We start from the raw sequence: 395,551 nt of genomic DNA, 5'->3' as shown, positions 1-395,551 counted from the left end.
TAGTTGATTCACCAATCATCAGCTAAGACTACAAAATTGATGCGGAAGTGGCGGAATTGGTAGACGCACCAGATTTAGGTTCTGGCGCCGCAAGGTGTGAGAGTTCAAGTCTCTCCTTCCGCACCATTATTTCTCTTGAAATATAGAGCGAAGTGAAAACTTCAAATGGCTACGTAGCTCAGCTGGTTAGAGCACATCACTCATAATGATGGGGTCACAGGTTCGAATCCCGTCGTAGCCACCATTAATTACAACGTTAAGATCGAGTTTTACCAATTACTCTCTTAACTACAAGTTTTGTTGCGGAAGTGGCGGAATTGGTAGACGCACCAGATTTAGGTTCTGGCGCCGCAAGGTGTGAGAGTTCAAGTCTCTCCTTCCGCACCATCTTTTAGTGTGATTGACACTTTAAACAATTCTGTTGGGCTATCGCCAAGCGGTAAGGCAGCGGCTTTTGATGCCGCCATTCCCTGGTTCGAATCCAGGTAGCCCAGCCACTATTTAAAGGTTCAGTAATGGAGCACAATCATTTTGATGCCCCGTCTATTGTCCCTGGTTCGGTTCAAAGTAACCCTGCCATTACAACGTCTAGTTGATTCACCAATCATCAGCTAAGACTACAAAATTGATGCGGAAGTGGCGGAATTGGTAGACGCACCAGATTTAGGTTCTGGCGCCGCAAGGTGTGAGAGTTCAAGTCTCTCCTTCCGCACCATTATTAAGAAAGCTCGTCATTTGACGGGCTTTTTTTCTATCTATTCCTCTCTGACAATTACGTTAGTTGAATCTTTGAAAGTTTCTTCAATATTGTTAATTTCTTCTATTGGCTCACAGAAAAGTATTTTGCTACTGTTCATTCTCGGATAGACAGGCAACCTTAGGTCAATACACTGATCTTCAAGGATATTTATGACTTTCCAAGATTACTCCGTTGCTATTGGACAGTATTCAAAAGGCGATGATTTAGGTTTCAAGACGGCGCATTTCAACACTCCCCATGACCTTATAATATCTTCAGCGATAACAAATGCTTTCAACCCTTCTTATCTTCTGTATACAGAGCAAGGACATTATCTCGTTTCCGAATGTTCTCAACAGGAAGGAGCGGCCCTTATATTCGTGCCGACAAACAGTGAAGATCATCAAGTAAGATTGCTTGATGGTGATTACCCATGCCACCTTGCAATATCTCCGAATAAAGAATTATTAGGCGTCGCGCATTATGGGACAGGTAACTTCGAGATATTTGCCCTAAGGGCACATGGCATTATTGGAGAACGTATAGCTTTACTGGCTAATGAAGGCTCTAGCGTTCATCCTACTCGCCAGCAAGCCCCCCATGGGCACCAGTTACAGTTTATCCCTAATAGCCAACAGTTCGTCACGGTAGACTTAGGCATCGACACATTGAGCTTTTACGAATATAACAAAACTGATGCGGTTCTATCTCAGTCTTTGGTAATGCCGCTGGGAAGTGGTCCTCGACATGTAGACTTCTCTCAAGATGGTAAATTTGGGTATGTGTTGTGTGAACTCGATGAATCACTGCATGTTATCAAGCGTAACGAACATGGGAGATGGCGACTGATTTACTCTACTTCAGCGTTTCCTGAACATATAAACCATGAAGCGGCGGCGGCCGTTAAGCTTTCACCGAACAATCGCTTTGTCTATTTAACAGGTCGCGGAGAGTCTATCGTCTCTTGGTTTAAATTGAGTGACCCTGCTGTACCTGATTATCAAGGCTTTGTCAGTTCAGGGGGAGAGTTCCCACGAGATTTGTGTATTTCTCCAGATGGAAAGTATCTTATGACAGCAAACCAGCATTCTGACAATTTAGCTCTTTTTGCCGTCGATGAAGCAACTGGGGCACCAACGCTAGAATCAGTCTCAGATTCTATCACTGCTCCAGTATGTCTAGTCATTTATTAAGTTATTTAAGGCCAATCGCGTATTTTAAGACTTGCTCTTTAATCGGCCCAGAATGCTCTGCCACTTTCAGTAGAGCATTTCGAGCAAATGCCAGCGGTGGTAAGGTACTACTAAATCCTTTGTAGAATACATCCATGCCCGTTTGCATTAACAGGTTATCTGGACGACGCTCTAGCTCATAACGACGCAATGCCTCAATAGAAACCCCTTTATCTTCAAACGCTTTCAACAAGGCTTCTACATCTTTAAAGCCAAGATTAACGCCCTGACCAGCCAACGGATTTATCGTGTGAGCTGAATCCCCTACTAGTACACAACCGTGTTTGTAATATCGCTGTGCATGTCTACGTGTAAGTGGGAATGAGCCGCGCTGTAGCACGCTAACATTACCCAGTTCAGCTGGAAAGTACTCAACAATCTCCTGCTCTAACTGGGCATGACTCATATTCTTTAACTGCTTAATCCGTTTAGGGGAATCGTACCAAACTAACGATCCTTGGTTTCCACATAGTGGTAAAAATGAACGAGGCCCTGACGTGGTAAACCACTGCCACGTGATGTCTTGTTGAGGGAGTTCCGTCTCAACATTAATCAGCATGCACTCTTGACGATAATCCCATGCTGTCACCCCAATGCCACTGGCTTGTCGTACTCTTGAATTCGCACCATCCGCACCAACGACCAGAGTCGCAGCAATTTCACGCCCTGATTCTAAGATGATAGTTGAGCCTTCATCGTCAAGCGTTAAGCTTTCAACACCGTCACCTTCAATCACTTTCAAGTTGTCGAAACGATGAAACTGCTGCCACAACCCTAGTTGGATCACACGGTTTTCAACAATGTAGCCCAATTGCTCTAGATGCAGAGATTCGGCATTGAAACGAATTCGACAGTTTTCCGCTTCCCATGTTTCAAGACGTGCATAAGGGCACACACGCATCGCCTCTGTGGCGCTCCAAGCATCGAGGTGTGTCAGTAAATCAACAGAGCGATGAGAAATAGCAGAAACACGCAAGTCCATTGGCTGCGAGCTTTCGAAAGCTTGAGGGGGGAATTTTTCGATAACAGCGACTGAGCGCCCTTGTTTAGCGAGACCCAGCGCCGTCGCTGCTCCCACCATGCCACCACCAACAACTGCAATTTCAAACTGTTCCATCGTCTTCTTACTACCCTAAATTCAATGTGTGTTCATTGTACGTAGCCCGCTCTAAAAGCGCGAGCGAATTCCTTCGAAAAACCCTGCTTTTGTGAGGCCTAATAACCGCTTACAGCAATTGAAATATAAGCTCTCAAAGAGATTTTACACTACCCCTAGTCAGGCGGTTTTTAAAGCAGTACAATACGCCGCTTACCGCCAAGATGGTGGTCATAATTTAAGCAGCCGCTGTGTTGTTTTCGCAATACAGCGCCTGTGCAAGAAAAAGATTTAAATAACTGACGAGCGATAGTGATGAGTAAGAAACTGCTAATTAAAACCTGGGGCTGCCAGATGAACGAATACGATTCATCAAAAATGGCCGATCTGCTTAATGCGGCAAATGGCTATGAGCTAACAGAAGATCCAGAGGAAGCAGACGTACTACTTTTGAACACTTGCTCTATCCGTGAAAAAGCGCAAGAGAAAGTGTTCCACCAACTTGGTCGTTGGAAAACCCTAAAAGACAAAAAAGATGGCGTTGTTATCGGTGTGGGTGGCTGTGTAGCGACTCAAGAAGGTGACCATATTCGTGAACGTGCGCCATTTGTTGACGTTATCTTTGGCCCACAAACTCTTCACCGTTTGCCTGAAATGATCAAGCAGTCACAAAGCGATGAAGCGCCAGTAATGGATATCTCTTTCCCAGAGATCGAGAAGTTTGACCGTCTGCCGGAACCACGTGCGGAAGGCGCAACAGCGTTTGTTTCAATTATGGAAGGCTGCAGTAAGTACTGTACTTACTGTGTTGTTCCATATACTCGTGGTGAAGAAGTAAGCCGTCCAATGGATGACGTATTGTTTGAAATTGCTCAGCTTGCCGATCAAGGCGTTCGTGAAGTAAACCTACTTGGCCAAAACGTGAATGCTTATCGTGGTCCAATGCACGATGGTGATATCTGTTCTTTTGCCGAGCTACTACGCCTGGTTGCTTCTATTGATGGTATTGATCGTATCCGCTTTACGACAAGTCACCCGCTAGAGTTCACTGATGACATCATTGCTGTTTACGAAGACACACCTGAGCTTGTTAGCTTCCTGCACTTGCCAGTACAAAGTGGTTCAGACCGTGTATTGACTATGATGAAGCGTCCACACACAGCGATTGAATACAAGTCTATCATTCGTAAACTTCGCAAAGCGCGTCCTGATATTCAAATCAGTTCAGACTTCATTGTTGGTTTCCCAGGTGAAACTGACAAAGATTTCCAAGACACGATGAAACTGATCAAGGACGTAGATTTTGATATGAGCTTTAGCTTTATCTTCTCTCCTCGTCCAGGTACGCCAGCAGCAGATTACCCATGTGATCTTCCTGAGCAAACTAAGAAAGACCGCTTATACGAGCTACAACAAACTGTAAACTCGCAGGCAATGCGTTATTCACGTCAGATGCTAGACACTGAGCAACGTGTTTTAGTTGAAGGTCCATCTAAGAAGAACCTGATGGAGCTTCGTGCGCGCACCGAAAACAACCGTGTGGTTAACTTCGAAGGTGGTGCAGAGCTAATCGGCCAGTTTGTTGACGTGAAAATCACAGACGTGTTCGCAAACTCCCTACGTGGTGAGCTAGTAAGAACAGAAAAAGATATGGATCTTCGCAGTGTTATTTCTCCAACACAAATGATGGCAAAAACCAAACGCGAAGATGAGCTGGGTGTAGCGACCTTTACGCCTTAGCGCCTATACCCAAACAGCTTCAATGTGCTATTTTGGAGTTAATTGGGTAAAAATATGCGAAGCCCGGTCACAGTCGGGCTTCATACATCGCCCTTAAGGGCAAAATGTGAGGCAACATTGAGTAATCAAATCGTAACTCTAGAAATTCATCTAGAACCTTCAGACAACCGCCGTCTATCAAGCTTGTGCGGTCCTTTCGATGACAATATCAAACATTTAGAACGCCGCTTAGGTGTCGAGATCAACCACAGAAGCAACTTCTTTACGATCGTGGGCAAGCCGCACACTAGCGCCGCAGCTCTAGATATCATCAAAACGCTTTATGTCGACACAGCACCTGTGCGTGGCCAGATCCCTGATATTGAGCCAGAGCAAATTCACTTAGCCGTTAAAGAATCTGGTGTACTTGAGCAAAATACCGAATCAGAAATCGCTCACGGAAAAGAAGTCTTCGTAAAGACCAAGAAAGGCATCATCAAACCGCGTACACCTAATCAAGCTCAGTACCTAGTGAATATGGTCACTCATGATATTAGCTTCGGTATTGGGCCAGCTGGTACAGGTAAAACTTACCTAGCAGTAGCTGCTGCAGTAGACGCACTGGAGCGCCAAGAAATTCGCCGTATCCTACTGACTCGTCCAGCAGTAGAAGCGGGTGAAAAACTAGGCTTCCTGCCAGGTGATTTAAGTCAGAAGGTCGATCCGTACCTTCGACCTCTATACGATGCGTTATTTGAAATGCTTGGTTTTGAGCGCGTAGAGAAACTCATTGAACGCAATGTTATTGAGGTTGCTCCCCTCGCCTACATGCGCGGCCGCACACTTAACGATGCCTTCATTATTCTCGATGAGAGCCAGAACACCACCGTTGAACAAATGAAGATGTTCCTGACGCGTATCGGCTTTAACTCGCGCGCAGTTATCACTGGTGACGTCACACAAATCGACTTGCCGCGTGGCGCAAAATCTGGCCTTCGTCATGCGATTGAAGTGCTGAGTGAAGTTGACGAAATCAGCTTTAACTTCTTCCAGTCAGATGATGTCGTTCGTCACCCTGTCGTTGCGCGCATCGTAAATGCTTACGAGAAATGGGAAGCGAAAGATGCCAAAGAACGTAAAGAAATTGAGCGTAAGCGACGTGAAGAACGTGAAGCGGCGCAAAAGCTGCTTGATGCAGCATCTGCTAGCGCAACGGTGGATGGAAAGTAATGGCGATTGAACTCGATCTTCAAATTGCAGTCGAATCAGAACAAGGGTTACCAAGTGCTGACGAATTTCAAGGCTGGTTGGACAAAACCATTACTCCGTTTCAACAAGATGCTGAGTTGACGATTCGTATAGTCGATGAAGAAGAGAGCCAACAACTTAACCGCGACTACCGTGGTAAAGATAAACCAACCAATGTGCTCTCCTTTCCTTTTGAAGCTCCTCCAGGTGTAGAAATGGATCTGCTTGGTGACATGATCATTTGTCGTCAAGTTGTCGAAAAAGAGGCCATTGAGCAATCCAAGCCTTTGATTGCACACTGGGCACATATGGTTGTACATGGGAGTCTTCATCTGCTAGGTTATGATCATATTGAGGATGACGAAGCAGAAGAAATGGAAGCTTTGGAAACCGAAATCATGCTTGATATGGGCTTTGATGACCCATATTTAGTAGAAAAGGAGTAAGCACATTTCGCTGGCGTTCGCGCTAAAAAGAATCTGTTTACGCATGTGCGCTATCACACATCTGATAGCATTCTGAATTGAGAAGTCATGAACGAAGAGTCTTCTCCCTCTCAACCAGAGGGAAACAGTAAAAAGTCGGAAGGTCCGAGTAGAAAGTCCTTCTTTGAGCGCCTAGGTCAAATTTTTCAAGGCGAACCAAAAGACCGCCAAGAGCTTGTAGATGTTATCCGCGACTCTGAAGAAAACGACCTAATTGACCACGATACCCGCGATATGCTCGAAGGTGTCATGGAAATTTCTGAAATGCGAGTGCGCGATATTATGCTGCCACGCTCGCAAATGGTTACTATCGAGCGTTCCGATAACCTCGATAAGCTAATCGAACTGATGACAGATGCACAGCATTCTCGCTACCCTGTTATCAGTGAAGATAAAGACCATGTAGAAGGCATCCTCTTAGCTAAGGACCTCCTCCGTTATTTGGGCTCAGAAAGCGCCCCGTTTGATATTGAAGAAGTGATTCGCCCAGCGGTTGTAGTTCCTGAAAGTAAGCGCGTTGATCGCCTACTGAAGGAGTTCCGTGAAGAGCGCTATCACATGGCCATTGTCGTCGATGAATTTGGTGGAGTATCAGGTCTAGTGACCATCGAAGATATTCTCGAAGAAATCGTTGGCGAAATCGAAGACGAATTCGATGACGATGATGAGCTTGATATCAGAAAACTGAGTAAGCACACATTCGCGGTGAAAGCGCTCACTACTATTGAAGAGTTCAATGAAACATTCGGCTCTAACTTTAGTGATGAGGAAGTCGACACTGTAGGTGGCCTAGTCATGACTGCATTCGGTCACTTACCTTCACGTGGTGAAGTGGTTGAAATAGAAAATTACAACTTTAAGGTGACAGCGGCGGATAATCGTCGTGTGGTTCAGGTCCAAGTCACAATACCTGACCAAGAAACGGCTTCAAGTGTCGAGGAATAACCTCACCACTTGCTGCTCACCAAAAAAGTGAGATGATATTTAAATGAAGAAAAATCTTCGCATATTGCGGCCCATCGGGGCCGCTTTTGTTGGTGCTAGCACCACTCTCGCATTTGCTCCCTATCAGCTATGGCCCTTGGCTATTCTGAGCCCATTTCTCCTTCTCCTCCTCATCAAAGGTCGCAGCACAAAAAGTGCGCTTTGGACAGGTTATGCATGGGGAATAGGTCAATTTGCCACTGGCATCAGTTGGGTTCACGTCAGTATCGATACCTTTGGTGGTATGCCGAAGATTGCCAGCGTGTTCTTAATGGCACTCTTAGTCGGCTACCTATCCATTTACTCAGCTCTGTTTGCTTGGTCTCTAAATCGATTCTTCCCGTCAGACAATAAAACCCGTTATTTTGTCGCAGCGCCAGCACTCTGGTTAATCTTTGATTGGGCTCGCGGTTGGGTGATGACGGGTTTCCCTTGGCTGTGGTTAGGGTACAGTCAAATTGATTCACCGTTAGCGAGCTTTGCACCTATTGGTGGCGTTGAACTCATTACCTTGCTACTGATCGTAATGGCTGCCAGCCTAACTTACTTAACCGTAACTAAACAGTGGCAACTCGCTATCATCCCTCTAGTCATATTCGCCACTGGATTCGGCCTACGTAACTACGACTGGGTCACGCCCGCTCCAAGTCGCACCAAATCGGTCGCATTGATTCAAGGTAATATCGATCAAGCCATGAAGTGGATGCCCAATCACCGATGGCCAACAATAATGAAATATACCGATCTAAGTCGTGAAAACTGGGATGCGGACATTATCATTTGGCCAGAAGCTGCAATTCCCGCAATGGAATTCGAATTACCTTCATTTCTACGTAACTTGGACTCTGCGGCTAAAATGAATGATTCTGCGATCATCACTGGGGTCATCAACAAAACGGAGTCCGGTGAGTATTACAACAGCATATTGGTTGTAGGACAGACACCTTACGGTGATTACGAAATGGATCTCGATGAACGTTATCACAAGCACCATTTGCTTCCATTCGGTGAATTCGTGCCATTTGGAGATCTATTAAGACCTATCGCCCCGTTTTTTAACTTGCCTATGTCTTCATTCAGCCGTGGTGCTTACGTACAGCCTAATATTGTGGCTAACGGTATGCATCTAGCGCCAGCATTATGTTATGAGATTATTTTTGGGGAACAAGTTAGGCAGAACGTTACTGATGACACCGATTACCTGTTAACGCTGTCCAATGATGCTTGGTTTGGGCGCTCTATTGGCCCGTTGCAGCATATGGAAATTGCACGAATGCGCGCATTAGAGCTTGGCTTACCACTTATTCGTTCGACCAATAATGGTGTGACTGCCGTTACCGATCACAAAGGCAAGATTACTGCTCAAATCCCTCAGTTTGAAACCGCTGTGCTTAGAACTGACGTCACTCCAACAGACGGGACAACTTGGTATCGTGAAGTAGGAACTTGGCCTTTATATGCGTGGGTAGTACTTTGCCTAGGCTTTGGCATCATTAGACGCAACAAGTAATCACCTCTTATACACCGGCCATTGAACTCCCTTAGTATCAATGGCCGAGCTGGTCTTCTTACCAAGAAAATCCCATCGAAAAGCGCGCTTCATAAACTTTCTTCCATAATATATAACTATTTGGTTCTTTTCCCTTGCCAAACAAAATCATATTCTTATCTGGTAATCAATAACCACCACGGTTGAATGAAGGAACATTATAATGAGCAAGATTTACGAAGATAATTCACTGACAATTGGTAACACCCCTCTAGTTCGCCTAAACAAAGTAAGTAATGGTAACGTGCTCGCTAAAGTAGAAGCACGCAACCCAAGCTTCAGCGTTAAGTGCCGTATCGGTGCAAACATGATATGGGAAGCGGAAAAAGATGGTCGTCTAAAAGCAGGCGTAGAGCTAGTTGAGCCAACCAGTGGTAACACAGGTATTGCTCTTGCTTTCGTTGCAGCTGCACGTGGCTACAAACTCACACTTACTATGCCTGAATCTATGAGTCTCGAGCGTCGTAAGCTTCTCAAGGCACTAGGTGCTAACCTTGAACTCACAGAAGCAGCGAAAGGCATGAAAGGGGCTATCGCTAAAGCAGAAGAGATTGTCGCTTCAAATCCAGAAAAGTATCTGCTACTTCAACAGTTCAACAACCCAGCAAACCCAGCCATTCATGAAAAGACAACGGGTCCAGAGATCTGGGAAGCAACGGATGGTGAGATCGATGTATTTGTCGCTGGTGTAGGTACAGGTGGTACTATCACAGGTACTAGCCGCTATATTAAGGGCGAAAAAGGTAAAGCAATTGTTTCAGTTGCCGTTGAGCCAGCAGAATCACCAGTCATTTCTCAAGTGCTAGCAGGTCAAGAGATCCAACCAGCTCCTCACAAAATCCAAGGCATCGGTGCAGGATTTATCCCAGAGAACTTGGATCTTGAGCTTGTTGACCGTGTCGAACTGGTTACTTCTGAAGAAGCCATCGAAATGGCGCGTCGCCTAATGGAAGAAGAAGGTATCCTAGCTGGTATCTCATCAGGTGCAGCTGTTGTAGCGGCTAACAAGCTTGCTGAACTCCCTGAATTCAAAGGAAAAACCATTGTCACCATACTCCCAAGTTCAGGTGAACGCTACCTAAGCTCTGCATTGTTTGCCGGTATATTTACTGACAAAGAGATTCAGCAGTAATATGTTGCCAAATCAATTTTTGCACGAAAAAAGCCCCTTTAAGGGGCTTTTTTGTTGAAACTCTGTCAGCCTTTGGTAATATCAGGTCAGTTTTATTTTAAGCCAAAAAATAAATAGGCTAATTACAGAATTTCGTAAGACAGGTATACAGCGAAGACTGCAATCATGTCCTACAATTCTAGACCGACACAATTCTTAACAGTTATGACTTTCGTACTATAGCGAGGCGTAACATTTAACGATAAGCTTTGTTTGGTTTAGAAACTAAACATAAAATAAATCAATTGGGGTATAAAAAATGTACGAGAAGCAAGTAGAAATCACAGCAGAAAACGGCCTTCACACTCGTCCGGCTGCTCAGTTCGTTAAAGAAGCAAAAGCATTTGACGCTGACATCACTGTGGCTACTAACGGCAAAAGCGCTAGCGCAAAAAGCCTATTCAAACTACAAACTCTAGGTCTAGTTAAAGGCACTACTATCACAATCTCTGCTGAAGGCCCACAAGCTCAACAAGCAGTTGACCACCTAGTAGCTCTAATCCCTGAGCTTCACTAAGAACCCAGTTCTCCTTAAAGCCATTTTGTGAAAACAGAATGGCTTTATTGGAAATAGCTCTAGCTATCAGCTACACATAATAAGTAGCTAATAACTATCCAATCTTTAATACATTAGACCAAATAAAGGTAAAGCTATGATTTCAGGCATCCTAGCATCTCCTGGTATTGCTATTGGTAAAGCACTACTACTTCAAGAAGACGAGATTGTTCTAAACACGTCGACTATTTCAGATGACCAAGTTGAAGCAGAAGTTGCGCGTTTCTTTGACGCTCGCAACAAGTCAGCTCAACAACTAGAAGTCGTTAAGCAAAAAGCGCTTGAGACTTTTGGTGAAGAGAAAGAGGCTATCTTCGAAGGCCATATCATGCTTCTTGAAGATGAAGAGCTAGAAGAGGAAATCCTAGCACTCATCAAGAAAGACAAACTATCTGCAGACAACGCGATTCACACAGTAATCGAAGAGCAAGCGACTGCACTAGAATCTCTAGATGACGAATACCTTAAAGAGCGTGCAACTGATATCCGTGATATCGGTACTCGTTTCGTTAAGAACGCACTAGGCATCAACATCGTTTCACTAGGTGATATCGATGAAGAAGTTATCCTAGTAGCTTACGACCTAACTCCATCTGAAACTGCGCAAATCAACCTTGATTACGTACTAGGTTTCGCATGTGACATCGGCGGTCGTACTTCGCACACTTCTATCATGGCCCGTTCACTAGAACTTCCTGCGATTGTTGGTACTAACGACATCACTAAGAAAGTGAACAACGGCGACATGTTGGTTCTTGACGCGATGAACAACAAGATCATCGTAAACCCAACTCAAGCTGAGATTGACGAAGCTAAAGCGGTACGTGAAGCGTTCCTTGCAGAAAAAGAGGAACTAGCAAAACTTAAAGACCTACCAGCAGAAACTCTAGACGGCCACCGTGTAGAAGTTTGCGGTAACATCGGTACAGTGAAAGACTGCGATGGCATCAACCGTAACGGCGGTGAAGGTGTTGGTCTGTATCGTACAGAATTCCTATTCATGGACCGTACTGCTCTTCCTACTGAAGAAGAACAGTATCAAGCTTATAAAGAAGTTGCGGAAGCAATGCACGGTCACGCGGTAATTATCCGTACTATGGATATCGGTGGTGATAAAGACCTACCTTACCTAGACCTTCCAGAAGAAATGAACCCATTCCTTGGTTGGCGTGCAGTTCGTATCAGCTTGGATCGTCGTGAAATCCTTCGTGACCAGCTACGTGGTATCCTACGTGCATCAGCACACGGTAAGCTGCGCATCATGTTCCCAATGATCATCTCTGTAGAAGAGATTCGTGAACTGAAAGCTGCTATCGAAGAGTACAAAGCAGAACTTCGTGCTGAAGGTCTAGCATTTGACGAAAACATCGAAATCGGTGTAATGGTTGAAACTCCTGCTGCGGCAGCGATTGCTCACCACCTAGCGAAAGAAGTTTCGTTCTTTAGTATTGGTACTAACGACTTAACTCAGTATACTCTAGCAGTAGACCGTGGTAATGAGCTTATTTCTCACCTATACAACCCACTTTCACCTGCTGTACTTACAGTAATTAAGCAAGTGATCGACGCTTCGCATAAAGAAGGTAAGTGGACTGGTATGTGTGGTGAGCTTGCTGGCGACGAGCGTGCGACTCTACTTCTACTGGGCATGGGCCTAGATGAGTTTAGTATGAGCGGTATTTCAATTCCTAAGGTTAAGAAAGTAATCCGCAACGCTAACTTCGCAGAAGTAAAAGCAATGGCTGATGAAGCGCTAGAAATGGCGACTGCTGCAGAAATTGAGGCACACGTCGAAAAATTTATCGCAGAAAAGACAAACTGCTAATATAATTGAGCAGAACAAAATCAAACCTTTAGGAGCACAACATGGGTCTGTTTGACAAACTGAAGAAGCTAGTATCTGACGACAGCGCTGACACTGGTGCAATCGAAATTATCGCACCTCTTTCTGGTGAAATTGTAAACATCGAAGATGTGCCAGATGTCGTATTTGCTGAGAAAATCGTTGGTGACGGTATTGCAATCAAGCCAGCTGGTGACAAGATGGTAGCTCCTGTTAACGGTACTATCGGTAAGATCTTTGAGACGAACCACGCGTTCTCTATCGAATCTGACGACGGCATCGAGCTATTTGTTCACTTCGGTATCGACACTGTTGAACTGAAAGGTGAAGGCTTCAAGCGTATCGCTGAAGAAGGCCAATCAGTAAAAGCAGGTGACACTATCATCGAATTCGACCTAGCACTTCTAGAAGAGAAAGCTAAGTCAACGCTAACTCCTGTTGTTATCTCTAACATGGACGAAATCAAAGAGCTGAACAAGCTTGCTGGTTCTGTAACTGTTGGTGAAACGCCAGTACTACGCGTAACTAAGTAATTAGTTAATCTCGACGTAGAAAAAACGCAGCCTTGGCTGCGTTTTTTTATGTCTGCGACTTATCTGAACAATTTAATTGCCTTGTTATCTACTCACCTTTATAGCGAGATTGATGCAAGAACATCTCCAGCAAATGTTTTAACGCTGAGAGTATTGTCTTCAAGCAATCCATAACTCGCAGCATAACCATCTCGTGGGAATGTGATAGAGCCTGGATTGAAGATAATTTGCTCTCCTTGCCATTCGGCTACTGGTATATGTGTATGTCCATGAGCAATCACGTCTCCTTGCTTTAACGCAGGTCGTTTATCTGTGTTATAAAGATGCCCATGAGTTAAGAATAATCGCTGTCCATTTGCCAACATTACCCATGCGTAGTCACTCATCATAGGAAAGTCTAATAGCATCTGGTCGACTTCACTATCGCAATTGCCTCGTACCGCAATAATACTGGTGCTGAGCTCATTAAGCCGTTCTGCTACTTTAGGTGGGTTATAGCTCTCTGGTACTGGATTTCTCGGCCCGTGGTTAAGCACATCACCTAAAATTACTAAATGCTCCGCGCCTGAGCGATGATATTCTGCTAGAACCTGTTCAGTGGCATCAAGACTGCCATGCAAATCAGAAGCAAAAAATAGTTTCACTGGTTTATCTCCACCATTACTAATGGAGGTATTGTAACTCAGCTAAACCTAGTTCGCCCGTTTCATTCCTCTTTAGCCATACCATTCACAACAATGTTATTGTAACTAACCATACCAATCACCTTACCGTGTTCAATGACAGGTGCACGACTAATCCCAAACCGCTCGAATAAACGAGCGCAGTATTTCACATTCATATTAGGATCAACAGACAATGCGGGCTTAGTCATAATCTCATAGATGTTTGTTCGCTCGGCTGAGCGGTTTTTCGCCAACACCTTTTTGGCAATATCATTCATCAATACGATACCGTATTCATCATCATCATGACGCTTTTCGACAACCAGTGCTTTTACCTGATGCTCACGAGCCAAAACGATGCCCTCATGCACTGTCTTTAATCCATCCACCATCACATAACTGTTTGCCATGACATCACGTACACAGACTTTTTCATGTCGGCTCATAGCTCATCCTCTACCACTTTGGTTAATGTCTCGACTTGGTGAGCGACACCTACCGCATCTTCTATATCGATCTGCACCGCAATCCCCTGTCCCGAAGTTTGGTCAAACTCTCCGACCTGATTAATGGTCTCTAATATCTGCCGCGATAAGTGCTCTTCTACGACAAACAGCAGCACATCTTTTTGAACCTCTAAGGTAAGTCCAAAGAAGGTTCGCTTTTTATTAAGCCCTTCCCCTCTCGCGTTATTAATTACCGTTGCTCCTGTGGCTCCCGCTGTACGAGCCGCATCAAGAACGGAGTCTGTTTTACTGTCTTCAACAAATGCCAGAATGAGCTTAAAGCGCATTGTTCTTCTCCTTTGAAGCTAGATCGCGATGCTTTGAACGTTGACTCAAAAATTGAATCAACTGTGCATACGCCATCACGGAAATAATAGGAAATAAGCTAGCAAATGCGATCAAACCAAACCCATCAATCATAGGGTTTCGTCCTGGTACGGTGGAAGCTAGCCCTAACCCCAACGCCGTCACCAAAGGGACCGTGACCGTTGAGGTAGTCACCCCGCCAGAATCATAAGCTAACGGAATAATAAATTTGGGAGCAAAATAGGTTTGAATCACCACCAAGATGTAGCCTGCGATGATGTAATAGTGAATGGGGTCTCCGACAACAATACGATAGCTGCCAAGGGAGATACCAACAGCCACCCCCAGCGCCACTGCGATTCTTAACCCATTTACTGAAATCGAACCAGCAGAAACTTGATTCGCTTTGATAGCAACCGCCAATAACGATGGTTCAGCAATCGTGGTACTAAACCCTATACAGAAAGCAAACAGGTAAACCCAATAATAGTCGATCCACTCCAATGACTGGCCTACCGTCACTTTAAATTCTTGCAAGAATTCAGGTGCCGTTAACTGCATCGCCATGGTTTCACCTAACGGGAACAGAGCAAGTTCTAATCCCACTAAAAACAAACTAAGCCCGAGAATCACATAGCCAAAGCCAAGTAGAACTTTTAACGGGTTAGTAATTGGCTTCTTCAAGATGGCAAACTGAAATCCGAAAATGATCACCATGATCGGTGTAACGTCACGAATCGTGAGCAACAGTGTGGTGAGAAAATCCAAGATGATAGTCATACTGCAATCATCCCGTAAACCATAACGAACATCATTGGTAACAGCGACGCAAAGGCAATGAGACCAAAACCATCCAGCATCGGGTTACGCCCCTTAATGGTGCTGGCTAACCCTACACCCAACGCGGTGACTAATGGTACTGTTATTGTTGATGTCGTTACGCCACCTGAGTCGTAAGCCACACCGATAATGTACTCCGGTGCGAACCCTGTCAGTATCACGACACCGACATAACCGCCAATAATCATCCACTGGATAGGCCAACCTTTAAGTATGCGCAGCACACCCAATACAATGGCAAGCCCAACTGAAATGGCAACGGCCAAGCGCAAGCCATCCGCATAGTCTTGCATGGCCTCTTCCGTCATCGGAATTTTCCCCCCTTCCGCCGCCACTTCAGCTGCTTCAGCAGATACCGCTGTTAGCGCAGGCTCGGCAATGGTAGTCCCAAAGCCTAGACAGAACGAAAACACCATCAACCAGAAGACGCTGCCCTTTCGTGCAAACGACTGAGCCATGGACTCACCGATGGGAAATAACCCCATTTCTAACCCAAATACAAAAAAGGTCAGCCCTAGGACCACAAGCAATAGGCCAAATAAGATAGAGAGAACATTAGGAAGCGGCTCTTGCAGTACGACCAATTGGAAAAACAGCACGACCAAAACGATGGGCAGTAGATCTTTGAAACTACTGGCCATTGAATGAAGAAGCGCTTTCAATCCCTGCATCACTTTCCTCCGCTTCCATACGATAGTTTTATGATGGCACACATTAAATGTAAGAAGATGTGACAATAATGGCAATATTGCGCAATGCTCACGTCAATCCACAAGACTGTGACTAGTACAACATGTGCTACACCCACAACAACGTTAGTTAATCCTCTGATTCATTGCTATATTTACTTATTCAGCAACTGAGTCATATCGGTAAGTTGTCAATTACTGAGGAGAAGGACAGAGATGAATTTGCTTGTAACAGGTGGCACAGGGTTTATTGGGCGAGAGTTACTGAAACACCTAACCACCTACTCCATCACTCTGCTGACCCGTGATGAACAGACAGCAAGAAAAACGCTACATCACACTGACTGTGGCAATATTCACTATGTCGATTCATTAGATAGCTTTAACGACCTCAATGCGTTTGATGCCGTCATAAATCTCGCTGGAGAGCCGATTGCAGATAAACGTTGGAGCGAAGCTCAAAAAAAACGTATTTGTGACAGCCGCTGGAAGATCACCGAAACCCTTGTGGAGCTGATTCACGCCAGCACTGAACCTCCTGCAATTTTTATTAGTGGCTCAGCCGTTGGTTATTACGGAGATCAACAAGATCACCCTTTCGACGAAAGTCTGCATGTCAATCAGGATACCTTTGCTCACAACGTCTGTGAACGTTGGGAACACATCGCCTTGCGAGCACAGTCCGACCAAACAAGAGTGTGTCTATTACGTACTGGTGTTGTGCTTGGCGAAGGTGGCGGAGCATTAGCTAAGATGCTGCTGCCCTATAAGTTGGGGCTCGGTGGACCGATTGGTAACGGAAAACAATATATTCCTTGGATACATATACTAGATATGGTGCGCGCGATTGTTTGTTTGCTGGAAACTGAACACGCTAGCGGGCCATATAATTTCTGTGCACCTCATGCCGTCACCAACGCAGTTTTCAGTAAAACACTGGCAAGTTCGTTGGGCCGCCCTCATTTTTTATTTACTCCTAAATGGGCGATTAAACTCGCTATGGGAGAGTCTTCATGCTTACTGCTTGACAGCACGAGAGCAAAACCTAAAAAGCTCACAGAGATCGGCTTTAACTTCTCCTTCCCTCACATCGACTCAGCGCTGAAAAACATCGTCGCAAACTCGCGCTAGACCTCGTCTACCATTAGCGTTAACCTTAACTGAAAGGAAATAAATCATAGGGTTAGCGCAAACATGGGAAAGGCCATTCTTATCACAGGGTGTTCAACAGGTATCGGTTACGTCGCAGCACATGAGTTGCAAAATAAAGGCTACAAGGTCATTGCGTCGTGCCGCGATCCAAAAGATGTGGATAGGCTCAACCAAGAAGGGCTGACTTGTATTCAACTCGATCTGACCGATAGCAAGAGCATTAAGTTGGGAGTTCAAAAAGCACTCGCTTTGTGTGAGGGGAACCTTTATGCCTTGTTTAACAATGGTGCCTACGGCCAACCCGGAGCCCTAGAAGACCTGCCAACCGATGCACTAAGAGAACAATTTGAGGCAAACTTCTTTGGTTGGCATGAGCTGACGAAACAAGTACTACCGGTAATGCGAAAACAAGGCGACGGTCGTATTATTCAAAACAGCTCTGTCCTCGGGTTTGCTGCTATGAAATACCGTGGAGCATATAATGCTTCTAAGTTTGCCCTCGAGGGATGGACCGACACTCTCAGACTTGAGTTATACCAAACGAACATTAAAGTATCACTCATAGAACCAGGGCCTATTGAGACACAATTTAGAGCCAATGCCAAGGCCGCATTTTTAAAATGGATTAATATTGATGCCAGCGTACATAAAACGCATTACCAGCAACAGCTAAGCCGATTATCAGCGGAAGGCTCCAATAATCAATTCGTACTGCCGCCGGAATCTTGCGTTGTGCCGCTGTTACATGCCCTCGAGTCAGACAACCCTAAGTTACGCTATCGAGTCACCACACCAACGAAGGTATTTGCCGTACTAAAACGTCTGCTTCCAAGCAAATGGTTAGATCCTATTTTGCGAAAAGCCGCATAAAAAATGATCATTTGTAATTTTAGTGTCACATATGAAGGATATATTGCTCAACGTAGTTAAATATAAGAGACGAAACCATACCCTACACAAGTTGGAATCATCTCTCTAACACCTTGCTCACAGCGATATCAATTTGGAATTCTAAAAATGACGCTAAATCAGCTAAACTGGCTGGCTGTGGGTGTAACACTTGCATACTTTGTAATGTTTTAAACACCTTCGCTTGCTGCATTTCTGAAATCCATAAACGCCGCGCTTCATAGTGCGGCGTTTTGGCATCTAAATTCTGTAATCTCTTCGACAAACCTTGATTTTTGGTTCACCAATACCAATCTTGAAAAGAGAACAATGCGAATCACTTAATAAGGATAATTCAATGCAACCAGCGTACATTGTTGATTTAAATGAGCAAAATTTCCGCGAAGTCCTCGAAGGCTCAATGACAGCTCCTGTGCTGATCCACTTTTGGGCACCTATGAGTGAAGAAAGCGCTCAGTTAATTCCTGCTTTAAAGGCATTAACAGAACAATACGCCGGCGCCTATACACTGGCATTGCTGAACTGTGAAGAGCAACAAGCGATTGCTGGACAATTCGGTGTTCAAGCACTTCCTACGATTGCGTTATTCGTGAATGGCCAACCTGTAGACGGACTAGGTGGTCCACAACCAATTGAAGCGGTCAAAGCTATGCTGACCAAACATCTTCCAAGTGAAGATGAACTTAACGCTCGCAAAGCGCTAGAGTTATCACAACAAGGTGAGTTTGAAGCTGCTATTTCTGCATTTGGGACTCTTTCCGAAGAGTATCAAAATAAAGGTGAAATCAAATTGGCAGTTGCCAATTGCTTGCTTGAAACCAATCAATTTGAACGTGCAGAACAAGTACTCAACACTATTCCAATGGAATACAAAGACAACCACTATAAGAGCTTAGTGGCGAAATTAGAACTGCACAAACAGGCAGCTGATAGCCCTGAGATTCAATCTTTAGAAGCGGCATTACAAGCAAACCCTGAGGATCTTAAACTGGTCGCAGAACTTGGTCTTCAATACCACCAAGTGAATCGTGATGAAGAAGCACTTGCTCTGATATGGACGCCTCTGAGCCGTAATTTGAATGCGCTTGATGGAGACCTGAAAAAAGCCTTTATGGATATCTTGTCTGCGCTAGGTCAAGGTAACCCTATCGCCGCGAAGTATCGCCGTCAGTTGTATTCTCTGCTCTACTAATAACTTAGTCACACTCTATTCTAAGGGAAGCATAGGCTTCCCTTTTTTCATATTAGGTTAATCTATTTCATTGAACCGCCTTTCCTAGCTATCGGTAATCAATTTAACTCCATGATAAATTTAATGATTACTCGTCGAAAAAATACATACCTTTACACAGTATTGTCTTAACAACGCTGTATACTGTTTAGGATTGTACATTTTTAATACAAGGATAGACTCATGGATATTGATGCAATGGTCACCATAGGTGGTTTCATTCTGGTCGCAATTGTTTTTATTGTGGCCGGGGTCAAAACGGTACCACAAGCCAACAACTGGACCGTAGAAAGATTTGGTCGCTATACCCATACGCTTAGACCTGGGCTGAACTTGATTATCCCTTTCATTGATTCTATTGGCAGTAAAATCAATATGATGGAAAGAGTTCTTGATATTCCGCCACAAGAAGTCATTTCCAAAGATAATGCCAACGTAGTCATTGATGCAGTCTGTTTTGTCCAAGTTATCGACGCGGCAAAAGCTGCGTATGAAGTGAACGATCTTGAGCATGCTATTCGCAACCTGACATTGACCAATATGCGTACCGTGCTTGGCTCGATGGAGTTGGATGAAATGTTGAGCCAACGTGACTCTATCAATACCAAACTGCTTGCGATTGTCGATGAAGCAACTAATGCGTGGGGCGTTAAAGTGACTCGTATTGAGATCCGCGACGTACAGCCACCAGCAGACCTAACTGCAGCGATGAATGCTCAGATGAAAGCAGAACGTAACAAACGTGCTGACATCTTAGAAGCCGAAGGTGTGCGACAAGCAGAGATCCTTAAGGCCGAGGGTCATAAGCAATCTGAAATCCTCAAAGCCGAAGGTGAGAAACAGGCTGCTATACTTCAAGCAGAAGCACGTGAGCGTGCCGCAGAAGCAGAAGCTAAAGCAACTGAGATGGTTTCAACCGCCATTGCTCAGGGCGACATGCAAGCTGTGAATTACTTTATTGCTCAAGGCTATACCGAGGCTTTGAAATCAATTGGTCAGGCGGAGAATGGTAAAATTATCATGTTGCCGATAGAAGCAACTGGACTCATGGGTTCTGTAGCTGGTATTGCAGAGATGTTTAATCAGTCAAAGCCTCAACAAAAAAAGGATAACGCGTGATAGAACTGCTTAGCCAAGTCAATTACTGGCACTGGTTGGCTCTAGGATTATTACTGCTGTGTGGCGAGTTACTCGGTACCGCTGGCTACATGTTGTGGATTGGCATCGCAGCCATGTTGGTGGGTATTGTGCTCGCCTTCATTCCTATCAGTTGGCAACTGCAATGGATAAGCTTTGGGGTGTTTGCGTTGGCATTGACCTGGCTATGGTGGCGTAAACAACACCGAGTTGATAAGCAATCAGATAAGCAGCGAAGCCTAAATCAGAAAGACAAACAGCTCATAGGTCAAACTTCAGTACTGGAACAAGACATCACCAGAGGTAAATGTCGAATCAAACTGGGCGATACTTCTTGGTCCGCATACTCTGACTCCGACTTACCTAGTGGTACCTTGGTCAAAGTGATAGATGTCGATGGGATAACCTTACTGATTGAGAAAGCAGAATAAAACAAAAATAGACACCTCAAGTAGGTGTCTATTTTATTTCATTGGTATGTCTATGCAGAATTAGCGTTCTTCTCCACGCTTATGCTTAGGTACATAATTGAGGATAGAAATCGGCACCGGTTTTCTCGGTACAAAGCCTTCAATTTCAACTCGCTCAAGCAAATGGCCTAATCGGCTTTCTATCATACACAGGTTTTTGAAGTTATCTTTTGATACTAACGATACCGCCTCGCCCGCAGCATCAGCACGACCCGTACGCCCTATTCGGTGAACATACTCATCCGCTGGATAAGGTAAGTCGTAGTTAATCACCACTGGCAGGTTTTCAATATCAATACCACGCGCAGCAACACCAGTTGCCACCATATATTGAATTTCACCGGCTTTGAATGACTCAATAAGTTGCTGACGAACTTTTTGGTTACGACCACTATGGAACGCCTCAGCAGCAATGCCACGCTTTTCTAATTGGCTGACAAGCTTAGCTGCACCATGCTTGGTTTCAATAAAAATAAGCGCTTGTTTCCATTGACTCTGTTGCAATAGATGACTTAAAAGCGAGGATTTCATGTCCTTATCGACAGTGACGATCCACTGCTTAATATTGCTCTTAGAAGCACTGTGCTTGGTGATAGCAATTTCTTCTGGGTTGTCTATCGCAGACTTAGCAAGATCGCGGACAGGGTTAGACAATGTCGCTGAAAATAACAAACTTTGAGCGTCTTCTGGTACACGAGCAATAATCTTGTTGATCGCTTCGATAAAGCCCATATCCAGCATTTTGTCAGCTTCATCCAACACCAAAGTCTCAACTTCATCAAAGTGAATCGCACGCTGACCGTATAGGTCTATCAAACGACCTGGAGTTGCTACAACAATATCCACACCATCAATTAAAGCTTGCTTCTGTGGTGCGTAATCAACGCCACCAAACATTGCCATAGATTTTATTGACGTAAACTGTGCATAAGCTTCAATGCTCTGGTTCACCTGCAGAGCCAGCTCACGAGTTGGCGTTAAGATGATCGCACGTGCACGCTTTTTACGTTCAGTTTGACCTGTACTAAGTCTCTCTAAAATAGGCAAAACAAAACTGGCTGTTTTACCCGTTCCGGTCTGCGCCGCAGCGATAAGATTACTGCCTTTCAAAACAATAGGAATCGCCTTAGTCTGAATCGTTGTTGGTTTTTGATAACCAACCTCGTTAATAGCATCAAGTAATGGTTGGCTTAACCCTAGTTTAGAAAAGGACATGGTGAACTCTCTTGAAGGTGAAATTGCAGATAGTGTAGCAGACATACGTCCATAAAACGCAAAACCCCTGACAACTCAAAGAGCTATCAGGGGTCTTAAATAATGGCACGCCCTGTAGGATTCGAACCTACGACCACATCCTTAGAAGGGACGTGCTCTATCCAGCTGAGCTAAGGGCGCTTCCTGACCTGACCGTAGTCCAGGGCCGTGAATTGTAAAGGACTACGCCTGATAACTCAACCAGTCACTCTGTATATATTTACTAAAGCAATTTCTTGGTTGTTCCTATAATGCAGAGTTTCAAGTTATTCTAATTGATTAGCTTGGTCTTGAAATAACACAACCGAATACCATTTTCGAATAAAGGCTCAAGCAACATTTTTGAGATGACACAACGGTCATCAGATGTAATCAAACCCAGAGCAACCTCCGAGTGAGGATAGCAATTTCTTAGTTCAACGATTCTTTGGGAAAGTGTCTCATAGTCATCCGTTTGTTTTGCATGAAACATTTCTAGAAAGAATAAGCGTCCAAAAGGTGTTAACCCAATTAATGAAGAGGGTAACCCCTTGCGATTCCGCTGTTCAAGTAATGTGTACTCTAAAGATTGCAATTCGTTTATGATCAAAACTGCAAAACGAAAATGATGTGTCAAACCCATCCATTAACCCTCCCTGCATCAGCTTTAGAAAGGTTACCAAAAATACTAACTTCGATTGACTCCCCTTGTTGGGGGGGGGGAGGAAACTCATTAACGTTAGCATGTTCAAGTTACACTATTGCATCAATCTTCGAATCATACGATAGCTCTATCTGGCTCGTTACAGTTCACAACTTCTCGATTTATGAAATAGATATCACATTTATAAATATAAATCTGATCAATAAGTCAGCAATTACCATTAATTCATATTAAACATATCTATAGTCACATTTATCAATTATTTAAATCAAATAGCGCTATGCACCTCTCAACACCAAGTTAGAGAAGCATGAAGATCCATTGGCTAGAATTAGAAACGGTAACACTATGACAAGGAAGATAGCAAAGGATTCCCTTTTTCGTTTCAGCGATTTAATCGATTTGCTTTACCAAGCACCGACTCACAAACAGGGTTTCCAACCTTTTTTAGATCAACTAGTCATCGAGTTCAATCTAGCGGATGCCGTATTCCATATACAAAACACGAGTAATCAAGCTATAGACAGTGCTTGGATTGCGGGACCAAAAACAGATGTTATCATCGAGTATATTGAGAACAATCTGGAAGAAGGGAACTATATTCATGACTATATTGACGTTGCACCTCCTAGCCGCTTCTATACCTTACTAAACGATATTGGCAGGCCAACGACAAATGCTCTTTCACCGAGCCAGAAGCTTGTGGAGCAATGGTTTGATGGCAATGATTTACTCGATGTTTCTTCAGCAAGAATAGGGAAAACTGAGAACAAAGAGGCTATGATCAGTATTCATCGAGATAATACTAGCCTAGCTTTCACTCCTGATGACATTCTCATCTTGAATGAGTTAATTCCCCATATACAGCGTGCATTTACGCTTTACCAACAATTCAAAGAAATTCGCAATGAGACGTCTAACCTTAGCAATCTCATTGCACAACTTCCTCATGGGGCTCTACTATATGACAGCAAGGGTGGGCTTATTTGTGTCAATCAAAAAGCAATCCAGTTAGGAGAGTTACATGATTGCTTAGCAGTAACTGATAACAGTTTCTCAATCACTACCCCTATAGCTAAAGGCAACTATATTTCTAATCTATATCAGGTACTTAAAAGGAATGATGCAAAAAGCAAAGCATGCCGAGTCACTCATATCAACGATTCCCAATCTCCGCTGACAATTCTTCTTGTTCCAATTGGGATCGAAAATCCAGTTTCGACTCAAAGTTATGAATATCAAACCTTTAGCAATTACGAAATCGGTGCGATTGTTTACATTTACGACCGACAACACCCTATCCATGTCAACTCCGATTTTCTGAAAGCTATTTTTGATCTTACAGAAACAGAGACCTCTATTTGTGAACTAATAGCGCGAGGTTATAACCGCAACGAGATTGCGGAAATGTTGCAACGCTCTACTCATACAATTAAAGACCACATAAAATCTGTATTCGTCAAAACCGGAAGCCACTCCCAATCTGATTTAGTAGCAACCATACTTACCAGTCCAGTTTATCCCTCTATGTGATAGCGCAGGATTAAAGTAGAAACAACAAAGACAGGCGCTTGGCCTGTCTTTGTCTCGCATTGAATAGTATAAGAATGGCTATATTGAGCCACTAGTTAGTATTAGCTTCTATCGCTTTATCAAAGTCAATGTTAGTGATCTCGAATCGATTATCTGTTTTATAAGTTTTTGCGCTATCAAAAATTGAGACATCAACCGAATAACCTGTGACTTCAACTCCACGGTCTGCTTCAAACTTGCTGACTGCCTCTGTCAGTCTTTGCTTTCTGATTAGCGCTGTTGCTTCGCGCTGCTTTCCAAGACTTAGCAGGTAATTGCTTTGTTCTTCTCCATATTTAGCGTAATCTACATTGAACTGGAATTCATAAATAAGAGAGCTATTGTCACCATCTGCTGTGTCGATCGATAGTTGATACCAATCCGCATTCAATTCCTTCGCCGTGAAACTATCAGCCGATAACTCTGGGAAACCTTTTGATTCGCCACCATAATAGTCGTAGCTATGAAAGGTATTGCCATTAACATCGGTAATTGAATAACGGTATGTCCCCTTAGCTAAAACTGCGCTAGACGTGTCTCCTTGAAAGAAAGCATCGAGAAAAATTACCGACTCATCTTTATCCAACTGATGCCATAGGTTATATCCATTTTGTTCAGCGTCTTCCTCGCTAGTTCCCAATTCTTCAAACACAGTATCAGAAATATTTGCACTTATTGTCTCTACATACGTTGACGAATTGCTATCAAAATGTTCAATCTTGAAGGAACTCACTTTCTTAGTTAACTGTGTCCCCTCCTCTTCTGCCGCTGGTTCTGCGTTAAACTGGTATATGTAACGCTGCTTAGCGCTATCACTAGGGACATTATAGGAGTTTCTGAAATAGGTACGAACAAAGCCTATATAAGAGGCGTCTGTTGACTCCGTTACCCCGGTCTTAAATAACTCTCTAGTAAAGTTGCTATCACGGTGATTCGAACCATCTGATGCTTTAACTAGTAACGAGGTCGCTGCCCTCATATCATCCAAATCGTCATATAAGATAATATTTCGGCCTTGTTCATTTCGACCTGTATAGACAATATTATCCTCTGTACCTAACAAAATCGCCTGATAGTAGAGCTCATCATCAGTAACTGGGAATGAGAGGAATGCATTATCGAAAGGCGTTTCTACCCAAGACATACCCGAGGCCAATAGTGCACTACTGTAATTCGTCAATACAGGCTGTATATAGTTGTCTTTAAACAACATCACACTGTTGCCTTCTCCGTCTGACAAAGTATACGTATATGTACCACTAACCAGACTATCTCCCGGTAATCGTTTTACAAATGCCACTTGTTGAGGGAAATCCAAGTCATCAGGGTGACTATCCACAGCTTCAAAAGAGTAGCTGTCACCACTATCATTTGTAACAACAATTGAGATGTTCTCGCTATAGCTAGCTGTTGTCGTATTTAGTTTGACCGTCAAATAGTCTGTCTTATTTCCTTCGATATCAATGTATTGATATACTCCGCCACTTAATGCTGCAGGAAGTCCTTGTTCTGCTTCTATCTGCTCAACCTTTTCCGATGGAATGATGTCTTTAACCTCATTATTCCATTCTTGTGATTTTGATATAGCTACAGCATCGGCATCAAAGTCATTGCTATCAGCAAGCTCTGCTAAATCCGCGACAACGCTATGAACAGAGTCGACAGCAACTACTAGTTTAGTCCTATCAATTACGCCTGAGCTATCACCAGAATTGAATGTTGTTAAATGCTGACCCAGTTTACGAGCTACAAGTTGAGCCGTGTTATGAACCTTTTTATAACTACTACTGTCATTACCAGTTTGCGCAGCAATAAAGTCACTATATAAGTCCACATCATCTGATACTCCTAACTGCATTCGTAGCACTGATGCACTCGTTGCTAACGAGTCATCCGAGTAGTCCTTAGCAGACAGTGCTAACAAGGTAGTGATAGGACTAATAAACGCCTGCTTCCCTGGAGGGGAAACGAGTGTATAAGCATTTGGGACATAGTCGTTCGTATCTTGATCTGTAACATCAGGCGTAACGATCGCTATAATCGGATATTGACTCGCTTCATCCTCTGTGATGTTTAAAGAATACTGACCTTCACTATTTGACGTAGTTGTTGGTTCGTTATCATCACAAACCATGTTTGTGTTCTCATCAAGACAGATCGTAGCCCCCGAAAGGTATCCGTCAGCAACCCTCCCACTAACGCTGCTGGGTGTTATGTCACCTTCGCTGCTGTTATTGCACCCGATAAGCAGAGTCGTACTCATGGACAGTGTGGCGATTATCGTTTTATTCATCTTGCCTTCCTTGACGTTGTTAGCCTTATGCAACCAACCTTTTATTATTTGCGGCAAAAGGGAGATACACATCCTTTCACAGAAATACATCATTTATTTAACATAGATTATCGCGTGAGACAGATTTTTCACCCCCCCCGAATAGGGGGGGGTGAAATATCACTTATGAATAACTCACTTAGTAAGGTGACATATACAGTGGTAATTTCTATTTTATTAAACTCTATAATGTGAGTAAGTTCTATTTTTACCAACTAGAGCTATGGTTTATTTAACATTAACCTTTGAATATATAAATTAGCTTACGTGGTTTAATATATGATGCAAAATGAAACAGCGAGACAATTTAAGAAATTGGTTAAGGCCCTATATTTGTCACCTACAAGTCCTGATGGATTTCAATGTTTTGTTGACTTTTTAAACTATGAGTTTAGAACCATAAGTTTTGTTTTAAGTACCATACATAAACAGGAAAGTACCATTATTAGTAGTTGGAAAAGCGGGTCTAGAGCAGAGAACTTGCTCTCAGTTATCCAACATATTGTCAAGGACAAGGCTTGTGTGCGAGATAAGTTCTCCCAACTACCAAGCAATCGATTTTTTAGCTTAGTCGACAAGTATCAAGCTTTTTCAACCCAAAAAAAGAGTCTTTATCTGAATCCAATTACTGACTGGTATGACAAAACAGTAACCAATAATATTGCCACTATCATTTTCGGGTACGTCGGAGACCTGGCTATAACTTTAAGTTTCTACGCAGAGAACGAAGAAGGTATTAATAATTCTACAAGTAGAATTTTATTAGCCGAATTAGTCCCTCATATTCAACAATCATTTAAGATATATATAAGAATAAGCGAAAGATACAATTACACCAATATATATAAGAGCATTATTGATAAATCCTCACATGCTATCATTCTTTGCGATAAAGTTGGAAATACGATATGTTCAAACTCCAAAGCTATCCAGCTAAGTCAGTGGCATGATTTAGTTACTATTAAAGACTACCATTTCCAAATCAACGACAATCAATTTTATAAAGAGTATTGTGCTCTCTATAAACGTATTGCTAGATTGGATAACGAAACAGACTTAAATTGCCATGCATTTGAGATAAATGATAGAAGTTCTACGGTTACGCTTATTTTAGTTCCAATAAATCGAGGAAAAGCAGATAAAGATCTGAATCACGAAGAAAAAAGCACTACGGCCAGCCTTGTTCCAAAAACCATCGTTTATATCTATGATCGAAGGCATCCTGTTACAATCAACACTAATTGTTTGAAGTCTATCTTTGACTTAACCGAGATGGAACGTAACATCTGCTGTTTGATACTTCGCGGATTATCTCGTAAAGAGATTGCATCTGTTTTGGAACGCTCAGAATACACTATCAAGGATCATATTAAGTCTATTTTCGTGAAAACCGATTCAAACACACAGTCAGAATTGCTATTGACGCTGCTAAATTGTCCGATACATTAAATCGTGTCGAGGAATGCTGGGAGTATAGGAAGAAAGAGAAAGAAATGGCACGCCCTGTAGGATTCGAACCTACGACCACATCCTTAGAAGGGACGTGCTCTATCCAGCTGAGCTAAGGGCGCGCTACAGGGAAAGGATTATACGAGATGAGAGAGGTAAATCAATGGCTTTCTTAGCGTTACTGGTTTAAATGCCCAAAAAAAAGTCAACATACCAATAAAAGCTGAAAAACAGACCAATGCAAACGTTTGCGTTGTAGCTTTTGAAATAATTTTCTGGGACAATGCACACAAAAATAACAGCCAGTTAACTTTCTCAAGGAAAATTATGTCTGCTCAAAACATTGACGGGAAACTTATTTCTCAAACCGTACGCTCTGAAGTAGCCGCTCGTGTTAAGGCTAGAACAGATGCAGGGCTAAGGGCACCGGGACTCGCGGTCGTCTTAGTAGGTGAAGATCCAGCGTCACAAGTTTATGTGGGTAGTAAGCGCCGTGCTTGTGAAGAAGTTGGTTTTGTTTCCAAGTCCTTCGACCTACCTGCAAATGCCAGTGAAGCGCAATTGCTAGCTCTGGTGGATGAATTAAACGAAGACCCAGAAGTCGATGGCATTTTGGTTCAGTTGCCTCTACCGGCTGGAATCGATACTACACACGTTTTGGAGCGTATTACTCCAGAAAAAGATGTTGATGGATTCCATCCATATAATGTCGGCCGTCTAGCGCAACGTATCCCCAAGCTACGCTCATGTACGCCTAAAGGCATTATTACGCTTCTAGACCGTTACAATATACCAACGAGAGGCAAGCACGCCGTTATCGTTGGTGCGTCTAACATTGTTGGTCGTCCAATGACATTAGAATTGCTACTTGCCGGGTGCACCACCACCACGTGTCATCGTTTCACCAAAGATCTTGAAAGCCATGTGCGTCAAGCTGATATCGTTGTCGTAGCCGTCGGTAAACCAAACTTTGTCCCAGGTAATTGGATCAAGAAAGGAGCTGTTGTTGTCGATGTAGGTATCAACCGCTTAGAGAACGGTACCTTGGTGGGTGACGTAGAATACGATGTGGCAAGAGAAAACGCTAGCTTCATTACCCCTGTCCCAGGTGGTGTCGGCCCTATGACGGTTGCCAGCTTGATTGAAAATACGATGATTGCCTGCGAACAGTTCCACACCGCAAAAAAATAATCGGTTGTTCGATTTCTAAAAAAGGACTGACGTCAGAGACGCCAGTCCTTTTTATTTAATCCATAGCAATACGATCTGCAAGATGACTCACAGCGAGGGCGAAGTAATATGAGCGATTCCACTTCATCAGGACATTGTAGTTGTTATATACCAAGTACACACGGCCATTTTCGTCATCGGGCATAATAAGCCATGCTTTAATATCTTCGTCCAACTGAGGCAGTGGTCGACCATCGTAACGAGTGACACCGAGCTTACTCCACTCCTTAAGATACTTACCTTTTTCAGCTTCACGCCCTTGTAAATCGGGTGAAATACCATGTGGTACTTTGACCTGACGACCCCAAGTATATTTATCGTCCCAACCAGATTTCGCTAGGTAATTCGCTGTCGAGGCAAACACATCGGCTTCACTATCCCAAATGTCTTTTTTCCCGTCGCCATTACCGTCAGCGGCAAAGTTCAAAAACGAACTCGGCATGAACTGGCTTTGACCCATTGCACCCGCCCATGAACCTTTCATATCATCGGGAGCAATATGCCCTTGTTGAAGAATCGTTAATGCCGCTAGTGCTTCTTTACGGAAGAAGGCTTCACGGCGTCCTTCATAAGCTAACGTCGATAAGGCATCGATTACACGATAATTACCAGTAAAGCGTCCGAAATTACTTTCTACGCCCCAAAGCGCGACAATAAACCTTGGTTGAACACCGTATTCATCACCGATACGTTTTAGCTCAGCATAATACTTGTTGTGCAATTCTTTGGCCTGCTTCACTTTCCAATCAGGCACCGCTCTTGGAATATATTCGTCCAGCGTTAGCTTCTTTTCAGGTTGGTTACGGTCAGCAGTGACAGCTCTCGGCTTATACTCGACACCTTTAAATGCCTCTGTCAGAATTTGTTCAGAGATACCTTGTTGGCGAGCTTCTTCTTTAAGCCCAGCAACGTACTCTTCAAACGTTCCTTTCTCTTGCGCAAATGCGCTCGTGGCTAGGCTTGCTCCTAGCATAACTGACAATAATCTCTTCACCGTGCCCTCCCCTGAGCATCTAGGCTATTTTTGCTGAGCTTTCTGCTCTTTATATTTCTCTAATAGATTTTCTGGTGGTGGAGGTAGCTGTAAGAAAAAGCCCTCATTCTCAATAGAAGCTTTTACTTTCTCTACATCCACTTGAGCCAGTGTACGTTTTGCAAGGTTGACCACCATGACCATAGTTGGTTTTCCAAACATCTGCATCAGCGCATCTGGAACTGGTGAAAAGTCATCCTTCTTGGCGATGTATAGGTACGCCCCTTCCTTTTTCGTGCTTTTATAGATAGAACAAAGCATTGATATATCTCTTTTTGTCGCCAATCTTCTCATCCGGAAGAAAGTATTTGGTTAGTTTATGGAAAATTGAGAGTTAATTATCCATTTGAGCGCAAGATAGCTTGCTGTATGTAGTGTTGAAATATAACATGATTATCCTATTTAAAAAGCAATGTCATTGGCACAAGGATTTGATCAGCAATGTCTCAATCCCCAGATCTGAAAGGCAGTAGCTTCACCTTATCGGTGTTGCATCTTTCTGACAACGATGTTTCTAAAGCAGTTCATTTTTTGCAAGAAAAAGTCTCACAAGCACCGACATTTTTTGCATCGGCTCCTGTGGTTCTAAACATCAGTAAAGTTGACGGCGATATCAACTTCCTAGACCTAAAACTTGGCGTAGAAGAACTTGGTATGATCCCAGTAGGTATCACCGGTTGCCAAGATAAACGCACTCAAAATCTCGCTATTGAAGCTGGCTTTGCTGTGATGACCGCAAGTAAAGCCCCTTCTCAAGCACCCGCGAAGATGGAACCGACTATGATAGTCCGAACCCCAGTGCGTTCCGGTCAACAAATCTATGCAAAAAACAGAGACCTTGTGGTGTTAAATCATGTGAGTGCAGGTGCTGAAGTAATAGCTGACGGTACCATCCATATCCATGGCACGCTTAGAGGACGCGCGATTGCCGGAGCTAGTGGCTCCAGTGAAGCTAAGATCCTATGTAACGACTTACAAGCTGAGCTGGTTTCTATCGCAGGAAATTACTGGCTCAGTGATCAAATTGAACGTGAATATTGGGGCAAAAAGGTAATGTTTGGTATGACCAACGACCAACTCGATTTCGAAATCCTCACGATATAATAATTTTAAGGAAAACAGATAATGGCACGCATTATTGTTGTAACGTCAGGTAAAGGCGGCGTTGGCAAAACCACTTCCAGTGCAGCAATCGCTTCTGGCCTTGCCCTTAAAGGCAAGAAAACCGCAGTCATCGACTTTGATATCGGTTTGCGTAACCTAGACTTGATCATGGGCTGTGAACGTCGCGTCGTTTACGACTTTGTTAACGTGATCAACGGTGAAGCGACACTAAACCAAGCACTCATCAAAGATAAGCGTTCTGACAACCTGTTCATCCTGCCTGCATCACAAACTCGCGATAAAGACGCACTGACTAAAGAAGGCGTTCGTCGAGTGTTAGATGACCTCGATGAAATGGGCTTTGACTTTGTTATCTGTGACTCACCGGCAGGTATCGAGCAAGGCGCATTAATGGCGCTGTATTTTGCGGATGAAGCCATTGTTACCACAAACCCAGAAGTTTCTTCAGTACGTGACTCTGACCGTATCCTTGGTATCTTGGACTCTAAATCACGTCGAGCAGAAGAGAGCTTGGAGCCAGTTAAGCAACATCTACTGCTGACACGCTATAACCCAGCTCGTGTGACACAAGGTGAAATGCTGTCTGTCGAAGATGTGGAGGAGATTCTGCACATCTCTCTACTTGGAGTGATTCCAGAAAGCCAAGCGGTTCTTAATGCTTCGAACAAAGGCGTCCCTGTCATTTTTGACGATGAATCAGATGCAGGTCTTGCTTACGCAGATACAGTAAATCGCCTACTTGGTGAACAAGTTGATTTCCGCTTCTTAACGGAGCAGAAGAAAGGCATCTTCAAACGTCTATTCGGGGGTTAATTCATGTCATTACTAGAGTTTTTCCGCCCGCAAAAAAAGAGCTCAGCGAACTTAGCGAAGGAGCGCCTGCAAATTATCGTCGCAGAGCGTCGCAGTGAAGGTTCACCTTCGCCATCGTATCTGCCGCAATTGAAAGAAGACATTCTTAAAGTTATCGCCAAATACGTTGAAGTTGATCCATCCATGGTGGACTTGTCGTTTGAGCACAAAGACGATGACATCTCGGTGCTAGAACTAAACGTTCAGCTACCAGAAGATGAAAAGTAAGTGAATAACAAATAGAAAAATGGCCCGCAACTGCGAGCCATTTTTTTAATCCATAACTTTATCTAAGTTTTGACCGAACAACTCCAGTCGCCACCCTTGCATCACATCTGGCAACCTTGCCGGATCTCGGTCGTACTTCCATATCCATGAAAGGTACTGATTAAGTTGCTTTTTAGATGCTAAAAACTCAGTCGCTAAGCCACTATGCTGCGCCGCTTTTTTCACTTCATCTTTGAGTTTCTTAAAGACCTGTTTGTAACCCGGAAAATCCATTAGGCGCTCGATTTTATCTGGGTACTCTTCTTCTGGCGTTTGTTGAGCGCGTTTGACAATAGCAGCAATGCGCTCACCATGACGACGAATAGCACGTGGATCCAAGCCCTCTTCTTCCATCTGCTTAGGCTTCTTAAGCGCAAAGCGCGCAATGCTCCACAGCTCTTGCTCTTTGATGACGAAGTTTAGTGCAAGGTCACGCTTGAGTGCTTCATTCATTCGCCACGTGGCTAAAGGTTTGAGAATGGCCAATTGCTTGCGCTTCAATTGCCAGGCACCTTTAATGTCGAGATAAGCACTGTCTGGATTTGGCGTTTTACCACGTTTTTGCATTAACAAGTCAGATTCTTGCTGTGCGGCATCCCACCAATCCTTTGCTTCCACTTGAGAAAACAGTTTGAAATACAGAGGCCATAGGTAATAAACATCAGCCGCTGCATAATCCAGTTGCTTATCTGTCAGTGGACGCGCAACCCAATCAGCTCGGGATTCACTCTTATCGAGCTCTACACCAAGGTATTCGTCAACCAATGCAGCAAACCCCGTCGATAGTCCGTGACCTAAGAAGGCTGCCATGATTTGCGTATCGACCATTGGGAATGGCATGCATCCGAAACTGTTGACGAACACTTCCAAATCTTCTCCGCAGGCATGGAGGACTTTGAGTACCGAGGCATCTTTAAGCAGTTCAATAAAAGGGGTGAAATCACTAATAGTCAACGGATCGATAAGTGATAGCTGCTCACCATCGTATAGCTGGATGAGACCCAGTTTAGGGTAGAAGGTACGGATACGTACAAACTCGGTATCCAACATGACTACATCGGATTCACGAGCCTTGTTACATACCGACTCTAGTTCGGCCAACTCGGTTACTATTTGATATTCCACTCAGTCTCTCTTAAAAAAACAATGCCAGCTTTGAGGGCTGGCATTCTAGCATTGATTGTAATTAAAGGTTAACGTTAAACCGTTTTTTCTGAGGTTTTGGTCAACTTGGCGTCGTTCTCTTCACGAAGTACACGGCGCAAAATCTTACCCACATTAGTCTTTGGCAAGTCCTCTCTAAACTCCACGCGCTTAGGAATCTTATAGCCTGTTAAGTGCTTACGACAGTGTTCAATGATCTCTTCTTTAGTTAATGAAGAGTCTTTCTTAACTACAAACACTTTCACAATCTCACCGGATGCTTCGTTGGCCTCACCGATTGCCGCCACTTCAAGCACCTTATCATTCAATGCAATCACATCTTCGATCTCGTTTGGATAAACGTTAAAGCCAGAGACCAAAATCATGTCTTTCTTACGGTCAACGATATGCAAGAAGCCGTCTTCATCGAACTGAACGATATCTCCAGTCGATAACCAACCCTCTTGGTTGATAACTTCTTTCGTTGCTTCTGCACGCTGCCAGTAACCTTGCATCACTTGTGGACCACGAACTTGCAACTCACCTTTCGAGTCATCCGTCACAGGGTTACCATCTTCATCAACAATGCGCACTTCCGTTGATGGCACTGGCAGACCAATCGAGCCGTTGTATTGCTCTAAATCGTGCGGATAAGCAGCAACAAGAGGAGAACACTCAGTTAGGCCATAGCCTTCAAGTAGCAAACAACCAGTGGTCTTTTTCCATTGCTCTGCAACGGCGCGCTGAACGGCCATACCACCACCAACAGACAACCTTAAACCACGGAAATCCAACTCATGGAAGTCTTCGTTATTGATCAGGGCATTAAATAGCGTATTAACACCAGTAATTGCGGTAAACGGATACTTTTGGAGCTCTTTAACAAACCCTGGAATATCACGTGGGTTGGTGATCAACAGGTTTTGACCACCCATTTCAATGAACAGTAAACAGTTAACCGTCAACGCAAAAACGTGATACAGCGGCAGCGCTGTCACCACCAGCTCGCGACCTTCATTCAAGACCGGCGCATACATGCCCTTAGCTTGCATCACATTGGCAATCATATTGCGATGAGTCAAAATCGCGCCTTTTGCTACGCCTGTCGTACCACCGGTGTACTGTAAGAACGCAATGTCATCGCCCGTCATAAACGGCTTCACGTATTGCAAGCGGCGGCCTTTATGCAGCGCTTTTCGGAATGAAATTGCACCTGGCAAATCATACTTAGGCACCATACCTTTGACGTATTTCACGACAAAGTCGACCACCGTCCCTTTTGCTCTTGGCAACATTTGACCAAGACTGGTTAGTACCACGTGTTTGATTGGCGTGTTCTCGACCACTTGCTCAAGCGTGCTAGCAAAGTTGGAGACGATAATTATAGCTTTAGCATCAGCGTCGTTTAACTGGTGCTCTAGCTCACGCGGTGTATACAGTGGGTTAACGTTGACGGCTATTAAGCCAGCACGTAAGACACCAAACAAGGCAACCGGATATTGCAGCAAGTTAGGCATCATGATCGCGACACGATCACCCTTTTTCAGCTTTAACTCATTTTGTAAGTAAGCTGCAAAAGCGCGGCTGCGCTCTTCCAACTTACGAAATGTCATCACCGACCCCATATTAACGAAGGCTGGTTGGTCAGCGAATTTGTGTACTGACTGTTCAAACATTTCTACTAAAGAAGGATACTGGTCCGGATTAATCTGTTCCGGCACATCACTTGGGTATCGCGAAAGCCAAGGTTTATCCACAATTATACTCCTTGCGTGTAAGGTCACTCTTTCGTATTCATAGACTGGCAGTTAAATCAGTGTAGAGTTTAAAAACTTGTTAACACTTAGAATCTCTATGAATGTTTTATTATTCCTGCTATTACAACACAGCAGACCAGTTTGCGCACGAAAGACTCAAACACTTGTTTAATTTTTGTTAACTAGTCCAAGTATTAGCTCAAATACCTTTTTTGGCGACTCTAAATGGCAATGGTGATCGCCTTCGACCTTTTCTATCTGTGCATCGACAAGAAGAGATAAGATTTGAGGGTTCTGTAAATAGTGATAACCACGCTGCCCCAAAATCACCAAATGAGGAACAGTAATCGCAGACATAATGGCCTCAGCGTGCTCTTGCGTCATACGATAGACCGACTCACATTTAAGCTTACTGTCATGACGCCAAAACCACTGACCATCGATCAATTGCAGGTCACGTTCAACAATCGGGAGGACTGTTTCTTCCCGCAACTTTGTTGCTCGCATCCTCATTTTGATTGCATCTTGTTTGGATGGAATGGCACGTGGTGATTTTTCTCGCCAATGCTCACGACTTTCAATACCGTTTCTTAGTCGCTCTGCGCTCTGCTCTGGGGATTCAGAAAGAGGGACATGCGCTTCGATTTGAACTAATCCTGCGACTTTTTCAGGAAAGGCCGCACTATAGCAACTCGCGATTAATGCACCAAGTGAATGTCCCACTAGATATACATCAACTGCTTCAAGTTTGAGCAAAATGCGGTGAAGATCATCGATGTAGTCGTGAAAGTTGTAAAAATGGTGCGCAGACTTATGTGTTGAATGACCATGCCCTGGCAAATCAATCGCAATAACTCGCCAAGGTACCTGATGTGCAGCAGCCTGCTCGATTAAAGAGTGGAAACTGGCGGCATTATCCATCCAACCATGAATAAAAACGACCGTCTTAGCGGCCGTTAGTTTGGGGTTCAATTCAAGATAGGCCACGTACCTGTCATCTATCTTGACTGATTTTTCTTCTATTTTTACAAGCAATGCTACTTCACCTCTTTGATAACTCTTCCCTGTGTTGGTCCGTAGTAGAAGTCGTCACAGTAATAACCCCAGCAGGAATGAAAAGAACTTGGGTTACGATTTATGATCAAGCGCTCTTCTACTCGCCAAAGATACTGCCCATATACTTTGATAACAGGAAAGTCCGCTTCGAACTCACCTACTTTGCCACGCTCCACACCACCTTTGTGACCACCAACGGTAATTAAGCGACCACGTGAGTACGTTACAGGATCGACAAATCCATCAACATAAGCAATAAAACGGCCATTGGGTTCTTGGTCTAAGTCAGGCTTACCATACTTATCGATCGGAAGATTGACGATCTCAATGCGAGTTTGGCTTGGCAAGTTTTTAACCGTATCAATCACACCACCAAGGCGAACTTCAGTTCCATCCTTAGCATCAACCACCTGTTGATATTGGGAAACAACGTTTTCATTCGTTGTGGCAAGTTGCTCCGGTAAGCTCCCACACGCCGACAACATTATACTCAAACCAATCAGGCTAACGATTTTCGTCACCAAATTCATACTTCTTATCCTTAAATGAAAAATACTCTTATTATCATATAAAAATATCGACACCAAGTAACTGCTCAAGTTCCTCTCGTTTGGCTCGATTCATCACATTCATATAGGCTTCTAATGCTTTTTTGGAGCGTCCTTCCGGTAAATCATATTGGACTTGGGCACGCGCTACGTCAGCGTCTGATAAATGTTTTACCGAATGAGCAACAGCTTGAGCCACTTTAGTGACTTGTGTGGTTTGATTAGTTGCGTTAGTACTTGAGGGCGTCGACGCTTTCGACACAGCCTTATTCGTTTTGGCTTTTTGTGTCTTGCGCTGGTTGGTAAGAGAAGGAAGGCCGTTAATCGAGACCATGAGTTAATTAAGCTAGCGCGTTATTCGCACGCTAGCTTTCTCCCGTTATTCGCGGCCTGGCAGCTTTTTCCAAGCTACCGTATCGCGAAGATAAACTGGACTTGCCTCTTCCGCTGGCACAGTATTAGCGCGCTCTAGTTCGAATGTAGCAAGAAATGCGATATCTTGCGCCTGCGGATATTTGACTTCAGAAGCGATGGTATCGATAGCCAATGTGTTCATTGTGTCCGCGTAAGCTTCCCACCCCGTTCCAGCTTGCGTCCACTGCATGCCATCAGCAGACAGATTCTCCACTAAGATGCTCGGTGGGATCACTTGTTCTTGGTCAACGTCTTGCCAATCGCCATTGTCTAGCTGTTCGAAACGCCCCCAATACACCTCGTTCATGCGTGCATCGATAGCACTAGCCACACGAGTAGCACCATTCATCCGATATGAGCCTTGCGCCATTGCTTTAAGTGTTGAAATTCCAATCATTGGTAAGTCGGCACCAAACCCTAGCCCTTGAGCAATCCCGATACAAATACGCACACCCGTAAAACTGCCCGGACCACGTGCAAACGCCAAGACATCCAGTTCTGCAAGTGTCAATCCCGCCTCTTTTAGCAGCTCGTCGACCATAGGAAGTACTTTCTTCGTATGATCGCGAGGAGCAAGTTCACTGCGAGTATGAATCGTATCACCAACCAACAGAGCCACTGAGCAGTTCTCTGTTGCAGTATCGATAGCTAGAATTTTATAAGTCATTTATTTCTCAATTTTTTCTTCTTTAGCATCCGACTCTGTGTCGAGTGCTAGAAACTGTCTTATCGTTCCAAGGTCGCGTGTTCGAGGAATAGGCGGCAAGCTGGCTAAGAACGTCGCACCATACTCTCTGGTCACCAATCGATTGTCGCAAATAATCAATGCGCCACGATCTTTCTGATCTCGAATCAATCGGCCCACACCTTGTTTTAACGTAATTACGGCATCAGGCAGTTGTACCTGTTGGAACGGGTCACCACCTTGTAATTTACAATCTTCGATCCGTGCTTTGAGCAGTGGATCATCAGGGGCTGTAAACGGTAATTTGTCGATGATAACACAGCTCAGCGTATCACCTCTAACATCTATTCCTTCCCAAAATGCCCCTGTCGCCACCAGCAAAGCGTTACCCAGTTCCATAAACTCGGCGAGCGTTTTTTGTTTGCTGGTTTCCCCTTGAAGTAATACCGGTAGTGACAAGCTTTCACGAAACTTTTCACCCAACTCGCGCATCATGCTGTGTGAGGTGCACAGGAAAAAGCAGCGTCCTTGGTTTTCTTCAATGACCGGAGACAACATGTTCACTAGCTTTTGAGCTAACCCTTGGCTATTTGGTTCAGGCAAATAACGTGGTACACACAATCTAGCCTGAGTAGGATAATCAAACGGACTTGGTAGAGAAAACTGCTGCTTCGGAATCAGACCTAATCGAGAGGTAAAGTGACCAAAGTCATCGGAAACCGCTAAAGTTGCAGAGGTAAAAATCCATGCACCGCCCTTCATCTCCACTTGCTCATGGAACTTATCGGCAACGGTTAACGGGGTGATATGCAGACTAAAATGACGAGGCGACGTATCGTACCAATAGGAGTAACCGGTAATAGTGACATCGCACACTCGTTCAATACGACCTTTAATAAGATTAGCCCGCTCAAATGCGGTATCTAATAGCTGACTTCGACCTAAAGCGAGTTTAAGTACATCAATCACCAAGTTGATGGCATCCAGCAGTCGGTCTAATTCGCGTTTGATACTTGGTGAGGCAACAGCATCGCGCCAGTTTCCCCTAAAACCTGTATCGCCTAGCACAATACGCATATCCATCGCTGATTGGGAGAGTCTATCACCTGCTTTTTGCAATTGACGCATGTCTCTGGCTTCAGTGCGATAACCGATCTCAATATCTTTCGCGAGATCTTGGATCTGACGGCTTGAAATAGATTGCCCGAAATACTGACTGGCAATATCTGGTATTTGGTGTGCTTCATCAAAGATAAACACTTCCGCTTCTGGAATCAGCTCCCCAAAGCCAGTCTCCTTGATAGCAAGATCCGCCATAAATAAGTGGTGGTTTACCACCACGACATCAGAGTCCAACGCTCGCTTACGAGCCTTCAATACAAAGCAATCTTGGTAGCTTGGACACTCTTTGCCTAAGCAGTTGTCATTGGTAGACGTAATGGTGGGTATAATTGGGCTATCTTCAGCAATCGCATCACATTCACCCAAGTCTCCAGACTTGGTTTCTGAGGACCAAGATCGCACTTTGACCAACTGTGACAACAAATCCGTTTGCGTTTCTGTGGTGTGACTTTCCATCATTTGGCGGCTCAATCTATCTAAACACAAATAGTTGGAACGACCTTTTAACAACGAAACTTGCCCATGAAAACCTAACGCTTCAACCATCAAGGGTAAATCACGATGGAAAAGCTGTTCTTGTAAGTTTTTCGATCCGGTACTGATAATGGTTTTCTTACCGCTTAACAGCGCAGGGACTAAATAAGCAAAGGTTTTGCCAGTACCCGTACCCGCTTCCACCACAAGCTGGTCTTCATTATGAATAGCTTGTTCAACGGCATCGGCCATATCAAGTTGTGGTTGTCTGGGCTGAAAACCGGGGATAACCCTTCCCAATGCGCCATCAGAGGCGAACGCCTTTTTAATTGTTCGTGAAACCATTTATTGTTGAAACCACTGATTGCCGCTACCTAACATTAATCGGACTAGTGTATACCTAATCGCTTGGCAGTTGAAAATTGAATTGAGCGCTCTTGCTCGTAGAACAGAGAATAAGAGCGCTTAAACCAGGGAAGAATTTAGAGTGGCTAGTGCTTATTCAGGTAACGTGTAAGCCATCCTGGGGCGATGACATTATCCGATTGCTTTAATTGTTCTGCTGCTTGTGAAGGCGAGACTTTACTATTCCAAAGCTCATCAAGCTCATGCTGGTCAATGGCCGAATCTCCAACCAATTCTGAAACTCTTTGGTCGTAGAGTTTGCGCGCGAGTAGTTCTTTATCCATAACACTCTCCTAAAGCCAAATTGAGGATGCTCCAACAAATTGAGGCAAGCCGGAATGCCGTCGTGGCGGACTTCTTTTGTTGAAACCTTGCCCAGAATAGATTAATAATGTTGATTAGATTGCGTACTACCTCAACAAACGCACCATTTTAAATCCTCAAATTCGTAAATTTAGATTCACATCAATATGTTGTGCTCCTTCCGGACCATGAATATCGAGTTTCAGAATAACGAAGAGGTCAAAGTTTAAATTTCACGGAAGCAGTAAATCATGGAAAAGAAAACGTTATTGACGCATTGCAACGATGCGCCTGGTCTCATTTCAAAAATCACCAATATTTGTTACAAGCACCAGCTGAACATTATTCACAACAATGAATTTGTAGATAACACCAGTGGTCACTTCTTTATGCGCACTGAGTTGGAAGGTTACTTCAACGATGAAACCTTTTTAGCGGATTTAGACCAAGCACTCCCACAAGGCACAAAACGTAAGTTAGTAGATTCATCTCGTAAGCGCATCGTTATTCTGGTCACCAAAGAAGCGCACTGCTTAGGTGATATCTTGATGAAAAACTTTGATGGTAGCCTAGATGTGGAGATCGCCGCAGTCATCGGTAATTACGATATACTTCAAGGACTAACCGAGAAGTTTGATATCCCGTACCACTGCGTTTCTCATGACGGACTAAGCCGAGAGGAGCATGAAACGAAAATGTTGGAAGTGATCGACCAATATGAGGCCGATTATTTGGTGCTGGCAAAATATATGCGTGTTCTAACGCCAACATTCGTGGAACAATATCATCATAAAATCATCAACATTCACCACAGTTTCTTGCCTGCATTTATCGGCGCTAAACCATACCAGCAAGCGTATGATCGCGGCGTGAAGATTATCGGCGCGACAGCCCATTTCGTCACCAATGATCTAGATGAAGGACCAATCATCAAACAAGACGTTATCCCAGTGGATCACAACTTTAGTGCCGCAGACATGGCTCAAGCTGGACGAGATGTTGAGAAAAACGTACTTTCCAAAGCGTTAAACAAGGTCATTAATGACCATGTGTTTGTTTATGGCAATAAGACCGTCATTCTGTAGCCTTTATAACTCGCTACCATGGTTGAATCATCATTGAGCAATGGTAGCGAGTGACTTTCGCTAACTCTAAACAGATAGACGCAGGCTCGGTTTGTTCGAGTAACCAGCGTTAATTTGAGTAACGATCCTCTTTCGAATAGTCCACCTGATAGCCCAAGTCATCTAATAGACCTAATGTCACTGGTCCAATCAAAGTACCATTTGCCATCAACTCTTGACTCATGTCTGGTACTGGAACGCCGTTTTTATCGTAGCGCTTTTTGTCTTCACTCCACTTTGAGTCATATAAATGTCCACCATCGTCACTTATTGGCAGTTCGCGATAGTTTACCTGATATTGTCGATTAAACCGTTTCACCGCTTGGCTATCTTTGACTAAAAACACTTTACCCAGTTGTCCATCATGACGCGTATAGTCGGTAGAATACGCCCCCACCCCAAACACATGACCCATTTCGTGCAGAATATTGGCGTTGAATTCAACTTGATCAAATCCAGGCTCATAGGTGTGGCTGCCGATAAAGACCGACCCTTTTGTGGGAATCAGACGCCAACTGATATCAATTTCATCTTCAGGCCCCGCCATGCCATTGGCATCTTCGAGCGGTACCACATAGAAGTTAATGTCTAGTGTATGTTTGTCAGCGCCATCGACGGCGGTAAGCACTTCAAGCCATCGCTTAGCCGCGCGCTCATAAGGAGCTATGTAAGATTTGCTCCATGGTGCTTTTTTACCATCATCAAGAACTAATTGATTGCAAAAATGTAGATTGAGATCGAGGCGACCGTTAGAGACTTGTCGACTCGTGCTGGTTTCACAGGTGGGATTATCAATATCAAAACCAGCGGCGGAGGTTAGAAAGGAGGTGCTTGATAGGAGCAGCACTACCCCCCATTTATTTATCGTTGCTGTTATCACTTGCCGTTTCCTTACAGACTAGGTTTACAGCTACAAGTTTAGTCGTTGACGATAAATTGATCGGTAAGAGCCTGTCGAGGCTTTGTGAAGTTAGCCCTTATTCAGGTAATGATCTTTCACTTAATGTCATTACCCGAATAACTATAACTCACACCATTTTGCTCTAGATATCGGCTTGCTCAGAAGCAACAATGTTTTTTAGGCTATGCGGATGAAGTTTGACGCAGATGTTATCGTGCTTAAATGCCACCGTCGGGTTAGCTAAGCGCTCTCCTTCGCCTTTCGGACTGGATAGCTTCATTTTAATGTTAAGAGCATCCAACTGCTCCAAACGATGAGCCAACGCTGGAAAAATGATACATAAATCAGCTAAATATTCGTCCGCTGTTGTTGCCTTTGAAGGCACAACGAACTCAACGTGCTCCCAGTGTTCAATAGGGTGTGTCTTCCCTATTGCTGGATAAGGCAGTTCCAGACATTCAATCGACCAACCACGACTTGTTATTGCTTGGTCAAATTGCAAAACGATAATTGGACGACCGTTTATGTGCGCCTCAGAAATGACCTTGCCATATGCTAGCCACGCGGTATGAGCCGCTTTCGCCACGTCCGAATCATTGATTCGCAAAGCAATATGATCGGCTTGGTAATCTGCTAAATCTATAGATAACTTGCTGCATAATGCCTGAACTTTATCGAGAAAGGCATCAGTTTCACTCAACATTTGAGAAGGTACTAGACCTTTTTGTAGCAGGGTTTGTTCCATTTTTTAGCGCTCATTTTGTACTTCAAACGCCAGATAGTAGCAGGATTCGGCCAGAATCAGAAAAAATACAAACTTCCCCTCTAGGTCACTGGCGTTAAAGTTGCTATTATGTGCGCCAAATTGCCACAGTTTCATGAACAACATGAAATCCAATTCCAAGAATTGAAGGAAACGCGTGTGAATATCCAAGCACTGATCAACGACAAAGTATCTCAGGCTCTAGAAGCCGCTGGCGCACCTGCAGGCAGTCCTGCTGCTGTTCGCCAATCTGCGAAACCACAGTTTGGTGACTACCAAGCAAATGGCGTAATGGGCGTTGCTAAGAAATTGGGTACAAATCCACGAGAATTCGCACAGAAAGTTCTGGACGTTTTGGACCTAGATGGAATTGCAAGCAAAACTGAAATTGCTGGCCCTGGCTTTATTAACATCTTCCTAAGCGAAGAATTTCTTGCAAAGCAAGCTGACGAAGCACTGACGGATGCACGCCTAGGTGTGGCTTCTCAAGAGCAACAAACCATCGTTGCTGACTACTCTGCACCAAACGTAGCAAAAGAAATGCACGTTGGTCACCTTCGTTCAACCATCATCGGTGATGCGGTTGTTCGTACTCTAGAGTTTTTAGGTCATAACGTTATCCGTGCTAACCACATCGGTGACTGGGGTACTCAGTTCGGTATGCTTATCGCTAACCTAGAGCGCGTTCAACAAGAGTCTGGTGAAGTTTCAATGGAACTCTCGGACCTTGAAGCTTTCTATCGCGAATCTAAAAAGCTGTATGACGAAGATGCTGAATTTGCAGAGCGCGCTCGTGGCTACGTAGTGAAACTGCAAGGTGGCGATGAGTTCTGCGCTGAAATGTGGAAGAAGCTTGTTGACGTTACTATGATCCAGAACCAACGCAACTACGATCGCCTAAATGTGTCTCTAACGCGCGACGATGTGATGGGTGAGAGTATGTATAACGACATGCTACCTGGCATTGTGCAAGACCTGAAAGAAAAAGGTCTAGCCGTTGAAGATGACGGCGCACAAGTGGTATTCCTTGACGAATACAAGAATAAAGATGGCGAGCCGATGGGTGTTATCATCCAAAAACGTGATGGCGGCTTCCTATACACTACAACAGACATCGCTTGTGCAAAATATCGATACGAAAAGCTTGGTGCAGACCGCGTTCTTTACTTCATCGATTCACGTCAGCACCAACACCTACAGCAAGCTTGGACTATCGTTCGCAAGGCAGGTTATGTACCAGAATCAACCAGCCTTGAGCACCATGCATTTGGTATGATGCTAGGTAAAGATGGTCGTCCGTTCAAGACTCGCGCAGGCGGTACGGTTCGCCTTGCTGATCTTCTAGACGAAGCAGTAGAGCGCGCTACAGCGTTAATCGAGTCGAAAAACCCAGAGCTAGATGCTGAAGAGAAAGCAAATATCGCTAACACGGTAGCAATGGCAGCGGTTAAGTATGCTGACCTTTCTAAACACCGTACTACAGACTACGTGTTTGATTGGGACAACATGCTAGCGTTTGAAGGTAACACTGCTCCTTACATGCAGTACGCTTACACTCGTGTAGCATCTATCTTTGCAAAAGCTGGCGTATCAATGGACGAGCTTTCTGGTGACATTAAGATCACTGATGAGAAAGAGAAAGCGTTAGTTGCTAAACTACTGCAATTCGAGGAAGCCGTACAATCTGTTGCTCGTGAAGGTCAGCCTCACATTATGTGTAGCTATTTATTTGAGCTTGCAGGTCAATTCTCTAGCTTCTACGAAGCATGCCCAATTCTTATTGCTGAAGATGAAAGCGTTAAGCAAAGCCGACTAAAACTCGCGGCATTAACAGCTAAGACTATCCAGCAAGGTCTAGAACTGCTTGGTATCGAAACGCTAGAACGCATGTAATTACCACTACGTAAATGGTAATGAATACACAAAGGTTGACGTGAAAGCGTCAACCTTTTGTTTTATCTGACGTATACTGAGTCCCTCATTATGACAACGGAATTAACACCATGAGCTTTGAACTGCACCCTCAACTCGCCAAAGACACTACTGTCATCGGTCACTTTCCACTTTGCGTTGCCCTCCTGAGCAAGGACAGTGCGGTTCCTTGGGTAATCTTGGTTCCGAAGCGTGAAAACTTAAAAGAACTTCATCACTTACCAATGAAGGAACAGCAGCAATTTTTGCTAGAGTCTCAAGCCGTCGCTCAAGCACTCGAAGCGACTTTTCGACCTGACAAGCTCAACCTTGGCGCATTGGGAAACATGGTGCCGCAACTGCATATCCATCATATTGCTCGATTCAAAGACGACATCGCGTGGCCAGGTCCTGTATGGGGCAATACCAAAGGCGAGCAACGCAGCGATGAAGAACAAGCGGACATCATGACACGCATCGGTAATGTCCTTTCCTTAAGCAGCTTGTTTACACGCGGTTAATGTCGCCCTTTTAACAGCGACTGACCATTGGCCTACCTACCCAAGATCTCCGCTCGAATAAAGATCTTGGGTACTATTACGTATTCGTAATAATCTTTAAAAAAATCCTATTATTATCACGAATCCAATTTCTCTATAAACTTGCCCCGTTAAAATATAGGAGCAAGTCATGACCAAAAGATTATTAGTTCAATTCCGTTATGTCAGCTGGATTGCCATCATTGGCTCTATGGCTGGCTCTGTCTTATTGTTCCTAATTGGTGCCGCAAAGACTTACAATGCGTTTGGTGTGTTCTTGTTGAACGCCGAGCCACCTTCCGAGTTACTGCACCTAGACCGCGCAGATATAGCCATCAGCTACCTTATTAAATCTTTGGATACCTTCTTAGTCGCTTTAGTGCTGTTTATTTTTTCACATGGGGTGTACACCTTATTTATCAAGAATAAAACCGCCGAAGAGACAGACTCAACTTTGAGCTGGATTAAAACGCCAAACATCGGTCACTTAAAAAACAAACTGGCCGAGGTCATTATCATCATCCTCTTCGTCAAGTTTCTTGAACTGGTGTTGATCAACTTTAACCAACTTAAGTGGGAAATGCTGGTCTTGCCAGGTGCGATTGTTTTGCTAAGCGGTGGCCTCAAGTTATTAGGTCTCAATCAGCATAAATAAAAAAGCCGCCCTAATTGGGCGGCTATTTATATAATGACTCAATCACATTTTACATAGTAACGGTAACCGATAAACCATCGTTACGATTCATGGCATAACGCACACGTGTCACTTGATCGGATTTATTGGTATCAAGCATGCGTGATACTGTGCCCTTACGAATCCATACGGACAACATCGCGTCAACACCATCTTCACTGAGCGAGAACTTCTTAGCAATCTCCTGGCGACTCGCGCCAGGATGCATTTCAATGAATGATTTTAATTCTGTAAGAATCATGCCGTTTGCGCCTCTAGTGCACTCTGTTTTCGGCCTTCGCTTTGCAGTAGCTTGAACACCAGTACACACACTAACAGAATGGCAGCGATCCAAGCAGCACTGGTCATAGGATGAGCCGTGAAATGAGTAACCTGGTAGTACAGCGTTGCACTTGCGTAGGCTAGACCCATTGTCCACACCGCAATAAAGCGTGCGTATTTTTGACCAAACTCTTTAACGTAAGCACCCATTGCTGCAACACATGGTGTGTAAAGCAAGATAAAGATCAAGTAAGCAAACGCTGCATTGCCAGTGACAAAGTAGCCTTTTAGGTTACCAAAAATTGATGTATCTACGGCCTGCTCTTCAGCTACGGCAGAGGAATCAGTAAGGTCACCAACATCGACACCTAGAGGATCTGAGTAGCTAAGACCAGCTAGATTCGCCGGGATAGATTCAACCGCTTCTTGTAGGCTCCCCATCAAATCATATTCACTCTCTTCACCTTCACCCGAAGTGTAAAGGCTATTGAGAGTACCCACGACAGCTTCCTTGGCAAAAATACCAGTGATAATACCCACCGTTGCTGGCCAGTTATCTTGCTGGACACCCATAGGTGAAAAGACTGGAGTAACAACTTGAGCCGCTTTCGACAATACTGAGTTTTCACTATCTTCGTTGCCGAATGAGCCGTCTGTACCAACAGAATTTAGGAAACTCAAAATAGTCACAACTACCACAATGGTTTTACCTGCACCCAATACAAAGCGCTTTAATTTCTGCCATGTTTTGATCATTACGTTTTGGAAAGTTGGCAGCTCATAGTCCGGCATTTCCATAACTAAGCTATCACTCGAACCTGGGTAGATGGTGTGCTTAAGTACTAAACCTGTAAACACTGCCGCGACAATACCAAGGATGTACAAAGCGAATACCACATTTTGACCGCTTTCCGGGAAGAAAGCCGCTGCAAACAAGGCATACACAGGAAGGCGGGCACCACACGACATAAATGGTGCCATGGATGCGGCAAGTTTGCGCTCACGCTCTTGGTCTAGGGTACGTGTTGCCATAATAGACGGTACGTTACAGCCAAAACCTAAAACCAGTGGGACGAATGCTTTGCCCGGTAGACCGATTTTTTGCATGACTTTATCTAGCACGAACGCGGCACGAGACATGTAACCAGAGCTCTCAAGAACGGCCAAGAAAAGGTACAGAGCTGCAATCACTGGGATAAAGGTAGCTACCGTTTGGATACCGCCACCGACACCGTCAGCGATAAGCGTTACAAGCCAAACAGGTAAATGTCCATCCAGTAAATAGTGTCCACCATCTACCAGCAACGCACCGACACCAATATCAAAGAAGTCGATAAATGCGCTACCAATATTAATGGAGAACATAAACATTAGGTACATCACCACAAAGAAGAATGGCACACCCACCCACTTGTTCAGAATAAGTGCGTCTACTTTTTCAGTGAAGCTGCGACTTAGCTTACCTTCACTACGGCGAAGTTTCTTACATTGTTCGTGCAGGAATGTGTATTTGGTATCAGCAACCTGTAGATCGATATCAAGTTGAGTTTGCTTGCCAGCCAGTTCGATGTCGTCACGCTGCTCTGATGTCAATGAGTTCAACACCATCACATCTTTTTCTAATGCACGAATCGCTAGTGCTCGCGAATTAACCGTTTCTCCGGCAAAAACAGGTTCCACTTTCGCAATAGCCTGCTCCATTTCTGCACCATAATTAATGGCAAGCGCATCAAGAGTAAGACCTTGAACAACGGTTTTGTGAAGACGTTCTTTTAGGTTTCTGACTTGGTCTTTATCCGTCGCAGATAGCGTCATCACCGGACAGCCAAGCGCTTTCTCAAGTCCGGCAATATCCAATTTTACTCGTTCACGCTTTAACGCATCCATCTTGTTAAGTACAACTACCATAGGGCGACCCAGCTCACGTAGCTGGAGCGTCATATACAAGCTGCGCTCTAAACTGGTAGCATCAACAACGTTAATGATAAGATCAGCAGGATGAGTCAGGACAGCGCGAGAAGCTATCGATTCATCAATACTGTTACCATCATTGCCACTATCTAACGCGTAGATCCCCGGTAAATCTGTTAGTTGAAAGTCATCACCCGCGTGATGATATTGACCAGTTTTCTTTTCTACCGTGACACCAGCCCAGTTACCAACTTGTTGCTTAGCACCTGTAAGTCCATTGAATAAGGTCGTTTTACCGCTGTTTGGGTTACCGACTGTCAGAATGGTGTAGTTCATTACACTGACTCCACTTCTATCGCTTGCGCTATGTTATTGCGAACAGCCAAAGAGACGCCACGAACCTCAATTTGCAGAGGGTCACCCATTGGAGCTCGACGAATAACTTTAACTTCGGTATTAGGTAATAATCCCATTACCATCAGTTTTTTACGGACATCATTCGATAGTCCTGTCAGTGCAGTGATTTTTCCACTGCTTCCGATATTCAAATCAGCAAGTTTCATTAAATCCACCCAAACTATGATTGGTAATGAGAAATATTAACATTAACAATAATTTTATATTTAAAAACTAAGGTTTCGCATTGCGCTAAATCAATTTTAGCGCCAACGCAACTGCAATATTTGTCAAAATGTTTCCGTCAATTACGTCAATTTCTGAAAACAAACCCAACTTTCATGACGAGAAGATGACTAGCAAAAAAGATAAATAAAAATAAAATCAATAAATATCAACACCTTACACTAAAAATAAAACAATGGCGTAATACTCATAATAAGTTGCCGTTTTTTTTATAAGGAAAATAAGTGGAACTGCTTATAGTAAATCCCAACAGAGCAAACCTGCTCCTGTTAATCGAAATTCCAGAGGTGATGTGGGTAACCGCATCACTCCGGCAGCAAGCGAAGGTGTCATTGGCACCCGCGGTATGGTCCCCCGGCTATGCCGCGAATTTTTTTTCTTACTCGTCTCTCAAACTTCCTTCTCACGTCTACTTTTCTGATTTGTAAACAATTAACCTATTCCCCATACTCAGTAATAGATGGTCAAATGGAATTGGACACTATGTTTAAACTTAACGGTGATGTTGGTGAAAGTTTCGGCCCTTGGCAAATGGGACAAGATGCCTCCTTAATCCCACTGCTTGATATGGCTAACATTGCCTGTGGCTTTCATGCCTCTGATCCTGACAACATGATTAAGACTATCGAACTCTGTGTCACACATCAGGTTACAATTGGTGCCCATCCTGGGTATGCCGATAAAGAGGGATTTGGGCGGCGCTCAATACCAATGACACAAAACGCTCTCATTCACTCTGTGATTTATCAGATTGGCGCTCTTAAAGCACTAACGGAATACCAAGGCAGTCAGGTAAGTTATTTTAAGCCACACGGCGCGTTATATAACGATATGATGCAGTCCGATGATATTTTGAAGTGTATGTTGACGGTGTCAGCCTCTTTAAATTTACCTCTTATGCTACTGGCAACAAATCATGCCATGACCCACTCCGAAATGGCGAGTCAATGTGGTGCATCATTAATATTCGAAGCGTTTGTTGATAGACGCTACCAAACCTCTGGTTTATTGGCGCCGCGAAATCTAGAAGGCGCCGTGCTTCACTCTGAAACCGATATTCTTGGGCAAGCCTCATCCTTAGTCTCACAACATTCTGTACAAACCATTGACAATAAAACGTTGAAGTTAGATGCCGAGACACTCTGTGTGCATGGAGACAATGAGGCGTCAATTCGAGTCGCCAAAGCAATCCGCTCACTTATTGACGCTCAGGCCTTATCATGAATACCAACTTACGCATTACTGCGGTATCTGAGTCAGCACTTATGGTGTACTTTGGCGATGAAATTGAACTCTCTTTACCAAATGCGATTGGTCAGTTCTGTGACCGAATAGAGCAACACTTTGGGGAAGGTATACTAAACCTCACCCCTTCCTACACCAGCTTATTGGTGGAATATCATCCTTTGAGAGTGGATGAGCAGCAGCTTCGACAGTTCATCACAGACATTAAGGTAATCGAAACCAGTCTGTCCACAGCGTCATCAATTACGGTTTTACCCGCCTATTACGCACCTGAGGTAGGGCCAGAATTAGACAGCATGTCACGTGACTTATCTATTGCAATTGAGCGTATTATTGAAATACACAGCCAGACACTTTATACCGTTTGCGCTATAGGCTTCGCTCCAGGGTTTGCTTTTCTAGCTCAGGTGTCAGAAACCATCCAAGTTCCCAGACTAGTTACACCGCGACACTTTGTTCCAAAAGGAAGTATCGGTATCGCTAATAATCAAACGGCGGTTTATCCTCAAGATACGCCTGGCGGATGGCAAATCATCGGTAATTGTCCTATTGAACTTTATAACCCTCAGCAGCCACAAGACAGCAAGTTGAAGGTTGGAAATAACGTTCGATTCGAAGCAATAGACAAGCAAGAGTTCATAAGTCTTGGAGGCAAGATATGCCCAAATTGGTAGTGCTCAATCAAGGACATCATGCAACTATTCAAGATCTTGGACGCCACCATTGCGCGCAATTTGGGTTAAGTCCGGGTGGAGTCAGTGATCTACACGCCCATTGCTGGGGCCAAAAACTGTTAGGTAACCCGTCTACCAACGCCAGCATCGAAATACTGCTTGGGCGGATAAAGCTGCGTGCAGTCGGCGATATCGACGCTGTTCTTACCGGAGCTGATTGTCGCGCAATTAACGCTACTCGCGGTATTGCCTTGCCTCAGTGGCAAGCCTTTCGCTTGCATGATGGCGAAGAACTACACCTATCCACGCCCAGACAAGGACTAAGAACGTATTTCTCGGTCAAAGGAAATTTCCAAATTCCTTCTTTTCTGCATAGCGTCGCAACGGTTGAAAGAAACCAAATAGGAGGACTAGGAGAAGGAAAACCACTCGCTATGGGAGATATATTGACCATTACGGATAAAGCTCATACCAACCCCATCAAGATGCCAAATTCGGCAATTCCACGTTATGCGTCCAGTTATCGACTCAGGCTCATCCCCACTTTTCAATACCATCAATTATCATCGCAGGTGACCAATGAAATACTGACATCGCAATATCGAATTTCAGCCAATAGCAATCGCATGGGTATCAGACTCGAAAACGAAAACGGATCAACCAGTACGGCTTTACCTGCTGTTGGTTCGATGATCTCAGAAGGTATTGTTTGCGGAGCTGTGCAACTCCCGCCAGACGGGATGCCAATTATACTACTGCAAGATAGACAAACGTTAGGTGGCTACAAAAAACTTGGCACCGTCGCTTTTAGAGACTTGGCGACACTTGCACAGTTAAGACCTGGCGACCACATTGAGTTCCACCTGACTAACCTTGAAGTCGAACGTCACAAACAACGCGCTTTTTATCAGTACTTTGAACTCTAATCGCTTGTTTCTTCTACATCCATGGCAGCAAACTTCGAGGGCGGTAAGCCGAAATAGAGTTTGAAGCGTTGCGAGAAATATGACGGATCGTTGAAACCACAAGCAAACGCCACGTCAGCCACTTTTTCTCCTTGTAATAACATCTCACACGCTTTTTCCATTCTCACATCCGTTAGATAGTCGGTAAATGTCGCACCAAAAAGTGATTTAAAACGACGCTGAAAACTGCGCTCGGAGATAAACAAAGATTTAGACGCCGTAGCGGTACTAAAATCAGGATCATTGAAGTGTACTGACACCAACTGAGTCACCTGGCGTTTCCAACTTTCATACTTGTCGGTTTTCACTTCAACTGATGAGGTTTCCGTCTCTGGATTCAGTATAGAGCGAGCCTTCACCTCTGCCGGTCCTGTCGTTGACTGCTCACCTGACAGAGTCCAGCGCATAGTAATTCGATTTCGACCGTTTCGCTCTACAGGTTTCAACTCGCCACCAGAGTGATGTATATGGAAAGGAAGACTACTTGGACTAAAATCCAACTGATTAACGGCCATCGTATCCAACTGAGTTGCATTACTTTCGCTAAAGTTAGGGAGTGGTAAACCACTATCTTCAAAGCAAACGCTCAGCTTCGCTTGGTCATCATCCAGAGTAATACGTATGACTTGCCCACGAACCAAACGTCTCATTGCGTTAGCAAGTATCGAGTTAAATATGATGTCTAAGTCACAACTATCTACCAACACAATATCGCGACTAGCGTGATTAACCAGCTCAACATTGATGCCATAGCTGTCTAACTCTTTCTGCCACGCCGCCAGCGTGAAGTTTAGAATTCGCATCACCGAGCATAACATGGGCTTTTGATTGCTATCCTCAAACACAGCACGCACACTTTTTAGGCTTTCACTCGCCTCACTGCTTTTGTGGGAGTAACTGGAATTTTCTAGTTTAAACTGTTTAGAGTGACTGATCGCCTGCTCAGTGAGTTCTCGAAGCACTTGGTGACGTATATTAAATGCCTTTCTAAGTTGCTGATTATTCCCCACCAGAACTCGACTTTGATGTTGCAATTGTTCCGTCTTCAACGCGACTTGTGTTTTTAGCACGGTATTCATTGCTTGTATTCGACGTGAACGCCAGTAGATAAACATCGCCGTTGCACAAACAAAACTTATACCAAGAAGGGTATAAAACCACCCGGTCATATACCAAGGTGTGAGTACATAGAACTCGAACACTTTGGTCCTCGGACTATCTTGCTCGCCTGATATTGCAATTTCGATATGCTGCTTGCCCGGCTTTGGCTTATCAATGTTTAACTGCTGTCCCTGCAATTGCTGCCAATTAGAATCACCGATTCGATAGACCAAGTTATTCCCTTGCGCAAAAGGCCATAAACCTAACTGCAAAGCAATTGAATCACCAAACTCCACTTTAGGTGTTAATCCTGCTACACCACCAAGGTGAATGGGTTGGTTATTGATCGATACCTTCGACACTAGTACTTCCGGCAAAGGCAGCTGTGCATCAAGTAGTGCTTTCGAACTGAACTCGACAATACCGTAGCGTGAACCTACTATCACTTCATCACTTTTTTGACTGTAACTACAACTGCCATTGATAAACTCATTATTGATTAGCCCATAAGGCGCACTAAAATGTTTCGTGATATCTCCTGAGGTGGAATAGGCAGAAATCCCCGCTGATGTCACGAGCCAAACACGCTCATCCGCTTGCGTAATACATACTGGACGAATGTTGTCGTGAAATAGAGGAAGGGTCCTAAAGGCTCGACTAGGTAGTGATAACGAAAAGGCTCCATAGCCACTCGCCACCCAAATCTGCTCATCAGAGGAGGATATTTCGATAACGCTGCCAAAGGGCTCACTCTGCTTAATAAAGTGACTTTTGCCATTTTCAATCAGATACAGTCCGTGGTCTGTCCCAACAGCGGTGAGTTCTGGATTAACAACTTCGATTTCAGTGATCTTTGCAGGTAAGTGCTTGCTCACCACCCACTCATCACCAAAGTCTGTGACTTTTTTAGTCACTGTGTTTACGCTCATCAACCTTAGTCCATCACTCAACCACAGGCTATTACCTGACCCTATCGCCAAGTGATCAACGTGTGTTGGGATGCTATCAATATCTTGTCGAATAGCCGTGACACGATATTTGGCGAGATCGAGTTGCAACAGTCCTCTATCAGTCGCTAACCATAATTGTTTGTCTTGTTGGGTCAGAGATGAAACACGTCCCCAAAATACCAGTGTTGAAATTCCCTTGCGATCTATAGAATAGAGCGCAGATGGCGTAATAACCCAGTAGCCTCCCAATGGGTTTGCTACGACTTCCAATTTCGCCTCTACGCGCTGTAGCTCATCCTCTAGCGACACCGTAAAACGACGAAATAGATCACCATATTCCGAGAAATAGCGCATTCCATTATCGGTGGCGATCCACATCCCATCCATTTTGTCTGATACTAGCGAATATATCTTTTCACCAGATAAGCTGAACTTGTCATTAATGTTGTGTTCTACACGTTCGGCGCGATAGGTTGCTTTATCAATTAGGAACAAACCATGCTCCGTTCCAACCCAGAAGTATTGAGTAGATTCTTGGAGTGTCAGTACATGGGCGCGATTCAGTAAATAGTAGTGTGACTCTTGGTTTACCAAGGAAAACTGCTCCACGCCTGTACTATACCCTATCAAAAGCTGGCGTGTTGAGGACGAATAGAATAATTCGGTAACCATGCCTCTATGGCTAGCCTTGAGTTGAATCAAGGCTTGGTCTTGCCACTTAAACACACCTACATTTGTCCCTAAAAACCAAGTCCCATCAACTTTCAAAACGGCACGTATATCAATATTTGAACCGCTGTAGAACCGTTCAAAGATAGCTAGGTCGATTTGAGAAAAGTTCTGTGAATTTATATCCTGAACGTAAAGGTGTTTTTGATCGGCAAACCAAACTCGTGGTCCACTATGACCAATACGTTTTATGCTACCAGTGATTTCTACTTGATAGGCAACTTGCTCTTTACCTAGCGGGTAACGAGTCAATAGCTGATTACCTCTGGCATACCAAAACCGGCCATCTGCAAATGTAACGGTACGACTATTGAAAGACGCACCACTGAGCTCAACAAAACGAGAACCATCGAAAAATCGAACTTTATCATGCACATCAATAGACCATAACCCGCCCTCTTCTCCAGGGAAAAGCTGTTTCGCAGCAAGAAACTTTCCTTCGGTTTGCAGAGTGAGTGGGTAGAATATTGGCGGTAATTCGACGGCAAACGTAGTGATGGAATAAACCGCCAGCGCAGCTAAGCTCAATAGTTTTGCTATAAAGAAAAACAAGTAAGATGAAAAACCCCTGCTTCCACCGCTTTTATAAGATAGCGGTAAGACATTCGTAGACGAGTAATGAAAGCAATGGGTCAAAATAAACCTAGTTAATTTGCGTCGATAATTATCGATAATTTAATAGATTTACTTAGTCAGGGAAAGTAATTGTGTGACTTCACTCATATAAATGATTGTTGGATCACGCTAAAGGTGATGGTCGTCATCAGGAAAATTCAGAAAACGACCAACACCTCAAGTATCAAGTAGGATTAATCTGGCACAGGTCAATTATTGAGTCATGCAATCAACGATATTGGTCGAGATTGACTCAAGAAAAGTGAAATAGCTCCCATCTGCTACTTTAATATCGGTCCCCAGTGGGTCTAGAGTTCCGATGGAAGTACTGGTGCCCCTAGTAACTGATTGAATCACGGCAGGTGTATATTGTGGTTCAGCAAAAACGCACTTCACATTTTGCTCGCGAAGCGTGGTTTTAATCGAGATCAGTGTTTTTGCTCCAGGCTTGCGTTCTGGGCTCACCGTAAAGTGACCTAGATTGTTCAAGTCGAAGTAACTTTCGAAATAGCCATAAGCATCGTGGAAAACATAATACCCTTCCGACTGAATTGGTTTGAGCTGCTGCTGTATCTTCTGTTCCGTCTCATCTAAGTTAGCCTCAAATGCTTTGAGCTTTGCCAAATAACCCGCTTCGTTTTTAGGATCGAGCTCTATCAATTTCGCAGTAATGGCTTTTGCGACCTGTCGCGACTGTGCAGGTCCTAACCATACGTGAGGGTCGTAGCTACCGTGGTTGTGTCCTTCATGACCGTGATCATGACCATCTTCATCGCCATATTCTCTCAACGCTAAGCCAGGAACAGTTTGAATTTCCAGCACGTTATTTTTCCCCTCAAGAGACTTCTCAAGAAAACTCTCTAGGTCGCTACCAAACCAAATGACCAGTTCACTACTTTGTAGTTTTTTCACATCAGAGGGCTTTAGGGCATAATCATGAGGTGAGGCGCTTGCGCTTAACAACGAAGAAGCCGTTTGGTCATCCAGAATCAGTTCATGGGAAATCATCTCGAACGGTTTTATACTATTAAGTACTTCAAATGCTTGCGATTTAAATGGAAGCAGTGTAGTAAGTGCCAAGATCGGAATGTAACGGTACATGTGCCCTCTAATTGTCTACTAGCGTGTGATGATTCGAAATGTTACATTATAACAATAAGCAATTGCAAATGAGTTCTATTCATGACTGAACTGATAAAGCTGAGCGGTGTAACCGTTGAGTTCGGTAAACGTAAGGTTTTGGACGATATAAACCTCACAATAAATAAAGGCCAAATTTTAACGCTTATTGGCCCAAACGGTGCCGGTAAGTCCACACTAGTCAAAGTGTTACTTGGCTTGCAAACTCGCTTTCAGGGAAACATAACCCGTGCCAAAAAGCTTAGAATTGGTTACGTCCCTCAGAAACTTAAATTAAATGACACCCTTCCACTTAACGTGGAACGCTTTCTTGCACTTGCCGGAAAATACAGCTCGCAAGAAAGACAAGATGCTCTCAAACTTGTTGGTGCAGAGCACTTAATGAAAAGCAATATGCATCAATTGTCCGGCGGTGAGAATCAACGTGTCTTACTAGCTCGCGCTCTATTACAAAGACCTGACTTGCTCGTTTTAGATGAGCCAGCGCAAGGCGTCGATGTACAAGGTCAGATTGACCTGTATGAACTCATAGATACATTACGTCACCGTTTTGGCTGCGCGGTTTTTATGGTCTCTCATGACTTGCATCTCGTTATGGCAAAGTCCGACGACGTTATCTGTTTGCATCACCATATTTGCTGCCAAGGCAGCCCGCAAACCATTACGCAACACCCATCGTATATCGCTCTGTTTGGTAGTGCGACTAAAGAGACACTGGCTTTTTATCAACATCAGCACACCCACCATCATCATGATTTGTCCGGTGAACCTGTGAAGGGTGACGCTTCGCAATGTGCTCACCACGACCACGGACATACATCATGATTGAGTTCTTACTACCTTCTATTATCGCAGGTATAGGTATTGCTTTAATTGCCGGACCTCTTGGTTCATTTGTCGTATGGCGTCGTATGGCCTATTTTGGCGATACACTTGCCCATGCTTCACTCATGGGGCTCGCATTGGGTTTCCTACTGGATATCAATCTCTATTTAGCCCTGATTGTCTGCTGCATGGCTTTAGCTATTATCTTAGTGACCTTGCAGAAACAACGACTGGTTGCCACAGATACACTGCTCGGTATTCTCGCGCACAGTGCATTGTCGTTAGGTTTAGTTGCCGTCAGCTTCTTGGATAACATCCGAGTAGACTTGATGAGTTATTTGTTTGGTGATTTGCTTGCGGTATCGCCAACTGACTTAGTGTATATCTATGCTGGTGTGGCGGTCATAGGCGCCTTGCTGTTCGTCTTTTGGCGACCACTGCTCTCTACCACAGTAAATGAAGATCTGGCCGCAGTTGAAGGCGTCAATGTAGACCTAATGCGTCTTATCATTATGTTGATGGTAGGTTTAGTTATCGCAATAGGTATGAAGTTCGTTGGCGCGTTAATCATGACGTCACTATTGATCATACCCGCTGCGACAGCGAGAAAATTTACCGTTACACCAGAGCAGATGGCAATCACCGCCTCATTTATTGGCATCATCTCAGTATTTTGTGGTCTGAGTTTATCTTGGTTTTATGACACGCCGGCAGGCCCATCGGTGGTCATCAGTGCCGCGAGTTTTTTCTTGTTGGCGCAGTTGGTTCCATCGAGAGCCTAATCTGTCGATTACAATATAAGCTCTTGCACAAAAAAGCCCCTGCCTTTTTCAAGGCAGGGGCTTTTTTTATACGTAGAATTACCAACCAGTAATTTCACGCAGACCTTTACCGATATCGGCTAGGCTCTTAACCGTTTTAACGCCTGCAGCTTCTAATGCTGCAAACTTGTCTTCAGCGGTACCTTTACCACCAGAGATAATCGCACCAGCATGGCCCATACGTTTACCTGGAGGAGCTGTAACACCTGCAATGTAAGACACTACTGGCTTCGTGACGTTATCTTTGATAAACGCCGCCGCTTCTTCTTCTGCCGTACCACCAATTTCACCGATCATTACGATCGCTTCAGTCTCTGGATCTTGTTCAAACAGCTTAAGAATGTCGATAAAGTTAGAACCAGGGATTGGGTCACCACCGATACCGACACAGGTAGACTGACCAAAGCCTTCATCAGTCGTCTGTTTTACCGCTTCATACGTCAGTGTTCCTGAACGAGAAACGATACCCACTTTGCCTTTCTTGTGGATGTGACCAGGCATGATACCAATTTTGCACTCATCAGGAGTGATAACACCTGGGCAGTTTGGACCAATCATTACCACACCAGCTTCATCGAGACGTACTTTTACATCAAGAAGGTCAAGTGTCGGAATGCCTTCTGTAATAGTCACGATAAGCTTAATACCCGCATCGATAGCTTCAAGGATCGCGTCTTTACAGAATGGTGCAGGAACGTAGATCACAGATGCCGTTGCACCCGTTTCTTCAACAGCTTCACGCACAGTGTTAAATACAGGCAGACCTAAGTGAGTTTGACCACCTTTACCAGGAGATACACCACCAACCATCTGTGTGCCGTATTCAATCGCTTGCTCTGAGTGGAACGTACCTTGACCACCAGTGAAACCTTGGCAGATAACTTTTGTATCTTTATTAATTAGTACAGACATTATTTGCCCTCCGCTGCAGCAACTACTTTTTCCGCTGCTTCTGTTAGCGAGTTTGCAGCAATGATATTAAGACCACTTTCTGCCAGTTTCTTCGAACCTAGAGGCGCATTGTTACCTTCAAGTCGAACAACAACAGGGACTTCAACACCTACTTCTTCAACCGCACCGATGATACCGTCTGCAATTAGATCACAACGTACAATACCGCCGAAGATATTTACCAATACAGCTTTTACATTGCTGTCAGATAGGATGATTTTGAATGCTTCTGTAACACGCTCTTTTGTCGCGCCGCCACCAACATCTAGGAAGTTTGCAGGTTGACCGCCATGAAGGTTTACGATGTCCATAGTACCCATCGCTAGGCCTGCACCGTTAACCATACAACCAATGCTTCCATCAAGAGCAACGTAGTTTAGCTCCCACTGTGCGGCATGTGCTTCGCGCTCGTCTTCTTGTGAAGGATCGTGCATTTCACGAAGCTTAGGTTGGCGGTAAAGCGCGTTTGAATCGATATTGATCTTACCGTCTAGGCACAGTAGGTTGCCTTCGCCAGTAATAACAAGAGGGTTGATTTCCAGCAGAGCAAGATCGTACTGTGCAAACATGTTGCCAAGACCCATAAAGATCTTCACAAATTGTTTGATTTGGTCGCCTTCAAGGCCCAGCTTAAATGCAAGCTCGCGGCCTTGGTAAGCTTGAGGGCCAACCAATGGATCAATCGCTGCTTTATGAATCAGCTCAGGTGTCTCTTCTGCTACCTTCTCAATTTCCACACCACCTTCTGTTGATGCCATGAAAACGATACGACGAGAAGCGCGATCAACGACTGCACCAAGGTACAGCTCGTTAGCAATATTTGATGCTTCTTCTACTAGGATTTTTGTAACTGGCTGACCATTGGCGTCTGTTTGGTAAGTCACTAGGTTTTTGCCTAGCCACTTTTGAGCAAACTCTTTAACACCGTCTTTGGTATCGTGAAGTTCAACGCCGCCCGCTTTACCGCGGCCACCAGCGTGAACCTGACATTTGACTACTTTCTTTTCAGTACTGATACGACCAGCGGCTTCGAACGCTTCTTGTGGGGTGTCACATGCGTAGCCTTCTGGTACAGGCAATCCGAATTCTGCAAACAGCTGTTTGGCTTGATATTCATGCAAATTCATTGTGCGATTCCATTTGTTATATCCCTGAGGGATTTTTTATTTCCATAAAACCGGTATCGGTTATACGTCTGTAGGAGTACTCGTTAGAGTCGCCTTAAGGGCTTACTAAGGAGCTAGACGTGAGCAAGTCTAGCTCCTTTTATTTTAGACGTCCATACGTCCAAAATAAAAACAACGCTTAATTACACATCAAGTAGCAAGCGTGCTGGATCTTCCAGTAGTTCCTTGATGGTTACCAAGAAGCCTACGGATTCACGACCATCGATTAAACGGTGATCATAAGACAGAGCTAGGTACATCATCGGCAAAATTTCTACTTTGCCGTCCACCGCCATTGGGCGATCTTGGATTTTGTGCATACCCAAAATAGCAGCCTGAGGAGGGTTGATGATCGGCGTAGACATAAGAGAACCAAAGACACCGCCGTTTGTGATAGTAAAGTTACCACCTGTCAACTCTTCAACAGTTAGCTTACCGTCACGACCTTTAATCGCTAGCTCTTTGATACCTTTCTCGATGTCAGCAAAACCTAAAGTGTCGCAATCTTTAAGTACCGGCGTAACCAAGCCACGAGGAGTGGAGACGGCCATGCTGATGTCAAAGTAGTTGTGATACACAATATCATCGCCATCAATCGACGCGTTTACTTCAGGGTAACGCTTCAATGCTTCCGTTACTGCCTTCACATAGAAAGACATGAAACCTAAACGTGTACCATGACGCTCTTCGAATTGGTCTTTGTACTGCTTACGAAGGTCCATGATAGGTTTCATGTTCACTTCGTTAAATGTTGTCAGCATCGCCGTACTGTTCTTAGCTTCTAGCAAACGCTCAGCAACACGCTTACGTAGGCGCGTCATCGGAACACGCTTCTGGCTACGAGCAAGCACAGGAGCCACAGCTACTTCAGCTTCCGCTTTAGGTGCCGCTTTGGCCGCCGCTAGGTGCGCTTCAATATCTTCACGTGTGATACGACCGCCAACACCAGTGCCTGTCACATCATTTGCCGTCAAATCATTCTCGGCCAATAAGCGACGAACCGCTGGGCTCAATGCATCATTAGACTCTTCTGTTAGTGACGCTTTATGGCGCTTATCTGGAGAAGCTTCTGTAGAGTCAGTCGTGTCGCTAGTTGGTTCACCCGCGACAGCGCCTGGCTTAAGCTTAGCGATTAGTTGTTTAGAAAGTACCGTTGCACCTTCTTCTTCAATAATTTCCTCTAGAACACCCGCATCAGGAGCCGGTACTTCTAGAACTACTTTATCGGTTTCGATATCAACGATAACTTCATCACGCGCTACCGCTTCGCCTGGTTTTTTATGCCAAGTTGCGACTGTCGCGTCTGCAACTGATTCAGGTAAGTCTGGAACCAGAATTTCAATTGTCATATCTGTGTCTTCCTTTTACTTCTAGTTCTTAATCTAGAGTCAACGCGTCTGAAATTAACGCTTTCTGTTGTTTTAAGTGTACTGACATATAACCTACTGCCGGAGATGCTGATGCTGGTCGGCCAGCATAGCTCAGCTCTGCTCCTACAGGGATTGCCGCACGGAAGTTATGTTGGCTCGAATACCAAGCGCCTTGGTTTTGAGGCTCTTCTTGACACCACACAAAGTCTTTCGCATTGGTATAAGCAGCAATCTTCGCTCTTACATCATCCATTGGGAATGGATACAACTGCTCAATACGAACGATAGCAACGTCATCTTGGTCGTTGTTACGACGCTGCTCAAGTAAGTCAAAGTAAACCTTACCTGAACAGAAAACGACACGTTTCACGTTCTCTGGAGCAATATCGTCAATTTCCCCGATCGCAGGTTCAAACGTACCTTGTGCAAGCTCTTCAATAGTTGAAGTACACAGTGGATGTCTTAGTAGCGATTTTGGCGACATAACGATAAGCGGTCTACGCATCGGGCGAACCACTTGACGACGAATCATGTGATACACCTGGGCTGGCGTAGATGGGATTACCACTTGCATGTTTTGTTCAGCACAAAGCTGTAAGTAGCGCTCCAGTCTTGCCGAAGAGTGTTCTGGACCTTGGCCTTCATAACCGTGTGGCAATAGCATAGTCAGGCCACACAAACGCCCCCACTTTTGTTCACCAGAAGATATGAACTGATCGATGACAACTTGTGCACCGTTAGCGAAATCACCAAACTGCGCCTCCCAAATAGTTAGACCGCTTGGTTCCGCAGTAGCATAACCGTATTCAAACGCCAGTACCGCTTCTTCAGACAGTACGGAGTCAAAGACTTGGAAAGGTCCCTGTTTGTCGTGCAGATTAGCTAGAGGAATATAGGTACTTGCATCATCTTGATTATGCAGAACCGAATGTCTGTGGAAGAAGGTTCCTCGACCTGAGTCTTGACCAGAAATACGAATACGTTTTCCATCATCCAGAAGAGTGGCGTACGCCAGTGTTTCAGCCATACCCCAATCGATCATTTTCTCACCGCTCATCATAGCAGCGCGATCGTTGTAGAGCTTATTGACTCGGCTTTGCAGTTTATGGCTATCTGGATACTGTCCAAGACGTTGGCCAAGCTCAACAAGACGCTCTGTCTTCACTTCACTTGCCCATTTTTCGTCCCACTCTCGGTCCATATATGGAGACCAGTCTACTGAATGCAGAGCCATTGGACGCCATTCTTTACATACCACTTCGCCTCTATCCAATGCATCACGATATTCATTGATCATTTGAGTCGCAGTTTCAATATCACTCTCTTCACGCTCGATTAGTACATCGGCATACAACTTACGTGGAGTTGGGTGTTTCTTGATTTTTTGGTACATCAATGGCTGAGTAGCATTTGGTTCATCTGCTTCGTTATGGCCGTGGCGACGATAGCAAACTAAGTCAATGACCACATCTTTAGCAAACTCATTTCTGAAGTCCAATGCGATTTGAGTAACAAATGCAACGGCTTCAGGATCATCAGCATTAACATGGAATATCGGTGCCTGTACCATCTTAGAGATGTCCGTACAGTACATCGTAGAACGCATGTCATGTGGGTTTGAAGTAGTAAAGCCGACTTGGTTATTCACAACAATGCGAACCGTACCACCAACTCGGAAGCCTCGTGCTTGAGACATGTTGAACGTTTCAGCAACTACACCTTGACCTGCGATTGCAGAGTCACCGTGGATGGTAATCGGCAGTACCGAACGACCATCTTTGTCGCCTAAGCGATCTTGACGAGCACGCACAGAACCAATAACTACTGGGTTAACGATCTCAAGGTGAGATGGGTTAAATGCTAGAGCTAAATGCACATCTCCACCAGGCGTTGCAAAGTCAGCAGAGAAACCTTGGTGGTACTTAACATCACCAGTACCCCATGTTTCGTCATGCTTACCCGCAAACTCATCAAACAAATCTTGTGGTTTCTTACCCAAGACGTTGACCAGCATGTTCAAACGACCACGGTGCGCCATACCAATCACAACTTCACGCATCCCCTTGCTACCAGCATGGCGGATAAGTTCTTTAGTCATTGGAATAAGGGCGTCGCCACCTTCTAGAGAGAAACGCTTTGCACCTGGGAATTTGGCACCTAAATAGCGCTCAAGCCCTTCCGCAGCAGTCAGTTCTTCAAGGAAAGTGTGTTTATGTTCAATATCAAAGGAGGGTTGACCGACTACTGATTCTAAACGCTGCTGGATCCAACGTTTTTGTGCGGTGTTGGTCATGTGCATGTATTCTGCACCAACGGAGCCACAATAGGTTTTTTGCAGCGCCTTATGAAGATCACGTAGTGTCATGCTTTCTTGCCCAATAGCAAAAGAGCCAACATTAAATGTCTCATCTAAATCGTCTTCAGTAAGAGAGTGGAAAGCAGGTTCCAGCTCTTCAACAATCGGACGTTTCCATAAACCCAGCGGGTCTAGGTTAGCAGCTTGGTGACCGCGGAAGCGGTAAGCGTTGATTAGCTGCAGTACTTTTACTTGTTTAGCATCGACCTCGGGGTCACTTACTTGAACACTTGAATGCTTTGTTTCTTGAGCGAGTCGTCGGAAGTAATCACGGACACGTGAATGCGGTTGTTCAACCACATCGTCAGGTTGCACAGGCAACCCTTCAAAAACACGTCTCCACTCCTCACTTACCTGATCGGGATCACTTAGATACAGTTCGTAGAGGTCTTCTACGTACGTTGCATTGGCGCCTGCCAAGTGTGAAGACTCGAGCCATGCCTTCATCACACCATTGTGCATATTTTCCCTTAACCAGTAGTAGTTTTCACGTATGCTTCGGTCTACGCCGAGCTATTAGAAGCCGGCTCTTCCAAAAGGTCGAGCCGGCAATTTTATTATTTGTTACACCGAACGATTCACAAGCATTGACTTGATGTGGCCAATTGCTTTTGTCGGGTTTAGTCCTTTAGGACATACACTGACACAGTTCATGATGCCATGACAACGGAAAACGCTAAATGCATCGTCAAGATTTGATAAGCGTTCATCTGTTGCTGTATCGCGGCTGTCAATCAACCAACGGTACGCGGCAAGTAGACCTGCTGGTCCGATGAATTTATCTGGATTCCACCAGAATGACGGGCAAGATGTCGTACAACATGCACACATAATGCACTCATACAATCCATCCAAATGCGCTCGCTCTTCTGGCATTTGCAGATTTTCACGCGAAGGTGGCAAATTGCCATCCGAAATAAGAAACGGCTTAACTTTCGCGTAGTTATCATAAAACTGAGTCATGTCGACAATCAAGTCACGAACTACAGGTAATCCAGGAAGTGGTCGAATTACGATCTCGTTCCCTTCCAGAGCTGACAGTGGCGTGATACAAGCCAGGCCATTTTTGCCATTCATATTTAGGCCATCAGAGCCACAAACACCTTCACGACAAGAACGACGGAATGATAGCGTCGGGTCTTGCTCTTTCAGAAGAATCAGAGCATCTAACACCATCATGTCAGAGCCTTCATCGACTTCAAGTGTGTATGCCTTCATGTAAGGCTTATTGTCTACATCCGGATTGTAACGGTATAGAGAGAAATTAAGTTTCATAGTCTGGTCCTCCCTCTAGTACGTACGTGCTTTCGGTGGGAAAGCTTCACGATGAACTGGTGTCATGTTGACATCACGTTTCGTCATCTGTTCAGTTTCCGGGTTGTAGATAGAGTGACATAGCCATTGCTCGTCATCACGGTCTGGATAGTCAAAACGAGCGTGTGCTCCGCGGCTTTCTGTACGATAGTTCGCCGCAACCGCTGTAGAGAATGCCGTTTCCATCAAGTTATCAAGCTCTAAACACTCAACGCGTTGGGTATTAAATTCTGAAGACTTATCTGCAAGGTGTGCGTTTTGTAGGCGCTCACGAATCACTTTTAGCTCTTCTAGACCTGTTGCCATTGCATCACCTTCACGGAATACCGAGAAGCTGTTTTGCATACAAGTTTGTAGATCTTTACGAATTTGAACAGGATCTTCACCTGAAGTGCTGTTTTCCCAGCGCATAGTACGTGCCAGTGACTCTTCAATGTCTGATTCCGTCGCTGGACGAGCTTCTGTTTGCGCGGCCAGAGTTTCACCAAGATGAAGACCAGTAGCACGACCAAATACCACGAGGTCAAGCAATGAGTTACCACCTAGACGGTTAGCGCCATGAACCGATACAGAAGCAATTTCACCACAAGCAAATAGGCCTTGTACTTCAAGGTCGTTTCCAGAAGCATCTTGTTTAATAGCTTGACCAGAAACTTGCGTTGGTACACCACCCATCATGTAGTGACACGTTGGAATAACAGGGATTGGCTCTTTAACTGGATCAACGTGTGCAAACGTTCGAGAAAGTTCACAAATACCTGGAAGGCGCGACTCAAGTACGTCTTTGCCTAGGTGATCCAATTTCAGTTTAATATGTGGACCCCATGGACCATCGCAGCCGCGACCTTCACGAATTTCAATCATCATTGAACGAGCAACTACATCACGACCAGCAAGGTCTTTTGCATTTGGTGCATAACGTTCCATGAAGCGTTCGCCATCTTTATTAAGAAGATAGCCACCTTCACCACGACAACCTTCTGTTACTAGTACACCAGCGCCAGCGATACCAGTTGGGTGGAACTGCCACATTTCCATGTCTTGCATAGGAACGCCTGCACGTAACGCCATACCGACACCATCACCAGTGTTGATGTGAGCATTGGTAGTAGAAGCGTAGATTCGACCTGCACCGCCTGTCGCTAGAATGGTTGCTTTGGACTTGAAGTAACAAATCTCACCAGTTTCCATGCATAACGCAGTACAACCAAGAATCGCACCGTCTTGGTTTTTCACTAGGTCAAGTGCATACCACTCTGAGAAAATTGTGGTCTTGTGCTTAATGTTTTGCTGATAAAGCGTATGAAGCAAAGCATGACCAGTACGGTCAGCTGCAGCTGCAGTACGTGCTGCCTGCTCGCCACCAAACTCTTTAGACTGACCACCAAATGGACGTTGGTAGATCGAGCCATCTTCAAAACGAGAAAACGGTAGACCCATTTTTTCTAGTTCGATAACAGACTTAGGACCATTCTTACACATATACTCGATAGCGTTTTGGTCACCAATGTAGTCAGAACCTTTAACAGTGTCATACATATGCCACTGCCAGTTGTCTTTATGAGAGTTTCCTAGCGCTACTGTGATACCACCCTGAGCGGATACTGTATGTGAACGAGTAGGAAATACTTTGGATAGCAATGCACATGATAGGCCTTGCTCTGAAATTTGTAGTGCGGCACGCATGCCCGCACCACCAGCGCCGATTACTACGGCATCGAACTCACGAACTGGAATAGACACTTACGCACCCCACAGAATAAAGAAACCAGAGAAGAAATAACCAAGAAGCACTGCGATGAAAGTCAGTTGCAGTGCACCACGAAGCTTGGCACATTTGATGTAGTCTGTAAGAACTTGCCATAGACCAATCCACGCATGAATAAGCACTGAAGCTAGCGCCAACATAGTGAAGACTTTAGTGAAAGTACCACCAAAGAAATTGGTCCACGATACGTAGGAAATGTCTCCTGCAAACGCGCAGAAGCTCACGAGATAAATCGTATAAAGCGTCATAATGATAGCGGTAGCACGAATCAATAAGAAATCGTGTACGCCATTACGACCAAATGTTGAGACGTTGTTTACCATACCAATACTCCAGCCAGCAGTGACAGAACACCTGTCACGATGAAGGCAACCTTAGCGCTTTTGGTGCCCGACTCGAGCTCCTCAAAATAGCCTAGGTCCATAATCAAATGACGCACACCACCAACAATGTGGTACGCCAATGCCGTCAAAATTCCCCAAAGGATAAATTTCACGAAGAAACCATCGACGATGTCAGCAGCTTCTGCGAAACCAATCGGAGAAGAGAGTGATTTGGATAGTAACCAAAGAAGTATACCGATCGACACAAACGTAATCACACCCGACACACGGTGCAGGATGGAAGCGATTGCTGTGATCGGAAAGCGAATTGTCTGCAAATCTAAATTAACAGGTCTGGACTTTCTTTCTTTCACGGGCTTGCTCACTCAGCTCCATTGAGCCATTTATTGTTATGAATAAATTTTGGTCCGTAAGCCTCAAAAGTTAACATAAAGTTAACAATAAATTCGTGTTACAAGAGAGATAATTGTAACAATAATGTTAACAGACTAAGATCCAAATCGACCTCACCTCGGTTTGTACCCTAGAATTTATAAGGATTTGACCAACAATTTCACCGCAACTATACGGTTGGCAACATTCTAATACAATTGGTGTAACAAAATATGCTACACAGAACAGATTTTTAACCATTTTTCTATAAAAAATCATAACAAGTGCACACATCACCGTTTAAAAATTGACTTTAACCGCGAAGCGAAGTAAAAAATTGGCACACAAACATCCTGGACGGATTAAATAATAAACAAAGGAGATTGTTATGGCAGATAAGAAAGCGACCCTTCATATTGAAGGTCAAGCGCCAATCGAGCTGCCGATTATGGATGGTTCTATCGGACCACAAGTAGTCGACGTTCGTAAACTTGGAGCCAATGGTTACTTTACTTTTGACCCAGGTTTTCTTGCCACTGCATCCTGTGAATCTCAAATCACTTATATCGACGGCGGCAAAGGTGTACTACTGCACCGTGGCTTCCCAATCGATCAGTTAGCTAACAATGCAGACTACCTTGAAGTTTGCTATATCCTTCTTGTTGGTGAAGCCCCTACACGAGAAGAATATGAGAGTTTCAAACAAATCGTTACACGCCACACCATGGTTCACGAACAAATCGCGAGTTTCTTCCACGGTTTCCGTCGCGATGCTCACCCAATGGCGGTTATGTGCGGTGTTGTAGGCGCTCTTGCAGCCTTCTATCACGATTCTTTAGATATTAATAATGATACGCACCGTGAAATCGCGGCTTATCGTTTGATTTCTAAGATGCCGACACTTGCAGCTATGTGTTACAAGTACTCAATCGGTCAACCATTCATCTATCCTCGTAACGATCTAACGTATGCGGAAAACTTCCTACACATGATGTTTGCTAACCCATGTGAAGAGTATGAAGTGAACCCTATCGTTGCACGTGCGATGGATAAAATCTTCACTCTGCACGCAGACCACGAGCAAAACGCTTCGACTTCTACAGTACGTCTTGCTGGTTCATCGGGTGCTAACCCATTTGCGTGTATTGCAGCTGGTATTGCATCACTATGGGGCCCTGCTCACGGTGGTGCCAACGAAGCATGTTTGCGTATGCTTGAAGAAATCGGCTCTGTTGATCAGATTCCGGAATTCATCGAGCGCGCGAAAGATAAAGACGATCCATTCCGCCTAATGGGCTTTGGACACCGTGTTTATAAAAACTACGATCCACGTGCAACAGTAATGCGCGAAGCGTGTCACGAAGTACTAAAAGAGCTAAACATCAAAGATCCACTACTCGACGTGGCAATGGAACTTGAGCGTATAGCACTTTCAGATGAGTACTTCGTTGAGAAGAAACTGTATCCAAACGTAGACTTCTACTCAGGTATTATCCTTAAAGCGATTGGTATCCCTGTTTCTATGTTTACGGTTATCTTCGCGATGTCTCGTACTGTGGGTTGGATTGCTCATTGGAACGAAATGCACAGCGATCCAGGCAACCGTATCGGTCGTCCTCGCCAGCTTTATACTGGTGAAGAAATGCGTGATTTCAAACCGCTTCACGAGCGTGAATAACAGAGCACATCAATCAGACACAACATCTGAAAACAAAAGAGCAGCTTACGCTGCTCTTTTTTATTAGAAGAAAATCTAAACTGGATTATCAATGTCGATAAACTCGACATCAAGGCCATGCGCTGATGCTAGCCACTCACCCAGAGCCTTAATACCATATCTTTCAGTTGCATGGTGGCCCGCCGCAAAATAGTGGATGTTCAATTCACGGGCTGTGTAGGTTGTGCGCTCAGAGATCTCACCTGAGATAAATGCATCGAGCCCTTTAGATGCAGCAAGTTCAATATAGTCCTGACCACCACCGGTGCACCAACCTACCGTTTCAATCATTTTCTCCGCTTGTTCAGGTGCAATGTGAAGCGGTTCTCTAGAGAGAACCTGAGCAATTTTCTGAGCAAAGGCTTCATCAGTCATCGGTTGAGCCAGTTTACCAAACATAGCTACAGACTGAGGGTGCCCTTCTAGTCCATCAATCACTTCAATGTCGAGTAATTCAGCTAATCTCGCATTGTTGCCAAGTTCAGGGTGTATATCCAGAGGTAAGTGGTAACCATACAAATTAACATCATTTTTGATAAGGGTGCGAATACGTTTACCTTTCATACCACGAATGGCTTCAGGTTCGCCTTTCCAGAAATAACCATGATGAACCAATAAAGCATCCGCGTTAACAGATACCGCATAATCGATCAGTGCTTGCGAGGCTGTTACACCTGTCACTACCTTATTTATTTCACTAGCGCCTTCAACTTGTAGCCCATTTGGACAATAGTCTTTAATCAGTTGAGGAGACAACTTTTCATTGAGCACCGCTTCGAGTTGTAAGTTATTCATAGCACTTCCTGAGCAATTTCTTGATTTCCGTGGTTATAGCAATTTAATCTAGGGTTGTCGAAAGGAAAACGCAAACACATGAGCATGAATACTATAAAGGAATTCTTATCTTGGATAAGGACTAGTCCTAGTCTAATGATGAATGACCACAGAATCTCGCCCTACTTCCCCAGCGTCAATATGGATTCAGATGTTAAGGTTCACAGAGACTATGACGGCAACCCTAGACTCGGTTTTTTGTATCAGGAACTGTGTCGTCGACAGTTTGACGCCAGTCATGAATATCAAGTTATAGTCGAAGAATTGCAGTTACAGCAAAATAACCGAACTATTGGTGCTATCGACTTTATTTTGGATAACCTTGCCACTGAGCAAATCGAGCATTGGGAAGTGGCAATAAAGTTCTATCTACTCAAGGACGGCTATTGGTATGGACCAAATGCCAAAGATCGCCTGGATAAGAAATTGCATCGCATGCTTGAACACCAACTTATGATGACTCGCACAGAAGCGTTTCAAGCTTTGTATCCGAACATTGATGACATTTCTCAGCACCTACTGATGCAAGGCAGACTTTACGTCAACCCATTTGAAAAGACTACAGTTCCAGAATATTGCCTAGGTTTGAAGATCAATCCGGAGCGAGTCACTGGTTTTTGGTGTTATCAAAGTCAGTTTGAAAGGGTTACGGAGCCTTTGTACCAACTATCCAAACCTCTTTGGGCAACGGGATTCAACAACGAAAACAAAGTGCCAGTGACTGAACTGCCACAACACTTTATCCATTGTCAGTCTGAAACTGGTCAGTTTTGGTTTATTGTTCCCGATGACTGGCCGCAGAGTAGTATGTAACTACAAAGCCATAACTAACGGGCATAAAAAATGGGCCCTAATAAAGCGCCCATTTTTACCTTGTGATTTGTCTATCGCTTTAAGGACGATCCCTAAGGGCGATACACCTTCACATTGTTAAAACCTTGTTCTTGCAAATACAAAGCTTGAAGACGACTCATTACGCCGCGATCACAGTACAACAGGTACGTTTTCGACTGGTCTAAGTCACCAAACTTGGTTCCTAACTTAAAGAATGGAAGGTGTTGAACTTCAACGCCATCGAGTTCCAACGGGCTCTCTTCCTCTTCTTCTGCGCTACGAATATCTAAAACGATAGCGTGCTCTTCAACTGCTTGAACTTGCTCAACTTCAGGCGCTTGCTCCTGACTTTCTTTTTCGATATCACGAATGTCCATCATTCGCGCATCACGCACGACTTGCTCAAGAATCCCAAAGTCGAATTTCTCTTCTTCAGCTTCTAGCTTAGTTTTCACAGCCTTCACAGTTGGCTTACGAGAAATCACCCCGCAGTACTCAGGCATGGTCTTAGCGAAATCTTCAGTACCAATTTCACGAGCAAGGTCGATAATGTCTTCTTTATCCCAGTTGATCAGGGGGCGAAGAATTAATGTGTCAGTGACACCATCGATATGACGTAAATTAGTCAGCGTTTGGCTTGATACCTGGCCGAGTGCTTCACCCGTTACCAAGGCTTCAATGCCAAACTTTTCAGCAAGCATTCCACCAGCACGCATAAACATACGCTTAAGAATAACGCCCATTTGGCCGTCTTCTACTTTTTCAAGAATTTCAGCAACAACCGGTTCAAAGTCCACCGAGATGAATTTCACTTTCGCTGAAGAGCCGTACTTGTTCCATAAGTAATGCGCAACTTGCTTAACGCCAATCTCGTGAGCAGGGCCGCCTAAGTTGAAGAAGCAGTAATGCGTTTTAGAACCGCGTTTAATATGCAGATAGCTTGACACACCAGAATCAAAGCCGCCTGAAATCAAGCTCAGCACATCTTCTTGTGTGCCAAGAGGGAAACCACCAAGCCCTTTATGGCGAGCGATGATTTGATTCAGTTTATCGTTCGCAACTTCGATGTTTACTGTTACGTCAGGCTTAGACAGTTTCACACGAGCACTTTCGACAGCTTGGTTCAAGCCACCGCCAACATAGCGCTCAAGCTCGATTGAGGTGAAGTCGTGTTTGCCGCGTCGCTTAGCTCGAACAACAAAAGTTTTGTTTTCGATACGGCTGCCGTTTAGTTCCAACACCTGCTCGTAGATATCGTGCATATCTTCAAAATCAGATTGCTGAACCTCAAGAACATGATGGATACCCGGGGTGTGAGTTAGGATCTCCAACACCTCGTTGTAGTATTCATCAGAGCTAGCATTCACTTCAATGTGGTCACGACGGTTATATACCGCTACAGATTCCGTACGGCGCTGGATAATAATTCGCAGGTTGCACTCTAAGATTCTTGTAAAGCGCTTACGCACTGAATCGCTTTTTACAAAAATCTCTGGATGGGGCTTTACGATAAATCTCATAGTCTTTTCACATCTCGTTGCAATGCTGTCTGAGCACGACAGTATAGGTAACAAATATCAACTGTAGTACAAACTCACCCAACTCATCGTGCCAAGTTTGAGACTAGAGCGGGCATTCGTCTATTTTGGGGCGCAAGTATATACTCTACGTAGTTAAGATGCGAGTGTTGCAATTGTAGCGTTCAGCACAATAAAAAACACCAGCGCTGAACGCTGGTGTTTCATAGTAATAGTGCACATTTTATTGACCGTCTGCAGACACCTCATCAGTGTACACTGGCTCCCCTTGCATAATACTGATTTCAACACGGCGGTTGCGCGCTCTCTGTCGCTCAGTATCATTCGGGCCCAAAGGTTCGGTATCAGCCACTCCCAGCACTCGCAACCTTTGATGAGAGAAGCCTTTTACTTTCTCCATCTCTTGGGCAACAGAAACGGCTCGCTGAGACGATAAATCCCAATTAGAACGGTACAGCTCAGAATCCAAAGGCAAGTTATCCGTATGCCCTGATACACGGACTTGGCCAGGTATATCCTTAACTAAATCAGCAACCTGACGAACAAGAGGTCTAAATTTAGGCTGCAAGAAGGCCGACCCCTCTGGGAAAGCGCCTTTTTCTTGAATTCGAATCACCAGTTGTTGTCCCAAATTGTCCACTTCAACGGCACCCTGATTAATCTCTTGCTGCAACGCTTTCCTGATGATCTCCTCTAGCTTATCGAGATCTTCATTTTGCTGTTCGCTCTGTGCTGACGCCGTGCCAATCTGGTTCTTTTGAGACCTATCCGCAGTTTGACCGCCTGTCATTTTGCCATCGTCTCGCTGATTACCACCAGCTCGATCCGACTCACCTTCATGAAACTCCAGCGTTTGCTGAGTGATGTCCATGGTCTGCTGCATAATGACATCAATTGGCGTCGGCTCAGGGCGACCTGGTCGGAATTCTTGCGCGATGATGCTGGTACCCTTAGGGATATCTTTCACCTCAAGGCGATTTTGTACCCCAAAGGCAAACTTCATGGAGCCCGCGATCTGCTTGAACTTTAGTACGTCCATCTCTGAGAATGACAACAGAAGTACAAAGAAGCACATGAGTAGCGACATCAAATCCGCAAATGTGCCCATCCATTGGGGAAGACCCGGTGGTGGACAATCACATTTTTGTTCCTCTTCCACAGCTCCTCCTACACCAATTTAATATGTGAGACCAGCATGTTACTCACCGTCCAAATCAAAGGCTCGCTTGCTTTCATTGAGGTAGTTTTTCAAATAGCCATCAATCACGCGAGGGTTTTGACCATCTTGAATCGCCAAGACACCATCCATAATCAAACGACGATTGAGTTTTTCTTGCTCGCGACGCAACGTCAGCTTGTCAGCAATCGGGAAGAAAAGCATGTTGGAAAGAATGGCTCCATACAAGGTTGTTAATAGTGCCACCGCCATTGCTGGGCCGATCGACTTCGGATCGTCCATGTTAGAAAGCATCGCAACCAAACCGATAAGGGTACCGATCATTCCCATTGCAGGAGAGACGTCACCAAATGCCTTAAAAACGCCCGCTCCTTTCACATGACGTTCATCGGTTAATGCGATGTCTTTTTGCATCGCGTTACGCACGACTTCTGCATCGTGACCATCAACCAAAAGATCGATGCCTTTTTGCATAAAGCTGTTCTGGATATCCATTTCCTCTAACGCAAGGAAACCACCTTTACGTGCCGCATCCGCCATTTCGACGATTTTCGCGATTAAGTCTTCAGGTTCATCGGTTTTGAACATGAACGCTTTGCCCGCAATCTTCGTTGCACTAAAGAACTGGCTCAGAGTGAACTTCATCAACACCACAAATGTCGAACCACCGATTACGATGAATACCGACGTGGTATCGTAGTAAGTCATGATGCTGCCACCCAGCACCATCGCCATAATGATCGAAGCGGCCCCACCAATTAGGCCTATCAGCGTTGCTAAATCCACTCAACACTCCATAAATAATTGCCATCAATCGACATTGACGAACCTGAATATCCGCACGAGTCTATCGCGTTATATTCAGGTTATCGACCACATGCCCATATCTTTAAGTAATTTATGACCTGAAAATCACAAAATTCCCCTTTCCTTCTTCTTCGAGTCTGAGTCAATTCGAGAAATCACCATAAAACAACATCTTCCACAGTTTCTATATCCATCCTGTTGAACAAATTTGTAGCAGAAACAAAAAGTGGAAAGCATCTTGGTTACATTTTTAGCACCATTAGTTTGACCATCCGTTAAGGCTCATGTAACGTTCGAACATTTCTGATAAAACAAGTAAGTTATGGCGACGAAAAAACCAGAGAACATGTCGTTTGAAGCGACAGTGGATGAGCTTGATATGCTTGTCGAACAACTAGAAAATGGTGACCTTGCATTAGACGACGCGTTGAAGAAGTTTGAACGTGGTATCGCTTTAGCTCGTGCTGGCCAACATAAGCTTACTGAAGCAGAACAAAAAGTCAGCATCCTGCTAGCCAAAGATGACGACGCAGAACTTGATGACTTCTCCCAGTCAGCAGAATAGAACCAAAAGTGAGTATCCCCATGATTGAGGCTTTAAAGTCTTATCAACAACGTAATAACGAGCAACTGGACGCTTGGCTCGACCACTACCCTTTCCAACAGCAAAGATTAATAGAAGCAATGCGATATGCCTTGCTACTTGGCGGTAAACGCGCTCGCCCTTTCCTTGTTTATGCTACCGGACAGATTTTTGGTTGCACCAATGAACAATTAGATACTCCGGCCGCTGCTATTGAGTGTATCCATGCCTATTCGTTGATCCACGACGATCTTCCTGCAATGGATGATGACGAACTCCGTCGAGGTCAAACGACTTGCCATATTCAATTCGATGAAGCGACCGCTATTCTAACTGGTGATGCTCTACAAACACTGGCCTTTACCATTTTATCTGAAGGTGAATTGGCATCCTTTGCCAATGAGCAACGTATTACTATGGTACAAAAGCTTGCTCACGCTTCAGGTGCTGCTGGCATGTGTATTGGGCAAGCGCTCGATCTAGAAGCGGAGAACCGCAATGTGACACTGGAAGAGCTTGAGCGTATACATCGTCATAAAACAGGGGCATTGATTAAGTGCGCTGTTCAGTTAGGTGCTTTGGCAGCTGGGGCTAAAGGGGTTCAATACCTGCCTCAGTTGGAAAATTACGCTGATGCAGTTGGACTCGCGTTTCAGGTACAAGACGATATTTTAGATATTGTCAGTGACACGGAAACCTTAGGCAAACCTCAGGGTTCAGACGTCGAACTTAACAAAAGCACGTACCCTGCTTTGCTAGGATTAGAAGGGGCTCAGCAAAAAGCAGCGCAGCTTTTTGAAGAAGCGCTTTGTGCTTTAGAGGCAATCCCCTACAATACTCAATTACTCGAAGATTTCGCCCGATATGTCATCGAGCGCAACAACTAAACAGAATTAAAGCGCTAACACTATGACACTTGATATTTCAAAATATCCAACACTGACATTAGCAAATACACCGGAAGAACTTCGCTTGATGCCAAAAGAGTCACTTCCGAAGCTTTGTGAGGAGCTAAGAACGTATTTGTTAAACTCTGTGAGCCAGTCAAGCGGACACTTGGCTTCTGGCTTAGGCACGGTTGAATTAACTGTCGCTCTACATTACGTATACAATACGCCTTTCGACCAATTGATTTGGGATGTGGGCCATCAGGCTTATCCACATAAAATTTTGACGGGTCGACGTGAAAAGATGTCGACCATTCGTCAAAAAGATGGGCTTCACCCGTTCCCTTGGCGTGAAGAAAGTGAGTACGACGTTTTATCCGTTGGCCATTCATCCACATCTATCAGTGCAGGACTTGGTATTGCTATTTCTGCGGCTAAAGAAGGCAAAGATCGTAAAGTGGTCAGCGTTATTGGCGATGGCGCCATTACTGCGGGAATGGCGTTTGAAGCGCTTAACCATGCTGGTGATGTTCATCCTGATATGCTCGTAATCCTCAATGACAACGAAATGTCTATCTCGGAAAACGTTGGCGCTCTAAACAACCACCTCGCTCAGGTATTATCTGGTAGTTTGTACACTTCGATTCGTGAAGGTGGTAAAAAAGCACTATCAGGTTTGCCACCAATCAAAGAGCTGGTTCGTCGTACGGAAGAACATTTAAAAGGTATGATCGTTCCGGGCACGCTATTTGAAGAGCTAGGCTTCAACTACATCGGTCCAGTTGATGGTCATGATGTCAATGAACTGGTTAAAACGTTAAAGAACATGCGTGAGCTTAAAGGTCCGCAGTTCTTACACATTATGACCAAGAAAGGTAAAGGATACGAACCAGCAGAGAAAGATCCAATCGGTTACCACGGCGTACCTAAGTTCGATCCTTCTCACTCCTGCCTGCCCAAAAGCAGCTCAAGCAAACCAACCTATTCAAAGATCTTTGGCGATTTCCTATGTGATATGGCAGCCAAAGACCCTTCATTAATGGCAATTACCCCTGCCATGCGTGAAGGCTCTGGCATGGTACGTTTCTCGAAAGAGTATCCGAGCCAATATTTCGATGTCGCGATTGCAGAACAGCACGCCGTGACATTAGCTACTGGTATGGCTATTGCTGGTAACCGCCCAATCGTTGCCATTTACTCTACTTTCTTACAGCGCGGCTATGACCAACTGATCCACGATGTAGCTATTATGGATTTGCCTGTAATGTTTGCTATCGACCGAGCAGGATTAGTCGGGGCTGATGGTCAAACTCACCAAGGTGCCTTCGACTTAAGCTTTATGCGCTGCATCCCTAACATGGTCATCATGGCACCAAGTGATGAAAATGAATGTCGCCAGATGCTCTACACTGGTCACATGCACAATGGTCCAAGTGCCGTGCGCTACCCACGTGGTGGGGGCAATGGAACAACACCAGAAGCTGAATTTACCGCTCTAGAAATCGGTAAAGGTCGCATCGTACGTGAAGGCGAAAAAGTAGCGATATTATCCTTCGGTACTTTCTTAGATAATGCGCTTATCGCGGCGGAGAACATCAATGCTACCGTCGCTGATATGCGTTTTGTTAAACCGCTTGATGAAGCGCTAATTAGAGAGCTTTGCAATAGTCACGACGTCATAGTTACTCTAGAAGAAAACGCTATTGCAGGTGGTGCTGGCGCTGGCGTAATTGAGTTCATGATGAGTGAGAAACTAATGAAGCCCGTCCTAAACCTAGGGCTTCCTGACAGGTTCGTCGCTCAAGGCACTCAAGATGAGTTGCACGCAGAGCTTGGACTGGATGCGGTGGGTATAGAAAAATCCATTCGAGACTATCTAGAGAAGTAATCTTACTTCCATATAAAAAGCGGCTTGTGAGTCGCTTTTTTTGTTTTTATGAAAAAAAGGCCGCAATATTTATTGCGGCCTTTTCAATATCATCGAGTAAGAGTAATTAAGCGTTCGCTTCACGCTCAGCAATAAATGCTAAAGCCATCTTAATGCGAGCAATAACACGCTCTTTGCCAACCAGTTCCATAACTGCATCAACCGATGGAGATTGACCACCGCCTGTTACTGCTACGCGAAGTGGCATACCGATTTTACCCATACCAATTTCTAATTCTTCACAGACCGCGGCAATAACTTGCTCTTTAATATTTACTGTTGTCCACTCTTCCAACGCTTCTACTTTCGCTAGCGCAGCTTCTAAAGGCGCTTTAGCTACACCGCGTAGATGTTTCTTCGCAGCACCAGCTTCGAACTCAGAGAAATCTTCGTAGAAGTAACGGATTTGCTGTGCAAGTTCAACCAATGTATTGCAACGCTCACCAACTAGCTTAATGACTTCTGTGATAGCAGGACCATTCTCTGTGTTTAGCTTTTGCTCATCAAGGTGCCATTGTAGATACTTTGCCACATACTCTGGCTCAGATGTCTTGATGTAATGGTTGTTCAACCAGTTTAGTTTGTCAGTATTGAACGCAGATGCTGATTTTGAAATAGCATTCAAAGAGAACAGTTCGATCATCTCTTCTTGTGAGAAGATTTCTTGGTCACCATGAGACCAACCTAGACGCACCAAGTAGTTGTTCAAAGCATTCGGAAGGTAGCCTTCATCACGATACTGCATCACAGAAACCGCGCCGTGGCGCTTAGACAGTTTCGCACCATCATCACCTAGGATCATTGCACAGTGTGCAAATGTAGGTACTGGAGCACCTAGAGCTTCATAGATGTTGATCTGACGAGGCGTGTTGTTGATGTGATCTTCACCACGAACAACATGTGTAATACCCATATCCCAATCATCAACCACTACCACAAAGTTATATGTTGGCGCACCATCGGTACGACGAATAATCAGGTCGTCCATTTGGCTGTTTGAGATTTCAATGCGACCACGGATTTGGTCATCAAACACAACGCTACCCTCTTTCGGATTGCGGAAGCGAATAACACATGGGTCACCTTCTTTTGCTGCTGCGTTCGCTGCAACAATTTTAGGGTGGTTCGCATCATAGCGAGGAATTTCTTTGTTCGCTTCTTGCTCTGCACGAATCTCTTCTAGCAACTCTTTCGGCGCATAACATTTGTATGCTTTGTCTTCGGCAAGCAGCTTATCAACCATTTCATTGTATCGATCAAAACGCTTAGATTGGTAATAAGGACCCTCGTCCCATTCCAAACCCATCCACTGCATGCCTTCCAAGATCGCGTCCACTGCTTGTTGCGAGTTACGCTCTAGATCGGTGTCTTCGATACGAAGAACGAATTCGCCGCCTTGGTTTTTAGCAAATAGCCAAGAATACAGTGCAGTACGTGCACCACCGACATGAAGATAGCCTGTAGGGCTAGGAGCAAAACGTGTTTTAACCGTCATCGAATGTACCTTGTTGTCAACGTCGCACGATGCGCTTCATCGTGCGTTGCAAATTTGGGCGCTATTTTATCACCTTAAGCTAAATCTACAATCAATAGCTTGACCTTACCCTTGCGGTAAGGTTTATCGTTAGTCACAGTTCAATATTTCTTCGAGGTGTTTTATGAATCAATATACGCTAAATCTATCAGGACTCTCCTGCATGGGGTGCGTGAATAAGTTGCAAAAAGCACTCGATACCTCCCCGCTATCGATGGATGTCAAAACACTCACCACTGAACAACTTATCGTGGAGAGTTCGTCGGATGTCCAAGACATTATTTCCATCGTTCGATCCCTTAACTACCATGCCATTCCCGTATGGCATTTTGTACTTTCAGGTCTGAACTGCGGAAAATGTATAGCGAAATTGCGCACTCAGCTTGAATCATTGGAAGACTGCGAAATTCTCTCATTGAGTAAATCAGAGTTAACCATTGCAACAGTAGACAATCCGCTAACTATTATCGATAGCGTAGAAGCTGTTGGATATCAAGCAAAGCAAGCGGCCAATCCTACCAGTGGCAATGACGTTGACGCGTCTACGCAAAGCGAGGGTATTGAGCCTATTTCTCCTGATATATCGTCGCTAACAGAATCGAAGGACGAACCGCTGTTAACACAAGAGGGCTACAGACTTCATTACCTGATTCATGGAATGACTTGTGCAAGTTGTGTGAGCTCGGTAGAGAAAGCACTAACCAGTGTTGATGGCGTCAAGAACGCTCGCGTTAACCTTGCTGAACAAAGTGCTATGGTGGTAGCTTCCAAAGATGTAGAAAGCATCAATGACGCTTTGCTCGCTGCGGTTTCGAGTGCTGGTTACCAAGGGGAGCTAGTTCAAGACTTAGCCACAAGCCAAAGTCAGCAACAGCAAGCGCTTTTAGACCATCAAGCGACTCAAAAAAAGCACACTATTGTTGCCTTAGCCATTGGTGCTCCGCTCATGCTTTGGGGAGTACTAGGTGGCAATATGATGATCCGCAACCCTCTAGACCAAATGACCTGGGGGCTAATTGGAGTCATCTGTTTATGGCTACTCGCCACCGCCGGGCGCGACTTCTATGTAAATGCTTATAAAGCGCTAACACACAAACGAGCAACGATGGATACTCTCGTCGCGTTAGGCACGGGCGCAGCATGGTTTTACTCTATGTTAGTGGTGGTCAAGCCTAGTTGGTTCCCACATCAATCTAGACATGTCTATTTTGAGGCAAGCGCGATGATTGTGGGATTAATATCTCTCGGGCACTACATCGAAGCCAAAGCAAAGTCTAAAACCAATCAGTCGCTTCAAGCGTTAATGAACCTTCAACCACAATATGCGACTGCCATTATTGATGGTCAAGATCAACCTATGGCAGTGTCAGATATTCGTCTTGGCATGCTGCTTAGAATAAAGCCTGGTGAAAAAGTTCCTGTTGATGGCCTAGTACTTGAAGGACACAGCTATGTTGATGAGTCCATGTTGACGGGTGAACCTGTAGCCGCGGCAAAAGACATTAATGACTCCGTATCTGCAGGCACATTAAACACCGATGGTAGCTTGGTTATCAAGGCAACAGGTGTGGGCGCAGATACTATGTTGTCGCGTATAATTAATCTAGTAAGAGAAGCGCAAAGCAGTAAACCTGCCATTGCTAAATTAGCAGACTCTATCTCAGCAGTATTTGTTCCCGTCGTTGTAGCGATCGCTTTATTAGCCGCGGCAATTTGGTTCTTTGTCGGACCAGAGCCTAGAGCCAGTTATATGCTTGTTGTGACGACAACAGTACTTATCATCGCCTGCCCATGCGCATTAGGTTTGGCAACACCACTGTCTATTACTGTTGGTATAGGCAAAGCAGCCCAAGCCGGCGTATTAATTAAAGATGCCGACGCCTTACAAAAACTAAGTAAAGTAAAAGTCGTCGTATTCGATAAAACCGGCACACTGACCATGGGTCAGCCAACCGTACAGCGAGTATTTACATCGAACCTATCAGCACATGAGCTGACAGAACATGAGCTGGCCAAATTGGTATTGCCATTAGAAAAACGTTCAGAACATCCTCTAGCAAAAGCGGTCACTCGATATTGGTCGGCCACTGACACAAGTGAGCCCCAACAATTTGAGAATCTTAAAGGCAAAGGGGTTAAAGGGATAGTTGACGATAAGCAAATAACCATTGCATCGCTCAATCACGTACAAAGTTTGAACATTGATACAACGCCGATTCAAGATGGCCTCGATGAAGCTGCAAATATGGCTGCGACACCAGTGGTCGTGGTTATCGATAATTCAGCGGTAGCTGTGATTGCTATCGCCGATGAGCTTAAGCCAGAAGCCGCGTCTGCAGTGGCATCATTGAAACAGCAAGGTATTCATACTGTGATGCTAACGGGTGACAACCGACATGTTGCTAACGTAATCGCTAAGAAACTAGGTATCGACGAGGTGGTTTCTGAAGTACTGCCAGATGAGAAGTCCGCTCATGTAGAGTCACTTAAGGCTAAGTTTGGGTCTGTCGCTATGGTTGGTGATGGCATCAATGACGCACCTGCTTTAGCACTTGCTGATGTCGGTATTGCCATGGGCTCAGGGAGTGACGTGGCCATCGAAAGTGCGCCAATGACATTGCTTAATAGTAACCCTGCAACGGTGGCTTACGCCATCTCACTGTCTAAAGCGACAGTGAAGAACATAAAACAAAACCTATTTGGTGCGTTTATCTATAACTCGTTAGGGATCCCGATTGCAGCAGGGATTCTTTACCCGATTTTTGGTTTTCTGCTCAGCCCTGTTTTTGCTGGAGCAGCCATGGCACTGTCCTCTATTACCGTTGTCAGCAACGCAAATAGACTCAGAAACTTTCAATATAAAGGCTAATCGAGTTGGTTAACCGATAACGATATAGCCAATAATTACTTGTTAAAAAGGATTCAATATGTCAAAGCAAACACGTTTATTCAAACTGGCAACACTGTCGTTTGCGATGGTAACAGGTTCAGCGTTTGCCACGGATATGCTCACGTATAAGTCACCTTACTGTGGCTGCTGTAAAGAATGGGTGAAGCATATGGAAGATGCTGGATTTAACGTTACGGTTGAAGAGCATAAGAATATGAACCCGATAAAAGAAAAACTAGGTATAAAGCCCGAACTCGCTTCGTGTCATACAGCGGTTATCGGTGACTATGTCTTCGAAGGCCATATTCCAGCCGATGACATCAAGGCTTTCCTAGAGAACCCACCTAAGAACGCTAAGGGACTCGCTGTTCCTGGTATGCCCGTTGGTTCTCCAGGTATGGAATATGGTGACAAGAAAGACCCTTATCATGTCTATGCTTACAATGAGAAAGGTCAAGTCTACAGTTTCCGTGCTTACAATATGTAACGTGAAGCACTGATACTAGAAAAACGCCATAGCAGTCGCTGTGGCGTTTTTCTGGCTAAAAGTTATAAATCCCACCTATAAGAAATGCACTATTCGCTACACCATGGCCATATCGTGGTACTTTGACATCCCCTTGACTCTTGTACTCAAAATACGGCTGAAAAGCGTATTTCGTTAACGTCAACCTAAACTCATGGTCCATGGTGCTGTCCGTGTATGGGTAGTATGGCCCATAAGCTCCTATGCTATGGTAAACATTGTTATAGTGGATTGTCACTGGATGCGTTTGGAACGTATAGGCAATCTTGTTATCAAATCGATAATCTGTATCCGGCTTATACCCCCAACGGTCATGTTGTGCATAAACTTCGATTCGAGTGCGATGACTCAAAGAGAGACCTTGCTCAAAGTCATAGCCGATTTTAAAGAGTGGACGGTACTGCATGGTTTCACCCACTTGCATTAGGTGTTCATATCCAGCCCCTAGCCAGAAGTTGTCCGACATTTGAAAACGCTGCTCTACCCCTAGCGTTACCAAAGGAGCTCTCACGCGGTGTCCATAGTACATGTTATGGTGGTGATGGTGACCATCACTGTGAGGCGTTGCACCAATCGCAATATCTTCTATTTTGAGCTTAATCGTTGTATCCGTATCAAAAGTATGGCCTGCCGCCATCTTAGCTGTGGTTTTGGAATCATAGAGATAACTGCTATTGAACTGGATGTTACCTTCAATATATGACGATGCAGCAAATGCGCTGCTCGAGCTAAATGCGAGTGCCAAGAATGAAATTTTACGCAAGACGTTAGTCCTAACTTAGTCAGAAAAAAACGCATCTTCACGCTCGATTTACCTTGTGGCAAATTCTAACAAAGTCATGATTCTGCAAGACACAAATTGTCAAAAAATCAGATAAATACTGGAAATTCAATCAACTAGTTTAACCCTAACTTCGCTATGTAAATAAACCGTCTGAAAGACATATTTTCTGGACAGAAAAACGACAAAGGACGACCAATAGTCGACCTCAGTAAGGATAAGTAAAAGTTGCTGAGTAAACCGCAAATTTATTAAAACAAACTAAACGTTCAGATTTATATCAGCGTACCGCCTCAGTTCCTCTATAAGCGACCAAGACTTTGATTTGAACGTCCATCGTTATACTTCATTCGGAATCGCCAATCGAGGTCGTCACAAATCCCCAGATAGCTTTTCCCCATAATCCCTAACTTGTAGGCATCTTGCGCGCAGTATTCAGTTCGGCCTTTTTCATACCCTTCAGAGTAAGCCGTTTCTAAAGCCGCGTCATTGACGCTTAATTCTTCAGGTGTTTTTTTCATGTAGCCTTTTTTTGACTGCTCATAACCAAATGTCTGCCATGAATCACTCGTCCCATCTGTTGGAAAAGCTGTCTGTGTACAACCACTCATAAATACAACTGTGATTAAGCTAGATACAAGAAATTTAATGTTCATCTCATCATCCTTTTAAGTCATTACTGAAAACAAGAAGTTTAGTACGCCATGACTTGAGTATTCGTTCAGTGTCGTTCACGTATTTTATCGTGTCACTCTTAAGATAAGGAACAGATAAAAAGAAATTGCGAGGCACCTCTATTCTAAATCCGAACTTAGAACAGAAAAAAGGCTCCTGACGGAGCCCTAAATATGGAAATATGAACAATCTTGGGGGATAGATTAGAAGCCGTATGAAGCACCGAACACAACAGCGTTGTTTACTGCACTGCTTCCGTCAGCATTCTTTAGGCCGTGAGCTTGGCTACGGAACTCAAAGTATGGTTGTACGCCATCACGAGTCCAAGTTGCACGAAGCTCGTGGTCCATCGTATTAACTTTATCATCGCCGTTCGCATCTTTGTCGCCAGCTACTACGTATACGTTGTTATAAGAAAGAGCAATAGGCTGGTCAGCGAATTGATAGGCAATTTTGTTGTCTAAACGAACGTCGGTATCTGATTTGCGAGCTTGGCCATCTAATTGATTGTTAATGTGCATACGAGTACGGTTGCTCAAAGAAAGGCCGTTATCGAAGTTATAACCGATCTTGATCAGTGGGCGATACTGAATTGTTTCACCGCCTTGAATCAAGTGATGGTAACCTGCTGCAAACCAAAGGTGGTCAGTTGCGTTAAAGACCTGTTCCACACCCAAAGTAGTCGCTGGTAGTGGACTAGCACCATCTTGTACTTTACCCAGTGGAATAGCATCAAACTCAACTAAAAGCGTAGTGTTAGAGTCAAATGTATGGCCGGCTTCTAGCGTAGACGTTGCTTTAGAGCCTTGAAGGTACGTATCGTGAAACTGAACGTTACCAGTTACATAAGAAGAGCCTGCGAAAGCGCTAGTTGATGCAACTGCAAGAGCGGTAAGAGCGAGAACTTTTTTCATTATAACACCTATATATGCTTTAGTTTTGAGCAGCTTATGTTGCTGCCTTGATATGCTGCCGTTTGGCTTGAGCACACTATAACTAGATTTAATTCGCGCTAACAAATAATTCCCCCACCCAAGTGATCAAAATCACAACAAGAAAATGACAAAAAACATAAATCATTATAAAACAATAACTTAAAAAGGTTATATAAAACACCATAAATTTCCAAAGAAAAATTACCTATGATAGAAGTCACAAAAAACGTGCTTATATCGCCATATTGATGACAAAAATGTCGTAAAACCCACATACCATCGAAAATAACTCTTACAAAATCGTGACATCAAACGTACTTTTAGGTTTAAAACAGCATTTAATTCGCATCAAAAAAGTAGTTTTATCGGTAAAAAATAACCTAGAGCAGTAACTCTCCATTTCAACCTTGGCATTTGAGGAGCGAACTTGTGTTAGTCTGAACACTCAACCGTAGTTCAGAAAGTGGTAGATAAAGTGCTTAGAGGTATTTCGAGTTATATAAAGAGAGCTCAATTAGGGCCTTCATTCATGAACCTTCTGTTATTGGTCTCGTTTTTTTCTCATGCAGAACCACTGTTATGGCAAGCAGACAAAGGTGAACAGCGCCTCTATCTCATGGGGACAATTCACGTTGGAGATACCGAGCTCGATCCATTTTCTAGAGAGGTGACAGAAGCTTTAGATAGCTCTAATAGCCTGATTGTCGAAACACGCTTAAATGAAAAAGTTCGTTTCCCGCAAGAACCACAGCCCAGCGCGAAGCAAGTGTTAGATGAAGAATACTTAGCAACATTGAGTACAATCTTAAAACAGACCTCCCTCGTTCCAGCTACAATCTTGAGCTTACCGCCTTGGCAAGCAGCCCTAACCCTACAGCAATTACAATTCCAATCTCTTAATTACCAACCTCAGCTTGGCATTGATATGCAGTTTGTTCATTGGGCAAACACTCATCAATTACCAATAAAGGGCTTAGAGAGTTTACAATTTCAAATCGATTTACTCGCAAATCAGCCTGATGACGGATTAGATATGTTGAAACAAACAATCCAAGAGTGGCCAAATGGTGAAGCAAGTATCCAATGTTTAGTCGAGTCTTGGCGTATGGGAGATATAAATAACCTTGAAGAGGTGTTACAAGCAGAGGCCTACAACAATGACTTTTATCACTCATTTATCTACGAGCGAAATGAAAAGTGGGTAAAGATATTAAGCCAATCGCAAGAATACAGAACAGGAACCTATTTTGTGGCTGTGGGCGCACTACACCTTGTTGGAAAACATAGTGTTGTTGAATTGCTAAGAGAACAAGGTTATGCCATAAACCTACTTTCCACACCAAACAAGGCAAATTGCTCAATTTCTGGTACGAGTCAGGACAACTGACTATTATCGAAATTCATTCATTTTACCGACTCTTTACAACAAAACGTCGAAAACCAGATATTTTTGAGCTGATAACACGTCACCGTAAATAAGACTCCCTTAGATCCCTTAATTACCAACTAGTTAACTGTCATTCTCATAGATTATTCTAGAAACTAAGTAAGTTATTTTAAGTAGTTGAGTGGTATTTCCCCATAATACATGACAAAGTTATAGATTATTTTTACTTTTTAAATCATACACTTATTAATTTAATGCAATTAATAAGTTCCACTTTTTTGGAATTAAAAATTTTTTAATTCTTGCTCTTTTTTTTGATCTTTATTCTCTCTTGTTCATACTTAGGATTATCTCGAAGTGTGAGATGCCTCCAAATTTTAAATAATTGAAAGGGATCATTATGAAAATTTTCTCAGCACTAATCTTCGGCATCATGCTGACGCTTGCTCCAATCACCCATGCCTCAAACAGTTCAGCGTTAGGTCCATATGTCGACTGCCAACTAAGTGATGGCACTCAAACCTATACTCCTATTGAGCGTTGCGAACGTTTGGGTGGCCAAAAGCGCTTTTGATATAACGGCCCCCTGGCTGCATAGTACAAATATTAGGTTTGGACTTTTGTATTGCAGCCTTGCATCAAATCATCGACGATTGGACATGCCGAATTAGTGTCTCCCGGGCACTGAGAAAGCCAGACTTCCAGTTGCTGTTCGATAGCTTGCAACTCTGAAATTTTACGTTTAACTTCCGCAAGTTTTTCGCTGGTTCGACGTTTAACTTCAGCACTCGTCCTGTCCGTTTTGAAGGCTAGCGACACCATATCGCGACACTCATCGAGCGTGAAACCGACTCGTTTGGCCTTAGCAACGACACTTAATTCATCAACGTGCTTTGCAGAATAGATACGATAGCCATTATCGCTTCTCAACGGTGACGAGATAATTTTCTTTTCTTCATACAGCCGAATTGATTTCGTTGTTAGACCGGTCTTTTTAGCAACTTCACTGATGTTCATATCGAACTCCACTTAAGCAAACCTACACAATTATTCAAATGATAAGTGACTCGCAATTTTCTGTACAGACGCTTTCTGCTTTCATAACAACGCTATTATTCGCGATGTAAAAAAACTAAGATGAAACAGACCCTACAAGAGAATTGCCATATTGGCAAAGTACTAAGGAGTGGTAATGAGATTAACAAAAACACTACTTGCGAGTCTAATTTTGGCACCATCACTAGCCTACTCGTCAGTGACCATTGACGTGCCCTCAGGCATCCAACTGCTCACCGTTAATGGTAAAGATGCTGGCTACTCAAACTTTGGTTTCGATAGTAAAGACAACATCGTTCTCGATAACGGTGTAAACCAACTGGTTTTCAGGATTTCTAAAATAGTAATGGAAACCGGCTCGGACAAAACCAAATTTAAATCTCAACCTTTAGTCGCAACGTTTGATGCAAAGGACAAGGATATCTCGATATCCGTGCCTAACATTAAGACACTGCAACAAGGTATGGAGTTCAATAGTAAACCAACCTTTGAACTTGTTAGCGATTCAAAGGCCCTCGTTGGCGTGAAGAAAGATCAGCTAGGTTTAACGTTTAGTCTAACTGCAGATATGGCACAAGAAGTAAAAGACTATAACCAAACCAACGCCGTCGCTAGCTTGTCACACTATTCACAATCAAACACAAAAACGGTAGACATCCAACTTGATGATGATGTGTACCAATCTTTAAAACGCTCTTTCAAAAGTGCCTCATACGAAGAAAGAAAGAAGTTTCTTACTTGGGCAATCAGCAACCTCGAAGAATAATTCAACCTACTGTGCCCGCACTCGTGGGCACATTTTTACTTTATCGCTAGCTCTCCTTTCCTTAACTCAACGTTATTTAATTCCATCTTCTGTGTTTTTGTTAAAACAGTTATTTTTCAATCTTACTGTGAATTACAACAATAAAAAACGGCCCCTATTACTAGGAGCCGAAGGTATAAGGCAGTATCAGATTGTATTTTAGAAGTAGTACTCTACGCCTAGACCCCAGCCGAACTCTGCAGAAGAGTTATCTTTGGAAATCATATACGGACGAACATATGTGATTGCAGAGTCGTCCAAGAAGTAAAGTGCTTGCGCAGAAACAATATAATCTGCTAAATCGCTAACTTTAGTACCATCAATTTCAGGGTCAAGGTTAGCAGCGTAGTTCATTTTGAACTGCCAGTTTTCTACTCCGCTATACACAGCACCTAGAGAGTAACTATTTTGTGATAACTTAGAGCCAACGAACTCAGATAGGTCAAGTACAGGGTCGTTTGAGTCCACAGGAGTGTGCTTTATTTCGTTGTACTTAGCTTCTTCATATTTGAATGCGCCATTAAATGCAAAGGTATCAAAGTTAAGCTCAAAGCCTAATAATGCAGCTTGGGTATCAGAGCGACCAGATACTTCATCTTTATCACCGATTACTGGCTGACCCGGATTTTGTTTGATCCAGTTATTATATGCGGTATTGAGGGCATCAATGTTGCGATCTTTACCGTACTCGTAGCCACCATGTAGAGTTAATACGCCAACAGTATAATGGGCGCCTAGACCATAGAAGTTAGAGTCCGACTGGCTTTCGTCACCACGACCGGCCGCTAGGTTGAAGGTAAAACCACCTAGGTTAGCAGAATCATAGCGAACCATGTTTGATTGACGGTCATAACGAGCACCACCAACAACATCACCACCCCAGTCAAAAATAGCACCAGCACGTTGACCTGAGTATGGCCAGTCGATGATTTCATAGAGTGGTGTCAACATACGACCAATACGTACACGACCAGCTTCTTCGAACTCAAAACCACCGTAGGTATCACGAACACCTAGACCACTAGCAGCACCGTCATCACCAACGTTACCGCCTTCCAATTGCCAAATAAACTTAGGACCACGTGCTAGTTCATGTGAACCGCGTAAACCAAAGCGAGATTCATTTTCTAGTTTCAGTGGAGCATCACCGCCACCAATTTTATCTTCGCCATATTGCCATACAGACAATGCAACTTGACCATAAAGATCAACTGTATCTGTTGCCGGTTTCGCTTGTACTGCACCCGCCATTGTTAAAGACGCCACTGCTGCACCGATAAGAGTGCGTTTAAACATTTTTTCCATGGAATAACTCCTAAAAATGGATATAGCTGTTTTTTATATTTCACTCTTAAGTTGGCCGCCGAAGGGTGAAATATTTCCTTATTTATTTAACCAAACAGACTGGTTAATTTTCCTGTCTACACCTTGTGTATCCATATTCACAAGACTAACTTCGCAGAGAAAATTATCAATTTCAAAATCAATTAAGCTAAAAAAAATAGGACGCACAACAAACTTTTGCCTTGGTTATTGATGAAGATCTTATTTTTCAATCATCGCTACAATGAAATGCTTTACACCCTTTAACTTCAACAAGTTAAATCATTATTAACATTGCCGTTCGTGATATGGCTCGCATGGATTTTTTATTTAATTTAATTAAATAAAAAAACGCTATTTATACGATTGTTTTTTATTTATGACGTAGTAGGACTCACATTATTTGAACTCACTCGCAAAAAAAAGAGCTCCATATTAGGAGCTCTTTTTTCTATTTCTTAAGTCAGCCGACTAATTCTATTAGGTCGTCCTCAGTTCTAATCTCAATATTGAGCTCTTGTGCTTTAGCCAATTTAGAACCTGCATTTTCTCCAGCAAATAAAATATCGGTTTTCTTAGAAACACTTCCCGTCACTTTTGCCCCAAGCGCCTGAAGTGCTGCCTTGGCATCATTGCGGTTTAGCTGTGATAACGACCCAGTTAAAACCACCGTCTTGCCCGCAAGTGGTTGAGGTGTATCTTCCGCTGGTGCTTCCACTGCCGCCCAATGAATACCTGCTGCAATCAATGCCTCAATTACTTTTTGATTAGATTCAGCAGCGAAGAAGAACCGAATATGCTTAGCAACAATCTCACCGACATCAGGTACTTCAATCAACTGATCATGAGTCGCGTTCATCACATTTTCTAAAGTTTCAAAATGCGTTGATAGATTCGCAGCGGTGGCTTCACCAACTTCACGAATCCCCAGTGAGTACAGGAATCTCGCTAGTGTGGTTTCTTTTGACACATTTAGAGCATTGACGACATTCTGTGCGGACTTAGGTCCCATGCGCTCTAAAATAGTGAGTTGCCCCGCGGATAACTTGAACAAATCTGCTGGTGTCTCGACCATTTCTTTGTCTACAAGTTGCTCTATTACTTTCTCCCCAAGACCATCAACGTCTAAAGCCTTACGAGAAACAAAGTGTTTTAGTGCTTCTTTACGCTGTGCTTGGCAAACTAAGCCACCAGTACAACGGGCTACCGCTTCTCCTTCAATGCGTTCAATCAGAGATGCACAAACCGGACATTCAGAAGGAAAAACGATTTCTTTTGCATCCGCAGGTCGGCGCTCTGGTACATAAGAAACAATTTGAGGAATAACATCCCCTGCGCGGCGAATAATAACACTATCACCAACTTTCACACCGAGACGCTCAATTTCATCGGCATTATGCAAGGTAGCATTGCTTACCGTCACGCCACCAACAAACACTGGCTCTAGCTTCGCAACAGGGGTAATGGCTCCGGTACGTCCAACCTGGAACTCGACAGAGTTCAGTACCGTAATTTCTTCTTGAGCGGGGAATTTATAGGCGATCGCCCAGCGAGGGGCTCGAGCCACAAAACCTAACTGCTCTTGTAGGGCAATGTCGTCAACTTTAATCACGACGCCATCTATTTCATATTCAAGCTCATCACGCTTATCTTGGATCGCTTTGTGGTAGGCTTTAACTTCTTCGATATTGTTAACGCGTTTGGTTTCAGGCCCCATTGGAAAGCCTAAAGATTTGAGTTTTAGAAAGCGATCATAATGACTTGCTGGTAACTCGGTACCTTCAACAATGCCCAGACTATAGGCATAGAAGCTTAGAGGACGAGTTGCGGTGATGCGTGAGTCTAATTGACGTAAGCTACCTGCTGCCGCATTTCTTGGGTTTACAAACACTTTCTCGCCTTTTCTTTCGGCAAGCTCATTAAGTTTTGCAAACCCAGCTTTAGGCATAAATACTTCACCGCGTACTTCAATGCGCGCTGGAATGTCGTCGCCTTGCAGCTTCAGTGGAATTGCACTAATAGTACGAACATTCTCTGTGATGTTCTCCCCCGTAGTACCATCACCACGAGTTGCAGCTTGAACAAGTACACCATTTTCATAAAGCAAACTCACTGCTAATCCATCGAGTTTTACTTCGCAACAATAAGCACCAGTATCGGTTCTATTTACTCGATCACAAATGCGCTTATTAAAACTATCTAAATCTTCATCTGAGAAAGCATTATCCAAAGACAACATCGGTATTTCATGTTTCACTTGGGTAAAACTGTCAAGTGGTAACCCTCCGACTCGCTGACTTGGCGAATCTACCGTTACCCAGTCAGGATGCTCAGCTTCAATAGCGAGCAATTCTTGCATTAGTCTGTCGTACTCGACATCCGGAATCTCTGGGCTGTCTTCTACATAGTACTTCACGCCATGATAGTGAAGTTGCTCTTTCAGTTCATTTAATCGTTGTTGCGACATGGTATACCTTGGTAGTACGGATAAAAAAGGCTCCCGAGGAGCCTTTTCTCTATCATAAGTGGAACAATTACGCGCTTACTTTCGCTGCGTTAAAGTCTTGAATTTGTTTACGGTAGGCATCAAGTCTTGTCGGTGTCATTAAGTTACGCTTGTCGTCAAGAACGTTGCCTCCAAGATCATCAGCAATTTGCTGCGCTGTTCTTAGCATCAACTTGAAGTTCTGCTCGGCTTCGCCAAAACAAGGTAGAGTCATAAAGAACGAGATACCCTTGGTAGTAAAAGTGGCTGGATCATTATGTTGAAGCGTACCTGGCTGCATCATATTTGCCACACTAAATAATACTTTTCCTGTACCTGATAAATCGGCATGACGGTGGAAGATATCCATTTCACCGTAAATAAGACCATTCTGGCGCATGCTATCAAACAGCTGAGTACCTACAAAATCTTCAGAACCAGCACAATGCACGTTCATCACAATCACCTGCATTTCAGGCTCTTCAGGTTCACTTTCAGCCTGTATAGGTGCACTTGTTTCCTTTGCCGACGTTAGGGTTGGTGCCTCAAGAGACTGAGGTTTTGCTGTTAATTCCTCATCAGCATCATCGAATTTGTTCAGGTCTAGCTGAGGTTCAAGCTTTTCAAATTCTTCAGGTTCGACATCGGTTTTAGCCGAAAATGATGGTAGCTCTTCTTCAACTATCTCTTCGGACAGCGCAGAGACCGGAGCCTTTTCTGATTGTTCTTCTACAGATTCGGGGTGGACCGGTTCGTCATGCTCGAAACTCTGTTCAGAATGGCTGGCGACATCATCTAATGGATCATAATTAGTCTGTTGTTGGTTCAAACCAAAGTCAGGTTCATTACGCGTTTTTCTTACAATTTCGAAATCGTCTTCTGGCGCAACGTATTCGTCTTCTTGCTCAGCGTTGTCATCCAACTTTCCTAACGGCCTATCACCGAACTTCTTCTGTCCTTCTTTTTTGCTAGACCATAGGCCATGGAACAGCAGCGCCGCGATAGCTAGGGCACCGACAATAATGAGTACGAATCGCAATTCCTGCATTGTTTGCTCTCAACGTTAAAAAATAGTCCTTAATGAGGTGAATACACCTCAGCTCACTCTACTTTACCAAAACTCTATAGACTATTAGAACACCTTAGTATAAGAAGTTTGTGATTTCCTTAAGTCTTTTTTGATATAGTCGCTAAGAAACAACAGTAGCAAAAGGTAAAAGGAAGCATATTTTGAACAAAGCCAAAACCAGATTCGGTTACTTTCATCAAGGTTTTCAAATCGCCTTTACACCGGGTATCCGTCGTTATGTACTGCTACCATTACTTGCCAATATTTTGTTAGTTGGTTCAGCAATGTACTACCTTTTCTCCAACCTCAACCCGTGGATTGAAGGCTGGCTAGGCTATTTGCCTGAATTTCTCTCTTGGTTGAGTTATGTGCTTTGGCCGCTACTCGCCATCACTATATTCGCGACCTTTTCTTACTTCTTTAGCACATTGGCTAACTTTATCGCCGCTCCATTCAATGGCCTTTTAGCAGAGAAAGTGGAAGAAATGCTAACCGGTCAAAGAGTTTCAGAAGTCGGGATCATGAGCGTTGTCAAAGACGTTCCAAGAATTATGGCTCGGGAATGGCGAAAGCTATTGTATACCTTGCCTAAAGCTATCGGCTTATTCTTACTGCTACTTATCCCTGCGCTTGGTCAAACGATAGGACCTTTTCTATGGTTCATTTTTACCGCTTGGATGTTAGCAATTCAATACTGTGATTATCCATTTGATAACCACAAGGTACCATTTAACGACATGCGAATGTCTATGAAGCAAAAACAGGGAAAAGCCTACAGCTTCGGTATGCTTGTCTCGGTATTTACAACAATCCCAATACTTAACCTGTTTATCGTTCCAGTATCAGTATGTGGCGCAACAGCTATGTGGGTGCAAGAATTCAAACAGCAATATAAGTAGCTGTTTCTCACTATCTAGAAGTATCTAAAGAGACTGTAGGCAAGCCCAAGCCATACAGTCTCTAGCACCGCTAGCTTCTATGGTTTTAGTGGTTGTCGACTAAATGTACTATGACCACATTTTGGACAATCAGAAATGGTAGTTGGGTGATTGTATTCTGTCTTATGCCCACACTGTTCACACACCAAAATACCTAATCCTATCATTTCTCCTGAGGAATAAACGCCCTGATGCTCAAGATCTTGGAACAGCTCGACCCACTCGACTTTTGTTCTATCTGTGATATCCAGCAGACCTTGCCAAATTGAATTAGCAATCATGAGATAGAAGGGCCCGCTTTTACTCTCTTCGTAGTTTTCGGCAAATTCCTTTAGATCAGACTTCACATACGCAGAAATTAACGCCATTTCGTCCTTAGTCATATCGTTGGCGGCCTCAACCACTTGTCCTGATTTTTCAAGCACGTGCTGTAACTCTTCAGGACTGTGTTTTAGGTTGTCAACCACATCTTCAATCATTTCTTCATAACTGGCTTTACGCTTAGGCATACATCCCCCTATTTTCACCAAAGTAGCAGAACACTATGTGATTACCATTAACGTGCATCACCTCTTCTCCCACGAAGGGTATATTGACTATTGTTGACCGGGCTTCCTTTAGGTATTCTATGACGATCTAATAGTTTCTGTGGTAACAGAACTCACAAATTCCAAGATAACCGGAAATCATCGATGCAAGAACAATATAACCCGCAAGATATTGAACGTAACGTTCAACAGCACTGGGACAACAATAAGACCTTTGTTGTAAGTGAAGACCCAAATAAAGAAAAATTCTACTGTCTGTCTATGTTCCCTTATCCAAGTGGACGACTGCACATGGGTCACGTGCGTAACTACACCATCGGTGATGTGGTATCTCGTTTCCAACGCCTACAAGGTAAAAACGTAATGCAACCAATTGGTTGGGACGCGTTTGGCCTACCTGCTGAAAACGCAGCAGTAAAAAACAACACAGCGCCAGCACCATGGACTTATGAAAATATTGAGTACATGAAAAACCAACTTAAGTTGCTTGGTTTTGGCTACGACTGGAACCGTGAGTTTGCTACGTGCACACCAGAGTACTACCGTTGGGAGCAAGAGTTCTTCACTAAGCTTTACGAAAAAGGCTTAGTATACAAAAAAACCTCTTCTGTTAACTGGTGCCCAAATGACTTAACTGTTCTAGCAAACGAACAGGTTGAAGATGGCTGTTGCTGGCGTTGTGATACTCCAGTTGAACAAAAAGAAATCCCACAGTGGTTTATTAAAATCACAGAATACGCCCAAGAGCTTCTTGATGATTTAGACAACCTAGAAGGTTGGCCTGAAATGGTTAAAACCATGCAGCGCAACTGGATTGGTCGCTCTGAAGGTGTTGAACTGAAGTTTGAAGTACAAGGTCATCAAGACCTTGAAGTATATACCACGCGTCCAGATACTCTTATGGGTGTTACATACGTAGGTATCGCTGCAGGCCACCCTCTTGCTGCTGTTGCGGCTGAAAACAACCCTGAGTTAGCTGCATTTATCGATGAGTGTAAGAACAACAAGGTTGCAGAAGCTGAACTAGCAACAATGGAGAAAAAAGGTATGGCAACCGGCCTTACTGCTATTCATCCATTGAATGGTCGTGAAGTGCCAGTATTCGTTGCTAACTTCGTCTTGATGGATTACGGAACAGGTGCAGTTATGGCGGTTCCTGGTCATGACCAACGTGACTTTGAGTTTGCTACTAAATACAACCTAGATATTCTTCCTGTCATCAAACCGGTTGACGGCAGCGAGCTTGATATTTCAGAAGCGGCTTACACTGAGAAAGGCATACTATTTAACTCTGGCGAGTTCGATGGACTTGAGTTCCAGGCCGCGTTCGATGCTATCTCTGCTAAGTTAGAAGCAGAAGGCAAAGGTCACAAGACCGTAAATTTCCGTCTACGTGACTGGGGTGTTTCTCGTCAACGCTATTGGGGTGCTCCAATTCCAATGGTAACGACTGAAGATGGTGAAGTTCACCCGGTTCCAGCAGAGCAACTTCCTGTAATCCTTCCGGAAGATGTTGTTATGGATGGCGTAACTAGCCCAATCAAAGCTGATAAAGAGTGGGCCAAAACGACCTTCAACGGTGAGCCAGCACTACGTGAAACAGACACCTTCGACACCTTCATGGAATCTTCTTGGTATTATGCACGTTACTGCTCTCCGCAAGCTGATGATATTTTAGATCCAGAAAAAGCGAACTATTGGCTACCTGTTGACCAATACATTGGTGGTATCGAACACGCATGTATGCACTTACTGTACTCTCGCTTCTTCCATAAGTTGCTTCGTGATGCGGGCTATGTAACTTCCGACGAACCATTTAAGAAACTCCTATGTCAAGGTATGGTGCTTGCTGATGCTTTCTACCACACTAACGAAAAAGGCACCAAAGAGTGGATCGCTCCTACAGACGTAAAAGTTGAGCGTGACGGTAAAGGTCGCATTTCCTCTGCAACAGACAACCAAGGTCGTGACGTAGAGCACTCAGGCATGATCAAAATGTCTAAGTCGAAGAATAACGGTATTGACCCGCAAGAAATGGTAGACAAATACGGTGCTGATACTGTACGTCTATTCATGATGTTCGCCTCACCTGCGGATATGACATTAGAGTGGCAAGAGTCTGGTGTGGAAGGTGCAAACCGTTTCCTTAAACGTGTTTGGAAGTTGGTAAAAGAACATACAGAAAAAGGTACAGCGGAAAGCGTTGACGTTTCGGCTCTATCTTCAGACCAAAAAGCACTGCGCCGTGATGTTCATAAGACCATTGCAAAAGTAACCGATGATGTTGACCGTCGCCAAACATTCAATACAGCGATTGCCGCCATTATGGAGCTAATGAACAAACTTGCTAAGGCACCTCAAGACACAGCACAAGACCGTGCGATTCTTGATGAAGCTCTACAAGCGGTCGTTGCCATGCTTTACCCTATCACTCCGCATATCTGTTTCGAGATGTGGACGGCACTGGGTAATGCAGACATCGACAATGCTGTGTGGCCAACATTTGATGAAAAAGCCCTCGTTGAAGATGAAAAACTTATCGTTGTTCAAGTTAACGGCAAGCTACGCGCTAAGCTGACAGTTGCTGCGGATGCAACTAAAGAACAAGTAGAAGAACTTGGTCTTAACGACGAGAACGTGACGAAATTCACTGATGGAAAAACCATCCGTAAAGTGATTTACGTACCGGGTAAACTACTGAATATTGTAGCTAATTAATTTAGTTGTCTTTATGATACCAAGAGTCGCGAAGAATTCTTCGCGGCTCTTTTATCAGCCACACATAAAAGTCTTATTTAAGTTCACTGCCTAATGAAACTTACATAAGCCTTTTTAACAGAGTCTGCGAGCACTATGCGCCTATTTAAAACCAAATTTTCACAAATTAGTTTCGTAATCCTACTCACTACTCTGCTCAGCGCATGTGGTTTCCAACTCAGAGGCGAATACACTGTCCCTGAAGATATAAAAGAAATGTCTGTCACCAGTTTTGACCAATACAGTAAGATCACTCGATTAGTAAAAGAGCAGTTACGCCTCAGTCAAATTGAATTGGTTGAACCTCGTAAAGACATTCCAAACTTACACATAATCAGTGAGCAAATCACCGACAGGACATTATCCCTCTATCAAAACACTCGCGCGGCCGAAAAAGAAATTGTCTATGATGTTAATTATCGAGTTTCAATTCCCGATGTCGGTAGCAAAGATTTTACTGCAACAATGACACGCAGCTACTTGGATAACCCGCTATCGGCACTAGCAAAGTCTGCCGAACGTAAGCTGCTTGAAGATGAAATGCGCGAGTTCTCAGCTCAGCAAATGATGCGTCAAATGGCACGACTCAAAGCTGAAATCGAGGAGCATGAGTTAGAAATGTTGAATACTACTGAGCCAGCATCAACTAGCCAAAACACCCAATCATAACGGCCAATTAGCGTGAGAGTATTTGCTGACCGCCTTGCAGAAACACTGAACCGTCAGTGGTATGGCTGCTATCTTATTTTTGGTAATGAACCGCTATTTGTCCAAGAAAGTCGAGACTCGATCATTCGTCATGCTCGACAATTAGGATTTGAAGAACATCACCGTTTCTCCGTGGACAGTTCACTGGATTGGAATGATGTCTATGATTGCACACAAGCACTTAGCCTGTTTTCATCTAAGCAAATTATAGAACTATCTATCCCTGAGTCTGGTATTAACGCTGCTATCGCCAAACAGTTGTTAGAAATATCGTCTCACTTGCATGAAGACATTGTTGTTATCATCACTGGGGCTAAGCTGACGAGGGCTCAAGAGTCGGCAAAATGGTTCAAGGCTCTAAATGGCTGTTTGGTGAGCTGCGCTGCCCCTGATGTCAAACACCTCCCTCAATGGGTAATGAGGCGATGCAATGCCTCAGGACTTAAGCCTGACGGTGAAGCAATACAGCTCCTATGTCAGTGGCATGAGGGAAACCTGTTTGCTCTTTCTCAAAGCTTAGAGAAGCTGTCATTGCTCTATCCTGATGGCCAACTCAACCTGCTCCGTGTTCAAGAGTCCCTAAGCCGTCATAACCATTTTACAGTGTTCCACTGGATAGACGCGATCTTAGAAGGTAAACCAAAACGAGCGAATCGAATTCTCTTACAACTTGAAGCAGAAGGAATAGAAGCCGTTATTTTGTTGCGTTCGATTCAAAAAGAGCTTCAACAGCTCATCAAAATGCAACAGATGTTGACTCAATCTTCGCTTAACCAAGTCTTTGATAGCTTTAGAGTGTGGCAAAATAAAAAACCACTCTATAGCGCTGCTCTGCAGCGCCTTACCGCAATACGACTTAAACAAGCCATGCAACTACTCGCTTCAATCGAGGTCCAAGTAAAGACCCAATACGAGTTGAGCCCGTGGCCCTTTCTACACCAGCTAACGCTCAACCTGAGTGCTACTGACAGCAGCCTGTCTTTACATCCATAATTTCGTGGTATAATTGCAGGTCAATTGAGCCTGAGGCTCAACTTAATTAAGAACAACGAGGAAAAACTTTTGCAACGCGAAGAATTGAAACTATTTCTAGCCGACAAAGCCGACGATATGAAAGCACAAGACATCGTAACGATTGATGTTGAAGGGAAGTCTAGCGTGACTGATTTTATGATTGTCTGTACGGGTACGTCAAAAAGACATGTAATTTCAATTGCCGATCATGTTGCTTCTGAAGTGAAGAAAGCTGGTATGGAACCTCTCGGCGTTGACGGCGAGCAAGAAGGTGAGTGGGTGGTTCTCGATATGGGTTCAACCATGCTGCATGTCATGCAGGAACAGCACCGTGACCTTTACCAATTAGAAAAGCTTTGGAGCTAATACATTGAAACTCCAACTCATCGCTGTCGGTACAAAAATGCCGAAATGGGTCGAAGAAGGCTTTCAAGAATACAAGCGTCGTTTCCCTCATGATATGCCACTTGAACTGGTGGAAATTGTCGCGGGGAAGCGAGGCAAAAATGCTGATATTGCACGTATCTTACAAAAAGAGGGCGAAGCGATGTTAGCGGCGGTTCCTAAAGGAAACCGTATTGTGACATTAGATATTCCAGGTAAGAAATGGGATACCCCTCAACTGGCTGAGCAACTCGAGAGCTGGAAGCTAGATGGGCGCGACGTCTCTATTTTGATTGGTGGCCCAGAAGGTCTGGCACCAGCTTGTAAAGCCGCAGCTGATCAAAGCTGGTCACTTTCAGCGCTAACGCTACCCCACCCTCTCGTGAGAATTGTCATGGCGGAAAGCCTCTATCGCGCTTGGTCAATTACTGCAAACCATCCTTACCATAGAGAGTAAGCCAACAAGTTATGAGACGTAAACGTAGCCAGATACGGGACCATCAGGCAGAAGCGCGGCTGTTCAAAAGCCGTGCTGTCGTTGCATTCGTATTTATCATTGCCATGATGCTAGTACTTGTTGCAAACCTTTATAATATTCAGGTTAATCAGTATCAAGACTACAAGACTCGCTCTAATGATAACCGCATTAAAGTCGTACCAATCGCGCCAAATCGCGGCCTTATCTATGACAGAAATGGCATCCTACTGGCAGAGAACCGTCCAGTCTTCAACCTAGAAATCACCCCTGAAAAGGTGAAGAACATGGATGAAACTATTGCTGGGCTGCGTAAGTTTTTAGATATCCCCGAAGAACGTATTGAAGCATTTGAACGAGACCGAAAACGTACTCGCCGATTCAAATCTATCCCTCTTCTTACTCAATTAACCGAAGAGCAAGTTGCTGTTTTCTCCGTTAATCAACATAAGTTCCCTGGCGTAGAAATAGCGGCAAACCTGAAGCGTTATTACCCATTTGGCGATGTACTGACGCATGTTATTGGCTACGTATCACGAATAAACGACCGTGATATGCGTCGTCTCGTCAGAGAAGAAAGAGACGCGAATTACCAAGCTACTCGTGACATTGGTAAGTTAGGCATCGAACGCTACTACGAAGAAATTCTACACGGCACCGCAGGTTATCAAGAAGTTGAAGTAAACAGTCGTGGTCGAGTACTGCGTACCTTAAAGTTTGTTCCGCCAATTCCGGGCAAAGATATCGTGCTAAACCTCGATATCAAACTACAACTTAAAGTTCATAAACTGTTAGCAGGAAGACGCGGCTCTGCGATTGTCCTAGATCCAAATGACAATGGCGTACTCGCAATGGTGTCTAGCCCTAGTTATGACCCTAACGCCTTTGTAAATGGTATTTCAAGTAAAGCTTATAAAGCCCTTTTGGAAGATAAAAACCGTCCACTGGTGAACCGTGCAACGCTTGGTATTTATCCACCAGCATCAACGGTAAAACCTTTTATTGCGGTTGGGGCACTCCAAGAAGGCGTCATTACGCCTCAAACAACGCGTAATGACCCTGGGTATTGGCGAATTCCAAACTCGAAAACGCGTCCCTTCCGTGATTGGTTACGTTGGGGACACGGTAAAGTCAATATCCTTAAAGCCATTGAAGAATCCGTGGATACTTTCTTCTATCAAATCGCCTATGATATGGGCATTGATAGACTATCTAAGTGGATGATGATGTTTGGTTTTGGTGACTATACCGGCATTGATATCTATGAAGAAAGTAAAGCGAATATGCCGACACGAGAATGGAAAATGGCTCGTCATCGCACGCCATGGTATCAAGGTGATACGATTCCTGTAGGTATTGGACAAGGTTATTGGACTGCAACGCCAATGCAAATAGCCAAAGCTACCTCCGTACTGGTTAATCATGGAGAAGTTTTATCTCCACACCTATTACGTGCCACTATCGATAATGGTGATAGTTTTGAACACCAAACAATGGCTGAAGTTGACTCTCGCCCGCCGATTACCGGTGTGAAAGAGAGCTACTGGGACATCGCACTCGAAGGAATGCGATTGGTTAACCATGGCGTCAAAGGTACTGCTCGCCGCGCCTTTAAGAACATGCCTTATCAGTCGGGTGGTAAGTCCGGTACAGCACAGGTGTTTAGCTTGGCTCAAGACCAGGAGTACAACGCCGAGGAACTGGAAGAGCACTTAAAAGACCACGCACTATTCACGGGGTTTGCACCTTTCAAAGATCCAAAGGTAGTTGTGACCGTTGTACTAGAAAACGCCGGAGGTGGTTCTTCTAACGGCGCACCTGTAGCACGTCAGCTGTTTGATTTGGCCCTTCGAGACGAAAAGAGTGAAGAAGAATGAGATTTGATCCATCAACAGGACAAAATAGAGTTCTATTCGAACGCTTCCATATCGATTTGCCACTGCTATTAGGTATTCTGGCTTTAATGGCCTTTGGCCTAGTCGTTATGTACAGTGCAAGTGGGCAGAGTTTGGCCATGATGGACAGACAAGCCATGCGTATGGTTCTCGCCCTCGTTGTTATGATTGTGCTCGCACAATTCTCCCCGAGAACCTACGAGTCACTCGCTCCAATCATGTTCTTTGTTGGGGTACTATTGCTACTCGGAGTATTGTTTTTTGGTGAAGCATCTAAGGGAGCACAGAGGTGGCTCAATTTAGGCTTTGTTCGCTTTCAACCTTCAGAACTACTGAAACTTGCCGTGCCTTTAATGGTCGCGCGATACATAGGTAAGCGTTCACTTCCCATCACTTTCCAGACTTTAGTGATGTCTTTAGTGATGGTATTTGTACCAACCATTCTGATTGCTAAACAACCCGACTTAGGTACATCCATACTAATTGCCGCTTCTGGTATTTTCGTAATCTTCCTTGCAGGTATCAGTTGGAAAATCATTATTAGTGCGGTTGTAGCACTTGGAGCCTTTATCCCTGTGTTATGGTTCTTTTTGATGCGTGAGTACCAAAAAGTCCGTGTCAGAACCTTGTTCGACCCAGAATCAGATCCACTCGGTGCAGGTTATCATATTATCCAAAGTAAGATCGCCATTGGTTCCGGTGGGATTACAGGCAAAGGCTGGATGCAAGGCACTCAATCACAGCTTGAATTTATTCCAGAACGACATACTGACTTTATTTTTGCAGTTATCGCCGAAGAATGGGGCATGATAGGCATTTTATTATTGCTTGCCCTCTATCTGTTTATTATTGGCCGTGGCTTATATTTAGCCAGTTCAGCACAAACCGCATTCGGTAGAATGATGGCAGGCAGCATTGTACTTAGCTTTTTTGTTTACGTTTTCGTAAATATTGGTATGGTAAGCGGTATATTACCTGTAGTAGGCGTACCTCTACCTCTTGTCAGTTATGGCGGCACCTCCATGGTGACGTTAATGGCTGGTTTCGGCATCTTAATGTCTATCCATACGCACAGAAAGGCATTTTCAAAGGCAACGTAATGAATCGATTTTCTATCCGTCACCGTCACTACCAAACATTGCTTTGCTTTACTGTGGGATTGGTCGCTCTTGCTGGTTGTTCGTCGTCAGACAGTCGCTATGAGTTAAGCGATGATGTAGCTCCTTCAAGTCCTATCTCTGTTGACCATATTGAAGGTGCTCAACCTAAATATGAACCTTATAGCTTAGGCGGTAACAAGAACTACACCTTGCGAGGAAACAGCTACAAGGTGATTAAAGATCCAACCGGATTTAAAGAGCGCGGACAGGCTTCGTGGTATGGGAAAAAATTTCATGGTCATCTGACGTCGAATGGTGAAGTGTATGACATGTATTCTATGTCGGCTGCCCATAAAACCTTGCCTTTACCAAGCTATGTTAAGGTCACCAATTTAGACAATGGCAAAGAAACCATCGTTCGCGTCAATGATCGAGGTCCTTTTCACGAAGGGCGAATCATTGATTTGAGCTATGCGGCGGCAAAGAAACTCGATGTCATTAAGACAGGTACCGCCAATGTCGAGATTGAAGTAATCATTGTCGAACGCTCCACCAGCCAACATAAAGTAGACAAACACCCAGAGTACACCATTCAAGTTGCCGCATCTCCACATAAGGATCGCGTCGAAACTTTATCGAAAGAACTCGGTCGAAAGCTATCAGTGGACACATTTCTAGCACCTGTAAATAGCAACTACCGTCTAATGCTTGGTCCTTTCAAAGACTACAAGCAGACTCAAGATGTTCTCGAACAAGTGAAAAAGATTGGCTACTCCTCAGCTTTCGTCAAAAAAATGTAAACATCATTGACATAAATAACGGTTGTTACTTAGTGTAAGCTATCTAGTTTGCCCAGACCGTTCTGTTAATATACGGACAACAAACAAAAATTGTATTCAAATGAATAAGAATAAACCTTCTATGAAACTTCTAACTTCCATTGCTCTTACCGCAACTTTAGCAGCAACTTCTGCTTCTGCGGCGCCTGTTGTTATGCCGGATGCACCTCAAATCGCAGCGAAAGGCTTCGTTTTGATGGACTACAACTCAGGCAAAGTCCTAGCTGAAAAAGAGATGAACACTCAACTTCACCCGGCTAGCCTGACAAAAATGATGACCAGCTACGTTATCGGCCAAGAACTGAAGCGTGGCAACATCACTCCAGAAGATGAAGTTACCATCAGTAAAAACGCTTGGGCAAAGAACTTCCCTGATTCATCGAAGATGTTTATCGAAGTTGGCACAAAGGTAACCGTTGAAGAGCTTAACAAAGGCATCATTATTCAATCAGGTAATGATGCATGTGTAGCAATGGCTGAGCATATCGCAGGTTCAGAAGACGCGTTTGTCGATCTAATGAATGCGTGGGCTAAGTCTATCGGCATGAACAATTCACACTTCGCCAACGTTCACGGCTTGGATAACCCGAACCTATATTCTACGCCTTACGATTTAGCGCTACTTGGTCGTGCACTGATCCGCGACGTTCCAGATGAGTACCGTATTTACTCAGAGAAAAAATTCACCTACAACGGCATTACCCAATATAACCGTAATGGCTTATTGTGGGATAAGAGCATGAACGTTGATGGCATTAAAACTGGCCACACAAGCCAAGCTGGTTATAACTTAGTAAGCTCAGCAACTGAAGGTAAGATGCGTTTAGTTGCGGTAGTTATGGGCACTAAGAGCGCCAATGCACGTAAATCTGAAAGTAAAAAGCTGTTGAGCTATGGCTTCCGTTTCTTCGAAACAGTGAATCCACATAAAGCCGACGAAACCTTCGTAGAAGAAAAAGTCTGGATGGGTGACAAAGACGCTGTAGCACTAGGTGTTGACCAAGATACCTTCGTCACACTCCCACGCGGCCAAGCGAAAAACCTAAAAGCTAGTTTCGTACTTGAAAAACAGCTTGAAGCACCAATATCTAAAGGCGATGTCGTTGGTAAGCTATACTATCAACTAGACGGCGAAGATGTTGCTGAATACCCACTACTTGCACTTGAAGATGTTCAAGAAGGTAGCCTATTCAGTCGTCTATGGGATTACATCGTATTACTTTTCAAGAGCTTGTTCTAATAATCGAACTCTAGAATTAAAAGTAATCAAGTTTCCGTAAAGCCGCACAATGCGGCTTTACTTTTTGTTGGCTTGAGATCATCCACATAAGGCATTACTATTCGCATCGTTATAACGAATTGGTATTTTTGGAGTCCCTAATATGTTGACCATCAACTCTGATGCAAAACTCAAAGACCTACTAGAGTTCCCTTGCTCTTTTACATTCAAAGTGATGGGTTACGCTAAGCCAGAACTTCCTGAAAAGGTAGTGGAAGTAATCCAGCGCCACGCGCCAGGGGATTACAGCCCAACTATCAAACCAAGTGCAAAAGGCAACTACCATGCAGTATCGATCAACATCACTGCAACGTCTATCGAGCAAGTAGAGACCTTGTATAAAGAACTTGGTGAAATCGATATTGTTCGCATGGTTCTATAAAAATTTTAAACTTTAAATTTTTTTTGAAAGCAGCTCAGGCTGCTTTCTTTTTATATTTCAAAAACCTAGCACTTAATAGTGATTCAGTCGTTAAGAATTCGTTATTTATTGGTAGTTCAAAACCACCAACATGTTTATAATGCGAATACTTTATTAAGTGGCAGCGGAGTGATTGGTGGAAAATCAACTAGTTGTAAAAAAGCTTGGTAGAAAGGACTATGAGCCTGTCTGGAAAGCGATGCATGAGTTTACTGATAATCGCACAGAACAAACGCGCGACGAAGTTTGGTTAGTTGAACACAACCCTGTGTTTACGCAAGGTCAAGCAGGCAAAGCCGAGCATCTACTTAACACTGGTGATATTCCCGTTGTACAAAGTGACCGTGGTGGCCAAGTCACCTATCATGGTCCAGGCCAGTTAGTGGCCTATTTCTTAATCAATCTCCGTCGTAAAAAACTGGGCGTTCGTGAACTGGTTACTCATATCGAAGACCTCGTTATTCAAACGCTAAAAGAATACAATATCGAATCGGCTGCGAGACCCGACGCACCTGGCGTCTATGTTGACAATAAAAAAGTATGTTCATTGGGCTTACGCATCAGAAAAGGATGCTCTTTCCATGGACTGGCGTTGAACGTCAATATGGATCTCACTCCCTTTTTAAGAATTAATCCTTGCGGCTATGCCGGAATGGAAATGGTTCAGGTCAGCCAGTTGGGCGGTCCACAGCAAGTGTCCGTCGTAGAAGACCAATTAATCAAAGCACTCATAACAATACTTGATTACGAGCAAGTAGAATTCAGCGAAGAAGCATAAGACGATGAGCAAACCTATCCAAATGGAAAAAGGCGTTAAGTACCGTGACGCTGACAAAATGGCATTGATTCCAGTTAAGAACATGCCTACCGAGCAGAAAGAGATCCTTCGTAAACCAGAGTGGATGAAGATCAAACTCCCTGCAGACAGCCAACGTATTCAAGATATCAAATCTGCAATGCGTAAAAATGACCTGCACTCTGTTTGTGAAGAAGCATCCTGTCCTAACTTAGCTGAATGCTTCAACCACGGTACAGCAACATTCATGATTCTTGGCGCAATCTGTACTCGTCGTTGCCCATTCTGCGATGTTGCCCATGGTCGCCCCAACGCTCCAGAAGCTGGTGAACCTAAAAAGCTGGCGCAAACAATCAAAGACATGAAGCTGAAGTATGTTGTAGTGACTTCTGTTGACCGCGACGATCTTCGTGATGGTGGTGCGACACACTTTGCTGACTGTAACCGCGAAATCCGAGCACTTAACCCAGAAATCCGTATTGAAACCTTAGTTCCAGATTTCCGTGGCCGTATGGATGTTGCGCTTGAGGCAATGAAAGACAACCCACCAGATGTCTTCAACCACAACCTAGAGACCGCTCCTCGTCTATATCGTAAAGCTCGTCCAGGTGCAAACTACAAGTGGTCGCTACAACTGCTTAAGAAGTTTAAAGAGATGCACCCTGACGTACCAACAAAGTCGGGCTTAATGATGGGCTTGGGTGAAACGAAAGAAGAAATCGTGGAGGTATTGAAAGACCTTCGTGAGCACGGCGTTACCATGTTAACGTTAGGCCAGTACCTTGCGCCAAGCCGTCACCATTTACCTGTAGAACGCTACGTTCCGCCTTCTGAGTTTGATGAGCTAAAAGATATTGCGCTGGAACTTGGCTTTACTCACGCGGCATGTGGCCCATTTGTTCGTTCTTCTTATCATGCGGACCTACAGGCTCAAGGCGTAGAAATTAAGTAATTCCATTTGTGGTTTCTTATTAAACACGGATTCGCTCTTAGAGCCATCCGTGTTTTTTTTAAGAAAAATCGCCAAGATGACATTCTCATACTCGCATTTTCGCTATATTTAGGTAGGCTTAAAGAAAAATATTATTCAATCAAGGATGTAGCATGAAGTTACTTAAAGTTGGTCTGCCTATTTTAGCCGCTACTGTTATTGGTGGTTGTGCGCAGAATACTCAACAAGACAACTACTTAGAGGCGTCATTTGAACTGTGTAATACCGAGGTAAATCTGTACTCGGTGAGCGACGATGGCCGAGTTCGGATCGTTTGTAAAGACGGCGCTAAATTCGCACTGAACAGCGAGAAAACGCTGGATATCATGCGTGACATTAATATTGATTACTGTAATGGTGAAGGCTTGGGGCAATTTAGTGAAAGTCGCAAGTACTATTCGTTCAAGTGTAAATCTGGAACTTTACTGAATATCAATAAGTAGCCAGCGTTTACTTTTCAAACGAATACAAGATCAAAAAAGCGAGCTCATAGCTCGCTTTTATTATTTCTTAGATAAACCTATTAAGCGTAAACAGGTAGACGCTTACAGATCTCTAGTACTTTAGCTTTTGTCGCTTCAATCACTGATTCATCATTGATGTTGTCTAAAACATCACACATCCAGTTAGCAAGCTCAGTCGCATCGGCTTCAGTAAAACCACGGCGAGTAATCGCTGGAGAACCAACACGGATACCAGACGTTACGAACGGGCTGCGTGGGTCATTAGGTACTGAGTTTTTGTTTACAGTAATGTTCGCTGCACCTAGGGCTGCATCCGCTTCTTTACCTGTAATATCTTTGTCGATTAGGTCAACAAGGAACAGATGGTTCTCAGTTCCGTTAGACACGATCTTGTAGCCGCGCTCTTGGAACTGGGCAACCATCGCTTTTGCGTTCTTAACTACGCGAGCTTGGTACTCTTTAAACTCAGGCTCCATTGCTTCTTTGAATGCTACTGCTTTACCAGCGATAACATGCATCAAAGGACCACCTTGACCACCAGGGAAAACAGCTGAGTTTAGCTTCTTGTACATGTCTTCGCCTGCATTAGACAGGATTAGACCACCGCGAGGACCCGCTAATGTTTTGTGTGTTGTGGTCGTCACAACGTGCGCATGAGGAACAGGCGTTGGATAAACACCAGCTGCAATAAGACCTGCAACGTGCGCCATATCAACAAACAGATACGCATCAACTTTATCCGCAATTTCACGCATACGAGCCCAATCTACGATCTGGCTATATGCAGAGAAACCACCAATGATCATTTTTGGCTTGTGCTCAAGTGCTAGCTGTTCCATCTCGTCATAGTTGATTTGACCAGCTTCATCGATACCGTAAGGAATTACGTTGTAGTGCTTACCAGAGAAGTTAACTGGAGAACCGTGAGTAAGGTGACCACCATGAGCCAAGCTCATACCTAATACTGTATCGCCTGGGTTAAGTAGAGCCATGTACACGGCACTGTTCGCTTGAGAGCCAGAGTGAGGCTGAACGTTCGCATACTCACAACCAAATAGCTCACACGCACGGTCAATCGCTAGTGCTTCCGCTTTATCGACGTATTCACAACCACCGTAGTAGCGCTTGCCCGGATAACCTTCAGCATATTTGTTTGTTAGCTGAGAGCCTTGCGCTTCCATTACGCGAGGGCTGGTGTAGTTTTCCGAAGCGATAAGCTCGATGTGCTCTTCTTGACGAAGGGTTTCTTCTTGAATAGCTGCAAATAGCTCCGCATCGTAATCAGCGATGTTCATATCACGCTTAAGCATCTGTATCTCCTGACTCAGATTGTTCTGAAAGTTTCAAAAAAACCACACAATGACCAAAAGCAAACGTTTTCGTCACCACATTTGATGACTTGCATCATACATAATTTGATCTAGGTCATAAAGAGAAAATTGGAAATTTCTCATGCAGTTTTCTCATAGTGAACCTTAGGTATCATCATGGGCGCCTGAATTAGTACGACAATGTGTACACTAAGTGTCAATAATTCCATTTACACAGTGTAAAATTTGAATTACATAGGTTTACCGCAAATTTCGCCTTCAAGCTACCGAAAAGATCATCTTTTCAATACTATTGCGGCGATTATTACTAAGAAGAATTTTGAACTGATGCAAAAACACTCACGTAGAGAAGATTGGATAGCAATACTGACTGGTACATTTATTGTTGCCCAAGGTATTTTCTTTCTTCAGTCGGCTCAACTATTAACTGGCGGTACCACAGGTCTGGCGCTTCTTGTAAGCCAGTTTGTGCCGGTTTCTTTCGGTACCTTGTATTTTGCCTTCAATAGCCCGTTCTATCTGTTAGCATGGAAACGCTTTGGTAAACGATTTGCCGCGAGTAGCGCTATTTCGGGAGCATTGGTCTCTGTTATCACAGACAACATGTACCGTGTCGTGTCACTGGATCAGATTAACGATATTTATTGTGCCATTGCTGGCGGCTTGCTGATGGGGCTCGGCATGCTGATTCTATTCCGACATCGCTCAAGTCTTGGTGGGTTCAATGTGCTTTGCCTGTTTATTCAAGATAAATTTGGTATTTCAGTTGGCAAAACTCAAATGGCAATAGATTGCTCGATCCTAGTCGCTTCGTTCTTCTTTGTCTCACCGAGCGTCATTATGATCTCCATCTTGGGTGCAGTATTGCTGAACCTTGTTCTAGCTATGAACCATAAGCCTACCCGCTACGTAGTGACCTACGGTTAATACCAATGCCCTTCGCTTTCCTCTCAGTTCGGCGAAGGGCATTGCTCGTTACTTATTAATCAAAATAGCTACCGTCTCATACGGCTTCATGACTACTTTTTTCTCAAGTGTTACTTTGCGTTCTAGGTCGTAGTTGCTCAAGACTCGTTGTCCAGTGAGCGCAACGAAAGATTCAGGTAGAGTGACCTGAGTCTCCTGCCCGAAATAGTTATTCAGGCATAGCAACATGGTTTCAGCGTTTTCTCGCAGATATCCATGCACCTGTTCATGCTCCGGGAACAAATCAGTATAACTACCATCGGTTATTACAGGCATCGTTTTGCGAAGAGCGATCAGTTCCTTGTAGAAGTAGAACACGGATTGCTCGTCTTGAAGTGCTGCCTGCGCATTGATTTGTGGGTAATTTTTAGAGACCTCGATCCAAGGTGTTCCTGAAGTAAACCCTGCATTAACACTGCCATCCCATTGCATCGGCGTGCGAGAGTTATCTCGAGATTTTTGCTGCAAGATTGCCATCATCTCATCATGAGACGTTGTACCCTCTTCAACCATTAGCTGGTACATATTCAAACTTTCCACATCACGATACTGAGCAAGCTCAGTAAAACCTGGGTTAGTCATACCAATCTCTTCGCCTTGGAATATGTATGGCGTTCCCTGCATTAAATGGACGGACGCTGCGAGCATTTTCGCCGACTTATTGTGATAGCGGGTATCATTACCCAAGCGGCTCACAATGCGTGGCTGGTCATGGTTACACCAAAACAGTGCTCCCCAACCTTTGCCATTCAGCCCCGTTTGCCAATGGTTGAAAATTTGCTTGAGCTGGGCAAAGTCAAAATCCGCTTTAGTCCACTTCTCTCCATTTGGATAATCAACTTTCAAGTGATGAAAGTTAAACACCATCGACAGCTCTTTGCTATCTAACGCGCTGTATTGCTGGCAATGCTCTAGCGTTGTCGAAGACATCTCACCGACCGTCACTGAACCATACTTTTGGAATACCGCTTCGCTGATCTCTTGTAGATATTCATGCACTCTAGGGCCATCAGTGTAAAAGCGACGGCCATCACCAATATGATCATCTGCAAAATCTTGCTGCTTTGAAATCAGGTTAATGACGTCTAACCTAAATCCATCGACTCCTTTTTGCGCCCAAAACTCAATCACACGTTTTACGTCGTCTCGAACAGCAGGGTTCTCCCAGTTCAGATCGGCCTGCTCTTTGGCAAACAAATGCAAATAGTATTCGTTTGTGGCTTCATCTAGTGCCCATGCTGAGCCACCAAATTTAGATTGCCAGTTGTTTGGGGCTTGCCCATCACGACCAGGTTTCCAAATATAATAATCACGATAAGGACTTTGCTTATCACCAAGAGCGGCCTGGAACCATTCATGCTGTGTTGACGTATGGTTCACTACGATATCCATGATAATACGAATCCCCTTTTGATGAGCTTGTTCTAGTAGCTCATCAAAATCTTGCATGGTGCCAAAATCAGGGTTAATAGCGTAATAGTCAGCAATATCGTAACCGTTATCAATCATTGGAGAGGCATATACTGGTGTTAACCAGATAGCATCAACACCAAGCTGATCAAGGTAATCTAGCTTTGAGGTAATGCCTTTGATATCCCCCATACCTTTGTTGCCGCTGTCACAAAAACTCTTCGGATAGATTTGATAAATAGTGGCGGTTTTCCACCAGTCTTGTTGAGCTTGTTGACTCATCGATTTCAATCTCACTTACCATTACAAAAGAAACAAAAAGAAAACAGTGGCTCAAATTGAGCCACTAATGGGGGAGTTACGCGCTTGCGAGCTCTAGCTCGCCTTTTGACTGAGCGCGTTTATACAGGAACAGGGTTAGGATAATTGGCACCGCCATAGCTACTAGCATCGCCATTAGATATACCGTCCAGTACTGAGGTTGGATGGAAAGAATACCCGGTAGACCACCAACACCAATACCATTCGCCATTACACCAGCACTACCACAAATCGCTGCAGCAAGCGCACTACCAATCATGGCGCTCAACATCGGGAATTTGTATTTCAAGTTAATACCGTACATTGCAGGCTCTGTTACCCCTAAGTACGCAGAGATAGCAGCAGGAACTGAAATATCTCGTTCGCCTTCGCGCTTACTAATAATGATGATACCGACAACTGCAGAAGCTTGAGCAATGTTTGACAAAGCAATCAAAGGCCAGATTGGCGTACCTCCAAGGTCTTGCATAAGCTGTAAGTCAACGGCGTTAGTCGTGTGGTGGATACCCGTTATCACAAGTGGTGCGTATAGGAAGCCAAATACCATAGAACCAAGAACCGCGAAGTCACCCGTCATCGCAGCTTTCGCTGCAAATGCAACACCGTCACCCAGCACGCGACCAAAAGGACCAATAAGTGCGTGCGCTAAAATCACAGATAGAATGATTGAAACGAAAGGCACCACAACCAGATACAGGTAACTTGGAACAATACGTTTAAGGTTCGTTTCGATAAAGGCCAACGCAACACCGGCTAACATGGCTGGAATGACCTGAGCTTGATAGCCCACTTTCTCTATCACGAATAAACCAAAGTCCCAGACTTCAGGAACCTGCTTACCGATTAAGTAGGCATTCATTAGTTGTGGCGACACCAAGGTCACACCCAGAGTAATACCCAGAATAGGTGTGCCTCCCAGTTTTTTCACTGTCGACCAACACACACCAACAGGCAGGAAGAAGAAGATTGCTTCACCAATTAACCATAAGAACGAATGAACCGTGGCCCAGAACTGGCTGATTTCAACCAGCGTCTTGCCATCGAACATGCGAATGTCGCCAATGACATTTCGAAAACCAAGAATCAGACCACCAGTGATAATCGCAGGTAAAAGAGGAACAAAAATTTCGGCTAAATGCGAAATACCACGCTCGAGAATATTCATATTTTGGCGAGCAGCCAGTTTGGCATCATCTTTTGATGCAGCTTTCTTTCCCGCCATGTCAATAAGTAGCTTGTATACTTCATCGACTTCAGTACCAATTACGACTTGGAATTGGCCAGCATTGGTAAAACAGCCCTTAACAACCTTTAAGCTTTCCAGTGCTGATTTATCTGCTTTTTCTGTGTCGTTAAGAACAAATCTCAGACGAGTTAAGCAGTGACTCACACTGGCAATGTTGTCGGCTCCGCCTACCCCTTCGATGATGGCTGCAATGTCTTGCTTCGCTATCTTGCTCATCGTATGTACACCTTTTTACTGATATAGAGACGTTGGATAACAAACGTCCATGTGTCTCGTTGTATTAATAATACCGCAATGCGCCAATGGGAACATTCCCAAAAATCTAAATGCAGTGTGACATACGAGAAAAAAACGTAAATGGGAACATTCCCATTAGTTGAGAGTGATCACAATAATTGTAGAGAAATGCATCAAAAGAAAAGGATAAGAAGACAGAGTAGAAGCCGTTTTTACACAGCTTCTTGTGTGAGATGAGAGACGACAGCGTCGCCTTTCAACTGCTTAATCAATAGGTTAGCTGCTTTTTCACCTGCTTGATGATAGCCAGGATCAATACTGTAGATATTTGGGAATAAAAATGACAACAATTCATTGCCACCAATACCCGTGACAATAATGTCCTCTCTTCCTAACTCTTGTAAGCGCTTAATGGTGCCCAGTGCTAGAGTATCGCTGGCACAGACAATGGCTTGCAGAGAATCACTCACCACATCATCCACTAGTGAGTATGCACTCTCATGATGAAGTGCTCCGGTACGAAACCGAGCCGGCAATTGCTGCTCTTCACACCAAACTTGATAAGCGTTTAAGCGAGCTAAACCTGTAGTTTTATCTTCAGGATCTACACCAATAAACGCCAGATCACTCACGCCTTGATCTTTAAGCTTATTGAGAACCGCATGGATCAAACCGGCATTGTCGTAATTGATCGACGACACTCGATCGGTATCCATCGCAATCACAACTACCTTTTCATCCCAATCTGCCACGGCATCCAGATCCAACTCGGTAAAACCAAACACTATTACCCCATCCACATTTCGCTTTCGCAACACGTTAAGATGCTCATTAGTTTTCACCGGATCGAACTGGCTTTCCATAATCACCACGTCATAGCCTGCCGCATAAAGTACATTAAGCATGCTGCTGACGGCTTTGTTTTCAGAAGGGGAATCCAATCGAGAAATGATCACACCAATCACGTTCTGAGCTCCACCACCTCGCATAGACTGAGCCGATTTTGACGGAACATAACCATGCTCCGCGATCACCTGCTCTACCTTTTCGCGAGTCTCAGGCTTAACTTTGGGGTCATTGGTCAACACTCGAGAGACGGTCGATTTGCCGACTCCCGATAGTTTCGCGATATCAAGTATGGTCAGTTTTTTAGTCATTAGCCTTTAGGAATACTGCGTGTGGTCATACGGCAGGACTTATCAGTGACACCATTCATTGTCAGCATGCCTTCTCGACCTTTACTGAACAACTCAATATTAGAATCGGTTTGCGATTCACCATCCAAGGTATAGCGCACGCCGGATGCTGAGGGGACTCGATGCAACGGATATTCCGTCTTATCTATCAGCAAAAGGATTTGTTCACTGGAAAGTTGAGTGACCTGGAAATTTTGACTATCACACTCATATTGGAGCACATGATAATTACCAGCTGTGGATTCCGTTTGTCCTCCACTACTGCATGCCGCCAATCCACTCACCAATAAAACGGGTAACAACGTTTTTTTTGCAATTGAAAGCATCATTTCTCCTCTTTAAGGCCAACACCCATTCAGTTTGTGTCTATTTAGCAAGATACGCTGGTACGTCGCGGATGCTATTAAGAACCGTAGTCGCAATGGACTCACCGCGCTCAGTAACAGGCTTACCTGTACGAACTAAAATCTTAGTACCCACACCAGCCGCTTCAGCCGCCATCATATCTTCTGCTTTGTCACCCACCATAACGGATTTAGCCATGTCTATCTTGAGAAAATCTCTTGCCGAAATGAACATTCCCGGCTTTGGTTTGCGACAATCACAATCTTGTTTGTAGTCACCAACACCGTGCTCTGGATGATGAGGGCAGTAGTAAATACCGTCAAATTCGACGCCATTATCTGAGAAGTTCCAGTCCATCCATTGAGTTAGAGACAAAAAGCGGTCTTCTGAGAACATACCACGAGCGATCCCAGACTGGTTCGTTACCAGTACGAGCATGTAGCCCATATCTTGTAACTTTTTAGTCGCTTCAAATACACCTTCAACATATTCGAAGTCATGTTCATCGCTTACATAGCCATGGTCGATATTGATTACGCCATCACGGTCTAAAAACACAGCTGGTTTTGCCACAGGTTACTCTCTTGCTCTAGATAAGTGCTAATGACATGAATTATTACATGCTTTTATATCCACATCACTATGAAAATGCCGTTTAGACGTCTAGACGTAAAAATATCTATTGACACAAATCGGTGAAACCCATAGCATCTTCTATCAATTGAGATGTAGTTCAAACTTTTATGCTACTCATTGGGTTCAGGTTGCTTAGATGATCGAAATTAATCAGGTAAACAAAGTGTTTTATCAAGGGACAAAGGAAATCAACGCTTTGTCTGATATTAACCTTCATATTGCTGAAGGCACCATCTTTGGTGTGATTGGCTCATCCGGTGCAGGGAAAAGTACCCTGATTCGTTGCGTTAACATGCTAGAAGCACCGACGTCTGGAGCAGTCATTGTTGATGGTATTGACCTGACTAAACTGTCCAAGTCAGAGCTCAGCGAAACGCGCCGCAACATTGGCATGATCTTTCAGCACTTTAATCTGCTTTCATCTCGCACCGTATTTGAGAACGTCGCGTTACCACTTGAGCTTGCAGGTAAAGCGAGCTCTGATATCGAGAACAAAGTCTCTGAACTGCTTAAATTAGTAGGCCTTGCCGACAAGCGTGACACCTATCCGGCTAACCTGAGTGGCGGACAAAAACAGCGCATCGCCATTGCTCGAGCCTTGGCTTCTGATCCTAAAGTTCTGCTATGCGATGAAGCGACGAGCGCACTGGACCCTGCGACAACTCAGTCTATTCTTGAACTGCTCAAAGAAATTAACCGTAAACTTAAAATCACCATGTTACTTATTACTCATGAAATGGATGTGGTGAAAAGCATCTGCCATGAAGTGGCAATCATTGGTGATGGTCGCCTTGTAGAGAAAGGCACTGTGGGCGAAATCTTCGCTCATCCTAAAACCGAGCTCGCGCACGAATTTATTCGCTCCACACTCGATCTTTCCATTCCGGAAGATTATCAGGCTCGTTTGCAAACCGAACGAGTTGAAGGCAGTTACCCACTGGTACGCCTTGAGTTCACTGGAGCAACCGTTGACGCACCGCTAATGACGCAAATTGCGCGCAAATACAACATTGATGTGAGCATTCTCAGCTCAGATCTTGATTATGCCGGTGGGGTTAAATTTGGCATGATGGTCGCTGAGTTATTCGGTAATGAAAGCGATGATAATGCAGCAATCCAATACCTTCGTGACCACAATGTAAAAGTAGAGGTACTTGGCTATGTCCTTTAATACTGTCTCTGAATGGCTATCACTTAATAGCAATCTACTGCTCGGCGCGACATGGGAAACGCTCTACATGGTCGCTGTTGCTGGCATTGTTGGCTTCGCAGTAGGTATTCCGCTAGGGGTGATTCTCCATACAACGAAGAAAGGTGGCTTGCTGGAAAATCCACGCCTAAATAGTGTGCTAGGTGCCATAGTCAACGTAGGCCGTTCTGTACCATTCTTAGTGTTAATGGTCGCCATCATTCCAGTGACCAAAATGCTCATCGGTACCTTTATTGGTACAACTGCAGCCATCGTGCCATTAACAGTAGGGGCTATTCCATTTGTCGCTCGTTTAATTGAAGGCGCCTTGCTTGAAGTTCCAACGGGCTTAGTGGAAGCGGCACAGTCAATGGGTGCTACCCCTTATCAAATTATTACCAAAGTGCTGCTTCCTGAAGCATTACCTACTATTGTCAATTCAGTGACAATTACATTAGTGACACTTGTAAGCTACTCAGCAATGGCTGGCACAGTCGGTGGCGGTGGTCTTGGTGATGTCGCGATACGTTACGGATTCCACCGATATGATGTGGTTATCATGGCAGTTACTGTCGTCATGCTCATCGTATTAGTACAAATTATTCAGTCTATTGGCGACGCTATTGTGCGCCGAGTAGACCACAGATAATTGAAGTTTTAGATTTATAACAAGGAGAGAGTCATGAAATTCAACGTTAAGAATTTACTCGCAATCGCAGCAGCAGCGTCTGCACTCGTTCTAGCCGGTTGTGGTGAGAAAGAAGCCGATACTAGCAAAATCAAAGTTGGTGTTATGGCCGGTGCAGAAGCACAGGTTGCAGAAGTAGCAGCGAAAGTGGCAAAAGAAAAATACAACCTTGATGTTGAGTTGGTTACCTTCACAGATTACGTGACGCCAAATGCAGCGTTAGATGATGGCTCTATTGATATCAACGCGTTCCAACATAAACCATATTTGGATCAACAAGTTGCTGACCGCAACTATAAGCTGACTGTTGCAGGCAACACATTTGTCTACCCTATCGCAGGCTACTCTAAGCAAGTAAAGTCTGTGGATGAAATCCAAGATGGTGCTCGCATTGCAGTACCAAACGATCCAACAAACCTAGGTCGTTCTCTACTGCTTCTTGAGCAACAAGGTCTGATCACGCTACGTGATGGCGTTGGTCTACTGGCTACCGTTCGTGACATCGAGAGCAATCCGAAAAACATCACTATCGTTGAGCTTGACGCTGCTCAACTTCCACGTTCACTCGACGATGTTGCGCTGTCAGTCATTAACACTACGTACGCTAGCTCTATCAACCTAACACCTCAAAAAGACGGCGTATTTGTTGAAGATAAAGAGTCGCCATACGTAAACCTTATCGTGGCTCGTGAAGACAATGTAAACGCTGAAAATGTACAAAACTTCGTTAAAGCATACCAAACTGACGAAGTCTACAACGCCGCTTCTGATATCTTCCAAGGTGGTGTTGTTAAAGGCTGGTAATGACTCGCTTTTAACTCAGATACAAAAAAGGTTGAAGCATCTCGCTTCAACCTTTTTTACGTTCTAAACCCTGCGTTCAAACTGTTTTACTTCAGATGATCCCAAGAAATATTCGACACTATTCGGCAGGTATCGCATTTGAAGTAGAAAATGTCATGCAAAGGCTCATCAAGTAGCCACTCACCACCACATTTAGGGCATTTGCGAGCTTTCTCTTCTGCTAGATCTTTACCACCAACTTTGTAGAGATAGTAATAGGTTGGAATTTGCGTAATGTACTCAATGCGGCCACGTATATCCCAACCACGACGGAAAATATCACTGCCAGTGTCCGATAGTTCTCGTAATGCGGCATGCTCCGCTTTACATCCCCCTGCCATCTGAATCTCATCGCAAGCTTGCCATTCGGTTTGCCATTTAATGACCGACTTATGGTCTCCATTTAAAGTCGGAGGGTTTCGGTAGAGCGGAATAGGCAATAAGGTCTCACCACTTCGAAGTGGAGAACAAGTGTGCACATAGGTGGTATAAAGCACCTGCCAACTTGGCACTTCGTCCTCTGCGGCTTGCTCTGAATTAATATCGCGCCCCAATAACCTTACTTTAGGTGCGAGCAAGCATGCCTCTGATAAACGCTTAAGACAGACTTTCACAAAATCAGAGTGATGTTTGGGATGCAGGCTTTCTTGTTCAGGACACACAGCTCGTACAAAAAATTCCCCTTCCCCCATCACTATGGGAAATTCACGCCCTAATACCTGACCGTTATATCGCAGCGCATCCATCAGGCCATTAATGCCTTTTTCTACTGCGCTGATAGTGGTGTTATCAAAACACTCAAAATGAAGCTCAACAACATACATAATTAAACGTTAGGCTCCAATCCATCGAGGAAAGTGACGATATCTTCAGCAATCACATCTCTTCTATCGGTACCCAAACGCTCCAGAATGACATTTCCAGTGATGTTGCAAATTGAAATCACGTCCATATCGGCATCGGTTGCCGCGATAAATACCGTAGGCTTGAGCTTCAACCTTCTTTGTGTCACCAAGTGGCCCAAGATATTTTCTTGCAAACGAGTAAAATCATCGTCACTCCAAACTTGCAGTAAGGTCAGTTCGTTACCCTGCCAAGTTGCTTCCATATCAGCACTATATTGATGGCCGTAAAAACCTTTAATGTCATCGTGAAGGCTCAACTCAATACCTTGCTCGATGTTTTCGAGCGTCTCAGGGGCATCGCGAAGACAATGTGTCCAATAAACCTGTTGCTCATCTTTGCTATCAATACATGGGGAAACTAATCCATGCAATTCTTCACTAGCAGGAAGTGTTTGATGTTTTTCTTGCCATGCTTGTTGATAGCGTTTTGAAAACGCCTCCAAAGCTTGTTGTACACTTTGATTCATATTCTCTCCAGTTATCCTTCACTTGCAACGCGTTTTACCACGACAAAGGATGACAGCTATTCAGGGATCTCGTAAAATTCAGCTTATTCTAATCGAAATATCACACAATTATGAGCAAATATTCCAACGCTAAAGAGCTTTCAGGTCTCACCCTCGGCCAAAAAACCGAGTACGCCAATCACTACGATGCCACTTTATTGCAACCAGTGCCGAGAAGCTTAAATCGTGATGACCTTGAACTAGGGGAAACTCTGCCATTCCAAGGGTGTGATATTTGGACGCTATATGAAATCTCATGGCTCAATGCTAAAGGTTTACCTCAAGTCGCGGTCGGTGAAGTGTCCATTCCAGCTACGAGTGCAAACCTTATCGAGTCGAAGTCATTCAAACTGTATTTGAATAGCTACAATCAAACGCGATTTGCAACTTGGGAGCAAGTGCAGTCCACAATTGCAACTGATCTGTCTAACTGCGCAGGCGAAACGGTCAGTGTCAAACTGATCCCTGTCGCGGATTTCGAAAATACCAAAATCGTAGGTATGGCAGGCGAATGTATTGATGACCAAGATATTACCATCGATAACTACGAATTTGATGCAGAGCTTCTTAAAGATGCTGCGGGTGATGAAATCGTTGAGGAAGCGCTTCATAGCCACCTGCTAAAATCAAACTGCTTGATCACTAATCAGCCAGATTGGGGCAGCGTGGAAATACAATATCAAGGCGCAAAGATAGATCGAGAAGCGTTACTTCGTTACTTAGTGTCCTTTCGCGAGCACAACGAATTCCACGAACAGTGTGTCGAACGTATTTTCACTGATTTGATGCAATACTGTAATCCAACTAAGTTAACTGTGTATGCAAGATACACTCGTCGCGGTGGTTTAGACATCAACCCATACCGTTCTAATCAATATCAAGCACCTGAGCACAATGCTCGTATGGCAAGACAGTAACCTTTAAACATCAGGAAATGGACACTTTCATGGGCTCTAAATTTTGGGTTGTATTAGGGATTTTTGCAGCGCTTCTAAGTAGTGTGGCGAATGCAACGTCGTCTTTTACTTCTCCCCTCTTGGTTGAGGCGGATAAGTTGGTCGAAATTGAGCCAAGCAAAGCGCTAGAAATCGCGACCGACTACCTGACAAACCGCAGTTTTGCAGAGCCCAATGATGATCGCCTTCCAAACCTATCTCGTGACGATACCGACCAACGCATTCGAACGCCATTAAGTACGGTGAATGCGTTAATCATCGCTTCTCAAGCCCAGTTTAACTTGGGGCGAGTCCGCGAGGCCTTGCAAGGCTTGGATAAAGCCGAGTCAATGACCAAGCAATACCACTTGCTGTTCTTAGAGCTGGATGTACGTATTCTCAAGACACGTTTACTGTGGCTGACAGACAGCGAAGGGGCAAAAGCGTTAGATGCGCTCAAGGCTATAGAAAAAGACCTTGAGGCGATTCGTAAAGGCCAAAGCATTGCTAACCGCACCAGCTACCGCATCAAAATCTTACAAGCAGAGATAGCTTCGGCGGAAAATGAATACGATCTCGCGAATCATATGTATCAAAAGGCGAATGAATTCGTACCGCAAGATAAACTTTCGAAATGGGAAGTTGAATACCATACCGCTTATGGTACCCACTTCCTTCGCTACCGACGCTATAATGAAGCGCTATCTGAGCTCTTGCTCGCTTATTGGACCGCAATCGAGCTGAACAGTAGTGATCAGCTAGCACATATTAACCAATTGCTAGCGCAGTTATTCATGCAGCGTCAGGTACTGGATAAAGCGCTTGAACACTTGTCACAAGCCGCCGATTTTTATGGCAATTACCCTGAATCCCCCATCCTCGCGGATGTGTTAAAGCTCATGGGGGATATTTATTTCCTTCAAGGGAAATACAACTTGGCTTTAGTGCATTACTTTAATGTTATTGACCACCAAGCAACCGATAAAAATATCGAAAAAGTCATCGATATTCGAATTAGTTTGGCATCCACGTATTTGCAACTCTACAACTATCCGCTTGCCGAGCAGTATCTTACTCGAGCAGAAAACTTATTAAGTTATGCAGATTATCCCGCGCTTAAGGCACGTGCATCACTGCTTTACGCAGGACTGGCTTACCACCAGCAAGAAAATGACAAAGTCATTGAACATGCCACCAAGGCACTTGAGCTAAGTAAATCCCTGAATCAAACGTCACTAGAACAGCAAGCATACCAGTTGTTAGCGTTGGGCCATGAACAGCAAGGTCACTACCAACAAGCACTCGATGAAATTAAGAAGGCCAATTCGCTGCGCATTTACCAGCAAGATCAGCTTAACCAAATAAGTGAAGATGCCTTTAGACAGCAAAAGCAATTTGTTGAGCAGGGTCTACATTACGAGACACAAAAACAAGAGCTCAAAGATGCTCTGATGCAACAGAAAAAGTTCCAGAAAGTCGCTTTTGGTCTGTTCTGTGCCCTATCTGTCATGGCGCTGATGGGACTGAGATTGTTCTATGTTTATCGACGTAACAAAGCCGAGTTAAAAGAGCTTAATGACACGCTATTTACCCATGCTCGCTCTGGTTTGCCGAACCTACGTTTATTGAACGCTAACTTACCAAGTTCGTTGCAGCGCACCCAAAGCTACTTTGAACAGTGGCAGGTTGGTGAGCTTATTAACGAGCCTTTAAGCGATCGTCTTCGTTTTGTCATGATCGATGTACCGTTCCTAAGAAATATGTACCTTCAAAACGGTTATAAATCGGGTCTCGAACTAGAACGTGCATTTGGTGAATTTATCCGCAGCAAAATAGAAAGCCCTGCTCGTATCTATCATTTCTCAGACGCGAACTTACTCTATATTGAACCGAGCATTAAGCCACGAACTGCAGAGAGCTTATTCGAAGAAATTCAAAGTTGGGTGGACGAATTTGAGCCAAATCGAAACATCAATCGTATCGTCCGTGTCGGCATGGCCAACTACCCATTCTTGCCGCGAGCCTACACCGCCATCAATGATAAAGAGCTGCTTGACATATTACTCATCGCTACACATATGGCGCGAGATGTCAGTATGAAAGAAAGTAAAAGTCATTGGGTTTATTTGAAGGCGATAGATAATGCACCTGCTGCAAGTTTAGCGACTGAAGATATCCGACAAGCATGTCGAACCGCTATAAAACAAGGACTAATAAAAGTGCACTCATCCTCTCAGAATGAGGACGGGTTCAAAAAAATACTGACTAGTGAGTAAAAATACGGCACTTGAACGCAAGATTACGTGACGTTGTGATGTTTTTTGATATTATCAATCAATACATCAATAAGTTTGACAACTAGTTTGTTTTTATAGGATTTATGGGCTCACAGGATAGCGAGACAATGGAGAATCTCCATCAGCTTAGAATGCAGTTGGAGCAATTACGCGTTGCTCAACGAGATGCATCGCTGAAATCTCGTCGTGAGCAAACCATTCTAAAACGCTTTATTGGTACCTTAAGTCACGCCCATATTGGTTCGCACTCGCGAATTGATGACAAACTGATTGAATTACGCCATGAGTTAGAGCATAACAAAGACATCAGTAGTTTGGTGCCAAAGTTTGCTATTTTGGAGCGCCTGATCGGTCAAAAGGCAGTTGCCATGGAAAAACAACAAAGCTCATTGGAAGAGCAGACTCGACGCAGTGGCGAAACGTTGCAGCGCGTTGCTGGCCTACCCGCTCAAATCAAGCGTGACCTGCGCTCTATCCTTGCTTACAACGACAACAACTCACTAAAACTCACTGATAACGCGGTGAAACTGCTGGCAATTTATGAACGTGCCATCAAGATTATTACCTCAAACTCTGCGTTAACCTCCAAAGAACCAGAAATCAGTGCGGATTCCGCTTTACTGTTAACCTTAGGTGACGAGCTTCAGAACCTGATTACAGAACTTGATTTTGACGGTGAGCCTGGGGAGCAGTTGTTTGAAATTCGCTCTAAGCTACTTACTGATGCCTCCGGCAATAACTTGCTCGAGCTGACCTTACAAGTACTACGTTTGGTTATTGATGCCACCAAATATGAGCGTCGCACCTCAGAGCAATTTTTAGAACGAGTAAATACGTCACTTTCGTCCTCAATAAAAAGCAATGCTCAAAACCTCGATCAGAATCAAATCTACTTTGAGCAGCGACAAATCATGAGTAAAGAACTCAGTGATTTAGTGACTACGGGACAAAACAGTATCGCCAACTTGCAAGACTTAGAAGATGCTAAGCGAACCATGAATCCATTGTTTGCTCAACTAGCTTCCCTAACCGAGCGCCTGCAACATGCCGAAGCTCGTGAACAAGCCTTGTTAGAAAGAATGACGCACAGCAATAATCAGCTTGAGTCACTTTACGATGTCACTCAAGACTATCGACGCCGCCTAGAGGATCAATCCAAACGCATGCTGTTAGACCCCCTTACTAAGGTCTACAATCGTACCGCTTTGCTGGATAAACTTGAGATCGAATATCGTCGCTGGCTTAAGAATCAGCATCCACTCTGGGTTATTATCTTTGATATCGATAAGTTTAAGAGCATAAACCACAACTTTGGCTATAGCGCTGGAGATAAGGCTCTTAAAATCATCGCTAAAACCATTTCAAGCACAGTTTCAAAGACAGATACCGTTGCTCGCTTCTCTGGCGAAGAGTTTGTACTGATTATGCCTGAGCAAAATGAAGCTTATTGCCAAGCTAAAGTTAGAGAAATACAAACTAAAATCAGCAACTTACCATTCAAATTCCGTGACCAACTGATCACTATCACTTTATCAGCAGCAAGTACGGCCTTTAGTCACAATGACACCCCAGATGAAGTGCTTGAGCGTTTACACAAAACGATCACACACACTCAAAAACTCGGTCCTAACCAATTGGCTTGGAAGCCCTAGTCCTCTTTTATTTTTCAAATAGTTATAGAAACTTGTGTCACATTTGCTAATCTAATAGTTATCTGTGTACTTAACCGAAGCTATTGCTGGAACTAAGTCCACAGCCAATAACTAAAACTACGCGACCGACTGCAAAACGCGAGTAACTATAGCAACGCAAATAACTATAACAACACGAATAACTAAGGCGATTGGTTCACTGTCTGATATTTGACTCTTAAGCTTTCAGCCAACAAATACAGACAGTAGCGAGACATGAATCGCTTTCGGTTCTAGAAAAGGAAATGCTTATGATCACGCATATTAGCCCAGCAGGGAGTATGGACCTGCTGTCTCAGCTAGAAGTAGAGCGTCTTAAAAAAACCGCATCTAGTGACCTTTATCAACTGTATCGCAATTGTACCTTAGCGGTACTCAATTCCGGCAGCCACACCGACAACTCAAAAGAGCTGCTCGACAAATATAAGACTTTTGATGTTAATGTCATGCGCCGTGAACGCGGCATCAAACTTGAACTAGCCAATCCACCAGAACATGCATTCGTGGATGGTCATATTATCAAAAGTATCCAAGAACACCTCTTCTCTGTGTTACGTGACATCGTATACGTCAACATGCACTTGGCCGATAGTCAGCGACTTAACCTGACCAACTCTACCCATATCACTAACTTAGTGTTTGGTATCTTACGTAATGCGGGCACATTGATTCCGGGTATCGAACCTAATTTGATTGTCTGTTGGGGCGGACACTCCATAAACCCAACAGAATACCAGTACACTCGAGAAGTCGGTAACGAACTTGGTCTACGAGAGCTTAATATCTGCACTGGTTGTGGTCCAGGCGCAATGGAAGGACCAATGAAAGGAGCCGCGATTGGTCACGCCAAACAGCGTTATACTGAGCAGCGTTATCTAGGTTTAACCGAACCATCAATTATTGCGGCCGAGCCACCAAACCCAATCGTCAATGAGCTGGTTATCATGCCCGACATTGAAAAGCGCTTGGAAGCGTTTGTTCGAATTGCCCACGGTATTATTATTTTCCCAGGTGGTCCAGGGACAGCGGAAGAACTACTATATATCCTTGGTATCATGATGCATCCGAATAATGCCGACCAGCCAATGCCAATCGTCCTGACAGGTCCAAAAGAGAGCGAAGCCTACTTCCGCTCCATTGATGAGTTTGTCCGTTCGACCCTTGGCGAAGAAGCGACGAAGTATTATCAGATCATTATTGATAATCCAGAGAAAGCTGCACAAATCATGAAACAGGCGATGCCAACAGTAAAAGAACATCGTAAAAAAACGGGCGATGCATACAGCTACAACTGGTCACTGCATATTGAACCTGAGTTCCAACTTCCGTTCGACCCCACTCATGAAAATATGGCAGGGTTAGATTTACATCTTAACCAAAGACCTGAAAACCTAGCAGCCGCCCTGCGCCAAGCGTTTTCCGGCATCGTAGCTGGTAACGTTAAAGCTGAAGGCATCAAAGAGATAGAGAAACATGGACCATTTATCATTGACGGTGATAAATCATTAATGAAGAAAATGGACCGATTGTTAGCTGATTTCGTGGCGCAACAACGCATGAAATTACCGGGTTCTGAGTATGTTCCATGTTATCGAATCGCCAACGGCGAATAAAACACTGAAACTCAACTGAAGATTATTTACAATAAGGCCACGTTCTCAAGTGGCCTTAAATTTATGTCAATTCATCTCGTTATCATCGATGCACTCAATCTCATCCGCCGAGTACATGCGGTTCAACCCGACCCAACAGATATCGACAGAACCATTCAAACCACGTCGAGAACCTTACATCGCATTTTAGACGAGTCCAAACCCACGCATATCATTGCCGTGTTTGACCATCATGAACAGGATCGAGGTTGGCGCGCTGACATCCTTCCTGAATACAAGCAAAGCCGTAAACCCATGCCTGAACCTTTATTCAATGGGTTGGAAAAAATACAAGATGCTTGGTGGCAATTAGGCATCGATTCCTTGCTTTCTGAAGGTGATGAAGCTGATGACTTGGTCGCGACCTTGGCGGTAAAAGTAGCCAGTCACAACGAGAAAGTCACCATTATTTCTACCGATAAAGGCTATTGCCAGATACTTTCGCCAACATTACAAATTCGCGATTATTTCCAACACCGTTGGCTAGACGCACCATTTGTTGAGCAAGAGTTTGGGGTCAAACCGGAGCAACTAGCCAACTACTGGGGGTTAACCGGAATCAGCTCATCACAAGTACCCGGGGTTGCCGGGGTAGGACCTAAAGCGGCCAAGGAAATCCTTAATCAGTTCGACGATATCGAGTCGGCTTATGCCTCAGAGGACCTCGCAGCTAAATACCGTAAGAAGTTAGATGAGCATATTGAAATGGCGAGAAAGTGTAAGCAGGTTGCCGCACTCAAAACCGACATTGAGTTAGGCTTTAATTTACAAGATATCAGATTCGAGGGCTCAAGTGCTCAGTCTTAAGCCCCCAATACGCTTTAATGAGGTGAGATGTTGGATAGCACTTGGATGTGCACTGTGATTTCTTCACGGTCGTGATACAAGTGCTTAGCTTGAAGCTTAAACTTCACCTTGTTCTCGATTAAGAATACCTTAAGGTTTTCAATATCCTGAAGAACTTCGTCATAGCGACCTTTCATTGGCAACTTCAGGTTAAAGATAGTCTCTTTCGCCCAACCACGAATCAACCACTCGCCCATCAGATGAGCAACACGAGCTGGTTTCTCAACCATATCACACACCAACCAAGTAACGTTTTTACGTGGTGGCTCAAACTTAAAACCATCGACTTGATGATGCTTAACTTGACCAGTATTCATTAAGCTGTCTGCCATCATGCCATTATCGATAGCATGAACAAACATCGAACGACGCACTAATTGATACGTCCAACCGCCTGGACAAGCACCTAAATCAACGCCCCACATGCCTGATGCTAATCGAGTATCCCACTCTTCTTTAGGGATAAAGACATGGAATGCTTCCTCAAGCTTTAATGTTGAGCGACTTGGCGCATCCGCCGGGAACTTAAGACGAGGGATACCCATGAAAAACGCTGAGCTATTTTCTGGATAGGAGTAACCAACAAAGCAGTGTCCTGAACGAATAAAGCAAATATGCAGCACCGGCTTCTTACTATGCTCTTTATTGAACAGATAACCTTTACCACGCATCGCTTGGCGAACCGGCACCGTGAACTTACGACAGAACTTAAGAAGCTCTTTCGCTTCATTAGTATCAGGAGTTTCAATACGTAAATCCCCACAGCGAGGAAATTGCTCAATGGACTCCAATGATTCTATTAGCGGCGTAATACGGTCTTCTGCTGGGAGTGACTCTAGTTCACTCGCGATGGCAAACATTTGACGAGCAAAAATCAGTGATTGGAAATCGATCTCACGAATCAATCTATCTGCATCGCCTGCTTGGTAACATTCAAATATCACATAGCCAGAGTTATTCTTCACTCTAGGGAAGCCGAATACTTCAATGGCATTCGCTTTGTCTTGAATCTCACCTGCACACTCTTTCTCGAATCCAGAGCGGCAATAAAGCATTACTTGTTTCACTGATTGACTCCATCTTTGGTTGTTTCGTCAGTCATCTGATATCCAGCGTAGGCGAGAAATGCCCAACCTACCATAAACATCACGCCGCCCATTGGAGTGATAGGTCCAAACCACTTCACCCCTGTTAGCGCTAAGGCGTATAGACTACCGCTAAAGAAAAGGATGCCGATGATAAAGCAAATTGCAGCACGATGAAATGCCTTTCGAGAATTAGGGTTGCTAACGATCGTTGCCAACAAAGCACACAGTAGGATAGCTAAAGTATGAATAAACTGATAAGTCACGCCCGTTTCGAAAACGCCAATAAGATAAGGCGACAGTATCTTTTTCAAACCGTGGGCAGCAAACGCCCCAAGCGCAACACTCAACAGCCCTGAGATAGAAGCAACTATGACAAGAAAGCGACTAGACATCAGAGATCCCTTTGATAAACAACGCGAGACGATCTACGGCTAACTGTCTATTTTGGGCTTCCGTGAACCCCGAAGACTTGCGAGGCTTAAAGCTATGATCACCATCGGGGATAAAGCTGGTTGAGACTTGGTCTGAAAACTCGAACTGTTCGAATTCTTCAAATTTCCCAAACGTATCTCGCTCTCCTTGGATAATAAGAATCGGTTTATCAATCGTCGCTAAATGTGCACCTTTATAATTCTCTGGTTTACCAGGAGGATGGAATGGGAAACCTAAACAAGCAATGGATTGAACCATGGGATGTTTAGATAGCATGGATGCCATACGTCCTCCCATCGACTTACCACCAATCACTATCGGCTGACCATCAGCAACTTCCTCTATGACTGCAGTCATCGCCTCTAACAGTTTAGGCGCACGATCAGGTGGGCGTTTTTTGCCATCTATTGCACGTTTTTCCATATAAGGAAAATTGAAACGAGCAACGCGAACCCCTTTTTCAGCCAAACGCGTGGTGACATCTTGCATGAACTCGTGGTCCATTCCAGCGCCCGCACCGTGAGCAAATAAGAACAGTGGTCCATTTTCTGGGCCATCAAACACAACATTATTCATCCAGAAGTTCCTCTTGCTCACTCTGTGCCTTAGCTAACATCCAATCTCTAAAGGTCGCGATACGTCCCATATCTGCTTGTTTATCATGGCACACGACGTAAAACGCATTCTTGGTGACTAGCACTTCATCAAACGGAGCAATCAATCGCCCAGCATCAAGCTCGGGTTGAGCTAATACGTTATTCCCTAAAGCAATCCCTTGCCCATGTGCCGCGGCTTGCAGCACCATAGTCGAGTGACTGAATATCGGGCCATGATTCACATTTACGCCATCAATCTCGTTTTGTTTCGCAAACTGCTTCCAGTCTTTACGAGAGGTATCATGCAATAAGGTGTGTTTTGACAAATCAGATAGCGCATCTAAAGGCTTATTGCCAAGTAACAATGCTGGAGAGCAGAGTGGTACCAAAAACTCCTGATAGAGCTTATCAGCACGTAAACCAGGCCAATTACCTCGGCCGTAGTAAATCGCTACGTCAACGTCATCCGTTAGCGAACCCTCATCCATGTCCACCGCTTTTATGCGCACATCAATGTCAGGTTCTTGCTCATTAAAGTCAGCAAGCCTAGGAACCAACCATTGAATCGCAAAGCTCGGCGGTAAGCTGATGGTCAACGCACCTTTTTCGCTTCGCTCTAATACCTTATCTGTCGCTTCAGCTAAAGAGGTAAATATATCTTTGATATCAAGAAAATAGCCTTGCCCTTCTTCGGTAAGCAATAATGAACGATTACGGCGACGAAACAGTTTTAATCCCAAGAATTCTTCAAGGGCTTTAATCTGATGACTGACCGCAGCTTGGGTCACAAACAGTTCTTCCGCTGCGCGAGTAAAACTCAAATGGCGCGCTGCAGCTTCAAAAACTTTTAGCGAGTTAAGTGGAGGCAAACGTCTAGACATAGCGACTCTCTAAAGCATTAGTTTTTTTAATCTGAAACATTATAAATTGTCCATTGCCGAACAGCCAGAGAAATTCTATATTTCATCCCGCAAACGCGAGTCTGAACGGCTTGATTCTCTGTAGAATCAATTGACTTGCGCTTGCGATGTTGTGTTTGCAATCTCGATTTTCGAGTTAGGTAGATTCTACCACCACACTTTGGCTAGTTATCCCCTAGTCGATGTGTGTACTTCCTGTATTTTTGACCTGTCTGTCAAATTTTCTTACACCGCCTAAATGGCGGTGTTTTTTTATCTGCGTTTTATTCGAAACTATTGCATAAAAAAACGGCCGCAATTTGCGACCGCTTATTACAATATTATTAATAGTAGAACTAATCGTTAATCTGTCAGATTAAGATTACAGACCTGCTGCGGCAAACACCTGATTGACGATTTCTTGCGCTTCTGCCTCGATCAGTTTCAAATGCTCTTCACCTTTGAAGCTTTCACAATAAATCTTATAGATGTCCTCTGTGCCTGACGGACGAGCCGCAAACCAGCCGTTTTCTGTCGTCACTTTCAGACCGCCGATTGCAGCACCGTTACCTGGAGCGTGCGTCAGACGAGCTGTGATGGCATCACCAGCTAACGTTTCTGCCGCTACCATTTCTGGAGACAGTTTCTTAAGTACATTCTTTTGTTCAGTGTTGGCAACAGCTTGAATACGGTTGTACTTAGATTCACCGTGCTTCGCTGCCAGCTCCTCGTAGTACTCTTGTGGATTCTTACCCGTTACCGCGGTAATTTCAGCAGCTAGCAAGCAAAGGATGATACCGTCTTTGTCCGTTGACCATGGCGTTCCGTCTTTACGTAAGAAGGACGCACCAGCACTTTCTTCACCACCGAAGCCAAACTCGCCGTTATACAGACCATCTACAAACCACTTAAAGCCCACAGGTACTTCACACAGTGTGCGGCCAAGGTCGGCAACCACACGGTCAATTAGCGCACTCGATACTAGCGTCTTACCTACTGCCACATCGTCACGCCACTGGTTACGATGACGGTACAGATAGTCGATACAAACAGCCAAATAGTGGTTCGGGTTCATTAGGCCTTTTGGCGTCACAATACCGTGACGGTCATAATCTGGGTCATTACCAAATGCTAAATCGTAGTCATCTTTAAGCGCCAGTAATCCAGCCATCGCATAAGGTGATGAGCAGTCCATGCGAACCACGCCGTCTTTATCTAAAGACATAAACTGGAATGATGGGTCTACCGCTTCGCTGACTAACGTCAGATCCAAGTTGTAAGCGCTGGCAATTTGACGCCAGTAATCGATACCTGAACCACCTAATGGATCAACGCCGATTTTCAGGTTTGACTTCTGAATCGCTTCCATATCAATCACATTTACCAAGTCATCGATGTACGGCTTAACAAGGTCACGCTCTTGGAATAAAGGCTGAGATTTTGCTACTGCAATAGGAAGACGTTTCACGTCTTTCATTTCATTAGTAATGATGTCGTTAGCACGATCCTCAATAGCCTGAGTAAGTTCTGCTTCTGCTGGACCGCCATGCGTTGGGTTGTACTTGATGCCACCATCTTGTGGTGGGTTATGCGATGGTGTAATAACAATACCATCCGCTTTATCCGCATTTGCTAAGTTATGAGTAAGAATAGCGTGAGAAATACCCGGTGTTGGGGTGTAACCATTGTTCTCTTGAGCGATAACAGTAACGCCGTTTGCTACAAGCACTTCAACGACAGTTGAGAATGCAGGCTCTGACAATGCGTGAGTATCTTTACCTACGAAAAGTGGACCTGTAGTGCCCTTTTCTGCACGAACTTCAGCAACAGCTTGCGCTATTGCTAAAATGTGGTTTTCATTGAAGGTTGCTTTGTCAGCGCAACCACGGTGACCGGAAGTACCAAATTGCACACTTTGTGCTTGGTTGCCAGCTTCAGGTTGAATTAAAAAGTAATTAGCAACGAGCGCAGGAATATTATGCAGGTCTTCTTGCTGAGCCTTTTGGCCCGCGCGTGGGTGTATAGCCATAACAGACGTCCTTTCAAAATTAAGCTTAAAAATAAAAAAAACCTCATAATACTCGTTTCAATATGAACATTATGAGGTTTGAATCGAAATCTTAGATGGATGCCGTCACTTTTTCGATGAGTTCGGCGGGATAATCCATCATGGTCATCACCTGCTCCACCATTTGCCTTTTACGACTGGTATTAGTGTTGGTGATAACCCAGAAAGGGGTATTAGGAATTGCTTTCGGCTTAGTCGTATTGCCGCTTTCTAGCAAAGCCGCTTCATTATTTGCGAAATAAACGCGTTTGCGACCTTTAACTTGTGAAGCTTCAGAGAAGCCTTCTGGATTTAAGCGATGCAGAGTTGATAGTACCAACATAAATCTATCGATAGCTTTTTTCAATCCAGCAAACTCGTCAGAAATCAGCAATGAGCGCATTTCTTTTACTGAATCTACCGCCTCTACCTGAGGGATCTCTTTACTAACGACGATAGTTTTAGCGGCAGCTGGTTTCTGTTCCGTTTCGGCTGCATCTACCTTTAATAAACGTCGTAAGATATCTGAAGCACTTTCGCCAATGTGGTGGGTCTGGCTTGCAATATAACGGTATAGATCCTCATCAACCTCAATTGTTTTCATTCGCTTTTCACAGTCTCTATGTTTAAACTCTGGGTGATTATAACGAGTTCCGCGATGAACCTCTACGTTAAACACATCACGAATAACAGAAAAATGTCAGCTTTATTGAACTATAAAAGAGAAGGTCAAGGCTTACCTGTCGTCCTCATCCACGGTCTGTTCGGAGACTTGAACAACCTTGGTGTTTTGGCCAGAGACCTAAAACAAGACTTTGATGTCATCAGTATCGACCTACGCAACCATGGTCGTTCTTTCCATAGTGATGATCATAACTACACCTTAATGGCTCAAGATGTGGTGCAACTGCTTGAATCATTGGATATCACCAAGCCAATCGTCATCGGTCATTCAATGGGTGGCAAAGTTGCTATGCGTTTGTGTGATTTTGACTACCCACTTTCAAAACTGATTGTGATGGACATGTCTCCTGTCGAGTACACTGTGCGCAGACATGACAATGTTTTGTCTGGACTAGACGCAGTAATTGCCAGTAAGCCAACGTCGCGCGCTGATGCTATGGCGCTAATGAGTCAACACATCGAAATGGAAGGGGTTCGCCAATTTCTTGGTAAATCTTTGTATAAACACGATGACTATCTTGCTTGGCGTTTTAATGTTGAGAGCTTGAAACGTAACTACTTAGCTATCTTGAGCTGGCAACCAATTGAGAAAAGTAATGTTCCGATTTTATTTATTAAAGGCGGAGACTCAGATTACCTCACGGCCGAACATCAACCTTTGATACAAGCTCAATTTTCAAATGCCAAAGCGCATGTTATTGCCAATACTGGGCATTGGCTTCATGCAGAAAAACCAGCAGAAGTACTAAGAGCTATACGCAAATTTATCTAAATTTGACGTCAAACCATTACTCGACTGCGAGCACGCATTAACTTTATCGAACAACAGTGGTATAGTTCCGCGCAAGCATATTGGCATAAAGGAATACCATGCTTTACGACTACATAAACAAACTGGAATCTATTGGTTTGGATCTACTGTTTGCAGCGATCTTCTTTTTGATCGGTATGGCAATCAAAGATGTCCTCAAACAAGGTAATGTTCCTGTTTTTGGTCGACGTATTGTATGGCTTGTGCTGTTCTTAGGGTGTGCAGGTTTTGTCGCAAAAGGCATTATTCAGCTCAGCTGGGAAGGCACAGGACTCGGCTAACGTTCCGGTTCCTTAATCCAACACAGACAATGAAAAGGTACTGAATCTATGGCAAGTGTAGGTCTATTCTTTGGTAGCGATACTGGCAACACAGAAGCTATTGCAAAGATGATCCAAAAACAATTGGGTAAACAGCTCGTTCACGTTCAAGACATTGCAAAAAGCAGCAAAGAAGATATCGACAACTTCGATTTACTGCTTTTAGGTATCCCAACTTGGTATTACGGCGAAGCTCAAGCAGATTGGGATGATTTCTTCCCAGAGCTAGAAGGCATTGACTTCTCAACTAAGCTTGTTGCTATCTTTGGCTGTGGTGACCAAGAAGACTACGCAGAGTACTTCTGTGATGCTATGGGTACAGTACGTGACATCGTTGAAGCAAAAGGCGGTACTATCATTGGTTACACACCAACTGAAGGGTACGAGTTTGAAGCTTCTAAAGCACTTGTTGAAGGCGATGAGTCACAATTCGTTGGCCTGTGTATCGACGAAGACCGCCAGCCAGAACTAACTGATGAGCGCGTATCTAACTGGACTAAGCAACTTTATGAAGAAATGTGCTTAGCTGAGCTAGAAGATTAATTCACTCTTCAACGTGAGTGCAAAAAAACCTCCAATTAGGAGGTTTTTTTATTTTGATTGGGTATCAGAAGCACTACAAATTCGGGTTTTGGATGCAATTTGGCCTGTTTCAAACTCAATCGACTCTGTTGCAGCAATTTGGCTAACATTACTAAACCGTCCATTAAGTATAGGCATCAGCTGCTGACAGACTTGCTGAGTCATCGCCTCTAGCATCCAGGTAGTCATTGATTCTGTTTCTGGGTCTCCCGCATATCGATATGTGGTCGTTCTAAACAAAATCCCATCATTGAGCGCAAGGTGCATATCAGAGATTGTGATTTTAGGGTCAACTTGCTTAAATTGAGTATGAGCAAGATCGTCGTTGAGCTGTCTCAAAATTTCAGGTGTTAAGGTTTCTGAAAATACAGTACCGCTAAAGAGCACTGTTAAACCCAAAATGATTAAACGCTTCACTGTCACCTCACTACATCATTAATTCAGTTAATAATAAACCAAACCATAACCGTGTTGTGTACTACTGGTAAAAACTAAGCTTGCACCGACGTCGTTTCATTTTCCGTTTCTGCGCGATATTTAGGCTTCTTACGAATATAAAGTTTACGTTGGATGGTGGCGACGATCTCACCATGTTGGTTGTGAATGTGAGTGACAAACTCTGGAAAGCACTTATCCCCTGTTGCCGTGCTATGTAGAATGCCGTCCAACATATCTTGGCTCACGACAAACTCAGCATTTAAGTCAGAAAAACCTGGCTTGATAAAATCGATACTGGCTTCTTTATCCCAAACATAATATTGCTCGCGAAGAATTCCCATCAACATCAACGAATAGATAGGATCAGTCATGGCGAAAATACTGCCGCCAAACTGGGAACGATTGGCATTTTTGTTCCACCACTTCAGTTTTAACCGCACTTTAACTGAACGAAAATCCTCACTGATCTCAGTGATTTTTATCCCGGCTCCCCAAAAGGGTGGCCAGATGTTCAATGCAAACTTCACGTATTTGGGTTTATAAATTTTCGCTAATCGTTTATCCATAACTCGCAATCCAACTTGATATGTAAACGAATTGTAACTGGTCAGATGTGTTTGTAAAGTGACATTGTTCGCCTTCTATGTTAATACTTAGTAACCCTTTGAAGTTCGAGGTTTATTGTTACGCTGTAGTACCCTATAATGAATAGATTACTGAAATCTGTTTATTGCTGCAGATCATTACAGGAAAGTTTATGTCAGACAACAATAAGGCACTTAAAGACGCGGGACTGAAAGTCACGCTGCCGCGACTAAAAATTTTAGAAGTACTGCAGAAGCCAGAGTACCAACATATCAGTGCAGAAGATCTGTACAAGAAGCTCATCGATCTTGGAGAAGAGATCGGTTTAGCAACGGTTTACCGTGTTCTAAACCAATTTGATGATGCGGGTATTGTTACACGCCATCACTTCGAAGGTGGTAAATCGGTATTTGAGCTTTCTACTCAGCACCATCATGATCACCTTGTGTGCCTAGATTGTGGTGAGGTTATCGAGTTCTCTGACGATGTGATTGAAACTCGTCAAAAAGAGATTGCCGCTCGTTATAATATCGAACTCACCAACCACAGCCTTTACCTCTATGGTAAGTGCATTGGTGGAGCATGCAAAGATAACCCTAAAGCGCACGAACCTCGTTAACACGCAAAATGGGTAGAATTAAAAAAACCAGCCATTGTGGCTGGTTTTTTAGTATCTAAAGCCTCTCTTAGAAAAGAGAGGCTTAAAGTGATTATTTTGCTTCGACCTTAGCCCAAGTATCACGTAGACCAACGGTACGGTTGAAAACCAAAGATTCAGCACTAGAGTCTTTGATGTCCGCACAGAAGTAACCCATACGCTCAAATTGGTAACCTTGAGAAGCATCTGCTACTGCCAAACTTGGCTCTACAAAGCCCTTTGACACAACTAGAGACTCTGGATTGATGGTTTCAGCAAAGTTATCCGCCGCCGCAGGGTTAGCAACAGTAAACAAGCGATCATACAGGCGAATCTCAGCAGGTAGACCTTTATCCGCTGATACCCAGTGAATAACGCCTTTCACTTTACGACCGTCAGCTGGATTTTTACCTAGCGTATCAGCATCGTAACTACAGAAAATCGTAGTAATATTGTCAGCTTCGTCTTTCTCAATGCGCTCTGCTTTGATGACATAGGCACCACGTAAACGAACTTCTTTACCTAAAACAAGACGCTTATACTTCTTGTTGGCTTCTTCGCGGAAATCTTCACGTTCAATCCAAACTTCACGAGTAAATGGTACTTCACGTGTACCCATTTCTGGTTTATTCGGGTGATTTGCAATTGATAAGGTTTCACCTTCACCTTGGTAGTTTTCGATCACAATCTTCACAGGATCTAAAACAGCCATTGCACGAGGAGCGTTCTCATTCAAATCATCGCGAACGCATGACTCTAGAGAACCAAACTCGATCATGTTCTCTTGTTTTGTCACACCGATACGTTTGCAGAACTCACGAATTGAAGCAGGCGTAAATCCACGACGACGCAGACCAGAAATCGTTGGCATACGCGGGTCATCCCAGCCGTTAACCAGTTTCTCAGTCACCAGTTGGTTAAGCTTACGCTTTGACATCACTGTGTATTCCAAGTTCAGACGACTGAACTCATACTGATGCGGTTGGCAATCAATAGTGATGTTTTCAAGAACCCAGTCGTACAAGCGACGGTTATCTTGGAACTCTAACGTACATAGCGAGTGGGTAATGCCCTCAAGCGCATCTGAAATACAGTGAGTGAAGTCATACATCGGATAAATGCACCACTTGTCACCTGTTTGATGGTGGTGAGCGAAACGAACACGATAAAGCACAGGATCGCGCATAACCATAAATGATGAACTCATGTCGATCTTGGCACGAAGACAAGCTGTACCCTCTTCGAAGCCGCCATCACGCATTTTTTCGAATAGCGCTAAGTTCTCTTCAACTGAACGATCACGATATGGGCTTGGTTTACCAGGTGCGGTAAGCGTTCCACGATACTCGCGGATCTGCTCTGGACTTAGCTCGTCAACATACGCTAAGCCTTTATTAATCAATTCAACCGCATACTCGTAAAGCTTATCGAAGTAGTTTGATGAATAACACACGTCACCAGACCACTCAAAGCCTAACCAGCTTACATCATTCTTAATCGACTCAACGTATTCAACGTCTTCTTTTTCAGGGTTTGTATCATCAAAACGAAGATTACATTGTCCCTGATAGTCCTGAGCAATACCGAAGTTTAAACAAATAGATTTTGCGTGACCGATATGCAGGTAACCATTTGGCTCCGGCGGAAAACGAGTATGCACGCTAGTATGCTTGCCATCCGCTAAATCTTTATCAATGATTTGGCGAATAAAGTTCGATGGACGAGCCTCAGCTTCACTCATCTATAACACCTCTATGTTTTAAGTATTGTCAGATATATAAACGCTAATGATCCACAATTCCTTGCGAAACCTCAACAAGAACTCGCATTTTCACAAGATTATTTTAGTACTGAAAGTTGAACGGTGAAAAAGCAGAAGAAAAGAGGCATAAAAAAAGCCTCTCAAATGAGAGGCTTTACTATGGAAATCAATGAGTAGCTAGACTATGGAAGTTTTACTTCTGATAGGTCTTCACCAGCACCGATAGACTTCATTTCACCGGCAATGATTTCAGCTAGAGGGCCTAGGATAACTTGTAGGTTATTTTCACCTAGTTTCACTACACCTTTCGCACCTAGCTTTTTAAGTACCGCTTCGTCAGCAACAGAGCGGTCTTTAAGCGTTAGACGTAGACGTGTGATACAAGCATCGATTGAAGTTAGGTTATCGTGACCACCTAGGGCTTTTAGGTATTGGCGAGCTAGGTCACCGTTTTTCACGTCACCGTCAACTTCTACTTCTACATCATCGTCTTCACGACCAGGCGACTTCAGGTTGAAAGCGCGGATTGCGAAGCTGAATGTGAAGAAGTATAGAGCACCGAAGCCTAGACCGATTAGTAGTAGTGTGAATGGTTTCGTAGCTAGACCCCAGTTCAATACGAAGTCGATTAGACCAGCAGAGAAGCCGAAGCCGTGTAGCGTACCAAACATGTTAGCAACAACTAGAGCTAGACCAGTAAATACTGCGTGCATTGCATATAGTGCAGGTGCTAGGAATACAAACATGAACTCTAGTGGCTCTGTGATACCAGTTAGGAATGAACAGAATGCTACAGAGAATAGTGCACCACCAACTTGGCTGCGTTTCTCAGCAGGTGCTGCTAGGTACATTGCTAGTGCTGCACCTGGTAGACCAAACATCATTACAGGGAAGAAGCCGTTCATGAATACACCAGCGCTCTTATCGCCGCCGAAGAAGCGGTGTAGGTCACCAGTTTTCACTGTTTCAGTAACTTCTTTAACTGTTGCTGTGATTTCAGGAGTTACAGAGTTAGCAAACTCGAATGTATGAGCTTGACCAGCTACTAGAGTCTTAGCAAGAGCTGGGTCTACACAAAGCTGTTGTAGAGAAGGAAGCGCTTGACCAGCAGCTTGAGCGCCAGTAACTAGAACTTCTTGACACGTACCCATACCGAACCAGAAGTATGAGTTAAGAACGTGGTGAAGACCTACAGGGATAAGTGCACGGTTAAGCGTACCATAAACGAACTGACCAATTGCGCCAGAAGTTGATACTGCGTGTGCTAGAGCGTCAAGACCACCTTGGATGCTAGGCCAAACCACACCTGAGATCGCACCTGCTACTAGAGCAAATAGACCAGCCATGATAGGAACTAGACGCTTACCTGCGAAGAATGCCAACCATTCTGGAAGACGAGTCGCATGGAATGCGTTGTAAGAGTGACCTGCAATGATACCTGCGAAGATACCACCGAAGAATGACATGTTAACGTCAGCGTTGATTGTTGTTGCTGTCGCAGTTAGAACGAAGTAAGCAACTGCACCAGCAAGACCTGCTGCACCGTTACCGTCTTTAGAAAGACCAATCGCAATACCTAGACCGAATAGCAGAGGTAGTTGACCGAAAATCGCTCCACCAGCTTGCGCCATAAATGGAATGTCTAAAAGGTCGCCTTGACCCAAACGTAGTAGAAGCGCCGCAATCGGAAGCGTTGCGATAGGTAGCATTAACGCTTTACCTAGCTTCTGTGCATATCCTAGCATATTCACCTTAAGTTCCCCCTATAGGATTTGAATTTTGTTGGACGACTTATTTTAGCCGTTCAATTTAGTCCTATTCAGTTTATGAAATTAATTTTGCTCCGCAAATTAAAACCTCACCATTTGTGATCATAATCACCAGTTTTTGCCAAAATAGAGGCTTTTTGCTAGCTAGATCATAAAACTTATTTTATCATACGAAAAAATAGCAAAATCTAAGTAGGATTTTGCCTGAGAGAGTTGCACTAAGTAGCGATTATTTTGCGATTGGAATCAACTTTTCCAATGTAATGACTACACATAAAATAACAATAACTCCCTCATTATCATTAAGTTACTTTGACTGTTTTATCTAATTAAAACTTGCTGACTACTAAATCCGTCTCATTGCTACAAGCAGAAAACTAAGTCGAATCTTCACTGTTTCGATAACCGCAATGAGCTAAAGAGAATACAACACAAGGATTCGCTAACTATGTATGCATTAACTAACTGTAAGATCTTCACGGGTAGTGACGTTCTCACCAATCATGCGGTGCTAATCAATGGTGACCAAATCGAGTCAGTTCTGCCTAGCGCAGAGCTTCCAAGTGACATTAAGTGCTTGGATTTAAACGGTGCAAACCTAAGCCCGGGTTTTATTGATTTGCAGCTAAACGGCTGTGGCGGTGTGATGTTCAATGACGAAATAACCGCTGACACTATCCATACCATGCATAGAGCTAACCTTAAGTCAGGCTGTACTAGCTTCTTACCTACGCTGATTACTTCATCTGATGACAATATGCGTCAGGCATTGACCGCTGCTCGCGAATACCACAGCCAGTACCAAAACCACTCTCTTGGCCTACACCTAGAGGGTCCTTACCTAAACGTTGCGAAAAAAGGCATTCATAGCCCTGACTTCATTCGTCAATCTGACGATGCAATGATCGACCTTATCTGTGAAAACCGCGACCTCGTCGCAAAAGTGACCTTAGCTCCGGAACAAAACGCACCAGAGCATATCGAAAAGCTACGTAAAGCAGGTATTGTGGTCTCAATTGGCCACACTAATGCCACTTACGAAGAAGCCCGTAAAGGTTTTGAATCTGGCATTACATTCGCAACGCATTTATTTAATGCGATGACGCCAATGACAGGTCGTGAGCCAGGCGTTGTTGGTGCTATCTACGATACGCCAGATGTCTACGCCGGTGTGATTGCCGATGGTTTCCATGTTGACTATGCGAACATTCGCATCGCGCATAAAGTGAAAGGTGAAAAGTTAGTATTAGTGACGGACGCCACAGCTCCAGCGGGTGCTGACATGGATTACTTTATTTTTGTCGGTAAGAAAGTATATTACAAGGATGGTAAGTGCGTGGATGAAAACGGCACGCTAGGTGGCAGCGCACTTACAATGATTGAGGCGGTTCAGAACACAGTTGAACACGCTGGTATCGCTTTGGACGAAGCTCTACGAATGGCGACGCTTTACCCTGCTAAAGCAATGGGTTTAGAAGACAAGCTTGGCCGTATTAAGAAAGGCATGATTGCTAACTTGACCGTATTCGATAGAGATTATAATGTCCAAGGCACAATTGTTAACGGACAATACGAGCAAAATTGAGCATGAATGGCGGACAAATAGGTAACGTAGATTTAGTAAAACAACTTAACAGTGCAGCGGTTTACCGTTTAATAGACCAACAAGGGCCTATTTCTCGCATTCAAGTTGCTGATGTTAGCCAGCTGGCACCTGCAAGCGTTACCAAGATTACCCGCCAATTATTGGAGCGCGGCCTTATCAAAGAGGTCGCTCAACAAGCCTCAACAGGTGGACGCAGAGCCATCTCTCTAACGACAGCAGTGGAGCCTTTCCACTCTGTCGCTGTACGTCTCGGTCGAGATTATGTGCAGTTCTCTCTTTACGATTTGGGTGGCCGTGAAATGGCCTTCTCCCATAATGATTTTTACTACACCAATCAAAGTGAACTTAGCGAAGGCTTGGTGACATCGCTTCGCGAATTTCTAAAAGAACACAGTCCTAAAATCGAACAGCTTATTGCTATTGGCATTACCCTACCCGGTCTGGTTAACCCGACTACGGGTGTTGTTGAATATATGCCAAATACCGACATCGACAAACTCGAGCTCGCTGATCTAGTTCGTGCTCAATTCAAAGTAGAGTGTTTTGTAGGTAACGATATTCGTGGTTTAGCTCTGGCAGAACATTACTTTGGCGCAAGCCGTGATTGCCAAGATTCCATATTGGTCAGTGTTCACCGTGGCACTGGTGCTGGTATTATCGTCAATGGCCAAGTGTTCTTAGGGCACAACCGCAATGTGGGTGAAATTGGCCACATCCAAATCGATCCGCTAGGTGAACAATGCCAATGTGGCAACTTTGGCTGCTTAGAAACGGTTGCGGCTAACCCAGCAATTGTCAAACGCGTTAAAAAGCTGATTGAACAAGGGTATGAGTCAACACTTGCTCTAAAAGAGCACATCACCATTGAAGATGTTTGCTCACACGCATTAAATGGCGACGAGTTAGCCAAACAGAGCTTGGTTCGAGTAGGCAACCAACTCGGCAAAGCCATCGCAATCACTATTAACCTGTTCAACCCGCAAAAAATTATTATTGCTGGTGACATTACCATGGCAAAAGAGATTGTCTTCCCAGCGATTCGTCGTAATGTCGAAAACCAGTCATTAACGACATTCCATACAGAACTACCGATTGTTGCTTCAGAAATCGATAAGCAACCAACAATGGGCGCATTCGCTATGATCAAACGCGCCATGTTAAATGGGGTTTTGTTACAAAAACTACTCGAAGATTGAGAAAATGTTTTGAAATAACAAACAAACCCTTACATAAATTATGTAGAATATGTGACCACACTTCGGTGTGGTCTTTTTGTCTTCAGATAATAAAAAATACTATGGAACTGATCCTTATAACCGTCGCCTTCATCGCGGGTTTCCTCGCATTGAAATGTCAACTACCACCCTTAGTAGGTTTTCTACTTGCTGGGTTTATTCTGCATCACTTTGGTTTTGAATCAACCGATACCATTACCACCCTTGCCGATCTTGGTGTGACACTTCTACTGTTTACTATTGGCTTAAAGCTCGACATTAAAACTTTGTTGTCCAAAGAAATTTGGGCCGGCGCAACCATTCACAATCTACTTTCGACACTTTTGTTCGCCGTTTTGTTGTTAGGTTTGAAAATTCTGGGCGTTTCTAGTCTTGCTACTCTCGACATTGAGCAACTTATTCTGCTGGGCTTTGCTCTCTCATTCTCGAGCACTGTATTTGCAGTAAAAACCTTGCAAGAAAAAGGCGAGATGAATGCTACCTATGGCACACTCGCTATTGGTATTCTGGTTATGCAGGATATCTTCGCGGTCATATTTTTAACGGCTTCGACAGGCAAGTTCCCAGAATGGTATGCCATCGGACTATTTGCTCTTCCTCTCCTTCGTCCCATCATGTTCAAGCTATTAAATAAAGCCGGACATGGCGAAATGCTCGTTTTAAGTGGCATCTTCTTCGCGCTCGTCATGGGCGCGGGGTTATTTGAATTGGTTGGAATGAAGCCAGATTTGGGTGCGCTTATCTTGGGTATGCTGTTAGCTTCACACTCTAAAGCTTCTGAGCTGTCAAAATCACTTTTCAATCTAAAAGAGCTGTTCTTAGTCTGCTTTTTCCTCAATATTGGTCTTGCTGATCAGCCTACTATCGAAGGTTTTGTGCTCGGAGCATTGCTCCTATTGTTACTGCCACTAAAAGGCATTCTGTACTTCGTGGTCATCAACGCATTTAAATTCCGTGTCCGTACATGTCTTTTGACTACACTCACTCTGTTTAACTTCAGTGAGTTCGGTCTCATTGTCGGTGGCTTGGCTTACAAACTGGGTTGGATTTCCGGTGACATCTTAGTCGCGTTAGCCATTGCCGTATCGTTGTCCTTTATCGTTTCTGCCCCTCTAAACCGAATTGGGCACAGCATTTACTTGCGCAGTGCGAAGTGGCTAAAGGAACAAGCAGCAGAGAAGATCAATACCCGCGATCAATTCATCAATCCAGGCGAAGCTCAAGTTCTGATTCTTGGCATGGGACGAATCGGCACTGGTGCTTATGACGAGCTCTACCAACGATATGGAAAAGTTAGCCTAGGTGTTGAAGTGCGCGAAGAAGCCGCTAAGCAACATCGAGAGGAAGGCAGAAATGTTATAGCCGGCGACGCCACCGACCCTGATTTCTGGGAACGTATTCTCGACACAGCTCATGTAAAGTTGGTATTGCTGGCAATGCCCCACCATCAAGGTAATCAAACTGCGTTAGACCTACTTCACCAAAAGCAGTTTAAAGGGCAAATTGCTGCTATCGCCGCTTACCCAGATCAATTGGATGAGTTGGAGCAGATGGGTGTCAATGCAGCATTTAATATCTACAGCGAAGCAGGTAGTGGTTTCGCACGCCATGTGTGCGATCAGCTGCAACCTAACCTCAAATAACAACCTCTACAAACATATTTAAAAGCCGGTCAATCCGGCTTTTTTTGTGGTTAATTGACCATCAAAGCACCAATATCTAAATGCTATATACCAAAAAAGCCATTTAATTAAAAAAAATTTAATCAAACCTCACTTTTATCATCTTTTTCGTTCATCACGGTTGCTTTTTTTTGAGCAGATGGCAAATTGAACTCAACAGCGTTAAATTTCATCTAAAAGGAAGTTGTATGTGTTCAGTATTTGGCATTTTAGACATAAAAAGTGATGCAGCCGCTCTACGTCCAGTCGCGTTAGAGATGTCTAAAAAGCTTCGTCATCGTGGACCAGATTGGTCTGGTATCTATGCTTCAGACAAAGCAATTCTTGCGCATGAGCGCCTAGCTATCGTTGGCCTAAATAGTGGTGCTCAACCACTTTACAGCCAAGATAAAAAACACATCCTTGCTGTTAATGGTGAAATCTACAACCACAAAGAAATTCGTGCTCGCTATGAAGGCAAATATGAGTTCCAAACTGACTCAGATTGTGAAGTCATTCTAGCGCTATACCAAGACATGGGTGCAGACCTACTAGAAGAGCTAAACGGCATTTTCGCTTTCGTCCTTTATGATGAAGAGAAAGATGAGTATCTTATTGGCCGTGACCATATTGGTATCATTCCGCTTTACCAAGGCTACGACGAACACGGTAACTACTATGTTGCGTCAGAAATGAAAGCGCTAGTGCCTGTTTGTAAGACTATTAGCGAATTCCCTCCTGGCAGTTACTATGGCTCTAAAGATGCAGAGCCTCAGCGTTACTATATTCGTGACTGGAACGAATACGCAGCAGTGCAAGGCAACAGTACAAGCAAAGAAGAACTGACTGAAGCATTAGAAGCGGCGGTTAAACGTCAGCTAATGACAGATGTACCTTATGGCGTACTACTTTCAGGTGGCCTTGACTCTTCTATCACTTCTGCTGTCGCAAAACGTTTCGCAGCAATGCGTATTGAAGACGATGAAAAGTCAGCGGCATGGTGGCCTCAACTTCACTCATTTGCAGTTGGCCTCGAAGGCGCTCCAGATCTCAAAGCAGCTCGTGAAGTAGCAGACCAAATCGGCACCGTTCACCACGAGATGACCTATACCATTCAAGAAGGTTTGGATGCCATTCGCGATGTTATCTACCACATCGAAACGTATGATGTCACCACAATCCGTGCTTCAACGCCTATGTTCCTAATGGGACGTAAAATCAAAGCAATGGGTATTAAGATGGTTCTTTCTGGTGAAGGGGCAGACGAGATCTTTGGTGGCTACCTGTATTTCCACAAAGCGCCAAACGCAAAAGAGTTCCACGAAGAAACAGTTCGTAAGCTGCTTGCATTGAACATGTTTGACTGCGCACGTGCCAACAAATCACTTGCAGCATGGGGCGTTGAAGGCCGTGTACCTTTCTTAGATAAAGAGTTTATCGATGTAGCAATGCGCTTAAACCCTGAAGACAAAATGTGTGGCAACGGTAAGATGGAAAAACACATCCTGCGTGAGTGTTTTGAACACTACCTTCCAGAGTCAATCGCATGGCGTCAAAAAGAGCAGTTCTCTGACGGTGTTGGCTACAGCTGGATTGATACACTAAAAGAAGTGGCTGAAGCGAAAGTGACTGACCAACAAATGGAAACCGCAGCATTCCGCTTCCCATATAACACGCCAACAACAAAAGAAGGTTACGCATACCGTGAAATCTTCGAAGAGCTGTTCCCACTCGAATCTGCGGCCCAATGTGTTCCAGGTGGCCCGTCGGTAGCGTGCTCTTCTGCAAAAGCACTTGAATGGGATGAGTCTTTCCGGAACTGTGTTGATCCTTCAGGTCGAGCTGTTCAAGCAGTTCACAACGACTCTTACTAAATGTCAAAGTTAACCTAATCCAAAAAAACCAGCCTCACGGCTGGTTTTTTTGAACACTAAATTGATGTTAGCCCGGGTGACCATCCACTCTTGGAGTGACTAGCATTTTGCCAAAGTGGTATACATACATACCGAACGCAAAGGCCCAAAGCCCCGCACTAATATCAATCATCAGGAACATGTGCTGTAGCCACACGGCCACACCAATACTACGAATGACTGCTGCAACAATAATAGCAACAAATGCCCATGTCATATTAGGGCCCTTATAGATAGCACGACCAGTATGCCCCATCGTCACGCGACTGATCATAGATAAAACTACGCCACCTAACGCACCTACCGCAAACAAGTGAAGCATAGCGTGTGATGCAAAAGCATCGCTTAGCATTCCTCGGTACAACAGGCTTAATGGCAGACATAAATAAGTCAGCATTAATGACCAAACTAAAGGTTCAGAAAGCGTCAGCCAAGGCTTCCAACGCAACCAACGCACTAGTTGAAACAGCCCTGCAATCAACATAAGCGGTTTACCCAGCACAGCAAATGATAACGGGAAGAAACTCAACACGAATAACCCCATCAGAGGCAGCGTCGCTAGCCACTCCAGCCAAACTAATGGCTGGGGTTTATCAAACTGGAATCGGCGCGAAGAGAAAAACGGAATCACTCTACCGCCCATTACTGAGATCAGGATAGTGAACCACCAGATCATCGCGCCCCATACCGCACTTGAACTAAATGGAGGCATTCCTTTAACAGTGGCATAACTGGCAAAGTTGGCAAAAATAGCTAACAAAAACAAAGGCACAAAAAACAAGTTCTTCCAGCCTTTTGACTGGTAAACCCTAAAACCTACTTCGTATGCGGCTAGCAAGATGAACAGAGACTCAATACTAGACGTCAACCACAACGGTGCTGGTGTCCAAAACAAAACACGTGTTAGCCCCCACAGTGTAACGAGCAATAATAGGCGATAATGCTTAGTTCCGTTAACTCCGGTCCATGTCTGCACTGCTGTTAGGACAAAACCGACCACGATTGCCATCGCAAAACCGAATATCATTTCATGGGCATGCCACCATAACGCGGGGACTTGCAACGCTTCAGGCTGACCTTTTTGGAACATGATGACCCAGGCCACCACCGCAAAGATGGCATAAACGCTTCCGAGTAAGAAAAAAGGACGAAAACCAAGACGAAGCCAAGCTGGTATCTTCTCTTCAACCTTTTTATCAGTAATATTTAGCATAACGACTCACTTAAAATGACATACATTTGTGTAAGTGCACAAATCATACCAAGTAACAAAGGCCCCATATTTCGGGCACCACGAGTCCACATTACTTAAAATAAAGTCAAATGGACATAGATAAAATACAAGTCATTATGACTCATATAGGTTCAATTTAAATCATCCGAAATTTGATCTCTTTGCTATACGAATCAACCACAAATTAGTACTCTAACGCTCACTTTATTCTGGTTGATAATATAGAGAATAGACAATGAAAATGGTTGCGGTCACGGCTTGCCCAACTGGTATTGCTCATACATATATGGCAGCTGACGCTATTCGAAAAGCGGCTCAAAAAGAAAATATCGGCATCAAAGTAGAGACTCAAGGTGCAATGGGTATTGAAGGACAACTGAGCACCCAAGATATCGCTAATGCCGATCTTGTCCTCATTGCTTCCGATATTGAAGTTGAGCACCGAGCTCGATTTACGGGTAGTAAAATACACTGCGTCACAATCGAAGAGGTTCTGACTGATGTTGATTCGGTTATACAGCGTTGCATGGGGCTTGTTAGAGGTTAACCTTGATAGAACGTAGAATCACCTTTGTCCTACCGGAAGACGGGTTTTCTGGATGGAAAATCAATCGATTAAAAACACTGAGTAACATGTTTCGCTCAGTGGTGATTCTGCGTAATTTAACCTGCTGGGATAGTGCTAATATAGAGCATCCACTGCGTATTCTTTCACTAGCAGGCAAACAAGATGACCTTTGCCAGCTGCACATTGAAGGCTCAGATGCTGAGCTTGCTTGTATGGTCTTGATGGACTTTATTGCTGAACACTTTATGTTGGTGAATACGGCTCATCGCTCCAATAAGCACGCCAATCTATCGTTATTGAGAGGATTAAGCACCTTCCGGTTACCATTTGAAATCGACTACCATTTTGCTCGTGACAGCAGCAACGATAAAACCGCCATTCTTGAGCAAGTCGCTAATCTGACAGCCCAAGTTAACTCCGCAGAGATGACACAGAACTTACTGAAACGAGAACAGTATTCGTCAACTGCAACGGGTAAAATGATCGCATTACCACACATACTCACTAGTGACGTAGATAAAGCATCGCTGACCGTCATTAAGTGTGAGAACCCTGTCGATTGGCAAGCACCTAAACTAGGACCCGTTACTCTGGTTATCGCTCTAATACTCCCCTCTCCTCCGGAGCGCTCGCTATTAGTAAGTTTTACTCATCTCACCAAATCGCTATTGGATGAGGAGTTTTGTCACCTGCTGACCACCAGTAGAGAGCCAGAAGCAATAAAAGCGATATTGATTCATCAGCTGGTCAAAGGTCAACGGGCAAATGCCTTATAATACCTGCCGGTACTCGCTTGGCGTTTGCCCTGTTCTTGACTTAAATACTCTAAAAAAGTAATTCACATCTTGATAGCCACAGCGTGTTGCCACTTCCTGCAGCTTAAAGTCGTATTTTTTCAGCATAAACTTCGCGCGTTCCATTCTCACCCACGTGATGTAGTCCGCTAAAGTCATGTGTCCTTGCTGGCGGAACAGTCTCGATAGGTGATTAGGACTAATATGAAATCGCTTCGCAATACTACTGCGAGTAATAGTGCGGTGGAAATTCTCCTGAATGTAAATACAGATACCCTGATACAGGTCGCCACTTCGTAAATTATCTGATGGTTCTGACACCATAGACTGACTATAGGAAAGTAACGCCATGAGCAAGTGCTCATCCATTGGGGACTTTTTCGGCTCTCTTGCTATCGCATTGAGCGCCTCGAGAATATGGTCAATGGCATGACCCGTACGTGTTTGCACACTGTGCTTTTGGATATCGTAAAACCCAGTTTCACCGTGTCTCTTACTCACTAAGCTAAAGCCTAGTTGGCGCTTCCCAAACAGCAAACTTAATACTGAGCAGTCCCCTTGCCAATTTGGTTTGTTCCAGCAGTTCGGAGGAATGTACAACGCATCACCCGATAATACCTTGATTGAGGATATACCCTGTTCAGGATCTTCAAGTTCATTCTCATACTCTCCACTAATTACCAGCTCAAGCCTTGGAAAATTAACTTGATAGCTAAACGGAGGTGGCGTGAGTTGATCGGCAGCAAACCAAATTCGGTTGAAATGCTCCCTTTCAGCAATTAACGTTTCAATTAAATTGTGGAACATTGGCGAATTTCTCCAGCGACCAAATAGAAACACGAGCTATTTTCGTGAGCTACGTCATGCATTTCTGCATTATTCAGGAGGTTACAAAGCTCTAGCCAAGTCTAACATAATGACAATTACGACAATAATAACAACTAGAAACAAATAAATAAGCAATTGATAAATAAAAATTTTAACACAGTTCACTTACCAAAAATGGGTTATATAAAATATTGAGCCAGTTCACATTAAAATTCCATAGGTACAATAATCCAGTAAAAGCCTTTATGGTGCTCTAAAATTTCTTGCCAAAGCCACCGATAATTACCCTATCGAATGACTACATCACTTCTCAGCGAATCGGTCACCCCATTACCGGGATGCCAGTATGTTGTAAATGAGAAATCGTGTAGTCCAACCTCCACCTACAATGGTCAATAGGACAATCATTATGATTACGGATCTCATTAATGAAAAACTGATCTGCCTAAATCTAAAAGCAACGAGCAAGGACGAAGTATTCGCAGAAATGGCGCAGTTGCTCCATGCTCAAGGCAGAATTAGCGATAAAGCACAATTCCTAACCGATATCTATGCTCGTGAAGAAATTGGCAATACCGGATTTGAAGATGGTGTTGCGCTACCGCACGCGAAAAGTAAGGCGGTTGTTGAACCAGCCGTTGCGATTGGTGTGAGCCAATCTGGGATCGACTACGGCGCTGAAGATGGTCAACCGTCAAAACTCTTTTTCATGATCGCCTCTCCAGATGGCGGCTCTGATCATCATATTGAAGTGCTTGCTGAATTATCTTCCAAACTAATTGAAGATGGTTTTATTGAGAATTTCCTAAAGGCAGAAACAGAGCTGCAAGCGTTAGAGTTGCTGCTGGCTAAATCTGAAGCACCAGCTAATCAGCTGGAAGCAAACAAAGGCTTTCTTATCGGCGTAACAGGCTGCCCAACGGGCGTCGCACATACTTACCTTGCAGCAGAAGCATTAGAAAAAGGCGCAGCCGAGCTTGGTTATCAAATCAAGGTAGAAACTAATGGCTCAATCGGCGTAAAAAATTCACCAAGTGCCGATGAAATTGCTCGCGCTGATGCCATCATCGTCGCATCAGACAAGCAAGTGGATATGAATCGCTTCGCGGGTAAAAAACTGATCGAAACTGGCGTTAAAGCCCCTATCAGCGATGCAAAAGCTGTTATAAACCAAGCGCTTGAGGCGCCTGAATTTGTTGCTGATGCCAAAGCAGCCAAATCGGAAGACAATTCTTCGAAGCGTTCTGACTTATACCGTTACTTGATGAACGGCGTATCACACATGATCCCGTTTGTTGTAACTGGTGGTCTTTTGATTGCTTTGGCTCTTGCGGTGGGTGGTCAACCTAGCGAAGCTGGCATGGCTATCCCTGAAGGCAGCATGTGGCAGAAAGTACTTGATGTCGGTGTCGTCGCGTTCACTCTAATGATTCCTGTTCTATCCGGTTATATTGCTTACGCTATTGCCGACCGCCCTGGACTTGCCCCTGGCTTGATTGGTGGCTGGATTGCAAACAACGGTTCATTCTATGGTGCTGAGGCAGGTACAGGCTTTATCGGCGCTATCGTTGCTGGTCTACTTGTCGGTTACTTCGTCAAATGGGTTGTCACTCGTAACTATCACAAGTTTATTCAACCACTTGTGCCGATTATGATTGCACCGATTACTGGCTCTCTCTTTATCTCAGCACTGTTCATCTTCGTTATCGGCGCGCCAATTGCAAGTCTTATGGACAGCTTAAATGCGATGCTTATCAGCATGAGTACAGGTAGCGTTATTCTTCTCGGTATCGTACTTGGTGGCATGGCTGGCTTTGATATGGGTGGTCCATTCAACAAAGTAGCATTCCTATTCTCTGTTGGCATGATTGCAAGTGGTCAAACACAGTTCATGGGTGCGATGGCATGTGCTATCCCAGTTGCGCCACTTGGTATGGGACTAGCGACTGTGCTAGGCCGTAAGTTCAACCTGTTCGAAGAGTCTGAACTTGAAGCTGGTAAAGCTGCAGGTGCAATGGGTCTAGTTGGTATCTCCGAAGGTGCTATCCCATTTGCCGCACAAGACCCAATGTCAGTAATTCCTGCAAACGTCGTTGGTTCAATGGTTGCGGCAGTCATGGCGTTCTCATTCGGTATCACTAACAGCGTGGCACACGGTGGTCCAGTTGTGGCTCTACTTGGCGCAATGAACAAACCTCTACTTGCTCTAGTTTGTATGGCAGCAGGTACGGTTGTGACAGCACTAGTTTGTATCAGCTTGAAAAAAATGCGTGCAGCAAAAGCAGAAATGGCTGTTGCATAACCCGAGCTCCTAAAGGTGCCCCCTGCGCCTATCTTTAAAGCCCCGACTCGGGGCTTTTTTTGTTCTAGAACGATATATAACTCCCTCAAAGTGCGAAACGTTTACATTGGCATCAAGTTCAATATCTACAAGGCGTTACACATCACAAAATGTCTAACTTTGTGAAACTTACATTGCGATATTTACACGATAGGAGTCTAATGAAGTCATATCGAATGAGAGGTTTCAAATGGCAACGATTAAAGACGTAGCAAAGGAAGCTGGCGTTTCAGTAGCAACGGTTTCCCGGGTAATCAACAAATCCCCAAAAGCAAGCGCGGCATCAATAGAATCCGTCACCAGCGCAATGAAAAAGTTAGGCTACCGCCCAAATGCAAACGCTAGAGCTTTAGTCAGTCAAAGTACCAATACTGTAGGTGTATTGGTAAGTGATGTGTCTGACCCATTCTTTGGCACTATGGTGAAAGCCGTAGACAAAGTTGCACACCAACATGGAAAACATATCTTAGTGGGCAATGGCTATCACGATGCTGAAGAAGAGCGTAAAGCAATTGAACTGCTCATCAACAGCCGCTGTGATGCCTTAGTTATACATTCCAAAGCCTTGTCTGATGAAGAACTCATTCAATACGCTGAAGAAGTAAAAGGCTTGGTCTACATTAATCGTGACATTCCCCAACTCCCTGGCCGTTGTATCTCGCTAGATAACTACAAAGGAGCCTATATCGCGACCGAGCATCTCATTCGTAACGGACATACCAACATTGCTTGTGTAGCATCTTCACACAATATCGAAGACGTAGACCAGCGACTAGAAGGCTATCGAGATGCCCTTAAAGCCAATAATATAAAGCTGTCCGCCAGCTATATTGAATACGGCTCTCCAGACAGTGATGGCGGCGAAATCGCCATGACCAACCTACTAACTAAATCACTGCCAATTACTGCTGTGGTGGCGTACAACGATAATATGGCAGCGGGTTCTCTATCAGTGCTTGAAGAAAACCAATATGCCTTGCCAAATCAAATGTCCATTATCGGCTTTGATGATGGTTTGATTGCCAAATACCTTCACCCAAAACTCACCACGATCCGCTACCCAATTCAAATGATGGCGGAAAAAGCAGCACAAATCGCTTTGGCATTATCAAAAAGTGAAGCGGTTGAAACCGATCCAATGATTTACTCACCAACATTAGTACAGCGAGCATCTGTAGGACGTAAGAACTAGTTTGGTCTCAATCACAAAAACAAAAAACACGGCTTTTGCCGTGTTTTTTTGTTTATCAATCCGTTAGTTTGTTACTTGCTGTGCTTTAACCGTTTCAACATTAACGCCTTCAGCAAACTCACCACGCTGTAATTTTTCACGAAGAATCGCATGTTGATCTTCCGTAAACGTGTACTTCGACATAATAAAGATTCGAATCAGCGCCCCTAGTGCAGGCAATAACGCAATACAGAAGAACATGCCATCAAGCGCTGTCTCTGTCTGCTCTGCATTAGGTACATACCCTATCGAAGCTAAAATAAGGCCTGTTAACCCACCAGCAACCGCTACAGATAATTTGCCAGTAAACGTTTGACCAGAGAAAGTAATTGCCGCTGTACGCTTACCACTGTGATAGTACGAATACTCTACGGTGTCAGCGATCATTGCTGAAATCAGGGGGTTAGTCATCATAAAGATAGCGGTAATCACGGCTAACCATGACATCACAACCGTCGGGTTATCGTAACCGGTCATGTAGAAACCAACACGTGCAATAATTTCTAATACACATAGCGTGATAAAAATATCACGTTTCTTAAAGCGCTTCGTTAACACTGGCGTCGCTAAGCAGGCAATCGCACTGACTAAAGTAATCGTACCGATCAGTGAGACTAGTCCAGCATCACCCATGTTGTAAGTGAAGAAGAAAATATACAGGCCATTAACTAAGTTAAAGAACACATTCATAAAGAACGCAGCAAGAATAAAAAACAACGGTTTATTCTTGCGCACTGCTTGGAATGTCTGTTTAAGTGTAACCTTCTCACTCGCCGTAGAAATTCGTTCCTTGGTGTTATAGAAGCCATTCCACATGAACAGCAAACCCGCCACCATCAGGACAATAACTGCAGGTAAATAACCTTGGTCCGCGCGGCCGTCAGCAAAGTAAGCGCTCAGTTTAGGAAATAGCACCAGTGTTGCACCAATACCCGCATTAACACCTAGCATTGCGCATGTTGCTGCTTTTGCACGCTCTTGTGGTTCATCTGTCATAACAGAAGACATTGACCAAAATGGAACATCCGAAATAGTGTATAACGTGCCCCAAAGAATATAGGTGATACCGGCGTACATTACTTTTGTAGATGTATCGGCATCTATATTGTAGAACGACGCAATAGTCACCAATACGATAAGTATTGGCGTAAACAACATATAGGGTCTGAATTTACCAAAGCGAGACTCTAAGGTATCCATGTATCCGGCGATGATAGGGTCATTCACCGCATCCCACACTCGAGCAATTAGAAATATGGTACTCGCCGCGATGGGAGAAATGCCCAAAATATCAGTATAAAAGTAGAGGATAAAGGAACCCACGAGACCAAAGCTAAAGCATTGGCCTACGCCATATCCAAAATAGGACATCAGTTCCTTATTCGAGAGTTTGTTTTGTAGGGTATTCATAATGTGTACTCATCCAGAATTATTATAGTAAAGCCAGTTGCTTCTTTAAGCCACTGGCGAACACTAGCCTCAGTCCAATGTTGCTAGCGATTGAATTAGGTGAACTTCCTTTGGGTCATAGGGTGTGCCATCATCATTAAGCAGATCATGGAACCAGCGTTGCGCGTAGTTCTCATCACTACGCTTAATCTCAGGCCATGGTAAGTGTGTTTGCGTTTTGCCCTTAACTAGCCCCCATTGATAGCAACCGATTTGTTCCGCCTGAAACACTGGCAGCTGTTCAAGAAGATGTGACTCAGCGTGACGCGCTAACCATTCGGTACACATCATTGGTCGGTTATGTTGTTTAACGATTTCGACAGCTTGTTTGAACTGTTCAAGAGGCAAATAGGCGTGGAAAGTGATGATGTCAGATAGCTCCATCGCTTTCCGATCTGTTGGGTGTTCATAGAGAGGCAAAGATAGGTCAAGAATACTCGGAGCGTGCCAAGCACCAACCGTCAAAGGTTGTACGGGTTGTTCTTCACGCGCCCACTGGAATGCTTTTTCCATCAATTCATGACTATAACGCTCCATCTCTTCATCGAAAGCAAGCTCACCAGAGGTGGTAAAAATCATTCGGTTAGTTGGCTCGTTATATAAATCCCAAATAACGATGCGTTCATCGGTATTGTAAGTTGAGATAATGTCACGAATATACGCTTCAACCTCTCCCCATTGAGACTTGTCCATAACAACATTACGGCCTGGACTTGCTGCTGCTTGGCTATTGTGAAGCTCTGGTACAGGTAACTTCTGCTCGCCAAGATATGGATGGTCACCAGAGAAACCGCAGTCATCCATTGGAGTCATCATTACTTTGATTTTGTTTCGCTCACAAATATCAAGGAAACGGTCAATCCTTTGATGTAAACCTTCGCGATCGACTTGCCACACAATAAACGGCAGATTGGTCCTTAGCGTGTTATACCCCACGCTTGCCGCCCACTCGAGTTCTTGCTCCATGATCTCAGGGTCAAAAGTGTTTGCCTGCCACATTTCCGTCCAGTTCACAGCCGTACGAGGTAAATAATTAAAGCCACGCAACCAACCATGAGTTTCTTGCCATTGCCACGCTTTCTCTTCAGACCATCTTTGCATCTTACTCACCTTGAATTAATAAGATTAATAACTTAACTAATAATATTAGCTAATATATTTATTAATTATTTCAATTAAAGATAAAAGCAATGAATACGTGTTATGCGTCACATCTACTAGAGGATCATTAAGGCATTCTGTGATCACGATCTTTCGAAGGTGCATTTAAGTAGGCAATTCGCTAATATATAGCTAATAAAAATATTGGCAGAGACAGAATGACGAAAAGTAAAAAGATCACTATGAGTGACATTGCTGCAGCAGCGGGCGTATCACAACCTACCGTATCGTTAGTTCTCAATGGCTCTCAAACGGTAAAAATCTCAGAAGCAACGAAGCGCAAAGTTCTCGATACTGCGAAAGAATTGGGCTATCAAAGCAAGAAGGTCGCTCATGCGTTAGGAAGGTCGAAGAAAATTGCTATGGTCGTCAATGGGCTAACCAGTTACGATCCTTTCATAGACGCTGTCAATACGGCGAGAGAAGAAGCGTGGAACAACGACTATCTACTGATTACCTTTAGCTACAATCACGATGAAATACTCGCCAATAAAATAGAAACAGAGATCAATAACGGTGATTATGCGGGGCTTATTTATGCATCGAGCATGACACGTGAGCTTTCAACGCAAAGAGTACAAACTCACCTACCGACGGTTTTACTCAATTGCACCATGAGCGATCAACAAAACACGCCATCCATCCTACCAGCAGATATGATCGGAGCTTATAAAGCCATCAAGCACCTAACGAATCAAGGCTACAGACGAATTGCTATGTTAGCTGGAGAGAGTTGGATGTATGCATCGACACAACGTATTGATGGCTACAGACAAGCGCTTATTGATGCAGATATTATTCCCAACGAGGATTACGTCTTAGAGGCCAACTGGTCCCTCAAAGAAGCTTACGAGCAAACAAATCGTTTACTGGATTTGGCTATTCCGCCCGAAGCTATATTTTGTAGTAGTGATTATATGGCGATGGGCTGTTACCAAGCGATTGCTGAACGTCAATTAAAAATCCCTAAAGACATTGCAGTTGTTGGTTATGACAACCAACAAATTGCCTCAGAGAGCTTCCCAGCACTTTCTTCTATTGAACTGCCTTACGCTGACATGGGTAGGCTGGCTGTAGATAATATCCTTGCACAAATCCAAGAACAGCCGTTACTGTCGCAAATACGAAAAGTCGAAGGCGAACTGATTGTTCGTGCTTCTTCCACTAAGGCATAAAAAAAGTGAGCAGTTGCTCACTTTTTACTAGGCAAGTTACTTCACCAATACACTAAAACTTGAAACGATAGGTGGTTTGATGTTGGTAGTTTTCTCCTACTTCAAGTACACCATTGCTGCTCCCCCACTCTGGGCGATTTGGCCCATCAGGGAAGAACTGGGTCTCGAGAGCTAAACCATCAAGTTTATCGTAAGTGCGGCTTAAGCCAGGTGTGCCATCAAGGAAATTACCCGAATAGAATTGCACTGCAGGCTTGGTGGTCAGTACTTCCATCAAGACATCTTGCTCAGGGGATTCCAATTTCGCCACCACAACGCTGCCATCAGTGAGCTTGGCGTCAAACACAAACGCATGATCGTAACCACCTGCTGTGATTTGGTCCTGCTCCGACAGAAAATCTCGACCCACTTGCTTCAGCACTGTGAAGTCAAAGCTAGTTCCCTCTACCGGTTTTAGCTCACCAAGAGGGATCAAATCCTCTCTAGTAGGTAGATAGGCATCAGCAAACATTTGCAGTTTATGATCCGTGCTCTTCGCCTTACTAGATTCGCCAGCTAGGTTGAAATACGCATGATTGGTCAAGTTCATCGGCGTTGTCTTATCACAAGACGCCTGATAAGTAATCTTCAACGCATTATCGTCAGTTAGCTGGTATTCAACTTGAACCTTAGCCGTACCAGGGAAACCTTGATCACCATCTTCCGACTGTAACGACATAACAAGAGTTGATTCAGTGTGCGAGTCGATACTCCAACGACGCTTATCAAAACCCTCTACACCCCCATGCAAAGCGTTTTCGCCATTATTACAAGTGACTTGATACGACGTGCCACCTATCTCGAATTGCCCTTTATCAATTCGATTGGCGTATCTCCCCACCACTGAACCAAAATAAGCCCCTTGCCTCATGTGCTCAACCATATTTGGCGAACGCAACAACACTTCACGTTGTTCCCCTGGCAAAGGGAGCGAGCAACTCAGCCACGTTGCTCCGATATCCATAAAAGAAGCCGTCATACCAAGTGCATTTTTAAGGTGGATCACCTTTGCAGGCAGTCCATCAAATGACGCTGATTGGTTCATCGCGTCTTCAATCGTACTAAAATGCTCGCTTGTGGTGATCATTGTGAGACAACTCCTGCACCATCTTTTGCTTGGCAGACATAAATCGACTCTTTCAAACCTGTAGCCGCTTCATATTGCTCTGCAATAGCCGTCGTAACTGCTTCTACAAGCGTCGGTGGGATAAGAGAAACCACACAACCACCGAAACCACCGCCAGTCATACGCACACCACCTTGGTCGCCGATTACCGCTTTAACGATATCAACAATGGTGTCTATCTCTTTCACTGTGATTTCAAAATCATCGCGCATCGATGCATGAGACTGTGCCATTAGCTCACCCATACGCTTCATATCACCAGTACTTAGTGCTTTTGCCGCCTCAACCGTACGATCGTTTTCAGTAATAACGTGACGAGCACGTTTAGCCACCATCTCATCCAACTCAGAGACACGATCATTAAATTGCTCAATAGTGACATCACGCAACGCTTTCACACCAAAAATGCGAGCTGCTTCTTCACATTGCTCACGACGAGTGTTGTATTCACTGTCTACTAAGCCACGCTTTTTGTTGGAGTTAATAATCACAACCGCCATATCTTCTGGCATTGAGACTGCTTGAGTCTCTAAGCTACGACAGTCAATCAACAATGCGTGATTTTCTTTGCCTTCAGCAGAAATAAGTTGATCCATGATGCCGCAATTACAGCCCACAAATTCATTCTCTGCTTGCTGGCCGTTAAGTGCGACTTCAGCTTGCGTGATCTCTAAGTTATAAAGCGTTTTAAATGTTTGACCGATAACCACTTCTAGTGCCGCAGAAGAGCTCAGACCTGCGCCTTGCGGTACATTGCCAGACACAGAAATGTCCGCGCCACCAATTTGATAACCGCGAGCCATTAAGAACTTAACCACACCGCGAATGTAGTTCGCCCACATCTTGTCTTGTTGGAAAGTAATCTCTTTAGTGATATCAAATTCGTCAGTGGCATCCTGGTAATCCACAGACACAACGCGGACGAGATTATCGTCACGCTTAGCGGCCGCTACTACTGTTTGATAGTTAATGGCACACGGTAGGACAAAACCGTCATTATAGTCGGTATGCTCACCAATCAGGTTTACACGACCAGGAGCTTGGATAACGTGTGTCGGCTTGTAGCCAAGTACGTTTTCAAAAGAGTTCGCTACGTTTTGGATTAGGTCTTTCATGTTTTCGTCTCTCAATACCTGATGTTGGTTTGCGTACCAACTAATGCGTTCGGTACGCAGCAACATCAAATTCTTAAATTATTGTTGTTTGTAATGAACGTCGCTCAATGCTCTTAGACGCTCTGCTGCTTGCTCAGCGGTTAAATCACGCTGCGATTCGGCCAGCATTTCATATCCCACCATAAACTTACGAATGGTTGCAGAGCGCAATAATGGTGGATAGAAAATAGCATGCAGCTGCCAATGCTCTGTGCTCTCACCTTCATCAAAGAATGGCGCGTAGTGCCAACCCATGGAATAAGGGAATGAACACTCAAATAAGTTGTCGTAACGAGACGTCAGCTTCTTAATTGCTACCGCTAAATCGTCTTTTTGTTCTTCACTAAGTTCACTCATGCGACGAATGTGTGTCTTAGGGAGCAACATAGTTTCGAATGGCCACGCCGCCCAGTATGGAACCACTGCAAGCCAGTGCTCTGTTTCTACTACCGTACGGGCACCGTCTTGCATCTCTGCAGTGACATAGTCCACCAGCAGGTTTGAGCCTTGTTGCTGATAGTATTCGCGCATTAAGCGATCTTTTCGTTCAATTTCATTAGGAAGAAAACTGTTCGCCCAAATTTGGCCATGAGGGTGCGGCTGTGAGCAGCCCATTGCTTCACCCTTGTTTTCAAATGCTTGAACCCAAAGGTATTCTTTGCCCAATTCTTCAATTTGCTCATTCCAAGTATCAACGACACAACGAAGCTCTTGGGGGCTAAGCTCAGGAAGCGTTTTACTGTGGTCTGGCGAGAAGCAGATAACGCGACTTAAACCGCGTACCCCTTGGGTTTTAAACAACGGATTGTCTGATTCAGGAGCATCCGGAGAATCTGGCATCAAAGCCGCAAAGTCGTTACCGAACACGTAAGTGCCTTGGTAATCTGGGTTTACATCACCAGAAATGCGCTCGTTGGTCGGACACAAAAAGCATTTCTCATCGTAAGTTGGTAATTGAACGTGAGAGACCTCTTCATTCTGACCACTCCAAGGGCGCTTAGCACGGTGTGGCGATACTAGGATCCATTGGCCTGTGAGAGGGTTATAACGGCGATGTGGGTGATCTACTGGGTTAAATTCAATGCTCGACATAATGCTTACTCAATAGTTAAATTCTAAAAATCAATTGGGATAACAAGGCGGTCTATTCGCTGTCATAACCATTAGGATTGTTTGACTGCCAATGCCATGAATCAGCGGTCATGTCTTGCAATGTACGTGTTGCTTTCCAGTTTAAATCGGCTTCTGCCTTGGCCGTACTTGCCCAGCACTCTGCGATATCACCAGGACGGCGAGGCTGCAAATCATAAGGAATTGGCTTACCACAAGCTTTCGCAAAAGCATCCACCATCTCTAGTACACTGCTGCCTTTGCCTGTGCCAAGGTTATAGATATGCAATCCAGACTTAAGACCAACGGCTTTTAACGCAGCGATGTGACCATCCGCTAAATCCATGACATGAATATAATCGCGAACGCCAGTGCCGTCTGGTGTTGGGTAATCATTACCAAACACCGCTAACTTTTCACGGCGACCAACAGCTACTTGAGCAATAAATGGCATCAAGTTGTTCGGAATACCTTTTGGATCCTCGCCCATAGTGCCCGACGGATGTGCGCCAACTGGGTTGAAATAGCGCAGTAAGGTAATACTCCACTCTTCATCCGATGTGAATACATCGCTTAAGCAACGCTCAACCATAAACTTGCTGGTACCATACGGATTAGTCGTATTGCCAACAGGAGATGTTTCAGTGATAGGTACTACTTCTGGATCACCATAGACCGTGGCAGAAGAACTGAAGATAATACTCTTCACGCCTGCTTTTCTCATTGAACGTGCAAGTACTAATGTGCCATTCACATTGTTGTCATAGTACTCGATAGGTTTGGCAACAGACTCACCCACAGCCTTGAGACCAGCAAAATGGATCACCGACTGAATTTCATTTTCTTCAAAAATACGGTCAAGTAGTGCTTCATCGCGAATATCACCTTGATAAAATGTCGGTGCTTGACCCGTTAATGCTTCAATGCGTGATAGCACGGCTTGATTCGCATTACACAAGTTATCGATGATGATAGGCTCGATACCACTTTCCAGCATTTGAACGCAGGTATGACTGCCGATATAGCCCATTCCACCCGTCACTAGTACTTTCACATTACACTCCTACGTTAAACTCTGATTATTGAGCGAGTTGTTACGCGAATACGCTCGTTATTTTCAAACTGAGGAAATTGTAGCAATAGCCAGCAAGATCGATCTGTGATCAAGCGCAAAAAGTGTAAACGTTTACACAAATTTCAATAAAAAACAGCTACCGATAGCATAAAAGTGGATATGAACACCTTTAGCCAAGGACCCTAAACCCATAGACCAAAGTTAAACGATTACACAAATTTAACCAATAGCTGTGAAAAGGAAACAAAAAGGCGCCCGAAATGGACGCCTATTGGAAGTTACTTCTTGTTCGCGTACTTCATTGAGTCAAGTGCGACTGCGAAGATAATGATGGAACCTTTAATGATGTACTGCCAGTACGGGCTTACGCCAATATAAGTCATACCATAGTTGATAACGGTGAAGATAAGAACACCGGTAACGACCCCGGCAATACTACCGACACCACCCGCGAAGGACACACCACCCACCACACAGGCCGCAATAGCATCAAGCTCGTAGAGGAAACCTAAGTTGTTGGTGGCACTACCGATACGGCCTGCTTCTAACATACCGCCGAAAGCGTAGAATACACCAGACAACGCGTACACTTTCAACAGTGTCATTGGTACGTTAACGCCCGATACTTTCGCCGCTTCCGGGTTACCACCCACTGCAAAGATGTTTTTACCAAAGACCGTCTTATTCCATAAAATCCACATAAAGATGATGGCGATAATGGCGTAGAAGGTTATGTAGGAAAACCTAAAATCTCCCATCCTTATAAAGCCTTGCGTGAACACAGAAAAGCGCTCATCGAAGCCAGCAATCGGTGATGCACCTACCGAGTCGTAATAAAGAGAGTTGATACCATAAACGATGATCATCGTACCCAGTGTGGCGATAAATGGTGTTACTTTAAGATAAGCAACGATGATACCGTTCACTAAACCGATGATTGCACCGAGAGCACAAACAACAAGGATAACTGCAACAATTGGCACTTCACCAATGCTTGGGAAAACCTTATTTACGTTGTCAACGGATTGCAGTAACGTCGCGGAGACCACCGCTGCTAAACCAACCTGACGGCCCGCAGAAAGGTCAGTACCCTGCGTCACAATCAAGCCAGCCACACCCAGAGCGATAATGACACGCACCGAGGACTGAGTCAGGATGTTACTGAAGTTACGTAAACTTAAGAAAGACGGCTCTTGAATCACGATGACCGCTAACAAGATAAAAAGAACCGCATAAATAGCCCCTTCTTTGAGGTGCTTTAGTGCAAATGTTTTTACTGAGTCCATAATATTTTTCCTAGAGGTAACGAGAGGCCAGCTCTAAAATTTCATTCTGAGTAGTATTCTTCGTCTCGACGACACCAGCAGCACGACCATTACTCATCACAAGAATTCGGTCGGTGATACCCAATAGTTCCGGCATTTCTGAAGAGATAATGATGATGCCTTTGTTCTTCTTCGCTAACTCTAAAATAAGTTGATAGATTTCGAACTTCGCACCAACGTCGATACCACGAGTTGGTTCATCAAGCATGAGAATTTCAGGTTGCGTTAACAACCAGCGACCAATGATGACCTTTTGTTGGTTACCACCAGACAGTGATCCAATCGCCGTTTCATGACCCGGCGTCTTCACGCTCATTGAATCAATCACCCATTGAGTGTCACTTTTCATTTTCTTATTGCTTAGCAAACCAGACTTGGTTTTGTATTCCTCAACGTTCGCCACTAAGGAGTTAAAGGTAATATCAAGGTTGCCATAGATACCGGTCGAGCGGCGCTCTTCGGTAACCAAAGCAAAACCATTGTTGATCGCCTCATGCGCATCTCGATTTCGCATCTCTTTGCCGTTAAGCAAAATCGTGCCTTCACTGCGCTCTCGAACACCAAAAATGGTTTCCACGATGTCAGTTCGTTTTGAACCCACCAAACCTGCAACCCCTAGGATTTCGCCGGCTTTAAGTTCAAATGAGACATCTTGAATAGAAGGTTGGTTAAGTGCGGTGAGATTTTTGACCTCAAGAATCGTTTCTTTAGGTACATTGCTTTTTTCTGGGAAACGCTGCGTCAGTTCACGACCTACCATCATGGCGATAATAGAGTCCATAGTGAGACCTTCAAGAGGGCGCGTATCGACCCATTGACCATCACGGAGAATGGTGATGTCATCACAAATGGCAAAGATCTCTTCCATTTTGTGTGAGATATAAACAACGCCACACCCTTTATCTTTCAATTTCTTGATAATGGTAAATAAGTGGTTTACCTCTTTCTCAGTGAGAGAGGAGGTTGGCTCGTCCATGATGACGATTTTTGCATCGTAAGAGAACGCTTTAGCGATTTCCAACATCTGCATTTGTGATACCGATAAGGTATTCACTTTTACTTTAGGATCGATATTGATGTCGAGTTCTTTAAAGATCTCTTTGGTATCATGATACATTTTGTCGTGATCGACAAAGAGGCCTTTCTTTGGATAGCGGCCAAGCCAAATATTATCCATAACGGTACATTGCAGTACCTGGTTCAATTCTTGGTGAACCATTGAAACCCCAGATTCCAATGCTTCTTTTGATGATTGAAAATCGACATGTTTTCCTAGGAAAACAATATCGCCTTCATCTTTTTCGTATATTCCGAATAGGCATTTTAGTAACGTCGACTTACCCGCCCCATTCTCACCCATTAACGCATGAATAGAGTGTGGTCGAACTTTAAGATTTACCTTGTCTAATGCCTTAACCCCTGGGAAAGACTTACTCACCCCTGTCATTTCTAACAGAAATTCATGCTGTTGATTTTCCATGGCATCACTTATTAATTATCTGGTATTAGGTAGAAATCAGACAAAACAATCCCATACCAATAATTTTAATGATTGGTATCGATATGCTTGGTAGGGATTAAGGGAGAAGTTATCACTTCTCCCTTATTTGCGAGATTATTCTAGAGTTGACTTATCAACGCCAACATAAGGAACACGTACAACTTTGTTGTTCAGTTCCCACTGAGTGCCTTCAGTTGCCGCTTTGCCATTTGCTAGGTTACGAGCCAATTCAAATGTTGCTTTTGCTTGAGAGTCTGCATCGTTAAGTACAGTACCCGCCATTTCACCAGACTTGATAAGCGCTAGTGCTTCCGCTAGAGCATCAACACCGAACACAGGGATATCAGCACCCGCACCTTTCAGAGCTTCTACTGCGCCCATTGCCATACCGTCGTTGTTAGCAATAACCACTTCAATCTTGTTACCGTTAGGGCCTGACAACCATGCGTCCATCTTATCTTTCGCCATCGCTGTATCCCACATGCCTGTATCCATGTGTAGCTCTTCAGTCTTGATGCCGTTGTCATTGATAGTTTTTACAGAGTACGTAGTACGTGCTTCTGCATCTGGGTGACCTGGTTCGCCTTTAAGAAGAACATAAGATAGAACGCCGTCGCCGTTCTTATCCCAAGATGGATTCGCTTTCCATTGCTGAGCAATTAAGTCACCTTGGATGATGCCTGACTCTTTAGAGTCAGTACCTACATAGTAAGCCTTATCATAGCTTGCTAGTGCTTTAGCACTTGGTTCTTTGTTATAGAAAACAATTGGCACATCATCCATTTTCGCTTTCTGGATGATAGTTGGTGCCGCTGCAGGGTCAACTAGGTTGATAGCAAGCGCTTGAACGCCACGAGCAAGCATTACATCAACTTGGTCATTTTGCATAGACTGGCTGTTCTGAGAATCGTTCATCAGGATGCGAGTATCGCTGTCTTGGCCTGCTTCTTTCTCGATAGCTTGGCGAACTACAGACATGAAGTTATCGTCGTACTTGTAGATAGTAAAACCTACTGTTGTGCTTGCAACTGCTTGAGTTCCGAAGCCCATACCAGCACATAGCGCAGCTAGAAGAGTTAACTTTTTCATTGAACAAGTCCTATTTGTTAATTTTATAGTGTTTGTGTAGGGGATAAAAACGTTATTGTTTGACTAAATTGCATTCAAAGTGAAAACGTTTAACCCAGAGTATAGTGATAAAATGAACAATTAATGTGAGGAAGTTAAAAAAATTTACAAACGTAACAACATCTGTAACGAGTTGTTTAATTTGTTTGAAATGGTTAACACATCATGTAAAAACAAGCTCTCTGAACGTTTCATAGTGTAACATCGAGATCTTGGTCTCCTTTTTTACCGAATTTTGCTGCTGTAATTCTTACGCATTCTCGATCTTCTATGAGAACGTTTACAATAGTTCGAAATATGTCAAACTATCCCCTACCTTTACTAGTGGTATTGCGTTTACTCTATTTGAGAGTACACTTGCCGCCCCTTTAATCAGCTCCTCTATTTAATTAGGCGTAATCGAATGTCTGAAAATGCTTCAGCGCTCAGCAAACGAATGAATATCGTAGCGTTGACTTGGCCAATCTTTATTGAAGTTTTGCTAAGAACCGCACTTAATACCACGGATGTGTTTATGCTCAGTGGGTACTCCGACTTAGCGGTATCCGCTGTTGGTGTTATTACCCAAATTACTTTCTTCTTGATTGTTGTTTCCATGATGGTAAGCAGTGGTACAGGAATACTTATCGCTCAATACAACGGCGCATCCAAATTCAGCGAGTCTGCACAAACTGGTGTTGCCAGTATCCTGTTAGCGGTAGTGGTCGGTGGCGTTCTCAGTCTGTCACTGTTTTTAGGGGCGGAACATTTTATCGCGCTATTTGGTCTTGAAGATCAAGTAGCAGCCTTTGGTTACGAATACCTGATCATCAGCGGCTCCATGACGTTCAATGTCACCATAGGCATAGTACTGACTACAATATTGCGTAGTCATGGTTACTCACGATCCCCTATGGTCATCAACCTCATCGCTGGGGTGATTAATATCGCCGGTAACTATGTAGCGCTGTACCAACCATTTGGGTTGCCAGTCTTTGGCGTTAGTGGCGTTGCGACTGCGACAGTAGTCAGCCAAGTGATCGGTACCTTATTGATGATCTGGGTCGTTCGTAAAAAACGCATTGAGCTGCCATTTAACCAATGGCGCGAGATCCCTAAAGCACTGTACAAAAAGATTATGAAGATCGGTGCCATGAACGCCGGAGAAATTCTCTCTTACAACATGGCGCAAATGACCATCGTATATTTCGTGGTGCAGATGGGAACCTCCTCCCTTGCCGCTTACACTTACGCACAGAACATCACTCGCGTGTCGTTTGCTTTTGCATTAGCTCTTGGGCAAGCCGGACAAATTCAGGCCAGCTACTTTATCGGTAAAGGCTGGATCGATGACATCTTAGGCCGAGTTCAAAAATACTATTTAGTGGGCCTAATCGCATCGACTGGTATTGTTGTACTGCTGTTTCTGTTCCGTTATCCATTGATTGATCTGTTCACACAAGATAGCGAAATTGTTGTTTTGGTGGCACTGCTTATTGGCGGTTCAATATTTGTCGAGTCTGGACGCGTATCCAACTTAATATTCATCGCCGCACTCAAAGGTGCTGGCGATATCAAGTTCCCTGTAAAAATGGGAATCTTGAGCATGTGGGGTATTGCGGTTCTGTTTGCCTATCTGCTTGGCATTCATTGGGGCTATGGCGTAATAGGCGCTTGGATTGCTATTGGTATGGATGAGTGGGTTCGCGGTATCGTAATGATTCGACGCTGGCGCTCTAAAGTATGGACACGCTTCGCCTTGACGTAGCGGATAAAAAGTAGCGGATAGAAAAATGGGCTAGCGATTGCTAGCCCACTTTAGTTAGATGTTCGAAATACAAAGTGAATCTAAGAAGATATGGCAATCTTCTACATTGAAACTCAGATCCAACTCATCACCACGAACCACTTCAAAGTCACCTGAAACGTGCACTCGATAGTTATCAAAGCCCGCTACCATACCAAACAGGTATGTGCTGTTCCCCAAGCGCTCTACCGCTTGTGTTGAGAAATGAAGCTTCTGCTCACCAGAGTTATCTAAAGCAATATGCTCAGGACGCAGACCAAAGCTCACCTTATCGCCTTCTTTTACTTTAGACGTATCCACCTTGACCTTAATAGACTGCTCATCTGGTAATGAAATGGTAATGCTGTCATCACCTACACTGGTAACGTGTGCAGGTAGCATGTTCATCTTTGGCGAACCAATAAAACCAGCCACAAACTCGTTAGCTGGGCTGTTGTAGAGCTCAAGCGGAGAACCTACTTGCTCTACTTGACCATCACGCAATACGACAATCTTATCAGCTAGGGTCATCGCCTCTACCTGGTCGTGGGTAACGTAGATCATCGTGGTATCAAGCTCGCGGTGCAAACTGGCAATTTGCAAGCGCATGTCTACACGCAGTTCGGCATCAAGGTTTGATAGAGGCTCGTCAAACAAGAATACTTTTGGATCACGAACAATCGCACGCCCAATCGCCACACGCTGACGCTGACCGCCTGACATATCTTTAGGTTTGCGATCCATTAGATGATCAAGTTGTAGGGCTTTTGCTGCGCGGTCTACTCGCGTTTTGATTTCGTCTTTAGGGAAGCCATTCATCTTCATCCCAAAGCCCATGTTCTCCTCAACCGTTAAATGCGGATATAGCGCGTACGATTGGAATACCATCGCAATTCCACGCTCAGCCGGGTCAACATGGTTCACCACTTTGTTATCAATTTCTAAAACACCATCGGTGATCTCTTCTAGACCAGCAATTAGACGTAGTAGCGTTGATTTACCACAGCCAGATGGACCGACAAAAACAACGAATTCGCCTTTTTTGATATCAAGATCCACACCGTGAATAACGGTTACATCACCATAGCGCTTCACTACATTGGAAAGTTTAATATCTGCCATGTTCTATCCTTTATTCTTTTTGTTCGCTTGCTAAGCGTCTCCTTAGCAAGCGAAGTTCAATCTTTATGAATGATGAAACGCTATGCGTGCGCCGACATACGCAGCGTCAATTGATAGCGATATTGTTCAGCAAGCAACTTGAATTCTTCATGAACGCTTGGTGTCCATGAGTCATCACCGCCCACGCCCATATGGAAGCCATCAACGCGCACAAACAGTTTTCCGCTATCGACCAATTCATTGGTATGTTTCGCTGCTTTCATAACTTCAGTGCTATAACGACTGACGGAGAGGTGGTGCTCACCAATAATCGATAACGCGCCAATTTGGCTCTGTTTAACATCACTGCGTAGGCCACAATCAGTTGGGAATATATAGGGCGTATGCATCTCTTCAATGGACGCTTGATAACGTCCCATATGCGCCGCCAGTTTTCTATCGCTGTAGTTTTCAAAAGGACCACGTCCATACCAGCTAACTGAATCGATTGTGTTAGCAAGTGCTAGCTCCATACCGACTCGAGGCAGTGATGGCAGACCTTTAGCCGCATTGACCGTTACATCTACGTTGACTTCACCATCATTGAAGACTTGATAAGTCCATAGTGTTTCAAACACCAACTGCCCTTCAAATGTATGAGCGTAGCGAGATTCTACTTGGTGGTATTTGCCGCGAACAAAGTGGTCAAAGCCAATACATTCGGCCGTCAACGATGGCAGACCTGCTGCATCCCAACGAGCTAGCCATGTTGTTGGGTCCACTCGGTCAGCTTCACTGGTGCCGATGTCATTATCCAATGGCGCACGGTAGAAGTTATCTTTTGGCGCTTGCAATAACGACTCTTGTCCTGCTACTAACCAAGACGTTAGATACCCTGTTGCGCTATCAAACGTAATAGATTGCTCACCCGCAGTCAGCGTCAAGGTATCACCTTTCACTACTGCATCAGGCAAACCAGAATCGTTACTTAGTCGCGGTGCTAGACCAAACTTCGCAGGCAGGGTAATTTGCTCTGCTGACACGAGATGACCAGCTTCAGACCATGTGGTTGCAGAGGTTTTTACAATCTCAACATTAAGATGGTAATCACTACCTAACTTAGTTTCTGGTAATGCTTCAGCTAACTGAATATCAAGGTGACCTTCTGGAGAGATGATTAACTCCGTAGAGCCTTGGGCAATGGCAAAACCATCTTCTGTAATAGTCCAGTTTAATACCTCATCGCTTGGCGATGTAAATAGGTACTCACTTTGTACTCGAATCACTACAGGCTCAGTAGAGCGAAGGGTGACTTGATGGAATTGCTGCGCCTTTTTCGCTTCAAACAAAGTAGGATGCACGGTGCGGTCAGGGAAAATGAGACCATTGATACAGAACTGTCGGTCATTGATGTCATCACCAAAATCACCGCCATATGCCCAGTACTGAGTACCGTTTTCGTCGGTCTTAGTCAAACCTTGGTCTACCCAGTCCCAAATGAAGCCGCCTTGTAAGCGTGGATACTCACGGAACACATCCCAGTATTTGTCGAAGCTACCTAAACTGTTCCCCATCGCATGTGCATATTCGCAAAGGATAAGCGGACGCTCTTCGCCCGGCATTCCAAGCCACTTTTTGATGGCAAGTTTTGGAGTGACCGTTGGGTCGATATGATGACGCTGATCGCTGTCCACACGAGCATACATCGGCACGATAATATCGGTTGCTGCCGTATCGGAACCGCCACCTTCATATTGTACCGGACGTGATGGATCGCGAAGTTTAGTCCATTGGTACATTGCATGATGGTTGTTACCAATACCTGACTCATTGCCTAAAGACCAAATGATAATGGATGGGTGGTTTTTATCGCGCTCAACCAAACGAGTCATTCTACGCATATACGCGTTCATCCATGTGACATCATCTGACAGACGACACATTGGGAACTGACCGTGCGTTTCGATGTTGGCCTCATCAACTAGGTATAAGCCGTATTCGTCACATAACTCATACCAAAGTGGATCATTCGGATAGTGTGCAGTGCGCACTGCATTGAAGTTGTATTGTTTAAGCAGTTTGATGTCTTCAATCATGCCTTCACGAGTCATAGTGTGACCCATTTCTGGATGATGTTCGTGACGGTTAACCCCGCGTACCAACAGTGCCTTACCGTTCACCTTCAATTGACCGTCAGTGATCTCAACGCTGCGGAAGCCAACGTTGTATGCTTCACAATCCACCAACTGACCATCTTCGTCATTAAGAGAAACCACTAGACGGTAAAGATTCGGCTCTTCAGCACTCCATTTTTTCGGGTTTTCAATAGCAACCTGATGCTCAGCGACTTCTTGCCACGGACCTTTCTCATCGATGATGCGCTGACCACATAGTGCAGACTTGCGCCCAAAGATGCTATTGCCCAATTCATCAAACAGCTCAATATTGACGCTAAATGGTGAGGCTTTCTCAGTAAGCTTAGTGGTGACGTTTAGCACTGCATCGCGGTAGCACGCATCAAGCTCAGTGTTAACCTGTACATCAGCAATGGCTGTTTTTGGCTTAGTGCGCAGAGTAACGTTACGGAAAATTCCACTCAGCCACCACATATCTTGATCTTCGAGATACGAACCGTCAGACCAACGAAGAACCATCACTGATAATTGGTTTTCACCTTCAACGACAAAGTCAGTCAGGTCGAACTCAGCCGCTAGACGACTGTCTTGAGAATAACCAACCCATACTCCATTACACCAGATATGAAATGCCGAGTTCACACCATCGAAAGTCACGGTTTGGCGCTCATCAGCTTTGACGCTGTCGAGTGTGAATGACACACGATACAACCCTGTTGGGTTATCCTGCGGCACGATTGGTGGGGTATCAGCAAATGGATACTTAACATTGGTATAGATAGGTTTATCAAACCCCTGCAGTTGCCAGTTACTTGGCACTTGAATCGCGTCCCATTGACTGTCGTCAAACGCAGTTTCAACACACGATGCTTCAACCTGCTCCGGTTGAGAGAACAACTTAAATTTCCATTCACCGTTTAGCGAGCGCATATTCTCAGACGGTTGGTTCTCTTTTGCAGCAACTTCACTGTGAAACGCATTAAGCGGCGCATGTGCGTCCAGAACGTTATGATGCGTTACATGCTGGTTTTCCCACTCTCTAGCGGAAATTACTTGATCGAAAGTTCTCATTCTAAACATCTCACTATTTCACAGAGCCAGTCATACCGGCCACAAATTGCTTCTGCATCAAAAAGAATACGGCTAGGGTTGGAATGGTTGCCACCACAGTCCCCACCATAATGATGCCAAAATCAGGAAAGTAGGCTGACGACAAAGAGGACAGCACTAAGTTAATTGTTTTTAGTTCGGCAGATTGCAATACAATCAACGGCCATAAAAAGGCATTCCACGACGTCATAAAGACGATAATAAAGGCAGCCGCGTACGTGGTTTTCATCACGGGCATATAAACAAACAGGTAGATTTTCCAATCTTTCACACCATCAACTCGCGCCGCATCAATAAGTTCTGATGGGAACGCTTTAGTACATTGGCGGAAATAGAACACAATGAATACTGAAGCAATGGTCGGCAGCATCACTGCAAGGTGAGTATCCAACAGACCTGCCTTCGCCATTAGTGTGAACAGTGGAATCATCAGCGCGGCAAATGGAATCATCATTGTCAGCAGCATGGCACTGTAAACACGGTCACGTACCTTGCTCTTATACACTTCAAAACCATAACCAGCCATAGATGAGATTAGCAGCGTAAACAGCGTACTAATAATGGCAATCTTCGAGGTATTGTAGAAAATTAGCCAAAGGTCAATTTGCTCATTCAATTTAGCTAAGTTAATCAGTAATTGGTCACCAAAAGTGAATTTACCCGTATTAACCTGAGTCGTTGTGTTAGTACTGGACACAATCATCCAATAAAACGGAAATAATGAGACTAACGAGAATATTGATAGAAATGCGTACATTAAACCACGCATCGCTTTGTTTTTATTATTCATTATTTATCCCTCGCAATTCTAAATTGAAGCATTGCTAGAATAGCGGCAAAGAATACGATGACGTACGATACCGTTGCTGCATAACCAAAGTTTGGAACAAACTTAAATGACAGGTCATAGATATACATAGATAACGTTAGAGTTTCATTCGCAGGACCACCAGCGGTAATATTCACCACCTCATCAAATAACTGCAATGTACCAATGGTCGACATAACCGTAGTAAATAGGATTACTGGCTTAAGCAAGGGAACCGTAATAAAGAAGAACTGTTTAATAGGACTCACACCTTCAATACGCGCAGCTTCATAAATTGACTTATCTATGTTCTGCATTGCAGACAAGAAGAAGATCATGTTATAGCCAGTCCAGCGCCACGTAATCGCAATAATAATGGTTACTTTGGCCCAAAATGGGTCAGCCATCCATGGAATTGGGTCGCTTACAATGCCTGTCCACATAAGGAATGAGTTCACAATACCTTCATACGCAAACATACTCTTAAATAGAATCGAGTAAGCTACCAAGGAAGTAACACATGGTAGGAAAATCGCTAAGCGGAATAAGCTTCTGAACTTAAGATTTGGTGAGTTTAAACAAGACGATAATGCTAACGAAAGCAAGATCATAATAGGCACTTGAATAATCAAGAAAATAAACGTATTCGAGAGCGCTTTTAAAAATACAGGATCGTTAAATAAACGAGTTACGTTGCCAAAACCAACGAACTCCATAATAACACCACGTCCAGAGTGCATAGCCATCCAAAGTGAATTCACTATTGGATAGATCATAAATAAGGACACTAATATGACGGCAGGTAATACGAAACCCCAGCCATTAATATCATAAAAACGCTGAAAGCTATTTTTATTGTTTTTGGAGTTAGACTTAATCGTCTTGACTAATTCACTCATAATGACACCAACAAAGAGAAGAAAAGGCCCCCACCCTGACTCGCAGCAGAGATGGGGGCAAAGGAAAAACGATTATTGAATCTGATATTTCAGTTGTTGCTCAACACTTTCTAAGACTTTGTCGATTGGTGCACCCTGCATGATTGAAGGCATCTGCGCTGCAATCGCTGCATCGACTTCATAGGTGTACATGCCATAGTTAACCGCTGGAATTTCAGCAGCCCACTTGTTGAAGTCTGCGTAAATCTTTTGGTCATTAAAGTAGCTATCTTCATATTGGTAGGCTTGTGTATTACCAGCTGGTAAGTAAGAACCTACTGCACCTTGCTTCTTAAGAATTTCGTTGTAGAACTCTTTGTCAGAGCCAAAAGTTTGATTTAAGAAGTCGATGGCTGTATCTGCTTCTTTCGATGCACTCAATACATACCAGCTTGAACCACCAAGGTTAGAGCTGTTCACTGCCCCTTCTACATTCAGGCGTGGTGTTGGCGCAACGGCCCATTTACCTTCTTGACCTTCGCCTGCTTTCACTGATGCTGTAATCCAAACACCAGTGGTAATAGAAGCAACAGCGCCACTATTTACCGAACCAACCCATTCAGACCAGCCAATGGTAGGACGCGCGATTTCTGTAGTATGAAGATCACGGAAAATCTTAATGCCTTCTTCAAGCGCTTTGTTGTTAGCAATGTTTAGGCTACCGTCTTGGTTGAAGTACCAACTGCCTGCACCTTGAATCATGACGCGCAGCAAACCAAGGTCAGATGGATTATTACCTAGCATGGAAACGCCCGTTTTCTCCTTCACTTGTTTGCCGATTTCAATGAAACGGTCCCAAGTAATATTTTCCATGTCCTTAGCGCTGAAGCCTGCTTTTTCAAGAATATCAGTACGGTAGTAAAGGCCTGATACCCCAGTATCAAATGGTAGGCCATATACTTCATCGCCGACGGTCATTACATTCACTTTGTACGGAGCAAACTTAGTGTAATCAACGACATTTGTCATAGGAGCAAATGAGCCAGGATATGACTGTAAGTATTTCTGAGCATTGTAATCTTCAATCAATACCACATCAGGCAATGCCGACGTGATTCCAGACGCTAGCATAGTATGCAGCTTCTGTTCGATATCCGCTTTCGCAAAATCAACGACTTTAATGTTTACATCTTCATGCTTCGCTTCGTATTTCTCAGCGGCTTCTTGCATGATGGCCACATTAAAGTTTGGATCCCATGCCCATACCGTGATGTCTTTCGCGAATGCTGTTTGACTGAAACAAGCTAGACCTACTGCAGAGGCCACTAATCCTTTAACCATTTGCTTCTTCATAACTGTTATTCTCATTTTTTGTAGGGGTTTTTGCTTCCATTTGGAAACGTTTACACAGAGAAACTAGCATTTATTTTTTGTAATTAAAGGGGGAGAGATGGGATTTTTGATCTATTACCGCTAGAAATTGCTTAGGTTGTGGGTCTGATCACTTTCTTAACAGAATTATTAGCAGTTAGCCTCCATATGCAACTAACTGCCAAATTTGGATACGTTAACAATTGTTACAGAGCAAATTTGTGTAATCCTTACCACTAAAGTGTGGTTTCATGCAGCGACGATAAAATGGCTTCATATATGGTGTCTTTTAGCCAATGAATTTTATCATTCATGTGCGACTGCTTTTTCCAAATCATCGAGATATCAAAATCAGCCACGGGAACAGGTGGCGGAGCAGATGTAAGGTTAGTTTGAATCAGGTTAATCTTGGCCATTTTTTCAGGCACGATCGCAAACATCTCACGACCAGTAACTAAACGCCCTATCGTCAGAAAATTTCGCGAAACGGCAGTGACCTCACGCGATAATCCAATCGACTCTAGGTGCTTATCGACTTTACTTGTAAAGTTGCCCTCCGGGCTGACTAAGCAATGTGGCAGAGAGGCGAAGGTCTCAGTATCCAATTCTCCAACCTTCACCAAACTACTGTCATAAATACAGACGTGTTTTTCAGTGTAGAGCTTTTGTGCACTAAACTGCTGCTCTAAATCGGGAATACTACCGATGATGATGTCTAAGTTTTCCTGCTCACTGACTGAACGATAATTGTGTCGATTAACATTGATAAAACTGACTTTAGCGCTTGGGGCTTGTGACACTATGGCGTCATAAATAGTTGGAGCAAAGATAAATTCGGCGTAATCAGTTAATCCTATTTTGCAGATTCCGCGATAATTTTTTGCTAAGAATTGTTCTGTGGGTAACACGTTAAATTGCACCAGATTTAATATCTGTTCTACCGTTGGATACAGCTCTGCAGCTCGCTCTGTCGGTACCATTTGATGACCTTTGCGTTCAAAAAGTCGGTCCCCACACAAAGTTCGTAACTTAGATAAACTGTGACTCATTGCTGACTGACTGACAAAGCTCTTCTCTGCCGCTACAGACACACTGCGTGTTTGGTAAAGGTGAAAGAATACGATCAACAAATTTAAATCAATACGTTTCCAATCAATCTTCTCTCGTCCAGTTTCACTCATAGTATCTATCAAATCTATTAATTTGAATCATTATAGATGAGTCAGTAGCATCGGCGCTAATCGAAATTGTTATTTTCATAAGATAGGTGCGCAGGTGTCTACGTTAAGCAAAGAAACCACAAACAACCACTCAAACAGCAATGAGTCATTGTTTGCTATATTTAAGATCTTTTTCGCTCTAGGGTGGGTCAGCTTTGGTGGTCCCGCAGCTCATATAGGTTATTTCCGCAATACCTTTGTTGAGAAACTCACTTGGCTAAGCGATGAAGAGTACGCTCAAATTGTCGCTTTAAGCCAATTTCTACCGGGCCCAGGTTCAAGCCAAGTCGGCTTTGCTGTCGGTTATCAACGCGCAGGCATTGGCGGCGGTATCATGGCATTTCTTGGCTTCACACTGCCATCGGTAATCCTTATGCTAGCCCTTGCAGCCTTGAGCAGTCAGCTTACTGAATCCAGTTACTTTCAGAGCGTGGTGCACGGCCTAAAACTCCTCGCTGTGTTAGTCGTCGCTGACGCCACGTGGGGTATGTATAAGAATTTCTGCAAGTCTAAACTCACTGTTTCTATTTGTATCGCTACTGCCATTACACTGCTTTTGTTTCAAAGTATTGCTGCGCAAATTCTGGTTTTAGTTTTAGCAGCTCTTTTAGGCGTTCGATATCTCGCAAACACAGAAACCGTAAATACCTCCAGTAAACTGTCTTTCTCCGTATTGCCATTAGCCAGCTTCGTCGTACTTCTTGTTGCTTTGCCATTTATCGGTCAATGGTCGTCATCGATAGCACTTTTCTCCGATTTCTACCAAGCAGGCAGTTTGGTATTTGGTGGCGGTCACGTGGTTCTTCCTCTGCTACAAAATATTGTGGGCGATCAATTAACGCAAGACGCTTTCTTGACGGGTTATGCCGCAGCGCAGGCTGTGCCAGGGCCAATGTTCACTTTTGCTACTTACATCGGTTATGAGCTAATGCCTTCGGCACCAGTATGGGGAGCGATTGTTGCAACACTTGGTGTCTTTGTTCCTGGCTTTTTGCTCCTTATCGGCGTATTAAAAAACTGGCAGCAGCTCGCTAAAATACCGGCGATTTCTGGTGCATTGGTGGGCGTAAACGCCGCCGTAGTTGGTTTGTTATTGTCTGCCCTATACCAGCCTGTCTTTGTTAGCGCAGTCTATGGTGCAATGGATCTTGCTTGGGTGCTTTTAGGTGCACTCCTTATGAAGCAGTTTAAACTGCCTATCGTTTGGATGGTGGTGTTCTTTGCTTTTGCAGGGTTACTATCACCAGCCGTGGTAAGTTTAATCTAAATCAATTATCACTCTGATTTTAGGTAATATTTCTCGTCAGATTTTCAGCTTAGTCATACACTAATTAATGAGGGGATTTCCCCTCATTGCTGTTTCAATTCAATAAAAGGGTTTTATATCGACAAGCAGTGATTAGGTGCTAAAACACCTACACAAACAGGGGGTGAGTTATGAGAAAGGACTGCTCTATTGGGAGCCATCATCGGAGTTCGAGCCGAGGCTCTATTAATGATGAATTAAAACGTGCTCATCATGCTATTAGCCTTCATGCTCCCGAAATCGTTAGAATCTCTGTCGCGCTCTTCGATGCCCAGCATGCTAGGTTGAGTACATTTGCACATAGTACATTACAAGGAGAGCCCCTGCTTCGATACAGTGCTCCTATTAGCGCTAACTCCGCGCTTGGACAACTGGCCTGCAAGCATAAACATCGCGTCATTAATGACCTTTCATCAGCCATTACCAATTCATCGCAACACTCACGTTGGTTGTTACAACAGCCTTATGCGGCCTCATTAACCTTACCCGTCCTCAACGATGGTCACTTTACTGGGTTACTATTTTTAGATGCAAATCAACCTCAGTTTTTCGACAATACTACGGTTGAACAATTAACCTCTTGTACCAATGAGCTAGCTAAAGCGGTCAACGAACAGCGCAGCTACGTCAATGCCATGGCTGATATGGGCTATACCGTTCGTAGTACCAATTTCGAACATCTAGATGAGAGCCTCGATCATGCTTACCGAGTCGGTCAGTACGCAAGGCTCATTGCGCTGCAAGTGGCTGAACTGTATCAACTCGATGATGAAACCATCGACTATATCGTGCACTTTGCAGAGTTACACGACATAGGTAAGTACTCTTCATTGAGTTCGAAACAGAGCTCTCCGTGGCAAGAAATGTGGCATAGCAATGTCGCAATGCAAGGACAAATTCAACAAGGGCTGAACTTAGTCAACCAGCTCGCAAAACAGATCCACGATCGGAAGCCAACCAGCATGACACTGTTAACAGATATCATCCAATATCATCATGAATATTTAGATGGTTCAGGTGCGCCAAACGGACTAAGTCATGCCGAAATTCCGATTGCTGCTCGTATTGTTACCGTTGCTAACATTTTTGATGCCCTAACCAGTCACCGTCATTACAGTGAATCTTGGTCTTTGATCCATGCATTATTGGAACTAGAAAAGATGGTCGCACTCGGCAAGATTGATAGCAATTGTGTGCACGCATTGCGCTGCCAGCAAGACGCAATCAAGCTTGTTATGTATTCCACACACATTCCTTGGCATTAAAATCTAATTGGACAATCCAAACCTTCATATTCCACTTAAAGCACATTATTGGAGCTTTTGCTCCAATAATGTGCTTGAGCCCACAATAATCCGTCATTAGCATCTTGCGGTACTTACCCATTGTGACTAGTATTGTAATGTTAACAACACATTAACATTACAATAACTATAAATTATCGTTCTACACGAAAACGGAGTTCAGGAATGATACTGCCTAATGAAAGCACTCTCTCAAGTTGTACCCTACCGCCGCCCAACGAGATGATCCTAAAGTGGGCGCAAGAAAGACCGAATGAAGTTTACTTAAAACAAATTATCAATCGTGAGTTCGTCGAATTTACTTATGCTGATGTAGCAGATAAAGCATTACGTCTTGTTTCTGCTCTTCGTAGTCTTGGCATACAGCCAGGCGAAAAGGTCGCGCTCATTTCCAAAAACTGCGCAGAGTGGTTTATTTGCGACTTGGCGATGATGCTTGGCGACTACATCAGTGTACCAATTTTCCCAACCGCTGGTGCCGATACCATCGAATACTGTCTAACGCACAGTGAAAGTAAGGTATTGATTGCAGGTAAACTTGATGATGCTAAAGCCACCACCTCTGTCATTGAATCTCTTGGTGACCTAATCACGATTTCTCTACCTTACGATACCGCGCCAGATTGCCAGCACACGTTTAATCAATTAATCGCTGATAACAAGCCAAGTGAAGAGCGCCCTGTTCATTACGACGACAAACTAATGTCGTTGGTTTATACCTCCGGTACCTCGGGGCTACCAAAGGGTGCCATGTTGACTTATGGCGCATTTAGCTGGTCGGTACAAAGACTTATCGACCATATTGGCATTGAACCCAACGATCGTCTGTTCTCTTATTTACCGCTAGCTCATATTACTGAGCGAGTGTATATCTTTGGTTCATCAGTAGTAGGAGGCGTGCAGACTGCATTCCCAGAGTCACTGGACACCTTTATCGAAGATGTGAAGATGCAGCGTCCAACACTGTTTATTTCAGTGCCGCGACTATGGACTCTGTTCCAGCAGCGTATTCAAGATAAGCTGCCACAGAAGAAACTCAACATTCTACTTAAGATACCGTTTGTCAATTCATTGATTAAGAAGAAGTTGGCAGACGGCTTAGGACTTGACCAAGCACGAGTACTTGGTTGTGGTTCCGCTCCTGTGCCTCCAGCTCTGTTAGATTGGTATCACAGCGTCGGGCTGAATATCACTGAAGCCTGGGGCATGACCGAATCTTTCGCTTACAGTACCATTAACTACCCATTTAGGGCCGACAAAATAGGTACTGTTGGTAACGCAGGCCCAGGTATTGAGCTTAAGATTGCTGAGGATGATGAAATCATGGTTCGAGGACAAGGTCTCTTCTCGGGCTACTACAAAAATGACATTGCGACTCAAGAAGCATTTGATAGCGAAGGATGGTTGCATACTGGCGATATCGGCGCTATTGATGGCGAAGGTTATCTAACCATTCAGGGTCGTAAGAAAGACACCTTCAAAACGGCTAAAGGTAAGTTTGTCGCACCTGTACCTATTGAGAAAAAGCTGGCGGAATACAGCCGTGTCGAAATGATGTGTTTAATCGGTTTAGGCTTACCAGCTCCAATCTTACTCGTTGTGCCTCACGACTTCCCTAACTTTGACAAAGCACGCTACGCACGTACCGCTGAGCGTGTCGTTAAGCGCATGAATCAAGAACTTGAGTCTCATGAGCAAATCAAAGGTGTGCTAATGGTTAAGGAACCATGGAGTATTGAGAACGGGTTACTGACACCAACACTGAAAATCAAACGCCATTTGCTTGAACAGAAGTATCATGAAGTAGGCCATAGCTGGCCTAAAGATAAACTGGTCGTTTGGGAAGAGTAACACTCATGCATACTAGATAAAGGCGACGTTAGTCGCCTTTTTTATTTGTATTGCCAAAATGGTCTTCGACTTTCTCGATTGGCCTGTTCTCTAGTCACTCCAATGTCTTCTAACAAATGATCTGGCATTTCCGATAACACTTTTCTAGTACGTTGATTCTGACGCCATTGCCTGACGTAAGTTAAGATTAACTTAGTCAACGAGCCTTTCACCGCTCTATCTTGTACATATTGATCGGAGTTGATTGTTTTATCCATTGCCTATCTCCCTATTTTTTGTATAATTTTTATGCAAAACATCAATATGTGACAAACGATCTATTTTGGCTTTGAGTTAAGGAAAACTTAAGTGAAAGAAAAGCTGCCTCCCCTTCAAGGACTTTACTATTTCTATAAAGCGGCTGAACTAGGCAGCTTTAAAGTGGCCGCCAATCGTCTGTTTGTTTCAGCGGCTGCGGTAAGTCAACAAATTCGACAGTTGGAAGAAAGCCTAGGTTGTCATTTGTTTTATCGGCAGCACAGGAAAGTGTTATTAACGCCAGAGGGCCAACAACTATATAGAGAACTTGCTAAGGGCTTTGAACATATATTCACCGGAGTTCAGAGTGTCAACCAAGATCCTAACCCCAATCGTTTGTCCATCTCGACATTGCCATCATTTGCTCAGCACTGGTTGGTGCCGAGAATACAAAGCTTTCGTCAGCAAAACCCTGATATTGCGCTTTTGATCGAGCCTAATAACCAATTGGTCTCTTTTCAGGATCAATCCGTTGATATTTGTCTACGTTATGGTGAAGGTATCTATGAGGGCGTGCAAAGCCACTTACTCATGGAAGATATTATCTACCCTGTGTGCCACCCGCTGTACCAACAGCAACACCAGATTTATGATGTTCAAGATTTGCATCGAGCCGACCTGATTGAAGATACTTGGCCGGATATGGATTGGAACTTGTGGCTACAACATGTCGGTGCACCTGTAGGCAATCGAACGCTACAATATAACGGCTCGCACTTCGTTGTCGAAGGCGCACTGTCTGTTCAAGGCGTTGGGCTTATCAAACACAGCCTAGCCTATCGCTATATCAAAGAAGGAACCCTAGTGCGAATCGGCAATTACGCACTCAAGCCTAAGTTTGCCTATTACCTGTGTGCTCCAGAGCATTACTTCAATCGACCTAAACTCAAAATCTTTATTCAATGGCTACAGCAAGAAGTCGCCGACTTTAAGCAGTGCGATATGTCTCATTTAGATATTATCGACACCAATTACGTACTCAGGCCGCTATAAAGGCAATAAAAAACCCGCCATAAGGCGGGTTTTTTTATTCAAAGGAAAAGACGAATTACTTCTTCTCTTCTTTCGCTTTAGCAATAACTTCTTCAGCAACGTTTGCTGGACATGCATTGTAGTGTGAGAACTCCATAGAGAACTGACCACGACCAGAAGTGATTGTACGTAGGTGACCGATGTAGCCGAACATCTCAGATAGAGGTACGTCAGCTTTAATACGAACACCAGTAGCACCAGCTTGTTGGTCTTTGATCATGCCACGACGACGGTTAAGGTCACCGATTACATCACCAACGTTATCTTCTGGAGAGAATACGTCAACGTGCATGATTGGCTCTAGAAGTTGAGCACCAGCTTTTGGCATAGATTGACGGAATGCACCTTTCGCTGCGATTTCGAATGCGATTGCAGACGAGTCAACTGCGTGGAAGCCACCGTCGAATAGTTCAACTTCAACGTCTAGCGTTGGGAAGCCAGCAAGAACACCGTTTTCCATCATAGATGCAAAACCTTTCTCAACTGCAGGCCAGAATTCTTTAGGTACGTTACCACCAACAACTGTTGAAGAGAACGTGAAGCCAGAGTTTGGCTCACCTGGTTTGATACGGTAGTCAATCTTACCGAACTGACCTGAACCACCAGACTGTTTCTTGTGCGTGTAGCTATCTTCAACTGCTTGAGTGATAGTTTCACGGTAAGCAACCTGTGGTTGACCTACTTCAAGCTCAACACCGTAAGTACGCTTAAGGATGTCTACTTTGATGTCTAGGTGAAGTTCACCCATACCTTTCAGGATAGTTTCACCTGAATCTTCGTCAGTCTCAACCTGGAACGATGGATCTTCTGCAACCATCTTACCGATCGCGATACCCATTTTCTCTGTAGAACCTTTGTCCTTAGGAGAAACAGCAATAGAGATTACTGGTTCAGGGAAGATCATTGGCTCAAGAGTACACTCGTGCTTAGGATCACATAGAGTGTGACCAGTCTGAACGTTCTTCATACCAACAACAGCGATGATGTCACCAGCTTGCGCAGTAGTTAGTTCGTTACGCTCGTCTGCTTGCATCTCAACCATACGGCCGATACGCTCTGTTTTACCAGTTGCAGAGTTAAGGATTGTGTCACCCTTGTTCATTACACCTGAGTAGATACGGATAAACGTTAGAGCACCGAAACGGTCGTCCATGATCTTAAATGCTAGAGCACGTAGTGGCTCATCAGCAGATACAGTTGCAACTTCGCCAGTTGGTTCACCAGTTTCTGGATCAGTTAGAGGCTGAGGTTCTACTTCAGTTGGAGCTGGTAGGTAGTCAACAACCGCGTCAAGAACTAGCTGAACACCCTTGTTCTTAAATGCAGAACCACAGAATGTTGGGAAGAATGCTAGGTCACGAGTACCTTTACGGATACAACGCTTGATATCTTCGATTGAAGGCTCTTCACCTTCCATGTACGCTTCCATTAGGTCATCGTCTTGCTCAACAGCAGTTTCGATAAGCTCTTCACGGTAAGCTTCAACGTCGTCAACCATGTCAGCTGGAACGTCTTTAACTTCGTAGTTTTCTGGAAGACCAGAGTCATCCCATACGTATGCTTTACGGCTTAGTAGGTCTACAACACCAACGAAGTCGTCTTCACGACCGATTGGAAGAACCATTATTAGTGGGTTTGCAGCAAGAACGTTCTTAACTTGATCAACTACGTTGAAGAAGTCTGCACCCATACGGTCAAGTTTGTTAACGAAGATGATACGAGATACTTCTGATTCGTTCGCATAGCGCCAGTTAGTTTCTGACTGAGGCTCAACACCACCAGAACCACAGAATACACCGATACCACCATCTAGTACTTTCAGAGAACGATATACTTCAACTGTAAAGTCAACGTGTCCAGGAGTATCGATAACGTTTAGACGGTGATCGTTCCAGAAACAGCTAACTGCCGCTGATTGGATAGTAATACCACGCTCAGCTTCCTGCTCCATGAAGTCAGTAGTTGATTCACCATCATGAACTTCACCAGTCTTATGGATTTGGCCAGTCAGTTTTAGGATACGCTCAGTTGTTGTGGTTTTACCCGCATCAACGTGCGCGAAAATACCAATATTTCTGTATTTTGATAAATCAGTCATCGTTTTACTCTGTTAATAGGATATAAAATGCGCGCAGAGTATATCACAATCTGTCAAGACGGATAGCTTTGCGTGCATTCGTATTAAAAAAAAGTTATGCCTTCGCGGCGTATTAAGGTGCCAAATAGAGCAAAACTGCCTCTAAACGCTTGTTACACCTAGCTTCATCCGTGTTGGCTACTGTTGTTAGTTCGCAGTTAATTTTAGCTGCTCTTCGTGATTTTTCGATGTCATTTCGTAAAATCATACATTTTGTTGGCGACATTCTACCTAATTTTTCACAAAAACCATCATTAAAGTTCATCGAAAGCGGAAATCGCTTCAGATAGCTTCTTAACTCCGTGGATTTGCATACCTTCAATACCGCCTTTTGGCATATTTGCCGCAGGTACAATGGCTTTCTTGAAACCGTGCTTAAACGCTTCCATTAATCGCTCTTGACCACTTGGAACCGGACGAATTTCACCCGCCAGTCCAACTTCACCAAACACGACGACATCTTTAGGTAGCGGACGGTCTCTAAAGCTTGAAAGTAACGCCATCACCAAAGCTAGGTCAGCACTGGTTTCGGTGACTTTGACACCACCAACCACATTCACAAATACATCTTGATCAGCCATTTGCAGACCGCCATGTTTATGCAAAACAGCAAGCAATAAAGACAAGCGATTTTGCTCTAAGCCAACTGCAACTCGGCGTGGGTTTGCTAGCTGGCTATAATCTACCAGTGCTTGAATCTCAACCAATAGTGGACGCGTACCTTCCCACACCACCATAACCGAGCTGCCTGACGTTTCTTCTTCACCACGAGAAAGGAAAATCGCCGAAGGGTTACTCACTTCCTTCAAACCTTGTCCCGTCATGGCGAATACGCCTAGCTCATTAACCGCACCAAAACGGTTTTTGTGGCTACGTAACGTTCTAAATCGGCTGTCCGTCCCACCGTCGAGCAACACCGAACAGTCAATAATATGCTCAAGAACCTTAGGACCTGCCAACGTGCCATCTTTAGTCACGTGACCAACAATGAAGATAGCAACGTTATTCTGTTTAGCATATCGAGTTAATGCGGTTGCCGACTCTCTTACCTGAGCCACACTGCCTGGCGACGATTGAACATCAGCCACATGCATAACTTGGATAGAGTCGATAACCATCAGCTTCGGTTGTTCCTTCTCTGCCACTTGGCAAATACGATCAACGTTGGTTTCAGACAGCATTTTTAGGTGCTCTTTTGGCAAGCCTAAACGAGACGCTCGCATGGCAACCTGCTGCAAGGATTCTTCACCCGTTACGTAAAGGGTTGGCATTTGCGACGATAACCAGCACATTGCTTGTAAAAGCAATGTCGATTTACCTGCCCCTGGGTTACCACCAATGAGGATAGCTGCCCCAGGGACCACCCCGCCACCAAGTACACGATCAAGTTCTTTAAAACCACTGGTAAATCGAGGGACCTCTTGTAAGTCAATCTCAGATAAGGTTTGGACGCTAGATTCCGTGGAACTACCTGCATAACCGGTCAAGCGTTCATTACGTGCGACTTGAGGTGATGCCGCTAAACGAACCTCACTAATGGTATTCCAACTACCACATGCGTTACATTGCCCCTGCCAACGAGGGAAGTCAGCCCCACAGTCATTACATACATAAGCTCTTTTCGCTTTTGCCATTTTTAACTCAACCCGTCACGATAATTGCTCAAACAAATGCAATCCATTGCACCCTTTATTGAGAAATGTATTAATTTTCGAAAATGTTCGGCGATAAAATTTGTCAAGAATCGACAAGAATCTAAAAATAGATCCGATAATTACCTTATATTTATCAGTAGATAACATTAAGGTTTTCGGCATGGTAGCCGATATAATAGCTTCACGCTGTGCTATTTCTTGATGACACTCATCATCTCAAAGGGACACTTTAACAAAACTCATGCAGCAACCTGAAATACTTTCCATCGCAGAACGCTTGATTTCGGCGTATCACGCTGATGACTTTGATTATGTACTTAGTCAAGTGACCGAGGGTGAATCTCCCTCGACAAAACTCTTGGTAAAAATGGAACTCAATCGCCTTATGGCCCCTTGCCATAAGCGTATTGACCTTCGTGGTCGAGTCACCAGCAATTGCCACGAGTATCAACTTAATGGGCTCGCTCACTGGCTTGATGACCGTGCATTTGATAGTTACCACAAACTGACCAAGAAATTTGGCGGCTACACCGAAGGCGTATGGGAATCGTTAGTTAATAAAAAAACCTTGAGCAATCTTGGTGATGAGCAACGCGCCGCGCATGAGGGCGAGCTGACCGATCCACAAAGTCCTTATTTGGCGGACGCCATTAACTTAGGCTACGACCTGAAGCGTAAAGAGAATCGCCTTAAACTCGAATCTCAAGTATCTATTCAATTGGAAAATGGAGACGTAGTCACTGGGCTTAGTGTCGATCTCTCCAGTTCAGGTGCCAAATTCAAAGTGCCAGGTACCTTTGATTACGACTTAGGCCAAGTGATTAGTGTTAGCTTTGACGAACTTGCCCAAACCAGTCAAGTTAAGGAAATCACCAAACCCATCGAATACCGTGTACTCGGTGTCGATGGTCTACACGGTATCTCCCCGGTTAAGTATCTAAGAACACTAAGATTGTCGCGCACTAACGCGGTGGAAATGGTGGTTGAAAAGCTACTGAATACTGAATCAAAAAAAATCCGCCACGATAACCAAGATAGGATTACCCGAGCTCGTACTCGAGGTTTCGAACACAGTTATCTTAAACACGCCTGTAACCTACCTCTATTTTTTAGCGGTAATGAACTGAAGGTGGCATTGCTAACAGAAAATAACCAAGACATTTGGCACTACTGGCATGATGAGCGCAATCAACAATCGCTGGGGGCTTTGTTTTCTCGAGAGAGAATGGATTTACTGGTCAAAGCAGGCATCAAAGGCTGTAGCAACGTACTTTATACCTTTACCCACGAACATCAGGGAATGAAACTGTTTTATTCTATGATGATGCCAGAGGCGGATCGTCAAGAGCGTCAATTGTTCTGGCATATTGGCGGACGTCGAGATAGTTGGAAAGCGTTTCGTCTCTCCGTATTTGAGCTGTCCGAAGAAGACGTCACCACGATTTCACACAACTACAGCGATCTCGTGCATGGTAATGAAAAATTGACTCACTTCGGTATTCTGCAGGAGATCAGTGATGCTAATTCAGCCGCTGACTACCTATTTACAGAAAAACCTCGTCTTCCGGCTAACAGTCTAAATCGCTTTAGACACCCAAGAAAAGTAGAAAGCCAGCCAAGAGGGTTGTATTTCGATGCGCAATCCAGACGAAAAGAACCGCGATATCAATTCAGCACGCCGCTGTTTGTTCAATGTGATGAAAACACTGTTATTCGTGGAAAAACGCTCGACTTGTCTAAACGTGGTGCAAGCATAGAGCTATTGGAACCGTTGCCTGTCAAAACAGGAGCATTAATCTCGATAGATTACTTGGAGCTGAAACGCTATAACGACAGATTGCCATTGAACCGAGTCCCCTATGAGGTGGTTCGGTTATCCCAGGATCGCAAAACCGTACATTTATCGATTGTCGAATCCGGCAAAACCATCAAGACCATCGCCTTTTTCAATGGCATGATTGATAACAACCAAGATAAGCTGATCGCTAAACAAGAGCTGCTTCCAAGTCCCGCTTTACTGGAATCATTGCATAACGTCTTATTGGCTAAAATGGTCTCAACACCTATCTATATCGATAAACGAGGGACCTCTATAAAGAGTCGCACTGTTGGCGTCAATTTCCCTCTGCCAGGCTATATGCAGTTCTTGGAGCGAATTGGCCACAATCAAAAATTTGCCTTAGAACCTATTTTTAAAGGACGCAGCAATACGTTAATTGCAGAACCGATGAAGAAGAAGCCCGGAGCAAAGCCGGTCTATCACGAACTGTATATTGGAGTATTGAAACTAGGGCAACGTATTCAGTCGATTCATACCAAATTACGCGAAGACTTTGAGTCCACCCAAAGCCGGATTAAGTTCATTAAAGATGCGCTAAGTATGGGCGAACTCTACGTGTTAAGAATTTCCTCTGGTCCGGTGTATGATGCTTTGACAACCTTGATGAAGAAAGACATCAATGAACTGCTTTCGTTGAGTTTGAGCCACGCTCGCAACTTAGAAAATGAGATGACATCAATTTGCGGCTATTGCGAGCTTATCGACATTACAGAAGAAGTATTGATTCGCCTAGAGCTGAATCATTAAGTTTCCCAAAAAAAACAAAGGGCGCTCAATGCGCCCTTTGTTATCTTTCACTTACCAGTTGATTCGTTTTTGTCTTGCGAGTAACCCTGACAGCACACACACAATCCCACCTAAACCTGCATGGTTAATGGCTACCTGTGCCTGAGCTTCAACTTTAGGTTTTGCGTGATACGCAATACCTAAACCAGCCGCCGCCATCATCACCAAGTCATTGGCACCATCACCCACGGCAATGGTGTTATGCGGCTCCACATCATACTCTTCAGCTAACTCTAGCAAGATGTCTGCTTTAGTTTGTGCTGAGACGACATCCCCAAGCACTTCGCCAGTCAGTTTGCCATTTTCAATCGCCAACGTATTTGATTGAGCAAAATCCAAATTCAATTTCTGCTTTAAGAAATCAGAAAAATAGGTAAATCCACCAGACGCAATCGCCGTTTTCCAGCCATAAGACTGAAGAGTTTTCAGCATTTCTTCTAACTCTGGCATTAATGGCAACTGTGAACGAACGCTCTCAAGAATCGCTTCATCTGCATCTTTTAATGCTGCAACACGTTGGCGCAAACTTGCCTCAAAATCCAACTCTCCTTGCATCGCTCGCTCTGTTACTTCTGCAACCTGCTCACCTACTCCAGCAAGTTTGGCGATCTCGTCAATACACTCAATCTGAATGGCGGTCGAGTCCATATCCAAGACAATCACACCCGGCTTATTGAGGTCGGGAACATCATACAGTGCTGCGCAATCCACTTTGAGCTCATTCAGAATCACTTTATGGTCGGCGGTTAACTGGCCATCCATCAGTGCCACTTCATATTGCCCAACCTGCCAAATGTCGAGAATTCGGCTGGTTTCACCGATATAGAAATCCATATCATTGAAAATATCAGGAGACAAATAATGAGAATACATAATCCAACTGGCTTTATTTTTCTCCAGTTGATGAGACGTGAGTGTCTCAGGGAAACGTTCCTTCAATGGAATACGTTTGGTAATCGCTAACGGCTTTACAGCGTCCATGGCTAATCCTTCCTTTAAAAAGCTCCTAAAACGTTAACCTATTGCAATTTGGTTGTGCAAGCATCAATATGAACCAATCAGTAATTTCATAGTACTTTTAAACTTATATGGACGGTTCGCTGTTTTCGTTTCGCAACTTTTTGAGGTTAGTAGCGCTTTGCTTAATCGCTGCTATGGTGTTCTTCATCACGACTAATAGCTTTGTTATCAGTAAAGGTAACGAGCGCATTCAAGCGAATCAGTTAGAAGTGCTTTCTAAAGTTCTGATTTCTCAGGCCTCACTCTCTGCTAGACAGATGCTGATTGATCAAGACCAAGAGCGTTTAGGCGCTCTGACCAACCAGTTAGCACAAGAACGTCTGGTGTTAGATGCGACCGTTTATGATTCTGAGGGGGTCAAAATTGCCGCCAGTACAGACGCAAAAACGGCGCGCGAAGTCCTAGGGCTCGATACTCCACTCTCAACTGCCAGCATTGGCCGCCAACAGCTAGTCGAGCCAATCATCAACGATCATACCATCATAGGTTTTGTTCGAATCACCTTTGAAACTGGTAAGGTAACCGCAATTTCCGATCATCACTACCGCAAGAGTGATCGCTTTATGTATATGATGATCTTGATGAGTTTTATCTCTGGTGTGCTACTGATGGTCATCCTTAGAAAACAACCAAAAACCAAAGGCGAGAATTTACTGCTCAAGCAATAGAATGCTCGTGTACCTTTTGAAAACATAAGCCATTCCCAGATACAAAAAAGCCTCGCACAAGCGAGGCTTTTTTACAACGTTATTAGCGTCTTGCTTATTCTGCGTCACCTAGCAAAACAGAATCTAGAGCAATCTCCATCATTTCATTAAATGTGGTTGCACGCTCATCAGAGGTCGTTTGCTCACCAGTCTTGATATGGTCAGATACGGTGCAGATAGCCAGTGCTTTTGCTCCGTATTCTGCTGCGACACCGTAGATGCCTGCCGCTTCCATCTCAACACCAACAATGCCATATTTGTCCATTACATCGAACATTTCAGGATCAGGAGTGTAGAACAGCTCAGCAGAGAATAGGTTACCCACTTTTACGTTAATACCGCGAGCTTTTGCCGCTTCTTCAGCGTTCTTCACCATGTTGTAGTCAGCAATCGCCGCAAAGTCATGGTTCTTAAAGCGAATACGGTTCACTTTAGAATCAGTACATGCGCCCATACCAATAACAACGTCGCGCACTTTGATGTCTTCGTTAACCGCACCGCAACTACCTACACGGATAATCTTCTTAACACCAAAATCTTTGATCAGTTCAGTAACGTAAATAGAGCATGATGGAATACCCATACCGTGACCCATTACAGAGATACGACGACCTTTGTAAGTGCCTGTGTAGCCATACATATTACGTACGTCACACACTTGTACCGCATCATCCAAAAACGTATCAGCAATGTATTTTGCGCGAAGTGGATCGCCCGGCATCAATACTACGTCTGCAAAATCACCCATTTCCGCATTAATGTGAGGAGTAGCCATGACTGTTTCCCTTTATTCTCAGTGCTTGTTCCTAGGACTTAGTGCCTAGAGATATGTTAAATGTACAACGCTCAAGTGATACTTGAGCGTTGTTCGTTAATGATTATAGGAAGTTCTTTCCGTAATCCATTGAGGATGTACCAAAGTAACTTGCAAGGCTTTGACCAATATCAGCAAAGCTATCACGAAGACCTAAAGAACCTGCTGGAACCTTGTGACCATAAACGATAACAGGAATGTGTTCACGTGTATGGTCAGTACCTGGCCAAGTTGGGTCACAACCATGGTCAGCCGTCAGAATAAGAACATCGTCTTCTTCCATCAATTCGATTACTTCGTGAATACGAGAATCGAAGTACTCAAGCGCAGCCGCATAACCCGCCACATCACGACGGTGACCATACGCAGAATCAAAATCAACAAAGTTAGTGAAAACGATCGTGTTGTCGCCCGCTTCTTTGATTTGCTCTTTGGTTGCTTCAAATAGCGCTGGAATGCCTGTGGCTTTCACTTTCTTAGTGATACCGCAGTTCGCGTAAATATCAGCAATCTTACCGATAGATACCACTTGTCCCTGCTTCTCTTCAACAAGCTTCGATAACACGGTTGGCGCTGGCGGTTCAACAGAAAGGTCACGACGGTTACCCGTACGCTCAAATTGCCCTTTACCTGGACCAATAAATGGACGCGCGATAACACGACCAATATTGTAATCCTCAAGCTCTTCACGAGCGATTTGGCAAAGCTCAAGCAGACGATCTAAACCATAAGTTTCTTCATGACATGCAATCTGGAAAACTGAATCCGCTGACGTATAGAAGATAGGTTTGCCCGTCTTCATATGCTCTTCGCCTAAGTCATCAAGTACTTGAGTCCCTGATGCGTGACAGTTACCTAAAAAGCCGTCTAAACCTGCACGTTCTAGAATGCGGTCAGTCAACTCTTTCGGGAAACTATTTTGCTTATCAGTGAAGTAACCCCAATCAAACAAAACAGGAACACCAGCAATTTCCCAGTGACCAGACGGAGTATCTTTACCTGACGATAACTCTGCTGCGTGACCATAAGCACCGATAATTTCGACGTCATCACGAAGGCCCTGTGCCAAAGCACCTGTAGACTCTTTATGCGCCATGGCTAGGCCGAGCTTGCTCAAATTCGGTAGCTTTAGCTCACCGCTGCGCTGATCGTTATCAGCTAAACCTTTTGCACACTGCTCTGCAATATGACCCAGTGTATCTGAGCCTACATCACCAAATTGCTCAGCATCGGCTGCTGCGCCAATACCAAATGAATCTAATACTAAAATAAATGCGCGTTTCATAATTTCTCCTCACGCTTATGCGAGATCTTCCGCTCGAATCTGGCGGTACACACAAGGCGTTTCTACGTAAGCTTGCTCACCGATTGTCATTGCGGCTTTCAATGCATTTGCTGCTTCTTGCCATTGCGCTTCGTTACGCGCATGGATAACAGCTAGTGGCTTGTCTGCACTTGCTGTCTCGCCTAATCGAATAAATTGGTCAAAGCCTACCGCGTAGTCGATGGTATCTGTTGCCACGCGGCGACCACCACCCATGCCAACTACAGCCATACCGATTGCTCGAGTATCCATCGCTGAAACAATACCTTCATTGTCAGCGTATACTGGCTTGATAATTTCTGCTTTTTCTAGATAATTATCGTAGTTTTCAATGAAGTCTGCAGGGCCGCCTAAACCTTTGACCATTTTGCCAAAGCACTCAGCCGCCTTACCGTTATCAAGTACTTCATTCAGCTTAGCTTCTGCTTGCTTAGTGTTCTCAGCTAACTTCGCTAGCACCAACATTTCGCTACAAAGTGCCATCGTCACTTCATACAAACGTGGGTTGCGGTATTCACCCGTCAAGAATTGTACTGCCTCACGAACCTCAACTGCATTACCTGCAGAAGAAGCAAGCACTTGATTCATATCGGTAAGGATAGCCGTAGTCTTAGTACCAGCACCGTTAGCTACGGCAACGATAGAGTTGGCTAACTCTTCTGATGCTTCATAAGTTGGCATGAAAGCACCAGAACCGACTTTTACATCCATCACTAGTGATTCAAGACCTGCCGCCAGTTTCTTCGATAAGATAGACGCAGTAATCAGAGAGATATTGTCAACCGTTGCAGTGATATCACGAGTCGCATAAACACGCTTATCAGCCGGCGCAAGATCGCCAGTTTGACCGATAATCGCTACACCAGCGTCTTTAGTCACTTCACCAAACACGTCATTGGTTGGCGTAATGTCATAGCCAGGAATAGATTCTAGTTTGTCCAGCGTGCCACCTGTATGACCCAGACCGCGACCAGAAATCATCGGTACAAAGCCACCACATGCAGCAATCATAGGACCAAGCATTAGTGATGTTACATCACCAACGCCACCTGTTGAGTGTTTATCAACAATCGGACCACCGAAGTTCATGTGGCCCCAATCGATAACCATGCCAGAATCACGCATTGCACATGTAAGAGCAATACGCTCTGGCATAGTCATTTCATTAAAAAAGATGGTCATTGCAAAGGCAGCAATCTGCCCTTCAGATACGGTGTCCTTGGCAACACCTTGGATAAAGAAGTTAATTTCTTCAGCAGTTAGTTCTTGGCCATCACGTTTTTTACGAATAATTTCTTGTGGTAAATACATTAGTACCTCCCCAGTCTAAGCTTGGGTTGTAGGGATAGAGGGAATAGTGGTGGCTGGAAATCAGCCACCAACAAAAAGATTCAGATTAATATGCAGATGGATCTGCAGTTTCGTCTGTTACTTCTAATGTATTCAGGAGATTAGTTAGAAGGCTAGAGGCACCAAAGCGGTAGTGCATGTTGTCTGCCCAATCTGCACCTAAAATGTCATCAGCCATTGCTAGATAAGCAGCAGCATCTTCCGCAGTACGAACGCCACCTGCTGGCTTGAAGCCAACTTTCTCAGCAACGCCCATATCACGAATCACTTCTAACATCATGCGCGCGTACTCAGGAGTAGCGTTAACTGGCACTTTACCTGTTGATGTTTTGATAAAGTCCGCGCCTGCTTTGATACAGATTTCTGAAGCTTTCTTGATAAGCGCTTCTTCTTTAAGCTCACCAGTTTCGATGATCACTTTTAGAAGGATATCACCACACGCTTCTTTACATTGCTTAACAAGTTCGAAGCCTACTTCTTCGTTGCCTGCCATCAGTGCGCGGTATGGGAATACAACGTCCACTTCGTCTGCACCGTATGCAACAGCTGCTTTAGTCTCAGCTACCGCAATTTCAATGTCATCGTTACCGTGAGGGAAGTTAGTCACAGTTGCGATACGTACTTCTGGTGTACCTTGTTCGCGTAGCGTTTTCTTTGCAATAGGAATAAAGCGAGGATAAATACAGATCGCCGCCGTGTTACCCACTGGCGATTTTGCGTCATGACATAGTGCGATCACTTTTTCATTAGTGTCGTCATCATTTAGCGTGGTTAGATCCATAAGTTTTAGTGCACGTAGAGCTGCTGCTTTTAAATCGCTCATTTCTATCTCCGGTCAATATATTCAATTAATTACCTGACAAACTCGTCAGCAATAAATGAACGGACTTGGTTCCTTGAAGACTCGGTTCAGCTATTAGGTTAAAGCCGAATACCAATTGCTATCCTTGTCACCGCACAGTACCTGCTCGTTAAAATCACCTGATTCCTATCTTGGTGAGAACTGGCTCTGGCTACATAAAGCTTCGCGAAAACACGAAAGAATTACTTAGTAGCCTATACAGTATAGGACTCTCGTTCAAAACGGTAGAGCTGATTAAAACGCAAACGGTTTGCTTCTCAAAAAACTTCCATTCAGTCGTTGAATCGCTTATCCAGTAACGATTCATTAGGAATTATCTGGCTCCTAAAACCAAAAAAGCCCCGCAGCAATTTCTTGCTACGGGGCGATTTAATACGGCGTCTATATACTAATAACCTTTACGCGAGCAATTACATGCCAGCTAGGCTTAGACAGAAACCAGCAATCGTTGCTGCCATCAAGTTAGATAGCGTACCTGCGATTACTGCTTTCACACCCATGCGTGCGATATCACCACGACGCTTAGGCGCAAGGCTACCCAGACCACCTAGAAGGATTGCGATAGAAGAAAGGTTCGCAAAACCACATAGAGCGAATGAGATGATTGCCTTAGTTTTCTCAGAAAGAACAACTGGTGCTGCGTCACCTAAGTATGGTGCGAAGTTCGCGTATGCTACGAATTCGTTCGCAACAGTCTTCATACCGATGAACTCACCAGCGATTGTCGCTTCAGACCATGGCACACCTAGTAGGAATGCTAGTGGTGAGAAGATCCAACCTAGAATCATTTCTAGACGTAGTTCTGGCATACCGATCCAGCCACCGATGCCGCCAAGCATACCGTTAACTAGGGCGATAAGGCCGATGAATGCGATTAGCATTGCACCTACGTTAAGAGCTAGTTGAAGACCTGCAGATGCACCGCCCGCTGCTGCGTCGATAACGTTAGCTGGCTTGTCTTCACCTTCCGCTTCCATACTGTGAAGCTGGTCAATTGGCTCATCAGTTTCTGGCTTGATGATCTTAGCAAACAGAAGACCACCAGGTGCTGCCATGAATGATGCTGCTACTAGGTACTCGATTGGTACGCCCATTGACGCGTAACCCGCAAGTACACCACCAGCGATAGAAGCTAGACCACCACACATTACAGCGAATAGCTCAGATTGAGTCATCTTAGGCACGAAAGGACGTACAACAAGTGGAGCCTCAGTTTGACCTACGAAGATGTTTGCCGCAGCAGACATAGATTCCGCACGAGATGTGCCTAGTGCTTTTTGCAGACCGCCACCAAGAATCTTGATAACCCACTGCATTACACCTAGGTAGTAAAGTACCGAGATAAGCGCAGAGAAGAAGATCAGTGTCGGTAGTACACGGAATGCGAAGATGAAACCGCCGCCGCCGAATACTTCGAACATCTTGTCAGAAACAAGACCACCGAATAGGAATGACGTACCGTCGTTGCCGTAGTTAATCACGCTAGATACAGCGTCAGAGAAGCTACGTAGGATCTCTTGACCCCAAGGTACATAAAGAACAAACGCACCAAGTGCAAATTGGATAGCAAAAGCGCCAGCCACAGTTCTGATATTAATAGCTTTGCGGTTATCCGATAGAAGTACTGCGATAAGAATCAGTACAACCATACCAACCAGGCTCATAAACAGGCTCATAGTTTATGACTTCCTTATATTTAATAATTTGGCGTGTAACAAAATTTGAAGCTCAAAAGCGGGGGCGATTATACAAACCCACAGAAAAGAAAGTAGTACCCCCCTCACACTTTCGTCTTGAACACATAAAAGATACACGTCATTTTGCGATCATGATCACAATTCATCTCTGCAAACGTTTTCGAATTCACAATTAACAGCATATTTAGTCACAAAAATTAAACGTCAATTTGCTATTTTTTAGTAGCTGTGACGTAACCGTTTGCTCATTTTCACTTCTCAGCATGTTTAACGATGATAGAACCATGTTTACCATTTTGGGCTCATTAGGCTGACCTTGATATCCATAAAGAGGCATATCAGGCGCATCCGTCTCTAGTAACAAACTTTCTAGTGGAAGATTAATGATAGTTGAGCGTGTTTTTTGCGCTCTTTCGTAGGTAATGACACCACCGACACCTATTTTTAAACCGAGATTGACGTAATCCATCGCTTGTTGGTAGCTGCCACTGAATCCATGAATAACGCCACTATATAGAGGAGGGTTCTGTTTCAATAAGGCAATAAGATCTTGGTGTGCTTTCCTGCAATGAAGAATAATGGGTAGTTGGTACTGGTTGGCAATACGAATTTGCTCACTAAGAAGTGATTTTTGTAGAAGCTCGTTTTCTCTACCTTGATAGAAGTCGAGACCACACTCTCCTAATGCGACAAACTTTTGGTTGTTTTTCAACTCAGCAACACGTTGCTCTAGGCGAGCAATAGAGCCATCATCCACTTCCTCAAGAAACAAAGGATGAAACCCTAAAGCGAAATACACCATTGCATGCTCACTGGCTAACTTATTTATGGCCAGCCAATTTTGCTCATTAATACCAGGTACAACGATAGCGGCAACTTGAGCCTTTGCTGCCTCTAATAGTACTTGGTTTATGTCTTTTTTCTTTGCCAATAGATCGAGGTGGCAATGGCTATCAATCACCATCTTTTGGCTCTTTTCGGTAAGGCACGCAACTACGTTTATTCTCTGGTGTGAGTCCTAATGAGGCACACCAATCATCGTATTTTTTAAGCCACTTTTTGAGCAATTCAACCATGGTAAATTTACCTAAATAAATGTAATCGATTGCAATCGATATTATCTCAAATCCTTATGTTACAAAGGATAGCGCAATAGTTAGAGTTTTATCACTAAGTTGTGACTTACCCCTCAATGCTGTGATAGAAGCGGTTTTTTTTCATATACGCAAACGATAAAATGTTGCCTATTGTTTGTAAACCACACAAATTGTCTCTATCGTCATTTCTGTGTCGTTTACATACGACCATTTTCTAGGCACCTAAAAACTGGAATGAGCCTAGCCTATCGAATCGTCAATGATGCTCTATCATTCGACACTACAAGGGAATTGATCGTGAAAAAAACTATTCTAAAAATGTCTGCGCTCGCAGTAGCAGTAGCTTCATTTGGTGCATTCGCAGCGAAACCAGCAGTGGTATACGATACAGCCGGTAAATTTGACAAATCATTCAACGAAGCTGTTTTCCAGAACGGTGTAAAAGTATTTAATGCAGACAAAGGCATTAAAGTTCGTGAATTTGAACCTCAAAACGAAGCGCAACGTGAGCAAGGCCTTCGTCGCTTGGCAAGCCGTGGCTTCACTCCTATTGTTGCTGTTGGCTTCAACATGGCATCAGCTGTAGAAAAAGTTGCCACTGAATTCCCTGATATTCAATTTACCATCATCGATATGGTCGTTGATAAGCCAAACGTTCAATCTATCGTCTTTAAAGAGCACGAAGGTTCTTTCCTTGTAGGTGCGTTGGCAGCAAAAGCTTCTAAAACTGGCAAAGTAGGTTTTGTTGGTGGCATGGATATCCCATTGATTCGTAAGTTCGAATGTGGCTACCGTCAAGGTGCACAATACGCGAACCCAGAAATCGAAACATTCCAAAACATGACAGGTTCTACTCCAGCAGCCTTCGCTGACCCAGCGAAAGGTTCAGAGCTTGCTAAATCTCAATTCTCTAAAGGCGTTGACGTTATCTACGCAGCAGCTGGCGGTACTGGCATGGGTGTATACCAAGCAGCTAAAGATGCTGGTAAATACGCAATCGGTGTTGACTCAAACCAAAACCACCTTCAACCAGGCACTATGCTGACATCTATGGTTAAGAAAGTCGGTGTTGCTGCATACAATACTTGGGACGACGCTGAAAACGGTACTTGGGAAGCAGGCATCAAAGTACTTGGCCTAAAAGAAGGCGCAGTTGAGTGGGCTTACGACGAGTACAACAAAGACCTAATCACACCTGAAATGAAAGCATACCTAGATACGCTTCAAGCGGACATCATCGCTGGCAAGATCGAAGTTCACGACTACATGTCTGACAACACGTGTAACTTCTAAGCGTCCTAGCTCAGAATGAAAGACTCAGCTTATTTTATTTTATTATCAATAAGCTGAGTAAACATAACAACGCCGCTGCCTAAAAACAGCGGCGTATAATTATAAGGCAGTATCTAGTGACAAACGGACAATCTATTGCCATTGAACTTAAGCAGATAGATAAACGCTTTGGAGCCGTTCACGCTAACCGAGCTATCGATCTTAGAGTTCCTCAGGGCACGATTCACGGCATCATTGGTGAAAATGGTGCTGGCAAGTCCACTCTTATGAGTATTATTTACGGATTTTATCATGCTGATGCTGGTGAAATGACAGTGAACGGCGCTCCTTACAAGCCCGCTAACTCTCAGGAAGCAATCAAAGCAGGAATTGGCATGGTCCACCAACACTTTATGTTAGTGGAAACATTTACCGTATTAGAGAACATTGTTCTCGGTGCCGAAGATGGATGGCAGCTAAATGAAAGTTTAGGTAAAGCGCGCAAAAAGTTGAAAGCGCTAGCACAGGATTACGGGCTCGAAGTTCCCCTTGATGCCGTTGTAGGCGAGCTACCTGTTGGTCTTCAGCAACGTGTCGAAATCTTAAAAGCGCTGTATCGTGGCGCAAAAATCCTGATTCTTGATGAGCCAACAGGTGTACTCACTCCACAAGAAGCCGATCACCTTTTCCGCATCTTAGATAAACTTCGCGCTCAAGGTACTACTATCATGATCATCACGCATAAGCTGCGTGAAGTCCTAGCGATTACCGACAATATTTCGGTAATGCGCCAAGGCACAATGGTCGAGCACGTGGTGACGGCGAAAACGAACAAAGAGCAACTGGCAGAACTAATGGTGGGACGCAAGGTTCGCCTAAAAGTGGATAAATCTGAAGCGAATCCGAAGAAAGAGCTTATCAAAGTTGATCAGTTACAGTTTTTTGATGACGCAGGTGTTGAGCGTGTCAAAAGTATCAGCTTTGGTGTCAGACAGGGTGAAGTCGTTGGTATTGCTGGTGTTTCTGGTAATGGTCAATCAGAAATACTTGGTCTGCTATCTGGGATTATTAAGCCTTATTCCGGCAGCATTGACATTAACGGTAGCCATATCGACAAACATCACCCTCTCGATCCTCAACAGGTACGTGCTATTGGTGTAGGTCATATTCCTGAAGACCGTCATAAGCAGGGTCTTATCAACAAATTTGAAGCTCAAGAAGCGTATATCCTGGGCTACCACCACTTACCACAATACAACAAAGGCTTACTGCAAGATAAGCAAGCCATTAAAGAGTGTTGTCAGAAGAGCATGGATAAGTGGGATGTTCGTCCTAACGACACCACATTAAAAACCGCAAACTTTTCCGGTGGTAACCAACAGAAGCTAGTCATCGCGCGCGAAATGGAACAGAACCCAGATGTGCTTTTGGTCGGCCAACCAACTCGTGGGGTAGATATCGGTGCTATCGAATACATCCACCAGCAAATCATTGCTGCACGTGACGAAGACAAAGCTGTCTTGCTGGTCTCGGTTGAGCTAGATGAAATCCTAAGCCTATCTGATCGCATTTTAGTGGTCTTTGATGGCTCTATCGTGGGTGAAGTATCCATTGAAGATGCCGATGAGAAAACGCTGGGATTAATGATGGCCAATATCATGCCTGAGCATCTTAAAGCATCCAAGGAACACGCAGAGCCACAAGGAGAAAGCGCATGAGCCAAGCAAAAGTACCCGCTTGGGTAACCGTGGCACTGCTGCCAGCCATCAACGTATTAGTTGCGTTTTTGGTGTCGGCTCTGCTGTTTATTTATATCGATATTAACCCAATTGACGCGGCAAAAGTCATGTGGACAGGAGCCTTTGGCTACGCAGAAGGCTTTGGGTACACCATGTACTACGCGACAGGCTTTATCTTTACCGGTCTTGCTGTAGCCGTCGCCTTCCATGCTGGCTTATTCAATATTGGGGGTGAAGGGCAAGCGTATATCGGTGGTTTGGGCGTTGGCTTGGTCTGTTTGACTCTAGGTGAATACGCACCGTGGTATATCGTCTTCCCAGTTGCCATCATTGCTGGCGGTTTATTTGGTGCTGCGTGGGCGTTTATTCCAGCTTACCTTCAAGCAAAACGCGGTTCCCATATCGTAATCACGACTATCATGTTCAACTTCATCGCCTCTTCGTTAATGGCGTATCTACTAGTTGATATCTTGAAGCCTGAAAACACGATGGCAACAGAAAGCCGTGTGTTCGCAGTCTCAAGCTGGTTACCAAAGATGCATGAAATGCTCGCTGTGGTCGGTATTGAAATGGCACCAAGCCCAATGAACTTGAGCTTCATTTTTGCGCTCTTGTGTTGTGTGTTTGTCTGGCTATTTATGTGGCACTCACGTTGGGGTTACGAAATCCGCTCTGTCGGCTCAAATCCATCAGCTGCAAGCTATGCAGGTATTAAATATGTAAAAATCATTGTCCTTACCATGCTTATCTCAGGCATGTTAGCGGGCTTCTTTGGTTTGAATGTATTACAAGGCGAGCTGCATCAAATCAAACTCAACTTCGTTGAAGGTTTTGGCTTTACTGGTATTGCGGTTGCTTTAATGGGGCGTAACCACCCTATCGGTGTTCTATTAGCAAGTTTGTTGTTCGGCTTCCTGTATCAAGGTGGTGCTGAGCTAAGTTTTGAGTACGGCGTTGACCGAAATATCGTTGTGGTATTGCAAGGTCTGGTGATTCTATTCTCAGGAGCACTAGAGCACATGTTCCGTCCTTCACTAGAACGTACTTACCTCAAACTTTTTGGCAGCAAAAACAATGAGCAACAAGCAGAGAAAGGAGTCGCTTGATTATGTTTGAAACGATTATTCTCATGCTTGATGCCACCTTACGTGTGGCAACCCCACTGATTCTTGCCTCTTTAGCCGGTATGTTCTGTGAACGTTCAGGGATAGTAAACATTGCACTAGAAGGTAAACTATTAGCCGCTGCATTTGCCGGTGCTGCTACAGCCCATGTCACCGGTTCAGCGTGGCTAGGTTTGTTTGCTGGTATAGGTATCTCGGTGCTTCTCGCCTTGCTTCACGGCTTCGCTTGTATCACCCACAGAGGTGACCAAGTCGTCAGTGGTATGGCAATCAATATTCTTGCCGCAGGCTTAACCATTACGTTAGGTCGCCACTGGTTCCAACAAGGTGGTCAAACTCCAGCCCTATCTGGTGATGCTCGTTTCGCACCAATTACCTTCCCTGGTGCTGATGCCGTTGCGGACGTACCTATTTTGGGCGACATCTACTCAGAGCTGATTAGTGGACACTCCATTTTGGTATACCTTGTGGTGTTAATCGTTCCTGCTTGTTGGTACCTACTGTTCCGAACTCGTTTCGGCTTGCGCTTACGTGCTGTAGGTGAGTCACCATCAGCAGTGGATACTGCAGGTATCTCTGTAGTGCGTATGCGTTACGCTGCCGTTGCAATCTGTGGGGTATTAGTGGGTATTGGTGGCGTCTACTTATCGGTAGCGCAAACGGCTCAGTTCATTCCAAACATGAGTGCAGGTAAAGGTTATATGGCTTTGGCTGCGCTTATTTTTGGTAAGTGGCGTCCGTTTACCGCAATGGGTGCATGTTTGCTCTTTGGTTTCTTGGATGCACTAGCTATTCGTATGCAAGGCGTGACCATTGGTGACTTCCCTATTCCGGTACAAGCGATTGAAGCCGTACCTTACGTGTTAACCGTATTCCTACTCGCAGGCTTTATTGGTAAGGCGGTAGCACCAAAAGCTATCGGCGTGCCTTACACTAAAGAACGCGAATAACCGGATGCGATATGCAGACCGAAAAAAACCGCTCAAATGAGCGGTTTTTTATTGCCTAGTATTAGCAACTATAGATTAGTGCTCACGTGTTGCGCGGAATTTAATATCCGGGAAACGCTCTTGCGCTAGGTTCAAGTTAACCATAGTTGGTGCTACGTAGCTCAAGTTGTCACCACCATCAAGCGCAAGGTTTTGCTGGTTCTTACGTTTGAAGTCTTCAAGCTTCTTGTCATCATCACACTCAACCCAACGAGCTGTTGCAACGTTAACACTTTCATAAATCGCTTCAACGTTGTACTCAGATTTTAGACGAGCAACAACCACGTCAAACTGAAGCACACCAACCGCACCAACAATAAGGTCGTTGTTTTGTAGCGGACGGAATACCTGAACAGCACCCTCTTCAGAAAGCTGAACCAAACCTTTTAGTAGCTGCTTCTGCTTCAATGGATCTTTTAGACGAATGCGACGGAATAGCTCCGGTGCAAAGTTTGGAATGCCAGAGAACTTCAGCGCTTCACCTTGAGTAAAGGTGTCACCAATTTGAATGGTACCGTGGTTATGAAGACCAATGATATCACCAGCATACGCTTTTTCGGCGCGAGAACGGTCACCCGCCATAAACGTAACCGCATCAGAAATGCTGACTGTTTTGCCGGTGCGAACGTGGTTCATCTTCATACCTTGAGAATAGGTACCAGATACAATACGCATAAAGGCGATACGGTCGCGGTGCTTTGGATCCATGTTTGCCTGAATCTTAAAGACAAAGCCAGAAAACTTCTCTTCCGTTGCTTCAACATCACGCTCATTCGCTTGACGCGTTTGCGGTGCTGGTGCCCACTTAGTTAGGCCGTCTAGCATATGGTCAACACCAAAGTTACCAAGTGCAGTACCAAAGTATACTGGAGTTAGCTCACCTTTAAGGAAAGAATCAAGATCAAACTCAGGACATGCGCCCATTACTAGCTCTAACTCTTCACGAACGCTTTCTGCTAGATCAGCACCTACCGCGTCATCAAGGTCTGGGTTATCTAACCCTTTGATGATACGAACTTCTTGGATTTCATGACCATGGCCAGATTCGTACAGAATCGTTTCGTCACGGTGAATGTGATAAACACCCTTAAACTCTTTGCCACAACCAATTGGCCAAGAGATAGGGGCACACATCATACCCAGTTCACTTTCTACTTCGTCTAGCACTTCCATTGGGTCGCGTACATCACGGTCCAATTTGTTCATGAAGGTCACGATAGGCGTGTCACGAAGACGAGTTACTTCCATCAATTTACGGGTACGGTCTTCGACACCTTTTGCCGCATCAATCACCATCAAACATGAGTCAACAGCGGTAAGCGTACGATAAGTATCTTCCGAGAAGTCTTCGTGTCCTGGAGTATCAAGTAGGTTAACCAAACAGTCGTTATAAGGAAACTGCATCACGGACGTTGTTACCGAGATACCACGCTCTTTTTCCATTTCCATCCAGTCTGACTTGGCGTGCTGCGCACTGCCACGGCCTTTTACTGTGCCTGCTTTCTGAATCGCGTTTCCGAATAACAGTACTTTTTCAGTAATGGTGGTTTTACCCGCATCCGGGTGAGAGATGATCGCAAAAGTTCTGCGCTTAGAAACTTGTTGCTGAAATTGAGGATTTGACATGAATCTCGATCTTCTTGGTTTGTAGAATAGCGTTTGAGAGTATTGGCTCAACTACTACTCGAAGGCGTCGAAAAAATAATGGGCGCTATTTTCACCGATCTGGCTTCGATTCTCAATCACTAGTTTCTTCAAGCTACTGACTAACCACTCAGTGACTCAGTAACTTACTTGCTCCCCTTAAGTAACAACGGGTTACACACTGCTCATCGTAAATCGCCTCCCATATACTTTTTACCTTAAACAGAGTTTCGATAAATAAGAGCATTTTCCTGTGGTTTTACCTATCGCAATTTCATTTCTTTTGACCTTAAGGTCTTTAATTTGGGGAACACTCCATGAAAACTCTTAAACCTTGGTACATCGCACAGATGTCAAACGGCGTGGTTCAGTGGGCGGGCATTGCCCTGATGCTGACACCGCTTATTATCGAACGCACAGGCAGCGGCTCTCTTATGGGCAGCGTAATGTCTCTGATTGGCCTATTTGGCATCAGCGCACCGCTCATTGGTTGGCTTGCAGATAAATATGGTATCCACCGTCAAATGCAAAAAGTGGCGTTGTTCTCTCACTTACTTTCGCTGGTGCTACTCTATTTTGCGCAAACTGAAACATACACCTACTTGTTAGTCGGACTTACCATCGGTATTGGTACTGTCTCTCAATTGGTACTGAACCCAACATTTGTCCTAAATTCTCTACCAGAAAATGAGCAAGCGCGTGGACTAAGTCGTCTATTTCAGTTCCAGTTTTTGGGTGTGGTGATTGCGGGCTCGCTCCTCGGAGTGGTAAGTCTATTGGGTTGGACAAGTGAACAAAAGCTACTGATGCTTATGACTCTGGTCTGCGTTTCTATTGTTACTGTATTTATTGCACCGCCACCGAAAGTCAAAGTGCCTGAGGTTGAACAGCAAAGCGACGATGAATCACTAACTAAGAAGAGCAACAAACGCACCTCCATTGCATTCGTGATGTTCTTGGCAACCGTGTTCATTTCCATGTTTACCGCCAGTAACTTGATGGAAACTGGACCAATCATCATCAAAGAGGTGTTTAACGTCGACCTTGGACATTCTGCGTTTGGTCTCGCAGGCTCCGCGGTATTAACCATGATACTCCTTGAGCCAGCTGGTCGCCTCGCAGAAAAAAGCAGCCCTTATCTCATCTGGATGGCGTCACTGGCTTGCTATGCAGTAACCTCAATTGGTCTATGGCTGGCGATTGGAACGAACATTCCAAGCCTTGTCCCTATTCTATTGATAGTACTACTGATGCAAGCAATATCTTGGTTCGATATGGTAATACCAGCGATTGCAGAAGAGCTCAGCCCAAGCACACCTGCACTCACACAAGGCATTCTGATGTTTGCAATGGCAATAGGGTTTGGAGTGGGTACTTACATTGCAGGTCAGCTCATCGACGTTGAAGGTTTTGTGTCAGTCGTGGATTATTGCGCGGCAAGTATCGTTGTGACCTTAGTGCTAGCATTCGCTACTTTGTTGTTTAAACGTAAGTAAATATCCACATTAATGAAGAAAGGCTGGATGAATCCAGCCTTTCTCTTGTTCATTACAACTGCCAAGCATGACCAACGGTAATATAATACGCCCACTCTTCAGGACCTTTTGCAACATCGACACCAGCTCGCATATTTAACTGTCTCGCCACCAAATAGCGAAAACCTCCGCCGACAACATTTTGATATTTGGCATCTGAAAAACTATCACCTTCATCAAACGCTTTGCCAGTGCCAGTAAAACCAATTAGTGACCAACGAGGGGTAAGATCATAGCGAGCCTCCACTTCAACCAAAGCCATATCATCACCTTGATAGCGCATTGCTGGAATACCACGCATGCTGATAAATGGACGAGCATAGTATGGTGCATCATTGGAAACGGTTTGATAATCGCCACGTAGCCCCAGGACAAAATCATTGGTTAACGGTGCAAAATAGTTGGTTTGAAAGCGTCCTTTTTGGTAGTCCACATCGCCACCAAAAGCCGAATTATGAAAATCGACGCTCAACTTGGCTTTCAGGCCGTCATTCGGTGTGAAAATAGTATCTCTGCTGTCATAAGTGACTTTTAATTCAACCCCCGCATCGTTCATGTCGTAATCGATAGGCGGTATACCCGGAATAATATTGCCAATATCAAAAGTACTTTGAGAAGATAGGATGGAATATTTGGCACCGACAAACCAATCGCTACCTGCAATGCGATAATCAATATCCTGCATGAAGTACAAGCCATCGATATTGAAATCGAAAGGAATATCACCCTCGTAATATTTTAGGTTGAATGAGCCGTAGAACAAACCACCTTGATAACGCCACGTATCTTCCTGCCATGAGCCGAAGTGAAACGCCCCAGTTAACCACGAGCCATTTTCTGTCGCAGCAGCGGCAACCGCCGTCACACTCGGCGGCAATCCCACGACTTCATCGGGATTTTCCTCACGCAGTTGCTTACGTTTTTCTGATTCGTGGAAAAACAGCAACGCTGCACCACCACCTGCCCCAACAGCGGGATCGGTGATAATTATGGGTACAGGCATAAAGCCAACCGCATTATCAAGTACCCATTTACTGGCATCGAACATGCCATCTTTAGGGTCGAGGAACTGTTCCATCGCAGAGACAGAAGACGCCGCTGCCATACCACCTAACAACCATACTGGTAGCTTCTTCATACTTCTTCCTTGAACGCTATGCAAACCGATCCATCAAAACAATGAAAGGCTCACTAGTTATATGTTTTAACAATTATCCAACTAAATATACATCATTTCAAAAACTTGCTACTACACAAAGGCAATTTGACAAGATCTATCAACAAACCTCGGACTTACCCTACACTTCAACGCTTTCTAGCTAAGGTCTCAGTCATTTGATGCTAACCTTAAATAACACAGGTGAGCAGTCGCAAATAGTGAACTCATTACTATTTTTAGCTGTCTTAAAATGGCAAAATACCCAGATCCTACGATAAGAGAGTTAACTACGGTGTCAGAACAAGCTCCATTAGATATTCGAATAGAAGAGAACCAAACCCGAGTCAAAGATCAGCTTAACCGCATTCTTTCGAGTAAAGCATTTGATCAAAGCCCGAAGATGAAAGAGTTACTGTCTTTTGTTGTCGAGCAGACTCTCGTTGGTAACGGTGATCGTCTAAAACAGTTTACGATCGCAACTGAAGTGTTTGATCGTGATGCCGATTTTGACCACCAAGCTGATCCTATCGTTCGAATTCAAGCAGGGCGAGTTCGCCGAACTCTAGAAACCTACTACCTTACCGAAGGCGTCAATGACCCCATTGTCCTGTCAATTCCAAAAGGGCGTTATAGTCCATTGTTTACGCCGCAAGCGCCTCAAGCTGCAAGACAAACAGCATCCTTGGCTCAGTTTGCACGTGAAACTCTGAAATCCTTAAGCCCTACTTTGACGGTATTACCGTTTCTTTCACTGTCAGATGATCCTGAGAAACGCTTTTTTGCTGAAGGTTTCGGCGAAGAGTTAGCCACTGAGCTTGCGCGCTTTGATATGCTCAAAGTCGTCTCAATGCATGCTCTCGGTGAAACGAGCATTGATCCTCGTACCTCCGCCGATGTCAAAGGTTTAGGTGAAAAGCTAGGTGTGTCGTTTATTACCTCTGGCACCATGCAGGCACTAGGTAATAAGGTGAGAATCTATGCCAAGCTGTATCGCACTGACTCCGGTGAGCAAGTTTGGGCTGAGAAATACACCTGTGATTTAGCAACCGACGATCTATTTTCTGTTCAAGATGACATCATTGCGGAAGTCGTCGCTGAGCTGGCTTCCAGCTTTGGCATTATTCACAGAGAAATCTATCAAAGCTGTAACCAGAAAAAGATTGAGCATCTCTCTACCTATGAAGCGACACTGCGTTATCGTCACTACCTAATGACGCTCTCGGAAGATACCCACCAGCAGGCCACTCAAGCCTTGTTGAGCGCTGTACAAAATGAACCTGATGTTGCGTTGCTGCATGCTATGTTAGCTGTGCTTTACTTTGATGCTGACATGTTAGGAATGAATAAGGTCGACAGTGCTGTCGAAACAGCTCTTAACTATGCCAAACGAGCGGTTGAGCTAGAGCCGACTAACCAAGAATCTCAAATAGCGATGTTAATGGCGCACCAAGTTGCTGGAGACGTCAATAGCGTCATCGAGACTGTCGACAAAGTGATTGCGATTAACCCCAATGCCGCCTATCAGATTGGCTTATCCGGTTGGGCATTATGCATGGCAGGGGAATTTGACCGAGGATTGCAACTTATCCAAGACTCAAAAGCTCTGAACCCATTTAGACCGCCATGGTTCTCTGTGGCCTCTATTATTCACAAGATCATGCTTGATGATTTTGAGGGTGCCGATAAAGCCATTAGCAAGCTGTCTTTACGCCGTGTATTTTGGATTCCGATGCTAAAAGCGATCATTCAAGTATACAAAGGTGAGTTCAAACAGGCTCAAGCCAGCTATAAAGAAATGCTGCAAATGCAGCCAGATTTTGAGAATAATGAAGAACACTATCTCAGCGCTTATATTGCGAGTCCAGAGATAAAATCAAAGCTGCTCGACGCTTTAGGCAGGCTTTAACCTCATTGATACTAATAAAAAAGAGAGCAGTTTGCTCTCTTTTTTATTTAGATTCTAATCGTAATAATCATCATACATTTCCTCTTCGATAATCTCTTCTTCCACGATTTCTTCGGCAATGTATTCTTCTTCGATATATTCCTCAGCAATATACTCTTCAGCGATGATCTCATCTTCAACAATAGCGTCAGTTGCCATCTCACAAGCGCCCTCATAATAAGCGCCATCGATAGCCCCACCGACTGCCCCGGCGCCACCACCAATAACTGCACCAGTTTTCGCGCCTTCGCCACCATCAACAATACCACCAACAATGGCACCGGTTATTGCCCCATCCACGGCACCTACTATGGTACCTTCCGCGGTTTGGTCGCAGTAGTACGCGTAGCTGTTAAAGCTGGCTGATAATAGTAATGCTAAAGTGATTTGAATGTGTTTTTTCATTATTTGCTCTCAATTACTGCGCAAGTTGGTTGTAGGCTTCAATACTCATACCTGCGCTAAAGCCACCGTCCACTCCGATGGATTGACCATTAACAAAGCTACTGTCCTCAGAAGCTAAGAAGTGGACAACGGCCGCCACTTCTTCAGGCTGAGCAATTCTTCCCATCGGGATCGAACGTCTCTCCATTCTCAGTTGAGGTTCGCCTCCTTTGGCGTAAGCACGAGGGGTATCGACCGAGGTGGGACAAACGGCATTGACACGAATCTGTTTACTGCCAAGCTCCAAAGCCGCCGTTTGAGTAATACCAAGCACTGCCCACTTTGAACTAGCTAACGCGCCAAGATAAGGCACACCCTGAGTTCCTGACACCGAAGCAATATTGATGATACTGCTGCCTTTGGGCATATAGGGCACCGCATGCTTCATCGACAATGCTGTCCCTAGTGCGTTGACGGAAAAATTGGCTTCATACTCATCTTTTTTCGATTCCACTATGGTGCTGTAACCATTAGTCGAACCCGCGCAATTCACTAACACGTCGATTTTGCCAAACTTCTCGAAGGTAATAGCCATCAGTTCACTCAGTGACAGCTCATCCGTCACGTCCGCATGAATATAAAGGGCTTCTAGTGACTGCAATTCTTTGTCTGATGCATTAACTCCAGCGATGACCAGCTTTGCACCCGCAGAGCTAAAACGATGAGCAATCGCCTCTCCGATACCAGAGGTGCCGCCAATAATGACAACAACTCTATCTGTTAGCTGAAATGGCACTTTCATTATTAGCCTCTCTTCTATTTTTCACACTGAGATTAAACGAGCTTAGTAACGTGGGTATAAAGTCAAAATGCACTCTATCTCGACCGATAACAGCTGTTGAGTTATTAACTGGAATCGATCCAGTAACACGGAGAAAAAAGTAAGAAACAATTAGAGAGGATGAATAAAGGCTTCCGTGCCTTAAACTGAGTAAAGCGATGAGATTAGAAGAACCAAGTCGCACCAATGCGAACTTCTCGGTTACCGTCTAAGTGTTTCATACGCGATTCACCTGCCGCTTTAAAGAAGTGTTCAGAATAGGTCACGTTACCCCAGATGCTGCCGTCATTGGTAAGTGGAATACCACCTTCAAAGTTCAATTCAAGAGATTGTTCGTTCTTACCGATAGCATTGTTATAGTTAGCGTACTGTGGATTTACTGTGATGTAAGACCCTTTTTCAGTTAGATAGAAAGAGTTAAACCAATTCGCTTGCCAGCCATTTTCTGAGCGACCATTGTCGTACTCATTCTTCATTACAGCCAAATTTGGATAAGAAACCCAATTTTCAAATGGCGTAATCACTTTAGCCACGGCACCAATAGCAGCAGTTTGCTCTGTGCCTGAGTTCTTAGCTACCCAGTTAGAGCCATAGCTGATGTAGTCCAATGAGAAACCTATTTCTGGGAGTACCTCTAAGCCCGTTGCGTGCACTTGAAAGTAACGAGCTCGAATACGCGACAAACCAAAGTCTTTAGATTTGCCTTGCTGCGCATCCAGATTAGTTTGAAAGTCTGTTTCGAACTGGCCTAAATAGCCAATATCTTCGCTGTATGAGCCCGCCATGTTTAACTGTAGGCGAGTCATACCATCTTTACCTTTAGCGCCAGAATCAACTTTAAGATAGGTTTGGGGACGGGTTACATCGGCAGGATCATTCACTTGTGCCTCATCTGCCATTACTTGAGCGCTTGTAACACTCAATAAGGCAGCAGAAAGTACAGAGAAGTGTTTCATTTTCTATTCCTATTGTTATCAATAACTAATAGGAAGTATGAGGAAATCGATTTTTTATCGAAGTAACTACGGGTAATGTAACCTATTTACAGAACGACTAGATTACCTTGCTTTATAGAGGGCCATGCGGATAGGTCACTACCCTCGTGATTTAGAAATAGACAGCAGAATTAACTTGAGAATAAAAAATAATAACTCATGATAACGGCGTCTTCTCGACCTTGGTCTGATGGGTAATAATCACGACGTCTGTCAACTTCATTAAACCCTTCATCAAGATACAAAGAAACTGCGGCTTGGTTACTTTCTCGAACCTCTAGCCAAGCACTTTCTGCTTCACGAGATTCACACTGTTCTAAAAAGTGATTCAGCAATGCCCTGCCGTAGCCTTTGCCTTGCTCGCCCGGTGAGACCGCAATATTAAGCAACGAAACTTCACCTACAATGTTCTGTGCATAAAAGTAGCCAACAACGCGTTCGTCGGCCAATAGCACATAATTGAAAGCTCCGCGCCCATTCAACTCGGTAATCATAGAGGCTTTCCATGGATGAGAGTGTGCCATATTTTCTATGGATAAGATGGCATCTAAGTGCTCAGTATCCATGATTGCAAAGGTAAGATTAGCCATAGCTGCGGATTTGATTCCAAAGTGCACGTCTTTCCATATCATTACCATCAATGTTAGACAGTTGCGGAGAAACGAGTTTTTTCGGGGACGCGGTGAATTGATACTGTTGCGTTAATTGAGCAAAGCGCTCATTTGCCTGTTCTTCTCCAGCAAACCATATCCATTCTGGTATATGTTGACCATCAAGACTAAGTAATTGTTCTGGAGCAATATGTAGCGTCTCACTAAGATCTAACTTCATCGCTTTAAGGATCTTCTGATAGAACAGCACATTATCGCCTTGCGGCTTTACTGATGAAACAAACAAGAGTCGACAGTCAGGCCGAAGTGACAACGAAGGGCTACAACGCACAGGAATACGCTCAGGGTGAGTTAGTTCCCATGTTTGAACGCCCATTAACTGTAGTTTTATGCTGTCTTGCATGATTGATTTACGCCAAGTAATTCGCCGTCATAATGACGCGCAGTTTAGCAGAGCTCTATTTGATTACCAAGATATCAACGTGCGGATAAAGCAAAGTGCGGATAAAACAAAGCCTCGCGGTGATGACACAGCGCTAGGCTTGATATTTCACTTTGAACGCTATTACAGACCGTTAAACTCAGGGCAGTAATCCACCAACCCTTTACGGCCCGCAAGCTGTTCGGCCACCGAATCTTCCGTCAATGAACGAACTTGGAATGCACCTTCTGGTACTTCCCACTGACAATGAAGATCATAGTCAGCTGCAGCAGAAAACTGGAATCGTCCGTAATAGCTTGGGTCTCCAAGCACCACACAAGCGGGATAGCCGAACTCAGGTAAAGTGGTGAATGCCTCTTCAACGAGTGCAGATGCCACTCCTTGCCCCTGATGCTCCTTGGCAACCGCTAGCGGTGCTAAACCTTGCCATGACAAGTCGTCGCCATCGATAGTGACAGGTGTAAACAACAGATGCCCAATGACTTCACCTTCATCAGAGCACGCTACCAAAGATAACGTTAGACGACCATTTTCTCTCAGTGCCATCACTAAATTGGCTTCTGCATCCGTATCAAATACCGATTTGAGTAATCGGTCAATGACAAGTATATCGGCCGGCGCTTCAGTTCGAATAAGCATTCGCTACCTCGTTAGGATTTGTTGCAGGCTGCATGCCTTTCTGAACAAAATCCGCTAAATGAGTCAATGCAGAAAGCATTGGTTTCGGTAATGCGTCAAGATCAACGCTATCCATCAAGTTCTTCACTTCTAGGCCTAACTCGGTATCGCCTTCAATACTCAAGCGGCGTTGGAAGAATAAAGTATCTGGGTCTTCTTTACGACCCGCAATCAACACTAAGTCATTTAAATTACCGCTAAAACTGACATCTTCCTGCTCGACAGTTTCAGAAACCACCAGCTGTTCATCGCTGTAAGAAATATACCAACTGAGGTTTAGATCACGAATATGAACTTTTAACCATTTTTCTTCGAGAAATTCAAAGTCACCGTCCTCAAGTGCTTCTTTAAAAACGGTTTTTAGTCCTTCAAGCAAAGCTCTATTCTGGATTTTAGTTGGCAGAAAGTGGACTGGAGATCGCAAAATTTGTGCTGCGTTTTTAACTAGTTGACTTCGAATCTTGTCTAACACGCGGTTTTTCCGTTAATTTGTAGTTCAGAAGGCTAATAATACGGCATTAGTACAAAAAAAATCCTGTTGTGCATCAAAAATTTTTTGCTTTCGCCTTTGCCCTTTTCTAACTGATAAATCACAGTTATAGTGTTGGTGTTACTGATATATAAGCTCTCCGGAGAACTGGTAGTACATTGATGTCATCCAAAATGTTAAAGGAATACTTTGCTAAGTTAACATCCAATAGCCCCTTCTTTTTTGCTATTTTGGATGACGAGCATCATTACTGTATGGTCAACGACCGTTATTGTGATGTGGCAGGGTTAACACACAGCGACTTAGTTGGCATGAATGACTTGCAAATACTAGGTGAGCGTTTTTATAACCAGTTAAAACCCTATTACGATCGTGCGCTACAAGGCGAATCGATTGAAGCCGAAGTGACACTTGATGAGTCGGATGTCGAGTCCAGCCTGCATTTCAGCGTGTCGCCAATCCTCAATGACGGCGTCATCGAATACATAGTGTTCCATGCCATCGACACATCCGAAAAACAGATCCTAACCCGCTCTCTCGAAGAATCAGAAAGCAAGTTCCTCAAACTGTCTCAGCTTATCCCAGATGGATTAATTCTGGTTGAAGACGATTGTATTTTATCGGCCAACCCTGCGTCTGCACGTCTATTTGGTTACGCAAAAAGTACCGACTTACTGGGTGAGTCGTTAAACCGCTTACTAAGTAACGAGAAAAATAACAATCGTGTGCAACTCGATTTAGCCAATGTCGCTAACGGCACACCGCTGCATTTTTTGACCAGTGAGTATTGCGGAACGCAGCGCCGACTGTCGCTGCATGTCGATGACGCTAATCTATTTGGCAACAGTGCTCATTTAGTCCTAATTCAAGATATGGACGAAAAGCCAAACCCAGTGGCTCAAAACAGCAATGAAGACGTCAACATTGATACCTTGACGAAACTCTATAACCGACTAGGTTTCACCCGTTGCTTGGATCATTTTATTCAAGATAAAACTCCGCTCGTCATGCTTTACCTCGACATTGATAACTTTAAGAACATCAATGACTCTTTGGGGCACCACATTGGCGACCGAGTGATTCAGGAGGTATCTTCTAGACTGAAGCGTCATCTTCCTCAACAATCGGTATTGGCCCATTTAGGCGGTGATGAGTTTGGGATCATTCTCCCAGAGCCGGAAAGTAACAGTACGGTAGAAATGTTGGCGGAGAAAATCATTGGTCTCATCAACCAACCTTTCGATTTACACCACTTCAGCAAACGCCTTGCTTGCTCCATTGGCAGTGTTCATTACCCAAACGATGGAAATGATGCACGTATCCTGCTGCAAAATGCCGATACGGCCATGTATGAAGCCAAAGCCAGAGGTAGGAACCGTCTCGTTAAGTTCAATGACCAAATGAACAAAGAAGCGCGCATGCGCCTTTGGTTGGAAATAGAACTGCAAAAAGCGCTACAGCAAAATGGCTTGGAAGTATGGTATCAACCCAAGGTCAATGCCCGTGACTTTAGTATCAACGGTGCAGAAGCGCTAGTTCGATGGAAACACCCCGTCGAAGGGTATATAAGCCCGGCTTCGTTTATCCCAGTGGCAGAACAAGCAGGACTGATCGAAAGCCTTGGCCGCGTGGTCATGCGTGATGTGTTCAATACCGTCAAACGCTGGAAACTACAAGGTATCTTACCGGGTCGCGTGGCGATCAACTTGTCTCCAGAACAATTTGGTAACCCTAAGCTTATCGATTACATGGAGCGCTTATTACGCAGCACAGGACTGGATCCTAGCTGTATCACGTTCGAACTCACTGAAAGTGCGGTAATGAGCAACAGTGAACACACATTGCAAATGCTCGATGCCATTAAGAAACTCGGCTTTGCGTTGTCTATTGACGACTTCGGTACCGGATACTCTTCGCTATCCTACTTAGCGCACTTCCCAATAGATGAACTTAAAATCGACCGCGCCTTTATCATGGATATCGATACACTGCCAAAACAGCTCACCGTTATCGAAAACATCATCAATCTCGGTAAATCACTCAATCTCTCGGTAGTCGCCGAAGGTGTGGAAACACGCCACCAAGCAACACTACTTTCCAATCTTAACTGCAACTCCATTCAAGGCTTCCACTTTCACCGACCACAACCTAAGCACGAAGTCGAAGCACTATTTGCGCAAAACCGTCGTCATCGAAATTGACCATGTTAACGTTACCTCTTTGGTGTTAATTACGTGTTTATTAAGGTAAACCTGCCTTACATCAAATTCGCTGTTCATAATTGTTCATAAAATGCGGGCTACTGTCAGAAATATGGTAATGAGCATATGGAACTCTTATGCCCAGCAGGGAATTTACCTGCTCTAAAAACTGCAATTGATTGCGGTGCGGATGCGGTTTACATCGGTTTCAAAGATGATACCAACGCGCGTCATTTCGCTGGTCTAAACTTTACGGGAAAGAAACTCGAGCGTGCGGCTCAATATGTTCACGATCGCAATAAAAAGCTACATATCGCGTTGAATACCTTCGCACACCCTAATGGCTTTGAGCGCTGGACTAATGCAGTCGACCAAGCTGCCGATCTTGGTGTCGATGCATTGATTGTCGCCGATATTGCTGTATTGGATTACGCTGCCAATAAGTATCCAGAGCTAGAGTTACACCTCTCAGTACAAGCCTCAGCAACCAATGTGGCTGCTGTAGACTTCTACCATAAAAACTTTAATGTAAAGCGCGTTGTGTTACCTCGAGTGCTGTCTATTCATCAGGTAAAACAACTGTCTAGAAACATTACCTCTGATGTCGAGCTTGAAGTATTCGCGTTCGGCAGTCTTTGTATTATGTCTGAAGGGCGCTGCTATTTGTCGTCCTACTTGACCGGTGAATCACCTAATACGGTTGGTGCGTGTTCTCCAGCGAAATACGTGCGTTGGCAAGAAACTGAGCAAGGGTTAGAGTCTCGTCTAAATGACATTCTTATTGACCGCTACGCTCAGGGCGAAAATGCAGGCTATCCGACACTCTGTAAAGGCCGCTTTGAAGCCGAAATAGAAGGAGAGCGTAAGCGCTACCATGCACTTGAAGAGCCAACCAGTTTGAACACTTTGTCTATGCTTCCTGAACTGTTCGCCGCTAATGTCGCGTCGGTGAAAATTGAAGGACGTCAGCGCAGTCCCGCTTACGTTGAACAAGTCACTCGAACTTGGCGCGAAGCCATCGATGCGTATCAACGTAACCCTGAGAACTATCAAGTGAAACCAACCTGGGATCAAGCCTTGGCAAATGTCTCTGAAGGAACCCAAACCACATTGGGTGCATACCACAGAAAATGGCAGTAAGGAGCAACTTATGAAATACGCATTAGGCCCATTACTGTACTTTTGGCCAAAACAAGACGTTGAAAGTTTCTATGAGCAAGCTAAATCGAGCTCCGCAGATATCGTGTATCTTGGAGAAACCGTGTGCTCAAAACGCAGAGAGATGAAACCAGCACACTGGTTAGATATCGCTAAGGAGCTAAATCTAGCAGGCAAGCAGGTAGTTCTGTCAACAATGGCACTGCTAGAAGCACCAAGCGAAGTTAACATCATGAAAAAGTACATCGATAATGGTGACTTTGCGATCGAAGCCAATGATGTCTCAGCGATTCAACTAGCAAGTGAACACAAAGTTCCATTTGTTGTTGGTCCTGCCGTTAATACCTACAATGCCCACACACTGAAGCTATTTGCCAAACAGGGCATGATTCGCTGGTGTATGCCTGTTGAGTTATCGCGTGAGTGGTTAAGCAACGCTCTAGAGCAAGCCGACAAAATTGGTATCCGCGATCAATTTGAGGTAGAAGTCTTTAGTCACGGTTATCTACCGCTAGCTTACTCCGCACGCTGCTTTACTGCTCGTGCAGAGAACCGAGCAAAAGACGATTGCGAAACTTGCTGTATTAAGTATCCAACGGGTCTTCAAGTGGAGAGCCAAGAAGGTCAGTCAGTCTTTAACCTCAATGGTATTCAGACTCAATCTGGTTACCAATACAACCTGATCAATGACCTGAAATCTATGCAAGGTTTGGTAGATGTGGTTAGGCTTAGCCCGCTAGGGTTGGATACCTTCGCTGAAGTTGATCGCTTTAAAGCGAACGAAGATGGCACACAACCGGCCAAAATATTGGATAGACAATGTAACGGCTACTGGCATCAAATCGCTGGGCTCGATATCAAGCAGATTTAGTCCCCGACTTTAAATGAAAAGACCTCGCTGATACGCGAGGTCTTTTTTTATGCCGTGATCGGCTGTAAAGCCGTTCTATCAAGCTTACTAATGTCACGCCATATCATAACACCGACTACCAAGCTGATCGCGATGTTGGAAAGTGGGTATGCTACCCAAATACCATCCACTCCCCATAGCTTGGGCATAATGTACAAGAATGGCAACTGAACCAACATATTACCCAGCGTCACGAACAACGCTTTGCGACTATGACTGATCGCTTGATAGTACGCAGCAGCCACCACGATAAAGCCATCTAAGAACATTGAGAATAAGTGGAGACGAATCCCGTTTACGGTGTGCTCAATCAGCAATGGCTCACTCGAGTTAAAGATTGATACCGTTTGATATGGGAACAGGTTTAGCACAGTGACAAAAATGGCACCACCTAATACCGCACTCAAAGTCGCAATGTTAAAAAGCTTGCGCATATTATCTTGTCTTCTCGCACCATAGTTATAGCTCAGTAATGGCTGCATAGCATTCGCCAGTCCCTCAGCCACAAGATAGTAAAACGCGACGATATAACCCAATATTGCATAGGCTCCCACTAAGGTTACCGAACCATAATCAGCAAACAATCCATTGTGTAGCGCGACCATAAACGAGCCATAGGCATACATAAAGAAACTCGCCAAACCAATAGATATGATTGATGGCAGCATGCTAAATTGGAACTTAAGATCGGCTAACGATAAGCGCATCTTAGCTCGACCTGAGAAGAAGTAGGCAAAACCTAGCAGTGTCACTACCGCTTGAGCAATCGCTGTCGCTAACGCGGCACCACGCAACTCCCAATCAAGAACCGCGATAAACCAATAGTCCAAGGCAATATTAATAATGGCCCCCAGTACCATCAACATAGTAGCGGTGTTAGGACTATCATCATTACGTAGCAAAAATGGCACTGCTATCGAGCCCAGAGTAAACACACCACCAATAATCAAGATGTCCAAGTACTGCATAGCCAAGTCATGTACTCGCCCTTCTGCACCTTGAATGCTTAGAAATACATCTGAGTATTGCCATAAAATCACAGCGATAACAGGACTTAAGGCCACAAGCGCAATTAATCCAGTAGCCAGAGCATTCTTAGCATCTGTCAGCTTACCTTCGCCTTGTTTAATCGAGGCCAGCGCACCAGTGCCCACGCCGACCATCATACCTAGACCAAGAATCGTACCGATAATTGGCCACGCGAGGTTAATGCCGGCTAGGCCATCCCCTCCCATATACTGTCCAATAAAGATGCCATCGACCACTTGGTAAAGACCATTAACCAACATAGCCGCAACGGTCGGAATGGCATAGCGCCAGAATTGTTTATAGATTGATTTCTCAGTCATATCATCCAAATAGTTAGTTATCTTAGCTAACTAAATCCTTAAATTTTTATCTCAGTGCTTTGGTCAATAACGTGTCAAGCAAGGCGAACTCCTGCTCGTCTAAATGTGCCCGCAGTTTATCCGCTACCACACTGTATATCTCAGCTTCCGACATTAGCGGTAATCGTGATTTCTCCGTCAAGGTCACTCGCTTTGAACGCGCGTCTTCGGTACACGATAATCGCTTCACCAAACCTTTACGCTCAAGTCTTTTAACCATATTGGTTGCTGAGGGTTTGGACACCTCTAGTTCTTTTGCCAGATCGGTTAATCGAATCGGCTCTGCTGAAGATTGTATTGCTTTTAAATAATCGTATTCATTGAAGCTCAGGTGCCCTAGTGGGTCTTCTTTGCTGTAGCTACGCCATACTTTCGACGTCAGCCGCTCCATCTTCTCTAAATTAGTTTCTATAGTCATTCATATTAACTATTAATTAGCATGGCTAACTAGTTTAGCTAAATTAGAACTAGAGTCAACGGATAAAAAAACACCAGCGCTAGGCTGGTGTTTTTGTAGCGATGATTGTGAAAAGTTCACATTACTGTGAGTCGGTGGTGCTCTCTGCTGCTTGCTTAGCTTCTTGCTTCGCCTGCTCTGCTTGTTGTGCTCTCACAATTTCAAAGATTTTAGTTAACTCAAGAAATGCGTACTTATGCTCGGCATAATCGTAGACATTCTGGGCGATGGCCAGCTTATATAGAGAGACTGCTGCTGGATAATTGCCATCGATTTGATGACGTTTTGCCAAGTAGAAGTAGACTTCAGTGAGTCTTTCCGCTAGCACGTTATTGTCTCGGCTGCTAGAGAGAATCGCTTTAAACGCCTGTTCTTCAGAGACTTTATCTAACATCAACGCAACCAAGATCCAGCCCCAATCATTATTACGTGCTTGGTAGCGCTTCTCTAGTGCAATAGCGGCATCCAGTGGACCAGCCTCACGAGAAATGATGTAGAGCCAAAGGGCACGATACGGATCAGCAGGGTTCTCTTGGTAATAACGCGTCATGCCCTCAATCGCTAATGGGATACGATCACCATAGTAAAGCGCAATAGAACGGTTTCTTAATGCATAAGAGTTTGAAGGGTCAAGCTCTAAACTCGAATCGAAGGCTTCATACGCAGAGTCAAAATCGCCAATTTGGGTGAAGTACTGCCCCACTTGGTTAAAAACGACAGGTTGCGCAGGGTTAAGTTGTAATGACTGATTGAAGTCTAACTGAGCTAAGTCACGTAATCCGAGGCTGTTGTAATAGGAGCCTCGCTCGAAGTGCATTTTTGCTCTGACGTCATTCTCAAGGTCACTGCGCAGCAGAAGCTGTGTCAATCGGGCGACTTGAACTTCGTATTGAACATTTGCCTGTAATGGCACAGCCATTGGTGGGTTCAACCATTGTTCACCTTGTGTTGACGAGTTGGTAGCACAACCAGTCACTGCCACCACTAAGCTTAATCCTAAGATTCGAAACAACTTCACTATATCATTCTCCTTGTACCCACTATGGCGTCGCTATTATTGGCAACATTTAAAGTATCGTTATAGTTGCACAGCGTAATGCGTAGTAGCGGGAATTATCCTTCGCGCATTAAAAAAGGGGGCTATTGCCCCCTCTTTATAGCACGCTTTTTAACGTAATGGTCTAGAAAAGCGAATTATTCTGCGTCAGACGCTGAATTTTCATCCGCTGCTGGAGCTTTCGCTTCAGGCTTTTCCATTGCTTCTTTCATGCTTAGACGTACACGACCTTGGCGGTCAATTTCAAGCACTTTAACTTGAACTTCTTGACCTTCTTTCAGGTAGTCAGTCACTTTCTCAACACGCTCATGAGCGATTTGAGAGATGTGTACTAGACCATCTTTGCCTGGAAGAACCGTTACGAATGCACCGAAGTCGGCTAGACGAGCAACTTTACCCGTGTAGATCTTACCCACTTCAACTTCTGCAGTGATAGCTTCGATACGAGCGATCGCATCTTTCGCTTGGTCACCGTCAGTCGCAGCGATCTTGATAGTACCGTCGTCTTCGATCTCAATCGTTGTACCGGTCTCTTCAGTTAGCTGACGGATAACCGCGCCACCTTTACCGATAACGTCTTTGATCTTGTCTGCGCTGATCTTCATTGTGTGGATACGTGGAGCGAACTCAGAGATGTCTTCACGAGCACCAGAGATAGCTTCATCCATTACAGAAAGGATGTGCTTACGTGCACCTTGCGCTTGGTTAAGAGCAATTTGCATGATCTCTTTAGTGATACCTTCGATCTTGATGTCCATCTGAAGTGCAGTGATACCAGTGTTAGTACCTGCTACTTTAAAGTCCATGTCACCTAGGTGGTCTTCGTCACCAAGGATGTCAGAAAGAACAACGAAATCGTCGCCTTCTTTAACAAGACCCATTGCGATACCCGCAACAGAAGACTTGATTGGAACACCAGCATCCATAAGCGCTAGAGACGTACCACATACAGAAGCCATTGAAGATGAACCGTTAGATTCAGTGATTTCCGATACAACACGTACTGTGTATGGGAATTCTTCAACAGAAGGCATTACTGCTGCGATACCGCGCTTAGCCAGTTTACCGTGACCGATTTCACGACGCTTAGGAGAACCTACGAAACCCGTTTCGCCTACACAGTATGGAGGGAAGTTGTAGTGTAGTAGGAAGTGATCTTTGCGCTCACCTGTTAGCTCGTCGATGATTTGAGCATCACGCTGCGTACCAAGAGTCGCAGTTACGATTGCCTGAGTTTCACCACGAGTGAACAGTGAAGAACCGTGAGTACGTGGAAGAACACCAGTGCGTACGTCTAGCGCACGAACCATATCTTTTTCACGACCATCGATACGTGGGTTACCCGCGATAATGCTACGACGAACAACTGTCTTCTCTAGATCGTGGAAGATAGTGTGGATTTCTTTAGTGTTCGCTTCTGGATCTTCAGCAAGAAGAACATCGTTAACTTCTGCTGCAATCGCGTGAATGCGGTCGTAACGAGCCATCTTTTCAGTGATTTGGTACGCTTCAACAAGTTTAGCTTCTGCTAGTTCAGCGATGCGGTTGTTAAGAGTTGTGTTCTCTTCTGGAGCAACCCAGTCCCAAGCTGGAGTAGCAACTTCTGCTGCAAACTCGTTGATTGCTTTGATAACAACTTGCTGTTGATCGTGGCCGTAAACCACTGCTGATAGCATCTCTTCTTCTGTTAGGTTGTCTGCTTCAGACTCAACCATAAGAACAGCGCCTTCAGTACCCGCAACAACTAGGTCTAGTTTAGAGTTTTCTAGCTCAGTGTTGCTTGGGTTTAGTACTAGTTGACCATCAATGTGACCAACACGTGCTGCACCGATAGGACCGTTGAACGGGATACCAGAGATAGCAAGAGCAGCTGAAGTACCGATCATTGTTACCATATCTGGTTGAACGTTCGGGTTTACAGACATTACTGTCGCGATAACCTGAACTTCGTTTTTGAATGCGTCTGGGAATAGTGGACGAATTGGACGGTCGATTAGACGTGCAGTCAGTGTTTCGCCTTCAGAAGGACGACCTTCACGCTTGAAGAAACCACCAGGGATTTTACCTGCAGCGTAAGTACGCTCTTGGTAGTTTACTGTTAGTGGGAAGAAGTCTTGACCTTCTACTGCTTCTTTCTTACCAACAACAGAAACGAATACTGACGTATCGTCCATTGTTACCATTACAGCTGCAGTAGCTTGACGTGCGATAACGCCAGTTTCTAGCGTCACAGTGTGGTTGCCGTATTGGAACGACTTAACAACTGGTTTTTCGAACATTGTATTTCCTTTTTTCTGGAATCATTCCAGATAATTGATTGTGCGCTCAATGCATTACAAATCGCGACTAGTTCAAACAAACTTCACTTGAAAAAAGTAAGTGTGCTTGGAATAGTCGCGACCCTGAGGTCGACTAAATGGACTGTAATGTACCGAACAAATTGTGACTAAACGTGCTTGCTCTTCACAACTCAGTTTAGACGGGACGTAGTATAAACTACTTAGTGGAAGTTTTGCTATTAACTAAGAAATTTAGCTAACAAAAAAGGGGCATATAGCCCCTTTTAACAAACTTTCTATGCAGACGCTGATTAGCGACGTAGGCCTAGACGTTTGATTAGGTCTTGGTAGCGAGCTAGGTTTTTACCTTTTAGGTAATCTAGAAGCTTACGACGACGAGAAACCATACGTAGAAGACCACGACGGCTGTGGTGATCGCCTTTGTGTGCTTTGAAGTGACCTTGTAGGTGGTTGATAGAAGCTGTAAGTAGAGCTACTTGAACTTCTGGTGAACCAGTGTCGCCTTCACCTTGTGCGTATTCTGCAACGATTGCTGCTTTAGTTTCTGCATTCAGAGACATAATTCTCTCCTAATAAGAGTAAGTTTAAAAGTTGTAGCAGCCAATCTCTGATTCAGCCGCTACGCGAAGCGCGAATTATAGGGAATAATTCTAGCTAGAGCAAGGAGTATTCGTGGCTCTATTGAGCACTTTCTTCCTCACGGAAAACAACGAGTCGCTTAGGTGCAAGCTTAGCATCGTCATTCATAGCGCCAACGCCGATGAATAAACGCTCTTCACCCATGGTCATGCGTACTGGTGCATCGACTGGTAAGCCTGAAACCTGCACTGGCTGACCATGCTGAAGCAAGTCACCAAGCTCAGGTGATACATTCACTTCTTGAAGATCTTGTACTGCGCTGTCCATTGGCATTAGCAGTGGATCAAGCAACTCGCGCGGCTGACGCTCTTCACGCTTTGCCTGCTCAAATAACTCGTTAAGTTGCTCTAGGGTCACCATGTTCTCATAAGGATACTTAGCAACAGCAGTACGACGTAGCATAGTTACGTGCGCACCACAGCCTAACATTTCACCGAGGTCATCGACGATAGTGCGGATGTAAGTGCCTTTCGAGCAATGTACTTCCATCTCTACTTCATCACCTTCAAAGCGATGTAGGACAATTTCATACACGGTAATTTTGCGCGCTTCACGAGGAACTTCGATACCTTGACGAGCGTACTCATATAGTGGCTTACCTTGGTATTTCAGTGCAGAGAACATTGACGGCACTTGATCAGATTCACCACGGAACTTGTCTATGCACTCATCAAGAAGCTCAGGTGTTACATTGATATCGCGAGTTTCTACCACTTCACCATCAGAGTCAGAGGTATTGGTACGCTCACCAAGTTTAGCGATAACACGGTAGCGCTTGTCTGAATCTAACAAGAATTGAGAAAACTTAGTTGCTTCGCCCAAGCAAATTGGCAACATGCCAGTTGCTAATGGGTCAAGTGCACCAGTGTGCCCTGCTTTCTCAGCGAAGTAGATGCGCTTTACTTTTTGTAGAGCATCATTCGATGAGATTCCGGTAGGTTTATCTAGAAGGATAACGCCGTTGACTGGACGTCCCTTGCGACGTCTAGCCATTACTGCTCTTCTCCCTCTGCACCGTTTTCTTCGCTGCGACCTGCTTCGTCTTGCTTACGCTTATCTTCGTTAACCACTTCACTCACTAGGTTAGACATACGCATACCTTCGACAAGCGTGTTGTCATAGTGGAAGCGTACTTCCGGTGTTAGGCGTAGGCGAATGCGCTTACCTAGCATCATGCGAATGTGAGCTTCGTGTTCACGAAGGGCTGCTAGGCTCGATTCTGGAGTCTGTTCACCAACACATAGGAAAGTAACGAATACTTTCGCGTATGCGAGGTCACGAGAGACTTCTACGTCTGAAATCGTCACCATACCTAGGCGAGAGTCACGAACTTCGCGTTGAAGAATAAGAGCAAGCTCTTTTTGTAGTTGCTGCGCAACACGTTGTGTGCGGCTAAATTCTTTTGACATTTCTTTTCTCACTATAGAAAGAATGGGGGGATGGTATTAACCAGCCCCCCATGGCGTATTCAACAACCATCAATACTCAAGTTAAAAACTGAGTAACGATTTTGTCAATTAGTCTAGAGTACGTTTGATTTCAACGATTTCGAATACTTCGATTTGGTCGCCAACGCGAACATCGTTGTAGTTCTTAACGCCGATACCACATTCGTAACCGTTCTTAACTTCTTGAACGTCATCTTTGAAGCGGCGTAGAGATTCTAGCTCACCTTCGTAGATTACAACGTTATCACGCAGTACGCGGATTGGGTTGTTACGCTTGATAGTACCTTCAGTGACCATACAACCTGCGATAGCGCCAAGTTTTGGAGACTTAAATACGTCACGTACTTCAGCAAGACCGATGATTTCTTGCTTGAATTCAGGAGCAAGCATACCGCCCATTGCTTGTTTCACTTCGTCAATCAATTGGTAGATGATTGAGTAGTAGCGAAGGTCTAGGTTTTCAGTCTCAACAGCACGGCGAGCAGATGCATCAGCACGTACGTTAAAGCCTAGGATGATAGCGTTAGATGCTGCTGCAAGTACTGCATCAGTTTCTGTAATACCACCAACACCAGAACCTACGATGTTTACTTTAACTTCGTCAGTAGACAGTTTCAGTAGCGAGTCTGCGATTGCTTCTACAGAACCTTGTACGTCTGCTTTCAGTACTACGTTAAGCTCAGCAACGTCACCAGCTGTCATGTTAGAGAACATGTTTTCTAGTTTCGCTTTTTGCTGACGCGCAAGTTTCACGTCACGGAATTTACCTTGACGGTAGTTTGCTACTTCACGAGCTTTACGCTCATCACGTACTACAGTCGCTTCGTCACCTGATGATGGCACACCAGACAGACCCAAGATTTCTACAGGGATAGAAGGACCAGCTTCTGTTACTTCTTTACCTAGTTCATCACGCATTGCACGTACACGGCCGTATTCTTGACCACATAGTACGATATCGCCCTTGCGTAGAGTACCTGATTGAACAAGTACAGTAGCAACTGGACCACGGCCTTTATCTAGGAATGATTCAACAACCACGCCCGATGCCATACCGTCAGCAACGGCTGTTAGCTCTAGTACTTCAGATTGAAGCAGGATAGCTTCTAGAAGGCCGTCAATGTTAGTACCTTGTTTCGCAGAGATGTGAACGAACATGTTCTCACCGCCCCACTCTTCAGGAATAACATCGTACTGTGCCAGCTCGTTCTTAACGTTATCTGGGTTCGCGTCTTCTTTATCGATCTTGTTTACAGCAACGATTAGAGGTACACCTGCCGCTTTCGCGTGCTGGATAGCTTCAACCGTTTGTGGCATTACGCCATCGTCCGCAGCAACTACAAGAACCACGATATCCGTCGCTTGGGCACCACGAGCACGCATAGCAGTAAACGCCGCGTGTCCTGGAGTATCAAGGAAGGTGATCATACCGTTTTCAGTTTCAACGTGGTATGCACCGATGTGCTGTGTAATACCACCCGCTTCGCCAGAAGCAACGTGTGTACGACGAATGTAGTCAAGTGTTGAAGTCTTACCGTGGTCAACGTGACCCATGATAGTAACAACTGGAGCACGAGATACGGCTTCAGACGTTGCATCACGATCAGACAGTACTGCTTCTTCCAGTTCGTTCTCTTTGCGAAGAACAACTTTGTGACCCATTTCTTCAGCAACAAGTTGAGCTGTCTCTTGGTCAATCACTTGGTTGATTGTCGCCATTGCACCCATTTTCATCATTACTTTGATGACTTCAGTGCCTTTAACTGACATCTTCTGAGCTAGCTCAGAAACCACGATCGTCTCACCAATTACAACGTCTTGCTTAGCAACGGTCGCGGTCTTATCGAAGCCGTGCTGCATAGAAGTTGGTTTAGCCAACTTACCTTTCTTGCCACGTTGGTTACGACCACCGCGACCGCCACGTGAATCATCACGCTCTTGTGCAGATTTCTTCTTACGACGACGAGGTGCTTTCTCTTCGCTGCGGTCTTGAGCGTCTTCCGCTTCACGAGCGTAAGTTGAAGTCGTTGTGTGATAGTCAGCTTTTTCGCTGTCTTTTGACTTCTTCTCTTCCTCAGACCAACGAGCTGCATTTTCTTCAGCCAGTTTACGAGCTTCTTCTGCTAGACGAGCCGCTTCAGCTTCTGCCTTGCGCTGCGCCTCTTCTTCTTGACGGCGCTTCAGCTCGTCCGCTTCTTTCTTCGCTTCAGCATTCTTTGCGTTCATTTGTTTCTTAGCCTTTTCCGCTTCGTCGCGCTTTTCTGCTGTTGATTCTGCGTTGCGTTTATCATCCGCTTCACGTTTTGCTTTTTCCTCAGCTAAACGTTTCTCTTCGGCTTCTCGCTTTGCTTTCTCTTCAGCTTCGCGCTGTGCTTTTTCTGCAGCTTCACGTTTGGCTAGCTCTTCGGCTTCACGTTGTGCACGCTCTTCCGCCTCACGATTTGCTGCTTCCTCAGCTTCACGTTTTGCTTGCTCGTCGATCGCACTGCGTTTTACATAAGTGCGCTTCTTACGCACTTCTACCTGTACATCTTTGCTTTTACCGCCACCTGCAGAAACAGATAACGTGCTACGAGTCTTACGTTGTAGTGTAAGACGTGTAGGCTCAGCATCGCCCGATGTATCACCATGTTCTTTTTTCAGGTGAGTAAGAAGCGTTTGCTTCTCTTCATCGTTCACCTGATCGCTCTCTGATTTGTTAAGACCAGCATCAGCAAGTTGTTCAATTAGGCGATCCACTGGCGTACCAATTTCTTCGCTAAGTGCTTTAACCGTAAGTTTTGTCATGCAACTACCTCCTTGCTGATTATTATTCTTCGTCGCCGAACCAACAGATGTTACGTGCAGCCATGATTAGCTCACCTGCGCGCTCTTCTGTTAACCCTTCAATACCCTCTAACTCGTCTACACCTTGGTCTGCAAGATCTTCAAGCGTAGCTACACCTTTGGCAGCTAGTTTAAATGCCATTTCACGCTCAAGACCTTCTAGTGCTAGTAGGTCTTCTGCTGGTTCAACACCTTCAAATGACTCTTCTTGAGCAAGCGCAAGTGTAGTTAGGGCATCTTTTGCACGACTACGAAGTTCTTCTACAAGCTCTTCGTTTAAGCCGTCGATTTCTAGAAGTTCATTCACTGGCACGTATGCCACTTCTTCTAGTGTTGAGAAGCCTTCTTCAACCAGCATTTCTGCAAAGTCTTGCTCGATGTCGAGGTGCTTCATAAAGTTTTCGATAGAAGCAACAGCTTCTTCTTGGTGTTTCTTCTGTAGGTCTGCAACCGTCATTACGTTCAGTTCCCAACCCGTTAGTTGAGACGCTAGACGTACGTTTTGACCACTACGACCGATAGCTTGTGCTAGGTTGTCCGCTTCAACAGCGATATCCATAGAGTGCGCGTCTTCATCAACGATGATAGAAGCAACATCCGCTGGAGCCATTGCATTGATAACAAACTGTGCTGGGTTATCGTCCCAAAGCACGATATCGATACGCTCACCGCCAAGTTCACCAGAAACAGCTTGAACACGCGCGCCACGCATACCAACACACGCACCCACAGGGTCAATACGACGGTCGTTAGTTTTCACAGCGATCTTAGCGCGAGAACCAGGATCGCGAGCTGCGCCCTTAAGTTCAATTAGCTCTTCTGCAATTTCCGGCACTTCAACACGGAATAGCTCTGCAAGCATTTCAGGCTTAGAACGAGTAATGAATAGTTGGAAACCGCGAGCTTCTGGTGCAACTTTGTATAGAAGACCACGTACACGGTCGCCTGGACGGAAGTTTTCACGAGGTAATTGATCATCACGCAAAATAACCGCTTCAGCGTTGTTACCAAGATCTAGAATAATAGTGTCACGGTTAACTTTCTTAACCACACCTGTCACTAGATCGCCTTCGTTATCAATGAACTGCTCAACGATTTGTGCACGCTCAGCTTCACGTACTTTTTGCACGATAACTTGCTTAGCTGTTTGAGTCGTAATGCGGTCAAACGTTACAGAATCGATTTCTTCTTCTACGAAGTCACCAACTTGAATAGATTCATCATCGAATTGAGCTGCTTCAATTGAGATCTCTTTTGTTGGAAACTCAACTTCTTCTACTGCCATCCAACGACGGAATGTTTCGAATTCGCCCGTTTTACGGTCGATAGCTACGCGTACATCAATTTCGATTTCGTGTTTCTTTTTCGTTGATGTTGCTAGCGCAATTTCTAGCGCTTCAAAAATACGCTCACGAGGAACAGCTTTCTCGTTAGAAACTGCTTCTACTACCGCTAAAATTTCTTTACTCATTTATCTAGCCTCTAAGCTTTTATTATTAGGGACCTAAAATTTAGGGATCAGGTTAGCTTTAGAAATGTTACTCAGTGCCATTTCTTCTTCGTTGCCGTCAACAATGATTGTGACAGTCTCGCCTTCAATAGATTGGATTGTACCTTTCCACTTACGACGGTTACCCACAGCCATTTTCAGAACGATGCTGACCTCGTGACCAATAAATTGTTCGTAGTGTGCTGATTTGAAAAGTGGTCTTTCTAAGCCTGGTGAAGACACCTCTAGGTTATAAGCCACCGTAATTGGGTCTTCAACATCCATTACTGCACTTACTTGATGACTTACTTCTGCGCAAGCATCAACAGTAATACCATCTTCATGGTCGATATAGATACGAAGGGTAGAATGCTCACCAGCACGGATGAACTCTAAACCAACAAGCTCGTAGCCAAGTGCCTCAACAGGCGCTTCGAGCAATTCTGTAAGTTGTCTTTCTAAACCAGTCATTTAACCACTCCAGAAACAAAAAAAGGGCATATAGCCCAATTTAAATTCCAAGCATTTATTCGAGCGTTTCAAAAAGCTCAAATAACAAAAAACCCCGAAAGTCGGGGTTGTTTGTTGCTGGACCCTGATCACTAAGAAAAAGTAACACTCTACACATAGTAGTCAGTGTTTTCTTAGTGTGCAGTGATTTTTTCACACTGCTAAACTTGCAATCCATCAACACTTAGAAAGTATTGGTTGCGGGGGCCGGATTTGAACCGACGACCTTCGGGTTATGAGCCCGACGAGCTACCAAGCTGCTCCACCCCGCGTCCGACTTGCTGAGCATTATACGCTCACCAAACTGTATTACAAGTTTATAAATAATGGTGCCGAGAGAGGGACTCGAACCCTCACACCAAAGGCACTAGCACCTCATGCTAGCGTGTCTACCAATTTCACCATCTCGGCATTTAAGTTAATCGTCTAGTAAATAGCGATTAACTTATTGAGGGATTTCATCACTGCTTTTAGCAGGAACATCACTCGCTGCATCAACTTGCTGTTCAACAACTTGACCTTGAGAAGGGTCAACCCATTGAGACTCACCTTTGTGAGTGTACATGTTGCCAAGTACTAAGCTGATAACAAAAAATACGATTGCAAAAATTGCAGTCATTCGGGTTAGGAAATTCCCTGAGCCACTAGCACCAAACACAGTGTTTGACGCGCCAGCACCGAATGAGGCTCCCATATCTGCGCCTTTACCTTGTTGAATTAACACTAGGCCAATAACACCAAGCGCAGCCAACAGGTAAATCACAAGTAGAACTTGAATCATTTGTCCACCTATGTTCCAAATTGTTGAGCCAGCGCCGCTTTCATTGCTACATGCATTGAAAACCTGGCTATGACCTCCTAAGAGAAGGCGGTGGCAATACTAGCGAATGCCGCACTGACTGACAAGAGAAAAATGACAAAAATCTTTCGCCGAGCCGTTAACCGCTCAAAAAAAAGGCGAAAGCTCAATTATCGTAAATAAGAAGCGGTTAATCATATAGAAAACAAACAAGAACCAAAAGCAATTTTTGGTTCTTGTTAAATACGATAGCCTGCGAAGGTTAGCAGTTTTCTTTTACAATATCGGCAATGTACTGAGCTGAGTCGTTAACCAAAGTTTCGTCCTCACCTTCAACCATAACTCGCAGCAGAGGTTCAGTACCTGATTTACGCAGAAGTACTCGACCTTTATCACCCAAATCTGCTTCTGCTTTCTTCACTGCAGCAATAACAGCATCCGCTTCCAATGGATTTGCATCACCGCTAAAGCGAACATTAATCAGTACTTGCGGATACAACGTCATGCCACTTGCTAGTTCATTGAGTGACATTTTCGCACCAACGATAGAAGCCAGTACTTGCAGTGCCGCAACAATCGCATCACCAGTGGTGACTTTATCAAGTAGAATAACGTGCCCAGAGTTTTCAGCACCAATGCGCCAACCTTTCTCTAACAGTTGCTCCATTACGTAACGGTCACCAACTGCTGCGCGAACAAAAGGAATTCCTAACTGCTTAAGGCCGTTTTCCATCCCTAAGTTGGTCATCAATGTACCAACAACACCGCCTTTAAGTTCACCGCGGCGTAGTGCATCGCGAGCAATAATATAAGCGATTTGGTCACCATCGACTTTATTGCCTTGGTGGTCAACCATAATAATGCGGTCGCCATCACCATCAAACGCTAAACCAATATCTGCTTTTTCAGCTACCACTCGAGCTTGTAAGGCACGAACATCCGTTGCGCCAACTTCGTGGTTGATGTTCGTTCCATCTGGTTCAACACCCATTGTGATGATATCAGCACCTAATTCGGCAAACACAGACGGTGCAATTTTGTACGTCGCACCATGAGCACAATCTAGAACGATTTTTAATCCAGCTAAGCTAAGCTCATGTGGGAAAGTACTTTTACAAAATTCAATGTAACGACCAGCGGCATCATTTAGACGGCTTGCTTTACCCAACTCAGCAGATTCAACACATTCAATATCTTTGTCGAGCTCTTCTTCAATAGCCAGTTCAATCGCGTCCGGCAGTTTCGTGCCTTCCGAAGAGAAGAACTTAATACCGTTGTCGTAATATGGGTTGTGTGACGCTGAAATCACGATACCAGCTTCGGCACGAAATGTCTGAGTGAGATAAGCAACGGCAGGCGTTGGCAGTGGGCCTGTAAAAATAGCTTTCAGACCTGCCGCAGAAAGACCTGCTTCCAAGGCAGACTCCAACATGTAGCCAGAGATACGAGTATCTTTACCGATGATAACCTTTTTAGTACCTTGCTTTGCGAGTACTCGGCCAGCAGCCCAACCGAGTTTTAGTACAAAGTCTGGTGTGATTGGAAATTGACCAACCTTTCCACGAATACCATCAGTACCAAAATAACGTCGTTGTGACATAGTATTTCCCTAATTTTATTTTTTATATATTTGATTGCATCATCTGGACGATTTTCATCGCTTCGATGGTTTCTTCTGCATCGTGCACACGAATAATTTGCGCACCTTTAGCTGCGGCAAGCGTCGCGCAAGCTAAGCTCCCAGCAAGACAGTCTGCTGGTGCTTTATCAAGTAATTTAAAGATCATCGACTTTCTCGACATGCCCGCCAGTATTGGCAGACCAAACTGGTGAAATTTCTCCAGATGAGCCAGAAGGTGATAATTATGCTCTAGCGTTTTACCAAAACCAAATCCAGGGTCAAGAATCAATTGTTCTTTTTTGATTCCCACTTCCTCACAAGCCTTAATGCGCTGTTCTAGAAACTCAGCGACGTCTCCGAGTAAGTCGTTATAAGTTGGATTCGTTTGCATGGTCCTAGGCTGACCTTGCATATGCATTAAGCAGATAGGAACGCCAGCATCAGCCGCAACTTGAAGCGCTCCAGGCTCTTGCAGTGCTCGAACGTCATTGATGATATCCGCACCCGCTTCAATTGCCTTTTGCATCACTTCAGCTTTACTGGTATCGATTGAGATCCAGACATCGTAGCGTTCACGAATCGCTTGGATAATCGGAATTACGCGTGATAATTCTTCCTCAAGTGTCACATCTGGCGCACCAGGACGTGTTGACTCGCCGCCGATATCGATGATCGATACACCAGCTTGAATCATAGATTCAACCTGAGTCAAAGCTGCATCGATCGAATTGAATTTGCCGCCATCAGAAAACGAATCAGGGGTAACATTGACGATACCCATGACATGTGGGCGATCCAAAGGGAGGGATTTATTGTTTGCTTTTAAAATCATAGTTGCCATAAACAAGAAAAGCCCCGAGCAAAACTCGGGGCTTATTTATTACTGCTTATTCTGAATCTTTCTTCGTCGTTTCAGAATCTACTTTTTCAGCCTTAACATCGGAGTCAACCGCTGGTGCAGACTCTTCTACTTTAGGCTCAGCTTGTTGCGGTTTCGCTTCCGCTTTTGGCTCTGGAGCACTTTCCTGCTGAGATTTAGCTTGGTCACCCCAACCCGCCGGCTCACGAATGTCATCTTTACGTTCCATCAGGTCATCGATTTGACCTGCGTCGATGGTTTCGTACTTAACAAGCGCATCTTTCATCGAGTGCATGATGTCCATGTTCTCTTCAAGAATTTTCTTCGCACGGTCATAGTTACGGTCGATGATCAAACGAACTTCTTCATCAATCAGTTTCGCTGTTTCACCAGATATATGTTTAGTCTGCGTTACACTGCGACCCAAGAATACTTCGCCTTCATCTTCTGCATACAGAAGAGGCCCAAGTTTCTCAGAGAAACCCCACTGAGTAACCATTTTACGAGCGATATCTGTTGCGCGTTCAATATCGTTTGATGCACCTGTTGATACCTTGTCTTTACCATAGATCAGCTCTTCAGCAAGACGACCGCCGTATAGGCTTGAGATCATAGACTCTAGGTGTTGGCGAGACATACTCACACGATCTTGCTCTGGCAGATACATAGTCACACCCAGTGCTCGACCACGTGGAATGATGGAAACCTTATACACTGGATCGTGTTCAGGAACCAAACGACCAACGATCGCGTGACCCGCTTCGTGGTATGCCGTCGACTCTTTGGTTTCTTCCGAAAGCACCATAGAGCGGCGTTCTGCACCCATCATGATCTTATCTTTCGCTAATTCGAACTCGACCATAGATACATTGCGCTTGTTACCGCGCGCCGCAAATAGTGCCGCTTCGTTAACTAGGTTTGCAAGGTCTGCACCAGAGAAGCCCGGAGTACCACGTGCAATCAAAGATGGCTCTACGTCTGACGCTAGAGGTACTTTGCGCATATGAACTTTAAGAATCTGCTCACGACCACGAACATCTGGTAGACCAACCACAACTTGACGGTCAAAACGACCAGGGCGAAGTAGTGCTGGGTCAAGTACGTCAGGACGGTTAGTTGCTGCGATAACGATGATACCTTCGTTACCTTCAAAGCCATCCATTTCTACCAGCATTTGGTTCAATGTTTGTTCACGTTCATCGTGGCCACCACCAACACCAGCGCCACGCTGACGACCTACCGCATCGATCTCATCGATGAAGATAATACAAGGTGCTGCTTTCTTCGCCTGCTCGAACATGTCACGTACACGAGATGCACCCACACCAACGAACATTTCAACGAAATCTGAACCAGAGATAGTGAAGAACGGTACTTTTGCTTCACCAGCAATAGCTTTAGCAAGCAATGTTTTACCAGTACCAGGAGGACCAACCATTAGAACACCAGTTGGAATCTTACCACCCAGTTTCTGGAAGCGGCTTGGATCACGTAGGTAATCTACCAGCTCTTTTACGTCTTCTTTTGCTTCATCACAACCTGCAACATCAGCAAACGTGGTTTTGATCTGCTCTTCACTCATCATACGAGCTTTGCTCTTACCAAACGACATGGCACCTTTACCACCGCCGCCTTGCATTTGACGCATGAAGAAAATCCAAACACCAATAAGAAGAATCATTGGGAACCATGAGATAAAGATAGTGCCCAATAGGCTTTGTTCTTCTGGTGGTGTCCCTGAAACTTTTACGTTTTGGTTAATTAGGTCATCAAGTAGCTTTTGATCATAAACTGGCATGTAAGTCACAAAGCGACTGCCACCGCCACGGCGAGTAAAGGTTATCTCGCTGTCTTTAAATTGAGCTTCTTGAATCTGGCCATTGCCAACTTCCTGTACGAACGTGGTGTAATCTACCGCTCGACCGTTGCTTTCGCCTGGTCCAAAGCTTTGGAATACCGACATCAACACAACGGCGATGACTAACCACAAAATTAAATTCTTTGCCATGTCACTCAAGGTGTCAGCCTCTCGATAACTAATTGTAATTAAAGGTAGGGTACTACAGTTTTTCGGCTGTAGCTACATTGTTAATTTTGTCTTTGTAAACTAATGTTCAGCCTTTGAAACCATTAGCTACAATAAACACCTCACGAGAGCGAGCTCTAGATGAGTCTGGTTTGCGAATCTTCACTACTTTGAAGGCATCGCGCACCTGTTTGACGTACTCATCAAATCCTTCACCTTGGAACACTTTCACTACGAAACTGCCGCCTGGTGCCAAAGTTTGATGACACATATCTAATGCTAGTTCAACAAGATACATTGCTCTAGGCTGATCGACAGATAAGTTACCTGCCATGTTAGGAGCCATATCAGACATTACTACGTCGACCATATCCGGTTGGATTCTTTCGAGTAGTGCATTTAGAACTGCTTCTTCTCGAAAGTCCCCTTGAAGAAAGCTTACACCTGATATTGGATCCATCGGCAATAAATCACAAGCAATTACCTGCCCTTCATCACCTAAAACCTTTGCGGCGTATTGAGACCAGCCACCGGGAGCAGCGCCTAAGTCAACCACTGTCATCCCAGGTTTTAGTAGCTTATCTTTATTTTGAATCTCTTCAATCTTAAAGATAGCACGAGAGCGGTAACCTTTTCTTCTGGCTTCATTCGCATATTTGTCATCAAAATGCTCTTTCAACCAACGACCAGAACTGGCCGAATGTTTTTGCTTACTCATTCAAATTCCAACTCAATAAGGGCACGCCCTCAGAATAAAGTATAGTCTTCGTCATTAGATGGCGTTAAAATACGACTTTTCAACCCTAATAGTAAATAAATTTGGCCGCGTTATGAACCTAAGCACCAAACAAAAGCAGCACCTAAAAGGCCTAGCACACGCACTTAAACCTGTCGTGCTTCTAGGCGCAAATGGACTAACAGAGGCTGTTCTAGCGGAAGTAGAAATCGCTCTTGACCACCACGAACTGATTAAAGTGAAAGTGGCATCAGAAGACCGTGAAACTAAGCTACTGATTATCGACGCGATTGTGCGCGAAACTAAAGCTGAAAAAGTTCAAGTTATCGGTAAGACGCTTGTTCTTTACCGTCAGTCAGAGCAAAAGAAAATCGAACTGCCACGCAAATAATTTGCCCACCGTTTGATTTGATTGAAACATTTTGTTTCAAAGTGGAAAAGGTCGCAACAGCGGCCTTTTCATTTTTCTTACATCCTGAACTCGTATCTCATCTACAAAAAAAGCCGCTCTTGGCGACTTTTTCTCTGTGAAATCAGCTTAAATATAAGCAACTTTATCGATTTCAAAATCTTTTTGACCGCCTGGAGTCACGATAGTCACTTCATCGCCTTCCATTTTGCCAATCAATCCACGTGCAATTGGGGAGCTCACTGAAATACGGCCTGACTTAATGTCAGCTTCGTCATCACCAACGATTTGGTAAGTCTGTTCAGCGTCAGTATCGATATCAATCAAAGTCACTGTAGAGCCGAAGATGATCTTGCCAGAGTTGTCTAGCTTAGTCACATCAATAACTTGAGCTACAGAGAGTTTATATTCAATATCACGAATTTGAGCTTCACAGATGCCTTGCTCTTCACGCGCAGCATGGTACTCAGCATTTTCTTTTAGGTCACCTAGCTCACGAGCTTCAGCGATAGCTTCAGAAATTTGTGGGCGAAGCTTAAGTAGACGATCTAAATCTTCACGTAGCTGTTGTTCGCCACGTACAGTCATTGGAACCTTTTCCATTTTAACAACCTCTTTTCCAAAGCAGACTTTGGACAATAAAACCCTACTCAAGCGAGCCTGAGTACAATTTAAAAAATAACTGGATTAAGCCTAGTGTAATCAAAGTGCGTAGACAAATCACTGAAATTCACACATTCGTTCATTGATGCCAGAAACAATCAATCATCGTAAGATTCACAATCGCGACGACTATCTGTGTGTTTCGAAGTGAACACTGGCTCTATTCTGCCTTAAGTTCGAAAGCTTAGTGGTCAGCAAGACAATATAGCTTAGGTCTCTTAGCATACGCAAGGTCAACTCAACTAAGTTGAGATTTATATTGTCAACAAATGCATATCGTATTTCACTGTCTATCTTGAGATCAAAACTTCATAGATTCCTTTGGTAATTTATCACTTTATCTCGACTTAATAGGTTGTTAGCCTACATTAAAAATAAGCCCAACTTAACGAACCGACTTATGAAATCCAAATGCTTGCTCACTGCATTAATGATGCTACCTTTTTCCTCTTTCGCTACTGGTGTCGACGCGACTCAGTACTTGCCAGCTGGTAGCCGCAACGCATTACTTTTAGCGCCATTACATTCACCAACAGAAACGCTCATCTCACTGGATGCCGACCAGTTTTTTCCCCCCGCTAGCACGCTTAAAGTGGTCACTGCGCTCGCAGCAAAGCTCGCTCTACCCAATGATTTTCGTTTTGAAACAGTGCTATCACACTCTAAAAACACCTTAATTATTCGCTATACAGGCGATCCAACTTTTAGTCGCGAAGCACTAAGAACGATGCTAAAAGAAGCTAAATCAAGTGTTGGTAAGAACATCGATACGATCTGGCTTGATGATACAGTGTTCAGCGGATACGAAAGAGCTGTAGGGTGGCCATGGGATATTCTCGGTGTCTGTTATAGCGCCCCATCTTCAGCGATCACCTTAGATGGTAACTGTGTCCAAGGTGCACTTTATACCAATAAAGATGGCACTACTCGGGTAAATGTTCCTGCTCATCAGCCTATTACTGTCTCTACTTCTGCCGTTAGTCTTTCTAAACAAGATCAAGAACAAGCTCACTGCGACCTCGAACTTCAATTTGATGGACAAAACCACTACTCAATTGGTGGTTGTGTGGTCAATAGAAGTGCCCCCTTGCCACTTAAGTTTGCTGTCGCCTCACCCGATTTATTTACCTCAAAAGTTATCAAAGCAGAACTCAAGCGTTTAGGCATGAATCTTAAAGGTGAGATAAAGATTGGTAATCCTGAGATAGCGGATGAGCAGCCACTATTTATCCAGCGCTCAAAACCGCTTCCTGAGTTATTGGCCGTGATGCTTCAAGACTCCAATAACCTCTATGCCGACAATATTACCAAAACACTCGGCGCTCGCTATTACGGTCAGGCGGGCTCATTTAATAACGGAACAGCAGCAATTAAAGAGATTTTGCAGACTAAAGCAGGTATCGATATTCAATCTGCCGTGCTTGAAGACGGGTCTGGGCTTTCACGCAATAATCGTCTTACTGCCAACCAAATGCAGCAAGTATTGCGCTACATCTATGATAATGACAGCACGTTAAAACTCATCAAGCTTATGCCCGTTTCCGGCAACAATGGTACATTGAAATATCGCTCTAGTATGAGAAAGGCTCCTATCAAAGGCGCGCTTATCGCCAAAAGTGGGTCGCTATTCGGAACTTACAATATGATGGGGTATGGCCTTGATGATAAGGGGAAACCAGAAAGTCTATTTGTACAATTTGTCACTGACTATCACCCTCAAAAGCCGAAAACGAAAACTCCCACTATTTCACCATTAACGCAGTTTGAGCAGAGCTACTATCGCCAAGTAGTAGACTATAGCTACTCTTTGGGACGTTCAAAAAACAAAGCGCAGCCGTAGCTGCGCTTTACTTAAGTGACTCTTCACACAGATTTAGGATAAACCTAAGAAGTGATTCACAACAGTGAAGTAGATCCACATACCCGAAATATCAACAATCGAAGCCAGTACTGGGCTCACCAGTACTGCTGGATCTAGCTTAAAGACTCGAGCAATAATAGGTAACACACCACCTAGGGTCGTTGATACCGTTACTTGAATAAACAACGCGACTGCAATGGCCATGGCAATTAAATGGATGTCAAAACCACCGGCAGAGTTCACATCACCAAAGACGAGAATTCGACCAACCATAACTAAAGCAACCGCCGCCGCAAGACAGACTGCGACTCGGCTTTCTTTCCAAAGTACCTCTAACCACTGCCGCTTTCTTAACTCTCCTGTTGCCAGAGCACGAATAACCAATGTCGCTGCTTGGGTACCAGTATTACCACCAGCAGCGGCTATTACAGGCATATAGACGGCTAATAGTACTAGTTGGCTAAGCGTGTCTTCGTACTGAGCAATAATAAGACCCGAGACAATCCCTAACAGCGCCAACGTAATGATCCAACCAATGCGTTGTTTTACGTGTTCCAGAACACCTGTTGTCAGATAACCACCAGTGGTCTCTGCTTCGGAGTGAATCAGTCCCAATTGGTGAGCAAAATGCCTGGCTCGTCTATCATGGCCTTGCAAGTCGAGTTGTTCGATTAAATATTGCACCTGCCCTAAAGCACAGTGTTGCAACACACCAACGGCTTCGTCTATTGGCATCACGGTCAATAGGTTCAATTGCTGTGCTGTGTCGTATTTCAAAAATGCTTGAGTTGCCGCACTGATTTCTTCTTCTGAAAACAGTGGCGCATTCTCAATATAAGTATTGTTCATTACCGTCATGGCGAATCTCCCGATTAGCGTTGGTAACGACCATCAAACGTCAAAATAATAGCCTTACACGCAAATGTGCAGACGTCTTAACGAAATAGCAGAAAGGAGAAAAATAACGATAAGTTATTAAAAGGAAAGGAGCCCTACCTCGAAGGTAGGTACGAAGATCGCAATTACCGACGAGTTGTTACTTTTCTCCCTTGATACTAGGAGGATGGTCGGTATTGTTCATAGTTATCTCCGAAAAAACTATCGATTCGATAGCGGCGCTAGGATACCAAAAATCGTCAATGAGTAAAGGTGATTATCTTAGTTGAAACGATTTTTTACCTTTCGTAATCTTTACGCAATGATTTATAAAGCTGCCTTAGTAATATCAATACTTAATAAAAAAACGCCGCATCATGATGCGGCGTTTTCATGTTAATCAACCTGCTTGATTTGCAGCTCTCTAGGAACTTCAAAGAACATGTTTTCTTCTCTTCCTAACACTTCTTCAACGTCATCTGCACCCAAGTCTTTAATTTTATCAATGATCTGATTCACGAGCTCTTCAGGAGCTGAAGCGCCCGCCGTTACGCCCACTAACCCCTTACTTTCAAACCAAGATGCCTCAATCAAGTCTGGAGTATCAGTGAGATAAGCCGGTGTCCCCAGCTTTTCCGCAAGTTCTTTAAGACGAGTGGAGTTCGATGAGTTTGTAGAACCAACAACAACCATCACATCCACGGCTTGTGCTAGCTCTCGGACTGCATCTTGACGGTTTTGTGTCGCGTAGCAAATATCATCTTTGCGAGGCCCTTGAATCTCTGGGAACACTTCACGCAGCTTTTCGATCACATCGGCCGTTTCATCCACAGACAAGGTCGTTTGGCTAACATAATGAAGGTTACTTGGATCGTTTACCTTAAGCGTAAGAACATCTTCTGGTCGCTCAACAAGGTACATTCCGCCAGTCTCACTAGAGTATTGCCCCATTGTGCCTTCCACTTCTGGATGACCAGCATGGCCAATTAGAACGACTTCCATGTTTTTACGACTGGCGCGTGCTACTTCCATATGAACTTTCGTTACCAGAGGGCACGTTGCATCAAACACGGTAAGAGCACGTTGCTTAGCTTCTTTACGAACCGCTTGGGAAACACCATGAGCAGAAAATATCACGATGTTGTCGTCTGGCACTTCGCTGAGTTCTTCCACGAAGATTGCACCGCGCTGTTTTAGACCTTCTACCACAAATCGGTTGTGAACCACTTCATGACGAACATAAATTGGCGGCTGATACATTTCTAAAGCACGCTCCACAATACTGATCGCTCTGTCTACGCCGGCGCAAAAGCCTCGTGGGTTTGCTAACTTAATTTTCATTTCATTACTCATTGATCAACCGCTTCTACTTACTCTGCTTGCTATTCTACTTCGAGAATTTCCACTTCAAATGTCACGTCTTGTCCGGCCAACGGGTGATTAAAATCAACCGTTACAGAATCACCAGCAATATCGGTAATAATGCCAGGAATTTCCATACCATCAGGACCAGAGAAGGCCATTATTGTACCGACTTCCACCTCAGAGTCACCCACAAACTTCGCTCTGTCCATATGATGAATATTGTCTGGATTCGGCATACCAAAAGCGTCTTCTGCTTTCAGCTCGATAGCTTTATTCTCGTTCACTGATAAACCGATCAGACAACTTTCAAAGTTCTCACTTAAACTTCCGTCACCAATAATAAATTTAGCGGGTTTGCCCATATTATGGGTGCTATCTGCGACTGAGCCATCCTTCAATTTAATGGTGAAATGTAGAGTGACCGCACTATCTTGGGAAATTTTACTCACGTTACTGCTTCCTTTGCTTTCAAAGAGTCTTAGTATTGCTCTTTGTTATTTGTCGTTTCGTTATCGCTATTGTTATATAAAAAAGCGCCGTGCATATCAACGCACAGCGCTTAAGGTTATTGGAAATTATTACTTCGCTTCTTTGTTGCGAAAGCTATCAATGATAATCATCCCGGCACCGAGACAGATAGCCATATCAGCTAAATTGAAAGCTGGCCAATGGTATGTTCCCCAGTAAAAGTCTAGGTAATCAACAACAAAGCCATGTACAACACGGTCAAATACATTACCAACCGCCCCACCAATGATCATGGCATAAGCAATATTGTTCCACTTTTCTTTCGCTGGGAGCTTGCTCATCCAATAGGTTAATAGCCCCGTAACAATAAACGCAATACCAGTGAACAGCCAACGCTGCCATCCTGCTTGTTCGCTTAGAAAACTAAACGCAGCACCATAGTTGTGAACGTACAGTAAATTGAAAAATGGCAGGATTTCAATGCGATTTGCCCAGCCATATCCCATATTGTCCATAACAACCAGCTTGATGCTAATGTCGGCAATAAAAATGACAATGGCCAACCAAAGCCAGCGCACACCTGATTGCTTAAAGGTAATTGTTGTTTCGCTCATTCCAATCCTTAAATTGTCATGCTTAAACAAGCATAAGAAAAGTACTAGCTAAAAGTAGCCCCAGTAAAAACTGGGGCTGTCATATTAGTTAAAAGTTCCGTTGGCTTACTGTCAATTAAGCAAACTTACGAACTTCACCTTCACCTGCGATGTTCGAAACACAGCGACCACAAATCTTCTCGTGACCTTCGATCGTGCCTACATCTGGAGTATGGTGCCAGCAACGATCACACTTCTCGTTTTCCGTTGCCTTAACTTCAACAAACAGACCTTCAACTTCTGTCTCTTTCGCAGCGTCAGTTTTCTCTGATAGCGGCTTAACTGTTGCTGCTGAAGTAAGAAGTACAAAACGCAGCTCATCTTCAAGCTTGTTGATGGTTGCTGTCAGTGTATCATCTGCATATAGCGTGACTTCTGCTTGTAGTGCACCACCAATGATTTTTTCTGCACGTGCAGATTCAAGTTGCTTGTTCACCGCGTTACGAACTGACTGGATTTCAGTCCAGAATTCGTTGCTTAGCTCTTCGCCTTCAGCAAGACCGAATAGGCCATCGAACCACTCACCTGCAAACACAAACTTGTCACGTTGACCCGGCATTTCATTCCAGATTTCGTCTGCTGTGAACGACATGATTGGCGCCATCCAACGAACCAGAGCTTCTACGATGTAGTAAAGTGCAGTTTGACAGCTACGCTGTGCGTGACCACCCAGTTTCGCTGTATATTGACGGTCTTTGATCACGTCAAGATAGAAAGAGCCCATCTCGATAGAGCAGAACTGCATTAAGCGTTGTGTTACAGCATGTGTGTTGTACTCACCGTAAGCTTTCACAATCTCTTCTTGTGCAGCTAACGCACGACCAACTGCCCAGCGGTCAAGTGCTACCATTTCATCAGCAGGAACAAGATCCGTTTCTGGGTTGAAGCCATTTAGGTTCGCTAGGAAGAAGCGAGCTGTGTTACGAATACGACGATAAGCATCAGCAGAACGCTTAAGGATTTCATCAGAAACCGCTACTTCACCAGTGTAGTCTGTTGAAGCTACCCACAGGCGAAGGATATCTGCGCCCAGTTTGTTGGTAACATCTTTTGGAGCTACAACGTTGCCAATAGATTTCGACATCTTACGGCCGTGCCCATCAACCACAAAGCCATGAGTCAGCACTTGCTTGTATGGTGCTTCGTCTTTCATCGCAATAGACGTAATTAGCGACGATTGGAACCAACCACGGTGTTGGTCAGAACCTTCTAGATATAGGTCTGCACTATTGCCGTTATACTCTTCACGAGCATCCACAACAGAGTAGTGTGTCACACCTGAGTCGAACCATACGTCTAGTGTATCAAGCACTTTCTCGTAGTTGTCGGCTTCATCACCTAATAGTTCAGCAGGCTCAACATCCCACCAAGCTTGAATACCTTTTTGTTCAACAAGTTGAGCTACTTTTTCGATAAGCTCTAGTGAGTTCGGATGAAGTTCAGCTGTTTCTTTGTGAACAAACAACGCAATTGGCACACCCCATGTACGCTGACGAGAGATACACCACTCAGGGCGACCTTCAATCATACCTTCGATACGGCTTTGACCCCACTCAGGCATCCACTCAACACCTTTAATTGACTCTAGTGCTTTAGCACGCAGGCCAGCTTGGTCCATCGATACGAACCATTGTGGTGTTGCACGGAAGATGATTGGCGTTTTATGACGCCAGCAGTGTGGGTAGCTGTGCTCGTAAGCATGATGATGCAGTAGCGCACCTTTTTCTTTAAGTACTTCTACAACGGCATCGTTAGCTTTAAATACATGCTGACCAGCAAATAGCTCTGTGTCTGGTAGATAGACACCGTTAGAACCTACAGGATTCGCAACTTCTAGACCATATTTTTGGCCTACAGCAAAGTCTTCTTGACCGTGGCCAGGTGCTGTGTGCACCACACCAGTACCAGAATCGGTAGTTACGTGATCACCAAGGATCGCTGGTACCGTAAAGTCATAGAATGGGTGGTTGAACTGAGATAACTCAAGATCTGCACCTTTCGCAAAACCTAGGTTATGGAAGTGCTCGATACCAGCACGATCCATCACATCTTTTGCTAACTCAGACGCAACGATAATACGCTCTGGGTTGTCGCCTTCCGTTTGAATCAATACGTACTCTAAGTCATCACGTAGACAGACTGCTCGGTTTGCTGGCAGAGTCCAAGGTGTTGTTGTCCAGATGATGATTGAAATATCACCCTGTCCTTCATGACCTTCATTCAATGAGAATTTAGAGATAAGCGCGCTTTCATCAGCCGCTTTAAAACGTACATCAATAGAAGGAGAGACTTTATCTTTATATTCTACTTCTGCTTCTGCTAGTGCACTGCCACAATCTGTACACCAGTGAACAGGCTTGAAGCCTTTCAATAGGTGTCCTTTATCAGCAATTTTGCCAAGCGCACGAATAATGTTCGCTTCAGTATCAAAGTCCATTGTGCGATAAGGCTTATCCCACTCACCAAGAATACCTAGACGTTTGAAGCTCTCTTTTTGACCTTCAACTTGGCCTTCTGCATAAGTGCGACACTTTTCGCGGAACTCAGCAGCCGTTACCTTCTGACCTGGTTTGCCAACTTTCTTTTCTACCATTAATTCAATTGGTAGACCGTGGCAATCCCAACCAGGAATATAAGGGGCGTCAAAACCTGAAAGTGTTTTGGATTTAATAATAATGTCTTTAAGAATCTTATTTAGTGCGTGACCAATGTGAATGTCACCGTTCGCGTATGGAGGTCCATCGTGCAGTACGAAGGATTTTTTGCCTTTCTTAGCTTTACGGATCTCACCGTAAAGATCTTCTTTATACCAACGCTTAAGCATTTCTGGCTCACGATTTGCCAGATTGCCGCGCATAGGAAACCCTGTTTCAGGTAGGTTCAGGGTATCTTTATACTCACTCATCGATTCTTAATTCCGTTGTATTGGGCGAAAGTTAGACATTATGTTAGCGGTGGAATCTTCCGCTAACCCTTAAACTGACGTAGCCACACCCTTGCTACATCAGCATCCAATTCTATTTGCTGCTTAAGCAGCTCAAGTGACTCGAACTTTTTCTCATCACGAATTTTATGCAATAAAGCGACTTCAATTTGCTTACCATAAAGGTTGCCTTCAAAGTCGAAAATATGCACCTCTAAATCTGGGGTTATTCCTGCTACTGTTGGCTTTTTACCAACATTAGCAATGCCAGGTAACGGTTGACTATCAACCCCATAAACCTGCACAGCGTATACACCACGCACAGGTGACACATAGCGTTTCAAAGAAATGTTAGCGGTTGGAAAACCAAAATCACGCGCCAATTTTTGACCGTGAGCCACTCTCCCAGACAGCGTATAATGACGCCCTAACATTTCTGCACTCTCATCAAGATGATCACTTGCTAGTGCTTGGCGAATCGCCGTACTGCTCACACGTGTGTCTTCTACACAGAAACTAGCGGTATTCACCACCTCAAAGCCGAACTCTTCACCGGCTTTTTTGAGCATATCGAAGTTGCCTTCACGCCCTTTGCCAAAGCGAAAATCATCGCCGATAACAAGGAACTTAACACCCAATTTATTCACCAACAAGTCTTTGATAAAAGACTCCGGTGACATGCTGGCAAAGCGGCGGTTAAAGTTGACGCACAATAAACGATCCAAGTGCATTGCTTCAAGCAATTCAAACTTGTCACGAAGACGAGTCAGTCTAGCCGGCGCTTTATCCTTAGCAAACAATTCCATCGGTTGCGGTTCAAAAGTCATTACTACAGCAGGCAAACCCAAAAGCAATGCTTTCTTCTTCACCTGTTCGAGTACACGTTGGTGCCCCAAATGCACACCATCGAAGTTTCCGATGGTTAACACACAGCCATGGTGCTGACTTTTTAGGTTATGTATGCCTCGAATGAGTTCCATGAAACGACTAAACCACCTGCTTAATGAAATAATACTAGTGTGAAACCGACGGATTATAACCAATCATTGTTAATCTGTCGCTGCTTTTAGATCTCGAGCTCGAACACCAAGAACAAATAGACTAACTAGATAACTCACAGCGCCGATCAAAATCAATCCGATCAAGGTATACACACGCTCTGTTAAGCCCCAAGTCAGCCATTGCTGCATATCTTGTAGCTGCCAACGAAGCACTAGCACCATAACAACGGCTGCCATCACTAAACGTGCCACAAAACCGATAGTCTGGCGACTAATCTGGTAAACACATTGTAGGTGTAGCCCTCGGTATAACAACGCCATATTGATAAATGCCGACAACGCGGTTGCCATCGCCAGTCCAACATAACCATAGAAGTAAGCAAAAATAGCATTGAAGACCATATTAGACACCATGGCTACAATGCCATACTTCACTGGTGTTTTGGTATCCTGACGCGAGTAGTAACCCGGAGCCAGCACCTTAATCAACATAAAGTTAAGCAGGCCAGATGCGTAAGCTAGCAGTGACAATGACGCTTGATGAACGTCGTGAGGGGTAAACTCTCCACGCATAAATAGGACCATCAGCATCGGCTTGGCTAACACCATCAGCCCCAACATGGCAGGAAGACCTAATAGGATAACCATTCGAACTCCCCAATCCATCGTACTAGCAAATCCTTCACTATGCGCATCCACGTGTTTGCGTGACAGCGCAGGAAGAATAACCGTCGCGATGGCAATTCCAAACAAGCCTAGAGGGAACTCAAGTAGTCTATCGGAGTAGTAAAGCCAACTAATCGAGCCCGTGGCAAGAAAACTAGCAATAAAGGTGTCAAAAAGCAGGTTAATTTGGCTAACCGACACACCGAATAAGGCTGGAATCATCAAGGTTCTGATTTTCACTACGCCAGGATCGCGCCAGCCCCACTTAGGTTTTACCAATACGCCCTCTTTTATTAAGAAAGGCAATTGAAAGGCAAACTGGACAAAACCACCTAAGAATACACCAAGAGCTAAGCCAATTTCCGGCTGGGCAAGGTTTGGAGATATAAACCACGCACAGAGGATAATCATGACGTTTAGAAAAACGGGGGTAAAAGAAGAAACAGCAAACTTACCTAAAGTATTGAGAATAGCCCCAGATAACGCCACAAAGGTGATGAACCATAAGTAAGGGAAGGTAATCTTAAGCATCAAGCTGGCAAGCTCAAACTTAGGTGCAGCAGGCCCATCATTCAGCCAATCTAAGAACCAACCGAAACCAAATAGTGCAGTGACAACACTTGACCCTATCACACCTAATAACGTCACTATTGTCACAATGACGCCTAAGGTACCTGACGCTTTCGCTATTAAATCACGAGTTTTATCTTTATCTCCAGATGCGTGGTACTCCGTTAACACCGGAACAAATGCTTGAGAAAAAGCGCCTTCTGCAAACAGGCGACGTAAAAAGTTAGGAATCTTATTCGCAAAGAAGAAAACATCTGCGCTTGCACCTGCCCCCATAAGGTTGGCAACTACAACGTCTCGTACCAGTCCCAATACACGAGACACCAGCGTCATGGCACTAACAATCATGCCTGACTTAAGAAGGCGTTTACTCACAATAACCTCTGAATTACCTAGCCAATGCCTGCTATTTATCGGATTCAATAGCGTTTGTTATTGAAGAGAGGATTAGTATTAGCATTGGTCGAAAAATACTGTTAGAATCCCCGCCATCTTAACCGCGATAGCCCACAGATATCAAAAGTTGTTTTGTATCGTCGGGTTTTTGCACAAATCATTTGACAATTAAGCGCAAATGAGGGATATTCCTCGCCCTTAAATTGTCACCGAACTAAGTTTTTGGGAGTTAGACCCTTGGCAAACAGTAAATCTGCTAAGAAGCGCGCTATCCAAGCTGAGAAACGTCGTCAGCACAACGCTAGCCGTCGCTCTATGATGCGCACTTACATGAAGAAAACAATCGCAGCTATCGCAGCTGGCGATAAAGAAGCAGCAACTTCAGCATTTGCAGAAGTTACTCCAATCCTTGACCGCATGGCGACTAAAGGCCTTATTCATAAGAATAAAGCAGCTCGTCACAAGGCACGCTTCTCTGCTGCAATCAAAGCTCTATAATTTAGACTTTGTATTGTGTTAAAAAAACCGGCTAATGCCGGTTTTTTTGTATCTGTAAATCACACTATTCTGAGCTGCAATAAAGGCCGTGTAATAGTTCAATCAACTGACGAACTTCTTTACTACTTAATGTGTAGTAGACCGTTTGCGCTTCTTTTCTCGTCGACACTAAGCCATCACGACGCAGCCAGGCTAAATGCTGTGACAATGCTGACTGACTGAGTTCTAATCGAGTACACAATTCCCCTACTGATAACTCTGTATTGTGGAGCATGCACAGAATTTGCAGGCGTCTCTCATTAGCCATCGCCTTAAGGAGAACTACCGCTTGTGATGCGTTTTTTTCCATCTCCTGCAAGTTCATACTTTACCTCTATGTTTTATCCGTCTTTATTTACTTTTCTATTACTTAGACACTAACCATCTTTCTCGTAATAAATCCATAAATCTCATCACATTTTACATGGATAAAAATGTTGTTAGTAGCGCTTTGTTTAAAATAGTGTATTTCTCTTTACCAATTTGTTACCTAACCCCAATCTTAGAACGCTAGCAAATCGGTGAAATCTGCTTCACAGACACTCTTTACCGCCGGATGTTGAATCATTCGCTCTGCAAAAATAACGTAATACTCTTCTTTCAAATCTTCAATATCGCCAATTAGTTGAAGGTGGCGCTTATCTCTCATCTCTGACATATAAATACTTGGAGCAAGAAAGATGACATCCTCTTTATACATAGAGAAGGCTTTCATCAACGCAACATCATCAAATTCACCAAGAATATTAGGTTGAATACCCTGTTGATCAAACCACTGCAGTACTTTACGTCCCATTGAGGTACGACTACCGGGTATCAGCAAACGTCTTTGTTCAAGAATCTCAGGGAAACTCACATTATCGATATAGCCCGACGTAAAGAAACTCATGCGGCTTTCACCTAACTTCTTACTAAACAAACCAGGACTTTGACTTGAGTCCACAGGACAGTCCGATAGGATCATATCTAGCTTATGCTGAGCCAATTGCTCCAGCAACATTTCGTGAGTGGATTCAAAACAGCGTAGATGAATACTGTTATCTGGCGGGATAGTGGTCATCAATATTTTACTGACCAGGCGTTTAGAAAGAGCATCCGCCACACCAACATCGAACAGTACATTCGAACGCTGGCTATAGTTTACGATATCCAACATTTCGTAGCTTAAACCAAACATGCGGTCAGCATACTTATATACCAACTGCCCTAACTCAGTTGGCTCAACACTACGCCCATTTCGCTTAGTGAGCTTACCGTCCATTCTCTCTTCTAACGCTTTAATCTGCCCTGTTACTGTTTGAGGCGTTAAAAATAACGCATCGGCGGCTTTCGTAACCGAGCCCTGTTTGCAGACCATCCAGAAATAATAGAGGTGATTATAGTTAAGGTGTGACATGCGATATCGCCTAAAATGAGTGTGTTTCATTTATAGCAAAATCTGCACCAAGCGACAATATTCGATAAAACTTACGTTACAATTAAAATACAATGAAATTTCCGAATGTTTAATTGTCACATTCGCCACCTCACTGTCATATAAGCATCATAATCCTCGCTCTAAATCGAATTTATTCATTGATGATGGCAAATTAATCTCTTTTTCTCCTAAAGAAAACATCCTATAAAAATCAATGGTTTATATAAACAAAAAATACCAACAAGTACAAAAACCAAGCAAACATCGCAGTTAATTAACACAGAAATAGAAACGTCATATTTCTGTAATATTTGAGATCTAATATCGCCTCAGATTCAACAACAGGCCAACTTACGAATTACACGGCCAAATGGAGAAAACTATGATGAACCAAGCAACAACAGCTGCGACTCCAATGTCGAATACGACGCGTTGGTTACGCTGGGCTAACTTGGCGTTCATGCTTTATTTATTGCTACTTGCTGTTTCAATGGTGGGTAGTGGCTTTAAAATGGCAACAGGTGAACATGCAAAAGTCCTATTTGAATTTGCCTCACACCCTGTAGCTGGGTTAATGATTGGTCTAGTTGCTACTGCACTAATTCAGTCTTCTAGTACCGTCACTTCGATTATTGTTGGTTTGGTTGCTGGTGGTTTACCTGTAACGACAGCCATCCCTATGATCATGGGTGCAAACATTGGTACTACGGTTACCAATACACTAGTAAGTTTGGGTCACGTTCGTTGTAACACTGAGTTTAAACGAGCCTTTGCAAGTGCAACGATCCATGACTTCTTTAACCTGCTAGCCGTTGCTATCTTCCTTCCATTGGAGATGATGTTTGGCATTCTAGACAAAATCTCTAGCTGGCTTGTATCACCAATGCTAGCAACAGGTGACATGAGCATGAAAGGCCTGAACTTCATCAAGCCAATCACCAAGCCTGTTGTAAGTGCGATTCAAGAGCCATTAAGCTCATTTGGCAGCGTAACAGGTGGCGTACTACTGATTGTTCTTGGTATTGCAACTATCTTCGTGGCGATTACTGTTATGGGTAAGCTAATGAAGAGCCTGATGGTTGGCCGTGCACGTGAAATTTTGAAAAACGCTATTGGTCGTGGTCCGCTACATGGTATCGCATCAGGCTCTATCGTTACGATTCTTGTGCAATCTTCATCAACAACGACCAGCTTAATGGTGCCACTCGTTGGCTCAGGTGCGCTGAAAGTTCGTGATGTTTACCCATTTACACTAGGTGCGAATATCGGTACATGTATCACTGGCTTACTAGCAGCGACAGCAGTTTCTGGAGAATACGCAGTATTCGCATTACAAATCGCGCTGGTGCACCTGGTATTTAATATCATGGCAACCGTCTTTATCTTCGGTATTCCATTCTTGAGAGAACTGCCAGTGAAAGGTGCAGACTATATCTCGGACATGGCTATCAAGAACAAAGCCGTCGTCGCTGGTTACCTCGCTTCTATCTTTGTTGTTATTCCAGGCACTATTCTAGCGCTAACAGCATAGACACTAAGCAGCCAGACGCTAAGCTCTACTAAAAAGGCCCAGCTACATTTAGCTGGGCCTTTTACTATCTAGAAATCACCGTAGTCATAATCAAAGTCATCATAGTGCTCGATCAAATCAGCGTCGTCGATATCATCCCAGTAATAATAGCTATCGTAATAGTAGTTATAATATGGGTCACCAACATAATAAGTTTTAATGCGTTTATCTTCAGTCCAAAGATAGTAGTTTGAAGCTTTTAATACCGGAACCTTAAGCTCCTGTTGCCCAACCGTAATTGAAGTCATGCCTTCTATAACACCAACAAATGTCATTGATTTACCTTGAGTAAACGCCTTAGGGTCTAAGAACCTATCGACATTAACGACAAATCGCTGACTGCCCTGCTGAGTCTCATCAGGACGACCTTTTGAGTCCAATGCAAATTGACTAATTTGTAGCTCACTGGTGTTAGGGGTTAAATTGGTCAAATTTGCAATCACTCCACCCCATCTAGCTGGCTGGCCGACATATGGTGTCGCCTCTTTTACCGCTTGGTTAAACTCAACCAATAACTTCTCATCAGCGACTTGGATTTCGTTAGGCGCACCGCTGCATCCCATTAATATAAGACTCAACGCCATCCCTAGTAATCGCATGCTCCGTCTCCACTGGCTCTTTTAACTAAAGTATGAGTGACTTATTTACTATCTCGCAAGTACCTTATAACTCCTTTTCTGGATTTATTAACGATACTATCAGTGAGGAAAATCCATTCCCTTCTGTTAATTACGCTCAACAATAAACACACTCTAAACTAACCAAGGTTTGACGAGATGTTACTTATAATAACCAATTCAATCACTTAGGCTAATAGGCAAACTCATCAACCGAGAAACAAACCATGAAACTCAAGTTCTTTGCCCTAGCTCTAATCTTATCTTCACCGAGTTATGCCTATTATTGTGACCAAACCGCTGAAGGCGCTATTGATGGTGCAGTCGACGGGGCGATTACTGGTGCAGTCGTTGGCGGTATTGTAGATGGTGGTTCTGGCGCTGCTGCTGGAGCAGCTATTGGTGGCGGTGCTGGCGCAGTGGCGGGAACCATCGACGGTGCATACGATGAAGGAGCCTGTGAAGTGGCGACGGATGTTGTCGTAGAAGAAGAGATTATTGAAGAAGAAATCGTTGAAGAGGAAATTATCGAGGACGCCTATTACGACTAAGCATTACCATTGACAGCATAATGTATGGGACAGAGTAACATTCCCCTTGTTACTCCCCTTTTGATAGTCCCATCGATAGACTGGCCTAAATGTCGTCAACAAAAAGGTCAGTCATGCAGAAAATTGCCTTAGTCACCGGTGCTTATCAGGGTATCGGCTTAGCCACCTCAGAGTTATTAATGGAACAAGGCTTTCATGTCATCATGGCCGACATTCAATCCTGCTCAGCATTAGTTAATGATTTTCGCCAGAAAGGCTATACCGCCTCCCACATTAAATTGGACCTCGCCATGTCATCGGTCTTTCCTGCGGTTGCTAATAAGATAGAAGAGCAGTTTGGTCGCCTTGATGTACTCGTTAATAATGCAGCTATCTTAGTCGATCTTGGTAGACATCCTTCTCTTATTGATGAAGATACCTACCGCCGAGTGATTGAGGTCAACCAGATTGGTCCTTTCTTACTGACTCGAGCTCTAACACCACTCCTCAAAAAGTCCTCACAAGCCAGAATAGTCAATGTATCAAGTCAAGCTGGGCAACTTGCTCAACTTTCTGACATGGCCTCACCGATTAAAGATGATGTATGCGCAGCCTATCAATCCTCAAAGATTGGTGTGAATGCCAACACAGTATTATTCGCAAAAGAGCTAGAGCCATTTGGAATTAAAGTAAACTCATACTGTCCTGGGTGGGTTGATTCAGGAATGAATTTGGATGAGTTGCCTGATTATGGTGAACATATTCGATTAAAGTCCCCCAAAGAAGGCGCAGATACAGCCATTTGGTTAGCAACGCTCGATGCAGATGGACCAACGGCGGGATTCTTTAGTGAAAGAGAGAAAATTAACTGGTAGCTCTCGTTACAAAATAAGGCCGAGCAATGCTCGGCCTTATTTTCAGACAGAAAATGGATAGCGAATAGGCTCGTGGCACTCGTAACCTTCTACTTCAAAGTCATCAAGCGTCACCCAGGTTTCTAAGTCTTCAAGCGTCTTAATCTTTGGGTTGATACGGAACGTCGGAGCCGCCAGTGGTTCACGTTTTAGCTGAACATCTCGCATCAACTCCAATTGGTCTTCATAAATATGCGCGTTAACGATCTTATGAAATGCTTGTCCCGGCTTTTTACCGGTAATCTGAGCCATAATCGCTAGGAACACATAGACTTGAACCATATTGAAGTTTAAACCAAGGGGTACGTCACACGAACGTTGTGTACTGTTTAAATACAGCGTATCACCTAATAGCGAAAAGTGATGGCTGTACATGCATGGGCGCAAACACCCCATATGAAACTCGCCTGGATTGTAGAAGTTTAAGATCTCACCACGATCATCAACCCCTTTGCTTAAGTCATCCACAATCTTACGAAGTTGATCTATATGACCACCATCTGGCTTAGCCCATGCACGACCCTGCACACCATAGACACGGCCCATATCATCTTCACCTTTACGGTAAGAATTGTTCAGCCACGCTGCATTTAAGTTCGCGTTAGCATCCCATGTTTTGGTTCCTAACTTGCGAAAGTCTTCAGCGTTATCGTAGCCGCGAATATATCCCAATAGCTCAGCTACGGCTGCTTTCCAAAAGCTCTTTCTTGTAGTAACTAGAGGAAATGCGTTGTTGGCGACATCATAGGTCAGATCTGCGTTGATTACGGTTAAACAACGTTTACCCGTACGCTCATTTTCAATCCAAACACCTTCGTCAACGATTCGCTGACATAAGTCTAAATACTGCTTCACGACAATTCCTATTACTTTGATACTTTTTGTAGTTTCGGTCCGTTGACTTTGTATGCCCATGCAATCATTAGTGCACCAAGGATAATCATTGGTGAAGACAAGATTTGGCCCATAGAAATAAAGCCACCAAACAGTCCTAATTGTGCATCCGGTTCACGTACGAACTCGACCAAGAATCTAAATGTACCATAACCAAGAAGGAATAAACCTGACACAGCCCCTTCTGGGCGAGGTTTCTTGATAAACCAATTCAAAATTAAGAACAGTACAACACCTTCTAAGGCAAATTCGTACAGTTGAGACGGGTGACGTGGTAAAGGTCCGCCATTAGGGAAGATGATCGCCCATGGCACATCAGTCACTCGTCCCCAAAGTTCACTGTTCATAAAGTTACCTAGACGCCCCATACCTAAACCAAAAGGAACAAGAGGCGCGATGAAGTCTGCGACATTAAAAAACGTGCGTCCGTTCTTTCTGCCATACCAGAACATCGCGGTAATGACACCTAACAACCCACCATGGAACGACATACCGCCGGTCCATACTTTGAACAAGTAGAGCGGGTCACGTAGCAGTTCATCAAAACCATAAAATAGGACGTATCCTATGCGGCCGCCTAGCACCACCCCTAAGAAACCTGCAAACAACAGATCTGACACTTGCTCGCGCGTCCATCCTGAGTTTGGCTTGTCGGCTCTACGATTAGCTAACCACATCGCGAATGCAAAGCCGACAAGATACATCAAGCCGTACCAACGAATAGAAATGGGACCTAATTCAACAAGAACTGGGTCGATATTAGGAAACTGGATATATCCCTGAGACATAAAACGCTCACTTATCAGGTTTGAATATTGAGATTAAAACATCATTGAAAATGCAACGAATAATAAGAAGACTGCAAAAATCTTCTTTAGTTTCGGTGTTGGCATAGTTGTCGCCAATTTTGCACCAAATTTCGTTGTTAACATTGAGGTAGCAGCAATGGATAGCAAAGCCGGCAAGTAGACATAGCCGATACTGTACTCCGGTAGCCCTTGTGCTTTAGCGCCATGCATAATAAAGCCAATCATGCCTGCGATCGCGATCACGCAACCACATACTGATGAAGAGCCTACCGCTTTTCTCATCTCAACGCCATGTTTACTAAGAAAAGGAACCGACATTGAGCCTCCACCAATCCCCGCTAAGCTCGAGACCATGCCGATTCCCGCACCACAACAAGTTGTGATAAAAGGACTAGGAAGATTACGCGTCACTTGCGACTTGATAGACAAAAACATCTGAATTGCCAGAAGCAGTACAATGACAGCAAACACCTTCGGTAGATAGTGAGAAGGAATCCACTCTGCAACATTGGACCCCGCAAATCCGCCAATCACCACCCCAGGCATAAGCCATTTAATAACAAACAAATCAACATTACCCAGTTTAAGATGGTTAAGTGCCGAAGAGCCTGATGTAATAATGATAGAGGCTAAGGAAGTCGCCAGTGCAATATGCATAACCATATCACTCGCGATACCAAATTTAGGTAGGATGAAGGCCAATGCAGGGACAACAATAAGTCCCCCACCAATGCCCAGCAACCCGGACATGGTACCGACTACTGCGCCAAGGCACAGTAGTAATAAGATCAGTTCGTAGTTCACATGTATTCCAAAAGGGTTGGTTTAAGACTTACCAGCACGGATGAAGCCAGCTAGTCCTTTATCCTCAAAGTAATCGCGCATTTGATTATAAATGGTTTCACCGTACGGTTGCATCAATGCTTTGTCAGCAAGTAACTTAAGTTCCTGCTGTGAGGTCTGTCTGAGCAAGTACTTCACTTTCGCGACGTTCGACGTGTTCATACTTAAAGTATCGTAACCAAGCCCCACCAGCAGCAAAGCACCAATAGGATCACCTGCCAGCTCACCACAAATGCAAACAGGAAGATGATACGACTGACAAGTTTCAAAAATATGTTTCATCGCCGCTAACACCGAAGGATGCAGGGTTTCGTATATATCGGCTACCTGAGCGTTGTTGCGATCAACAGCCAATAAATATTGTGTTAAGTCGTTCGTTCCAACCGAAACAAAATCAACCTTCTGTGCCATAAATGGTAAGAGGTACAACATAGAAGGTACTTCGATCATAACGCCAATTTCTGGGCGTTTTACCTTCGGATGCTCTGCGGATACTTCTTGATAAGCTTGATCAATAAGCGCCGTCGCTCCGTCAAGTTCTTGTACCGACGACACCATAGGCAAAAGAATGCTTAAGTTATCTAATCCCTCGCTCGCACGAAGCATAGCACGCAACTGAATCAAGAAAATATCAGGATGATCGAGAGTAAAGCGGATTCCTCGCCAACCTAAAAAAGGATTGTCTTCATCAATAGGCAGATAAGGCAAAGGCTTGTCGCCGCCGATATCCAGCGTACGCATCACAACACGCTTAGTTGGATAAGCACCGAGTACCGAACGATACTGATGCACCTGTTCTTCTTCCGAAGGGAACTGCTGCTGTAGCAAGAAGGAAATTTCGGTTCGATATAGCCCCACACCATCGACATTCTTATTCAAAGAAATACTGGTATCAGCGCTGAGTCCTGCATTCAGCATAATTTGAATGCGTTTACCGTCATTTGTACTTGCTTCAAGATCAACGGTTTGTTCAACCATTCGAGACAGCTCAGTCTCTTCTGTCACTAACTCTTGGTATTCAAGCAGTAATTCATTGCTAGGGTCAGGGAAAATCTCACCGCTATACCCATCAACAATACCAACCTTGCCACTTAAGCGCTCAGGGTTAGTGTTCACTCCCATAACGGCAGGAATTCCCATCGCTCTGGATAAGATAGCCGCGTGAGAGTTCGCCGCCCCCTCAAGAGACACTACAGCTAGTAGCTGTTCCTTGGGTACTGAAGCGAGAATGGACGCAGTAAGTTCACGCACAACTAGAATAACAGGCTCGTTGAACTCATGAACAGGCTGCTCAGTATTGTGCAAGAAAAACAGCAAACGCTGGCCCAGCTCTTTGACATCTTGAGCACGCTCGCGCATGTATACATCAGACATCTTGGCAAAACGGTTCGCATAGCTTTCTACTACTTGGCGCAAAGCCCAGTCTGCTCGATCGCCTTTTTGTATCTGCGCTTTTAAATCATTGCGCAGCATAGGATCATTGAGTAAGTGAGTGAACAGATCAAATATTGCTAGTGCATCTTTATTTAATTCAAGATCCAACTTCTTACGCATGCGCTTAAAGTCAGCCAATGCATTTTCGATGGCGACCGATAACGTTTCGTGTTCACGCGCAATATCTAACGCGGAAGCTGGAAATACATTGCTTAAGTCAGGTTGAGTGTTTGTCCCACCAGATTGGGCCGATAGCTACTCCCGATGACGCCCCAATCCCTTTAATCACCGCCGTTTTATTATCGTCAAAGAAGCCATGACCCTGGGCAGTTGCATGTGCTATCAAAACCGCTATCTGAGCTGCGAGTGTGACTAAGAAAGACTCTTCCATCTCGCTAAACTGACGCGACGTTTTTTGCTGGATAACCAAAACGCCAAGGACCTGTTTACGATGAATAATCGGTGTACCAAGGAAAGAATGGTAGATATCTTCACCAAGTTCTGGGAAGAATTTAAATGCGGGATGTTTGGCAGCTTCTGCCAAGTTAATCGGTTCGGCGGTTCGTTTTACGAGGCCAACTAGACCTTCGTTAAAATCGATATGGATAGTGTCGCCTTTGAAGGTCAGGCCCTGTGTCGCCATTAACTCCAAACGCTGTTTATCGTTATTTGCCAAATAAATTGTGCAGCATTCAGTATGCATAGCTGCACAAGTTTGTTGAACAAGAATTTCGAGGGCGGCGTGCACATCTTCAACCTTTGAAACGTGCTCAACTATATCCCTTAGTTGCGATAGCATACTTACCCTCTTCGATGCTTTCTCTTGCCTTTAAATTTACGTTCCTTAAACGGCATTGCCAATGATGCAAACTCTTTCATCGCACGTCGATACACATCCCGTTTAAAAGAAACCACTTGCCTGACTGGATACCAATAACTTACCCAGCGCCAACCATCAAATTCAGGGGTATTACCACGCTGCATGTTGATCTTAGATTCATCACAATCTAAACGCAGTAAAAACCATTTCTGTTTTTGCCCAATACAGACTGGCTTCGAATCCCAGCGTACTAATCGCTTGGGTAACTTATATCTCAGCCAATGGCGACTAACTGCAACGATTTTGACGTCGTTCTTGGTTAATCCCACCTCTTCATAAAGTTCTCGATACATGGCTTGCTCAGGGGATTCACCATCGTCAATGCCACCCTGAGGAAACTGCCATGAATGTTGTCCGTATCGCTTAGCCCAGAAGACCTGACCATGGTTGTTACAAATCACAATACCAACATTAAGTCGGTAACCATCGCCATCTATCACTGGCCAACCTCAATTAAATTTTCATTACCCTGATTTTTCCACATATCCCCAAGTTGAGCAAACTTAGTCGCCCGTAAATTTGAACAATTACCATTAAATGCTGCCATACTGGATAAGTTTCGCGCAAAGCCTTAGTTATCAACACAACAATGAGACCCAGCCCACATTTATTCACCTTTTCTGTGAATAACCATGTGAAGAATCTATGATCTTTACGACTTTTTGGTTCTTTTTCTACCAAGTCAAATTTTTCCAAGATCGAAGTGATAAAATTAAAATTATAATTTTCATTAACTTAAAGTTAAACCAATCAAGTAAAAGTCTCTAATTTACTACAAATAAATACACACACTCAGATCGGTTAAAGATCAACCTATGGCTATTTTATCCACACTGAAACTGTCGAGTTTCAAACAAACCTCGATTTATCAAGTGTTAATCCGCTTTAAAACACTGATTATTCATACAGCGCATGGCAGATTCAACTTAGAGAATAAATTTTCTGTGGATAAGTCATGAATAGATCAAATCTCAAACAGACTGATCTTTTTTTATACCGATAAATTCTTCATCGCCATGATAGAATAGACAGCTCCCTATTGGGTCAAAATTAACCTACAGCGTATTTATGAAACCTACCCCAACCTCCGAAACAGAACTATTACAACGCGCTCGTGATATCGCAGGATTAACATTTGGCGAACTCGCTGCACAGGCAGGCATGTGCGTACCAGATAACCTTAAGCGCGATAAGGGTTGGGTAGGACAACTACTTGAGTGGCACTTAGGTGCAAAGGCCGGAAGTAAGCCTGTTCAAGACTTCCCCGATATTGGCGTTGAGCTCAAGAGCCTTCCGATTAGCCATACCGGCAAGCCTTTAGAATCAACTTTCGTCTGTGTTGCACCACTTACCGGCATTCATGGAGTAACGTGGGAAACTAGCCATATACGCAATAAGCTGTCTCGTGTCCTTTGGCTGCCGGTTGAGGGTGAACGAGAGATCCCCGTTGCAGAGCGACATGTTGGCTCTCCATTAATCTGGAGCCCATCTCCAGAAGAAGAGACCATGTTGAAAAATGATTGGGAAGAATTGATGGAGCTTATTTCATTAGGTCAAGTCAATCAGATCACGGCCCACACCGGCGAGGTGTTACAAATTCGCCCTAAAGCTGCCAATAGCCGAGTGAAAACGGAAGCTTATGGTACTTCAGGACAAAAAATACGTACCCTACCCCGAGGTTTCTACCTCAGAGCACGCTTCACTGCTCATATACTTGAACAGTACTTTGTCTAAACCAAAAATTTTCGAACTAGTTAATGAAGTTTTAGCTCGATATCACAATAGCGATTCATTTCCGCACTGCCACATTCATCGTAAGCGTTATGCAATCTAAGGTACGCTTTTTCGATACCTAGTCGATGCAACTCCTCTTTCACCGAGTCCAACGACTCAAAATGAATTGGCTCATCATCTTGTTTAATTGGTTCTAATTTATGTTTGTATTCCACTGCTAACAGATAGTGTGAAATATCAGCACAACCAATCACAAAAACTTTGGGTTGTTTATAAGTGTCTTTGTGATACCCATGTAGCCAACGATCGAGCTGATGTTTTTGCATATTCCACCCCCTTACTCTTTTTGTGGATAATGCGTTACTGATAAAAGTCAGTTTAGTAAAAATAATCACATTGGGTACTAAACAAGCAGATCTTTTACCAAAACGAGGTATAGTGGATAAAAACAACAACAAACAAGGAAGGCTCAATGAAATATCATAACCTCCCGCACTCTTCGCTAGAAATCAGCAAGATAGCTTTAGGGACAATGACGTTTGGTGAGCAAAACACCAAGCAGGAAGCATTCAGTCAGCTCGATTTTGCTCTAGAACGCGGTGTTAATTTGATTGATACTGCAGAGATGTACCCCGTTCCTCCAAGTGCTAAGTCTCAAGGAAAAACAGAACAATATATTGGCGATTGGCTTTCGCATTCAGATAAAAGACAAAAAGTAGTATTAGCGACTAAAGTCGCTGGACCGCGAAATATTCCTTATATTCGCGACAATATGAGTCTAGATAGACGCAATATACATTTGGCAGTAGACGATAGTTTAAGTCGTTTAAAAACCGATTATATCGATTTATACCAATTGCACTGGCCACAAAGAAAAACCAATTGTTTTGGACAGCTTAACTACCCTTATCCTGAAGGAAATGAAGAAGTTACACTAATCGAAACATTAGAAGCACTGAACGAACTCATCAAAGCTGGAAAAATACGCTATATCGGAGTCTCTAATGAAACACCTTGGGGAGTCATGACGCTACTTAAATTGGCCGAAAAACATGATCTGCCAAGAATTGTCTCGATCCAAAACCCTTACAACTTACTCAACCGTAGCTTTGAGGTTGGCCTTTCTGAAATTAGCCACCACGAAGGTGTGGAGTTACTCGCTTACTCACCACTCGCTTTTGGCTGTTTGAGCGGAAAATATCTCGATGGGCAACGTCCAGAGGGAGCGCGTTGCAGTCTATTTGAGCGATTTGTCCGTTACTTTACTCCGCAAGGTATTGAAGCAACACAAGCTTATGTGAACCTAGCTCGCGAGCATAACCTTGACCCAGCTCAGATGGCACTAGCCTTTGTTAATCAACTTCCATTTGTTGCTTCTAATATTATTGGTGCAACCAATCTTGAGCAGTTAGAAAGCAACATAAACAGCATCGACGTGGAACTCTCTGATGAACTCTTGAATGAACTTCAAGAAATAGGGGCTAAATATTCTAACCCATGCCCCTAAATAGGTTTTTCACTCAGTATGGGCAGGTCGCGATAAGCGACCTGCCCTTTTTTTACGTAGCTATTCTAGAGTGTAATTCTCGACGAAGATGACGAGTTTTACGTTTCGCTACAATGTGAGGTGGAGCAACTTGGCCAAGTGGGCGGCCATGTTTATCGAAACCAATGTCCTTTAACAAGTGCTCATTGTGGAGTGGCAAGTGGTGTGCATTGCGACGGTAGCGTCGTCTCCACTCACGCTCTTCTTTTTGGATGTCTGCTTTAATAAGCCAAGTTGCAACAGTTAAGTAAATTGAAGTACGCATAATTTTCTCCTAGAAAATAATTTGAGGAGAGAAATAGCGGTCGGGATATAAGGAGAAATGTTGTTATTCCTCAGTTGACTGCTATTTCCGCAGCCTCTTGAGGTTACGGACTAATTAAGCGTGTGCTGTATCGATTGACGGTTTATCCGCTGCCATTGCAGTAGATAGATCAGTCGCGATTCGATCCGCATGAGTAAAACGGCCAGCACAAATATTGATAAAAGAAATACGATTCATCATTTTCTGTGCCTCCATAATCACTTAATAATCCGAAATAAATTTGAAAGGTTGAGCGTAGTGCTCAGGGGTGATTCTTATGCAAATCGTTTATAAATTCAACGAATATGTTACAAAATAATTGAATAAGTATGATTGTTCTAACTAAATACAAATTCACTCTAGTGATACAAAGTATTTCGTTGAATATGTAAAGGAAATTAGAGAATGATTTTATTCTAGAGAAAAACCATCAGACTTTGTAAGACTCTGTCGTTACACGAGAAAGATCACTTAAATTTGCTAGAAATAACAAATTACAGACAAATGATTGGTCTATTACCCCTCCAAAAGCGTTTGTCCAATAACATCGATAATTTTAAGCAACTGAATTTGCGACTCGCGCCGATATGGAGAAATACCGTCGACCTGCTCTTCCAAGTCAAGGTTAGTGTTAGCAATCGAAGACAATGTCGAACCGATATGGCTAATAGCAAACACTTTCAACCCCTTACGCTTTGCATTATGTGCCATTTCCACAACTGCCTGCGTTTCACCGGACTTACTGACTAAGATCAACGTTCCTTTTTCAGCTCGAGCTAACTGATGAATATCGGTAATCACTAGATGAGGTATGTTCGCCAGCGATAAAAAACGCGATAAATAGGTCACGCTAACAATCGATGCTCCACGTGAATAGAGATAGACGACCGGAGACTGACTAAGTGCATTAGCGACAGATGAAATACGCTGCAATTGTGACTCTTCTTCATCCTTTGTCACTGTTTGCTTACGCAAGTCATTTTCAAGCCTGTATCGAAGCTCGGTATAGCTCGCATACCCCATTTTTTTGCACACTCGATTGACAGATGTCGTCGTAGTCAGCGCCTTATTGGCTATAGTTTTAGCCGAGATCTCATGTAACTCACCAGCATGAGTAATAAGATATTCGTAAATCGCTCGCTCAATGCCTTTAAAGGTATTCATCGCTTACACTTAATTAGAAACGGTTTAACTATTATTAGGCGCGAAAATGACGTTTTTTTCCTTGATGAGTCTCACAAAAGTATCGTCATACATGGCTTGTACCATGAAACAGTATCTTGATACTTCGCGGAAAAATATACTGCGAGCAGTTAAATAATTACAACGGTGAACAACCATGGCGAAGAAGAAAATCGTTGCAGTAACCGCTTGCCCTACTGGCATTGCGCACACCTTTATGGCTGCAAAGAAAATCCAAAGCTGGGCAGAACAACAAGGCTATGAAGTCAAAGTTGAAACTCAAGGCAGTGATGGTGTAAAGAACAAACTAACCGCCCACGACATTGCAACCGCAGATGGCGTTGTACTCGCGATCGACGTCCCAATCATGGAAATGGAACGATTTGATAATGCAAACCCACTCAAAGTCCGCACCCAAGAACTCATCAAACGCGTTGACGATTTACTGCCAACTGTCTTCAACCTCGGCAAGCAAAAGAACAATACAAGTACTCATGTAGTCGAAGAACAACGCTCAGCCTACCAAGTTGCCATCGGCCATATCATGACAGGTATCAGTTATATGCTGCCTGTCGTAGTACTAGGTGGTTTGCTGATGGCAGTAGCGAAGATTACTGGTGAATTCATTGATATCTCAGGTACGCCAATTCAAACTCTCGACAAGCTTGGTTTCATGACCATCAAGTTTATGTACCCCATTTTCGCGGCATACTTGGCTTATTCGATAGCAGGAAAACCAGCTCTTATTCCAGCGTTTATTGGCGGCATCATGAGTGATGAAGTGTACAAACGCTTCTTCGACCTTGAAGGCTGGGCTCCTTCAGGCTTCTTTGGGGCTATAGCTATCGGTTTCTTAGTCGGTTATCTAGTTCGTTACCTTAATGACACAATTAAGGTGAAGACCGAGCTTACTACCCTGAAAACCATGTTACTGGTACCAGCTATTACTGGTGTGGTCATGGTGCTCACTATGGAGTATGCCATCAATCCGTTTTTTGGCGCGTTGAATATGGCAATGATCGAGTTGTTCACCCAGGCTGGTGATGCTGGACGAGGCATCTACTCAATGGTGATTGCCGCAGGTACAGCCTTTGACCTAGGTGGCCCTATCAACAAAGCAGCTGGTTCAGTAGCTCTTGGTCTTAACGGTATGGGTGAAGGTTTCGATTTATTAGCTCGTGAACTGGGTATTGTTATCCCACCAATTGGGGTTGGTATCGCCGCAATGCTTGACGGCAAGTTCCGTAAACCGGTTTTCTCTAGTGAAGAACAAACGGTTGGCAAAACCTCTTTAATGCTTGGCTTGATTGGTATTTCAGAGGGTGCAATTCCATTTATTCTTAAGAACCCGAAAATGATTCCAATTATGATCCTAGGTTCAATCATAGGTACACAAGTCGGCGTCTTACTTAACGTCTGGCAAGACCTACCATTACCGGCTGTTTGGGGTTGGTTCCTATCCTCTGACCCAATCAGCTATACCATTTCAGTATTAATTGGTTCAGGTTTTATCGCACTCGCTCTACTGCTATGCACTAAGCCAGATACTTCAAACGCATAAACGTCACTGGGACGACATGCTCGTCCCCTTATTCTTCTCATATTGAACTTGCTTAATCGCAGTTAGATAGACCAGTTAAAGAGATTTTCCCATGGCGAAAGTACATGTCATTCCACACACTCACTGGGATCGTGAGTGGTATTTTACTCAGCAAGACAGTGACGTGCTTGCCACCTACAACTTTACTAAAGTGATAGAGACACTAGAAAACCAATCTAGCTATAGCTGCTATCACTTAGATGGCCAATCTTCCATTGTCGAAGACTACCTTAAAGTACTCCCTCATATGCGTGAACGTATGGGTAAGCTAATCCGTGAACGTAAGTTATTTGTTGGGCCTTGGTACACTCAAACGGACACTTACAATGTTGGTGCAGAGTCCATCATCCGTAACCTAAAGTACGGTATGCACATCGCGGAAGAAATGGGTCATAGCATGACCGTAGGTTACTTACCTGATACTTTTGGTCACAATGCTCAAATGCCTACGCTATTTAAAGGTATGGGTATTGATAACATCGTGTTCTGGCGAGGTATAGATTACGACCAACAAGTCAAAAAATCCCATTTCCACTGGCAATCACCAGGCGATGACACTATCTACGCTTATAACTTGGTCCACGGCTATGGAGCGGCCAAGAACATTGTTCCAGACCCAGACCATTTAGACAAAAAAATCTTCCCTATGGTGGAGAAAATCAAAGCGCTATCCGGGCTAGATGAAGTGCTTATTCCGTCAGGGGGTGATCAAGTCAACATTGACCCAAATCTTCCGGCAACGTTAGCTGCTGCCACAGAGCGCTCGCCTAGTAAGGATATTTACACCATCTCTTCTATGGAGAACTTCGTTGAATATCTGCGCCACAATAACGAACAGTTTGAGACGTACCTTGGAGAGTTTAAAGCGCCACGCTATACCCGTATTCATAAAACTATCGGTTCAGTGCGTTACGACATCAAAAAACTGAACTTCGAAATTGAGCAATTTTTAGTGAAAAAGCTTGAAGTAGTGATTGCTATAGCGAAAGCACAAGGAATCAAAGTACATACTGAGCTTGTGGACATCGCCTGGAAAAAAATCCTTGAATGTCATGCTCATGACAGCATGGGGGGCTGCAACAGCGATGCCACTAATGCCGATATCATGCACCGCTTAAAACAAGCTCAAGAAATTTGTCACGGTTTATACAACCTAGTGGTGAAAGAACTCGCAAGCCAAGCTTGCCAAGACAATGAAGTAATGATTTTCAATTCTCGCCCAACCACCTATAACGGCGTAGCGCGAGTGGTTGCTTTCTCAAAGTCTGAACATATTACCCTCAAAGATGGTGATAATACTTTAGAAACTGAAGTTCTTGGTCGCGAGACTCTAGATGGTGGCAAGGTTATAGAAGTCACTAAAGATGGTGAACGCGAGGTAGAAGTCCCGCCTTACTATAGATTTGAGCTGAATGTAGTTGTTAAAGACCTTCCTGCTTTAGGATATCAAGTTCTTCAAGTGACTAACGCAATAGCTAGTGAGAAAAATAACACAGCCAGCGATATGTTTTTCATTGAAAACCAAGCTATGAAAGTAAGTTTCGTTGAGGATCAGCTAACTCTAGAAGACAAACGTACAGGTCGTATAATCACACAATTGCTGAGCTTTGAAGAGCAAGCCGATGATGGTGATTCCTACGACTTTTCGCCACTTGCAGGCGATACACCAATAACTTGTACCAAACTACGCATGCTAGAAGTAAACCAAGGCGAGTTACAACAGCGCATGGCTTTAAGGGCTCAGCTAGCTTTACCAAAAGATCTAGAAGCTCGTGTATCTGGCAACAACTCCGTATTAGCAACCTTTGATATCACTCTCACTCTGCTTCGTGATGAACAGCAGCTTCGCGTAGATATTGAAACCGAGAATCAAGTTTCTGACCACCGAGTACGAGTGGTCATCAACTCAGATGTAGCCGCCGAGGAGTCGCGAAGCACACAGCCGTTTGCATTAATGAAACGACCTGTTGCACCATCTACTGAGGGCTGGCAAGAGCGGTTCCGCGAATGTCCTATTGATATTGAAACCACTGACGGTGCTGTCGCCATTGAAAATGCAGGTCACGCCATGATCATTAACGGCCGCGGCATTAAAGAGTTTCAAGTTTTACCACAACAACACTCAAGCGCCATTGCATTAACTCTGTTTAAGTCAACTGGCCGACTTGGTAAAGATGATCTCTTGTGGCGCCCAGGCCGAGCTTCCGGTATCAACAACACCGTGGTTTACACTCCGGATGCTCAATTACAGAAAGCTATGACATTCAGCTTTGCTATCGCATTAACCGAAGAGTCTAGTCATCAGACCGTACGTAAAATGGAGCAAGAGTTTCTGGACTTACCATTCAGTTATCAGAAACAGACTCTCAATAGCTTCGAAAACCGTCTTGAGCGTTTTCAAGTTCGCTTTGAGAATCATGAAATTGCTCAACATTTTAGTCTATTCGAACTTAACCAAGCACTGCAATTATCCAGCGTAGGTCACTCGTTCTATGAAAGCAATGCCATTATCGTACGCCTCTACAACCCGACTGAGCAGACGATACAGCTTGATACCAACGCCTTTAAACACTTTGCCACGGTAGAGCGCGTTAACCATCGTGAGCATTTAGTAGAACAACAATGGCAAGTTAAACCAAATAACACCATCGACTTACGTGTCAGTTTCAAATTTAAGTTGTAGGCTAGGAACAATTACATGATCAAACAACGAATCTATACCAAGGTCTCGGCTTTATACGGCGAAGATAAAGCAGAATCAATGACCAACGACATCCTTAATTTGGTGGAGAAATGGCGTGAGCGAGCACCACAATATTCCAATTGGGTGGATCAACACAGCACATATTTAATCACGTATGGTGATAGCTTCAAGAAACTAGGACAACCTACGTTACAAACCATGAAGTGTTTTGCGGATAAGTATCTTGCCGGAGCTATCAGCAATATCCATATCTTACCCATGTTTCCATATACCTCAGACGATGGTTTCAGCGTAGTGGATTATCGTGAAGTCGATCCGAATCTTGGAGAGTGGCAAGATCTAAATGCATTGGCAGAAAACTTTGACCTCATGTACGACTGCGTCATTAATCATATTTCTAAGAGCAGCGATTGGTTCCAACGCTTCCTTGCTGGCGATGAAGCTTATCAAGATTATTTTGTAGAATGTGACCCTGAATTAGATTACTCAAGCGTTACACGCCCGCGAGCTTTGCCACTGCTGACACCCTTTACCAAAGCAAACGGCAACACTACTCATGTGTGGACCACATTTTCTGACGACCAAATTGATATTAATTTCCAGTCACCAAAGGTGTTGTTAGAAAGTATTGATATCTTATTAATGTACGCAGCTAATGGTGGCCGCTCCATCCGCCTCGATGCAATCGGCTTTATCTGGAAAGTCCTTAATACTAGTTGCATCCACTTACCAGAGGCACACAACATCATCAAATTGTGGCGTATAGTGCTAGATGAGGTAATGCCGGGTAGCCTACTTATTACCGAAACCAACGTGCCACATAAAGAAAACATTTCTTACTTCGGTCAGGGTGATGAGGCTCATATGGTGTACCAATTCCCACTGCCACCGTTAACTCTGCATGCTTTCTTATGCCAAGATAGCCAAGTTCTCACGCAGTGGGCGGAAGGATTGACTAAAGAAGCCGTCACATCTCTTAAGCTCGGGCGCAAAACCACCTATTTCAACTTCCTTGCGAGTCACGATGGTATTGGTGTACGCCCAACAGAAGGTATCCTCACTAATGAGGACCGACAGATGATGTGCGAGCATGTTGAGCGCAAAGGCGGCAGAGTCAATTATAAGCACAATGGTGATGGCACACAGTCACCTTATGAGTTAAATATTAATTATCTAAGTGCCATAACTGAGCCGGAAGATAACATTGAACTCAAATCCAGGAAATTCCTAGCCGCACAAGCTATTTTGCTGTCATTTATTGGCGTTCCAGCGATTTACTACCACAGTTTGTTGGGGAGTGAAAATGACCTACAAGGGATGATAGATTCTGGTATCAATCGCCGCATTAACCGAGAGAAATTCGAACTCGAAAGTTTAGAAGCGGAGTTGGATGAGGAGGGTTCACTACGTCAAAAAGTCTACAAAGAAATGGTGCGCTTACTGAATATCCGAAAGCAGCATAAAGCGTTCTCGCCTACCTCTACACAAAGTGTATTGGAGCTATCACCGCAGTTATTTGGATTACAACGAGGTGAAGGTAACGACGCCATTCGTTTTATCGTTAACCTTTCTGAAAACACACAACATGTCTCTCTAGACAATGGCGGTCAAGATCTCGTTTCCGGAGCAACCTTCGACGCCCAGCTTACTCTTAACCCTTATCAATTTGTTTGGTTAACAAACTCATAGGAGCCGCAGATGAACTTATCACAACTGACCTCAGAAAATTTGATCATGTTGGATGCGGTTTTTGAAGACCGCTTTAGCGCAATTAATGCGCTCACAGATCGTATTGACCAAGCAGGAAAACTGACAAACCGACAGCAGTTTTTAGATGCGGTTATGCTGCGAGAAGAAGAAGGCCCAACCGCTTTAGGGGAGTACCTTGCTATTCCTCATGGTAAGTCTATTGCCGTTACTGAGCCTGTTTTTGCTTGTGCGCTGTTGAAAAACGAACTGCAGTGGAAAGGACTAGACGGCGACGAGCCAGTGACTATGATCTTTTTACTCGCAATTCCACCTGCAGAAGCGGGGTCTACTCATATGGAAGTGTTGACTACGTTGACATCATCTTTAGTAGAAGATGACTTTCGCGAAGCACTGCAAAATGCGACAAGCCAGCAACAAGTTATGGCACTGCTCTCCTCAGACGAGGAGAATGTAGAGTCACAACAAGCTGAGACTGAAAACGATGTACCGCCGATGGAACAACCTGAAATGGCACGCGATATCAGTGGTAAAGCTTACCCTCTAGTCTTAGGTGCTGGCTTGGTAATTTCTGTACTGTTGTTTCTAATGCTCTAACGACTTACTCATACTTCAGTCGCAGATTGGCTCGTTACCAACTTCATGAACCAAAAAAGGCGCTATTGCGCCTTTTTTGCTGAATTAACATAAACCTAAACAGTCTCTTCAGTAATAAGGTTATGTTTATTGAGTAAACGATACATCGTCGCTCTAGAAATACCCAACTCTTTGGCCGCTAGTGTAACTTGTCCATTATGGCTATCTAGCACTAAGATCAACGCATCACGCTCAGAACGTTCTCGAATACTCTTCAAGCTGCGCTTACCAGAGAAAGTACCGGGCAATTCAAAGTGCTTTTTGGTCAGCACTTCTTCTTCCGTCATCAACACCGCACGTTTCACCTGATTCATCAGCTCTTTCACATTTCCAGGCCAATGGTAATACGTCAACGTTTTCAGAGCATCATCATCGATAGATTTGACTGGAGAATTAAACTCTTTAGCAAACTGACCGATATGGTGACTGACCAGCAAACCAATGTCCGTCGCACGCTCTTTAAGGCTTGGTACATTGATACGAAGAACATTTATGCAATGGAATAGCTCTTCGTTGAACATGCCATCGCCTAGTGCTTTTTCAATATCTGATGTATCCGCTGCTAAAATACGCACATCAAATTCTTTGATGCCCTTTGCCGTCTCTATTTGACCATCTTGATAGAACTTAAGCAGGTTAAGTTGCTGTTTGGGAGGTAAGGTAAAAATGTCATTTAGAACAATGGTTCCGCCCGAGGCTTGATCTAAAAGCGATGCTCGGTCGGCATCATGCATGCCAAAGAATTCATTTTCAAAACGCGCGTCGGAAAATGCTCGGCAGTTGACGGCGATGAAGGGTTTTTGAGAACGCGCAGAACAGCGATGAATGGCTTTAGCTACTGACTCCTTGCCAGATCCAACTTCGCCATGAATCATTATACTGACATCGGTGGGGCCGATACGTCTAATTTGATCACGCAACCGTCTCACTGGTAATGACTGACCAACCAAACCAAGGTCATTATCATTTCCATTATGAGGCCACACTTTTTGTTCCAGTTTTAGCATTCCTAACTGGTGACCTATCGTGCTCATTAAACGGGAATCTGGAATAGGCGTAGTGAAAAAATCAATACAGAAGTTAACTATAAATTGGCAAATAGTATCCGAACTCAGCTGCGATTCACGGATAAACGCAATCCAACGAACTTGCTTGTGTGTACTTACAAGTTTCGCAATGCCATTAAGGCTAAAATCATCCCTGGTTAAGTCTACAATCCCAATACAAGGGCCTATTTCTGAAAACAAGGCATCGGCTTTTCGCAAGTCGGAACATTGCGTGCATCGCCATCCAGCCTGCTCCAATACAGATAGCCATGGCTCATAGGTTCCACCCACTACGACTAAAGAGCCGGGGATAGAATCCATCCGAAACTCGGTTCCCATTACATCATTCCTTATTATTGCTTTTAGATTCAACTTGTTAATTCTATTGAATTCGTCATAGCTATCAAATAGAACTATCGCAATTAACACAATCGCTACTGTCTCATAATTAAGACTAGTGCACGATTTATGACTTTTCTATAAACATTTTTAGAAATATGGCATGAAAAAAGCCTCTCAATGAGAGGCTTTGTAAGAATGAGTCACCGTTTCAGCTTATTGCTGTGGACGCATTGCTGGGAACAGAATCACATCACGAATCGTGTGAGTGTTAGTAAACAGCATTGCCAGACGGTCAATACCAATACCTTGACCTGCTGTTGGAGGTAGACCGTGCTCTAGAGCTGTGATGTAGTCTGCATCGTAATACATAGCTTCATCATCACCTGCGTCTTTTGCGTCAACTTGTGCTTTAAAGCGAGCGTCTTGGTCTTCTGCATCGTTAAGCTCAGAGAAACCGTTAGCGACTTCACGACCACCGATAAAGAACTCGAAACGGTCTGTGAAGAATGGATTATCATCGCTACGACGAGCCAATGGAGAAATATCCGCTGGGTAACCCGTGATGAAGGTTGGCTGAATCAGTTTTGGTTCTGCCGTTTCACCAAAGATTTCCTCTAGAAGCTGACCACATGTCCAGAACGTTTCCACTTCAACGTGTACTGATTTCGCGATAGAAACCATAAGCTCACGATTAGTTAGATCTTCTTCTGTTAGCGCTTGAATTTGCTCATGCTCAGGGTTGTAGTGTTTGATCGCATCAAACATGCTCATACGAGCATATTTACCACCAAATTCTACCGTCTCATCACCGTAAGGCATTGAAGTAGAACCTAGAACATCCATCGCAACTGTGCTTAGCATTTCTTCAGTAAGATCCATCAAATCTTTGTAGTCTGCGTAAGCTTGGTAGAATTCCATCATTGTGAATTCTGGGTTGTGACGAGGAGAAAGACCTTCGTTACGGAAGTTACGGTTGATCTCGAATACGCGATCAAAACCGCCAACAACTAGACGCTTCAGGTATAGCTCAGGCGCAACACGTAGGTACATGTCGATATCCAGTGCATTATGGTGCGTGATGAATGGGCGAGCCGTCGCACCGCCTGGGATCACGTGCATCATTGGCGTTTCAACTTCTAGGTAACCTTTAGAGCTCATGAAGTTACGAATCGATGACACAAGCTTAGAACGTACAATAAACGCTTGGCGAGAATCTTCGTTTACGATCAGGTCAACATAACGCTGACGGTAACGCATCTCTTGGTCAGTCAGGCCGTGGAACTTCTCAGGAAGTGGACGAAGTGCTTTAGTTAGCAACTCATACTCTTCCATATTTACGTAAAGATCGCCTTTACCTGATTTGTGAAGCGCGCCTTTCACACCGATGATGTCACCGATATCTAGACCTTGGTATTTTTCTTTAAGTTCTTTCTGAACGTCTTTTGCAGCATACGCTTGAATACGACCAGAAGTTTCTTGAATCACAAGGAATGGACCACGTTTCGCCATGATACGGCCAGCAATTGACACTACATGGTTTAGTGCTTCCAGCTCTTCCTTGCTCTTTTCACCAAATTCTTTTTGCAGATCACCAGCAAGCGCATCACGACGGAAATCGTTCGGATGTCCGTTCGCCTTGCAGCTCTTTCGGATTTGTTCCAATTTAGCGCGGCGCTCAGCAATCAGCTTGTTTTCTTCTTGTAGGTTTTCATTTTGAACATCATCAGTCATTTTCGATGTATCCCGTTTTAAATTGGTGAAAAGCTTAAAGGCCTGATTTAAGGCTAGCTTCGATAAACTTGTCTAGATCGCCATCAAGTACTGCTTGAGTGTTACGATTTTCGACACCTGTACGTAAGTCTTTGATGCGCGAGTCATCTAAAACGTACGAACGAATTTGGCTACCCCAGCCGATGTCAGATTTCGCATCTTCGTTCGCTTGCTTCTCAGCATTTTGCTTTTGAAGTTCAAATTCGAACAGTTTTGCACGAAGCTGTTTCATCGCCTGGTCTTTGTTCTTGTGCTGAGAACGGTCATTCTGACACTGCACTACGATATTGGTTGGAACGTGAGTAATACGTACCGCAGATTCTGTCGTGTTGACGTGCTGACCACCTGCGCCTGAAGCGCGGTATACGTCAATACGAAGATCAGAAGGGTTAATATCGATTTGAATGTTGTCATCAATCTCAGGATAAACAAATGCAGAGGCAAATGAAGTATGACGACGACCACTAGAATCAAAAGGTGATTTACGAACTAAACGGTGTACACCCGTTTCAGTGCGAAGCCAGCCATAAGCGTACTCACCAGAGATCTTCACTGTTGCGCCTTTTAGACCTGCGACTTCACCTTCAGATACTTCAATCACTTCGGTCTTGAAGCCTTTCGCTTCAGCCCAACGCAAGTACATGCGCAGCATCATGTTGGTCCAGTCTTGTGCTTCCGTGCCACCAGAACCAGATTGCAAGTCGATATAGCAATCTGATGCGTCATGGTCGCCCGAGAACATACGACGGAACTCAAGCTTAGCCAACTTAGCTTCCAGTTCAGCAAGTTCAGGTTCAATTTCGTCGAAGGTTTCTTGGTCTTCTTCTTCAACCGCAAGCTCTAGAAGGCCATCAACATCCTCAACACCTTGGTCAAGTTGGTCGATAGTCTCCACGACAGCTTCAAGTGATGCACGCTCTTTACCTAGCGCTTGAGCACGCTCAGGTTCATTCCATACATCCGGTTGCTCTAGTTCTGCATTAACTTCTTCTAGACGCTCTTTCTTGGCGTCATAGTCAAAGATACCCCCTCAGGATATTAGTGCGCTCAGTCACATCCTGTAGGCGGTTTTTAATTGGATTGATTTCAAACATATTTGCTCAGCATTTATGAGTAGAATTTAACCGAAGAATTCTACTCAAAAATGTGACGAAGATACAGAAAAATATCGAACTTCCTTGACCTAAAATATCCAGTTCTAGCGAGGTTCTATATGGTCTACCATCAACTGTAACGATTGGTTTCCGCGAAATTCGTTAATGTCCAATTTATATGCCAACGTAACCGTTTTCACTGAAGCATCTGGCCAACGGCGTAAATCTACGTTGAAGGCTATTGCATCCAACATAATATTAGTGCCAAACCCTTTGTGCATTGGCTCAACCATCAGTTTTAGGTGTTTTTCGCCCACCAGCTTTTGATGGAGCACTTTAAATTCACCATCAAACAGCGGATCGGGGAACGCTTGACCCCAAGGTCCACCGGCACGAAGCTGCTCCGCCGTGTGCATAGAGAACTCTTCAGGTGTTAACTCGCCATCAGACAATATAATGCCTTTTAGTGCGGTATCCCCTAACTCAGCACGAACCACTTCATCGAACAACTTACTGAAACGTTCGTAGTCTTTCTCCATGATAGTCAGACCAGCCGCCATGGCGTGCCCACCAAACTTCAAGATAAGTCCCGGATTTTGCGTATCGATTCGATCCAAAGCGTCTCGCATATGTAGTCCTTGGATGGAACGGCAAGAGCCTTTGATGGTTCCTTCTCCGCCATCAGCAAACGCAATAACAGGTCGATGAAATTTATCTTTAATTCGAGATGCTAGAATTCCAATAACGCCTTGGTGCCAATCTCGCTGAAACAGGGCTAAACCGTAAGGAAGCTCGGATTTATCACTGATTTGCAAACGCTCACAAAACGCCAGCGCCTCTTGCTTCATACCTTCTTCAATATCTTTACGAGTTTGGTTCAAACCATCAAGTTCACTCGCCATACGTCGTGCTGCATGAATGTTATCGGACATCAGCAATTCAACGCCAAACGACATATCATCAAGTCGTCCTGCGGCATTAATTCTTGGCCCTAACGCAAAACCAAAGTCTGATGCCACCAATTTACGCGCATCGCGTTTGGCGATTTCAATTAACGCTTGTATACCGGGACGAGCCTTACCAGCACGAATACGCTGCAAACCTTGATGCACCAAAATTCGGTTATTTTCATCCAATGGCACTACGTCTGCGACTGTACCAAGCGCAACTAAATCAATGAGCTCCATGAGCTTAGGTTCCGCCATACCTTGCTTGGCAAACCAACCTTGTTTACGCATGAACACGCAAAGCGCCATCATGAGGTAAAATGCCACGCCAACACCAGCTAATGCCTTAGAAGGAAAGCCGCATTCATTAAGGTTTGGATTCACCATGGCATCCACATTGGGAAGTTCTGCACCCGGTAAATGGTGGTCGGTGACCAACACTTGTAAGCCATTGTCTTTAGCGTATTGCACGCCAGAAATCGAAGACACACCATTATCAACGGTCATGATCACTTCTGCGCCAATTTCGATTGCTTGGTCCACTACTTCAGGGCTTAAACCATAGCCATCTTCAAAGCGGTTTGGCACCAAATAATCGACATTTCGACTGCCTAGCATTCGCAGAGCTAGAACTGATAACGCGGAGCTCGTCGCGCCATCGGCATCAAAATCACCCACAACGATGATGCGTTTTTGTTGCTTAATCGCTTCAAACAGCAAAGCAACAGCTGCATCGATACCAGCCAATTGTTGGTATGAAATAAGGCCGCGTGCTGTTTTTTCTAGCTGAGCAATATCGGTAACACCTCGCGATAAATACAGGCGTCTTAGCAGCGGAGGAATGGAATCAGGTAAAGCGGAAATATCGACTTCAGGACGACGTTGAATTTCTATCATAAACAAAAATGGGCTCGTATTATCGAGCCCTTATCCTAATAGTTATTTGATTTGCTCTAGGCGCTTAAGAAGGTCAGCTGGTGGTAAGTAACCACCAACCATTTCACCGTTTGGTAGGAAAATAGCAGGTGTACCGCTAATGCCTAGCTCACGCCCTAAGTTGTAATGTTTAGCTATTGTTTCTTTGCACTGTTTTAGGTCACCATCAAACTGAGGCTCTTGACGGTTGACTTTAGCATCATGCATTGCCGCTGCAGGGTCTTCTGAACACCAGATTTTCGCCATTTGCTCTGCCACTGGACCTGTTGCGCCTTGGCGTGGATAAGCAAGATAACGTACTGTGATACCTAGATCGTTATAACCCTGCATTTGACTGTGGAGACGAACGCAGTAGCCGCAAGTAATATCAGTAAAGATGGTCACAACGTATTTTTCGTCTTTGGCTTTGTACTCAATCATGCTATCGCTAAACTGCGCGATTTTTTCCGCATTAATTGGAGCCTGACGCTCAGCAATGACGTCTTTGTAGTTACCGTTTTCATCCAAAGAGTACAGTGTCCCAGCAATAAAGTGCTCGCCGTTTGGCGAAGCAAACAGAACGCCTCCAGCAGTGCGTATTTCTACCAAACCATTAATGTCTGAAGCAACAATCTCATCGACTTCGATACCAATCTTGGCAAATCGAGCCTTAATAGCAGCCTCATCAGCCTGCACGGCTGCAACCGCCACCGTTTCCGCTTTTTGAGGAGTTGCTTGTGTTTCTTCCGCACCGCAAGCAGTTACAAAAAGTGGAAGAGTAAGTAGAGTCAAACGGCGCATTACGCTCATTAAAATCACCTTTGTATAAAAAACGTTAAGTTAAGCCCTTGGATGATGCTGGCTATGAATATTTTTCAATCGTTCTGTTGCTACGTGAGTATAAATTTGTGTGGTCGATAAGTCACTATGCCCTAACAACATCTGTACGACACGAAGATCAGCGCCATAGTTCAATAAGTGCGTCGCGAAAGCGTGGCGAAGAACATGCGGTGAAAGCAATTCGGTATCAATATCCGCCAATACGGCGTAAAACTTAATACGGTGCCAGAAGGTTTGCCGGGTCATTTGCCTTGCACGTTTACTTGGGAATACAACGTCAGAGGTTTTATCTCCGAGTAAGGCCGGACGCCCTTTTTCAATAAACTCGCTGATCCAATCAATCGCATTTTCACCCATTGGCACCAAGCGCTCTTTATTGCCCTTACCAATCACTCGCACCACGCCTTGACGCAAACTGATGTTTTCCATGGTTAGACTAACCAGTTCAGTCACACGTAGCCCCGTAGCATACAACAACTCCAACATTGCTTTATCACGAAGCTCAATGGGATCATTAGGATCTGGCGCTTCCAATAAAGCGGTCACCTGATCTTCCGTCAAATCTTTCGGTAATCGTTTGGGTAACTTAGGGCTCACCAATAGTGACGTTGGGTCGTCGGAGCGCAGCTTTTCACGATGGAGGTATTGAAACAAACGACGAATAGCAGAGAGCATTCTTGCCCGTGAGCTCTGCTGATAATTCTGGTCCATTAACCACGTTTGATACTCCTGCAATCCCGACAGGCTAATAAAGTCTAGTCGGTAATTGTGCTCATTCATCCATTTCAATAGCTTAAAGAGATCATTGCGATACGAAGAAAGGGTATTCTCAGACAGCCCTCGCTCCATCCACATGGAGTCTAAAAATTGCTCCACTAAGCCTTGATCTTGGATATTTACGTCGCTCACAACCACCTCTTGGATGTTTATACAGTACTTTCAACAGAGTATGCGAGAAGAAACGATAATGCCATAAAAAACCTATAGAAGATGAATAAGCGCTGCAAAGATGGTCAGATTAAGGGTAGAATCTCGAATCATATAGAACGACAGCAAGAAAGAATGATGAAAATAGGTTTGTTTTACGGTTCGTCAACCTGCTATACCGAAATGGCGTCGGAGAAAATTCGCGAGATTATAGGTCCAGACATCGTCGACATTTTCAACGTAAAAGATACGCCTATTTCTCATATGAGCGACTATGACCTGTTAATTCTTGGTATTTCGACTTGGGACTTTGGTGAAATTCAAGAAGACTGGGGCGCGATTTGGGATCAAGTTTCTGGCATATCACTGCAAGGAAAAGTGGTTGCCCTATTCGGTCTTGGCGATCAAGAAGGCTATGGTGAATGGTACCTTGATGCAATGGGCATGCTTCACGATGAACTAAAGGTCACTGGAGCGAAATTCGTTGGCTACTGGCCTAATGTTGGGTACGAATTTGATGCGTCAAAAGCTTTAACGGAAGATGGCAGCCAGTTTGTTGGTTTAGCATTAGATGAAGACTCTCAATACGAACTCAGTGACGAACGCATTGCAACCTGGTGTGAACAGATATTAGTCGAGTACCAAGAGCTGCTGTAAACCCTACTCTGTACATTCTCACGCATAAAAAATGGCGCTTCATAAGAAGCGCCATTTTTGTAATCAATCAGTAAACTACGCCGTTTCTTGCGTGAATTCTTGATCATTTCGACCAATGAAACACATGCAGATAATCGCTGCAAATGTTGGCATTACCCAACCCATACCAACACTAAACAGTGGTAGCACGTTGAAGAACGATACATCGATACCCGATACTTTTGCAGCATCAATCAGTGCGAAGGTCAGTGCAACAAGTACCACCACACGATACGCCAGTTTAGGGTTTGCTAGTTTCTTGCGTGCAAACGTCAAGGCAACCAATGCAATAGCTACTGGGTAAAGTGCAAACAGAACCGGTACAGACAGCGAAATAAGCTGAGCTAGGCCGATGTTCGCCACGGTTGCACAAGCAACGCCGATAATGATGACCCACTTGTGATAGCTGATAGACGTGAGTGAGCTGAAGTAATCAGAACACGCAGAGATCAGGCCAATTGCTGTTGTTAGACAAGCCAGTAATACAATTACTGATAACACGATTTGACCGTATGGACCAAATAGCGCTTGAACATATTGACTTAGAATCGCACCGCCGTTGTCAGCTCCTGCTGCCACTGTCGCACTGGTCGCGCCTAAGTAGAATAGAGAGATATAAACAAACGCCAGACCAGCCGCAGCAATAAGCGCTGAGCTGATTAAATACTTAGTCGTTGCCGCTTGTTCCGTAATGCCTTTCTTGCGAAGCGCATCGACGATCAACATACCGAACATCAGTGAACCAAACGTATCCATGGTGTTATAACCTTCTAGGAAACCTTTAGTCAGAGGTTGAGTAAGATAATCGCCTACCGGCGCAATCATTTCACCTTGAGGATCAATGAATACCGCGCCAGCCAACACAATCAAACCAACAAACAGCACAGGCGTTAGCACTTTACCAATCACATCAATCAACTTGCCTTGAGACCAAGCAAATGCCATGGCGATAGCAAAGAACAGGATTGAGAACACAGTCAGGTGCATTTGAGCAGCGTCAGCAAAGAATGGACGAACGGCCATTTCATAAGCCACTAAGCCAGTACGTGGCGCTGCAAATGCAGGTCCAATAATGATAAAGATGAGTACAGCAATCAATGTTGCCGCTCGTTTAGGAAGATCCTTAGTCAAGTGCTCCCATGAGCCCCCAGCCACTGCAACGGCAATAATGGTAATAAGAGGAAGACCTACAGCAGTGAGAAGGAAGCCAGTCATTGCTGGTAATAAATGATCACCCGCTAATTGACCTGCCAATGGAGGGAAGATGATGTTTCCCGCGCCAAGGAAAAATGCAAACAGCATAAAGCCGACTGCTATAATATCTGTTGTTTTCAACGTCTGTTTCACAGATATGCCCTTACTTGTTATGTTGTGTGTTAGCCGGAAGAGTCTTTGCTCTACCGTAAAAATAAGGCGGGCATGATGACGAATCACTAGTCAATAAGCAATAGATGTAGAAATAAACACTACATTAATTTGCTTTGACCTTAAAAAAGCAGTTAGATTCTCTAGATTAAAACAAATAAGCAATTATTTATACTAACCTAAAATTCAAACAAGTCGATCACAGACAGAACATATCACTACTCAATTATTTAACAATAGTGATATTTACTCAAAAGCAAACGATTAACAAAATAAACCATGACTTCTAGCTCAACAAAAACCAAAGGTTTTCAGTTCAAACAGTTCTCCATCTTCGATGGTCATTCCGGTATGCCAGTGAGCACTGACGGAGTGTTATTAGGAGCGTGGGCACAATACCGCGATTCAACACATATTTTGGATATTGGAGCGGGGACAGGTTTATTATCCTTAATGATTGCTCAGCGATATAGCGACGCTCAAATCACCTCTATCGATATTGATGCAGTGGCGATTCAAGATGCCGAGATCAATATCAATCGCTCACCTTGGCATTCAAGAGTATCTCTTCTTCATAGTGATGTGTTAACTACACCATTTTCTGAGTCATTTAGTGGCATTATCTGCAACCCACCATATTTTAATAGTGGTAAGCAATCTAAGAACCAGCACCGAGCAACAGCTCGCCACACTGATACACTCTCTCACGATCAATTACTCGATGCCTGTTTTAATCTGTTATCGGACGAGGGCGAAGCCAGTTTTGTTCTGCCTAAAGTAGAGGGCGAACAGTTTATTGATATCGCACAACAAAAAGGCTGGCATTTAAACCGAATTTGCCAAATCCAATCGACAACAAAAAAGCCGTGTCACCGACTTCTATTTACCCTTTGCAAACAAGCAATCTCATTAAATACAGAGCATTTGATCATTCATTCCGAGACTGGGGGCTATTCCAAAGACTTTATTGCCCTAACCAAAGACTTTTACCTTAAAATGTAAGTGCGCTCTGGCTCTGTTTGAGTATAATAGCCGCCCTACTTTTCCCCTGATTGCTGTTTTTTTGCTCAGGGCTAACTTACGTCTTGTGGAGACACCATAGTGATCAGAACCTTCGCTGAATTAGATTTAGATCCTGTCCTTTTAGAAGCGATAGAGGAAATGGGCTATAGCCGCCCTACAGAGATCCAAGCACAGGCTATCCCACAAGCACTTGATGCCAAAGACATCTTAGCCTCAGCGCCAACAGGGACTGGTAAAACCGCTTCCTTTGCTATTCCAGCGATTCAATATCTGCTGGATTTTCCACGCAAAAAAGCTGGCCCTGCGCGTATTCTAGTTTTAACGCCAACACGTGAGCTAGCGATGCAAGTGGCTGAGCACACCAAAGCTCTGGCAAAACACACCCGTCTGAAAGTTGCTACCATTACTGGTGGCGTGACTTACGACACTCATGCTGACACGCTCGCTCAAACCCAAGATATCGTGGTAGCGACACCAGGACGTCTGATGGAATACATCGAATCAGAGCGTTTTGATTGCCGCGCGATTGAGTGGTTGGTATTGGACGAAGCAGACCGCATGCTCGACCTTGGTTTTGGGCCAACCGTAGACCGCTTGTCTGCAGAATGCCGATGGCGCAAGCAAACGTTACTGTTCTCTGCCACATTGGAAGGTCGTGGTGTAGAAGGCTTCACTGCCGATCTACTGAAAGCTCCTGCTGAGATTTCTGCAGAGCCATCAACGCGTGAACGTAAAAAAATCACTCAGTGGTATCACCGTGCCGACAATGCTGAGCACAAACTGGCATTGCTCAAGCATATACTCACTGAACAAGCTCAGCGCACTATCGTATTTTTAAAGACCCGTGAACGCTTAGGTGAACTTCGTCAGCAACTAGACAGTGCACAAATCCCATGCTCATGGATTCAAGGTGAAATGCCTCAAGATCGCCGTAACAATGCAATCAGCCGTTTCCGTGACGGTAGCGTGAATATCCTACTGGCAACTGATGTTGCTGCTCGTGGTATTGACCTTCCCGACGTTTCACACGTGATCAACTACGACCTACCACGCAGTGCTGATGTTTATCTGCACCGTATTGGCCGTACTGCACGTGCTGGTAAAAAAGGTACAGCAATCTCTATTGTGGAAGCTCACGACCAGCCAATGATGGATCGTGTAGGTCGTTACACTAAAGAGCTGATAAAAGAGCGCTTTATTGATGGCTTACGTCCTACACACAAAAAGCCTGTGTTTAAGAAAAAGAAGAAGAAAGAAGACAAGAAAAAAGCCGTGAAAAAGAAAAATGGCAAGAAGAAGTAAGTTAACTTTCTCTCAATAATCTAAAAGGCTCTAATGATGAAACATTAGAGCCTTTTTTCATTGTTGTAACCTGTAATCACGCGAAGCAGGAAAAGAAACTTACTGCTCTTCTCGCTTGAAAACTAGCTCTGTTGCCGTCGACTCTTCTTCAACAAAGTAGTAACCCGCCACATCAAATGCGGTGAGTTTTTCAATAGAGTCAATGCGGTTGTCAATAATATAACGAGCCATCATACCTCGCGCCTTTTTAGCGTAGAAACTGATCACTTTATATTGACCGTTCTTACAGTCTTTAAAGACCGGAGTAATAACTTTGCCGTCTAACTGCTTAGGCTTTACCGCTTTAAAGTATTCGTTCGAGGCAAGATTGATTAACACATTATCACCTTGAGCATTCAAAGCTTCATTCAGCTTATCAGTAATAATATTGCCCCAGAACTGATAAAGGTTGGTCCCACGTGCGTTAGCGAGCTTGGTTCCCATCTCTAGACGATATGGCTGCATTAAGTCTAATGGCTTTAAAAGACCGTAAAGACCAGACAGCATACGCAGGTGCTGCTGTGCGTAGTCAAAATCATCTTCAGATAACGTCTCTGCGGCTAAGCCCGTGTACACATCGCCTTTGAAAGCCAGAATGGCTGGACGAGCATTGTCGGTAGTAAATGTCGGAGACCATTGTTCAAATCGAGCCACATTCAGTCCTGCGATCTTATCGCTGACTTTCATCAATGCTGATACATCAGCAGGCGTCAGCTTGCGGCACACTTCGATAAGCTCCGCAGACTGCTCGACAAGTTCTGGTTGAGTGAATCGCTCAGTTGCGAGTGGTGACTCGTAATCTAAGGTCTTTGCTGGTGAAACAACGATAAGCATGACTGTACTCTTTTTAATAATGGTTTTACCCAGTATAAAAAAAGCCATGCACTTTCTTCAATCAAATAGTGCATGGCTTAATCTATTTTTGAGATAGGTAAAAGTGATTACTTGTTATCTGTCTCTTTGCTATACCAAATACCTTCCTCAAGTTGAGACTTAAGTTCAGGGTAGTCGTTAGCATCAAATGTAGGCACTTTGCCCGCTTTTAGCTGTCTGTTGTAATCTTTAGCAAGCTTAATCACGATGCCCGATAGTAAGATAATCGCAATCAAGTTAACGATAGCCATCAAGCCCATCGAAACATCGGCCAAAGCCCAAACCATTGGCAGCGTCGCCACTGAGCCAAACATTACCATACCTAATACGATAATACGGAACAGGCCAAGACCCGCTTTGTGGTTGTGCTCTAGGAAGATAAGGTTGGTTTCTGCATAAGAGTAGTTAGCAATGATTGATGTGAATGCGAAGAAGAAAATCGCTACAGCAACAAAAATGCCACCCCACTCACCTACTTGTGAACTCAATGCACGTTGAGTCAGTTCAATACCTGTCACTTCTCCGTGAGGCACGTACTCTCCTGACATCAGGATAATCGCTACTGTTGCACTACAAATTACGATGGTATCGGTAAACACACCAAGCATTTGCACATAACCTTGTGACGCAGGGTGTGGCGGATAAGGCGTAGCAGACGCTGCAGCATTAGGCGCAGAACCCATACCAGCTTCGTTTGAGAACAGACCTCGCTTGATACCTTGAATCATCGCTTGTGCAATGGCGTAGCCTAGACCACCAGCAGCTGCTTCTTGCAGACCGAAAGCACTCTTGAAGATATACGCAATAACTTCTGGAACCTTCTCAAGGTTCATTACCATTACCACAATCGCAAGCGCAAGATAAGCCAGCGCCATAATTGGAACGATAAGTTCAGCAGTACGAGCAATCTTGCGAACACCACCGAAAATAACGAACGCAGATATAAGTACTATGGCAACACCGACAATCATAGGGTCGAAGCCAAATGCCGTGTTCATTGCGTTTGCAATAGCATTCGCTTGTACGGCATTAAATACCAAACCAAAAGCAATAATCAGGAAGATTGAGAACAACACGCCCATCCAGCGCATGCCTAAACCTTTTTCCATGTAGTAAGCAGGACCACCACGGTAGTTGCCGTCGTCATCTTTGGTTTTGTATAACTGTGCAAGCGTACTTTCAGCAAATGATGTCGCCATACCTAGCATGGCAATGAGCCACATCCAGAAGATTGCACCTGGGCCACCTGCGGTTAGCGCAACGGCAACCCCTGCCATATTACCGGTGCCAACACGTGCTGCAAGACTGGTACAAAGAGCTTGGAAAGAAGAGATACCAGCGCTGTCTGCTTTGCGGCTGTTCTTTAGCACACTGAACATGTGACCAAAATGGCGGAACTGAATAAACCCTAGGCGTACTGTAAAGTAAATCCCCACACCTACGAGTAAGTAAACCAGAATCGATCCCCAAAGAAGATCATTCATTAGATTAATAACGTCTGTCACTTTAAACCTCACTTAAAGTTAGAGTACCGAGCTGCACATCCAAGTGCGTCCTAAATTGCGTGGTTATCCCATCCATGTGGTTTTGTTAATTTCACTGTTTTTCACTGCAACTTAGCTTGTATTTCTTACCCATTGGGAACGACACACAAGTCGGCTTATTTTTTGACGGGCGGATTTTGCAGTCATGGCGCGTAAAAATCAATACGCAACAAGTGGTATATTATTGTTATTTTTCACCATAAAATCACGAAAAGTTAACACTTTACAAAGCAACTTGGTCACTTACCGTTATCAAATTCGACTTGTTTTATTAACAATAGATAAGCATAGCAAGTAATCATCTTTGCATTCGCTTGTTTGCGGGCAAGCCTAGACATAGCAACGGATGAACGTTGTTTTACCAAATGGAATACTTTTTAGACATTATCACGCAATGAGAACCTTTCTCGTAGCACACGATTCGCTATCTACTCCCTTCTCAGCACACGGTATTAACAATCTCACTGAACAATTTCTTTTTCATAATGTGATTCAATCGGTTGTTTTTTAGACAAATGAGTTACTAAAAAGTGTGAGGTTGCATTCAAAATGGCATAAAAACTTCATACTTGCGAAACAAATGAGAAACAAATCAAAGTTAGTCTGCCTTGGAATGTGGTACTAAAAGGTCTCCGTGAGGAGAATAACAATAGTAGAGGTAGCTTATGGAAGGCTTTGAACTGGATGACATTGCGGAACTAGGTGCTCCACGTGCTCGCGCAGGACGCTCTAAACCGGTAAAAAGGAAATGGCGAGAAATTGAAGCCATTAAAGACAGACAGCGCTTACAAAAAGAACTGAACGATATGGATATCGGACTCGACTTCTCACTTGATGACGTTGATCTCTAAACCACCACTGATTCAATCTCAATAAGAATTTTCGCTTATGAAGAGCCTGAAACTTCATGAGTGATAACATACAAAACCCTCTTTATAGAGGGTTTTGTTTTTTCTCGAACAGTACGTTGTATTCGACCTCCGGTGACAAAAGTGTCAAGATAGTGCGATGTTTAACCACATTGACTTCGGTTATGGTCTCAAAGCGAAAACCTATTCATCTAAATCGCGTCGAAAAGATCGTTGATTATATTCATCAGAATTTAGATAAACCGCTTACGGTCACTGAACTTGCCGATATAAGCTGCTGGTCTCGCTGGCAGTTACAACGTGTGTTTCAAGAGCAAACCAATCACAACCTTGCCCAGTACGTGCGAGAACAAAAGCTCAGCCGCGCAGCAGAGCAACTTTTAAAGAGTGACCAAAAGGTCACCGACATTGCGCTCGATTTTGGTTTTAATTCTGAAGTGAGCTTTAGCCGTGCCTTCAAGCAGCTTTTTGCCATCTCTCCAAGACAATATCGCCTAGTAGGCAAACTTAATGGTATCAGGCTACCTCTAGTCATGAGTCCAGAATTGCCTCTTGATCAAGCCGCAACGCAAGTCGTTCGAATAGAAAGCAAACCAGAAACTCAGTTTTGGGGAGTATATGGACCCATCGACTCCATCTATGCAGCGAACCCACAATTTAGTCAGCAAGTTCACGATATTTGGGGCACCTTTACTCAAATCGCGCTGCAACATTCGATAGCCCCAAATCACTTCTATTACGGAATTGTCGATACAGTGCGAGTATTGCCCAACTCACAGCTAGTGTATTGGGCGGCCAGTGATAACCCAGCATTTTCTCAAATTTCACAACTTGAACACATTACCATTCCTGCACAGATGTATGCCGTCATTACCCACGTAGGGCCTGCTGCTACGTTTCCAAAAACACTCGAGTGGGTACTACAAAGTTGGCTCCCAAGCTCAGGTTACATGGGTCTGGAGGGGTTTGAACTCGAGTGCTATCCAAGAGATTATCAACTGGAAAGCCAAGACGCTAAAATGGAGTTTTGGTTACCTATTCAATCGTTATAGCAGTACTTTCGACAAATCGTTTCCAAGAAAAAACTTGCACCAAATTGTTAAGTATCACAGAATCAAAATCCTTAGAATTGTAAATGAAAGTAATTATCAATAACATTTACATACTCTTTAAGAATCTTTTTCTATGATGTTAAAAACAAAACTTAGCCCAATAGCAGTGGCCGTAAGCATGCTAATCGCCGTGCCTACACTTTCAGTTGCAGAAGATAACCAGACAAGTCAAACACCTCAAACTGACGAGCAAATGACAGTACTGGGTAAGACTTATCGTAATACTGCCACTAAAACTTCATTGACGCCGGAAGAGACACCGCAAAGTATCTCGGTTATTGATCGAGAAACACTTGATCTGCGCGGCGTTAACTCAGTTGCCGAGGCTCTACGCTATACGCCAGGGGTACATACTCAGCTGCGTGGCGGCGCAGTAGGTCGTCTGGACCTATTTAACATACGCGGTTTTACCAACTACCAGAATTATTACGACGGTCTCCAACTCCAATACAATGCATGGAACCTTCAACCTCAAGTGGACGCGTTCGCTGTTGAACAAATAGAAGTATTTAAAGGTCCAGCATCCGTGCTCTATGGAGCGATGCCTCCTGGTGGTATGGTCAACTTAGTGGCCAAGAGACCAACACAAGAGCGCGCTACAGACATTAGCGTAGCGGGTGGTTCTCACGCTCACAAAGAGTTCACTATCGATTCTCGCGGCCAGATTGGTGATGGCAACTTTAATTACCGTTTCTTAGGAAAAGCTCTAAAAAGAGACGGTATGGCAGATACTTCCGAAGAAGAGCGTTACTTAATCGCACCCTCTGTCGATTGGAACGTCAGCGACAAAACACTGATTAACTTTAATGCCTACTATCAAAATGACCCTAAAGCGGGCATTTATACTTCTATGCCAGGCTACGGCACGGTACTGCCTAATCCAAACGGTGATCTCAGCAAAAACCTCTTCACCGGCGATCAAAACTGGAACAAGTTTGAAAAAGAAGTCGGCCTCTACGGGGTTAAACTGAATCATGAATTCAGTAATGACTGGACCTTATTAGTAAATACTCGCTACATGGATGGCTCGGCTCTACAGCACAATACCTACGGTACTGGCTTAGCTGCCGACGGTCGAACCTTGAGTCGTAACGCCTATCTAACCGATGAAAAGTCCAAAGGTTGGGTGTCTGATGCACAGGTAAACGGTAATTTTAATACTGGCAACTTGATGCACAACTTGCTTATTGGTTTGGATTATCAGCAGCTAGATTCAAAAGTGGACTACTTTGACGTTGCCACATCAACCATTGATATCTATAACCCTGACAACAACCAACTAAGTGAAGAAGAGATCAAAAAGCAGATGGCCAGTGCAACGAATTACGGCAACCAAGTCGATTCGAAACAGCTGGGACTGTACTTACAAGATCAGATGCGTCTTAACCGCCTAGTTATGATCGCTGGTGTTCGATTTGACAATTACAAGAGCGATACAACAGCTAACTCAACAGGCGCGACAACTACCCTAGACCAAAATAACACCTCATATCGTGTTGGTGCTTTGTACGAGTTCGACAACGGTATATCGCCATACATCAACTACGCAGATAGCTTTGAGCCTGTTGCAGGAACGGATAAAGACGGTAATGCCTTCAAGCCATCCACAGGTCATCAATGGGAAACGGGTGTGAAGTACAACTCTGCCGACATGACCAAGATGCTAAATATTGCTGCGTTCCATATCACTAAGAAAGGTGCACTGGTCAAAGATCCAAATGGCTCGTTACCGCAGCATCAAATACAGGTCGGTGAAAGCGTTTCTAAAGGGGTCGAAGTTGAAAGTAAATGGTACGCGACGGATCGTTTAGATCTCGCGGCTAACTATACCTACCAAAATGTGGAAATTACGGAAGATACCGATCCGACTCAAATTGGTAAAAAACCGGTGTGGGTACCAGATCAAATGGCCAACTTATGGGCTAACTATAACTTCTACGGAACTGCGCTAGACGGTGCCATTCTTGGTGGTGGCGTGCGCTACATCGGTGAAACTCAGCTCGACGCGGCTAACTCTGGAACTATTCCGGGATACACTGTCGTCGACTTATCTTTAGGTTATGACCTAGGCACACTAGGAAGCAGTATGAAAGGGTCATCTGCATCCGTTGCGGTTACCAACTTGTTCAATAACGAAACATACACATGCTATGACTCATTAAACTGTTGGGCAAATGACGAACGTCGCATCGTTGCTAGGTTGAAATTTGGTTTTTAATGGTTAATGCAAACCTCACTCGCTAATCAACATGCGTCACGCCTTGAGGCGTTGACGCATGTCTCACAACAAGTCTCCCCTCTGTTAGTTGAACTGACAGAGGGAGCACACGTTATTGAACCCAATTCAACATCACGCCAAGAAGTACAGTCGCTTTATCAATACTGGAAGCAACACTATCCCGAAGCTGGTGCGGTCTACTGGCAAACACGTACTTGGACCATGTTAGTTTGGCAGCCAATTACCATCGCTTTAGTCACTACTTATTATGCCGAACACGTACCGCCAATCAGCACAATGAAACAAGCGGTAAATCTTGATAATGGTGTTGTTGGGCAATTTGATTTTGCTGAACACAATTGGCAACTTGGCGACCAACATCAGCGCTTAGCCATTGCCGCCAAAGAGCTAAAATTACTTATTGCCGATCTAGCGCGACAACTCAGTGACGTATGCAGAATGAGCCCAGCCACTCAAGAGAAGCTGCTTGCTGACACTGTGATGGAAATGTTGCTTCGCGGACTCAATCATATGGTTAGCGTAAATCTACTAACCAAAGAACAACTGCACCCTACCTTTGCTCATGAACTTCAGCATTGGCAACAGGCTCTGGAATTGCCGCTTACTCGCTTTGGACAGCTCGATGTCTCCATCGACGGGGAGTATTTCGTCCAACGACGAGCCTGCTGCATGCATTACCGACGTGCAGACGGTGATTATTGCCAAGGGTGCCCTCAAAACAAATAACATAACATTAGTAAAGATATTGATTTATATGAGTTATTTATCCTCAACCAAAAACTGATGATATTTCGTTACAAGATATTGATTAAGAGATAACAAATGATAACTCATATCAATATCATTTAGACTGTATTTCTCCACGCAGTTGCAATACAATAACCGCGCTTCCAATGCAGACATGAAAACGGTAACACGACTCGTTTAATGCCATTCTTTCTGACTCGATTCGCTGCGTTAACTCCGCAAATCAGTAGCAGACATTTGGAACCCGAATTCAACTAAATAACTGGTACTTTCTACTAGAAAGCAGAAGGCTCTTGAAATGAACAAAACGGCTCTTCGCCTGACCTTGTGTTCGCTCCCACTGCTGTCCGTAAGCAGCTTCGCGACCGCCAACGATCTTAATAGTGCTCGAAATGTCGAGGCGCAAACCATCACGCAAAGTGCACAAAGCCAAACTCGCATCAACAAAAGTAGCGATAAAGCATTTGAACTGAAGTCTGATATCGCGATGCTTGAGCAAGAAGTGGCGAACTTAGAAGTATACGAAAAGCACTTGCAAGCCGTTGTTGCTAATCAAGAAGAAGAGATGACTAGTATTGATACTCAGTTAGAGCAAATCAGTGCAACTCGCCAAGGTGTTGTGCCATTGATGTATCAAATGCTTGCAGGGCTTGAAGCACATATTAAGCAGGACAAACCAATTCGAATTGATACGCGTCTAGCGAGACTTGATGAGTTGAAGGCTTTGATGCCTCAAGCTGATGTCAGTGATGCTGAAAAGTACCGTCGTATTTTAGAAGCGTATCAGATTGAAATGGACTACGGCATTAAGCTAGGCAGTTACCGAGGCCTTATCCACGTTGGCAACGACATTGAAGCTGAGCAGCTTTATTTAGGCCGCCTTTCTCTGGTCGCTCGCAGTCTAGACAGAAACCAATATTGGTCATGGGATATCAACCAAAACCGCTGGGTTGCCGTTGATAGTGCGTTAGCCCCACAGATTGACAAAGCCTTTGCTATTGCTCACAAGCAAGCGTCTCCATCGCTTGTTGAACTTCCAGTATCATTGACCCCAGCGACTCAAACACAGGATCCTAGCTAATGCGTACGTTATCATTGCATAAATTTCCGCTTATGGTTGCGCTGCTAAGCCTTGGATTAGCACAACCTTCTTTAGCCGCAGAGAGTCTAACTTCAAAAGCCAAAACTGCTCAGCAACAAGAGAGTCAGCACAATGCAAACCGTGAAGCTGAGTTTAAGAAGCAAGAGCAGCAACTAGCGACCCGTAAAGCTGAACTCGAGAAACGTAAAGCTCAACTGGACGCAAGCATTGAATCGCTCAGCACTGCATTTTCTGATAATGAACGTACCTTAGCAGAGCAACAAAAGAAGCTGCATTTAGAAACAGGCAGTTTAGGTGAACTGTTTGGCGTAGTCAGACAATCAGCCAAAGAGCTTCAAGTGGAACTCGATCATTCTGTCGCCAATACTGAGCAAGCTAAGCAAATCGCTGACATCAATGGTATCGTCGCGGCGAAAACATTGCCATCCATTCAGGAGCTGACGGGACTGTGGCGTGCTTATCAAGCCCAAATAGCCACCAGCGCGACCTACGCCAACGTCCAAGTTCCCTTTGTTGCGGGTAACGGTGAAATCACCCAACTCGATGCGGTTCGTTTAGGCAACTTTGCTTTACTGTCGGACCATGGTCCTATTGATTGGGATGGCAAGTTGGCCAGTGATTTCCCTCGCCTTCCTAAAAACGTTCCCACCTCAGCAGATGCTGCTGGTATTGTGACAGGCCAAACAGCCGCCCTTATCGACCCAAGCCGTGGTGATATCTACAAGCAGCTGGCGGATAACCCGACCTTAGCCGAGCGATTCGAACACGGTGGTATTGTCGGTAAGATCATTGCAGGGCTCTTTGCTCTAGGCATGATCATCGCTCTATATCGAGCAGCTGTTCTGATTACCACTGAGCAAAAGATCAACAAACAACTAAAATCACCGAACACCCCTACTGATAACCCACTAGGCCGTGTTCTTAGCGTCTACAACAGCGAGAAACAGCTTCATGTTGAAGCACTTGAGCTACGACTGCTTGAGTCCATCATGGATGAGCAGCAGCACCTTGAACGTGGTCTGAGCATGCTTAAGCTATTGGCAGCTCTGGCACCAATGCTAGGTCTGTTAGGTACAGTTACCGGTATGATCGAAACCTTCCAAGTTATTACCCAGTTTGGTAATGCCGAGCCTCGCGTCATGGCGGGTGGTATCTCTATGGCATTGGTCACAACCGTACTCGGTCTGATTACTGCGATGCCACTACTTCTTGCTCACAACTTACTGAGTTCTAAGGCCGAAACGATTCGCAATATCCTAGAACGTCAGAGTGTTGGTCTTGTTGCAGAGCAAGCCGAAGTTCAAACCGTTGAGCATAAGGAAGCGTATGCCGCATAACCTATTCAGTTGGCTACCCGGTAGCGAGCATCTGAACCAGTTTATGACGCAAGGTGGGCCAGTATTATGGTGGCTCGCCGCGGTGGTGTTTATTTTTTGGTTAGTGGCCTTTGAACGAGTGATCTATTTCGCCAAGGTCTTTCCTACCGAGAAAAAAAGCTGGGTTGAGAAATGGGTAGCACGCCAAGATCATTACTCTTGGTACGCTCAGTCACAGCGCAATGCCATGCTAAGTGAAGCAGAGAATAAGCTTAAGCAAAACTTAAACTTGCTGAAGTGCCTACTTAGCTTGTGTCCCATGCTAGGACTACTTGGAACTGTCACCGGTATGATCACAGTATTTGATACCCTGGCCGCTCAAGGTAGCGCGCAGCCTCGCTTAATGGCAGCTGGTATTTCAATGGCGACGATTCCGACTATGGCAGGCATGGTCGCCGCACTCTCAGGCATGCTCGCCTATTCACGTATTCAAAAATGGAGTAGCAAAAGCCTACTTCAACTTGAACAGTTACTTAGAAGTGAACGTCACTTGTCTTCCAATGCGGCTCACTCAGGAGACTCTCAATGAGATTAGGTCATCGTAGAAAACAGACCGAAGAAGCCAATATCGATATGACGTCAATGCTCGATATTGTATTTATCATGTTGATCTTCTTTATTGTCACCAGTTCATTCGTTCGTGAGTCTGGTGTTGATGTTAATCGACCACAGGCAAGCCACGCCGTTAGCCAGAAAGATGCAGGGATCTTTGTGGCCATTACTTCCGCTAACGATATCTACATTGATAAACGTCGCGTGGACGTTGAACGTGTGCAAGCAACAATTGAGAAACTGTTGTTAGAACAACCTAATGCTTCGATGGTAATTCAGGCTGACAAGCACGCTTTCAATGGCACTGTGGTAGAGGTGATGGACAGCGCTAAAGGAGCAGGTGTCACGAAAATTGCGTTGGCGACGGAGAGCCCATAATGGTTCGACTACTGGCTAGTGTCCCACTTGCAGCTGCGTTAGCTTTTGCCCTGTTCTCTTTTATGAGTTGGATGATCGATATTGGGCCTAAAGCTAAGCCTGATGATAAGCCAAGGCTGAGTTATGATTTAGTTATGGTGGAACCAGATAGTGAAACAGCAAGGCGCCAACGTGTGCTCCCTGAGCCACCCAAAATGCCTTCAACGCCGCCTTCGGCAGCGGTGGTAGAGCAAAGCTCACAGGTATCAAGTGTACAAACCCCAAGTACACCGCAACTACCCAACATCGCTATTTCAACTCAAGTGGCGGGCGTGGCGCTCAATGCTCCAACCGTTCCAGATATAGGTCAAAACCAGCAGGTCATGCCATTACACCGTAAGGAGCCTCGCTATCCGCGTCGCGCATTACAGCGTAATGTCGAAGGTTATGTGGTGATGTCTTTTACTATCGATGAAAGTGGTCGCCCGACGGATGTTCAAGTGGTAGAAGCAAAACCAAGACGAATGTTTGAACGTGAGGCGATGGTGGCGCTTAAACAATGGAAATATCAACCGATGATTGTGAATGGCAAAGCGACTCCGCGCATCGGCCAAACCGTCAAATTAGAGTTTAAGTTGAATCAATGATAAAGCGTCTATTTGTTATCTCCGCCCTAGCTCTGAGCAGTCTCTTAGTGACCACTAGCGTAGCTGCTGCCCCGCAACTTGGTATGCGAACAGCAACGCAAGTTTCCAAGGCCTATGAGCTGGAGCAAGAGGATAAACTAAGCGAAGCCATTAAGCTTTTAGAAGGACTGAAGCCGAGTGCCAATTACGACAAAGCGTATGTGGCACGTATGCTAGGCATCTATTATTGGCAAGCTGAACAAGCTGACAAAGCCGTTAAACAGCTGCAAATAGCCGTGAATACGGGGGCATTCGAAGATGAACAAGGTTGGCAAACGGAACGTATGCTGGCAGAACTTTTACTCTCTGAAGATAAACCTGAACAGGCCTTAGTGCACTTCAATCAGCTGACCAAAACCGCTGAAGCAAACAACATCAGCAAAGACCAAATCACCGGAGTATGGCTCAATAAAGCGCGAACTCATTACTTATTGCAGCAATGGAAACCTTTATTGGCGGCAATTAATGAATATCACAGGCGTGACAATACCCCTAAGCTACAGCCATTAAGTTTGCAATTAACGGGTGAGATGCAGTTAAAACGCTTGAAGAGTGCGATTTTGACGACACAAAAGTTATTGGCGTTACAGCCGGATAACCTAATGTGGTGGCAGCAGTTGAGCTCACTCTATATGCAAACTAGGCAGTACAAATTGGCACTGGCAACCTTAGTATCCGCCGAACGCGCTGGTATTGAGTTACCAGAGAATCTTCAGGTCAGCAAAGCTCAGCTTTATTCTCAGCAAGGTATTCCCGAGAAGGCTGCTGAGTCCTATGCCAATTTACAAGTTAAAGAGAGCGATATTGACACCATTATCAAGCAGGCAAGGCATTGGCAAATGGCTCGTGAGTGGTCCAACGCTCAAACGGCTTGGCTAGCTGCAGCAAGGCTTAATGGTAAGTACTATGAAGAGGTGGCAAGGTTGGAGCTTCAGCAAGGCGCATTCAATCAGGCGCTAAGTTCGCTCAATAAAGTCACTGGCATTAATCAACAAGAGAAACTGTTACTGCAAGTGAGAGCCTATGTGGGCCTGAAAGATTACGCCAAGGCGACCAAGGTAGCTCAAGCAGCGCATAGAGAAAAGCCAACCACACAAACCGCAGACTGGTTGCAGTATTTAGAACAAATGAGTCAACCTCGCTAACAATAAAAAACCCAAGCTCAGCTTGGGTTTTTTATTGTTCTTTCATTTCCAAATGTCAAAACTAAACACTTTCGACATCATTTTGCCTGACGCGAGCAGCTAGCTGTTTGTAACGGTCAGCTATCGTATCACCAAAGACCGGGTCGTCTTCAGTCACCGTCCATTGGCTTTCCACTACTTGCCAATCTTGGGTAGTAAACCGTTTTTCGATCAAAGGCAGTACGGATTGTTCTTCCAAATCAAGGTGGCGTTTTTGGTCTTGAATAAACTCCGATAAACGCCCCATGAATACTTCTTGAGGCACCACTGAGTCTTGGAGAATCATCTCGACAACATCTAGAAAAGCATGCGTCTTCTCTGAGAGATCTAGATGGTCGGTCTCAAGGTTCTCTACTTGTTCTTGAGCACCGTATTTTTCAATAAAGTAGTGATAAAGAATGTCTTCTTTGGGGTGATGTATTTTTTCAGAATGATTGGCTAAGTAATCGACAATCTCTTTGACGATACTGTAGTTAATTGGCTGCTCTTTTTCTAGTAAGTGCAATTTTCGATTTAAAATCGCGAGCAATCGCACCATATAACCATGCTCGCGTCTAATCCTTTCGATCATCATGATCCTTCTCCCTAATTTTCCATACTCTTTGTAAGTGTATAAGAGAAAGTAGGATCATGTTTTGAGGGTGCTCGAAAAACCACCAATTGACTAAGATTGCTTAATCAAGTCGTGGTTGCCAATCAACAGGTCGCTTACCCATACTTTGAAGTATTTGATTTGTTTTAGAAAAGTGGCCGCTACCGAAGAAGCCTCTGTGTGCAGACAGTGGGGAAGGATGAGGCGCAGTCAATACGTGATGTTTACTACGGTCTATCATCTTACCTTTCTTTTGAGCATGTGAACCCCATAGCAGGAAGACAATGCCTTCACCGTTCTGATTCAAAGCTTCTATAACTCGGTCAGTAAATGTCTCCCAACCTAATTTAGCATGAGAATGTGCCTGCCCTTGCTCCACAGTCAACACCGTGTTTAACATCAACACACCTTGCTCTGCCCAGCTCTTCAGATAACCGTGCGCAGGTATCTCAAACCCCTCAATATCTTGAGCGAGCTCTTTATACATATTGACCAAAGAAGGTGGTGTCTTTACGCCTGGTAAGACGGAAAAACAAAGTCCGTGAGCCTGATTAGGTCCATGATAGGGATCTTGCCCCAACATCACCACATTCACATCCGAGAACTCAGTAAATCGAAACGCATTAAATACATCTTGAGCAGGAGGGAAAATCGCCTTCCTTTGAGTACGCTGTGCTTCAACATACGCCATGGTCTGTTGAAAGTACTCTTGTTGCTTTTCATTACCGATTACGTCGTGCCATGTGAGTGTTGTCATTGTGGGTCCCTGAAGATGAATACTTCAGGTAGTCTATCACTCAACGAAGGGTCACCACTACTGTCAATTTGGCGTGTCGCCATGCACTTTTCCTCGCCAGAGGCAGTGCTTATTATATTATTTATCGCTCAATGATTAGGATGCTTTATTTGCGGTGTTCGGTAATGACCTTGACCATGAATATGTCGGTTTGGGGTCGGAAAGCGAGTAGAACGCGTAGCATTTGGTCTAGGAGTTACTGGACGAGTCATAATGGCACCTATCTTATCGAATCACACATTTATGCAACATGCATGTAACATAGTATGAAAGAAAGATGCCAAAATGCCATGTAGCACACGAAAAAATCAGCAATTTATTGAAAAATGTCTCAATTGTTGGATCTCATCAGGCCAAATAGTGGGCTCTATTGTTTCTAAAATCAGTGGGATAGAATCAAATCGTTGATCTTGCATGATGTACTCAAAGCACGCCCATCCAATCTCTCCTTTACCAAGCGAGTGATGCCTATCGACCTTACCTCCCAATGGGATCTTTGAATCATTAAGGTGCATGGCTCGCAAATAGTGCATGCCAACAATTCGGTCAAACTCTGAAAATGTGTGCTCGCATGCCTCTTTAGTTCGTAAGTCGTAGCCAGCTGTAAAGGTATGACAGGTATCAAGACATACGCCGACCCTCGATTTATCTTCTACCTTATCAATGATGTGAGCTAAGTGTTCGAAGCGCCAGCCAAGGTTAGTGCCCTGACCTGCGGTGTTTTCAATGACCGCGATGACATCCGGTACTTCTTGATGCGCTAAGTTAATGGATTCGGCAATACGGTCTAAACAATCACTCTCAGACAACTTTTTTAAATGACTTCCCGGATGAAAGTTAAGTAGTGTAAGCCCCAATTGTTGGCACCGCTCCATCTCATCGATAAAAGCAGCTCGAGACTTTTCAAGTTTATCCAACTCCGGCGCACCTAAGTTAATGAGATAAGAGTCGTGCGGAAGAATTTGTTCCGCACGGAAGCCGTACTTTTGGCATTCCGATTTAAATCGTTGGATAACCTCTTCGGTCAACGGTTTTGCCACCCACTGTCGCTGATTCTTAGTAAAAAGTGCAAATGCGTTCGCGCCGATTTCATTTGCCCTTTGTGGCACATTATCAACCCCACCAGCGGCGGAGACATGTGCACCAATAAATTTTTTCATATGATTGACTACCTGATCGAGTTCACAGTTTTTGAACTGTTATTTAGCGATCTTATACTTTCAGTTTTGGTTATGGAAGCCATTGATTTTACCTAAATAGCAAGCTTCTTAAGGCGATTTTGTTGTTTTATTACTACAAAATGCAAATTCAAATAATTTTTAATTATTAAAATATCATTTTAAAGCACCATTTTTAAAGGTTTGATTGACTTCAATCAAGAAATTAACCACAACTTCATTAATGTTTTTTGTTGTATTTTGATCTAAATCAATACTAAAATACCCACAACGGGTTATATATAAGCCAGCTCGACAAGAATTGAAAATTAACACCACAAAAATGCCACTCTGAAAGTGGATTAGGAGATAGTGATGATTCAAGGTATCCAAATTACTAAAGCAGCAAATGACGATCTACTAAACTCAATCTGGTTGATCGACGGTGACAAAAACGAAGCACGTTGCGTTGCAGCAAATGCTGGTTTTGAAGCTGACCAAGTTATCTCTGTTAGCGACTTAGGCGAATACGAAAGCCGCGAAGTAGCAATCGAAGCTGCACCTCGCATCGAAGGTGGCCAACACCTAAACGTAAACGTTCTTAAGCGTGAAACTCTAGAAGACGCTGTTGCTAACCCAGAGAACTACCCACAGCTAACTATCCGTGTTTCTGGTTACGCAGTACGTTTTAACTCGCTAACTCCAGAACAACAACGTGACGTTATCGCTCGTACATTTACTGAGTCTCTATAATTAGAGACGTGATGTAAGCAAATACAGAAAAACAGACGCGCAAGCGTCTGTTTTTTTATGTATGTAAAATTGTGTTCGACACATACAAAAAAACCTCCCGAAGGAGGTTTTCAAAGCACATCAAGCACACACTAATATTTCAATCATGCCATCTACCTTAGGCATGTCATCTATATTAGACATCTCCTCTATCTTAGAGATGTCATCCCTGCGCAGGCAGGGAGCTAACTAATGCACTTACAATATCACCGATTATTTCAGTGTCACTCGAGCAAACTTACGTTTACCGACTTGGTAAACCGCTTGGCCCGCAGCTGGTACTAGCTTAGTATCTTCCACTTTCTCGCCATCGATCTTCACTGCGCCTTGACGAATCATGCGCATTGCATCCGATGTTGAGTTAACCAGTGCTGCTTCTTTTAAAAGGTTACCAATTGGAAGGCCTGCTTCGAATTCGAATTCTGGCATTTCATCCGGCATCGCACCTTTTTGGAAACGATTGATGAACTCTTGCTCAGCCGCATCGGCATCCGCTTCAGTATGGAAGCGTGCGATGATTTCCTTCGCAAGTAGAATCTTAATATCTCGAGGGTTTGCGCCACCCTCAACATCGGCTTTGAACTGTTCAATCTCGCCTAGAGGACGGAATGACAGCAGCTCATAGTAGCTCCACATTAGCTCATCAGAGATAGACATGATCTTACCAAACATCTCTGACGGCGCTTCGCTGACACCAATGTAGTTGTGTGCAGACTTGGACATCTTCTTCTCGCCGTCCAAACCTACTAGAAGCGGCATAGTCAGCACAACCTGTGGTTTCTGACCATGTGATTTTTGAAGCTCACGGCCCATTAATAGGTTGAACTTCTGGTCTGTACCACCAAGCTCTACATCCGTTTTCATCGCTACTGAATCGTAACCTTGTAGCAGTGGATACATAAACTCATGAATTGCGATTGGCTGGTTGTTGCCATAGCGCTTTTTAAAGTCATCACGCTCTAGCATACGAGCTACAGTTTGGTTAGCTGCAAGGCGAATCATGCCCTCAGCACCCAGTTCTGATAGCCACTCAGAGTTAAATGCGATCGTCGTTTTCGCTGGATCTAGGATCTTAAACACTTGCTCTTTGTACGTTTCAGCGTTACGCAAAACGTCTTCACGAGTTAGCGGTGGACGCGTCGTGTTTTTGCCCGTTGGGTCACCAACCATACCAGTGAAGTCACCGATTAAGAAAGTCACATCATGACCTAGGTCTTGGAATGCACGTAACTTATTCAAAATTACTGTGTGACCTAGGTGAATATCTGGTGCTGTAGGATCGGCACCCAGTTTGATGCGTAGAGGACGGTCCTCTTTTAACTTAGCAATCAGTTCTTCTTCTGGAATTAGCTCGTCAACACCACGTTTGATCTCAGCCAACGCTGCTTCAAGGTTCGCCATTCTTGTTCACTCCCACAGATTTGGCAAAAATATAATAGTTGGACATCTTACTTGAATAGCGATGTTTTTTGAAACCAGTTAGACTAATTGGTTTAGGAAATTTCAAAAATAATGTTGAATTGAACTCTCATGGTATCTGTTTTTAAGCGCCTGCCTTGGCTTCACCGTGCGCTCATCGCCTTTTTTACGGCACTAATCGTTGTTGCCTTGTTCCTGCCAGACGTAACTGAGCTGGATGATGGGAATGACCGACTTGAAGTCGGCAAGCATTACGCCCTAACGATTGACAATAGCGCCTTTCCTATTGGTGATGCCATTCCACCAACCGTTGTACTCAATTGGGAAGAGCATACTGTTCGCTCTGGAGAAAGCGCTGCCATTCTCTTTCAACGTTTAGGACTGTCGCCACGCTTGCTGCATGAGTTAATTTATACCAATAACGATATTAAACAGCAGCTCTCGAAATTGAGACCGGGAGATAAGCTAACATTCGGATTCGACGAGAATAGCGACTTTATCCAGCTAAAACGTAGGATTAACGACTATGAAACGTTCAAGATCACTCGTACTGATGACGGATTTACCTCGACTTGGGCTAAAAAAGAGGTCGACTATCAATACAATTACGCACAAGCACAAATTTCATCTAACTTTTGGAACGCTGGGATTTCAGCTGGATTAACTGCTAATCAAATTATGGAGTTGGCCGGTATTTTCGGTTGGGATATCGACTTCGCGTTAGATATTCGCTCCGGTGACAGTTTTCAATTGCTATACCAAGAAAAAGTCGTGGAAGGAGAAGTGATCGGCCGTGGCAAAATTATCGCTGCGATTTTTAAAAACCAAGGCGATACCTTCAAGGCGATATTAGACGATAAGACGGGTAACTATTACGACGAAAATGGTCGCGCAATGAAGAAAGCGTTCTTGCGTTCCCCACTCGATTTTCGCCGTGTAACCTCAAACTTTAACCCAACTCGTCGCCACCCAGTGACCGGAAAAGTTCGCGCCCACCGAGGCACCGATTATGCCGCGCCAGTCGGTACACCAATTTGGGCTGCTGGTGACGGTATTGTCCAGAAATCCAGTTATAACCAGTTCAATGGTAATTATGTATTCATCAAACACAGCAATACGTATATCACCAAGTACTTGCACTTGACGAAGCGAACCGTAAAAACCGGACAACGAGTAAAACAAGGTCAAACTATTGGTACACTTGGCGGGACAGGTCGTGTAACCGGACCTCACCTTCACTATGAATTCTTAGTAAATGGCGTCCATAAGAACCCGAGAACGGTAAAACTGCCGCAGTCTAAGTCGTTAACAGGTAAAGCTAAGCAGACCTTCCTAGCCAATGCTGAGAACCGGCTCAACACCTTAGATAGATACAGTGAATTGTTGTACGCCAATAACTAAGTTCAAAAGCCGGAACACCAAAATAGAAAACCCTAGCGAATAGCTAGGGTTTTTCTTTTACTACTGCAGCTTAATCGCTAGAGCTTAGTGTGGCTTATTTGGGGTATCGCGATACATCTCTTCAATTTCATCTTGGTAGCGATCGTTGATCACTTTACGGCGAAGCTTTTGCGTTGGCGTCAGCTCACCTTTATCCATAGAGAAACCCGTCGGCAGCAACTTGAACTTTTTCACCTGCTCAAACTTTGCCAGCTCTTTTTGCAGTTCAGTAATACGCTTCTCAAACATCTCAACCACTTCATTGTGCTTAATCAGCTCAAGACGATCATGATATTTAATATTAAGCTCTTTAGCGTACTCTTCTAACGTATCAAAACATGGCACGATCAGCGCCGACACGAATTTACGGGTATCGGCAATAACAGCAATTTGCTCGATGTAATGGTCTTTACCAATCGCACCTTCAATCGCTTGTGGGGCAATATACTTACCATTTGAGGTTTTCATTAGCTCTTTAATACGGTCAGTGATAAACAGATTACCTCGCTCATCAAATTGACCCGCATCACCAGTTTTTAGGAAACCATCGGCATCAAACGTCTGCGCTGTTTCTTCCGGCAATTTATAGTAGCCACGCATAACCATTGGTCCGCGAACTAATATTTCATTGTTCTCGCCAATTTTCACTTCCGCACCAGGCATCGGCATACCGATAGAGTCTGGGTTATAACAAGTATCGTCCCAGCACGAGACGGTTGCCGTTGTTTCGGTCATACCGTAGCCAAGCTTGACATTGATACCAATGGCTTGAAAAAAGCGACCAATGGTTTCATCAAGTTTAGCGCCGCCACAAGGCATAAAGTTAATACGTCCACCTAGTAGCTCACGTAACTTACTCAACACCAACTTGTCTGCCAATGCATGACTCTTCTTAAGAATCAATGAAGGCTCAACGTTGTCCTGACGGCATTGTGCCATTTTCGCACCCATGTTGACCGCCCAGGTAAACATAATCTTGCGATGAACGGGCGCTTTAGAAACACGTTCATGAATAGCTGAGAAGATTTTTTCGTAGAAACGAGGCACCGCACTCATTACTGTAGGACGAATCTCACTCAATGCATCACGAACCTGCATTGTATCTTGTAGATAGCAGTTGGTGCCGCCTTGATACAATACATAGAACGTCCAAGCACGCTCGAACACGTGTGATAGCGGTAAGAAGCACATTGATACGTCTCGATCAGTAAGGCTTAACCTTGCATCATGACCTTTCAATTGTGCTGCGATGTTAGCGTAATCTAGCATTACACCTTTAGGTTGACCTGTGGTACCAGACGTATAAATCAGCGTTAGCAGATCATCGTAATTGGCCTGTTCTAGTCGCTCTGATAGCGTGGACTGTTGTTCAATGCTGGCATCAGACATAAAGCTTTGCCAGCTCACACTGAAATCATTTTCAGCCAGAACGATGTCATCACTCATCGCAACGATAAGCTCTAACTGACTGCACTCTTCATAGATAGATAAAGCCGCGTCATACTGCGCTTGCTCACCAACGAACAAGATACGAACATCTGCGTTCTGAACGATATAGCTGGTTTGAGCTGGGGTATTTGTAGGATATAGCGGTACGGTTACCGCGCGAATTTGCAATGCTGCTAAGTCAGCAATTGTCCACTTCGGCATGTTATTGGAAATGATACCGATTTTGTCTTGAGGTTGGATTCCTTTTCCAAGTAGAGCCAGAGATAACGCATCAACGTTTACCCCAAACTCCTTCCAGCTAATCCCTTGCCACACATTGTTGATTTTATGTCGTAAGGCGATCTTGTCGCCACCTTGTGCGATTCGGTCACGAATCTTCTTTACAATATGGAAATCTAAATTAGCCATGTTCTATCTTTACCTTTTAGCTTACACATGTAAGCTTTTTGAGCGCACAAGTGTACCTATGCTCGTAAAAAAGGCAACCGACCTATATCAAAGTTATCAATAATAGTTATCGGTTTAATCATTCAATGATAATAACTTTCTGTAAAAACTAAAAAAGCCCTGTACAGATACTGTTCAGGGCTTGCTCTAGAAAGTTGTAATAGACTATGACAACGCGACAACTTCGCCGCAGATGACCATCAACTGATCACGCAACCAGATGTGACCTTTATCTTTCTCACTCGACTCGTGCCAACTCAAGTAGCCGCTGATTTTGGTGTTTTCTAATGGCAGTGAAAGTACTTGTAGCTGCTCTTTATTAACCGCATTTTCTACCAACCAACGTGGTGCGATAGTCACAAGCTCAGATTGACCTACCACATAAAGCACGTTGCTTAGACTGGTGCCTTCATACGAAGCTTGGCACTCCAGTTCACGATATGCTTGCTCAGAGAAGCTGCGAACACCGTGTACTTTAGATAACTTAGCGTGCTTTTCATGTGCTAACTGAGCAGTGCTCACTACACCATGAATTCGTGGGTGATTCTTGGCAGCAACTACAACCAGTTCATCTTGGAAGATCTCTGTGCTTGAGAAGCCTTGCGCATCATAACGAGCGTAATCAATGACAAAATCAATTTCTTGATAGCGCATGCGATCTGCCAGTTGACGATCAGCTTCAGCGTCCAAGTGCAATTGAACGTGAGGCGCTTGCTCGGAAATAGTGTGCATGATTTTTGGAGCAAAACGCATATCACATGGAGAACAAATTGCCATTTTGAACAGGCGAGTTGATGTTTCTGGTGTAAAAATAGAACTCGGTAGTTCATTGCGAATCAACTGCAATGCTTGGCGCACAGGACCAAACAGCTGACGAGCACGTTGTGTTGGTTGAATACCACGACCCTGACGCATAAATAGCTCATCGTTGAACATCACTTTAAGGCGCGCAACGGCATTACTAACTGCTGGTTGCGACATACCCAAATTGTGTGCCGCGCGAGTGATATTCTGCTCTTGCATCACTGCGTCGAAAACAGTCAATAGGTTTAGATCTACGCCGCGTAATGTGCTTTCCATGCGGTAGCTAGCGATAGCGCTCATAGCATCTTTTTTGTCTAACATTTAGTAAACCTCGTGTAATTTCAATCTCGAATATGTGAGTAAGGATTAATGATTAGCAACAGGAGTTATTTACTCGCTACCACTACGTACCTTACAACGTTCTATTAATCCTCTGCATAGTTCGAGGACAAAACAAACCATCTACTAATAACAAACCCAACACCAACAAGTTTGACAAAGAATCACCAAATTTTATCGATATAAATACATTATCCATTAACAACAATAAGTTACATTATATATAAAAAAAGATAAATTACATTTTTAATAACTTTTGTCCGTTACAACTTCTAAAACCATAACTAGTAAGTATATCTTTCGAAATTTCCAACGCATTAGCTATATCTAACTACCATATAGAACCACTTTCAAAGTATTCGCATAATAGATACATCATATCTATCATTAAAAATGAATTGATACTTATAGCAAATACAACAACGACGTATTACAGGGCTTTAATCGCAAAAAAGCCGCTCAATGCGGCTTTTCGTTAAAGTGATAAAGGTGGCTAAACGATCGTTAAATGGAAGCGTAACTCGGAAAATCAACTTTCTCCCATAAACGATGACATAGCTGCTGGCTACAATCCCAGTTTCCAGCTATTAGCCACTCCGCAATCTCGTTAGCAACATCTGGATAGGTTACTCGTTCAGCTTGCTTTTCATCTAACCAAGCACGAATGACTGATGCATCAAGGAAGTCCATGGACTGAGCAAGCCCTAAGCTCTCTAGCGTTGCGGCATTACTTTGTTGTTCAAACTGACCATCAAGTGGTTTTACCAATAGCTTCTTACCTAAGCTCAGTGCTTCAGACGGCAACTCAAACCCACCATTGGCGATTACCCCTTGGCAACGGTGCAGATCGCGCTGAAACTGCTCATGACTCAGCGGCTTCATCAGAATGTTTTCGACTTGTTGCTGCTCAATAATCTCAGGGTGATAACAGATAAAGCGTTGATTTACGAAGCGCAATAGCACATCGATAATGGTTTGTGTGTTTTCAAAAGGCAGGTAAATTAATACGAAGTCTTCCGAGGTCACATCATGTCCGTTGGTATGAACAATAGGCGGTAAGATAGGTTGGCCAAAATGATACCAATGCAGACCTAGTTGATACTGAGAAGGTGCAAAATGTTGGATAACTGAGTCATCAATCCAGTTCGCCCCCTTTTGTGGTACATCAAATAGAAACGCATTTTGATGGCTGATGCTGACGGTTGGTACGTTTTGAGAGCGCGCTGCCCAAGCCGTGATTGGCTCAAAGTCGTTGATGACTAAGTCATAGTCCGAGACATCCATTTGTCTCACTTCACTAAAAAAGCTGGTTAAACTATTTTCCATTACTGTTTTCAAGTAATTAACCTTGCCATCCTCGGTCACAAAACTAAATCCCCGTCGGGTTTGGTAATCACCAAATTGCTCCATGGAAAAATACTTGTCTTTGTCGCGTCCGGAAAATAGAAAATCTACCTCGACATCATGAGACTTCAGTGCCTGAGACATCGCTCTCGCTCTGGCAATATGTCCATTTCCAGTCCCCTGAACACCGTAAAGAATCTTCATCAATATCACCTTTTAAACTAACTCAAGCACGTAACTGATCGATACATGCGCAGCGGATACACCTAAGACAGCACCAATAACTACATCAGTAAGAAAGTGAACCCCGAGCAGAATTCGTGACGCACCAATCAGCAACGCCCATATCAAAGCAGCGTCATACCAAGCTGGATAGAAGTGCCCGATTATTGTTGCCATTAGAAATGCCGCTGCGGTATGCCCTGAAGGCAGACTGTAACGATCAGAAGGTGTAATGAAGGCCTGAAGAAGATGAGAGAACTCTTCAGGACGGCGGCGTTTAAAACTGTTCTTCGTTAACCAATAAATAGGTAGCTCAATGGCGAAAGCCAGCAACGCAGCAGCAAAGAACAAACGCCCTGCCACATCGTCCATAAACCAAATCATCAATCCTAATATTAGGTAAAGATGACCATCTCCAGTTCTGGACACCCAACGGCTGATCTTAGCGACCGGAGCATTAAAGCGATGCTGCAAGCAAAACAATGAAAAGGCTAAATCCATTCGCGCAATTGGCTCAATGGTTCTCATAACTCACTCCTTGTGATAACGAGTAACTCATGATCAAAAAGTAGTCAGCAACAATGACAATTAGGTGACGATTTATTGGAGAAATGATGAAAGTTAGTGGCTGAGGAACTCAGCTCACTAACTTGTAGAATGGAAGTAAGGAATATTATGTTTACGCGAATTAGATTTCTTCGTGTTTGTGGACCAATCCCCAGTCAGCCAATATAGCGTACGCCGATGGAATCATAAATAACACCAAGGCTGTCGAAGCAAAAATACCAAACACAATCGAAATAACGAGCGGCTGAATAACCTGAGCTTGCAAGCTGGTCTCGGTAAGTAGAGGCAATAAACCTGCCGCCGTAGTCATTGACGTTAAGAACACCGCACGAAAACGTTCACGGCTCGCTTTAACCACAGAGTCATGCACTGAATCGCCTTCATCCACATGGTGACGTATGTACTGAACCAAGAGAATCGAGTCATTCACTACAATACCGGCTAGCGACACAAATCCCATAATGCTTGGCATACTCATTGAGTGTCCTAACAGCAAGTGCCCCCATACCACACCAATAAAGGCTAAAGGAATCGCCAACATAACCACAAAAGGTTCAAGGTAACTTCTGAACTGATAACTCAGAATGGTGAATACGCCAAATAATCCTAATAGGAACCCTTTTGCCATTGACGCGCCAGTTTCTGCACTGTCTTTGGTTTCCCCCTCGAAGTCAAATCTCAATCCTGGATATTCTTGCTGTAGCTTGCTGACTTCTTCAGCGCGGAACTGGCTGATAATATCGGTCGAGCTAGCTTTAGATGCGTCAACATCACCAAATACGCTCACGGTTCTCAAACCATCAACACGTTGGATACGCACATAGTTACGCTGAAAATCTAACGTCGCGACAGAAGCCAGAGGAACTTGTGAACCGTCCGCCAGGAAAATCGGGAAATTAGCCAGCTGCTGGATATCACCAATATCTTGCTTATTGAGTTTCACCTCAATTTTAATGTTTTCCACCCCTACCTGAATTTCATCGGCAGTTTGACCAAAAAACGCGGCTCGAAGCTGGCTAGCAATCAGCTGACCATTAACACCAAAGCTCTCGGCACCTGGGCGTAATTTGACCAGAATTTCTTCTTTACCTAAACGCATATCGTCCAAGACACCACTGACACCATCAAACTCATTCAAGTATTGCTGTATCTCAACGGACGCCGCTTTTAGCATGCCTAGGTCATCATGCTTAATGCGAATTTCCAATGCACGGCCACCCGGCCCCATTGTCGGTTGCTTGAAAACTAATGAGATCGGATCAGCAAGCTCTCCCACATCTTCTCTCCAAGCCGCAATAAAATCATCGATCAAAGTGTTTCGCTGCTCAGCACTGAGCAAATCCAGTCTCACAGTAGCAATATGTGGCCCTGATTCGTTAGCATCACGGTTGGTATTGAACTGACTAGTAATTTGTTTTACCAGTGCTTCGCCACCTTCCATTTCGTCGCTCCACTGCTTATTGAGTTTTTCAGCCGACGCTACAATTTTATCAACAACACGCTCTGTTTGAGACAAGGAAGCTCCTGGTGGAAGGATGATCCTCGCTTCAGCAATATCGCCATCTAATGAAGGGAATGGGTGGAACTTCACTACTCCACCAGCGATTAAGCTCACCGAGATAAGTAACATCGCAAAGACACTGCCCATAAAGGCATAGCGGTAGGAAACGACTTTGTCGACCGCATTCACTAATGTTGTATTGCGAAAATGCTCAAACCGCTCGAGTAACACGCGCTTGAACTTTACGGGAGGCTTATCTTTATTATGTTTATGCAGCGAGTGAGACAAGTGATTCGGCAAAATCAAAAATGCTTCAACCAGACTAAGCGACAACACCAAAATCAACACTTGTGGCACAGCACGCAGCACCGCCCCCATTTCTCCTTGCAGGAAGAGCAAGCTGCCGAAAATACACACGGTAGTCAAAAACGAGGAGATAACACCGGGTAGGACTTTCTTCACTCCATTGATGACCGCATCATCGATACTCTGTCCTCGATCAAGGTGAGATTGAATCGACTCTGCGATAACGATAGCATCATCCATCATGATACCGATGGCCATTAATAGCCCAACTAGCGACATGATATTGATCGACAGCCCGAGGTTAGCCATCAAGAAAAGACCACCAAGAAATGCCACCGGTAAGCCAGCGGCAACCCAAAACGAATAACGGAAACTAAAGAATAACCACATCGTCGCAAAGACTAATAAGATCCCCTGCCAGCCATTTTTGACCATCATGGTCAGACGATCCCAAAGTACCGATGACATATCGTTGGTCATTTCTAACGTCACGCCTTCTGGTGCGATAAGTCGCTGTGCATCCACAAATTTAGTGACCTGCTCTTTTACACGCAGTGCATCATCTTCTTTGTTTTTACTGATCTTCAGCACTGCAGAAGGCTTACCGTTGAACAGTACCTTTTGCTCATCAAGCTCAAAGCGGTCGGTAATGGTCGCTACATCTTTCAGGCGAATAAGTGCACCGCTGGGACTTGAACCGACAACAATAGACTCCAACTCTTGCGGAGTTACTCGTCGTTCATCAAAACGAATTAAGAAATTTTTGTCTTCAGTTTCAACATTACCACTCGGTAACTTGATGTTCTGATTACCAATTTGCACCGCGATATCGCTGATACTGAGCCCCATTTGGCGCATGATTTGAGTGTTCAACTCCACACGATATTGGTGATCCGAGAAACCGCTCACATCGACAAGTGATACACCATAATCTAGCTTTAGAATGCGCTTGAGCTGCTCGGCGTACGCTTTTAGCTCTGGCCAACTGGTGTCTGCTGTTATAGCAACGTCTACCACAGGCTCATTCCAATCCAGCTCTTGAACTACTGGAGATTCAATCTCGTCAGGAAAGTCGTTGATAGCATTAATTTGAGTTTGCACATCCACCAGCATACGGCCGATGTCTGCTCGCTCATTGAGTTTAAGCGTTAAACGCGCAGAACCTTCAATCGCTTCACATTTGGTTTCTTCAATATTTGATAGGCCATCGACGGCATCTTCCATTCGTACGCAGAGACTCTCTTCCACTTCCTGTGGCGATGCCCCCGGATAAGTGATAGCTGCCATAATATAAGGCGGATCAAACTCCGGGAAGGTTTCACGTTTTATGGTCGACAATGACGAGATACCCAAGATCAACAATGCCAACATTAGCAAATTGGCAGCAGTTGGGTGCTTAGAGAAAAATCGAATCATTGGCTTGCCTCGTCGATGCTTTCTCGGACTAACATTCCTTCAATAGCGGGCAAAATATCGTTCAGAATCACTTTCTCACCTTGCTGTAGGTCACCAGTGATGATCACTTGATTATCCCTACGGTAAGAGACTTGTACCGAACGCATTTCAAGGCGATTTTCATCGTTCATCAAATAGATTTTATCGCCGTGCAATGCGCGTTCAGGCACGAGCCAAGATGGTTGTTTCTGTCCTTCAATGGTTGCTTTTACAAACATCCCATTGACCAGCACTGGCGTACCCGCAAGGCCGTTGTTGCTTGGCAATTGAGAAACTTCCAGAATCACACCTGCTGTCGCTTGGTTGGCATCAACGGTTTCGCTGACACGTGCCACTTTAGCTGGCCAAGTTGCCGTAAGGTTTCCGCTACTCAATTCCACAGTGGCTTGCAGCTTATCTAGTTCAACATTACCACTTTGGCTCTCATCCCAATTCAGGGTATTCGACAACAGCTGCAAATCGTGAATCGACAACTGCGCTTCTACTTCCATCACATCGTTTAGGTGTGCTGTAACCATGGTTTGCTGCAAGTTCACAACTTGGTTTAACTCAGCATCCACTTCAGAAACACGCATCGTAACGGGCAAAACAATGCGAGTCTTTTCCAATGAGCGCTTCGCTTCATCTACTTTCGCTTGGTTCACTTTCACCAAAGCTTGGGAGACACCTCTTTCATCCGGCATCAACGCCAATTGGTTTTCAATATCTTGAACCAACTTTTTCTGCGACAGCATATTTTGCTTTTGAGTATCGACATCAGACTGAGACGTTAAGCCACGCTTATTGAGGTCCACACGGCGCTGGTATTCGTTTTCCGCGAGTTGTAAGCGGTTTATCTCAATAGATAGTGTTTGTTTCAGGTTCGTCTCTTCTTGGTCTAAACGAGCCAATTGAGTTTCGCTTGATTTAAGGTCGGCAATCGCCTGTGATAGCTTGAGTTCGTAATCTAAAGGGTCAATACGAAGAATTTCCGTTCCCGCCGCTACCACGGTGCCTTTTTCTAAATTCGGATGCTTGTATACCACCGCTCCTGTCACCTCTGCGATGGCCTTCCACTCAACTTTCGGTTCAGCTCGACCAAAGCCAATTGCGATAGGCGCTGACATCTGCGGTGCTAGAGTCATGGTATCCACGACTCTTGAACGATCTCCAGCGGGTTTCGTTGGCACATCGGGTCTCAGGTTTATTGCTGCAATGAGCGCAATTACACCAACTGCAAAGGCAGGAAAAAACAACAGCTTTTTATTTTTAGACGTCATAAGGTCACATTCTGATTAGTCGTTAGTAGGGTCGCGTAACAGCGCACGTGATAGCAATGAGATGTTGTGTTCGAGCAACTCATCTAGAAAGGCTTCATTCAGTTCGATTCCGTGTAGTTGCAACATGGCAGGTGGCGCGACAAACGGAAACACCATGAGTGATATGAACGATACTTTACAAAGCTTCGGATCAATATCATCACGTAAATATCCTGCCTGTTGCAGTCGACCAAACATCAGGTCATGGTCTGGGCGAGCAAGATCAACAAACACTTTTTCAAACAGTCGTCTCTGTGTCGCCGAGGGAGGCATATGCATGATTTGAGCGACTAAACGCGGGAACTGTGGAACTTTGTTCATTTCGTGATAATAAATACGCATAAAATCAAACAAGTTACGATGATCGCCTTTCATAAAAACTTCATCCATTTTGTTTTTCATCGGGGCGATGGTCTCACGAACCATGGTTTCGAAGAGCCCCTCTTTGTTGCCAAAGTAGTAACGAATCATCGCAATATTGACGCCCGCTCGTTGCGCAATCAGGCGAGTCGATACCTTATCGTATGGCATGACAACAAACAGTTCACGAGCATGCTCTAGCAGCTTTTGTCGCGCGTCAGTTTGCTTTCTAGGGCGGCCTACCTTTCTCTTCTCTTGTTCCACAGGCTGCATAATTTAACCTTAATTATTAATCACAAGATTAATTATAGGACTGATACCTTTGCTTTATGCAGAACAATAATTCATCACAATTTAATCATTTGATTAATTTACTATTGAAAACGCTGAGACTGCAGTGCTCACTGATCCGATATCCAAGAAAAATCAGATTAACCCTTGACGCATGAGCTTGAGTGCGGTACTAATCTTGTAACTTAATTTTGTGGAATGCATAACAGTGTCATTACGTTTTTCTCTACTCCTGAACCTCCTCCTTATCGTGAAAACATCGCGCGGGTAGGTTGTGGACGAAAAACACCACTAAGAATTCTAAAAAAACCCGCTTAGACAAGCGGGTTTTTTTATATCGATTGAACTGGACGTAAACGATTAACCTGTACAAAGAGGAAGCAACTATGAAAGATCAGGTGATAATATTCGACACCACATTGCGTGACGGCGAGCAAGCACTTTCAGCAAGTCTGACAGTTAAAGAGAAACTGCAAATTGCTTATGCGCTCGAGCGTCTAGGTGTTGATGTTATTGAAGCTGGCTTCCCTATCTCCTCTCCAGGTGACTTTGAGTCAGTACAAACCATCGCTAAACACATCAAAAACAGTCGAGTTTGTGCATTGTCACGCGCAGTGGCTAAAGATATTGATGCCGCCGCTGAAGCGTTAAAAGTCGCAGAAGCATTCCGTATTCACACGTTCATCTCTACCTCAACGGTTCACGTTCAAGATAAATTGCGTCGTAGTTATGATGATGTGGTCGAGATGGGCGTAAAAGCGGTGAAACATGCACGTAACTACACCGACGACGTTGAGTTCTCTTGTGAAGATGCAGGACGCACACCAATCGACAATCTTTGCCGTATGGTCGAAGCCGCTATTGACGCTGGCGCAAGTACCATCAATATTCCAGATACGGTAGGCTACACGGTTCCAAACGAATTCGGTGGCATCATCCAAACCCTTTTCAATCGCGTTCCTAACATCGACAAAGCGATTATTTCGGTGCACTGCCATGATGACTTAGGCATGTCGGTGGCGAACTCTATCGCAGCAGTCCAAGCAGGTGCTCGCCAAATTGAAGGCACCATTAATGGTATCGGTGAGCGCGCGGGTAACTGCTCTCTAGAAGAAATTGCGATGATTATTAAAACGCGCCAAGAACTTCTAGGTGTCCATACTGGCCTGCAACATCAAGAAATCCATCGCACCAGTAAATTGATTTCCCAGCTATGCAACATGCCAATTCAAGACAACAAAGCCATTGTTGGTGCGAATGCATTTAGCCACTCTTCAGGCATTCACCAAGACGGTATGTTGAAGAACAAAAATACCTACGAGATCATGACACCGGAATCCATTGGCCTAAAAGACAAAGCATTGAACCTAACGAGTCGTTCTGGTCGAGCTGCTGTTAAGAGTCATATGGATGCGATGGGTTACAACGAGAATGAATACAATCTAGACACGCTATATGAGGATTTCTTGAAGCTAGCGGATCGTAAAGGTCAGGTCTTTGATTACGATTTAGAAGCATTAATGCACTTTGCGAACTTGCGTGCCGAAGACGACTTCTTTAAGTTGAACTATCTAAGCGTTCAATCTGGTAGCATCATGGCAACGACAAGCATCAAGATTCAATGTGGTGATGAAGAGAAATGCGAGGCGGCCGTCGGTAACGGCCCAGTTGATGCGCTTTATCAATGTATCTATCGCGTGACGGGTTACGACATTGTTCTAGATAAGTTTGATTTGACTGCAAAAGGTGAAGGCGAAGATGGTTTGGGCCAAGCAGATATTATTGCTAACTACAAGGGTCGCAAATATCACGGGACTGGTGTCTCAACGGATATCGTTGAAGCTTCTGGTCAAGCCCTACTTCATGTTATCAATAGTATTCATCGCGCTGATCAGATTGAAGAGATGAAGCAGAAAAAAGTAGAAGCGGTCTAAGGTAAGCGTTCATTCCCAAGACCACAGGAAAATTTAGCCCCTTGCTGTTGTTGTACAGACAATAGTTTTCAAGGGGCTTAAGAAATATAAGCAAATACAACATTTAAGGAAATTAGCCCCATGGCAGGTACTTACAAGATTGCAGTTCTACCAGGTGATGGTATTGGCCCAGAAGTTATGGCTCAAGCACATAAAGTGTTGGATGCGATTTCAGAGAAGCACAACATTACACTAGAACGTGAAGAATACGATGTAGGTGGTATCGCCATCGATAATCACGGTTGCCCTCTTCCAGAGAGCACAGTGAAAGGCTGTGAAGAATCAAACGCAATCCTATTCGGTTCAGTTGGAGGTCCCAAGTGGGAGCACCTTCCACCCAATGACCAGCCAGAACGTGGCGCCCTTCTACCACTTCGCAAACACTTCCAACTATTCTGTAATTTACGTCCAGCGCAAATTCACGCTGGTCTAGAAGACTTTTCACCTCTTCGTGCTGATATTTCAGCAAAAGGCTTCGATATTGTAGTGGTTCGTGAGTTAACAGGTGGCATCTACTTTGGTCAGCCAAAAGGTCGTGAAGGTGAAGGCCCGACAGAAAAAGCGTTTGATACTGAGGTCTACCACCGTTTTGAAATTGAACGCATTGCCAAGATTGCCTTTGAGTCCGCACGTCTTCGCAACAAAAACGTTTACTCCATCGATAAAGCGAATGTTTTACAAAGCTCTATCCTATGGCGTGAAGTAGTTGAAGAAGTAGCAAAAGAGTACCCAGATGTAACTCTAAACCACATGTACATCGATAACGCGACCATGCAGTTAATCAAAGATCCGGCTCAGTTTGACATCATGCTTTGCTCTAACATCTTTGGTGACATCATTTCTGATGAGTGTGCGATGATCACAGGTTCTATGGGCATGTTGCCATCAGCAAGTCTTAATGAAAGTCAATTCGGTCTCTACGAGCCAGCTGGCGGCAGTGCACCAGACATCGCAGGTAAGAACATTGCTAACCCAGTAGCACAAATTCTTTCTGCTGCGCTAATGCTTCGTTACAGCTTAGGTGAAGAGGCCGCAGCGCAAGACATCGAAGCCGCAGTTAGTAAGGCACTATCTGCAGGCGAGTTAACGGCGGATCTAGCAGGCGATAAGCCAGCACTTAGCACTTCTGAGATGGGTGACAAGATCGCAAGTTACGTATTGAACTCATAATTACAACATCGCCTTCGCTGCGCCTATAGGGGTGTGGCGGAAGAAGCAAGGAATTTAGCAATGTCAAAAACACTATACGAAAAAGTCTACGATGCACACGTCGCCGTAGAAGCGGAGGGTGAAAACCCAATCCTATATATCGATCGTCACTTGGTTCATGAAGTGACATCTCCTCAAGCATTTGATGGTCTGCGCGAAAAAGGTCGCCAAGTGCGCCAAGTAGGTAAGACTTTCGCGACGATGGACCACAACGTTTCGACAACGACCAAAGACATCAACGCCTCTGGTGAAATGGCGCGTATCCAGATGGAAACGCTATCCAAGAACTGCGAAGAATTCGGGGTGACGCTTTACGATATCAATCATAAATACCAAGGTATTGTTCATGTTATGGGCCCAGAGCTTGGTATTACGCTACCAGCGATGACCATTGTTTGTGGTGATTCGCATACGGCTACTCACGGTGCATTTGGTTCATTGGCATTTGGCATTGGTACCTCAGAAGTAGAGCACGTCCTAGCGACTCAAACACTAAAACAATCTCGCGCTAAAGCGATGAAGATTGAAGTCAAAGGTAAAGTAGCTCCCGGTGTAACGGCAAAAGATATCGTCCTAGCCATTATCGGTGAAACTACAGCAGCAGGTGGTACGGGTTACGTCGTTGAGTTCTGTGGTGAAGCGATTACTGACCTTTCTATGGAAGGTCGTATGACGGTATGTAACATGGCTATCGAACTCGGTGCGAAAGCAGGTCTAATCGCTCCTGATGAGACGACGTTTGAGTATCTAAAAGGCCGTAAGTTCGCTCCTCAAGGCGCTGACTGGGATGCTGCCGTTGAATACTGGAAAACCTTTAAAACCGATGACGATGCTAAGTTTGACGCAGTCGTTACACTTAACGGTGCCGATATTAAACCTCAGGTTACTTGGGGCACCAACCCCGGCCAAGTTATTGCCGTTGACCAACCTATTCCATCACCGGAAAGCTTTGCTGACCCAGTAGAAAAAGCATCTGCAGAAAAAGCGCTGGCTTATATGGGTCTAGAAGCGGGTAAATCACTTAAAGACTACCCAGTAGACAAAGTATTTGTAGGTTCTTGTACTAACTCTCGTATCGAAGATATGCGTGCTGCAGCTGCTGTTGCTAAAGGTCGTAAAGTCGCAGATCATGTGCAAGCTTTGATTGTCCCTGGCTCAGAGCAGGTAAAAGCTCAGGCTGAAGCGGAAGGCTTAGACTCTATCTTTAAAGAAGCGGGCTTTGAATGGCGCTTGCCAGGCTGCTCAATGTGTCTGGCGATGAACAATGACCGCCTAGGCCCACATGAGCGCTGCGCCTCTACCAGTAACCGTAACTTTGAAGGTCGTCAAGGCCGTGACGGTCGCACACACCTAGTCAGTCCTGCAATGGCAGCCGCAGCGGCTATCGCAGGTCATTTTGTTGATATCAGAGAGCTAGACTAAGAAGGAAACCCACATGTCAGGATTTAAACAACACACCGGCTTAGTCGTACCTTTAGATGCAGCGAATGTCGATACCGATGCCATCATCCCTAAGCAGTTTTTACAGAAAGTAACTCGCACTGGTTTTGGTAAACACCTATTCCACGACTGGCGCTTTTTGGACGACGCAGGCGAGCAAGACAATCCCGAATTTGTTATGAATGCTCCTCGCTATCAAGGCGCTAGCATTTTACTTGCTCGTGAAAACTTTGGCTGTGGCTCTTCGCGTGAACACGCTCCCTGGGCACTGGCTGATTACGGCATCCAAGTAATGATCGCTCCAAGCTTTGCTGATATCTTCTATGGCAACTCTATCAACAACCAAATGGTACCAGTTCGGTTAACGGAGCAAGAAGTGGATGAACTGTTCCAATACGTCGAAGCAAACGAAGGTGCCGAGATAACTGTCGACCTAGAAGCAATGAAAGTAACCGCTAACGGTAAGTCTTACAGCTTTGAGATTGACGAGTTCCGTCGCCACTGCCTATTAAACGGTCTAGACAACATTGGTCTAACGTTGCAGCACGAAGACAAAATTGCAGCTTATGAAGCCAACATTCCTAGCTTCCTAAAATAAATGCCAAAACGAATTGATAAATCCCAGCCAAGCGCTGGGATTTTTTTCACTAAATTGAAATAACTCGGCACCTTTACAGGTCTGATGGATTAGCCTTACATAAAATGGATCGTTGCTATGGTTAAAACACTGCTTAGAGCACTCACGACTTCTCTCTTATTGTTTAGTTTTACTGCGTTTTCCGCACCGAAATCTGAGCTTTGGGCTTACTGGAACTCAAGTAATGAAGCAAACCTTCAAAACGTGTCACACCAAAGCTGGCAAGCCTTTCTTGATAAATATTTGGTAGTAGAAGGTGACAATACCTTGGTACGTTACGTTCGAGTTTCTCCTAACGATAAGCAGCAATTAAAAAGTTATCTGTCGGAACTCGCAGCCATCGACCCTAGAACACTGAATAAAGCGGAACAGTACGCTTACTGGGTGAACCTCTACAATGCGATTACCGTTGACCTAATTTTAGATAATTACCCAGTAAAATCGATTACAAAACTGGGTGGTTTGTTTAGCTTTGGACCTTGGGGAGATGATGTCATTACAATTACAGGTCAAACGCTGACACTTAATGATATTGAGCACAGAATTCTTCGTCCTATTTGGAACGACCCAAGAACCCATTACGCCGTTAACTGCGCCAGTTTAGGATGTCCAAACCTGCAACCTCAAGCGTTCACATCAAGCAACACAGAAGCGTTACTGGAACAGGCGGCAAGCACTTTTATCAACTCAAATAAGGGCGTAAACATCAAAGGTGACAAGGCAACACTTTCGTCGATTTACGACTGGTTTGCTGAGGACTTCAAAGCTCAAGGTGGTGTCATTGCTCATATGGCAAAATACAGCCCTAAGCTAACAGGGTTTGCGGGTAAAATTGACTACGATTACGATTGGGCTTTAAACAAAAAATAGCATTAGGGTTCAGACTTACTTGCCTAAACCTTACTGCATTTCAAAAACTAGAGCCGGGCTGGGTAAGAAATTCCAGCTCTTCCTCACTAGATTGTCGCCCTAAAATCTTATTCCGATGTGGGTAGCGGCCAAATCGCTCGATAATCACTTTGTGGCGATATTCAAAATCCAGGTTATTTTCAAGACCGCTTTGTTTAAATAAACGCACAGCCTCTTCATGAACAACCAAAGATTCGCTATGCATATAAGGCATGTATAAGAAGCTACGTTGCTCTTCGCTTAACTTCATATCTTCGCCTAATGCTACCGCTTCTTGGGCGAGTACCAACGCCATTGGGTCGGACAAAAATGACTGAGGCTTACCACGATATAAATTCCGAGAAAACTGGTCCAAAACTATAATTTCAGCTAGGCGTCCTTGTGGGCTTTTACGCCACGTATAAAGCTCACCGAGCACAGCTTTATTATGCAGCGACAAAAAGCGCTGCTCGATGAGGTCATCTAGTACCTCATCTCCAGAGAACCAATCTGCGGGCGTTAATTCACCAAACCAAAAGTCCAGTACATCCTTGTCTGTCTGCATTATTTAAATCCCTTCACCTTCTTAATTAAATCATAGGCATTTTGAATCTCTTGCGATTTTTCTTTTGCCATATTCATCATTTCAGGTGGCAAACCTTTAGCCATCAGTTTATCTGGATGATGCTCATTCATCAGTTTACGATAAGCTCGTTTGAGCGTCTTCGCATCGGCATCTTCAGACACACCAAGCACATCATAAGCGTCAGAAAGCTGCGACGCACTGCTCGCTTGCTGCCAACTTCCTGATTGTTGACCACCTTGATAATGACCGCCACCAAAATTACCACCCTGCTGGAATCGGAACGCCGCTTCTTGCATTCGTAATCGCTGCTCTAACTGCTGAGCTGAGAAGCCAAGTCCTTGCGCAATCCGGTGCAACACTTCTCGTTCAGCAGGGTGAACACTTCCGTCAGCAAAGGCTGCTGAAATTTGCAGTTCCAAAAAGAACTGAAGCAGATCATGACGACCGCCCGACGAAATACGGACCTTATCAAGAATACGTTCTAACGGAAAATCCGCCGACTTCCCCTCGCGGAACGCTTCTTGAGCTGCTCTTTTTTGCTCACTATTAAGGTTCATACGATCCATCATAATGGTCGCTAGTTGAATCTCTTCTTTGGTGACTTGTCCTTTCGCTTTGGCAACATGCCCCATCACAGCATAGGCAGAGGTGAGAAATTCTTCTTGTCGTTTAGCTTGATCTGCACCGCCAAATCCACCTCGTGCAAAACCACCTTGATTTAATCGTCTCGCTTTGTCGAACTGGTGCCCAATGAATAAACCGAACAGCGCACCTAACGGTCCGCCAAATAACATGCCGAAAAATACGCCTAAAATTTTACCTATCATGTGATTTATGTGCTCTTTATTTATGAATTTTTGCGCTGATTCGCAGTCTACTAGTGTCGTTAAGGTCAATTTCCTTTATGATAGAGACCGTCTTATAAACGATTCAATATCAATCGAATTCAACTGAATGAATCAAGTTAAACAGGATAGTACAACTCGATGTCACGTTTTTCCCGCACATATCTAGCGGCCTCAATAGGTGCTGCGCTGCTAGCGTCTTACGCACATGCCGAAGAAACATCGAAAAATAGTGGGCAAACTATGCCACCAGCAGAGCAGTGCTCTGTTGATACTGCACAAAGTTCTGACTCCAATCAAGAGCCAATCAATATAGAAGCGGATTCTTTGGAAGCCATTAATGGTCAAAGAGCCACCTATAAAGGTGATGTTGTTGTGGTTCAGGGCAATAAAACTATTACTGCAGACAGCGTTACACTTCACCAAGATGAAAATGTTGTCGTCGCAGAAGGTAATGTCACCTTAGAAGACGGACAGTTCAAAGCGGTTTCCGACAAAATAACCAATAATCTGAACAAAGATGAAATAACAGCAGAGAACACTAAATACAAAATGCTGTGTGGCGGTGGTCGTGGAGACGCCGTATTTATTTCGAAAACTGGTAAATCTTTGTATCAAATCGATGACGGCTCTATTACAACATGCCCAGAAGATGATAACTCTTGGCGCTTTGTTGCTGATGATATCCGTGTTAATCAAGATGAAGAATCTGCAACGCTTTATGGAAGTCGTGTTGAAGTAAAAGATGTCCCTATCTTTTACATGCCTTATATGACGATGCCGACCAGTAATAAAAGAAAGACGGGGGTGCTCTTCCCATCATTTTCACTGGGTTCTAAAAACGGCCTTGAATTAGATATTCCTGTCTATTGGAATCTCGCACCAAACTATGACTTGCTAACAAATTTTCACTACATGCAAACTCGTGGTCTTCAGCTCAAAGGTGACTTTAGGTACTTAACCGATACCAGCCGAGGAAACTTGCTTGGCGAGTACTTGGCTAATGACCAGAAATACCCTGAAAAAGGTGATCGTTGGGCCTTCCAATATAAAAACAACAGTAATTTTGGCCAACATTGGAAGCTCGACCTCGACTACTCTCAAGTGAGTGACAACGAGTACTTCCAAGACCTTGATTCTAGTATTGGTAGTCGATCTGAAGGCCAGTTATCACAAAAAGGTACCATCGGATATCGTGAGCAATTTTGGGATGCGGCATTAACCGTCCAAGACTTCCAAATTCTTGTGGACGATACCAAACCGTATCAATTGATGCCGCAATTTGAGTTTAATTACTATCGTCCAGAGATCTACAAGACGCTCAACTTCGATATGATTTCCCATATATCGCGCTTTGAAACTGATGACCAAGAAAAGCCATCAGCTACTCGTGTACACATAGAACCTGGACTAACACTTCCACTATCAAACACTTGGGGCACATGGACGACTGAAGCACGCTACATGCTCACACATTATCAACAAGACCTTGATGGCCGTGTTGTCGGGGAGGGAACCAACCTCGGTCCTTTAAAAGAAACTGTTGACCGCGCTTTACCTGAATTCAGAACTCACGCTGGAATGGTCCTTGAACGCGATACCACCTTTGTAAATGGGTATACTCAAACATTAGAACCTCAAGTGCAGTATCTATATGTACCTGAAGTAGACCAGAGTGACATATATAACTACGATACCACTTTACTACAGACTGATTACTATGGTTTGTTCCGCAGTCGTCGTTTCAGTGGTGTCGACAAAATTGCAGCTGCCAATCAGATCAGCTACGGTGCAACCACTCGCTTTTATGATAGCGGACAAAAAGAACGTTTGGCCGTTTCATTTGGTCAAATCTATTATTTAGATGCTGCTAGTAAGAACCCAAATAGTGTTGCAGATACGGATTCATCTAACTACTCTTCTTGGGCAATTGAGACCGATTTTAATATTAATGACCGAGTGTTTTACCACGGCGGTGTTCAATATGATATTGACTCTTCAGCCGTAGCTCTTGGAAATAGCGCTCTAGAATACCGTGTCAATGATGACTTCATTCAAGCGAACTATCGCTATGTCACGAAAGAGTACATTGAAAGTGTCAACAGCTATACTCCCGCCGAATTGGACAAGCTGACACGAGATGGTATCAACCAAGTTGGCTTATTAGGGGGGTATAAGATCAACCGCAATTGGTTGGCAACGGGTCAATACTACTACGATATGACTGAACGAGTTTCTATCGAGTGGTTAGCTAAGCTAGAGTACCACTCTGATTGTTGGTATCTTGGCGTAGACTATAGTCGTCAATTAAGAAGCTGGGAGTCTGGCATCGTCGGAATAGGTGCAGCCAACTTTGAAGATAATATTCGCCTAAGCTTTGGCATTACAGGTCTTGGAGGTAGCTCAAAAGCACCTGAGCCGCCAAATGGCAACGCACTAAAGTATGGTCGACCATTTATACTTAATGACTAAGCATGATAGTGCTCGCGTAATAATATCAAGTTAGGAACTTTATTAACTTCACAGACTCTTAGTCTGTGAAGTTTTCACTAGGAATATCGATGAAATTTATAAGCAAACTCCTTTCAACATGTCTTTTGTCGGTTATGGCTTTACATGCCATTGCCGAACCCGTTGAGCTTGATCGCGTTCGTGTTATCGTCAACGATGGCGTTATCCTACAAAGTGATATTGATTCTGCTACTAAGACTCTTACTGCCAACGCTCGAAAAAATGACCAAGAGCTACCTTCTGCAGATATTATCCAAGAGCAAATCCTCGATAAACTGATCTTAGAAAAGCTGCAATTACAAGAAGCTGATCGCATTGGTGTTCGTATCGATGATAACCGACTAGAAAGCACGCTTAACGATATTGCGAATAACAACAATCAAACCATCGAGCAACTTCGCCAAACCGTACGTGAAGAAGGACTAACCTGGGAAGCATTTCGTGAACAAATTCGTGATGAAATCGCCGCCAGTGAAGCTCGTAACGCTATGGTAAGACAACGAATCAACATTCTACCAGCTGAAGTCGATAACCTCGCAGAGCTGCTTGCTAAAGAAAGCGACGCTACTGTGACCTATAAGATTCGTCACATTCAATTGCGCTTTAACGACGGCGAAGATAAAAGCGTTCAAGAGCAGCAAGCGAAAGACCTAGTTGCACGCCTAAAATCGGGTGAAGATTTTGCTACCATGGCATATACCTACTCAAAAGGCCCGAAAGCGCTAGAAGGCGGTGATTGGGGCTGGATGCGTAAAGAAGAGATGCCGACCATCTTTGCAGACCAAATTAAGATGCAAACTAAAGGCACTATTATTGGTCCATTCCGCAGCGGTGTTGGTTTTCACATCTTAAAAATTGAAGACGTTAAAGGCTTAGAGACGGTGTCTGTTACTGAAGTGAACGCACGACACATTCTTATCAAACCTACGGTTATTTTAAGTGATGAAGGGGTTCAAAGAGAGCTCAACAATATCATCGCTAAAGTTCAATCTGGTGAATCTACCTTTGCTGAAATGGCCGAGCAATATAGCCAAGACCCTGGCTCAGCTGTCCAAGGCGGCGAACTGGGTTACCAAACACCAGAACTATACGTTCCGGAGTTCAAGCACCAGGTTGAAACCTTGCCTATTGGCCAAATCAGTAAGCCATTTAAAACCGTACACGGTTGGCACATCGTCGAAGTTCTAGATCGTAGAGATGTAGACAAGACAGGCTCAGCCATGCAGAACCGCGCATACCGCATCTTGTTTAATCGTAAGTTCAATGAAGAAGCTTCGGCCTGGATTCAAGAACTTCGCGCCAGTGCATTCGTAGAAATGGTGAACGATGATGAGGAAGATAACAATGCCAACTAAGCGTATTGTTGTTACCGCCGGAGAGCCCGCAGGTATAGGCCCCGATCTCGCGGTTGCTCTCTCACAGCGAGACTGGCCACATCAGGTGGTTATCTGTGCTGATAAGACCTTAATTGCCGAGCGTGCACAGCAGCTTGGCATTGACATCGACCTACTCGATTATGATCCGACGGTTTATGATTCACATTGCAAAGGCCGCTTGGTTATTTTACATGAGCCGTTGCAAGTCCCTGCCAAAGCAGGAAAATTAGACGAAGCGAATGGACAATACGTGTTAAATACCCTAGAAAAAGCAGCAAAAGGCTGTATGAAAGGTGAATTTGATGCTATTGTCACCGGCCCTGTGCATAAAGGGGTGATCAATCGAGCTGGTGTCAGCTTTAGTGGCCATACTGAGTTCTTTGCAGAAGTATCAAATACACCACTTGTGGTCATGATGCTGGCAACGGAAGGATTAAGAACCGCACTTGTCACGACTCACCTTCCATTATCGGAAGTACCTGCAGCCATCACCGAAGATCGTGTTACACGCATTGTTGATATATTGCATCACGACTTGGTCACCAAGTTTGGTATTACCAAACCCAATATCTATGTCTGTGGCCTCAACCCTCACGCAGGTGAGGATGGCTGCTTAGGTATGGAAGAGATAGAAACTATCACTCCTACTCTAGAGAAACTTCGCACAGAAAAAGATTATCAACTTATCGGCCCATTACCCGCCGATACGATATTTAATGACAAATATTTACGCGATGCGGATGCTGTCTTAGGCATGTATCACGATCAAGTTCTCCCTGTACTTAAATACAAGGGCTTCGGTCGTTCAGTAAACATCACTCTTGGTCTACCCTTTATAAGGACATCGGTCGATCATGGCACTGCATTGGATCTTGCTGGCACAGGCCAAGCAGATTTTGGCAGCTTTGAGACAGCACTGGCGTACGCAATAGATTTAGTAGAGAGCAGACAATGAGAAATGATGTCCACCTAGGGCACAAAGCAAGAAAGCGTTTTGGTCAAAACTTCCTAAATGATCCTTACGTTATCGACGGAATTGTATCAGCAATTAATCCGCGTCCAGGTCAAAACTTAGTTGAGATTGGCCCAGGTCTTGGTGCGATTACTGAACCAGTAGGCAAAGAAGTCGACAAGTTTACAGTTATTGAATTAGACCGAGATCTTGCAGAGCGTCTACGCAATCACCCAGATTTGGGAGATAAGCTCACCATTCACGAAGGTGACGCTATGCGTTTTGACTTTACTCAACTTGTTAATCCAAATAACAAGCTGCGTATCTTCGGTAACCTGCCGTACAACATCTCTACACCTTTGATGTTCCACTTATTTGAGTTCCATAAAGACATCCAAGATATGCACTTTATGCTACAAAAAGAAGTGGTGAATCGCCTTGCCGCCGGTCCAGGTACAAAAGCTTACGGCCGTCTGACGGTCATGGCTCAGTATTACTGCAAAGTGGTTCCAGTACTTGAAGTACCACCAACAGCATTTGTTCCACCACCGAAAGTAGATTCAGCGGTAGTAAGATTGGTTCCTTATGAAGAACTACCTTATCCTGCGACTAGTTTGAAATGGCTAGATAGAGTCTGTCGTGATGGCTTTAACCAGCGTCGTAAAACCGTTCGTAATTGCTACAAGTCTCTTATGTCGGCAGAAACGCTGGAAGAACTGGGCGTAAACTCTTCTATGCGACCAGAGAATCTAACATTACAACAGTTCGTAGCCATGGCTAACTGGTTAGATGAAAATCATAACTAATTCATTAAAAAACGCTCACTAGCTTGCTAATGGGCGTTTTTTTTTGTCATAGTGAATAGGCAGCCCTTTCAACAGCATAGGAGAGTCATATGGATACAACTTCGCCATGCGTGAAATGCCAAGTACATACCAAATACGTTGAAGAGCAATCTGACCCAGACAATAAGCGCTTTGTCTTTGCTTACGTCATCACGATAAAAAACCTAAGTCAGCAAACTGTGCAATTAATGAGTCGACGTTGGCTGATTACTGATGCTAACGGAAAACAGATCAGTGTCGAGGGTGAAGGTGTGATCGGCCAACAACCAATAATCGAAAAAAGTGATGAGTACACGTATACCAGTGGCACGGCTATTGAGACACCTGTTGGCGTGATGCAAGGTCATTACATAATGATCGATGCCAACGGCAAAGAATTCATTACCGAAATAGAGCCATTCCGCTTAGCTATTCCCAATATTCTAAATTAAGGTTTTTTGTGGCAAATTACATTGTTGGTGACATTCAAGGTTGCTTGGATGAATTGGAACTACTGTTGTCGAAAAGTCATTTCGACAAACAAAAAGATACCCTTTGGATTGCCGGAGATCTCGTCGCTAGAGGCCCTAAATCACTGGAAACACTCCGCTTCGTCAAAGCCATGGGAGAGGCTGCAAAAGTCTGTCTGGGCAATCATGATCTTCACTTATTAGCCGTATCGCTTGGCGTACACAAAGCGAAACCCAAAGACAAAACACTTCCGATTTTAGAAGCTCTAGACAAGACAGATTTATTAGACTGGCTCAGACACCAGCCTTTGCTCTTAGAACATGATGAATTTGTCGTTTGTCATGCAGGTATTTCTCCTCAGTGGACTTTAGAACAGGCGAGAGTCAATGCTCGAGAAGTTGAGCAACAACTACAAAGTGATGATTGGCAAGCACTCATCCTTAATATGTACAGCAATGACCCCGACTTCTGGCAATCAGGACTCACCGGTTTCGAACGTTGGCGTTACATCATTAATGCCTACACCCGAATGCGCTTTTGTTATCCAGATGGGCGCTTAGATATGGCCTGTAAGCTACCTCCTAGCGACGTAAACCCTCTAGAATATGTTCCGTGGTTCCAATTAAAAAATCGAGTCCCGCTTAATAAAACCGTGATTTTTGGGCATTGGGCAGCACTAGGAGGCTACATCAGTGAACAGATTATAGGATTGGATACCGGGTGTGTTTGGGGAGGTAGCCTTACTATGATTCGTTGGGAAGATAAGGCCGTTTTTGAACAACCAGCCTTGGGTTAAATATTCAATAAAAGACGCCTAAGAAACCTCTCTTAGGCGGCGAATATTAGCGCTCAAGAATGACGAACTGCATGTCGTAAGCGTTTTTGTCATCCGCTTGATATTGCTCACTATGCACTTGTTTCCAGCCTTCTCCCCAATCAGGAAATTGAGTATCACCATCAACATTTGCATCGATATAGGTTAGATAAAGCTTGTTTGCCATCGGCATACAGTGCTCGTAAAAGCTACCGCCACCAATGATCATCGCTTCTTCCACATCACTCACTAAGCTCAAAGCTTGTTCCAATGAAGTTACCGTCTCCACTCCATCTATGCAAAGCTCAGAATTTCGACTAACGACAATGTTTTGACGACCAGGTAAAGGGCGCCCTATAGATTCATAGGTTTTTCTACCCATAATAACGGGTTTTCCCATGGTGCACTTTTTGAACCAGATAAAGTCGGCAGGTAAGTGCCAAGGCATTTGGTTATCTTTGCCTATGACTCGATTGTCTGCCATAGCGGCAATCATGCTAATAATCATTGAGGTACTGTATTCCTAGTTAAACGACGGGTCGGCTGCGATAGAATAACAGCCCGGGCATGGCTAGACCAATAGCCAAACCAGCAATTATAAACATCGCCTTTAGGAAGTTCTCCATTAGAGTCGCTACAAGCTCAGGGGTATAACCAAGATGATTGATTTCCACCATAGCAATCATAGCTTTATAGGCAAACACCCCTGGAACCATCGGTATTAGCGCGGCCACCGTAAACACTTTAGGATGAGCTAGAAACTTATGCGACCAATGAACGCCTATCATACCGACAATCGTTGCGGCGAAAAAAGTCGCCCATTCAATCGGAACACCATAATGCATCATCAAAAAGCGAGAGCCATGACCAACTGCCCCACCAATCGCGCAATAAGCTAACGCATTTTGAGGAACATTAAATACCAACGCAAACCCTACTGCTGGAATGGCAGCAAAGAACATATCGTTAAGTAGAGCAAATAATAATTCCACTATTGTCATTACTGAGCCCACCCTAGAACATCCGTCAGACTCATGGCACCAATTATCCCCAAGCAGGTTGCTAGGGTTAATAAGCTGGCAAATACAAAACGAGCGATCCCCATGTTGACATAGCCTTTGACCATATCAGCAACAGAGTTAATTAGCGGAAAGCCGGGGACTAACATGAGCACTGATGACGCCATTACTAATTGAGGCTGCGCTCCGATGTTATAGATAACCGCTTGGGCAGAAATAAGTGTGGTAACAAACGCCGTGACGGAGAAGTTTAAGAGTGGGTTAAAATGGCGATGGCCAATCTCTTGACGTACCGTCATACCAACAGCAGAAGCCAAGAAAGTCATAGCGAACACTGACCAATCACCGCCAGCGAGGCGGCTAAAAGCAGCGCATGATAGCCCTATCATCACCACGACTAACCAGCGATTGTAACGTTCAGGGCTGATCTTGTTCAGTTTTTTCTGAGCTAGTTGATAATCAAGAATGCCTTTCTCCATCATGATACAGATACGTTGAACCTGAGTCACAACACGCATATTAAGCCCACGATCTGGGCTTCGTCTTGCCGTCGTAACACAATGTTCTTTGTAAACCGTGGTAATCACTAATGAACTTGCTGACAGTGATACTTCTACTTCGTCCATAGAAGCAGCAATACCCATTCTTCGAGTAATATCGCCAACTAACGTACTTTCTGCGCCATGAGCAAGTAACATTTGCCCTGCTTGCGCAATCAGCCGAGAGACGGCTCGTTGCTTAGAATCCATTCCAGTTTTTTCGTGGTCATTCAGTATTGAATCCATTTTAGGGGCATTTTCATTGTTGATGAACTAAAAACTGGGGCACGATTGACAGAAAACAACAAATTTGTGAAAACTACTCTTGAGACAGATTCAGCGAATAAACTAACAGTCGTTTTAGGCTTACAAGGTCTTCCATTAGCTTCAAATTAAGCCATAAGTAGCCATTGATGCTCGTCTCCTCACCATCAATCTTTGGCAAACTGTTTTTTAAGGTCTCTCTTGCTGTCGCAATTTCTTTACCTGAAAGCTCGGTCTCTAATTTCCCGGTCATTATTAATGTTGCAAGTGCTTCGAACTCTTTCTCAATGATTTTCTGGCAATCATTAAGGGGTTTGGACCAAAGCATATTCAAATGACTGTGCCTGTCGCTCCAATAAGAGGTGTTCAAAAGTTCAATGGAGTAAAGCATGTTGCGAAGCTGTACTTGAATCGCTTCTAATAGTTGTGCACTCAGCTTTGACTCTTTAACTGAAGGAGAAATGAGACTTCTCAAGGTTACCATCTCCTTCATTAGCGTTTGCTGGTAGCGCTCAAGGTTCGGCTGTTCAAGCATGTTCAATGATGTGGATATTTGATAGACCTTAGCAAACCGGTCCAGCGTGGCGCCTAGACGCATGCGCCAATGAATAAACGCTCTTTGCGGATAAATAATGCAAAACAACACCGCTAATACACAGCCAATCGTTACATCAAGACCACGCCACAACGCAACTTCAATATCGTGATTACCTGCTCCAATAGTGACCGCAAGGGTAATACCAATCAGCAAACCCACATAAGGGCGTTTACCTAACGCAAAATAGGCACTACAAAACATCACAGCGCCGCACCAAGCATACATAGCCAACATTGACCATTGTCCAAGTAAAATGGCGGTAATCCCTGACAATGCTCCAATAATCGTTCCCATAGTGCGATGCCAAGCTCGTGGTAAAACATTACCTAAATACGAGATAGGGCCAATCACTACTACTAACGTAATGAGTATCCAGGTGCTTTCGGGAATCTGAAAATAACTGGTTAAAGCTAGAGTTAAAACGAATGCCACGGAAATCCGAATACCATGTACAACACGGTAGTGTTTAAATATCAGAGCATCCACATCCGAAATTCGCCGATTTAAATCCATTTAAAAGGCTTCCTTTAGCATAAAGGGGGAGAAAAGAGAGTTTGTATCAGTTTGCCTTAGTACAAGCCACACTGAAATAATGTGAGTACAAAAAAAGCTGCAAAGTAACTTTGCAGCTTTTTAAATCATTGAGGTAACAATCAGTCACGGACGTAGACAACGTGGCCGTCATCTTCTTCGTCGTCCCAATCATCCCAATCGTCTTCAGTAATCACGTCTTTACCAGACATTGCATCTTTGTGGTAATCATCCCACATAAAGTCGACTTTCTCTTCCTCAGAAATCTCTTCTTCAGCGCGAGGCAGTGTTTCCATAAAGTCAGCAAGCTTATAGCAAAGCTCTTTAGTTCCTTGCTTATTCACTGCAGAGATCTTGAAGTACTCATCTTCCCAACCAAGTGCGTCGAGGATCTCTTGGATCACTTCATTCGCTTCTTCTTCTGGCATAAGATCGACTTTATTGAATACTAACCAGCGCGGTTTATCCGCTAGCTTTTCGCTGTACTGCTCTAGCTCATCGATAATCGTCAGTGCGTTCTCGATAGGGTTACTTTGATCGATAGGCATTATATCGATCATGTGCAGCAATACTCGGCAGCGCTCTAAGTGCTTAAGGAAACGAATACCTAAGCCAGCACCGTCTGCGGCACCTTCAATCAGACCTGGGATATCCGCCACAACAAAGCTTTTCTCAGGAACAACGCTAACCACACCTAAACTAGGGATCAGTGTAGTAAATGGATAGTCGGCTACTTTTGGCTTAGCCGCCGAAACTGCACGGATAAATGTTGATTTACCCGCATTTGGCAAACCAAGCATACCCACGTCAGCAAGTAGCAACAGCTCTAAACGCAATTCACGAATTTCGCCTTTAGTACCCAGTGTTTTCTGGCGAGGAGCTCGGTTAACCGATGACTTAAATCGAGTATTACCTAGGCCGTGCCAACCACCCTTTGCAACCATCACTTTTTTGCCATGTTCAGCAACTTCAGCAACGATTTCATTAGTGTGAATATCTACAGCTCGAGTACCGACAGGCACTTTAAGTACCTTATCTTTACCACGCTTACCAGTACAGTTACCACCGCGACCATTTTCGCCACGCTCAGCTTCGTAAAAGCGTTGGAAGCGATAGTCAATGAGCGTATTTAGGTTCTCATCTGCTTCGATATAGATGTCGCCACCGTCGCCGCCATCGCCACCGTCAGGACCACCTTTCGCTACGAATTTTTCACGCCAAAAACTAACGACACCGCTACCGCCATCGCCCGCTTGGACTTTTACTACCGCTTCATCAACGAACTTCATCTCTTACTCCGACTACTTCTTCGCTACCCACCACCAAAGCCATCCTGCCGAAAAGACATAAGATCACTTTGTGGGCTCAATCAATTATCACTACATTTTAGCAGATGACAGAGACGATTCCCCATGGTGCAAAGCTTGTTGTTTCAACATAGCTATGCCTAGAGACTCGTCTCTATCGACTGCCCATATAAATAAAAAACCCCGCCGACTCGGCAGGGCTTTTGAATTCAGCTAGAAAGCTTATTCGTAATTCAGCTTAGCGCTAAAATTACTCAGCTTCGATGCTAACGAATTTACGGTTCTTAGGACCTTTAACTTCGAATTTCACTTTACCTTCAGTAAGAGCGAAAAGAGTATGGTCTTTACCGATACCAACGTTAGTACCAGCGTGGAACTTAGTACCACGTTGACGTACGATGATGTTACCTGCAAGAACAGACTCACCACCGAAACGCTTAACACCTAGACGTTTGCTTTCTGAATCGCGGCCGTTACGAGTAGAACCACCAGCTTTTTTGTGTGCCATTGTTAAACTCTCCTAATCGAATTAAGCGTTGATGCCAGTGATTTTCACTTCCGTGAACCACTGACGGTGACCTTGTTGCTTACGAGAGTGCTTACGACGACGGAACTTAACGATTTTTACTTTATCGCCACGACCGTGTTGTACCACTTCAGCAACTACCTTGCCGCCCTCAACAAGAGGAGCGCCAACTTGAATGTCTTCACCGTTAGCAACAAGAAGAACTTTATCAAATTCAACAGTTGCACCAGTTTCAACGTCTAATTTCTCTAAACGAAGAGTTTGACCTTCGCTTACACGGTGTTGTTTACCACCAGATTGGAAAACAGCGTACATATTTTACTCCGCTTTTTCCGCACAGCCTTTTGATTGTTATTTCAACAAATAGGGTGTGCGCTAAACTAATCATCAATAGGGCGCAGATTCTACGCGAATGATTACCCTATGACAAGCCATATTTTGAAAAAATTGGCGAAACACTAATCGCCAATGAAAAGTGCGGCAATAATGCCCTTTCACCATGTATTAATCAACGTTTTTTAGTGTATTATTCACAGATTATAACCAACGACTAAGCCTTATTGGCTCTAAGCTCAACCGGGTACGTAATGGATTTTAAAGCTATCCAAGCACTGACTGCCGATGATATGGCAAAAGTGAATGAAACAATACAAGCACAATTAAACTCAGAAGTTAGTCTAATCAATCAACTTGGTTTCTATATTGTAAGTAGTGGCGGCAAGCGCTTAAGACCGCTACTCGCGTTGCTTTCAGCGAAAGCTTTAGGATATCAAGGTAACGCACATACAACGGCTGCTGCGTTTATTGAGTTCATCCATACTGCGACGTTATTGCACGACGACGTAGTAGATGAGTCAGATATGCGACGAGGTAAAGCAACAGCAAACGCCGCCTTTGGTAACGCTGCGAGTGTTCTAGTAGGTGACTACATCTATACTCGTTCTTTCCAAATGATGACGGGTCTTGGCTCATTGCGCATTTTAGAGCTTATGAGTGATGCCGTGAATGTCATCGCAGAAGGTGAAGTTCAGCAGCTAATGAACTGCAATGACCCTAATACTTCTGAAGCAAGCTACATGCAAGTCATCTACTCTAAGACGGCACGTTTGTTTGAAGCCGCGACTCAAGTTGGAGCCATCCTCAACGATGCCTCTCCAGAAGTCGAACTTGCACTACAGAATTACGGTAAGTACCTTGGAACCGCGTTCCAGCTTATTGATGACGTCATGGATTACACCTCTACGGGTGAAGACATGGGTAAAAATGTCGGTGACGACCTAGCTGAAGGTAAACCAACATTACCGCTTATCCACGCCATGCAGCACGGTGAAGAACACGAAAGTGCGATGATTCGCGAAGCAATTGAGAAAGGTAATGGGATTGATAAGCTCGATACCATTATGGCAACAATGAATCGTGTGGGCTCATTAAAGTACACTGAAGACATGGCCTTTAAAGAAGCTGATAAGGCCATTGAAGCACTTTCTATCGTGCCTGACAGTGAATATAAAGAAGCCTTAATCGCGCTTGCCTACATGGCAGTGAAAAGAACGGCATAAAGTCAAAGGGCAGTGATTGTGTATCACTGCCCTTTTCCGTTTCTGACACCAAGCTTTAGTAGTATTTATCACAACCGTTATGAAGCTGCAGCTCTTCTTCGACTTCGTCAACAGATAGTGCCCATTGCTCCTCGCTTCCTATTGGTTCGACCAAAACGGACTGTGACTGCTCGTCGACAACAAGCACTCTGCCAGCGCCGTGTTGTGAATCCACCCACATACCTTTTACTACATCTTTCATTTCCATGACCCTTCCTCCCGCTCCGCTTTATTACGGAGTCTTATAGGGTATAGATCAAAAAAGCCGATCTTAAAAAGACCGGCTTTTGCTATATAAATTAAATGTAGGAGTTTACTTAGCGAACTCTACACCAATTTCAATATCTTTGTTAAGCGTCTCTAGCATGCCATCTAGTGCTGCTTTCTCGTAATCACTGAGCTCACCGTAACTAAGGATAGCTTCTGCGCCGTCTTTACCTAGCTTAACTGGTTGTGCGAAGAATGGAGCGTGCTCACCATCACCTTCCACATAAGCACACTCAATAACGTTCTCTTCGCCTTGAAGACCTTTAACAAGAGCTAAACCAAAGCGACACGCTGCCTGACCCATAGACAAGGTCGCAGAACCGCCACCCGCCTTCGCTTCAACCACTTCAGTACCCGCGTTTTGAATACGCTTCGTTAACGCTTCTACTTCTTCCGCAGTAAACTCAACACCTTCTACTTGAGAAAGTAGCGGTAGAATAGTCACACCAGAGTGACCACCAATAACTGGTACACGAATATCACCTGGATCTTTAGCTTTCAGATCAGCTACAAAAGTCTCAGAACGAATAACGTCAAGCGTCGTCACACCGAACAGTCTACGCTTGTCATACACACCTGCTTTCTTCAGGACTTCAGCTGCGATAGGCACTGTGGTGTTAACAGGGTTAGTGATGATACCAACACATGCAGTAGGACACACTACCGCGATTTTCTCGGCCAATGACTTAACGATACCTGCATTGACATTGAATAGGTCTGAGCGATCCATACCTGGCTTACGCGCAACACCCGCTGAAATTAGAACCACATCAGCACCTTCAAGTGCTGGTGTTGGATCTTCACCCGCGTAGCCTTTAATAGAAACAGGCGTTGGGATGTGGCTTAGATCAGCTGCTACACCTGGAGTGACGGGAGCAATATCATACAGGGCTAGATCAGAACCAGCAGGAAGACGGTTTTTTAGCAATAGGGCTAGGGCTTGGCCGATGCCACCTGCGGCACCAATAACAGCTACTTTCATGGGAGTTCTCCTTGAGATTTATATCTCTTATTAATAGTCTTGTAGGGTAATTTTTCATCGATTAGCTAAAAAGTTATAGTAATCACTAATCGATTACAATCAATTAACCTCAGCTTTGCGAGCTCGCGCAACTCACTGATTACGTGCTACTACGCTATCATGACAAGAGGGTGATGAGAACCCATTTTTCCCCTTGCTAATTATAAGGTTATCATCGCTAACCTCAGCATTGATAATAGTGATACCGTTGGCATAAACCATGGATTATTTGGTCAAGATCGAGGTTCTGTGCCACAATAGCCGGATCACTGCTAGTTGAACAAAAATAAGAGGCGTTTATGCGCAATAATGACAAACAAGACAACCTGGTTCGCGCGTTTAAAGCGTTACTAAAAGAAGAGCGTTTTGGTTCTCAGGGCGAGATTGTCGACGCATTAAAACTTGAAGGGTTTGAGAACATCAACCAATCAAAAGTGTCACGCATGTTGACTAAGTTTGGCGCAGTGAGGACCCGCAACGCAAAAATGGAAATGGTGTACTGCCTACCAGCAGAGCTTGGCGTTCCAACTGTCTCTAGCTCTCTACGTGAATTGGTTCTTGATATAGATTACAACAACGCTATCGTCGTTATTCACACTGGCCCAGGTGCTGCACAGTTGATTGCTCGATTGCTCGATTCTCTGGGTAAAGCAGAAGGGATTCTAGGGGTCGTTGCAGGCGACGATACCATCTTCATCACACCAACCTTGAGTGTGTCTACCCAGCAATTGTTTGAATCGGTATGCGATCTTTTTGATTACGCTGGCTAAGTTTTAAACATTAACATTTAGAATAAAGTATCACGGAACATGATTGTTCCGTGATTTATATCACATCTTGATAAATCGAAAAATAAGCCACAAAAAACGCCTAATTACCTGTTTTTATTGAATTACACCCTGGTAACCCCTATCCTTCCAAATCCTCTAGCACAGACAATTCCCCTATATTCATTAACAATTCAGTAATTTTCTGCCAATTTTTTTGGTATGATTGCGCCACTTTTTCAACATATGGATTGAAAAAGATGCCGTTTCCACATAGGAAACCTCTGAAGACATCTATAGTTATTCAGGGCTAATAATGAATAAGGAAGGGAAATTCATGGCATTTAAGAAACTTGTTAAAATTGGTGCTATTGCCGCTGCCGTTATGGGCACTGGCGCTGTTAACGCTCAAGAGTTCATCACAATTGGTACAGGTTCGGTAACAGGTGTTTATTACCCAACTGGTGGCGCAATCTGTAAGCTTGTGAATAAAGGCCGTAAGGAACACAATATTCGTTGTTCAGTAGAGTCCACTGGTGGTTCTATCTACAATGTCAACACAATGCGTGCTGGTGAGTTAGATTTCGGTATCGTTCAATCTGACTGGCAATATCACGGCTACAACGGCACAAGCAAATTTGAAGAGCAAGGCCCTTACAAAAAGCTTCGTGCAATGTTCTCTCTGCACACAGAACCATTCAACATTATCGCTCGCACTGATGCTGGTATCGAAAACGTAACTGACCTTAAAGGTAAGCGCGTGAACATCGGTAACCCAGGCTCAGGTGACCGTGCGACAATGGGCGTTGTTATGGATGCAATGGGTTGGACCAACGCAGACTTTAAACTTGCATCAGAGCTTAAAGGTTCAGAGCGTTCTCAAGCACTTTGTGACAATAAAATCGACGCATTCGTTTATGTGGTTGGTCATCCAAACGGATCAATCAAAGAAGCAACAACATCTTGTGATGCTAAGCTAGTTCCAGCAACAGGCGCACAAATCGATGAGATCGTAGCGGCAAACCCATACTACGCGTACAGCAATGTACCAGCAGGTATGTACCGTGGCACGGATCAAGATGTGAAGAGCTTTGGTGTAGCAGCAACAATGGTAACCACATCAGATGTTTCTGATGAAGTGGCTTACAACGTTGCAAAAGCAGTGTTTGAAAACTTTGACACGTTCAAACGTCTGCACCCTGCATTTGCTAACCTGAAGAAGGAAGACATGGTACAAGCAGGCCTATCTATTCCTCTTCACCCAGGTGCAGAGAAGTACTACAAAGAAGTTGGTCTTCTTAAGTAAGACGACTCCGTAGGGGAAGGCTCCCTTCCCCTATCACTTTTCTAATATGAGTATCACTCAAAACAATCAACACCAATTAACCCAATTGGTGTGGCTATTTGGGCTCTCTTTCCAAGCCCGTCATTTTTAGAGCCTTAAGAAACACAACTAAAACCACACGTTTGCATCCATTGACTACAATGTTAAATGCGAAATATGGTTCGTTCATTTTGTTTGAAAAACACTGGACCATAAAATAATAAAGGAAAAAGTACATGACGCAGACAACACAACCGTCGCAAGATGTGCAAGAAATGGTCGCACAAGCTGACACTGGAGCAAGAAGCCCGAAAGGGATTCCCGCAAAAATACTTTGGTTTGTTCCACTATGTTGGTCGCTATTTCAACTTTGGTACGCATCCCCACTGCCGTTCATTTTTAACTTTGGCGTACTAAACGACACAGAAGCACGTTCAATTCACTTAACGTTTGCTATTTTTCTAGCGTTTACCGCTTATCCTGCAATGAAGGGGTCACCGCGCGATCGAATCCCTGCCATCGACTGGATTTTAGCACTGGCAGGTAGTTTATCTGCTGCCTACATTTACCTCTTTTACACTCAATTAGCAGGCCGCTCGGGCGCACCAACGACAATGGACATTGTCGTTGCCTGTACAGGTATGGTTCTACTACTTGAAGCAACACGTCGTGCTTTAGGTCCGCCGCTAATGGTCGTCGCTGCAGTATTCTTGTTGTATACCTTTGGCGGTCCATACATGCCGGATGTTATCGCTCACAAAGGCGCAAGCTTAAACAAAGCGATGTCACACCTGTGGCTAACGACAGAAGGTGTATTTGGTGTTGCTCTTGGTGTTTCAACGTCATTTGTATTCTTATTCGTTTTGTTCGGAGCCATGTTGGAGCGAGCTGGAGCAGGTGCTTACTTTATTAAAGTCGCATTTTCTCTATTAGGTCACATGCGTGGTGGTCCCGCAAAAGCGGCCGTTGTGGCATCAGGTCTGTCAGGCTTGGTTTCTGGTTCTTCCATCGCCAACGTAGTAACTACAGGTACCTTTACCATACCTCTAATGAAGCGCGTTGGCTTTCCGGGGACAAAAGCGGGGGCTGTGGAAGTTGCTGCATCAACCAACGGTCAGCTAACGCCACCGATCATGGGCGCTGCGGCATTCCTGATGGTTGAGTATGTGGGGATTTCATACGTTGAAGTAATCAAAGCGGCGCTACTACCTGCGCTGATTTCTTATATCGCTTTGATTTACATTGTTCACCTTGAAGCTTGCAAAGCGGGTATGACTGGCCTACCGCGCCGCCATAACCCGACGCTAGTTCAAAGTCTCTTATCATTTACCGGCACCATTCTTGGTCTTTGTGTCATTAGTGCTGTGGTGTACTACGGCATTGGCTGGACCAAAGACGTGTTTGGTGACGCTGCGACCCCAATCGTAGGTGTTGTGCTCTTGATATCTTATATCGCGTTACTGCGTGTCTCAGCTAAGTACGCGAAAGAAGGTGGTATTGAAATTGATGCAGAACTTACTGAAGTGCCAGATCCAGGTCCAACCATCAAGTCTGGTTTACATTTCCTACTGCCAATCGTGGTTTTAGTGTGGTGTTTGACGGTTGAGCGCTTTTCTCCGGGTCTCTCAGCATTCTGGGCAACGGTCTTTATGATCTTCATTCTGATTACCCAGCGTCCACTGATCGCAATCATGTCGAAAACCAGTGATGTCAATGCAGAGATCAAAGCTGGTTTTGTCGATTTGGCAGAAAGCCTAGTGTCTGGTGCACGCAACATGATTGGTATCGGTGTGGCGACAGCTGCTGCGGGTACCGTAGTGGGTGTGGTTACACTAACGGGTATTGGCCTTGTAATGACCGACTTCGTTGAGTTTATCTCAGGTGGTAGCATTATCTTGATGCTGCTATTTACCGCCGTCATCTCTCTCATCCTCGGGATGGGTCTACCAACAACAGCAAACTACATTGTTGTTTCAACTCTCATGGCGCCTGTTATCGTCACATTGGGTGCAGCACACGGTTTGATCATCCCACTGATTGCCGTTCACCTATTTGTGTTCTACTTCGGCATCTTAGCCGATGACACACCACCAGTTGGTCTTGCTGCTTTTGCCGCAGCTGCAATTGCTAAGTCCGATCCAATTCGCACCGGTATTCAAGGCTTCACCTACGATATTCGAACTGCAATTTTGCCTTTCATGTTCATCTTTAACACTCAATTATTGATGATGGGAATTGACTCGTGGTGGCACCTTGCTCTGACGGTTATCTCTGCGATTATTGCGATGCTTATTTTCTCAGCGGCCACTCAAGGTTGGTGGTTTACTAAGAACAAGTGGTGGGAGACTGTATTGCTGCTTGTATTAACGTTTACCTTCTTCAGACCAGGTTTTTGGTGGGATATGGCTTTCCCTGCGAAAGTTCTTTCGCCAGGTGTTGAGATAGCTCAAGTTGTTGAGAAGCTAAATGTTGGACAATCCATCGAGTTACGTGTTGCAGGTGAAACCCTCGAAGGTAAGTACGTTGAAAAAACCGTTCGACTACCTTTTGATGATAGCGCTGTCACCGCAGAAGAGCGTATCGCTTCGATGGGACTAATGCTCGACAAAGATGCTGATAAAATGATCGTCGATATGGTTGAGTTTGGAAGCCCAGCAGAAGCATCCGGTCTAGACTTTGACTGGGAAATTAAATCTATTGTGCAGGATGCCGATAGACCAATGAAAGAGTGGGTATTTGTACCTGCGTTGCTCTTGCTTCTCGCGATGGCGATGAACCAAAAGCGTCGTGCTCGTCGTGAAAACTTGAGCGCATAAAGGTATCAGGCTCTGGACTCGCTTTTGAACCCAGAGCCTAAAAACCTTAATACGGAACGGATAAAACTAGCCAAGCGTATGCTTTACCCTATGCTAGTAGGGTACAAACCAAAAAGAGAAAACACATGTACAAGCAAATCCTTGTTCCTGTCGATTTAAACGATAAAGGCTTTTCAGACAAAGCTGTAGAAATCGCGGTCTGGCATGCTAAGCACTCTAATGCCGAAGTGCATTTACTAAATGTTCTGCCGGGTATCCATATGTCTATGGTGGCTACGTATTTCCCTAAAGATGCCGCCTCGCAAATGAAAAATGATGTCAAAGCGCAACTTAAATCATTTGCTGATCAGCACATCCCTGATGAAGTCGTCTATAAAGTTCATGTTGCTGAGGGTAAACCTTATGCAACTATACTTGATTATGCGGAGCGCTTAGGCGCAGACTTAATTGTTATGCCAAGTCACAAACGCTCTAAGATCGACAAGGTAGTTCTTGGCTCTGTTGCAAGTAAAGTGGTTCAGAACTCACCCATCAATGTACTGGTCGTTAAACCACAGGCAGATTAATTTCCTCGCCCCACTTTACGTGGGGCGAGTTATTTCTAGACCACTCTATTTTGCGTTTTGCCTTGTTCTACCGCTTCAATATTACTCATTAATATTTCACAAAGCTTCTCTATGGAAGAGCGGCTTCCCCATGCGACATGCGGCGTTAAAATGAGATTGGGCAAATCCATATTCTCGACTAGAGGATTGGTTTGAGGCGCTGGCTCTTCTGTAAAAACATCCACTCCTGCTCCAGCAATGTGATTCTCCTTTAAAGCACAAACCAAAGCCGCTTCGTTAACCAAGCCACCGCGTCCAGTATTAATCAATACTGCCGTAGACTTCATATTCGACAACGCTTCACTATTGATAAGATTGGTCGTTTCCTCGGTCAAAGGACACAAAAGGGCAATGGCATCGCTCGTTTTCAAAAATCGTTCAAAAGGCACATAGCCCTCGCGGCATTGTGTTACACCTTTGCGTTCGGAGAACTGCACATTCATACCAATTGCTCTAGCAAGCGCCGCTGTCGCCTGCCCTAGGGCTCCGCTACCAATAATACCTAAGGTAGAGTGAGCAATATCTTGAATAGGATGAGTGAAGAAACAAAACTTATTCTGACGTTGCCACTCACCATTGCGGATATCGTTGTGGTAAGCAGGAATATTTCGCATCAAAGTAAATAGCAATGCAATCACATGTTCAGGCACCGATTGAGTCGCATAACCTTGGACATTGGTAACGGTAATACCGCGTTGCGCGCAGTAATCGAGCTCAACGTTATTAACCCCAGTGGCAGCCACCGCAATATGTTTTACTTGCTTGGCCTGTTCAAGAATGTCTGAACCTAAATAGACTTTATTGCTAATGACGACATCTGCATCATAAATGCGTTCTAACACTTGTTCAGGCGAGGTCGACTGATATTCGACCCATTGATGTACGAAATTTGGAGTGGGAATCGCGATAGATGCTGGAATGGTATCACGATCTAAAAAGACAATTTTCTTGGTGGCCATGACTTCTCCTTGATGTCGTACGGCCACACACTTTATGACCGAGGCAAGGTCTTATAATCCGGTAAATCTGTCGCGGGGTCAAAGTGTTGCACCACTAATGGCTCAGACACTTGATGAAAATCGCATGGAACGAAAATGGATTGTAGCTTTTCAGTTTCAGGATGGTAGAAACACAGCTCTGCCGCATGCAGCTCTAATCTATCTGAGAACATCAGCGCTTCTTCATGGGCGTAGAATTCATCACCAACGATAGGATGCCCCAGTTCCAATAAATGCACTCTTAGTTGATGTGAACGTCCGGTAATGGGGAATAAGCGCACAATACTTGTCTGTTGTTCCTGCTTTACCACCTGATAGTATGTTTGCGACGGCTTGCCATGTTCGTAGCACACTTTTTGCCTTGGACGATTCGGCCAATCACAAATAAGCGGTAAATCGATTAACCCTTCCGATTCATCAGGTGTTCCCCAAACTCGCGCATAGTAGACTTTATGAGTAAGCCGATACTGAAACTGTTTCTTTAAAGAACGTTCTGCTTCTTTGTTTTTCGCTAGTAACATCAGCCCAGAGGTCGACATGTCTAAACGATGCACTACTTGAATCTCGGGATACACCTCAACAAGACGGCTCCACATACTGTCATAATGCTCGGGCGCTTTCCCTGGTACAGATAACAAGCCTGAAGGTTTGTTTACCGCGAGAATATGTTCATCTTCAAATACAGTATCTATCCAAGGATCTGTTGGAGGTGTGTAGCTAAGCATGGCCATAATAATTTACCGCATCACAATGACGTAGGACGCAGATATCTGCGCCCTATTTTGTGTTATTAGTTGTGGCTGACAACGATCAGACGTAGTGAATCCAGTTGGACTTGAGCTTTCGCAATATAGCCATCAAGCTCTTTGATTTGAGCTTCAATCGCTTCGATTTCCTCGTCACGAATATTTGGGTTTACCGCTTTTAGCGCCTGTAAGCGTTCTAGTTCACCATTCAAGCTCGCATACATCGCTTTATGCGCTTGCTCTCGAACCGCCATGACTTTCTCTTCGACCGCCTCATTACCCGATTCGATCAATCGATGAACATCGGCTTGAACAGACGTCACCAATTTACTGCCTAAATGGCGATTAACTGGGCTAAGTTGACGGTTGAAGCCTTCAAACTCTACTTGTGAAGAGAGATCATTACCGCGAGCATCCATCATCAAGCGAATCGGTGTTGGTGGTAAGAAGCGGCTAATACCACTCTGTTTTGGTGCTTGCGCATCCACAACATACACCAACTCCAATAAGATAGTACCGACTGGCAGTGCTTTGTTTTTCAGAAGCGAAACGGCGCACGTCCCTACGCCTTCACTCATCACGAGATCGATACCGCCCTGAATCATTGGATGTTCCCAACTAATAAAGTTCATATCTTCACGAGAAAGCGCCGTATCACGGTCAAACGTAATGGTTGCTCCTTCATACGGTAGGCCTGGATAGCTCGGTACCATCATATGCTCAGAAGGCGTCACCACCAGAGCGTTTTCACCTTTGTCATCTTGGTTTAAACCAATGGTGTCAAACAAACTCAGTGCGAATGTGACTAAGTTAGTATCGCCATCGGTCGCTGCAATCTTTTCGACAATCTCTTGCGCTGCTTCACCACCATTAGAATGCATCTCAAGTAAACGGTCACGGCCTTGCTCAAGTTCATGCTTAAGCTCTTGGTTGTAATGTCTTGAGCCTTCAATCACCTCATCCAGCTCGGTCGTATCGCCACTCGCAAGCATGTTGATAATGCTCTCTTCATAGCGGTCATACACCATACGTCCCGTTGGACACGTCTCAGCAAATGCATTGAGTCCTTCATCGAACCAACGTGCTAGTATCGCTTGAGAGGTGTTCTCTAAATAGGGAACGTGCACGTCAATATCACGCTTCTGACCAATACGGTCCAAACGGCCAATACGCTGTTCTAGCAAGTCTGGGTTGAATGGTAAATCAAACATCACCAGTTGGTTCGCAAACTGGAAGTTACGACCTTCAGAACCAATTTCACTACAGATCAAGACCTGAGCACCACCTTCTTCTTGAGCGAAGTAGGCTGCTGCTTTATCACGTTCAAGAATCGACATACCTTCATGGAACACAGTTGCACGGATACCTTCACGTTCACGCAACGCTTGCTCAAGCTGAAGAGCGGTACTTGCACGTGATGCAATCACCAACACTTTCTCGCTGCGCTTTGCTGTGATCTTTTCAATCAGCCAGTTAACACGAGAATCGAACTGCCACCAGCTAGAGTCTTCGCCTTCAAACTCTTGGAAAATCTCTTCAGGGTAAAGCATTTTCATCGCGCGTGCTTCTGGTGCCATCTTGCCACCAATCATGCCTGATACGCGCATAGAGGTGGTGTATTGCTGTGGAATCGGCATCGGCACAAGGTTTACGTTACGCTTTGGAAAGCCTTTAATCGCGGCACGCGTATTTCGGAACAGCACTCGTCCAGTACCGTGGCGATCCATTAGGTTGTCGATAAGCTCTTGACGTGCCGTGGCTTTTTCTTCATCACTGGCATTGCTATCTAGAACGTTGAACAATGGCTCAACGTCTTGCTCAGACAATAGCTCAGTAATTTGGTTTTTCGCCTCATTGCTCAGCGCTTCCCCTGAGAACAGAGCTGTTACTGCATCGGCAACTGGCGCATATTGCTCTTCTTCTTTAACGAAAGATTCATAATCAAAGAAACGGTCTGAATCGAGAAGGCGCAATCGTGCAAAGTGGCTTTCGCGTCCCAACTGCTCTGGTGTTGCTGTTAGCAAAAGGACACCCGGTGTCTTTTCGGCCAACGCTTCAATGACTTGGTACTGACGACTTGGATTGTCTTGACTCCACTCAAGGTGGTGCGCTTCATCCACGACCAGCAGATCCCATTCGCCTTCCAATGCTTGTTCAAAACGTTTACGACTCTTACGTAAAAAGTCCAAAGAGCATAGGACAAACTGTTGAGTATCAAACGGGTTATCCGCCTCTGCGTATGCCTCAATGCAGCGTTCTTCATCAAAAATAGAGAAATGCAGATTGAAACGACGCATCATTTCTACCAACCATTGATGCTGTAGTGTCTCTGGTACCACAATCAAAACACGTTGAGCACGGCCAGACAGCACTTGCTGGTGAATGATCATACCTGCTTCAATGGTTTTTCCGAGACCAACTTCATCAGCCAGTAATACACGTGGCGCATAACGACGCCCCACTTCATGAGCAATAAAGAGCTGATGAGGAATCAAGCCTGCACGCATGCCACAAAGACCGCGCATAGGACTTTTGTGTTGTTCGTATTGATTGCTTAGTGCACGATAGCGCAGTACAAAGTTATCCATTCGGTCGATTTGGCCTGCAAACAATTTGTCTTGCGGCTTGTTAAAACGAATTTGATGGCTCAAGAAGATCTCGCGTAATGCAACGCCCTGCTCTTCTGTATCTTGACGTATACCGACATACGTTAATACGCCTTGGTCTTCGAGCACTTCTTCAACTAGAAGCGTCCAACCTTCTTGGCTATCTATGACATCGCCAACATTAAAGATAACTCTGGTGACTGGCGCATCACTGCGTGCGTACACACGGTTTTCTTCTGATGCTGCAAACATAAGAGACACTGTTCTCGCATCCAATGCGACGACCGTACCTAAACCTAAATCACTTTCCGTATCGCTAATCCAGCGCTGCCCTAAAGCAAATGTCATAGAGAGACTACCTCAACTCGTATCGATATCTTTTGGTCATTCAAACGGTAACTCAGTCGAAAACTAAGCTCAAAACCCCGCCCAAATAATAGTAGGTGATAGAGCAAATATTGCTCATTTTCACCCTAGGGTGAAAGGTCGCTAATCTTACTTGAAGGCGTGATGCAGGTCACGCCAATTACAAGGAAATCCTAAGTTTTTTTTGTATTGTCGTGGCTGACATCAAACTGCAAAAAAATAGTGGCAAATGTAAAGACCAAAGTGAGTTTTTTCACTTATACTCAAATTGTAAAGGTTAATAACATGTTACCAAAGAACCATGTTTTAATTGGATACAAGGGTATCAGGTTCAATCAGACTAACCATCGATTGAACATAGCAAGGTTGACTCACTAAGATAGGAAATCCGAGCCAGCATTGACCCCAGTCTGACTCGTTCCCAATCCGAGTTAACCGCAAAGGACAAGCGCCAGTTGCGGCAAGGAGACTCTATGGGCGATACCGACCGTAAATTTTTCGTTCTCGACACCAACATCCTTCTCCACGAACCCCACGCCATTTTTTCGTTCAAAGAACACGACGTCGTCATACCCATGACCGTACTTGAAGAACTCGATCGCATTAAGGACAGCAAACGCGATGTTGCTCGTGATGCACGCGTCGCAATTAGAGCTCTTGAAGATATCTTTAAAGAAGCGACGCCTGATGAAATTTCTGAAGGAATTCCCTTCTCTCACCAAATGGAAGCAACAGGAACCATTTCAATATTGGCAGATTATGTGCTGCAAGAAACAGTCAAAGCTTTCGCCGACAAGGAAGGCGACAACCGGATTCTCAATGCGGTGCTCTACTTGCAAAATAAACGCTCTCCTCGAGAAGTCGTTTTAGTCACTAAAGACATCAACATGCGCTTAAGAGCTAAAGGAGCTGGTGTTCGCTTTGTTGAAGACTACCGTACTGATCAACTAATCGATGATGTTCAGTACCTCACAAAAGGTTTTCAAAAATCTGAAGGGGCGTTTTGGGAACATATTGACGAGGTAGAAACCAAAACTCTCGCCAACAAGACATATCACACTTTCGACAGAGCCGCGATTGACCCAACGTTTATCAATCAATACTTGATCGATGATAGTAGTGATTTTGCTGGACGAGTAGCCGACATTGATAGTGATAAAGTGACAATTCGAGATCTGAGCCAAGAACGCCTATTGTGTCGACAAGCATGGGACATTCGCCCTAAGAATATCTACCAAGGCATGGCCATGGATGCTTTACTCGACCCTGATATCGATTTAGTGATTCTCACAGGTGCCGCTGGTAGTGGTAAGACGCTACTCGCTATGGCTGCAGCGCTAGAGATGACGATAGAGAGAGGTATGTTCGATAAGATCATCGTCACCCGAAATACACCAGATATTGGCGAGTCCATCGGTTTTCTTCCGGGTACTGAGGAAGAAAAAATGATGCCTTGGTTGGCTGCCATTACCGATACACTCGAAGCGCTACACAAGAACGATCACTGCACTGAGGGCTCACTGAAATACATCTGTGATAAAGCGAATATTCAGTTCAAATCTATTAACTTCATGCGCGGACGTTCAATCCAAAATGCGTTTGTTTTACTCGATGAGTGCCAGAACTTAACAGCCTCTCAGATTAAAACCATCATTACTCGCTGTGGTGAGGGGACTAAGATTGTCTGCTCGGGTAACTTAGCACAAATTGATTCCCCGTACTTAACGCCAGTAACATCAGGGTTAACGTATATGGTTGAGCGCTTTAAGAACTTCGGAGGCAGTGCCAACATTCACTTAAATGGTGTGGTAAGAAGTAGATTGGCCGAATTTGCAGAGGAAAACTTGTAAGTGGCTGAGACGTCATCCCCTTGAAAAAGGGGATGACGGTAGTTTTTGCTTTATACTTGTGAACTTAGTCAGTACCGCCGACAGTTAGTGCATCTAACTTCAAGCTTGGCTGACCAACACCAACTGGCACACTTTGCCCAGCCTTACCACAGACGCCAACACCGCGGTCGATACTCAGGTCATTACCCACCATAGAGACTTGCTGCATCGCTTCGATACCAGAGCCAATTAGCGTCGCACCTTTCACTGGCGCAGTAATCTTACCGTCTTCGATGAGATACGCTTCTGATGCTGAGAACACAAACTTGCCAGAGGTAATATCAACCTGACCACCACCAAAGTTTGGTGCATAAAGACCTTTCTTCACGGTAGAGATAATTTCTTCTGGAGAATGCTCACCCGGCAACATATAAGTGTTGGTCATACGAGGCATAGGTAAGTGGGCATAGGATTCACGACGGGCGTTACCTGTAGGGTTTACTCCCATTAGACGCGCATTAAGCTTGTCTTGCATGTAACCTTTCAGAGTGCCATTTTCAATCAACGTATTGTACTGTCCATGAACACCCTCATCGTCCACGTTAAGCGAACCACGAAGGTCTTGCAGTGTTCCATCATCAACAATCGTACACAGGTTTGATGTGACTTGCTGACCTACCTTGCCAGAGAATACTGATGACTCTTTACGGTTAAAATCACCCTCTAGGCCATGACCTACGGCTTCGTGTAACAGTACTCCCGGCCAACCAGAACCTAGTACAACTGGCATAGTACCAGCAGGTGCGTCAATCGCTTCCAGATTGACTAGCGCTTGGCGAATGGCTTCATCGGCATAGTTGTAAGCGACTTGTTGACCTTCTTCTGTTGAGAGGAAGAAATCGTAACCATAGCGGCCACCACCACCGGCACTACCTCGCTCACGACGGTCGCCTTTCTGTGCTAATACACTGATAGATAAGCGCACCAATGGGCGCACATCTCCAGCAAAGGTTCCATCGGTTGCCGCCACTAGCATTTGCTCATAGACGCCACTTAAGCTGACAGAGACTTCTTTAACTAAAGGCTCTTTAGTACGAATGTAGGCATCAAGCTGCTTTAGCAGTTCAGTTTTTTGTTGTTTTTCCCAACTTTCTAATGGGTTAACCGCTGCATAGTAAGCTTGATTATCGCGACGAGTAAGCGCGTTAACTTGCGCGCTTTGACCTTGCTGTGCAATGCCTCTTGCCGCTACTGCACTTTGCTTCAGACCATCCAGTGTGATTTGGTCTGAGTATGCAAAACCCGTTTTTTCGCCAGCAACCGCTCTAACACCAACACCGCGGTCGATATTAAATGAACCGTCCTTGATGATGCTGTCTTCGAGCACTAGAGATTCGTGCCAGCTGGATTGAAAATAGATATCCGCATAGTCAATCTGGCGAGTTGCAATGCTCGCAAGCGTAGCTTCAATATCTTGCTCAGACAGACCTGTAGGCCCTAATAGCGCGTCTTCTATGCGTTCCATATGATTACTCTTTATAGTAAATATAATTAGTGTAAGTGCTGTTCAAATCGAATGTGTTTAGCGACAGGCATACTCTGTCTCACTTCTTCAACAACATCAAAATTCAGTTCGGCGGTTATTGTACCTGTCTGCTGCTCAAGCTGTCCTTGAACCTCTCCCCAAGGCGATATCACCATAGAGTGTCCCCAGGTTTCTCTTCCACACGGGTGGGTGCCACATTGATTAGCTGCGACTATCCAACATTGGTTTTCAATCGCTCTAGCACGCAACAGGACTTCCCAATGTGCCTTTCCAGTCACCGCAGTAAATGCCGCAGGCACAACAATTACGCTCGCCCCTTGAGCCCTCAACGCACTGAATAGATGTGGGAAACGCAGGTCATAGCAGATGGTTAAGCCCACCGCACCAAAATCAGTCGGCACCATCGCAATGCTTGTACCCGCTTTAAACGTTTCTGATTCACGGTAATTTTTGTGACCATCATTGACGTCTACATCAAACATATGCAGCTTATCATAATGATTCATACGCTGCCCATTTACGTCAAAGACCAGCGTTGTTGTAGTCACTTCCGTTTCAGAAACCCGAATAGGAAAGCTGCCAATAATAAGGTGAATCTGATGGCGTCTTGCTAAGTCAGATAACTTGTCTTGATACTTGCCTTTTCCTAAAAATTCCGCGTGACGGTGATAATCGTCACGGGAACCAAAAACCAGCGAGTTCTCTGGGGTAAGAATCCACTTCATCCCCTTAGCAGAAAGAAACTCAACCTTATGTTCAATGAACTTGAAGTTCTCTTCTGGTTCAGGTCCTGATGTCATTTGTATGATGCCAAAGCGTTCCTTGCTCATGGTGTTACTTAATCTCCTTCTTGAGGTTTTCAGGTAACTTATACTCTCCCTGACTCCTCGAAATCTCACTTACCGTTGGTGAGTCCAGTGGACCTTTAACTGAGTAGTTAACTTGTGTCACGACCTCAACCACTGGTGATATCACTGTCGTCACGGCAAGCACAACCAATGCTGTCTGAGGCGTCACCGCAAAAGCCGTAATGATAGGGATCCCTGAAGTCATGTCAGGCGTAAAGTTTACTTCAGCGTCGACGGTTTGAGTCGAGAGGTCAGCCAATCCTTTAATCGTCATTTCACCAGCGACCGCATCCATCTTAATGTCATTGGTCACAAACACGCCATCTCTGATTTTGCCGCTACCTGTAATTGAGTTAAACGCCATCCCTTTATCAAATACATCGGTAAAATCGAGCTGCATCTTACGAATAATGGAATCCAAGCTAAACAAACCAAGCAAGCGTGCGGCACCGCTCACATCAGAGATAATACCTTTACCTAGCTTAGTACTGATTTCACCACTGACGGTATTTACTCGCATCGACCATGGTGCGCCATCCCACGTTAACTTTGAGTCGAGATCAAATGGTGCACGTTGGATACCAGAGGTAATACCAAATCGTTCCATAAGATCACTGTTGTTCTCACCACTGACTGCTAGGTTGACCTGTGTTTTATTTTGCTGACCAGCGACCATCCAGTTGCCGTCAATATGTACTTTGTTTGTCCCACTCGATAAGTCCAGTTTTTTCCAAACGAGCTTATTACCTTGTCGTTCAACATCCATATCCACTTTGCCGACTTTGTAACCTTGGAACCAGAAGTTATCAATCGTCAGTTGAGTATCCGGCATGATATCAAAGAAGGTTTTATCAAACTCAGTCACTAATGGCGCTTCAAGGTTTTCCTGAGTGATCAGCGACTCATCATCCTGTGCCTTCTTATCAAATTCTGGCACGTAGATATGCAGACGCTTCAACGCAACATACAACTCGTTGTTGTCGCTGTAACTCGCCTGCCCTTTTGCCTCTTGGCTATCAAGATCGAACTGCCAGCCACCTTTTTTGTATCTGGCATTGAAGTTCACATCGTGCCACTCAATACCACCTAACATCAGTTCTTTCGCTTCCACGTTTACCCGTTTAGGTAATGGAAGCTCCGGTTTATTCAGCTCATCTAGTAATGCTTTCTTTTCACTCGGCGGCTCTTTAAACAACTCGCTCCACTGGTCGACATTGAACTTATCGGACCGTACTTGGAAATGATGGCCAACTATAGGGCTGATTTTGAACCCACCTTTCCCCAACACCAAGTTAGTCGCCTTAAGAACCGGAACTTCTCCTGTGATATCAATCTCGGTTTGATATTTAACGGAGGGTAACTGCAATCTAGCGGTTATAGCTTGTTGGTTTCCGGAAGCTTGAAGTCTTGCTTTACCTGATTCACCAAACGCTTTTTTGAGAGGATAGGGATATTCACTCGCAATGGTTGCAAGGTTAGCATTCAGATCAAGCTGATAAGTAAAACCGACATCGTTGAGCTGAATATCCACGTCTAGGTTCCAAGGCGAGTGCCCTGCCAGTCGGCTGACCACCTTATCACCAACATAAGGCTCTAGTGGTGCGGTTTTCCAATCTCCAACCGCATCAATTCCAACCGAATAACCTTTGCCAGCATTCTGCCCTTGAAAATCAAGGAAGATCGGCTGGTTCAGCAAGTTTGCAGACAGTCCTGTCGCTTTCACCACATCATTGTCAAACTCAACTCTACCGGACACTTTTTCCAGCGTCATCGGAGGAGCATCAATTTCGACGTGATTGTCTTTTAGCTCCGCATAACCCCAAGCTCTGGACGGCGTATCGTCGCCAGAAAACGGAATATACAACTGGAAGTCGGCATTCACATCACCACTAACTTGAACCGCAGTTAACGCAGCACCAACCGAGTCCACCAGCGGCGAAGCGGTCATATAATCCCTGACGGCACTACCTTGACCTGTTGCCTTCGCTTCTATTTCAAGGTGCCCATCACCACTGAGTACTGGAATTCGACCCGTGATTCGCTGGCCTTTAACATTCATCAGTGTCGCAGAGCGAGAGTCCAAATACATGGTCTCATTCTGGAACAACAAATCGAGTTGTAAATCAGTCAGTGGTGGCCAATTGGTATCAAAACTAAATTTAGCATCGCGAAGTCCCACCCAAGCTTGGAACATGCCGTTATGTTCTCGATATGGGAAGTCTGACAGTTTGCCATACCACAACAGCTTAGATGTATTGACTCGACCCGCTTGGATCGCTGCCGATAAGTAGTCTGTAAGACTTTGCCCCATAGCTAAAGTTGGCAGATAACGCCAAACCTCACCTGCATTGTAAAGATCCGCTTCGGCATAGAATGACAAGAATGGGCTGTCATTCTTAGGGAAATCAAGTCTAAAAGCACCAAGCACTTGCAAGTCTGGCGTCGCAGCCGTCACTTTATCAGACCATAACGACCAACCTTGCTCGCCGTTATTTTGCCAATGAATATCAACCAAACCTTGCTTAATATTCAGTGGAGCTTGAAACACATCACCATAAGGGAAACGATTATCAATAACGTTAACGCGGGCATGAGCTTGCTTCATGTTACCGCGCACCGATCCTGAGACATGAGAGAAGCCTGGCAAAAGTTCCCATTGCGACATCGACATATTCTCAAGGTGTGCCGAATATTTCAGGGAGTCAGTACCATTAGTTTGGGATAGTCGAATATCTTCAATCTGCCCACCCGGATTAAGTTTAGTTAACCACTCTTCCACACTCGGGTCAGAACTTAGTGATGCCAATGGCTTTAACGCATTCACATCGAGCTGAGAAATATTCACTTGCCATTGCTGTTGGCGATTCCATTCTGCTGCAATATCCAGTTCAGGCCACGGAACATCATTAGTTCTGGCTTGAACTTCATGAACATTTAGCTGCCAACCAGCATCTGATGGCAATAAATGCATAACCGCAGACTCGACGAATAGATCGTGGTCTTTGCCATCTTTAGACCAACTAAGCTCAGATGGTAACACTTCAAGATAAGCTTCTTTTGCAGTGCTGTTATCCAATGTAATCCAGCTGCGTAAGCTGACTTCACCATCTTTAATACCAGTTTGCTGCTTTTGAGTTTCAGACAGCCACGGGGACAGTGACATTTGGTCCACAGCGACGTAAAAGTCGCCAGAAACATTCGACAGCGAGCCTTTATCAATAAAGTCCGCTCTCACTTCTAGTGAGTTTAAGTTTGCATCGGCAATGGAGATGGTGCCCTGTGCTAAATGGCGTGCCTTTTGATTCCGCCATTGCAGATTCTCTATATCTAACTGACGTTCTTCACCAGATATAGATTGATACAACACAGTTGAATTAGCGACAGCAAAGCGATCTAACTGCCTTAGTAACAAGTTATCTAGGCGGTTGACCAACTGCTCGCCACTCGCAGCGGGTTGCTTGGGCTGTTGAACCGTTTTTGGCTCGGTCGCTTTTAGTAAATCGACCGAACGAATGTCCAGCATCATGTCATTAATGACCATATCCGCTAAGACAGGCTGTCTTTGAATAATGGTTTGAATCAAGTCAAATTCGAGCTCTAAGTTCCCGACTTCGAATTTGGTTTCAGGACTTTCAGGCAGACCAACAACAACACCTTGAAGAGAAATAGAAGGGTGAGTGTTACGCCAGAAACCGCGCACATCTTTCAAAGAAATATTGAGACCTGTTCCTTGGTTTACCCAAGTCACAATTTCTGGTTGAATTTTATTTAGCTGTGGCAAACCCACACGCAATACTGTGACCGCAGAGGCAAGTAATACCAATACGGTCAATAGTAACCAGAGAAAAAAACGGACAATCCGATTAACGCGAGAACTCACAAATTACTCATTACATCATAACAACATCAAATTGTTCTTGAATATATAAAGGCTCAGCTTGAATTCGAACCTGTTTACCTATAAAGACTTCCAGTTCAGCCAATGCATGAGATTCATCGCCTTCAAGCGCTTCAGCGACAGCAGGAGACGCATAAGCCACGAATTTGTCGGCATCGTAAGCTCGATTAACACGCGTGATCTCGCGTAAAATCTCATAGCAAACTGTTTCGACGGTTTTCACTGAACCTCGGCCTTCACAAGTTGGACAACCACTACAAAGAACATGTTCAATACTTTCTCTAGTTCTTTTTCGTGTCATCTCAACCAACCCTAACTGGGTAAATCCATTGATATTCGTCTTCACTCGATCTTTAGAAAGTGCCCCTTCTAAAGAGTTCAACACACGTTGACGATGCTCTTCAAGACCCATATCGATAAAATCGATGATGATGATACCGCCTAAGTTACGCAGTCTAAGCTGTCGAGCAATGGCTTGAGTTGCTTCGACATTGGTGTTGAAAATAGTCTCTTCTAAGTTGCGACGACCCACGAATGCACCGGTGTTGATATCGACCGTTGTCATCGCTTCTGTTTGATCAATAATCAGGTAACCGCCAGACTTTAAGTCGACTTTACGTTCAAGTGAACGTTGAATCTCATTCTCGGTATCGTACATATCGAAAATGGGCTTATCGCCTTCATAAAGTTCAAGCAAACTCTCCAGTTCAGGTACAAACTCGCTAGTAAACTCTTTTAAGCTCTCAAAAATCAGTCTTGAATCCACTTGAACACGAGTAATTTCCGTCCCAACGAAATCACGAAGGATACGATGCGCTAAACCCAATTCACCATATAACGTTGAACGCGTTTTATATTTGGTACGACGTTCATTGATTTTGGTCCATAAACGCTTAAGGAATGCAGCATCTTGCGCCAGTTCTTTTTCATTCGCACCTTCTGCTGCGGTACGAATAATAAAGCCACCGTTTTCATCGCAGTAGTCAGCAACCACATTCTTTAAACGGTTACGCTCTTCTTCGCTCTCGATACGTTGAGAAACACCGACATGGCTCGCGCCTGGCATAAAGACAAGGTAACGGGATGGAAGGGTAATATCCGTGGTTAAACGAGCACCTTTAGTTCCAAGCGGATCTTTGACCACTTGCACTATGATGTCTTGACCTTGACGAACTAACTCAGAAATATCACGGACTTGAAACTGCTTCTTTTCATTTTCAGCCACACACTCAGTATGCGGTACGATGTCGGAAGCATGCAGAAATGCCGCTTTTTCGAGACCGATATCCACGAAAGCAGCCTGCATTCCTGGTAAGACTCGGCTCACTTTACCTTTATAGATGTTGCCAACGATTCCACGCTTTGCTTCGCGCTCAATGTGGACTTCTTGGAGAACCCCACCTTCAATCATGGCAACCCTTGTTTCACTAGGGGTTACGTTTATTAACAGCTCTGCACTCATGAGCGCACCTCAATATTTTTAATTATTTATAAATTCTTGCAAGAGCTGGTCAGTTTCATACAGTGGCAGTCCAACTACAGCGTAATAGCTGCCCTCGATTCGAGTGACGAAGCGTCCCCCTAATCCTTGGATTCCATAACTGCCAGCTTTATCTTGAGGTTCTCCACTTAACCAGTATTGTTCGATTTCTTTTTCGCTAAGTGTTTTGAACCATACATCCGTCGTTACCACAACCGATGACTGTTTATTCTTAGATACAACACTGACAGCAGTGAGCACCTGATGTTTTTCTCCTGACATCCCTTGAAGCATAGCTTTGGCATGTTCGAAATCATTGGGTTTTTCTAGTACATGTCCGTTTAAAACGACGACCGTATCAGAACCGACAACTACAGAGCTCAAGTCGCTCAGTTCAAGCCCAGCCATCGCTTTCTCTAACGACAAGCGCTCAACGTACTGTTGAGCACTTTCTTGGGCTTGTTTCACTTCTTCAATATCAGGACTCACCACTGAGAATTGGTATCCGAGCTGGCTTAACAGCTCTCTGCGTCTTGGTGAAGTTGACGCCAATACTATCTTTGTAGTCATTGATTTACCTGACATGCCAATGCCGTCTTACACGACGTAACAGTAAAAACATCCATGGCCAAAGTATACAGTTAATCAGACCACTCCACAGCGACATCGGATTAAAAGTGACGTCTTGGATCAAATACTCACCAAAAAAGATAAACACTTCTAACAGCATAGATATCAAGGCCATGATCGTAGCCTGCTGCCAAAGTGCCATGTTTCTGAGGACCAAGAAATTAAGAGCCACGATATAGATGACAATCGACATCATCATCCCGCGAATGCCCAAGGTAGAACCGACCAGTAGATCCCAAGTCAGACCAACGATCAATGCGGTACCCACATTTACTCGATGCGGAAGTGCTAAAACCCAGTACCCTAGAACCAAGAATAACCATGACGGTCTTACGAAGTCTAGCACGCCTGGCCAAGGTATGGTTTGCAATACAAGCGCCACTATCAGTGACACACTGATCACTAAGTGACTGCGAAATGAACTATTAGCCATAATAGTATGAGAATCCTTTATTGCGCGTTCAGCGTATCTTCAACCGCTTGTTGCTGTCTATCATTACTCGGCCAAATCAACAGTAAGTATCGTAGTCGATCAAAGTCGACCACGGGCTCCGCAATAATGCTGGCGAACTCTCGTCGATTGTCTCGTTGTACCGATTTAACATGAGCAACTGGATAGCCTTCGGGATAGATTCCACCAAGACCAGAGGTCACCAACAGGTCATCTTTCTGAATGTCAGTGCTTGTTGGAATGTGCTCTAGTTGAATCTCATCGATAGACCCATTGCCTGATGCAATAACTCGAATATCGTTACGAATGACTTGCACTGGTATTGCGCTGTTAGAGTCCGTCAGCAGCATAATACGGCTGTTGTGAGCGCCAACGAAGGTCACTTGACCAACAATACCGTTTTCATTAATAACCGGCTGACCTTCATAAACACCGTCGATACGACCTTTATCAATCACCACCTGGTGACGATATGGAGACGTGTCCACAGCCATCACCTCTGTCACCATCTTCTTTTCATCTCGGACGAAAGATGAGCCTAAAAGCTCACGAAAACGCTGGTTCTCTTCACGGTATTGATCAAGCAAAATTAAGTCACTTTTAAGGCGCAACACTTCGCGTTTTAAGTTTACGTTTTGCTCGGCTAGACCTTGTCGAGTATTTAGCCTTTCATAGACGCCATCAAACATGGTACGAGGAAGGTTCGCAGCATATTGAATTGGTGCAACGGCACTGTTCAATAAGTAACGGAAATTTGAGAATGTATCTAAACGACTATCAGCCAGCATCAAGCCGGCTGATAAAGTAACAGCAAGAAATAACCGAAGTTGTAAAGAAGGACCTCGACCAAATATTGGTTTCATGTACTCATAATCCTGATGTGGACTCTAGTTTCAGTGCCACACCAAAACTAGAGTGAAACCATTATTCTTCTGTAAATAGATCGCCACCGTGCATGTCGATCATTTCTAGAGCTTTACCACCACCACGAGCCACACATGTTAGTGGGTCTTCAGCGATAACAACAGGGATACCGGTTTCTTCAGTGAGCAATCGGTCTAGATCGCGTAGCAGTGCACCGCCACCTGTTAGTACCATACCGTTTTCAGAAATATCAGAAGCAAGCTCTGGCGGACATTGCTCAAGCGCAACCATCACTGCCGATACAATACCAGTTAATGGCTCTTGCAACGCTTCTAGAATTTCATTTGAGTTTAGGCTAAAGCTACGAGGCACACCTTCTGCAAGGTTACGACCACGTACTTCAATCTCTTCAACCGTATCACCTGGATACGCAGAACCAATTTCGTGCTTGATCTTCTCAGCAGTCGCTTCACCAATCAAGCTGCCGTAGTTACGGCGCACATAGTTGATAACCGCTTCGTCAAATCGGTCACCGCCGATACGTACTGAAGAAGAGTAAACCACACCGTTAAGTGAGATAACCGCTACTTCTGTTGTACCACCACCGATATCAACAACCATAGAACCTGTTGGCTCAGAGACGCGTAGACCCGCACCAATAGCAGCAGCCATAGGTTCATCGATCAAATACACTTCACGAGCGCCTGCACCTAGTGCAGACTCACGGATAGCACGACGCTCTACTTGTGTTGAACCGCAAGGGACACAAACTAGAACACGTGGGCTTGGTTTAAGAACGCTGTTGTCGTGCACTTGTTTGATAAAGTGCTGAAGCATTTTTTCGGTCACATAGAAGTCAGCAATAACGCCATCTTTCATTGGACGAATCGCAGAAATATTACCAGGCGTTCGACCTAGCATCTGCTTCGCTGCATGGCCTACCGCCGCAACGCTTTTGGCTGAACCCGCACGATCTTGGCGGATTGCTACTACAGAAGGCTCGTCAAGGACGATACCCTGTCCTTTTACATAAATCAGTGTGTTGGCAGTACCTAGATCAATCGATAGGTCGTTAGAAAACATGCCACGCAGTTTTTTAAACATATTCTTCGCTCGTCCTGCAAGAATGAGAAGACAAAAATTGCACTAAATGTACCAATGCCTTGCCATCACAGCAAGGCATTGAAGCAGAAACATGGGGTGAAACCCGCATTTTCTTACAGTTTCCTTACTTAACGCAAAAAATTCACAGGATTTATTGTCCGATAAGGTGTGGCTCACCGCGATAAATGACTCTATCGTTCCCTCGATGTGATCCAAAGGTCACTACGGCATGTGGATCTTCATCACCTACACCACGCCAGTTATATCTCAACCAAGAACGACCCGCGTTATTATCAAAGCACTTAATAGCACTATCATTTGAGTTCAGTCTAATTGGGGCACTATGATCAAGCCTTAACCACAAATTAACTTGTTCACGAATTCTATTGTTGCTCGCAAAGAGTTGGCTGCTGTTGCCTTGGCTGACGGCGGCATCTTCTGTGGTTATAGTATTGCCGTCTTTATTAAACAGCTTTGCATCCGTCTCTAACTGACCTGACCACAAGATCTGCCGGCAGTAGTGCTTACCATTGAATGCGGAACCACTGTCCTCCTTATTGAGCACAAACCCAGTATCAGTCCAATATTCCGTTCTCAAAGGGATATTGATGTCCGTTGTCAAATCGCCACCAACGTTATCTATCACCATACGGCCATAACGAAACTCGGGTTGTCTTGGGAACGCTTTCGCGTTGGTACCATTTACGGTTAAAGAAGGGCTTTCAAAATCTACACCGTCAACTAAATTAGACTGTACCCCAAAGAGCCCTTTAACAGGCAGTTCTTTTATCGAGGTAACACCATCCAGTTGATAACGTTTAGAGAAAACATAATCACCAAAGCTAGCCTCAAGTCGAGCTCGTGAGGTGCTGCATGACAAGTCAGTAGAATCACACTTCCAAGCTTCACTATCCCAACTCGTTGCCGTCGCACTTATTCTCGGTAAGTAACTATCACCACTTTCATTGGCAGCAACATGATTTAAGGTCACCATCAAATTAGAGGCAAAATAACCATAGTTAGGAGTAGGTGATTTTTCTAGATTACGCGCCTCCACAACAAAGCTTGGTTTTATTGGTTGGCCCATATATGCAAACCCAGAGTGCCCTGACTCATAGCCCCACTGATTGGAGACCATAGCGAGATGATGAGGATAGAAGCGGCCGATACTACGGCTACTCGGATTGATTACCATCCCCAAATAGTTCGATTGACTTTGAGTCTGTATTAGAAGACTTCCGACATCTTCCCAATAGAGAGCGTAAAATGGCAACACACCATTACTATCTCGATTACTACGAACAAATGTTGACCCGTCCTCACCATCCATTTTAATAAGGAATCTTTCGTCGACAGGTCTAACTGCAGGCGTACCCTCAGTGGCAGTGAGTAAAACACTGGAGACAGGCGCATCATTATCGAAGTAATTTTTGGTGATAAATTGCGACTGGCAAAAGGATGGTAATATCGGAATTTGACCTTGAGTCGCACCATTTTTCTGCCATCGAATTGGCACGGCATCTAGGTTAAAGCGTTCCCCAGCGGCTTTATAGCCACTGCCTTGAGATGAAGTGCCATCTAATGCTAATTGGTAGTTTGATGCATCACAGATCGCGAACGTCCACGGCCTTACTTTTAGCTCGTGAACTCCTTTATATGTGACGCATTGTTTTGCGGCGTCTGCCCCTTGTTGGTCTGAAGGGCTCTGCTCACTCTCATTGACACAACGTGTCTGAGACAACTCAAAAGAAACTCGCCCAGCTTCATCGTACTGAATATCCATCAGAGCACTGCGACCAGCATCAGGGGTACTGCTGCCATGAGAAAAATCTAGTGCGAGATCCGTCACTGGAATTGGCACAAAATCATTACTCTGTGCAGCTTTGACTTTAACTGATGCCTGTACTGTTGGAGATTTGGGTTCTAGATAACGTGTCGCTGCAATATCAACGTTTTGCACCCCAGAATAGTTTTTTGCTGCTACAACTTGGGACAGACCTGAACGCGTTACATTACAGGTCACAGGGCGTACTTCGAGCGTTGCCGATTTTCCAGCAATCAAACTAGACGCTTGCGGCGTAAATTCAAACTTGTTTGCCGTAAACTCGTAGTTACCTGTCACAAGCGTATTGTTCGCACTCTCCACCAATTCACCGGACACGCTGAGCTGTTCAATGTGTTGGCTACTCACATCAAATATAACCCGGCCGTTAGCACTTGGGTTGTACAGCCCCTCGCTAATACGAACCCCTTCTATTAATTGCATTGTGGCAGAGGCAGGTGCTGTAATTCTGACGCCTTTGGTGTAGTCTTCAATAGGCTTACCGAACTTATCGACCACATTAAACGTGACACGTTGGGTTTCACAACTCAATGCGATGCCTTTTAAAGGCTCCAATTCCAAATAGTAATCTTGACCTACTGGTGGCGCTTTACATTGCGCAGGAATACGCGCAAACAACACATTGCCTTCACCTTCAATATCGTTATCATCTCTGTCTTTATGTCGTTTCCGATCATCATAGTCACGCTCACCAAGCGTCACATTTGGGGCGGCAACCCCACCAAAGATGTAGTTGTCTTCACCATTGACTAAGAAACCTCGCGTTCCGATACTGGCTGCTTCAGGAGGGACATAAAAATAGGCTTTGATAACAGAGTCTTCGCTCTCTATTTCAATGTCACTGCCCGCGCCATGCCCGACAAAAAGTAAATCTTCACTATTTCCTAATGTATTGATTTTTAAATCATCTTTGAAGTGAGGCGGATACAGGTCTCCGTTTGCTTTTATTCCTCGATAATTGATCTTAACTGGCCCATTGAGCAGTTGGATCTCTGCATCTTCCAGATGTATATGCTCATTAACCCAATACTCACCAGAGTCAATGATGAGCTTACTGTCATCTTTAACCTCTAACTTCTTGATCTTATTATTAGTCCACTTCAAATGACATACTTTGCCGTCTTTACACTTAAAATCGTTCGAATAGTCACCACTTGGAAAATCATCTAATTGCGGTGGATAGTTTTCAAAGCTCTTCGTGGGCTCCACTTGACAGTTTTGCCAACCAAAGCCACGTAAACCAATGGATGAAGACGTATAAAAGCAGCCGCCATAAGTGCTGTTATTGGTAAAGCGAGAAAACGCGAGGCCAGTGTCATTGCGCGTTAAAACGATAGCGTTGACATCAAAATCATCAAACCATTCGTCTCTATCATCGTCATATTCGCTATTCACATTCAGAAGCCCTTGTGGCGATCCAGATGTGTCATAAAGGGTAGTCTGCACTTCTTCTTTGAAATAGGGGCAAAGATCAAGCTTAAACTCAGGTGGGGGTGGTGTGTCATCGCACAACTTGGGTAAATTAAAGGTATTCTTCTTACCTGTGACCGACATATGATTGACCGTAATATTCATATTAAGATCGTTGTGTTCACCGCTTACCCTAAATCCCTTATGAAAGCTGGATGGATCTACGTATAGGGCAGCAGAGATCTTATTGTGATTCGTCAGATTGATAGCCGCGTTAGAGCCGTGTCCAATTAAAATAAGATCAGTTATTGCGCCATCTTTATTGATATGTGAATGACCACTTATGTAGAACTGGCGGTAGTGCAGGATTGTTGGCGCACTCACTTTGATTTTTGCTGCATGTTCCAAGGTCAACGATCCAATCCAAATCTCCCCTCCTTCTAACGTAAGAGTCTTACCTTGCCTCATCGTTATAGATTGCACTTTACTACCACTTGGCAATAAGCAGTGCTTATCACTACAACTTGAGGGTTCAAGGTTCGTAGGAAAGGCAGGCAAATCAACTGGTAAAGTTGGCGCATGATTCGTTGGGCTCACTGCACAACTATCAGTTGGAGCATTTGGATAGTAACAGTGGGCCGCTGTACCGCTATGAGCTGGACTGTTCGCTAGATAATTGAATGGCATTTTAAAACCATCCACATCAAAAATAAGTGTCTGGTCATGTCCCGAAAAGTCTACTTGAGAGACGTAAGGGTAACCATCTTGGCGATAGTTAGTTTGAACTGATTCTGGAAAGTAGTCGCAATATTCTATTGCATAACTATTTGCTACCACGAATAAGCTTATAAATAGAGCCATCAATTGCTTCATTCAGAGAATCCTTTTACCCAAGCTTCTTGCTGACGCTGAATATCAAATCCTTGTCCATCTCCGCATATTGCCGTGCTAGTAATTTTAAAATAGCTGAGCTGTTTTGGAATCAGTTCTAGGTCGCCACCATTAACCGTTTCACACTGAACTGAAAGGCTACGGCAGTTAATACCCACTTGAGAAATTAAATAAGACATTGCTACAGATGACGATGGCTGAATCTGGTTACATCTGACTGCCAACTCTTCTGTCAGACTCGATTCATTTAACGGATAGAGCTGCGTCAACGCCCACTCAACACCAGAGTTCGCCAAAAACCAAGCCTTGGTACCAATCAACTCACGTGATAACGTCTCGTTACTTGACCATTGAATTCTATTGAGATTCATTGCCAACATACCCATTACCACCACAACAAAAATGGCAACGATGTAGACACTCCCTTGCTGTGAACGTTTTCTAGGGAACATTGAGCACCTGTACATCATGTTGGAAGTTAGACGCTTCACTCGCTTGATTAAATACTAGATTTAGACGAACTAAAGCTGAGCGAAGTAGTGACGCTTCAAGGTGAGTAAAACTGCTTTTTACTGGGTCGATATTGGTGGCAACACGAATACCGTTTCGCTCTATCTGACCAGACGTGGTGATGCAATAATCGACCTTGTTTGCTGAGTTGTAGATATACAAACGCTGCCCAACCGAGTTCTGTTCTGGCAATTGATTTAACGTAAAATATTGTGCTTCGACCACAGAGCTGACCCCTGCCAAACTTATCGCTCGACGACCTTCAAGATCTTGTTGTCGACTCGGATTAATGATCAACCTTTCGGTATTGGCAAATTTATGGGGATATTGGTGAATGTTACCCACCACAAACTCAGTTTTTCCTAGCTTCTCATCCAAATGATAAAAGCCGGAAAAGGTTATTGGATAATACGAGACACATTGACCGTTCAAAGAGGTTTGAATGCTGTTGGGGACGGCGTGTCTAAGCTCACGGGACATTTTCTCAATAACAAACTGCGCTTGGTTCTGGATTTTAGTGCGCGCTACTGAATCCACATAACCGCGAGCACCAAACTCGACAAAACCAGCAATTCCTAAAAACAGAATTCCAACCACAACCATGGTGATGATCATTTCTAGTAAGGTAAAACCGCCTGATTGCTTAACGGAGAATGACATTAGTAATTCCCCTTATACGCAACAAACTCATACTCGGTGAAATTACTCGCTGATACGCGGACAATGATCTTTTTGAACGAGCTTGTTTGATGTGGAGTTACTTGACCACTGAGTGCGTTATCGTAGTCGTAGCTAACCAAAATATTAACGACAAAATTGCGGTAGTCGTCTTGCTCATCACCACCGAGAAGTCTTGTAATAGATAAGCCTTGCTGGCACTGCTGCTGGGCGTTGGCACCGTACCAGCAGCCTATATAGTCATCAACATCATTATAGAAGGCGGGCTGCTCGTTCTTGTCCGGACCTAATGAAGCGGGTAATGTGCATTGCTTATCAAGTTCATCGCAACGCCATAGACTGCCGTTACGATCGCTCTGCTCATCAAAACTCACAGCTAATATCTGGTTCAATACTGCTTGTCCTAATGAAGCGGCTCGTACTTGGTAGTGCGGTAATGCGCTTTTCTGCACACTAGGGAATAAGAAGCTCGTCAATGTAATCAAAGCGATGGCCAAGATCACTATGGCAAGTACGCTTTCGATCAGCGTCATTCCTTGACTCATTTTTCTAGCACGCATCGACAAAACCTTCTGAATTAATACAAATGGATGCCGATTCACTAAATTGAGTGAATTGAATCGTAATCGGGTAAGTACAAGATTCACATACTGGACGACCAAGTAAGTCAAAATTCAGCAAGCTAGTGGGAGCAGAGACCTGAATGTTATCCAACGCTAAATAGTCCGATTGCTCTTCAGGGTTCACAAGAGTGCAACTGTACCGAGAGCCAAAACAACCATCTTTAATCGCCAGTTGATAGCGGCTATTGAGCTCACCGATATCGCTGATATTGGATTGCATTCGCCCAAGCTGTATTTGCTGAGTAATCGCAATAGCTTGCTCTTGTGCTGCAATCACAGAAAAGCCAGAACGGTTTAAAAATCGACTCGCAGCCACTACCGACACAATCGAAACTAAAACGATCACTACGATCAGTTCGATTAGCGTAAATCCGGATAACTTACGTTGTGGGATTAACATAGTAGTACCTGCGAAAATGATTGATAAATAATATACAAAAGGACAGTACTAACTCATCTATCTATCATTAGAAATCGTTAAAAATCAGAATACCTATCACAACACAAAAAAGGCCAGCCGGAGCTGACCTTTTTGCGTCTTGGCTAATTAGCAACCTGACGCATCAACGGTTACTCTAGGTGCTGTACCCGCTTGAGTTGATTCGTCGTATCTTACAAAACAGTTAGATTGGCGAATCGTACGGAAGTTAGCATTTGAACCATCATCAAAGGTAGCAATTAGCGCGTCACGACGAGTCGCAAACATCCAATCTTGTTGCAAGCCATCTACTGCACTTACAAGGCCAGCTGCATCAGCAGTTGGGTAACCAAATGCAACCGTTACTGCTTCATTTGTACCTGCATTAATGGTGGCCGCTGCTTGCTGCTCAACGCCTTCTACTGCTGCTTTGCCGTAAACAATGCCATTTGCGCCAGAAATAGCACCTTTTAAACCATTAAGAGATGATTCGCGGGCATCACCTTGTAGATTTAAAAAACGAGGTGCTGCAGTTACTGCAAGAATACCCAAAATAACGATCACCACGACCATTTCAATTAACGTGAAACCACTTTGTCTTTTCATTTTTTATATTCCTACAACTTATTTAAGTTCGACTGTAACTTTACCGGTACGAATATCGTACTCGAAGTAATGACGGTTACTTTCGTTTTGTGTATAGCGACATTTAGTGCTGCTTACTGCCTGAGCTAAGTACTTAGTGCCTTTTGAAGGACTGTTTGTATACTGCTCAACCGCTGGAGAGTTTTGCAGTAAGTTCTCCATCAGGAATACGCACGCTTCGACATTTACGTTGTTGCTATTGTTAGCGTTAGTATTACTAGGGTAACCATCACGGAAGCCTGTTGTGCCATCTTCCGAGCGAGTTAACCAGAAACGAGTGCCATCGTAATCAACGTAGTTATTTATACCTGACTTAGTTCGGCCATTAGCTTCCCATTGCGCGCGAGCTGATAACACACCAGTTGCAAAACCACCAGCAACCGCTTCAACGCTAGATTCTTTCGCGCTTTCTGTTACATCAACAAATCGTGGTAGAGCCGCTACTGCCAGTAGGCCTAATACCACAATAACCACGACTAACTCGACTAGTGTAAAACCTTGAGCTTTTTTCATTATTTGATCCATTTATATCAAAAGTGTGATTTTCTGCCCAAATTATAACTAGTTGAATAATGATTACAAAGCATTAACGTCAATTTTTTTACTCAAGTCAAAAAAATGACTTCCATATGCAAGCTATTAATTTTAATTGCTTTAATTTCAATATCAGTATTTATACCGTATACACAACTATAGTTTTTTTATCAATTTGCTCTGATTTTATAAATAGATTGTGTTTTATAGAATCCGCATCGTTGTAAAGTATTGATAACAAGTAGTTACAGTTTCTATTTTCATTATTTGATAGGGTAATCCAACCAGTTTGGTCAAATTTTACGACGGTATTATCAACTTGTAGATAATTTGGTTGTTTCTCTATTAGCCAAGTTTGATGCAATTCATTAATGCGCTGTTGCATAACTTTGCCGATCACTACCGCTTGAGTACGGGTGATTTTTTCTTGATTACGATTCACCGTAGATAAGAAAAACCCTACAAGCGCTAGAATCACACAACTCCAAATTAGCCAGCGCAGCGCATCTCTTTGGAAGAAGACACTTTTGATAGCCATCGCTCGTTACATTCCTTTCATGGCATCGAGCATGCCCCACATAGGCAGGAAAATGCCAAGAGCCAGTATCAATACCATTCCAGCAACCACAGTGAGCAAAATCGGCTCAATTCTGGCGGTTAGGGTCTTCAGATCATAATCAACTTCTCGATCGTAAAAATCCGAAACTTCTAACAGAAGCTCATCAATACGACCCGTTTCCTCTCCGACAGAGATCATCTGAATAACAAGCGGCGTGAAAATATTGGCATTAATAGCAGTTGAAGACACCGTGCTTCCGGCCTCAATAGCCGCCTTCATTTCCATAATGCGGTTTTCCAAATACTTGTTGTCTATTGCTTCAGCCGATAACGCCAATGACTGATTCAAAGGCACACCAGCACGAAGCATAAGAGCAAATGTTCTTGAGAAACGTGAAAGTTGAGCACGATTTACAATGCCGCCGACAATAGGCAGCCTCAACTTAATATGATCCCACTTTTCCCTACCCGCGGCCGTAGCAAGCCAGGCACGAAATGCAAACAAACTGCCAGCTATCGCACCCAATAAAAGCGGCCAATAACCGACGAAGAAATTCGAGGTAGTAATCAGAATACGAGTGGGAAGAGGAAGATCGACGCCAAACCTGGCAAACATATCAGCAAACTGAGGGATAACTTTGATATTCAGTACAAACAACGCGGCAACGATAAAGGTCAACACGAACGTTGGGTAGCGCATTGCCGCCTTAATACGCTTACGAGTTTCGACTTCTTGCTCATAATAGGCAGCCAATTGCTCTAATGCTTGGTCTAAACGTCCCGTATTTTCACCCACAGCAATCATGGAAACAAAAAGTGGACTAAACACGCGAGGATGAAGCTGCATACAACTCGATAAGTTACGCCCATTAGTTAGTTCATTAACGACTTCTTCCAAGGCGTATTTCAGCTGCTTGTTGGTGCAGTTTTGCGTCAGGCCCTTCATGGAGCGTAACAATGGCACACCAGCTTTCGTTAAACTGAACAACTGACGACAGAAAATAACCAGCACTTCTAAAGGTACCGCCGGCGCTATCAATACACTTAGGCTGTCACTAAATGACGTTGACTTACCACCTTGTGAGATCGACGTTGGAATCACCCCACGAGAGATCAAAATCTCCGCCGCAGTTTCTTCATTGGCAGACTCTAGATGACCAGAAATCTCTGAACCATCAAGATTGCGCCCTTTATAACGATAGGTTGGCATTGTCTTATCTCTAGCTATAAACCATCAAACTAAATGTAAATAGGTTCGATGCTACCGGAAGCATCCCCTTCACCCAGTGCCATCACTTCATCTAGGCTGACGGTTCCTTGAATTGCGAGTTCCATTGCGGACGCGAGCAAGGGTTTATATTCTTTCGAGGCTCTAGCTCGCTGTGAGAACAGTACAGCATCATTCGCCCGTAAGGCGTCCATCATTCCTTGATCGAGTTCCAGCATTTCAAATACGCCTATCCGTCCTCGATAGCCGGTTAGATTACAGTTTTGGCACCCCTGCCCTTTATGGAAGGTCATCTCCGTTTGATTAGGGAAGCGAGTCATCAGCCATTGCTTTACATGTTCATCAGTTGGATGCTCACGTTTGCAATCGGGGCAAATTCTTCTCACTAAACGTTGGGCAATGACTGCTCTTACGGCACTAGCAACTAAGTACCCTGGAGCCCCCATATCCATCATGCGTAAAGCACTATCGACAGAATCATTAGTATGCAAGGTTGTAAGAACCAAGTGCCCGGTTAATGCAGCACGCAAACCAATTTCCACGGTTTCTTGGTCACGCATCTCGCCAACAAGAATGATATCGGGATCTTGGCGCAGGAAAGTTCTCAGGATCGATGAAAAATCCAAATTAATTTTTGGGTTTACTTGAACCTGATTGACTCGAGGCAAACGATATTCAACCGGATCTTCTGCAGTAATGATCTTTTTTCCAGGACTATTTAACTCCGTCAGCGCACCATATAAAGTCGTGGTTTTGCCGGACCCCGTTGGTCCAGTGACCAAGATCATTCCATGAGGGCGACGCAACTGCTTTCGCAATTTAATCAGCAGATCATTTGGAATCCCCGACTCTTCAAGCCTTCTGACACCTGTTGATTGGTTGAGCAGACGCATGACCACAGATTCGCCATGTTCAACGGGCATAGTCGACATACGAATATCAACCGATTGTCCTTTGGCTCTAATATTAAATCGGCCATCTTGAGGTAGACGCTTTTCCGAAATATCCAAATTTGCCATAAGCTTCAGTCGCAATACCATTGCTGGCGCAACATTCACTTCATTTAATAACGTCTCATGTAACACGCCATCAATACGCTGTCTAAGACGCAACACGTCGGCATCTGGCTCAATATGAATATCAGAAGCACCTACTTGAATGGCGTCTTCAAACAAAGAGTTAATCAGCTTAACCACCGTCACCTCTTCGCTTTCATCTTCTTCAATATTGAAGTCAAAAACATCCGTCGACTGATGCTCAGCATGAAGCTGCTCTGCAAATGAAGCGATTTCTTTGGTACGGCGATAGTAGCGGTCAAAACCGTCAAGCAATTGCTTTTCGGGGGCAATAACAAACTCGATAGCGTATTGACCAAGTTGGTTTAACAACGATTCCTGAACAAAAAGATCCGCAGGATCGCTCATCGCGACTCGTAATGTATCGTCTCGACGACCAATCACAAGTGCTCGCAAGCGTCTTGCATGAACTTCAGGAAGAAGCTGAACCGCATCCACATCGACTTGTGCCCGACTTAAATCGATCAATGGTAAAGCTAATTGCTGCGACAAAAACGTTAGCATCTGCTGTTCAGACAGGGCAGCCAGTTCTATCAGTGTTGCACCAAGTTTTCGGCCTGTATTACGCTGAATCGACAAAGCCTGCTGTAGCTGCTGTTCATTGATAATGCCTTCTTCAACCAGTAGATCACCGAGACGTTTACGAAGTTTAATTTGCATCATTACTTCCTTCGAGGCTTTCTATGACCTTAAGTCTGTCGCGAATAAATGCTTTCGATTGGCTTGAAACACCTATCTTTTCGAGCGCGTTTTCATAAGAGTTTTTAGCCAGTGAAAACTCCATTTTACGCTCCTGCTGAATAGCAAGCCCCATCCACCAACGAGCATTTTCACCGTCTTGTTGGGTAAGCAACTCATAGCTTTGATAGGCCATATCGGCTTGTTTATTTCGCTGCGCGAGACCGGCTCTGAGTGATAAGTATTCAATCGATGGATACTCAGGCAGATAAACCAACGGCGTGAGGGCAGCCTCCTGCTGATTCTCCTTGATAAGCAATTTCGTTAACGCCAAACGTAACCTTTCACCAGAAGGGTTACGATTAATCCCTTCTTGCAAAAGTTCATACGATTTTCGGGTCTGACCTTTACCGTAGTAGAGCGCCGACAATCGTTGTCTCACTTGCTCATTTTCCGGAGCGTACCTAAGTGCAGCGGTATAATTCTCAAGTGCACCATTAATATCATTGGCATCAATCGATTTCTTGGCTCGTTGAATGGCTTTTTCCGCTAACTGTTCCGAGCTGAGTTCTACTTGCTCAACCACCATCTCTCCACCATTGGCTTGAGGCTCAGCTTTATTTGGAGATAGTTGGGCTAACAGAATAGGTTCAGCAGAGGACGGCAACACGTGCGTATCTGCCATCGTAGTGACAGCTTTTGACTGGTCTTTGACTAGCGATACGCGTTGAATATCAGTCAGCTTTGCATTTGGTAAGTCGAACACAGCAGAAGAAGCGGAGCCTAAATTCGCTGTCGGTGAGTTTAATTGAGCACGAGACTGCGCTAAAGAGCGTGTACTTTCTTGAGGTACACTCATAGAAGGTGACGTATTTGCCGTAGAAAACGCCCAGCTTCCCATCGCTAAACTGACTAAGACTCCAACCCCAATCCACACAATGGGAGAGGTATTCCTCACTTTGGGTATTACAGCTTGCTCAATATTCACGTGAGAATTATTGGGTTTACTAGTCAGATTTGATAAGGCTTTATTAATCGCACTCATAGTTATTTCCATCCCCAGAGTACTGGGTATTTGAATATCGGCTTGGTGGCATCAAAAGTATCTTTTATCGCCAGATACAAGTGGCGGTTTAATACCTGCTGGCTGTTGTCACCAAACGCTAACAACAGTGTTTTATGGCAAATTTGGTGCACCAATCTTGGAACGCCTTTACTTGCTCGCCAAATGGCAGCCAGTTGATGATGACTGAACAGATGTTCCTCACGTCCAGCGCTCATCGTTCTCTGTTGGACATAAGCAAAACACTCAGCTTTTGCCATAGTACGTAATGTGGCGCTGAAGGTGATTCGCTGTCTAAATTGCCTTAGGTGATGCTGTTCAAGTCGCGTATCCAATTCAGGCTGCCCAAACAGCACTAAATGCATCAATTTGCTGTCTTCGGTTTCTAGATTTCCTAATAAACGAAGCGTCTCTAGTGCTTCATCAGATAAGGCCTGAGCTTCATCAATCAAAGCTACTACTGGTCGCTTCGACTGTTTGGCTTCGATAAGTTTTTTCTGAATATCTTCGAGCAACGTATGTTGCTGGCATTGCTCTATGCCAAGTTCTTTAGCAATAGCAATTCTTAACTCGGCACCGGACAACACCGGATTGGGCAAATAGACTAAGCTGTAATCAGCCTCGAGCTGTTTGATTAACATTCGGCAGACTAGGGTTTTTCCAGTACCTACTTCGCCCGTGACTTTGAGGACTCCTTCACCAAGTGCCACGCCCGCCGTCACAGTCTGTATCGCCTCATAATGCGGCGACAGACCAAAAAACAGCGCAGTATTGGGCGTCAGCGCAAATGGGTATTGCTCAAATCCGAAATAGTCTAAGTACACCGTTTATCGTTCCAATCTCTTCAACTCAAACTTCAAGCCCTAAGCCTTTTAATCTTCTGGGAACCACTCGTTAAGTAAGTCTCGAGAACGCTCAACTTCTTTCTGCCATGTATTCACACCAACAACAGTCGGACGTAGCAAGATGACCAACTCTGTTTTTTCCGTCACGTTTTGCGTATTTCTAAACAAGTGTCCCAGTGCAGGGATATCCCCAAGATATGGCACTTTAGAGACCATTTCAGTGGTTGCCGATTTCATCAGACCACCAATCACAACGACGTCACCGTCAGCTGCACGGATAACGGAGTCTGATTCACGAATAGAGCTTTTCGCTAGCGGCACAATGATAGACCCCCCTAACACTTCTATCTCTTTTTTCTCTTCTTGAACTTCAATAACCGCAGGATGAACATGCAGCAGAACATTACCTTTTTCATCAATTTGCGGCGTCACGTCCAAAGAAATACCCGAAAAGAAGGGCGTTAATTCAACTTGAGGCGCTACGTTGGCATTTTCACCAGAACCAATAACCGTTGAGATATCGGTAACGAAGTACTCATCGGTACCCACTTTGATAACCGATTTTTGGTTGTTGGCGGCGGTAATTCGAGGACTAGAAAGGACATTGAGATCGCCTTGCGTCGCCATAAAGCTCAATACGGCTTCAAAATGTCCGTCCGTAATGGTCACATTGGTTTGCCCACCTAACAGGGTGCCAATCTGATTTAAAGGTGGCACTGGGTTTTGCGCTGGTCGGGAGATAGAAACACCACCACTACCAATTGCCGCACCAATATTGCTCCAGCTAATGCCTTGTTGATAACCGTCGCTCAGCGTTACTTCTAGAATCTTTGCTTCCAGAATCACTTGACGATGAAGTCGCTGCTGCGACATATCTAAAAACTCTCTAACCTGACGAATTTCATCGGGATAAGCACGTAAAGTAAGTAAACTAGCTTGAGGGGTAACCACCACACTGCGACCGTCACCAGTACCTATCAACTTACTTACCGCTTGCTCAAGCGAAGGCCAGAAATCACTTTCACTGGTGGTTTCAATACGAGTTCCACCTTGCTCATTATTGTTGCTATTGCCACCATTAACGTTATTTGAGCTTGATGAACTGGACGAGTTCGAATTTGAACTGTTCGAGCTCGAGTTATTGTTTGAATTACTGCTATTGTTGTTATTGCTCGAATCTCTGCTGGAGATGGTTCCGGTCGTTATCGAGGTTAATGAGCGACCTGAACGTTTGAACTGCAAATAATCCACTGGAATAGAAACTGTGCGTAAACCCGCTGGATACACTTGGATGATTCGACCTTTTTTCTCAATGTCATAACCATACATATCACTAACGTTATCCAGCACTTCATCTAATGTCACGTCGCTCAAGTTAGCAGTAATTTTACCCGATACGCTCGGGTGAATAGACACGCTGTACTCGGTTCCTTTTACCAAACTGGTGAAAAATGCCTTGGCTTCGACGCCATTGGCTTGCACTCGGAAACGCTTCAGCGTTCGGCTCGAATGTGAGCCTGCCTGAGCGTCTAGCTCAGGCATTAGGTCAGCTTCCACTGTTGGGGGTAACTCATCTAGGCTCTTGTTATTCGCATTGTTCACCGATTCATTGAGACTTTGCTTTATTTCAACCGGATCTCGATGTCCCATTGAACATCCCACCAATGCTGCGATACATATACCGACTACTACCTTACGCATCATATTCTTATAGCCTTAGTTTTTTACGTCCATCGCAAATAAGCCAAGTTTCCACTGCTTGCCTGCGCGCTGAAGGAGGAGATTTTCACTGTTGATGTTGACGACTTTGTAACCGTTAATGACATCACCTTTTTCAACCACTTTGTCATTCATCACGGCTGAACACGGCATTGCCTGTTCGCAGACAATGCTTTGCAATGTCGGCAATCGATACACTACTTTTTTCTTCGGTTTCGTTTGTACTTGTGTTGGCTGCGCCCACCCTAAAGGTGCAGTGGGATCTTGGGTCGCCCACGAAGACATGGAAACACTCAATAAGGCGATAAATATTGCTCTAACCACCGATAAACTCCTTGCGAGTGCCCAGTGTGTACACTTCTAAAATCAAGCGAGCTTTGGGATGTTTTTCCACATCATATTTAAAGCTACGCCAGTAATATTTAACCGGCATTTGCTCCAACTCAGACAGATATTTAGCGATAGCAAAATAGTTACCCGTCAATTCAATCTTAACCGGATGAACAAAGTAACCGGAGTACTCACTTGCTCCATCAGTGCCAGTAATAGGCTCTGGTGGTAGCGACTCAAGAGCAACAAGTTTCAAGCTTTGGCTCTTGCTTAGCACCAATTCAAGCAGGTTCGTCATTTGAACCGGTGAGATAAGGTTATCCACCAATCCAGAGAGCTGTTCTGATAACGCTTGGCTCTCAGCAATTAGCCGATTGAACTCAAGATTAATGTCTTTGTCTGGATCTTGTTTAAGTTGGCTGCTCAATACTGAAAGCTGCCCCTCTAATTCCATGTTTTCACTGGAAACTTGTTGAAGTTGTCGTTCCAAACGGCTCTTTTGCAATAGACTAGGTTCAAGCAACAGCAGATAAAGCATCATAGCCACAATGACGAAAGCACAGATTGAGAGTAACGATTTTTCTCTTGTACTTAAGGCGAGGAACCTCTGATCTAACTTCAGCCAATAGTCCTTCACTGCTTAGCCTCCAATACTTGTGTCGCATCCACTTTTTCACCCGCATTTGCCACAGTATCTAGAGTTCGAATTTCTGGACTGGTACGCAATTCAAATGTCACGACATCATTAGTATTACGACCAATTTTCAAGGTCTTAAAGGTTCTTCCAACCAGACTTTGCTCTTGCTTGAATTGCCCAACCCAGTTTGGAATCACACTGGCGTTTCGTGCTAATCCAGAAATATCAATATTGCTTTTATCAAGGTAAATATGTTGAATTGAAATGTCGTTCCTTCCCAACGTCGCAAGCGAGTTCATCACGCTTGAATAGCCAACTTGCTGCTCTTTGTCATAGTCATCTACCGCATCCAACGCGTCTTTTTTCGCGGCGATCTCCTGCTTTAAGCGCTCTACGGCGGCAACTTTAACCGGAGAAGGTCGATGTGACTCCAACGCCGCTTTTTGCTGACTTAATTCATCATGTAGCGAGTCTGCGCGAGACTCCGATTGTGCAAGCTCGCTTTCTAATTGAGCTGTTGAAACTGAAATATACCCGTACACCGCAACAGCAGCTGTTACCGTCAGAGCCAGTACAGACGCAACTCGAGCTAAGGTAAAATGCTCTTGCTTAGGCTTTAAATACGATGGATACAGGTTAACTGCTGGTCCTTCCAACTGCTCACTGGCGATTTGAGCTAATAACGCCCCAGACCAACCCGTACGCTCAGAAACTAGGGGCATTACTTTGACATTCAATCGTGCAGTGAGCGCTTCAGCCAGTTGAGTTTCCGATTCTTCATCACAACAAACGTGCAACGCATGCACGCCACCTGTTTTTAATTGCGATGACAGATAGTCAAGAGACCTTTGCAACTCAAGAGCCAAGCTGTCGACATCAAGTCCAATGGTTTCGTCTTGAATAACAGGGCCAGAAACACTACGAATGGTTCGATGGAAAATCGGCAATTGTTCAACAAAAGCACTGACTCGATAGTGATGAAAACGACTTCTTTGCAATAAAACCGCGCTGTGACTCTCTTTTTGAGCTCTTGCCCAAAATAGCTCTTCTGGAATAACTTGAGCCAGTTCCAATCCTAACTTTTCTAATACACCGCGAAGCTGTAACAGCCAGGATTTCTGAATCACATAGGCAGTTGTTTTATTCAAGCTTGGCAGCTCTAGACCATCGGCAACAATCTCAGTCACTCGCTCACTGATAACATCCTTCAATAAAAAAGGCAGAGCTTGAGGCCACTCAGATTTTGGTATTCTTGGCGTGTCTATTTGATAGGTATGATAAAGGTCGCTACCAATGACAACATTGACGCTTTGGCCCTTGGTTGCTTTAGGCTGCAGAAGTTGCTCAAGCGCCTTTTGCCAATTGTTGGCAGTAATATCACAGTTACTAACCTTAAGCTGTCCTTTCTCTGACAAAAAGACGCCATCCGACTGCATAATAACTACCATTGGGGAAGTATTCGCTTGTTTCGACCCAAATCGAGCAACGATGTTTTTAAACGTCATAACATTTCCGCGTTAGGTTCTTTTCCAACGATTTCTTCGTCCAGGCTTTATCATTGCCGCTTTTGGCTTAGGATCTGGCATGAGTTGTGTTTCAGCTGCAAAATAACGTCCTTGACCACCGCTAACACCAAGATCAAGCAGCGTATGCCACTCTTTTTTATTTTCCACGCCTACGGCAATAACTTGTGTTTTGGAGTCCCCACAAGCACCAACCATGCTGCGAACAAACAATTGGTTTTCATCCCGTTGATCAATTTTCTTAATTAAGCTGCGATGCAACTTAAGATAATCTACTTTCAGATCTTTGATGTAATGAGTACTCACAATCGAACGACCAGCCTGACCTACGATTACTGTGCACCCTAAACCGGACAGCATTCTAACAACTGGGCGAATATAGTCCAGATGTTGAACTAGTCTTGCCTCGGAAAATTCAAAGCTTAATTGTGAGCGTACCGCGATAGGCAATTGCAACAACTCATCACGAAACCACTTAAAATAGCCTTTATTAGCAAATGGCACGACATAAAGATTGATAGAAATCGGTAGAATAGCCGGACTTTTCTTAATGTTTCGTAACACTTTATTGAGCACTGCACGATCAAAATTGGACTCGTAGCCTACTTGAAGTAAAGCGGAATGGAATCGTGACGCTTTAACAATACCTCGTTCCGGATCTTCAATTCGCGCAAACAATTCTTTGTGAAGTACGTCGAGCTCCTTCCCTTTTTCGTACAAATAGCAGGGCTGCGAAAAAATAAGTAGATTTTCAGGCAGAAGCGCTTTATCAAACAATGTACGCCAACGCACACTGCCACGCTCATCGAATTTTTGGACTTGCTTGCTAAAGCGACTCCAGTTATTTACCTTTTGCAGTTGAGCACTTTTCAGCGCCGTTTCAGCCTCTTCCATGATGCGCCCTTGGCGTTCACCTTCGGAATACATACTGACACCAATGTGACACCAGTTCTCTTCATCAAGAGGCATTGGCGGCGTGATCTTTTCAAGCTGACGAATACATTGGTTTGCTAGGTTAGCAACATCTTTGCTACTTTGATGCGGAATAAATACCGCAAAATCGGCGTCATAGTAACGGGAGAAAATCACATCAGGATATTTCTGAACCGCGTTGGAAATCACTTCACCAACTTCCACGAGGAAGTCATCTGACGTCGATTTACCTTGAACCTCCTGTACTTGATCCCAGTCTTCAATGCGAAATAGCATAACGCCGCCTTGAGCGCCGCTTTCATGTATCGCTGATTCTAGTTTGCTATCAAATAGCATTCGATTTGCGCTGCCAGTCAATGGATCAAGGAAGGTTTGTGTGCGAATAAAGGTGTCGAATCGACTGCGCTCTTGGCGAGCATCTTGCAATTCTTCGATTAAAATGTCCAAAGCCTCACTAGCAGTATAAGGCCATTCTCTTTCATCTCCTTTAGCAAACTGCTCTACGCGACCGCCTAAGATCATCCGACCTCGCTCTTCCAATAACTCTGAGCCAACTAGCTGTTTACGAAGCCACTTCACCCCTTGCATTAGACAAAAGACAATCAACCCAAAAGCTAAAGTGACCGACCACATGGCTTCAATGGAATAACGCACATCCAAATAAGGGGGCAGCGCGGTAAATTCGACGCGATAGCCATCATTGCGCTCTAAATCAAAACCTTCTCGATACACAATGGTGCGATCTATGGTTGGAGAGGTGTTTTTGTATCGGTATACCACGCCAGCTGAAGAGGTCAGCTGCATCTCAATGATATTACTGGCTTGCAACATCTTAGGCATCCAACGCTGCATCATATAGGCTGCATCGGGGTCTTCTAATTCTTTATCGATAACTCGAACAATGCCAGCCAAGTGGTGATTGAGGTACTCTTGGCCCATCCTTTTAATGGATAGCGTTCCGCCAACAAACAGAATAAATACGGCACTCATGACAATTACTGTCACAAAAGCCACTAAGCGAGTGCTCAGTTTGAGGGTGGGAGTTTGCCTCATAGGTACTAAAGTCCTTTTTGAACCGATGATGTCATTAACGTTTGTCGTCCGAACTCAACTCGTTGATGCAACAAGAGAGATTCATGCGCACATTATATAAAATAAGCTGTCGCGTTAACTGTTTGTTATATCAAATTTACTATAACCCGTTAAGCAACAAGCAATGCGTTGTCTCTAAGAAACAAAAAAAACCGCGAATTCATCGCGGCTTTTCTATGCAAAAATCAAATAGAACTTAATTTGACTTGATATTCAGCACTGATTAGAACGGGATATCGTCATCGAAGTCCATTGGTGGTTCATTGTATTGCGGCTGCTGTTGAGCAGGTTTTTGCTGAGCTGGTTGTTGTACAGGTTGTTGAGGCTGTCCCCAACCCTGTTGTTGAGGAGCTTGCTGCTGCATGCCACCACCTTGGTTCATGCCGCCTTGCATACCACCCTGCATAGGAGCACCACCACCTTGGCGGCCACCTAGCATTTGCATCACGCCGTTGAAACCTTGAACAACAACTTCCGTTGTGTAGCGGTCTTGACCACTTTGGTCTTGCCACTTACGAGTTTGCAGTTGACCTTCAATATAAACTTGAGAGCCCTTACGCAGATATTCACCAGCAACTTCCGCTAGCTTGCCAAACAGAGCAACGCGGTGCCACTCAGTTTTTTCACGCTGCTCGCCTGTCGCTTTATCACGCCAAGATTCAGAGGTTGCGATTGTAATATTCGCCACGGCACCGCCGTTTGGCATGTAACGAATTTCTGGGTCGTTACCTAAGTTACCCACTAGAATGACTTTGTTTACTCCACGGCTTGCCATGTTTTGCTCCGTAACCACAGTGTGTTTCAAATTAGCCCAGTAGGATAACACGAACCACTGGTACCGCAACAGCGCTTATCCTGAGGATACCAAAATAACCCCTTTCCCCTCGTTATTACGAGCGAAGCAAACAATGATAAACTTTATATTTATATCAATTACTTAGATAGTTTTAAGTCACTCTCAAACTACTTTTTTATCACTAGAACATAAACTACATACTCGTCAATATGCATAAAAACCACGAGTAAAAGTGTGCTATGAGAAGAAATAATTACCAACGCGTCATTCAACATGTCACTCTTAATCAAGAGGACTCAGTTACCAAAACGGTCAAGCGCTTATCCCATCTAAGTATTAATGCTATTCAAGCCATCACTCCTCAAGATCTACTTTCAACCACCTCCGGTTCTCGTAATCGTATTTTGCTCTTTGATTACGAAGAATCCTTAGATCTTTTCCAACAAGTGTTAAACCTGCCTTTAGCAAGCAAAAATTTTGAGACCGTACTGATCAATGTTCCGCATCGGCTAACGACCGAGGAGATCCTTAGATATGGTCATATCAAAGGGCTCTTTTACAGCCACGAAGACGCTAAGAAAATCGTGATTGGTCTGGGAGAAATCATTAACGGCAAAAACTGGCTACCTCGAGAAGTAACCAGCCAACTGTTACACCACTATCGCCATGTGGTTTCAGCAAATACCTCTCCCACTGTGGTAGATTTGACGGCTAGAGAAATCGAGATCCTGCGGTGTCTGCAATCGGGAGCCAGCAACTTACAAATATCTGAAGACCTATTTATTACTGAGTCCACAGTAAAATCTCACCTTTATCAAGTCTTTAGAAAGCTTTCTGTAAAAAACCGCCTACAAGCGATAGCTTGGGCCAATCAAAACCTTCTCTCCTAGCAATACACACAAAACACATCTTCATCTACGTAGAGAGTTCGCTCTGTTTTTCAATGCAAAACAGAGCGAACTCTGACACATTTCTACTGTCATAAACCGGCGATAATATGTAGACTTAGGTCCAATCGCCCGTCAGTGGCAACAAATTAAAACGAATAAAGATAAAGGGTTTTATCATGATCAAGAAGTGCCTATTCCCGGCAGCTGGTTACGGAACTCGCTTCCTACCCGCTACAAAATCTATGCCTAAAGAAATGATGCCAGTGGTTAACAAACCATTGATTGAATACGGTGTGGAAGAAGCCATTCAAGCGGGAATGGACGGAATGTGTATTGTTACCGGTCGTGGTAAACACTCCATCATGGATCACTTCGATAAAAACTACGAACTTGAACACCAAATTAGTGGCACTAATAAAGAAGAGCTTCTTGTTGATATCCGCGACATCATTGATTCGGCACAATTCACCTACATTCGCCAACGTGAAATGAAGGGCCTGGGTCATGCGATTTTGACTGGTCGTGAGCTTGTAGGTGACGAACCATTTGCCGTCGTTCTAGCGGACGACCTTTGTGTTAACGAAGATCAAGGTGTACTGGCTCAAATGGTCGCGCTCTACAAACAGTTCCGCTGCTCAATCGTTGCGGTTCAAGAAGTACCTGAAGATGAAACGCACAAATACGGTGTTATCTCCGGTGAAATGATTAAAGACGATCTTTTCCGTGTAGATGATATGGTTGAAAAACCTGAGCAAGGCACAGCGCCTAGCAACCTAGCAATCATTGGTCGTTATATTCTTACTCCAGATATTTTCGAGCTAATTGAACAAACAGAGCCTGGCAAAGGCGGTGAAATCCAAATCACCGACGCCTTGCTTAAACAAGCAAAAGCTGGCTGCGTTTTGGCCTACAAATTTAAAGGTCAACGTTTTGACTGCGGTAGCGTAGAAGGCTATATCGAAGCAACGAACTACTGCTTTGAGAATCTTTACCTAAAAGATGAGAAAACAGCAGAGCTTGGCAAACACGCAACTAAGAAAGCGTAATATAAGCTTGAGCTCACAAAACAAACGATAAGCAGTAGCGCCATTTTCATCGAGAAGTGGCGCTTTTTTACATTTACAGACCTGTTTTTTTATCCAGTATTTCTTTGCACAAACTTCACACTATGTAATACTTGTCACACTACGTATTACATGAGTGGCAACAATGGATAAGATCGAAGTTAGGGGTGCTCGAACCCATAACCTAAAAAACGTCAATCTGACAATTCCTCGCGACAAACTGACCGTTATCACTGGCCTTTCGGGCTCAGGTAAGTCTTCACTCGCCTTTGATACTCTGTACGCAGAGGGGCAACGTCGTTATGTGGAATCCTTATCCGCTTATGCAAGACAGTTTTTATCCTTGATGGAAAAGCCTGATGTTGACCACATCGAAGGCTTGTCTCCAGCTATATCTATAGAGCAAAAATCCACCTCGCATAACCCTCGCTCAACTGTGGGTACCATTACAGAAGTCTATGACTACTTGCGCTTGCTGTATGCTCGAGTGGGCGAGCCACGCTGCCCAGAACACAAAACACCACTAGCCGCACAAACCGTTAGCCAAATGGTTGATAAGGTTCTAGAGCTACCAGAAGGCTCTAAAATGATGTTGCTAGCTCCAATTGTTAAGGAGCGTAAAGGTGAGCATGTTAAAACTCTAGAAAACCTCTCAGCTCAAGGTTTTATTCGCGCCCGTATCGACGGAGAAACCTGCGATCTTTCCGATCCGCCGACACTTGAGCTGCATAAAAAGCACACCATTGAGGTGGTTGTCGACCGCTTTAAAGTTCGAGATAACTTACAGCAGCGTCTTGCCGAATCTTTTGAAACCGCACTAGAACTCTCAGGAGGCATCGTCGGTGTCGCTTGGATGGATGAACCTGAAAAAGAGGACATCATCTTTTCTGCTAATTTCGCTTGCCCTTACTGTGGCTATAGCTTGCAAGAGCTTGAGCCTCGCCTGTTTTCGTTTAACAACCCTGCTGGGGCCTGCCACACGTGTGATGGTTTAGGAGTCCAACAATACTTCGATCCAGCCCGAGTCGTGATGGATGAAGAACTGAGCATTGCTGAAGGTGCGATTCGTGGTTGGGATCAGAAGAACTACTACTACTTCCAAATGCTGACCTCACTGGCCAAGCATTACGACTTTGATTTATACGCGCCCTTTAAATCTCTGCCGAAAAAGATCAAAGATGTGGTGCTCACAGGCTCAGGTCGTACAGAGGTAGAATTTAACTACGTTAACGATCGCGGTGATATCCGCGTGAAACGCCATCCATTTGAAGGGATCCTAAATACCCTTGAGCGCCGTTATCGTGATACTGAATCTAACTCAGTACGTGAAGATCTCGCGAAATATATCTCGACAAAATCCTGTGGTTCTTGTGGTGGTACTCGGCTGCGTGAAGAAGCACGTAATGTCTTTATCGCTGATACCACATTGCCAGAAATCGTCGAAATGAGCATCAGTGGTGCCATGGACTTTTTCCGTTCATTAGAGCTTGAGGGGCAACGCGCCCAAATAGCAGAGAAAGTCATGAAAGAGATCAATGATCGTCTGCACTTCCTCATTAATGTAGGCCTTAACTACTTAAACCTGTCACGCAGTGCCGAAACACTTTCAGGCGGGGAAGCGCAGCGTATCCGCTTGGCAAGTCAAATTGGTGCAGGTCTAGTCGGGGTAATGTACGTTCTTGATGAGCCTTCTATTGGTCTCCACCAGCGCGACAATGAACGTCTTCTTAATACGCTAACGCATTTAAGAGATCTAGGTAACACCGTATTGGTTGTTGAACACGACGAAGATGCTATCCGAACGGCAGACCACGTCATTGATATTGGCCCTGGCGCAGGCGTTCATGGTGGTTCTGTAGTAGCTGAAGGTACTATTGAAGACATTATCCAATCAGAAGAATCACTAACCGGTCAGTACCTAAGCGGGAAACGAGAAATCGCGATTCCTCAACAGCGTACGCCAATGGATGCCAAGAAGGTGGTGAAGCTGCAAGGTGCAACAGGCAATAATCTTAAAAATGTCGATTTAACTATTCCAGTTGGTCTATTTAGCTGTATTACTGGTGTTTCCGGTTCAGGTAAATCCACCTTGATTAATGATACCTTCTTTAAGATAGCGCACACTCAGCTCAATGGAGCAACAACTGCCGAACCATCCCCTTATAAGAAGATTGAAGGTTTAGAGCATTTCGATAAAGTGATCGATATTGACCAAAGTCCAATAGGTCGTACACCCCGCTCTAACCCTGCTACTTATACTGGTATCTTCACCCCCATTCGCGAACTGTTTGCAGGCACTCAAGAGTCACGCTCTCGTGGCTACAAACCAGGTCGCTTTAGCTTCAATGTTCGCGGCGGCCGCTGTGAAGCATGTCAAGGTGACGGCGTTATCAAGGTAGAAATGCACTTTTTACCTGATGTATACGTGCCATGTGACGTATGTAAAGGGAAGCGTTATAACCGTGAAACGTTAGAAGTTCGCTACAAGGGTAAGACCATTGATGAAGTGCTACAAATGACTGTAGAAGATGCTCGTGAGTTCTTCGATCCGGTTCCTGTAATTGCTAGAAAACTACAAACCCTAATGGACGTAGGTCTTTCGTACATTCGTCTCGGTCAAGCTGCGACAACACTTTCAGGTGGTGAAGCTCAGCGGGTTAAACTGGCTAGAGAACTCTCTAAACGTGATACGGGTAAAACGCTCTATATTTTAGATGAGCCAACAACAGGTCTGCATTTCCACGATATCGAGCTGCTCTTGTCCGTTCTGCACCGTCTTCGTGACCATGGCAATACCGTCGTGGTTATCGAGCACAATCTTGATGTCATTAAAACTTCTGACTGGATCATCGATTTAGGGCCAGAAGGTGGACAGGGAGGAGGAGAAATTATCGCTCAAGGGACCCCAGAAAATGTGTCTCAAGTCGAAGGTTCTCACACAGCACGCTTCCTAAAACCTATGCTAAAAGGTTAAATTAGGGCATCTTAGAAGAGTGACGTATGGTTACGTCACTCTCTTTCTTGTTCATTAACTAGTAGCAAGCATGGCAATTATTCATACCAACGGTACAGAACTGGCTGAAAATCGAGTTCGTCCCCCGCTCAATCGAAAGTTCATGGCCGCTATGGCGATGCTTTATCTCATCGCGACACATGTTTTCTGGCCAAATCCAGGCGGCTTGGGGCTTGCACTCACCTTCAATAACACAGCGTGGATTGCATTTAGCGTCGCTTTAGCTATTGGGCTTTATCAACTCGGTAGCAACCAAATATTGCGCTACAGCAAACTTACTATTGGTTTGTTGCTCTCTTGTATTCTGTTAAGTGTTCCACTGTTCTACAGCAAACCCGACATGGTTTCCGTCGCTCCTCGATTTATTGCTCTGTGGAGTGGCATGTTGTTGTTCATTGTTTTGCAGCAATTTCGCTTCACCAATAAGCAGAAACAACGGTTTTTGTGGTTGGTTGTCCTAGCGGCTCTGATTGAGTCTGCGATTGGCTATGGCCAATATTTCTTGCTGTCCGATGATAATTTCATGGGATATAACGTAGTCATTAACCGCCCTTATGGGATCTTCCAACAGCCTAATGTGATGGCTAGCTTTCTCGCCACCGCTCTGGTTCTGTCTGGTTATCTGCTCGCACGTCAACGACATAAATATAACTGGCATATCAGCGATGTCTCCATCTTATATTTAACACCCGTTATTACCTTACCTCTAATTGTCGTTTTAGGCTCAAGAACAGGCTGGCTAGGTGCACTAATCGGAACATTGCTGCTTATCCCTTATCTGTATCGACACTCAACTAGGAAGCGCTTTCGAGGCTGGTCTTTTGCTAGTTTAGCCGGCGTAGCATTAGGACTTTTGCTTGGATTTGGCAACAGCAGTAGCCAAAATCTTATCGAACAAAAAGCCAGCTTTACCGACATTCGTACAACGATTTACAGCCAGTCCATAGATATGCTGATCGAGAAGCCATTTACTGGCTATGGATTGGGAAAGTTTGAAGCTGAGTACATGGTGTATACGGCTCGACAGCACCAGCTCAACAACAATTTTGCTGCTGGCGTACCTGCTCTGGATCACCCACATAACGAATTGTTGTTTTGGGGGATTGAGGGGGGATTGCTGCCGATTCTTGGCATTTTGCTCGCGGCTCTTTTCATCCTAAGCCGAATTTACACCGCTAAACCCGGGACACGCTTGGCTATATTCGCTCTATTCTTACCCATTGCGCTGCACAGTCAAACGGAGTATCCGTTTTATCATTCACTGATACACTGGATTACCTTTATCATCCTGATTTATTGGGTAGACCAACGTACGCCTCGATTAAAACAAGCTTCGTTATCCGGTGTAACTAAGACACTGACGAGAGTGATGTCTCTATTGATACCAATTTTGGTCATCACCTATATGGTTGCATCTTTGCATACTAATTATGTGTTAGCTAAGTTTGAAAAATCTGACCCAGTCGATGTCACCATCTTAGAGCAAGTCAGTAACCCTATGGCATGGCAAGATCGTTATGACTGGGATGTCTATAGCACTTACCTAAAGCTCGGGTTACGCACTGGTGATAAAACGCTAATTCAACCTTATATTGACTGGTCTGTGGATATTATCCGTCACAAGCCACGTCCTGCTTTTTATCGTAATCTGATAACGGCTTACCAAGGGATGGGAGATACGAGTAAAGCTCAGCAAGTAAAAACCGAAGCAGAATATCTATTCCCTTATCAGCAGTTTGAGCTAGTTGCTACCGAGCCATTACAGGCGAAGCCTCCCAAAGTCTCTGCTGCAAACTAAATATACTCAATGACAATGAAAATGGGACGCTACCTAGCGTCCCGTTTTTTATCCGCCCCATTCATACAAGGCAGGAATATCAATGATATCGTTATCAAAGCGAATGGTAATGAACTGAGGCTCTATAGCGAGCAACTGGATATTATTCATTCTATCCCCTTCTTTTAACTCTTGACCATTGATTTTAACCCAACGTCGCTGAGCATCAGACGAATACATATGAGTTTGTAGATTCAATGCAGGCAGACGTCCACGATAACGAGCTTGATTATCTTCCAGAGCGATATGATCTGAATTACTTGGTACTAAAGTAGGTTCTGTCTTATTGATGGCAGACGCGACTTTGCGAGCAATCTCAGGGTCTAAACCACTCAGATCTAAGTTCTCTAAATCAAAAGACTGTTCTGAAGCCGTGTTGGTATCTGGCACAACATCAATAGGTGAACTAGCACTCGTCGTGTTTACAACTTGAGTGACCTGAGTCGTAGCAACGGGCACGCTGACTTGTGGCAACGGTTTAAGCTGCGAAAAATTAGGGTATGCCAAAATAGAGTATGATTCGCTTGGTTTCTGTGGGTCCTCCAGTGCACTCTGAGAGGCTATTGCACCGACAGAAACGAGCACTAAACTACTCCAGATTAGAGACTTCATAGTGACCCCTCTTGGTTCTGCTTGGCTTCGATGGAAGGTGGGTTATTCTGGGTTAAAAGCTCCAATTTACGCAGCGTATTACGCCCAGCTATGCCATCAACATCAATATTCTGCCAACGCTGAAAGACTTCCACTTTACGTTTTAGTGCTTCGTCGAAAATATCGCTACCAGAAGGTGTACCTCCAAGCACTTTTGACAATTTTTCATCCAATAACCGAACTTGCGCTCCCTGTTGATTCAATCGGAGCGTGGTTTGCAGTTCACGTTGCCAAATAGAGTAGTATTCACCAGTCCATAACTGCTCAAGCCATGATTTCGGCAAAGAGATACGTTGCTGACCATTCAGCACTTGCACTTGGTCGTCTGAAACTTGATACAGCACCACATAACTTTGTCGTCCATCCAAATACAAAGACATCACAACAGGCAGATTCTGTTGCTCTATCTGAGACAAGGTACCTAAATACTTTTGGCACTCAAAACTACTGCTCGGTGACTCTTCGCACATGCCATCAAGTACACCTGCTTTGTAGCCCCAAACCGCATAAAGCTCTTGAATCGCAGATATTTTATCTTTTCGTTTAAACAGATCTTGTAGTAGCTCTTTAGGATAAGGTTCATCAACATTATTAACAGGTATTATCACTTCTTTGGAGGAAGAGCTTGAGGCACTGACTGGCTCAGCAACTTGCTGTTGGTTTGATAATGATGACAACCACGCTAATCCTTCTGCACCTTTCCAGTACAGTCCCCCAGCAACTGCAATGCCTAGTAGCACAGGCATTGCATAAGTCGACAATAATTCTGACAAACCACCACCTGTGTTTTGCACCGAATGTCCCACACCAGGAGCTTGGAACGAAAGAATATCTTCACAAGCTTTATGAGCCAAAGACTTAGATACTTTTTTCTCTCCTGAGTGATAAGCATACTGTAACGCTTTATCTCCGATGAGATTAATCAAACGCGGAATGCCCTGACTGGCGTTATTTATGGCAGCCACTGCCCCCTTCGAAAACAGTGAAATGTCACCGCCAGCCATCGACAAGCGAAAGTCTATATATTGGCGAGTCTCCCCTTCCGTAAGCGGCAATAGGTGATAGCGTCCGGTGATTCGTTGGGCCAATTGGCGTAATTGGGTTGTGCGCAGTTTGTCTTGTAACTCAGGTTGACCAATCAACAAAACTTTCAGTAACTTATGATCATCCGTTTCAAGGTTAGTCAACAGTCGCAACTGCTCGAGAACTTCCGCAGAGAGATGCTGCGCTTCATCGATCACAAGTAGCGTATTAATACCTTGTTGATCATTATCGATTAAATATTGGTATATGGCTTGGCTGAGCTGTTTTAAGGAAGCCCTTTCAGGGTAACTAAGTGAAAACTCGTCGCAGATGGCTTCAAGCAGATCTTGGCTCGAAAACGTAGGATTTAGGATCAATCCAGATGCCGTTTTATCATCCAGTGACGCTAACATGGCTTTGGCTACGGTGGTTTTTCCTGTCCCCACTTCTCCCGTTAACATGGCGAATCCACCACCTTGGCCAAGACCAGCTTGAAGGTGCTGCATTGCTTCTCGATGTCGCTGACTCAAGAATAAATAACGAGAGCTCGGTACTATTGAAAATGGCACCTCGTAAAAACCAAAATAATCCTTATACATCCATTCAACCTTACAATATCAGTCAAAGCAAAGTACCATTGAGCTAGATGAATGCCAACGGCTAAGTACGAAAAAGGGGAGCCAATTTGCAAGTCTATCTTGTTGGGGGCGCAGTACGCGACCAATTGCTTAAACTTGAGGTCTATGACAAAGATTGGGTCGTGGTTGGCGCAACACCAGAACAAATGTTGGCTGACGGCTTTCAAGCTGTAGGCAAGGAATTTCCTGTCTTCTTGCATCCTAAGTCGAAACAGGAACACGCTCTCGCTCGCACTGAACGCAAAGCTGGCAAAGGCTATACCGGTTTCGAATGCTTTTCATCGCCAGATGTTACTCTAGAACAGGACTTAATGCGCCGCGATCTTACCATTAACGCCATGGCACAGGACGATTCCGGACGTATTATTGATCCTTACAACGGACAGCAAGACATAAAAAATAAAGTGTTACGTCATGTCTCACCGGCATTCGTTGAAGATCCACTTAGGGTGCTGCGAGTCGCTCGTTTCGCGGCCAAGCTTGCTCACCTCGGATTTACTGTCGCTCAAGAAACCATGGATCTAATGAAATCAATTGTTAACGATGGGGAATTGCAGTACTTAACCGCCGAGCGAGTGTGGCAAGAGTGGCACAAATCACTGACAACTCGTCATCCTGAGGTGTTTTTAGATGTACTTCGTTCCTGCGGTGCGCTTGCAGTTGTTTTGCCAGAGTTAGACGCACTGTTTGGTGTTCCACAACCTGAAAAGTGGCATCCTGAGATCGATACGGGCATACACACGCTGATGGTTGCACAGCAAGCTGCATTGCTAAGCACATCGCCAATCGTCCGTTTTGCCGCTCAAGTTCATGACCTCGGAAAAGCTCTAACGCCTGCAGAAGAGTGGCCAAGCCATAAGCTTCATACACACACTGGACAAAAAGCTATAAAGTCTCTTTGTAGTCGCGTACGTGTACCTAATGAGTACCGTGATTTAGCTGTTGCGGTTTGCGCTCAGCACTCCAACGTTCATCGTGCGGCCGAGCTAAGGCCGGCAACCTTCATTAAGATTTTTGGCCAACTCGATGTGTGGCGTAAACCTGAAAAATTACAGCAAGTCTTGGTTTGCTGTGAGGCCGATCATAAAGGACGAAAAGGACTGGAGAGAGCCCCGTATCCACAAGCTGAACGTTTCATGCAAGCTTACCAAGCGGCAATCAGTGTGGAAGTGCAAGACATCATAGCAGATGGTTTTAAAGGGCAAGCAATTAAAGAAGAACTTGATAAGCGTCGTGTTAAAGCCGTAGAACAAAGCCTAAGCCCTAAGGCTTAGGCTTTGTCGTCTTAGCTCATCAGTAGAAACGCAAATAGGCCCACACCTAAAATCAGTCGATAGATCACAAATGGTGTCATACCCATTCTTGAGATCAATTTTAGGAAGAAGTGAATACAAATGTAGGCGCTAATAAAAGACACGATGATGCCAGTTAGTAGGAAACCAACATGAATGGGCTCAGAGCCTGTCACCAGTTTTAGACCAAGATAAGCACCAGCCAGAGTGATAATTGGGATAGACATCAGAAACGAGAAACGCGCTGCCGCTTCGCGAGTAAATCCGAGATACAACGCCGCCGTGATGGTCGCACCAGAGCGAGAAGTACCAGGTATGATCGCCAAAGCTTGTGCTAAGCCAATAAATAACGCTTTCTTCCAACCCGCTTGGTATTCATCGTCTGCTAACTTGGAGTTTTTGTCTACCCACCAAAGCAGCAAACCAAACACGATTGTCGTTGTCGCAATCACATAAGCACTGCGCAAATACAGTTCCACGATGTCCTTCATCAGCAAACCAAAGATACACGCAGGAATAGTTGCAAGGACAATCATCCAAGCCAACTTAGCCTCTTTACTGCGCTCTCCTTTGAAAATAGAGCCGAATAGCGCGCCAAATAAGGTAACCACTTCCTTGCGGAAATAGATAACCACCGCAGCTAACGTACCCACGTGTACTGCCACATCAAAGGCTAAACCTTGGTCTTCCCATCCTAAAACCGCTGAAGGTAAAATCAGGTGAGCCGAACTTGAAATAGGTAAAAACTCAGTAAGTCCCTGAATTAGAGCCAATATAAAGGCTTCAAAATAACTCATTATTAACTACCAACTAAAATTGAAAATCGATTCTTCTTAAAGCCACAGGAGCTGGAATCGCCGCTAAGATCTGACAGAGTGTGCGCTCATCATTTGGAATGACCAAATCTGGAGCAAGATCATACAGAGGTTGTGTGACAAATGAATATTTAAAAATGTCTTCACGTGGAACAAGCGGCTTTTTTTGTGAGATTTCATTTCCAAACAACAGGATATCGAGATCTATGGTGCGATTTTGAAACTTAGCCGCGTCAATATCTCGCCCCCACTTTACTTCGATCTCTTTCAAAGCAGCACTAAACTCAACCAAGTTCAGCGATGTATCTAAACGAACCACCATGTTGTAGAAATCATTACCTGAGAAACCAAAAGATTCACAAGCATACACCGGTGACATTTTTAAGTTACTAGCGATGAGCGATAGCTCTTGGCACGCAGCGCGAATGTGTTTTTCACGATCCACATTAGAGCCCACACCAATAAAGGCAGTAATCATGCCTCGCCTCTTTCGATGACAACACCAACACTTTTGGCCTGTGGTACTGCACCCGGTTTCGCTAAACGAATTCTCACCCAAGGCACTGAAAATTGAGTTTGAATTAACTCAGCAATTTCTTCAGCAACTCTTTCTACCAGCAGAAAACGACCGTTTTCAATATGATTGAGTACGGCTTCGCTCACCTTTGAGTAATCTAATGCATCAATGACATCGTCGCTTTTTCCAGCTGGAGCATTGTCGTGAGCCATCTCAATATCTAATATAAGCTTTTGTTTTATTTCTTGTTCCCAGTCATAAACACCAATAGTAGTAATGACTTCAAGCTGTTCTATAAATACTTTATCCAATGCCATGATTTGTCCTTTATTAGAGGTCGGATACCCATTTGTTGGGAAAAAACGTACTATTTTCGATATGATATCAGTCCCCTTAGATAATTTCTTGCGAAAAGGTGCCTAATGACCCCGTTAGCGTTTGCTATGATCATCGCAGCTTACTTACTTGGTTCAGTCTCAAGTGCAGTGCTGATCTGTCGTTTGCTGCGATTACCCGATCCAAGAACAGTAGGCTCAAATAACCCAGGCGCTACCAATGTGCTTCGTATCGGAGGCAAAGGGGCGGCGGTAGGTGTACTATTGTGCGATATGCTCAAAGGTACAATTCCGGTTTGGAGTGGCTACTATCTGGGGATAGACCCTGTCATTCTTGGTGTCATTGCGATTGCTGCGTGTCTTGGGCACATGTACCCTATTTTCTTTCACTTCAAAGGCGGAAAAGGAGTCGCGACCGCACTTGGCGCGATTGCACCTATCGGCTGGGATCTCACCGGACTTATCACTGGCACTTGGTTACTGGTTGCTGTGATCTTTCGTTATTCGTCCTTAGCGGCCATAGTCACGGTTTTGCTTGCACCAGTTTACACTTGGATGGCAAGACCACTCTTTACGCTTCCTGTTGCTATGTTGAGCTGTCTTATTTTACTGAGGCATCACCAAAACATTCGCCGATTGTTTGATGGAAGTGAACCCAAACTTGGTAAGAAAAAAATCTCGTAGTTGGCAGCTAACCAAATAGCAAAAAGCGGCGCCAATTGGCACCGCTAAACACTATTTGAGCGTGGAGAGTTATCACTGTTAGCTATGCTGAGCTAAGAACTCTGTCAGCATGGCAGTCACGTATTCTGGCTGCTCTAAATTACTGATATGACCAGCTTCTGGAATCACATTGATCGCACTGCCAGAAATCAGATCATTCATCAAATACGATTCAAGTACTGGTCGTGGCTTATCTTCTGCTCCGACTGCGACTAGAGCAGGTAGCGCGAATTTCTCAATTTCATCGCACAAATCACGTCGACCGAAGACCATACGACCAATCCGTGCAACTTCAACCGCTCTGTCACCGCTCAATGCAGACAAATTAGTTTCAAAACCATCAACAAGCTCAGCATTAACCTGTTTGGCATTATTGGCAAAGAACAGTGGCACCACTGCTTCAACAATCGGTGCTGGCACGGCTTTAAGCTCGGTGATCGTTGCTAGCATGGCGAAATATTTAGCATGAGCAACTTCAGGCTCTAGACCTACAAACGTGTCCATAAGGACTAAGCTCTTGACTCTTGCTGGTGCTAATACGGTTAGCTCTGCGCCCCACATCCCGCCAACGGACAAACCAACGATAGAAAACTCATCAATTTCAAGCTCATCCATTAACGCCAAGAGATGTTGCGCGTAATCTTTAAGATTCGACATCGAAGTTGGCGCTGCCTCGGACTCGCCATGTGCCCAAAGGTCTGGAACAATGCAGCGATAGTGTTGGCTTAGCGCTTCCACTTGCGGTTGCCACATCGCACTGTCCCACAAATAGCTGTGACCAAAAAGAACTACTGGTCCTTGACCCACATCTTGATATGCCATGGTTTGGCCATCAACCTTGAATTGTTTCATATTCGTTCATTCCCTATGTTTTTTAACAGGTTAACACAGATAGTAAGTCACAGACTTTCGCTATTTTGTTAAAATATGTCGTTAAAAAAGGCCACCTAAGTGACCTTTTCTTTACGCTTTAATCGGCTTTAGTTGGTCAATTGGCCAACGTGGCGTAGCCTCTACTGAGAGCTCAGCGGCTTCACCATTTTTCAGTCGCTGCATACCGGCATAAGCTATCATGGCACCATTATCGGTACAAAATTCAGTACGAGGATAATAGACTTCACCTCCAATTTTGTTCGCGAGAGTTTCAAGCTCTTGACGCAAGAATTTGTTAGCACTCACACCACCAGCAATAACGATGCGCTTCATGCCAGTTTGTTTTAGAGCACGCTTACATTTAATGGCCAATGTATCGCACACCGCTTCTTGGAATGCATAAGCGATATCTGCACGGGTTTGTTCGCTATCATCATTGGCCGCGATTGTATTCGCAGCAAAAGTCTTCAAACCAGAGAAACTCATATCCAAACCTGGACGATCCGTCATTGGACGCGGGAACTTAAATCGACCCGGTGTGCCTTTGTCAGCTAATTTAGACAACAAAGGTCCGCCTGGATAATCCAACCCCATCAATTTAGCGGTTTTATCAAAGGCTTCACCCGCAGCATCGTCAATAGACTCACCAAGGATCTGATATTCACCAATGCCTTTTACTTCAACGATCATACTGTGGCCACCAGAGACCAAAAGCGCAATAAATGGAAATGGCGGTGGGTTGTCCTCTAACATTGGGGCAAGCAGGTGACCTTCCATATGATGTACAGGAATAGCCGGAACTCCCCACGCGTACGCCATGCTTCGACCAATCGTAGTACCCACTAACAGTGCACCAACCAGACCCGGACCGGCGGTATACGCGACACCATCAATATCTTTTGGCGTTAAATTCGCTTCCGCTAATGCAGCTTTGATCAACGGGATCGTTTTTTTTACATGATCACGAGATGCCAGTTCAGGAACCACACCACCATAATCGGCGTGCAGTTTCACTTGGCTATATAGTTGATGCGAAAGCAACCCTTTCTCATCGTCATAGATTGCGATGCCAGTTTCATCACAAGAGGTTTCAATACCTAAAATGCGCATATTGTTCTCGACATATTTCGAAATTGGCGCAATATTACCTCGTCATTGGCTCTCAAACAAATTTTGTACAAGAGATAGACGACAAAGTACTTTACAAAGCCTATCTGATCGGATTAAAATTCCGCACCATTTTTGATCTAGCTGGTTTATCGCTTAGAACTAAGAACTTCGATAGGAACGTCTTAGACCTAACAAACAAGCGCCAGCATTAATGAATAGTTAACCCCTGAGGTGAAAGGCATATGCCAGTAGTTAAAGTACGTGAAAACGAACCGTTCGACGTTGCACTACGTCGTTTCAAGCGCTCTTGCGAAAAAGCAGGTATCCTTTCTGAAGTGCGTCGTCGTGAGCACTATGAAAAACCAACTACAGTTCGCAAACGCGCTAAAGCAGCAGCTCAAAAGCGTCACGCTAAGAAGCTAGCTCGCGAAAACGCTCGTCGCGTTCGCCTGTACTAATAACTAGGTCCAATAGGATTTAAGTTATGGCTCTGATTGATAAACTCAAAGACGAGCAAAAACTAGCGATGAAAGCCAAGGACAAACCGCGCCTTGGCACTATTCGTTTAGCTTTAGCCGCCATTAAGCAACGTGAAGTTGACGAACAGATTACTCTGGGCGAAGACGACATTCTTGCTGTGCTGACTAAAATGGTTAAACAACGTCGCGACTCTGTTACGCAATTTGAAGCAGCTGGTCGTCAAGACCTTGCTGAAGCTGAGCAAGCTGAAATTGCCGTACTTGAGGACTTTATGCCTCAACCGCTGACTGACGAGGAAGTATCTGCACTGATTGAAAGTGCGATTACCGAATCTGGTGCTGCGGGCATGCAAGACATGGGTAAGGTAATGGGTGTGCTTAAGCCACAAATTCAAGGCCGTGCAGATATGGGTAAAGTAAGTGGTCTAGTTCGCGCTAAACTCGCTTAATCTCCCAATCAAATTGCAGCAAGCCGTGCTATCCTTTGGAACGCACGGCTTGTTTGTATCTCACTCTCGTAAAAAGGTTTTATGGCAGGAATTATCCCTCGTAGCTTTATTGATGATCTGTTGGCTCGTCTCGATATAGTCGACATCATTGATGCGCGCGTAAAACTGAAAAAACAAGGCAAGAACTACGGTGCTTGCTGCCCTTTCCATAACGAGAAAACACCGTCATTTAGTGTTAGCCAAGAGAAACAGTTCTATCATTGTTTTGGCTGTGGTGTACACGGTAATGCGATTGATTTTCTTATGGAATATGAACGCCTTGAGTTCGTTGAGGCGATCGAAGAGCTGGCCGCTTCACTTGGGTTAGATGTCCCTCGTGAACAACGTAATGGCAGCTCAGGCAATTTTTCCAAAGGGCCTACAGCCAATAGTGAGCAGAAACGATCTTTGTATGATCTCATGGGTACGATCGGACAGTACTACCGAGATCAGCTTAAAGTTTCATCAAATAAAGCCGCTATAGAGTACTTAAAGGGTCGTGGACTCTCTGGAGAAATTGTCCAAAAGTTTGGCATTGGTTACGTGCCTGACGAGTGGGACAGTGTTCGAAAGAACTTCGGTCAACAGAAAGCTACCCAAGACATGTTGGTGTCCGGCGGTATGCTAATTGAGAACGACAAAGGTAACCGATACGACCGATTTAGAGGACGTATCATGTTCCCAATCCGCGATAGGCGCGGAAGAGTAATTGGGTTTGGCGGACGCGTTCTTGGTAACGACACGCCTAAGTATCTCAACTCACCCGAAACACCGATTTTCCATAAAGGTAAAGAGCTGTACGGCCTTTATGAAGTGTTGCAGGCGTATAGAGAGCCTCCACAAGTCTTGGTTGTTGAAGGCTATATGGACGTGGTTGCCTTAGCTCAATACGGTGTTGATTACTCCGTCGCCTCACTCGGCACATCGACCACAGGCGATCACCTTCAGGTCTTGTTTCGTCAAACAAGCACCGTGGTGTGCTGTTACGACGGTGACCGAGCGGGACGAGATGCAGCATGGCGCGCCATGGAAAATGCATTGCCGTATCTAAACGATGGCCGACAACTAAAATTTATGTTTTTGCCGGATGGCGAGGATCCCGATTCCTTCATTCGTCAAAACGGTAAAGAGGCATTTGAAACTGAAGTACAAAATGCAATGCCTCTCTCTGACTTTATGTTCTCCTCGCTAATGCAGCAGGTAGATAGTCGAACAAAAGAAGGCATGGCGAAGCTTAGTACGCTAGCCGTTCCACTCATCGATAAAGTGCCTGGTGGAACTCTGCGTCTATACTTGAGAGAACTTCTCGGACGCAAACTTGGGCTTGTTGATGAAAGGCAGCTTCAGCAACTAATTGACCGACAAGGCCAACAAGAAACGCGAGCTCAGCCTCATAAAGAGATTAAACGCACACCAATGCGTGAAGTGATAGCTCTCCTTTTGCAAAATCCGAGCTATGCTGAAATGGTACCTGACCTCTCAACGGTAAGAGATTTATCATTACCGGGGTTGAATTTATTCGTGGAAGTGGTTGATAAATGTCAAGCGCATCCCCATATGACTACAGGCCAGTTATTAGAACAATGGCGTGGTAGCAACAATGAGGCACTTCTGTCTCGTCTCGCAAGTTGGGTTATTCCACTTGACGACGACAATCAAGAAGACGTATTTATCGATTCATTGGACAAGATATTGTCTCAGTGCATCGAAAAACAAATTGAAAACCTGCAGGCCAAAGAAAGAAGTGTCGGCTTATCAGTCGAAGAAAAACGGGAGCTGCTAGCCTTGATGCTAGACTTAAAAGCGTAACCCAATTCAGTTAGTCAGCAATGAATAAATTTGTTAATATTAGTGGTTTGCATTTCGCATACTAAAATTCCTTCACCAGATCTTAAGTTGGATATCGTCTATGGACCAAAATCCGCAGTCACAGCTAAAATTACTTGTCATTAAGGGCAAGGAACAAGGCTATCTGACCTACGCAGAAGTAAATGACCACCTACCTGAAGAAATCGTCGATTCTGAACAGGTAGAAGATATTATTCAGATGATTAATGACATGGGTATTAAGGTAGTAGAAACTGCTCCTGATGCTGATGACCTTGCTCTGAATGATGACAACAACATCACTGATGAAGATGCTGCCGAAGCTGCTGCTGCAGCGCTTTCAAGTGTAGAAAGTGAAATCGGCCGTACAACTGACCCAGTGCGCATGTACATGCGTGAAATGGGTACCGTTGAGCTATTGACTCGCGAAGGCGAGATCGACATTGCGAAACGTATTGAAGACGGTATCAACCAAGTTCAAAGCTCTGTAGCTGAATACCCAGGCACTATCCCTTATATTCTTGAACAGTTTGACAAGGTTCAAGCTGAAGAGCTTCGCCTTACCGACGTAATCACAGGCTTCGTCGATCCAAACGAAGAAGAAACGACAGCGCCAACGGCGACTCACATCGGTTCTGAGCTTTCTGAAGCAGATCTGGAAGACGAAGACGACGAAGACGCTGATGAAGATGACGATAGTGAGGAAGAGGAAGAAGATACAGGTATCGACCCTGAACTTGCTCTAGAGAAGTTCACAGCGCTTCGCAATAGCTATCAAGACCTTCAACTTGTTATCAACGAATATGGTTACGACAGCCCACAGGTGGCTAAGTCACATGAGTTGGTCCAAGAAGTCTTTAAAGAATTCCGTCTGACACCAAAACAATTTGATCACCTAGTGAACGAATTGCGCACTTCTATGGATCGTGTACGTACTCAAGAGCGTCTGATCATGCGTCAAGCTGTTGAATACGGTAAGATGCCTAAGAAGTCTTTCATTGCCGTCTTTACTGGTAATGAGTCAAGTGATGCTTGGCTAGATGAAGTACTTGCTTCTGACAAGCCTTACGCAGAGAAAATCAAACGTTACGAAGATGACATTCGTCGTTCGATTCAAAAACTGGACATCATTGAAGAAGAAACATCGCTTTCTGTTCAAAACATCAAAGACATCAGCCGTCGTATGTCTATCGGTGAAGCGAAAGCTCGTCGTGCGAAGAAAGAGATGGTTGAAGCGAACTTACGTCTCGTAATTTCGATTGCTAAAAAGTACACCAACCGCGGTCTACAGTTCTTGGATCTGATCCAAGAAGGTAACATCGGTCTAATGAAAGCAGTAGATAAGTTTGAATATCGCCGCGGTTATAAGTTCTCAACTTATGCGACATGGTGGATCCGTCAGGCAATCACTCGCTCCATCGCAGACCAAGCTCGTACCATCCGTATTCCAGTGCATATGATCGAAACGATCAACAAGCTGAACCGTATTTCTCGCCAAATGCTTCAAGAAATGGGCCGTGAGCCTCTTCCAGAAGAGTTGGCAGAACGTATGCAAATGCCGGAAGATAAGATTCGTAAAGTACTAAAAATCGCTAAAGAGCCTATCTCTATGGAGACACCAATTGGTGACGACGAAGATTCGCATCTAGGTGATTTCATTGAGGATACTACTCTAGAGCTGCCTGTTGATTCAGCAACAATGACTAGCCTACGAGTGGCGACTAAAGACGTGCTAGCAGGTCTTACTCCTCGTGAAGCAAAAGTATTACGCATGCGTTTCGGTATCGATATGAACACTG

General features: G+C 44.4%; 350 protein-coding genes, 9 tRNA genes and 1 pseudogene (1 of these 360 only partly in view). 151 read left to right on the top strand and 209 right to left on the bottom strand.

The genetic code is table 11. The features are described from left to right. The first annotated feature begins 41 nt into the window (after window positions 1–41). From VME0621_RS12495 to VME0621_RS12470, 6 genes are all read left to right on the top strand, one after another. Window positions 42–126: transfer RNA gene (locus VME0621_RS12495), tRNA-Leu, on the top strand. 41 nt (window positions 127–167) lie between these two features. After that, window positions 168–244 (top strand) — tRNA-Met (locus tag VME0621_RS12490). Between the two features lie 58 nt (window positions 245–302). After that, window positions 303–387 (top strand) — tRNA-Leu (locus VME0621_RS12485). Between the two features lie 35 nt (window positions 388–422). Then, window positions 423–497, top strand: a tRNA-Gln gene (locus VME0621_RS12480). 133 nt (window positions 498–630) lie between these two features. Then, window positions 631–715 (top strand) — tRNA-Leu (locus VME0621_RS12475). Between the two features lie 194 nt (window positions 716–909). Continuing rightward, complete coding sequence (locus tag VME0621_RS12470; RefSeq protein ID WP_051867805.1) at window positions 910–1,932, top strand: lactonase family protein; 1,023 nt, start codon at window positions 910–912, stop codon at window positions 1,930–1,932. Window position 1,933: 1 nt separating this feature from the next. On the opposite strand, the gene VME0621_RS12465 is transcribed toward VME0621_RS12470, so the two are convergent. Further along, complete coding sequence (locus tag VME0621_RS12465; RefSeq protein ID WP_062463162.1) at window positions 1,934–3,088, bottom strand: 2-octaprenyl-3-methyl-6-methoxy-1,4-benzoquinol hydroxylase; 1,155 nt, start codon at window positions 3,086–3,088, stop codon at window positions 1,934–1,936. Window positions 3,089–3,382: 294 nt separating this feature from the next. Between VME0621_RS12465 and miaB the strand changes: the two genes are divergently transcribed. From miaB to crr, 9 genes are all read left to right on the top strand, one after another. Next, window positions 3,383–4,807, top strand: coding sequence for a tRNA (N6-isopentenyl adenosine(37)-C2)-methylthiotransferase MiaB (gene miaB / locus VME0621_RS12460; protein WP_006075471.1), 1,425 nt, complete (start codon window positions 3,383–3,385; stop codon window positions 4,805–4,807). 117 nt (window positions 4,808–4,924) lie between these two features. Then, window positions 4,925–6,016, top strand: a complete 1,092-nt coding sequence (locus VME0621_RS12455) for a PhoH family protein (RefSeq protein WP_006075472.1) — start codon at window positions 4,925–4,927, stop codon at window positions 6,014–6,016. Then, window positions 6,016–6,480: an rRNA maturation RNase YbeY gene (gene ybeY, locus VME0621_RS12450; RefSeq protein WP_006075473.1), complete on the top strand. Its 465-nt coding sequence runs from the start codon at window positions 6,016–6,018 to the stop codon at window positions 6,478–6,480. The genes VME0621_RS12455 and ybeY overlap by 1 nt, the downstream gene beginning before the upstream one ends. Before the next feature lie 87 nt (window positions 6,481–6,567). Next, on the top strand, window positions 6,568–7,464 hold the full coding sequence (corC, locus tag VME0621_RS12445) for a CNNM family magnesium/cobalt transport protein CorC (protein WP_006075474.1): 897 nt from the start codon (window positions 6,568–6,570) through the stop codon (window positions 7,462–7,464). Between the two features lie 43 nt (window positions 7,465–7,507). Then, window positions 7,508–9,013: an apolipoprotein N-acyltransferase gene (lnt, locus tag VME0621_RS12440; protein WP_062463159.1), complete on the top strand. Its 1,506-nt coding sequence runs from the start codon at window positions 7,508–7,510 to the stop codon at window positions 9,011–9,013. A gap of 202 nt (window positions 9,014–9,215) precedes the next feature. Next, window positions 9,216–10,184: a cysteine synthase A gene (gene cysK, locus VME0621_RS12435; RefSeq protein ID WP_038225347.1), complete on the top strand. Its 969-nt coding sequence runs from the start codon at window positions 9,216–9,218 to the stop codon at window positions 10,182–10,184. Window positions 10,185–10,482: 298 nt separating this feature from the next. Next, window positions 10,483–10,740, top strand: coding sequence for an HPr family phosphocarrier protein (locus VME0621_RS12430; RefSeq protein WP_006075478.1), 258 nt, complete (start codon window positions 10,483–10,485; stop codon window positions 10,738–10,740). 136 nt (window positions 10,741–10,876) lie between these two features. Then, window positions 10,877–12,604, top strand: coding sequence for a phosphoenolpyruvate-protein phosphotransferase PtsI (ptsI, locus tag VME0621_RS12425; RefSeq protein ID WP_038225348.1), 1,728 nt, complete (start codon window positions 10,877–10,879; stop codon window positions 12,602–12,604). A gap of 41 nt (window positions 12,605–12,645) precedes the next feature. Further along, a complete protein-coding gene (gene crr / locus VME0621_RS12420) occupies window positions 12,646–13,155 on the top strand; it encodes a PTS glucose transporter subunit IIA (protein ID WP_031494205.1) in 510 nt (169 codons plus the stop codon). A gap of 98 nt (window positions 13,156–13,253) precedes the next feature. Here crr and yfcE read toward each other — a convergent pair whose 3' ends face one another. From yfcE to VME0621_RS12395, 5 genes are all read right to left on the bottom strand, one after another. Beyond that, window positions 13,254–13,799 carry a phosphodiesterase gene (gene yfcE / locus VME0621_RS12415; protein WP_062463156.1) on the bottom strand — a complete coding sequence of 182 codons (546 nt, stop codon included), beginning with the start codon at window positions 13,797–13,799 and terminating at the stop codon, window positions 13,254–13,256. 62 nt (window positions 13,800–13,861) lie between these two features. Further along, window positions 13,862–14,266: a CBS domain-containing protein gene (locus VME0621_RS12410; protein WP_038225351.1), complete on the bottom strand. Its 405-nt coding sequence runs from the start codon at window positions 14,264–14,266 to the stop codon at window positions 13,862–13,864. After that, a complete protein-coding gene (locus tag VME0621_RS12405; protein ID WP_038225352.1) occupies window positions 14,263–14,613 on the bottom strand; it encodes a P-II family nitrogen regulator in 351 nt (116 codons plus the stop codon). Before VME0621_RS12405 ends, VME0621_RS12410 begins: the two co-directional genes overlap by 4 nt. Continuing rightward, entirely contained in the window at window positions 14,603–15,412 is an 810-nt protein-coding gene (locus VME0621_RS12400; RefSeq protein WP_038225353.1) for a DUF1538 domain-containing protein, read from the bottom strand. Before VME0621_RS12400 ends, VME0621_RS12405 begins: the two co-directional genes overlap by 11 nt. After that, complete coding sequence (locus VME0621_RS12395; protein WP_038225354.1) at window positions 15,409–16,143, bottom strand: DUF1538 domain-containing protein; 735 nt, start codon at window positions 16,141–16,143, stop codon at window positions 15,409–15,411. The genes VME0621_RS12400 and VME0621_RS12395 overlap by 4 nt, the downstream gene beginning before the upstream one ends. A gap of 234 nt (window positions 16,144–16,377) precedes the next feature. On the opposite strand from VME0621_RS12395, the gene VME0621_RS12390 reads away from it, so the two are divergent. Both VME0621_RS12390 and VME0621_RS12385 read left to right on the top strand, forming a co-directional pair. Beyond that, a complete protein-coding gene (locus tag VME0621_RS12390) occupies window positions 16,378–17,292 on the top strand; it encodes a TIGR01777 family oxidoreductase (protein ID WP_062463153.1) in 915 nt (304 codons plus the stop codon). A gap of 63 nt (window positions 17,293–17,355) precedes the next feature. After that, window positions 17,356–18,183 (top strand): SDR family oxidoreductase, encoded by an 828-nt coding sequence (locus VME0621_RS12385; protein ID WP_062463150.1) that lies wholly within the window; start codon window positions 17,356–17,358, stop codon window positions 18,181–18,183. Window positions 18,184–18,280: 97 nt separating this feature from the next. Here the strand turns inward: VME0621_RS12385 and VME0621_RS26590 are convergent, their stop codons facing one another. Next, the gene (locus VME0621_RS26590) at window positions 18,281–18,487 is read right to left on the bottom strand and encodes a hypothetical protein (RefSeq protein WP_124940726.1); all 207 of its coding nucleotides are present in this window, start codon (window positions 18,485–18,487) and stop codon (window positions 18,281–18,283) included. 72 nt (window positions 18,488–18,559) lie between these two features. On the opposite strand from VME0621_RS26590, the gene VME0621_RS12380 reads away from it, so the two are divergent. The 3 genes from VME0621_RS12380 to VME0621_RS12370 all read left to right on the top strand — a co-directional run bounded on the left by VME0621_RS12380 (window position 18,560) and on the right by VME0621_RS12370 (window position 21,021). Further along, the gene (locus VME0621_RS12380; protein ID WP_038225357.1) at window positions 18,560–19,414 is read left to right on the top strand and encodes a co-chaperone YbbN; all 855 of its coding nucleotides are present in this window, start codon (window positions 18,560–18,562) and stop codon (window positions 19,412–19,414) included. A gap of 222 nt (window positions 19,415–19,636) precedes the next feature. After that, window positions 19,637–20,572, top strand: a complete 936-nt coding sequence (locus tag VME0621_RS12375) for an SPFH domain-containing protein (RefSeq protein ID WP_006075698.1) — start codon at window positions 19,637–19,639, stop codon at window positions 20,570–20,572. Then, the gene (locus tag VME0621_RS12370) at window positions 20,569–21,021 is read left to right on the top strand and encodes an NfeD family protein (RefSeq protein ID WP_171391198.1); all 453 of its coding nucleotides are present in this window, start codon (window positions 20,569–20,571) and stop codon (window positions 21,019–21,021) included. The genes VME0621_RS12375 and VME0621_RS12370 overlap by 4 nt, the downstream gene beginning before the upstream one ends. Before the next feature lie 60 nt (window positions 21,022–21,081). Here the strand turns inward: VME0621_RS12370 and VME0621_RS12365 are convergent, their stop codons facing one another. After that, window positions 21,082–22,275 carry a DEAD/DEAH box helicase gene (locus tag VME0621_RS12365; protein WP_062463147.1) on the bottom strand — a complete coding sequence of 398 codons (1,194 nt, stop codon included), beginning with the start codon at window positions 22,273–22,275 and terminating at the stop codon, window positions 21,082–21,084. A gap of 103 nt (window positions 22,276–22,378) precedes the next feature. Further along, window positions 22,379–22,455, bottom strand: a tRNA-Arg gene (locus VME0621_RS12360). 823 nt (window positions 22,456–23,278) lie between these two features. Here VME0621_RS12360 and VME0621_RS12350 point away from each other — a divergent pair. Then, window positions 23,279–24,490, top strand: coding sequence for a helix-turn-helix transcriptional regulator (locus tag VME0621_RS12350; protein ID WP_156750268.1), 1,212 nt, complete (start codon window positions 23,279–23,281; stop codon window positions 24,488–24,490). A 91-nt stretch (window positions 24,491–24,581) separates the two neighbouring features. Here the strand turns inward: VME0621_RS12350 and VME0621_RS12345 are convergent, their stop codons facing one another. After that, complete coding sequence (locus VME0621_RS12345; protein ID WP_062463138.1) at window positions 24,582–26,822, bottom strand: hypothetical protein; 2,241 nt, start codon at window positions 26,820–26,822, stop codon at window positions 24,582–24,584. Window positions 26,823–27,140: 318 nt separating this feature from the next. On the opposite strand from VME0621_RS12345, the gene VME0621_RS12340 reads away from it, so the two are divergent. After that, window positions 27,141–28,310, top strand: a complete 1,170-nt coding sequence (locus VME0621_RS12340; protein WP_062463135.1) for a helix-turn-helix transcriptional regulator — start codon at window positions 27,141–27,143, stop codon at window positions 28,308–28,310. A 45-nt stretch (window positions 28,311–28,355) separates the two neighbouring features. Here VME0621_RS12340 and VME0621_RS12335 read toward each other — a convergent pair. Further along, a tRNA-Arg gene (locus VME0621_RS12335) sits at window positions 28,356–28,432 on the bottom strand. Window positions 28,433–28,637: 205 nt separating this feature from the next. Between VME0621_RS12335 and folD the strand changes: the two genes are divergently transcribed. Beyond that, complete coding sequence (gene folD / locus VME0621_RS12330; protein ID WP_038225364.1) at window positions 28,638–29,501, top strand: bifunctional methylenetetrahydrofolate dehydrogenase/methenyltetrahydrofolate cyclohydrolase FolD; 864 nt, start codon at window positions 28,638–28,640, stop codon at window positions 29,499–29,501. Window positions 29,502–29,556: 55 nt separating this feature from the next. On the opposite strand, the gene VME0621_RS12325 is transcribed toward folD, so the two are convergent. Both VME0621_RS12325 and VME0621_RS12320 read right to left on the bottom strand, forming a co-directional pair. Continuing rightward, on the bottom strand, window positions 29,557–30,534 hold the full coding sequence (locus tag VME0621_RS12325) for a lytic murein transglycosylase (protein WP_031494242.1): 978 nt from the start codon (window positions 30,532–30,534) through the stop codon (window positions 29,557–29,559). A 24-nt stretch (window positions 30,535–30,558) separates the two neighbouring features. Next, window positions 30,559–30,834: a YcgL domain-containing protein gene (locus tag VME0621_RS12320; RefSeq protein WP_006075752.1), complete on the bottom strand. Its 276-nt coding sequence runs from the start codon at window positions 30,832–30,834 to the stop codon at window positions 30,559–30,561. A 180-nt stretch (window positions 30,835–31,014) separates the two neighbouring features. Between VME0621_RS12320 and minC the strand changes: the two genes are divergently transcribed. From minC to minE, 3 genes are read left to right on the top strand one after another with little or no spacing between them, the layout of a single operon-like run. Beyond that, complete coding sequence (gene minC, locus VME0621_RS12315; RefSeq protein WP_031494241.1) at window positions 31,015–31,677, top strand: septum site-determining protein MinC; 663 nt, start codon at window positions 31,015–31,017, stop codon at window positions 31,675–31,677. 21 nt (window positions 31,678–31,698) lie between these two features. Further along, window positions 31,699–32,511 carry a septum site-determining protein MinD gene (minD, locus tag VME0621_RS12310; RefSeq protein ID WP_062463132.1) on the top strand — a complete coding sequence of 271 codons (813 nt, stop codon included), beginning with the start codon at window positions 31,699–31,701 and terminating at the stop codon, window positions 32,509–32,511. A 3-nt stretch (window positions 32,512–32,514) separates the two neighbouring features. Then, window positions 32,515–32,778: a cell division topological specificity factor MinE gene (gene minE, locus VME0621_RS12305; RefSeq protein WP_031494240.1), complete on the top strand. Its 264-nt coding sequence runs from the start codon at window positions 32,515–32,517 to the stop codon at window positions 32,776–32,778. A 45-nt stretch (window positions 32,779–32,823) separates the two neighbouring features. Here minE and rnd read toward each other — a convergent pair whose 3' ends face one another. The 8 genes from rnd to VME0621_RS12265 all read right to left on the bottom strand — a co-directional run bounded on the left by rnd (window position 32,824) and on the right by VME0621_RS12265 (window position 40,705). After that, the gene (gene rnd, locus VME0621_RS12300) at window positions 32,824–33,942 is read right to left on the bottom strand and encodes a ribonuclease D (protein ID WP_062463129.1); all 1,119 of its coding nucleotides are present in this window, start codon (window positions 33,940–33,942) and stop codon (window positions 32,824–32,826) included. 74 nt (window positions 33,943–34,016) lie between these two features. Continuing rightward, window positions 34,017–35,717: a long-chain-fatty-acid--CoA ligase FadD gene (gene fadD, locus VME0621_RS12295; RefSeq protein ID WP_062463126.1), complete on the bottom strand. Its 1,701-nt coding sequence runs from the start codon at window positions 35,715–35,717 to the stop codon at window positions 34,017–34,019. Between the two features lie 168 nt (window positions 35,718–35,885). Next, window positions 35,886–36,752 (bottom strand): alpha/beta fold hydrolase, encoded by an 867-nt coding sequence (locus tag VME0621_RS12290; protein WP_062463123.1) that lies wholly within the window; start codon window positions 36,750–36,752, stop codon window positions 35,886–35,888. A 2-nt stretch (window positions 36,753–36,754) separates the two neighbouring features. After that, window positions 36,755–37,303, bottom strand: a complete 549-nt coding sequence (locus tag VME0621_RS12285) for a Slp family lipoprotein (RefSeq protein WP_006074290.1) — start codon at window positions 37,301–37,303, stop codon at window positions 36,755–36,757. Window positions 37,304–37,337: 34 nt separating this feature from the next. Continuing rightward, entirely contained in the window at window positions 37,338–37,655 is a 318-nt protein-coding gene (locus VME0621_RS12280; protein WP_062463120.1) for a hypothetical protein, read from the bottom strand. 45 nt (window positions 37,656–37,700) lie between these two features. Next, window positions 37,701–38,402 carry a tRNA (adenosine(37)-N6)-threonylcarbamoyltransferase complex dimerization subunit type 1 TsaB gene (tsaB, locus tag VME0621_RS12275; RefSeq protein ID WP_062463117.1) on the bottom strand — a complete coding sequence of 234 codons (702 nt, stop codon included), beginning with the start codon at window positions 38,400–38,402 and terminating at the stop codon, window positions 37,701–37,703. Further along, window positions 38,403–40,361 (bottom strand): DNA repair helicase YoaA, encoded by a 1,959-nt coding sequence (yoaA, locus tag VME0621_RS12270; protein ID WP_062463114.1) that lies wholly within the window; start codon window positions 40,359–40,361, stop codon window positions 38,403–38,405. A gap of 146 nt (window positions 40,362–40,507) precedes the next feature. Continuing rightward, window positions 40,508–40,705 carry a hypothetical protein gene (locus VME0621_RS12265; RefSeq protein ID WP_031494254.1) on the bottom strand — a complete coding sequence of 66 codons (198 nt, stop codon included), beginning with the start codon at window positions 40,703–40,705 and terminating at the stop codon, window positions 40,508–40,510. Window positions 40,706–40,975: 270 nt separating this feature from the next. Here VME0621_RS12265 and purU point away from each other — a divergent pair, with 270 nt between their 5' ends. Continuing rightward, complete coding sequence (purU, locus tag VME0621_RS12260) at window positions 40,976–41,809, top strand: formyltetrahydrofolate deformylase (protein ID WP_006074285.1); 834 nt, start codon at window positions 40,976–40,978, stop codon at window positions 41,807–41,809. Between the two features lie 109 nt (window positions 41,810–41,918). Here the strand turns inward: purU and VME0621_RS12255 are convergent, their stop codons facing one another. The 3 genes from VME0621_RS12255 to VME0621_RS27000 all read right to left on the bottom strand — a co-directional run bounded on the left by VME0621_RS12255 (window position 41,919) and on the right by VME0621_RS27000 (window position 43,629). Then, a complete protein-coding gene (locus tag VME0621_RS12255) occupies window positions 41,919–42,728 on the bottom strand; it encodes a hypothetical protein (protein WP_062463111.1) in 810 nt (269 codons plus the stop codon). A gap of 163 nt (window positions 42,729–42,891) precedes the next feature. Next, on the bottom strand, window positions 42,892–43,494 hold the full coding sequence (locus tag VME0621_RS12250; RefSeq protein WP_062463108.1) for a VOC family protein: 603 nt from the start codon (window positions 43,492–43,494) through the stop codon (window positions 42,892–42,894). 3 nt (window positions 43,495–43,497) lie between these two features. Beyond that, a complete protein-coding gene (locus VME0621_RS27000) occupies window positions 43,498–43,629 on the bottom strand; it encodes a hypothetical protein (RefSeq protein ID WP_256200724.1) in 132 nt (43 codons plus the stop codon). Between the two features lie 42 nt (window positions 43,630–43,671). On the opposite strand from VME0621_RS27000, the gene argS reads away from it, so the two are divergent. From argS to VME0621_RS12235, 3 genes are all read left to right on the top strand, one after another. Further along, complete coding sequence (gene argS, locus VME0621_RS12245) at window positions 43,672–45,405, top strand: arginine--tRNA ligase (protein WP_006074282.1); 1,734 nt, start codon at window positions 43,672–43,674, stop codon at window positions 45,403–45,405. Window positions 45,406–45,515: 110 nt separating this feature from the next. Then, entirely contained in the window at window positions 45,516–45,944 is a 429-nt protein-coding gene (locus VME0621_RS12240; protein ID WP_038225377.1) for an HIT family protein, read from the top strand. Between the two features lie 169 nt (window positions 45,945–46,113). Further along, a complete protein-coding gene (locus VME0621_RS12235; protein WP_038225378.1) occupies window positions 46,114–46,617 on the top strand; it encodes a YqhA family protein in 504 nt (167 codons plus the stop codon). Window positions 46,618–46,666: 49 nt separating this feature from the next. Here the strand turns inward: VME0621_RS12235 and VME0621_RS12230 are convergent, their stop codons facing one another. The 3 genes from VME0621_RS12230 to VME0621_RS12220 are packed head-to-tail and all read right to left on the bottom strand — an operon-like array spanning window position 46,667 to window position 49,391. Further along, a complete protein-coding gene (locus VME0621_RS12230) occupies window positions 46,667–46,897 on the bottom strand; it encodes a FeoC-like transcriptional regulator (RefSeq protein ID WP_038225379.1) in 231 nt (76 codons plus the stop codon). After that, window positions 46,894–49,164: a Fe(2+) transporter permease subunit FeoB gene (feoB, locus tag VME0621_RS12225; protein WP_062463106.1), complete on the bottom strand. Its 2,271-nt coding sequence runs from the start codon at window positions 49,162–49,164 to the stop codon at window positions 46,894–46,896. Before feoB ends, VME0621_RS12230 begins: the two co-directional genes overlap by 4 nt. Further along, window positions 49,164–49,391 (bottom strand): FeoA family protein, encoded by a 228-nt coding sequence (locus VME0621_RS12220; RefSeq protein ID WP_006074277.1) that lies wholly within the window; start codon window positions 49,389–49,391, stop codon window positions 49,164–49,166. The genes feoB and VME0621_RS12220 overlap by 1 nt, the downstream gene beginning before the upstream one ends. A 562-nt stretch (window positions 49,392–49,953) precedes the next feature. Between VME0621_RS12220 and VME0621_RS12215 the strand changes: the two genes are divergently transcribed. The 3 genes from VME0621_RS12215 to VME0621_RS12205 are packed head-to-tail and all read left to right on the top strand — an operon-like array spanning window position 49,954 to window position 52,315. After that, the gene (locus VME0621_RS12215; protein WP_082795579.1) at window positions 49,954–50,694 is read left to right on the top strand and encodes a 5-oxoprolinase subunit PxpA; all 741 of its coding nucleotides are present in this window, start codon (window positions 49,954–49,956) and stop codon (window positions 50,692–50,694) included. Then, complete coding sequence (gene pxpB, locus VME0621_RS12210) at window positions 50,691–51,389, top strand: 5-oxoprolinase subunit PxpB (protein WP_062463100.1); 699 nt, start codon at window positions 50,691–50,693, stop codon at window positions 51,387–51,389. Before VME0621_RS12215 ends, pxpB begins: the two co-directional genes overlap by 4 nt. Continuing rightward, the gene (locus tag VME0621_RS12205) at window positions 51,374–52,315 is read left to right on the top strand and encodes a 5-oxoprolinase subunit C family protein (protein ID WP_062463097.1); all 942 of its coding nucleotides are present in this window, start codon (window positions 51,374–51,376) and stop codon (window positions 52,313–52,315) included. The genes pxpB and VME0621_RS12205 overlap by 16 nt, the downstream gene beginning before the upstream one ends. Here VME0621_RS12205 and VME0621_RS12200 read toward each other — a convergent pair. Both VME0621_RS12200 and znuA read right to left on the bottom strand, forming a co-directional pair. Next, window positions 52,312–55,662, bottom strand: a complete 3,351-nt coding sequence (locus VME0621_RS12200) for an AraC family transcriptional regulator (RefSeq protein ID WP_096441739.1) — start codon at window positions 55,660–55,662, stop codon at window positions 52,312–52,314. The two genes, VME0621_RS12205 and VME0621_RS12200, sit on opposite strands and share 4 nt — an antisense overlap. Before the next feature lie 300 nt (window positions 55,663–55,962). After that, window positions 55,963–56,850 carry a zinc ABC transporter substrate-binding protein ZnuA gene (znuA, locus tag VME0621_RS12195; protein WP_062463091.1) on the bottom strand — a complete coding sequence of 296 codons (888 nt, stop codon included), beginning with the start codon at window positions 56,848–56,850 and terminating at the stop codon, window positions 55,963–55,965. An 81-nt stretch (window positions 56,851–56,931) separates the two neighbouring features. Here znuA and znuC point away from each other — a divergent pair, with 81 nt between their 5' ends. Then, a complete protein-coding gene (gene znuC / locus VME0621_RS12190) occupies window positions 56,932–57,714 on the top strand; it encodes a zinc ABC transporter ATP-binding protein ZnuC (protein ID WP_062463088.1) in 783 nt (260 codons plus the stop codon). Continuing rightward, on the top strand, window positions 57,711–58,496 hold the full coding sequence (gene znuB, locus VME0621_RS12185) for a zinc ABC transporter permease subunit ZnuB (protein WP_062463085.1): 786 nt from the start codon (window positions 57,711–57,713) through the stop codon (window positions 58,494–58,496). Before znuC ends, znuB begins: the two co-directional genes overlap by 4 nt. 78 nt (window positions 58,497–58,574) lie before the next feature. On the opposite strand, the gene sucD is transcribed toward znuB, so the two are convergent. From sucD to sdhC, 8 genes are all read right to left on the bottom strand, one after another. Next, on the bottom strand, window positions 58,575–59,447 hold the full coding sequence (gene sucD, locus VME0621_RS12180) for a succinate--CoA ligase subunit alpha (protein ID WP_006074269.1): 873 nt from the start codon (window positions 59,445–59,447) through the stop codon (window positions 58,575–58,577). Beyond that, a complete protein-coding gene (gene sucC / locus VME0621_RS12175) occupies window positions 59,447–60,613 on the bottom strand; it encodes an ADP-forming succinate--CoA ligase subunit beta (protein WP_038225388.1) in 1,167 nt (388 codons plus the stop codon). The genes sucD and sucC overlap by 1 nt, the downstream gene beginning before the upstream one ends. A gap of 182 nt (window positions 60,614–60,795) precedes the next feature. Further along, complete coding sequence (gene odhB, locus VME0621_RS12170; RefSeq protein ID WP_006074267.1) at window positions 60,796–62,001, bottom strand: 2-oxoglutarate dehydrogenase complex dihydrolipoyllysine-residue succinyltransferase; 1,206 nt, start codon at window positions 61,999–62,001, stop codon at window positions 60,796–60,798. Window positions 62,002–62,029: 28 nt separating this feature from the next. Then, window positions 62,030–64,840, bottom strand: coding sequence for a 2-oxoglutarate dehydrogenase E1 component (gene sucA, locus VME0621_RS12165; protein ID WP_038225390.1), 2,811 nt, complete (start codon window positions 64,838–64,840; stop codon window positions 62,030–62,032). A gap of 102 nt (window positions 64,841–64,942) precedes the next feature. After that, complete coding sequence (locus VME0621_RS12160; RefSeq protein ID WP_006074265.1) at window positions 64,943–65,653, bottom strand: succinate dehydrogenase iron-sulfur subunit; 711 nt, start codon at window positions 65,651–65,653, stop codon at window positions 64,943–64,945. Between the two features lie 15 nt (window positions 65,654–65,668). Further along, the gene (gene sdhA / locus VME0621_RS12155; protein WP_038225391.1) at window positions 65,669–67,435 is read right to left on the bottom strand and encodes a succinate dehydrogenase flavoprotein subunit; all 1,767 of its coding nucleotides are present in this window, start codon (window positions 67,433–67,435) and stop codon (window positions 65,669–65,671) included. Further along, entirely contained in the window at window positions 67,436–67,783 is a 348-nt protein-coding gene (gene sdhD / locus VME0621_RS12150) for a succinate dehydrogenase, hydrophobic membrane anchor protein (protein WP_006074263.1), read from the bottom strand. Next, window positions 67,777–68,169: a succinate dehydrogenase cytochrome b556 subunit gene (gene sdhC, locus VME0621_RS12145; RefSeq protein WP_038222929.1), complete on the bottom strand. Its 393-nt coding sequence runs from the start codon at window positions 68,167–68,169 to the stop codon at window positions 67,777–67,779. The genes sdhD and sdhC overlap by 7 nt, the downstream gene beginning before the upstream one ends. A gap of 395 nt (window positions 68,170–68,564) precedes the next feature. Here sdhC and VME0621_RS12140 point away from each other — a divergent pair, with 395 nt between their 5' ends. Then, window positions 68,565–69,854 carry a citrate synthase gene (locus tag VME0621_RS12140; protein ID WP_006074261.1) on the top strand — a complete coding sequence of 430 codons (1,290 nt, stop codon included), beginning with the start codon at window positions 68,565–68,567 and terminating at the stop codon, window positions 69,852–69,854. Between the two features lie 75 nt (window positions 69,855–69,929). Here the strand turns inward: VME0621_RS12140 and VME0621_RS12135 are convergent, their stop codons facing one another. After that, a complete protein-coding gene (locus VME0621_RS12135) occupies window positions 69,930–70,688 on the bottom strand; it encodes a Nif3-like dinuclear metal center hexameric protein (RefSeq protein WP_062463080.1) in 759 nt (252 codons plus the stop codon). Window positions 70,689–70,772: 84 nt separating this feature from the next. Here VME0621_RS12135 and VME0621_RS12130 point away from each other — a divergent pair, with 84 nt between their 5' ends. Further along, the gene (locus VME0621_RS12130; RefSeq protein WP_065311686.1) at window positions 70,773–71,540 is read left to right on the top strand and encodes a DUF1853 family protein; all 768 of its coding nucleotides are present in this window, start codon (window positions 70,773–70,775) and stop codon (window positions 71,538–71,540) included. A gap of 92 nt (window positions 71,541–71,632) precedes the next feature. Here VME0621_RS12130 and thiI read toward each other — a convergent pair whose 3' ends face one another. The 3 genes from thiI to pomA form a co-directional block, all read right to left on the bottom strand. Beyond that, complete coding sequence (gene thiI / locus VME0621_RS12125; RefSeq protein ID WP_065311685.1) at window positions 71,633–73,081, bottom strand: tRNA uracil 4-sulfurtransferase ThiI; 1,449 nt, start codon at window positions 73,079–73,081, stop codon at window positions 71,633–71,635. A 241-nt stretch (window positions 73,082–73,322) separates the two neighbouring features. Further along, window positions 73,323–74,258 carry a flagellar motor protein MotB gene (locus tag VME0621_RS12120; protein ID WP_038225394.1) on the bottom strand — a complete coding sequence of 312 codons (936 nt, stop codon included), beginning with the start codon at window positions 74,256–74,258 and terminating at the stop codon, window positions 73,323–73,325. Window positions 74,259–74,297: 39 nt separating this feature from the next. After that, on the bottom strand, window positions 74,298–75,062 hold the full coding sequence (gene pomA, locus VME0621_RS12115) for a flagellar motor protein PomA (RefSeq protein WP_031493735.1): 765 nt from the start codon (window positions 75,060–75,062) through the stop codon (window positions 74,298–74,300). 343 nt (window positions 75,063–75,405) lie between these two features. Here pomA and xseB point away from each other — a divergent pair, with 343 nt between their 5' ends. From xseB to dxs, 3 genes are read left to right on the top strand one after another with little or no spacing between them, the layout of a single operon-like run. After that, a complete protein-coding gene (gene xseB, locus VME0621_RS12110; protein ID WP_006074254.1) occupies window positions 75,406–75,648 on the top strand; it encodes an exodeoxyribonuclease VII small subunit in 243 nt (80 codons plus the stop codon). Window positions 75,649–75,668: 20 nt separating this feature from the next. Further along, on the top strand, window positions 75,669–76,553 hold the full coding sequence (gene ispA / locus VME0621_RS12105) for a (2E,6E)-farnesyl diphosphate synthase (protein ID WP_062457011.1): 885 nt from the start codon (window positions 75,669–75,671) through the stop codon (window positions 76,551–76,553). 22 nt (window positions 76,554–76,575) lie between these two features. Continuing rightward, the gene (gene dxs / locus VME0621_RS12100; RefSeq protein ID WP_006074252.1) at window positions 76,576–78,441 is read left to right on the top strand and encodes a 1-deoxy-D-xylulose-5-phosphate synthase; all 1,866 of its coding nucleotides are present in this window, start codon (window positions 76,576–76,578) and stop codon (window positions 78,439–78,441) included. 106 nt (window positions 78,442–78,547) lie between these two features. Here dxs and gltX read toward each other — a convergent pair whose 3' ends face one another. Then, window positions 78,548–79,975, bottom strand: coding sequence for a glutamate--tRNA ligase (gltX, locus tag VME0621_RS12095; RefSeq protein WP_038225397.1), 1,428 nt, complete (start codon window positions 79,973–79,975; stop codon window positions 78,548–78,550). A 163-nt stretch (window positions 79,976–80,138) separates the two neighbouring features. Between gltX and VME0621_RS12090 the strand changes: the two genes are divergently transcribed. Both VME0621_RS12090 and VME0621_RS12085 read left to right on the top strand, forming a co-directional pair. Further along, window positions 80,139–82,883 (top strand): heavy metal translocating P-type ATPase, encoded by a 2,745-nt coding sequence (locus VME0621_RS12090; protein ID WP_062457008.1) that lies wholly within the window; start codon window positions 80,139–80,141, stop codon window positions 82,881–82,883. 58 nt (window positions 82,884–82,941) lie between these two features. Next, window positions 82,942–83,391: a DUF411 domain-containing protein gene (locus VME0621_RS12085; RefSeq protein WP_006075234.1), complete on the top strand. Its 450-nt coding sequence runs from the start codon at window positions 82,942–82,944 to the stop codon at window positions 83,389–83,391. A gap of 55 nt (window positions 83,392–83,446) precedes the next feature. On the opposite strand, the gene VME0621_RS12080 is transcribed toward VME0621_RS12085, so the two are convergent. The 3 genes from VME0621_RS12080 to VME0621_RS12070 all read right to left on the bottom strand — a co-directional run bounded on the left by VME0621_RS12080 (window position 83,447) and on the right by VME0621_RS12070 (window position 85,800). Then, window positions 83,447–84,193: an oligogalacturonate-specific porin KdgM family protein gene (locus VME0621_RS12080; protein WP_062457006.1), complete on the bottom strand. Its 747-nt coding sequence runs from the start codon at window positions 84,191–84,193 to the stop codon at window positions 83,447–83,449. 320 nt (window positions 84,194–84,513) lie between these two features. Next, window positions 84,514–84,867 (bottom strand): DUF2799 domain-containing protein, encoded by a 354-nt coding sequence (locus VME0621_RS12075; RefSeq protein ID WP_006075232.1) that lies wholly within the window; start codon window positions 84,865–84,867, stop codon window positions 84,514–84,516. A 222-nt stretch (window positions 84,868–85,089) separates the two neighbouring features. Next, window positions 85,090–85,800: an oligogalacturonate-specific porin KdgM family protein gene (locus VME0621_RS12070; protein WP_062457002.1), complete on the bottom strand. Its 711-nt coding sequence runs from the start codon at window positions 85,798–85,800 to the stop codon at window positions 85,090–85,092. Window positions 85,801–86,350: 550 nt separating this feature from the next. On the opposite strand from VME0621_RS12070, the gene VME0621_RS12065 reads away from it, so the two are divergent. Both VME0621_RS12065 and VME0621_RS26585 read left to right on the top strand, forming a co-directional pair. Beyond that, complete coding sequence (locus tag VME0621_RS12065; RefSeq protein WP_062456999.1) at window positions 86,351–87,208, top strand: TraB/GumN family protein; 858 nt, start codon at window positions 86,351–86,353, stop codon at window positions 87,206–87,208. A 400-nt stretch (window positions 87,209–87,608) separates the two neighbouring features. Further along, a complete protein-coding gene (locus VME0621_RS26585) occupies window positions 87,609–87,782 on the top strand; it encodes a hypothetical protein (protein WP_156750267.1) in 174 nt (57 codons plus the stop codon). Between the two features lie 32 nt (window positions 87,783–87,814). Here the strand turns inward: VME0621_RS26585 and cueR are convergent, their stop codons facing one another. Beyond that, the gene (gene cueR, locus VME0621_RS12060; protein WP_062456996.1) at window positions 87,815–88,225 is read right to left on the bottom strand and encodes a Cu(I)-responsive transcriptional regulator; all 411 of its coding nucleotides are present in this window, start codon (window positions 88,223–88,225) and stop codon (window positions 87,815–87,817) included. A gap of 175 nt (window positions 88,226–88,400) precedes the next feature. On the opposite strand from cueR, the gene VME0621_RS12055 reads away from it, so the two are divergent. Next, window positions 88,401–89,030 (top strand): YccT family protein, encoded by a 630-nt coding sequence (locus tag VME0621_RS12055; protein WP_038225403.1) that lies wholly within the window; start codon window positions 88,401–88,403, stop codon window positions 89,028–89,030. Between the two features lie 198 nt (window positions 89,031–89,228). Here VME0621_RS12055 and VME0621_RS12050 read toward each other — a convergent pair whose 3' ends face one another. The 3 genes from VME0621_RS12050 to zipA all read right to left on the bottom strand — a co-directional run bounded on the left by VME0621_RS12050 (window position 89,229) and on the right by zipA (window position 93,925). Continuing rightward, window positions 89,229–90,374: a porin gene (locus VME0621_RS12050; protein ID WP_062456993.1), complete on the bottom strand. Its 1,146-nt coding sequence runs from the start codon at window positions 90,372–90,374 to the stop codon at window positions 89,229–89,231. A gap of 481 nt (window positions 90,375–90,855) precedes the next feature. Beyond that, a complete protein-coding gene (ligA, locus tag VME0621_RS12045) occupies window positions 90,856–92,859 on the bottom strand; it encodes an NAD-dependent DNA ligase LigA (protein WP_062456990.1) in 2,004 nt (667 codons plus the stop codon). A 67-nt stretch (window positions 92,860–92,926) separates the two neighbouring features. After that, window positions 92,927–93,925 (bottom strand): cell division protein ZipA, encoded by a 999-nt coding sequence (zipA, locus tag VME0621_RS12040; RefSeq protein WP_062456987.1) that lies wholly within the window; start codon window positions 93,923–93,925, stop codon window positions 92,927–92,929. Window positions 93,926–94,107: 182 nt separating this feature from the next. On the opposite strand from zipA, the gene cysZ reads away from it, so the two are divergent. Then, window positions 94,108–94,845, top strand: a complete 738-nt coding sequence (gene cysZ / locus VME0621_RS12035; RefSeq protein WP_062456984.1) for a sulfate transporter CysZ — start codon at window positions 94,108–94,110, stop codon at window positions 94,843–94,845. Window positions 94,846–94,922: 77 nt separating this feature from the next. On the opposite strand, the gene VME0621_RS12030 is transcribed toward cysZ, so the two are convergent. Then, window positions 94,923–95,393 (bottom strand): zinc ribbon-containing protein, encoded by a 471-nt coding sequence (locus tag VME0621_RS12030; RefSeq protein WP_006075222.1) that lies wholly within the window; start codon window positions 95,391–95,393, stop codon window positions 94,923–94,925. 183 nt (window positions 95,394–95,576) lie between these two features. Here VME0621_RS12030 and leuS point away from each other — a divergent pair, with 183 nt between their 5' ends. From leuS to VME0621_RS11965, 13 genes are all read left to right on the top strand, one after another. Then, complete coding sequence (leuS, locus tag VME0621_RS12025) at window positions 95,577–98,150, top strand: leucine--tRNA ligase (protein ID WP_038225408.1); 2,574 nt, start codon at window positions 95,577–95,579, stop codon at window positions 98,148–98,150. A gap of 135 nt (window positions 98,151–98,285) precedes the next feature. Then, entirely contained in the window at window positions 98,286–98,858 is a 573-nt protein-coding gene (locus tag VME0621_RS12020; RefSeq protein WP_038225409.1) for an LPS-assembly lipoprotein LptE, read from the top strand. Window positions 98,859–98,870: 12 nt separating this feature from the next. Then, window positions 98,871–99,890, top strand: coding sequence for a DNA polymerase III subunit delta (gene holA / locus VME0621_RS12015; protein ID WP_062456981.1), 1,020 nt, complete (start codon window positions 98,871–98,873; stop codon window positions 99,888–99,890). A 69-nt stretch (window positions 99,891–99,959) separates the two neighbouring features. Further along, window positions 99,960–100,277 carry a ribosome silencing factor gene (gene rsfS / locus VME0621_RS12010; protein WP_006075611.1) on the top strand — a complete coding sequence of 106 codons (318 nt, stop codon included), beginning with the start codon at window positions 99,960–99,962 and terminating at the stop codon, window positions 100,275–100,277. Between the two features lie 4 nt (window positions 100,278–100,281). After that, a complete protein-coding gene (gene rlmH / locus VME0621_RS12005; RefSeq protein ID WP_006075610.1) occupies window positions 100,282–100,752 on the top strand; it encodes a 23S rRNA (pseudouridine(1915)-N(3))-methyltransferase RlmH in 471 nt (156 codons plus the stop codon). Between the two features lie 11 nt (window positions 100,753–100,763). After that, window positions 100,764–102,647 carry a penicillin-binding protein 2 gene (gene mrdA / locus VME0621_RS12000; RefSeq protein WP_006075609.1) on the top strand — a complete coding sequence of 628 codons (1,884 nt, stop codon included), beginning with the start codon at window positions 100,764–100,766 and terminating at the stop codon, window positions 102,645–102,647. After that, entirely contained in the window at window positions 102,644–103,765 is a 1,122-nt protein-coding gene (gene rodA, locus VME0621_RS11995; RefSeq protein WP_062456979.1) for a rod shape-determining protein RodA, read from the top strand. The genes mrdA and rodA overlap by 4 nt, the downstream gene beginning before the upstream one ends. Then, complete coding sequence (locus VME0621_RS11990) at window positions 103,765–104,565, top strand: septal ring lytic transglycosylase RlpA family protein (RefSeq protein WP_062456976.1); 801 nt, start codon at window positions 103,765–103,767, stop codon at window positions 104,563–104,565. Before rodA ends, VME0621_RS11990 begins: the two co-directional genes overlap by 1 nt. A gap of 100 nt (window positions 104,566–104,665) precedes the next feature. After that, window positions 104,666–105,844: a serine hydrolase gene (locus VME0621_RS11985; protein WP_031493182.1), complete on the top strand. Its 1,179-nt coding sequence runs from the start codon at window positions 104,666–104,668 to the stop codon at window positions 105,842–105,844. 142 nt (window positions 105,845–105,986) lie between these two features. Further along, window positions 105,987–106,265, top strand: a complete 279-nt coding sequence (gene ybeD, locus VME0621_RS11980) for a DUF493 family protein YbeD (RefSeq protein WP_031493181.1) — start codon at window positions 105,987–105,989, stop codon at window positions 106,263–106,265. A 175-nt stretch (window positions 106,266–106,440) separates the two neighbouring features. After that, complete coding sequence (gene lipB / locus VME0621_RS11975; protein WP_031493180.1) at window positions 106,441–107,082, top strand: lipoyl(octanoyl) transferase LipB; 642 nt, start codon at window positions 106,441–106,443, stop codon at window positions 107,080–107,082. Window positions 107,083–107,086: 4 nt separating this feature from the next. Next, complete coding sequence (gene lipA / locus VME0621_RS11970) at window positions 107,087–108,052, top strand: lipoyl synthase (RefSeq protein WP_062456972.1); 966 nt, start codon at window positions 107,087–107,089, stop codon at window positions 108,050–108,052. Between the two features lie 152 nt (window positions 108,053–108,204). Further along, entirely contained in the window at window positions 108,205–108,534 is a 330-nt protein-coding gene (locus tag VME0621_RS11965; protein WP_031493179.1) for a hypothetical protein, read from the top strand. Between the two features lie 80 nt (window positions 108,535–108,614). On the opposite strand, the gene glyA is transcribed toward VME0621_RS11965, so the two are convergent. Then, window positions 108,615–109,865, bottom strand: coding sequence for a serine hydroxymethyltransferase (gene glyA / locus VME0621_RS11960; protein WP_062456970.1), 1,251 nt, complete (start codon window positions 109,863–109,865; stop codon window positions 108,615–108,617). Between the two features lie 348 nt (window positions 109,866–110,213). On the opposite strand from glyA, the gene VME0621_RS11955 reads away from it, so the two are divergent. Continuing rightward, window positions 110,214–110,813: a YitT family protein gene (locus VME0621_RS11955; RefSeq protein ID WP_062457046.1), complete on the top strand. Its 600-nt coding sequence runs from the start codon at window positions 110,214–110,216 to the stop codon at window positions 110,811–110,813. 48 nt (window positions 110,814–110,861) lie between these two features. Here the strand turns inward: VME0621_RS11955 and treC are convergent, their stop codons facing one another. From treC to gmhB, 5 genes are all read right to left on the bottom strand, one after another. Continuing rightward, complete coding sequence (gene treC / locus VME0621_RS11950) at window positions 110,862–112,544, bottom strand: alpha,alpha-phosphotrehalase (protein WP_062456966.1); 1,683 nt, start codon at window positions 112,542–112,544, stop codon at window positions 110,862–110,864. A 76-nt stretch (window positions 112,545–112,620) separates the two neighbouring features. Further along, entirely contained in the window at window positions 112,621–114,045 is a 1,425-nt protein-coding gene (gene treB / locus VME0621_RS11945; protein WP_062456962.1) for a PTS trehalose transporter subunit IIBC, read from the bottom strand. Window positions 114,046–114,278: 233 nt separating this feature from the next. Continuing rightward, complete coding sequence (treR, locus tag VME0621_RS11940) at window positions 114,279–115,223, bottom strand: trehalose operon repressor TreR (protein ID WP_062456959.1); 945 nt, start codon at window positions 115,221–115,223, stop codon at window positions 114,279–114,281. Next, complete coding sequence (locus tag VME0621_RS11935) at window positions 115,223–115,591, bottom strand: MliC family protein (protein WP_050798666.1); 369 nt, start codon at window positions 115,589–115,591, stop codon at window positions 115,223–115,225. Before VME0621_RS11935 ends, treR begins: the two co-directional genes overlap by 1 nt. A gap of 37 nt (window positions 115,592–115,628) precedes the next feature. Then, a complete protein-coding gene (gene gmhB, locus VME0621_RS11930) occupies window positions 115,629–116,180 on the bottom strand; it encodes a D-glycero-beta-D-manno-heptose 1,7-bisphosphate 7-phosphatase (RefSeq protein WP_062456956.1) in 552 nt (183 codons plus the stop codon). Window positions 116,181–116,379: 199 nt separating this feature from the next. Here gmhB and metN point away from each other — a divergent pair, with 199 nt between their 5' ends. Genes metN through VME0621_RS11915 form a run of 3 tightly spaced genes read left to right on the top strand, consistent with a single transcriptional unit; the run spans window position 116,380 to window position 118,924 of the window. Then, window positions 116,380–117,414: a methionine ABC transporter ATP-binding protein MetN gene (gene metN / locus VME0621_RS11925; RefSeq protein ID WP_062456954.1), complete on the top strand. Its 1,035-nt coding sequence runs from the start codon at window positions 116,380–116,382 to the stop codon at window positions 117,412–117,414. Next, the gene (locus VME0621_RS11920; RefSeq protein ID WP_006075394.1) at window positions 117,404–118,081 is read left to right on the top strand and encodes a methionine ABC transporter permease; all 678 of its coding nucleotides are present in this window, start codon (window positions 117,404–117,406) and stop codon (window positions 118,079–118,081) included. Before metN ends, VME0621_RS11920 begins: the two co-directional genes overlap by 11 nt. A 33-nt stretch (window positions 118,082–118,114) precedes the next feature. After that, a complete protein-coding gene (locus tag VME0621_RS11915) occupies window positions 118,115–118,924 on the top strand; it encodes a MetQ/NlpA family lipoprotein (protein WP_062456951.1) in 810 nt (269 codons plus the stop codon). Window positions 118,925–119,010: 86 nt separating this feature from the next. On the opposite strand, the gene VME0621_RS11910 is transcribed toward VME0621_RS11915, so the two are convergent. Beyond that, a complete protein-coding gene (locus tag VME0621_RS11910; RefSeq protein WP_062456949.1) occupies window positions 119,011–119,787 on the bottom strand; it encodes a Zn-ribbon-containing protein in 777 nt (258 codons plus the stop codon). Window positions 119,788–119,789: 2 nt separating this feature from the next. Next, window positions 119,790–120,335: a SecY-interacting protein gene (gene syd, locus VME0621_RS11905; protein ID WP_062456947.1), complete on the bottom strand. Its 546-nt coding sequence runs from the start codon at window positions 120,333–120,335 to the stop codon at window positions 119,790–119,792. Window positions 120,336–120,445: 110 nt separating this feature from the next. Here syd and queF point away from each other — a divergent pair, with 110 nt between their 5' ends. From queF to xni, 5 genes are all read left to right on the top strand, one after another. Next, window positions 120,446–121,291 (top strand): NADPH-dependent 7-cyano-7-deazaguanine reductase QueF, encoded by an 846-nt coding sequence (queF, locus tag VME0621_RS11900; RefSeq protein WP_062456944.1) that lies wholly within the window; start codon window positions 120,446–120,448, stop codon window positions 121,289–121,291. A 29-nt stretch (window positions 121,292–121,320) separates the two neighbouring features. Beyond that, window positions 121,321–123,585, top strand: a complete 2,265-nt coding sequence (locus VME0621_RS11895; RefSeq protein ID WP_062456941.1) for a tetratricopeptide repeat protein — start codon at window positions 121,321–121,323, stop codon at window positions 123,583–123,585. A 104-nt stretch (window positions 123,586–123,689) separates the two neighbouring features. Beyond that, complete coding sequence (locus VME0621_RS11890; RefSeq protein ID WP_062456938.1) at window positions 123,690–125,258, top strand: diguanylate cyclase domain-containing protein; 1,569 nt, start codon at window positions 123,690–123,692, stop codon at window positions 125,256–125,258. A gap of 290 nt (window positions 125,259–125,548) precedes the next feature. Then, window positions 125,549–126,910 (top strand): nucleotide 5'-monophosphate nucleosidase PpnN, encoded by a 1,362-nt coding sequence (gene ppnN, locus VME0621_RS11885; RefSeq protein WP_031496516.1) that lies wholly within the window; start codon window positions 125,549–125,551, stop codon window positions 126,908–126,910. Between the two features lie 63 nt (window positions 126,911–126,973). Then, window positions 126,974–127,756 carry a flap endonuclease Xni gene (gene xni, locus VME0621_RS11880; RefSeq protein WP_062456935.1) on the top strand — a complete coding sequence of 261 codons (783 nt, stop codon included), beginning with the start codon at window positions 126,974–126,976 and terminating at the stop codon, window positions 127,754–127,756. 14 nt (window positions 127,757–127,770) lie between these two features. Here xni and rlmM read toward each other — a convergent pair whose 3' ends face one another. The 6 genes from rlmM to seqA all read right to left on the bottom strand — a co-directional run bounded on the left by rlmM (window position 127,771) and on the right by seqA (window position 133,461). Next, window positions 127,771–128,862 carry a 23S rRNA (cytidine(2498)-2'-O)-methyltransferase RlmM gene (gene rlmM / locus VME0621_RS11875; protein WP_062456932.1) on the bottom strand — a complete coding sequence of 364 codons (1,092 nt, stop codon included), beginning with the start codon at window positions 128,860–128,862 and terminating at the stop codon, window positions 127,771–127,773. After that, entirely contained in the window at window positions 128,859–129,275 is a 417-nt protein-coding gene (locus VME0621_RS11870) for a DUF423 domain-containing protein (protein WP_062456929.1), read from the bottom strand. Before VME0621_RS11870 ends, rlmM begins: the two co-directional genes overlap by 4 nt. Continuing rightward, window positions 129,268–129,891, bottom strand: a complete 624-nt coding sequence (locus VME0621_RS11865) for an alpha/beta family hydrolase (RefSeq protein WP_062456925.1) — start codon at window positions 129,889–129,891, stop codon at window positions 129,268–129,270. The genes VME0621_RS11870 and VME0621_RS11865 overlap by 8 nt, the downstream gene beginning before the upstream one ends. Further along, a complete protein-coding gene (locus tag VME0621_RS11860; RefSeq protein ID WP_038225434.1) occupies window positions 129,884–130,792 on the bottom strand; it encodes a transcriptional regulator GcvA in 909 nt (302 codons plus the stop codon). Before VME0621_RS11860 ends, VME0621_RS11865 begins: the two co-directional genes overlap by 8 nt. Before the next feature lie 400 nt (window positions 130,793–131,192). Next, window positions 131,193–132,839, bottom strand: a complete 1,647-nt coding sequence (pgm, locus tag VME0621_RS11855; RefSeq protein WP_062456922.1) for a phosphoglucomutase (alpha-D-glucose-1,6-bisphosphate-dependent) — start codon at window positions 132,837–132,839, stop codon at window positions 131,193–131,195. 91 nt (window positions 132,840–132,930) lie between these two features. Next, complete coding sequence (gene seqA / locus VME0621_RS11850) at window positions 132,931–133,461, bottom strand: replication initiation negative regulator SeqA (RefSeq protein ID WP_038225436.1); 531 nt, start codon at window positions 133,459–133,461, stop codon at window positions 132,931–132,933. 93 nt (window positions 133,462–133,554) lie between these two features. On the opposite strand from seqA, the gene VME0621_RS11845 reads away from it, so the two are divergent. The 3 genes from VME0621_RS11845 to fldA all read left to right on the top strand — a co-directional run bounded on the left by VME0621_RS11845 (window position 133,555) and on the right by fldA (window position 135,215). After that, window positions 133,555–134,313: an alpha/beta fold hydrolase gene (locus VME0621_RS11845; RefSeq protein ID WP_038225575.1), complete on the top strand. Its 759-nt coding sequence runs from the start codon at window positions 133,555–133,557 to the stop codon at window positions 134,311–134,313. A gap of 98 nt (window positions 134,314–134,411) precedes the next feature. Beyond that, the gene (locus tag VME0621_RS11840) at window positions 134,412–134,633 is read left to right on the top strand and encodes a DUF2788 domain-containing protein (protein WP_006075772.1); all 222 of its coding nucleotides are present in this window, start codon (window positions 134,412–134,414) and stop codon (window positions 134,631–134,633) included. Between the two features lie 48 nt (window positions 134,634–134,681). Continuing rightward, window positions 134,682–135,215, top strand: coding sequence for a flavodoxin FldA (gene fldA, locus VME0621_RS11835; RefSeq protein WP_006075773.1), 534 nt, complete (start codon window positions 134,682–134,684; stop codon window positions 135,213–135,215). A 48-nt stretch (window positions 135,216–135,263) separates the two neighbouring features. Here the strand turns inward: fldA and VME0621_RS11830 are convergent, their stop codons facing one another. Together VME0621_RS11830 and VME0621_RS11825 are read right to left on the bottom strand one after the other, a co-directional pair. Further along, complete coding sequence (locus VME0621_RS11830) at window positions 135,264–135,671, bottom strand: hypothetical protein (RefSeq protein WP_038225437.1); 408 nt, start codon at window positions 135,669–135,671, stop codon at window positions 135,264–135,266. A 74-nt stretch (window positions 135,672–135,745) separates the two neighbouring features. Continuing rightward, on the bottom strand, window positions 135,746–136,258 hold the full coding sequence (locus tag VME0621_RS11825) for a DUF4442 domain-containing protein (protein ID WP_062456919.1): 513 nt from the start codon (window positions 136,256–136,258) through the stop codon (window positions 135,746–135,748). A 191-nt stretch (window positions 136,259–136,449) separates the two neighbouring features. Between VME0621_RS11825 and fcrX the strand changes: the two genes are divergently transcribed. Next, complete coding sequence (gene fcrX, locus VME0621_RS11820) at window positions 136,450–136,896, top strand: ferric iron uptake transcriptional regulator FcrX (RefSeq protein ID WP_006071894.1); 447 nt, start codon at window positions 136,450–136,452, stop codon at window positions 136,894–136,896. 91 nt (window positions 136,897–136,987) lie between these two features. Here fcrX and glnS read toward each other — a convergent pair whose 3' ends face one another. Together glnS and nagE are read right to left on the bottom strand one after the other, a co-directional pair. Further along, the gene (gene glnS / locus VME0621_RS11815; RefSeq protein WP_062456916.1) at window positions 136,988–138,655 is read right to left on the bottom strand and encodes a glutamine--tRNA ligase; all 1,668 of its coding nucleotides are present in this window, start codon (window positions 138,653–138,655) and stop codon (window positions 136,988–136,990) included. A gap of 203 nt (window positions 138,656–138,858) precedes the next feature. Further along, the gene (gene nagE, locus VME0621_RS11810; protein ID WP_038222489.1) at window positions 138,859–140,427 is read right to left on the bottom strand and encodes an N-acetylglucosamine-specific PTS transporter subunit IIBC; all 1,569 of its coding nucleotides are present in this window, start codon (window positions 140,425–140,427) and stop codon (window positions 138,859–138,861) included. 466 nt (window positions 140,428–140,893) lie between these two features. On the opposite strand from nagE, the gene nagA reads away from it, so the two are divergent. The 4 genes from nagA to asnB all read left to right on the top strand — a co-directional run bounded on the left by nagA (window position 140,894) and on the right by asnB (window position 146,821). Continuing rightward, window positions 140,894–142,030: an N-acetylglucosamine-6-phosphate deacetylase gene (gene nagA, locus VME0621_RS11805; protein ID WP_006071898.1), complete on the top strand. Its 1,137-nt coding sequence runs from the start codon at window positions 140,894–140,896 to the stop codon at window positions 142,028–142,030. Window positions 142,031–142,032: 2 nt separating this feature from the next. Continuing rightward, window positions 142,033–143,247, top strand: coding sequence for a DNA-binding transcriptional regulator NagC (gene nagC / locus VME0621_RS11800; RefSeq protein ID WP_006071900.1), 1,215 nt, complete (start codon window positions 142,033–142,035; stop codon window positions 143,245–143,247). A gap of 101 nt (window positions 143,248–143,348) precedes the next feature. Then, window positions 143,349–144,929: a cation:proton antiporter domain-containing protein gene (locus VME0621_RS11795; protein ID WP_006071902.1), complete on the top strand. Its 1,581-nt coding sequence runs from the start codon at window positions 143,349–143,351 to the stop codon at window positions 144,927–144,929. A gap of 227 nt (window positions 144,930–145,156) precedes the next feature. Next, window positions 145,157–146,821: an asparagine synthase B gene (gene asnB, locus VME0621_RS11790; protein WP_062456912.1), complete on the top strand. Its 1,665-nt coding sequence runs from the start codon at window positions 145,157–145,159 to the stop codon at window positions 146,819–146,821. A 67-nt stretch (window positions 146,822–146,888) separates the two neighbouring features. Here asnB and VME0621_RS11785 read toward each other — a convergent pair whose 3' ends face one another. Further along, the gene (locus tag VME0621_RS11785) at window positions 146,889–148,073 is read right to left on the bottom strand and encodes an NnrS family protein (RefSeq protein ID WP_062456910.1); all 1,185 of its coding nucleotides are present in this window, start codon (window positions 148,071–148,073) and stop codon (window positions 146,889–146,891) included. Window positions 148,074–148,329: 256 nt separating this feature from the next. Between VME0621_RS11785 and VME0621_RS11780 the strand changes: the two genes are divergently transcribed. Then, window positions 148,330–148,641, top strand: coding sequence for a PTS fructose transporter subunit IIB (locus tag VME0621_RS11780; protein WP_038225448.1), 312 nt, complete (start codon window positions 148,330–148,332; stop codon window positions 148,639–148,641). A 2-nt stretch (window positions 148,642–148,643) separates the two neighbouring features. Next, window positions 148,644–149,438 carry a PTS sugar transporter subunit IIA gene (locus VME0621_RS11775; protein ID WP_038225450.1) on the top strand — a complete coding sequence of 265 codons (795 nt, stop codon included), beginning with the start codon at window positions 148,644–148,646 and terminating at the stop codon, window positions 149,436–149,438. Here the strand turns inward: VME0621_RS11775 and VME0621_RS11770 are convergent. After that, a complete protein-coding gene (locus VME0621_RS11770; RefSeq protein WP_031496930.1) occupies window positions 149,433–150,263 on the bottom strand; it encodes a helix-turn-helix transcriptional regulator in 831 nt (276 codons plus the stop codon). The two genes, VME0621_RS11775 and VME0621_RS11770, sit on opposite strands and share 6 nt — an antisense overlap. Before the next feature lie 430 nt (window positions 150,264–150,693). Here VME0621_RS11770 and VME0621_RS11765 point away from each other — a divergent pair, with 430 nt between their 5' ends. After that, a complete protein-coding gene (locus tag VME0621_RS11765) occupies window positions 150,694–152,586 on the top strand; it encodes a fructose-specific PTS transporter subunit EIIC (RefSeq protein WP_006071915.1) in 1,893 nt (630 codons plus the stop codon). Between the two features lie 229 nt (window positions 152,587–152,815). Continuing rightward, complete coding sequence (locus VME0621_RS11760) at window positions 152,816–153,817, top strand: substrate-binding domain-containing protein (protein ID WP_062456907.1); 1,002 nt, start codon at window positions 152,816–152,818, stop codon at window positions 153,815–153,817. A 63-nt stretch (window positions 153,818–153,880) separates the two neighbouring features. Here the strand turns inward: VME0621_RS11760 and VME0621_RS11755 are convergent, their stop codons facing one another. Together VME0621_RS11755 and VME0621_RS11750 are read right to left on the bottom strand one after the other, a co-directional pair. Beyond that, a complete protein-coding gene (locus VME0621_RS11755; protein ID WP_062456904.1) occupies window positions 153,881–155,266 on the bottom strand; it encodes an MFS transporter in 1,386 nt (461 codons plus the stop codon). A gap of 69 nt (window positions 155,267–155,335) precedes the next feature. Beyond that, window positions 155,336–156,406 carry a cellulase family glycosylhydrolase gene (locus VME0621_RS11750; protein WP_062456900.1) on the bottom strand — a complete coding sequence of 357 codons (1,071 nt, stop codon included), beginning with the start codon at window positions 156,404–156,406 and terminating at the stop codon, window positions 155,336–155,338. A gap of 218 nt (window positions 156,407–156,624) precedes the next feature. Between VME0621_RS11750 and VME0621_RS11745 the strand changes: the two genes are divergently transcribed. Next, entirely contained in the window at window positions 156,625–157,641 is a 1,017-nt protein-coding gene (locus VME0621_RS11745) for a LacI family DNA-binding transcriptional regulator (protein ID WP_006071920.1), read from the top strand. Between the two features lie 52 nt (window positions 157,642–157,693). Here the strand turns inward: VME0621_RS11745 and galM are convergent, their stop codons facing one another. The 7 genes from galM to mglB all read right to left on the bottom strand — a co-directional run bounded on the left by galM (window position 157,694) and on the right by mglB (window position 166,060). Further along, the gene (gene galM, locus VME0621_RS11740) at window positions 157,694–158,767 is read right to left on the bottom strand and encodes a galactose-1-epimerase (RefSeq protein ID WP_062456899.1); all 1,074 of its coding nucleotides are present in this window, start codon (window positions 158,765–158,767) and stop codon (window positions 157,694–157,696) included. Further along, window positions 158,764–159,921, bottom strand: a complete 1,158-nt coding sequence (gene galK / locus VME0621_RS11735; RefSeq protein ID WP_062457044.1) for a galactokinase — start codon at window positions 159,919–159,921, stop codon at window positions 158,764–158,766. Before galK ends, galM begins: the two co-directional genes overlap by 4 nt. Window positions 159,922–159,999: 78 nt before the next feature. Further along, the gene (galT, locus tag VME0621_RS11730; protein ID WP_038225459.1) at window positions 160,000–161,052 is read right to left on the bottom strand and encodes a galactose-1-phosphate uridylyltransferase; all 1,053 of its coding nucleotides are present in this window, start codon (window positions 161,050–161,052) and stop codon (window positions 160,000–160,002) included. Between the two features lie 52 nt (window positions 161,053–161,104). Then, window positions 161,105–162,124, bottom strand: coding sequence for a UDP-glucose 4-epimerase GalE (gene galE, locus VME0621_RS11725; protein WP_006071928.1), 1,020 nt, complete (start codon window positions 162,122–162,124; stop codon window positions 161,105–161,107). A 299-nt stretch (window positions 162,125–162,423) separates the two neighbouring features. Further along, window positions 162,424–163,431: a galactose/methyl galactoside ABC transporter permease MglC gene (gene mglC, locus VME0621_RS11720; RefSeq protein WP_038225460.1), complete on the bottom strand. Its 1,008-nt coding sequence runs from the start codon at window positions 163,429–163,431 to the stop codon at window positions 162,424–162,426. Window positions 163,432–163,441: 10 nt separating this feature from the next. Further along, on the bottom strand, window positions 163,442–164,950 hold the full coding sequence (gene mglA / locus VME0621_RS11715) for a galactose/methyl galactoside ABC transporter ATP-binding protein MglA (RefSeq protein ID WP_006071932.1): 1,509 nt from the start codon (window positions 164,948–164,950) through the stop codon (window positions 163,442–163,444). A gap of 135 nt (window positions 164,951–165,085) precedes the next feature. Then, complete coding sequence (gene mglB, locus VME0621_RS11710; protein ID WP_006071934.1) at window positions 165,086–166,060, bottom strand: galactose/glucose ABC transporter substrate-binding protein MglB; 975 nt, start codon at window positions 166,058–166,060, stop codon at window positions 165,086–165,088. Between the two features lie 442 nt (window positions 166,061–166,502). Between mglB and VME0621_RS11705 the strand changes: the two genes are divergently transcribed. Further along, on the top strand, window positions 166,503–167,846 hold the full coding sequence (locus tag VME0621_RS11705) for an MATE family efflux transporter (RefSeq protein WP_038225461.1): 1,344 nt from the start codon (window positions 166,503–166,505) through the stop codon (window positions 167,844–167,846). A gap of 54 nt (window positions 167,847–167,900) precedes the next feature. Here VME0621_RS11705 and VME0621_RS11700 read toward each other — a convergent pair whose 3' ends face one another. The 6 genes from VME0621_RS11700 to VME0621_RS11675 all read right to left on the bottom strand — a co-directional run bounded on the left by VME0621_RS11700 (window position 167,901) and on the right by VME0621_RS11675 (window position 176,448). Next, window positions 167,901–168,986, bottom strand: a complete 1,086-nt coding sequence (locus VME0621_RS11700; RefSeq protein WP_062456896.1) for an ABC transporter ATP-binding protein — start codon at window positions 168,984–168,986, stop codon at window positions 167,901–167,903. A gap of 80 nt (window positions 168,987–169,066) precedes the next feature. Continuing rightward, window positions 169,067–172,171 carry a beta-galactosidase gene (locus tag VME0621_RS11695; protein ID WP_062456893.1) on the bottom strand — a complete coding sequence of 1,035 codons (3,105 nt, stop codon included), beginning with the start codon at window positions 172,169–172,171 and terminating at the stop codon, window positions 169,067–169,069. 13 nt (window positions 172,172–172,184) lie between these two features. After that, entirely contained in the window at window positions 172,185–173,000 is an 816-nt protein-coding gene (locus VME0621_RS11690) for a carbohydrate ABC transporter permease (protein WP_006071941.1), read from the bottom strand. Then, window positions 173,000–173,917 (bottom strand): carbohydrate ABC transporter permease, encoded by a 918-nt coding sequence (locus VME0621_RS11685; RefSeq protein WP_006071943.1) that lies wholly within the window; start codon window positions 173,915–173,917, stop codon window positions 173,000–173,002. Before VME0621_RS11685 ends, VME0621_RS11690 begins: the two co-directional genes overlap by 1 nt. 72 nt (window positions 173,918–173,989) lie before the next feature. Then, window positions 173,990–175,249, bottom strand: coding sequence for an ABC transporter substrate-binding protein (locus tag VME0621_RS11680; protein ID WP_062456890.1), 1,260 nt, complete (start codon window positions 175,247–175,249; stop codon window positions 173,990–173,992). 254 nt (window positions 175,250–175,503) lie between these two features. Beyond that, the gene (locus VME0621_RS11675) at window positions 175,504–176,448 is read right to left on the bottom strand and encodes a LysR family transcriptional regulator (RefSeq protein WP_062456887.1); all 945 of its coding nucleotides are present in this window, start codon (window positions 176,446–176,448) and stop codon (window positions 175,504–175,506) included. 148 nt (window positions 176,449–176,596) lie between these two features. Between VME0621_RS11675 and chrA the strand changes: the two genes are divergently transcribed. The 3 genes from chrA to VME0621_RS11660 all read left to right on the top strand — a co-directional run bounded on the left by chrA (window position 176,597) and on the right by VME0621_RS11660 (window position 180,948). After that, complete coding sequence (gene chrA / locus VME0621_RS11670) at window positions 176,597–177,754, top strand: chromate efflux transporter (RefSeq protein WP_062457041.1); 1,158 nt, start codon at window positions 176,597–176,599, stop codon at window positions 177,752–177,754. Between the two features lie 170 nt (window positions 177,755–177,924). Then, complete coding sequence (locus VME0621_RS11665; RefSeq protein ID WP_062456883.1) at window positions 177,925–179,058, top strand: HD domain-containing phosphohydrolase; 1,134 nt, start codon at window positions 177,925–177,927, stop codon at window positions 179,056–179,058. A gap of 204 nt (window positions 179,059–179,262) precedes the next feature. Continuing rightward, the gene (locus VME0621_RS11660; protein WP_038225467.1) at window positions 179,263–180,948 is read left to right on the top strand and encodes an AMP-binding protein; all 1,686 of its coding nucleotides are present in this window, start codon (window positions 179,263–179,265) and stop codon (window positions 180,946–180,948) included. Window positions 180,949–180,989: 41 nt separating this feature from the next. Here the strand turns inward: VME0621_RS11660 and VME0621_RS11655 are convergent, their stop codons facing one another. Further along, on the bottom strand, window positions 180,990–181,205 hold the full coding sequence (locus tag VME0621_RS11655; RefSeq protein WP_006071961.1) for a DUF1127 domain-containing protein: 216 nt from the start codon (window positions 181,203–181,205) through the stop codon (window positions 180,990–180,992). A gap of 91 nt (window positions 181,206–181,296) precedes the next feature. Here VME0621_RS11655 and VME0621_RS11650 point away from each other — a divergent pair, with 91 nt between their 5' ends. Next, entirely contained in the window at window positions 181,297–182,238 is a 942-nt protein-coding gene (locus tag VME0621_RS11650) for a LysR substrate-binding domain-containing protein (protein ID WP_062456880.1), read from the top strand. A gap of 55 nt (window positions 182,239–182,293) precedes the next feature. Here VME0621_RS11650 and fusA read toward each other — a convergent pair whose 3' ends face one another. Continuing rightward, entirely contained in the window at window positions 182,294–184,375 is a 2,082-nt protein-coding gene (gene fusA / locus VME0621_RS11645) for an elongation factor G (RefSeq protein WP_038225468.1), read from the bottom strand. Between the two features lie 293 nt (window positions 184,376–184,668). Then, window positions 184,669–186,048 (bottom strand): DNA repair protein RadA, encoded by a 1,380-nt coding sequence (radA, locus tag VME0621_RS11635; protein WP_006071967.1) that lies wholly within the window; start codon window positions 186,046–186,048, stop codon window positions 184,669–184,671. 262 nt (window positions 186,049–186,310) lie between these two features. Here radA and VME0621_RS11630 point away from each other — a divergent pair, with 262 nt between their 5' ends. Continuing rightward, the gene (locus tag VME0621_RS11630) at window positions 186,311–188,656 is read left to right on the top strand and encodes a PilZ domain-containing protein (protein WP_062456877.1); all 2,346 of its coding nucleotides are present in this window, start codon (window positions 186,311–186,313) and stop codon (window positions 188,654–188,656) included. Between the two features lie 51 nt (window positions 188,657–188,707). On the opposite strand, the gene serB is transcribed toward VME0621_RS11630, so the two are convergent. Then, complete coding sequence (gene serB, locus VME0621_RS11625) at window positions 188,708–189,676, bottom strand: phosphoserine phosphatase (protein ID WP_062456874.1); 969 nt, start codon at window positions 189,674–189,676, stop codon at window positions 188,708–188,710. A 107-nt stretch (window positions 189,677–189,783) separates the two neighbouring features. Between serB and VME0621_RS11620 the strand changes: the two genes are divergently transcribed. Continuing rightward, window positions 189,784–190,383 (top strand): YtjB family periplasmic protein, encoded by a 600-nt coding sequence (locus VME0621_RS11620; RefSeq protein WP_006071972.1) that lies wholly within the window; start codon window positions 189,784–189,786, stop codon window positions 190,381–190,383. Between the two features lie 94 nt (window positions 190,384–190,477). On the opposite strand, the gene deoD is transcribed toward VME0621_RS11620, so the two are convergent. The 7 genes from deoD to VME0621_RS26820 form a co-directional block, all read right to left on the bottom strand. Next, window positions 190,478–191,197 carry a purine-nucleoside phosphorylase gene (gene deoD / locus VME0621_RS11615; protein ID WP_006071974.1) on the bottom strand — a complete coding sequence of 240 codons (720 nt, stop codon included), beginning with the start codon at window positions 191,195–191,197 and terminating at the stop codon, window positions 190,478–190,480. A gap of 103 nt (window positions 191,198–191,300) precedes the next feature. Next, window positions 191,301–192,521, bottom strand: a complete 1,221-nt coding sequence (locus VME0621_RS11610; protein ID WP_062456871.1) for a phosphopentomutase — start codon at window positions 192,519–192,521, stop codon at window positions 191,301–191,303. Between the two features lie 15 nt (window positions 192,522–192,536). Beyond that, window positions 192,537–193,871 carry a thymidine phosphorylase gene (deoA, locus tag VME0621_RS11605; protein WP_062456868.1) on the bottom strand — a complete coding sequence of 445 codons (1,335 nt, stop codon included), beginning with the start codon at window positions 193,869–193,871 and terminating at the stop codon, window positions 192,537–192,539. 85 nt (window positions 193,872–193,956) lie between these two features. Next, window positions 193,957–194,733: a deoxyribose-phosphate aldolase gene (gene deoC / locus VME0621_RS11600; protein ID WP_006071980.1), complete on the bottom strand. Its 777-nt coding sequence runs from the start codon at window positions 194,731–194,733 to the stop codon at window positions 193,957–193,959. A gap of 449 nt (window positions 194,734–195,182) precedes the next feature. Further along, window positions 195,183–196,448, bottom strand: coding sequence for a NupC/NupG family nucleoside CNT transporter (locus VME0621_RS11595; RefSeq protein ID WP_062456865.1), 1,266 nt, complete (start codon window positions 196,446–196,448; stop codon window positions 195,183–195,185). Window positions 196,449–196,653: 205 nt separating this feature from the next. Continuing rightward, entirely contained in the window at window positions 196,654–197,433 is a 780-nt protein-coding gene (locus VME0621_RS11590) for a TatD family hydrolase (protein WP_006071984.1), read from the bottom strand. After that, entirely contained in the window at window positions 197,423–197,545 is a 123-nt protein-coding gene (locus VME0621_RS26820) for a DUF5363 family protein (protein ID WP_006071986.1), read from the bottom strand. Before VME0621_RS26820 ends, VME0621_RS11590 begins: the two co-directional genes overlap by 11 nt. 318 nt (window positions 197,546–197,863) lie before the next feature. Here VME0621_RS26820 and VME0621_RS11585 point away from each other — a divergent pair, with 318 nt between their 5' ends. From VME0621_RS11585 to VME0621_RS11570, 4 genes are all read left to right on the top strand, one after another. Next, window positions 197,864–198,859 (top strand): BMP family lipoprotein, encoded by a 996-nt coding sequence (locus tag VME0621_RS11585; protein ID WP_231892935.1) that lies wholly within the window; start codon window positions 197,864–197,866, stop codon window positions 198,857–198,859. A 116-nt stretch (window positions 198,860–198,975) separates the two neighbouring features. Continuing rightward, window positions 198,976–200,556: an ABC transporter ATP-binding protein gene (locus tag VME0621_RS11580; RefSeq protein ID WP_062456862.1), complete on the top strand. Its 1,581-nt coding sequence runs from the start codon at window positions 198,976–198,978 to the stop codon at window positions 200,554–200,556. Continuing rightward, on the top strand, window positions 200,553–201,683 hold the full coding sequence (locus VME0621_RS11575; protein WP_006071990.1) for an ABC transporter permease: 1,131 nt from the start codon (window positions 200,553–200,555) through the stop codon (window positions 201,681–201,683). Before VME0621_RS11580 ends, VME0621_RS11575 begins: the two co-directional genes overlap by 4 nt. Window positions 201,684–201,685: 2 nt before the next feature. Next, a complete protein-coding gene (locus VME0621_RS11570) occupies window positions 201,686–202,651 on the top strand; it encodes an ABC transporter permease (RefSeq protein ID WP_006071992.1) in 966 nt (321 codons plus the stop codon). A 75-nt stretch (window positions 202,652–202,726) separates the two neighbouring features. On the opposite strand, the gene prfC is transcribed toward VME0621_RS11570, so the two are convergent. Then, a complete protein-coding gene (gene prfC / locus VME0621_RS11565; RefSeq protein ID WP_006071994.1) occupies window positions 202,727–204,316 on the bottom strand; it encodes a peptide chain release factor 3 in 1,590 nt (529 codons plus the stop codon). A 335-nt stretch (window positions 204,317–204,651) separates the two neighbouring features. Here prfC and VME0621_RS11560 point away from each other — a divergent pair, with 335 nt between their 5' ends. Then, window positions 204,652–205,830, top strand: a complete 1,179-nt coding sequence (locus VME0621_RS11560) for an MFS transporter (RefSeq protein ID WP_062456859.1) — start codon at window positions 204,652–204,654, stop codon at window positions 205,828–205,830. Between the two features lie 52 nt (window positions 205,831–205,882). Here the strand turns inward: VME0621_RS11560 and VME0621_RS11555 are convergent, their stop codons facing one another. After that, complete coding sequence (locus VME0621_RS11555) at window positions 205,883–207,007, bottom strand: BamA/TamA family outer membrane protein (RefSeq protein WP_006071997.1); 1,125 nt, start codon at window positions 207,005–207,007, stop codon at window positions 205,883–205,885. A 271-nt stretch (window positions 207,008–207,278) separates the two neighbouring features. On the opposite strand from VME0621_RS11555, the gene VME0621_RS11550 reads away from it, so the two are divergent. Next, the gene (locus VME0621_RS11550) at window positions 207,279–208,934 is read left to right on the top strand and encodes a hypothetical protein (protein WP_062456856.1); all 1,656 of its coding nucleotides are present in this window, start codon (window positions 207,279–207,281) and stop codon (window positions 208,932–208,934) included. 54 nt (window positions 208,935–208,988) lie between these two features. Here VME0621_RS11550 and VME0621_RS11545 read toward each other — a convergent pair whose 3' ends face one another. The 7 genes from VME0621_RS11545 to ubiT form a co-directional block, all read right to left on the bottom strand. Continuing rightward, window positions 208,989–209,378, bottom strand: a complete 390-nt coding sequence (locus tag VME0621_RS11545; protein WP_038167341.1) for a YMGG-like glycine zipper-containing protein — start codon at window positions 209,376–209,378, stop codon at window positions 208,989–208,991. A gap of 13 nt (window positions 209,379–209,391) precedes the next feature. Next, the gene (locus VME0621_RS11540) at window positions 209,392–210,159 is read right to left on the bottom strand and encodes an SDR family NAD(P)-dependent oxidoreductase (RefSeq protein ID WP_031494732.1); all 768 of its coding nucleotides are present in this window, start codon (window positions 210,157–210,159) and stop codon (window positions 209,392–209,394) included. Between the two features lie 203 nt (window positions 210,160–210,362). Then, window positions 210,363–211,154 carry a hypothetical protein gene (locus tag VME0621_RS11535; protein ID WP_062456853.1) on the bottom strand — a complete coding sequence of 264 codons (792 nt, stop codon included), beginning with the start codon at window positions 211,152–211,154 and terminating at the stop codon, window positions 210,363–210,365. Between the two features lie 170 nt (window positions 211,155–211,324). Next, window positions 211,325–211,783: a ribosomal protein S18-alanine N-acetyltransferase gene (gene rimI, locus VME0621_RS11530; protein WP_062456850.1), complete on the bottom strand. Its 459-nt coding sequence runs from the start codon at window positions 211,781–211,783 to the stop codon at window positions 211,325–211,327. Continuing rightward, a complete protein-coding gene (locus VME0621_RS11525; RefSeq protein ID WP_062456847.1) occupies window positions 211,776–212,207 on the bottom strand; it encodes a DNA polymerase III subunit psi in 432 nt (143 codons plus the stop codon). Before VME0621_RS11525 ends, rimI begins: the two co-directional genes overlap by 8 nt. A 162-nt stretch (window positions 212,208–212,369) precedes the next feature. Further along, window positions 212,370–212,885 (bottom strand): GNAT family N-acetyltransferase, encoded by a 516-nt coding sequence (locus tag VME0621_RS11520; RefSeq protein WP_062456844.1) that lies wholly within the window; start codon window positions 212,883–212,885, stop codon window positions 212,370–212,372. Continuing rightward, entirely contained in the window at window positions 212,869–213,396 is a 528-nt protein-coding gene (gene ubiT, locus VME0621_RS11515) for a ubiquinone anaerobic biosynthesis accessory factor UbiT (RefSeq protein ID WP_006072010.1), read from the bottom strand. The genes VME0621_RS11520 and ubiT overlap by 17 nt, the downstream gene beginning before the upstream one ends. 179 nt (window positions 213,397–213,575) lie before the next feature. Here ubiT and VME0621_RS11510 point away from each other — a divergent pair, with 179 nt between their 5' ends. The 3 genes from VME0621_RS11510 to VME0621_RS11500 all read left to right on the top strand — a co-directional run bounded on the left by VME0621_RS11510 (window position 213,576) and on the right by VME0621_RS11500 (window position 217,644). After that, complete coding sequence (locus VME0621_RS11510) at window positions 213,576–215,615, top strand: sensor domain-containing protein (RefSeq protein ID WP_062456842.1); 2,040 nt, start codon at window positions 213,576–213,578, stop codon at window positions 215,613–215,615. 126 nt (window positions 215,616–215,741) lie between these two features. Continuing rightward, the gene (gene ubiU / locus VME0621_RS11505; protein WP_038225488.1) at window positions 215,742–216,755 is read left to right on the top strand and encodes a ubiquinone anaerobic biosynthesis protein UbiU; all 1,014 of its coding nucleotides are present in this window, start codon (window positions 215,742–215,744) and stop codon (window positions 216,753–216,755) included. Between the two features lie 10 nt (window positions 216,756–216,765). Continuing rightward, window positions 216,766–217,644 carry a U32 family peptidase gene (locus tag VME0621_RS11500; RefSeq protein WP_006072016.1) on the top strand — a complete coding sequence of 293 codons (879 nt, stop codon included), beginning with the start codon at window positions 216,766–216,768 and terminating at the stop codon, window positions 217,642–217,644. A 47-nt stretch (window positions 217,645–217,691) separates the two neighbouring features. Here the strand turns inward: VME0621_RS11500 and VME0621_RS11495 are convergent, their stop codons facing one another. The 17 genes from VME0621_RS11495 to rlmE all read right to left on the bottom strand — a co-directional run bounded on the left by VME0621_RS11495 (window position 217,692) and on the right by rlmE (window position 235,820). Next, entirely contained in the window at window positions 217,692–219,032 is a 1,341-nt protein-coding gene (locus VME0621_RS11495) for an MATE family efflux transporter (RefSeq protein WP_062456841.1), read from the bottom strand. A 46-nt stretch (window positions 219,033–219,078) separates the two neighbouring features. Then, window positions 219,079–219,489 (bottom strand): MarR family winged helix-turn-helix transcriptional regulator, encoded by a 411-nt coding sequence (locus VME0621_RS11490; protein WP_062456838.1) that lies wholly within the window; start codon window positions 219,487–219,489, stop codon window positions 219,079–219,081. A gap of 121 nt (window positions 219,490–219,610) precedes the next feature. Beyond that, complete coding sequence (nlpI, locus tag VME0621_RS11485) at window positions 219,611–220,546, bottom strand: lipoprotein NlpI (RefSeq protein WP_062456835.1); 936 nt, start codon at window positions 220,544–220,546, stop codon at window positions 219,611–219,613. Between the two features lie 176 nt (window positions 220,547–220,722). Continuing rightward, complete coding sequence (pnp, locus tag VME0621_RS11480; RefSeq protein WP_038225491.1) at window positions 220,723–222,864, bottom strand: polyribonucleotide nucleotidyltransferase; 2,142 nt, start codon at window positions 222,862–222,864, stop codon at window positions 220,723–220,725. Between the two features lie 311 nt (window positions 222,865–223,175). Beyond that, window positions 223,176–223,445, bottom strand: a complete 270-nt coding sequence (gene rpsO, locus VME0621_RS11475) for a 30S ribosomal protein S15 (protein ID WP_005380094.1) — start codon at window positions 223,443–223,445, stop codon at window positions 223,176–223,178. A 118-nt stretch (window positions 223,446–223,563) separates the two neighbouring features. Next, a complete protein-coding gene (gene truB, locus VME0621_RS11470; protein WP_038225493.1) occupies window positions 223,564–224,517 on the bottom strand; it encodes a tRNA pseudouridine(55) synthase TruB in 954 nt (317 codons plus the stop codon). Continuing rightward, entirely contained in the window at window positions 224,517–224,933 is a 417-nt protein-coding gene (gene rbfA / locus VME0621_RS11465; RefSeq protein WP_006072035.1) for a 30S ribosome-binding factor RbfA, read from the bottom strand. The genes truB and rbfA overlap by 1 nt, the downstream gene beginning before the upstream one ends. Before the next feature lie 108 nt (window positions 224,934–225,041). After that, a complete protein-coding gene (gene infB / locus VME0621_RS11460) occupies window positions 225,042–227,759 on the bottom strand; it encodes a translation initiation factor IF-2 (RefSeq protein ID WP_038225495.1) in 2,718 nt (905 codons plus the stop codon). A gap of 22 nt (window positions 227,760–227,781) precedes the next feature. Then, a complete protein-coding gene (gene nusA / locus VME0621_RS11455) occupies window positions 227,782–229,269 on the bottom strand; it encodes a transcription termination factor NusA (protein WP_038225496.1) in 1,488 nt (495 codons plus the stop codon). 33 nt (window positions 229,270–229,302) lie between these two features. Further along, window positions 229,303–229,758 (bottom strand): ribosome maturation factor RimP, encoded by a 456-nt coding sequence (gene rimP, locus VME0621_RS11450; RefSeq protein WP_062456832.1) that lies wholly within the window; start codon window positions 229,756–229,758, stop codon window positions 229,303–229,305. Between the two features lie 234 nt (window positions 229,759–229,992). After that, window positions 229,993–230,069 (bottom strand) — tRNA-Met (locus tag VME0621_RS11445). Window positions 230,070–230,124: 55 nt separating this feature from the next. Then, window positions 230,125–230,208 (bottom strand) — tRNA-Leu (locus tag VME0621_RS11440). A gap of 34 nt (window positions 230,209–230,242) precedes the next feature. Further along, complete coding sequence (gene secG / locus VME0621_RS11435; protein ID WP_006075643.1) at window positions 230,243–230,578, bottom strand: preprotein translocase subunit SecG; 336 nt, start codon at window positions 230,576–230,578, stop codon at window positions 230,243–230,245. Window positions 230,579–230,858: 280 nt separating this feature from the next. After that, on the bottom strand, window positions 230,859–232,196 hold the full coding sequence (gene glmM / locus VME0621_RS11430) for a phosphoglucosamine mutase (protein ID WP_062456829.1): 1,338 nt from the start codon (window positions 232,194–232,196) through the stop codon (window positions 230,859–230,861). Between the two features lie 22 nt (window positions 232,197–232,218). Beyond that, window positions 232,219–233,049 (bottom strand): dihydropteroate synthase, encoded by an 831-nt coding sequence (folP, locus tag VME0621_RS11425; RefSeq protein ID WP_062457035.1) that lies wholly within the window; start codon window positions 233,047–233,049, stop codon window positions 232,219–232,221. A 55-nt stretch (window positions 233,050–233,104) separates the two neighbouring features. Next, window positions 233,105–235,093: an ATP-dependent zinc metalloprotease FtsH gene (gene ftsH, locus VME0621_RS11420; RefSeq protein WP_081875766.1), complete on the bottom strand. Its 1,989-nt coding sequence runs from the start codon at window positions 235,091–235,093 to the stop codon at window positions 233,105–233,107. 97 nt (window positions 235,094–235,190) lie between these two features. Next, window positions 235,191–235,820 (bottom strand): 23S rRNA (uridine(2552)-2'-O)-methyltransferase RlmE, encoded by a 630-nt coding sequence (gene rlmE / locus VME0621_RS11415; RefSeq protein WP_038225504.1) that lies wholly within the window; start codon window positions 235,818–235,820, stop codon window positions 235,191–235,193. 112 nt (window positions 235,821–235,932) lie between these two features. On the opposite strand from rlmE, the gene yhbY reads away from it, so the two are divergent. Beyond that, window positions 235,933–236,229 (top strand): ribosome assembly RNA-binding protein YhbY, encoded by a 297-nt coding sequence (yhbY, locus tag VME0621_RS11410; protein WP_038225582.1) that lies wholly within the window; start codon window positions 235,933–235,935, stop codon window positions 236,227–236,229. 147 nt (window positions 236,230–236,376) lie between these two features. Here yhbY and greA read toward each other — a convergent pair whose 3' ends face one another. Beyond that, on the bottom strand, window positions 236,377–236,850 hold the full coding sequence (gene greA / locus VME0621_RS11405; RefSeq protein WP_038225505.1) for a transcription elongation factor GreA: 474 nt from the start codon (window positions 236,848–236,850) through the stop codon (window positions 236,377–236,379). Window positions 236,851–237,310: 460 nt separating this feature from the next. Between greA and dacB the strand changes: the two genes are divergently transcribed. After that, on the top strand, window positions 237,311–238,750 hold the full coding sequence (dacB, locus tag VME0621_RS11400; protein ID WP_062456827.1) for a serine-type D-Ala-D-Ala carboxypeptidase: 1,440 nt from the start codon (window positions 237,311–237,313) through the stop codon (window positions 238,748–238,750). A 33-nt stretch (window positions 238,751–238,783) separates the two neighbouring features. Here dacB and VME0621_RS11395 read toward each other — a convergent pair whose 3' ends face one another. The 7 genes from VME0621_RS11395 to murJ form a co-directional block, all read right to left on the bottom strand. Continuing rightward, window positions 238,784–239,629: a magnesium transporter gene (locus VME0621_RS11395; RefSeq protein ID WP_038225507.1), complete on the bottom strand. Its 846-nt coding sequence runs from the start codon at window positions 239,627–239,629 to the stop codon at window positions 238,784–238,786. Window positions 239,630–240,043: 414 nt separating this feature from the next. Then, a complete protein-coding gene (gene ispH, locus VME0621_RS11390) occupies window positions 240,044–240,988 on the bottom strand; it encodes a 4-hydroxy-3-methylbut-2-enyl diphosphate reductase (RefSeq protein WP_038225508.1) in 945 nt (314 codons plus the stop codon). A gap of 41 nt (window positions 240,989–241,029) precedes the next feature. Further along, window positions 241,030–241,461 (bottom strand): FKBP-type peptidyl-prolyl cis-trans isomerase, encoded by a 432-nt coding sequence (gene fkpB, locus VME0621_RS11385; protein ID WP_038225509.1) that lies wholly within the window; start codon window positions 241,459–241,461, stop codon window positions 241,030–241,032. A 129-nt stretch (window positions 241,462–241,590) separates the two neighbouring features. Next, window positions 241,591–242,094, bottom strand: coding sequence for a signal peptidase II (lspA, locus tag VME0621_RS11380; protein ID WP_038225510.1), 504 nt, complete (start codon window positions 242,092–242,094; stop codon window positions 241,591–241,593). A gap of 115 nt (window positions 242,095–242,209) precedes the next feature. Beyond that, window positions 242,210–245,038 (bottom strand): isoleucine--tRNA ligase, encoded by a 2,829-nt coding sequence (gene ileS / locus VME0621_RS11375; RefSeq protein ID WP_006075371.1) that lies wholly within the window; start codon window positions 245,036–245,038, stop codon window positions 242,210–242,212. Window positions 245,039–245,100: 62 nt separating this feature from the next. Next, window positions 245,101–246,036, bottom strand: coding sequence for a bifunctional riboflavin kinase/FAD synthetase (ribF, locus tag VME0621_RS11370; protein WP_062456824.1), 936 nt, complete (start codon window positions 246,034–246,036; stop codon window positions 245,101–245,103). Window positions 246,037–246,105: 69 nt separating this feature from the next. Further along, the gene (gene murJ, locus VME0621_RS11365) at window positions 246,106–247,668 is read right to left on the bottom strand and encodes a murein biosynthesis integral membrane protein MurJ (RefSeq protein WP_038225514.1); all 1,563 of its coding nucleotides are present in this window, start codon (window positions 247,666–247,668) and stop codon (window positions 246,106–246,108) included. Window positions 247,669–247,926: 258 nt separating this feature from the next. On the opposite strand from murJ, the gene rpsT reads away from it, so the two are divergent. Continuing rightward, window positions 247,927–248,187 (top strand): 30S ribosomal protein S20, encoded by a 261-nt coding sequence (rpsT, locus tag VME0621_RS11360; RefSeq protein WP_031493675.1) that lies wholly within the window; start codon window positions 247,927–247,929, stop codon window positions 248,185–248,187. A 64-nt stretch (window positions 248,188–248,251) separates the two neighbouring features. Here the strand turns inward: rpsT and VME0621_RS11355 are convergent, their stop codons facing one another. After that, entirely contained in the window at window positions 248,252–248,551 is a 300-nt protein-coding gene (locus VME0621_RS11355) for an ArsR/SmtB family transcription factor (protein WP_006075375.1), read from the bottom strand. Window positions 248,552–248,728: 177 nt separating this feature from the next. Next, complete coding sequence (gene nhaR, locus VME0621_RS11350) at window positions 248,729–249,622, bottom strand: transcriptional activator NhaR (protein WP_006075376.1); 894 nt, start codon at window positions 249,620–249,622, stop codon at window positions 248,729–248,731. Window positions 249,623–250,028: 406 nt separating this feature from the next. On the opposite strand from nhaR, the gene VME0621_RS11345 reads away from it, so the two are divergent. Continuing rightward, on the top strand, window positions 250,029–251,174 hold the full coding sequence (locus VME0621_RS11345) for a Na/Pi symporter (RefSeq protein ID WP_031493676.1): 1,146 nt from the start codon (window positions 250,029–250,031) through the stop codon (window positions 251,172–251,174). Between the two features lie 68 nt (window positions 251,175–251,242). Here the strand turns inward: VME0621_RS11345 and VME0621_RS11340 are convergent, their stop codons facing one another. Then, on the bottom strand, window positions 251,243–251,812 hold the full coding sequence (locus tag VME0621_RS11340; protein ID WP_038225516.1) for a Slp family lipoprotein: 570 nt from the start codon (window positions 251,810–251,812) through the stop codon (window positions 251,243–251,245). Between the two features lie 245 nt (window positions 251,813–252,057). On the opposite strand from VME0621_RS11340, the gene VME0621_RS11335 reads away from it, so the two are divergent. After that, window positions 252,058–252,381, top strand: a complete 324-nt coding sequence (locus VME0621_RS11335; protein WP_006075637.1) for a YMGG-like glycine zipper-containing protein — start codon at window positions 252,058–252,060, stop codon at window positions 252,379–252,381. 89 nt (window positions 252,382–252,470) lie between these two features. Next, on the top strand, window positions 252,471–253,235 hold the full coding sequence (locus VME0621_RS11330; RefSeq protein WP_065311684.1) for an SDR family NAD(P)-dependent oxidoreductase: 765 nt from the start codon (window positions 252,471–252,473) through the stop codon (window positions 253,233–253,235). Window positions 253,236–253,277: 42 nt separating this feature from the next. Here VME0621_RS11330 and VME0621_RS11325 read toward each other — a convergent pair whose 3' ends face one another. The 5 genes and pseudogenes from VME0621_RS11325 to rppH form a co-directional block, all read right to left on the bottom strand. Then, on the bottom strand, window positions 253,278–254,129 hold the full coding sequence (locus VME0621_RS11325; protein ID WP_062456818.1) for a thymidylate synthase: 852 nt from the start codon (window positions 254,127–254,129) through the stop codon (window positions 253,278–253,280). An 11-nt stretch (window positions 254,130–254,140) separates the two neighbouring features. Beyond that, complete coding sequence (lgt, locus tag VME0621_RS11320) at window positions 254,141–254,956, bottom strand: prolipoprotein diacylglyceryl transferase (protein WP_038225522.1); 816 nt, start codon at window positions 254,954–254,956, stop codon at window positions 254,141–254,143. Window positions 254,957–254,989: 33 nt separating this feature from the next. Beyond that, complete coding sequence (locus VME0621_RS11315; protein ID WP_038225523.1) at window positions 254,990–255,781, bottom strand: sulfite exporter TauE/SafE family protein; 792 nt, start codon at window positions 255,779–255,781, stop codon at window positions 254,990–254,992. 21 nt (window positions 255,782–255,802) lie between these two features. Further along, a pseudogene (gene ptsP / locus VME0621_RS11310) lies at window positions 255,803–258,053 on the bottom strand (phosphoenolpyruvate--protein phosphotransferase). A 2-nt stretch (window positions 258,054–258,055) separates the two neighbouring features. Then, window positions 258,056–258,574, bottom strand: a complete 519-nt coding sequence (gene rppH, locus VME0621_RS11305) for an RNA pyrophosphohydrolase (RefSeq protein ID WP_038225527.1) — start codon at window positions 258,572–258,574, stop codon at window positions 258,056–258,058. Between the two features lie 628 nt (window positions 258,575–259,202). Between rppH and mutH the strand changes: the two genes are divergently transcribed. Further along, window positions 259,203–259,868 carry a DNA mismatch repair endonuclease MutH gene (mutH, locus tag VME0621_RS11300; protein ID WP_038225529.1) on the top strand — a complete coding sequence of 222 codons (666 nt, stop codon included), beginning with the start codon at window positions 259,203–259,205 and terminating at the stop codon, window positions 259,866–259,868. A gap of 20 nt (window positions 259,869–259,888) precedes the next feature. Here the strand turns inward: mutH and VME0621_RS11295 are convergent, their stop codons facing one another. Next, window positions 259,889–260,194 carry a DUF6482 family protein gene (locus tag VME0621_RS11295; protein ID WP_006075661.1) on the bottom strand — a complete coding sequence of 102 codons (306 nt, stop codon included), beginning with the start codon at window positions 260,192–260,194 and terminating at the stop codon, window positions 259,889–259,891. A 146-nt stretch (window positions 260,195–260,340) separates the two neighbouring features. Between VME0621_RS11295 and VME0621_RS11290 the strand changes: the two genes are divergently transcribed. Next, window positions 260,341–261,375, top strand: coding sequence for an NADP(H)-dependent aldo-keto reductase (locus VME0621_RS11290; protein ID WP_062456815.1), 1,035 nt, complete (start codon window positions 260,341–260,343; stop codon window positions 261,373–261,375). A 52-nt stretch (window positions 261,376–261,427) separates the two neighbouring features. Here VME0621_RS11290 and VME0621_RS11285 read toward each other — a convergent pair whose 3' ends face one another. The 3 genes from VME0621_RS11285 to VME0621_RS11280 form a co-directional block, all read right to left on the bottom strand. Beyond that, entirely contained in the window at window positions 261,428–261,679 is a 252-nt protein-coding gene (locus VME0621_RS11285) for a hypothetical protein (RefSeq protein ID WP_038225532.1), read from the bottom strand. Window positions 261,680–261,793: 114 nt separating this feature from the next. Further along, on the bottom strand, window positions 261,794–261,919 hold the full coding sequence (locus tag VME0621_RS26995; RefSeq protein WP_256200709.1) for a hypothetical protein: 126 nt from the start codon (window positions 261,917–261,919) through the stop codon (window positions 261,794–261,796). Window positions 261,920–262,234: 315 nt separating this feature from the next. Then, the gene (locus VME0621_RS11280) at window positions 262,235–262,882 is read right to left on the bottom strand and encodes a MurR/RpiR family transcriptional regulator (RefSeq protein ID WP_062456813.1); all 648 of its coding nucleotides are present in this window, start codon (window positions 262,880–262,882) and stop codon (window positions 262,235–262,237) included. A 175-nt stretch (window positions 262,883–263,057) separates the two neighbouring features. Between VME0621_RS11280 and VME0621_RS11275 the strand changes: the two genes are divergently transcribed. The 4 genes from VME0621_RS11275 to VME0621_RS11260 all read left to right on the top strand — a co-directional run bounded on the left by VME0621_RS11275 (window position 263,058) and on the right by VME0621_RS11260 (window position 269,508). Next, the gene (locus VME0621_RS11275) at window positions 263,058–264,461 is read left to right on the top strand and encodes a PTS fructose transporter subunit IIC (RefSeq protein ID WP_062456810.1); all 1,404 of its coding nucleotides are present in this window, start codon (window positions 263,058–263,060) and stop codon (window positions 264,459–264,461) included. Window positions 264,462–264,552: 91 nt separating this feature from the next. Beyond that, on the top strand, window positions 264,553–267,183 hold the full coding sequence (locus tag VME0621_RS11270) for a glycoside hydrolase family 38 N-terminal domain-containing protein (protein WP_062456807.1): 2,631 nt from the start codon (window positions 264,553–264,555) through the stop codon (window positions 267,181–267,183). A 15-nt stretch (window positions 267,184–267,198) separates the two neighbouring features. Beyond that, on the top strand, window positions 267,199–268,893 hold the full coding sequence (locus VME0621_RS11265; RefSeq protein WP_062456804.1) for a sugar phosphorylase: 1,695 nt from the start codon (window positions 267,199–267,201) through the stop codon (window positions 268,891–268,893). Between the two features lie 9 nt (window positions 268,894–268,902). Next, window positions 268,903–269,508: a fructose PTS transporter subunit IIA gene (locus VME0621_RS11260; RefSeq protein ID WP_038225538.1), complete on the top strand. Its 606-nt coding sequence runs from the start codon at window positions 268,903–268,905 to the stop codon at window positions 269,506–269,508. Between the two features lie 95 nt (window positions 269,509–269,603). Here the strand turns inward: VME0621_RS11260 and VME0621_RS11255 are convergent, their stop codons facing one another. The 6 genes from VME0621_RS11255 to xerD form a co-directional block, all read right to left on the bottom strand. Then, the gene (locus VME0621_RS11255; protein ID WP_006075402.1) at window positions 269,604–270,932 is read right to left on the bottom strand and encodes a sigma-54-dependent transcriptional regulator; all 1,329 of its coding nucleotides are present in this window, start codon (window positions 270,930–270,932) and stop codon (window positions 269,604–269,606) included. 216 nt (window positions 270,933–271,148) lie between these two features. Beyond that, window positions 271,149–272,666, bottom strand: coding sequence for a lysine--tRNA ligase (gene lysS / locus VME0621_RS11250; RefSeq protein WP_006075403.1), 1,518 nt, complete (start codon window positions 272,664–272,666; stop codon window positions 271,149–271,151). A 34-nt stretch (window positions 272,667–272,700) separates the two neighbouring features. Further along, window positions 272,701–273,799, bottom strand: a protein-coding gene (gene prfB / locus VME0621_RS11245; RefSeq protein ID WP_096441785.1) for a peptide chain release factor 2 whose coding sequence is annotated in 2 segments (ribosomal slippage) — window positions 272,701–273,723 and window positions 273,725–273,799 — 1,098 coding nt in all. Because the reading frame shifts where the segments join, the coding sequence is not laid out codon by codon here. 104 nt (window positions 273,800–273,903) lie between these two features. Further along, a complete protein-coding gene (gene recJ / locus VME0621_RS11240) occupies window positions 273,904–275,643 on the bottom strand; it encodes a single-stranded-DNA-specific exonuclease RecJ (protein ID WP_062456800.1) in 1,740 nt (579 codons plus the stop codon). 42 nt (window positions 275,644–275,685) lie between these two features. Further along, window positions 275,686–276,471 (bottom strand): bifunctional protein-disulfide isomerase/oxidoreductase DsbC, encoded by a 786-nt coding sequence (gene dsbC, locus VME0621_RS11235; protein ID WP_062456797.1) that lies wholly within the window; start codon window positions 276,469–276,471, stop codon window positions 275,686–275,688. 30 nt (window positions 276,472–276,501) lie between these two features. Continuing rightward, window positions 276,502–277,416: a site-specific tyrosine recombinase XerD gene (xerD, locus tag VME0621_RS11230; RefSeq protein WP_370736768.1), complete on the bottom strand. Its 915-nt coding sequence runs from the start codon at window positions 277,414–277,416 to the stop codon at window positions 276,502–276,504. Window positions 277,417–277,566: 150 nt separating this feature from the next. Between xerD and fldB the strand changes: the two genes are divergently transcribed. Next, entirely contained in the window at window positions 277,567–278,085 is a 519-nt protein-coding gene (gene fldB / locus VME0621_RS11225) for a flavodoxin FldB (protein WP_062457033.1), read from the top strand. Window positions 278,086–278,160: 75 nt separating this feature from the next. Here fldB and brnQ read toward each other — a convergent pair whose 3' ends face one another. Then, window positions 278,161–279,471, bottom strand: coding sequence for a branched-chain amino acid transport system II carrier protein (gene brnQ / locus VME0621_RS11220; protein ID WP_006075410.1), 1,311 nt, complete (start codon window positions 279,469–279,471; stop codon window positions 278,161–278,163). A 297-nt stretch (window positions 279,472–279,768) separates the two neighbouring features. Between brnQ and VME0621_RS11215 the strand changes: the two genes are divergently transcribed. Next, complete coding sequence (locus VME0621_RS11215; RefSeq protein ID WP_062456792.1) at window positions 279,769–280,491, top strand: tRNA1(Val) (adenine(37)-N6)-methyltransferase; 723 nt, start codon at window positions 279,769–279,771, stop codon at window positions 280,489–280,491. Window positions 280,492–280,590: 99 nt separating this feature from the next. Beyond that, window positions 280,591–281,814: an ATP-dependent RNA helicase SrmB gene (gene srmB / locus VME0621_RS11210; RefSeq protein WP_006075412.1), complete on the top strand. Its 1,224-nt coding sequence runs from the start codon at window positions 280,591–280,593 to the stop codon at window positions 281,812–281,814. A gap of 99 nt (window positions 281,815–281,913) precedes the next feature. Here srmB and yaaA read toward each other — a convergent pair whose 3' ends face one another. Together yaaA and VME0621_RS11200 are read right to left on the bottom strand one after the other, a co-directional pair. Continuing rightward, window positions 281,914–282,687 carry a peroxide stress protein YaaA gene (gene yaaA / locus VME0621_RS11205; protein WP_038225586.1) on the bottom strand — a complete coding sequence of 258 codons (774 nt, stop codon included), beginning with the start codon at window positions 282,685–282,687 and terminating at the stop codon, window positions 281,914–281,916. Between the two features lie 107 nt (window positions 282,688–282,794). Then, the gene (locus VME0621_RS11200) at window positions 282,795–284,231 is read right to left on the bottom strand and encodes an alanine/glycine:cation symporter family protein (protein WP_038225549.1); all 1,437 of its coding nucleotides are present in this window, start codon (window positions 284,229–284,231) and stop codon (window positions 282,795–282,797) included. A gap of 704 nt (window positions 284,232–284,935) precedes the next feature. Here VME0621_RS11200 and VME0621_RS11195 point away from each other — a divergent pair. From VME0621_RS11195 to VME0621_RS11150, 10 genes are all read left to right on the top strand, one after another. Continuing rightward, complete coding sequence (locus tag VME0621_RS11195; protein ID WP_006075440.1) at window positions 284,936–285,121, top strand: DUF3545 family protein; 186 nt, start codon at window positions 284,936–284,938, stop codon at window positions 285,119–285,121. 182 nt (window positions 285,122–285,303) lie between these two features. After that, window positions 285,304–286,191 carry a helix-turn-helix domain-containing protein gene (locus VME0621_RS11190; RefSeq protein WP_062456790.1) on the top strand — a complete coding sequence of 296 codons (888 nt, stop codon included), beginning with the start codon at window positions 285,304–285,306 and terminating at the stop codon, window positions 286,189–286,191. A gap of 133 nt (window positions 286,192–286,324) precedes the next feature. Next, a complete protein-coding gene (locus VME0621_RS11185) occupies window positions 286,325–288,469 on the top strand; it encodes a TonB-dependent siderophore receptor (protein ID WP_197498255.1) in 2,145 nt (714 codons plus the stop codon). Window positions 288,470–288,475: 6 nt separating this feature from the next. Beyond that, window positions 288,476–289,216 (top strand): siderophore ferric iron reductase, encoded by a 741-nt coding sequence (locus VME0621_RS11180; RefSeq protein ID WP_062456787.1) that lies wholly within the window; start codon window positions 288,476–288,478, stop codon window positions 289,214–289,216. A gap of 319 nt (window positions 289,217–289,535) precedes the next feature. After that, window positions 289,536–290,318 carry a DUF3450 domain-containing protein gene (locus VME0621_RS11175; protein ID WP_062456784.1) on the top strand — a complete coding sequence of 261 codons (783 nt, stop codon included), beginning with the start codon at window positions 289,536–289,538 and terminating at the stop codon, window positions 290,316–290,318. A 14-nt stretch (window positions 290,319–290,332) separates the two neighbouring features. Continuing rightward, the gene (locus tag VME0621_RS11170) at window positions 290,333–291,676 is read left to right on the top strand and encodes a MotA/TolQ/ExbB proton channel family protein (protein ID WP_442478147.1); all 1,344 of its coding nucleotides are present in this window, start codon (window positions 290,333–290,335) and stop codon (window positions 291,674–291,676) included. After that, complete coding sequence (locus VME0621_RS11165) at window positions 291,666–292,244, top strand: MotA/TolQ/ExbB proton channel family protein (protein ID WP_062456778.1); 579 nt, start codon at window positions 291,666–291,668, stop codon at window positions 292,242–292,244. Before VME0621_RS11170 ends, VME0621_RS11165 begins: the two co-directional genes overlap by 11 nt. Beyond that, window positions 292,241–292,645, top strand: coding sequence for an ExbD/TolR family protein (locus tag VME0621_RS11160; protein ID WP_006075432.1), 405 nt, complete (start codon window positions 292,241–292,243; stop codon window positions 292,643–292,645). Before VME0621_RS11165 ends, VME0621_RS11160 begins: the two co-directional genes overlap by 4 nt. Beyond that, window positions 292,645–293,271, top strand: coding sequence for an energy transducer TonB (locus VME0621_RS11155; RefSeq protein WP_006075431.1), 627 nt, complete (start codon window positions 292,645–292,647; stop codon window positions 293,269–293,271). The genes VME0621_RS11160 and VME0621_RS11155 overlap by 1 nt, the downstream gene beginning before the upstream one ends. Before the next feature lie 47 nt (window positions 293,272–293,318). Beyond that, on the top strand, window positions 293,319–294,455 hold the full coding sequence (locus tag VME0621_RS11150; protein ID WP_197498254.1) for a tetratricopeptide repeat protein: 1,137 nt from the start codon (window positions 293,319–293,321) through the stop codon (window positions 294,453–294,455). A 61-nt stretch (window positions 294,456–294,516) separates the two neighbouring features. Here VME0621_RS11150 and VME0621_RS11145 read toward each other — a convergent pair whose 3' ends face one another. From VME0621_RS11145 to nfo, 3 genes are all read right to left on the bottom strand, one after another. Beyond that, window positions 294,517–295,068: a hemerythrin domain-containing protein gene (locus VME0621_RS11145; protein WP_006075429.1), complete on the bottom strand. Its 552-nt coding sequence runs from the start codon at window positions 295,066–295,068 to the stop codon at window positions 294,517–294,519. A 100-nt stretch (window positions 295,069–295,168) separates the two neighbouring features. Then, on the bottom strand, window positions 295,169–295,843 hold the full coding sequence (ung, locus tag VME0621_RS11140) for a uracil-DNA glycosylase (RefSeq protein WP_062456775.1): 675 nt from the start codon (window positions 295,841–295,843) through the stop codon (window positions 295,169–295,171). Window positions 295,844–296,190: 347 nt separating this feature from the next. Further along, the gene (gene nfo / locus VME0621_RS11135) at window positions 296,191–297,042 is read right to left on the bottom strand and encodes a deoxyribonuclease IV (protein WP_038225560.1); all 852 of its coding nucleotides are present in this window, start codon (window positions 297,040–297,042) and stop codon (window positions 296,191–296,193) included. Window positions 297,043–297,414: 372 nt separating this feature from the next. Between nfo and grcA the strand changes: the two genes are divergently transcribed. Further along, a complete protein-coding gene (gene grcA, locus VME0621_RS11130; protein ID WP_031494358.1) occupies window positions 297,415–297,792 on the top strand; it encodes an autonomous glycyl radical cofactor GrcA in 378 nt (125 codons plus the stop codon). Between the two features lie 252 nt (window positions 297,793–298,044). On the opposite strand, the gene tyrS is transcribed toward grcA, so the two are convergent. Continuing rightward, complete coding sequence (gene tyrS, locus VME0621_RS11125; RefSeq protein ID WP_062456773.1) at window positions 298,045–299,232, bottom strand: tyrosine--tRNA ligase; 1,188 nt, start codon at window positions 299,230–299,232, stop codon at window positions 298,045–298,047. 129 nt (window positions 299,233–299,361) lie between these two features. Here tyrS and shyC point away from each other — a divergent pair, with 129 nt between their 5' ends. Next, on the top strand, window positions 299,362–300,651 hold the full coding sequence (gene shyC / locus VME0621_RS11120) for a peptidoglycan DD-endopeptidase ShyC (protein ID WP_062456770.1): 1,290 nt from the start codon (window positions 299,362–299,364) through the stop codon (window positions 300,649–300,651). A gap of 84 nt (window positions 300,652–300,735) precedes the next feature. Here the strand turns inward: shyC and VME0621_RS11115 are convergent, their stop codons facing one another. From VME0621_RS11115 to VME0621_RS11085, 7 genes are all read right to left on the bottom strand, one after another. Further along, window positions 300,736–302,547 (bottom strand): AMP-dependent synthetase/ligase, encoded by a 1,812-nt coding sequence (locus tag VME0621_RS11115; protein ID WP_062456767.1) that lies wholly within the window; start codon window positions 302,545–302,547, stop codon window positions 300,736–300,738. Between the two features lie 204 nt (window positions 302,548–302,751). Continuing rightward, window positions 302,752–303,711 carry a transcriptional regulator LeuO gene (gene leuO / locus VME0621_RS11110; RefSeq protein ID WP_006074856.1) on the bottom strand — a complete coding sequence of 320 codons (960 nt, stop codon included), beginning with the start codon at window positions 303,709–303,711 and terminating at the stop codon, window positions 302,752–302,754. A 522-nt stretch (window positions 303,712–304,233) separates the two neighbouring features. Continuing rightward, window positions 304,234–305,277, bottom strand: coding sequence for an MJ1255/VC2487 family glycosyltransferase (locus VME0621_RS11105; RefSeq protein ID WP_062456764.1), 1,044 nt, complete (start codon window positions 305,275–305,277; stop codon window positions 304,234–304,236). A gap of 12 nt (window positions 305,278–305,289) precedes the next feature. Then, entirely contained in the window at window positions 305,290–305,823 is a 534-nt protein-coding gene (locus tag VME0621_RS11100) for a phosphatase PAP2 family protein (RefSeq protein WP_038229191.1), read from the bottom strand. A 160-nt stretch (window positions 305,824–305,983) separates the two neighbouring features. After that, on the bottom strand, window positions 305,984–309,085 hold the full coding sequence (locus tag VME0621_RS11095) for an efflux RND transporter permease subunit (RefSeq protein ID WP_062456761.1): 3,102 nt from the start codon (window positions 309,083–309,085) through the stop codon (window positions 305,984–305,986). Then, window positions 309,082–310,383, bottom strand: coding sequence for an efflux RND transporter periplasmic adaptor subunit (locus VME0621_RS11090; RefSeq protein WP_062456758.1), 1,302 nt, complete (start codon window positions 310,381–310,383; stop codon window positions 309,082–309,084). The genes VME0621_RS11095 and VME0621_RS11090 overlap by 4 nt, the downstream gene beginning before the upstream one ends. A gap of 15 nt (window positions 310,384–310,398) precedes the next feature. Continuing rightward, entirely contained in the window at window positions 310,399–311,055 is a 657-nt protein-coding gene (locus tag VME0621_RS11085) for a TetR/AcrR family transcriptional regulator (RefSeq protein ID WP_006074851.1), read from the bottom strand. 404 nt (window positions 311,056–311,459) lie between these two features. On the opposite strand from VME0621_RS11085, the gene leuA reads away from it, so the two are divergent. From leuA to VME0621_RS11060, 5 genes are all read left to right on the top strand, one after another. Further along, window positions 311,460–313,007, top strand: coding sequence for a 2-isopropylmalate synthase (leuA, locus tag VME0621_RS11080; protein ID WP_062456755.1), 1,548 nt, complete (start codon window positions 311,460–311,462; stop codon window positions 313,005–313,007). A gap of 120 nt (window positions 313,008–313,127) precedes the next feature. Continuing rightward, on the top strand, window positions 313,128–314,216 hold the full coding sequence (leuB, locus tag VME0621_RS11075; protein WP_031496032.1) for a 3-isopropylmalate dehydrogenase: 1,089 nt from the start codon (window positions 313,128–313,130) through the stop codon (window positions 314,214–314,216). Between the two features lie 60 nt (window positions 314,217–314,276). Beyond that, a complete protein-coding gene (gene leuC / locus VME0621_RS11070; RefSeq protein ID WP_062456752.1) occupies window positions 314,277–315,677 on the top strand; it encodes a 3-isopropylmalate dehydratase large subunit in 1,401 nt (466 codons plus the stop codon). A gap of 13 nt (window positions 315,678–315,690) precedes the next feature. Beyond that, window positions 315,691–316,293, top strand: coding sequence for a 3-isopropylmalate dehydratase small subunit (gene leuD, locus VME0621_RS11065; RefSeq protein WP_006074847.1), 603 nt, complete (start codon window positions 315,691–315,693; stop codon window positions 316,291–316,293). Window positions 316,294–316,422: 129 nt separating this feature from the next. Next, window positions 316,423–317,202, top strand: coding sequence for a DUF547 domain-containing protein (locus VME0621_RS11060; RefSeq protein WP_370736770.1), 780 nt, complete (start codon window positions 316,423–316,425; stop codon window positions 317,200–317,202). 40 nt (window positions 317,203–317,242) lie between these two features. Here the strand turns inward: VME0621_RS11060 and VME0621_RS11055 are convergent, their stop codons facing one another. Together VME0621_RS11055 and djlA are read right to left on the bottom strand one after the other, a co-directional pair. Then, window positions 317,243–317,785: a DUF924 family protein gene (locus VME0621_RS11055; RefSeq protein ID WP_006074845.1), complete on the bottom strand. Its 543-nt coding sequence runs from the start codon at window positions 317,783–317,785 to the stop codon at window positions 317,243–317,245. Then, window positions 317,785–318,633, bottom strand: a complete 849-nt coding sequence (gene djlA, locus VME0621_RS11050) for a co-chaperone DjlA (protein WP_038229178.1) — start codon at window positions 318,631–318,633, stop codon at window positions 317,785–317,787. The genes VME0621_RS11055 and djlA overlap by 1 nt, the downstream gene beginning before the upstream one ends. Before the next feature lie 159 nt (window positions 318,634–318,792). Here djlA and lptD point away from each other — a divergent pair, with 159 nt between their 5' ends. From lptD to VME0621_RS11020, 6 genes are all read left to right on the top strand, one after another. Beyond that, window positions 318,793–321,123 (top strand): LPS assembly protein LptD, encoded by a 2,331-nt coding sequence (gene lptD / locus VME0621_RS11045; protein WP_062456746.1) that lies wholly within the window; start codon window positions 318,793–318,795, stop codon window positions 321,121–321,123. 89 nt (window positions 321,124–321,212) lie between these two features. Further along, window positions 321,213–322,517 carry a peptidylprolyl isomerase SurA gene (gene surA, locus VME0621_RS11040; protein ID WP_038229174.1) on the top strand — a complete coding sequence of 435 codons (1,305 nt, stop codon included), beginning with the start codon at window positions 321,213–321,215 and terminating at the stop codon, window positions 322,515–322,517. Beyond that, window positions 322,507–323,493: a 4-hydroxythreonine-4-phosphate dehydrogenase PdxA gene (gene pdxA, locus VME0621_RS11035; protein WP_062456743.1), complete on the top strand. Its 987-nt coding sequence runs from the start codon at window positions 322,507–322,509 to the stop codon at window positions 323,491–323,493. Before surA ends, pdxA begins: the two co-directional genes overlap by 11 nt. Continuing rightward, entirely contained in the window at window positions 323,490–324,296 is an 807-nt protein-coding gene (gene rsmA, locus VME0621_RS11030) for a 16S rRNA (adenine(1518)-N(6)/adenine(1519)-N(6))-dimethyltransferase RsmA (RefSeq protein ID WP_062456740.1), read from the top strand. The genes pdxA and rsmA overlap by 4 nt, the downstream gene beginning before the upstream one ends. An 89-nt stretch (window positions 324,297–324,385) precedes the next feature. Continuing rightward, the gene (gene apaG / locus VME0621_RS11025; RefSeq protein WP_006074838.1) at window positions 324,386–324,766 is read left to right on the top strand and encodes a Co2+/Mg2+ efflux facilitator ApaG/CorD; all 381 of its coding nucleotides are present in this window, start codon (window positions 324,386–324,388) and stop codon (window positions 324,764–324,766) included. An 8-nt stretch (window positions 324,767–324,774) separates the two neighbouring features. Further along, the gene (locus VME0621_RS11020; RefSeq protein WP_062456737.1) at window positions 324,775–325,581 is read left to right on the top strand and encodes a symmetrical bis(5'-nucleosyl)-tetraphosphatase; all 807 of its coding nucleotides are present in this window, start codon (window positions 324,775–324,777) and stop codon (window positions 325,579–325,581) included. A gap of 46 nt (window positions 325,582–325,627) precedes the next feature. On the opposite strand, the gene folA is transcribed toward VME0621_RS11020, so the two are convergent. The 7 genes from folA to rplU form a co-directional block, all read right to left on the bottom strand. Next, on the bottom strand, window positions 325,628–326,107 hold the full coding sequence (gene folA / locus VME0621_RS11015; protein WP_062456734.1) for a type 3 dihydrofolate reductase: 480 nt from the start codon (window positions 326,105–326,107) through the stop codon (window positions 325,628–325,630). 19 nt (window positions 326,108–326,126) lie between these two features. Beyond that, on the bottom strand, window positions 326,127–326,600 hold the full coding sequence (locus VME0621_RS11010) for a threonine/serine exporter family protein (RefSeq protein WP_062456731.1): 474 nt from the start codon (window positions 326,598–326,600) through the stop codon (window positions 326,127–326,129). Further along, window positions 326,600–327,367: a threonine/serine exporter family protein gene (locus VME0621_RS11005; protein WP_062457027.1), complete on the bottom strand. Its 768-nt coding sequence runs from the start codon at window positions 327,365–327,367 to the stop codon at window positions 326,600–326,602. Before VME0621_RS11005 ends, VME0621_RS11010 begins: the two co-directional genes overlap by 1 nt. Window positions 327,368–327,476: 109 nt before the next feature. Beyond that, window positions 327,477–328,532, bottom strand: a complete 1,056-nt coding sequence (locus VME0621_RS11000) for an FUSC family protein (protein WP_006074833.1) — start codon at window positions 328,530–328,532, stop codon at window positions 327,477–327,479. Between the two features lie 140 nt (window positions 328,533–328,672). After that, window positions 328,673–329,839 carry an Obg family GTPase CgtA gene (gene cgtA, locus VME0621_RS10995; RefSeq protein ID WP_038229165.1) on the bottom strand — a complete coding sequence of 389 codons (1,167 nt, stop codon included), beginning with the start codon at window positions 329,837–329,839 and terminating at the stop codon, window positions 328,673–328,675. A gap of 268 nt (window positions 329,840–330,107) precedes the next feature. After that, entirely contained in the window at window positions 330,108–330,365 is a 258-nt protein-coding gene (gene rpmA, locus VME0621_RS10990) for a 50S ribosomal protein L27 (protein WP_004409945.1), read from the bottom strand. 21 nt (window positions 330,366–330,386) lie between these two features. Continuing rightward, window positions 330,387–330,698, bottom strand: coding sequence for a 50S ribosomal protein L21 (gene rplU, locus VME0621_RS10985; protein ID WP_006074830.1), 312 nt, complete (start codon window positions 330,696–330,698; stop codon window positions 330,387–330,389). Window positions 330,699–330,970: 272 nt separating this feature from the next. Between rplU and ispB the strand changes: the two genes are divergently transcribed. Next, entirely contained in the window at window positions 330,971–331,942 is a 972-nt protein-coding gene (ispB, locus tag VME0621_RS10980) for an octaprenyl diphosphate synthase (RefSeq protein WP_062456728.1), read from the top strand. A 55-nt stretch (window positions 331,943–331,997) separates the two neighbouring features. On the opposite strand, the gene VME0621_RS10975 is transcribed toward ispB, so the two are convergent. Further along, complete coding sequence (locus VME0621_RS10975) at window positions 331,998–332,189, bottom strand: hypothetical protein (protein WP_031496916.1); 192 nt, start codon at window positions 332,187–332,189, stop codon at window positions 331,998–332,000. Window positions 332,190–332,294: 105 nt separating this feature from the next. Further along, window positions 332,295–333,230, bottom strand: a complete 936-nt coding sequence (gene mdh / locus VME0621_RS10970; RefSeq protein ID WP_038229161.1) for a malate dehydrogenase — start codon at window positions 333,228–333,230, stop codon at window positions 332,295–332,297. A gap of 338 nt (window positions 333,231–333,568) precedes the next feature. On the opposite strand from mdh, the gene argR reads away from it, so the two are divergent. The 4 genes from argR to VME0621_RS10950 all read left to right on the top strand — a co-directional run bounded on the left by argR (window position 333,569) and on the right by VME0621_RS10950 (window position 338,742). After that, on the top strand, window positions 333,569–334,039 hold the full coding sequence (gene argR, locus VME0621_RS10965; protein ID WP_006072881.1) for a transcriptional regulator ArgR: 471 nt from the start codon (window positions 333,569–333,571) through the stop codon (window positions 334,037–334,039). 334 nt (window positions 334,040–334,373) lie between these two features. After that, window positions 334,374–335,342: a TAXI family TRAP transporter solute-binding subunit gene (locus VME0621_RS10960; protein WP_006072880.1), complete on the top strand. Its 969-nt coding sequence runs from the start codon at window positions 334,374–334,376 to the stop codon at window positions 335,340–335,342. A gap of 254 nt (window positions 335,343–335,596) precedes the next feature. Continuing rightward, window positions 335,597–338,176, top strand: coding sequence for a TRAP transporter permease (locus VME0621_RS10955; RefSeq protein ID WP_062456725.1), 2,580 nt, complete (start codon window positions 335,597–335,599; stop codon window positions 338,174–338,176). Between the two features lie 125 nt (window positions 338,177–338,301). After that, entirely contained in the window at window positions 338,302–338,742 is a 441-nt protein-coding gene (locus VME0621_RS10950; RefSeq protein ID WP_006072878.1) for a universal stress protein, read from the top strand. Between the two features lie 35 nt (window positions 338,743–338,777). On the opposite strand, the gene VME0621_RS10945 is transcribed toward VME0621_RS10950, so the two are convergent. Genes VME0621_RS10945 through rapA form a run of 3 tightly spaced genes read right to left on the bottom strand, consistent with a single transcriptional unit; the run spans window position 338,778 to window position 343,479 of the window. Continuing rightward, window positions 338,778–339,740 (bottom strand): D-2-hydroxyacid dehydrogenase, encoded by a 963-nt coding sequence (locus VME0621_RS10945; RefSeq protein ID WP_062456723.1) that lies wholly within the window; start codon window positions 339,738–339,740, stop codon window positions 338,778–338,780. Between the two features lie 32 nt (window positions 339,741–339,772). Further along, window positions 339,773–340,510 carry a bifunctional tRNA pseudouridine(32) synthase/23S rRNA pseudouridine(746) synthase RluA gene (gene rluA, locus VME0621_RS10940; protein WP_062456718.1) on the bottom strand — a complete coding sequence of 246 codons (738 nt, stop codon included), beginning with the start codon at window positions 340,508–340,510 and terminating at the stop codon, window positions 339,773–339,775. A 59-nt stretch (window positions 340,511–340,569) separates the two neighbouring features. Beyond that, window positions 340,570–343,479, bottom strand: a complete 2,910-nt coding sequence (gene rapA / locus VME0621_RS10935; RefSeq protein ID WP_062456715.1) for an RNA polymerase-associated protein RapA — start codon at window positions 343,477–343,479, stop codon at window positions 340,570–340,572. Between the two features lie 491 nt (window positions 343,480–343,970). Between rapA and VME0621_RS10930 the strand changes: the two genes are divergently transcribed. After that, complete coding sequence (locus VME0621_RS10930; protein ID WP_038229151.1) at window positions 343,971–345,347, top strand: PhoH family protein; 1,377 nt, start codon at window positions 343,971–343,973, stop codon at window positions 345,345–345,347. 64 nt (window positions 345,348–345,411) lie between these two features. On the opposite strand, the gene tldD is transcribed toward VME0621_RS10930, so the two are convergent. The 26 genes from tldD to VME0621_RS10800 all read right to left on the bottom strand — a co-directional run bounded on the left by tldD (window position 345,412) and on the right by VME0621_RS10800 (window position 376,156). Next, complete coding sequence (gene tldD, locus VME0621_RS10925) at window positions 345,412–346,851, bottom strand: metalloprotease TldD (RefSeq protein WP_006071021.1); 1,440 nt, start codon at window positions 346,849–346,851, stop codon at window positions 345,412–345,414. Between the two features lie 26 nt (window positions 346,852–346,877). Then, window positions 346,878–347,702, bottom strand: coding sequence for a carbon-nitrogen hydrolase family protein (locus VME0621_RS10920; RefSeq protein WP_006071019.1), 825 nt, complete (start codon window positions 347,700–347,702; stop codon window positions 346,878–346,880). A gap of 4 nt (window positions 347,703–347,706) precedes the next feature. Continuing rightward, window positions 347,707–351,600 carry a YhdP family protein gene (locus tag VME0621_RS10915; protein ID WP_062456713.1) on the bottom strand — a complete coding sequence of 1,298 codons (3,894 nt, stop codon included), beginning with the start codon at window positions 351,598–351,600 and terminating at the stop codon, window positions 347,707–347,709. A 10-nt stretch (window positions 351,601–351,610) separates the two neighbouring features. Further along, complete coding sequence (gene rng / locus VME0621_RS10910; protein WP_006071014.1) at window positions 351,611–353,080, bottom strand: ribonuclease G; 1,470 nt, start codon at window positions 353,078–353,080, stop codon at window positions 351,611–351,613. A gap of 18 nt (window positions 353,081–353,098) precedes the next feature. Next, window positions 353,099–353,668, bottom strand: a complete 570-nt coding sequence (locus VME0621_RS10905) for a Maf family protein (RefSeq protein ID WP_062457025.1) — start codon at window positions 353,666–353,668, stop codon at window positions 353,099–353,101. Between the two features lie 4 nt (window positions 353,669–353,672). Next, window positions 353,673–354,161 (bottom strand): rod shape-determining protein MreD, encoded by a 489-nt coding sequence (gene mreD / locus VME0621_RS10900; protein WP_006071011.1) that lies wholly within the window; start codon window positions 354,159–354,161, stop codon window positions 353,673–353,675. A gap of 17 nt (window positions 354,162–354,178) precedes the next feature. Continuing rightward, on the bottom strand, window positions 354,179–355,042 hold the full coding sequence (gene mreC, locus VME0621_RS10895; RefSeq protein WP_006071010.1) for a rod shape-determining protein MreC: 864 nt from the start codon (window positions 355,040–355,042) through the stop codon (window positions 354,179–354,181). 61 nt (window positions 355,043–355,103) lie between these two features. Continuing rightward, window positions 355,104–356,147 (bottom strand): rod shape-determining protein, encoded by a 1,044-nt coding sequence (locus VME0621_RS10890; RefSeq protein ID WP_006071009.1) that lies wholly within the window; start codon window positions 356,145–356,147, stop codon window positions 355,104–355,106. A gap of 151 nt (window positions 356,148–356,298) precedes the next feature. Next, entirely contained in the window at window positions 356,299–360,273 is a 3,975-nt protein-coding gene (locus tag VME0621_RS10885; protein WP_062456710.1) for a DUF6701 domain-containing protein, read from the bottom strand. Continuing rightward, a complete protein-coding gene (locus VME0621_RS10880) occupies window positions 360,270–360,743 on the bottom strand; it encodes a hypothetical protein (protein WP_062456706.1) in 474 nt (157 codons plus the stop codon). The genes VME0621_RS10885 and VME0621_RS10880 overlap by 4 nt, the downstream gene beginning before the upstream one ends. Next, window positions 360,733–361,461: a PulJ/GspJ family protein gene (locus VME0621_RS10875; RefSeq protein WP_062456702.1), complete on the bottom strand. Its 729-nt coding sequence runs from the start codon at window positions 361,459–361,461 to the stop codon at window positions 360,733–360,735. The genes VME0621_RS10880 and VME0621_RS10875 overlap by 11 nt, the downstream gene beginning before the upstream one ends. Continuing rightward, a complete protein-coding gene (locus VME0621_RS10870) occupies window positions 361,461–362,039 on the bottom strand; it encodes a type IV pilus modification PilV family protein (protein WP_062456699.1) in 579 nt (192 codons plus the stop codon). The genes VME0621_RS10875 and VME0621_RS10870 overlap by 1 nt, the downstream gene beginning before the upstream one ends. Then, window positions 362,029–362,502 (bottom strand): prepilin-type N-terminal cleavage/methylation domain-containing protein, encoded by a 474-nt coding sequence (locus VME0621_RS26990; protein ID WP_038229137.1) that lies wholly within the window; start codon window positions 362,500–362,502, stop codon window positions 362,029–362,031. The genes VME0621_RS10870 and VME0621_RS26990 overlap by 11 nt, the downstream gene beginning before the upstream one ends. 147 nt (window positions 362,503–362,649) lie before the next feature. After that, window positions 362,650–363,126 carry a type II secretion system protein gene (locus VME0621_RS10860; RefSeq protein WP_038229135.1) on the bottom strand — a complete coding sequence of 159 codons (477 nt, stop codon included), beginning with the start codon at window positions 363,124–363,126 and terminating at the stop codon, window positions 362,650–362,652. 18 nt (window positions 363,127–363,144) lie between these two features. Continuing rightward, window positions 363,145–363,678 carry a prepilin-type N-terminal cleavage/methylation domain-containing protein gene (locus tag VME0621_RS10855; protein WP_082795477.1) on the bottom strand — a complete coding sequence of 178 codons (534 nt, stop codon included), beginning with the start codon at window positions 363,676–363,678 and terminating at the stop codon, window positions 363,145–363,147. 160 nt (window positions 363,679–363,838) lie between these two features. Beyond that, window positions 363,839–364,237, bottom strand: a complete 399-nt coding sequence (locus VME0621_RS10850; RefSeq protein WP_062456694.1) for a hypothetical protein — start codon at window positions 364,235–364,237, stop codon at window positions 363,839–363,841. A gap of 6 nt (window positions 364,238–364,243) precedes the next feature. Continuing rightward, window positions 364,244–365,467, bottom strand: coding sequence for a type II secretion system F family protein (locus VME0621_RS10845; protein WP_038229131.1), 1,224 nt, complete (start codon window positions 365,465–365,467; stop codon window positions 364,244–364,246). Window positions 365,468–365,496: 29 nt separating this feature from the next. Then, complete coding sequence (locus VME0621_RS10840; protein ID WP_038229129.1) at window positions 365,497–367,221, bottom strand: GspE/PulE family protein; 1,725 nt, start codon at window positions 367,219–367,221, stop codon at window positions 365,497–365,499. Next, entirely contained in the window at window positions 367,211–368,284 is a 1,074-nt protein-coding gene (locus tag VME0621_RS10835) for a tetratricopeptide repeat protein (RefSeq protein WP_051868239.1), read from the bottom strand. Before VME0621_RS10835 ends, VME0621_RS10840 begins: the two co-directional genes overlap by 11 nt. Window positions 368,285–368,286: 2 nt before the next feature. Further along, a complete protein-coding gene (locus tag VME0621_RS10830) occupies window positions 368,287–369,126 on the bottom strand; it encodes an ExeA family protein (protein ID WP_006070992.1) in 840 nt (279 codons plus the stop codon). 48 nt (window positions 369,127–369,174) lie between these two features. After that, a complete protein-coding gene (gene mshL, locus VME0621_RS10825; RefSeq protein ID WP_038229125.1) occupies window positions 369,175–370,848 on the bottom strand; it encodes a pilus (MSHA type) biogenesis protein MshL in 1,674 nt (557 codons plus the stop codon). Between the two features lie 15 nt (window positions 370,849–370,863). Next, window positions 370,864–371,190 (bottom strand): hypothetical protein, encoded by a 327-nt coding sequence (locus VME0621_RS10820; protein ID WP_038229124.1) that lies wholly within the window; start codon window positions 371,188–371,190, stop codon window positions 370,864–370,866. Then, entirely contained in the window at window positions 371,183–371,833 is a 651-nt protein-coding gene (locus VME0621_RS10815; RefSeq protein ID WP_062456691.1) for a type II secretion system protein GspM, read from the bottom strand. The genes VME0621_RS10820 and VME0621_RS10815 overlap by 8 nt, the downstream gene beginning before the upstream one ends. Further along, window positions 371,830–373,338: a hypothetical protein gene (locus VME0621_RS10810; protein ID WP_062456688.1), complete on the bottom strand. Its 1,509-nt coding sequence runs from the start codon at window positions 373,336–373,338 to the stop codon at window positions 371,830–371,832. Before VME0621_RS10810 ends, VME0621_RS10815 begins: the two co-directional genes overlap by 4 nt. A 12-nt stretch (window positions 373,339–373,350) precedes the next feature. Beyond that, window positions 373,351–375,342, bottom strand: a complete 1,992-nt coding sequence (gene csrD, locus VME0621_RS10805) for an RNase E specificity factor CsrD (protein WP_062456685.1) — start codon at window positions 375,340–375,342, stop codon at window positions 373,351–373,353. Window positions 375,343–375,604: 262 nt separating this feature from the next. Continuing rightward, window positions 375,605–376,156 (bottom strand): single-stranded DNA-binding protein, encoded by a 552-nt coding sequence (locus tag VME0621_RS10800; protein ID WP_006070982.1) that lies wholly within the window; start codon window positions 376,154–376,156, stop codon window positions 375,605–375,607. 260 nt (window positions 376,157–376,416) lie between these two features. Here VME0621_RS10800 and VME0621_RS10795 point away from each other — a divergent pair, with 260 nt between their 5' ends. From VME0621_RS10795 to VME0621_RS10780, 4 genes are all read left to right on the top strand, one after another. Continuing rightward, on the top strand, window positions 376,417–377,067 hold the full coding sequence (locus VME0621_RS10795) for a LuxR C-terminal-related transcriptional regulator (RefSeq protein ID WP_038229115.1): 651 nt from the start codon (window positions 376,417–376,419) through the stop codon (window positions 377,065–377,067). Between the two features lie 176 nt (window positions 377,068–377,243). Next, the gene (gene galU / locus VME0621_RS10790) at window positions 377,244–378,113 is read left to right on the top strand and encodes a UTP--glucose-1-phosphate uridylyltransferase GalU (RefSeq protein ID WP_006070978.1); all 870 of its coding nucleotides are present in this window, start codon (window positions 377,244–377,246) and stop codon (window positions 378,111–378,113) included. Between the two features lie 163 nt (window positions 378,114–378,276). Next, a complete protein-coding gene (gene uvrA / locus VME0621_RS10785; RefSeq protein WP_062456682.1) occupies window positions 378,277–381,105 on the top strand; it encodes an excinuclease ABC subunit UvrA in 2,829 nt (942 codons plus the stop codon). A gap of 70 nt (window positions 381,106–381,175) precedes the next feature. Continuing rightward, window positions 381,176–382,942 (top strand): PglL family O-oligosaccharyltransferase, encoded by a 1,767-nt coding sequence (locus VME0621_RS10780; protein WP_062456679.1) that lies wholly within the window; start codon window positions 381,176–381,178, stop codon window positions 382,940–382,942. Window positions 382,943–382,990: 48 nt separating this feature from the next. On the opposite strand, the gene VME0621_RS10775 is transcribed toward VME0621_RS10780, so the two are convergent. Then, window positions 382,991–383,593: a general secretion pathway protein GspB gene (locus tag VME0621_RS10775; protein WP_062456676.1), complete on the bottom strand. Its 603-nt coding sequence runs from the start codon at window positions 383,591–383,593 to the stop codon at window positions 382,991–382,993. After that, complete coding sequence (locus tag VME0621_RS10770) at window positions 383,590–385,254, bottom strand: ExeA family protein (RefSeq protein ID WP_062456673.1); 1,665 nt, start codon at window positions 385,252–385,254, stop codon at window positions 383,590–383,592. Before VME0621_RS10770 ends, VME0621_RS10775 begins: the two co-directional genes overlap by 4 nt. An 86-nt stretch (window positions 385,255–385,340) precedes the next feature. Here VME0621_RS10770 and VME0621_RS10765 point away from each other — a divergent pair, with 86 nt between their 5' ends. Continuing rightward, window positions 385,341–386,567 (top strand): multifunctional CCA addition/repair protein, encoded by a 1,227-nt coding sequence (locus VME0621_RS10765; protein WP_062456671.1) that lies wholly within the window; start codon window positions 385,341–385,343, stop codon window positions 386,565–386,567. 11 nt (window positions 386,568–386,578) lie between these two features. Here the strand turns inward: VME0621_RS10765 and VME0621_RS10760 are convergent, their stop codons facing one another. Genes VME0621_RS10760 through folB form a run of 3 tightly spaced genes read right to left on the bottom strand, consistent with a single transcriptional unit; the run spans window position 386,579 to window position 388,234 of the window. Next, window positions 386,579–387,382, bottom strand: coding sequence for an undecaprenyl-diphosphate phosphatase (locus VME0621_RS10760; protein ID WP_038229107.1), 804 nt, complete (start codon window positions 387,380–387,382; stop codon window positions 386,579–386,581). A gap of 13 nt (window positions 387,383–387,395) precedes the next feature. Beyond that, window positions 387,396–387,878, bottom strand: coding sequence for a 2-amino-4-hydroxy-6-hydroxymethyldihydropteridine diphosphokinase (gene folK / locus VME0621_RS10755; protein WP_038229104.1), 483 nt, complete (start codon window positions 387,876–387,878; stop codon window positions 387,396–387,398). Further along, window positions 387,875–388,234: a dihydroneopterin aldolase gene (folB, locus tag VME0621_RS10750; protein WP_038229103.1), complete on the bottom strand. Its 360-nt coding sequence runs from the start codon at window positions 388,232–388,234 to the stop codon at window positions 387,875–387,877. The genes folK and folB overlap by 4 nt, the downstream gene beginning before the upstream one ends. A 105-nt stretch (window positions 388,235–388,339) precedes the next feature. On the opposite strand from folB, the gene plsY reads away from it, so the two are divergent. Further along, entirely contained in the window at window positions 388,340–388,936 is a 597-nt protein-coding gene (gene plsY / locus VME0621_RS10745) for a glycerol-3-phosphate 1-O-acyltransferase PlsY (RefSeq protein WP_038229101.1), read from the top strand. A 78-nt stretch (window positions 388,937–389,014) separates the two neighbouring features. Here the strand turns inward: plsY and VME0621_RS10740 are convergent, their stop codons facing one another. Further along, window positions 389,015–389,827: an alpha/beta fold hydrolase gene (locus tag VME0621_RS10740; protein WP_062456666.1), complete on the bottom strand. Its 813-nt coding sequence runs from the start codon at window positions 389,825–389,827 to the stop codon at window positions 389,015–389,017. Window positions 389,828–389,938: 111 nt separating this feature from the next. Beyond that, window positions 389,939–390,958 carry a tRNA (adenosine(37)-N6)-threonylcarbamoyltransferase complex transferase subunit TsaD gene (tsaD, locus tag VME0621_RS10735; RefSeq protein ID WP_038229098.1) on the bottom strand — a complete coding sequence of 340 codons (1,020 nt, stop codon included), beginning with the start codon at window positions 390,956–390,958 and terminating at the stop codon, window positions 389,939–389,941. Between the two features lie 242 nt (window positions 390,959–391,200). Here tsaD and rpsU point away from each other — a divergent pair, with 242 nt between their 5' ends. The 4 genes from rpsU to rpoD all read left to right on the top strand — a co-directional run. After that, window positions 391,201–391,416, top strand: coding sequence for a 30S ribosomal protein S21 (gene rpsU, locus VME0621_RS10730; protein WP_001145625.1), 216 nt, complete (start codon window positions 391,201–391,203; stop codon window positions 391,414–391,416). A 26-nt stretch (window positions 391,417–391,442) separates the two neighbouring features. Next, window positions 391,443–391,886 (top strand): GatB/YqeY domain-containing protein, encoded by a 444-nt coding sequence (locus VME0621_RS10725; protein ID WP_006075067.1) that lies wholly within the window; start codon window positions 391,443–391,445, stop codon window positions 391,884–391,886. An 81-nt stretch (window positions 391,887–391,967) separates the two neighbouring features. Next, the gene (dnaG, locus tag VME0621_RS10720; protein WP_006075066.1) at window positions 391,968–393,734 is read left to right on the top strand and encodes a DNA primase; all 1,767 of its coding nucleotides are present in this window, start codon (window positions 391,968–391,970) and stop codon (window positions 393,732–393,734) included. A gap of 100 nt (window positions 393,735–393,834) precedes the next feature. Further along, on the top strand, window positions 393,835–395,551 hold the 5' portion of the coding sequence (gene rpoD, locus VME0621_RS10715) for an RNA polymerase sigma factor RpoD (RefSeq protein ID WP_038229094.1). It continues 134 nt past the right edge of the window; only the first 1,717 of its 1,851 coding nucleotides appear in the window; its start codon is at window positions 393,835–393,837; its stop codon lies beyond the right edge, outside the window.

The organism is Vibrio mediterranei, assembly GCF_900088415.1.
In the GTDB taxonomy this organism is placed as follows: Bacteria; Pseudomonadota; Gammaproteobacteria; order Enterobacterales; family Vibrionaceae; genus Vibrio; species Vibrio mediterranei.
Note: the sequence above shows the minus strand (reverse complement) of the source record. Positions and strands in the feature narration are given on the sequence as shown.

Bases quoted from the DNA above. Each gene is read 5' to 3' on its own strand.
- VME0621_RS12470 (WP_051867805.1), top strand. From the start codon at position 910: ATGACTTTCCAAGATTACTCCGTTGCTATTGGACAGTATTCAAAAGGC.
- VME0621_RS12465 (WP_062463162.1), bottom strand. From the start codon at position 3,088: ATGGAACAGTTTGAAATTGCAGTTGTTGGTGGTGGCATGGTGGGAGCA.
- miaB (WP_006075471.1), top strand. From the start codon at position 3,383: ATGAGTAAGAAACTGCTAATTAAAACCTGGGGCTGCCAGATGAACGAA.
- ybeY (WP_006075473.1), top strand. From the start codon at position 6,016: ATGGCGATTGAACTCGATCTTCAAATTGCAGTCGAATCAGAACAAGGG.
- corC (WP_006075474.1), top strand. From the start codon at position 6,568: ATGAACGAAGAGTCTTCTCCCTCTCAACCAGAGGGAAACAGTAAAAAG.
- lnt (WP_062463159.1), top strand. From the start codon at position 7,508: ATGAAGAAAAATCTTCGCATATTGCGGCCCATCGGGGCCGCTTTTGTT.
- cysK (WP_038225347.1), top strand. From the start codon at position 9,216: ATGAGCAAGATTTACGAAGATAATTCACTGACAATTGGTAACACCCCT.
- VME0621_RS12430 (WP_006075478.1), top strand. From the start codon at position 10,483: ATGTACGAGAAGCAAGTAGAAATCACAGCAGAAAACGGCCTTCACACT.
- ptsI (WP_038225348.1), top strand. From the start codon at position 10,877: ATGATTTCAGGCATCCTAGCATCTCCTGGTATTGCTATTGGTAAAGCA.
- crr (WP_031494205.1), top strand. From the start codon at position 12,646: ATGGGTCTGTTTGACAAACTGAAGAAGCTAGTATCTGACGACAGCGCT.
- VME0621_RS12410 (WP_038225351.1), bottom strand. From the start codon at position 14,266: ATGAGCCGACATGAAAAAGTCTGTGTACGTGATGTCATGGCAAACAGT.
- VME0621_RS12405 (WP_038225352.1), bottom strand. From the start codon at position 14,613: ATGCGCTTTAAGCTCATTCTGGCATTTGTTGAAGACAGTAAAACAGAC.
- VME0621_RS12400 (WP_038225353.1), bottom strand. From the start codon at position 15,412: ATGACTATCATCTTGGATTTTCTCACCACACTGTTGCTCACGATTCGT.
- VME0621_RS12395 (WP_038225354.1), bottom strand. From the start codon at position 16,143: ATGCAGGGATTGAAAGCGCTTCTTCATTCAATGGCCAGTAGTTTCAAA.
- VME0621_RS12390 (WP_062463153.1), top strand. From the start codon at position 16,378: ATGAATTTGCTTGTAACAGGTGGCACAGGGTTTATTGGGCGAGAGTTA.
- VME0621_RS12385 (WP_062463150.1), top strand. From the start codon at position 17,356: ATGGGAAAGGCCATTCTTATCACAGGGTGTTCAACAGGTATCGGTTAC.
- VME0621_RS12380 (WP_038225357.1), top strand. From the start codon at position 18,560: ATGCAACCAGCGTACATTGTTGATTTAAATGAGCAAAATTTCCGCGAA.
- VME0621_RS12375 (WP_006075698.1), top strand. From the start codon at position 19,637: ATGGATATTGATGCAATGGTCACCATAGGTGGTTTCATTCTGGTCGCA.
- VME0621_RS12365 (WP_062463147.1), bottom strand. From the start codon at position 22,275: ATGTCCTTTTCTAAACTAGGGTTAAGCCAACCATTACTTGATGCTATT.
- VME0621_RS12345 (WP_062463138.1), bottom strand. From the start codon at position 26,822: ATGAATAAAACGATAATCGCCACACTGTCCATGAGTACGACTCTGCTT.
- VME0621_RS12340 (WP_062463135.1), top strand. From the start codon at position 27,141: ATGATGCAAAATGAAACAGCGAGACAATTTAAGAAATTGGTTAAGGCC.
- folD (WP_038225364.1), top strand. From the start codon at position 28,638: ATGTCTGCTCAAAACATTGACGGGAAACTTATTTCTCAAACCGTACGC.
- VME0621_RS12320 (WP_006075752.1), bottom strand. From the start codon at position 30,834: ATGCTTTGTTCTATCTATAAAAGCACGAAAAAGGAAGGGGCGTACCTA.
- minC (WP_031494241.1), top strand. From the start codon at position 31,015: ATGTCTCAATCCCCAGATCTGAAAGGCAGTAGCTTCACCTTATCGGTG.
- minD (WP_062463132.1), top strand. From the start codon at position 31,699: ATGGCACGCATTATTGTTGTAACGTCAGGTAAAGGCGGCGTTGGCAAA.
- minE (WP_031494240.1), top strand. From the start codon at position 32,515: ATGTCATTACTAGAGTTTTTCCGCCCGCAAAAAAAGAGCTCAGCGAAC.
- VME0621_RS12285 (WP_006074290.1), bottom strand. From the start codon at position 37,303: ATGAATTTGGTGACGAAAATCGTTAGCCTGATTGGTTTGAGTATAATG.
- VME0621_RS12280 (WP_062463120.1), bottom strand. From the start codon at position 37,655: ATGGTCTCGATTAACGGCCTTCCTTCTCTTACCAACCAGCGCAAGACA.
- tsaB (WP_062463117.1), bottom strand. From the start codon at position 38,402: ATGACTTATAAAATTCTAGCTATCGATACTGCAACAGAGAACTGCTCA.
- yoaA (WP_062463114.1), bottom strand. From the start codon at position 40,361: ATGGTTTCACGAACAATTAAAAAGGCGTTCGCCTCTGATGGCGCATTG.
- VME0621_RS12265 (WP_031494254.1), bottom strand. From the start codon at position 40,705: ATGGATAAAGAACTACTCGCGCGCAAACTCTACGACCAAAGAGTTTCA.
- purU (WP_006074285.1), top strand. From the start codon at position 40,976: ATGGAAAAGAAAACGTTATTGACGCATTGCAACGATGCGCCTGGTCTC.
- VME0621_RS12250 (WP_062463108.1), bottom strand. From the start codon at position 43,494: ATGGAACAAACCCTGCTACAAAAAGGTCTAGTACCTTCTCAAATGTTG.
- VME0621_RS27000 (WP_256200724.1), bottom strand. From the start codon at position 43,629: ATGAAACTGTGGCAATTTGGCGCACATAATAGCAACTTTAACGCCAGT.
- VME0621_RS12240 (WP_038225377.1), top strand. From the start codon at position 45,516: ATGAGCTTTGAACTGCACCCTCAACTCGCCAAAGACACTACTGTCATC.
- VME0621_RS12235 (WP_038225378.1), top strand. From the start codon at position 46,114: ATGACCAAAAGATTATTAGTTCAATTCCGTTATGTCAGCTGGATTGCC.
- VME0621_RS12230 (WP_038225379.1), bottom strand. From the start codon at position 46,897: ATGATTCTTACAGAATTAAAATCATTCATTGAAATGCATCCTGGCGCG.
- feoB (WP_062463106.1), bottom strand. From the start codon at position 49,164: ATGAACTACACCATTCTGACAGTCGGTAACCCAAACAGCGGTAAAACG.
- VME0621_RS12220 (WP_006074277.1), bottom strand. From the start codon at position 49,391: ATGAAACTTGCTGATTTGAATATCGGAAGCAGTGGAAAAATCACTGCA.
- VME0621_RS12215 (WP_082795579.1), top strand. From the start codon at position 49,954: ATGTTTAAACTTAACGGTGATGTTGGTGAAAGTTTCGGCCCTTGGCAA.
- pxpB (WP_062463100.1), top strand. From the start codon at position 50,691: ATGAATACCAACTTACGCATTACTGCGGTATCTGAGTCAGCACTTATG.
- VME0621_RS12205 (WP_062463097.1), top strand. From the start codon at position 51,374: ATGCCCAAATTGGTAGTGCTCAATCAAGGACATCATGCAACTATTCAA.
- znuA (WP_062463091.1), bottom strand. From the start codon at position 56,850: ATGTACCGTTACATTCCGATCTTGGCACTTACTACACTGCTTCCATTT.
- znuC (WP_062463088.1), top strand. From the start codon at position 56,932: ATGACTGAACTGATAAAGCTGAGCGGTGTAACCGTTGAGTTCGGTAAA.
- znuB (WP_062463085.1), top strand. From the start codon at position 57,711: ATGATTGAGTTCTTACTACCTTCTATTATCGCAGGTATAGGTATTGCT.
- sucD (WP_006074269.1), bottom strand. From the start codon at position 59,447: ATGTCTGTACTAATTAATAAAGATACAAAAGTTATCTGCCAAGGTTTC.
- sucC (WP_038225388.1), bottom strand. From the start codon at position 60,613: ATGAATTTGCATGAATATCAAGCCAAACAGCTGTTTGCAGAATTCGGA.
- odhB (WP_006074267.1), bottom strand. From the start codon at position 62,001: ATGACAATTGAAATTCTGGTTCCAGACTTACCTGAATCAGTTGCAGAC.
- sucA (WP_038225390.1), bottom strand. From the start codon at position 64,840: ATGCACAATGGTGTGATGAAGGCATGGCTCGAGTCTTCACACTTGGCA.
- VME0621_RS12160 (WP_006074265.1), bottom strand. From the start codon at position 65,653: ATGAAACTTAATTTCTCTCTATACCGTTACAATCCGGATGTAGACAAT.
- sdhD (WP_006074263.1), bottom strand. From the start codon at position 67,783: ATGGTAAACAACGTCTCAACATTTGGTCGTAATGGCGTACACGATTTC.
- VME0621_RS12140 (WP_006074261.1), top strand. From the start codon at position 68,565: ATGGCAGATAAGAAAGCGACCCTTCATATTGAAGGTCAAGCGCCAATC.
- VME0621_RS12135 (WP_062463080.1), bottom strand. From the start codon at position 70,688: ATGAATAACTTACAACTCGAAGCGGTGCTCAATGAAAAGTTGTCTCCT.
- VME0621_RS12130 (WP_065311686.1), top strand. From the start codon at position 70,773: ATGAATACTATAAAGGAATTCTTATCTTGGATAAGGACTAGTCCTAGT.
- thiI (WP_065311685.1), bottom strand. From the start codon at position 73,081: ATGAGATTTATCGTAAAGCCCCATCCAGAGATTTTTGTAAAAAGCGAT.
- xseB (WP_006074254.1), top strand. From the start codon at position 75,406: ATGGCGACGAAAAAACCAGAGAACATGTCGTTTGAAGCGACAGTGGAT.
- ispA (WP_062457011.1), top strand. From the start codon at position 75,669: ATGATTGAGGCTTTAAAGTCTTATCAACAACGTAATAACGAGCAACTG.
- dxs (WP_006074252.1), top strand. From the start codon at position 76,576: ATGACACTTGATATTTCAAAATATCCAACACTGACATTAGCAAATACA.
- gltX (WP_038225397.1), bottom strand. From the start codon at position 79,975: ATGACGGTTAAAACACGTTTTGCTCCTAGCCCTACAGGCTATCTTCAT.
- VME0621_RS12090 (WP_062457008.1), top strand. From the start codon at position 80,139: ATGAATCAATATACGCTAAATCTATCAGGACTCTCCTGCATGGGGTGC.
- VME0621_RS12085 (WP_006075234.1), top strand. From the start codon at position 82,942: ATGTCAAAGCAAACACGTTTATTCAAACTGGCAACACTGTCGTTTGCG.
- VME0621_RS12075 (WP_006075232.1), bottom strand. From the start codon at position 84,867: ATGAACATTAAATTTCTTGTATCTAGCTTAATCACAGTTGTATTTATG.
- VME0621_RS12070 (WP_062457002.1), bottom strand. From the start codon at position 85,800: ATGAAAAAAGTTCTCGCTCTTACCGCTCTTGCAGTTGCATCAACTAGC.
- VME0621_RS12065 (WP_062456999.1), top strand. From the start codon at position 86,351: ATGAACCTTCTGTTATTGGTCTCGTTTTTTTCTCATGCAGAACCACTG.
- VME0621_RS26585 (WP_156750267.1), top strand. From the start codon at position 87,609: ATGAAAATTTTCTCAGCACTAATCTTCGGCATCATGCTGACGCTTGCT.
- cueR (WP_062456996.1), bottom strand. From the start codon at position 88,225: ATGAACATCAGTGAAGTTGCTAAAAAGACCGGTCTAACAACGAAATCA.
- VME0621_RS12055 (WP_038225403.1), top strand. From the start codon at position 88,401: ATGAGATTAACAAAAACACTACTTGCGAGTCTAATTTTGGCACCATCA.
- VME0621_RS12050 (WP_062456993.1), bottom strand. From the start codon at position 90,374: ATGGAAAAAATGTTTAAACGCACTCTTATCGGTGCAGCAGTGGCGTCT.
- ligA (WP_062456990.1), bottom strand. From the start codon at position 92,859: ATGTCGCAACAACGATTAAATGAACTGAAAGAGCAACTTCACTATCAT.
- zipA (WP_062456987.1), bottom strand. From the start codon at position 93,925: ATGCAGGAATTGCGATTCGTACTCATTATTGTCGGTGCCCTAGCTATC.
- VME0621_RS12030 (WP_006075222.1), bottom strand. From the start codon at position 95,393: ATGCCTAAGCGTAAAGCCAGTTATGAAGAAATGATTGAAGATGTGGTT.
- leuS (WP_038225408.1), top strand. From the start codon at position 95,577: ATGCAAGAACAATATAACCCGCAAGATATTGAACGTAACGTTCAACAG.
- VME0621_RS12020 (WP_038225409.1), top strand. From the start codon at position 98,286: ATGCGCCTATTTAAAACCAAATTTTCACAAATTAGTTTCGTAATCCTA.
- mrdA (WP_006075609.1), top strand. From the start codon at position 100,764: ATGAGACGTAAACGTAGCCAGATACGGGACCATCAGGCAGAAGCGCGG.
- rodA (WP_062456979.1), top strand. From the start codon at position 102,644: ATGAGATTTGATCCATCAACAGGACAAAATAGAGTTCTATTCGAACGC.
- VME0621_RS11990 (WP_062456976.1), top strand. From the start codon at position 103,765: ATGAATCGATTTTCTATCCGTCACCGTCACTACCAAACATTGCTTTGC.
- VME0621_RS11985 (WP_031493182.1), top strand. From the start codon at position 104,666: ATGAATAAGAATAAACCTTCTATGAAACTTCTAACTTCCATTGCTCTT.
- ybeD (WP_031493181.1), top strand. From the start codon at position 105,987: ATGTTGACCATCAACTCTGATGCAAAACTCAAAGACCTACTAGAGTTC.
- lipA (WP_062456972.1), top strand. From the start codon at position 107,087: ATGAGCAAACCTATCCAAATGGAAAAAGGCGTTAAGTACCGTGACGCT.
- VME0621_RS11965 (WP_031493179.1), top strand. From the start codon at position 108,205: ATGAAGTTACTTAAAGTTGGTCTGCCTATTTTAGCCGCTACTGTTATT.
- glyA (WP_062456970.1), bottom strand. From the start codon at position 109,865: ATGCTTAAGCGTGATATGAACATCGCTGATTACGATGCGGAGCTATTT.
- VME0621_RS11955 (WP_062457046.1), top strand. From the start codon at position 110,214: ATGCAAAAACACTCACGTAGAGAAGATTGGATAGCAATACTGACTGGT.
- treC (WP_062456966.1), bottom strand. From the start codon at position 112,544: ATGAGTCAACAAGCTCAACAAGACTGGTGGAAAACCGCCACTATTTAT.
- treB (WP_062456962.1), bottom strand. From the start codon at position 114,045: ATGAGCAAGATAGCGAAGCAAGACATTGCAGCCATCATCGAAGGGGTA.
- treR (WP_062456959.1), bottom strand. From the start codon at position 115,223: ATGACTAAAAAACTGACCATACTTGATATCGCGAAACTATCGGGAGTC.
- VME0621_RS11935 (WP_050798666.1), bottom strand. From the start codon at position 115,591: ATGATGCTTTCAATTGCAAAAAAAACGTTGTTACCCGTTTTATTGGTG.
- metN (WP_062456954.1), top strand. From the start codon at position 116,380: ATGATCGAAATTAATCAGGTAAACAAAGTGTTTTATCAAGGGACAAAG.
- VME0621_RS11920 (WP_006075394.1), top strand. From the start codon at position 117,404: ATGTCCTTTAATACTGTCTCTGAATGGCTATCACTTAATAGCAATCTA.
- VME0621_RS11915 (WP_062456951.1), top strand. From the start codon at position 118,115: ATGAAATTCAACGTTAAGAATTTACTCGCAATCGCAGCAGCAGCGTCT.
- VME0621_RS11910 (WP_062456949.1), bottom strand. From the start codon at position 119,787: ATGTATGTTGTTGAGCTTCATTTTGAGTGTTTTGATAACACCACTATC.
- syd (WP_062456947.1), bottom strand. From the start codon at position 120,335: ATGAATCAAAGTGTACAACAAGCTTTGGAGGCGTTTTCAAAACGCTAT.
- queF (WP_062456944.1), top strand. From the start codon at position 120,446: ATGAGCAAATATTCCAACGCTAAAGAGCTTTCAGGTCTCACCCTCGGC.
- VME0621_RS11895 (WP_062456941.1), top strand. From the start codon at position 121,321: ATGGGCTCTAAATTTTGGGTTGTATTAGGGATTTTTGCAGCGCTTCTA.
- VME0621_RS11890 (WP_062456938.1), top strand. From the start codon at position 123,690: ATGGGCTCACAGGATAGCGAGACAATGGAGAATCTCCATCAGCTTAGA.
- ppnN (WP_031496516.1), top strand. From the start codon at position 125,549: ATGATCACGCATATTAGCCCAGCAGGGAGTATGGACCTGCTGTCTCAG.
- xni (WP_062456935.1), top strand. From the start codon at position 126,974: ATGTCAATTCATCTCGTTATCATCGATGCACTCAATCTCATCCGCCGA.
- VME0621_RS11870 (WP_062456929.1), bottom strand. From the start codon at position 129,275: ATGTCTAGTCGCTTTCTTGTCATAGTTGCTTCTATCTCAGGGCTGTTG.
- VME0621_RS11865 (WP_062456925.1), bottom strand. From the start codon at position 129,891: ATGAATAATGTTGTGTTTGATGGCCCAGAAAATGGACCACTGTTCTTA.
- VME0621_RS11860 (WP_038225434.1), bottom strand. From the start codon at position 130,792: ATGTCTAGACGTTTGCCTCCACTTAACTCGCTAAAAGTTTTTGAAGCT.
- pgm (WP_062456922.1), bottom strand. From the start codon at position 132,839: ATGGCTATACACCCACGCGCGGGCCAAAAGGCTCAGCAAGAAGACCTG.
- seqA (WP_038225436.1), bottom strand. From the start codon at position 133,461: ATGAAAACAATTGAGGTTGATGAGGATCTATACCGTTATATTGCAAGC.
- VME0621_RS11845 (WP_038225575.1), top strand. From the start codon at position 133,555: ATGTCAGCTTTATTGAACTATAAAAGAGAAGGTCAAGGCTTACCTGTC.
- VME0621_RS11840 (WP_006075772.1), top strand. From the start codon at position 134,412: ATGCTTTACGACTACATAAACAAACTGGAATCTATTGGTTTGGATCTA.
- fldA (WP_006075773.1), top strand. From the start codon at position 134,682: ATGGCAAGTGTAGGTCTATTCTTTGGTAGCGATACTGGCAACACAGAA.
- VME0621_RS11825 (WP_062456919.1), bottom strand. From the start codon at position 136,258: ATGGATAAACGATTAGCGAAAATTTATAAACCCAAATACGTGAAGTTT.
- fcrX (WP_006071894.1), top strand. From the start codon at position 136,450: ATGTCAGACAACAATAAGGCACTTAAAGACGCGGGACTGAAAGTCACG.
- glnS (WP_062456916.1), bottom strand. From the start codon at position 138,655: ATGAGTGAAGCTGAGGCTCGTCCATCGAACTTTATTCGCCAAATCATT.
- nagA (WP_006071898.1), top strand. From the start codon at position 140,894: ATGTATGCATTAACTAACTGTAAGATCTTCACGGGTAGTGACGTTCTC.
- nagC (WP_006071900.1), top strand. From the start codon at position 142,033: ATGAATGGCGGACAAATAGGTAACGTAGATTTAGTAAAACAACTTAAC.
- VME0621_RS11795 (WP_006071902.1), top strand. From the start codon at position 143,349: ATGGAACTGATCCTTATAACCGTCGCCTTCATCGCGGGTTTCCTCGCA.
- asnB (WP_062456912.1), top strand. From the start codon at position 145,157: ATGTGTTCAGTATTTGGCATTTTAGACATAAAAAGTGATGCAGCCGCT.
- VME0621_RS11785 (WP_062456910.1), bottom strand. From the start codon at position 148,073: ATGCTAAATATTACTGATAAAAAGGTTGAAGAGAAGATACCAGCTTGG.
- VME0621_RS11780 (WP_038225448.1), top strand. From the start codon at position 148,330: ATGAAAATGGTTGCGGTCACGGCTTGCCCAACTGGTATTGCTCATACA.
- VME0621_RS11770 (WP_031496930.1), bottom strand. From the start codon at position 150,263: ATGTTCCACAATTTAATTGAAACGTTAATTGCTGAAAGGGAGCATTTC.
- VME0621_RS11765 (WP_006071915.1), top strand. From the start codon at position 150,694: ATGATTACGGATCTCATTAATGAAAAACTGATCTGCCTAAATCTAAAA.
- VME0621_RS11760 (WP_062456907.1), top strand. From the start codon at position 152,816: ATGGCAACGATTAAAGACGTAGCAAAGGAAGCTGGCGTTTCAGTAGCA.
- VME0621_RS11755 (WP_062456904.1), bottom strand. From the start codon at position 155,266: ATGAATACCCTACAAAACAAACTCTCGAATAAGGAACTGATGTCCTAT.
- VME0621_RS11750 (WP_062456900.1), bottom strand. From the start codon at position 156,406: ATGCAAAGATGGTCTGAAGAGAAAGCGTGGCAATGGCAAGAAACTCAT.
- VME0621_RS11745 (WP_006071920.1), top strand. From the start codon at position 156,625: ATGACGAAAAGTAAAAAGATCACTATGAGTGACATTGCTGCAGCAGCG.
- galM (WP_062456899.1), bottom strand. From the start codon at position 158,767: ATGATCACCACAAGCGAGCATTTTAGTACGATTGAAGACGCGATGAAC.
- galK (WP_062457044.1), bottom strand. From the start codon at position 159,921: ATGAAAGACCTAATCCAAAACGTAGCGAACTCTTTTGAAAACGTACTT.
- galT (WP_038225459.1), bottom strand. From the start codon at position 161,052: ATGTCGAGCATTGAATTTAACCCAGTAGATCACCCACATCGCCGTTAT.
- mglC (WP_038225460.1), bottom strand. From the start codon at position 163,431: ATGGACTCAGTAAAAACATTTGCACTAAAGCACCTCAAAGAAGGGGCT.
- mglA (WP_006071932.1), bottom strand. From the start codon at position 164,950: ATGGAAAATCAACAGCATGAATTTCTGTTAGAAATGACAGGGGTGAGT.
- mglB (WP_006071934.1), bottom strand. From the start codon at position 166,060: ATGAAAAAGTTAACTCTTCTAGCTGCGCTATGTGCTGGTATGGGCTTC.
- VME0621_RS11705 (WP_038225461.1), top strand. From the start codon at position 166,503: ATGTCTGAAAATGCTTCAGCGCTCAGCAAACGAATGAATATCGTAGCG.
- VME0621_RS11700 (WP_062456896.1), bottom strand. From the start codon at position 168,986: ATGGCAGATATTAAACTTTCCAATGTAGTGAAGCGCTATGGTGATGTA.
- VME0621_RS11695 (WP_062456893.1), bottom strand. From the start codon at position 172,171: ATGAGAACTTTCGATCAAGTAATTTCCGCTAGAGAGTGGGAAAACCAG.
- VME0621_RS11690 (WP_006071941.1), bottom strand. From the start codon at position 173,000: ATGAATAATAAAAACAAAGCGATGCGTGGTTTAATGTACGCATTTCTA.
- VME0621_RS11685 (WP_006071943.1), bottom strand. From the start codon at position 173,917: ATGAGTGAATTAGTCAAGACGATTAAGTCTAACTCCAAAAACAATAAA.
- VME0621_RS11680 (WP_062456890.1), bottom strand. From the start codon at position 175,249: ATGAAGAAGCAAATGGTTAAAGGATTAGTGGCCTCTGCAGTAGGTCTA.
- VME0621_RS11675 (WP_062456887.1), bottom strand. From the start codon at position 176,448: ATGAGTGAAACTGGACGAGAGAAGATTGATTGGAAACGTATTGATTTA.
- VME0621_RS11665 (WP_062456883.1), top strand. From the start codon at position 177,925: ATGAGAAAGGACTGCTCTATTGGGAGCCATCATCGGAGTTCGAGCCGA.
- VME0621_RS11660 (WP_038225467.1), top strand. From the start codon at position 179,263: ATGATACTGCCTAATGAAAGCACTCTCTCAAGTTGTACCCTACCGCCG.
- VME0621_RS11655 (WP_006071961.1), bottom strand. From the start codon at position 181,205: ATGGATAAAACAATCAACTCCGATCAATATGTACAAGATAGAGCGGTG.
- fusA (WP_038225468.1), bottom strand. From the start codon at position 184,375: ATGACTGATTTATCAAAATACAGAAATATTGGTATTTTCGCGCACGTT.
- radA (WP_006071967.1), bottom strand. From the start codon at position 186,048: ATGGCAAAAGCGAAAAGAGCTTATGTATGTAATGACTGTGGGGCTGAC.
- VME0621_RS11630 (WP_062456877.1), top strand. From the start codon at position 186,311: ATGCAGCAACCTGAAATACTTTCCATCGCAGAACGCTTGATTTCGGCG.
- serB (WP_062456874.1), bottom strand. From the start codon at position 189,676: ATGGACGCTGTAAAGCCGTTAGCGATTACCAAACGTATTCCATTGAAG.
- VME0621_RS11620 (WP_006071972.1), top strand. From the start codon at position 189,784: ATGGACGGTTCGCTGTTTTCGTTTCGCAACTTTTTGAGGTTAGTAGCG.
- deoD (WP_006071974.1), bottom strand. From the start codon at position 191,197: ATGGCTACTCCTCACATTAATGCGGAAATGGGTGATTTTGCAGACGTA.
- VME0621_RS11610 (WP_062456871.1), bottom strand. From the start codon at position 192,521: ATGAAACGCGCATTTATTTTAGTATTAGATTCATTTGGTATTGGCGCA.
- deoA (WP_062456868.1), bottom strand. From the start codon at position 193,871: ATGTATTTACCACAAGAAATTATTCGTAAAAAACGTGATGGCCAAGAA.
- deoC (WP_006071980.1), bottom strand. From the start codon at position 194,733: ATGAGCGATTTAAAAGCAGCAGCTCTACGTGCACTAAAACTTATGGAT.
- VME0621_RS11595 (WP_062456865.1), bottom strand. From the start codon at position 196,448: ATGAGCCTGTTTATGAGCCTGGTTGGTATGGTTGTACTGATTCTTATC.
- VME0621_RS11590 (WP_006071984.1), bottom strand. From the start codon at position 197,433: ATGGTGATTGATAGCCATTGCCACCTCGATCTATTGGCAAAGAAAAAA.
- VME0621_RS26820 (WP_006071986.1), bottom strand. From the start codon at position 197,545: ATGGTTGAATTGCTCAAAAAGTGGCTTAAAAAATACGATGATTGGTGT.
- VME0621_RS11575 (WP_006071990.1), top strand. From the start codon at position 200,553: ATGAGCCAAGCAAAAGTACCCGCTTGGGTAACCGTGGCACTGCTGCCA.
- VME0621_RS11570 (WP_006071992.1), top strand. From the start codon at position 201,686: ATGTTTGAAACGATTATTCTCATGCTTGATGCCACCTTACGTGTGGCA.
- prfC (WP_006071994.1), bottom strand. From the start codon at position 204,316: ATGTCAAATCCTCAATTTCAGCAACAAGTTTCTAAGCGCAGAACTTTT.
- VME0621_RS11560 (WP_062456859.1), top strand. From the start codon at position 204,652: ATGAAAACTCTTAAACCTTGGTACATCGCACAGATGTCAAACGGCGTG.
- VME0621_RS11555 (WP_006071997.1), bottom strand. From the start codon at position 207,007: ATGAAGAAGCTACCAGTATGGTTGTTAGGTGGTATGGCAGCGGCGTCT.
- VME0621_RS11550 (WP_062456856.1), top strand. From the start codon at position 207,279: ATGGCAAAATACCCAGATCCTACGATAAGAGAGTTAACTACGGTGTCA.
- VME0621_RS11545 (WP_038167341.1), bottom strand. From the start codon at position 209,378: ATGAAAAAACACATTCAAATCACTTTAGCATTACTATTATCAGCCAGC.
- VME0621_RS11540 (WP_031494732.1), bottom strand. From the start codon at position 210,159: ATGAAAGTGCCATTTCAGCTAACAGATAGAGTTGTTGTCATTATTGGC.
- VME0621_RS11535 (WP_062456853.1), bottom strand. From the start codon at position 211,154: ATGAAACACTTCTCTGTACTTTCTGCTGCCTTATTGAGTGTTACAAGC.
- rimI (WP_062456850.1), bottom strand. From the start codon at position 211,783: ATGGCTAATCTTACCTTTGCAATCATGGATACTGAGCACTTAGATGCC.
- VME0621_RS11525 (WP_062456847.1), bottom strand. From the start codon at position 212,207: ATGCAAGACAGCATAAAACTACAGTTAATGGGCGTTCAAACATGGGAA.
- VME0621_RS11520 (WP_062456844.1), bottom strand. From the start codon at position 212,885: ATGCTTATTCGAACTGAAGCGCCGGCCGATATACTTGTCATTGACCGA.
- VME0621_RS11510 (WP_062456842.1), top strand. From the start codon at position 213,576: ATGTCATCCAAAATGTTAAAGGAATACTTTGCTAAGTTAACATCCAAT.
- ubiU (WP_038225488.1), top strand. From the start codon at position 215,742: ATGGAACTCTTATGCCCAGCAGGGAATTTACCTGCTCTAAAAACTGCA.
- VME0621_RS11500 (WP_006072016.1), top strand. From the start codon at position 216,766: ATGAAATACGCATTAGGCCCATTACTGTACTTTTGGCCAAAACAAGAC.
- VME0621_RS11495 (WP_062456841.1), bottom strand. From the start codon at position 219,032: ATGACTGAGAAATCAATCTATAAACAATTCTGGCGCTATGCCATTCCG.
- VME0621_RS11490 (WP_062456838.1), bottom strand. From the start codon at position 219,489: ATGACTATAGAAACTAATTTAGAGAAGATGGAGCGGCTGACGTCGAAA.
- pnp (WP_038225491.1), bottom strand. From the start codon at position 222,864: ATGTTCGAAAAACCAGTTGTTAAGTCGTTCCAATACGGCAACCACACT.
- rpsO (WP_005380094.1), bottom strand. From the start codon at position 223,445: ATGTCTCTGAATGCAGAAACTAAAGCAGCAATCGTTGCAGAATACGCA.
- truB (WP_038225493.1), bottom strand. From the start codon at position 224,517: ATGGCTAGACGTCGCAAGGGACGTCCAGTCAACGGCGTTATCCTTCTA.
- rbfA (WP_006072035.1), bottom strand. From the start codon at position 224,933: ATGTCAAAAGAATTTAGCCGCACACAACGTGTTGCGCAGCAACTACAA.
- infB (WP_038225495.1), bottom strand. From the start codon at position 227,759: ATGACAAAACTTACGGTTAAAGCACTTAGCGAAGAAATTGGTACGCCA.
- nusA (WP_038225496.1), bottom strand. From the start codon at position 229,269: ATGAGTAAAGAAATTTTAGCGGTAGTAGAAGCAGTTTCTAACGAGAAA.
- rimP (WP_062456832.1), bottom strand. From the start codon at position 229,758: ATGACTGGTTTAGAAAGACAACTTACAGAATTGCTCGAAGCGCCTGTT.
- secG (WP_006075643.1), bottom strand. From the start codon at position 230,578: ATGATTCAAGTTCTACTTGTGATTTACCTGTTGGCTGCGCTTGGTGTT.
- glmM (WP_062456829.1), bottom strand. From the start codon at position 232,196: ATGTCACAACGACGTTATTTTGGTACTGATGGTATTCGTGGAAAGGTT.
- folP (WP_062457035.1), bottom strand. From the start codon at position 233,049: ATGATTTTAAAAGCAAACAATAAATCCCTCCCTTTGGATCGCCCACAT.
- rlmE (WP_038225504.1), bottom strand. From the start codon at position 235,820: ATGAGTAAGCAAAAACATTCGGCCAGTTCTGGTCGTTGGTTGAAAGAG.
- yhbY (WP_038225582.1), top strand. From the start codon at position 235,933: ATGAACCTAAGCACCAAACAAAAGCAGCACCTAAAAGGCCTAGCACAC.
- greA (WP_038225505.1), bottom strand. From the start codon at position 236,850: ATGGAAAAGGTTCCAATGACTGTACGTGGCGAACAACAGCTACGTGAA.
- dacB (WP_062456827.1), top strand. From the start codon at position 237,311: ATGAAATCCAAATGCTTGCTCACTGCATTAATGATGCTACCTTTTTCC.
- VME0621_RS11395 (WP_038225507.1), bottom strand. From the start codon at position 239,629: ATGACGGTAATGAACAATACTTATATTGAGAATGCGCCACTGTTTTCA.
- ispH (WP_038225508.1), bottom strand. From the start codon at position 240,988: ATGAAAATTAAGTTAGCAAACCCACGAGGCTTTTGCGCCGGCGTAGAC.
- lspA (WP_038225510.1), bottom strand. From the start codon at position 242,094: ATGAGCGAAACAACAATTACCTTTAAGCAATCAGGTGTGCGCTGGCTT.
- ileS (WP_006075371.1), bottom strand. From the start codon at position 245,038: ATGAGTGAGTATAAAGATACCCTGAACCTACCTGAAACAGGGTTTCCT.
- ribF (WP_062456824.1), bottom strand. From the start codon at position 246,036: ATGGAACTCATTCGAGGCATACATAACCTAAAAAGTCAGCACCATGGC.
- VME0621_RS11355 (WP_006075375.1), bottom strand. From the start codon at position 248,551: ATGAACTTGCAGGAGATGGAAAAAAACGCATCACAAGCGGTAGTTCTC.
- nhaR (WP_006075376.1), bottom strand. From the start codon at position 249,622: ATGTCACACCTTAACTATAATCACCTCTATTATTTCTGGATGGTCTGC.
- VME0621_RS11345 (WP_031493676.1), top strand. From the start codon at position 250,029: ATGAACCAAGCAACAACAGCTGCGACTCCAATGTCGAATACGACGCGT.
- VME0621_RS11340 (WP_038225516.1), bottom strand. From the start codon at position 251,812: ATGCGATTACTAGGGATGGCGTTGAGTCTTATATTAATGGGATGCAGC.
- VME0621_RS11335 (WP_006075637.1), top strand. From the start codon at position 252,058: ATGAAACTCAAGTTCTTTGCCCTAGCTCTAATCTTATCTTCACCGAGT.
- VME0621_RS11330 (WP_065311684.1), top strand. From the start codon at position 252,471: ATGTCGTCAACAAAAAGGTCAGTCATGCAGAAAATTGCCTTAGTCACC.
- lgt (WP_038225522.1), bottom strand. From the start codon at position 254,956: ATGTCTCAGGGATATATCCAGTTTCCTAATATCGACCCAGTTCTTGTT.
- mutH (WP_038225529.1), top strand. From the start codon at position 259,203: ATGAAACCTACCCCAACCTCCGAAACAGAACTATTACAACGCGCTCGT.
- VME0621_RS11295 (WP_006075661.1), bottom strand. From the start codon at position 260,194: ATGCAAAAACATCAGCTCGATCGTTGGCTACATGGGTATCACAAAGAC.
- VME0621_RS11290 (WP_062456815.1), top strand. From the start codon at position 260,341: ATGAAATATCATAACCTCCCGCACTCTTCGCTAGAAATCAGCAAGATA.
- VME0621_RS11285 (WP_038225532.1), bottom strand. From the start codon at position 261,679: ATGCGTACTTCAATTTACTTAACTGTTGCAACTTGGCTTATTAAAGCA.
- VME0621_RS26995 (WP_256200709.1), bottom strand. From the start codon at position 261,919: ATGATGAATCGTATTTCTTTTATCAATATTTGTGCTGGCCGTTTTACT.
- VME0621_RS11280 (WP_062456813.1), bottom strand. From the start codon at position 262,882: ATGAATACCTTTAAAGGCATTGAGCGAGCGATTTACGAATATCTTATT.
- VME0621_RS11275 (WP_062456810.1), top strand. From the start codon at position 263,058: ATGGCGAAGAAGAAAATCGTTGCAGTAACCGCTTGCCCTACTGGCATT.
- VME0621_RS11270 (WP_062456807.1), top strand. From the start codon at position 264,553: ATGGCGAAAGTACATGTCATTCCACACACTCACTGGGATCGTGAGTGG.
- VME0621_RS11265 (WP_062456804.1), top strand. From the start codon at position 267,199: ATGATCAAACAACGAATCTATACCAAGGTCTCGGCTTTATACGGCGAA.
- VME0621_RS11260 (WP_038225538.1), top strand. From the start codon at position 268,903: ATGAACTTATCACAACTGACCTCAGAAAATTTGATCATGTTGGATGCG.
- VME0621_RS11255 (WP_006075402.1), bottom strand. From the start codon at position 270,932: ATGGGAACCGAGTTTCGGATGGATTCTATCCCCGGCTCTTTAGTCGTA.
- lysS (WP_006075403.1), bottom strand. From the start codon at position 272,666: ATGACTGATGATGTTCAAAATGAAAACCTACAAGAAGAAAACAAGCTG.
- recJ (WP_062456800.1), bottom strand. From the start codon at position 275,643: ATGATAGAAATTCAACGTCGTCCTGAAGTCGATATTTCCGCTTTACCT.
- dsbC (WP_062456797.1), bottom strand. From the start codon at position 276,471: ATGAGCGTAATGCGCCGTTTGACTCTACTTACTCTTCCACTTTTTGTA.
- fldB (WP_062457033.1), top strand. From the start codon at position 277,567: ATGAAAATAGGTTTGTTTTACGGTTCGTCAACCTGCTATACCGAAATG.
- VME0621_RS11215 (WP_062456792.1), top strand. From the start codon at position 279,769: ATGACTTCTAGCTCAACAAAAACCAAAGGTTTTCAGTTCAAACAGTTC.
- yaaA (WP_038225586.1), bottom strand. From the start codon at position 282,687: ATGCTTATCGTTGTTTCACCAGCAAAGACCTTAGATTACGAGTCACCA.
- VME0621_RS11195 (WP_006075440.1), top strand. From the start codon at position 284,936: ATGGAAGGCTTTGAACTGGATGACATTGCGGAACTAGGTGCTCCACGT.
- VME0621_RS11190 (WP_062456790.1), top strand. From the start codon at position 285,304: ATGGTCTCAAAGCGAAAACCTATTCATCTAAATCGCGTCGAAAAGATC.
- VME0621_RS11185 (WP_197498255.1), top strand. From the start codon at position 286,325: ATGATGTTAAAAACAAAACTTAGCCCAATAGCAGTGGCCGTAAGCATG.
- VME0621_RS11180 (WP_062456787.1), top strand. From the start codon at position 288,476: ATGCAAACCTCACTCGCTAATCAACATGCGTCACGCCTTGAGGCGTTG.
- VME0621_RS11175 (WP_062456784.1), top strand. From the start codon at position 289,536: ATGAACAAAACGGCTCTTCGCCTGACCTTGTGTTCGCTCCCACTGCTG.
- VME0621_RS11165 (WP_062456778.1), top strand. From the start codon at position 291,666: ATGCCGCATAACCTATTCAGTTGGCTACCCGGTAGCGAGCATCTGAAC.
- VME0621_RS11160 (WP_006075432.1), top strand. From the start codon at position 292,241: ATGAGATTAGGTCATCGTAGAAAACAGACCGAAGAAGCCAATATCGAT.
- VME0621_RS11155 (WP_006075431.1), top strand. From the start codon at position 292,645: ATGGTTCGACTACTGGCTAGTGTCCCACTTGCAGCTGCGTTAGCTTTT.
- VME0621_RS11145 (WP_006075429.1), bottom strand. From the start codon at position 295,068: ATGATGATCGAAAGGATTAGACGCGAGCATGGTTATATGGTGCGATTG.
- ung (WP_062456775.1), bottom strand. From the start codon at position 295,843: ATGACAACACTCACATGGCACGACGTAATCGGTAATGAAAAGCAACAA.
- nfo (WP_038225560.1), bottom strand. From the start codon at position 297,042: ATGAAAAAATTTATTGGTGCACATGTCTCCGCCGCTGGTGGGGTTGAT.
- grcA (WP_031494358.1), top strand. From the start codon at position 297,415: ATGATTCAAGGTATCCAAATTACTAAAGCAGCAAATGACGATCTACTA.
- tyrS (WP_062456773.1), bottom strand. From the start codon at position 299,232: ATGGCGAACCTTGAAGCAGCGTTGGCTGAGATCAAACGTGGTGTTGAC.
- shyC (WP_062456770.1), top strand. From the start codon at position 299,362: ATGGTATCTGTTTTTAAGCGCCTGCCTTGGCTTCACCGTGCGCTCATC.
- VME0621_RS11115 (WP_062456767.1), bottom strand. From the start codon at position 302,547: ATGGCTAATTTAGATTTCCATATTGTAAAGAAGATTCGTGACCGAATC.
- leuO (WP_006074856.1), bottom strand. From the start codon at position 303,711: ATGTTAGACAAAAAAGATGCTATGAGCGCTATCGCTAGCTACCGCATG.
- VME0621_RS11105 (WP_062456764.1), bottom strand. From the start codon at position 305,277: ATGAAGATTCTTTACGGTGTTCAGGGGACTGGAAATGGACATATTGCC.
- VME0621_RS11100 (WP_038229191.1), bottom strand. From the start codon at position 305,823: ATGAGAACCATTGAGCCAATTGCGCGAATGGATTTAGCCTTTTCATTG.
- VME0621_RS11095 (WP_062456761.1), bottom strand. From the start codon at position 309,085: ATGATTCGATTTTTCTCTAAGCACCCAACTGCTGCCAATTTGCTAATG.
- VME0621_RS11090 (WP_062456758.1), bottom strand. From the start codon at position 310,383: ATGACGTCTAAAAATAAAAAGCTGTTGTTTTTTCCTGCCTTTGCAGTT.
- VME0621_RS11085 (WP_006074851.1), bottom strand. From the start codon at position 311,055: ATGCAGCCTGTGGAACAAGAGAAGAGAAAGGTAGGCCGCCCTAGAAAG.
- leuA (WP_062456755.1), top strand. From the start codon at position 311,460: ATGAAAGATCAGGTGATAATATTCGACACCACATTGCGTGACGGCGAG.
- leuB (WP_031496032.1), top strand. From the start codon at position 313,128: ATGGCAGGTACTTACAAGATTGCAGTTCTACCAGGTGATGGTATTGGC.
- leuC (WP_062456752.1), top strand. From the start codon at position 314,277: ATGTCAAAAACACTATACGAAAAAGTCTACGATGCACACGTCGCCGTA.
- leuD (WP_006074847.1), top strand. From the start codon at position 315,691: ATGTCAGGATTTAAACAACACACCGGCTTAGTCGTACCTTTAGATGCA.
- VME0621_RS11055 (WP_006074845.1), bottom strand. From the start codon at position 317,785: ATGCAGACAGACAAGGATGTACTGGACTTTTGGTTTGGTGAATTAACG.
- djlA (WP_038229178.1), bottom strand. From the start codon at position 318,633: ATGATAGGTAAAATTTTAGGCGTATTTTTCGGCATGTTATTTGGCGGA.
- lptD (WP_062456746.1), top strand. From the start codon at position 318,793: ATGTCACGTTTTTCCCGCACATATCTAGCGGCCTCAATAGGTGCTGCG.
- surA (WP_038229174.1), top strand. From the start codon at position 321,213: ATGAAATTTATAAGCAAACTCCTTTCAACATGTCTTTTGTCGGTTATG.
- pdxA (WP_062456743.1), top strand. From the start codon at position 322,507: ATGCCAACTAAGCGTATTGTTGTTACCGCCGGAGAGCCCGCAGGTATA.
- rsmA (WP_062456740.1), top strand. From the start codon at position 323,490: ATGAGAAATGATGTCCACCTAGGGCACAAAGCAAGAAAGCGTTTTGGT.
- apaG (WP_006074838.1), top strand. From the start codon at position 324,386: ATGGATACAACTTCGCCATGCGTGAAATGCCAAGTACATACCAAATAC.
- folA (WP_062456734.1), bottom strand. From the start codon at position 326,107: ATGATTATTAGCATGATTGCCGCTATGGCAGACAATCGAGTCATAGGC.
- VME0621_RS11010 (WP_062456731.1), bottom strand. From the start codon at position 326,600: ATGACAATAGTGGAATTATTATTTGCTCTACTTAACGATATGTTCTTT.
- VME0621_RS11005 (WP_062457027.1), bottom strand. From the start codon at position 327,367: ATGGATTCTAAGCAACGAGCCGTCTCTCGGCTGATTGCGCAAGCAGGG.
- VME0621_RS11000 (WP_006074833.1), bottom strand. From the start codon at position 328,532: ATGGATTTAAATCGGCGAATTTCGGATGTGGATGCTCTGATATTTAAA.
- cgtA (WP_038229165.1), bottom strand. From the start codon at position 329,839: ATGAAGTTCGTTGATGAAGCGGTAGTAAAAGTCCAAGCGGGCGATGGC.
- rpmA (WP_004409945.1), bottom strand. From the start codon at position 330,365: ATGGCACACAAAAAAGCTGGTGGTTCTACTCGTAACGGCCGCGATTCA.
- rplU (WP_006074830.1), bottom strand. From the start codon at position 330,698: ATGTACGCTGTTTTCCAATCTGGTGGTAAACAACACCGTGTAAGCGAA.
- ispB (WP_062456728.1), top strand. From the start codon at position 330,971: ATGGATTTTAAAGCTATCCAAGCACTGACTGCCGATGATATGGCAAAA.
- VME0621_RS10975 (WP_031496916.1), bottom strand. From the start codon at position 332,189: ATGGAAATGAAAGATGTAGTAAAAGGTATGTGGGTGGATTCACAACAC.
- mdh (WP_038229161.1), bottom strand. From the start codon at position 333,230: ATGAAAGTAGCTGTTATTGGTGCCGCAGGTGGCATCGGCCAAGCCCTA.
- argR (WP_006072881.1), top strand. From the start codon at position 333,569: ATGCGCAATAATGACAAACAAGACAACCTGGTTCGCGCGTTTAAAGCG.
- VME0621_RS10960 (WP_006072880.1), top strand. From the start codon at position 334,374: ATGGCATTTAAGAAACTTGTTAAAATTGGTGCTATTGCCGCTGCCGTT.
- VME0621_RS10955 (WP_062456725.1), top strand. From the start codon at position 335,597: ATGACGCAGACAACACAACCGTCGCAAGATGTGCAAGAAATGGTCGCA.
- VME0621_RS10950 (WP_006072878.1), top strand. From the start codon at position 338,302: ATGTACAAGCAAATCCTTGTTCCTGTCGATTTAAACGATAAAGGCTTT.
- VME0621_RS10945 (WP_062456723.1), bottom strand. From the start codon at position 339,740: ATGGCCACCAAGAAAATTGTCTTTTTAGATCGTGATACCATTCCAGCA.
- rluA (WP_062456718.1), bottom strand. From the start codon at position 340,510: ATGGCCATGCTTAGCTACACACCTCCAACAGATCCTTGGATAGATACT.
- rapA (WP_062456715.1), bottom strand. From the start codon at position 343,479: ATGACATTTGCTTTAGGGCAGCGCTGGATTAGCGATACGGAAAGTGAT.
- VME0621_RS10930 (WP_038229151.1), top strand. From the start codon at position 343,971: ATGGGCGATACCGACCGTAAATTTTTCGTTCTCGACACCAACATCCTT.
- tldD (WP_006071021.1), bottom strand. From the start codon at position 346,851: ATGGAACGCATAGAAGACGCGCTATTAGGGCCTACAGGTCTGTCTGAG.
- VME0621_RS10920 (WP_006071019.1), bottom strand. From the start codon at position 347,702: ATGAGCAAGGAACGCTTTGGCATCATACAAATGACATCAGGACCTGAA.
- rng (WP_006071014.1), bottom strand. From the start codon at position 353,080: ATGAGTGCAGAGCTGTTAATAAACGTAACCCCTAGTGAAACAAGGGTT.
- VME0621_RS10905 (WP_062457025.1), bottom strand. From the start codon at position 353,668: ATGACTACAAAGATAGTATTGGCGTCAACTTCACCAAGACGCAGAGAG.
- mreD (WP_006071011.1), bottom strand. From the start codon at position 354,161: ATGGCTAATAGTTCATTTCGCAGTCACTTAGTGATCAGTGTGTCACTG.
- mreC (WP_006071010.1), bottom strand. From the start codon at position 355,042: ATGAAACCAATATTTGGTCGAGGTCCTTCTTTACAACTTCGGTTATTT.
- VME0621_RS10890 (WP_006071009.1), bottom strand. From the start codon at position 356,147: ATGTTTAAAAAACTGCGTGGCATGTTTTCTAACGACCTATCGATTGAT.
- VME0621_RS10885 (WP_062456710.1), bottom strand. From the start codon at position 360,273: ATGAAGCAATTGATGGCTCTATTTATAAGCTTATTCGTGGTAGCAAAT.
- VME0621_RS10880 (WP_062456706.1), bottom strand. From the start codon at position 360,743: ATGTTCCCTAGAAAACGTTCACAGCAAGGGAGTGTCTACATCGTTGCC.
- VME0621_RS10875 (WP_062456702.1), bottom strand. From the start codon at position 361,461: ATGTCATTCTCCGTTAAGCAATCAGGCGGTTTTACCTTACTAGAAATG.
- VME0621_RS10870 (WP_062456699.1), bottom strand. From the start codon at position 362,039: ATGCGTGCTAGAAAAATGAGTCAAGGAATGACGCTGATCGAAAGCGTA.
- VME0621_RS26990 (WP_038229137.1), bottom strand. From the start codon at position 362,502: ATGTTAATCCCACAACGTAAGTTATCCGGATTTACGCTAATCGAACTG.
- VME0621_RS10860 (WP_038229135.1), bottom strand. From the start codon at position 363,126: ATGAAAAGACAAAGTGGTTTCACGTTAATTGAAATGGTCGTGGTGATC.
- VME0621_RS10855 (WP_082795477.1), bottom strand. From the start codon at position 363,678: ATGAAAAAAGCTCAAGGTTTTACACTAGTCGAGTTAGTCGTGGTTATT.
- VME0621_RS10850 (WP_062456694.1), bottom strand. From the start codon at position 364,237: ATGGCTATCAAAAGTGTCTTCTTCCAAAGAGATGCGCTGCGCTGGCTA.
- VME0621_RS10845 (WP_038229131.1), bottom strand. From the start codon at position 365,467: ATGCCAACCTATCGTTATAAAGGGCGCAATCTTGATGGTTCAGAGATT.
- VME0621_RS10840 (WP_038229129.1), bottom strand. From the start codon at position 367,221: ATGCAAATTAAACTTCGTAAACGTCTCGGTGATCTACTGGTTGAAGAA.
- VME0621_RS10835 (WP_051868239.1), bottom strand. From the start codon at position 368,284: ATGAGTGCGATTAATAAAGCCTTATCAAATCTGACTAGTAAACCCAAT.
- mshL (WP_038229125.1), bottom strand. From the start codon at position 370,848: ATGCGTAAGGTAGTAGTCGGTATATGTATCGCAGCATTGGTGGGATGT.
- VME0621_RS10810 (WP_062456688.1), bottom strand. From the start codon at position 373,338: ATGACGTTTAAAAACATCGTTGCTCGATTTGGGTCGAAACAAGCGAAT.
- csrD (WP_062456685.1), bottom strand. From the start codon at position 375,342: ATGAGGCAAACTCCCACCCTCAAACTGAGCACTCGCTTAGTGGCTTTT.
- VME0621_RS10800 (WP_006070982.1), bottom strand. From the start codon at position 376,156: ATGGCAAGCCGTGGAGTAAACAAAGTCATTCTAGTGGGTAACTTAGGT.
- VME0621_RS10795 (WP_038229115.1), top strand. From the start codon at position 376,417: ATGAGAAGAAATAATTACCAACGCGTCATTCAACATGTCACTCTTAAT.
- galU (WP_006070978.1), top strand. From the start codon at position 377,244: ATGATCAAGAAGTGCCTATTCCCGGCAGCTGGTTACGGAACTCGCTTC.
- uvrA (WP_062456682.1), top strand. From the start codon at position 378,277: ATGGATAAGATCGAAGTTAGGGGTGCTCGAACCCATAACCTAAAAAAC.
- VME0621_RS10780 (WP_062456679.1), top strand. From the start codon at position 381,176: ATGGCAATTATTCATACCAACGGTACAGAACTGGCTGAAAATCGAGTT.
- VME0621_RS10775 (WP_062456676.1), bottom strand. From the start codon at position 383,593: ATGAAGTCTCTAATCTGGAGTAGTTTAGTGCTCGTTTCTGTCGGTGCA.
- VME0621_RS10770 (WP_062456673.1), bottom strand. From the start codon at position 385,254: ATGTATAAGGATTATTTTGGTTTTTACGAGGTGCCATTTTCAATAGTA.
- VME0621_RS10760 (WP_038229107.1), bottom strand. From the start codon at position 387,382: ATGAGTTATTTTGAAGCCTTTATATTGGCTCTAATTCAGGGACTTACT.
- folK (WP_038229104.1), bottom strand. From the start codon at position 387,878: ATGATTACTGCCTTTATTGGTGTGGGCTCTAATGTGGATCGTGAAAAA.
- folB (WP_038229103.1), bottom strand. From the start codon at position 388,234: ATGGCATTGGATAAAGTATTTATAGAACAGCTTGAAGTCATTACTACT.
- plsY (WP_038229101.1), top strand. From the start codon at position 388,340: ATGACCCCGTTAGCGTTTGCTATGATCATCGCAGCTTACTTACTTGGT.
- VME0621_RS10740 (WP_062456666.1), bottom strand. From the start codon at position 389,827: ATGAAACAATTCAAGGTTGATGGCCAAACCATGGCATATCAAGATGTG.
- tsaD (WP_038229098.1), bottom strand. From the start codon at position 390,958: ATGCGCATTTTAGGTATTGAAACCTCTTGTGATGAAACTGGCATCGCA.
- rpsU (WP_001145625.1), top strand. From the start codon at position 391,201: ATGCCAGTAGTTAAAGTACGTGAAAACGAACCGTTCGACGTTGCACTA.
- VME0621_RS10725 (WP_006075067.1), top strand. From the start codon at position 391,443: ATGGCTCTGATTGATAAACTCAAAGACGAGCAAAAACTAGCGATGAAA.
- dnaG (WP_006075066.1), top strand. From the start codon at position 391,968: ATGGCAGGAATTATCCCTCGTAGCTTTATTGATGATCTGTTGGCTCGT.